Annotated in this window: 474 protein-coding genes, 4 tRNA genes, 2 other RNA genes, 5 pseudogenes, 7 riboswitches and 3 other annotated features (2 of these 495 cut by a window edge); of the genes and pseudogenes, 392 read left to right on the forward strand and 93 right to left on the reverse strand. The window is 44.1% G+C overall.

Going from position 1 to position 461373, the window contains the following annotated elements:
* The 4 genes in view from yqeK to FED51_RS07320 are tightly spaced (at most 19 nt apart) and all read left to right on the forward strand, a layout consistent with a single transcriptional unit that may run on beyond the window.
* Positions 1-44, forward strand: the final stretch of a protein-coding gene (yqeK, locus tag FED51_RS07305) for a bis(5'-nucleosyl)-tetraphosphatase (symmetrical) YqeK (protein WP_010897494.1). 520 nt of this gene lie to the left of the window's left edge; the window shows 44 of its 564 coding nt (coding positions 521-564); its start codon lies off the left edge, out of view; the stop codon is at positions 42-44.
* Positions 45-63: 19 nt separating this feature from the next.
* On the forward strand, positions 64-417 hold the full coding sequence (gene rsfS / locus FED51_RS07310; RefSeq protein ID WP_010897495.1) for a ribosome silencing factor: 354 nt from the start codon (positions 64-66) through the stop codon (positions 415-417).
* Entirely contained in the window at positions 417-1289 is an 873-nt protein-coding gene (locus FED51_RS07315) for a CvfB family protein (RefSeq protein ID WP_053431539.1), read from the forward strand. The genes rsfS and FED51_RS07315 overlap by 1 nt, the downstream gene beginning before the upstream one ends.
* Positions 1286-2029, forward strand: coding sequence for a class I SAM-dependent DNA methyltransferase (locus FED51_RS07320; RefSeq protein ID WP_010897497.1), 744 nt, complete (start codon positions 1286-1288; stop codon positions 2027-2029). Before FED51_RS07315 ends, FED51_RS07320 begins: the two co-directional genes overlap by 4 nt.
* 78 nt (positions 2030-2107) lie before the next feature.
* On the opposite strand, the gene comER is transcribed toward FED51_RS07320, so the two are convergent.
* Both comER and FED51_RS07330 read right to left on the reverse strand, forming a co-directional pair.
* Positions 2108-2935 (reverse strand): late competence protein ComER, encoded by an 828-nt coding sequence (gene comER, locus FED51_RS07325; protein WP_053431538.1) that lies wholly within the window; start codon positions 2933-2935, stop codon positions 2108-2110.
* A 96-nt stretch (positions 2936-3031) separates the two neighbouring features.
* Positions 3032-3292: a YpbS family protein gene (locus FED51_RS07330; RefSeq protein WP_053431537.1), complete on the reverse strand. Its 261-nt coding sequence runs from the start codon at positions 3290-3292 to the stop codon at positions 3032-3034.
* Between the two features lie 184 nt (positions 3293-3476).
* On the opposite strand from FED51_RS07330, the gene FED51_RS07335 reads away from it, so the two are divergent.
* The 3 genes from FED51_RS07335 to FED51_RS07345 all read left to right on the forward strand — a co-directional run bounded on the left by FED51_RS07335 (position 3477) and on the right by FED51_RS07345 (position 6978).
* Positions 3477-3965, forward strand: a complete 489-nt coding sequence (locus FED51_RS07335) for a ComEA family DNA-binding protein (protein ID WP_166740016.1) — start codon at positions 3477-3479, stop codon at positions 3963-3965.
* A 63-nt stretch (positions 3966-4028) separates the two neighbouring features.
* The gene (locus FED51_RS07340) at positions 4029-4595 is read left to right on the forward strand and encodes a ComE operon protein 2 (RefSeq protein WP_010897501.1); all 567 of its coding nucleotides are present in this window, start codon (positions 4029-4031) and stop codon (positions 4593-4595) included.
* Positions 4596-4656: 61 nt separating this feature from the next.
* A complete protein-coding gene (locus FED51_RS07345) occupies positions 4657-6978 on the forward strand; it encodes a DNA internalization-related competence protein ComEC/Rec2 (protein ID WP_053431535.1) in 2322 nt (773 codons plus the stop codon).
* Between the two features lie 54 nt (positions 6979-7032).
* Here the strand turns inward: FED51_RS07345 and FED51_RS07350 are convergent, their stop codons facing one another.
* A complete protein-coding gene (locus tag FED51_RS07350) occupies positions 7033-7170 on the reverse strand; it encodes a YqzM family protein (RefSeq protein WP_010897503.1) in 138 nt (45 codons plus the stop codon).
* Between the two features lie 380 nt (positions 7171-7550).
* Between FED51_RS07350 and holA the strand changes: the two genes are divergently transcribed.
* Complete coding sequence (holA, locus tag FED51_RS07355) at positions 7551-8579, forward strand: DNA polymerase III subunit delta (protein ID WP_053431534.1); 1029 nt, start codon at positions 7551-7553, stop codon at positions 8577-8579.
* 64 nt (positions 8580-8643) lie between these two features.
* Here holA and rpsT read toward each other — a convergent pair whose 3' ends face one another.
* On the reverse strand, positions 8644-8910 hold the full coding sequence (gene rpsT / locus FED51_RS07360) for a 30S ribosomal protein S20 (protein ID WP_053431533.1): 267 nt from the start codon (positions 8908-8910) through the stop codon (positions 8644-8646).
* Between the two features lie 291 nt (positions 8911-9201).
* On the opposite strand from rpsT, the gene gpr reads away from it, so the two are divergent.
* From gpr to deoC, 12 genes are all read left to right on the forward strand, one after another.
* Positions 9202-10320 (forward strand): GPR endopeptidase, encoded by a 1119-nt coding sequence (gene gpr / locus FED51_RS07365; RefSeq protein ID WP_053431532.1) that lies wholly within the window; start codon positions 9202-9204, stop codon positions 10318-10320.
* A gap of 155 nt (positions 10321-10475) precedes the next feature.
* Entirely contained in the window at positions 10476-10814 is a 339-nt protein-coding gene (locus tag FED51_RS07370) for a DUF3679 domain-containing protein (RefSeq protein WP_010897507.1), read from the forward strand.
* Between the two features lie 87 nt (positions 10815-10901).
* Complete coding sequence (lepA, locus tag FED51_RS07375; RefSeq protein WP_053431531.1) at positions 10902-12731, forward strand: translation elongation factor 4; 1830 nt, start codon at positions 10902-10904, stop codon at positions 12729-12731.
* 168 nt (positions 12732-12899) lie between these two features.
* Complete coding sequence (gene hemW / locus FED51_RS07380) at positions 12900-14057, forward strand: radical SAM family heme chaperone HemW (RefSeq protein WP_010897509.1); 1158 nt, start codon at positions 12900-12902, stop codon at positions 14055-14057.
* A 180-nt stretch (positions 14058-14237) separates the two neighbouring features.
* The gene (hrcA, locus tag FED51_RS07385) at positions 14238-15269 is read left to right on the forward strand and encodes a heat-inducible transcriptional repressor HrcA (protein WP_053431530.1); all 1032 of its coding nucleotides are present in this window, start codon (positions 14238-14240) and stop codon (positions 15267-15269) included.
* 79 nt (positions 15270-15348) lie between these two features.
* Positions 15349-15933 carry a nucleotide exchange factor GrpE gene (gene grpE, locus FED51_RS07390; protein WP_010897511.1) on the forward strand — a complete coding sequence of 195 codons (585 nt, stop codon included), beginning with the start codon at positions 15349-15351 and terminating at the stop codon, positions 15931-15933.
* 57 nt (positions 15934-15990) lie between these two features.
* Positions 15991-17835 (forward strand): molecular chaperone DnaK, encoded by a 1845-nt coding sequence (gene dnaK / locus FED51_RS07395; RefSeq protein WP_053431529.1) that lies wholly within the window; start codon positions 15991-15993, stop codon positions 17833-17835.
* A 233-nt stretch (positions 17836-18068) separates the two neighbouring features.
* Positions 18069-19181: a molecular chaperone DnaJ gene (dnaJ, locus tag FED51_RS07400; RefSeq protein ID WP_053431528.1), complete on the forward strand. Its 1113-nt coding sequence runs from the start codon at positions 18069-18071 to the stop codon at positions 19179-19181.
* 27 nt (positions 19182-19208) lie between these two features.
* On the forward strand, positions 19209-20150 hold the full coding sequence (prmA, locus tag FED51_RS07405) for a 50S ribosomal protein L11 methyltransferase (protein WP_010897514.1): 942 nt from the start codon (positions 19209-19211) through the stop codon (positions 20148-20150).
* A 9-nt stretch (positions 20151-20159) separates the two neighbouring features.
* Positions 20160-20912, forward strand: a complete 753-nt coding sequence (locus FED51_RS07410; protein ID WP_010897515.1) for a 16S rRNA (uracil(1498)-N(3))-methyltransferase — start codon at positions 20160-20162, stop codon at positions 20910-20912.
* 5 nt (positions 20913-20917) lie between these two features.
* Positions 20918-22264: a tRNA (N(6)-L-threonylcarbamoyladenosine(37)-C(2))-methylthiotransferase MtaB gene (gene mtaB, locus FED51_RS07415; protein WP_010897516.1), complete on the forward strand. Its 1347-nt coding sequence runs from the start codon at positions 20918-20920 to the stop codon at positions 22262-22264.
* 181 nt (positions 22265-22445) lie between these two features.
* On the forward strand, positions 22446-23120 hold the full coding sequence (gene deoC, locus FED51_RS07420) for a deoxyribose-phosphate aldolase (protein WP_053431526.1): 675 nt from the start codon (positions 22446-22448) through the stop codon (positions 23118-23120).
* 45 nt (positions 23121-23165) lie between these two features.
* Here deoC and FED51_RS07425 read toward each other — a convergent pair whose 3' ends face one another.
* Positions 23166-24098, reverse strand: coding sequence for a Na/Pi symporter (locus tag FED51_RS07425; RefSeq protein ID WP_010897518.1), 933 nt, complete (start codon positions 24096-24098; stop codon positions 23166-23168).
* A 179-nt stretch (positions 24099-24277) separates the two neighbouring features.
* Between FED51_RS07425 and rpsU the strand changes: the two genes are divergently transcribed.
* From rpsU to FED51_RS07580, 31 genes are all read left to right on the forward strand, one after another.
* Positions 24278-24451: a 30S ribosomal protein S21 gene (gene rpsU / locus FED51_RS07430; protein WP_010897519.1), complete on the forward strand. Its 174-nt coding sequence runs from the start codon at positions 24278-24280 to the stop codon at positions 24449-24451.
* A gap of 19 nt (positions 24452-24470) precedes the next feature.
* Positions 24471-24914: a GatB/YqeY domain-containing protein gene (locus FED51_RS07435; RefSeq protein ID WP_010897520.1), complete on the forward strand. Its 444-nt coding sequence runs from the start codon at positions 24471-24473 to the stop codon at positions 24912-24914.
* Positions 24915-25116: 202 nt separating this feature from the next.
* Positions 25117-26454 (forward strand): NfeD family protein, encoded by a 1338-nt coding sequence (locus FED51_RS07440; RefSeq protein WP_010897521.1) that lies wholly within the window; start codon positions 25117-25119, stop codon positions 26452-26454.
* A gap of 20 nt (positions 26455-26474) precedes the next feature.
* Positions 26475-27470, forward strand: coding sequence for a flotillin-like protein FloA (floA, locus tag FED51_RS07445; RefSeq protein ID WP_010897522.1), 996 nt, complete (start codon positions 26475-26477; stop codon positions 27468-27470).
* A gap of 36 nt (positions 27471-27506) precedes the next feature.
* A complete protein-coding gene (locus FED51_RS07450; RefSeq protein ID WP_010897523.1) occupies positions 27507-28037 on the forward strand; it encodes a hypothetical protein in 531 nt (176 codons plus the stop codon).
* A gap of 162 nt (positions 28038-28199) precedes the next feature.
* A complete protein-coding gene (gene yqfC / locus FED51_RS07455) occupies positions 28200-28493 on the forward strand; it encodes a sporulation protein YqfC (protein WP_010897524.1) in 294 nt (97 codons plus the stop codon).
* A gap of 33 nt (positions 28494-28526) precedes the next feature.
* Positions 28527-29720 carry a sporulation protein YqfD gene (gene yqfD / locus FED51_RS07460; RefSeq protein ID WP_053432008.1) on the forward strand — a complete coding sequence of 398 codons (1194 nt, stop codon included), beginning with the start codon at positions 28527-28529 and terminating at the stop codon, positions 29718-29720.
* Between the two features lie 5 nt (positions 29721-29725).
* Positions 29726-30688, forward strand: a complete 963-nt coding sequence (locus FED51_RS07465) for a PhoH family protein (protein WP_053431525.1) — start codon at positions 29726-29728, stop codon at positions 30686-30688.
* 216 nt (positions 30689-30904) lie between these two features.
* A complete protein-coding gene (locus FED51_RS07470) occupies positions 30905-33070 on the forward strand; it encodes an HD family phosphohydrolase (protein ID WP_053431524.1) in 2166 nt (721 codons plus the stop codon).
* Complete coding sequence (ybeY, locus tag FED51_RS07475; protein WP_053431523.1) at positions 33054-33533, forward strand: rRNA maturation RNase YbeY; 480 nt, start codon at positions 33054-33056, stop codon at positions 33531-33533. Before FED51_RS07470 ends, ybeY begins: the two co-directional genes overlap by 17 nt.
* Positions 33514-33906 (forward strand): diacylglycerol kinase family protein, encoded by a 393-nt coding sequence (locus FED51_RS07480; RefSeq protein WP_010897529.1) that lies wholly within the window; start codon positions 33514-33516, stop codon positions 33904-33906. The genes ybeY and FED51_RS07480 overlap by 20 nt, the downstream gene beginning before the upstream one ends.
* A 39-nt stretch (positions 33907-33945) precedes the next feature.
* A complete protein-coding gene (locus FED51_RS07485; RefSeq protein WP_041820434.1) occupies positions 33946-34689 on the forward strand; it encodes a DUF502 domain-containing protein in 744 nt (247 codons plus the stop codon).
* Positions 34689-35087 (forward strand): cytidine deaminase, encoded by a 399-nt coding sequence (locus tag FED51_RS07490; RefSeq protein ID WP_010897531.1) that lies wholly within the window; start codon positions 34689-34691, stop codon positions 35085-35087. The genes FED51_RS07485 and FED51_RS07490 overlap by 1 nt, the downstream gene beginning before the upstream one ends.
* Positions 35080-35994, forward strand: a complete 915-nt coding sequence (gene era / locus FED51_RS07495) for a GTPase Era (RefSeq protein ID WP_053431522.1) — start codon at positions 35080-35082, stop codon at positions 35992-35994. The genes FED51_RS07490 and era overlap by 8 nt, the downstream gene beginning before the upstream one ends.
* 231 nt (positions 35995-36225) lie before the next feature.
* Positions 36226-36375 (forward strand): YqzL family protein, encoded by a 150-nt coding sequence (locus FED51_RS07500; protein WP_010897533.1) that lies wholly within the window; start codon positions 36226-36228, stop codon positions 36373-36375.
* A gap of 35 nt (positions 36376-36410) precedes the next feature.
* Complete coding sequence (recO, locus tag FED51_RS07505) at positions 36411-37175, forward strand: DNA repair protein RecO (protein ID WP_053431521.1); 765 nt, start codon at positions 36411-36413, stop codon at positions 37173-37175.
* Positions 37176-37222: 47 nt separating this feature from the next.
* Positions 37223-37405, forward strand: a binding site (T-box leader).
* A 144-nt stretch (positions 37406-37549) separates the two neighbouring features.
* On the forward strand, positions 37550-38443 hold the full coding sequence (glyQ, locus tag FED51_RS07510; RefSeq protein ID WP_010897535.1) for a glycine--tRNA ligase subunit alpha: 894 nt from the start codon (positions 37550-37552) through the stop codon (positions 38441-38443).
* Positions 38430-40511, forward strand: coding sequence for a glycine--tRNA ligase subunit beta (glyS, locus tag FED51_RS07515; RefSeq protein ID WP_053431520.1), 2082 nt, complete (start codon positions 38430-38432; stop codon positions 40509-40511). Before glyQ ends, glyS begins: the two co-directional genes overlap by 14 nt.
* An 89-nt stretch (positions 40512-40600) precedes the next feature.
* Positions 40601-41254, forward strand: coding sequence for a transcriptional regulator CcpN (gene ccpN, locus FED51_RS07520; protein ID WP_050768964.1), 654 nt, complete (start codon positions 40601-40603; stop codon positions 41252-41254).
* 23 nt (positions 41255-41277) lie between these two features.
* Positions 41278-42090: a pyruvate, water dikinase regulatory protein gene (locus FED51_RS07525; protein WP_010897538.1), complete on the forward strand. Its 813-nt coding sequence runs from the start codon at positions 41278-41280 to the stop codon at positions 42088-42090.
* A 308-nt stretch (positions 42091-42398) separates the two neighbouring features.
* Entirely contained in the window at positions 42399-42872 is a 474-nt protein-coding gene (locus FED51_RS07530; protein WP_010897539.1) for a YaiI/YqxD family protein, read from the forward strand.
* A gap of 56 nt (positions 42873-42928) precedes the next feature.
* Positions 42929-44728, forward strand: coding sequence for a DNA primase (gene dnaG, locus FED51_RS07535; RefSeq protein ID WP_053431519.1), 1800 nt, complete (start codon positions 42929-42931; stop codon positions 44726-44728).
* Between the two features lie 38 nt (positions 44729-44766).
* On the forward strand, positions 44767-45885 hold the full coding sequence (rpoD, locus tag FED51_RS07540; RefSeq protein WP_010897541.1) for an RNA polymerase sigma factor RpoD: 1119 nt from the start codon (positions 44767-44769) through the stop codon (positions 45883-45885).
* A gap of 223 nt (positions 45886-46108) precedes the next feature.
* The gene (locus tag FED51_RS07545) at positions 46109-46639 is read left to right on the forward strand and encodes a hypothetical protein (protein ID WP_010897542.1); all 531 of its coding nucleotides are present in this window, start codon (positions 46109-46111) and stop codon (positions 46637-46639) included.
* Positions 46640-46784: 145 nt separating this feature from the next.
* Positions 46785-47159 (forward strand): cytochrome c550, encoded by a 375-nt coding sequence (gene cccA / locus FED51_RS07550; RefSeq protein ID WP_010897543.1) that lies wholly within the window; start codon positions 46785-46787, stop codon positions 47157-47159.
* A 60-nt stretch (positions 47160-47219) separates the two neighbouring features.
* Entirely contained in the window at positions 47220-47927 is a 708-nt protein-coding gene (locus FED51_RS07555) for a tRNA (adenine(22)-N(1))-methyltransferase (protein WP_053431518.1), read from the forward strand.
* Positions 47924-49042, forward strand: coding sequence for a Nif3-like dinuclear metal center hexameric protein (locus tag FED51_RS07560; protein ID WP_053431517.1), 1119 nt, complete (start codon positions 47924-47926; stop codon positions 49040-49042). Before FED51_RS07555 ends, FED51_RS07560 begins: the two co-directional genes overlap by 4 nt.
* 125 nt (positions 49043-49167) lie before the next feature.
* Positions 49168-49773: a TetR/AcrR family transcriptional regulator gene (locus tag FED51_RS07565; RefSeq protein ID WP_053431516.1), complete on the forward strand. Its 606-nt coding sequence runs from the start codon at positions 49168-49170 to the stop codon at positions 49771-49773.
* A 5-nt stretch (positions 49774-49778) separates the two neighbouring features.
* Positions 49779-50642, forward strand: coding sequence for an ABC transporter ATP-binding protein (locus tag FED51_RS07570; protein ID WP_233443884.1), 864 nt, complete (start codon positions 49779-49781; stop codon positions 50640-50642).
* On the forward strand, positions 50635-51342 hold the full coding sequence (locus FED51_RS07575) for a fluoroquinolone export ABC transporter permease subunit (RefSeq protein ID WP_053431514.1): 708 nt from the start codon (positions 50635-50637) through the stop codon (positions 51340-51342). Before FED51_RS07570 ends, FED51_RS07575 begins: the two co-directional genes overlap by 8 nt.
* The gene (locus tag FED51_RS07580; protein ID WP_053431513.1) at positions 51339-52049 is read left to right on the forward strand and encodes a hypothetical protein; all 711 of its coding nucleotides are present in this window, start codon (positions 51339-51341) and stop codon (positions 52047-52049) included. Before FED51_RS07575 ends, FED51_RS07580 begins: the two co-directional genes overlap by 4 nt.
* Before the next feature lie 155 nt (positions 52050-52204).
* Here FED51_RS07580 and FED51_RS07585 read toward each other — a convergent pair whose 3' ends face one another.
* The 4 genes from FED51_RS07585 to vrrA form a co-directional block, all read right to left on the reverse strand.
* Positions 52205-53422 (reverse strand): ISL3-like element IS651 family transposase, encoded by a 1218-nt coding sequence (locus tag FED51_RS07585; protein WP_138090369.1) that lies wholly within the window; start codon positions 53420-53422, stop codon positions 52205-52207.
* A gap of 161 nt (positions 53423-53583) precedes the next feature.
* The gene (locus FED51_RS07590) at positions 53584-54528 is read right to left on the reverse strand and encodes a 4-hydroxy-3-methylbut-2-enyl diphosphate reductase (protein WP_010897547.1); all 945 of its coding nucleotides are present in this window, start codon (positions 54526-54528) and stop codon (positions 53584-53586) included.
* Between the two features lie 90 nt (positions 54529-54618).
* On the reverse strand, positions 54619-55113 hold the full coding sequence (locus FED51_RS07595; protein WP_010897548.1) for a CarD family transcriptional regulator: 495 nt from the start codon (positions 55111-55113) through the stop codon (positions 54619-54621).
* 91 nt (positions 55114-55204) lie between these two features.
* A complete protein-coding gene (vrrA, locus tag FED51_RS07600) occupies positions 55205-55963 on the reverse strand; it encodes a VrrA/YqfQ family protein (RefSeq protein WP_053431512.1) in 759 nt (252 codons plus the stop codon).
* A 228-nt stretch (positions 55964-56191) separates the two neighbouring features.
* On the opposite strand from vrrA, the gene FED51_RS07605 reads away from it, so the two are divergent.
* Both FED51_RS07605 and FED51_RS07610 read left to right on the forward strand, forming a co-directional pair.
* A complete protein-coding gene (locus FED51_RS07605; protein WP_053431511.1) occupies positions 56192-57508 on the forward strand; it encodes a DEAD/DEAH box helicase in 1317 nt (438 codons plus the stop codon).
* A 30-nt stretch (positions 57509-57538) separates the two neighbouring features.
* On the forward strand, positions 57539-58435 hold the full coding sequence (locus tag FED51_RS07610; RefSeq protein WP_053431510.1) for a deoxyribonuclease IV: 897 nt from the start codon (positions 57539-57541) through the stop codon (positions 58433-58435).
* A 52-nt stretch (positions 58436-58487) separates the two neighbouring features.
* Here the strand turns inward: FED51_RS07610 and FED51_RS07615 are convergent, their stop codons facing one another.
* Positions 58488-58754 carry a DUF2624 domain-containing protein gene (locus FED51_RS07615; protein WP_010897552.1) on the reverse strand — a complete coding sequence of 89 codons (267 nt, stop codon included), beginning with the start codon at positions 58752-58754 and terminating at the stop codon, positions 58488-58490.
* A gap of 232 nt (positions 58755-58986) precedes the next feature.
* On the opposite strand from FED51_RS07615, the gene FED51_RS07620 reads away from it, so the two are divergent.
* From FED51_RS07620 to FED51_RS07635, 4 genes are all read left to right on the forward strand, one after another.
* Positions 58987-60093 carry a two-component system sensor histidine kinase NtrB gene (locus FED51_RS07620; protein ID WP_053431509.1) on the forward strand — a complete coding sequence of 369 codons (1107 nt, stop codon included), beginning with the start codon at positions 58987-58989 and terminating at the stop codon, positions 60091-60093.
* A gap of 290 nt (positions 60094-60383) precedes the next feature.
* Positions 60384-61136 (forward strand): metal ABC transporter ATP-binding protein, encoded by a 753-nt coding sequence (locus FED51_RS07625; protein ID WP_053431508.1) that lies wholly within the window; start codon positions 60384-60386, stop codon positions 61134-61136.
* Positions 61136-62014, forward strand: a complete 879-nt coding sequence (locus FED51_RS07630; RefSeq protein WP_053431507.1) for a metal ABC transporter permease — start codon at positions 61136-61138, stop codon at positions 62012-62014. Before FED51_RS07625 ends, FED51_RS07630 begins: the two co-directional genes overlap by 1 nt.
* 231 nt (positions 62015-62245) lie before the next feature.
* On the forward strand, positions 62246-62941 hold the full coding sequence (locus FED51_RS07635; protein ID WP_053431506.1) for a lytic transglycosylase domain-containing protein: 696 nt from the start codon (positions 62246-62248) through the stop codon (positions 62939-62941).
* Positions 62942-63185: 244 nt separating this feature from the next.
* On the opposite strand, the gene FED51_RS07640 is transcribed toward FED51_RS07635, so the two are convergent.
* Together FED51_RS07640 and ppx are read right to left on the reverse strand one after the other, a co-directional pair.
* Entirely contained in the window at positions 63186-65303 is a 2118-nt protein-coding gene (locus FED51_RS07640) for an RNA degradosome polyphosphate kinase (protein WP_053431505.1), read from the reverse strand.
* A gap of 119 nt (positions 65304-65422) precedes the next feature.
* Positions 65423-66979: an exopolyphosphatase gene (gene ppx / locus FED51_RS07645; protein ID WP_053431504.1), complete on the reverse strand. Its 1557-nt coding sequence runs from the start codon at positions 66977-66979 to the stop codon at positions 65423-65425.
* 199 nt (positions 66980-67178) lie between these two features.
* Between ppx and FED51_RS07650 the strand changes: the two genes are divergently transcribed.
* The 5 genes from FED51_RS07650 to FED51_RS07670 all read left to right on the forward strand — a co-directional run bounded on the left by FED51_RS07650 (position 67179) and on the right by FED51_RS07670 (position 69871).
* Entirely contained in the window at positions 67179-67958 is a 780-nt protein-coding gene (locus FED51_RS07650; protein WP_010897559.1) for a metal ABC transporter ATP-binding protein, read from the forward strand.
* On the forward strand, positions 67951-68814 hold the full coding sequence (locus FED51_RS07655; RefSeq protein ID WP_010897560.1) for a metal ABC transporter permease: 864 nt from the start codon (positions 67951-67953) through the stop codon (positions 68812-68814). The genes FED51_RS07650 and FED51_RS07655 overlap by 8 nt, the downstream gene beginning before the upstream one ends.
* 59 nt (positions 68815-68873) lie before the next feature.
* Complete coding sequence (locus FED51_RS07660; protein WP_010897561.1) at positions 68874-69290, forward strand: Fur family transcriptional regulator; 417 nt, start codon at positions 68874-68876, stop codon at positions 69288-69290.
* 123 nt (positions 69291-69413) lie between these two features.
* Positions 69414-69521, forward strand: a complete 108-nt coding sequence (locus FED51_RS07665; protein ID WP_010897562.1) for a YjcZ family sporulation protein — start codon at positions 69414-69416, stop codon at positions 69519-69521.
* A 128-nt stretch (positions 69522-69649) separates the two neighbouring features.
* A complete protein-coding gene (locus tag FED51_RS07670) occupies positions 69650-69871 on the forward strand; it encodes a DUF1540 domain-containing protein (protein WP_010897563.1) in 222 nt (73 codons plus the stop codon).
* An 80-nt stretch (positions 69872-69951) separates the two neighbouring features.
* On the opposite strand, the gene FED51_RS07675 is transcribed toward FED51_RS07670, so the two are convergent.
* Entirely contained in the window at positions 69952-70539 is a 588-nt protein-coding gene (locus tag FED51_RS07675) for a 5' nucleotidase, NT5C type (RefSeq protein WP_010897564.1), read from the reverse strand.
* Positions 70540-70697: 158 nt separating this feature from the next.
* On the opposite strand from FED51_RS07675, the gene FED51_RS07680 reads away from it, so the two are divergent.
* Positions 70698-71174 (forward strand): hypothetical protein, encoded by a 477-nt coding sequence (locus tag FED51_RS07680; RefSeq protein WP_053431503.1) that lies wholly within the window; start codon positions 70698-70700, stop codon positions 71172-71174.
* Between the two features lie 43 nt (positions 71175-71217).
* Here FED51_RS07680 and ispG read toward each other — a convergent pair whose 3' ends face one another.
* Positions 71218-72321 (reverse strand): flavodoxin-dependent (E)-4-hydroxy-3-methylbut-2-enyl-diphosphate synthase, encoded by a 1104-nt coding sequence (gene ispG / locus FED51_RS07685; RefSeq protein WP_010897566.1) that lies wholly within the window; start codon positions 72319-72321, stop codon positions 71218-71220.
* Positions 72322-72421: 100 nt separating this feature from the next.
* Entirely contained in the window at positions 72422-72748 is a 327-nt protein-coding gene (locus tag FED51_RS07690) for a hypothetical protein (protein ID WP_010897567.1), read from the reverse strand.
* A gap of 203 nt (positions 72749-72951) precedes the next feature.
* Here FED51_RS07690 and FED51_RS07695 point away from each other — a divergent pair, with 203 nt between their 5' ends.
* The 3 genes from FED51_RS07695 to FED51_RS07705 all read left to right on the forward strand — a co-directional run bounded on the left by FED51_RS07695 (position 72952) and on the right by FED51_RS07705 (position 75988).
* A complete protein-coding gene (locus FED51_RS07695; protein ID WP_053431502.1) occupies positions 72952-74163 on the forward strand; it encodes an MFS transporter in 1212 nt (403 codons plus the stop codon).
* A gap of 115 nt (positions 74164-74278) precedes the next feature.
* Positions 74279-75172 carry a DUF1002 domain-containing protein gene (locus FED51_RS07700; RefSeq protein ID WP_010897569.1) on the forward strand — a complete coding sequence of 298 codons (894 nt, stop codon included), beginning with the start codon at positions 74279-74281 and terminating at the stop codon, positions 75170-75172.
* A 165-nt stretch (positions 75173-75337) separates the two neighbouring features.
* Positions 75338-75988 carry an NfeD family protein gene (locus tag FED51_RS07705; RefSeq protein ID WP_053431501.1) on the forward strand — a complete coding sequence of 217 codons (651 nt, stop codon included), beginning with the start codon at positions 75338-75340 and terminating at the stop codon, positions 75986-75988.
* Between the two features lie 13 nt (positions 75989-76001).
* On the opposite strand, the gene FED51_RS07710 is transcribed toward FED51_RS07705, so the two are convergent.
* Positions 76002-76781 (reverse strand): DUF1189 domain-containing protein, encoded by a 780-nt coding sequence (locus FED51_RS07710; protein WP_010897571.1) that lies wholly within the window; start codon positions 76779-76781, stop codon positions 76002-76004.
* 250 nt (positions 76782-77031) lie between these two features.
* Between FED51_RS07710 and FED51_RS07715 the strand changes: the two genes are divergently transcribed.
* The 10 genes from FED51_RS07715 to FED51_RS07760 all read left to right on the forward strand — a co-directional run bounded on the left by FED51_RS07715 (position 77032) and on the right by FED51_RS07760 (position 84702).
* Positions 77032-78633 (forward strand): Na/Pi cotransporter family protein, encoded by a 1602-nt coding sequence (locus tag FED51_RS07715; protein WP_166740018.1) that lies wholly within the window; start codon positions 77032-77034, stop codon positions 78631-78633.
* A gap of 110 nt (positions 78634-78743) precedes the next feature.
* Positions 78744-78818: transfer RNA gene (locus FED51_RS07720), tRNA-Asn, on the forward strand.
* Between the two features lie 6 nt (positions 78819-78824).
* A tRNA-Met gene (locus FED51_RS07725) sits at positions 78825-78898 on the forward strand.
* Positions 78899-78949: 51 nt separating this feature from the next.
* A tRNA-Ile gene (locus tag FED51_RS07730) sits at positions 78950-79026 on the forward strand.
* Between the two features lie 14 nt (positions 79027-79040).
* Positions 79041-79133: transfer RNA gene (locus tag FED51_RS07735), tRNA-Ser, on the forward strand.
* 334 nt (positions 79134-79467) lie between these two features.
* Entirely contained in the window at positions 79468-79938 is a 471-nt protein-coding gene (locus tag FED51_RS07740) for a GNAT family N-acetyltransferase (protein ID WP_010897573.1), read from the forward strand.
* A 221-nt stretch (positions 79939-80159) separates the two neighbouring features.
* Entirely contained in the window at positions 80160-80768 is a 609-nt protein-coding gene (gene sodA, locus FED51_RS07745; protein ID WP_010897574.1) for a superoxide dismutase SodA, read from the forward strand.
* 141 nt (positions 80769-80909) lie between these two features.
* A complete protein-coding gene (locus FED51_RS07750; RefSeq protein WP_053431499.1) occupies positions 80910-82199 on the forward strand; it encodes an MFS transporter in 1290 nt (429 codons plus the stop codon).
* A gap of 79 nt (positions 82200-82278) precedes the next feature.
* Positions 82279-82459, forward strand: a non-coding RNA gene (gene ssrS, locus FED51_RS07755) — 6S RNA.
* Positions 82460-82617: 158 nt separating this feature from the next.
* Positions 82618-84702: a peptidoglycan D,D-transpeptidase FtsI family protein gene (locus tag FED51_RS07760; protein WP_053431498.1), complete on the forward strand. Its 2085-nt coding sequence runs from the start codon at positions 82618-82620 to the stop codon at positions 84700-84702.
* 67 nt (positions 84703-84769) lie between these two features.
* Here the strand turns inward: FED51_RS07760 and FED51_RS07765 are convergent, their stop codons facing one another.
* A complete protein-coding gene (locus tag FED51_RS07765; RefSeq protein ID WP_233443913.1) occupies positions 84770-85108 on the reverse strand; it encodes a hypothetical protein in 339 nt (112 codons plus the stop codon).
* Positions 85109-85384: 276 nt separating this feature from the next.
* On the opposite strand from FED51_RS07765, the gene FED51_RS07770 reads away from it, so the two are divergent.
* The 9 genes from FED51_RS07770 to FED51_RS07810 all read left to right on the forward strand — a co-directional run bounded on the left by FED51_RS07770 (position 85385) and on the right by FED51_RS07810 (position 94428).
* On the forward strand, positions 85385-86029 hold the full coding sequence (locus tag FED51_RS07770; protein WP_233422105.1) for a DUF4912 domain-containing protein: 645 nt from the start codon (positions 85385-85387) through the stop codon (positions 86027-86029).
* Between the two features lie 12 nt (positions 86030-86041).
* A complete protein-coding gene (locus tag FED51_RS07775; RefSeq protein ID WP_053431496.1) occupies positions 86042-88813 on the forward strand; it encodes a 1,4-alpha-glucan branching protein domain-containing protein in 2772 nt (923 codons plus the stop codon).
* Between the two features lie 17 nt (positions 88814-88830).
* On the forward strand, positions 88831-89580 hold the full coding sequence (locus tag FED51_RS07780; protein ID WP_053431495.1) for a nucleotidyltransferase family protein: 750 nt from the start codon (positions 88831-88833) through the stop codon (positions 89578-89580).
* Positions 89581-89668: 88 nt separating this feature from the next.
* Positions 89669-89818: a 50S ribosomal protein L33 gene (rpmG, locus tag FED51_RS07785; protein ID WP_003323811.1), complete on the forward strand. Its 150-nt coding sequence runs from the start codon at positions 89669-89671 to the stop codon at positions 89816-89818.
* Between the two features lie 249 nt (positions 89819-90067).
* Positions 90068-90628, forward strand: a complete 561-nt coding sequence (locus tag FED51_RS07790; RefSeq protein ID WP_053431494.1) for a 5-formyltetrahydrofolate cyclo-ligase — start codon at positions 90068-90070, stop codon at positions 90626-90628.
* The gene (locus FED51_RS07795) at positions 90625-91413 is read left to right on the forward strand and encodes a DUF92 domain-containing protein (protein ID WP_053431493.1); all 789 of its coding nucleotides are present in this window, start codon (positions 90625-90627) and stop codon (positions 91411-91413) included. Before FED51_RS07790 ends, FED51_RS07795 begins: the two co-directional genes overlap by 4 nt.
* A 25-nt stretch (positions 91414-91438) precedes the next feature.
* Positions 91439-92461 carry a thiazole biosynthesis adenylyltransferase ThiF gene (locus FED51_RS07800; protein ID WP_053431492.1) on the forward strand — a complete coding sequence of 341 codons (1023 nt, stop codon included), beginning with the start codon at positions 91439-91441 and terminating at the stop codon, positions 92459-92461.
* Between the two features lie 55 nt (positions 92462-92516).
* Positions 92517-92714: a hypothetical protein gene (locus tag FED51_RS07805; protein WP_053431491.1), complete on the forward strand. Its 198-nt coding sequence runs from the start codon at positions 92517-92519 to the stop codon at positions 92712-92714.
* A gap of 169 nt (positions 92715-92883) precedes the next feature.
* Positions 92884-94428 (forward strand): rhomboid family intramembrane serine protease, encoded by a 1545-nt coding sequence (locus FED51_RS07810; protein WP_053431490.1) that lies wholly within the window; start codon positions 92884-92886, stop codon positions 94426-94428.
* Between the two features lie 252 nt (positions 94429-94680).
* Here FED51_RS07810 and FED51_RS07815 read toward each other — a convergent pair whose 3' ends face one another.
* Positions 94681-95559, reverse strand: a complete 879-nt coding sequence (locus FED51_RS07815; protein ID WP_053431489.1) for a hypothetical protein — start codon at positions 95557-95559, stop codon at positions 94681-94683.
* A gap of 108 nt (positions 95560-95667) precedes the next feature.
* Between FED51_RS07815 and FED51_RS07820 the strand changes: the two genes are divergently transcribed.
* The 14 genes from FED51_RS07820 to FED51_RS07885 all read left to right on the forward strand — a co-directional run bounded on the left by FED51_RS07820 (position 95668) and on the right by FED51_RS07885 (position 109146).
* Positions 95668-97179: a spore germination protein gene (locus tag FED51_RS07820; protein ID WP_420810275.1), complete on the forward strand. Its 1512-nt coding sequence runs from the start codon at positions 95668-95670 to the stop codon at positions 97177-97179.
* Between the two features lie 162 nt (positions 97180-97341).
* Positions 97342-97857 (forward strand): hypothetical protein, encoded by a 516-nt coding sequence (locus tag FED51_RS07825; protein WP_053431487.1) that lies wholly within the window; start codon positions 97342-97344, stop codon positions 97855-97857.
* Between the two features lie 23 nt (positions 97858-97880).
* Positions 97881-98075, forward strand: a complete 195-nt coding sequence (locus tag FED51_RS07830; protein WP_041820443.1) for a YqgQ family protein — start codon at positions 97881-97883, stop codon at positions 98073-98075.
* An 11-nt stretch (positions 98076-98086) separates the two neighbouring features.
* The gene (locus FED51_RS07835) at positions 98087-99079 is read left to right on the forward strand and encodes an ROK family glucokinase (protein WP_053431486.1); all 993 of its coding nucleotides are present in this window, start codon (positions 98087-98089) and stop codon (positions 99077-99079) included.
* Positions 99076-100491, forward strand: coding sequence for an aspartate ammonia-lyase (aspA, locus tag FED51_RS07840; RefSeq protein ID WP_053431485.1), 1416 nt, complete (start codon positions 99076-99078; stop codon positions 100489-100491). Before FED51_RS07835 ends, aspA begins: the two co-directional genes overlap by 4 nt.
* A gap of 499 nt (positions 100492-100990) precedes the next feature.
* Positions 100991-102043 (forward strand): NAD(P)/FAD-dependent oxidoreductase, encoded by a 1053-nt coding sequence (locus tag FED51_RS07845; protein ID WP_053431484.1) that lies wholly within the window; start codon positions 100991-100993, stop codon positions 102041-102043.
* A gap of 330 nt (positions 102044-102373) precedes the next feature.
* Positions 102374-103483: a YqgU-like beta propeller domain-containing protein gene (locus FED51_RS07850; protein ID WP_053431483.1), complete on the forward strand. Its 1110-nt coding sequence runs from the start codon at positions 102374-102376 to the stop codon at positions 103481-103483.
* 55 nt (positions 103484-103538) lie between these two features.
* Positions 103539-103647: riboswitch (TPP riboswitch) on the forward strand.
* A gap of 87 nt (positions 103648-103734) precedes the next feature.
* Positions 103735-104370 (forward strand): thiamine phosphate synthase, encoded by a 636-nt coding sequence (gene thiE / locus FED51_RS07855; protein ID WP_053431482.1) that lies wholly within the window; start codon positions 103735-103737, stop codon positions 104368-104370.
* Positions 104367-104564 carry a sulfur carrier protein ThiS gene (gene thiS / locus FED51_RS07860; RefSeq protein ID WP_053431481.1) on the forward strand — a complete coding sequence of 66 codons (198 nt, stop codon included), beginning with the start codon at positions 104367-104369 and terminating at the stop codon, positions 104562-104564. The genes thiE and thiS overlap by 4 nt, the downstream gene beginning before the upstream one ends.
* A gap of 5 nt (positions 104565-104569) precedes the next feature.
* Positions 104570-105349, forward strand: a complete 780-nt coding sequence (locus FED51_RS07865) for a thiazole synthase (RefSeq protein WP_053432007.1) — start codon at positions 104570-104572, stop codon at positions 105347-105349.
* A 14-nt stretch (positions 105350-105363) separates the two neighbouring features.
* Positions 105364-106473 (forward strand): glycine oxidase ThiO, encoded by a 1110-nt coding sequence (thiO, locus tag FED51_RS07870; protein WP_053431480.1) that lies wholly within the window; start codon positions 105364-105366, stop codon positions 106471-106473.
* Between the two features lie 17 nt (positions 106474-106490).
* A complete protein-coding gene (gene thiD, locus FED51_RS07875) occupies positions 106491-107303 on the forward strand; it encodes a bifunctional hydroxymethylpyrimidine kinase/phosphomethylpyrimidine kinase (RefSeq protein WP_053431479.1) in 813 nt (270 codons plus the stop codon).
* 162 nt (positions 107304-107465) lie between these two features.
* The gene (locus tag FED51_RS07880; RefSeq protein ID WP_053431478.1) at positions 107466-108056 is read left to right on the forward strand and encodes a hypothetical protein; all 591 of its coding nucleotides are present in this window, start codon (positions 107466-107468) and stop codon (positions 108054-108056) included.
* 13 nt (positions 108057-108069) lie between these two features.
* On the forward strand, positions 108070-109146 hold the full coding sequence (locus tag FED51_RS07885; protein ID WP_083445564.1) for an MTH1187 family thiamine-binding protein: 1077 nt from the start codon (positions 108070-108072) through the stop codon (positions 109144-109146).
* 34 nt (positions 109147-109180) lie between these two features.
* On the opposite strand, the gene FED51_RS07890 is transcribed toward FED51_RS07885, so the two are convergent.
* From FED51_RS07890 to FED51_RS07900, 3 genes are read right to left on the reverse strand one after another with little or no spacing between them, the layout of a single operon-like run.
* Entirely contained in the window at positions 109181-109615 is a 435-nt protein-coding gene (locus FED51_RS07890) for a GNAT family N-acetyltransferase (protein ID WP_053431477.1), read from the reverse strand.
* A 1-nt stretch (position 109616) separates the two neighbouring features.
* The gene (locus FED51_RS07895; RefSeq protein ID WP_053432006.1) at positions 109617-110132 is read right to left on the reverse strand and encodes a YjcG family protein; all 516 of its coding nucleotides are present in this window, start codon (positions 110130-110132) and stop codon (positions 109617-109619) included.
* 35 nt (positions 110133-110167) lie between these two features.
* Positions 110168-110896, reverse strand: a complete 729-nt coding sequence (locus FED51_RS07900) for an esterase family protein (protein WP_053431476.1) — start codon at positions 110894-110896, stop codon at positions 110168-110170.
* Positions 110897-111026: 130 nt separating this feature from the next.
* On the opposite strand from FED51_RS07900, the gene FED51_RS07905 reads away from it, so the two are divergent.
* Positions 111027-111578 (forward strand): phosphatidylglycerophosphatase A family protein, encoded by a 552-nt coding sequence (locus FED51_RS07905; protein ID WP_053431475.1) that lies wholly within the window; start codon positions 111027-111029, stop codon positions 111576-111578.
* A gap of 115 nt (positions 111579-111693) precedes the next feature.
* Positions 111694-111873: a hypothetical protein gene (locus tag FED51_RS07910; RefSeq protein WP_010897607.1), complete on the forward strand. Its 180-nt coding sequence runs from the start codon at positions 111694-111696 to the stop codon at positions 111871-111873.
* A 6-nt stretch (positions 111874-111879) separates the two neighbouring features.
* Here FED51_RS07910 and FED51_RS07915 read toward each other — a convergent pair whose 3' ends face one another.
* Positions 111880-112203, reverse strand: a complete 324-nt coding sequence (locus FED51_RS07915; RefSeq protein WP_053431474.1) for a helix-turn-helix domain-containing protein — start codon at positions 112201-112203, stop codon at positions 111880-111882.
* A 168-nt stretch (positions 112204-112371) separates the two neighbouring features.
* Between FED51_RS07915 and FED51_RS07920 the strand changes: the two genes are divergently transcribed.
* A complete protein-coding gene (locus tag FED51_RS07920) occupies positions 112372-112590 on the forward strand; it encodes a helix-turn-helix domain-containing protein (RefSeq protein WP_010897609.1) in 219 nt (72 codons plus the stop codon).
* A 33-nt stretch (positions 112591-112623) separates the two neighbouring features.
* Here the strand turns inward: FED51_RS07920 and fumC are convergent, their stop codons facing one another.
* Positions 112624-114012, reverse strand: a complete 1389-nt coding sequence (fumC, locus tag FED51_RS07925; protein ID WP_138090371.1) for a class II fumarate hydratase — start codon at positions 114010-114012, stop codon at positions 112624-112626.
* 328 nt (positions 114013-114340) lie between these two features.
* Here fumC and FED51_RS07930 point away from each other — a divergent pair, with 328 nt between their 5' ends.
* On the forward strand, positions 114341-115561 hold the full coding sequence (locus FED51_RS07930; RefSeq protein WP_053431472.1) for a NupC/NupG family nucleoside CNT transporter: 1221 nt from the start codon (positions 114341-114343) through the stop codon (positions 115559-115561).
* Positions 115562-115616: 55 nt separating this feature from the next.
* On the opposite strand, the gene msrB is transcribed toward FED51_RS07930, so the two are convergent.
* Together msrB and msrA are read right to left on the reverse strand one after the other, a co-directional pair.
* Complete coding sequence (gene msrB / locus FED51_RS07935; RefSeq protein ID WP_053431471.1) at positions 115617-116048, reverse strand: peptide-methionine (R)-S-oxide reductase MsrB; 432 nt, start codon at positions 116046-116048, stop codon at positions 115617-115619.
* A complete protein-coding gene (gene msrA, locus FED51_RS07940; protein WP_083445563.1) occupies positions 116045-116584 on the reverse strand; it encodes a peptide-methionine (S)-S-oxide reductase MsrA in 540 nt (179 codons plus the stop codon). The genes msrB and msrA overlap by 4 nt, the downstream gene beginning before the upstream one ends.
* A gap of 279 nt (positions 116585-116863) precedes the next feature.
* Here msrA and FED51_RS07945 point away from each other — a divergent pair, with 279 nt between their 5' ends.
* The 5 genes and pseudogenes from FED51_RS07945 (at position 116864) to FED51_RS21270 (ending at position 118651) form a co-directional block, all read left to right on the forward strand.
* Positions 116864-117109 (forward strand): hypothetical protein, encoded by a 246-nt coding sequence (locus FED51_RS07945; RefSeq protein ID WP_053431469.1) that lies wholly within the window; start codon positions 116864-116866, stop codon positions 117107-117109.
* A 46-nt stretch (positions 117110-117155) separates the two neighbouring features.
* The gene (locus tag FED51_RS07950) at positions 117156-117368 is read left to right on the forward strand and encodes a hypothetical protein (RefSeq protein WP_083445562.1); all 213 of its coding nucleotides are present in this window, start codon (positions 117156-117158) and stop codon (positions 117366-117368) included.
* 126 nt (positions 117369-117494) lie between these two features.
* On the forward strand, positions 117495-117635 hold the full coding sequence (locus tag FED51_RS07955; protein ID WP_083445561.1) for a sporulation histidine kinase inhibitor Sda: 141 nt from the start codon (positions 117495-117497) through the stop codon (positions 117633-117635).
* Positions 117636-117664: 29 nt separating this feature from the next.
* Positions 117665-118033 (forward strand): annotated as a pseudogene (locus FED51_RS21340) (DNA-3-methyladenine glycosylase I); the annotation flags it as partial.
* Positions 118034-118120: 87 nt separating this feature from the next.
* A complete protein-coding gene (locus FED51_RS21270) occupies positions 118121-118651 on the forward strand; it encodes a GNAT family N-acetyltransferase (protein WP_407901427.1) in 531 nt (176 codons plus the stop codon).
* Between the two features lies 1 nt (position 118652).
* Here FED51_RS21270 and FED51_RS07965 read toward each other — a convergent pair whose 3' ends face one another.
* From FED51_RS07965 to FED51_RS07975, 3 genes are read right to left on the reverse strand one after another with little or no spacing between them, the layout of a single operon-like run.
* Positions 118653-119732 (reverse strand): Ger(x)C family spore germination protein, encoded by a 1080-nt coding sequence (locus FED51_RS07965; RefSeq protein ID WP_053431468.1) that lies wholly within the window; start codon positions 119730-119732, stop codon positions 118653-118655.
* Positions 119729-120811, reverse strand: a complete 1083-nt coding sequence (locus FED51_RS07970; protein ID WP_053431467.1) for a spore germination protein — start codon at positions 120809-120811, stop codon at positions 119729-119731. The genes FED51_RS07965 and FED51_RS07970 overlap by 4 nt, the downstream gene beginning before the upstream one ends.
* A 20-nt stretch (positions 120812-120831) precedes the next feature.
* The gene (locus FED51_RS07975) at positions 120832-122352 is read right to left on the reverse strand and encodes a spore germination protein (RefSeq protein WP_053431466.1); all 1521 of its coding nucleotides are present in this window, start codon (positions 122350-122352) and stop codon (positions 120832-120834) included.
* Between the two features lie 448 nt (positions 122353-122800).
* Between FED51_RS07975 and FED51_RS07980 the strand changes: the two genes are divergently transcribed.
* A complete protein-coding gene (locus tag FED51_RS07980) occupies positions 122801-124501 on the forward strand; it encodes a BCCT family transporter (RefSeq protein ID WP_053431465.1) in 1701 nt (566 codons plus the stop codon).
* A gap of 100 nt (positions 124502-124601) precedes the next feature.
* Here FED51_RS07980 and FED51_RS07985 read toward each other — a convergent pair whose 3' ends face one another.
* Positions 124602-125459, reverse strand: coding sequence for a sulfite exporter TauE/SafE family protein (locus tag FED51_RS07985; protein ID WP_138090373.1), 858 nt, complete (start codon positions 125457-125459; stop codon positions 124602-124604).
* A gap of 264 nt (positions 125460-125723) precedes the next feature.
* Here FED51_RS07985 and FED51_RS21090 point away from each other — a divergent pair, with 264 nt between their 5' ends.
* The 7 genes from FED51_RS21090 (at position 125724) to FED51_RS08015 (ending at position 131821) form a co-directional block, all read left to right on the forward strand.
* Complete coding sequence (locus FED51_RS21090; protein ID WP_010897625.1) at positions 125724-125885, forward strand: hypothetical protein; 162 nt, start codon at positions 125724-125726, stop codon at positions 125883-125885.
* A 528-nt stretch (positions 125886-126413) separates the two neighbouring features.
* Entirely contained in the window at positions 126414-127244 is an 831-nt protein-coding gene (locus FED51_RS07990) for a transporter substrate-binding domain-containing protein (protein ID WP_138090375.1), read from the forward strand.
* Between the two features lie 81 nt (positions 127245-127325).
* Positions 127326-127982 (forward strand): amino acid ABC transporter permease, encoded by a 657-nt coding sequence (locus FED51_RS07995; RefSeq protein ID WP_134229321.1) that lies wholly within the window; start codon positions 127326-127328, stop codon positions 127980-127982.
* Positions 127975-128697, forward strand: a complete 723-nt coding sequence (locus tag FED51_RS08000; protein WP_138090377.1) for an amino acid ABC transporter ATP-binding protein — start codon at positions 127975-127977, stop codon at positions 128695-128697. The genes FED51_RS07995 and FED51_RS08000 overlap by 8 nt, the downstream gene beginning before the upstream one ends.
* A 188-nt stretch (positions 128698-128885) precedes the next feature.
* Positions 128886-129866, forward strand: a complete 981-nt coding sequence (locus FED51_RS08005; protein ID WP_053431461.1) for an aromatic acid exporter family protein — start codon at positions 128886-128888, stop codon at positions 129864-129866.
* Positions 129867-129893: 27 nt separating this feature from the next.
* The gene (locus tag FED51_RS08010; RefSeq protein WP_053431460.1) at positions 129894-130406 is read left to right on the forward strand and encodes a L,D-transpeptidase; all 513 of its coding nucleotides are present in this window, start codon (positions 129894-129896) and stop codon (positions 130404-130406) included.
* A gap of 197 nt (positions 130407-130603) precedes the next feature.
* Complete coding sequence (locus FED51_RS08015) at positions 130604-131821, forward strand: ISL3-like element IS651 family transposase (protein WP_138090144.1); 1218 nt, start codon at positions 130604-130606, stop codon at positions 131819-131821.
* A gap of 51 nt (positions 131822-131872) precedes the next feature.
* Here the strand turns inward: FED51_RS08015 and FED51_RS08020 are convergent, their stop codons facing one another.
* Together FED51_RS08020 and prli42 are read right to left on the reverse strand one after the other, a co-directional pair.
* A complete protein-coding gene (locus tag FED51_RS08020) occupies positions 131873-132862 on the reverse strand; it encodes a zinc-dependent alcohol dehydrogenase family protein (RefSeq protein ID WP_138090379.1) in 990 nt (329 codons plus the stop codon).
* A 68-nt stretch (positions 132863-132930) separates the two neighbouring features.
* A complete protein-coding gene (gene prli42, locus FED51_RS21095) occupies positions 132931-133020 on the reverse strand; it encodes a stressosome-associated protein Prli42 (protein ID WP_010897632.1) in 90 nt (29 codons plus the stop codon).
* A gap of 139 nt (positions 133021-133159) precedes the next feature.
* On the opposite strand from prli42, the gene mce reads away from it, so the two are divergent.
* From mce to FED51_RS08035, 3 genes are all read left to right on the forward strand, one after another.
* On the forward strand, positions 133160-133576 hold the full coding sequence (gene mce, locus FED51_RS08025) for a methylmalonyl-CoA epimerase (RefSeq protein ID WP_010897633.1): 417 nt from the start codon (positions 133160-133162) through the stop codon (positions 133574-133576).
* A 51-nt stretch (positions 133577-133627) separates the two neighbouring features.
* A complete protein-coding gene (locus FED51_RS08030; RefSeq protein ID WP_010897634.1) occupies positions 133628-134746 on the forward strand; it encodes a M20/M25/M40 family metallo-hydrolase in 1119 nt (372 codons plus the stop codon).
* A gap of 226 nt (positions 134747-134972) precedes the next feature.
* Positions 134973-136415 (forward strand): NAD(P)/FAD-dependent oxidoreductase, encoded by a 1443-nt coding sequence (locus FED51_RS08035; protein WP_053431459.1) that lies wholly within the window; start codon positions 134973-134975, stop codon positions 136413-136415.
* Here the strand turns inward: FED51_RS08035 and FED51_RS08040 are convergent.
* Positions 136412-136618, reverse strand: coding sequence for a hypothetical protein (locus FED51_RS08040; protein WP_010897636.1), 207 nt, complete (start codon positions 136616-136618; stop codon positions 136412-136414). The genes FED51_RS08035 and FED51_RS08040 overlap by 4 nt on opposite strands.
* Before the next feature lie 190 nt (positions 136619-136808).
* On the opposite strand from FED51_RS08040, the pseudogene FED51_RS08045 reads away from it, so the two are divergent.
* The 6 genes and pseudogenes from FED51_RS08045 to FED51_RS08070 all read left to right on the forward strand — a co-directional run bounded on the left by FED51_RS08045 (position 136809) and on the right by FED51_RS08070 (position 143166).
* Positions 136809-138049, forward strand: a pseudogene (locus FED51_RS08045) (DNA polymerase IV).
* Between the two features lie 149 nt (positions 138050-138198).
* A complete protein-coding gene (locus FED51_RS08050) occupies positions 138199-140436 on the forward strand; it encodes a coiled-coil domain-containing protein (protein WP_053431458.1) in 2238 nt (745 codons plus the stop codon).
* Entirely contained in the window at positions 140433-140732 is a 300-nt protein-coding gene (locus FED51_RS08055) for an EscU/YscU/HrcU family type III secretion system export apparatus switch protein (protein ID WP_010897640.1), read from the forward strand. Before FED51_RS08050 ends, FED51_RS08055 begins: the two co-directional genes overlap by 4 nt.
* A 56-nt stretch (positions 140733-140788) precedes the next feature.
* On the forward strand, positions 140789-141214 hold the full coding sequence (fliS, locus tag FED51_RS08060; RefSeq protein ID WP_053431457.1) for a flagellar export chaperone FliS: 426 nt from the start codon (positions 140789-140791) through the stop codon (positions 141212-141214).
* 24 nt (positions 141215-141238) lie between these two features.
* On the forward strand, positions 141239-142633 hold the full coding sequence (locus tag FED51_RS08065; RefSeq protein WP_010897642.1) for a flagellin N-terminal helical domain-containing protein: 1395 nt from the start codon (positions 141239-141241) through the stop codon (positions 142631-142633).
* Between the two features lie 95 nt (positions 142634-142728).
* The gene (locus FED51_RS08070) at positions 142729-143166 is read left to right on the forward strand and encodes a YaaR family protein (protein ID WP_010897643.1); all 438 of its coding nucleotides are present in this window, start codon (positions 142729-142731) and stop codon (positions 143164-143166) included.
* A 34-nt stretch (positions 143167-143200) separates the two neighbouring features.
* Here FED51_RS08070 and FED51_RS08075 read toward each other — a convergent pair whose 3' ends face one another.
* Positions 143201-143803, reverse strand: coding sequence for a CPBP family intramembrane glutamic endopeptidase (locus FED51_RS08075; RefSeq protein WP_010897644.1), 603 nt, complete (start codon positions 143801-143803; stop codon positions 143201-143203).
* Positions 143804-143885: 82 nt separating this feature from the next.
* Here FED51_RS08075 and FED51_RS08080 point away from each other — a divergent pair, with 82 nt between their 5' ends.
* Complete coding sequence (locus tag FED51_RS08080; protein WP_010897645.1) at positions 143886-144320, forward strand: SRPBCC family protein; 435 nt, start codon at positions 143886-143888, stop codon at positions 144318-144320.
* A 35-nt stretch (positions 144321-144355) separates the two neighbouring features.
* On the opposite strand, the gene namA is transcribed toward FED51_RS08080, so the two are convergent.
* Both namA and cbpB read right to left on the reverse strand, forming a co-directional pair.
* A complete protein-coding gene (gene namA, locus FED51_RS08085) occupies positions 144356-145372 on the reverse strand; it encodes an NADPH dehydrogenase NamA (RefSeq protein WP_053431456.1) in 1017 nt (338 codons plus the stop codon).
* A gap of 203 nt (positions 145373-145575) precedes the next feature.
* Positions 145576-146016: a cyclic-di-AMP-binding protein CbpB gene (cbpB, locus tag FED51_RS08090; RefSeq protein WP_053431455.1), complete on the reverse strand. Its 441-nt coding sequence runs from the start codon at positions 146014-146016 to the stop codon at positions 145576-145578.
* 168 nt (positions 146017-146184) lie between these two features.
* Between cbpB and FED51_RS08095 the strand changes: the two genes are divergently transcribed.
* The 7 genes from FED51_RS08095 to cysC all read left to right on the forward strand — a co-directional run bounded on the left by FED51_RS08095 (position 146185) and on the right by cysC (position 151584).
* Entirely contained in the window at positions 146185-146433 is a 249-nt protein-coding gene (locus FED51_RS08095; RefSeq protein WP_407901429.1) for a hypothetical protein, read from the forward strand.
* A gap of 186 nt (positions 146434-146619) precedes the next feature.
* Positions 146620-147372, forward strand: coding sequence for a DUF4097 family beta strand repeat-containing protein (locus tag FED51_RS08100; RefSeq protein ID WP_053431454.1), 753 nt, complete (start codon positions 146620-146622; stop codon positions 147370-147372).
* 222 nt (positions 147373-147594) lie between these two features.
* Positions 147595-147741, forward strand: a complete 147-nt coding sequence (locus tag FED51_RS08105; protein ID WP_010897650.1) for a YezD family protein — start codon at positions 147595-147597, stop codon at positions 147739-147741.
* A 138-nt stretch (positions 147742-147879) separates the two neighbouring features.
* Entirely contained in the window at positions 147880-148578 is a 699-nt protein-coding gene (locus tag FED51_RS08110) for a phosphoadenylyl-sulfate reductase (RefSeq protein ID WP_053431453.1), read from the forward strand.
* Between the two features lie 39 nt (positions 148579-148617).
* Positions 148618-149763 carry a sulfate adenylyltransferase gene (gene sat / locus FED51_RS08115; RefSeq protein WP_053431452.1) on the forward strand — a complete coding sequence of 382 codons (1146 nt, stop codon included), beginning with the start codon at positions 148618-148620 and terminating at the stop codon, positions 149761-149763.
* A 19-nt stretch (positions 149764-149782) separates the two neighbouring features.
* The gene (locus FED51_RS08120; RefSeq protein WP_010897653.1) at positions 149783-150859 is read left to right on the forward strand and encodes a sulfate permease; all 1077 of its coding nucleotides are present in this window, start codon (positions 149783-149785) and stop codon (positions 150857-150859) included.
* A 116-nt stretch (positions 150860-150975) separates the two neighbouring features.
* A complete protein-coding gene (cysC, locus tag FED51_RS08125; RefSeq protein ID WP_053431451.1) occupies positions 150976-151584 on the forward strand; it encodes an adenylyl-sulfate kinase in 609 nt (202 codons plus the stop codon).
* A 141-nt stretch (positions 151585-151725) separates the two neighbouring features.
* Here the strand turns inward: cysC and FED51_RS08130 are convergent, their stop codons facing one another.
* The 4 genes from FED51_RS08130 to FED51_RS08145 all read right to left on the reverse strand — a co-directional run bounded on the left by FED51_RS08130 (position 151726) and on the right by FED51_RS08145 (position 155791).
* Entirely contained in the window at positions 151726-153492 is a 1767-nt protein-coding gene (locus tag FED51_RS08130) for a S8 family peptidase (protein ID WP_053431450.1), read from the reverse strand.
* Between the two features lie 6 nt (positions 153493-153498).
* Positions 153499-154320, reverse strand: a complete 822-nt coding sequence (locus FED51_RS08135; protein ID WP_053431449.1) for a divergent polysaccharide deacetylase family protein — start codon at positions 154318-154320, stop codon at positions 153499-153501.
* Between the two features lie 4 nt (positions 154321-154324).
* A complete protein-coding gene (locus FED51_RS08140) occupies positions 154325-155221 on the reverse strand; it encodes an NAD(P)/FAD-dependent oxidoreductase (RefSeq protein ID WP_053431448.1) in 897 nt (298 codons plus the stop codon).
* A 267-nt stretch (positions 155222-155488) separates the two neighbouring features.
* Positions 155489-155791 carry a MerR family transcriptional regulator gene (locus tag FED51_RS08145; protein ID WP_010897659.1) on the reverse strand — a complete coding sequence of 101 codons (303 nt, stop codon included), beginning with the start codon at positions 155789-155791 and terminating at the stop codon, positions 155489-155491.
* A gap of 275 nt (positions 155792-156066) precedes the next feature.
* Here FED51_RS08145 and cobA point away from each other — a divergent pair, with 275 nt between their 5' ends.
* The 7 genes from cobA to FED51_RS08180 all read left to right on the forward strand — a co-directional run bounded on the left by cobA (position 156067) and on the right by FED51_RS08180 (position 161924).
* Positions 156067-157524 (forward strand): uroporphyrinogen-III C-methyltransferase, encoded by a 1458-nt coding sequence (cobA, locus tag FED51_RS08150; RefSeq protein ID WP_138090382.1) that lies wholly within the window; start codon positions 156067-156069, stop codon positions 157522-157524.
* 11 nt (positions 157525-157535) lie between these two features.
* The gene (locus FED51_RS08155; RefSeq protein ID WP_053431446.1) at positions 157536-158375 is read left to right on the forward strand and encodes a sirohydrochlorin chelatase; all 840 of its coding nucleotides are present in this window, start codon (positions 157536-157538) and stop codon (positions 158373-158375) included.
* Positions 158372-159013, forward strand: a complete 642-nt coding sequence (locus tag FED51_RS08160; protein ID WP_053431445.1) for a precorrin-2 dehydrogenase/sirohydrochlorin ferrochelatase family protein — start codon at positions 158372-158374, stop codon at positions 159011-159013. The genes FED51_RS08155 and FED51_RS08160 overlap by 4 nt, the downstream gene beginning before the upstream one ends.
* Complete coding sequence (locus tag FED51_RS08165) at positions 158994-159563, forward strand: GNAT family N-acetyltransferase (RefSeq protein WP_420810276.1); 570 nt, start codon at positions 158994-158996, stop codon at positions 159561-159563. The genes FED51_RS08160 and FED51_RS08165 overlap by 20 nt, the downstream gene beginning before the upstream one ends.
* Before the next feature lie 115 nt (positions 159564-159678).
* Positions 159679-159942, forward strand: coding sequence for a hypothetical protein (locus FED51_RS08170; RefSeq protein ID WP_053431444.1), 264 nt, complete (start codon positions 159679-159681; stop codon positions 159940-159942).
* The gene (locus FED51_RS08175; protein WP_053431443.1) at positions 159909-160289 is read left to right on the forward strand and encodes a hypothetical protein; all 381 of its coding nucleotides are present in this window, start codon (positions 159909-159911) and stop codon (positions 160287-160289) included. The genes FED51_RS08170 and FED51_RS08175 overlap by 34 nt, the downstream gene beginning before the upstream one ends.
* Positions 160290-160553: 264 nt before the next feature.
* Entirely contained in the window at positions 160554-161924 is a 1371-nt protein-coding gene (locus tag FED51_RS08180; RefSeq protein WP_053431442.1) for an aspartate kinase, read from the forward strand.
* A 42-nt stretch (positions 161925-161966) separates the two neighbouring features.
* On the opposite strand, the gene FED51_RS08185 is transcribed toward FED51_RS08180, so the two are convergent.
* Positions 161967-162785 carry an ion transporter gene (locus FED51_RS08185; protein ID WP_053432001.1) on the reverse strand — a complete coding sequence of 273 codons (819 nt, stop codon included), beginning with the start codon at positions 162783-162785 and terminating at the stop codon, positions 161967-161969.
* 496 nt (positions 162786-163281) lie between these two features.
* Between FED51_RS08185 and FED51_RS08190 the strand changes: the two genes are divergently transcribed.
* A complete protein-coding gene (locus FED51_RS08190; RefSeq protein ID WP_010897667.1) occupies positions 163282-163506 on the forward strand; it encodes a WYL domain-containing protein in 225 nt (74 codons plus the stop codon).
* 46 nt (positions 163507-163552) lie between these two features.
* Here the strand turns inward: FED51_RS08190 and proC are convergent, their stop codons facing one another.
* Genes proC through proB form a run of 3 tightly spaced genes read right to left on the reverse strand, consistent with a single transcriptional unit; the run spans position 163553 to position 166775 of the window.
* Positions 163553-164392, reverse strand: coding sequence for a pyrroline-5-carboxylate reductase (proC, locus tag FED51_RS08195; RefSeq protein WP_010897668.1), 840 nt, complete (start codon positions 164390-164392; stop codon positions 163553-163555).
* 11 nt (positions 164393-164403) lie between these two features.
* Positions 164404-165654: a glutamate-5-semialdehyde dehydrogenase gene (locus FED51_RS08200; RefSeq protein ID WP_053431441.1), complete on the reverse strand. Its 1251-nt coding sequence runs from the start codon at positions 165652-165654 to the stop codon at positions 164404-164406.
* A complete protein-coding gene (gene proB, locus FED51_RS08205) occupies positions 165651-166775 on the reverse strand; it encodes a glutamate 5-kinase (RefSeq protein ID WP_053431440.1) in 1125 nt (374 codons plus the stop codon). Before proB ends, FED51_RS08200 begins: the two co-directional genes overlap by 4 nt.
* Before the next feature lie 47 nt (positions 166776-166822).
* Positions 166823-167029 (reverse strand) — a binding site (T-box leader).
* A gap of 223 nt (positions 167030-167252) precedes the next feature.
* Between proB and FED51_RS08210 the strand changes: the two genes are divergently transcribed.
* Positions 167253-168032: an SDR family NAD(P)-dependent oxidoreductase gene (locus FED51_RS08210; RefSeq protein WP_053431439.1), complete on the forward strand. Its 780-nt coding sequence runs from the start codon at positions 167253-167255 to the stop codon at positions 168030-168032.
* Here the strand turns inward: FED51_RS08210 and FED51_RS21740 are convergent.
* Positions 167965-168225, reverse strand: a complete 261-nt coding sequence (locus FED51_RS21740; protein ID WP_010897672.1) for a YqzH family protein — start codon at positions 168223-168225, stop codon at positions 167965-167967. The two genes, FED51_RS08210 and FED51_RS21740, sit on opposite strands and share 68 nt — an antisense overlap.
* A 185-nt stretch (positions 168226-168410) precedes the next feature.
* Between FED51_RS21740 and asnB the strand changes: the two genes are divergently transcribed.
* The 4 genes from asnB to FED51_RS08235 all read left to right on the forward strand — a co-directional run bounded on the left by asnB (position 168411) and on the right by FED51_RS08235 (position 173705).
* Complete coding sequence (gene asnB / locus FED51_RS08220) at positions 168411-170258, forward strand: asparagine synthase (glutamine-hydrolyzing) (RefSeq protein ID WP_053431438.1); 1848 nt, start codon at positions 168411-168413, stop codon at positions 170256-170258.
* Between the two features lie 187 nt (positions 170259-170445).
* Complete coding sequence (locus tag FED51_RS08225) at positions 170446-171948, forward strand: methyl-accepting chemotaxis protein (protein WP_053431437.1); 1503 nt, start codon at positions 170446-170448, stop codon at positions 171946-171948.
* A gap of 96 nt (positions 171949-172044) precedes the next feature.
* Entirely contained in the window at positions 172045-172782 is a 738-nt protein-coding gene (locus FED51_RS08230; protein ID WP_053431436.1) for an SDR family NAD(P)-dependent oxidoreductase, read from the forward strand.
* 59 nt (positions 172783-172841) lie between these two features.
* Positions 172842-173705 (forward strand): SDR family oxidoreductase, encoded by an 864-nt coding sequence (locus tag FED51_RS08235; RefSeq protein ID WP_053431435.1) that lies wholly within the window; start codon positions 172842-172844, stop codon positions 173703-173705.
* 109 nt (positions 173706-173814) lie between these two features.
* Here the strand turns inward: FED51_RS08235 and FED51_RS08240 are convergent, their stop codons facing one another.
* From FED51_RS08240 to FED51_RS08250, 3 genes are all read right to left on the reverse strand, one after another.
* On the reverse strand, positions 173815-174336 hold the full coding sequence (locus tag FED51_RS08240) for a Rok-like winged helix domain-containing protein (RefSeq protein ID WP_053431434.1): 522 nt from the start codon (positions 174334-174336) through the stop codon (positions 173815-173817).
* 282 nt (positions 174337-174618) lie between these two features.
* A complete protein-coding gene (locus FED51_RS08245; RefSeq protein WP_053431433.1) occupies positions 174619-176145 on the reverse strand; it encodes a SulP family inorganic anion transporter in 1527 nt (508 codons plus the stop codon).
* A gap of 30 nt (positions 176146-176175) precedes the next feature.
* The gene (locus FED51_RS08250) at positions 176176-176772 is read right to left on the reverse strand and encodes a xanthine phosphoribosyltransferase (RefSeq protein WP_053431432.1); all 597 of its coding nucleotides are present in this window, start codon (positions 176770-176772) and stop codon (positions 176176-176178) included.
* 103 nt (positions 176773-176875) lie between these two features.
* Positions 176876-176977: riboswitch (purine riboswitch) on the reverse strand.
* 620 nt (positions 176978-177597) lie between these two features.
* Here FED51_RS08250 and FED51_RS08255 point away from each other — a divergent pair.
* The gene (locus FED51_RS08255; RefSeq protein WP_053431431.1) at positions 177598-178119 is read left to right on the forward strand and encodes a PTS sugar transporter subunit IIA; all 522 of its coding nucleotides are present in this window, start codon (positions 177598-177600) and stop codon (positions 178117-178119) included.
* Between the two features lie 295 nt (positions 178120-178414).
* Here the strand turns inward: FED51_RS08255 and FED51_RS08260 are convergent, their stop codons facing one another.
* The 3 genes from FED51_RS08260 to FED51_RS08270 all read right to left on the reverse strand — a co-directional run bounded on the left by FED51_RS08260 (position 178415) and on the right by FED51_RS08270 (position 181618).
* Positions 178415-179446: a LacI family DNA-binding transcriptional regulator gene (locus tag FED51_RS08260; protein ID WP_175414312.1), complete on the reverse strand. Its 1032-nt coding sequence runs from the start codon at positions 179444-179446 to the stop codon at positions 178415-178417.
* A 173-nt stretch (positions 179447-179619) separates the two neighbouring features.
* The gene (locus tag FED51_RS08265; protein WP_010897682.1) at positions 179620-180585 is read right to left on the reverse strand and encodes a TIGR03943 family putative permease subunit; all 966 of its coding nucleotides are present in this window, start codon (positions 180583-180585) and stop codon (positions 179620-179622) included.
* Between the two features lie 19 nt (positions 180586-180604).
* Entirely contained in the window at positions 180605-181618 is a 1014-nt protein-coding gene (locus tag FED51_RS08270) for a permease (RefSeq protein ID WP_010897683.1), read from the reverse strand.
* Positions 181619-181778: 160 nt separating this feature from the next.
* Between FED51_RS08270 and FED51_RS08275 the strand changes: the two genes are divergently transcribed.
* Together FED51_RS08275 and FED51_RS08280 are read left to right on the forward strand one after the other, a co-directional pair.
* Entirely contained in the window at positions 181779-182741 is a 963-nt protein-coding gene (locus tag FED51_RS08275; RefSeq protein WP_053431429.1) for a CobW family GTP-binding protein, read from the forward strand.
* Between the two features lie 66 nt (positions 182742-182807).
* Positions 182808-183449, forward strand: coding sequence for an SDR family oxidoreductase (locus FED51_RS08280; RefSeq protein ID WP_010897685.1), 642 nt, complete (start codon positions 182808-182810; stop codon positions 183447-183449).
* Between the two features lie 42 nt (positions 183450-183491).
* On the opposite strand, the gene FED51_RS08285 is transcribed toward FED51_RS08280, so the two are convergent.
* Positions 183492-184328, reverse strand: a complete 837-nt coding sequence (locus FED51_RS08285; protein WP_053431428.1) for an undecaprenyl-diphosphate phosphatase — start codon at positions 184326-184328, stop codon at positions 183492-183494.
* Between the two features lie 164 nt (positions 184329-184492).
* On the opposite strand from FED51_RS08285, the gene FED51_RS08290 reads away from it, so the two are divergent.
* Positions 184493-185026, forward strand: a complete 534-nt coding sequence (locus tag FED51_RS08290; protein ID WP_010897687.1) for a TlpA disulfide reductase family protein — start codon at positions 184493-184495, stop codon at positions 185024-185026.
* A 42-nt stretch (positions 185027-185068) separates the two neighbouring features.
* Positions 185069-186253: a DUF3866 family protein gene (locus FED51_RS08295; protein ID WP_010897688.1), complete on the forward strand. Its 1185-nt coding sequence runs from the start codon at positions 185069-185071 to the stop codon at positions 186251-186253.
* A 23-nt stretch (positions 186254-186276) separates the two neighbouring features.
* Here the strand turns inward: FED51_RS08295 and mciZ are convergent.
* Positions 186277-186534, reverse strand: a pseudogene (mciZ, locus tag FED51_RS21745) (Z-ring formation inhibitor MciZ); the annotation flags it as partial.
* Between mciZ and FED51_RS08305 the strand changes: the two are divergent.
* The 21 genes from FED51_RS08305 (at position 186473) to lysA (ending at position 204905) form a co-directional block, all read left to right on the forward strand.
* Complete coding sequence (locus FED51_RS08305) at positions 186473-187024, forward strand: NUDIX hydrolase (protein ID WP_010897689.1); 552 nt, start codon at positions 186473-186475, stop codon at positions 187022-187024. The pseudogene mciZ and the gene FED51_RS08305 sit on opposite strands and share 62 nt — an antisense overlap.
* On the forward strand, positions 187017-188192 hold the full coding sequence (locus tag FED51_RS08310) for an endonuclease Q family protein (protein WP_010897690.1): 1176 nt from the start codon (positions 187017-187019) through the stop codon (positions 188190-188192). Before FED51_RS08305 ends, FED51_RS08310 begins: the two co-directional genes overlap by 8 nt.
* 68 nt (positions 188193-188260) lie before the next feature.
* Positions 188261-188914: a stage II sporulation protein M gene (gene spoIIM / locus FED51_RS08315; protein ID WP_010897691.1), complete on the forward strand. Its 654-nt coding sequence runs from the start codon at positions 188261-188263 to the stop codon at positions 188912-188914.
* Positions 188915-189026: 112 nt separating this feature from the next.
* Entirely contained in the window at positions 189027-189479 is a 453-nt protein-coding gene (gene fur / locus FED51_RS08320) for a ferric iron uptake transcriptional regulator (RefSeq protein WP_010897692.1), read from the forward strand.
* A gap of 196 nt (positions 189480-189675) precedes the next feature.
* On the forward strand, positions 189676-189903 hold the full coding sequence (locus FED51_RS08325) for a YqzK family protein (RefSeq protein WP_053431427.1): 228 nt from the start codon (positions 189676-189678) through the stop codon (positions 189901-189903).
* A 417-nt stretch (positions 189904-190320) separates the two neighbouring features.
* Entirely contained in the window at positions 190321-191220 is a 900-nt protein-coding gene (gene xerD / locus FED51_RS08330) for a site-specific tyrosine recombinase XerD (RefSeq protein ID WP_053431426.1), read from the forward strand.
* Positions 191221-191327: 107 nt separating this feature from the next.
* Positions 191328-192509 carry a phosphopentomutase gene (deoB, locus tag FED51_RS08335; protein ID WP_010897695.1) on the forward strand — a complete coding sequence of 394 codons (1182 nt, stop codon included), beginning with the start codon at positions 191328-191330 and terminating at the stop codon, positions 192507-192509.
* Between the two features lie 15 nt (positions 192510-192524).
* On the forward strand, positions 192525-193343 hold the full coding sequence (locus FED51_RS08340) for a purine-nucleoside phosphorylase (protein WP_053431425.1): 819 nt from the start codon (positions 192525-192527) through the stop codon (positions 193341-193343).
* A gap of 18 nt (positions 193344-193361) precedes the next feature.
* Positions 193362-194189 carry a purine-nucleoside phosphorylase gene (locus tag FED51_RS08345; protein WP_010897697.1) on the forward strand — a complete coding sequence of 276 codons (828 nt, stop codon included), beginning with the start codon at positions 193362-193364 and terminating at the stop codon, positions 194187-194189.
* A 171-nt stretch (positions 194190-194360) separates the two neighbouring features.
* Positions 194361-195662, forward strand: coding sequence for a pyrimidine-nucleoside phosphorylase (locus tag FED51_RS08350; RefSeq protein WP_010897698.1), 1302 nt, complete (start codon positions 194361-194363; stop codon positions 195660-195662).
* A gap of 1 nt (position 195663) precedes the next feature.
* Positions 195664-196080: an SRPBCC family protein gene (locus FED51_RS08355; protein ID WP_010897699.1), complete on the forward strand. Its 417-nt coding sequence runs from the start codon at positions 195664-195666 to the stop codon at positions 196078-196080.
* Positions 196081-196273: 193 nt separating this feature from the next.
* A complete protein-coding gene (locus FED51_RS08360) occupies positions 196274-197437 on the forward strand; it encodes a D-alanyl-D-alanine carboxypeptidase family protein (RefSeq protein ID WP_010897700.1) in 1164 nt (387 codons plus the stop codon).
* 142 nt (positions 197438-197579) lie between these two features.
* Positions 197580-197930 carry an anti-sigma F factor antagonist gene (gene spoIIAA / locus FED51_RS08365; protein WP_010897701.1) on the forward strand — a complete coding sequence of 117 codons (351 nt, stop codon included), beginning with the start codon at positions 197580-197582 and terminating at the stop codon, positions 197928-197930.
* Between the two features lies 1 nt (position 197931).
* Positions 197932-198372: an anti-sigma F factor gene (spoIIAB, locus tag FED51_RS08370; protein WP_010897702.1), complete on the forward strand. Its 441-nt coding sequence runs from the start codon at positions 197932-197934 to the stop codon at positions 198370-198372.
* A 13-nt stretch (positions 198373-198385) separates the two neighbouring features.
* Positions 198386-199144: an RNA polymerase sporulation sigma factor SigF gene (gene sigF, locus FED51_RS08375; RefSeq protein ID WP_010897703.1), complete on the forward strand. Its 759-nt coding sequence runs from the start codon at positions 198386-198388 to the stop codon at positions 199142-199144.
* Between the two features lie 191 nt (positions 199145-199335).
* Positions 199336-199791: a stage V sporulation protein AC gene (gene spoVAC, locus FED51_RS08380; RefSeq protein WP_010897704.1), complete on the forward strand. Its 456-nt coding sequence runs from the start codon at positions 199336-199338 to the stop codon at positions 199789-199791.
* 22 nt (positions 199792-199813) lie between these two features.
* Entirely contained in the window at positions 199814-200821 is a 1008-nt protein-coding gene (gene spoVAD / locus FED51_RS08385; RefSeq protein WP_010897705.1) for a stage V sporulation protein AD, read from the forward strand.
* Positions 200822-200824: 3 nt separating this feature from the next.
* On the forward strand, positions 200825-201175 hold the full coding sequence (gene spoVAE / locus FED51_RS08390) for a stage V sporulation protein AE (RefSeq protein WP_010897706.1): 351 nt from the start codon (positions 200825-200827) through the stop codon (positions 201173-201175).
* A 5-nt stretch (positions 201176-201180) separates the two neighbouring features.
* Positions 201181-201747 (forward strand): stage V sporulation protein SpoVABEA, encoded by a 567-nt coding sequence (gene spoVAEA, locus FED51_RS08395; protein WP_010897707.1) that lies wholly within the window; start codon positions 201181-201183, stop codon positions 201745-201747.
* Positions 201740-203221 (forward strand): spore germination protein, encoded by a 1482-nt coding sequence (locus FED51_RS08400; protein ID WP_053431423.1) that lies wholly within the window; start codon positions 201740-201742, stop codon positions 203219-203221. Before spoVAEA ends, FED51_RS08400 begins: the two co-directional genes overlap by 8 nt.
* Positions 203222-203289: 68 nt before the next feature.
* A riboswitch (Lysine riboswitch) is annotated at positions 203290-203464 on the forward strand.
* 121 nt (positions 203465-203585) lie between these two features.
* Positions 203586-204905, forward strand: a complete 1320-nt coding sequence (gene lysA, locus FED51_RS08405; protein WP_053431422.1) for a diaminopimelate decarboxylase — start codon at positions 203586-203588, stop codon at positions 204903-204905.
* A 92-nt stretch (positions 204906-204997) separates the two neighbouring features.
* On the opposite strand, the pseudogene FED51_RS08410 reads toward lysA, so the two are convergent.
* Positions 204998-205262 (reverse strand): annotated as a pseudogene (locus FED51_RS08410) (hypothetical protein).
* Positions 205263-205570: 308 nt separating this feature from the next.
* Between FED51_RS08410 and FED51_RS08415 the strand changes: the two are divergent.
* From FED51_RS08415 to FED51_RS08460, 10 genes are all read left to right on the forward strand, one after another.
* Positions 205571-206008 (forward strand): peptidylprolyl isomerase, encoded by a 438-nt coding sequence (locus FED51_RS08415; protein WP_010897710.1) that lies wholly within the window; start codon positions 205571-205573, stop codon positions 206006-206008.
* 264 nt (positions 206009-206272) lie between these two features.
* A complete protein-coding gene (locus tag FED51_RS08420; protein ID WP_053431421.1) occupies positions 206273-208342 on the forward strand; it encodes a bifunctional rhamnulose-1-phosphate aldolase/short-chain dehydrogenase in 2070 nt (689 codons plus the stop codon).
* Positions 208343-208439: 97 nt separating this feature from the next.
* Positions 208440-209843 carry a rhamnulokinase gene (gene rhaB / locus FED51_RS08425; RefSeq protein WP_053431420.1) on the forward strand — a complete coding sequence of 468 codons (1404 nt, stop codon included), beginning with the start codon at positions 208440-208442 and terminating at the stop codon, positions 209841-209843.
* A gap of 28 nt (positions 209844-209871) precedes the next feature.
* A complete protein-coding gene (rhaA, locus tag FED51_RS08430; RefSeq protein ID WP_053431419.1) occupies positions 209872-211128 on the forward strand; it encodes an L-rhamnose isomerase in 1257 nt (418 codons plus the stop codon).
* A 94-nt stretch (positions 211129-211222) separates the two neighbouring features.
* Positions 211223-211978, forward strand: a complete 756-nt coding sequence (locus FED51_RS08435) for a DeoR/GlpR family DNA-binding transcription regulator (protein WP_010897716.1) — start codon at positions 211223-211225, stop codon at positions 211976-211978.
* A gap of 212 nt (positions 211979-212190) precedes the next feature.
* A riboswitch (FMN riboswitch) is annotated at positions 212191-212338 on the forward strand.
* A 289-nt stretch (positions 212339-212627) separates the two neighbouring features.
* Positions 212628-213734 carry a bifunctional diaminohydroxyphosphoribosylaminopyrimidine deaminase/5-amino-6-(5-phosphoribosylamino)uracil reductase RibD gene (ribD, locus tag FED51_RS08440; RefSeq protein ID WP_010897717.1) on the forward strand — a complete coding sequence of 369 codons (1107 nt, stop codon included), beginning with the start codon at positions 212628-212630 and terminating at the stop codon, positions 213732-213734.
* The gene (gene ribE, locus FED51_RS08445) at positions 213715-214362 is read left to right on the forward strand and encodes a riboflavin synthase (protein ID WP_010897718.1); all 648 of its coding nucleotides are present in this window, start codon (positions 213715-213717) and stop codon (positions 214360-214362) included. Before ribD ends, ribE begins: the two co-directional genes overlap by 20 nt.
* 23 nt (positions 214363-214385) lie before the next feature.
* Positions 214386-215600 (forward strand): bifunctional 3,4-dihydroxy-2-butanone-4-phosphate synthase/GTP cyclohydrolase II, encoded by a 1215-nt coding sequence (locus tag FED51_RS08450; protein WP_010897719.1) that lies wholly within the window; start codon positions 214386-214388, stop codon positions 215598-215600.
* A 37-nt stretch (positions 215601-215637) separates the two neighbouring features.
* Positions 215638-216108: a 6,7-dimethyl-8-ribityllumazine synthase gene (ribH, locus tag FED51_RS08455; RefSeq protein WP_010897720.1), complete on the forward strand. Its 471-nt coding sequence runs from the start codon at positions 215638-215640 to the stop codon at positions 216106-216108.
* A 191-nt stretch (positions 216109-216299) separates the two neighbouring features.
* Positions 216300-216647 carry a GNAT family N-acetyltransferase gene (locus FED51_RS08460; RefSeq protein ID WP_053431418.1) on the forward strand — a complete coding sequence of 116 codons (348 nt, stop codon included), beginning with the start codon at positions 216300-216302 and terminating at the stop codon, positions 216645-216647.
* A gap of 103 nt (positions 216648-216750) precedes the next feature.
* On the opposite strand, the gene FED51_RS08465 is transcribed toward FED51_RS08460, so the two are convergent.
* Complete coding sequence (locus FED51_RS08465; protein WP_053431417.1) at positions 216751-217287, reverse strand: DUF309 domain-containing protein; 537 nt, start codon at positions 217285-217287, stop codon at positions 216751-216753.
* 148 nt (positions 217288-217435) lie between these two features.
* On the opposite strand from FED51_RS08465, the gene FED51_RS08470 reads away from it, so the two are divergent.
* From FED51_RS08470 to FED51_RS08480, 3 genes are all read left to right on the forward strand, one after another.
* On the forward strand, positions 217436-218218 hold the full coding sequence (locus tag FED51_RS08470; protein WP_053431416.1) for a segregation/condensation protein A: 783 nt from the start codon (positions 217436-217438) through the stop codon (positions 218216-218218).
* Positions 218187-218780, forward strand: coding sequence for an SMC-Scp complex subunit ScpB (gene scpB, locus FED51_RS08475; protein WP_010897724.1), 594 nt, complete (start codon positions 218187-218189; stop codon positions 218778-218780). Before FED51_RS08470 ends, scpB begins: the two co-directional genes overlap by 32 nt.
* A gap of 205 nt (positions 218781-218985) precedes the next feature.
* Entirely contained in the window at positions 218986-220203 is a 1218-nt protein-coding gene (locus FED51_RS08480) for an ISL3-like element IS651 family transposase (protein WP_138090175.1), read from the forward strand.
* A gap of 36 nt (positions 220204-220239) precedes the next feature.
* Here FED51_RS08480 and FED51_RS08485 read toward each other — a convergent pair whose 3' ends face one another.
* Positions 220240-221052 carry a DUF2935 domain-containing protein gene (locus FED51_RS08485; protein WP_138090386.1) on the reverse strand — a complete coding sequence of 271 codons (813 nt, stop codon included), beginning with the start codon at positions 221050-221052 and terminating at the stop codon, positions 220240-220242.
* 126 nt (positions 221053-221178) lie between these two features.
* Here FED51_RS08485 and FED51_RS08490 point away from each other — a divergent pair, with 126 nt between their 5' ends.
* A complete protein-coding gene (locus FED51_RS08490) occupies positions 221179-222060 on the forward strand; it encodes a superoxide dismutase (protein WP_053431414.1) in 882 nt (293 codons plus the stop codon).
* On the opposite strand, the gene FED51_RS08495 is transcribed toward FED51_RS08490, so the two are convergent.
* The 3 genes from FED51_RS08495 to FED51_RS08505 form a co-directional block, all read right to left on the reverse strand.
* Positions 222057-223619: an alkaline phosphatase family protein gene (locus FED51_RS08495; RefSeq protein ID WP_053431413.1), complete on the reverse strand. Its 1563-nt coding sequence runs from the start codon at positions 223617-223619 to the stop codon at positions 222057-222059. The two genes, FED51_RS08490 and FED51_RS08495, sit on opposite strands and share 4 nt — an antisense overlap.
* Positions 223620-223664: 45 nt before the next feature.
* Positions 223665-224330 (reverse strand): YetF domain-containing protein, encoded by a 666-nt coding sequence (locus FED51_RS08500; protein WP_010897728.1) that lies wholly within the window; start codon positions 224328-224330, stop codon positions 223665-223667.
* 116 nt (positions 224331-224446) lie between these two features.
* A complete protein-coding gene (locus FED51_RS08505) occupies positions 224447-224950 on the reverse strand; it encodes a hypothetical protein (protein WP_138090388.1) in 504 nt (167 codons plus the stop codon).
* 168 nt (positions 224951-225118) lie between these two features.
* Between FED51_RS08505 and FED51_RS08510 the strand changes: the two genes are divergently transcribed.
* From FED51_RS08510 to FED51_RS08580, 15 genes are all read left to right on the forward strand, one after another.
* On the forward strand, positions 225119-225553 hold the full coding sequence (locus FED51_RS08510; RefSeq protein ID WP_233443886.1) for a YhcN/YlaJ family sporulation lipoprotein: 435 nt from the start codon (positions 225119-225121) through the stop codon (positions 225551-225553).
* A gap of 20 nt (positions 225554-225573) precedes the next feature.
* Positions 225574-226053 (forward strand): stage V sporulation protein AC, encoded by a 480-nt coding sequence (gene spoVAC, locus FED51_RS08515; protein ID WP_010897731.1) that lies wholly within the window; start codon positions 225574-225576, stop codon positions 226051-226053.
* On the forward strand, positions 226053-227069 hold the full coding sequence (spoVAD, locus tag FED51_RS08520; RefSeq protein WP_010897732.1) for a stage V sporulation protein AD: 1017 nt from the start codon (positions 226053-226055) through the stop codon (positions 227067-227069). Before spoVAC (FED51_RS08515) ends, spoVAD (FED51_RS08520) begins: the two co-directional genes overlap by 1 nt.
* On the forward strand, positions 227066-227416 hold the full coding sequence (gene spoVAE, locus FED51_RS08525) for a stage V sporulation protein AE (RefSeq protein WP_010897733.1): 351 nt from the start codon (positions 227066-227068) through the stop codon (positions 227414-227416). The genes spoVAD (FED51_RS08520) and spoVAE (FED51_RS08525) overlap by 4 nt, the downstream gene beginning before the upstream one ends.
* Positions 227417-227426: 10 nt before the next feature.
* Entirely contained in the window at positions 227427-227615 is a 189-nt protein-coding gene (locus FED51_RS08530) for a DUF1657 domain-containing protein (RefSeq protein WP_010897734.1), read from the forward strand.
* 20 nt (positions 227616-227635) lie between these two features.
* A complete protein-coding gene (locus FED51_RS08535) occupies positions 227636-228487 on the forward strand; it encodes a DUF421 domain-containing protein (RefSeq protein WP_053431411.1) in 852 nt (283 codons plus the stop codon).
* 135 nt (positions 228488-228622) lie between these two features.
* Positions 228623-229771: a D-alanyl-D-alanine carboxypeptidase family protein gene (locus FED51_RS08540; protein WP_053431410.1), complete on the forward strand. Its 1149-nt coding sequence runs from the start codon at positions 228623-228625 to the stop codon at positions 229769-229771.
* Positions 229764-230357: a nucleoside recognition domain-containing protein gene (locus FED51_RS08545; RefSeq protein ID WP_010897737.1), complete on the forward strand. Its 594-nt coding sequence runs from the start codon at positions 229764-229766 to the stop codon at positions 230355-230357. The genes FED51_RS08540 and FED51_RS08545 overlap by 8 nt, the downstream gene beginning before the upstream one ends.
* Positions 230357-230893, forward strand: coding sequence for a spore maturation protein (locus FED51_RS08550; protein ID WP_010897738.1), 537 nt, complete (start codon positions 230357-230359; stop codon positions 230891-230893). Before FED51_RS08545 ends, FED51_RS08550 begins: the two co-directional genes overlap by 1 nt.
* Before the next feature lie 194 nt (positions 230894-231087).
* Positions 231088-231816 carry a pseudouridine synthase gene (locus tag FED51_RS08555; RefSeq protein WP_010897739.1) on the forward strand — a complete coding sequence of 243 codons (729 nt, stop codon included), beginning with the start codon at positions 231088-231090 and terminating at the stop codon, positions 231814-231816.
* Between the two features lie 88 nt (positions 231817-231904).
* Complete coding sequence (gene resA, locus FED51_RS08560) at positions 231905-232435, forward strand: thiol-disulfide oxidoreductase ResA (RefSeq protein WP_010897740.1); 531 nt, start codon at positions 231905-231907, stop codon at positions 232433-232435.
* A gap of 22 nt (positions 232436-232457) precedes the next feature.
* Entirely contained in the window at positions 232458-234128 is a 1671-nt protein-coding gene (resB, locus tag FED51_RS08565; RefSeq protein ID WP_010897741.1) for a cytochrome c biogenesis protein ResB, read from the forward strand.
* Positions 234125-235324, forward strand: a complete 1200-nt coding sequence (gene ccsB / locus FED51_RS08570) for a c-type cytochrome biogenesis protein CcsB (protein ID WP_010897742.1) — start codon at positions 234125-234127, stop codon at positions 235322-235324. Before resB ends, ccsB begins: the two co-directional genes overlap by 4 nt.
* Before the next feature lie 94 nt (positions 235325-235418).
* On the forward strand, positions 235419-236135 hold the full coding sequence (locus tag FED51_RS08575) for a response regulator transcription factor (protein ID WP_010897743.1): 717 nt from the start codon (positions 235419-235421) through the stop codon (positions 236133-236135).
* Complete coding sequence (locus FED51_RS08580) at positions 236135-237919, forward strand: ATP-binding protein (RefSeq protein ID WP_053431409.1); 1785 nt, start codon at positions 236135-236137, stop codon at positions 237917-237919. Before FED51_RS08575 ends, FED51_RS08580 begins: the two co-directional genes overlap by 1 nt.
* An 84-nt stretch (positions 237920-238003) precedes the next feature.
* Here the strand turns inward: FED51_RS08580 and FED51_RS08585 are convergent, their stop codons facing one another.
* Positions 238004-238435, reverse strand: a complete 432-nt coding sequence (locus FED51_RS08585) for a GNAT family N-acetyltransferase (protein WP_053431408.1) — start codon at positions 238433-238435, stop codon at positions 238004-238006.
* Positions 238432-238908, reverse strand: a complete 477-nt coding sequence (locus FED51_RS08590) for a GNAT family N-acetyltransferase (protein WP_053431407.1) — start codon at positions 238906-238908, stop codon at positions 238432-238434. Before FED51_RS08590 ends, FED51_RS08585 begins: the two co-directional genes overlap by 4 nt.
* A 104-nt stretch (positions 238909-239012) precedes the next feature.
* Here FED51_RS08590 and FED51_RS08595 point away from each other — a divergent pair, with 104 nt between their 5' ends.
* From FED51_RS08595 to FED51_RS08680, 18 genes are all read left to right on the forward strand, one after another.
* A complete protein-coding gene (locus FED51_RS08595) occupies positions 239013-239960 on the forward strand; it encodes a DUF4349 domain-containing protein (RefSeq protein WP_050768968.1) in 948 nt (315 codons plus the stop codon).
* 64 nt (positions 239961-240024) lie between these two features.
* Positions 240025-240206, forward strand: a riboswitch (cobalamin riboswitch).
* Positions 240207-240433: 227 nt separating this feature from the next.
* On the forward strand, positions 240434-241417 hold the full coding sequence (locus tag FED51_RS08600) for an ABC transporter substrate-binding protein (RefSeq protein ID WP_010897748.1): 984 nt from the start codon (positions 240434-240436) through the stop codon (positions 241415-241417).
* A complete protein-coding gene (locus FED51_RS08605; RefSeq protein ID WP_053431405.1) occupies positions 241380-242441 on the forward strand; it encodes a FecCD family ABC transporter permease in 1062 nt (353 codons plus the stop codon). The genes FED51_RS08600 and FED51_RS08605 overlap by 38 nt, the downstream gene beginning before the upstream one ends.
* A 13-nt stretch (positions 242442-242454) precedes the next feature.
* Positions 242455-243930 carry a heme ABC transporter ATP-binding protein gene (locus FED51_RS08610; protein WP_053431404.1) on the forward strand — a complete coding sequence of 492 codons (1476 nt, stop codon included), beginning with the start codon at positions 242455-242457 and terminating at the stop codon, positions 243928-243930.
* On the forward strand, positions 243927-244886 hold the full coding sequence (cbiB, locus tag FED51_RS08615) for an adenosylcobinamide-phosphate synthase CbiB (RefSeq protein WP_053431403.1): 960 nt from the start codon (positions 243927-243929) through the stop codon (positions 244884-244886). Before FED51_RS08610 ends, cbiB begins: the two co-directional genes overlap by 4 nt.
* A complete protein-coding gene (gene cobD / locus FED51_RS08620; RefSeq protein ID WP_053431402.1) occupies positions 244873-245985 on the forward strand; it encodes a threonine-phosphate decarboxylase CobD in 1113 nt (370 codons plus the stop codon). The genes cbiB and cobD overlap by 14 nt, the downstream gene beginning before the upstream one ends.
* The gene (locus tag FED51_RS08625; RefSeq protein ID WP_053431401.1) at positions 245958-246524 is read left to right on the forward strand and encodes a bifunctional adenosylcobinamide kinase/adenosylcobinamide-phosphate guanylyltransferase; all 567 of its coding nucleotides are present in this window, start codon (positions 245958-245960) and stop codon (positions 246522-246524) included. Before cobD ends, FED51_RS08625 begins: the two co-directional genes overlap by 28 nt.
* A 4-nt stretch (positions 246525-246528) precedes the next feature.
* Positions 246529-248034 carry a cobyric acid synthase gene (locus FED51_RS08630; RefSeq protein ID WP_053431400.1) on the forward strand — a complete coding sequence of 502 codons (1506 nt, stop codon included), beginning with the start codon at positions 246529-246531 and terminating at the stop codon, positions 248032-248034.
* A complete protein-coding gene (locus FED51_RS08635; RefSeq protein WP_010897755.1) occupies positions 248031-248816 on the forward strand; it encodes an adenosylcobinamide-GDP ribazoletransferase in 786 nt (261 codons plus the stop codon). Before FED51_RS08630 ends, FED51_RS08635 begins: the two co-directional genes overlap by 4 nt.
* A complete protein-coding gene (locus tag FED51_RS08640; RefSeq protein ID WP_053431399.1) occupies positions 248774-249403 on the forward strand; it encodes a histidine phosphatase family protein in 630 nt (209 codons plus the stop codon). Before FED51_RS08635 ends, FED51_RS08640 begins: the two co-directional genes overlap by 43 nt.
* Entirely contained in the window at positions 249355-249777 is a 423-nt protein-coding gene (locus FED51_RS08645) for a bifunctional adenosylcobinamide kinase/adenosylcobinamide-phosphate guanylyltransferase (RefSeq protein WP_175414313.1), read from the forward strand. The genes FED51_RS08640 and FED51_RS08645 overlap by 49 nt, the downstream gene beginning before the upstream one ends.
* 14 nt (positions 249778-249791) lie before the next feature.
* Complete coding sequence (locus FED51_RS08650) at positions 249792-250382, forward strand: cob(I)yrinic acid a,c-diamide adenosyltransferase (protein WP_053431397.1); 591 nt, start codon at positions 249792-249794, stop codon at positions 250380-250382.
* Between the two features lie 146 nt (positions 250383-250528).
* On the forward strand, positions 250529-251449 hold the full coding sequence (locus FED51_RS08655; protein ID WP_053431396.1) for a VanW family protein: 921 nt from the start codon (positions 250529-250531) through the stop codon (positions 251447-251449).
* A gap of 124 nt (positions 251450-251573) precedes the next feature.
* The gene (locus tag FED51_RS08660) at positions 251574-253064 is read left to right on the forward strand and encodes a spore germination protein (protein ID WP_053431395.1); all 1491 of its coding nucleotides are present in this window, start codon (positions 251574-251576) and stop codon (positions 253062-253064) included.
* Between the two features lie 24 nt (positions 253065-253088).
* Positions 253089-254201, forward strand: coding sequence for a spore germination protein (locus tag FED51_RS08665; RefSeq protein WP_053431394.1), 1113 nt, complete (start codon positions 253089-253091; stop codon positions 254199-254201).
* Positions 254179-255288 (forward strand): Ger(x)C family spore germination protein, encoded by a 1110-nt coding sequence (locus FED51_RS08670; RefSeq protein WP_053431393.1) that lies wholly within the window; start codon positions 254179-254181, stop codon positions 255286-255288. Before FED51_RS08665 ends, FED51_RS08670 begins: the two co-directional genes overlap by 23 nt.
* Before the next feature lie 121 nt (positions 255289-255409).
* Positions 255410-256321, forward strand: a complete 912-nt coding sequence (locus FED51_RS08675) for a M23 family metallopeptidase (RefSeq protein ID WP_053431392.1) — start codon at positions 255410-255412, stop codon at positions 256319-256321.
* Positions 256322-256399: 78 nt separating this feature from the next.
* Positions 256400-256783 carry a hypothetical protein gene (locus tag FED51_RS08680; RefSeq protein WP_053431391.1) on the forward strand — a complete coding sequence of 128 codons (384 nt, stop codon included), beginning with the start codon at positions 256400-256402 and terminating at the stop codon, positions 256781-256783.
* 62 nt (positions 256784-256845) lie between these two features.
* Here the strand turns inward: FED51_RS08680 and serA are convergent, their stop codons facing one another.
* Complete coding sequence (gene serA / locus FED51_RS08685; RefSeq protein ID WP_233443887.1) at positions 256846-258468, reverse strand: phosphoglycerate dehydrogenase; 1623 nt, start codon at positions 258466-258468, stop codon at positions 256846-256848.
* Positions 258469-258620: 152 nt separating this feature from the next.
* Positions 258621-258864: a binding site (T-box leader), on the reverse strand.
* 106 nt (positions 258865-258970) lie between these two features.
* On the opposite strand from serA, the gene FED51_RS08690 reads away from it, so the two are divergent.
* Positions 258971-260038, forward strand: coding sequence for a M14 family metallopeptidase (locus FED51_RS08690; protein WP_053431390.1), 1068 nt, complete (start codon positions 258971-258973; stop codon positions 260036-260038).
* A gap of 57 nt (positions 260039-260095) precedes the next feature.
* Here the strand turns inward: FED51_RS08690 and FED51_RS08695 are convergent, their stop codons facing one another.
* Positions 260096-260587 carry an inorganic diphosphatase gene (locus FED51_RS08695; RefSeq protein ID WP_010897767.1) on the reverse strand — a complete coding sequence of 164 codons (492 nt, stop codon included), beginning with the start codon at positions 260585-260587 and terminating at the stop codon, positions 260096-260098.
* 116 nt (positions 260588-260703) lie between these two features.
* Positions 260704-260952: a ferredoxin gene (locus tag FED51_RS08700; RefSeq protein WP_010897768.1), complete on the reverse strand. Its 249-nt coding sequence runs from the start codon at positions 260950-260952 to the stop codon at positions 260704-260706.
* Positions 260953-261230: 278 nt separating this feature from the next.
* On the opposite strand from FED51_RS08700, the gene FED51_RS08705 reads away from it, so the two are divergent.
* From FED51_RS08705 to FED51_RS08725, 5 genes are read left to right on the forward strand one after another with little or no spacing between them, the layout of a single operon-like run.
* A complete protein-coding gene (locus FED51_RS08705; protein WP_053431389.1) occupies positions 261231-262310 on the forward strand; it encodes a YpbB family protein in 1080 nt (359 codons plus the stop codon).
* Entirely contained in the window at positions 262285-263760 is a 1476-nt protein-coding gene (locus FED51_RS08710) for a RecQ family ATP-dependent DNA helicase (RefSeq protein WP_053431388.1), read from the forward strand. Before FED51_RS08705 ends, FED51_RS08710 begins: the two co-directional genes overlap by 26 nt.
* Entirely contained in the window at positions 263757-264347 is a 591-nt protein-coding gene (locus FED51_RS08715; RefSeq protein WP_053431387.1) for a CPBP family intramembrane glutamic endopeptidase, read from the forward strand. The genes FED51_RS08710 and FED51_RS08715 overlap by 4 nt, the downstream gene beginning before the upstream one ends.
* Positions 264348-264379: 32 nt before the next feature.
* Positions 264380-264619 (forward strand): hypothetical protein, encoded by a 240-nt coding sequence (locus FED51_RS08720; RefSeq protein WP_053431386.1) that lies wholly within the window; start codon positions 264380-264382, stop codon positions 264617-264619.
* A 59-nt stretch (positions 264620-264678) separates the two neighbouring features.
* The gene (locus FED51_RS08725; protein ID WP_138090390.1) at positions 264679-265128 is read left to right on the forward strand and encodes a YpbF family protein; all 450 of its coding nucleotides are present in this window, start codon (positions 264679-264681) and stop codon (positions 265126-265128) included.
* Between the two features lie 25 nt (positions 265129-265153).
* Here the strand turns inward: FED51_RS08725 and FED51_RS08730 are convergent, their stop codons facing one another.
* Entirely contained in the window at positions 265154-265390 is a 237-nt protein-coding gene (locus FED51_RS08730) for a hypothetical protein (RefSeq protein WP_010897774.1), read from the reverse strand.
* A 510-nt stretch (positions 265391-265900) separates the two neighbouring features.
* Here FED51_RS08730 and FED51_RS08735 point away from each other — a divergent pair.
* From FED51_RS08735 to FED51_RS08790, 12 genes are all read left to right on the forward strand, one after another.
* Positions 265901-266290 carry a gamma-glutamylcyclotransferase family protein gene (locus FED51_RS08735; protein ID WP_053431384.1) on the forward strand — a complete coding sequence of 130 codons (390 nt, stop codon included), beginning with the start codon at positions 265901-265903 and terminating at the stop codon, positions 266288-266290.
* A 61-nt stretch (positions 266291-266351) separates the two neighbouring features.
* Complete coding sequence (locus tag FED51_RS08740) at positions 266352-267566, forward strand: M20 family metallopeptidase (RefSeq protein WP_053431383.1); 1215 nt, start codon at positions 266352-266354, stop codon at positions 267564-267566.
* Entirely contained in the window at positions 267538-268476 is a 939-nt protein-coding gene (locus FED51_RS21690; RefSeq protein WP_083445553.1) for a GNAT family N-acetyltransferase, read from the forward strand. Before FED51_RS08740 ends, FED51_RS21690 begins: the two co-directional genes overlap by 29 nt.
* A gap of 378 nt (positions 268477-268854) precedes the next feature.
* Positions 268855-269385, forward strand: a complete 531-nt coding sequence (locus FED51_RS08750) for an RNA polymerase sigma factor (RefSeq protein ID WP_010897778.1) — start codon at positions 268855-268857, stop codon at positions 269383-269385.
* Entirely contained in the window at positions 269382-270350 is a 969-nt protein-coding gene (locus FED51_RS08755; RefSeq protein ID WP_010897779.1) for a hypothetical protein, read from the forward strand. The genes FED51_RS08750 and FED51_RS08755 overlap by 4 nt, the downstream gene beginning before the upstream one ends.
* A gap of 110 nt (positions 270351-270460) precedes the next feature.
* Positions 270461-270874: a hypothetical protein gene (locus FED51_RS08760; protein WP_053431382.1), complete on the forward strand. Its 414-nt coding sequence runs from the start codon at positions 270461-270463 to the stop codon at positions 270872-270874.
* Entirely contained in the window at positions 270871-271641 is a 771-nt protein-coding gene (locus FED51_RS08765) for a metallophosphoesterase (protein ID WP_053431381.1), read from the forward strand. The genes FED51_RS08760 and FED51_RS08765 overlap by 4 nt, the downstream gene beginning before the upstream one ends.
* 360 nt (positions 271642-272001) lie before the next feature.
* Positions 272002-272190, forward strand: a complete 189-nt coding sequence (locus FED51_RS08770) for a hypothetical protein (protein ID WP_134229022.1) — start codon at positions 272002-272004, stop codon at positions 272188-272190.
* Between the two features lie 110 nt (positions 272191-272300).
* On the forward strand, positions 272301-272906 hold the full coding sequence (locus tag FED51_RS08775) for a genetic competence negative regulator (protein ID WP_010897783.1): 606 nt from the start codon (positions 272301-272303) through the stop codon (positions 272904-272906).
* A 350-nt stretch (positions 272907-273256) separates the two neighbouring features.
* The gene (locus FED51_RS08780) at positions 273257-274174 is read left to right on the forward strand and encodes a D-alanine--D-alanine ligase family protein (protein WP_053431379.1); all 918 of its coding nucleotides are present in this window, start codon (positions 273257-273259) and stop codon (positions 274172-274174) included.
* 188 nt (positions 274175-274362) lie between these two features.
* Positions 274363-275628, forward strand: a complete 1266-nt coding sequence (locus FED51_RS08785) for a Glu/Leu/Phe/Val family dehydrogenase (protein ID WP_053431378.1) — start codon at positions 274363-274365, stop codon at positions 275626-275628.
* A gap of 109 nt (positions 275629-275737) precedes the next feature.
* Complete coding sequence (locus tag FED51_RS08790; RefSeq protein WP_053431377.1) at positions 275738-276706, forward strand: YpdA family putative bacillithiol disulfide reductase; 969 nt, start codon at positions 275738-275740, stop codon at positions 276704-276706.
* Positions 276707-276732: 26 nt separating this feature from the next.
* Here FED51_RS08790 and FED51_RS08795 read toward each other — a convergent pair whose 3' ends face one another.
* Positions 276733-277701, reverse strand: coding sequence for an asparaginase (locus FED51_RS08795; protein WP_053431376.1), 969 nt, complete (start codon positions 277699-277701; stop codon positions 276733-276735).
* Between the two features lie 220 nt (positions 277702-277921).
* On the opposite strand from FED51_RS08795, the gene prsW reads away from it, so the two are divergent.
* From prsW to FED51_RS09050, 52 genes are all read left to right on the forward strand, one after another.
* The gene (gene prsW / locus FED51_RS08800; protein WP_053431375.1) at positions 277922-278569 is read left to right on the forward strand and encodes a glutamic-type intramembrane protease PrsW; all 648 of its coding nucleotides are present in this window, start codon (positions 277922-277924) and stop codon (positions 278567-278569) included.
* A 60-nt stretch (positions 278570-278629) separates the two neighbouring features.
* On the forward strand, positions 278630-278791 hold the full coding sequence (locus FED51_RS21100) for a hypothetical protein (protein ID WP_166740002.1): 162 nt from the start codon (positions 278630-278632) through the stop codon (positions 278789-278791).
* Positions 278792-278900: 109 nt separating this feature from the next.
* Positions 278901-279010: riboswitch (SAM riboswitch) on the forward strand.
* Between the two features lie 172 nt (positions 279011-279182).
* Positions 279183-280319, forward strand: coding sequence for a methionine biosynthesis PLP-dependent protein (locus FED51_RS08805; protein WP_053431374.1), 1137 nt, complete (start codon positions 279183-279185; stop codon positions 280317-280319).
* Positions 280316-281488 (forward strand): cystathionine beta-lyase, encoded by a 1173-nt coding sequence (metC, locus tag FED51_RS08810; RefSeq protein ID WP_053431373.1) that lies wholly within the window; start codon positions 280316-280318, stop codon positions 281486-281488. The genes FED51_RS08805 and metC overlap by 4 nt, the downstream gene beginning before the upstream one ends.
* Positions 281485-283341, forward strand: a complete 1857-nt coding sequence (locus FED51_RS08815) for a bifunctional homocysteine S-methyltransferase/methylenetetrahydrofolate reductase (protein WP_053431372.1) — start codon at positions 281485-281487, stop codon at positions 283339-283341. The genes metC and FED51_RS08815 overlap by 4 nt, the downstream gene beginning before the upstream one ends.
* Before the next feature lie 17 nt (positions 283342-283358).
* On the forward strand, positions 283359-286799 hold the full coding sequence (metH, locus tag FED51_RS08820) for a methionine synthase (protein WP_053431371.1): 3441 nt from the start codon (positions 283359-283361) through the stop codon (positions 286797-286799).
* 303 nt (positions 286800-287102) lie between these two features.
* A complete protein-coding gene (gene sleB / locus FED51_RS08825; protein WP_053431370.1) occupies positions 287103-288095 on the forward strand; it encodes a spore cortex-lytic enzyme in 993 nt (330 codons plus the stop codon).
* Positions 288096-288114: 19 nt separating this feature from the next.
* Positions 288115-289458 carry a germination protein YpeB gene (ypeB, locus tag FED51_RS08830; RefSeq protein WP_053431369.1) on the forward strand — a complete coding sequence of 448 codons (1344 nt, stop codon included), beginning with the start codon at positions 288115-288117 and terminating at the stop codon, positions 289456-289458.
* 94 nt (positions 289459-289552) lie between these two features.
* Positions 289553-290230: a flagellar brake protein gene (locus tag FED51_RS08835; RefSeq protein WP_010897796.1), complete on the forward strand. Its 678-nt coding sequence runs from the start codon at positions 289553-289555 to the stop codon at positions 290228-290230.
* A gap of 123 nt (positions 290231-290353) precedes the next feature.
* Positions 290354-291022 carry a (d)CMP kinase gene (cmk, locus tag FED51_RS08840; protein ID WP_138090392.1) on the forward strand — a complete coding sequence of 223 codons (669 nt, stop codon included), beginning with the start codon at positions 290354-290356 and terminating at the stop codon, positions 291020-291022.
* Between the two features lie 3 nt (positions 291023-291025).
* Positions 291026-291613, forward strand: coding sequence for a lysophospholipid acyltransferase family protein (locus tag FED51_RS08845; protein ID WP_134228656.1), 588 nt, complete (start codon positions 291026-291028; stop codon positions 291611-291613).
* A gap of 80 nt (positions 291614-291693) precedes the next feature.
* On the forward strand, positions 291694-292845 hold the full coding sequence (rpsA, locus tag FED51_RS08850) for a 30S ribosomal protein S1 (RefSeq protein ID WP_010897799.1): 1152 nt from the start codon (positions 291694-291696) through the stop codon (positions 292843-292845).
* 229 nt (positions 292846-293074) lie between these two features.
* A complete protein-coding gene (locus FED51_RS08855) occupies positions 293075-293686 on the forward strand; it encodes a YphA family membrane protein (RefSeq protein WP_053431365.1) in 612 nt (203 codons plus the stop codon).
* Between the two features lie 133 nt (positions 293687-293819).
* A complete protein-coding gene (der, locus tag FED51_RS08860) occupies positions 293820-295133 on the forward strand; it encodes a ribosome biogenesis GTPase Der (RefSeq protein ID WP_053431364.1) in 1314 nt (437 codons plus the stop codon).
* A gap of 29 nt (positions 295134-295162) precedes the next feature.
* Complete coding sequence (plsY, locus tag FED51_RS08865) at positions 295163-295783, forward strand: glycerol-3-phosphate 1-O-acyltransferase PlsY (RefSeq protein ID WP_010897802.1); 621 nt, start codon at positions 295163-295165, stop codon at positions 295781-295783.
* Positions 295784-295830: 47 nt separating this feature from the next.
* Entirely contained in the window at positions 295831-296868 is a 1038-nt protein-coding gene (locus tag FED51_RS08870) for an NAD(P)H-dependent glycerol-3-phosphate dehydrogenase (RefSeq protein WP_053431363.1), read from the forward strand.
* 96 nt (positions 296869-296964) lie between these two features.
* The gene (locus FED51_RS08875) at positions 296965-297234 is read left to right on the forward strand and encodes a stage VI sporulation protein F (protein ID WP_010897804.1); all 270 of its coding nucleotides are present in this window, start codon (positions 296965-296967) and stop codon (positions 297232-297234) included.
* A 303-nt stretch (positions 297235-297537) separates the two neighbouring features.
* Positions 297538-297747, forward strand: coding sequence for a DUF2768 domain-containing protein (locus FED51_RS08880; RefSeq protein ID WP_010897805.1), 210 nt, complete (start codon positions 297538-297540; stop codon positions 297745-297747).
* Positions 297748-297790: 43 nt separating this feature from the next.
* Positions 297791-298546, forward strand: a complete 756-nt coding sequence (locus FED51_RS08885; protein WP_053431362.1) for a hypothetical protein — start codon at positions 297791-297793, stop codon at positions 298544-298546.
* A gap of 482 nt (positions 298547-299028) precedes the next feature.
* Entirely contained in the window at positions 299029-300507 is a 1479-nt protein-coding gene (gene spoIVA / locus FED51_RS08890) for a stage IV sporulation protein A (protein ID WP_010897807.1), read from the forward strand.
* Positions 300508-300647: 140 nt separating this feature from the next.
* Positions 300648-301214, forward strand: a complete 567-nt coding sequence (gene folE, locus FED51_RS08895) for a GTP cyclohydrolase I FolE (RefSeq protein WP_053431361.1) — start codon at positions 300648-300650, stop codon at positions 301212-301214.
* Between the two features lie 10 nt (positions 301215-301224).
* Positions 301225-301455 carry a trp RNA-binding attenuation protein MtrB gene (gene mtrB / locus FED51_RS08900; protein WP_010897809.1) on the forward strand — a complete coding sequence of 77 codons (231 nt, stop codon included), beginning with the start codon at positions 301225-301227 and terminating at the stop codon, positions 301453-301455.
* Between the two features lie 285 nt (positions 301456-301740).
* Complete coding sequence (locus FED51_RS08905) at positions 301741-302568, forward strand: heptaprenyl diphosphate synthase component 1 (protein WP_233443888.1); 828 nt, start codon at positions 301741-301743, stop codon at positions 302566-302568.
* Positions 302569-302571: 3 nt separating this feature from the next.
* Positions 302572-303309: a demethylmenaquinone methyltransferase gene (gene menG, locus FED51_RS08910; protein WP_053431360.1), complete on the forward strand. Its 738-nt coding sequence runs from the start codon at positions 302572-302574 to the stop codon at positions 303307-303309.
* Entirely contained in the window at positions 303303-304166 is an 864-nt protein-coding gene (locus tag FED51_RS08915; protein ID WP_134228664.1) for a UbiA-like polyprenyltransferase, read from the forward strand. Before menG ends, FED51_RS08915 begins: the two co-directional genes overlap by 7 nt.
* Positions 304163-304783 carry a UbiX family flavin prenyltransferase gene (locus tag FED51_RS08920; protein WP_083445552.1) on the forward strand — a complete coding sequence of 207 codons (621 nt, stop codon included), beginning with the start codon at positions 304163-304165 and terminating at the stop codon, positions 304781-304783. Before FED51_RS08915 ends, FED51_RS08920 begins: the two co-directional genes overlap by 4 nt.
* Positions 304764-305627 (forward strand): menaquinone biosynthetic enzyme MqnA/MqnD family protein, encoded by an 864-nt coding sequence (locus tag FED51_RS08925; protein ID WP_053431359.1) that lies wholly within the window; start codon positions 304764-304766, stop codon positions 305625-305627. Before FED51_RS08920 ends, FED51_RS08925 begins: the two co-directional genes overlap by 20 nt.
* Before the next feature lie 11 nt (positions 305628-305638).
* Positions 305639-306610 (forward strand): heptaprenyl diphosphate synthase component II, encoded by a 972-nt coding sequence (gene hepT, locus FED51_RS08930; RefSeq protein ID WP_053431358.1) that lies wholly within the window; start codon positions 305639-305641, stop codon positions 306608-306610.
* 139 nt (positions 306611-306749) lie between these two features.
* On the forward strand, positions 306750-307193 hold the full coding sequence (gene ndk, locus FED51_RS08935) for a nucleoside-diphosphate kinase (protein ID WP_010897816.1): 444 nt from the start codon (positions 306750-306752) through the stop codon (positions 307191-307193).
* 216 nt (positions 307194-307409) lie between these two features.
* Positions 307410-308183: a CheR family methyltransferase gene (locus FED51_RS08940; protein ID WP_134228669.1), complete on the forward strand. Its 774-nt coding sequence runs from the start codon at positions 307410-307412 to the stop codon at positions 308181-308183.
* 265 nt (positions 308184-308448) lie between these two features.
* Entirely contained in the window at positions 308449-309621 is a 1173-nt protein-coding gene (gene aroC, locus FED51_RS08945) for a chorismate synthase (protein WP_053431355.1), read from the forward strand.
* The gene (aroB, locus tag FED51_RS08950; protein WP_138090394.1) at positions 309621-310706 is read left to right on the forward strand and encodes a 3-dehydroquinate synthase; all 1086 of its coding nucleotides are present in this window, start codon (positions 309621-309623) and stop codon (positions 310704-310706) included. The genes aroC and aroB overlap by 1 nt, the downstream gene beginning before the upstream one ends.
* The gene (gene aroH, locus FED51_RS08955; RefSeq protein WP_041821419.1) at positions 310706-311080 is read left to right on the forward strand and encodes a chorismate mutase; all 375 of its coding nucleotides are present in this window, start codon (positions 310706-310708) and stop codon (positions 311078-311080) included. Before aroB ends, aroH begins: the two co-directional genes overlap by 1 nt.
* 253 nt (positions 311081-311333) lie before the next feature.
* Positions 311334-312842, forward strand: a complete 1509-nt coding sequence (gene trpE / locus FED51_RS08960; RefSeq protein WP_138090396.1) for an anthranilate synthase component I — start codon at positions 311334-311336, stop codon at positions 312840-312842.
* On the forward strand, positions 312835-313863 hold the full coding sequence (gene trpD, locus FED51_RS08965; protein WP_053431352.1) for an anthranilate phosphoribosyltransferase: 1029 nt from the start codon (positions 312835-312837) through the stop codon (positions 313861-313863). Before trpE ends, trpD begins: the two co-directional genes overlap by 8 nt.
* Positions 313856-314629 carry an indole-3-glycerol phosphate synthase TrpC gene (gene trpC, locus FED51_RS08970; protein WP_053431351.1) on the forward strand — a complete coding sequence of 258 codons (774 nt, stop codon included), beginning with the start codon at positions 313856-313858 and terminating at the stop codon, positions 314627-314629. Before trpD ends, trpC begins: the two co-directional genes overlap by 8 nt.
* Positions 314613-315269, forward strand: a complete 657-nt coding sequence (locus FED51_RS08975; protein ID WP_138090398.1) for a phosphoribosylanthranilate isomerase — start codon at positions 314613-314615, stop codon at positions 315267-315269. Before trpC ends, FED51_RS08975 begins: the two co-directional genes overlap by 17 nt.
* Positions 315247-316446: a tryptophan synthase subunit beta gene (trpB, locus tag FED51_RS08980; RefSeq protein ID WP_138090401.1), complete on the forward strand. Its 1200-nt coding sequence runs from the start codon at positions 315247-315249 to the stop codon at positions 316444-316446. Before FED51_RS08975 ends, trpB begins: the two co-directional genes overlap by 23 nt.
* Positions 316439-317236, forward strand: coding sequence for a tryptophan synthase subunit alpha (trpA, locus tag FED51_RS08985; protein ID WP_138090404.1), 798 nt, complete (start codon positions 316439-316441; stop codon positions 317234-317236). The genes trpB and trpA overlap by 8 nt, the downstream gene beginning before the upstream one ends.
* Before the next feature lie 40 nt (positions 317237-317276).
* Complete coding sequence (hisC, locus tag FED51_RS08990) at positions 317277-318386, forward strand: histidinol-phosphate transaminase (RefSeq protein WP_053431348.1); 1110 nt, start codon at positions 317277-317279, stop codon at positions 318384-318386.
* 111 nt (positions 318387-318497) lie between these two features.
* Positions 318498-319598: a prephenate dehydrogenase gene (locus FED51_RS08995; RefSeq protein ID WP_053431347.1), complete on the forward strand. Its 1101-nt coding sequence runs from the start codon at positions 318498-318500 to the stop codon at positions 319596-319598.
* Between the two features lie 12 nt (positions 319599-319610).
* The gene (gene aroA, locus FED51_RS09000; protein ID WP_053431346.1) at positions 319611-320906 is read left to right on the forward strand and encodes a 3-phosphoshikimate 1-carboxyvinyltransferase; all 1296 of its coding nucleotides are present in this window, start codon (positions 319611-319613) and stop codon (positions 320904-320906) included.
* Positions 320907-321221: 315 nt separating this feature from the next.
* A complete protein-coding gene (locus FED51_RS09005; RefSeq protein WP_138090407.1) occupies positions 321222-322148 on the forward strand; it encodes a hypothetical protein in 927 nt (308 codons plus the stop codon).
* Positions 322149-322268: 120 nt separating this feature from the next.
* Positions 322269-323537 carry a tetratricopeptide repeat protein gene (locus tag FED51_RS09010; RefSeq protein ID WP_138090410.1) on the forward strand — a complete coding sequence of 423 codons (1269 nt, stop codon included), beginning with the start codon at positions 322269-322271 and terminating at the stop codon, positions 323535-323537.
* Positions 323538-323641: 104 nt separating this feature from the next.
* A complete protein-coding gene (locus FED51_RS09015; protein ID WP_010897832.1) occupies positions 323642-324193 on the forward strand; it encodes a ReoY family proteolytic degradation factor in 552 nt (183 codons plus the stop codon).
* Between the two features lie 180 nt (positions 324194-324373).
* The gene (locus FED51_RS09020; protein ID WP_134228680.1) at positions 324374-324841 is read left to right on the forward strand and encodes a YpiF family protein; all 468 of its coding nucleotides are present in this window, start codon (positions 324374-324376) and stop codon (positions 324839-324841) included.
* Between the two features lie 141 nt (positions 324842-324982).
* Positions 324983-325483, forward strand: coding sequence for a Rieske (2Fe-2S) protein (locus tag FED51_RS09025; protein WP_010897834.1), 501 nt, complete (start codon positions 324983-324985; stop codon positions 325481-325483).
* Positions 325484-325498: 15 nt separating this feature from the next.
* Positions 325499-326170 carry a menaquinol-cytochrome c reductase cytochrome b subunit gene (gene qcrB, locus FED51_RS09030; protein ID WP_010897835.1) on the forward strand — a complete coding sequence of 224 codons (672 nt, stop codon included), beginning with the start codon at positions 325499-325501 and terminating at the stop codon, positions 326168-326170.
* Between the two features lie 46 nt (positions 326171-326216).
* Positions 326217-326999, forward strand: coding sequence for a menaquinol-cytochrome c reductase cytochrome b/c subunit (locus tag FED51_RS09035; RefSeq protein WP_010897836.1), 783 nt, complete (start codon positions 326217-326219; stop codon positions 326997-326999).
* 86 nt (positions 327000-327085) lie between these two features.
* Positions 327086-327694, forward strand: coding sequence for a DUF1405 domain-containing protein (locus FED51_RS09040; protein WP_138090413.1), 609 nt, complete (start codon positions 327086-327088; stop codon positions 327692-327694).
* Between the two features lie 91 nt (positions 327695-327785).
* Complete coding sequence (gene ypjB / locus FED51_RS09045) at positions 327786-328571, forward strand: sporulation protein YpjB (RefSeq protein ID WP_138090415.1); 786 nt, start codon at positions 327786-327788, stop codon at positions 328569-328571.
* A gap of 93 nt (positions 328572-328664) precedes the next feature.
* Positions 328665-329339, forward strand: a complete 675-nt coding sequence (locus FED51_RS09050) for a zinc metallopeptidase (RefSeq protein ID WP_138090417.1) — start codon at positions 328665-328667, stop codon at positions 329337-329339.
* Between the two features lie 52 nt (positions 329340-329391).
* Here FED51_RS09050 and FED51_RS09055 read toward each other — a convergent pair whose 3' ends face one another.
* A complete protein-coding gene (locus FED51_RS09055) occupies positions 329392-330264 on the reverse strand; it encodes a YitT family protein (protein ID WP_010897840.1) in 873 nt (290 codons plus the stop codon).
* Between the two features lie 135 nt (positions 330265-330399).
* Between FED51_RS09055 and FED51_RS09060 the strand changes: the two genes are divergently transcribed.
* The 13 genes from FED51_RS09060 to FED51_RS09120 all read left to right on the forward strand — a co-directional run bounded on the left by FED51_RS09060 (position 330400) and on the right by FED51_RS09120 (position 343512).
* Positions 330400-330768, forward strand: coding sequence for a nucleotide pyrophosphohydrolase (locus FED51_RS09060; protein ID WP_134228683.1), 369 nt, complete (start codon positions 330400-330402; stop codon positions 330766-330768).
* Positions 330761-331555, forward strand: coding sequence for a 4-hydroxy-tetrahydrodipicolinate reductase (gene dapB, locus FED51_RS09065; protein WP_010897842.1), 795 nt, complete (start codon positions 330761-330763; stop codon positions 331553-331555). The genes FED51_RS09060 and dapB overlap by 8 nt, the downstream gene beginning before the upstream one ends.
* Before the next feature lie 9 nt (positions 331556-331564).
* Positions 331565-331981, forward strand: a complete 417-nt coding sequence (gene mgsA, locus FED51_RS09070; RefSeq protein ID WP_138090419.1) for a methylglyoxal synthase — start codon at positions 331565-331567, stop codon at positions 331979-331981.
* Complete coding sequence (bshB1, locus tag FED51_RS09075) at positions 331974-332669, forward strand: bacillithiol biosynthesis deacetylase BshB1 (protein WP_233443889.1); 696 nt, start codon at positions 331974-331976, stop codon at positions 332667-332669. The genes mgsA and bshB1 overlap by 8 nt, the downstream gene beginning before the upstream one ends.
* A gap of 9 nt (positions 332670-332678) precedes the next feature.
* Complete coding sequence (gene bshA, locus FED51_RS09080; protein WP_010897845.1) at positions 332679-333806, forward strand: N-acetyl-alpha-D-glucosaminyl L-malate synthase BshA; 1128 nt, start codon at positions 332679-332681, stop codon at positions 333804-333806.
* A gap of 30 nt (positions 333807-333836) precedes the next feature.
* Positions 333837-334964, forward strand: coding sequence for a CCA tRNA nucleotidyltransferase (locus tag FED51_RS09085; protein ID WP_010897846.1), 1128 nt, complete (start codon positions 333837-333839; stop codon positions 334962-334964).
* The gene (locus FED51_RS09090) at positions 334961-335932 is read left to right on the forward strand and encodes a biotin--[acetyl-CoA-carboxylase] ligase (protein WP_010897847.1); all 972 of its coding nucleotides are present in this window, start codon (positions 334961-334963) and stop codon (positions 335930-335932) included. Before FED51_RS09085 ends, FED51_RS09090 begins: the two co-directional genes overlap by 4 nt.
* 259 nt (positions 335933-336191) lie before the next feature.
* Positions 336192-337031: a 3-methyl-2-oxobutanoate hydroxymethyltransferase gene (panB, locus tag FED51_RS09095; RefSeq protein WP_053431340.1), complete on the forward strand. Its 840-nt coding sequence runs from the start codon at positions 336192-336194 to the stop codon at positions 337029-337031.
* A complete protein-coding gene (gene panC / locus FED51_RS09100; protein WP_010897849.1) occupies positions 337028-337879 on the forward strand; it encodes a pantoate--beta-alanine ligase in 852 nt (283 codons plus the stop codon). The genes panB and panC overlap by 4 nt, the downstream gene beginning before the upstream one ends.
* A gap of 14 nt (positions 337880-337893) precedes the next feature.
* Positions 337894-338277, forward strand: a complete 384-nt coding sequence (gene panD / locus FED51_RS09105) for an aspartate 1-decarboxylase (protein ID WP_010897850.1) — start codon at positions 337894-337896, stop codon at positions 338275-338277.
* 56 nt (positions 338278-338333) lie between these two features.
* Complete coding sequence (locus FED51_RS09110; RefSeq protein ID WP_053431339.1) at positions 338334-339350, forward strand: tetratricopeptide repeat protein; 1017 nt, start codon at positions 338334-338336, stop codon at positions 339348-339350.
* An 8-nt stretch (positions 339351-339358) separates the two neighbouring features.
* Positions 339359-342187, forward strand: coding sequence for an ATP-dependent DNA helicase DinG (dinG, locus tag FED51_RS09115; RefSeq protein WP_053431338.1), 2829 nt, complete (start codon positions 339359-339361; stop codon positions 342185-342187).
* 8 nt (positions 342188-342195) lie between these two features.
* Positions 342196-343512, forward strand: a complete 1317-nt coding sequence (locus FED51_RS09120) for an amidohydrolase (RefSeq protein ID WP_053431337.1) — start codon at positions 342196-342198, stop codon at positions 343510-343512.
* A gap of 48 nt (positions 343513-343560) precedes the next feature.
* Here the strand turns inward: FED51_RS09120 and FED51_RS21105 are convergent, their stop codons facing one another.
* The gene (locus tag FED51_RS21105) at positions 343561-343737 is read right to left on the reverse strand and encodes a hypothetical protein (RefSeq protein WP_153231706.1); all 177 of its coding nucleotides are present in this window, start codon (positions 343735-343737) and stop codon (positions 343561-343563) included.
* A 145-nt stretch (positions 343738-343882) separates the two neighbouring features.
* On the opposite strand from FED51_RS21105, the gene FED51_RS09125 reads away from it, so the two are divergent.
* The 8 genes from FED51_RS09125 to FED51_RS09160 all read left to right on the forward strand — a co-directional run bounded on the left by FED51_RS09125 (position 343883) and on the right by FED51_RS09160 (position 353151).
* The gene (locus tag FED51_RS09125) at positions 343883-344053 is read left to right on the forward strand and encodes a YpmA family protein (protein ID WP_010897854.1); all 171 of its coding nucleotides are present in this window, start codon (positions 343883-343885) and stop codon (positions 344051-344053) included.
* Between the two features lie 35 nt (positions 344054-344088).
* Positions 344089-344565 (forward strand): cell wall elongation regulator TseB-like domain-containing protein, encoded by a 477-nt coding sequence (locus tag FED51_RS09130; RefSeq protein WP_053431336.1) that lies wholly within the window; start codon positions 344089-344091, stop codon positions 344563-344565.
* 147 nt (positions 344566-344712) lie between these two features.
* Positions 344713-345900 carry a pyridoxal phosphate-dependent aminotransferase gene (locus FED51_RS09135; protein WP_138090421.1) on the forward strand — a complete coding sequence of 396 codons (1188 nt, stop codon included), beginning with the start codon at positions 344713-344715 and terminating at the stop codon, positions 345898-345900.
* A 257-nt stretch (positions 345901-346157) separates the two neighbouring features.
* Positions 346158-347450 carry an asparagine--tRNA ligase gene (gene asnS, locus FED51_RS09140; RefSeq protein WP_010897857.1) on the forward strand — a complete coding sequence of 431 codons (1293 nt, stop codon included), beginning with the start codon at positions 346158-346160 and terminating at the stop codon, positions 347448-347450.
* A 155-nt stretch (positions 347451-347605) separates the two neighbouring features.
* Positions 347606-348307 carry a DnaD domain-containing protein gene (locus tag FED51_RS09145; RefSeq protein WP_010897858.1) on the forward strand — a complete coding sequence of 234 codons (702 nt, stop codon included), beginning with the start codon at positions 347606-347608 and terminating at the stop codon, positions 348305-348307.
* A gap of 30 nt (positions 348308-348337) precedes the next feature.
* Positions 348338-348994, forward strand: coding sequence for an endonuclease III (nth, locus tag FED51_RS09150; protein WP_053431334.1), 657 nt, complete (start codon positions 348338-348340; stop codon positions 348992-348994).
* A complete protein-coding gene (locus FED51_RS09155; RefSeq protein WP_041820506.1) occupies positions 348991-349500 on the forward strand; it encodes a YpoC family protein in 510 nt (169 codons plus the stop codon). Before nth ends, FED51_RS09155 begins: the two co-directional genes overlap by 4 nt.
* 33 nt (positions 349501-349533) lie before the next feature.
* Positions 349534-353151 (forward strand): dynamin family protein, encoded by a 3618-nt coding sequence (locus tag FED51_RS09160; protein ID WP_138090423.1) that lies wholly within the window; start codon positions 349534-349536, stop codon positions 353149-353151.
* A gap of 43 nt (positions 353152-353194) precedes the next feature.
* Here FED51_RS09160 and FED51_RS09165 read toward each other — a convergent pair whose 3' ends face one another.
* On the reverse strand, positions 353195-355855 hold the full coding sequence (locus tag FED51_RS09165; RefSeq protein WP_138090425.1) for a penicillin-binding protein 1A: 2661 nt from the start codon (positions 355853-355855) through the stop codon (positions 353195-353197).
* Positions 355856-355882: 27 nt separating this feature from the next.
* Positions 355883-356482, reverse strand: a complete 600-nt coding sequence (gene recU / locus FED51_RS09170) for a Holliday junction resolvase RecU (protein WP_134228693.1) — start codon at positions 356480-356482, stop codon at positions 355883-355885.
* A 150-nt stretch (positions 356483-356632) separates the two neighbouring features.
* Here recU and FED51_RS09175 point away from each other — a divergent pair, with 150 nt between their 5' ends.
* From FED51_RS09175 to FED51_RS09190, 4 genes are all read left to right on the forward strand, one after another.
* Complete coding sequence (locus FED51_RS09175; RefSeq protein WP_138090427.1) at positions 356633-357616, forward strand: DUF2515 domain-containing protein; 984 nt, start codon at positions 356633-356635, stop codon at positions 357614-357616.
* 359 nt (positions 357617-357975) lie between these two features.
* Positions 357976-358500, forward strand: coding sequence for a chromosome-anchoring protein RacA (racA, locus tag FED51_RS09180; protein WP_010897867.1), 525 nt, complete (start codon positions 357976-357978; stop codon positions 358498-358500).
* Positions 358501-358559: 59 nt separating this feature from the next.
* Positions 358560-358955, forward strand: coding sequence for a YppE family protein (locus tag FED51_RS09185; protein ID WP_138090429.1), 396 nt, complete (start codon positions 358560-358562; stop codon positions 358953-358955).
* Positions 358952-359803: a sulfurtransferase gene (locus FED51_RS09190; protein WP_010897869.1), complete on the forward strand. Its 852-nt coding sequence runs from the start codon at positions 358952-358954 to the stop codon at positions 359801-359803. The genes FED51_RS09185 and FED51_RS09190 overlap by 4 nt, the downstream gene beginning before the upstream one ends.
* Positions 359804-359868: 65 nt before the next feature.
* On the opposite strand, the gene FED51_RS09195 is transcribed toward FED51_RS09190, so the two are convergent.
* A complete protein-coding gene (locus tag FED51_RS09195; protein WP_010897870.1) occupies positions 359869-360480 on the reverse strand; it encodes a trimeric intracellular cation channel family protein in 612 nt (203 codons plus the stop codon).
* Between the two features lie 250 nt (positions 360481-360730).
* The gene (locus FED51_RS09200; RefSeq protein ID WP_010897871.1) at positions 360731-360937 is read right to left on the reverse strand and encodes a hypothetical protein; all 207 of its coding nucleotides are present in this window, start codon (positions 360935-360937) and stop codon (positions 360731-360733) included.
* A gap of 270 nt (positions 360938-361207) precedes the next feature.
* Here FED51_RS09200 and ilvA point away from each other — a divergent pair, with 270 nt between their 5' ends.
* The 11 genes from ilvA to FED51_RS09255 all read left to right on the forward strand — a co-directional run bounded on the left by ilvA (position 361208) and on the right by FED51_RS09255 (position 369640).
* Positions 361208-362455 carry a threonine ammonia-lyase IlvA gene (gene ilvA / locus FED51_RS09205; RefSeq protein WP_010897872.1) on the forward strand — a complete coding sequence of 416 codons (1248 nt, stop codon included), beginning with the start codon at positions 361208-361210 and terminating at the stop codon, positions 362453-362455.
* Positions 362456-362655: 200 nt separating this feature from the next.
* Positions 362656-363552, forward strand: a complete 897-nt coding sequence (locus tag FED51_RS09210; protein ID WP_138090431.1) for a chemotaxis protein — start codon at positions 362656-362658, stop codon at positions 363550-363552.
* 49 nt (positions 363553-363601) lie between these two features.
* Positions 363602-364531 carry a ribonuclease Z gene (rnz, locus tag FED51_RS09215; protein ID WP_053431329.1) on the forward strand — a complete coding sequence of 310 codons (930 nt, stop codon included), beginning with the start codon at positions 363602-363604 and terminating at the stop codon, positions 364529-364531.
* Between the two features lie 57 nt (positions 364532-364588).
* Entirely contained in the window at positions 364589-364849 is a 261-nt protein-coding gene (locus FED51_RS09220) for a YtzC family protein (protein WP_010897875.1), read from the forward strand.
* A 138-nt stretch (positions 364850-364987) separates the two neighbouring features.
* The gene (locus tag FED51_RS09225) at positions 364988-365326 is read left to right on the forward strand and encodes a thioredoxin family protein (RefSeq protein ID WP_138090433.1); all 339 of its coding nucleotides are present in this window, start codon (positions 364988-364990) and stop codon (positions 365324-365326) included.
* Positions 365327-365332: 6 nt separating this feature from the next.
* Positions 365333-365767 (forward strand): BrxA/BrxB family bacilliredoxin, encoded by a 435-nt coding sequence (locus tag FED51_RS09230; RefSeq protein ID WP_010897877.1) that lies wholly within the window; start codon positions 365333-365335, stop codon positions 365765-365767.
* A 16-nt stretch (positions 365768-365783) separates the two neighbouring features.
* The gene (locus FED51_RS09235) at positions 365784-366200 is read left to right on the forward strand and encodes a TlpA disulfide reductase family protein (RefSeq protein ID WP_138090435.1); all 417 of its coding nucleotides are present in this window, start codon (positions 365784-365786) and stop codon (positions 366198-366200) included.
* 27 nt (positions 366201-366227) lie between these two features.
* Positions 366228-367370 (forward strand): conserved virulence factor C family protein, encoded by a 1143-nt coding sequence (locus FED51_RS09240; protein WP_138090437.1) that lies wholly within the window; start codon positions 366228-366230, stop codon positions 367368-367370.
* Positions 367371-367437: 67 nt separating this feature from the next.
* Positions 367438-367650, forward strand: a complete 213-nt coding sequence (locus FED51_RS09245) for a hypothetical protein (RefSeq protein ID WP_010897880.1) — start codon at positions 367438-367440, stop codon at positions 367648-367650.
* Between the two features lie 27 nt (positions 367651-367677).
* Positions 367678-368157 (forward strand): PH domain-containing protein, encoded by a 480-nt coding sequence (locus tag FED51_RS09250; RefSeq protein WP_053431328.1) that lies wholly within the window; start codon positions 367678-367680, stop codon positions 368155-368157.
* On the forward strand, positions 368150-369640 hold the full coding sequence (locus FED51_RS09255; RefSeq protein ID WP_138090439.1) for a PH domain-containing protein: 1491 nt from the start codon (positions 368150-368152) through the stop codon (positions 369638-369640). Before FED51_RS09250 ends, FED51_RS09255 begins: the two co-directional genes overlap by 8 nt.
* A gap of 43 nt (positions 369641-369683) precedes the next feature.
* Here the strand turns inward: FED51_RS09255 and FED51_RS09260 are convergent, their stop codons facing one another.
* The 4 genes from FED51_RS09260 to FED51_RS09275 all read right to left on the reverse strand — a co-directional run bounded on the left by FED51_RS09260 (position 369684) and on the right by FED51_RS09275 (position 373879).
* On the reverse strand, positions 369684-370655 hold the full coding sequence (locus tag FED51_RS09260) for a DUF2777 domain-containing protein (protein WP_138090441.1): 972 nt from the start codon (positions 370653-370655) through the stop codon (positions 369684-369686).
* Between the two features lie 176 nt (positions 370656-370831).
* Positions 370832-371755, reverse strand: a complete 924-nt coding sequence (locus FED51_RS09265; protein ID WP_053431326.1) for an MBL fold metallo-hydrolase — start codon at positions 371753-371755, stop codon at positions 370832-370834.
* Positions 371756-371890: 135 nt separating this feature from the next.
* Positions 371891-372796 carry a hypothetical protein gene (locus FED51_RS09270; RefSeq protein ID WP_010897886.1) on the reverse strand — a complete coding sequence of 302 codons (906 nt, stop codon included), beginning with the start codon at positions 372794-372796 and terminating at the stop codon, positions 371891-371893.
* A gap of 36 nt (positions 372797-372832) precedes the next feature.
* On the reverse strand, positions 372833-373879 hold the full coding sequence (locus FED51_RS09275; protein ID WP_010897887.1) for a toxic anion resistance protein: 1047 nt from the start codon (positions 373877-373879) through the stop codon (positions 372833-372835).
* Positions 373880-374094: 215 nt separating this feature from the next.
* Between FED51_RS09275 and FED51_RS09280 the strand changes: the two genes are divergently transcribed.
* The 8 genes from FED51_RS09280 to kapB all read left to right on the forward strand — a co-directional run bounded on the left by FED51_RS09280 (position 374095) and on the right by kapB (position 384217).
* Positions 374095-374904, forward strand: coding sequence for an NRDE family protein (locus FED51_RS09280; RefSeq protein WP_010897888.1), 810 nt, complete (start codon positions 374095-374097; stop codon positions 374902-374904).
* Positions 374905-375268: 364 nt separating this feature from the next.
* The gene (gltB, locus tag FED51_RS09285; RefSeq protein WP_053431993.1) at positions 375269-379861 is read left to right on the forward strand and encodes a glutamate synthase large subunit; all 4593 of its coding nucleotides are present in this window, start codon (positions 375269-375271) and stop codon (positions 379859-379861) included.
* Between the two features lie 94 nt (positions 379862-379955).
* Positions 379956-381443 carry a glutamate synthase subunit beta gene (locus FED51_RS09290; RefSeq protein ID WP_010897890.1) on the forward strand — a complete coding sequence of 496 codons (1488 nt, stop codon included), beginning with the start codon at positions 379956-379958 and terminating at the stop codon, positions 381441-381443.
* Positions 381444-381637: 194 nt separating this feature from the next.
* Positions 381638-382276, forward strand: coding sequence for a YpjP family protein (locus FED51_RS09295; RefSeq protein ID WP_010897891.1), 639 nt, complete (start codon positions 381638-381640; stop codon positions 382274-382276).
* A gap of 640 nt (positions 382277-382916) precedes the next feature.
* On the forward strand, positions 382917-383285 hold the full coding sequence (locus tag FED51_RS09300; RefSeq protein WP_010897892.1) for a hypothetical protein: 369 nt from the start codon (positions 382917-382919) through the stop codon (positions 383283-383285).
* An 87-nt stretch (positions 383286-383372) separates the two neighbouring features.
* The gene (locus FED51_RS09305) at positions 383373-383624 is read left to right on the forward strand and encodes a hypothetical protein (RefSeq protein ID WP_138090445.1); all 252 of its coding nucleotides are present in this window, start codon (positions 383373-383375) and stop codon (positions 383622-383624) included.
* Between the two features lie 20 nt (positions 383625-383644).
* Positions 383645-383824 (forward strand): hypothetical protein, encoded by a 180-nt coding sequence (locus FED51_RS09310; protein WP_053431323.1) that lies wholly within the window; start codon positions 383645-383647, stop codon positions 383822-383824.
* Positions 383825-383839: 15 nt separating this feature from the next.
* Positions 383840-384217: a kinase-associated lipoprotein KapB gene (kapB, locus tag FED51_RS09315; protein WP_138090447.1), complete on the forward strand. Its 378-nt coding sequence runs from the start codon at positions 383840-383842 to the stop codon at positions 384215-384217.
* Between the two features lie 174 nt (positions 384218-384391).
* On the opposite strand, the gene FED51_RS09320 is transcribed toward kapB, so the two are convergent.
* Entirely contained in the window at positions 384392-386053 is a 1662-nt protein-coding gene (locus FED51_RS09320; RefSeq protein WP_010897896.1) for a PucR family transcriptional regulator, read from the reverse strand.
* A 186-nt stretch (positions 386054-386239) separates the two neighbouring features.
* Between FED51_RS09320 and FED51_RS09325 the strand changes: the two genes are divergently transcribed.
* The 6 genes from FED51_RS09325 (at position 386240) to FED51_RS09350 (ending at position 393719) form a co-directional block, all read left to right on the forward strand.
* On the forward strand, positions 386240-387436 hold the full coding sequence (locus tag FED51_RS09325; protein ID WP_175414314.1) for a cystathionine gamma-synthase family protein: 1197 nt from the start codon (positions 386240-386242) through the stop codon (positions 387434-387436).
* Positions 387437-387457: 21 nt separating this feature from the next.
* On the forward strand, positions 387458-388486 hold the full coding sequence (locus FED51_RS09330; protein WP_138090451.1) for a homoserine dehydrogenase: 1029 nt from the start codon (positions 387458-387460) through the stop codon (positions 388484-388486).
* An 11-nt stretch (positions 388487-388497) separates the two neighbouring features.
* On the forward strand, positions 388498-389946 hold the full coding sequence (locus FED51_RS09335) for an aldehyde dehydrogenase family protein (protein WP_138090453.1): 1449 nt from the start codon (positions 388498-388500) through the stop codon (positions 389944-389946).
* Positions 389947-390030: 84 nt separating this feature from the next.
* On the forward strand, positions 390031-391251 hold the full coding sequence (locus FED51_RS09340) for a M24 family metallopeptidase (protein ID WP_175414315.1): 1221 nt from the start codon (positions 390031-390033) through the stop codon (positions 391249-391251).
* A gap of 145 nt (positions 391252-391396) precedes the next feature.
* Complete coding sequence (locus tag FED51_RS09345) at positions 391397-392770, forward strand: hypothetical protein (RefSeq protein WP_138090455.1); 1374 nt, start codon at positions 391397-391399, stop codon at positions 392768-392770.
* A 28-nt stretch (positions 392771-392798) separates the two neighbouring features.
* On the forward strand, positions 392799-393719 hold the full coding sequence (locus FED51_RS09350) for a DMT family transporter (RefSeq protein ID WP_138090457.1): 921 nt from the start codon (positions 392799-392801) through the stop codon (positions 393717-393719).
* Positions 393720-393766: 47 nt separating this feature from the next.
* Here the strand turns inward: FED51_RS09350 and dapA are convergent, their stop codons facing one another.
* Both dapA and FED51_RS09360 read right to left on the reverse strand, forming a co-directional pair.
* Positions 393767-394654: a 4-hydroxy-tetrahydrodipicolinate synthase gene (gene dapA / locus FED51_RS09355; protein WP_010897903.1), complete on the reverse strand. Its 888-nt coding sequence runs from the start codon at positions 394652-394654 to the stop codon at positions 393767-393769.
* A gap of 170 nt (positions 394655-394824) precedes the next feature.
* Positions 394825-395007: riboswitch (Lysine riboswitch) on the reverse strand.
* 185 nt (positions 395008-395192) lie between these two features.
* On the reverse strand, positions 395193-395327 hold the full coding sequence (locus FED51_RS09360) for an aspartyl-phosphate phosphatase Spo0E family protein (protein ID WP_010897904.1): 135 nt from the start codon (positions 395325-395327) through the stop codon (positions 395193-395195).
* A 222-nt stretch (positions 395328-395549) separates the two neighbouring features.
* Here FED51_RS09360 and FED51_RS09365 point away from each other — a divergent pair, with 222 nt between their 5' ends.
* Positions 395550-396236 carry a YhcN/YlaJ family sporulation lipoprotein gene (locus FED51_RS09365; RefSeq protein WP_053431317.1) on the forward strand — a complete coding sequence of 229 codons (687 nt, stop codon included), beginning with the start codon at positions 395550-395552 and terminating at the stop codon, positions 396234-396236.
* Positions 396237-396366: 130 nt separating this feature from the next.
* Here FED51_RS09365 and FED51_RS09370 read toward each other — a convergent pair whose 3' ends face one another.
* A complete protein-coding gene (locus FED51_RS09370) occupies positions 396367-396939 on the reverse strand; it encodes a hypothetical protein (protein WP_138090459.1) in 573 nt (190 codons plus the stop codon).
* 142 nt (positions 396940-397081) lie between these two features.
* Here FED51_RS09370 and FED51_RS09375 point away from each other — a divergent pair, with 142 nt between their 5' ends.
* The 5 genes from FED51_RS09375 to FED51_RS21110 all read left to right on the forward strand — a co-directional run bounded on the left by FED51_RS09375 (position 397082) and on the right by FED51_RS21110 (position 400881).
* Positions 397082-397930 (forward strand): Cof-type HAD-IIB family hydrolase, encoded by an 849-nt coding sequence (locus tag FED51_RS09375; protein ID WP_010897907.1) that lies wholly within the window; start codon positions 397082-397084, stop codon positions 397928-397930.
* 466 nt (positions 397931-398396) lie between these two features.
* Entirely contained in the window at positions 398397-399398 is a 1002-nt protein-coding gene (gene bioB / locus FED51_RS09380; RefSeq protein ID WP_053431315.1) for a biotin synthase BioB, read from the forward strand.
* Positions 399399-399614: 216 nt separating this feature from the next.
* Entirely contained in the window at positions 399615-400280 is a 666-nt protein-coding gene (locus FED51_RS09385) for a DNA-3-methyladenine glycosylase family protein (protein ID WP_010897910.1), read from the forward strand.
* A gap of 68 nt (positions 400281-400348) precedes the next feature.
* A complete protein-coding gene (locus FED51_RS09390; protein ID WP_010897911.1) occupies positions 400349-400531 on the forward strand; it encodes an alpha/beta-type small acid-soluble spore protein in 183 nt (60 codons plus the stop codon).
* Between the two features lie 200 nt (positions 400532-400731).
* The gene (locus tag FED51_RS21110; protein WP_010897912.1) at positions 400732-400881 is read left to right on the forward strand and encodes a hypothetical protein; all 150 of its coding nucleotides are present in this window, start codon (positions 400732-400734) and stop codon (positions 400879-400881) included.
* A gap of 45 nt (positions 400882-400926) precedes the next feature.
* Here FED51_RS21110 and FED51_RS09395 read toward each other — a convergent pair whose 3' ends face one another.
* Positions 400927-402471: an AbgT family transporter gene (locus FED51_RS09395; RefSeq protein WP_053431314.1), complete on the reverse strand. Its 1545-nt coding sequence runs from the start codon at positions 402469-402471 to the stop codon at positions 400927-400929.
* Between the two features lie 504 nt (positions 402472-402975).
* Here FED51_RS09395 and FED51_RS09400 point away from each other — a divergent pair.
* The 18 genes and pseudogenes from FED51_RS09400 to FED51_RS09480 all read left to right on the forward strand — a co-directional run bounded on the left by FED51_RS09400 (position 402976) and on the right by FED51_RS09480 (position 420343).
* Positions 402976-403380, forward strand: coding sequence for a hypothetical protein (locus FED51_RS09400; protein ID WP_010897914.1), 405 nt, complete (start codon positions 402976-402978; stop codon positions 403378-403380).
* A 73-nt stretch (positions 403381-403453) separates the two neighbouring features.
* A complete protein-coding gene (locus FED51_RS09405; protein ID WP_053431313.1) occupies positions 403454-404500 on the forward strand; it encodes a hypothetical protein in 1047 nt (348 codons plus the stop codon).
* Positions 404497-405765 (forward strand): hypothetical protein, encoded by a 1269-nt coding sequence (locus FED51_RS09410; protein ID WP_010897916.1) that lies wholly within the window; start codon positions 404497-404499, stop codon positions 405763-405765. The genes FED51_RS09405 and FED51_RS09410 overlap by 4 nt, the downstream gene beginning before the upstream one ends.
* A gap of 5 nt (positions 405766-405770) precedes the next feature.
* The gene (locus FED51_RS09415) at positions 405771-406442 is read left to right on the forward strand and encodes an ABC transporter ATP-binding protein (protein WP_053431312.1); all 672 of its coding nucleotides are present in this window, start codon (positions 405771-405773) and stop codon (positions 406440-406442) included.
* 304 nt (positions 406443-406746) lie between these two features.
* Positions 406747-408015 (forward strand): CYP152 family fatty-acid peroxygenase CypC, encoded by a 1269-nt coding sequence (locus tag FED51_RS09420; protein ID WP_053431311.1) that lies wholly within the window; start codon positions 406747-406749, stop codon positions 408013-408015.
* A 16-nt stretch (positions 408016-408031) separates the two neighbouring features.
* Positions 408032-408226: pseudogene (locus FED51_RS09425) on the forward strand (DUF421 domain-containing protein); the annotation flags it as partial.
* Between the two features lie 236 nt (positions 408227-408462).
* Positions 408463-409524: a hypothetical protein gene (locus tag FED51_RS09430; RefSeq protein WP_053431309.1), complete on the forward strand. Its 1062-nt coding sequence runs from the start codon at positions 408463-408465 to the stop codon at positions 409522-409524.
* A gap of 1 nt (position 409525) precedes the next feature.
* Positions 409526-409669 (forward strand): hypothetical protein, encoded by a 144-nt coding sequence (locus tag FED51_RS21115; RefSeq protein WP_166740122.1) that lies wholly within the window; start codon positions 409526-409528, stop codon positions 409667-409669.
* A gap of 335 nt (positions 409670-410004) precedes the next feature.
* On the forward strand, positions 410005-411333 hold the full coding sequence (locus tag FED51_RS09435) for a D-serine ammonia-lyase (RefSeq protein ID WP_053431308.1): 1329 nt from the start codon (positions 410005-410007) through the stop codon (positions 411331-411333).
* 246 nt (positions 411334-411579) lie between these two features.
* Entirely contained in the window at positions 411580-412494 is a 915-nt protein-coding gene (locus FED51_RS09440; protein ID WP_010897924.1) for a ketopantoate reductase family protein, read from the forward strand.
* A 206-nt stretch (positions 412495-412700) separates the two neighbouring features.
* Positions 412701-414995 (forward strand): DEAD/DEAH box helicase, encoded by a 2295-nt coding sequence (locus FED51_RS09445; RefSeq protein WP_053431307.1) that lies wholly within the window; start codon positions 412701-412703, stop codon positions 414993-414995.
* Positions 414986-416278: a ribonuclease H-like domain-containing protein gene (locus FED51_RS09450; RefSeq protein ID WP_053431306.1), complete on the forward strand. Its 1293-nt coding sequence runs from the start codon at positions 414986-414988 to the stop codon at positions 416276-416278. Before FED51_RS09445 ends, FED51_RS09450 begins: the two co-directional genes overlap by 10 nt.
* Positions 416279-416636: 358 nt before the next feature.
* Entirely contained in the window at positions 416637-417005 is a 369-nt protein-coding gene (locus FED51_RS09455) for a spore coat protein (RefSeq protein WP_053431305.1), read from the forward strand.
* Between the two features lie 65 nt (positions 417006-417070).
* Positions 417071-417640, forward strand: coding sequence for an SLOG family protein (locus tag FED51_RS09460; RefSeq protein WP_053431304.1), 570 nt, complete (start codon positions 417071-417073; stop codon positions 417638-417640).
* A gap of 113 nt (positions 417641-417753) precedes the next feature.
* A complete protein-coding gene (gene gpsB, locus FED51_RS09465) occupies positions 417754-418068 on the forward strand; it encodes a cell division regulator GpsB (RefSeq protein ID WP_010897930.1) in 315 nt (104 codons plus the stop codon).
* A gap of 21 nt (positions 418069-418089) precedes the next feature.
* Entirely contained in the window at positions 418090-418497 is a 408-nt protein-coding gene (locus FED51_RS09470) for a reverse transcriptase-like protein (protein ID WP_053431303.1), read from the forward strand.
* A gap of 57 nt (positions 418498-418554) precedes the next feature.
* Positions 418555-418947: RNase P RNA component class B (rnpB, locus tag FED51_RS09475), an RNA gene on the forward strand.
* Positions 418948-419185: 238 nt separating this feature from the next.
* Positions 419186-420343, forward strand: coding sequence for a THUMP domain-containing class I SAM-dependent RNA methyltransferase (locus FED51_RS09480; protein ID WP_053431302.1), 1158 nt, complete (start codon positions 419186-419188; stop codon positions 420341-420343).
* Between the two features lie 163 nt (positions 420344-420506).
* On the opposite strand, the gene FED51_RS09485 is transcribed toward FED51_RS09480, so the two are convergent.
* Positions 420507-421952: an alanine/glycine:cation symporter family protein gene (locus FED51_RS09485; protein ID WP_053431301.1), complete on the reverse strand. Its 1446-nt coding sequence runs from the start codon at positions 421950-421952 to the stop codon at positions 420507-420509.
* Between the two features lie 214 nt (positions 421953-422166).
* Between FED51_RS09485 and FED51_RS09490 the strand changes: the two genes are divergently transcribed.
* Positions 422167-422679, forward strand: coding sequence for a hypothetical protein (locus tag FED51_RS09490; RefSeq protein WP_053431300.1), 513 nt, complete (start codon positions 422167-422169; stop codon positions 422677-422679).
* Here the strand turns inward: FED51_RS09490 and FED51_RS09495 are convergent.
* The 3 genes from FED51_RS09495 to FED51_RS09505 all read right to left on the reverse strand — a co-directional run bounded on the left by FED51_RS09495 (position 422630) and on the right by FED51_RS09505 (position 425983).
* Positions 422630-423565, reverse strand: a complete 936-nt coding sequence (locus FED51_RS09495; RefSeq protein ID WP_053431299.1) for a diacylglycerol/lipid kinase family protein — start codon at positions 423563-423565, stop codon at positions 422630-422632. The genes FED51_RS09490 and FED51_RS09495 overlap by 50 nt on opposite strands.
* A 237-nt stretch (positions 423566-423802) precedes the next feature.
* On the reverse strand, positions 423803-425032 hold the full coding sequence (locus FED51_RS09500) for an MFS transporter (RefSeq protein WP_083445622.1): 1230 nt from the start codon (positions 425030-425032) through the stop codon (positions 423803-423805).
* A gap of 201 nt (positions 425033-425233) precedes the next feature.
* Complete coding sequence (locus tag FED51_RS09505) at positions 425234-425983, reverse strand: glycerophosphodiester phosphodiesterase family protein (protein ID WP_053431298.1); 750 nt, start codon at positions 425981-425983, stop codon at positions 425234-425236.
* 148 nt (positions 425984-426131) lie between these two features.
* On the opposite strand from FED51_RS09505, the gene FED51_RS09510 reads away from it, so the two are divergent.
* Together FED51_RS09510 and fosB are read left to right on the forward strand one after the other, a co-directional pair.
* Entirely contained in the window at positions 426132-426824 is a 693-nt protein-coding gene (locus tag FED51_RS09510; RefSeq protein ID WP_010897938.1) for an FHA domain-containing protein, read from the forward strand.
* A 27-nt stretch (positions 426825-426851) separates the two neighbouring features.
* Positions 426852-427277, forward strand: coding sequence for a metallothiol transferase FosB (fosB, locus tag FED51_RS09515; RefSeq protein ID WP_010897939.1), 426 nt, complete (start codon positions 426852-426854; stop codon positions 427275-427277).
* Here fosB and FED51_RS09520 read toward each other — a convergent pair.
* Positions 427274-428137 (reverse strand): dimethylarginine dimethylaminohydrolase family protein, encoded by an 864-nt coding sequence (locus tag FED51_RS09520; protein WP_010897940.1) that lies wholly within the window; start codon positions 428135-428137, stop codon positions 427274-427276. The genes fosB and FED51_RS09520 overlap by 4 nt on opposite strands.
* A 123-nt stretch (positions 428138-428260) precedes the next feature.
* On the opposite strand from FED51_RS09520, the gene FED51_RS09525 reads away from it, so the two are divergent.
* Entirely contained in the window at positions 428261-428560 is a 300-nt protein-coding gene (locus FED51_RS09525; protein WP_010897941.1) for a hypothetical protein, read from the forward strand.
* A 166-nt stretch (positions 428561-428726) separates the two neighbouring features.
* Positions 428727-429782 (forward strand): DUF3900 domain-containing protein, encoded by a 1056-nt coding sequence (locus FED51_RS09530; protein WP_053431297.1) that lies wholly within the window; start codon positions 428727-428729, stop codon positions 429780-429782.
* Between the two features lie 108 nt (positions 429783-429890).
* Here the strand turns inward: FED51_RS09530 and FED51_RS09535 are convergent, their stop codons facing one another.
* On the reverse strand, positions 429891-430298 hold the full coding sequence (locus tag FED51_RS09535) for a DUF4395 domain-containing protein (RefSeq protein WP_053431296.1): 408 nt from the start codon (positions 430296-430298) through the stop codon (positions 429891-429893).
* Positions 430299-430482: 184 nt separating this feature from the next.
* Between FED51_RS09535 and FED51_RS09540 the strand changes: the two genes are divergently transcribed.
* Positions 430483-430878, forward strand: a complete 396-nt coding sequence (locus tag FED51_RS09540; protein WP_010897944.1) for a hypothetical protein — start codon at positions 430483-430485, stop codon at positions 430876-430878.
* Positions 430879-430899: 21 nt separating this feature from the next.
* Here the strand turns inward: FED51_RS09540 and ymzB are convergent, their stop codons facing one another.
* The 4 genes from ymzB to FED51_RS09560 form a co-directional block, all read right to left on the reverse strand.
* Positions 430900-431262: a protein YmzB gene (ymzB, locus tag FED51_RS09545; protein ID WP_010897945.1), complete on the reverse strand. Its 363-nt coding sequence runs from the start codon at positions 431260-431262 to the stop codon at positions 430900-430902.
* Positions 431263-431316: 54 nt separating this feature from the next.
* Entirely contained in the window at positions 431317-431649 is a 333-nt protein-coding gene (gene csaA, locus FED51_RS09550; protein WP_010897946.1) for a chaperone CsaA, read from the reverse strand.
* Between the two features lie 85 nt (positions 431650-431734).
* Positions 431735-432433: a helix-turn-helix transcriptional regulator gene (locus tag FED51_RS09555; protein WP_053431295.1), complete on the reverse strand. Its 699-nt coding sequence runs from the start codon at positions 432431-432433 to the stop codon at positions 431735-431737.
* 132 nt (positions 432434-432565) lie between these two features.
* Complete coding sequence (locus FED51_RS09560; RefSeq protein WP_010897948.1) at positions 432566-433408, reverse strand: LysR family transcriptional regulator; 843 nt, start codon at positions 433406-433408, stop codon at positions 432566-432568.
* A 199-nt stretch (positions 433409-433607) separates the two neighbouring features.
* Here FED51_RS09560 and FED51_RS09565 point away from each other — a divergent pair, with 199 nt between their 5' ends.
* The 16 genes from FED51_RS09565 to FED51_RS09640 all read left to right on the forward strand — a co-directional run bounded on the left by FED51_RS09565 (position 433608) and on the right by FED51_RS09640 (position 452157).
* Positions 433608-433781 (forward strand): MFS transporter, encoded by a 174-nt coding sequence (locus tag FED51_RS09565; protein ID WP_138090461.1) that lies wholly within the window; start codon positions 433608-433610, stop codon positions 433779-433781.
* Positions 433782-433792: 11 nt separating this feature from the next.
* Positions 433793-434479, forward strand: a complete 687-nt coding sequence (locus FED51_RS09570) for an MFS transporter (protein WP_053431294.1) — start codon at positions 433793-433795, stop codon at positions 434477-434479.
* A gap of 113 nt (positions 434480-434592) precedes the next feature.
* Entirely contained in the window at positions 434593-435816 is a 1224-nt protein-coding gene (locus FED51_RS09575) for an RtcB family protein (RefSeq protein ID WP_053431293.1), read from the forward strand.
* A gap of 321 nt (positions 435817-436137) precedes the next feature.
* A complete protein-coding gene (locus tag FED51_RS09580; protein WP_010897951.1) occupies positions 436138-437325 on the forward strand; it encodes a GTP-binding protein in 1188 nt (395 codons plus the stop codon).
* A gap of 70 nt (positions 437326-437395) precedes the next feature.
* Complete coding sequence (locus tag FED51_RS09585) at positions 437396-438559, forward strand: DUF2515 family protein (RefSeq protein ID WP_053431292.1); 1164 nt, start codon at positions 437396-437398, stop codon at positions 438557-438559.
* A gap of 114 nt (positions 438560-438673) precedes the next feature.
* Positions 438674-440605 carry an ATP-dependent DNA helicase gene (locus FED51_RS09590; RefSeq protein WP_010897953.1) on the forward strand — a complete coding sequence of 644 codons (1932 nt, stop codon included), beginning with the start codon at positions 438674-438676 and terminating at the stop codon, positions 440603-440605.
* A 213-nt stretch (positions 440606-440818) separates the two neighbouring features.
* Positions 440819-442561, forward strand: a complete 1743-nt coding sequence (locus FED51_RS09595) for a carbon starvation CstA family protein (protein WP_083445548.1) — start codon at positions 440819-440821, stop codon at positions 442559-442561.
* Positions 442562-442633: 72 nt separating this feature from the next.
* Entirely contained in the window at positions 442634-442897 is a 264-nt protein-coding gene (locus FED51_RS09600; RefSeq protein WP_053431291.1) for a cory-CC-star protein, read from the forward strand.
* 24 nt (positions 442898-442921) lie between these two features.
* Complete coding sequence (locus FED51_RS09605) at positions 442922-443863, forward strand: ArsA family ATPase (protein ID WP_053431290.1); 942 nt, start codon at positions 442922-442924, stop codon at positions 443861-443863.
* Between the two features lie 332 nt (positions 443864-444195).
* Complete coding sequence (gene nikA, locus FED51_RS09610; RefSeq protein WP_083445547.1) at positions 444196-445782, forward strand: nickel ABC transporter substrate-binding protein; 1587 nt, start codon at positions 444196-444198, stop codon at positions 445780-445782.
* Positions 445783-446730, forward strand: a complete 948-nt coding sequence (gene nikB, locus FED51_RS09615) for a nickel ABC transporter permease (protein WP_010897958.1) — start codon at positions 445783-445785, stop codon at positions 446728-446730. It begins immediately after the preceding gene.
* Entirely contained in the window at positions 446727-447578 is an 852-nt protein-coding gene (gene nikC / locus FED51_RS09620; protein WP_053431289.1) for a nickel transporter permease, read from the forward strand. The genes nikB and nikC overlap by 4 nt, the downstream gene beginning before the upstream one ends.
* Positions 447575-448375 carry an ATP-binding cassette domain-containing protein gene (locus FED51_RS09625; RefSeq protein ID WP_053431288.1) on the forward strand — a complete coding sequence of 267 codons (801 nt, stop codon included), beginning with the start codon at positions 447575-447577 and terminating at the stop codon, positions 448373-448375. The genes nikC and FED51_RS09625 overlap by 4 nt, the downstream gene beginning before the upstream one ends.
* Complete coding sequence (locus FED51_RS09630) at positions 448372-449133, forward strand: ABC transporter ATP-binding protein (protein WP_053431287.1); 762 nt, start codon at positions 448372-448374, stop codon at positions 449131-449133. The genes FED51_RS09625 and FED51_RS09630 overlap by 4 nt, the downstream gene beginning before the upstream one ends.
* 202 nt (positions 449134-449335) lie before the next feature.
* Positions 449336-450328: a BMP family ABC transporter substrate-binding protein gene (locus FED51_RS09635; RefSeq protein WP_233443890.1), complete on the forward strand. Its 993-nt coding sequence runs from the start codon at positions 449336-449338 to the stop codon at positions 450326-450328.
* 26 nt (positions 450329-450354) lie between these two features.
* Positions 450355-452157, forward strand: a complete 1803-nt coding sequence (locus tag FED51_RS09640) for a sensor histidine kinase (RefSeq protein WP_053431286.1) — start codon at positions 450355-450357, stop codon at positions 452155-452157.
* Between the two features lie 314 nt (positions 452158-452471).
* On the opposite strand, the gene safA is transcribed toward FED51_RS09640, so the two are convergent.
* Entirely contained in the window at positions 452472-453095 is a 624-nt protein-coding gene (gene safA / locus FED51_RS09645) for a SafA/ExsA family spore coat assembly protein (RefSeq protein WP_010897964.1), read from the reverse strand.
* Between the two features lie 182 nt (positions 453096-453277).
* Entirely contained in the window at positions 453278-454033 is a 756-nt protein-coding gene (locus tag FED51_RS09650) for a class I SAM-dependent methyltransferase (RefSeq protein ID WP_053431285.1), read from the reverse strand.
* A gap of 265 nt (positions 454034-454298) precedes the next feature.
* Between FED51_RS09650 and FED51_RS21355 the strand changes: the two genes are divergently transcribed.
* The 6 genes from FED51_RS21355 to FED51_RS09675 all read left to right on the forward strand — a co-directional run bounded on the left by FED51_RS21355 (position 454299) and on the right by FED51_RS09675 (position 460093).
* Positions 454299-454625: a hypothetical protein gene (locus FED51_RS21355; protein ID WP_233443891.1), complete on the forward strand. Its 327-nt coding sequence runs from the start codon at positions 454299-454301 to the stop codon at positions 454623-454625.
* 17 nt (positions 454626-454642) lie between these two features.
* A complete protein-coding gene (locus FED51_RS09655; RefSeq protein WP_233443892.1) occupies positions 454643-455602 on the forward strand; it encodes an SPFH domain-containing protein in 960 nt (319 codons plus the stop codon).
* A 39-nt stretch (positions 455603-455641) separates the two neighbouring features.
* The gene (locus FED51_RS09660) at positions 455642-456718 is read left to right on the forward strand and encodes a TFIIB-type zinc ribbon-containing protein (RefSeq protein ID WP_010897967.1); all 1077 of its coding nucleotides are present in this window, start codon (positions 455642-455644) and stop codon (positions 456716-456718) included.
* A complete protein-coding gene (locus FED51_RS09665; protein ID WP_053431284.1) occupies positions 456715-457530 on the forward strand; it encodes a TPM domain-containing protein in 816 nt (271 codons plus the stop codon). The genes FED51_RS09660 and FED51_RS09665 overlap by 4 nt, the downstream gene beginning before the upstream one ends.
* A 344-nt stretch (positions 457531-457874) precedes the next feature.
* Positions 457875-458852, forward strand: coding sequence for an HD domain-containing protein (locus FED51_RS09670; protein WP_053431283.1), 978 nt, complete (start codon positions 457875-457877; stop codon positions 458850-458852).
* 80 nt (positions 458853-458932) lie between these two features.
* On the forward strand, positions 458933-460093 hold the full coding sequence (locus FED51_RS09675; RefSeq protein ID WP_083445545.1) for a GNAT family N-acetyltransferase: 1161 nt from the start codon (positions 458933-458935) through the stop codon (positions 460091-460093).
* Positions 460094-460178: 85 nt separating this feature from the next.
* Here FED51_RS09675 and FED51_RS21560 read toward each other — a convergent pair whose 3' ends face one another.
* Positions 460179-460304: a hypothetical protein gene (locus tag FED51_RS21560; RefSeq protein WP_276403805.1), complete on the reverse strand. Its 126-nt coding sequence runs from the start codon at positions 460302-460304 to the stop codon at positions 460179-460181.
* Between the two features lie 177 nt (positions 460305-460481).
* On the opposite strand from FED51_RS21560, the gene FED51_RS09680 reads away from it, so the two are divergent.
* Positions 460482-461373, forward strand: the 5' portion of a protein-coding gene (locus FED51_RS09680) for a helix-turn-helix domain-containing protein (RefSeq protein WP_053431281.1). The gene runs 2 nt beyond the window's last position; only the first 892 of its 894 coding nucleotides appear in the window; its start codon is at positions 460482-460484; the stop codon is cut by the window's right edge — 1 of its three bases falls inside, at position 461373.

Here is a 461373-nt window from a genome sequence, read left to right on the forward strand (position 1 = left end):
ATACCCTTGCAACATACAATCAGTTACTATTAGAACAGAAATGATGGGAGGAGTGAAACACAAATGTCAAATCAAGAACTATTGCAACTGGCGGTAAATGCTGTGGACGATAAAAAAGCAGAACAAGTCGTTGCCTTAAATATGAAGGGGATTTCATTAATTGCTGATTTTTTTCTCATCTGTCATGGGAACTCCGAAAAACAAGTACAAGCAATTGCTCATGAATTAAAAAAAGTAGCACAGGAACAAGGCATTGAAATTAAACGTCTTGAAGGCTATGAACAAGCGAGATGGGTACTGATTGATCTCGGTGATGTGGTCGTTCACGTGTTTCATAAAGATGAGCGCGCATACTACAACTTAGAAAAGCTCTGGGGAGATGCGCCAACTGTTGAATTAGAAGGAGTTATTAGTTAATGAGTTTAAAGCCAGGTTATCAAGTGACAATGCGCGTGGACCGTGTTCGTGATTTTGGGGCCTTTCTAACAGATGAAAGGAAGCAAGAAGAAGTGTTTCTTCATAAACGGGAAATGACGAGAGAGGTTTCGGAAGGCGATGAGGTTACGGTTTTTATATATCATGACCACAAAGGTCGTTTAGCTGGGACAATGGAAGAACCGCTCCTCACAGTCGATGAACTCGCTTGGCTCGAGGTCGTTGCTGTGAAGGACGGGCACGGATTGTTTTTGCATAACGGTGTTTCCCGTGATCTGTTTCTTTCCATCGATGAATTGCCGACTGATCGATCCATTTGGCCACAAGTGGGTGACCGACTTCCCGTATCGTTAACATGGGATAAAAAAGGGCGGTTAATGGGGAAATTGGTGAAAGGACAACCTTTGGAAGAGCAAGCTAATAAAGCAACGAATAATCTCCGAAAAAAAGAAGTGCATGGCACAGTCTACCATTTTCTCGACGATGGCGCTGTTTTGTTTACAGAAGAAGGTTATCTTGGCTATTTGCATAAAACAGAAATGGAGACGAAGCCGAGATTAGGGGAACGTATCACAGCGAGAGTATTATATGTTCGTGAAGACGGTCGGATCAATGTCACCACATTCCCTGTACGAACAGAACGGCAAAAAGAGGATGCGGACGTCATTTTTGACTATTTGTGTTCCCGTGGAGGGGCCATGCCGTTTTCTGATCGAACTCCACCGGAGGATATTAAAAAACGTTTTGATATGAGTAAAGCGTCGTTTAAACGGGCCCTCGGAAAGCTCCTGAAGGAAGGGAAAGTTTATCAAGAGGATGGATGGACGTATCGCAAGGAGAGCCGAGAGCAATGAATTACGAGATGTTTGCTAAATTATACGACCGATTAATGGCTGATGCGCCATATGATCGTTGGGCAAAACTCGTGGAGGAAGAAATCCGAAAGGCGATATTCTCAGATGTAAACCTACTGGATATTGGCTGTGGGACAGGCCGTTTGCTTAAGATATTAAGTGAGCGAGGCTATGCCTGTACAGGCGTCGATCAATCGGCGAACATGCTCGTGATTGCGAGAGAGGCGTTAGCTCAAAAAGGGGTTCAAGTCCCTTTATTTCAGCAAGATATGACCGAGTTCTATACCGGAGAAACGTATCAAGTGATCACGATCTTTTGTGACTCCTTGAATTACGTGATAACCGAAGAAGGAGTTGTCCAAACGTTTCAGCGGGTATTTGACCATTTAGATCAACAGGGAGTGTTCATGTTTGACGTCCATTCTCCTACAAAGCTCAGGAACCATTTTATCGGAAAAACGTTCGCTGATGCGGATGAAGAAATTTCATATATATGGCAGAGCTTTGCTGGTGAAGCTGAACAATCGGTTGAGCACGAGCTTACGTTTTTTGTACGTAATGAGACTGGCTCCTATGATCGTTATGAAGAACTCCACATTCAACGGGGGTATCCAATTGAGCGTTACGTGGACTGGCTAAAAGAGGCGGGTTTCTCACGTATAGACATCACTGCTGATTTTACAAATGAGGCACCAACCGAAAATAGTGAGCGGATTTTTTTTAAAGCTTATAAAAAATAAACAGGAATTTGCTTTTGCGTAGCGAAAATGATAAAGGGCAGGGATATCCCTGTCCTTTATCTCTTACAAGGAGGTGACTCAACCCTTTAACGTAAGCTGAGACGAAATTTTCTCCTGTTCGTGATAATATTTTTGATGGGTTTTCTGAAACAGGCGATCAAACATGTGACCCACGTCTTCCTCTAACACGCGGATCCCTTCCCCAGTAATACCTCCAGGTACACATACCCGTTTTTGTAACGTCGGTAAAGTATATAATTCCTGATCTAACAATTTCCCAATCCCAATTAACATTTCGGTCGCTAACACCGTCGCGTCTTCTTCGGAAATCGCTGTTTGCCGAACCGCTGCCTCAATGAAACGTTGCGTTAAATAACTAAAAAATGCGGGCCCGCAACTTACGATATCTGAAGATACCCGTGTAATTTTTTCTTCAATCAATAATGGCTCTGAAATGGTGCCCAATAAGCCGCAAAGGAACGACCGATCCTCTTCAAGACAACGCTCACTGAAGCTAACGAGCGTTGAACCCGCGAAAGCCCGATTTAAGATGCTCGGAATGGCTCGGGCCACTTTGCAATCAACAGAGTTTTCTAATTGGGCGATTGAGATTGGGCTTGTGATCGAGACGAGCAGTTTGTTTGCCGAACAATGGGGACGTATGTCCATTAACACGCGGTGGAACTGCATCGGTTTTACACAAACAAAAAAGCAGTCAGTCTGCTGAACGACCTCCTCTGGGTGATCAACTACCGATAGCCCGGGATACCGACGAGCCAACGCATCTGCCTTTTCCCGTGTGCGATTTGTTATCACCATTTGTTCGGCTGTTAAGGCGGATGATTCGAGAAATGATTCAATGAGAATTGTTCCCATACTTCCTGTCCCAATAAACCCGATTTTCATGATGTCGCCTCCTTCTCGCTGCTACCATCAAGTTGACATATGATGGATCCTTACTTACACATGTATGACAGGAGTTAGGAGAATATGTTTGTTGTCTTATTTTTGCATGCGTAACGCGTAAGTCTTGACCATCTCAACGGTTACAAGTTTACGTGTAGGCAATTGATATAGTTTAGCTAGTTGATTCATCTCTTCTGTGATTCGATTAATGGCTGTGGTTGTGAAAGGCTTGCCTTGCTTCGCTTCGCTTACCGCTTTTTCGATCGCTGCCTCTCGCTTTTGATCCATTTGTTGAAACTGTTTTTGCGCTTGACGATGCTTTTTGATTTGGTCTGCAATTTGTAAATGTACGCTCATTTTGGGCTCCTTTCTCGCTCGATCGTGAGGTGATTAATAAATGAAATTTTTTCCATTGACAAAAAGGGAGCAGTTGGTGAGTGTGGTCGCTCTCATTTTCGCTCTGATAGTAAGTGTAATGGTCTTTTTGGCCTTTGGCAATGTTGGATTAAAAGAAAATAACCAGGCTGAGGAGGACATATTTATGTCTTTTGATAACAATCAGCCCTTATCGGAGGCTGACAAGCAGCTTGATGGAACGAATGAACGGTTGGTGGTCGACGTGAAGGGAGCTGTGGAACATCCTGGCGTTTATGAGATGGTACAAGGGGAACGGGTGATTGACGTAATTGAAAAGGCGGGTGGTATGACAGAAAAGGCTGCTGCTGAAAGTGTCAACTTAGCGGTAAAATTACACGATGAGATGTTTATTTATGTTCCTGAACAAGGTGAAGCTGAACAGTCTCTCCCTGAACAGCAAAATGAGCAAGGGGATACCCAGATGGTCGTATTAAATCGAGCGACTGAAGTGGAACTACAATCATTACCAGGAATTGGCCCTGCTAAAGCGACAGCGATCATCTCCTACCGTGAAGAGCATGGAGCCTTTTCTTCATTGGAGGAGCTAATGAACGTCTCAGGAATTGGGGAAAAGTCATATGAAAAGCTCGCCCCTTACTTGCGGTTGAATTAGGACATTGACGAAGTAGTGAGCGTCCACTACACTTACAGGAGACAAAATGTAGAGGTGAGCAAGTTGAATCGAATTTCTTGGGATCAATATTTTATGGCACAGAGCCACTTGTTAGCACTTCGGAGTACGTGTACTCGCCTTATGGTAGGGGCGACGATCGTTCGCGATAAGCGGATTATTGCTGGTGGTTACAACGGATCGATTTCAGGTGGGCCTCATTGTATTGATGAAGGCTGTTACGTTGTTGAGGGGCATTGCATTCGAACGATTCATGCTGAAGTGAATGCGTTATTGCAATGTGCAAAATTCGGGGTACCTACAGAGGGCGCAGAAATTTATGTAACCCACTTTCCGTGTGTGAACTGTACGAAAGCCATTATTCAAAGTGGTATTAAAAAAGTTTACTATGCAACGGACTATAAAAATTCCCCGTATGCTGAAGAGTTGTTTCGTGATGCGGGGGTAGACGTGGAGCAGGTCGAATTAGAAGAAATGATTTTGGACCGGCACAACGAAGAAAAACTAACGTTTACTGCTGATTTGTTAAAAAGGCTGGCTGAAACTGGCTATGACGAAGCTGAGATCCGTCAATTGCACGAAAAGGCCAACCGTCTTTATACATCTTCTTAAATCGCTAATGGGCGAATGATCCTTCCTAATTCTTAAACCTAGGTTCATGTGAGGTGATGGCTTGGCTTCCCGAATCATTTTCCTCTTCTCTTTATTGATCATGCTAGGCCTCGCTACTGGCTTGCGGGGCTTTAGTGCCCTCCTCGGATTCCTCGCGTTCCTTCTACTCCTGATCATTGTCTGTCAACAATATCGGCGTTTTCTGCTTCTTTTTCTAGCGATCCTTCTCTTTTTATGTGCTTGGTTGTACGGAGTCGTCCAAGAAAGGCAAAACGAGACGCAACTAAATCCGTTAGTTCAAAGCGTGGAAGGGACGCTCATTTCTGATCCAGAATTGGACGGGGACCAATTTTCTGCGACCGTAAAAACAACAGATGGTGAAAAAGTGCTCATTAGAGGAAGGGTCCAAGCTGAAGCGGAGAAAGATAAACTGGAAATGACGCAAATAGGGATGGTCTGCTCGTTCGTTGGCCAGTTAGAGATACCTAGTGAACCGACGAACCCATACCAATTTAATTACAGGCAGTTTTTAGATAATAATCGAATCCATTGGATATTTCGTACCGATTTAACGCAATGGCAGTGTAGTGACCAGCCCACGACTCTTTTTATGAAGGTAAAACGCTGGCGGAGCGAACAATTGCAAGACATTTATGACTTGGCATCCGATGAAACAGCAGGATTAATTGCAGCTTTCGTCTACGGTGATCGAAGTGAACTTGACAGCGAGCTACTATCTGCATACCAGTCATTAGGGGTCATCCATTTACTTGCGGTATCAGGGCTTCATGTTGGACTCGTGGTCGCAGCTGTTTTTTATCTTTTCATCCGGCTCGGTGTTACACGTGAAAGAGCGTATGAGTTGCTCCTATTGTTTCTCCCCTTTTATGCCATTGTCGCAGGGGCGGCACCTTCAGTTGTTCGCGCGGTAGGGATGACGATGACTGTTTTATTAGCACTCCGTTTTCAAAAGCGATTGGCGCCGATAATCGTCCTTTCTTTAGTTGCCGTCATTTACATCATTATTGAACCATACGCGATTTTCCAATTAGGCTTCCAGCTCTCCTTTTTAACGACGTGTGCGCTGCTTCTTTCATCCTCCACCTTATTGCAAGCAATCAATCGACCGTTGCTCTCCTTGGTAAAAGTCACGTTCCTCGCCCAACTGATCTCCATGCCTGTTATTTTGTATCACTTTTTTGAACTGCCCATCCTCTCTGTTCCTCTCAATCTTCTCTTTGTACCCGTTGTCTCTTTTGTTCTTTTGCCGTTAAGCTTTTTCGTTGCAAGCTCGCTATTGATACATCCAGGGGTTGCTGAGCTTCCCTTATTCATTCTTGAGATCATTGTGCCAATCGTCCATCAGCTTCTTTTGGTTTTAAACGAACAATCGTTTGCCGCTGTTGTCATTGGAAAGCCGTCACTAAATAGCGTTTTTCTAATGATGATCAGCTTGATCATTGGTTGGGCATGGCTTGAACGAAAGGAACCATTCAAAGCCTGGGGTGCTTTTTCGGTCGTATTATTTCTTATCGCTTGGCAAATTTATTCCCCGTATTGGAGCAATGAAGCCATAGTAACTATGATTGATGTTGGTCAAGGGGACAGCTTTTTGATTGAGCTTCCAAGAAGAAAGGCGGTTTATATGATTGATACCGGTGGATGGGTAACCTATGGGGAAATGGAGCCGTGGCAAGAACGGCGTAACACGAGAGATATTGGTGAGCAAGTACTGACACCGATTTTGAAGGGGAAAGGGATACGTGGGATCGATAAATTAATTTTAACCCACGGACATGAGGACCATTTTGGCGGAGCTGAAGGACTGGTCCGATCCATAAAGGTGGATGAAGTCGTCTATGGATACAAACATGCCGAATACACCGAACGGGAAATGGAAGTTTTAAGTGCGTTAAAAAAAGCAGGAGCATCAATTCGTTTCGTTAAGTCGGGTGATCAATGGGTGATAGGTTCTTCTTCCTTTCGCGTGTTATCTCCTTTTGGTGATGAAGAGGAGCTCAACGATCAGTCGGTTGTCGTATATGCGGTAATTGAAGGGGTTCGTTTTTTGTTCACAGGTGATTTAGAGGAAGTAGGCGAGAAACGATTGTTGGAAGGTTATGGTGATCTAAAGGCAGATGTGTTAAAGGTAGGCCATCATGGGAGTGCTACTTCAACGACTGATCCGTTTCTTGAAGCCGTTCACCCGGTGGTGGCTCTTATCTCAGCAGGCAGAAACAATCTGTATGGGCATCCAAATCAAGATGTATTGGCAGCGTTGGAGCAACATGAAACTTTTGTACTGCGGACAGACCTCCATGGAGCTGTTAAGTTAACGATTCGGGATGGAGGGATTTACGCTCGGGTGATGACGACAGATTGAATTGTCATGGATAAACAAAAACAACCACTTTTATCACAAAGTGGTTGTTACGGATTAATGTCCACCAAACACATCAACTAATGTTGCAATCGTGAAAAGTACGGTGAAAAAGCCAAACACTACTGCAAATCCAACAATGGAATCAATAAAGTCGTTTTTCTTATACTGAACATCTTTCTCAAAGTGGTTCATCGTATCTCCTCCTTCATCGCAATTTCAGTATAAGGGATATCCCCAAAAAAATCTACCAGATTTGACAAGCTGTCGTGAGAATTGCAGGCTTGTTCATAAAATTCTCATAAACCTAGATCACTTCCCTTGGTTGCTAAGAGTTGTCACCTATAGTTTCAGGTTGCATAGGATATCATAACAACTACACAGGCGGTTATGATTATCGTCATAAAGAGGATGGCTCGGGGTCCTCCTTTATGACGTTTATCATAAATGGGGGATGGGCTTTATCTGGTTCATCTCCCTTTTCCATTCGTACCTATATGATATACTAAATTCGAACAGCTTATGTTCGTTTTTTGTATTGATGATTGGCTTGCTTTTAAAGGATGTGACCGAAAATGAACTATTTAAAATTAAAGCAAGACGTCCAAGCGGGACGAGTGGCCCCTGTATATTTTATGTATGGGACCGAGTTGTTTTTAATGGAAGACCTCATACAGGACATTTTGTCCGTAACGTTATCGGATGAGGAAAGGGATATGAATGTTTCATCTTATTCCCTTACTGATGTTCCGATTGAGACGGCGCTCGAAGAAGCAGAAACGGTTCCTTTTTTTGGCTCGAAGCGGGTCGTGATCTTAAAAGATGCTGCCCTATTTACAAGCCAAAAGCTTGATGTTGAGCACGATGTGAAACGATTGGAGCAATACATATTGAACCCAGTTCCAGAGACGGTTTTGCTGATCATGGCCCCTTATGAAAAGCTCGATGAACGAAAAAAAATCACGAAGCTTATCAAAAAAGAGTCGATTGTTCTTGAGGCAAAGCCTTTGGACGAAGGAGAGGCAAAAGCATGGCTATCCTCACTGGCAAGCGAGCTTCAGGTGGAGATGGACGAGAAAGCTATCGACACGTTGTTAGGGATGACGGGTCTTCGCTTGACCCAATTAGCATCTGAAATGAATAAATTAGCGTTGTATGTAGGGGAAGGAGGCATCATCCGATCAGAGGACGTAACCTTGCTCGTTGCCAAAACGCTTGATCAGAACATTTTTGATTTGATTGATTTTGCCATCAATCAGAGGACTCATCAAGCGCTCTCTCTTTACCATGAGCTCCTGAAACAAAAAGAGGAGCCATTGAAGCTGTTGGCCTTATTAACACGGCAGTTTCGCATCATGTACCAAGTCAAAGAGCTTGGACGAAGAGGATACACCCCGAATCAGATGGCGAAGCCGTTAAAAATTCATCCCTATGTTGCCAAACTTGCGGGAAAAAAAGCAGCCAGCATGTCAGACCAACTGTTATATTCCCTAATCGAAAAAGCTGCGGATACAGAGTTTGCGATTAAAAGTGGAAAGGTTGATAAAGTGCTGGCATTAGAATTGTTTTTACTCACAATGGGTTCTAGGGAGAGCGTAGGTTAGTGGACAAAGCGTAACTACCCATGAAAAAAAGCCTGCTCCGTTATCAAGGAGAGGCTTTTGTCCGTTACGCAGAAAGTCCGTTCAATTTTTTCGCAAGGCGAGATTTTTGACGAGATGCTGCGTTTTTATGGATAAGACCTTTGTTCGCTGCTTTATCAAGCTTTTTTGTTGCTTCAACAAAAGCTGCTTTGGCCGCTTCTGCGTCGTTGTTTTCAACTTTCGCTTCAAATTGCTTAATCGCTGTGCGAAGTGCAGATTTAACAGAAGCGTTTTGAATACGACGCTTTTCGTTTGTTTTTACACGTTTAATCGCAGATTTAATATTTGGCATTCCCTTTCACCTCCCGAATAACCATCGTTGATCTTAATGAACCGCTCGTCACAAATGGTCCGTTCGGTTTCTTTAAGAGTTGTTCAAAAAGGGTACAAGACATGTCTCATGATGACATTATTCACTTTTCGAACATAGTTAAAAAAGAAAAAGAGATCAATGTGATCATCTTGACAACAATCTGCATTCTATCAAATGCGGAAGAAAAATGCAATAGAGAATGGAATACGAATCGATAGGGAACGATAATTTTTGCAGCAATTATTTGAGAACGAAGAAGGAGTGGGAAGAATGGTGAAGGAATTAAATTTAGAACAGTATAATGTACGAACTGATTTAGCCATTGAAGCTCACGATATAGTCAAGGAACAAGAAGCACAAGAAGCAAAACAGCCAGCGTCAACTGTTGAAGGTTTTGATATTGAAGAAACGGTTATGGATGGTGTAAAGGTAAGCAAAGTGGTCATTCATCCTTTAGGGGCTGAGCGTACAGGGAAAAAAGCGGGGCGCTATTTAACATTTGAATCACAAGGAATCCGAAAAAAAGATACGGACATTCAAGAAAAAATGGAGCGGGTGTTTGCCCAGCAATTTTCTCAATTTATGGGGGAGTTAGGGATCACGAAAGACCATACTTGCCTCGTGGTGGGGTTAGGAAACTGGAATGTGACCCCAGATGCCTTGGGTCCGATTACGGTAGAAAATTTATTAGTCACGCGTCATTTATTTACTTTAGCGCCAGAAGAAGTAGGGGAAGGCTTTCGACCAGTGAGTGCGATCGCTCCTGGTGTAATGGGTGTGACAGGGATTGAGACAAGCGATGTTATTTACGGAATCATTGAACAAACAAAGCCTGATTTCGTCATTGCTGTAGATGCCCTTGCGTCACGATCGATTGAACGGGTGAATGCGACGATTCAAGTATCCGATACAGGGATCCACCCTGGTAGTGGGGTCGGGAATAAACGGAAGGAACTGAGCAAAGAAACGCTTGGAATTCCTGTTATTGCAGTTGGAATTCCGACTGTAGTAGATGCTGTTACAATTACTAGTGATGCCATTGATTACGTATTAAAGCATTTTGGCCGGGAGCTGCGGGAAGGGGAAAAGCCATCTCGAGCATTGGCTCCAGCCGGAATGACATTTGGTGAACGTCGTGAGCTAACAGATGAGGATCTGCCTCCAGAAGAAAAGCGAAAGACATTTCTTGGGATGATGGGCACGTTACCTGAGGGAGAGAAGCGGCAGCTCATTCAAGAAGTGTTGGCTCCCCTCGGTCATAATTTAATGGTCACTCCTAAGGAAGTGGATGTCTTTATTGAAGATATGGCGAATGTCATTGCCTCTGGCTTGAATGCTGCTCTACATCAAGGGGTCAATCAAGACAATGTGGGAGCGTACACCCATTAAAATCTTTGGGCTCGCCAACTGGCGGGCTCTTTTTTTTATTTCGTAAGCCTCCTTCTATTTGGACTTTTTCTCGCATACGGTTATAAATAACAAATCGTCCTAATCGGACAAGCTTTCGTCGCTAAGGGAAGAATGCGATAAGAAGGGGAGCAGCTATGAGACAAGTGATTTTCCTTTGTGTAGCATGTATAGTGGTTGGATTAACAGGGGCATTGTTTGGTGTGCAACAAATGAACGAGCATCTAGGACTGTCAGAGCCCGAGCCGCTGGTTATTGAGGAGCGACCTGAAAAACAACGTGAACCGAGCGATGAACGGCTGCAGGAGACGATGGAACTAGCGGAAAAACAAGAACGGAATGTGGAAACCGGTCAGTTTAATTTTTTCTCCGCTTTAGGTGAAGCGTTAGCAAATGGTGTCAATCAAGGGACAAGGTTCGTGTTAGCGACATTATCCTCATGGTTCCATGACGTGTTAAACGGATCTCGTTCTTGAAATGAACAATATATTGAATGATCACTTTTACGTTGCTATAATTGAAACTAGTGTATTTTTGACGATGTCGTAGGAGTGATGACGAAGATGAAAAGAGAGGAACGTCTCGCTCGTCAGTCGCGAATTCGGAATTTCTCGATTATCGCCCACATTGACCATGGGAAGTCAACGTTGGCGGACCGAATTCTTGAGAAGACGAGTGCCCTCACGCAACGAGAAATGAAAGACCAGATGTTGGATGCTATGGATCTTGAGCGTGAACGGGGCATAACCATTAAGCTGAATGCAGTTCAGCTTGTTTATAAAGCGAACGATGGAAATGAGTACATTTTTCATTTAATTGATACACCAGGTCACGTGGATTTCTCATATGAAGTTTCCCGGAGTTTAGCTGCCTGTGAAGGGGCACTGCTTATTGTTGATGCGGCGCAAGGGATTGAGGCGCAAACGTTGGCCAATGTTTATTTAGCCCTCGATAATGATCTTGAAATCCTACCGGTTATTAATAAAATTGATTTGCCGAGTGCTGAGCCTGAGCGTGTTCGCCAAGAAGTGGAGGATGTGATCGGTCTTGATGCGTCGGAAGCTGTCCTTGCTTCAGCTAAAAATGGAATTGGGATTGAAGAAATTTTAGAACAAATTGTTGAAAAAGTTCCAGCGCCGAGTGGAGATCCAGAAGGTCCGCTAAAAGCATTGATTTTCGATTCATTGTACGATTCTTATCGAGGCGTTGTTGCCTATATTCGAATTGTAGAAGGATCTGTGAAACCTGGACAAAAAATTAAAATGATGGCAACTGGAAAAGAGTTTGAAGTTACCGAAGTGGGCGTCTTCACACCAAAGCCTGAGAAGCGGGAAGAGCTTACTGTAGGTGATGTTGGCTTTCTAACCGCTTCTATAAAAAATGTCGGTGATACTCGGGTCGGTGATACGATCACGAGCGCGAACAACCCGGCGGACGAGCCCCTTCCTGGTTATCGACGAATGAATCCGATGGTTTACTGCGGCTTATACCCAGTCGATACGAATGATTACAACGACTTGCGCGAGGCGTTAGAGCGTCTTGAATTGAACGATGCGTCATTGCAATATGAACCTGAAACGTCACAAGCTCTCGGTTTTGGTTTTCGCTGCGGCTTCTTAGGACTTCTCCATATGGAAATCATTCAAGAGCGGATCGAGCGAGAATTTGGTATTGATTTAATTACGACGGCACCAAGCGTTGTATATAGCGTTCAACTGACGAACGGGGAAGTACAGCAAATTGATAATCCGTCTAACATGCCTGATAGGCAAAAGATTGAGGAAGTAGAAGAGCCGTATGTCAAAGCGACGATCATGGTTCCAAACGATTTTGTCGGAGCTGTCATGGAGCTTTGTCAAGGGAAGCGCGGGATTTTCATCGACATGCAATACCTTGATGAAAACAGAGTGCAAATCATTTATGAAATTCCCCTATCAGAAATCGTCTATGATTTCTTTGATCAATTAAAATCAAACACGAAAGGATACGCCTCCTTTGACTATGAATTGATCGGTTATAAGCCATCTAACTTAGTGAAAATGGACATTTTGCTGAATGGTGAAGTCGTTGATGCCCTTTCTGTCATTGTCCACCGTGACTCTGCATATGAACGAGGAAAACAAATTGTTGAAAAGCTAAAAGAACTCATCCCACGCCAGCAATTTGAGGTGCCAGTTCAAGCGAGTATTGGCACGAAAATTATTGCCCGTTCAACGATCAAAGCGATGCGTAAAAACGTATTAGCGAAATGTTACGGCGGTGACATCTCACGTAAACGGAAGCTTCTAGAAAAGCAAAAAGAAGGAAAGAAGCGAATGAAAGCTGTGGGGAATGTGGAGGTTCCACAGGAAGCATTTATGGCCGTATTGCGTATGGATGAACCGAAAAAGTAACAGCGTAAATCGTGAGCCTCTTATAAAGCGTTGCTTTATGGGAGGTTTCCTTTTTATCGTGTTTAACTTGCGCTAAGGCGGTAAGGTAAGTTTTTCTAATAAGCAAAAGGTTGTTATACTATCGCATGGTATCACAAACGGTGCTGAATGGACGAAAGGAGTCACCGCATGCCAAAAGCAGCTTATATTCATATCCCATTTTGTGAGCATATTTGTTACTACTGTGATTTCAATAAATTTTATTTGAAAAACCAGCCGGTAAATGAGTATTTACAAGCTTTAGAAACAGAAATGGCGATGGTTGTTGCAGAACAGCCGACTAAATCATTGCAAACCCTCTATGTCGGTGGCGGTACACCGACCGCTTTAACGGCTGATCAGTTAGCTCAGCTGCTAGCGAGTATTAAACGGACGTTGCCTTTAAGCGATTTGGAGGAATTCACCTTTGAGGTGAACCCTGACAGCATTGATGAGGAAAAGCTCGACGTTCTTCGCTCGTACGGTGTGGATCGTTTGAGCATAGGGGTTCAAGCCTTTCAACCATTGCTTTTAAAAGAGATTGGCAGAACGCATGATCAAAAGAGTGTGGAGCAAGCCGTTGAGAAGAGTCGGCAAGCCGGGTTTGCGAATCTATCCCTCGATTTGATGCTCGGTTTACCAAAGCAAACACCTGAGATGTTTGCGGAAACCTTAAAAGAAGCATTTGCCCTCGAGGTAGAACATTTGTCCTGTTATTCATTAAAAGTGGAGGCAAAGACGGTTTTCTACAATCGTCAACGCCAAGGACGACTGACGCTCCCGCCTGAAGACGATGAAGTGAAAATGTACAGGCAGTTGTGTTATGAGACGGAAAAACATGGATTTAAGCAATATGAAATAAGCAATTTTGCGAAAAAGGGATATGAAAGTCGGCATAATCTCGTGTATTGGAACAATGATGAATATTACGGGTTTGGCGCAGGGGCCCACGGATATGTAGGCGGTGTTCGTTATATGAACCATGGCCCTCTGCCAAAATATTTGCAAGCCATGGAAGAAGGAAGGCGGCCTGTTTTTGAGTCCCATCATGTATCGAGAGTTGAACAAATGGAGGAGCAAATGTTTCTTGGCTTGCGAAAACGATCAGGTGTAGAGGAGCGTGTATTTGTTGAGCGCTTTGGCGTCTCGATGTTCTCCTTGTATGAGAAGCAAATCGCCCAATTGGTCGCACGCTGTTTGCTCGAGCGTACAGATGACCGTGTCCGCTTAACCGACGAGGGGCTATTATTAGGAAATGAAGTATTCGAACAATTCTTAGCTGTATTAGACGAAGGAAAGCAGCAATGAAAATTTGCTATTGATCCATCATCTACGTTGACAAATAGGAACCTTTTTGATAAGTTAGCAATAGATTTAGCACTCGAACTATGAGAGTGCTAACAGTCGAAGGCATGAAAAACTCAATGCGATGATCACATATCACTAAGTGTCTTTATGTGAAGCAACCTCAATAGGGGGGATATAGCCATGTTAACAGACCGTCAACTGTTGATTCTACAAGCGATTGTTGATGACTATATTCGCTCTGCTGAACCTGTTGGTTCTAGAAGCATTTCCAAGCGAGAGGATATTACCTTTAGTCCGGCAACGATTCGAAATGAGATGGCGGATCTTGAGGAACTAGGTTTTCTTGAGAAACCTCATAGTTCTGCAGGACGTATACCTTCTCAGAAAGGGTATCGGTACTACGTGGATCATTTGCTCATGCCACACCGTTTAACGAAGAAAGAACGGCACTACATTCATGAGCTTTTCACAAAGAGGATCCAGGAAGTCGAACAAGCGATTCAACAATCGGCACAGATTTTATCGTCGATGACTCGTTATATTTCTGTTGTACTAGGTCCTGAAATGTTTGAAACGAAACTTAAAAGCATCCATATAATTCCCCTTACGGCCCATTCGGTTGTCGTGATTTTTGTCACGGATACAGGGTATGTTGAAAATCAAACGATGCATCTGCCTCATTCGGTTAATCCGGTCGATCTTGAAAAGACGGTCAACATTTTAAATGAGCGATTGGCAGGAGTCTCTCTGTTTCAGCTTCGTGAAAGGTTAAATAAAGAGGTTGCAGATGTTCTCCGTTTTCACGTGACGAACTATGAACTCGTACTAGATTTGTTAGAAAAGACGTTTGAAGCAGAAAAATCTGAAAAAGTCTTTTACGGTGGGAAAACAAATTTGTTATCCCAGCCGGAATTTCGCGATGTGGAGAAGATCAAACAAATCTTAACGATTCTTGAGCAGGACGATGTCATGCATCAAATGATTCGCTCAAGCGGCGAGCAGATTCAGGTGAGAATCGGCCATGAAAACAACGTGGAAGCTTTTGAAGATCTCAGTGTGATCACCGCATCTTATTCCATTGGTGGCAAGCATATGGGAACGATCGGAATCGTTGGTCCAACAAGAATGGAATATCGCCGGACGATTTCTGTTGTTGAGCACCTATCAAAAGACTTAACAAAGTTGCTGACAGACTTGTATCAACAAAGCTAGAGATGGTAATATTGACAATTAGTGTGCATTGATGCTGCTAATTGTTCTACATATGATTTCATACAGGAGGTGACGATCGTTGGTAGAAAACGAAAAAACATCTGTTGAAGAAACGGAAGAAAAAGCCGAAACAGAAGATGAGATGTTAACTGAAGACCCATCCAACGAGGACTCGGATGAAGCGAATGAAGAAGGAAATGAGCTGTCTGAGGAAGAGAAACGTATTGCTGAATTAGAAGGACAGGTTGATGAACTGAATCAACGTCTTTTACGTATACAGGCAGATTACGACAATTTCCGCCGCCGTCAACGAGAAGAAAAAGAAGCGGCTGCTAAATATAGAGCTCAGTCTTTAATTGAGGAGCTGTTACCTGCTCTTGATAATTTTGAACGTGCATTGCTCGTGGAACCTGAGCAAGAGGAAACAAAAACGCTGCTTAAAGGGATGGAAATGGTCTATCGCCAAGTCTCTGAAGCCTTGAAAAAAGAAGGCCTTGAAGTGATTGAGACAAAGGGAGAAACCTTTGATCCGCATCTTCACCAAGCCGTGATGCAAGTTGAGGATGCTGAATTTGAATCAAATGAAATTGTGGAGGAATTGCAGAAGGGTTACAAGCTAAAGGATCGGGTGATCCGCCCTTCGATGGTGAAAGTGAACGCCTAATATAGAAGCACTACATAATTAAAAACCATTGGAAAGGTAATAGGAGGAGTCTTAACGATGAGCAAAATCATTGGTATTGACCTTGGAACAACAAACTCATGTGTAGCCGTTATGGAGGGTGGCGAAGCGACGGTTATTCCGAATCCAGAAGGAAACCGTACTACCCCTTCTGTTGTGGCATTTAAAGATGGGGAACGCCAAGTAGGGGAAGTGGCAAAGCGACAAGCGATCACGAACCCTAACACCGTGATTTCAATCAAGCGTCACATGGGGACGAACCACAAAGAAAACATTGAAGGAAAAGAATATACACCGCAAGAAATCTCTGCGATTATTTTGCAAAAATTAAAATCTGACGCTGAGGCCTATCTCGGTGAAGAAGTAACGAAAGCAGTTATTACGGTTCCAGCTTATTTCAACGACTCACAGCGCCAAGCGACAAAGGATGCAGGGAAAATCGCTGGATTAGAAGTAGAGCGGATTGTCAACGAGCCAACAGCAGCTGCTCTTGCCTATGGTCTTGACAAAGAAGACGATCAAACGATTCTTGTCTACGACCTCGGTGGTGGTACGTTTGACGTTTCCATTCTCGAATTAGGTGATGGATTTTTTGAAGTAAAGGCCACTTCAGGGGACAATAAGCTTGGTGGGGATGACTTTGACCAAGTGATCATTGACCATTTGATCGCAGAATTTAAAAAGGAAAATGGCATTGATCTATCACAGGATAAAATGGCGATGCAACGTTTAAAGGATGCTGCTGAGAAAGCGAAAAAGGATTTATCTGGTGTGACGTCAACACAAATTTCATTGCCGTTCATTACAGCGGATGCAACAGGACCAAAGCACCTTGAACTAACCCTTACTCGCGCGAAGTTTGAAGAGCTTTCTTCACACTTAGTAGAAAGAACGCTTGGGCCTACACGTCAAGCATTACAAGATTCAGGCCTTTCTGCAAGTGAAATTGATAAAGTTGTTCTCGTTGGAGGATCTACACGTATTCCTGCCGTTCAGGAAGCGATTAAGAACCTTACAGGAAAAGAACCACATAAAGGGGTAAATCCAGACGAAGTCGTTGCCCTTGGTGCAGCGGTTCAAGCAGGGGTTCTAACAGGAGATGTTAAAGATGTCGTACTTCTCGACGTAACCCCGCTTTCACTTGGAATTGAAACAATGGGAGGCGTGTTTACGAAGCTTATTGAGCGTAATACGACAATCCCTACTAGCAAATCGCAAATCTTTTCAACGGCTGCCGACAACCAGCCTTCTGTTGATATCCACGTTCTTCAAGGAGAGCGGGAAATGGCTGCCGACAACAAGACGCTCGGTCGCTTCCAACTAACAGATATTCCGCCGGCACCACGTGGGGTACCGCAAATCGAAGTTACATTTGATATTGATGCGAACGGGATTGTAAACGTTAAAGCGAAAGACCTCGGCACAAACAAAGAACAGTCCATTACGATTACATCTTCTTCCGGTTTAACAGATGAAGAAATCGATCAGATGGTCAAGGACGCAGAAGCGAACGCTGAGGCTGATAAGAAACGCCGCGAAGAAGTAGAGCTACGGAATGAAGCGGATCAGCTCGTCTTTACAACCGAGAAAACGTTAAGAGATCTCGGTGATAATGTAGATGAGGCTGAGAAGACGAAAGCCGAGGAAGCAAAAGAAAAGCTGAAAAAAGCGATCGAAGCGAACAATATTGATGAGATTCGCACAACGAAAGAAGAGCTTCAACAAGTCGTTCAAGCCTTAACGACAAAACTATATGAGCAAGCGGCTCAACAAGCACAGCAAGCCCAATCGGCTGAAGGGGATCAAGGCACAGCGGAAAAAGGGCAGGATGACAACGTTGTGGATGCAGATTATGAAGAAGTCAATGAGGAAGATAAAAAGTAATCTTAGCTTTAGAAAAAGTCAAAGTCAGAGCCATGACTTTGGCTTTTTCTACGAAAAAAATCGTGCAACTAGAACATCTTGCTTTGCAGCCAGAAAAAATGGTATGATGAACGTTATGTGATAGTGAGATAATCGGTGATACAGTCAACCATAAAGATTGCAAGAGCTAGCATAGCATAAGCTCTTGAACAATGAATAACATGGATAGTTCAGAAGAATCGGGAGTGGATGACATGAGCAAACGGGATTACTATGAAGTCCTTGGTGTTGATCGTAACGCGTCCGCGGATGAAGTGAAAAAAGCGTACCGTAAATTGGCACGTAAATACCATCCTGACGTGAACAAGGCACCCGATGCAGAGGATAAATTTAAGGAAGTAAAAGAAGCGTTCGATACACTAAGTGATCCGCAGAAAAAAGCCCATTATGACCAATTTGGCCATACGGATCCGAACCAAGGATTTGGCGGTGGCGGTGCTGGTGACTTCGGTGGTTTTAGTGACATTTTTGATATGTTCTTTGGTGGCGGCGGGGGTAGACGCAATCCGAATGCACCTCGTCAAGGTGCGGATCTGCAATATACGATGACCCTTGAATTTAAGGAAGCTGTTTTCGGTAAAGAAACGACGATTGAAATCCCGCGGGAAGAGACCTGTCATACGTGTTCAGGCTCTGGTGCAAAGCCTGGGACGAAGCCGGAATCTTGTCCGCATTGCGGCGGCTCCGGTCAGCTTAATATTGAGCAAAATACGCCGTTTGGCCGCGTCGTTAATCGCCGAGTTTGTCACCATTGTGAGGGAACAGGAAAATATATTAAGCATAAATGTGCAACATGCGGAGGAAAAGGAAAAGTACGTAAACGGAAAAAAATCAATGTCAAAGTACCGGCAGGCATTGATCACGGTCAACAAATAAGGCTCTCTGGCCAAGGGGAAGCTGGAGTTAACGGAGGACCTGCTGGAGATTTATATATTGTGTTTAATGTGAAGCCCCATGAGTTTTTTGAGCGTGATGGCGATGACATTTATTGTGAAATGCCGTTAACCTTTGTCCAAGTAGCCCTAGGCGATGAGATTGAAGTCCCAACATTGAATGGGAAAGTTAAGCTAAAAATCCCAGCAGGGACGCAAACGGGTACAAGTTTTCGCTTGCGCGGAAAAGGAGTTCCGAACGTACACGGTCGCGGGCAAGGAGATCAGCATGTTCAAGTTCGCGTCATTACGCCGAAGGAGCTCTCTGAAAAAGAAAAAGAGCTACTTCGTGAGTTTGCACAAATGTCAGGCGGTCGCCCCGACGAGCAAGACGATTCCTTTTTTGCAAAAGTGAAGCGAGCGTTTAAAGGGTAAATGAAGAGAAAGGGTGGAGTTGGTAAGATGAAATGGTCTGAGTTTAGCATCCATACAACACAGGAGGCGGTCGAACCTGTCTGCAATATTTTGCATGAAGCAGGGGCGAGTGGTGTTGTCATTGAAGACCCTAAAGATTTAGTGAAGGAATGGGGTGTGCATTACGGTGAAATCTACCAACTTAACCCTGACGATTACCCTGAAGAAGGTGTGATGATTAAAGCATACTTTCCTGTCAATAGTTTCTTAGGAGAAACGATTGAGGAAATTAAGGAAGCTATTAATGGTCTTTTGCTTTATGATATCGATCTCGGTCATAATAAAATTCAACTCGTTGAAGTCCTTGAGGAAGAATGGGCGACGGCTTGGAAGAAGTATTATAAGCCGGTGAAAGTGTCAAACACCATCACGATCGTTCCGACTTGGGAAGAGTATGAAGCCCATGAGGATGAAATGATCATTGAGCTCGATCCAGGAATGGCATTTGGAACAGGTACCCACCCTACGACCGTTCTTTGTATTCAGGCGCTCGAAAACGTCATCCAAGGCGGCGAGTCAGTGATTGACGTTGGAACAGGTTCAGGGGTTCTGAGCATTGCAGCAGCCAAACTTGGAGCTAGTGAGGTGCTTGGACTCGACCTGGATGAAGTAGCTGTAAAGAGCGCTCAAATGAATGTGAAGCTGAATAAAGTTCATAGACAAGTAATGGTTCGACAAAATCATTTACTTGAAGGGATTACAGGGACGCGAGATGTCATCGTCGCGAACATTTTAGCGGAAGTGATCATCCGCTTTGTCGCAGATGCAAAAGCGGTGTTAAAACCAGGAGGAACGTTTATTGTTTCGGGGATTATTAAAAGGAAAAAAAACGATGTAAAAGATGCCCTCGTCACAAACGGATTTCAGATCGAAGAGACGGTTGAATTGGAAGACTGGGTGGCGATCATCGCCAAAAACGGACACGAGTGAGGCAAAGACATGCAACGATATTTTGTCCCAAAGGAACAAATGACAGATACGTATGTCACCATTACAGGGGATGACGTGAAGCATATCATAAAGGTCATGCGCATGACGATCGGAGATGAATTAATTTGCAGCGATGGTCATGGCCGGACGGTTCGCTGTGAAATCGAGAAAGCGAATGATTCAGAAGTACTCGCTCGTGTCATTGAACCACTCATACCAAATACAGAGCTGCCTATTCGAGTAACGATCGCTCAAGCACTACCAAAAGGGGACAAGCTTGACTACATTGTGCAAAAAGGGACAGAATTAGGTGCTCAAGCGTTTTGGCCGTTCTCTGCCAGTCGCTCGATTGTGAAATGGGATGAGAAGAAGGGGCGAAAAAAAACAGAGAGATTGATGAAAATCGCCAAGGAAGCCGCTGAGCAATCATACAGGGAACGGATCCCTTCCATTGAAACGCCGCTAGCGTTTTCTAAGCTTTTGCAGGAGATCTCCGGTTTTACGAAAACGATCGTCGCGTATGAGGAAGAGGCGAAAGAAGGGCGCCTTATGACTTTCGCTGCCTGTTTGAACGAATTACATCATGGAGACTCCCTTCTTGTCATCATCGGACCAGAAGGTGGATTTACAACTGAAGAAATTGATGCGATTCAAAGGGCGGGAGGAGCGCCTGCAGGCCTTGGGCCGAGAATTTTGCGAACGGAAACGGCCTCTCTCTATGCCTTGGCTGCAATTTCGTATCACTTTGAACGAATGAGGTGAAAAACATGGCAACAGTTGCTTTTCAAACATTAGGGTGTAAAGTGAATCATTATGAAACAGAAGCCATTTGGCAGTTGTTTAAAGGAGAAGGCTATGAGAAGGTCGACTTTGAGCAAATGGCCGATGTGTATGTCATCAACACATGTACAGTGACAAACACAGGAGATAAAAAAAGTCGCCAAGTGATCCGCCGTGCGATCCGTAAAAATCCTGATGCGGTCATTTGCGTTACAGGCTGCTATGCGCAAACATCCCCTGCAGAGGTTATGGCGATTCCTGGTGTTGACATTGTTGTTGGAACACAGGATCGAAAAAAGATGCTTGAGTACATTGAGCAATACAAGAAAGAGCGTCAGCCTATTAACGGTGTAGGAAATATTATGAAATCTCGCGTGTATGAGGAGTTGGATGTACCTGCTTTTACAGATCGAACCCGGGCATCATTAAAAATTCAAGAGGGCTGTAACAATTTCTGTACCTTTTGTATTATTCCTTGGGCTCGTGGGTTGATGAGATCACGTGATCCGAAAGAAGTCATTAAACAAGCAGAGCAGCTCGTTCAAGCAGGCTATAAAGAAATCGTCTTAACTGGTATTCATACGGGTGGTTATGGTGAAGATTTAAAGGATTACTCACTTGCCCGTTTATTGGAAGACCTCGAACAAGTGAATGGTTTAAAGCGAATTCGAATATCATCGATTGAAGCAAGTCAGCTTACCGATGAAGTCATCGAAGTCATTGACCGTTCGACTAAGGTTGTCCGCCATTTGCACATTCCGTTACAATCAGGCTCTGATACTGTATTAAAACGGATGCGACGTAAGTATACGATGGCTTTTTTTGCTGAGCGGTTAGAACGTCTCCGCGAAGCGTTACCAGGATTAGCGGTCACATCCGATGTCATCGTCGGCTTCCCCGGTGAGACGGAGGCTGAATTTCAAGAGACGTATGATTTTATTGCAAAGCATAAGTTTTCTGAGTTACATGTGTTCCCATACTCCAAGCGAACGGGGACACCTGCAGCGCGTATGGAAGATCAAGTGAATGAAGATGTAAAAAATGAACGAGTCCACCGTCTTATTCAACTTTCTGATCAGCTAGCAAAGGAGTACGCGTCACAGTTTGAAGGAGAAGTATTGGAAATGATCCCTGAGGAGCGGGATAAAGAAGAGCCAAATTCCGGTCTATATGTTGGCTATACCGATAACTATTTAAAGGTAAAAATTCCGGCAACGGACGAGATGATCGGAAAACTCGTAAAAGTGAAAATTACAAAGGCAGGGTACCCCTATAATGAAGGCGAATTTGTCCGAGTGTTGGATGAAGAGCCTCAGGCAGTGGCTCACGGGTGATCTGATCAATGGCATCTATCGTAATGTTTGCGGTGGGTGTCGTTTTTCGTTCGCTCAATGGATGGGATAGGAGAAGGTGATGGGCGTAAGATAACAATAAAGGATGCGGCTCGCCAATCGCTCTGTTCTATGCTACTATACAGAGAGGTACGTACAACTCACGAGGAAGGAAGATGAAATCATGTCACGTTCGATTGCACAAATGATTGATCATACGCTACTTAAACCAAATACAACAGAAGACCAAATTGTAAAGCTCTGTGAGGAAGCAAAGGAATATTCATTTGCATCTGTTTGTGTGAATCCTACTTGGGTTGCACTTGCTGCACAGTTGCTAAAAGATGCACCTCATGTAAAAGTATGTACAGTTATCGGCTTTCCGCTAGGGGCAACGACTCCGGAAGTGAAAGCGTTTGAAACGACTAATGCCATTGAAAATGGAGCGACAGAAGTGGACATGGTCATTAACATTGGAGCGTTAAAAGATAAACAATACGAGCTTGTTGGACGCGACATTCAAGCGGTTGTTAAAGCAGCAGAAGGGAAAGCATTAACGAAAGTAATCATTGAAACATCGTTATTAACGGAGGAAGAGAAGAAAGCTGCATGTGAGCTTGCCGTAAAAGCAGGAGCCGACTTTGTCAAAACGTCGACTGGATTCTCTGGCGGAGGTGCTACAGCTGAGGATATCGCGCTCATGCGAAAAGTAGTCGGACCAAATTTAGGAGTCAAAGCTTCTGGAGGTGTTAGAGATCTGTCCGACGCGAAAGCGATGATTGATGCTGGTGCTACTCGGATTGGTGCGAGTGCTGGGGTGGCGATTGTTAACGGGGAGCGTAGCGAAGGGAGTTATTAAGGAGGAGCCTGAGGGAGGCTCCTTTTTTCTTATGCTCGGCTTTTTCTACTGTGATGGGCCGTGTAACGTTTCAATAAACGAAGCAAAAGGTTTAACAAACGGGAGGATCGCAAGTGAACAAATAACATTAAAGATCGTACTAGCATGAGCAAGCTGAATAGCTGGAATCGTCGTTAGCGTCATGACGAAGTGACTCAAATGTGGAATAAGGGGAATAAAGAGCAGGACCCCGATCACATTTAACCAAAGATGGGCAAATGCTACGAGGCGCGAGGTGCGACCTGATCCTATGCTAGCTAATAAGGCGGTGAAGCATGTACCGATGTTCGCCCCTAACATAATGGCAATTCCTCCGTGTATCCCAATGATTTCTTCATTCAAAAATCCCATGGCAATCGCCGTTGTGGCTGTACTTGATTGGATTAGCGCCGTTAATAAGGTGCCGACGCCAGCACCAACGATAAGCCAATCGTTTGTTAATTCGATAAAGGCTTGAATGGCCGGGATAGCAGCTAACGGAGAAGCAAGGTTCTCTAATCCGTTCATCGAAATGAAAATGCATGCAAGTCCAAAGCTAACACAGCCAAGACAGTATGTGATGAGATGGGGGATCGCGAGACCGATTAATCCGATGAGAAGTAAGGGAACAATCAATGAGTGTAAATCAAGGGCGATTAATTCAACGGTAAAACATGTACCGACATTCGTTCCTAAAATGATTCCGATCGATTGACGGAACGTTACATATCCTGCTGCTACAAAGCCAATGGTGACAATCATGACAGCTGAACTGCTTTGTAGAAGTATAGTTAAAAGAAGGCCAACAAAAAAGCCCTTTAGTGGATTATCCACGAAACGAAGGATGCCAACACGTGCTTTCTCAGCATTCATCGTCAGGAGCCCTGCACGCATGACCGCCATTCCGAATAAAAATAAGCTAATAAAAACGGCAAATAGTGTAAACAATTGTTGCGTCACGCACAACCACCCCCATACAATGTATGGACAAGTGAGGACAAGAATGACTCATTTCTTAACTTCATCAGTTGGTAAATGTTCGGTTTCAGTTGACCGACAAAAACCCATATATTATAATCAAACAAGACGTGCATTTTTTGTGTACATCTAGTTGGTTGTTTCGGAGGGAGGGAAAGAATATGGCAGAAACTCGTGTTCGTAAAAACGAATCGATTGATGCTGCACTTCGTCGCTTCAAGAGATCACTCTCTAAAGAAGGAACGTTGGCTGAGGTTAGAAAACGTAAGCACTATGAAAAGCCTAGTGTTCGTCGCAAGAAGAAATCCGAAGCTGCAAGAAAGCGTAAGTTCTAAATAAAAGAGGGTGTTGAAATTGAATCTCCTTGATCGTTTAAATCAAGACATGAAAGAAGCGATGAAAAACAAGGAAAAAGAAAAGCTTTCTGTCATTCGTATGGTGAAATCATCTTTGCAAAATGAACAGATTAAATTCGGACGCGATCTGACAGAAGATGATCAATTAACGGTGCTTAACCGTGAGCTTAAGCAGCGTAAAGATTCCCTCCAAGAGTTTGAAAAAGCCAATCGGGAAGATCTCGTTGAAAAGCTTCGCAATGAGATTTCTATACTTGAGCATTACATGCCTGAACAGTTGTCAGAGGATGAACTCCTAGCAATTGTCAATGAGACGATTGCAGAAGTAGGAGCATCTTCAAAAGCCGATATGGGTAAAGTAATGGGGGCGATCATGCCTAAGGTAAAAGGCAAAGCTGACGGAGGTCTCGTCAATCGCCTCGTGCAACAACAGTTATCATAATTGAACAATCCGACGTCTTGTCATTGGACAGGGCGTCTTTTTATGATTCCTACAGATGAAGAAGCTGAACAGTCTTTGCTGTCGGTGGACATAGGAGACCGGGTTCGATAAAATGAAAAAAAGATCGTGTAAAAAGTTGAAACTTATTTCTACACATTTCGTAAAAAAAAAATAGCGATATCAACTAGAAAGGAGGACAGCTATGGAACGAATCCGGTGGCTTTACGGTTTTCTAGCATGCATCCTCATAGCCATATTACTTGCCCCCCTTCAAATCATGGCTCAAGGCGAGTTCCGCACATCGGATCAACCTCTCGTATACTACATCCCTGTTGAACAGGAAGTCGAGCGTGGATTGGAAGCGTTTTTACAGCGGTCGTTGGATAGTGCGGTGGAAGAAGGGGCTGATCATATCGTCTTGGAAATTAATACTCCAGGTGGACGAGTGGACGCAGCTGGCAATATGGCAAGAGCTTTGCGGGAGACAGACATTCCGATCACTGCTTATGTGATCGATCAAGCGTTATCAGCAGGAGCCTACATCGCGTTAAACGCAGATGAGATTGTCATGGCACCGGGATCAACGATGGGATCAGCCGCTGTCATTGATAGTGCGGGAAATGCAGCCGACGAGAAAGCTCAGTCGTACTGGCTAGCTGAAATGCGAAATGCGGCTGAATATAACGATCGCGATCCTAAGTACGCTTTAGCGATGGCGGATCGTAGCATTGAAATTCCAGAGCTCGATATTTCAAACGAAGAGCTGTTAACTCTTACAGCGAGTCAAGCGCTTGAAGTTAATTATGCAGAAGCGATTGCGTCAAATCGAGCAGAGCTATTAGAGCATCTTCAGATTGACAATGCTTTCGAACAGGAAATGGAAGTAAGCTTTGCGGAAAAGCTAGCTCGCTTTGTGACAAATCCGCTAATCATTCCGATTTTACTCTCTATCGGTAGCCTCGGGCTTGTGCTTGAGCTCTATTCCCCAGGTTTTGGTGTCCCAGGAATCATGGGAATCTCAGCATTGCTGCTCTTTTTCTTCGGCCATTTAATTGCCGGTTTTGCAGGCTACGAAGCGATGATTTTATTTATCGCTGGTTTTCTCTTAATTTTAATAGAGGTGTTTATGCCCGGCTTCGGTCTATTTGGTATCCTTGGTATCGCAGGGATGATCGGAGGAATGTTACTCGCGTCCTTTTCAACTGCATGGATGCTCGTATCTTTAGGAATCTCAGCTGTCGTCACTACGGTAGTTGCTATCATTACGTTTAGGTATTTCGGATCAAGAGGACCATGGAAAAAAATGATCCTTACTGAATCGACCAGCAGTGAAAAAGGATACATTACAAATGAGACAAGACAAGAACTTGTCGGGTTAATTGGTCAATCCCTAACACCATTACGTCCTTCCGGATCGGGACTATTTGGAGAGGAACGACTTGATGTCGTCTCTGAGGGAGGATATATTGAACAGGGTAGGAAGATAAAGGTCGTATCTACATCTGGATCGCGGATCGTTGTTCGCGAAACAGATGAATGATTAAAAGGAGGAATTTTGTTATGCCAGTTGATTTAGGCTTGATTATCCTTTTAGGGGTCATTTTTATTGCTCTGGCGGTACTATTCACGTTTGTTCCAGTCGGGCTGTGGATTTCCGCTCTAGCAGCAGGTGTCAAAATTGGTATTTTTGAATTAGTCGGAATGAGACTCCGTCGCGTTATTCCAAGACGTGTCGTTGAGCCACTCATCAAAGCAGTAAAAGCAGGTTTGGATTTGAGCACTTCAAAACTAGAAGGTCACTACCTTGCAGGAGGAAATGTGGACCGTGTCGTTAACGCCCTTATCGCGGCTCAACGTGCGAACATTGATTTAAGCTTTGAGCGTTGTGCAGCTATTGACCTTGCTGGTCGTGATGTATTGCAAGCTGTGCAAATGAGTGTTAACCCGAAAGTAATTGAAACTCCGTTTATTGCCGGTGTGGCAATGGATGGTATTGAAGTAAAGGCGAAAGCAAGAATTACAGTGCGAGCCAACATTGATCGTCTTGTCGGTGGTGCAGGTGAGGAAACTGTAATCGCCCGTGTTGGTGAAGGGATCGTTTCAACTATTGGTTCTTCAGACGACCATAAAAAAGTATTAGAAAATCCAGATACAATCTCGCAAACTGTCTTGAAAAAAGGTCTAGATGCTGGGACGGCATTTGAAATTCTTTCCATTGACATTGCAGATATTGATATCGGGAAAAACATTGGTGCCGGTCTTCAAACAGATCAAGCGGAAGCGGATAAGAAAATTGCCCAAGCGAAAGCGGAAGAGCGCCGTGCAATGGCCGTGGCAAAAGAGCAAGAGATGCGTGCGAAAGTTGAAGAAATGCGCGCGAAAGTTGTGGAAGCGGAAGCGGAAGTACCAATGGCCCTTTCTGACGCATTGCGTAAAGGGAATATGGGCGTGATGGATTACTTAAACTACCAGAACGTAATGGCTGACACGGATATGCGTGACTCCATTAGCAAAGCTACAGGTGATCAAGAAGCGGATGAAAAAAATGACCGCTAATGAACTTCACCGTCTCAACTTGGGAGGTGAGTGACCGTGGAAAGTTTCCTTATTCCACTTCTGATCTTTTTACTCGTTAGCCTGTTTGGCCGTCTAGGCGGCAACCAGCGGAAAACTGGCAGGGAACAAAATACTGAACGCCCTCAGCAATCTAAGCAACCACAACAGCCAGGACCTTCACAGCAGCCTTGGCCAGGAAGCTCAGAACCGATCGAGGATTGGCGTGATTTATTTGATCCCCATAGAAGGGAAAAAGAGACGGAGCCTGCTTATGCAGAACCAGTCGAGTCTTATGATTATGAGGATCTACATGACGAGCAGCCTCAAACGCAACCAACTGTGCAAGATTCGGTTCGAGATTTTAAGAGCGTGAGGGACAATCAACCTGTATCGGAGCAAGTTCCTCCTGTCTCCATCACTCGCTCACTAAAACAGAAGAAGGAAACAAATCTTGCGTTGCATTTTCATCATTTGACAAAAGATGAAGCGATGAAGGCAGTCGTTTGGTCAGAAGTTTTAGGCCAACCTCGTGCAAAACGCCCCCATCGATCGTTCTCTAAACGTTAATGACAGCCGCTTGTTACCACAATGGTAGCAAGTGGCTTTTTCGTATTAGGGAATGTCAATTTAAAGCGATAAAAGTGACTGGAGTTCCCATAGAAATGACAGATTATCAGTGATAACCAATTCCCTTTTCTCATAAAAATGAAAGGAGAGGGGGTTGGTTCAATGAAGAATGTCAAACAACAATTGATGCGATGGATGACGAACCAGTTGCAGCTCCCGGCAGATGTGATGATGGATTTGCCTCGCATTACGATGATCGGCCAGCTACATATATACATTGAAAACCACCAAGGAGTGCTTCGATTCTCTAATCAAGAGTTACGTTTATTGCTCAAGCACGGGCAATTGCTCATAAAGGGGGACGGATTTGTCATTAAAACGATCTTACCTGAAGAGTTACTGTTGGAGGGCAGAATTGATCAAGTGTTGTTTATTCCTGATTCGCCATCCAAGTGATTGGAGAGAAGAGGAATGAGAGGGGAAATGGGAATGAAAACAAAAGCAATGTGGAAGCAACTAGTTCGCGGATATGTTCGAGTGCAAATTGACGGAGTGTACGGGGAACGATTTCTCAATCGCTGCATTCAAAAAAATGTGGCGATTTGGAGCATCAAGCGGATGGGAGCAGAACGAATTGTCTGTTTTATGGACATGCAAGATGCAAAAAAAATTCGACCTCTTGTCAAGCAAACAGAATGTAAGGTGACGTTTGTAGAACGGCTTGGTTATCCTGCCTTTGTTAAAAAGGCGATGAATCGAGTCGGGTTTGTTGGCGGAATCGGTTTAGCCATCGTATTAATGTTTATTCTATCCAATATTGTTTGGTCTATTGAAATTAAAGGAGCATCTCCGAAAGTGGAGCATGAACTTCGTCAACTTGTGGAAGAACTAGGAGTAAAAAGAGGGGCATTTCAATTCACATTACCGAGTGTCGAAGACTTGCAGCGCGAAGTAACCGAGCAGCTTTCTGGAGCGACATGGATCGGCGTTCGACAAAATGGGACAACCTACCAGTTTGAGGTGGTGGAACAACAACTTCCAGAGGAAGCAGAAAGAATTAGCCCAAGACATCTTGTTGCAAAGAAAAAAGCAATCGTACACAGTGTATTTGTTGAGCATGGTCAGCCAAAGGTAAAAGTGAACGATTATGTAGAAAAAGGGGACATGCTCGTTTCAGGCTTTATCGGAAAAGAAGGAAAAGAGCAAATTGTTCCAGCTGTTGGTGTGGTTTTAGGAGAAATTTGGTATACATCTGATGTAACGATTCCGCTTGAAAGCCAATTTTCAACCTTAACAGGGGAATCAGTGACGACCCATCAACTTAGTGCTTTTGGAGTTAACCTCCCGATTTGGGGGTTTAAGAAACATGAGTTTAAGGAGTTTGAAACGTTTCAAGAGCAGAAGGAGTTGTATTTTTGGAAATGGACACTTCCAATTCAATATACACGAACAAAAGTGTATGAAGCTAATCGCTTCGAGCAGAAATTGACGAAAGACGAAGCGGTCGAACGCGGGAAAAAACTAGCGAAGCAAGAACTTTATGAGAAAATTGACAAGGATGCCACAATTGAAGGCGAAAAAGTTTTGCACGAACGCGTCGAGAATGGTAAAGTAAAACTAAGAATTCACTACCAAGTTATTGAAGATATCACATCGGAAATGCCGATCATTCAAGGAGATTGAGATTATTGCCAGAAACGAAACTAATACAGTTACGAGTAAAAGACACACAGGAAACACAAGCTCTCTTTGGCCCGAAGGACGCCCATTTGCAACGTTTGGAAGAATATTTACAGGTGTCGATTGTAACGCGAGGTGAACAAGTTTCCGTTACGGGGGAAGAAGGAAAAATAACCCTTGTGGAACATGTGCTTTCAGCTTTGATCGAACTGATTCGCAACGGCGTCTCACTGTCAGAGCGTGATGTTGTTTATGCTGTACAGCTAGCTGAGAAAAATCAGTTAGATGAATTGTCGGAAATCTATCGTGAAAATATTACGACGAATATAAAAGGGAAAGCGATTCGAGCCAAGACCCTCGGGCAGCGTCACTACGTTCAAACAATTAAAACCCGGGATCTTGTCTTCGGCATTGGCCCTGCTGGAACAGGGAAAACATACCTTGCTGTCGTCATGGCTGTCACAGCCTTAAAAGATGGATTAATCAAACGGATCGTCTTAACAAGGCCAGCAGTGGAAGCAGGAGAGAACCTCGGCTTTTTGCCTGGAGACTTGAAGGAAAAGGTCGACCCTTACTTACGGCCTTTGTATGACGCACTGCACGATGTACTCGGGACTGAACAAACGAACCGACTGATGGAAAGGGGAACCATTGAAGTGGCCCCCCTTGCCTATATGAGAGGTCGAACCCTTGACGACGCATTTGTCATTTTAGACGAAGCACAAAATACAACGCCAGAGCAAATGAAGATGTTTCTAACCCGTTTAGGATTTGGCTCAAAAATGGTCATTAATGGGGACCTTACGCAAATCGACTTACCTAAAGGAAAGCAATCTGGCTTGAAGGTGGCCATTGGCATTCTAGAGCGCGTAAAGGAAATTGGGTTCATTTATTTGCAACAAGCAGATGTTGTGCGCCATACACTCGTTCAAAAAATTCTCGATGCCTACGAGGTTGAAGAGAAATCCTAACAGGCGCTACAATTGGATAGGATGGCAATTAAATGAGACCCTCTGTGCTTAGAGGGTCTCTTGTTACTTGATTATTTGAAAGGCTCCGAGGCTACACTGAAAACAGGATCTCCTTTTTGCGAAACGTAGGAATCAAACAGTACGTAGAAAAAGGAAGTGCTTTGATTCAAAGCGCTTAACGATTGAATAACCGAGAAAGGTTAGAGGTGAAAGCCGGTGAAAAAACGAGCGTCGATCGATCAACAAAAATGGTGGAAGCAAATCCGTGATCATCAATATTCGCGCGTGATCATGTACATGGTTCTTGCCATCATTCTTTACTTCTTAATGCTTGGGAATGTACTTCCTGACCGGCTTGACATTCAATTATCGTCTATTGCTGAACAAGATATTCGTTCACCAATTACGATTGAAAACCGAGAAGCGACGGAAGAACGACAAAAAGAAGTGCTCGATTCTGTCTCTCCGGTTTATTCTCTAGACCGTGATTTAACGCAGCGACAAGTAGGGTTGGTCGATGATTTATTTCAAGTGGTATATGAAGTAAAGCGAGACTTAGAGGAGCATGAAGAAGAGGAAGAAGAGGTAACCTCAGAAGAAAAAGTAGAGATGGTTCAGGAACGTTTATCAGATGAAACGGGAAGGGATCTGTCTGAAACGACGATCCAAACATTGTTAGAAACATCGGAGGCGCAGTTGAACTTAGCGCGAAATACAACCGTAAGTGCCGTTCATGAAATCATGAGTGAATCGATCTCGGTTAGCGGACTTTCGGAAGCAAAAGAGTCCGTGCCTGAGCTGATGACCATTTCAACTGTAAGCAGTCAGCTTTTAGATGCGATGATTGAAGTGGCTCAATTTGCCATCGTTCCGAATTATACATATGATGAAGAAGCAACCGAGCGCTTGCGACAAGAAGCGTTAGATTCGGTCGAGCCAGTGATCATTAGAGAAGGGCAGCTGCTTGTAAAAGAAGGAGAAAGCATTAACTACGATACGTATGAACAGCTAAGGCTTGTCGGGTTGCTTGATGATACGTTCAATCCGTTTCCATATATCGGGCTTGCGATCCTTGTCATTTTAATTGTCATGATGGTCGCCTATTATTTAAAAGAAACGAAGTCATCTGTTCAAACGAACAATAGTCACTTGCTTATGTACATTCTTATTTTTATCGTGACCGTATCAGTCATGAAAATTGTTTCGTTTGTTGAGGCTTTTGACATTCAGGCATCTGGCTATGTAGTCCCTGCAGCTCTCGGAGCGATGCTGCTCACTATGTTGGTCCACCATCGCATTGCCTTGTTCTCGAGCATCATGTTTGCGATTATTGGCAGCATCCTATTTAATCAAGGCGTGGCGGGGTCGTATAATTTTTCATTCGCCCTTTATATTTTGTTCAGCTCGTTTGCTGCTGTGTATTTCCTGTCGCGCTCACAAAATGTAACAACACTCATTTTGCGCGCAGGTTTATTCGTATCGTTTATGAACATGCTAATTCTTTTGTCCATTTTGTTTTTAAAATCGGTTCAGACAAACTGGATGGAAGTTGGCTTACACATGGGATTTGCTTTTGCATCAGGCTTTTTAGCAGCCGTGCTCACACTGGGTCTCATGCCTTTTTTTGAGGCGGGCTTTGGCATCTTGTCAACATCGAAATTAATCGAGCTTTCGAATCCAAATCATCCATTATTGCGAAAAATTTTAACCGAAGCTCCTGGAACATATCACCATAGCGTCGTTGTTGGAAACCTCTCGGAAGCCGCTTGCGAATCGATTGGAGAGAATGGGTTGCTTGCACGGGTGGGCTCCTACTATCATGATCTGGGGAAGACGAGACGGCCGCACTTTTTCATTGAAAATCAGATGAAAATGGAGAATCCCCATGACCGGATCTCTCCGCAGTTAAGTGCGACGATCATTATTTCTCATCCGTATGATGGGGCAAAGATGCTGAAGGAATATAAAATGCCAAAAGAAATTATAGATATAGCCGAACAGCATCACGGGACAAGCTTATTAAAATATTTTTACCATAAAGCTCAGCAAGAATCAGATCAAGAAGTAGAGGAAACAAGTTTTCGTTATCCTGGACCGAAGGCACAATCAAAGGTGGCGGCTATCGTCGGAATTGCCGATAGTGTGGAAGCAGCTGTTCGGTCAATGTCTAGACCGAATCCGAACAAAATCGAAGCGCTCGTTCGAAAAATCATTACCGATCGCCTTGAAGATGGACAATTTGACGAATGTGAATTAACGCTAAAAGACTTAGATCAAGTTGCCAAATCGATCTGTGAAACGTTAAAGGGAACATTTCATGAGCGTATAGAATACCCCGAAGATGAAAAAAAGAAGGAGAGTGGCCATGAACATTCAAATTGATATGATCGATCATACGGATACGCTAACAGAAAAACAGGAAACGTTGATCCGAGAGCTTCTTCACGAAGCGGCGCGCTACGAAAAGTTAGCGGAAGGGACATATGAACTTTCGCTATCCTTTGTCAGCGATGAGGAGATCCAAGAACTGAATCGTGATTATAGAGGCAAAGATCAGCCGACAGATGTGATTTCTTTTGCTCTAAATGAAGTAGGTGAGGGAGAACAGCCAGTGGAACCAGAAGCAGGTACACCGAATTTGCTTGGAGATATCATTGTCTCAATTCCGCGTTGTCAAGAGCAAGCGGAAGCATATGGTCATTCGTTTGAGCGAGAGCTAGGGTTTTTAATTGTACACGGCTTCCTACACTTGTTAGGTTATGACCATATGAGCGAGGATGAGGAGAAAAAAATGTTCATGCGACAAGAGGATATTTTGACTGCTTATGGCCTTACAAGATCGTAATAAACGGGGCTTTCGTCGGTTGCTACGCTCCTTTGTCTATGCGACGAACGGACTTGTGTATGTCATTAAGCGTGAACAAAATATGCAAATTCACCTCGCAATTAGCATAGCTGTCCTTTTCCTTGGGCTTCTTCTGGAGTTGTCCACGTACCAGTGGCTTGTCCTTCTCCTCGTCATTGGAGGGATATTTTCCCTCGAAATTATGAATACAGCAATTGAACGAACGGTGGACCTGATTACGGATGAATACCACCCGTATGCTAAGCGAGCGAAGGATATTGCAGCAGCCGCAGTGTTTGTATATAGTATATTTGCTATCATTATCGGATTGATCATTTTCATTCCGCCACTTTTGGAAAAATGGTTTTCATGATGTAACGGAAAGATTGGTTGAGAGGGGCCTTTGAACAAAATGTGGAAAAGGTTTCAAAAAAACATCATCGCAGGGGTTATCTTCCTTCTACCTGCCATTGCAACAATTTACGTGATCGTGTTTTTATTTGGATTGATTGATTCTTTCCTAGGATCATTCATAACCGATGTGCTTCGTGGGTTAAATATTATCACGGTAGAAGAAGGTCGAATCTATTTTTTGGGTGTCTATACTCCATTTTCTGAACGGCTGTTGGGCATCGGATTTATTTTAACGATTATGCTGATTGCGTGGATCGGTTCAATGCGGCTACGTGGACAAGGACATCGAACCTTTAGTCGGATTGATCAAGCGTTTCGAAAAATTCCAATCGCAAACTCGATCTATACTTCAGTAGAGCAAATCATTCATGCGTTTGCACAGGAACGGACATCGTTTCAAAATGTAGTGCTTGTTGAATATCCGCGAAAAGGTCTGTATACCGTAGGCTTTCAAACAGGAGAATCAAAAGGCGAAGTGCAACGAGTAACGTCAAAAGATTGCATCAATGTGTTTTTACCGACGACCCCTAATCCAACTTCTGGATGGCTTGTCCTCATTCCGAAAGAGGATGTCATTCATTTAAACATGACGGTCGAGCAAGGATTAAAGTTTATTATCTCTGGTGGTGTGGTTGTGCCGCCAGATCCCGAGGAAATGTTGGAACGAGAGCATCTCGAAACGTATTATGATGAAAAGAAAATGATGGTTCGGGTGCGATCAAAAAGAGGAGATGAATCATAATGGATCGACAAATGTTAATTAAAGAAGCCATTCAAGCGAGAGAAGGAGCGTATGTTCCTTATTCCCGCTTTCAAGTAGGAGCAGCCCTACTCATGAAGGACGGCTCCGTTATTCGCGGGGCAAACATCGAAAATGCATCCTATGGTTTGACGAACTGTGCTGAACGAACAGCGCTGTTTAAAGCTTACTCTGAAGGACGTCGAGATGTGGTGGCAATTGCAGTTGTTGCCGATACGAAACGACCCGTTCCTCCTTGTGGAGCCTGTCGTCAAGTCATGGCTGAGCTATGTCCTGCTGATACAAAAGTTTACTTAGGAAATTTACAAGGGGACATTCAAGAAATAACGGTTTCTGAACTATTGCCAGGAGCCTTTACTGCGGAGGATATGAATGATTAATCAGAAAGAAGGATTCAAATCAGGCTTTGTTTCCATCATCGGCCGCCCAAATGTTGGAAAGTCTACACTGTTAAATCATGTAATCGGTCAAAAAATTGCGATCATGTCAGACAAGCCGCAAACGACCCGCAATAAAATCCAGGGCGTTTATACGTCAGAAGACTCGCAAATTGTGTTTATTGATACACCAGGGATTCATAAACCAAAGCATAAATTGGGCGATTTTATGATGAAGGTTGCACAAAACACGCTTAAAGAAGTGGATCTTATTTTGTACGTGGTTGATGGGGCAGAGGCATTCGGTCCAGGTGAGGAATTTATCATTGAACGGTTAAAAGAAGCGAAAACCCCAGTCATTCTTGTGATCAATAAAATTGATAAAGTTCATCCAGATGATTTGCTGAGCTTAATTGAAACCTATCGTCATAAGCATGAATTTGAAGAGGTCGTGCCGGTCTCGGCATTACAAGGAAATAATGTGCCAACTTTACTGTCAGAAATCACTAAGCATTTAAGTGAAGGACCGCAATATTATCCGAGTGATCAAGTAACAGATCATCCGGAACGCTTCGTCATTGCTGAGTTAATTCGTGAGAAAGTGCTTCACCTTACACGAGAAGAGATTCCCCATTCCATCGCTGTTGTCATTGAACAAATCAAACGGCGACAGCATCAAGATACGGTCTATATCGGGGCAACGATCGTTGTGGAACGTTCTTCTCAAAAAGGAATCATTATTGGAAAACAAGGAAAGATGCTGAAGGAAGTCGGACAGCAAGCACGTGCGGATATTGAGGCATTACTCGGATCCAAAGTATTTCTCGAACTTTGGGTAAAAGTGCAAAAAGATTGGCGTAATAAACCGCAGCATCTTCGTGACTACGGTTTTCGCGAAGACGAATATTAATGTATGATTGCAACGTGCAAGAAAATGTCACACACTCTTTACAATGGCTGGGGGAACAGCCATTGTTTTTTTTGCTAGAAACGTTTAAGATATAGAATAAGAAGAAATATATGACAAAACAAAAAAGTCAAGGTGATTCAACTAGTAAATATTCCATCTTATCTTTTTGTTAAAGCGGGTCAATCTATGCTTAGAACGTTTAAGTCTTTCTATAGGAAGGTGGAATCTGAAGTGCTCGATTTATCTTGGAAAGTATTTGAGAAGACTGGTAATGTGGATACGTATCTTTTGATCAAGGAAATAGAGCGTGCATCAGATCAGCAAAGTCAAATGGAAGACCTTGAACTTGTAATAGAGGAACAAGATAGTCCTACTCATTAACGTTGTTAGTTGATCGTGTTAAAGTGGTGAAGAACATGTTTCACAAAGCAGAAGGCATCGTCATTCGCACGGTTGATTATGGTGAATCCAACAAAATTGTCACCGTGTTTACGAGAGAATATGGAAAAATTGCTTTAATGGCTCGAGGGGCCAAACGTCCGAAAAGCCGGCTAACCGCAGTCACTCAATTATTTACGTATGGCATGATGATGTTTCAAAAAAATGCAGGACTTGGAACATTAACGCAAGGTGAAATTATACAATCTTTTCGGGAGGTTCGAAATGATCTGTTTCGAGCCTCCTACGTCTCTTATGTTACGGATCTAACAAACAAATTAACCGAAGATGAAAAGAGAAACCCTTACTTATTTGAGTTGTTGTATCAGACGATTCATTATATGAACGAAGGGATGGATCCAGACGTATTAACGCGAATTTTTGAAGTGAAAATGTTCACAGTCGCTGGCATAAAGCCAGAGCTGGATCAATGTGTGTCATGTGGATCGACGGATGTTCCAGTAGGTTTCTCCATAAAAGAAGCGGGCTTTTTGTGTAAACGATGTATTGAGAAAGACCCACATGCGTATAAAATTACAGCTCAAGTAGCCAAGCTACTACGTTTGTTTTATCATTTCGATTTGCAGCGGCTTGGAACCATCTCGTTGAAGCCGGAAACGAAGGCGACTCTCAAAACCATCATCCATCAATATTACGATGAATATTCAGGCTTACACTTAAAATCGAGACGATTTTTAGACCAGTTGGAATCAATGGGCTTTCACGACCAATCTACGGATTGACAGAACAGAAAAAGTTAAGTATGATTCAAAGTACCAAAATGTTATATTTCAATGCTATGACGGAGAACAGTACTTGATTCCTTTTACATAAAAGCGAACCTAGGATGGTGAGAGCTAGGGATGTAAACATCAAGGAAGGCACTCTTGAGCATGAACGATGAAAAGAAAGTGGCCTATGGTGTCATCATAGGCAAATAGGGTGGAACCGCGGGTTAACTCTCGTCCCTATGCCGTCCGTTCGGCATAGAGGCGGGAGTTTTTTGTACTTTAAGTGAAACTTTTGTTCAGGAGGAAAGAAAGGCAACGGCTTTCACTAAAGGTTTGACGCGCCGATTTCGAACGGTGGTCTATATGAAAAGGAGGAGCTTGAACAGATGAATGTGCAGACAATGATTTTAACGCTGCAAGAGTACTGGTCAAAACAAAACTGTATTTTGTTGCAGGCGTATGATACGGAAAAAGGGGCAGGTACGATGAGTCCATACACGATGCTCAGAACGATTGGACCCGAGCCTTGGAACGTCGCCTATGTGGAACCATCCCGTCGTCCAGCAGACGGACGGTATGGTGAAAACCCAAACCGATTGTATCAACACCATCAATTTCAAGTGATCATGAAGCCATCGCCAACGAATATTCAGGAGCTTTATCTTGACAGTTTGCGGGCACTTGGAATTAATCCACTTGAGCATGATATCCGCTTTGTAGAAGACAACTGGGAGAATCCATCCCTCGGATGTGCTGGTCTCGGCTGGGAAGTGTGGCTTGACGGTATGGAAATTACTCAATTTACGTATTTTCAACAAGTGGGAGGTCTTGAGGCGAATCCTGTTTCGGCTGAAATTACGTACGGTTTGGAGAGGTTAGCTTCCTATATTCAAGACAAGGAAAACGTTTTTGACCTTGAGTGGGTAGAAGGTTTCACGTATGGCGATATTTTTACTCAGCCAGAGTACGAGCACTCTAAATATACGTTTGAGGTATCAGATTCCGCGATGCTGTTTGAGCTGTTTAGTACGTATGAGAAAGAAGCGGATCGTGCCCTTGAGGAGAATCTCGTATTTCCGGCATACGACTACGTCTTAAAATGCTCGCATACCTTCAATCTTCTTGATGCCCGTGGTGCAATTTCTGTTACCGAACGGACAGGCTACATCGGGCGTGTGCGAAATTTAGCGCGTAAGTGTGCAAAGAAATATTACGAAGAACGAGAAAAGCTAGGATTTCCTATGCTGAAAAACAAGGAGGCCGATCATGAGCAAGCGTGATTTTCTGTTAGAAATCGGACTGGAAGAATTACCTGCTCGCTTTGTTTCAGATGGAGAGAAGCAACTAGCGGATAAAGTGGAGTCGTTTTTAAAGGAGCAGCGGATTTCATTTGAACAAATATCCTCATTTTCCACGCCCCGCAGGTTAGCGGTTCTTGTTATTGGTTTGGCTGAGAAACAAGCAGATGTAGAAGAAGAAAGCCGTGGACCAGCCAAAAAAATCGCCTTGGACGAAAGTGGAAACTGGACAAAAGCCGCTCAAGGATTTGCTCGAGGCCAAGGAGTCTCTGTTGATGATTTATATATACAAGAAGTGAAAGGGACGGAATATATTTTTGCGAAAAAATTTGTCGCTGGTCAAGAGACTGCTTCTCTGCTTCCAGAACTAAAGGAGCTTATTACAAGCTTACACTTTCCTAAAAATATGCGCTGGCATACATACAGCTTGCGATATGCCCGTCCAATTCAATGGCTTGTTGCATTATACGGACAGGAAGTTATTCCTTTTGAAATAACGGGTGTAGCTGCTGGTCTAGAGACCGCTGGGCATCGATTTTTAGGAGAAAATGTCACGATCGATGAGCCAACTTTATATAAGGAAAAGCTCCTACAGCAATACGTTATGGCTGATAGTGAGGAGCGAAAAAAAGCGATTCGTCATCAAATTCAATCGATAATGGAAGAAAAGGATTGGGTAATTCCAATTGATGAGGATTTACTCGATGAGGTAACGAACCTAGTGGAGTACCCAACCGCCTTATTTGGGCGCTTTGACGAGGCATTTTTATCTTTACCAAACGAAGTACTCATTACATCGATGCGTGAACACCAACGCTACTTTCCGGTGAAAAATCAAGCCGGTGAACTGCTTCCATATTTTGTGACGATACGAAACGGGGATCACCGACACCTTGAAAATGTCGTAAAAGGAAACGAAAAAGTGCTACGGGCTCGCCTATCAGATGCAGCATTTTTCTATGGAGAAGACCAAAAATTAAACATCGACGAAGCAAACAAGCGACTCGATCAAATCGTCTATCATGAAGAGTTAGGCTCGATAGGTGATAAAGTAAAACGGGTTAAGGTGCTTGCCGCTTCGATTGCGGAGAAGCTGGGTGTAACGAGTCAAACTTTACAAGCGATCAACCGAGTAGCAGAAATTTGCAAGTTTGACCTTGTGACACAAATGGTCGGTGAATTCCCTGAATTACAAGGACGAATGGGCGAAGTCTATGCAGAGATTGCCGGTGAACCACCAGAAGTAGCAAAAGGGATCGTTGAGCATTATTTGCCGCGATTTGCAGGAGATCAATCACCGAGCAGTGTCCAGGGAACGGTGGTAAGCTTAGCGGATAAGCTCGATACGATTGCAGCATGTTTCGGAATTGGTTTAATTCCTACTGGCTCTCAAGATCCTTATGCTTTACGGCGCCAAGCAGCTGGTGTTGTTCAAATTTTACTAGATCATGAGTTGGATTTAGATGTGGATGAGCTTTTGCTTGAGACAGTTGAGCAGTTACAGGAAAAAGAGCTGTTAACTGTACCTGAAAGCGAAGTTGTGAAGCAATTACGTGAATTTTTTGCCCTGCGTGTGAAAACAAAATTACAAGACGAGGGAGTTCGGTACGACTTAACAGATGCTGTACTAGCCTCAGGAATTTCCAATGTTCCAGTTGTTTTCAAGAAAGCGAAGCTATTGGTCAGTAAAGTAAATACGCCTGAGTTTAAAGAGCTTGTGGAAGGCCTTAGCCGTGTCACGAACATCGCAGGTAAAGCAGAAAAAAATGTGGCTATCAATCCGGACCTGTTTGAAAAAGAAGAGGAGCGGGTATTGTATGAGGCCTATGTGCAAACAAAAGATCTTGTCCAAGGGGCTTTAGCAAGTGGGGATGTCTCTGCAGCTTATGCTGCGCTTGAACAGACGATTGAGCCGATTCACCAATACTTTGAGCACGTGATGGTGATGGTTGATGAGCAGGTAATAAAGGAAAATCGGTTAGCCTTAATGCATGCTTTTGCCGGTGTGATTGGCTCTTACGCTAACTTTCAAGAAATAGTGTTTAAATAAGCTTTTTTCGATGCCAACCGATGATAAATCGTATATAATAATAAAGTTAATGTATAACACATTTAGAACTGTTCTGGTCAAAGTGTGTGATGAAGGCGGTGAGACCAATCGAATTAACGAATCGTCAAGAACACATCTTAGCTATCGTAAAAGAAAATGGCCCCATTACGGGAGAACAAATTGCCGAACGTCTATCGTTAACAAGGGCGACGCTTCGCCCTGACTTGGCGATCTTGACAATGGCCGGTTTCCTTGATGCTCGCCCGAGAGTCGGTTACTTCTATACTGGGAAAACAGGCTCACAGTTGTTAACAGACAAAGTGAGAAACATTCAGGTGCAGGACTATCAATCAAGACCTGTCGTTGTCCAAGACTCATCATCCGTTTATGATGCGATCTGCACCATGTTTCTTGAAGATGTGGGGACGCTCTTTGTCGTGGACAAGCATTCAACACTTGTCGGCGTACTCTCCCGAAAAGATTTGCTCAGAGCAAGTCTAGGAAAGCAATCACTTGAGACCATTCCAGTAAGTATCATTATGACGCGAATGCCGAACATAACCATTTGCAAAAAAGACGATTTTATCATTGAAGTGGCTAAGAAGCTTATTGATAAACAAATTGACGGGATTCCGGTCGTACGGGAAGTCGAACGGGGGTCAGGTTTTGAAGTGGTCGGTCGAGTAACAAAAACGAACATCACCTCCCTTCTCGTTGATTTGTCAAACGATGAAATCATATAGCCCTGGGAGACAAGGAGGTCGTGATGGAACTAGGTAAACAGCGCCCTGTAGTCTATGTTGTATCAGACTCGGTAGGCGAAACAGCAGAGTTAGTTGTAAAAGCGGCTGCTAGTCAATTTAGCGGTGCAGGTATTGAAGTGCGGCGAATTCCATATGTAGAGGATAAGGAGACGGTCGATGAAGTTATCCAGCTTGCCAAACAAGCGGATGCCATCATTGCCTTTACATTAGTAGTCCCTGGTATTCGGACGTATCTGCTTGAGAAAGCGACGGAAGCAAAGGTCGAGACAGTCGATATTATCGGACCTATGCTTGAGAAAATTAGCAGCCTGACGAAGGAAGAGCCAAGATATGAACCAGGGATCGTCTACCGATTGGATGAAGATTATTTCCGAAAAGTGGAGGCGATTGAGTTCGCTGTGAAATACGATGACGGACGAGATCCTAGGGGAATTGTCCGCGCTGACCTTGTATTAATTGGCGTTTCGCGCACATCAAAAACCCCGTTGTCCCAATATTTAGCCCACAAGCGTTTGAAAGTGGCGAATGTGCCATTAGTTCCTGAAGTAGAGCCTCCTGAGGAGCTATTTAAGCTTTCGCCGAAAAAAGTCATCGGATTAAAAATTAGTCCAGAGCAACTCAATGGTATTCGAGCGGAACGGTTAAAAACGTTAGGATTAAAATCGCAAGCCAACTATGCGAACATTGATCGGATCAAAGAAGAACTTGCTTACGCAGAAGGAATTATGAAACGAATTGGTTGCCCAGTTATCGATGTGTCGAACAAAGCAGTTGAAGAAACAGCTAATTTGATTTCAAGCATGTTCCAAAAATAACGAAGCAGGTTTTTGTCTCTTTTGAAACGGGAAAGGGGATTGTACCTCTTTCCTTTTTCGAGTGATTTTTTCGATCGCCACACTGGTCATTTTTATAAAAAACAAGTATAATAAAAAATTGTGATTTTACATGTATACAGAGGCTGATATTAAGGAATAAATCGAAGAGAGAACAAATAAATTGGAAATGTCAAGACTTTTATTTTTAATTTTGGAAAAGATAGTGAGGCAACTGTTATATTTTCGACAAACTTCGCCGGTTTTATTTGCTAGCAGGAATCATTCATGCGTTGTAGAATAAGGAATGTATGAAAAATGAGGATTCTACGCAAATCTTTGAAGTTTTTGTCGATGCAGACTCTTGTCCAGTAAAAGACGAAATTGAATTAGTGGCTGAATCGTATAAGGTCAAGGTTACTTTTGTTTCATCGTATGCTCACAATATGACCGTTGGTCCAACTTCGAAGGTGGTGATGGTCGATGCGGAGCGAGAGGCAGTGGACTTATACATTGCTAACCATATTAAAAAGAAAGATGTTTGTGTCACACATGATTATGGGCTCGCCTCCTTACTACTGACAAAAGGGGCAACGGTTATCTCGCCTCGGGGTCAAATGTTTGACCATACGATTATTGACTCGCTTTTAGCCCAGCGTCATCAATCACAAAAGGATCGAAGGGCAGGAAAGAAAACAAAAGGACCACGAGCGTACTTGAAGGGGGATCGAGAAAGGTTTATTCAGCAGTTTGAGAAGATTTTATCGAATCGAGCAGGAATTTAGCAAAAAAACTCGAATGATAACACTCGTTAGGAACAAGTTAGGCTTGGTGATGACTGATGAATCAACGAATTCCCCAAGAAACCATAGAGGAAATTAGGCGGAGTGTAGACATTCTTGATGTCATAGGCGAATATGTACAACTTAAGAAACAGGGGCGAAATTATATCGGACTTTGCCCGTTTCATGGGGAAAATACACCGTCTTTCTCCGTTTCTCCAGATAAGCAGCTGTACCACTGTTTTGGCTGTGGAGCGGGGGGGAATGCGTTTACTTTTCTCGAACAAATTGAAGGGTTCACGTTCGTAGAGGCGGTAGAAACACTAGCTAAGCGTGCGAATGTTGTATTGCCTGAAAGGGTGTCTCCAAGTGTAAAACAGAATCGTGATGAGGAATTGCTGATTTCGATTCAAGAGTTTGCTGCCAAGTTTTTTCATCATGTGCTCATGCTGACGGAGGAAGGAAAGGCGGGTCGCACGTATTTAGAAAGGCGCGGGTTTACAAAAGAGCAAATTGAACACTTTCAGATCGGGTTTGCTCCCCCGCATTGGGACGCACTAACCAACGTATTAGCAAAGCGTGACGTGGACTTAAAAAAAGCTGGTGAAAGCGGCCTTCTCGTTGAACGGGAATCTGACGGAAAACGATATGATCGCTTTCGTAACCGAGTGATCTTTCCGATTCGAAATGGAAAAGGAAAGATTGTAGCGTTTGGGGGACGAACGCTCGGAGACGACAAACCAAAGTATTTAAATAGTCCTGAGTCGCCAATTTTTCAAAAGGGAAAGTTACTATACGGCTTCTATCAGGCAAGGCCAGCAATAAGGAAAGAAAATGAGGCGGTTCTATTTGAAGGGTACGTAGATGTGATCGCAGCATGGAAGGCCGGAGTAACCAATGGAGTAGCGACACTCGGTACCTCTCTCACGGAAGAGCAAGCGAGGATGATCAGGCGGAATGCAGAAACGGTGATTATTTGTAACGACGGCGATGCTGCTGGTGCAGAGGCCACGTTTCGCTCGGCTGATCTTTTGCAACAGGAAGGCTGCCATGTAAAAGTGGCAATGATCCCAGATGGACTTGACCCCGATGACTATATCCAAAAATATGGCGCTGAACGATTTAAAAAGGATGTAATAGGGGAAAGCTTAACATTAATGAAATTTAAGATGAAGTATTTTCGAATGGGACGCAATTTGCAAAATGAAGGGGAACGAATCCTTTATATCGAAGAGATCATTAAAGAAATTGCGAAGCTTTCGAAAGCTGTGGAACGAGACCACTATCTACGCCAATTGGCCGAAGAATTTTCCCTTTCGCTTGATGCGTTAAAGCAAGAACAGTATCGAATATACCGTGAGATGAAACGCCAGAATCAAGTAAGTCAAGGGAAGACGAACACGGTTCGGCAAAAGAAGCACGACTTCGAGCAAAAGCGTCTTTTACCAGCTTATCAAAACGCTGAACGGATCCTACTCGCACATATGATGCGAAACGTGAGTGTGGCAGAAACCGTTCAGGAACGACTCGGTGGACGGTTTAACGTTGATCATTATCAAGCGATCGTTGCTCATTTATTCGCTTACTATGCAGAAGGGTTCGAGCCAGATCCAAGTACCTTTATTCAGCGCCTTGAAGATCAAGAGCTTATTCGAGTCGCTACGGGACTGGCCATGCTTGAGATTAATGAAGAAATAAACGATCAAGAGTTAAATGACTATATTGAAAAAATTGAGATGTACCCGAAATGGTTAGAGCTTCAACAAATAGAAAGTGCATTAAAGAAGGAAACAGATCCAGTCCTTTATGCAACGCGAAAGCAAGAATTAATCAATATGAAGAAGCAACTTAAGCTGTGAGGGTCGCCTAGTTGTAAAGAATGGAAGGAGGGGATCGAATGGCAGAGAAACCGTTACGCCCATTGGCAGAAGGTGAACTTTCCATCGATCAAGTAAAGGAACAATTGGTGGAGTTAGGGAAAAAGCGTGGCGTTCTCACTTATGCTGAGATCACGGAAAAGCTAGCTCCATACGATCAAGACTCAGACCAAATGGACGAGTTTTTTGAGTATCTAGGTGAACAGGGGGTCGAGATTTTAAACGATAATGAAGAGGTTCCAAGCTTGCAACAAGTAGAGAAGGAAGAAGAGGAGTTTGACTTAAACGACTTGAGTGTACCTCCAGGTGTTAAGATTAACGATCCTGTTCGCATGTATTTGAAGGAAATTGGTCGTGTCCCGCTATTAACGGCCGAAGAAGAAATTGAACTAGCTACGCGAATTGAGCAGGGAGATGAAGAAGCGAAGCGTCGCTTAGCTGAAGCGAACTTACGTCTCGTTGTTAGTATCGCCAAACGTTACGTCGGTCGTGGCATGCTGTTTCTTGACCTTATTCAAGAAGGTAACATGGGACTAATTAAAGCGGTAGAAAAATTTGATTATAACAAGGGCTTTAAGTTCAGTACGTACGCTACATGGTGGATCAGACAAGCAATTACACGCGCAATTGCCGACCAAGCACGGACGATCCGTATCCCGGTCCATATGGTGGAAACGATCAATAAGTTAATACGTGTTCAGCGTCAGCTTCTCCAGGATCTAGGTCGTGAGCCATCTCCTGAGGAAGTTGCGGAAGAGATGGATTTAACACCTGAGAAAGTTCGAGAGATTCTTAAAATCGCTCAGGAGCCTGTTTCGCTCGAGACTCCGATAGGCGAAGAGGATGATTCTCACCTAGGAGATTTTATTGAAGATCAAGATGCGTTAGCTCCTTCAGATGCGGCTGCTTATGAGTTATTAAAAGAGCAGCTAGAAGATGTTCTTGACACGTTGACTGATCGTGAAGAAAATGTTCTTCGCCTTCGCTTTGGGCTTGATGATGGGCGCACACGTACGTTAGAAGAAGTAGGGAAGGTCTTTGGCGTCACTCGAGAGCGCATCCGCCAAATTGAGGCGAAAGCGTTACGTAAACTTAGACACCCAAGCCGTAGTAAACGGTTGAAGGACTTCTTAGAATAAATGTGTGGGGACCCCCTCTTTCCTTTCGGGGTTCCTTTTTTACACTTTAAGAAAAGTTAACTTTTGTAAGATATAAGAAAAGCACCAGCTTTCGCTACAGGATTTGGCGACAAGCCTCGTTTTTTCTAGTAAGCGATTGATTCATTAAAAAAGTATAGGGCGTAAGATAAGTCAAGTTTCTCAATTAAAGGCTTGTCCTTCATGGATCATCCAGGAGGGGAAAATGGACGAAAAACGTAAGGAAATCATTATTCGAGAGCTTCAATACTGGAAGCAATCGAAGCTTTTGCCGTCCCATTACTGTGATTATCTCCTATCCCTCTATACAGAAGGAGAATATGATCATAAGGATCAAGGAGCAGGGAAAGCGGTTTGGAAGCAGGTCAGATGGTTCGTTGCCATTATGTTGTTTGTTTTTTCAATTCTTGTCATTTATTTTACTAATTTTTCAAGCTATATGCAAATCGGATTTGCTTCCTTTTCAGTAGCTATTATATGGTTAATTGCTTTTAAATCAAAGGTTTATAACATCATCATGGTACAATTTACCTATTTTTTAGCGGCGATATTACTATTTGTTGTCACAGTAGAGACAATGTATCTCCTTCCCTATACGTCCAAGCTGTGGGTAGGGGCAGTCATTTTTAGTCATTGTCTTATATGGCTTGCATATGGCTGGAGACAGAAGCTTTTCTATTTTCTCATCGCTGGAGGGGCTGGCTTCATCCTTCTCGTTTTTATCATGATTACTTGAAAAAAGATTGACAAATTGCGCAAAAATGAGGGAAGCCCTTTCCTCGCAAGGAGTTTTCCGTTAAAATGAATTAGGACATCTTTGCGTTTTGTCTACATACGATGCGACGTGTGATTGACTGACTTTGAAAAGGAGGACATAGTTCATGAAGGGTAGACCGTTACTTCCATTTGCCATTATCGCAGTTGTGGGCATCCTTCTCATGATTTCCATTTCGATCATTGGCTTGAATCAACGAGCAGCAATGGACGAGGAAGGCGAAGGGGCAGATACAGAAGAAGTTGTAGAATTTGATGATCCAGTTGAAGCTGGGGAGCAGATTGTGAATCAGTCATGTATTGGCTGTCACGGTGGTGACCTAAGCGGTGGAGCCGGTCCGGCGCTGACAGGTCTAGAAGGAAAGTATAGTGCAGAAGAAATCGCCGATATTGTTCAAAACGGTAAAGGTGCGATGCCAGCCATGCCACACGATGATGCAGAGGCAGATGCGATCGCTCAATATTTACTTTCCATTGAGTAAAAAATGAAGCGGGGGAGCTATTTCCCTCGCTTTTCTACATAAAGAAAAGGTGAACAATGTATGAATGTTGAACAACTATCTGAACGATTAACACGAGTTGCTTCCTTTGTTCCAGCAGGTGCGAGACTCGCTGACATTGGATCGGACCATGCTTATTTGCCGTGTTATCTTTGTTTAAAAGGAGTAGTCGAGTTTGCGATTGCAGGTGAGGTAAATGAAGGGCCTTATCAATCTGCTGTGGAGCAAGTGCAAAAGGTGAACTTGGGACATGTAATATCTGTACGTAAAGGTGATGGCTTAGCCGTTATTCGTGCAGACGATCAAATTGATACGGTTACGATTGCTGGCATGGGAGGAACGCTCATTTCTACCATTTTAGAAGAGGGGAAGAGAAACCTTCAAACGGTTCGCCGGTTAATCTTACAGCCAAATGTCCATGCGAAAGCGATTCGGCAGTGGTTATCAGACAACGGCTGGAGGTTGCAGGCAGAAGCGATTTTAGAAGAAGATGAAAAAATTTACGAATTGTTGATCGCGGAAAGAGGCTCGGATGAAGATCTATATGTGAGTAAAGAGTTAGACTTGCTCGTAGGTCCTTATTTACGAAAAGAGCGAAATGCAGCGTTTCAGAAAAAATGGACGGGGGAATTAACAAGTTGGAAGCGTGTTTTGTCGCAATTGAATAAGGCAAAACCTTCCGAGGAATTGGAAGCGAAAAAGATCGAGCTCCAGAAAAACATTTCACTCATCGAGGAGGTTTTACGATGAAAATAGCCAATGGACAAACGGTGATTCAGCTATTTGAACGTTGGTCCCCTAAATCCCTTGCGGTGGAAGGGGATAAAAATGGCGTTCTAATCGGAACGCTCAATAAACCGATTCAATGTGTGTTAACAGCGTTGGATGTGACGGAATCTGTTATTGATGAGGCCATTGAACTAGGGGCAGAGCTCATTTTAGCTCACCATCCAATCATTTTTCGTCCGTTATCCTCGATCCGCACGGATACAGCATATGGGCGTATCATTGAGAAGGCAATTAAGCATGATCTGACTATCTATGCCGCACATACGAATTTAGATATTACGAAAGGCGGAGTCAATGATTTAATGGCCGATGCGCTTGGGCTAAAAGACATAGAGGTGTTGGCTCCAACTACTACAGAGTCCCTTTATAAACTAGTGGTGTTTGTCCCACACACACATACGGATCAAGTTCGCGAGGCTCTTGGACGTGCGGGAGCTGGACATATCGGAAATTATAGTTACTGCACATTTAATTCAAAAGGAACAGGAACTTTCAAACCAGAGGAAGGGACGAACCCGTTTATCGGAAAACAAGGTGCTTTAGAGTTTGTAGAGGAGCTCAAAATAGAAACGATCGTCACAGAAGGGCAAAAGAACAAAGTTGTGGCAGCGATGATCAAATCTCATCCGTATGAAGAGCCTGCCTATGACCTTTATCCTCTTGCGAACGAAGGGGAAACGCTCGGCTTAGGGCGAATTGGTTATTTACACGAGAGCATGACACTAGAGGAGTTTGCAAAGCAAGTAAAGAAAGCCTTTGATGTACCAACAGCAAGGGTCGTCGGTTCTTTAGAGACGCAAATTCGAAAAGTGGCCGTTCTTGGCGGTGACGGGAATAAATATATGGCTCATGCATTGCGGAAAGGAGCCGATGTCATCGTTACTGGAGATGTATACTATCACGTAGCTCATGACGCGTTAATGGACGGTTTAAACATCGTCGATCCGGGGCACAATGTAGAAAAAATTATGAAGCAGGGTGTAAAGGAAAAGCTAGAAAAGCTTCTTAAGGATAAGAAATATGATACAGAAGTCGTTGCTTCTTCGGTTCATACAGATCCATTTACGTTTATTTAAAGGTAGGTGCTCATCGAGTAGATGGGCGCTTTTTTTTATAAATTTGCAATTGACAGTTGAAAAATAAGAGCATAATATGGATTTATGACTAAATTATTTATTAAGTCATAAATGGAGGTGAGAAAATGACACCACGTGGGTTTACGGAAGAAGAAAAAAAACAGATAGCGCAACGGTTAAAGGATAGTGCACGAAAGAGGTTAGAAAACGATTCGTTGAAACAGATCAAGGTGGAAGAGCTTACAAAGGATGCAGGCATTTCAAAAGGGGCCTTTTATCAATTCTTCGCTTCAAAAGAACTTTTATTTTTTGACATCTTTGAAGAACTTAGCAGAACTTTTCAAGCGCATTTTCTTCGTGTTTATTCCACAGATTCCGGCATGAAGCCAGCTGCTTTACGTTTAAAGCAAGCGTTGTTGGCAGGACATGAATGGGTGAAAGAAAATCCTGCGATGCAACGCTTCACAAACGAAGACTTTATGTATTTAGCTCGTAAATTACCGACAGAGCGGATCATACAACATCAGCAACAAGATATGTTGTTTTTTCAAACATTTGCGAAACAAGAACAGCTTCAAAAGGAATGTCCACAATTTCGTGCAGAGCATCTTCAAGATGTGATGCATGCGATCTTTTTGTTGCATTTGCAAAAAGATACCTTCCAAGGAGGCTTTGAATTGGTCATAAAGGCGCTTGTTACAGGCTTTATCGATGAACTGACAGGAGGGTGAAGAGTTTGAATACTATTGTGGTCGAACAAGTGAATTATACGTACCCGTCACGGAAAAAACGAGTTCTTCAAGACATCAGCTTTTTCGTAAAGCAGGGGGAAATATTCGGTCTATTAGGCCCTTCTGGTGCTGGGAAAAGCACATTGCAGAAAATGATGATTGGGCTCGTGAAAGGATTTCAAGGGAAGATCGATGTTTTAGGTTATTCTTTACACAATCCCCCTTCAGCCTATTATGAACAAATTGGCGTCGGTTTTGAATTACCAGCTCTTTATAGCAAATTAACGGCACGAGAAAATTTACGCTTTTTTCGCTCGCTGTACCAAGGAATGACGCTTGACGAAGAACAGCTACTTAAAAAAGTTGGACTTGAAACTGCCGCAGACCAGAAGGTTCGCGATTTTTCAAAAGGAATGAAGATGCGATTAAATTTATGTCGTGCATTAATCCACAAGCCTGAGATTCTCTTTTTAGATGAGCCTACATCAGGTCTAGATCCTGTGTATGCAGCACAAATGAAAAAAATAATACAAGATCAAAAACAAAATGGGACCACTGTACTGTTAACGACCCATAATATGACACTCGCTGAACAAATTTGTGACCGGGTCGGATTTATTTTGAATGGCCGCCTCATATCTGTCGGCCACCCAGCGGATTTAAGGGCAGCATTAGCAAGAGGGGATGTCCACTACTGGGTAAAAGGGGAGGAAGAAAAACGGGTGGTATCACTAAAAAGGTTAGCTAAGGATGAGCGTTTTTTGCAAGCACTCCAACATAACAACGTCACGAGCATCAAGACAGTGGAGCCGACGTTGGAGGATGCGTTTATTCACATCGTCACTCAAGATGGTGGTCAAGGTGGTTAACGTTTACAACAGCTTTAAATGGGATGTACGGATTCAGTGGAGAAGCGGGATTTATTGGATTTACTTCGTCATTTCGTGTTTTTATTTGTTTATTCTCTCATTTGTTCCTAGTGAATGGATAATGGGAGTTAAGCTATTTGTTCTGTTTTCCGATCCTAGCACATTGGGCTTCTTTTTTATTGGTGCTCTCTATTTATTTGAGAAAAATGAACGAGTGCTCTCTGCTTTATTCGTTACACCTGTTAAGCTCTCTCATTACGTATGGGGAAAAGCGGGCTCGTTAACGATGCTAACGATTTTGTCGGGTTGTATGATCACGTTATTCTCACCGCAGCCTGCTGTTCACCTAATCTATTTCTTAGTGGCACTCCTTGTAAGTGGGTTATTTTATTCCTTTGTCGGTTTGAGCGTAGCGGTTACTGCCATGTCCATTCAAGACTATTTTTTAAAAGCCGGTTTGATCGGGCCTATCTTTTTCTTACCGTTTATCGATTTTCTCTTTCCAATAGGAGGCTGGTGGCAATATGTATGGCCGACAAAGCCGTTTTTGACCTTATTTGAATACGGATTAGGCGGGGCAGTTCCTTTGTTCGAAAGCATGTTAAGTGTCGTATTAGCACTCTTCTGGGTAATGACCGCGCAGCGTCTGGCCCTCGCTCGTTTAACAAAAAGTTTTGAGTCAGGAGAGGTTGTATCATGAGACGTGTGTTAACGTTGGCTTTAAGAGACTCAAAATTATTGGCGAGAGATCCATTAGTTGCGTTATCGATCATCGCACCGCTACTATTAACAATTGTCACTCGGCTTGGATTGAATCCATTTATACGTTGGCTCGACGGGCAAGCATGGTTCACTGGTCAGCTCGATATCGTAAAAGGTGTAATCATTGGGTTTTCAATCGGACTAATTCCCTTTTTAATCGGGGCGTTAATCGGGCTCATGATCCTTGATGAACAAGATGAACATGTTTTGCAAGTTTTATTTACAAGCCCGCTAAAACGAAGTGGCTACTTTTTCTATCGATTAACAGCCCCGATGATCGCTGGGTTTGGGTTTGTCTTATTTTTTGTCGTTTTTGGAGCAAATGAATTGCTTTCGCCCCACACATTGTTGATCAGCCTTCTCGTCGCTGGACAAATCCCATTGTTTACATTGGCGCTAATTGCAATCGCTAGAAGTAAAGTTCAAGGACTAGTGATTGTTAAAGGGGTAGGACTTATCCAATTTAGCCCCGTTATATTGCTGTTTTCTTCAGACCTAGCTTCCTGGCTTAGCTCTGTCTTTCCAGCCTATTGGCATACACGTTACTTCCTATCGAACGATCTGTCCCATGCTCTTTATGCTTTCGGATGTCAAAGTGTGTTTGGGATGCTTCTATACATCTTATATGCTCGAAGGGTTCCTTAACGTGCACCGTTTTTATTTCTTAATTACTAATGGAGGCGGCCTCCCTAACCTTTAAGAGCTTATTGGAGCAATTGGAGAACTTACCTCGTAACGATGAATAGCAAAAAAACGGTTCTTAGTCAAATGTTGGGGTGGCATAGGAGGGCGAGCCCCTCTTATCCTACCCCGAATGTTTGATGTTTGAATTGATGATGCAAGAGAATACGGTTTCGCAAGCGATCATAACGCCGAAAACCAAAGGCATTTCTCTTAATCACCTTCGTTTGATTATTCAGTCCTTCAATAAAACCATTGTTTAAGCCAAACGCGAAGCTATTCAAGATCTCGGTCTGCCAGTTCTTCAGCGTCTGAATGGCTCGGTGGAACTCCTTTAACGGGCTCGCCTCCACTCTTCGGTAAAAGGCGTAGAGCCCTTGCTTCACCTCGCTCATTCGTCCTTCCCTTCCTTGCATCTTCGCTTCTTGATACCACTGACGAAAATGTTCTTTTAGCTCATACGCTTCCCTTAAATCAGGGGATAGCTCTAGGTACCGCTCCACCTTCTTCTTTTGCTTATCATCCAGTCCTTCTCTCTCTTTCTGAAACAGATGTTTGATCCGTTTACATCGTTTTCGATGATACGGATGGAACGCTTTTTGCACTCGGCGGCGAACCCCTTCCAGAGCCCAGTAGATGTAACGACAGAAATGGAACGGATCCCCAATGATGAGCGGGTGGCCTAAGGCCTTTTGAACAGCCGACTTGAAGGTATAACTGAGATCCATCACGACTGTTTTCACATGATGACCCTTCTCTTGAAGATATCGTTTAAGCGTATCGGCTTTACGATCCGGTAAGATATCCAGTGGCTTCCGTGTATCTGCATCCGCAATGATCACTTGATATTTCCCCGCATTCGTATCCCCTTTGTAATCATCAATCGCAATCCGAGGAGGAAGGTGATCCACCTTCTTCACGAGGGGGGCCGCCAATTGATCAAACCGGCGCATGGCAGTTGTCACGGACGTTTGGAATTGATTCGCTGTGTCCGTAAAGTTCTTCCCTTGAATGAGCCGTAAGCGAAACGCTTGATTCCATTCCACTGTCTGACGCTGATATCGCTCTACAAAACAGGCTTTCTCCGCAAACCGCTTCCCGCATCTGCACGCGTACCGGCGCTTTCGATAGAATAGATACACCCACCGTTCAAAGAGCTTGAGATGTTGAACTTTTTGGATGCGGTAATCATGGGTTCTCTCGGTTCTCTCCCCGCAGGATGGGCAACGATGAGGCGTTCGCGGCATTTCTACATGGAGCGCGATAAAGCCCTCTCGTTCCTCCATCTTTGTGACCTTCACACCTTTTAATCCGGGCAAATCCATGGTAAAATTCATCGTACACGCAGCTCCTATCCTTTCTTTGTTTCTGGACAATTCAAGGATAATGGATAAAGGAGCCTGCGTGCATTTTTTTTGCCCCTCTTTTGTGCAAAAACCCCAACATTTATTGTAGAGCCAAAAAAACTGTGTCCCTTAATTGGGCACAGTTTTTTCGGCTACTTTTTAATTTTCACTTTCGGTAAAATTTTCTGGAGGGTCACCTTACGTTCAGGAGTCCACGTTTCCGGTTTGGAAGGATCATACTTTTCAATAAAAGCAATGACTTCCTTCGTAATCGGCGTTGGCGTAGAAGCCCCGGCAGTGACGCCGACCGTCTCCACACCGTCAAACCATTCCTGTTGGAGCTCGGTTACATCCCCAATTCGATAGGCTTTTGTTCCAGCAATCTGCTCTGAAACTTGGGCCAATCGGTTCGAGTTGTTGCTCTTTGGATCACCGACTACGATGACTAAGTCACACTCTCTTGCCTGCTCAGCTACGGCTTCTTGCCGAACTTGAGTCGCTAGGCAAATTTCGTTATGGACTTCCGCCTGTGGGTATTTTTCCATCGCTTTTTTCATAATTTCCGAAACGTCCCACTGGCTCATCGTTGTTTGGTTCGTGATAATGATCTTGTCAGCGGAAATGTCAAGGCTCTCAACGTCCTCAACATTTTCGACGAGGTGGACAAATTCAGGGGCCACCCCTATAGCACCTTCTGGCTCAGGGTGTCCTTTTTTCCCAACGTAGATAAATTTGTATCCTTCTTGCGATTTTTCACGGATTAAATCGTGAGTTCTCGTAACGTCAGGACACGTAGCATCAACGACAGTCAATCCTTTTTCCTTCGCAAGCTTTCGAACTTGCGGTGAGACACCGTGTGCGGTGAAAATAACCGTCCCCTTATCCACTTGCTTTAAAATGTCAAGTCGATTAGGGCCATCTAATGAAATAATCCCTTCTTCTTCAAAGGCATCGGTCACATGTTTATTGTGGACGATCATACCTAAGATGTAGATCGGTCGTGGCAAGTCCAAGTTTTGTGCAGCTTGTCTTGCTAATACCATCGCATCGACTACACCGTAGCAGTAGCCGCGCGGAGAAATTTTTACAACGTTCATAAAGGCCTCCTTGAAAAGTCGAGTACTCGCTTTTCTAACTTTCTGGCGTTCAGCCCATATTATAAAGGAGAATCCGAACGTTGACAATCTTTACGTTTCAGAAGGTGAGGGGAGGTGCTCGTCAATGAATGCATATGCCTGTTCTTCGCTAATATTTTTAACAACGATTAATTCACTGGCAATAAACTGTTTCGCTTTTTGGAGAAAGTTGCGGTCTTGGATGTGAAGGCCATTGGTTCGCTCTGCTTGTTTTTTTGCTAAGCCTGATATGAGGTGTGCTGCATCAATAATCGATCCGCTTTTAAGTAGATTTTCGGTATCCTTTGAAAATTGGTTCGTAGATAACGGAGTTTCTGGACCTTTTTGCAGGGCGTCGATCAAATGATCCACATCGCTTTGATCGATCACTTTTCGTAATCCTGATTGTTGGATGCGGTGTTTAGGAAGCATGACCTTGATGTCCGTTAGCGGGAAGTGCAGGACGAAATAAGAATGAGTTTCACCAAGGATTTCTTTTTCCTCAATGTCTTGAACGACTCCGGCACCGTGAAAAGGATAAACGACATGATCGCCAATCTTAAACATGGGCATTCCTCCAAAAAGTTGATACCCTTAGTGTACCTTAAATAACACAAAATATAAATTCTATAAAGAAATTCTTTCCTTGTCAATCTTTTTAGATGTAAAGTTTAGGCCCAGGAAGACCGAAGCTTTCTTTTGTCGATTTGCTTGGTAATCGGTGGCCTTTATTTTTTGCTTTTGCTACTGTTGTTTTTTTCTTTGGCTCTGTTTGATTCTTAATCTCTGCTTTTTTCGTTTTCGGCTGCTGTTTTTCGTTTTTCTCCTCTTGTTCCGCTTTTTCTTCTTGTTTTTGACTGACCCCTTCTTGTGCAGTTGAATCGTCGTCTGTTGCTGTAGCTTCGTCTGTGGACTCATCACTGGAGCCAGGATTGCTCCGTAAAATTTGGAAAATAGCGGGTGCATTTCGAAACAAGGGACCATATTGCTGCACAAGAGGGCCGACCTGTTGGGCAACTCCGATAACCTTTTGTGCATTTTGCAACATTGTCATGACGTTCATTCCGCTTCTTGCTGCTCCAGTAGCTGCCCCGACCGCATTCGCAGCACCTGCGCCTTGACTTGCTGCACCAAACATATTCGCCATCCCCGCTCCTTGACCAGCAGCTCCAAAACCGCCTCCCATCGATTGCATCCCAGCTGCTGCGCTGCGTCCACCGCCGAACAGGCGTGATAATAACCCGCCTAGCCCTCTAGGAGCCGCACCACCTGCCATTGGGTTAATCCCTCCAGAGGAAAAAGCCTGAGGGCCAGCGCCCATGGCCCCTCCGCCAAACATTTGCGGACCAGCAAAGGGCTGGTGAGGTGGAACGGGCGGCATTGGGGGACCGCTAGGAGGACCCATAAATGGTTGCATAATGTCCCATCCTTTCTTCTAAACAACTTCGTTCTATGGTTACACTATGCATGGATAAAACAATAGGTGAACGTGGGGAATGAGATCGAGAATTCGCACAAGGTGTATAACTATGGTAAAATATAAGTTCGAAAAGAGAGGAGAATGGCAAGCATAAAGGTAATAACGTCAGAAAAAGCCCCCTCTTGATACGAATCATGGGAAATTAAATGAAAGTAGGAGACATGGATGAAATCAGCTAATTTTGCTCGTTTTCAAATAAAGAAGTTTTTACTAGAAGCATTAAGCGATAAAGGGATTACCCATCCGACAGAAATTCAGGAGCGGCTCATCCCGGCGATCCGAAATGGAAAAGACGTGATTGGCCAATCACAGACTGGAACAGGAAAAACGCTCGCCTTTTTGCTGCCAATTGTGGATCGGATTGAGGGGGAGCGTGAGGAAGTACAAGCTGTGATTACTGCACCGACAAGGGAATTAGCTGGGCAAATTTTTGAAGAGCTCCAAGCCTTGTTACGGCATGTGCCTCACGATGAAGAGGTTCGAGCGAAGCTAATTGTTGGAGGAACCGATCGAAGTCGCACTTTAGAGAAGTTAAGGGTACAGCCACAGATCGTGGTCGGTACTCCAGGTCGAATTTCAGATCTTGTCCATGAGCAAGCGCTGAATGTCTACACAGCGACAATGCTTGTCGTGGATGAAGCAGATCAAATGCTTGATATGGGATTTATCGAAGATGTGGACAAGGTAGCTGCTCGGATGGCGGAAAACTTGCAAATGATGGTTTTCTCGGCCACAATTCCAGAAAAGCTTAAGCCTTTTTTAAAAAAATATATGAATGAACCGCGCCACGTTCATGTACAGCCAAAACAGGCGACAGCAAACCTCATCGAGCATCGGATTGTGCCGCTTCGTCATAGGGATAAGCTCGAAATCACAACAGAAGTGGCCAGTGTTTTAAACCCGTTTTTAGCGATCGTTTTTACGAATACAAAAGAGCAAGCGGATGAGTTGGCCGATGCGATGCTGGCGGCAGGGCTTAACGTGGAACGGCTCCATGGGGGGCTCCAGCCTAGACAGCGAAAGCAAGTGATGAAACGAGTTAAAAATTATGAAGTGCAATATTTAGTGGCGACAGACCTAGCGGCAAGAGGGATTGATATTAAAGGAGTGTCCCACATCATTAATCATTCGTTGCCGAAAGATTTGGATTTCTATGTCCATCGTGTGGGGCGGACTGCACGTGCTGGTGCTGACGGAATTGCGTTAACCATTTTTGCGCCAGAGGACGAACAAGCGGTGCATAAGTTAATGAAACGAGGGATTCAATTTACGTACTATGACCTTAAAAAAGGGGAATGGCAAAAGTTAGACAAGCCTCCACTTGGTGTACCGGGTGAAAAGCGGCGAAAAGAGGATAAAGGTCTCGAGGCACCGATGGTGAAAAAGGCGAAGAAAGTGAAGCCTGGTTATAAAAAGAAGGCACGTCTTGCACAAGCAGACCAGCAGCGGAGACAACGCCGGTTGAATCGAAAAAAGAAATAGAGAATAGCGCAATAGAAAGGGAGAAGGACGATGACATTACATTTAGGATCACATGTGTCAATGAACGGGAAAAAAATGCTCCTTGGTTCTAGTGAAGAAGCTGTATCATACGGAGCTAATACATTTATGGTTTACACAGGGGCACCGCAAAATACTAGAAGAAAACCAATCGAAGAGCTGAATATTGAAGCAGGTAGGGCCCATATGAAAGAAAATGGTATTGACCATATCATTGTTCATGCTCCATATATCATTAACATCGGTAATTCGGAAAAGCCAGCTACCTTTAAGCTAGGCGTCGATTTTTTACAGTCTGAAATTGAACGGACACAGGCCCTTGGAGCGGATCAAATTGTCCTTCACCCAGGTGCACATGTAGGTGCAGGGGTTGATAAAGGGATTGAAAAGATCATTGAAGGATTAAACGAAGTGTTAACGGAAAATGATGGTGTCCAGATTGCACTTGAAACAATGGCAGGAAAGGGATCTGAATGTGGGAGAACGTTCGAGGAGATCGCTCGAATTATTAATGGTGTGACTCATAATGATCGACTTTCCGTTTGCTTTGACACGTGCCATACGCACGATGCTGGATACAATATCGTAGAGGATTTTGATGGTGTTCTGAATGAGTTTGATAAAATCATTGGCGTGGAGCGAATCAAAGTTCTTCATATTAATGACAGCAAAAATCCACGGGGAGCAGCAAAAGACCGACACGAAAACATTGGTTTTGGTCACATTGGCTTTAAGGCGCTTCATTACATCGTCCATCATCCACAGTTGCAAGACATTCCTAAAATTTTGGAAACACCGTACGTAGGTGAGGATAAGAAAAATAAAAAACCACCGTACAAATTTGAAATTGATATGATTCGTAACGGGACATTTCATGAAGGCTTGTTAGAGAAAATCGTTGCGCAATAAATAAAGAAAAGGCCGAGCTTGGAATCCGAGCTCGGCCGCTTTAAGTATACTGCTAAGGTAAGAGATGACTAAATTGTGTGAGCAATTGGTTGATCGTTTGCGCGAGCTGAGGGTCTGTTTCCTGTTGAAGGCGTTCGATTAAACGTTTCACTTGCGCTTCGTTCCCAACATCTACCGATTCCGAACGAAGGATTGCAATCACGTCTTTTGCTTGATTTCCTGTTAGGGGGATGCCATATTGTTTTGCCAGTTGTAGCAATTCCGGGGCAGTTAGACTATTTAATTTTTGGTTCACCATTTGAATCATAAACGGATTCATGAACAAGCCTCCCTGTTTAAGGTATCTGCAACACTATATGCCAAAGAAATGAGAAGGTGAAAGAGGATTTCAATATCTTCATCGCGAAATAAAACAAATAGAGCAAAAAAAGACAGGTCCTCGTATTTGAATAATTATGCTATGAAAGTATAATGAAACATGTAGAGCGACGTTAACCGATCGTTTACCTTTAGATGGCGGAGAAGGATAAGAGTAAAGGTAGGAGGGCTTTATGATTGAACGAAATGGAAATAAAGGATTAAAGCCTCAAACAAATCATGGTTCTTGTACAGTCCAATTAAAGGAGCTAGAGTTGACTACACAACATCATTCTTATTTAGAGAGCTTATTTTTTAAAGAGTTGAATTTACCGCTTATTAAGATTTCAAAGGATAATGAAGTGGTAAAATGGAATGAGGAGACCGTTGCGTTACTAGACATCTCCGATAAGGCTTTTTCCTATTTGACAATGGAAGAGTTGAACATTCGTTGGCCGATCATGAAGCGAGTGATGGCTGTGGTGGACATGAGTCGAGAAAGAGGGGAACCTGTAGAGGAAGAATTCGAGTGCGAAGATCTAACGGTGAAAATAAGAGCCTTATCGCCAACAGGCGAGGAAACTACGTATGTGATGTTTTTTGATCTATCCATACAAAAGCAGTTCGAAAGTTTACTTACGTTTCACCATCAAATGGAAGCGGTGTCTCATATTGCCGCAGGGGTAGCTCATGAATTGCGCAATCCATTATCAGTCATTAAAGGCTTTTTGCAGCTTTCACAATTAACCGATGGTTTCTCGAAATACTATGATACGATCATGTCGGAATTAAACCGGATGAATGGAATCATTGAAGACTTTTTATCTGTCTCGAGGAAAAAGATTGAACGAAAAGCACAATCACCTAAGAAAATAATGGACTCATTAACTGAAATTATTAAGTCCGAATGTTTGTTACATAATGTTTCTTTTGAAATTGATCTTCAACCTACAAGTAAGATGGTTTATGTCAATGAGTCAATGATTAAACAAGTAATCCTCAACCTTCTCCGCAACTCAATTGAAGCGTTTGGTGACGCTAAAATCGATCGGTTATTTCGTGTTCAAGCCATTCCGAAAGAGCACGAGTATGTGTTAACGGTGGAAGACAATGGGAAAGGAATGACCAAGGAAGTGTTAGCACAGCTCGGAAAACCATTTTTTACAACAAAGGACCGTGGAACAGGAATCGGTATCCCACTGTGTAAGAAAATCATCGAAGATCATAATGGAACGTTCCAAATTGAGAGTGAGCGTTACAAAGGAACGAAGGTGACGATCCGATTACCGTTCTCTTCTTAATGAAAAGCCTAACACGTTGAGTGTTTAGGCTTTTTTCGTGCTTTTTTTGCAATGAACAATCAAAATCATTTACAAGAAGAAAAAGGACAGCTATAATTGGAGTTAGCATAAAAAGTTTACTTAGGGAAACTTTTGTTCCTGTGATAAAATTTATCGTTCCGCACTGATGGACCTTACATGTCATATATGTAATAAAGAATGGGCGGATGACATAAAAAAGTTGAATAACGCCAAATTAAAATAACATCGTACGTTTTAGGTTAGCCTCTTGGAAGGAAGGAGAATGGGCCATGAATCCAGTTGTAAAAGTCGACAATCTATCTGTTTTTTACGAACAACATCAAGCGATTAAAAACATTCGTTTTCAAGCTGGGTCGGGACAGATGATTGGAATTTTAGGTCCAAATGGGGCCGGGAAATCAACGTTAATGAAAGCGATTCTAGGATTGGAAAGATATACAGGAACGGTGAAAGTATTGGACAAACACGTAAGGCATGTGCGAAAACAAATCTCTTACGTCCCACAGCGAAATGCAATTGATTGGGATTTTCCTGTTTTGGTTGAAGATGTGGTGATGATGGGACGCTTTGCCCATATCCCTTGGTTCAAACGTGCTGGTAAAAATGATAAACGACTCGTGGAAGAATCTCTTAAGAAAGTAGGGATGGAGGAGTACCGTAGCCGGCAAATTGGAGAATTGTCAGGGGGGCAACAGCAACGCGTGTTTATTGCCCGAGCATTAGCTCAGGAATCTGAATTTTTTTTCTTGGATGAGCCGTTTGTTGGCATTGATGTGACGTCAGAATCGATCATCCTGTCATTACTTCAAGAATTGCGTGACCGTGGAAAGACAATTTTTGTTGTTCATCATGATTTAAGTAAAGTGGAAAAATACTTCGATCAAGTATTGATGCTAAACAAAGAATTAATTGCATACGGTCCCGTAGCGGATGTCTATACGCCAGAGATGGTGGCTAAGACCTATCAAGGAAATCTTGCCACGTTTTCAAAGAAAGATGAAGTCTTGGTGGTGAACGTCTAATGGGCAATCTAACATTCTTTTTCGACCAATTGCTGAGTTACTCTTATTTGCAACAGGCCCTTACTGCTGCAATTTTAGTTGGCATCATTTGTGGAGTGATCGGTTGTTTTATTATTTTACGGGGAATGGCATTGATGGGGGATGCCATTTCTCATGCAGTATTACCAGGTGTCGTCATTGCTTACATGATCGGTGCGAGCTTTTTTATTGGCGCCGTCATTACGGGTGTCATTACGGCACTTGCGATTGGTTATGTGTCACAAAACAGTCGAGTGAAGGAAGATTCAGCCATCGGCATTTTATTTACAGCAGCCTTCGCATTAGGGATTGTGTTAATAACAGGAATGCGCGGCACGGGAGTGGACCTTTGGCATATTTTGTTCGGAAATGTGTTAGCGGTATCGCGCACAGACCTATGGGTTACCCTCGGGATTGGTCTGTTTGTCCTGCTCATTATTATTCTCTTTTACAGACCGTTGTTGCTTAGTACATTTGATCCCGTTATGGCACAAGCGACTGGAATTCCCGTCCAAATGATTCACTACTTGTTAATGCTGCTTTTATCTCTCGTCACGGTAGCGGCCTTGCAGACAGTTGGGATCGTTCTTGTGGTAGCGATGCTCATTACACCAGGTGCAACTGCTTATTTATTAACGAACCGTTTGCCTGTTATGCTCTGTTTAGCGGCGATGTTCGGGGTCATATCCGCCATTGCTGGAATCTATTTTTCGGTGATTTATGATGTGGCCTCAGGGGCTTCCATTGTTCTAGTCGCTTCTACTTTGTTTGCACTTGCCTTCTTTTTCTCACCAAAACAAGGTGTGTTGACACGCTATTGGCGAGGAAAGCGGGCGAAGGAAATGAGTGCAACCTCGTAAAAATGGACCAGTCGTACCAATTAAGGAAAAAGTCGGGGTTGACAATATTCTGACGAATGAGTATTAGGAAGAATGTACGAGGATGACGAACGTATTAAAAGGATAATGCCTATTTTATCGAAAAGACTTTGCAATATACGAAATACGATCCTTATAAGGAACTCGTTCATGTTTGAACTCTCCCTCTTGATTCGCTACGATAAAGAGCATTGAAAGAGAGGGAGTGACATCATGAAAAAGAAGTGGCAATTATCACTTGTCATTGTGTTTGCCATGACTTCATGTATTTTATATATTTATCAAATGCAGCTGAAGGAAAAAGTGGAAGCGTATCGTGAAGAGTTAATGATAAAAAATGAAATGGAAGAACTGGAACATCATCTTGCGAATAAGTCATTCATTGAGGAAGGCTGGCTTGATTATACGACATGGGAAGCATCTAATGAATTAGCAGAAATGTTGTATGAAGATAGCGAAGGGGCCTTTGAGAAAGAGTGGGGTTGGTTTTTAGCCGGGATCAGTCAACAATATGGAGTAGATCCTTTGATTGTCTACGAATTGTTACGGACAGAGACAGGAGGTACGTTTGACCCGACGTTGGTTGGACCAGAAACCCAATACGGGCGCGCGTATGGAATGGCTCAGTTTATGCACAATACGGCACCGTGGATTGCTGAAAAAGCAGGTCTACCGTACGAGGACGATTTGTTGTTTGATCCGGTGTACTCTATTCAGCTTGCGGTAGTCTATTTAGATTTCCTTTACGATAAGTATGAGGATTGGGATCACGCTTTGACTGCATACCATCGTGGCATGTATGGACTTGAGAAATACATTGAGGAAAACGGAAATGCTGAAAGTTGGTACGCCGTTGAAATTCAAGAAAATGCCGAGAATTATGATTGGGTTGCTTTTACTGGTGAATAAAAACCTGAGTGTGAGAACGAATCGATTTTTCATTCAAAAGAGCTTGGAACAAAACGAAAAAGGTTCGGATCATTTTATTTTGATGATCCGGACCTTTTTTCTGTTGATTCAATGTTTGTGTATACACATTACTAGACGGCTTTTCCTCTTTTCAAAGTTGATTGTTAAAAGCACGAGACGCCCCGCGGCAAGCGAGTGGTTTTTGAAACGAAACTGTGATTTCACCTGCTCCGTTTTAATACTTCTACTCCGCTTCGCTGTCGCTGAATCGAGAAGCCATATCGAAAAACGTTAATTGACTCTGAACGGGTTGCTCAGACGGATTCCGCTTCACGTATCGGTATTGACCGAACTGATTTTGCTCCCGTGCTTTCATATTATCAAGGAGGGTAATCGTTAAAATTTCGATGATTCGTCTCTTCGTGGATTGTTGATAAATCGGGAACAAAATTTCAATTCGCTTCTCCATATTCCTTGTCATCCAGTCTGCAGACGAAAGGAACACTTTGTCGTCGCCGCCATGATGAAAATAAAAGATTCGGCTATGTTCAAGGAAGCGATCGACGATGCTAAAGACGCGAATATGTTCACTTACATTTGGTATTCCAGGGCGTAAGCAGCAAATGCCGCGAACGATTAGTTCGATTCTTACACCTGCGCGGGAAGCTTCATAAAGCTTTAAAATAATCGGTTTATCTGTAAGTGAATTCATTTTCGCAATGATGTGGCCATTTCCATTTTGCTTGTGACATTCAATTTCTTGATCAATTAAATCTAAGAAGGTGTCTCGAATTTCAAACGGAGCGGTTGACAGATGGTGCCACTGCGGCTTTTCACTATAACCGCTCAAATGATTAAAAAAGTTCGTGGCGTCAATGCCAAATTCTTCGTCCGCTGTTAAGAGACCCATGTCGGTATATAACTTTGCGGTAGAATCGTTATAATTTCCGGTCCCTAAATGGACAAAACGTTGAATTTCATCGTTATGGTGGCGAACGACCAACGTGATTTTACTATGTGTTTTCAAGCCGGTAATCCCGTAAATGACGTGAACCCCTGACTTTTCCAACTTTTTTGCCCACTGAATGTTATTTTCCTCGTCGAAGCGAGCCTTTAATTCCACAAGCACGGTTACTTGTTTGCCGTTTTCCGCAGCTCTTGCCAATGCATTGATAATTGGAGAATCACCGCTTACTCGATACAACGTCTGTTTGATTGCTAACACTTGAGGGTCTTCCGCAGCGGTTGCGATAAAGTCGATGACCGGTTGAAACGATTCGTACGGATGGTGCAAAAAAATATCTCGTTTTAAAATCGCATCAAAAATATTCGTTTCCCCAATTAAATCTTCTGGTGGCTGTGGAATTAATGTCTCATTCGTTAAATGCTCGTAATCGACGATGAGTCTATTGTATAGCTTAAATAAAAACGTTAAATCGAGAGGACCTTGCAGTGAATAAACGTCATTTTTATGAATTTCCAATACGTCAAGAAGGAGCTTTAGTACATTGGGATCCATAAGCCCTTCTTGCATTTCGAGTCGTACAGCAGCTCCCCATTTTCGTTTCTTTAATTCTTTTTCGATTTCACGTAACAGATCTCTAGCCCCTTCTTCGTGAATGGGCAAGTCGGCGTTACGTGTAATTCGAAACGGAGAGACAGATTTGACTGTATACCCCTTAAAAAGTTTTTCGATAAAATAGCTAATGACATTTTCAAGCAGAATAAATTGATTCTTTCCATCTTCACAAGGTAACAAGATGAAGCGGTTAAGAACGGAAGGTACTTGAACAATCGCGAGTTGCTCTCGGCTATCAGACTCTTTATTCTTAATGACGACGGCTAAATTCAGACTTTTATTAAGTAACATTGGAAATGGCCGATAGGCGTCTACGGCCATGGGAGTAAGAACAGGAAAAATATAATGATCAAACCGTTTTTCTAGGAAAGATCGCTGCTTGTCTGAAAGCTCATCGAACGTTAAAAATTGAATACCGTGCTGTGAAAGCATGGGCATAATCGTTTCCGTGTAGACACGATCTTGGAGTTGGACGAGCTGATGGTTTCGTTCTGAAATTTGCCGTAATTGCTGTTTAGGCGTAAGACCTGCTTTATTTTCTGGCTTGTTGAAACCAGCTTTTACTTGATCCTTTAACCCTGCAACCCGAACCATAAAAAACTCGTCTAGGTTTGAACTGAAAATGGCTAAGAATTTTAGCCGCTCCAGCAAAGGGTTTCGTTCATCAATCGCTTCTTCTAGTACACGCTCGTTAAAAGCGAGCCAACTAAGTTCACGATTGTTATAGAAGGCTGGTTCATTTAAATCGATGTCTGATCTTGTCATTTTCTCCTCAGTCCCCATTTTGCCACTGGAGCCTCCATTCATTCAAAGAAGTTTTCGTCTTTGCTTGCGAACCGGTAACGAATGGTTCGTAGGCTTGAAAAGGCCCTTACCCTCATTTTATCAGGCGAATGTAAATTTTATGTGAAATTTGATAAAGGGAGAAAGGGAAGCTCTATCGTCTTTTTAATGACCTTCTCTACATGCTTTACGTGCTTTAACGCATAGTCCTGTTCGAACGATGGGTCAAGGTCATAATGGTAATAGAGTGGGAGAACGATCGCGTCTCGTTTTGCCTCGATCGTACCGATTTTACCGATTACATGACGGCGGGTTCGATTTAAGCAATAAGCGAGCTTTAAAATGGCGCCGAGAAATTCGAACCGTTTCAACTGTTTTTTCGAAATCAAGGGCATAAAGGGTGAGGCCATATGCAACAGTTGTGCTTTTGATTTAAAAGAAGACACACAAGCTAGCGCAAGACGCTCCTCATGATTTAATCCATCAATCGACATATTGGTTAGCAAATAAAACGTATGTTGACTGCTTGCTTCTGGGTTAATGTGCTCTCCAAGGTATAGTACCCTTGCCGCCCGATGAATAAGGGTAAGATTTTGCTGATGCTCAAGCTTTCCATTATAAAAAGGGGCCAATTGCTCATATAGCTTCGTCGCGAGCTTCGCCACTTGCTTGACGTGCTCGAGATTAATTTCATATTGGTGGTAGAGTTGATAGAAGCTCTCTTCCACCACATTTGGAAAGCATTCCAAGTTAAGTTGTTCCAAAATTTCGCTGTAAAATAAACCATCCCGTAGTCCTTTTCGGCTCATGATGAATTGGGAAGATCCGACCGTTTTCACAAGGCTGGAAATCGCTTGCGTCCCAGGAATGATGACATCGACCCGATCCTTAGAAAGCCCGTCCAATCCCTCACGTTCTGAGGACGTTAATCGTTGTAGCATTTGAGTAACAGAGTGCAACTCTTCAGCAGGGAAAGAATACTGATGAAGTCCAGCTAGCGGGTAATCGGTCTGACGTTGATGGATTAAGGAAAGATTTCGCGCCGTTCCACCTATGCCAATCACAGGGAGATCTTTGGCATCCTGTAACCATGGCAATGTCGCAAAGGCACTTTCCAAGAATTTCTGCAGCGATGCTAATTCCTCCTCGCTTGGATCGGTGCTGTGAAAGAAATCACGATAAAGTGTAATGGCACCGAACGGAAAGCTATGATAGTGCAGCAGTTTACGGTTGGAAAACCGGGTGATTTCAGTACTTCCTCCGCCAATATCAATGGTGATACCATCTTGGATTGATGTAGAGTTCACGATCGCCAAATAACCAAAATACGCCTCTTCATACTCAGATAACAGCTTTATCGAAAAGCCTGTTTCTTGCTCCGCAAGCTTCAAAAGCTCCTTGCGATTATTGGCCTTCCGCATGGCAGCAGTGGCAACAACGATGGCGCGGTCGCAATGGTGATCCTCCGTTAAGGTACGAAATTTTTGTAGTGTAGTTAGCAAAATGGAGGTTCCTTCTTTCGTAAGGTTCCCTTGAGCGTCAAGATGATTGCTTAGTCGAGCAACGGTTTTGAAATTGTAGAGCTCTTGATAATGACCATGTTCATTTATCGTGTTAATAACGAGACGGATGGAATTGGAACCGATATCAATAATGGCAAGTCGCTGTCTTTTCAATGGAGATTCTCCTTTATCGAAAAAATAAACATCTACTTTTGCTACTAGTATACAAAAAAATGACGGACATGGAACGTGCAACAGTAGACATTCTACCTATAAACGTTATAATAAGGACTGTGATAAATAAATCGGAATGATTCTTAATATATACCTAATAAAGGATTATTCATTTCATGCGATCGGTGGAGGACTGTATATGTATCAATCAAAGGAAGAATTAACGATCGACATCCGGAATGTGGCGTATCGTTATGACTATCGTAACGTGTTGGAAAACGTCACGCTTCCCATTCGTCAAGGAGCATTTGTCGGGTTGGTAGGTCCAAACGGCTCTGGAAAATCAACGCTTATAAAATGCATTTTAGGGCTGCAAAAACCAAGCCAAGGAAGCATAAAGCTCTTTGGACAGCCAGTGGATAAATTCCGGCAGTGGGATCGAATTGGCTATGTATCGCAAAAAGCTAACAGCTTCAATTCAGGATTCCCTGCCACTGTTTATGAAGTCGTTTCGATGGGGCTGTTTGGTAAGGTCGGGATGTTCCGCTTTCTTACGAAAAAACATAAACAGAAAGTGAAAGAAGCTGTTGCAAGCGTCGGGATGAGCGGGTACTTACACCAAAATATTGGCGAGCTTTCAGGCGGACAGCAGCAGCGCGTGTTTATTGCTCGTGCTCTCGTAAGTGATCCTGAGTTGTTAATCCTTGATGAGCCCACGGTCGGAGTGGATGTGTCATCCGTAAAAAGCTTTTATACACTGTTAAGTGAGTTAAACCAAAAGCGGGGGATCACATTGTTACTCGTAACTCATGACATCGGGGCAATGACGGATTACGTGACAGATGTGGCTTGCCTAAACAAGCATCTTCATTTCCATGGTGATACGAAAGCGTTTGAGCAAACCCAAGACTTAACGGCCTTCTATGGACACGATGTTCACTTACTTACACACGATCATGGGGGGCATGGGCATGCTTGAAGTTTTTTTTCGTTATGAATTTTTACAAAATGCGTTTTATACTGGCGTGATGATCGGCTGCCTAGCGCCGTTACTCGGCGTTTTTCTTGTTGTGAGAAGGATGGCGCTCATTGCCGATGCCCTTTCCCACATTACGTTATCGGGGATCGCTTTTAGTTTATTGATTTCCAATTACGCAGCTCTGTTTTTATTTGTCAACCCATTATATATGGGAATTGTATTTTCCGTAGTCGGTTCTTTATTAATTGAAAAATTGCGCCAAGTTTACAAATTTTATCAAGAAATTGCGATCCCGATCATTTTATCTGGTGGCCTCGGCTTAAGTGTCCTGTTTTTATCTTTAGCCGATGGATTTAACAATGATTTAATGAACTATTTATTTGGGAGCGTCATCGCCGTAAGTCGCTCGGATTTATGGACCATCTTATTTATTACAATTGTGGTCATCATCGTATTAGTCTTATTTTATAAGGAGTTATTCTTTTTATCCTTTGATGAAGAACAAGCCGTTGTATCGGGCATTCAACGTCGTTTCGTTCATTTTATTTTTATTGTGATGGTCGCACTAGTAATTGCCGCTTCTATGCGTATTGTCGGGATTCTCCTCGTTTCGTCTTTAATGACGCTACCAGTTGCTGCGGCGATGCGATTTGCAAAAGGGTTTAAGCAAATGTTTGTCTATTCTATTCTTTTTGGAGAAGTGGCTGTTATTGGTGGCTTAATCTCAGCCTATTATTTGGATTTAGCGCCAGGAGGCACGATTGTGATGTTAGCGGTGCTCATCCTAGTAGGTTCCATTATCGGCAAAAAAGCAGCGACTTCGTGGGCACAAAAGAAAGAGACAATCCCTTCATGATGATTGTTGAATCTGTTACTTTCGTGTAAAATATGAGGGGACGAAAGGGCGTGCAAATGATGAACGTATCTGAAGCGATGAATATTTTAAAAAATAAAGGATACAAACATACGGACAAGCGTGAATTGATGCTCACTATTTTTGCAGATGAAAGCCGTTATTTGTCTGCTAAAGATGTATTGGAACGCTTGCAAAAACAGTATCCAGGATTAAGCTTCGATACCATTTATCGAAACCTTTCCTTGTTTAGCCAGCTCGGAATATTGGAAGAGACAGAGTTGGATGGAGAAAAGCGATTTCGATTCAGTTGTTCCACGACCCACCACCATCATCATTTAATTTGTTTAACGTGTGGGAAAACGAAGCATATTGAAAACTGTCCGATGGATATTGTGAATCAATCCTTCCCAGAGTTTGAAGTAACAGGACATAAATTTGAAATTTACGGCTATTGTAAATCGTGCCGAAACGATTAACTACATTCAAATGAGGTTTTCATACGAAAAGTTTTTGGCAGGAAAACGTGATAAACGCCCAATCCAAATGTTTACCTAGTTCATAGTGTATCATGTAGCCTACTATTGAAAGGAGATGGCATCATGAGTGCACCAACAGGTGGATATGGTTATGGAAGCGGCTTTGCTCTGTTAGTTGTGTTGTTTATTCTTCTTGTAATTATTGGAGCAAGCTGGTCCGGTTGGTACTAAGTTGATTTATGCGAGCATGGGATCCCATGCTCGTTTTATATTTTTTCAAAAGTTGGACAGGGGTAATTTGCCGGGAATAAAAGAAGACCATTCGTGCACCCTAGGGAACAGAGGGGGGAATTTTTCGAATGGAAAATCCAATTGTGAAATGTAATGTATCGAACTGTATGTATTGGGGCGAAGAAAATCGTTGTCATGCGGATGCCATTTTGGTGGAAATTGATGCGAATCAGCATCGTGATTATGACATGGAAGCAGGCCGTGAACCGTATGCAACCGCAGAAAAACGAGAAGTTGCTAAATCTAGCGGCGAAACCTGTTGTTACACTTTTCGTCCCAAAAAGCGTTAACGACACGAAGAAAAGACCGGAAGCATTCCGGTCTTTTCCCATTTTTAAGAAAGTATAGTTGAAAGTGAAAAACCTTTTCTTTAGAAGCCCGAACGTTTAAGCCATTCATCGACCCAGGCCTTTGCCTCAGTCCAATGGTTGATTCGGACCACATTTGCAGGTGTTGGCAAACGGTTGTAAGGAGTATCCATTAAAATGACAGGAATGGCGAATGTTTCGGCGATTGCCACCGCATTGTCGTGCTTGTCTTCAAAGAATATGTCGATTTCATGTGTACGAATCGCCTCTATTTTGTCATGTTTACCGACAAGCTCAATATGGTGAAAGGGAAGGTTTTGTTGTTCAAACCAATTTTTTGTTATTTCTTCAAGGTGACTCGCTCTTGCCGTAATATAAATAAGTTCATGTTCTTGCTTCCATTCCTCTAACACCTGATCGACACCATCTGCTTTTTTCGCTTGTTTGTAAATGGTTTGTTCGTGCTGTTCCATCCATTTCCAAAATTCTTCACTAGTAATTCCAAGCGATTTTGTTAGGTCATAGTCAGTAATATCTTCCAATGTGAGTGTTTTTTGGAACTGTTCGTTCAAATAGGGGAGAAACGTCGCAGGATCGGTGACGGTCCCATCAATATCTAAACCGAATCGTTTTTGTTTTCTCACAGTCATTTTGCGTTCACTCCTTTATGTACTTTCCATCTCATACAATACACGACCTGTTCAATGAAAGCTAGCACGTTCCTTGTGATGAAAAGATTGTCACCGATATTCTTTTGCCGCAGCGTCATACTAAAAATGTTCCCCGAAACAGAAAGAGAGGGAGTCAAATGAGCGAAAATCGAAACGGCAACAACCTAAATGGTCATGACATCGATCGAGATCCTATCCGACTTGTGGATGAAAACGATCCAGCTTTGACGCTTGTGGAAGATGATGATCTAGCTGAGGAGGACACGATCGGTGCTTCAATGGACGCAGCAAGATCTCTTGATGATTACGATGAGGAGACAGCTGCCGAATTAGCAGCACCACCGTCCTCTGTACCTTTTCAGCGAGATGAAGAAGAAGCAGATGAGACAGAAGAAGCCAATATGGATGACGCAACAGCAGGGAAGGGAGTAGGGACCTTTGCCATTGTCCTCTCCATCTTATCGCTGTTCTTTTTACCTATTCTGTTAGGAGCTTCGGGAATTGTTATTGGTTATGTATCCCGTCGTTATGGGGCACGGGCGTTAGGAAACTGGGCCATCGGGATCGGCGCATTTTCCATCTTAATGACCGTCCTTTTCTCACCATTTTTCTAGATTAGGGAGTAGGGGAACAAATGAAAAAGCATAAGCGTTACGCTTATGCTTTTTCTAATTCCTTCTGCTTGGCAAAATATTCTTCTGCAATTTTATCGATTTCTTTTTTCAATTCCTCGACCATCGTTTCTTCGGGTACTTTTCGCACGATTTCTCCTTTGCGGAAAAGGAGTCCTTCTCCTCTGGCACCAGCAATTCCAATGTCAGCTTCGCGCGCTTCACCTGGACCGTTAACAGCACAGCCTAGCACGGCTACTTTGATTGGCGCACGAATTTTGGAAATATATTCTTCCATTTCATTGGCAATGCTTATTAAATCAATCTCAATCCGCCCACATGTTGGACATGAAATTAATGTAGCTGCGTTGGAAGCAAGCCCAAAGGATTTTAACAGTTCTCGTGCCACTTTAACTTCTTCAACTGGATCAGCACTTAACGAAACGCGGACGGTGTTACCAATGCCCATGTTTAAGATGGCACCAAGTCCAGCCGCGCTTTTTACGGTACCTGCAAATAGCGTCCCTGATTCTGTGATTCCTAAGTGAAGCGGGTAATCGAAAGCTTTTGCTGCTTTTTCATAAGCTTCAATGGCTAAATTCACGTCAGATGCTTTCATAGACACAATAATGTCATGAAAATCAAGATCTTCTAAAATTTTGATATGGTGTAAGGCGCTTTCCACCATCCCGTCAGCCGTTGGGTACCCGTATTTGTCAAGGATTCGCTTTTCGAGCGAGCCAGCATTGACACCAATACGAATTGGAATGCCCTTTTCTTTTGCTGCTTTGACGACCGCTTCTACTTTGTGACGCTTACCAATGTTTCCAGGATTAATCCGAATTTTATCGGCACCGCCTTCAATGGCTTTCAAGGCGAGCTTGTAGTCAAAATGAATATCGACAACAAGAGGAATTGAAATCTGTTTTTTTATCGCAGGAATAGCTTCTGCTGCACGCATGTCGGGACATGCGACGCGAACGACTTGACACCCTGCTTCCTCTAACCGTTTAATTTCTGCTACGGTTGCTTCCACATCATGGGTTTTAGTCGTTGTCATACTTTGAACGACCACTTCGTTGTTTCCACCGATCGTCAAGTTCCCGACCTTTACGGGCCTGGTCTTGGTACGATGTGTAATCTCGGTCATTGACCTATCGCTCCTTTTTGTCACGCTTTACGTGAACTGTAGAGATACGATCCTATTTTATCAATCGTGCCTTAATTTTGGCAAGGACAAAGTTTGTCACTTATTCTCCATAGATTGGAAAACGATAACTTTCGCCGATTTGGATATCCTCCGGAGCTAGTCCGTCGTTTAGTTGCGAGAAATCATAAACAATCTCTTGTATGGTGGCACGGATTGGCTCCGTGTGTAAATGTTCGACGATGGAAAGTACAGTATACCCTGGCTCAACAACAACGACTTCATAAGGAGCATCAGGTAACGTATTATTTTCGGCAGCTTCTACAGTAGAGGGGCTGTTCACTAGTGGGGGTAAGGTGCCGATCGTTAGGTCATAATACATACTTGAAAAGATGATCAATAATAAAGTAAAAAACCCGAGTCGTTTCATGAAGCTTGTCCTCCTTACAACGTAGGTTATTCTGTAGTATATGCTGGAAATCATTTCATATGTCATAAAATGTTCGACAATTTTCTATGCATGGACTCAACGTCAAGTGGTGGATGCAACTGCTTCTAAATTAGGCTTGTCAACAACACCATGTTTTTAAAATAGATTTCAGGTGACATAACGGAAGGAGCATGTGCGTAATTATGACTCGAGTGACCGATACGCTACTTTATGTTGTTTTAGGAATGGCGCCACTTCTCATGGTTCTTGGGAATTCAATGTTTATCCCCATGCTACCAACGATTCAAGCGGAATGGGGATTATCGGTTGTCCAAGGCGGATGGTTGCTTACGTCCTTTACTGTTCCAGCAGCACTCCTAATCCCTATAAGTGGGATTCTCTCTGAGCGATATGGACAAAAGCGCATTGGTTTGGCCTCTCTTGTTATTTTAGGAACGGGATGCGTCCTTTCAAGCATCGCTGTAGTGATCGAGACGCGCCCGTTTTGGCTCCTTTTAACCGGAAGAATCATTCAAGGATTAGGAACTGGAGGATTAACACCCATTTCCTTAATGGTAGCTTCAGAATTATTTTCAGGAAAAAAACGAAATGAAGCGTTAGGCTTTCTTGAAGTAAGCAATGGCATCGGAAAAATCATCAGCCCAATCATTGGAGGTTTGATACTTTTGGCTTCGTGGTATTATTCATTTGTCGTATTATTTGCCCTTGCGTTACTAGCGTTTGTTGGTTTCTATACACTTGTGAATGAACCAAAAAAACATGAAACGACATTATCGGCTCGCGCGTATACTAAAAAGCTATCCCAATCCCTTCAAGAAAACTGGAAAATGTTCGTGCCGATCTTTATCATTGGGAGCTTAGGAATGCTCATCCTTTTTGGCTACTTGTTTGCAGTCTCGAACATGATTGGAGAAGTTTCTCCATTCTGGAAAGGAGTCATTTTAGCCGTCCCGTTCCTTTTATTCGCGGTCGCTTCTTTTTGGACAAGTCGCTGGTTAACTCCGGAATTTGCTTCGTTCCAAAAGGCGATGATGGCCGGGACGACGCTGATGACAGGAGCAATGTTCCTCATGCTATGGCAACATGATCGAACCATTTTGTTTATGCTTGTGAGCTTATTTTCTCTTGGGCTTGGCATGTTTTTTCCTCCTGCCAGTGCAGCGGTTGCGGCATTAACGAATAATGTGAGTCGAAGTGTGATCATGCCTTTATATTCGATGGCCCGCTTTCTTGGTGTGGCGGTTGGCCCAGTTATTTTCGGCTTTTGGCTTGAACGAAATATTTCCATTCATACCATGAGTTTTTTTATTATATCGTTAAGTTTTTTTATCATGTGTGTCCTTTGGTATAGTGGGTTTTTAAGAAAAACCAATCTTTCCCATGAATCGAGTTAGTTCAAAAGTCCCTTTTCTTTTTTTGTAAGTTCGTGTTTCCTTTTAATTAGTGTGGACGTTATATGAGATAGAGGGGTCACACTTTTGGTTTTAGAGATAAAAGGAGTCGATAAATATGAAAACATGGTTTAACAAATGTATGGCTGTAATGTTAGCGATTTTGTTACTTGTACCATCACTTGCACCATCAGTCGCCTTGGCAGATGCTGTAACTGGCGAAGTGATTGTCACTTTAGGACAGGATCTGTCCCAAGAACAAAGACAGCAAATTTTAAATGAAATGGGCGTAGATGATACCGTTGAAATCATCTATGTTACGAATGCAGAAGAGCATCAATATTTAGGAGACTATATTAGCGCTTCACAAATTGGAACAAGGGCGCTATCTTCATCGAAAATCACATTGACCGAGCCAGGTACTGGGCTTCATGTGGAGTCAAATAATATCGATCGGATTGCAGATACGATGTATGCTAATGCCCTTGTCACTGCAGGGGTTGAGGATGCAGACATTTATGTCACAGCACCGTTCCCGGTTTCTGGTACAGCTGCTCTAACGGGACTTCTTAAAGCATATGAAGTTGCAGCAGATGTCACAATTCCAGAAGAGCAAAAACAAGTGGCCAATGAAGAGATGGTTAAGACATCAGAACTAGCTGAGCGAGTAGGTGTCGAAGAGGCAACGGAGTTAATGAATCGAATTAAAGAAGAGATCGCAGCTAATCCAGTTGAGACGGAAGATGAACTTCGCGACTTGATTCGCCGACTTGCTGAAGAGCTAGGGATCACATTAACAGATGAAGAATTAAATGGACTTGTATCCTTGTTTATGCGGATGAAGGATTTAAATATTGATTGGAACAAAGTTCAAGATGGAATCCAGCATGTACGTGACAATTTAGATGACTTTTTAAATCGGGAAGAAACCCAGTCAATCATTCGTCGAATTCTAGATATGATTAGCGAGTTGATCGATGCCCTCATCGGATTGTTCACGAGCTCAGAATAAAAAAGCGGAGATTTCCGCTTTTTTATTTGCACAATACGTGAGGAAGGGATACATTTGAAGAAGAATACCGCCTAGAAGGTGAATCCTTCTTTCGGTCCATCCTCTATAAAAACTGAAACATTTTTTGCCCTCAAACGTAAATCATGGTGGAAGGAGGTCGAGGATATGGAATGGCTTGATATCGCAAGTGTAGGTTTTGTTGTTGTCTTATTAGGCACATTATTCTTATTTGGCGAGCTTCTCGTTCGTGCTAAAGGTTTATTTGGACTTCTTGGTGTTGCAATTATGAGCTTTTACTTTTCCCATCACCTAACAGGGGATGCAGGGTTTTGGGTTGTGATCCTATACTTAGTAGGTCTTGCGTTGATCATGGTTGATGGTAAGGTGATTTCAGATGGCACGATTGCCCTGCTAGGCATTGCATTAATGATCGTCGGACTTGCGATCCCCTCACCTAGCGTTATTTACGGTATCCTTGTCGGGATGGGATTTTTAGTTGGGGGCTTTAGCTCAGCGTTATTTTTAAAGGTTTTTCCTTCACGAAACATGTGGTCAAAAATGACGCTCCGGGATCGACTAACAGGAGATCAGGGCTATAATTCGATGAATGAAGAATATAAGTCACTCATTGGGAAGCAAGGGAAGACGATAACGCCTTTTCGCCCGACTGGCTCGGTTGAAATTGAAGGGAAGCCATACAGTGCGACGAGCGGCAGTCATTGGCTTCAAGAAAATGAACAGGTTGAAGTGGTTTCTGTTAGCGGAACGTATATTTTAGTAAAGAAAATCGAAGAACAAGATATTGAAGATAAATAAACAGGGGACGGAGTTATCCGCCGCCCTTTTTTTTAGGTTTTGGCAATGTGTAAAGGCTAAATACATAAAGGCCAATAGTAATCATGATCAGCAGGAGGATAGGAACTGAGTGTAATAAGGAATCGATGATTGAAAAGGCAACGGCTGGCATTGTCATAGCTATCGCTGCCATAGACCAGAGAGCTTTATAGGTTAACCGAGCCTCTTTTGGTCGAAGCAGGAGCCCTATGGTAGCAAGCAAGCTAATACCAATATAGGCAAAGCCGGCAAACCCTACATACATAACCAAAATCGAAAGGAAAACAAAGATGAAGAAGACGCCTTGAAATTGTTCAATCGATTGCTGCAATTCGGTAGGGGAAAGAGAATGTATCCCCGAAAACTGATATTGGACCGCTTGCATGTGACCATTGTCCAAGAAAATCATTTCGGTTTTAAGGAGTGCCACCCCATTTTGGTAAGCGCTCAAATCTTTTTCCGTAACCGTACCTGTATCGTCAAGGATGAAGACCCCATCGATAAGTGCGTCTGTTATATAAGGGCGTTCATGGTGCTCCTCTAACTGTAAATGTCCATCAACAATTTGAAACGAGGGAATGTCTTCATGTAAGATCGATTGCAGTTGAGTTACGCCATGTTGCAACGACGAGACGAGCATTATACTTGGGGGAATGATAATGAGCAGTGTCACGAGTAAAATGTGAACGATTGCTTTTGTAATTGGAACAAACCGAGCGTATTTTATCGTTTGTATGAGATATAAGCTTTTAAATAATAGTTGAAATTGGTTCATGTTTGTCCATCCTTTCCCTTCCAAGTGTACGAAAATGCCTTTGTACATTCAAGCAAAAATAAGAGGAGAAGAAAAATGTAAACGCTTTTAAAAATCTTAACAAAACCTTTACAAAAGATTAATAAAGGCTAAATAATTCCCCCGTATGCTTGTAGAGGTTTGTCGAATAGGGGATCGGCAAATGGAACATACTAGTTTCTATTTGAAGGGATGAGAGACTGTGGATGCAGAGTTGCAAACATTGCTATTTATGTTTTTTGGCGGTCTAGGTATTTTCCTATTTGGGATTAAGTACATGGGGGATGGACTGCAAAAAGTAGCAGGAGAGCGCTTGCGTGATTTGTTAGATAAATTTACAACAAATCCGTTAATGGGTGTATTAGCAGGTATCGTTGTTACCGTCTTGCTACAAACGAGTACGGGTACAACTGTTTTGACGATTGGTCTCGTCAACGCTGGTTTTATGACGCTTAAACAGGCTATCGGTGTTATAATGGGTGCGAACATTGGTACAACCGTTACTGCATTCATTATTGGGATTAAAATCTCTGAATATGCTTTGCCGATCATTGCAGTGGGAGCAGCTTTAATCTTTTTTATTAAAAATAAAAAAGTGAACAATATTGGACAAGTTATCTTTGGTTTTGGGACGCTTTTCTATGGTTTGAATACAATGGGAGAAGGACTAAAGCCCCTGCGTGAGCTGCAAGCTTTTGCTGATTTAACGGTAAGCATGAGTGAAAACCCACTTTTAGGAGTACTAATCGGAACGATTTTCACCGCAGCGGTACAAAGCTCCAGTGCATCAATCGGGCTCCTGCAACAGCTTTACGATCAAGGGGCAATGGACTTATTTGCAGCTTTACCGGTCTTATTTGGTGATAACATTGGAACAACGATTACCGCAGTGCTTGCGGCCATTGGTGCATCGGTAGCGGCGAAACGTGCAGCATTAACTCATGTGATTTTTAACTTAATTGGAACGATCATTGTTTTAATTATCATTATTCCGTTTACACACTTTATTGCTTATTTAGCAGAGGTATTTGCTTTGAATCGTCCAATGACGATTGCATTTGCCCACGGAATTTTTAATGTATCGAATACACTCATCCAACTTCCATTTATCGGGATCTTGGCGATCATTGTAACTAAGCTCGTCCCTGGAGACGATTTCTACATTGAATATAAGGCGAAGCATTTAGATCCGCGTTTTGTCGGTAGCTCACCAGCGATTGCCCTTGGACAGGCGAAACAGGAAGTATTGCGGATGGCTGAGTTTTCTGAAAAAGGGCTACTCGAAGTAAGTAAATACATGGAAAATGGTCAAAAGAAACATGCGGAAATGGCGGTTCAATTTGAAGATGCCATCAACAATCTCGATCGGAAAATTACCGAATATTTAATTTCGATCTCCTCTCGCTCCTTGTCGGCTCAAGATTCAAAAATGCACGGAATGCTGATGGATACCGTACGTGATATTGAACGAATCGGAGATCATATTGAAAACATTGTGGAGTTAAAGGATTATCAGAAAGCGAACAAAGTAAAAATTTCAGAAAAAGCACTCCATGACCTTCAGGAAATGTTTGATCTTACACATTCAACATTGACAGAAGCGATCATGTCCTTAGAGACAGGGGATCTTGAGGCTGCTCGTTCTGTTATCGAAAAAGAAGAGCATATCGATCAAATGGAACGTAAATTACGCAAGCAGCATATCATTCGTGTGAATGAAGGGAATTGTACAGGTGCTGCTGGTATCGTCTTTGTCGACATTGTAAGTAACCTTGAACGGATTGGCGACCATTCTGTCAACATTGCTGAAGCGGTCATCGGAGAAAATCGTTAGAAGAAAAGCAGAGACGCCTCTGCTTTTCTTTTCAATATCAACAAAAATCTACAGGAAAAAGCATTGACTAGATGGACAAACAGTGGTAATATTATTCTTGTCTTTCTTGTTCCACAGTAGCTCAGTGGTAGAGCAATCGGCTGTTAACCGATCGGTCGTAGGTTCGAGTCCTACCTGTGGAGCCATGATATGGCGGTGTAGCTCAGCTGGCTAGAGCGTACGGTTCATACCCGTGAGGTCGGGGGTTCGATTCCCTCCGCCGCTATTCCTTTTTTACCGCATGAATGTGTGCTAAAAAGATTAAGATGATAGTTGAGGACCCTTAGCTCAGTTGGTCAGAGCAGTCGGCTCATAACCGATCGGTCGTAGGTTCGAGTCCTACAGGGTCCACCATGAGTATTTATGTTGGAGGAGTACCCAAGTCTGGCTGAAGGGATCGGTCTTGAAAACCGACAGGCGGGTTAAACCGCGCGGGGGTTCGAATCCCTCCTCCTCCGCCATACATACAGATGTTCAAACTATAGCATGGATGCTGTAGTTTTTTTGTGTTCTAAAATGTTGCTTTCACGATCGGCCTTGGCAACAAACCAAACTACTTTAACTAGCGATGTCAGGGTAGGGGAGCCGAGCACGATGACTTCTGTGAGCCTTCTACAGTCAGCATGAGCACATGAAATAAGCTCGCCGCGATTCCTTAATAGCTGTAGCCTCGGTCAATTGGTTGCTAACGGCTTTTATTTTTTTTTAATCGATATGCAGTCTCTGTTAAAAGAAACCCTCTAGGTATAAGGTGAATACACTGGCTAAAACGACTTACAAAAAGGGGCAACGAGGATGATCATTCGGGAAGCAACCGTTCAAGATTATGAAGAGGTGGCAAGGCTACACACCCAAGTGCACGAAGCGCATGTGAAGGAGAGGGGAGATATTTTTCGTTCCAACGAGCCAACGCTAAATCCGAGTTTTTTTCAAGCAGCTGTCCAAGGCGAAAAATCAACCGTGTTAGTGTTCGTTGATGAGCGAGAAAAAATTGGAGCGTACAGTGTGATTCATCTCGTACAAACACCTCTCCTTCCAACGATGCAGCAGAGGAAAACGGTGTATATTTCAGATCTATGTGTAGATGAGACAAGACGGGGCGGTGGAATTGGTCGACTTATTTTTGAAGCGATTATTTCCTATGGGAAAGCCCATCAGGTGGATGCGATTGAATTGGATGTGTATGACTTTAACGATCGGGCTAAAGCTTTTTACCACAGCTTGGGCATGCGATGTCAAAAACAGACGATGGAGCTTCCTCTTTAAGAAAATGGTTTAAGCTATGGTTAAACAGGGTATCGTATAAAAGCATATGGGGAAAGCAAGCCATGAGCGTTTTCGTTGAAAGCTTGTTCGAAATTTGCTATTGTATTGATGGGGCAACTTAATAAACATTTCTATTGACTAACTTGTTTTACTATTTTGGAGGGATTTCCCTCCAAATTCATTCTTTATTATTTCACGTTTATCAAGGAGGAGATCGTATTATGGCTTTTGAACTACCAAAACTACCGTATCCTGCAAATGCACTTGAACCACACATCGATGAGGCAACGATGAACATTCACCACGGGAAGCACCATAACACGTATGTAACAAAATTAAATGCAGCTCTTGAAGGTCACAGTGCTCTTGCTGAAAAGTCAATTGAAGCGCTTGTCAGCGACCTCGATGCTGTACCAGAAAACATTCGTACAGCAGTCCGCAATAATGGTGGTGGCCATGCAAACCACACGCTTTTCTGGCAAATTCTTAGCCCGAATGGTGGAGGCGCTCCTACTGGTGAGCTTGCAGATGCGATCAATGCTGAATTCGGTAGCTTTGATCAATTCAAAGAAAAATTTGCTGACGCAGCAGCAAACCGCTTCGGTTCTGGCTGGGCGTGGCTTGTTGTCAATGATGGCAAACTAGAAATCACAAGCACTCCAAACCAAGATACGCCATTAATGGAAGGGAAAACACCAATTCTTGGCTTAGACGTATGGGAGCATGCATACTACTTGAATTACCAAAACCGTCGTCCTGATTACATTTCAGCTTTCTGGAACGTTGTCAATTGGGACGAAGTAGCGAAGCGTTACAACGAAGCAAAATAAGTCTGATGTTTACATAGAGGGGCCATTTACAATGATGGACCCCTCTTATTTTTTGCAGGTAAATCTCGTTCGATCTCCCCCTGTCTCAATGCATAACGTGACTAAACCGACACACACTAAAACAGAAGGTGGTGGGTCGGTTTGCATGATGTATTAAAAAAAGTTATTGGGGATATTGAAGTTTCAAAAGATCTCATCTTACTACTCGTCATTGGCGGTCTTTATGCACTCGGAATTGCCCTTTCTAATACATTTGTAAATGTCTACTTGTGGAAGCAATCTGGAGAGTTTCTTGATTTAGCTCTTTACAATTTAACGTCTGTGATTATGCAACCACTCACGTTTATTTTGGCAGGGCGTTGGGCGAAGAAAATTGATCGTGTGATCGTCTTACGGTTAGGGGTCATTTTTTTATCGATTTTCTTTTCAACAGTTCTCATGTTAGGGGAAAAGGCAAATCAATTCCTGATCCTTCTTGGCGGATTGCTGGGGATCGGATTTGGTTTTTATTGGCTTGCCTTTAATGTCCTTACGTTTGAAATTACAGAGCCTGAGACGAGGGATTTTTTTAATGGTTTTTTGGGGCTGCTTACCTCCTTTGCTGGAATGATCGGACCCATTCTTTCAGGTTTTTTGATTACAAAGATGGAGAAGATGACTGGATACACGGTAATATTTGCCCTTTCTCTAGGTCTGTTCATTCTTGCTGTCATCATTAGCTTCATGCTGAAGAGGAGAGCAGCAAAAGGAGGGTTTCACTTCCGAGCCGTCCTAAAAGAGCGGAAGCATAATAAAAATTGGGGACGGATTATCCACGCCCACTTTTTCCAAGGATTACGAGAAGGAACGTTTGCATTTGTTATTGTCGTATGGGTGTATGTGACAACGAAGAGTGAATTAGCGATCGGGACATATGGTCTTGTCGCCTCGGCTACATCCTTTGTTGCTTATTATTTAGCCACTCGCCTCATCAAGCCGAGCTTTCGTAAGAAGTCGATCCTCATTGGAGGATTGGTTTTGTATGCGGCGTTGTTTTTAATTGTTTTTAAGCTGACATTCCCTCGATTAATTATGTATGGGATTGTCATCTCCATCGCTTATCCGTTTCTCCTCGTACCGTATGTTTCATTAACCTATGACGTCATTGGTAAAGCAAAAGGTGCAAAAGACATGCGGGTGGAGTACATTGTCGTTCGTGAACTGTTTTTAAATTTAGGTCGGATTACGTCCATTTGCCTTTTCATTTTAACGATTTCAGTATTACCAGAAAAGAAGGGGATTCCGCTGTTGTTTCTTATTGTTGGTGCCGGGCATACTGTCATCTATTGGTTTATTCGCAACATTCGCTTCCCGGCAAAGAAACATGTTCCTTCCTACATGTTTGCAAGGCAAAAAAATGGTGAAGGTGGTCCAGGAAATTCAACGGTATAAGCGATTGTGTCAATCTTGTAACAGTGATTGGACCTGCTTCTGTTTTCGTTAAAATTGTGCTATACTGAGCTTAGTTTAAAACAGCCTGCTATGTTTGTTAGCTTCTCTAATGTTTCGAACCGTACGTTTAAAAAGGGAGCTCTACATTGACTCTGTGACGACATGCCTCTATTAGGACGTTGGATCAGCTGTCTGCGAGCACCCACCTGCGAGGGTAGGTTCTTGAAACGTGTGAAGCAAACGGCATTCGCGGGTTTTTTTATACGATTGGAGAGTATAAACGATTTCCCAAATGAAAGATCTTAGTATGATCGTTCTGGACGGATCGGCTTCCATGAAAGCTCGGCCATGTCGCCGAGTTTTCTTTCATGAGTCCTGACATATTATAAATGGTAGTATATAGGAGGAACATTAGCGTATGAGAACAGGGCCACGCAAAAAAAAGAACTTTGTATTTAGCCGGTTGAATGTCCTCTTTTTTATCGTGTTTGCGCTCTTTTCCATTTTAATTTTGCGCCTTGGTTTTGTGCAAATTGTGGAAGGAGAAACACATTTAAAGAGTTTGGAAAGGACATCGAACGCCACTGCAAGAATTGATGCGCCCCGTGGTCTCATGTATGACCGCTTTGGCTATGTTGTGGTCGATAACGAACTCGAGCTGTCTTTAACGTACACGAGTCAAAGTCAGACAAGAGACACTGAAGAAATGCTCGATGTTGCTCGCAAGCTAGAACAGCTCATTGAAGTGGATACGAGTAAGATCACGGAGCGAGACCGAAAGGATTATTGGTTGCTGCAAGCCTCTCGTGAAGAACGACTTGAGCTCGTGTCTTTAGAAGAACGAAAAGAGATCGATGATCCTCAGGAGGAGTATGCTCTTGAGCTCGAACGGATTACAGATGAGCATCTTAATAGCTTAACAGAGGAAGATGAACGGATTCTGGCGATCTTTCGCCAAATGAATCAAGGCTATGCACTAACACCTCAGCGGATCAAACGGGATATTTCGGAAGAAGAAGCCCACAGCATCGCTGAAAAGCTAGATGAGCTTCCCGGTGTTGATATCCTTCGTGATTCCAGACGTAAATATCCATATGGCAACTCGCTCAGAAGTGTGTTTGGGAACACAGGCTCCATTCCGCGGGAGCAGCTTAATAATTATTTAGCAAAAGGATATGAACGGTCCGATATTGTCGGAACAAGTTATTTGGAGCTTCAATATGAAGATGTGCTCAGGGGACAAAAAGCGGTTGTTGAAAGCACGACAACATCATCCGCTGGAGACATGATCGAGCAAACGATTAATGAGCAGTTAGGCTCAAGAGGAAATGACCTCGTGTTGGCGATTGATATGGAGATGCAACAATATTTGGATGACATTGTGGAACGGCGAATTTCACAAAATCCTGGGGCGTTTATCAATGAAGGTTCAGCTTATGTGGTGATGATGGACCCGAAAACGGGAGATATTCTCGCAATGACCGGTTATTCAACAAATCAGGAAAATGACCATATTGGCGTTGTCAATAAAGCATTTGAAATGGGATCCTCTATAAAAGGGGCTTCTGTGTTAACCGGTTTTCAAACAGGTGTTGCCTCACCAGGGACCGTGTTTTATGATCGACCAATTGACCTTCCTGGTACCCCTATTAAAAAGTCTGTGCGGAACTACGGGGCTGTTAGTTCTCAGCGAGCCCTTGAAGTGTCATCCAACGTGTATATGTTTGAAATTGCCATGAGGATGGCAGGCTATAATTACAACTCAAAATGCTGCTGGAATAGTGAAACGATTGAGAGAGCTTACAATGAAGCGCGCTATTATTTCAGCCAGTTTGGATTAGGTACAGAGACGGGGATTGACCTCCCGTCTGAGTATACAGGTGTCAATGGTGGAGTTCAACAAGCGGGTAACCTGCTAGACTTAATGATCGGACAGTTTGATACGTATACAACGATGCAGCTCGCTCAATATATTTCAACGATTGCCAATGATGGTTACCGGATGCAACCGCGACTTGTTACTGAAATTCGTGAGCCGAGTGCGGATAAAGATTCACGCGGTGCTGTCGTTCAACAATTTGAGCCACGAGTGTTGAATCGAATCGATATGACCGATGCACAAATTCGTGATGTTCAGCAAGGGTTCAGACGTGTTTCAACAAACGGAACAGCAAGTCGTTTCTTTGCGAACAAAACATATACGACCGCAACAAAAACCGGAACAGCTCAGGTTCGCGTCGCTGTAGGAGAGGGAGAAAATCGTCGCTTTATTGACGGGAACAACCAAGCACTTGTCGGGTATGCGCCTTATGACGATCCGGAGGTAGCATTTGCGATCATCGTTCCTTATGCAAAGCGTGATTCAGCTCCAGGTGCCAATGCTGACCTTGCCCGTGATATTGGGGCAGAGATGCTGGATACGTATTTTGAATTGAAGGAAAGGCGAGAAGGCCCTACGTTAGCAGATGATCCTGTTTTAGAGGATTTTGAAGGGAACGAATAAACGCAAAAAACATCCTCTTCAGCGTACGAGCTGGAGGGGATGTTTTCACTTTAAGCTAAAACGATACTCATTGTGAACCCGCCCATTTTCGTTGCAGCTGTTCTACTTCGGTTAACAGCAGCCCTGTTTTACGGGCAATTTCTTCAGCCTCATAGCCAGCGTCAGATAACTGTCCAACTTCTTCTATTAACAGCGCTTGTTTGTCGTTTGTCTGCGAGAGACTTGCACGTTGACCGACGAGAAGCTCCTCTTCAAGTAAACGCATTTTCTTTTTCAATTGGTAAATTTCTTGCATAAACGTAATCGAGAGGTTATCCAATTGTTCCTCTAATTGCTTCGTTCGATCTTTACGTGCGAAGGAAAGAATGAACAAGATTGAAGAAAATATAAAAAGTCCGATCAACACCCATTCCAAAGCAATTTTCCCCCTTTTCATCTCTGTGTATCTCTTTTATTATAAAGGAAAAAGACAAGGGACACTCCTGTTTTTTTTAACCTTCTATAATGTCAACTTTCTAAAAATTCATTCGATTTTCTGACAAGCTTGTATCTTCTCTTGATCGTTTTACGTTATGATATGAATAGTGCATCAAGTAAAAAGGGACAAAAACAGACATTTTTCCTCTCTTGTTCCCTTTTCTTCCTAAAGGTATGATGAAGTAAATGAATGTTTTTCGAAGGAGTGGAGCAATTGATCGAAGAAATCTTGAAGCTTCGAAAACAAGGTCTTTCGTTTCGGAAAATAGCGCAAGCATTAAACACAACCGTCGGAAAAGTTCATTATCGTTATAAAAAGCACGAAGAGCTTCAACATCAAAAAGGACAAGCTAAGCCAGCCGCTAAAGGCGAGTGGCAGCTTCCTGGCTCTTATCCTGTTACAGAAATCACTCTCCTTCCACAAGGACCGACAACGTTGTATGCGTTTTGGGATACCTCTGAACAAACAAGAGGACTCGTTTCCTACCAGACCGATAAGGACTGGGAACAGCTGGAGAAACGTCTTCGCCTCTATGACGTGACATCACTCTTATTCGATGGCCGCCGTGCCAACCGCTATGTAGATATTCACTTACCAGAAATGACAAACAATTGGCTGATTGAACATGTAGAACCGAACTGTACTTATCTTATAGATTTAGGGGTTATCACTCCCTCTGGTGCGTTTTTACCGGTTGTACGTTCCACGCCAATCGAGACGCCAAGACAACGAAACGATCAATATAACTTTCGGAAGGAAGATGTGCTTGACTGGCAATACGGTTTGAGCGAAGAACCGAAGTGGCTTGAGCATTTCAGCACGTATTCCTATTACGAAAAAACGAAATAAGGAGCCCGCGAGATGAGAGAAGGATATTTTTCCCTAGTCTTACATGCCCACTTGCCTTATGTTCGTCATCAAGAAGAAGATCGATTGGAGGAACGTTGGCTGTTTGAAGCCATGTCGGAAACGTATATTCCTCTTTTATGGGCCTTAGAAAAACTGCCCGTAAAACATGCAGTCACCATTTCCTTTACCCCTCCTGTTATGGAGATGCTGAGTGACCCACTTGTGCAAACTCGTTACTTGAATCACCTTGAAAATACCGAACAGCTTTTGAAAAAAGAAGAGAAACGTACAAACGATCAACGAACGCAAAATCTCGTTCAGTTTTATAAGCAGCGCTATGAAAAGCTAAAAGCAACGTTTTTACAGTGGGATCGGAATCTACTCATCGGTTTCCGCACCTTGATGGAGAACGAGCAATGCACATTAATGACGTCCGCTGCCACGCATGCCTTTTTTCCATACTTAAAAACAAAAGAAGCGATTCGCGCCCAAGTTCGCCACGGAATCGCATGCTTTGAACAACATTTTGGCAAAAAACCACTTGGGTTCTGGCTCCCAGAATGTGCCTTCTCTCCAGGCGTTGACCGAATTTTATTTGAGGAAGGCATCCGTTACACATTTGTAGATGAACACGCTGTTTTGACGGCAGATCCGACTCCGCATAAGGGATCAAGTGCCCCGATCTATAGCCCGCATGGAATTGCGTTGTTCCCTCGCCATACGGAACTTTCCGCAAAAGTGTGGAGCTCAACGCTTGGGTATCCTGGTGATGTCGATTACCGTGAATTTTACCGTGACATCGCATATGACCGGGAATGGGATTATATTAAGCCGCACGTCCACAAAGACGGGATTCGGATCGATACAGGGTTGAAGTATCATCGGATTACAGGGCATACGGAGGAAAAAGACTTGTATGTCCGTGAATGGGCGGAGAAACGTGTGCAAGAACATGCGAATCATTTTATAGGTGCGATTCATCATGAGATCGATCAACATGGCGGACAAAACTTTCCGCCGTATGTCATGGTCACTCCGTTTGATGCTGAGTTGTTCGGTCATTGGTGGTTTGAAGGGCCAGAGTGGATCGAGGCATTATATGAGCAAGGAGCAGACCGTGTGTCCTTCATAACACCAGAGCTCTATTTGCAGCGTCACTATCAAGATTTTCAGACCGCTCATGTGAGTTTTTCGACTTGGGGGAGAGACGGTTATGGTCACGTTTGGTTAAATGACCATAATGCTTGGATGTATAGACATTATCATCGCATGGAAAAAGATTTAGCGAAAATAGTGGCTATGTATCCACAGCCTACAGTTCTCGAAAGGCAGGCCATTCAGCAAATGGTTAGAGAGTGGATGCTCGCTGTTAGCAGTGACTGGGCGTTTATTCTTGACGGTCAAACGGCTGCACAGTATGCGTCAGAGCGTTTCCATGAGCATGTTCGTCGCTTCGACACGATTCAGAGCGCCTTGCTTGAAGATCGTATAGATTCCCAGTGGCTTAAGCAAATGCTTGCAGCGTTTCCATTTCTGGAGACGATCGACGAGCGCGTATTTTTAAGCCCCCATGATCGTTACGTGCAATCGAAAAAAGAGACCCAGCCATTTGAAGGAACGTGCTCGATCCTTATGCTGAGTTGGGAATATCCGCCTCATGTTGTCGGAGGCCTATCACGTCATGTGGATGCTTTGTCTCAAGCGTTAGCAAAAAAGGGGCATGAAATTCACGTCGTTACAGCCGCTATGGATGGAGCTCCCGAGTACGAAAAAAATGGGGACGTCCACATCCATCGGGTCAGCGGGTTACAACCAGAGAGGGAGCCATTTTTAGATTGGGTGGCCAGCTTGAACTTAGCCATGTTTGAACATGTGAAAAAATTATACCGTTTTCGTCCGTATGATGTCATTCATGCTCATGATTGGCTCGTATCAGGAGCTGCTTTAGCATTAAAACACCTTTTTCAAACATCGCTTATGGCTACTATTCATGCAACGGAGCACGGGCGGAATCAAGGTATCCATACCGAGTTACAGCAAGCGATTCATGACCAGGAAATGAAGCTCGTGACAGAGGCTGATCAAATCATTGTTTGCAGTCAATTTATGAAAGAACATGTTCAATCATTGTTTGTGCCTAATCCTGATAAAGTGGCAGTAATCGCAAATGGTGTGGCTCGTGAGCAAATTGAAGCTGCACGTCTTCAAACGATTTCTCCTGAAAATCGTTTCATTGTATTTTCTGTTGGGCGAATCGTTCAAGAAAAAGGATTTTCTCTCTTGATTGAAGCAGCTGCAAAATGCAAAGAACTAGGCGAACCGATTCAATTTGTTGTGGCTGGGCACGGGCCTCTACTAGCTGACTATCAACAACAAGTAAAGGAACGTCACCTTGAAGCTTGGATTTCCTTTGTCGGCTATATTAGTGATAGTGAGAGAAATGAATGGTACCATCGCGCGGATGTCTGCATTTTTCCTAGCTTGTACGAGCCGTTCGGAATCGTCGCGTTAGAAGCGATGGCTGCAGGCACACCTACGATTGTATCTGACACGGGTGGTTTAGCGGAAATTGTTGAGCATGGAGACAATGGGCTAAAAGTACCTACTGGTGATGTGGACGCGATTGTAGCTCAATTGTTGTCCCTCTATCGTAAACCGCTTTTGCGGGCACAAATTGGTTTTAAAGGTTCACAAGACGTGATCGAGCAGTATAGTTGGGAGACGATTGCCGATCAAACGGAAGCGATCTTAGTGAAAAAAATGAAGCGAGACATCTATGCCTAACACATAAGGGGTGGCCAATGAAAGGGGTAATTCTAGCAGGAGGGCGAGGCACGCGTTTAAAGCCATTAACGGATCAAATACCGAAACCGATGCTTCCGATATCTGGTGTGCCGTGCTTGGCCCATGGGCTCGCCCACCTTGCTGCCCATGGGATTCGTGATATCGTCATGCTCGTCCATTATCTGAATCATCAAATGAAAGCATATTTTCAAGATGGCTCCAAGTACGGTATGCGAATCACGTATGTTCAAGAAGACGCCCCTCTCGGAACAGCTGGGAGCTTGAAAGCAGCGGAGCGTTATTTAGATGAACCATTTGTCGTGATGAGCGGCGATGTGTTAACTACGATATCAATACAGGAGGCCATCGTTTTCCATAAGCGTCAAAACAGTCTTATGACAATGTTGACGAAGCGGGTGAAAAACGGACAAAACTATGGCGTTGTTCAAACCGGTCCAAACCATCGAGTAGTTGCGTTTCGAGAAAAGCCTACGGAAGACAAGACAAGAGAGGTTTTGGTGAATACGGGTTTGTACGTCATGGACCCTTTTGTTCTCTCTTACATTCCAAAAGGCAGTGCCGTTGATCTAGGAAAAGACGTCATCCCATACCTTGTAGACAGGAAGCTGGATATATTTGCTTTAGAAGGGGGCGGCTATTGGCGAGACATTGGCTCGTTTCATGATTATTTACAGGCAAATAACGATGTAAATAGTGGAAGCGTTCCTTCGTTTGTAGGACGACCGTCGCTTCTTTCTCGTGATTAGGTGTAAAGAAAAAACACTTGATTCCTTTAAGTTGTTTTGCTATCATATATGAAGTGTGAAAAAAGCATAAACGTCTGGAGGGATAACGATGCGTGTACAAGTAACACTTGCTTGCACAGAGACTGGTGATCGTAACTACATTACGACAAAGAATAAACGTACGAATCCTGAGCGTATCGAGCTAAAGAAATATAGCCCACGCCTTAAGCGTCATACGTTGCACCGTGAGACAAAATAAGCAGCTGGTCATGCCACTGCTTATTTTTTTATTTCACCTAAGGAAAGTTTAACTTCTATAAATGATGAGCGCATTCCGGCGTTAAGTCTTGGCAGTAAGCTAAGCTTTTCTAAACTATAACGTTATGTATAATAAAGACTAGGAGAGCCTCTCTGTCATTGAAATGTAGCTAGAATGAAATATAGAATACCTGACGCCTCGGTCATTTTCATGTAAGATTGAAAGAGATTGTTCGTGGGAGAGTGAGGTATGGAGGAGAAAAAAGCTTTACGGAATAGAATAAAAAAATTGCTACGATCCCAACCTGAGCAACAGCGGAAGGAAGGGGCGCAAAGAGTTGCTGATATCCTTTTTTCACTGCCAGAATGGAACGAAGCTCACGCAATTGGTATCACCATATCCCTACCCCATGAAGTGCAGACAGAACTGATCATTTCCCGAGGATGGGAAGAGGGGAAACAAATAGCGGTTCCAAGAGTTAAAAAAGGGACAACGCAAATGACTTTTTATGAAATTCATTCGTTTTCGGTTTTAGAAGATACATTTTTCGGTTTGCGTGAACCGAAACCATCTGAATGCAGACAGATAGATGGTCAGGAGTTAGATTTACTCCTAGTCCCAGGGGTCGCCTTTGATCAAAAAGGAAACCGCCTAGGCTATGGTGGGGGTTACTATGATCGATTTCTACATTCCTATAAAGGGAAGACAATCGCTCTCGCGTACTCGCAGCAACTTGTAGAATCTGTTCCGACCGATGAACGGGATGAGCGGGTTCAAATGATTGTCACTGAACGAGGGGTGTACCGATGATTGTCCTTGCATTGCTAGGGGTTTTGTTACTCTCTGTGTATGCCTACAAGATTAAAAAGCTAACCCTCTCTGGAGCGATTTCTGCCTTTGTAGTAGGGGCACTTATTTCCTTTGGTCTTGGCTTTAAAGGCTTGCTCCTTTTGGCGATCTTCTTTTTTACGTCGGGATTTTGGAGTCGTTTTTATCAAGAACGAAAGGAAAATGAAATTACGGCGAAAGGTTCCACACGGGACGGCTGGCAAGTGTTGGCCAACGGTGGATTTGCTGCGATTTGTGCCCTGTTATTTTCCATTTTGCAGGACCCAATTTACATTTGTGGATTCGTAGCAAGCTTAGCTGCAGCAAATGCTGATACATGGGCTTCCGAAGTAGGGCCGCTTGCAAAAAGAAGGCCGATACATATTATTAAGTGGAAGCCGGTCGATGCAGGGACATCAGGAGCTGTGTCTGCCATTGGTACGGCGGCAGCTTTTGCAGGGTCGTTTATCATTGTCGTTGTGAGTATCTTTTTTTGGTGGTCGAGTTCCTTTGCTAGCCATCATCTTTTGTTTAGTTTGACGCTGGCAGGCTTTTTAGGGAATCTTTTTGACACGTTGGTTGGAGCAACGGGTCAAGTGCTATACCAATGTCCGCGCTGTGGGCTGGAAACGGAACGGAAAATTCATTGTAACGGGCCAACCGAGAAAAAATATGGACTTCGCTTTTTAAATAATGATACGGTGAATGCTATTTGTACTGGAACAGGTGCTCTTTTTGGGATCGTCGCAGGTCTTATCTTGCTATAAGGCTGAATAGGAAAGGAGTCTCATCATGACTGACAGACTGGAAGAACGCTATTCACGGCAAATGCTCTTTGCCCCCATCGGAAAAGAGGGGCAACAGAAATTGCAGAACAGTGCTGTCCTCATTGTCGGAATTGGTGCACTAGGGACCGTACTTGCCAATCATTTTGTCCGAGCAGGAATCGGTCACGTTCGAATGGTGGATCGAGATTATGTCGAGGCTAGTAACTTGCAAAGGCAGTTATTGTTTGATGAAGATGATGTACGAGAGTGTTTGCCAAAAGCGGTCGCAGCACAGCAAAAACTACAGAAAGTGAACAGCGACATCAAAGTAGAGGGGATCGTCGCTGATGTAACAGTTGAAAACATTCATGAGTTGATGGAAGGTATGGATTTAGTCCTTGACGGTACGGACAATTTCCAAACACGGTTTCTTATCAATGACGCTTGTTTTCAAATGGGCCTCCCGTTTATTTACGGTGGGGCCGTAAGTTCAAGGGGCATGACGGCGATGTTTATTCCAGAAAAAACGCCATGCTTACGCTGTTTTATTCAAGAAGGACAGGGGTCAGGACAAACATGTGACACAGTAGGTGTTTTAGGTCCTGTCGTTGATATCGTTGCCTCGTTTCAAGCGATTGAGGCGTTAAAATATTTAACGGACAATGAGCAGGCTTACCGTCACAGTCTCATGAGCTTTGACGTATGGCGAAATCATCGATACGATATGAATTTTGCAGCGGCAAAAGCCAATTGTCCCACATGTGGAACTAAAGCATTTCCGGCGTTACACCCTGCGGCACACGATTCAGTTACTTCCCTATGCGGGCGTGAAACGGTCCAAGTTCATACCGGTAGGCCGTTCGATCTTTCAGAATGGGGAAAGCGCCTTGATAGGATCGCTGACGTACAGACTACTCCGTTTTTAGTAAGAGTACAATTAACCGAAGGCGAGCGACTCGTTTTGTTTAAAGATGGACGGGTGCTCGTCCAAGGGACAGAAGACGTGTCACGAGCGAAAACACTTGTGAGCAAATACATCGGGCTATAACGATGGATAAAATCCTTCATCATTTGGAAAAGTAACGAAGAAGGAGGGATTATCTGTGTTTGGTCGAATTGTATCGGTTGTCGCTTTAATTGGTTCTCTTTATTTTGCCGTGAAATACAGGTATCGTGTGCTTAATGCGATGCTGGGGCAGCGCTGGTTACGACGAATAGCGGTATCATTTGCCATGCAAATACCGTTTGTTCGTAACAACCTCATGGGGAATTTGTTCAACCAACGCAGCCCGCAAGGATAACGAACTGGGCAACGCCTCTGAAAATCGCTAATGCTTATGCGATTTTAGGGGCGTTTTTCATAGAAGCGTCTTTTTTCGAGCGAATGGATGCAAAATCATCCAACTATCGGCCCCAGTCTTGTTATACTAAGGGTATGTCTGATTCCCCCTATAAAGAAAAGGTGAGACGATGAATGTTATGAGGCATGATTTATATTTTTGGCAAGTGGTGCATCATCTCGTTGTTGAAGAAGGTTATCGCGTGCTCGATATGGAGCAGAGCGAAGTATGGCTTGAATCTGATGCTTTGAAAGATCGAACCGTTATTCGAATCAAACGGATCGACGTGGATTGGGGCAATCAGTTGCGGGCTGATTTCGAACAGGTTCGTAAAAAAATGCTTTGGTTAAAACGGCAATTGGGTGTCCGCCGTCTTCGGGGAGAAGCGATCTATGTGACGATGTATCCTCCTGTCGATGATTGGTCCTCGTTTGAAGCTGAAGAGAAGCTAGATCGAAATGGGAATGTCACACTACGTCCGACGCTCATTGTTGCGGAAGAATCAGAACGTAAAGCGACAATTGCCGCCGTGAATGAACGATTGTCTATCCATCTTCCTTACGTAGCGCTTTTAGATGAAGATGGCTACCAGATGGAGCAAATGGCCCGTTATCTGCGGCAACAAATTCGTCATACGGCCAATGCCACTCAGCAAAAAGAACGGAGATTGTTTCAATACGGTAAGCCCTATGCAACCTATGGGTTGCTCGTTGTCATTGCTTTCATGTACGTCCTGCTTGAAATGAACGGAGGGAGTACCGATATGCCAACGCTTATTGAGTTTGGGGCAAAATACAATCCAGCCATAGCGGATGGCGAATGGTGGCGCCTTTTATCCTCGATGTTTTTACATATTGGAATTCTTCACTTCATGATGAATTCATTAGCTCTTTTTTACTTAGGGGGAACGGTTGAACGAATTTATGGCACGAGTCGATTTTTCATTATTTACTTCATTGCTGGTTTGGCGGGTTCAATCGCCAGTTTTGCTTTAAATGCCCACGTTTCAGCAGGGGCTTCTGGGGCGATCTTTGGATGCTTCGGTGCGTTGCTGTACTTCGGAACCGTCCACAAAAAGCTGTTTTTTCGAACGATGGGGTCTTCTGTTTTGCTCATTCTTGTTTTCAACCTCGCGTTCGGTTTTATCATTCCGATGATTGATAACGGGGCACACATTGGTGGGCTCATTGGGGGCTTCCTTGCTTCTGCGGTGGTCCATTTACCGAACCATCGGCCAAGGTTACGCCAGCTTAGTTTTTTGCTACTTACAGTTCTAGCTCTTATCGGTTCATTTGCCTTTGGGTTTGTAAACGAACATAAGGCTGGCGCTGATCTTTTGGCCTTGCAAAATGCGCAAGACCTCATTGAGGCCGAAGATATAGAAGCGGCGTATGAGGTGTTACTGGAAAGTGTAGAAAAAGGGAATGAGCGTGCGGAAGCTTATTTCCTCTTGTCTTATACAGAGGCCGTGCTCGGGAAATACGAGGAGGCCGAGGAGCATTTACAAAAAACGATTGACTTAGAGCCAAAGATGCACGAAGCTCATTATAATCTGGCCCTCGTTTATGATGAATTAGATGAGAGACAGAAGGCGCTTGAATCTGCTCAAGAGGCTGTTCGGCTTGATCCAGGCAATGAAAAGTATGAAACGTTTCTTCGCTCCTTAGAAGAATAAACGTGTCATTCGTTCATCTGTTCCACCGTAAGAAATGGTATAATTTAGCCTCGAACATCATTCGAGAGTAGAGAGGCAACTTCGACTCTACTCGGCATAAAAGGCTATAAGTCAAAAAGAACAACGCAGGTGCCAAAAGGAAGGCGACTTCCCTAGAGCGCCCTACGATCAATCATCATCGGTTTGCAAACTCACCATCATTTCTTTGCGTTGTTTCGGTCTGGTCGCTGCGTGTTAAAGCGGAGGCTTTCCTTAAGAAAAAGAAAACGTCTGTAATAATTGAACAGGCTTCCCCTCATCCGTTTCATAGATAATCATGGCGTGATCCCCGTTTTCACTTAAAAAAATGAGCGGAATCGTGCTGCCGATCGGGTTCGTTGAATGCTGAGCATTTCCTGAACTTAACACATAATGTTTATAAAGTCTTTCCCACAGACCGCTGAGAATGATCGCGGTCTGTTTTACGTCTAAATTTGGCAGTGGCACGGATTGATAGTCTGCTAATTTTGTGAGCGGGATGACATAATAAGACTCAGAATTGATGGCAAAATGTTCAATTAGACGTTCTTGAATGTAGGTCATTTGCTGCTTGAGGATCGTGTCGAGAATGCGCTTTCCCTCTTTTTCCTCCGCTGTTTTTGCTATTTTGAAAGAAAGCAATGGACTTAAAGGGGAATCGATGATATACAGCTCATCACGACTGATCGTCTGTGCACTCATAATGTCATCGTTTGGGTAATGGATCTCTGAATGATGAAAGGTAACCGCTACGTAATGCCCGCTATCCTCACCAGCCACCTTTTTGTTCATCGTCAGGCTCGCCTCATTTTCTGTAGAGGCATACAACGTATCAATCAAGTATCCGTCTTCAAAAAGGAGGGAGACATCCTGCCTTAAAAACGCAGGTTGATCCAAAGTGGAAGCGGTAGCCCAATCTAGGGTGTATTCATCTTCATCTTTTTTCGTCATGAGTTCAATGGATGTTGTGGCTTCGGTATATGCTGCATCTGGATCAATGGGAAAGAACGTGAGTGCATCATGGAGAGATGGCTGCTTAGAAAAAAAAGAAAAATAGAGCCCTGCGGCAAAGGCACTAACGATAACAAATAAGAGCAATGGTTTTTTTAACATAGGATCGGTCCTCCATCTCTGTTCAAAGATAGCGCGTCCACTTTTTTCTACTATTCACTCTATGCGGCTTGTTCGAAAATATGTTGCAGTGAATTTTTATTGAAATGAATGGGAACATGGGAACGAGCAAACAATTCAACTAATGGAGGTGATCCTGTGGAGGAGTCAGAAAAGAAACGTCCGGTTCATCTTGACTTTGAGGATAATATCACATATTTAAAAAAAGCGCTTGGTGTGGAAGAAAATTTTGATATTGTCCACTTAGAGCTTTTCCATGCAGGAAAACAGATGGCGCTGTTTGTCGTGGATGGATTTGCAAAAGATTTTGCCATTACGCAAATTCAACGGGAGCTTGTGACGTTAGAGTTGGGGGATTTGGGCCATGACCCAGTTGAAACATTAATGAAAAGCGTCATCCCGTATGTGGAATTGTCGACAGCCAGTGACTTAGATCAAGTCGTAGATGAAGTGTTGTCAGGTCCTGCCGCCCTTGTCATTGAAGGGGCAGAAAAAGTAATTTTAATCGATACGAGAGAGTATCCGGTCCGAGGACCAGAGGAACCTGATACAGAAAAAGTCATCCGCGGCTCTCGTGACGGATTTGTCGAAACGATCGTGATGAATGTGGCGTTGATTCGCCGCAGGGTGCGAGACCGTACATTGCGTGTAGAATATGTTAGTACTGGAAGGCGATCAAAGTCAGATCTTGCCATTACGTATATCGCCGACATCGCTGATGATAAAATCGTGAGTAAGCTAAAGCAAGGTGTGGAAAAAATGATAACGGATGGCATTCCAATGGGAGATAAAACGATTGAAGAGTATGTCTTTGGTCACCATTTGAATCCGTATCCTCTCGTACGTTATTCAGAGCGTCCAGATGTCGCTGCTTCTCACTTGTTTGAAGGTCATGTTCTTCTGCTTGTTGATGGATCCCCGAGTGTGATGATTGCCCCTACGACCTTTTGGCATCATTTGCAGCATGCGGAAGAATACAGGCAAAAACCAGTGGTTGGGGCTGCGCTTCGGCTCGTTCGATTTCTAGCAGTCTGGACTTCGATTTTTTTGCTTCCATTGTGGTATTTGTACGCATCAAATGAAAGGCTTATTCCTCCAGGATTAGAGTTTATTGGGGAGGAACAAAAGGGGGCAGTTCCCCTCATCTACCAGTTTTTGTTTGCAGAAGCGGGAATAGAGATGCTGCGAATGGCGGCGATTCATACACCAAATGCTTTGTCCACCGCCCTTGGGCTAGTTGCCGCTCTATTAATTGGAGAAGTCGCGATTGAAGTAGGGATGTTTTCCCCAGAGGTAATCTTGTATTTAGCAGTAGCAGCCGTCGGGACCTTCGCTACTCCAAGCTATGAGCTGGGTCTAGCCAATCGCCTCATTCGCGTCGCTTTGCTAATCGTCACGAGTTTATTTGGTCTTGCTGGCTACTTGATTGGGACGACCGTCTGGCTCCTAATGCTTGCCCACATTCGATCGATCGATACCCCTTACCTTTGGCCGTTTATCCCATTTAATGGCCGGGCGCTTAGAGATGTGTTGCTTCGTGCGCCAATGCCTTTAAAACATCGCCGACCTGTTGCGATCCACCCAAAAGATCCTGATCGTTAATTGGGTGCACTTTTCACCTTCTTGTTTCATACAATGAAAGAACTTTTCCTTGTACGATCCCGTTTGAATAGATTTGCTTACAAGCTAAGTTTTTTAATCTAAATTAGTGTACAACCACATAAGGATGAAGTATCGAGACTGTAACTGGAAGGGGCATGGTATATGTGGCCAGTTGTTGCGCTCACGCTTTTTGTTGTAACATTTGGGTTCGTCCTTGGTGGATTGGTCGTAGGAGGGAAGGTTCAAGCTAGACCTGTTTCCTTTCTACTGTTTAGCGGCCTGTTTTTGTTTAGCAGCTTTTTCGGGATGCTCGTCAGTTTGTTTACGACAGGGTGGTTTCCATTTCGGTTACTAGACGTGGTGATCGTAGCCCTTTGTTTTGTGTTCATCGTTTCTTGTTTTATGCGCTTCCATCCGACGTTTGGATTCTTTCAATTTGATGGAAGGGCCAATGTGATCCTTTTTGCGGTGATCTCCTTTTTCCTTGGCTTGCAGCTCGGGATGCTAGGATGGCGAACATTTTTTATTCTATTTTTGGCACTCGTTTTCACCGCTGGGCTATTTGCTGGTGGAGTATTCCAAGTGCGAGCGGTAATGAAATTTTATTCCAGACAACCATCTTTTCATTTCCTTCCCCTCATTTGGCTTCTTTTCGCAACCGTATTGAAGCTGTTATAATAGTAGATGAGGTGACGACCGTCATGAAAACGGTTTATGAAGTGCAACAGCTGCTAAAGCAGTTTGGCACGATCATTTACACTGGTGACCGTTCAGTGGACCTTGAGCTAATGGAGGAGGAGCTAAGGGAGCTTCATCAAATGGAAATGATTGATTCAATTACTTACCAAAAAGGAAGGCTGCTCCTTCGAACTGAACGTGCCAAAATCAAGGAATAGTAGGTGGGGAAATGAGTGACAGATGGTATGTTGGTGTGGACGTCGGTGGAACAACGATAAAGATGGCGTTTCTCACAACCGCAGGAGAGATTGTTGATAAGTGGGAAATTCCGACAAACAAACAGGACGGCGGTGCGCTGATTACAACAAATATTGCCGATGCTCTTGATAAACGACTTAGCGGGCATCATAAATCGAAGAGCGATCTAATTGGAATCGGACTCGGGGCCCCTGGTTTTATCGAGATGGATACCGGCTTTATTTATCATGCGGTAAATATTGGTTGGCGGGATTTTCCGTTGAAGGATAAATTAGAGGAGGAGACAAAACTCCCTGTCATTGTCGACAATGATGCCAACATCGCAGCGTTAGGAGAAATGTGGAAAGGTGCTGGTGATGGGGCGAAAAATATGCTGCTCATTACACTTGGAACAGGTGTTGGTGGTGGAATTGTTGCGAATGGAAACATTTTGCATGGGGTCAATGGGATGGCTGGTGAGATCGGTCATATTACGGTCATTCCGGAAGGGGGGGCTCCTTGTAATTGTGGGAAAACAGGATGTCTTGAAACAGTAGCAAGTGCAACTGGAATTGCCCGAATTGCAACTGAAGGAGTGACCGAACATAAGGAGAGTCGGCTCGCCCTAGATTATGACAAGCATGGGGTTCTTACGGCGAAAGATGTTTTTTCTGCAGCGGATGCGAGCGATGCTTTTGCATTATCGGTCGTTGATCATATTGCCTATTATTTAGGCTTTGCCATTGCCAACTTAGCGAATGCTTTGAACCCGGAAAAAATCGTCATCGGTGGTGGGGTCTCTAAAGCGGGAGATACGCTGCTAAAGCCGATTAAGCAGCATTTTGAAGCCTATGCCCTACCTCGTGTGGCAGATGGAGCGGAGTTTCGCATTGCGACCCTCGGGAATGATGCCGGGGTCATTGGCGGCGGATGGTTAGTCAAGCAACAAGAGAACAGCATGGAAAAGGGGAACGAAACGGCATGACAGACTATCGTGTAGAGCGAGATTTAATTGGTGAAAAGAAAGTACCGAAAGAGGCATATTACGGAATTCAAACGATGAGAGCGAGGGAAAACTTCCCCATTACAGGGTATCCCCCTCATGAGGAATTGATTCGCGCCTTTGGCTTTGTCAAAAAGGCTGCTGCGATGGCGAATCGGGATGTAGGGGTGTTGCCAGCTAACATTGCCGATGCGATCATTACCGCAGCAGACGAAGTGATCGAAGGAACGTTCAACGATCAATTTATCGTTGATGCGATCCAAGGTGGTGCAGGTACTTCTTTTAATATGAATGCAAATGAAGTGATTGCCAATCGTGCGATTGAAATCCTTGGAGGAGAGAAGGGGGAATACCTCCGCGTGAGCCCAAATACTCACGTGAACATGGCGCAATCGACAAACGATGCTTTCCCGACAGCTATTCATATTGCCTGTCTTTATTTAGCCAAAGGATTAATTCAATCACTAGAAGACCTGATTGCAGCCATTAAGGAAAAGGAACAACAGTTTGACGATGTGTTAAAAATGGGGCGAACCCATTTACAGGATGCAGTTCCGATACGAATGGGACAAGAATTTGGCGCTTACCGCCGCGTCCTCACTCGTGATTTGGGACGAATCCGCAGCTCAATTGATCATATGCATGAAATTAATATGGGGGCGACAGCAGTAGGGACAGGACTTAACGCAAAGCCTGAATATATGGAAAAAGTGGTTGCCTATTTAAGTGACATTACTGAATTTCCGTTCCGCCATGCAGCAGATTTAGTGGACGCGACGCAAAATACGGATGCTTACACAGAATTATCGAGTGCGCTGAAAATTTTGGCGATCAATTTATCAAAAATGGCGAATGACATCCGCTTGATGAGCTCTGGGCCACGCACGGGGTTAAATGAAATCAACCTTCCACCGCGTCAACCAGGGTCGTCGATCATGCCAGGAAAGGTAAATCCAGTAATGGCTGAAGTGATCAACCAAATTTCGTTCCAAGTCATCGGCAATGACCATACGATTAGCTTAGCGTCAGAAGCTGGGCAACTTGAACTAAACGTTATGGAGCCGGTTCTCGTCTTTAACTTACTTCAATCGTTATCGATCCTGCAAAACGGGATGAAGGTGTTCCGTCAGCACGCGATTGAAGGAATGACGGCCAACGTAGAGCGCTGCAAAGAAATGGTGGAGAGCAGTGTTGGGATCATTACTGCGATCAACCCCCATGTAGGATATGAAACAGCCTCTCGAATCGCAAAGGAAGCGATCCAAACAGGGCGTCCAGTACGAGAAATTTGTCTAGAACGAGGGATTTTAACAGAAGAGGAACTAAACGAAATTTTGGATCCGAAAGAAATGACGAAGCCTGGTATTGCTGGGGCAAGGTTCATTTACGGATAAGAATTTAAAGGGAAACGATATGAACATACAATCGGGGGCTGTCCCAAAAGCACCTTAAAAAATAAAATCGGGAGAACCGTTTGATACGGTTCTCCCGATTTTTGTGTTGATTTGTGTTCTTTGGTTCCTTCGAGCGACAGGCGGAAACTCCTGCGGGAAAAGCAACAGCGAAAGATCGCCGAGAGTGGGGTTCTCGAGGAAGCTGGAGCTTGCCCGAGGAAAGCGTCCGCCAAGTCGTCATTTTGAACGAATAAGTAAAGAAGTTGCCTCAAAAGATAGACTTTTGAGACAGCTCCTCATTTTTTTATGGTGTTGTTATAAGATTCAGCACAGGCCGATGTCCACTTTTAAGATGTCCTCCTCGTCACCATTCGGTATTTTTGCGCAAATCTTATCTTTTGCGGCAGAAACGTTTTGAGTTGCTAGCCGTAAAAAAATCAGTTACAATTAATTGATAATGATAATCAATATCACCGTTTGTTAAAAGGGGCGAAAGAGGATGAACTGGGAAGAACTTTATGATGTTACAATTATCGGCGGCGGACCAGCAGGATTGTTCTCTGCGTTTTATAGCGGACTTAGAGAAATGAAAACGAAGGTTATCGAGTATCAACCGATGCTAGGTGGCAAAGTTCATGTTTATCCAGAAAAAATGATTTGGGATGTGGGTGGATTAACACCGATCCTAGGAGAAAAGTTAATTGAACAGCTTGTTACGCAAGCGTTAACGTTCAATCCAACCGTCGTTTTGAATGAGAAAGTCACATCGATTGCTCAAGAGGAGTCAGGATGGTTTGTGATAAGGACAGCTTCTGGACGAGCGCATTTAACAAAAACCGTGATAATTGCCGTGGGTGGTGGAATCTTAAAGCCGCAAAAAATCGAGCTAGAAGGGGCCGAACGATTTGAAGTGACGAATTTACACTATACGGTTAAGTCGTTGATGCGATTTAAAGATAAAACAGTCATCATTTCTGGAGGGGGTAATTCGGCCATCGACTGGGCGAACGAACTAGAGCCAATCGCAAAAAAAGTTTATTTAACTTATCGAAAAGAGGCGTTGAATGGTCATGAAGCACAGATTTCACAACTTCTAAGCAGTTCCGCTACTTGCCTTTTCCATACGACAATTACCAAGCTGATCGCCAGAGACAAGAAAGAAGTAATTGAACAGGTTGAGCTTACTGATCATCAAACGGGTGAAGTGACTAATTTAGCAGTTGATGAAGTGATTATTAACCATGGATATGAACGGGATAAGTCGTTGCTTGATCAAAGCGAAGTAACTCTTGATCGGATCGATGATTATTATATTGCCGGAACCCCAACAAGTGCTACATCTGTAGGGGGCATCTACGCAGCAGGGGATGTTCTAAATCATGAAGGAAAGCTACACTTAATCGCCGGAGCCTTTCAAGATGCAGCGAATGCAGTCAACCAAGCAAAGCAATGGATTGAGCCAGAAGCCCATCAGTCAGCAATGGTTTCATCACACAATCATGTGTTTAAAGAACGGAATCGGGAATTAATAAGACAAATGTTAAAAAATTAGTATCTCTAAGATCTGTGAACGTACGGGCGATCACAGGTCTTTTTGCGCTTTTAAGAAAGGTCAGCAGGGTAATAGAAAAACGATTGTTTCCCCGTTAAGGATTGGTAGCAAGCCAGTTTTGTAAGGAAGAAGGGTTTGAAAGCAAGTCGAATTTCTGAAAATGAATAATGGTTGGTTTGATCATCGAGTAACGGATATACTAAAAGCACGTTTCACTAACAGTTAAAAAATTGTAAAGAAAATGTTCAGAATCTGAAACTTTTTTGTCTGAAAAATCGTTATACTATTATCGAGACTATTATAAACCATACTAGTAGAAAGGAGATTAACGTGAAATACCGCGCGGTTCTCCTATCCGTATGTTTGCTTTTCATCGCTGGTTGCTTTCCTCAAGCAGACGAGCCCGAACGAGATACATTGCCAGAACAAGAAGAAGATCCGTTACCAACTGGGCAGGAACAGCCTTCCATAACGCCAATTGCCGGTACTGAAGCACAGTACATTGATATAGCTGAGTGGTATGATTCTGACAGTATTCTGTACATAACAGATGAAGGAGAGAATTCCCTTGTTTATATTTATAACCTGTTGACAGGAGAAAAAAAATCTTTGTTTTCATCTGACGACGCTGTGATTAAAGTTACCGCCAATAGCACGCACAGCCAATTTGCGATTCAAACGGTGACGCAAGCTGGTGATGCCCCTGTTTCGATCATTGATAGCCAAGGGGAACTGCTCATGAAGCTTGAAGACTTTGGCGAAGATTTTTCAATTTTTTGGAGTCCATATGAAGAAGATAAACTTATAGCGGTTGCCTATCTGCCAGACTGGGAGCAGGACCTTTATCTCATCGATACTAGCGACAAACAAGTAGAGATGCTTGACTTGGACCAATCATTCGTTCAATGGTTAGATGAGCGTACGATTGTTTATCTTGATTGGAATGGAGATAGCGAAGGATACTATGCTCCGCTTTACACCTTTGACCTTGAAACAGAAGAGGTTGTTTTGTTGCATGAGGAAGCGATTGCGACCCTTGGTTTTGGCGATCATGTAACGCTTATCATTGAGCGTCCAGAGCAAGGGGCAGAAGTGACGACCTATCAATTTTGGAACGGTTCCGAACAGCTTGCGGAGTGGAGTGTGCCAATTCTACGTACATATTCCGAGCAGTGGTGGATCCCGTTTTATGATTTTGATTTAAACAAACGGCTGTTTTATGCTTATAAACCTAATCGAACGGGAGATTATTTTGAATATGATGGAGGGTTTTCCTTTATCGCCTTTGATGTTGATCACGGTGAGGAAACCGTTCTATTTGAGTCAGATGAACACGTTCCGTTTCGTTTGTCGCCAACGGGGCAGAGGGCATTGTTTGGCCCGCGTTTAGAAACAGTGATGGATCTTCTGACTGGAGAGAGTAACTCCCTCATTGAGTAACCATCTTTGCAACGAGATCAGAATATGTCATAATAAAAAGAGAATGAATAATTGCACAGGAGACTAGGGGTGTCTGCTTAAGTGGACTGAGAAAAAGGTGTGTTCCTTTTACCCTCATACCTGATCTGGATCATGCCAGCGTAGGGAAGTCGACTGCACGTGACGATCATCATGGGTAGCCGGCATCCTTATGGATGGCTGGCTTTTTTTATTGTATATACAAAACAGAGAAAAGAGAGAGGAGAAGCAAAATGAGAGATTTTCGGCTATACGCGATAACGGGGGAAGAATTTCACCCCGGTCGCTCGTTACAAGCTGTAATGGAAGAAGCGATCCTTGGTGGGGTAGATATCATTCAGTTGCGCGATAAGAAAAGTCACAAACGGGAAGTGCTTGAAAAAGCGAGAGTCCTTCAAGCATTAGCCAAAAAATATGACATTCCGTTGATCATTAATGACCATATCGATGTAGCACTTGCCGTAGATGCAGACGGTATCCATCTCGGACAGGACGATTTGCCTCTTTCAGAAGCGCGCAAAATTATGGGCCGTGATAAAATAATCGGAATTTCTACTCATAAAATCGAAGAAGCACGGGAAGCCGAAAAGGGAGGCGCTGATTATATAGGGGTAGGTCCCATCTTTGAAACGAAGAGTAAAGAGGATGTAGTGGACCCTGTTACGACCGCTTATATTCAGCAAGTTGCTCATGAGATCTCGATTCCTTTTGTGGCGATTGGTGGGATCAAATTGCATAATGTGGAACAAGTGTTGGACGCTGGAGCTACACGCATTTGCATGATTAGTGAAATTGTCGGGGCAGAGGACGTAAAAGGGACATGTGAAGTATTTAGCACTATTCTAGAGCAGCGAGGGATTGGGTCATGAATGTAATTGTGAATGGTGAAGTTGCAACAATTAAAGCGAATACGTTAGCGGAACTCGTTAGCCATTATGAATTGGACGACCAGCTCGTAGTGACAGAGGTCGATGGGGAAATTATTGATCGGGAGCATTGGACTCATTTTGAACTAACGGAAGGACAACGGATTGAACTCGTTCACTTCGTTGGAGGAGGATGATGATGATGAAGGATCTACCACTTTCAATTAGCGGAAAGACGTTAACCTCCCGCTTCTTTTTAGGAACGGGCCGCTACCCGAATCCTTTCGTTCAAAATGAAGTGATTCGAGTGTCGGAAGCAGAGGTGCTGACATTTGCCATTCGTCGTGTAAACTTGCAGGCACCGGGAGAAGACGCAATTTTACAGCATCTAGAGGGAAAAACGTTTACGTACTTGCCGAATACTTCTGGAGCAAAAAATGCTGAAGAAGCGATTCGCATTGCTCGTCTGGCTAGGGCATCGGGTCTAAGTGATTGGATCAAGGTAGAAATTAGCGTAAACGAGCGAACCCTTTTACCAGACCCTGTAGAAACGTTACGGGCGACCGAAACGTTAGCGAATGAAGGCTTTACAGTTTTACCATATACATCAGATGATCCTGTGCTTTGCAAACGGCTTGAAGAAGCAGGAGCTGCAGCGGTTATGCCAGGAGGTGCTCCGATTGGAACTGGACTCGGCATTTTAAATCCGTACAACCTTGGTTTAATTGTGGAGGAAGCCAACGTTCCAATCATTGTTGATGCGGGTCTCGGTTCCGCACAAGATGTCGTTCAAGCGATGGAGCTTGGCGCCGATGGCGTGCTCATGAACACACCTGTCGCCAAGGCAAAAGATCCTGTGAAAATGGCGCTGGCGATGAAGCATGCGATCGAAGCAGGGCGACTTTCTTATTTAGCGGGGCGGATTCCTAAAAAACGGTACGCCACAGCGAGCAGCGGACTTGAGACATTCATTTCAAAATGAAGGTGTGGTTCTAGGTGAAGGAGCATGTGATTGTATTAGGCGGTGGCGTAATCGGTCTAGCGGTTGCCTTTGAACTGAAAGTGCGAGGGCATCAAGTCACCGTGCTTGAGCAAGGCTTATGCGGGGGACAAGCGTCTGGAGCTGCAGCGGGTATGCTCGCCCCATTTTCTGAAATTGGTGAAGACCCTAATGACTTTTTTCATTTGGCTCACGAAAGCTTAAAGATGTATCCCGATTGGCAGCAAGCGGTGAAGGAGATATCTGGCAAGTCTTTTGAATATGTTCAATCAGGTAGCCTTCATTGTGTTTATCATGAAGCTGATTTTCTTGAACTTGAATCAAGACAGCATTGGCAAGGAACGTTCGGGGTTGAGTCTGAGATCTTAAGTCAGCAACAAATTCGTGCGCTTGAACCGAATATTTCAGATGAGATTATCGGCGCCATCTATTATCCTGAAGAAAGTCATTTGTTTGCTCCTGATTACGTCAAAGCGTTAGAAATCGGCTGCCGTAAGCTAGGAGTGACCATTGAAGACGAGGTAGGACATATTTCGATAGAGGCGTGGATGGAACACCAAGTTCTCCGAGGGCCTTCAGGAAAGCAATGGGCAGGAGATCGTCTGATTGTTTGTGCAGGGGCGTGGGCTTCTGAGCACGAGGAAACTTTTTCTCTGCGTGTTCCTGTATATCCCATTCGTGGGCAAATTTGCGCCTATGAAGTTCCCGCTGGCGATGTTCGTCATATTGTGTACACAAGTCAAGGCTATATCGTACCTAAAGGAAATGGAACGGTCGTTAACGGCGCCTCAGAAGACATCGCTGGCTATAATACAACGGTAACAGAACAAGGGATTAAACGACTGACGAATTGGAATGGTCATATCTTTCCGTTTTTAAACGAGCTTACCCCTTTTCATACGTGGGCTGGGCTGCGACCTGCCACACAGGACGGGTATCCTATGATCGGTGAGACGAAAAAAGCACCACATGTTGTTTTTGCAACAGGTCATTATCGTAACGGGATCTTATTAAGCCCGATTACAGCTAAAGTCGTGGCGGATGTTGTGGAGGGAAAAAAGACAGAAGTCCCACTTACAATGTTTGACCCGATGCGTTTTTCTTAAGAAGGAGGAACAGGAAGATGGACAATCTAGCAAAAGCATTGACGATTGCTGGCTCTGACAGTGGTGGCGGAGCGGGGATTCAAGCAGATATCAAAACGTTTCAAGAGTTAGATACGTTTGGAATGAGCGTCATTACAGCTCTTACAGCTCAAAATACATTAGGCGTCCATGGTGTCTATCCGCAAACATTAGATGCCATTGAAGCACAGCTTGATGCGGTTCTTTCAGATATTGGGGCCGATGCTGTGAAAACAGGAATGCTGTTTTCAGCAGACATTATTACGCTTGTCGCGCAGAAGCTAACAGCCTATCGCGTCAATCATATCGTCGTTGATCCAGTGATGATTGCCAAAGGCGGAGCAGCACTCTTACTCGATGAGGCGGTAGAAGCCCTCGTGAAGAAGCTTTTGCCGATTGCGACTGTGATCATCCCAAACTTGCCAGAAGCCGCGAAAATTCTCGGCATAGAATCGATTGATTCCCGAACGGAGATGGAACAAGCGGTCAAAGAGCTACACGCTCTTGGCCCACGCTATGTTGTCTTAAAAGGTGGACATTTGTCAGGAGATGAAGCAACCGATCTATTGTATGATGGAGAAACGATCCATGTCTTCTCTTCTTCTCGATTTGATACGAAGCACACTCATGGGACAGGCTGTACGTTTGCTGCTGCCATTGCCGCAGAGTTGGCCAAAGGGGCATCCGTCTTTGATGCGGTAAAAACAGCAAAAGCTTTTATTTCGACTGCCATTAAGCATGCGGTGGCGATTGGTGGAGGGATTGGTCCAACTAACCATCATGCTTATAAAAAAGAGAGTCTCTCATCATGAACGCTCGTAGCCCACGTCCCGTTTGAAGAGGCGTGGGCTCATTTTATGTCGTTAAGTGTATTTGTTTTCGATAGACGACTGGTTTGATATGATAGTAACGTATGAGTTAGAGAGGAAGGACAGAAAAACTCCGATTGTTTTGCGATCGAGAGGAGAATAAAGATGCCAACAGGAAATAAAATCGTTTTTCTTTTGCCAGCGACTTTAATGGTGCTACTTTTCATAGGTGGTTATTTTTACTTACAGCAAGAAACAGAGTTTTCAAATGAAGAATTAAAGGATGTCGTCTCGTTTGATGTGGAGGCGGAAGCGATAGAAAATCAATTAACTGTCCAAGTTGAATGGGACTGGAACGCGATGCCAACGGACGGATTATACGGCATGGACTACATCAGTATTGCTATGATGGAGCCTGCTGATGAAATTGTTTTTACAGAAGGGGACATTCGCCTTTTTTATGGTCACGAGGAGATTTTTCGTTCCAAAGGGAAGGTTGTCTCCGATGGCGTGATTTTCTCTTTTCCGAATGAATTGCGCGACTTCGAAAGCTTTGGCAACCTTGGTGAAATTGTCGTTGACATTGAAGGAGAACAGCTAGAGGAAACGGAACTAACGGTTTATTATGTCCATACGTGGAGTCATCATTTAGGAATGCTCCGAGATTCGGCAAAGCTAGACGAGCCATCATTTGAAAATGGACCGAATGTACCGTATTGGGTATTAACGAAGCCAGTTGAATATACACAGAAATGAAGGGACCAAGCCGATGAAAATTCGAGGATTATCGTTTCAGCAAGGGATTTTCTATATTGGCAAACGTCATGTAGCATGCGCGTACCATGTGAATGGACGACTGAAGACGTGGCTTCGTCCGTTGAACCAAAAAACGTTACTGCAAATGATGAAGCATGTGACCCAGGGGCTTCCCGTCTGGTTTAAATTACTCGTGCTGACCCTTCTTAGTCTCGTCCTCGTCCCGAAACTATTCGTAGCCTTAGGGATGATGACGTGGACGGGGCTTCCCCTTTATACGTTACTCTACTTAGCGTACGGCACTCATTTTATTTTTCCAACCGAATTGCGGAAATATCACGGAGCCGAACATAAAGTGTTTAGTGATCGGGGGCTCATTCGGCGAGCGAGATTAGAGGAAATAAGGCAAGCAGAAATCACGAACCGATACTGTTCAACAAACATGGTCGTTATCTACTTCGGGTCTGTCTGTTTCCTAACAATGGTTGGGCTTATAAGCGGATTGTCTATTGAGCCGACATTGATGTACGCTTCTTACAGTAGTGTATTCGCTGTCCCTATTGTGCAGCGTGTCATGGAGTGGCGGGGATTTGCTTGGCTTAGAAACATTATTCTTCACATATCCTACTGGCTGCAGCGACATGTGACAACCTTAGAACCTGATACGATGCATATGATTGCGGCTATTGAGTCTTATCGGCGGCTCGCCTTTCGAGAATTTCCTGACAGGGTAAGAACGCCGCGAAAACGGAAGGAGACTAGAAATATGGCTATTGTGGATGTGACGGTTATTCCGATCGGTACGGAAACTCCGAGTGTATCTGCCTATGTAGCAGAGATTCATCAAGTCCTTAAAACATATGAAGATAAAGTGCGCTATGAACTAACGCCAATGAGCACGCTAATTGAAGGGGAGCTACCGATCTTATTTGAGGTGATTCAAGCGATACATGAAGTTCCATTTCAACACGGAATCAAACGTGTCGCGACGAACATCCGGATTGATGATCGCCGCGATGTGCAGCGGAAAATGGAAGAGAAAGTAGAAGCGGTTCGAGAAAAATTAGAGCCAAAAGAAGAAAGCAAATAAAAAGAAAAGGAAGGCCATCAAAGCCTTCCTTTCGCTATGATTCAATCGTTTTAACCATTGTCACATGAGGAATGCCAGCATCGAAAAATCGCTCCGATACGGTTTTAAATCCGAGTCTCTCATAAAATCCCTCGGCATGTGTTTGGGCGTTTAGCTTAAGCTTATGAACCCCAACCTTATGAGCGAATGATTCAATTGACTCCATTAAAAGTTTCCCGGCTCCGGTGTCCCGCGCTTGTTTCATAATGCAAATTCGTTCGATCTTCCCAACATCAGTAGAGATCGTACGTAATCGGCCAGCTCCTACAGGCTGAGCCTGATCATCATAAAGCACAAAGTGTGTGGCTTCCTCCTCATACTCATCTATTTCCTCTTCTTCGGGAACGTGCTGTTCTTTTATAAACACTTCCCTCCGTACATGAAAACCATCCTCTAGCTGTTGATCTGTCTCTGCGATGATTACGTTCAAGTTATTCTTCCTTTCCTAATTTAAAGGTTTCATAAACGGTCCATGATCCGTTATCCAGTTGGTATAATAGCTGGATACGATCAACGATTTCTTCATGTTGAATTTGCTTCATTTTTAGGCGGCCCAGGTTGTCTGATAGCTCATCATACGAAAGGTTTTGTCCGATTGTCAAGTGTGGGACAAAACTATACTTTTCGTTTCGTTTAAAAGGAGGTGTATGGAGTTGTTCGTAAAGCTCTGTTAATGCTGAATGCTCTCGTATTTTAAAGAAAAGGGTATTCGAAACAGGATAAAACGTATCGACTTTGTATACTTCAAGTGGGAACGGATCGACGCCTTTCGCGATCTCCCGAATTCGTTTGACCACTGAAGGTAATTCCTGTTCCTCTAGCTCAAAAGGCTCTTTTAACGTCACATGGGGTGGGATAAGCGTGTAATGCGGATCGTAACGCATCCTGTAGGAATTCGCTAAGTCCTGTAAAGGTTTTGATGGAAATAATGCAACACCGTAATTCATCATGACAATCCTCCTTTTCAAATAGTGTGTATGAACTAAGAAAATAATGTGATTAATCCTTGGGCTAAATCCTTTTGCCAATAGGTCCACGTATGATCACCTGGAAATTCGTCATAATCGTACGTGAAGGCTTTTGTTTTTATAAGGTTGGCTAATTCACGATTCGGTGTGAGGAAATCAAGAATTTCGCCGTTCGTTGTTTTGACGTTCGTTTCCTCCGTGCCGATCCGATGGTAAATGGAAAGGGTGTCACCTCTCTCATACGCTCGCACCGCCTGAAGGACAGTGTCATCCACATAAGGTGAATGGACCATCACTTGTCCGAAAAGGGTAGGGTACTGTAAGGCGGTTAAGAGTGAGACGGTACCAGCTAGAGAGTCGCCTGCTAATGTTCTCCCCGTGGATAACGGATGGGTTTGAAACGTCTCGTCGAGATAGGGAACGAGCTCACAGGCTAAAAAGCGAGTGTAAGCCTCCATTTCCTCTCCTTTGGGGTGATAGCGCTTTCTTCTTTGCTTAACATCTTTATAAGGGACTCCGACAACGATCACGTCACGAATTTCACCGTCTTTTATCAGTGTTTCCACCTGCCGGGCTATTCGTCCCATTTGAAAATAATCTTGACCGTCTTGCGCAATGAGCACATCATATGAATACAGAGGAGTATAGTTCGGTGGTAAATAAAACATCAGCTTTAATTCATCATTTAAATAATGACTTGTCAATGTTTCTTCATATAGTTTTCCTTCAAATCGCTTGACCATTCGACTTCTATCCTTTCTACTGCCACAATACGTCATTGGATTGCTTTTATTTTACCATAATCACTATAAAAAGTATGATAGAATAAAGTAGGATTGTTAGTTTTAGACGACGTCAGAGGGGGCCTAGCAGTTGAAAAAGCCAGTACCGAGCCATGTAGTTGAACAAGCAGCGCGTCAAAAGTTGCTTGAGCGCGGTGTAACCGTAAGAGATATTGCAGAAATCGTTTATTCGTTGCAAAAACCATACAATGAGTCGATGACGCTTGAAGATTGTATCGAAAGTACCGATGCTGTACTAGGAAAACGGGAAATTCAACATGCTATTCTCGTAGGGATTGAGCTTGATGTGTTAGCAGAACAGAAAAAATTGTCTGAACCGCTACAATCCATCGTCGAGCAGGACGAGGGGTTGTTCGGTGTAGACGAAACGATCGCGTTAGGCTCTGTTTTCGGGTACGGGAGCATCGCTGTGACAACCTTTGGTTATTTAGATAAACAAAAGGAAGGCATTATTAAAAAGCTAGACGAGAAAAAGCCTCAGGTTCACACGTTTTTAGATGATTTAATTTCGAGCATTGCTGCTAATGCTGCTGCGCGCATCGCTCACCGAAGCCGTGATGAGGAAGAGAGCCGGAGCCGAGAAGAAGTGAAGAAACGTGAAGATGAAGAATTGATCGGTTAATGCTGAAAAAAGGTCTCTTGAAAAAAAGGGCCTTTTTTCTACATAAAAAACTCTATTTGTATTCCATGCACGAACTAGGTAAAATAATTAAAAACAAGCGAGGAAGGCATTTGTGATGAAAAGAAGACCACGATGGATTTATTGGAAGGAGACGTTTCGTTCGAAATTTCAAGCTGGCTGTGTGGCAGCCAAAATCGAGGACAACTGGAAAAACGGCTATGAAATTGGCCCAAGTGTTGAAATTCGCAAACTGAAGACGAATAAGTATGTTGTTCGTTATACTTATGATGAATAACGAAGCTTATGGCTTTTCACGATATTTTCGAAAGACAGCGAGAGACTCGCGCAAGAACTCGACCTCTTCATCAGTAACGGTTTCAGAATATAGAAATTGTTTTTCCGGCGGTTGTTTTTGATAGGGAGCTGGTTCATCCGTACGTCCGAGCAAATAATCGGTAGAACTATTAAAATATTCAGCCATTTTTACGAGCGTATCCATATCAGGCTTCCGATTGCCGTTCTCATATCCTGAAATGGTAGATTCTGCTACGTTTATCTTTTTTCCAAGTTCTTTCATCGTAAGCCCGTGCTTCTTACGTAAATAGCGAAGACGTTCGGGAAACATCCTACTACACCTCCCAATCGATAAAAAGTGAAACATCCAATTTACTTCCTATTATACTTTGCATTCTGCAAAGTTGTAAGAAAAATTCATTTTCTTCTCGAAATGAATTGACTACTATTCACTATGCGTTGTAAACTTATAACAAATGGTGAAGAAAGTGGTGTGATGATGAGCCTCTTACGAAAAACGCGGAAAAAAAAAGGGTATTCGCTGGAAGAGGCCTCTCAAAAGCTAGGCATTTCAGCTGGTTACTTGTCTCAAATTGAATTAGGCCAGCGCCAAGTAAGCAGGGAGAGGGCCATGCAAATTGCTGCATTGTATGGATTGTCGCACGAGGATTTATTTTATCCAACCCGGTTTGCTCGCAAAATGGAACGGAAAGACTAGAAATGCGGAAGGAGAAAATCCCTCCGCATTTCTTTAGCCTTGTGGGTGAACCATTTTTGCCGGATCGACCATTTTTTCAAACTCCTCTTCGGTTAGCAAGCCGCTTTGCATCGCGGCTTCTTTAAGAGTTAAGCCTTCGGCATGTGCTTTTTTCGCAATTTTTGCTGCGTTCTCATAACCGATGTGGGGGTTGAGTGCTGTCACGAGCATGAGTGACTCATTTAAATGCTTTTTAATGATCGTTTCGTTTGCCTCAAGGCCGATTAAGCATTTGTCATGGAACGTCCGGAGTCCATCAGTTAACAGCGTTGTGGACTGAAGGAAATTGTAAATAATGACCGGCTTAAATACGTTCAGTTCAAAGTTCCCTTGACTTGCAGCAAAAGCGATCGTGGCATCATTTCCGATTACTTGCGACGTGATCATTGTTAATGCCTCGCTCTGTGTTGGATTGACCTTTCCTGGCATAATGGAGCTTCCCGGCTCGTTAGCAGGAATGATCAGTTCTCCTAGCCCGCCCCTAGGCCCACTTGCAAGCCAACGAATATCATTCGCAATTTTAAACAAATCGGCAGCAAGCGCTTTTAGGGCGCCGTGAGTGTGTACTAGTTCGTCATGACTTGTGAGCGCGTGAAATTTATTAGCGGCTGATTTGAAAGGTTTCCCGGTTTCATTTGCGATCTCGGCGGCCACCATTTCTCCGAACTTAGGATGGGCGTTAATCCCTGTACCGACAGCCGTACCACCGATAGCTAATTCCTGCAAATAAATCATGCTCTCACGGATCATTTGCTCGGTCTTTTCGAGCATCCGAGCCCAGCCACTAATTTCTTGGCCGAGGGTTAAGGGGGTCGCATCCTGTAAGTGTGTTCGTCCTAATTTAATCACATCATCAAATTGCTTTGCTTTTTGGTGGAGTGTTTGTTTGAACATTTGGAGTGTAGGCAGTAAGTGATCGTCCAGTTTATTATAAGCCGCAATATGCATGGCGGTAGGAAATGTGTCGTTGGAGCTTTGCGATCGGTTCACGTCATCGTTCGGGTGAATTGTAACATTTAGCCCTTTTTCTTGCAGAAGCTGGTTTCCCCTGCGGGCAAGGACTTCATTCATGTTCATGTTCGACTGCGTGCCGCTACCGGTTTGCCAAACGAAAAGCGGGAAATGATCATCGTGTTTGCCAGCTAGCACTTCATTTGCAGCCCAGGTAATGGCATCTGCTTTTTCGGCAGACAGTTGTCCAAGCTTTTTGTTGACGTTTGCTGCTGCTTTTTTTAGCAAGGCAAAGGCATAAATAATTTCCATCGGCATTTTTTCTACCCCAATATGGAAATTCTCATAGCTTCGCTGCGTTTGTGCTCCCCATAATTTGTCTTGTGGAACGTGCATTTCTCCTAGCGTATCTCGCTCAATTCGTGTGTTCACTTTTCTACCTCCTTTGATTTCATTCATTACCCAATTATCCGTTTCGGTACGCATAATAAACGAAAAGCTTCACATAGTACTCATAAAGGGTCACCTAATAAAGGTCATTCCTACACTATATGATATCCTATTAACTAAAATTATGAAAAAAGGTAACAGAAACCGTTCGCATTGTGTGATTTTCTCTATTTACATTAAAGAAGGTTCCTGATATAGTGAAAACGTTAAACGTATAGACGTCTGACTTCCTTATAGATTTCAAATTTTTTGATCAAAAAGATATGGAAGTGGGCCACGTCTGTTAACTAATAAAAAAGGGGTGCGATGAATGAATATTTTGTGGGGTTTATTAGGAATCGTCGTTGTTTTTCTAATCGCTTTTGCATTTTCCACAAATCGTCGTGCAATTAAACCACGAACGATATTAGGTGGTCTCGCGATTCAGCTATTATTTGCGATTATTGTATTAAAAATTCCAGCTGGACAAGCGTTACTTGAGAGCTTAACCAATGTAGTTTTGAACATTATTAGTTATGCGAATGAAGGGATCGACTTCGTATTTGGTGGATTTTTCGAAGAAGGTTCAGGCGTAGGCTTCGTTTTTGCAATTAACGTTTTGTCTGTCGTCATTTTCTTCTCAGCACTAATCTCGATCCTTTATTATTTAGGGATCATGCAATTTGTCATTAAAATTATCGGTGGTGCGCTGTCCTGGCTACTCGGAACATCAAAGGCAGAATCAATGTCAGCAGCAGCTAACATTTTCGTTGGGCAAACGGAAGCGCCACTCGTTGTTAAGCCATACTTACCAAAAATGACGCAATCCGAGCTCTTTGCGGTTATGACCGGGGGACTTGCTTCTGTTGCTGGTTCTGTTTTAATCGGTTATTCTCTTTTAGGAGTACCGCTTGAATACTTATTAGCGGCAAGCTTTATGGCTGCTCCTGCGGGCTTGATTATGGCGAAAATGATCATGCCTGAAACGGAGAAAACAACCGATGCAGAAGATGACTTTAAGCTCGCAAAGGATGAAGAGTCCACGAACTTGATTGACGCGGCCGCCAATGGGGCGAGCACCGGGTTAATGCTCGTTCTAAATATTGCGGCGATGTTACTAGCGTTCGTTGCATTGATTGCATTAATTAATGGAATTCTTGGATGGATCGGAGGATTGTTTGGGGCGTCGCAATTGTCTTTAGAATTAATCCTCGGATACGTGTTTGCTCCGCTTGCGTTTGTCATCGGAATTCCTTGGGCTGAAGCGCTTCAAGCGGGAAGCTACATCGGACAGAAACTCGTAGTGAACGAATTTGTTGCCTACTTAAGCTTTGCACCAGAAATTGAAAACCTTTCAGATAAAGCGGTGATGGTGATTAGTTTTGCCCTTTGCGGATTTGCTAACTTCTCATCCCTCGGAATCCTTTTAGGAGGATTGGGTAAGCTTGCTCCGAGCCGTCGCCCTGATATTGCCCGTCTCGGATTACGCGCGATCCTTGCAGGTACGCTAGCTTCTTTACTCAGCGCCTCCATTGCGGGAATGTTATTCTAATTCGATGATTTGAACAGAAAACGGAGGTCGGATCAATGATCCACCTCCGTTTTTTCTAATCAAATAATGCTTTATACTTTCCGTATCCTTCTTTCTCTAGGTCAGCCTTTGGAATGAACCGCAAGGCAGCCGAGTTAATGCAATACCTTAAGCCGTTTGGTCCAGGGCCATCTGGAAATACGTGTCCTAAATGAGAGTCCGCCTGTTTGCTTCGCACCTCAGTCCGAATCATTCCGTGACTACGATCTTCTTTTTCAATCACTTCTTCTTCATCGATTGGTTTGGTAAAGCTTGGCCAACCGCAGCCAGCATCATACTTATCCTTAGAGCTAAACAACGGTTTCCCAGATACAATATCAACATAAATCCCTTCCGCTTCTAAATCATAGTATTCATTTCGAAAAGGTGGCTCCGTTCCATTGTTTTGCGTCACTTCATATTGGAGTGGTGTTAGCTTTTTCTTTAATTCTTCGTTTTGTTCGGTCATCGCGATTCCCCCCAATGTTGTTTAATAAAGGCTTCGCGCCCAGAGCCGTGTCTGTACATTTTGTAATGGAATGGGTTCTTCTTATGGTACTTTTGATGATATTCCTCTGCCGGATAGAACGGTTTGGCAGGGAGGATACGGGTGACAATAGGAGCGTTGAATTTACCGCTTTCCTCAAGTTTTTGTTTTGATGCTTCTGCTGCTTGTTTTTGCTGCCCATCATGATAAAAAATCGCTGTTCGATATGAATCGCCTCGATCGTGAAATTGTCCGCCTGGATCGGTCGGATCGATTTGTGTCCAATAGATTTCGAGCAGCTTTTCATATGGAAAAACTTCAGGGTCAAAGGTAATTTGCACCGCTTCATAGTGACCTGTCGTCTCTGAGCATACTTCTTTGTACGTTGGATTTTCTGTATGTCCCCCTGTATAACCAGAAACCACTTGATGAATCCCCAGCTCTTCCTCAAATGGGGAAACCATACACCAGAAGCAGCCTCCAGCAAAAGTGGCTAACGCCCATTTGCTTTCACTCACGGAATCACATCCTTTCCAAACGAATACACTTCTTGACTGTGTCCATAGTATACCATGATCAGAAATAAAAGCGCTCTTTTCATCGTGTTCACAACTTTTTCGTTCAGGGCATATACTACCTTAGCCTAACAATTAGGGGGATGGATTATGCAAAACGATGAAGGAAAGCGACAAGTGCTTTTGTTCATAACGATCTTGATCTTCTTTTTATTGAGCTTCGGATATGGAGGAGACGTAGCTGGCGCTGATGTTATTATCTCGTAAAGGGAGGGGGATGGTTTGGGAAAGCGAAATACAATGAATGATTTTTACGATCACAAACTGACCCCACAAAAAATCGCTGTTATCATAGGACTTGTTACAGATGCTCTCCAAGTACAGGCCATTTTAGTCGATGCAAATCAACGTGTAGAAATTGTCTTGGAGGGACATTTAAGTAAAAAGTCAGAAATGGATCGGATGATGGACGATTTAAGTGATATGAAGTTTGGAGAAGTGATGGACGCCTTTATGAAGCGGAAATAAAAGACTTATAGGCGGTTCAATCATTTCGAAGCAGGAGGTGAGAAGAATGATTCATGCGATGATGCCACGACAAGGAGAGGATACGAGATTTGTCGGAGTAGGATGGGGTGGCGGGCGACGCCCATTTGGGGGTGGTCCTTTTATCGGTGGTTTTTTAGGAGGGCTTGTAGGAAGCGCCTTATTTCCCCCTTTTTATGGATACCCATATCCATACCCTTATTATTACCCGTACCCTTATTACCGTCCCTATTACTTTTAACAGAGATGAGAGATCGGTCCTTCCACTGATCTCTTTTTAATTTGTAAAAATAGATCTTTTATCCTAACTAATTTTTACTTATAATGTTAAATGTGAGGGATATGATGAAAAAAGGGGTCACAACGAGTGAAGCTATCAGATCAGCAGTTATTAGAAGCATACGATCAAGCGCTCAAACTTGAATTAGAGGATGATTTTATCTCCGTACTCAAGGAAGAGATGATCAAGAGAAATCTTGAGGTTGACAGGGACATAGAGTCTTATTAAAAACCTCTATTATTTGTGAGGTGAAGCCAATGGGTCATTACTGCCGGTGGTGTGAGAATGATCCGCTTTTGATTGCGTATCATGACAAGGAATGGGGGCAGAGAGAAGATGATGATCAGCGTTTATTTGAGGCGATGTGCCTTGAGCTTTTCCAATCGGGACTATCGTGGAAAACCGTTCTTCATAAACGAGACAGCCTTCGTAAAGCGTTCCGCCATTTCGAGCTAGAAAAAGTAGCGACGATGAACGAACAAGACGTAGAGCGTTTATTAAAAGATAGTGGAATCATACGACATCGAAAGAAGATAGAAGCAACCATTCAAAATAGTCGAAACGTTGTACGGCTTCAACGTGAATTTGGAAGCTTTAGAGAATGGATCGAGAGCTTACCGAACGACGTGGAAGCAAAAGCGGCGAAGATTTCTGAGATGTTTACATATATGGGACCGATAACGGCGAAAAGCTTTCTAGAAGCGACAGGGTTTATTCCGGTTGAGCACGATGAGCAGTGCCACTTATTTGAGGGGAAAAGTTTACAAATTAAGCCTATAGGTAAAGCAGATCGTGACGAAGTACAACAGTTTTTCCATCAACATTGGGGAAGTCCGGAAATGGTTCTTTCCACAGGTGTTTTTCACTGTGAACGTCTGCCAGGCTTTCTTTATCGGAATAAGCTTGGTGAAATCATAGGGTTAATCACCTACGTAACGCATGAGAAACGGAGCATTGAAATTATTTCCCTTGATAGTGTGAAAGAAGGAAAAGGGATTGGAACGAGCTTGCTTCAGGCGGTGGAAGCTAAGGCGATCGAGCAACAAGTAAGGCAAATCGAGGTTATAACGACAAATGACAATTTGCACGCCCTCGGATTTTATCAGAAGCGAGGTTATCAATTAAAAGAATTAGTCGTGAATGGAGTGGAGAAAGCTCGGCAGCTGAAGCCGAGCATTCCTCGCAAAAGTGCAGATGGGATTCCGATTCGCGATGAACTTAAGTTGGTAAAAACCATGCGCTGATTTATTCGCGTACACCTGTGTCGTAAATTTTAATTTCCGCTTTCGTTTCAATGGGAATCGTCGGGTAGACGGCTTCCCATTTTTCAATATCGAAGCCTCTAGTTTGAGCCTTCATCCGAGAGCCGAGACCGAGTGGATCAATCTCTAATGATTGAAAAAGGCTCGTCAGCTCCTTCGCTTCATTCTCCAGTTTGTTTGCTAATTGTTGTTTAATCATCTCATATGTAGCTTCGTCAATTCCTTTGTCAGGCCGACCTGTATACTCGGTGACTATCCCTTTAAAATGGAGAACGATCTCCACTTTCGGTTGATTAAGGTCACCGGTTATATGATAAGTGGAATGAGAGTTTATACTACGGAGAACGGTGAAATCCCCATTCGGTAATCGAAGCTTAATGGGACCGCGCTCGACACGTTCAAGTAAGATTTTTATGACACATAAATATTCCTCATCTAAGTGATAAACGAATTTATCACCTTTGAAGAGAGCAAGACCATCAACAGCGATCCGATTCGCCACGGGAACTAAATATGGAAGATAGGGGTCCTGTCCTTCCGCATAGTAATCACGCAAAAATAGGTGCAAGTTCGTTTGCGGAAGATTTTGCGTACGGATATTTTGATCGATTAATTCACGTAAGTACGAAGCGACCTCCTCTTCAATATCATATTTATTCATCAAAACGTCTTTTGCGCTCCCTTCGGCAATGCCCAAGTAGATACGCATCCCGATCTTAGGGTCGCGCATGAACGTATCGATCGTCTGAATGAGTCCTATTTCTTCGGCCAATTGGCGGTTGAAGATAATCGAAGATAAACGACCGACATGGATCGGAAGAGGGGTTTGCCGATTCAACTCGGAACGAAGGTCGCGGCTCGTGTGTGCTCGTGTTGAAATCGATTGGCTCGTCACTTTCTCTCTCGGTCCATAGACGGGCATATTGATCGTACCTTCGATTGTGTTTTCATCTATGTAATCATAGCCTAACGAATGAATAAGTGTATTATTATCGACAATGCTCATTTCAACACAGCCTGGAATCGCAATAAGGAAAATAGCACTTAGTAATGATTTCATCATGGCGATAGTCTTAACCTCCCTACAATCCATTTCCAAACAAGTAAAAACGGAATATAGACATACAACACATACAAGCCAACGATCGATACAATGCTGTTTAATTGATTAATCTGATCTCTTGTCTCTAGAAGAATAGAAGCAATAAAGACAATTAAAATACTGATGATCAACGTATGGCGGTGTTTCATCGAGAATACCCTTTTCCCAATTCGACTGGATGCCCAAAGTCCAACTGTAATGTTCGGAAGGATGACGATCAGCCATGCTGAAATGCCAATATATTCGAATCGTTCAATGAAGGGAAGCTCTAACACTTTCCATGACGACAAAGTGGGCCAAATCGTAATGTCCATTTGTTCCTCGCTAAAATAGACGAAAGCCGATATAGTGGCGATTAAATAAATGAACGTCGTATACAACACGGCATAATGGGCGTATCTTTGAGATTTTGCTGCATTGCGAATGAACGGATAAAAAATCAGCAAAAGTTCAGGGCCTAATACGCTTAACGTCATATCTTTTGTCGCCATTAATTGCTCACGAATGGTCGTATCAAAGAGTGGACGCAAGTAGCGAAATTCAGCAAATTCAAAAAGGGGTAAGGTGGTTAGCAATAGCGGCATCGGCAAGACAACACCGAGAAAGCAAACCCCGGTCACAATGCGAAATCCATTTACGATCGCAAGGTACATCAACAATAGCATCGTAAGCGTGAAGGTCCATGTTGGCAAGTCAGGAAACACCCAAATTTGAATGACTTCTGTATAGGTGCGTAACACCGTAAAGGCGAGAGCCGCATAGTAAAGCATAAACACAATGTTAAGCAAAGAACCAAGCCATTTTCCAAAAAGCTTTTCATGAACATGAGCGATGTCTTTTTCCCCATCCAATATTTTGTACATAAAGTACACTACGAGGTGGATGAGCAATCCGGTGAAAAGGACAGCGATCCACGATTGGTAACCACCGCTTTTTGCTATGACGCGTTGAAAACCGAGTACCCCGACTCCTACTTGCATGGAGTGGATGAGAAAAAACACCATAAAAGGTGGAACCGTTAAGCTTTGATTGGTTTTCACGTTCACGCCCTCCTATGTCATCACATGCCCTCGTCGATGTCATCTTTTGTTTGCGCTTTTTTTGGTTGAAATCGCAGCTTGTCGCCCGTCTTTAGATGGCTCGGTCGTTCGGCTTGTACAGTGAATGGCAGTCGGATAAACGAATCCTTTAAGTCTTTCCAATAAAAAGGATAAATCGGATGTAAAAATGGACGGCCAAGGGATTGGAGTGTCAACAGGTGAACGAGCAAATAACAAAACAACAGGACAAGGGAGATTAATCCCCACAACTGTGCTGCAAGAATAAAAGGAAAGCGAATCAAACGGATCGTGTTCCCCATGCGATAGACTGGTGTTGTAAACGAGGCGAGCGCAGCTAAAGCGACAATAATGAGCAGGACATTACTCGTGAGACCAGCTTCAACCGCAGCGGTTCCGATTACGATCCCTCCGACAATCCCGATCGTCTGACCGACCTTTGTCGGTAAGCGAGCCCCAGCTTCTCGAAGCAATTCAATCGTTACTTCAAGGAATAACGCCTCGAGAATCGGTGGAAACGGAATCGCTGATCTAGAAAGGGTGAGGGTGGCGAGTAAGTCTTGCGGAATCAATTCAGGGTGATACGTCAGTACGGCCACATACAGCGGTGTAGCAAAGATTGAAAAAAGAACGGAAAATAAGCGAATTAACCGAAAAATAGAAGCAATGTGCCACTTAAGAAAATAGTCTTCATAGGATGAGAAAAATTCAACCAACGTCGTCGGTCCTGTGATAGCCGATGGAGAACCGTCTGTTAGCACGCAAACCTTTCCTTCAGCGAGGACAGAAGCGACACGATCAGGCCTTTCTGTATCAATTAAAAGTGGAAAGGGACTTTGGCTGCTATCTTCAATGAGCTGATTGATAAAAGAGCTGTCGCTAATATGATCAAAATCGATGTCGTTTATTCGATTGCGTACGACTGTTACAAGCTCAGGGTTGGTGATCGTTTCAATATATAGGATGGCTACCCTTGTATGAGAAAGGGAGCCCACCTCATACTCTTCAATTCGTAAGTTGCTTGTCGGCAACCTTCGACGAACGAGATAGATGTTTAAGTCTAGACTTTCCACGAACGCTTCCTTCGGTCCGACAACGCTAAACTCCACTTCGGGAATTGAAATTTCACGTGATTCTTCCACTTGTGCTGGCACACACAAGCATGGAAAATCGCTGTATTCAGGGTGAATACATACATGACCAGTTAAAAGGTAAGTGTTGAGTTCTTTATCATTTTGAACGATATGGATGCTGTCGATCGGCAGCTCTCGTTTAAGCTCATGCAACGTTAAGGCCTTACTTTTAATCAGGTGGGTTAAGATGTCTTGCTGCAAGGTAGTCGGGTCAACTAACGTTCTTAGATAAAATAAGTGATAACGTAGCTGGATAGCGTCCATTGTAAATTGGGTAAAATCACTAGATTGTGAATAGATCTGAATCACATCTGCTAAAGTAGTTGCTTTATTTTCAGAGGCAGATGCTCGTTGCTGACGTTTTAACTTATTTAATTTAAACCAAGACACCTTGACCTACACCTCCCTTAACCTCCATTCCATAGTTTGGACAGTGTCAATCATTTTATGTATAAATATCACCAATTTTACGTATTTACTCCATCTCTGAAAGGTTGTAAAAGCTCAATATTTATGACAGAAGAATGACATTCGTTTAACGTTTTTGTAACATCTAGCAGTAAGTCTTGATCTAATTCACTCACTTCGTCCATAATCGAAACCGTTAACTAACTGTAGTAAAAGCGGTGTTTGAAGCAAAATAGGAGAGAAGGGATATTAAAAGGTCGGGTCGCCCCAATAATCGAACCAGTCATGTCCGTGATGACCTGAGAATACATTCATTTATAAATATAAGAAAAGTTAAATGAGCATGGGAATCTCTAGCAATAGTTAAAACAAGTTAGGATTGGACGAAAGGGGGGATGACTGTACACGAATTTGTTGTGTACAGACAATCATGAAAGAAGGCAATTATACGTATACCACTGAAAAGCCTGGTAGTGTGTTTATCATTTCAGCCGTGCTAATCGGGTTGTTTGTATTATGGGGGGCTGTTTCCCCTTCATCGCTAGAATGGGCGGCAGGCATAGGATTGGGCTGGATGATCGAGAACTTCGGTTGGTTCTACATGTTGACGACAGCTTTCTTCGTCATTTTTTCAATTGTCATTGCGATTAGTCCCTATGGTCGGTTGCGGCTCGGCAAACAAAATGACCGTCCCGAATATTCGTGGTATTCGTGGATCGGTATGTTGTTTGCTGCAGGCATAGGTGTTGGCTTCGTCTTTTGGGGAGTAGCTGAGCCGGTTCTCTATTATTTAGATACCCCTGTCGGCTATATACCCGGAACAAGAGAAGCTGCGATCGCAGGTCTCCGTTATGGGGTCTATCATTGGGCATTGCATCCGTGGGCGATTTTTTCCATTGTCGGCTTGACGCTAGCCTATGTCCAGTTCCGCAAAGGGCGTCCGGCGTTAATAAGCTCGGCATTCTATCCCCTCTTCGGTGAAAAGGTAAATGGCTTTGCTGGTCGCTCGATTGATATTCTCGCAGTCATCGCTACATGTACAGGAGTCGCGACGACATTCGGCTTAAGTGCGATGCAAATTACTGGAGGCTTGTCGTATATTTCTTCCATCACTAACTCGGTATGGACCCAGTTGACGATTATCGCCATTGTCACCTGTTTGTTTATGATCTCAGCAGGTAAGGGAGTTAACAAAGGAATTAAAACATTAAGTAATATTAATTTAGCGGTTGCTGCAATCTTACTCGTATTTGTTATCGCCGTTGGTCCAACGTTGTTTATCGCTGAAAATATTGTTACGACCCTCGGTGGCTACATTTCAAATGTAATCCCGATGAGCTTGACCATGACCCCTTTTTATGAAAGTGAGTGGCTTGGTACGAACACGATCTTTTTTTGGGCATGGCACATTGCATGGGCTCCATTTATGGGGTTATTTATTGCAAGAATCTCGAGAGGACGGACAATTCGCGAATTCATGGCAGGCGTCTTAATCGTTCCGTCGCTGCTTGCTCTTATTTGGTTTACAACGTTTGGCGGTACGGCTCTCAACCTAGAAATGTATGGTCCTGGTGGGATTGCCGAGCTCGTCACAAGTCAAGTGGAGCTAGCGCTCTTTGCCACGTTAGGAGAGCTTCCCTTAAGCGCAGTAACAAACGTCATTGCTGTCCTGCTTATTTTAATCTTTTTCATCACATCAGCAGACTCGGCATCGTATGTACTAGGCGCCATGACATCAAAGGGAAGTTTGGAGCCTAAGCTCTCGGTTAAAATGATTTGGGGTTTTCTCATTGCTGGAACGGCCAGCGTTCTCCTCCTAAGCGGTGGTGGTGGGTTGCAAGCGCTGCAAACAGCCTCTATTATCGCGGCACTGCCATTTGCCGTCATTATGATTATGATGATCATCTCGTTATTGTTCATGTTTGCAAAAGACGACCGAGCTGAACGGAAGCAGAAGCAAACAAAACAGCTATCAACCTTGAAGGAAGAAATTCGCGATGAGATGTATGATGACATGAAGCAAGAAGTGTACGAGGAAGTAAAGGAGCAAGTGTATGAAGACGTGTACGAAGAAGTGAAAGAAGAGGTAAAAGACGAGATTTTAGATGAGCTTGATCAAGAGAGCAAGTAAATGGGGGCATTGCGCCTCCTTTTTCACTTGAAAGAAAGCTTACTTCAATCGGAAAACGACAGCTTTCACCTCCGGCAAGTGTCTTAATCATGATTCATTTTTAGTTGTGTTGCTTAACCCTTTGAAGAATCAAAATGCGAAGAGAAAGAAAGAAGAAAAGTACCGTAAAACAAGAAATGACAGCAAGGCCGACCTCTTGCCATTGCAGAAGGTTTGCAATCACGCTAAAGATAATGACGATATAAAGACTGCCAAGTAAAGTCCGCATCGCTTTTTCTGAATAGAAGGCGGTCATTTTTGCTCCAACAGGCGAGCCGATCAATGTGCCAATAATTAATAAAAGCCCAAGCCCAAAGTTTACAGGTGTTTGAACACTATATGAAATAAAGCCGGCAAACACAATAAATATAACGGAGGCAAGGCTAGTTCCAACCGCTTTTTTAGGAGCGAACCTAAGCAGAGAAATGAGCATCGGGACGAGAAAAAAGCCACCGCTTACGCCAAGCATGGCAGAAATAAACCCAGCCCCAAGACCAATAAAAACAGCGATCAGTTTGTTTGGCGAATTTTGGATAAGTGGTTTTCTTTTCGTTTGAGGTATGAGCATGGAGCTAGCAAAAAATCCGAGTAAAAAAATATAACAAAGGGAAATGGTTATTTCAGCGAGCTGACGTTCTTCAAGGAAAAGCATGAGAGGAACAGCTAGCTGTGTACCGACAATCCCTGCAATATTTATGATTAATACATAACTCCAATGGATGTTTTTCATGCGAAAATGAGCCCATGCCCCTCCCAAGGAGGTTCCAAGAGAAAGCATTAAGCTTGTCCCGATCACAACGGCAGGTGGAAATCCGAACAATAATAGGAGGGGCGTCAGAATAATGCCGCCACCAATCCCAAAAAAGCCTGAAAAAATGCCGATGATCGACCCGAGAAAAACAAAAAATAACCAATCCATAATTGACCTCCTTCGCTATTTAGTATATCGCAATCGAAGGCGGCTTCCACTCTATGATTACAAGTTTACAAAAAATTTACTGGGGGTATTTGAAATTTCATGGAAAGAACTTAAAGAAAAATCGCATTATTATGAGATTCTTTCAAATAAACATGTGAAAGAGTGTAAAAATGAACAATTTCGTTATCAACAAGGTAACAATCTAGTATGATGATTTTGGTTATATACCCACTTAATCACAATTGACTTAAGGAGGACATTCAAATGAGCAAAAAAGTTCTTTTCAGCATCCTTTCAGGTGTACTAGCACTTAACGTACTAGCAGCTTGCGGAGGAGATACTGAAGACCCTGCAAACGAAGAAGAACCAGCATTAGAAGAAGATGCAGATGCTGCCGATGAAGCAGAAGAAGAGGAAGAAGCTTAAGTTTGACATAGGCTGGGATAATACTAGCCAAACGTAATAAAAAAGGTTCGGATCATTTTATTTTGATGGTCTGAACCTTTTTTCTGTTGATTCATGAAATCGTCCGTTGATTAATTTGCGTTTATGACCGTGTGTGGACAGAATCATTTTCCTTATTATATTCCCAATGAATGGTTTCAAATCTTTGCCCGCGGCAAGGGAGTGTTTTGAAACAATCAACCCTTATTAATAGATTTTGTTTTTAAAAAAGATTCTCGTGAAAAGCTTTCCAATCAAACATGAATCAAAGCCTGCTAGTTTTGCTTTTTGGTATGGTTTTTTACTATCTTAATAATAAATTTCGCGATCGTGAAAGAAAATCTATCAGACGAATTTGCGATCATTGTTGTAATAAGTAGAATTTTCTGTTATTAATAAAAACAAGTGAAAGACGATTTTTCTACTTTTCAAAGAGAAAGAGCTTGTGTTAATATACATTCATGCGAATAATTATTATGATATAGAAATACTTGAGGGGGAAACAATACGATGAAAAAGATAAAAAATTGGATGCAGCTCGGTGTAACTTCTATTCTTGCTGTCGGCTTGTTAGCAGCTTGCGGCACAGCTGAAGACACACCAGAAGAAGCGACAACAGGAGCGGACGATGTGGAAGCGGAGGCAGGCGATGAGGAAAAAACGGTTCTCGTCATGGGAACATCTGCCGATTACCCACCATATGAATCCGTCGATGTAACGACAGGGGAAATTGTCGGCTTTGATGTTGACATTGCCGAATACATTACGTCTGAGCTTGGCTACGAATTAGAAATTCAAGATATGGATTTTAACGGAATCATTCCAGCGCTTCAAGCTGGTCGCGTCGATTTCGCCCTTTCGGGGATGACACCGACAGAAGAACGGAAGAAGAGCGTTGATTTTTCCGATGTCTATTATGATGCACAAAATTTAGTCGTTTTTAAAGAAGAGGACGGGCTGTCTTCAGTTGAGGATCTTGCTGGCAAAACGGTTGGGGTACAATTAGCTTCAATCCAAGAGGAAGCGGCAGTCGAACTACAAGAGGAACTGGATGGTTTAACGATCGAGACCCGGAACCGTGTACCAGAGCTTGTTCAAGAGCTACTTGCCGGTCGTTTCGATGCGCTAATTATTGAAGATACAGTGGCAGCGGGTCACCTTGAAGCCAATCCTGGACTCGTAAGCTTTGCGATCGAGAGTGAAGGAGAAAAAGGTTCTGCAATTGCTTTTCCGAAAGATAGCGAGCTAACGGAACCGTTCAATGAGAAACTTCAAGAAATGATGGAAGATGGTACGATGGAAGAGCTGATTTTAAAATGGTTTGGCGGAGAGGAACAATAAGCGTTAAAAGGCGAATGATCACGTCGGTCTCTCTACAGCTGTGGGGAGGCCGTTCCATTGTTATAGGAAGGAAGACAGCTTATGAGTTTTGATTTTTCTCGAATCCAGCCCTTTATGCCTTTCATGCTTGAAGGGGTTTGGGTGACGTTACAATTCGTATCGGTTTCCCTCTTATTCGGGCTTGTTTTAGGGATCGTATTGGCGATATTTAAAATTAGTAAGTATCGGCTATTTCGCTGGTTTGCTGATTTTTATACTTCGATTTTTCGCGGCACACCGCTCATTTTGCAATTGTTGATGATTTATTTGGCTCTGCCGCAATTCGGTGTTGATATTTCTCAATTTCAGGCTGCGTTTTTGGCATTCGGGTTAAACTCTGCTGCCTACGTATCGGAAATTATTCGTGCCGGGATTCAAGCCGTCGATAAAGGGCAACGGGAAGCAGCTGAGGCGCTTGGGATTCCTTACCGTCCGATGATGCTACGAATTATTTTGCCGCAAGCAATGCGTAACATTTTACCGGCCTTATTTAATGAATTTATTAATTTAACGAAAGAGTCGGCGATTGTATCCGTCATCGGGGTCACTGACTTAATGCGACGCGCGCAAATTACGAGTGCGGAAACCTATCTTTACTTTGAACCGCTCTTGTTCGTCGGTCTCATTTATTACGTCCTTGTCATGGGACTAACTGTCATTGGACGTCTGCTAGAAAGGAGATTAAAACGAAGTGATTAACGTAAAAGATTTGCATAAATCGTTTGGCTCCTTAGAGGTGTTAAAAGGGATTACGACAGAGATTCAAAAGGGCGATGTTGTGGCGGTCATCGGTCCTTCTGGGTCAGGAAAATCGACGTTTTTACGCTGCTTAAATTTACTTGAAGTCCCTACGTCAGGCTATGTTTGGATTGATGATGAAGAAATCACTCATCCGAAGACGAACGTAGGAAAGCTGCGGACGAAAATTGGCATGGTGTTTCAACACTTTCATCTGTTCCCCCATATGACTGTGATGGAAAATTTAACGTTTGCCCCCATGAAAGTGAAAGGGGTCTCGAAAGCAGAAGCAATTGCTAAAGGGGAAAGCTTGCTTCAAAAAGTCGGTTTGCTAGAAAAGCGAGACGAATACCCGAGTCGTCTTTCGGGTGGGCAAAAGCAGCGGGTCGCGATAGCCCGTGCGCTTGCAATGGACCCAGAAGTGATGCTGTTTGACGAACCGACATCGGCCCTTGATCCAGAGATGGTGAAAGAGGTTTTAGCGGTTATGAAGGATCTTGCTGAGACAGGGATGACGATGGTCATCGTTACCCATGAAATGGGCTTTGCCAAGGAAGTGGCAGATCGCGTCTTGTTTCTTGATCAAGGTATTTTGCTCGAAGATTTGCCACCGAAGCAATTTTTTGCAGCACCGAAAAGCGAAAGAGCACGGGATTTTCTTGAAAAAGTTTTATAATTCTATGAGGGCTTGCCGATCGCAAGCCTTTTTCTATTGTTCTATATATAGGAGATGTAAGAAGATCCGCTTGGCGACAAGCTACGTTTTTAAGCCGGCGCTTTGCGTTTTTTAACATCAGGCGGTTCAACGGTTCAACCGTTGTGTGATACACTTGAGAAAAAACGGAACGGGGAAGACACCAAACGATGAAACTAAAGATTGGCTACCGCACACTGAAAACAGCGTTAGGGGCAGGGATTTCCATTTTTATTGCCCAAGCGCTAAACCTCGAATTTTATGCCTCTGCGGCGATTTTGACGATTCTTTGCATCTCCGTTTCACGGAAAGGCTCTCTACGGGCCGCATGGCAGCGCTTTGCTGCATGCATGATTGGGCTTGCCTACAGCTTCATTCTTCTGGAATTAGTCGGCTATCAGCCATGGACACTTGCGCTAATATTAATATTGTTTATTCCAACGGTCGTTCGCTTAAACGTGAAAGAAGGAATTACGACGAGCACGGTTATCATGCTACATGTTTATACACTCGGGACCGTGTCATGGGCGATTTTTATCAATGAGTTTTTGCTGATTGTGATCGGAATCGGTGTAGCGCTCATTATGAATGCGTACATGCCGAATATCGAACGAGAGTTGAGAAAACACCAGCGGAAAATTGAGGCTAATTTTCGGACGATTTTACGGGAGCTTGCGTGCTATGTTCGAACAGGAGAAAGCGAATGGGATGGACGTGAAATTCCAGAGACAGCGGACGAGATCCAAAAAGCAAAAAGCATTGCTATGCGCAACATCAACAATCATTTTCTCCGCTATGAGGATCAATATTATCACTATTTTAAAATGAGGGAGCGACAATTTGACATTTTGGAGCGAATTATGCCCTTTTTGTCCTCGTTGGACGATACCGTCGTCCAGAGTGACAAGATCGCTGATTTGCTTGAGGAATTAAGCGAAGCTGTTAGCCCTGTCAATACCGTCTCCTATTTTCAAGGGCGCATTCAAGACATTCGCTCCTATTTTGAGGCGAGAGAGCTGCCGAAAACACAAAAGGAATTTGAAACGCGATCGGCCTTGTATTACGTGATTCACGAATTAGAGGAGTACTTACGGATGAAAGAATCCCTATATGAAAAGCAGAATAAAAAGGAGAAAAGCAGGGAACGTTAGGCAAAAAGAGTGAGAGGAAAGAACGATATGCGACAGCTATTGATCGTGTTCCTAGTGGCCAGCACCTTGTCTCCGTTATGGCCTATCGGTCCAAACCCTACGGTAGGAGACCCGTTTCTGATTGTCAACATTGCAACCAATCGGTTGGCGTACGTAGATGAAGGGAAGATCCAAAAAATAGTACCGATTGCAACAGGAAAGCCTTCGGATAAAACGCCTGTTGGTCTGTTTACGATTACAGTCAAGGCGGAACAACCGTACTACCGAAAGAAAAACATCGCCGGTGGCGATCCGAAAAATCCCCTAGGAACCCGTTGGCTTGGTTTTGATGCGAAAGACACGGAGGGCCGAACGTACGGAATTCACGGAACGAACCGTCCAGAATCGATTGGTCGTTACATGACAGCTGGCTGCATTCGTCTGCAAAACAAAGAGGTAGAGGAGTTGTATGCGAACATCCCATTAGGAACGAAGATACTGATCGTCGATTACGTCGTTTCCTTTGAGGCGTTAGCGAAAGAGCATGGAGCGATGGAATGAGGACGGGTATACCCGTCCTTTTCTACATTTTAAGAATTTCCGACTTAAGAGACACGACGGTTTTTTCCATATTATTGGCTCTACAATAAATGTTGGGGTTTTTGCACAAAAGAGGGCAAAAAAAATGCACGCAGGCTCCTTTATCCATTATCCTTGAATTGCCGAGAAACAAAGAAAGGATAGGAGCTGCGTGTACGATGAATTTTACCATGGATTTGCCCGGATTAAAAGGTGTGAAGGTCACAAAGATGGAGGAACGAGAGGACTTTATCGCGCTCCATGTAGAAATGCCGCGAACGCCTCATCGTTGCCCATCCTGCGGGGAGAGAACCGAGAGAATCCATGATTACCGCATCCAAAAAGTTCAACATCTCAAGCTCTTTGAACGGTGGGTGTATCTATTCTATCGAAAGCGCCGGTACGCGTGCAGATGCGGGAAGCGGTTTGCGGAGAAAGCCTGTTTTGTAGAGCGATATCAGCGTCAGACAGTGGAATGGAATCAAGCGTTTCGCTTACGGCTCATTCAAGGGAAGAACTTTACGGACACAGCGAATCAATTCCAAACGTCCGTGACAACTGCCATGCGCCGGTTTGATCAATTGGCGGCCCCCCTCGTGAAGAAGGTGGATCACCTTCCTCCTCGGATTGCGATTGATGATTACAAAGGGGATACGAATGCGGGGAAATATCAAGTGATCATTGCGGATGCAGATACACGGAAGCCACTGGATATCTTACCGGATCGTAAAGCCGATACGCTTAAACGATATCTTCAAGAGAAGGGTCATCATGTGAAAACAGTCGTGATGGATCTCAGTTATACCTTCAAGTCGGCTGTTCAAAAGGCCTTAGGCCACCCGCTCATCATTGGGGATCCGTTCCATTTCTGTCGTTACATCTACTGGGCTCTGGAAGGGGTTCGCCGCCGAGTGCAAAAAGCGTTCCATCCGTATCATCGAAAACGATGTAAACGGATCAAACATCTGTTTCAGAAAGAGAGAGAAGGACTGGATGATAAGCAAAAGAAGAAGGTGGAGCGGTACTTAGAGCTATCCCCTGATTTAAGGGAAGCGTATGAGCTAAAAGAACATTTTCGTCAGTGGTATCAAGAAGCGAAGATGCAAGGAAGGGAAGGACGAATGAGCGAGGTGAAACAAGGTCTCTACGCCTTTTACCGAAGAGTGGAGGCGAGCCCGTTAAAGGAGTTCCACCGAGCCATTCAGACGCTGAAGAACTGGCAGACCGAGATCTTGAATAGCCTCGCGTTTGGCTTAAACAATGGTTTTATTGAAGGACTGAATAATCAAACGAAGGTGATTAAGAGAAATGCCTTTGGTTTTCGGCGTTATGATCGCTTGCGAAACCGTATTCTCTTGCATCATCAATTCAAACATCAGACATTCGGGGTAGGATAAGAGGGGCTCGCCCTCCTATGCCACCCCAACATTTGACTAAGAACCATATTATTAATGGTCACTCGCTAAAAAATGTTTGCCGTTGTTTGCTTGCTGTTTGTTTAGGTTTTTAATGGCTGTATGGACATTCGTAAGATCATAAGTCTCCCGCGGCGTCATGAGCTGAAGCAGCCCTTGTCCAATAAAGGTCATTAACGTTTCAAACGTCTCATGCCAAGTTTTTTCTGATACACCCCGGTTCCAATGGCGCAAATGGAACAGATTCACGGAAAGGTCTTTCTGTTTCGTCACATCCCACCAATCGACAGGCTCCCCTGATAACAGACCGAGCACTGTGAGCGTCCCCCGCACAGCATAGGCGAGATTTTTCCCAGCTTGACCGCCGACACAATCAATCGCAAAGTCCGCCCCGCGACCATTTGTCAGCTCTAACACTGCTTCCACTAGCCGTGAAGAGGAGGAATGAATGACATGTGAGGCACCAAGGCGCTTTAATTCCCTTGTGTACACGTCATTTCGAACAACGGCGATGTAACGGAAGCCAACAATGTTGGAAAGCTGAGCGAACACCCGTGAAATCGCAGAGCCACCAGCATTAACAAGAAGGGTATTACCCTCCTTGAGCTTTAACCATTCAGTGCAAAGCACCCAAGCGGTCACTGGATTTATGTATAGTTGTGCTGCCGTCCAATCAGCGATTGAATCTGGGACGGGGACGACCCAGCGAGCAGGTGCCGTGACATAGTCTTGCCAAGTCCCTTCCCCTCTTAATGGAAGCACACGTTTTCCGAGCCATGATTTGAGAATGGGATTTCCTACTTCTTCCACAATTCCGATCCCTTCATAGCCAGGGATGCCAGGCAGGGAGGTGCGATGAGCATAAGCACCTGTGATCGGAATTAAATCAGAAGGGTTGATCGGTCTTAGGATCGTACGTACGACCATTTCGTCACTTTTTGGGGCAATGGTGGATCGATTTTCTATCGTTAACACGTGAGCAGGATGGCCGAATCGATGATACATAACGGTCCGATTGTTCAATGCTAGCCTCCTTTAAAAGGGAGAGGGCGACTCCAACACCTTTCGAGTCACCCTCTTCTTATACTTACTTAAAAAATGGAAACGCCCATTAACAAGCTTCCAACGACAATTGTGATAATCATAATATAAATGATTAATTGTTGAAATTTTCGTGGCATCTTATACCCTCCTCAAGCACACTCTTCTTTATTGTATAAGGAAATGCTTTTTCGGACAAGGGAGCAATTGAAACTGATGGGAAGACCAATATTCGTCATGTCGGTCAATCCGTGGTAAAATGACGGTGAGGTGAGGAACATGGCTGAAAAATCAAACAAGCTCGATCATATTGGAATTGCCGTAACATCGATTAAGGATGTTCTTCCGTTTTATGTAGGAAGCCTCAAATTAAAGCTTTTAGGGATGGAAGACCTTCCATCTCAAGGTGTGAAAATCGCGTTTCTTGAAATTGGTGAATCGAAAATTGAGCTCCTTGAGCCATTATCGGAGGAGAGTCCAATCGCTAAATTTATTCAAAAGCGAGGGGAAGGGATCCACCACATTGCCATTGGGGTTAAATCGATTGAAGAGCGAATTCAAGAAGTGAAAGAGAACGGTGTGCAGATGATTAATGACGAGCCTGTTCCAGGTGCTAGGGGAGCTCAGGTTGCTTTTCTCCATCCAAGATCAGCGAGAGGGGTACTATACGAGTTTTGTGAAAAGAAAGAGCAATAAACTGAAAACGTAAAACGTGATAGACGATGTACGATCGCGATGGAGGTTATGATGGTTAACGAAAAACGAGTAGTCGAAACATTTTTAGAGCTAGTTCAAATTGATTCTGAAACGAAGCATGAAGAAAAAATTGCTCCTTTTTTAAAAGAAAAGTTTCAAGCGTTAGGGCTTGAAGTGGAAGAGGATCAAGCGGCTTCCACAACAGAGCATGCGGCAGGAAACTTAATTTGCACTCTCCCTGGTACGACAGATGGGGAGACGATCTATTTCACGTCCCACATGGATACGGTCGTTCCAGGTCAAAATGTAAAGCCGTCGATTGAAAATGGCTATATCGTGACAGATGGAACGACCATTTTAGGAGCTGATGATAAAGCAGGAATTGCTGCCATGATCGAAGCCATTCTCGTTTTAAAGGAACAGCAAATTCCCCACGGTCCGATTCAGTTTGTCATTACAGTCGGAGAGGAATCAGGATTAGTTGGGGCCAAAGCACTTGACCGCTCCAAACTGAAAGCGGCTTTCGGGTATGCCCTAGATAGTGATGGCCCTGTTGGTGACATTATCGTAGCTGCACCAACTCAAGCAAAAGTACGGGCAACTGTTTACGGTAAGACTGCACATGCAGGGGTCGCTCCTGAAAAAGGGATATCGGCGATCACAGTGGCGGCGAAGGCGATTTCGAAAATGCCCCTCGGACGGATCGATGACGAGACAACCGCCAATATTGGCCGGTTTGAGGGTGGATCACAAACGAATATCGTCTGCGACCGTGTCGATATTTTGGCTGAAGCTCGCTCCCTCGTCACTGAAAAGATGGAAGCACAAGTGAAGAAAATGAAACATGCATTTGAACAAACCGCCAAGGATATGGGGACAACAGCTGAGGTGAAAGTTGACATTATGTATCCAGGCTATAAGCTAGATGATGGCGACCTCGTCGTTGAAGTTGCCAAACGAGCATTAACGAATATTGGCCGTGAGCCAAGACTGCTGAAAAGCGGTGGAGGTAGTGATGCCAACATCATTTCCGGATTCGGAATTCCGACGGTAAACCTAGCCATTGGCTATGAGGAGATTCATACGACTAATGAAAAAATGCCGATTGTTGAACTGGTGAAAGCGGCGGAAGCGATCGTCTCGATTGCTAAAGAAGCTGTAAGCGTATAGCCATTAATAGAGAAGAACCGTACCTGATCATAGGTGCGGTTTTTTGTACGTTCATATAGAGTTGGCGACAGGTCGAATTTTAAAAGTTAAACCAAAATGAAACATTTAAAAACGAACATTGAAAACAGTTATTGATATTAATATTCGATTAATGTTGATATTTTGTGTTTTTTTTGTTAATATGAATAAGGTTTTTGAGCAAAAGACAAACGTTGGAGGTTGAGTTATGAACAATGCATATGATGTCATTATTGTTGGAGCTGGTCCGGCAGGTATTTTTACTGCCTATGAATTGCTTGAAAAACAACCGACATTCAAATTGTTATTAATAGATAAAGGACATTCGATCTATCAACGGCGCTGTCCGATCAATGAAAAGAAAATTGAAAAATGTCCACCGCCAGCAGGACGAAAAGAGTTTGCTGGCTGTTTGCCTGCCTGTTCCATTACGGCTGGCTTTGGTGGAGCTGGTGCCTATTCAGACGGGAAGTTTAATATTACGACGGAGTTTGGTGGGTGGATGCAGGATTACCTCCCACCGTCCGAAGTTCTTGAGTTGATTCAATATGTAGACGCGGTTAATTTGAAATATGGGGCTCCCGATGAAATAACAGACCCTACGACTGAGGCGGTAAGGGGCATTGAAAAGCGAGCTATGGGGGCTGGACTTAAACTATTGAGAGCGCAAGTACGACACTTAGGAACTGAGAAAAACTTAGAAATTTTAAAAAATATTTATGAGTCGTTAGAAGGCAGACTAGAAGCACGTTTCCGTACCGAGGTGGAAGATCTACTAACAGAAAAGACGGAAAATGGCTTAAAGGTAAAAGGGGTACGTTTAAAGAAAAAAGGCGAAGAGTTATACGCTGATCAAGTCGTGATCGTACCAGGGCGTGACGGATCTGAATGGCTCGGAGGATTGTTGAAAAAGCGCGGATTAACGATGATCAACAACCAAGTGGATATTGGTGTAAGGGTGGAAACATCTGATGTGATTATGGAAGACATAAACCGCCATCTGTACGAAGCTAAATTTATTTACAACACATCAGTAGGAACGAAGGTACGAACCTTCTGTTCCAATCCATCAGGTCACGTCGTTGTAGAAAATCATAGCGGGGTCATGACTGCCAATGGACATGCTTATAAAGCGAAGGAGCTAGGAAGCCGGAATACGAATTTCGCCCTACTCGTCTCCCACACTTTTACAGAGCCGTTTGATCGCCCGATTCAATACGCCAAAGAAATTTCAGAGCGGGCAAACGATTTATCCAATGGTTCGGTCATCGTCCAAAAGTATGGTGACATTTTACGAGGCCGCCGCTCGACGGAGAAGCGAATTAAAGAAGGATTCATCGAGCCGACGTTAAAAGAAGCAGTTCCGGGAGATCTAGGTCTCGTTCTTCCCTATAATACGATGAAAAGCTTAATTGAAATGATGGAAGCACTTGACCATGTCACCCCTGGGATTGCCTCAGAGCATACGTTATTTTACGGAGTTGAGGCAAAATTTTATTCCGCTAGACCGCAAGTAACGAAAGAATTTGAAACGGAAATTGCCGGTCTTTATGCTGGTGGAGATGGCGCTGGAATTACGAGAGGATTAGCGCAGGCGGGAGCAAACGGAGTTCACATCGCCCGCGCCATCATTCGCAAACGAGCAAATTAATGAACAGGGAACGCGTTGGCGTGCATCGGATTTCCAAACTCCAGACATTCTAACACCTTTTCTTCAGAGTCACCGACCATCATCGCAATTTCTGCAATGGTCGGTGTTTTAATATACTTCTGCTTGTACCATTCATTAACGAGAATTACTTTTTTAAATAAGTTTGTGTATTCCTCATGAGGCATGAGTTGTCTTTTTCTCAACGCAGCCAACCTCCCTCATCTAGTAAATACCGATCCTTTCATTTAGTGTAACATACTTTTTCTAAAAAAATGATGAAAAAGGGCTGAAATTTATTGAAAATTCTGTTTCCTTGTCGAGTTATTTTTCAAGGGGAACGTTTTTTCGTATAATAAAGAAAAGCATTTTGTTTTCTGGAAGGAGGGAGGTCAAATGGGAAAGGGACGTGTGATCTTCCATGTGGATATGAATAGTTTTTATGCGTCTGTGGAAATGGCGTACGACCCGTCGTTAAAAGGAAAAGCCATTGCTGTCGCAGGAAGTGTGAAGGATCGACGGGGAATCGTGGTCACGAGTAGCTATGAAGCAAGGGCGAAAGGTGTGCGATCGCCGATACCGGTTTGGCAGGCGCTCAGAAAATGTCCTGAATTGATCTTGATCCCTCCTAACTTTGATCGTTATCGATCTGCCTCGCAGAAGATCTTTTCTTTGCTTGAGGAGTATACGCCTTTGGTCGAAAAAGTATCGATAGATGAAGGGTATATGGATGTGACGACTACGATAAAAAAAGTTCATCCGCTTGAGCTTGCAAAGGAGATTCAGCAGCGAATCCTTGCTGAGATGGATCTTCCGTGCAGCATTGGGATCGCCCCAAATAAATTTTTAGCTAAAATGGCGAGCGATATGAAAAAGCCCCTTGGCATTACGGTTCTTAGAAAACGAGACATCGCTGAAAAACTATGGTCCCTTCCGATCGAAGAGATGTATGGGATTGGCAGACGATCAGTTGATACCTATAAAAAGTATCAGCTTCATACAATCGGTGATTTAGCGAAAGCAGATCCTGCATGGTTAGAGAAGAAATTTGGTATTAATGGGCCGAGGCTTCATTGCCGGGCCAATGGGATTGATGAACGACCTGTGGACCCAGAGGCTGTCTTTCATTTTAAAAGTGTGGGCAACTCGACAACTTTACCGGAGGACACGACAAATGAGGGACGGTTAACGGACGTGTTGCATCAGCTTTCCCACTCAGTCCATGTACGAATGAAACGAAAACATGTGTTTTGCTATGGTGTCCAGTTAACTATTCGCTACGATGACCGAAAGACGATTACACGAAGTAGGAAGCTTGAGCATCCGATTCAAGAAAAGGATGATATTTTTACCGTAGCTCTTTCCTTATGGAAGCAAGCATGGAATGGTCGACCTATCAGGCTTCTAGGAGTCACTGGGTACGATGTGATCGACAAAAAATATGCCTATGAGCCGCTGGACCTTTTTCGCTATGAAGAGCAGATTAAGCAGGCGACGCTAGCAGAAACCATTTCATCTATCCATAAACGGTATGGTAAACCGATTGTCGCCAAAGGAAAAGACTTGGATCTTTTTAAAGAGGTAGATGAAACAAAAAAAGAACGAGCTTTGACCGAGATTTTTTTCAGCATGATTGATCGGGCTTTAAGGGAGGCCCGATCTTTTTTACTTCCAAAAACAAGACTTCCCCTATAGGCTAAGTTTTTTTGCGTTGTGACTATGTAAGATTGCAAGCCACTAACCGATAGTAGTAGTAGGGAAACAACAGAACGGAGCGTGAAAATGGATGCAGATTACAAGTCAGCTACAACCGGGACAACAGCCGTCACAAGAGCGTTCAACCTCACTGCGAGAAGGGGATATCCTTCGAGCGACGATTACAGAGCGACGGGGCGAGCATGAAGCAGTGCTTTCGGTTCGAGGGCGCGAAATAGTAGCAACGTTTAAGGAAGGGGTGCCTAAAGGAGAGCGGGTAACTGTTGAAGTAGCCAAAGCGGGAAAGGAACCGATAACGGTCCGATCGATTACCGAAGATAGTCGCGGCACCCAACGGTCGGTGGAATCCCCTCCTTCATCCTCGGCAAGAACGGTTTTAGAACATTTAGGAGTGAAGCAGCCGTCAACTGAATTGGTACGGGCGGCGCAAATATTGTTGGACAAAGGAATCCAATTAACAGGAGATGGCGTACGTGAGCTCCAACGTTTTGTTGCGAGCGGGGATACGGATAAACGGTTAGAGACGATCCAAGCGTTAGCAAACAAACGTTTAGAGCTTACGGGTGCCCATCTGCGCTCAATCCATGAAGCTCTCCATGGACGACCGATAAATGATGTGATGCAAGAGCTAGTAAAAGAAGTGGATCGAACGTTTCACGTGGACGGACGTGAGAGAACGGTTGCTCAAGATGAGCGGAATGCCTCGGTTCAAGTCATGCGTGAGCGGATTGAGCAGTTGTTAAGGCAGCACACCTTGCCCGAAAATACAAAGGCTCAATTAGTCAAAGTACTTGAGCAGCTTCCGAAAATGAACAATGATGCCCTTGCTCAAGTCGAGCGTGTCATCCAAGGGATTGAAGCGCGGATGGCTACCGGTGAGCGAGCGCCAAATCTTGGGGACGTCATTCAAACGATGCGCCAGCAACTTCAAACAGAGAGCGACTTTCTAAAAGCAATTGAACAGGTGCGAAATGACGTAATGACTCGATTAGGTGAAGGCCCTAGGTTGCAAATGGCAGTGGAGCAAGCCATTCAAGCAGCAGAGGCTCGGTTTGAACAAGGACGAGAGCTATCGGCAAGACAAATTGTTCACCAAGCGTTGGATCAACTGGAACAAGAAGCTGTTCCTAAGGAAAACGTCCCATCTACTGGCTTATACCAAGGGCAAGAGCAGTTCCAAACAGCTGTAGCTCTAAATAGTAAAGCGATTGCTGTCACGACTGTAACAGAAAAAATGGCTGATTTAACAGATCGTTTTAAAACATTTCAACGGGATATAAGCCGGCATTTAGTTGAGATCAATCGAATCATTGAACAAGTACGCTCACAAGCGAATCGTTCGGCTCAACCTTTGTTAGAAACGACGATCAAAAAGCTTGATCATGCGATTTTAAAAGGAGAATTCATGCTGTTTGCCGATATGAAAACAGAAAAGAGGCTCATGCAAGCAAGCGGGCAGTTAGCTGAGGCTAAGAAACTTCTAGCGAAAGGACAACATCATGAAGCGAACCGCATCGTCCAAGAAGTGAAGCAACTTGTTGATCGGCTACATTACAAGCCGTCCGAAACGAAAGTCATGCATTACACATCCCCGGCATCTCGTGATACGACCTTGCCACAACTATTTGCGGATACAGCAAGGCAAGTTGGACAGGACGCGTCGGCAAGAGGGATGTTTGAAGCAATTCGGGCTGTCGGATTGAATCGTGACAGTGAGTTGGCTCAGCAGTTTGCTTCTGGACGAGATCCAGGGCAACATAACAGTCAATCAAATATGAAAGCATTGCTTTTGCACATGCTTCGCTCGGAGGAAGAAGGCTCACGAACCTTTCAGCTCGCAAATCAAGCGTTGAACAATGTAACTGGGCAGCAGCTTTTGAGCAAGGCTGATCACCATACCAATATGCAAACATTGTTTATGAACTTACCATTTTTATTAGAGAAGCAAGTGGAGAATTTGCAAGTGTTTGTTCAATCACGGAACGAGGGACAGAAGATTGATTGGGAAAATTGTAGCTTGTTCTTTTTAATTGAGACGAAAAAACTTGGAGAAATCGGCATACTTGTACAAGTCGTAGATCGTCAATTATCCGTTACGTTAAAAAATGACTTAGATGATTTTCCAGAGAAAATGGAGCCTCTCGTTGAAAAGACGAGTGAGCGAATAGAAGAGATTGGTTATCAAGTATCTGGGATTAAGTTTGCAAAAGCAACAGACGTTGAAGTGAAGCGGGACGAGGATGGCGAGCGTGCTCAACAACCTACACAGCCTATTTTTACGGAGAAAGGGTTTGATTTTAAAATATGATCATTTCTAGGCACATGAACCAAATCCAACGGCGTCATACAAGTGGCCGGACAGCAGCGGTAATTCAGTATGATGAAACGTCGGGTGATGCTCCGAAATTGGTGGCCCACGGAAAAGGACAAATCGCAGAACAAATTATTGACATGGCTAAACGGAACAACATTCACATGCAAGAAGATCCGCTGCTCGTTGAAAACTTGCTTGACATGGATTTAGGGGATAACATCCCACCACAGCTTTACTCGGTTATGGCCGAAATTTTATTGCTTATCGAAGAAATGGAAAAGAACTATTAAACTCTGCTTTAATCACGTCGATAAATAAAATAGAATCATCCGCTGGAGGTGTCCATGTGTCGCAACTGTTAACCAATGAAGCACTCCATCAAAAAAGTCCTGAGGAAATCACGGCGCTTCTTTATGAAGCGTGTTTGGATAAGATGGAAGCTACTGTTTGCGCGATAGAGGAAAAAGACTACATAAGGGCCAATGAGTCGATCCAACGAGCAATCGACATCTTGCACCGCTTAGGCGCAGGATTAAATTATGAGGCTGGAATCATTGCTGATCAGCTCGACCAATTGTACAACTACCTTGTAGACCTTCTCGTGGAGGCGAACTATCAAAAGGATGTAGTCAAGGTAAACGAAGGAATCAAGCTGCTAACACTGGTTATGTCTGCTTGGACGAAAGCGATGAAAACAAGGCAAGATCGCCAATCGAAGTCGGTGAAACAAAAGGCGACAATGTACGAAAATGCAGTGATGCATGAATCATAAATAAAGGGTAAAGGGAGACGACCAATGAAAATTAACAATAACATTCAAGCGTTAAATGCGTATCGTAATTTGTACCAAAACCAATTTCAAACATCAAAAAACTTAGAAAAATTATCATCAGGTCTTCGCATTAATCGTGCAGCAGATGATGCGGCAGGTCTAGCGATTTCAGAAAAAATGCGCTCGCAAATTCGCGGGTTAAAAATGGCAGAACGCAATGCAATGGACGGCATTTCCCTCATGCAAACCTCTGAAGGTGCGATGCAGGAAGTGCACGCCATGCTACAACGGATGCGCGAGCTTGCGGTTCAGGCGGCGAATGACACAAATACAGAATATGATCGGGAGCAAATTCAAAAAGAGATCGACCAGTTAAAATTGGAAATTGACAGCATTTCTGAGAAAACGGAATTTAACACGCGCAAGTTGTTGAACGGCTTTAGTGCTGTACTCACTACATTTGATGCAGGGGCAAACGAAGTGAATCTCGAAGGATTCCCGCGGGTGACGGATGCTAATTTGAAATCGGGAGAATATCGTTTAATTGTGGAAAACGTCTCCTACTCTTCAAATGTGACTCAGCCGTCTGCTGGTTTAAAGGACGGGGATATCTCATTTGCTGATGCGATCGGTTCAGTGGATGAGGAAAATAAAATGAAGCTTGGAGAATACTCCATTCTTGTTCGTGAAGTGGTGCCAAACGGTGATGCGAAAATCGAAATTTTAGACCCAGACGGCTTATCGGTAGGGACAAAGGTAGTTGGAATTGGCACGAATGGAACAACGAATGAAACCGTAGCGGGCATTCAAATCGATACAACGAAAATTTCGACTTCTGGTACTGTGAAGATCAAGCTTGAAGTTGAGGCTGATCTCACGCTGCAAAGATCAACCGACGGCACATTTGAGCCAATTCAAGCTTCACGCACCTTAACATCAAACAATGGAATGTTCCGTCATGGTGGTGTGGAGTACAATTTCTACAACAACATCGAAGAAGGGAACTTAGAATTTACGATCACAAATAACGCTCTATCGTTTCAAATTGGACCAAACACAAATCAAAATGTGATGATTGATATTCCGAAAATGGATGTCGTTACACTTGGAATCGAAGAAGTTAGCGTATTGACTAACGCAGATGCGAACAAGGCGATCTTCCAAATCGATCAAGCCATCAATAAATTATCAGACGCTAGAGCAAAACTAGGAGCTGTGCAAAACCGTTTGGAGCATACAGTGAACAACTTGCAGGTGACACACGAGAACTTAACGGCTTCAGAATCTCGAATCCGCGATGCAGATATGGCTCTCTTGATGACGGAATTTACTCGAAACAACATCCTTAATCAATCAGCAACCGCCATGTTGGCACAAGCGAATCAGCTTCCACAAGGGGTGCTACAATTGCTTCAATAATGTTTGGGCGAGAGGGACTTTGTTCCTTTCGCTTTTTCTTCTATTAAATATGCTACAATAGTCGTAAGATAAGCTCGAAGGACGGAGGAAGAACGATGGATGTACAACGGGTAGGAAAAGCCGGATTACACCGGGTGGATTCGAAAAAACAACAGACAGCAGCAGGCGTGTCATTTTCTGAAGTGATGGGCAAACAGCGAGATGAGAAGGCATATGAACGACTACAAGCGTTGATGTCCAAAATTGATGATCAAGGGAAGCTATTGTCGGAAACTCGTACGATAGAAGAATTGCGAAAATATAAAGAGCTTGTGAAAGAGTTTGTTGGAGATGCGGTAGAGCTCGGATTGCGGTTAGAAGAAAGACGGGGATTTAATCGCCGAGGGCGTACGAAAATCTATAAAATTGTGAAAGAAGTAGATCGAAAACTATTAGACTTAACGGACGCTGTACTAGCAAAAGAAAAAAAAGGTCTCGATATCCTCAACATGGTCGGAGAAATTAAAGGATTGCTCATAAACATATACGCTTAATACAAACGCCCGGGACAATATCGTCATGGGCGTTTTACATAAGAGGGAGCCAAATGAGTAATAAAGCATCAAAGAGTAGGTGAGAGAGGAGCGGTGGCCAAATCGATTTCGTGCGAACAAACAGCCATCCCCAAACAAGGCCGGCCAAAAAAGCAGCAAGTACGAGCAGGAGGCTACTAGAAGCAGCATGGACTATTCCATAGAGCAATGCCCCAAAGATAATCGCTCGTCCTTCAGACATTTGGTTATGAAGAGTTCCTACTACATACCCACGCCAAAAAAGCTCCTCTCCAGGAATGATGAAAACAAAAAGGACGAAATAATGCCACCATTCGGTAGGACGAATCATGTCATAAAGCGTTTCAAGGGAAGCGAGGAGTGGAATCCCTGTCAATGTGATCAGCCACTTGCCAAAGGCGAAAAGCCCGTACAGGAAGAGGCCACTAAGAAGGGCAAAACCACAAATGGTCAAAGGCGGCTTCCGCTTAATGGGGATGCGACTAAAAAAGATGGCGATAGCCGAAAGAATGACGAGAGATATTGGGAATACAATCCAAAAATCGAGTGGCTGCCATGAAAAGCTAGTCCATAATAGAAGCATCGCAAAAAATAGAATCCATCCGAATTTGACCGACACAACATCCACCTCATCCTTATGTACAGTAAGCTACCTTAGCTTTACGCTTTATTTACTATAAGCAAAAAATGGGAGGAGTGCAATGGGAAAAGGAACATTTGTTTATCGAACGACGATCACTTCTCCGCACGAGGAAGTGTGGGCTTTCTTTTCATCCCCTACTAATTTACAAACTTTGACGAAGATCCCAAAGGTCGTGCTAGACTCAACGTCGGAGACAACACAAGGGAGCGAAATTGAGATGAAGCTCTTTGTCCTCGGAATCCCCTTTCAATGGAAGGCCTATATTGAAGCTTACAATCCGCCTTTTTCCTTTACAGATGTAGCGATCAAGATGCCATTTCCGATCGTCTATTGGAGGCATACTCATCGTTTTACAACGGAAGGAGAGAGAACGGTGATGATCGATGAAATCCAATACGAGATTAAGATGGCGAACAAGCTTGTAATCTTCTTCTTAAGACGGATGTTTCGTGCTCGTGAATCTGCTCTCCATCGCTATTTTCAGTCTATGTAACACACCCCTCTTTTTTCCTAGAGGGGTGTGTCTCGTTAAAGCCATGCTCGGTCATATTGGCTCGGTCCGCTAATCGTCGTTCCTAGTTCAAGCGCCGCCTCTCTTGGCCAGTAGGGATTCCGTAATAATTCACGGGCCACAAAGATTAAATCAGCTCGTTCGTTTTGTAAAATTTCCTCAGCCTGAATCCCAGATGTGATGAGACCAACCGCTCCGGTCGCAATATTTGCTTCATGACGAATCGCTTCTGCTAGAGGCACTTGGTAGCCAGGATATACAGGAATAGGTGCTGGGACGACCGCACCTGAACTGCAGTCGATTAAGTCAATTCCTTGTTTTTTCATCCATTTCGCTAATGTGATAAAGTCGGAGAGTTCGTTTCCCCCTTCAGCATATTCTGCTGCAGAAATGCGAACGAATAGTGGACCATCCCAAACGGTTTGAATTTCGCTGATGATTTCTCGTAATAAACGGTAACGGTTTTCAAGGCTCCCGCCATAAGCATCGGTTCGTTTATTGGTAAGTGGTGATAAAAATTCATTGATTAAGTAGCCATGTGCCCCATGAATTTCAATGATATCAAACCCGGCCTTCTTTGCCCGAAGCGCTCCTAGTTTAAACGCTTCGATGGTTTCGGAGATTTGCTCTTCTGTCATCGCATCAGGGGTCTTCATCTTGTCATATGGGATCGCAGAAGGAGCAATAATCGGCCCGTCTAGCTCCGCTTTTCGACCAGCATGGGCTAGTTGGATCGCCGCCTTAGCTCCATGAGCATGAATGCGCTCCACTGTTTCTGTTAAGCCCGAAATGTGATCGTCACTCCAAATGCCGAGGTCATAAGGGGAAATTCGTCCTTGAGGTGTAACGGCCGTTGCCTCTACTATAATAAGGCCTACCTGACCGGCAGCGCGAGACTCGTAATGACTGATATGAAATGGACGTATTTTTCCATCTTTCTGATCACTGGAATACATGCACATTGGTGACATGACGATTCGATTTTTTAACGTCACGCCTTTCACAACATATGATGAAAATAACTTATGTTCCATAAAATCCACTCCTTTGCTTTTACGATTAATGGTAAACGTAAAACCGGTTTTATCGTACCACTTTTAAGTAAATGCAGGCGACTATTTTGCTTATGAAGGAAGTCTTTGGATAAGCAGAGGCTTAAATGAATTTTATAGTAACGTTAAACCAACAAAAAACACATCGCAAACAAAAGCGATGTGTTTCCTTACCCATGTTATGTTTATTTTGGCTGTTGCAATTGGCGATTGATAAAGGAAAGGATCGTGCTTCTTGTAAGGATACCTAAAAATGAGCCGTCGTCATCAAGAATGCATATAAACGGGTGAGCGATGGAGACTTTTAAGGCGCGAGAAAAGGAAGCCTTATGATGAATCGTTGGAATCTCAGGGTTCATGACGTCTTTCACAACGAGGTGTGCTAGCCGCTCCATTTCAATCCGTTCAACGCCGAGTAATGCGTCAAGAATGAGTGACTTGCTAATGACTCCGTGTAATTTCGAATGTTCATCTAATACTGGAATGGCCGTATACCCAGATTTAATTAAAACGAGGAGCGCGTGTTCTAAAGGATTGGACAAGTGAACATGGGCTACTTTATCGAATGGGATAACAAGTTCCTTTAAGTCATTATCCATAATGTTTTGCTTAATGAGATTTTGCATAAAGAATCACTTCTTCTCAATAATATTTTTTTGAACATGTTGGTCACGACCCTACTACTTCATTTTCATACTATCGGTCGGTCAAACTCTTTGTCAAGGAACAGAGTGTATGGATTGAGGCAAATTTGGGAATGACTTATAAGAAAACACAATGGAAGTTGAAAGGTGATGGGTGTGCATACGAAACAGACTGTAAAGTATCGATGTGAACGATATCCTTCTGGGAACGAATATTACTACAAACAAGAGATAATCACTCACGATACATGGGAAAACATTGAGTCTTTGCAATGGTCTACACCAAGACCGATTACCCGTAAAACCTTTTTGGCGAAAAAACAACAAGGATATAAAATCGAATATGTGGACATCCAAAAGCCACCGGCAGAACTGATTCCGTTTACTAGAGACGAATGAAAAGGCAGGGTCCTCTGCCTTTTTTTATTTTTAGCTCCTTTAAAGGATAAGAAAAAACGAGCGCTTCCGTTAGTAAGACTTGGTCGTGAGCTAGTTTTTCTAACTTGTTGCTAAGGAGAGGATTTGATAAGGTTAGGTAGGAGAGGATGTTTGTGACGAACGCAAACAGAAAAAAAGGAGAACGATATGAAAAGGGTAGGTTGTTTAGTCGTTTTTTTACTTATGATGACTGGTTGTAACTTAGTCACCGTAGAGGAAGGTGAGATATTGTCTGTGGACGCGCAAGGAGCGGGTTCCTTTACCCTTGATTTAGCGGAAGGAAACGTTACGATCCGTGGAGATGACGAAACGGAATCAATTGAGGTAGATGTGTCTTATGCAGTCACAGGGGAATCAGAGGAGGAAGCAAATGCCTTTCGCGAAGCCTTCACATCGGCCATCCTTCAGCGGGAGGGAGATGTTGTCTCGTTAAACACAAAGATTCTTGGCCCTGATCAAGCGGAAGAAGGACGTATTCATTTAATGATTACGGTTCCTTCCGATTTAAGTATCGAATTAAAGCAAGCGGAAGGAGAGCTATTGATCGAAAATGCAACCAATGATCTCCACATCAATCAAGGAGCTGGTCCGATTCATTTGCGTCAAATTCGAGGAGAGATCCACATAACCGACGGCGCAGGTAGGATTAATATCGCAGAAGTTGATGGGCCTATTACGGTGCATGCGAAAACCGGTGATGTGACAATGAAAACAATAACTGGTGATGTTGCCGTTATTGCGGGCTCCAGTGCGATCACGATAGAAGAGGTCAATGGCTCTGTTGAGGTCCGTGGTGGGCAAGGGAAAATGACCATCGATAGTATAGCAGGTAATGTGACGTTAACCGGTGATGGAGAGCGGAATCTTTCCAATATTGAAGGGGAGCTTATAGAGCAATAATGGAGGTGAACCACACTATTAAAAAGGTGTGGTTTTTTAATTTGCTTCGCTAACACGTCTTCTGTTTTTTTGACGAGCCCGATTATGCCGCGGAGACAAAATTCACATTGACATTTTTAGCTAAGATCGATAGAATACTATTAAACTAATAAATCATATCAAATTACATGGAATTAAAACCCTCCTTTAACGATTGATTATGGATGAAGGGAGGACATTTCATTGACACAGCCAGTAAACAAAGAATTAGAGCCTGTCTTTGACAAAGTGAAAGACCTATTGGAAGGATTAAAGTATGGATCTGTGACAATTGTCGTACAGAATGGAAAAGTGATTCAAATTGAAAAAAATGAAAAAGTCCGATTGTAGCATGAGCGCTGACTAGACAAACTAGAGGCGACACAAAATTGGTGAATAGGCCAGCTTTGTGTCTTTTTTTACACCAATGCTGTCCCGATTTAGGCTGAAATAGCGAATCGAATATCTACATATCAACAAGGAGGGATAATGGTGGACCAATCAATCCAAGTGAATATAAACGAAGTCAATCAAGCCTTGGAGCGTAAAGATAGCCTCGATGTGATTAAGTGGGCGTACAAAACATATGGAGATAAGCTCGTGTACGCCTGTAGCATGGGGGCGGAAGGAATGGTTCTAATCGATCTTATTAGTAAAGTGAGGCCGGACGCTCCAGTCATTTTTCTCGATACAGATTTTCATTTTTCAGAAACATATGAATTGATTGAACGGGTCAAGGAGCGGTACCCGAAGCTTCAGCTGAAGTTAGTGAAGCCGGAACTTACACCTGAGGAGCAAGCAGAAACATACGGTGATCGCCTGTGGGAACGTCAACCAGACCTTTGCTGTAAGTTGCGGAAGCTCGTCCCGTTGGAGAAGGAACTTGCCCAATACGACGCATGGATGTCAGGGCTGCGCCGAGATCAATCACCGACTCGAAAAAATACTCAATTTGTGAATGAGGATCGCCGCTTTGGTTCAACGAAAATTTGTCCTTTAATCCATTGGACCAGTGAGGAAATTTGGATGTATATCGAGCTTCATCAATTACCGTATAATGACCTTCATGATAAGCAGTATCCAAGTATCGGCTGCGAGTATTGCACGCGTCCTGTAAAAGAAGGAGAAGATGAACGAGCAGGCCGCTGGTCCAACACATCAAAAACAGAGTGTGGATTGCACCAGTAATTTCTAAAAATAAAGAGTAAAAAGTGGAGGGGAATCATCATGTCATTAAGTCAACCACATGGAGGAACGTTGGTCCAACGTTTTCATCCAGAAGCAAATGTAGAAAGTGTAGAAAAATCAATTGAGCTCGATGCCTTTTCATTGTCCGATTTGGAGCTAATTGGAATAGGGGCGTTCAGCCCTTTGACAGGTTTTCTAACAGAGAAAGATTACAGATCAGTTGTTGAATCGATGCGACTTGAAAATGGGACGGTCTGGAGCATTCCAATTGCATTGCCTGTGACAGAAGAAAAAGCTGCCACCTTGTCCGTTGGGGATGTGGTCAAGCTTGATCATCAAGGCGAAACCTACGGCCTATTAACTATCGAGGATATTTACCAACCAGATAAAGAAGTGGAGGCTGAAAATGTTTACCGGACGACCGACCTTGCCCACCCTGGGGTGAAGAAGTTATTTGATCGTCCAAACGTCTATATTGGTGGTCCAATTACGTTAACGAAACGGGTGGAGCGGACGAAATTCTCAAGTTACTATCTTGATCCAAAGGAAACGAGAGCCGTTTTTGCAGAAAAAGGCTGGAAACGTGTGGTCGGGTTCCAGACGAGAAACCCCGTGCACCGTGCCCACGAATATATTCAAAAAACAGCCCTTGAAATTGTGGACGGTCTTTTCTTAAACCCTCTTGTCGGGGAAACAAAAGCGGACGATATACCAGCTGATGTTCGAATGGAAAGCTACGAAGTATTGTTAGAAAAATATTATCCGCAAGACCGTGTATTTTTAGCGGTATTCCCTGCAGCGATGCGCTATGCTGGACCAAGGGAAGCGGTCTTCCACGCTCTTGTTCGCAAAAACTATGGCTGCACCCACTTTATTGTAGGGCGTGACCATGCAGGAGTAGGCGATTATTACGGAACGTATGACGCGCAGCTTATTTTCCATCATTTCACAAGAGAAGAACTAGGCATTACACCGCTCTTTTTCGAACATAGCTTTTACTGCAAGGCATGCGGAAACATGGCTTCTACAAAAACTTGTCCACATGGTAAAGAGCATCACGTCATTTTATCTGGGACGAAGGTTCGTGAAATGCTCGCAAACGGTGTGACACCACCGCCTGAATTTAGCCGCCCTGAGGTTGTGAACGTATTGATCAAAGGGATGCAAAAAAAAGTAGAAGTTTAAGATGAGAGGATGAGTACGAATGCTGACTGTTGTAGCATTTGCCATTGCCTTCTTCTTCGCCATGAACATCGGGGCAAGTGGTACAGCCGCTGCCATGGGACCTGCTTACGGGAGCGGCGCCATAAAACGAAAAGTCGTTGCCATGCTACTCGTCGGCATTTGCGCCTTTATCGGTGCCCTCTCAGGAGGAGAAGTGGTAAAAACGATTGGTAGCGGCATTATTCCTAGCGACATCGTCCAAATTGAAACGGTCATTGTCATGCTAGGTGCCGCTTGCTTAAGCTTGTTTATTGCGAATATATTAGGTATTCCCCTATCGACAAGTGAGGTTGTCGTTGGAGCGATTGTCGGGGTCGGTATTGCCTATCAATCTCTTTATTTTGAGAAATTACTCATCATCGTTTCTTTTTGGGTGATCGTGCCGATTGTAGCTTTCGTCCTCTCTCTTGTGTCAGGCTTTTTAATTAAACGCGCCGAAAAAAAGTGGCCGTTTTTAAGAGGAAAGGGGAAATGGCGGAAGTGGCTTGTCATCCTTCTCATCCTTAGCGGTTGTATGGAAGCGTTCGCCGCTGGAATGAACAATGTCGCAAATGCGGTCGGTCCTCTCGTAGGAGCAGGTTTGATTGGGATTGAGCTTGCTGTTGTTGTAGGTGGCGCCTTCGTCGCTCTCGGAGCATTGCTTTTAGGTGGAAGGGTGCTCGAAACGAACGGAAAAAAGATTACCCGCTTATCATTGCTTCAAGGAAGCGCAGTATCGATCACAGGTGGGGGTCTTGTCATTATCGCTTCGATTTTCGGCTTGCCTGTCCCATTAACACAAGTAACGACCTCAGCCATTGTCGGGGTCGGTACGGCGGATAATGGCTTTAAGCTCTGGCAGAAAAACATCATTAAACAAATTATAAAAGTTTGGATTGTTTCGCCCATCTTTTCTCTCGTGCTTTCGTACGGATTTGTCCTCTTATTTTTGCAGGCAGATCTATATACATTTTTCGTCATTGTTAGTGTGTTTATTGCTACCGTTGGTACGTTTAGCTTGATTCATACAGTTCGCCAAGAGAAGCGTACGACTCACGATCAAGGTGGCGGCATCTGAAAGGGTTAGGAAATGAATAAGGTGAAAGAGGGCTAACAGCGACAGCTTACCATTGTTTAACTTTAAAACATAGTAAACAGATATGAATTTGAAGAAAATAAAGGAGTGGAGAAATAATGGGAACGTCCAATCAGCCGCACATTGTGTGGCATGAAGCGAGTGTGTCTAAAGAAGAACGGCAAAAGCGAAATCGTCTAAAAAGTTGTGTTGTTTGGTTCACTGGTCTTTCTGGTTCGGGGAAATCCACGCTTGCCAATGCCTTAGATCGAAAGCTTTTTGAAGAAGGGATTCATAGTTATGTATTAGACGGGGATAACATTCGTCACGGTTTGAATGCGGGACTAGGCTTTAGTGAAGAGGATCGGAAGGAGAACATTCGCCGGATTGGAGAAGTGGCTAAATTGTTCGTGGACGCAGGAGTTGTCACATCAACCGCCTTCATTTCACCATTTCGCGAAGATCGTGACAAAGTTCGAGGGATTTTAGATGATGGAGAATTCATTGAGGTGTATGTGCGCTGTCCGCTCGAAACTTGTGAAAAACGTGATCCGAAAGGGCTCTATAAGAAAGCTAGAAGTGGTGCTATTCCGGAATTTACTGGTATCAGCTCACCGTATGAAGAGCCAGTCAATCCAGAACTGATCATTGATACGGATCAGTTAACGGTCGAGGAAGCGGTTGAGAAAATATATGCCTATCTACATGCACAAGAAAGTGGAAAATAACGCTTAAGTAGGGATATAAGGATTATGCTCTTAGCATAGCTTTACATTGCCCGAAAATAACGCATGAAAGAAGAAATGGGTTTATGATTATGTATAAAAAAGAAGAGGAAGTAGCCTCTTCTTTTTGATTTGGTCGACGTGTTATGAGGTACGAATGGCTTTTAACGCGGCCTCGATGTCGATTTCACCATGTCCGTAGTACACATCGTGTCCTTTTGGACCGAGATCCTTCGCGGTCTCCTTCATAATGTCCATCACCTCTTGGTTGCTAAGATCGGGCCGTAAGCTGCGGATTAGCCCAGCAAGACCTGCAGCGTGGGGAGAAGCCATAGAGGTCCCAGACATGACGGTATACTGGTTGTCAGGGAAGAGACTAGGGATGTGCTCCCCTGGTGCTGTGACATCGATATGCTTTCCGAAGTTTGAAAAGAATGCTCGGTTCCTCGTATCATCGACAGCAGCCACGGTTAGAACTTCTTCGTAGATTGCTGGATAAAGGGGGTCTTCCACATTGTCATTTCCTGAGGCTGCAATTAAGACGACATCGTGATCGTAGGCATATTTGACGGCGTCACGCAATGCATCAGAATGATAATAGTCCCCCAAGCTCATATTGATGACCTTCGCTCCATGATCTGTTGCCCAATAGATCCCCTTTGCTACTTCAAATGAACTTCCTTCCCCGTTATCATTCAGTACTTTCACTGGTAAGATTTCGCTTTTCCACGAAATACCTGCAATCCCCGTAACGTTGTTCGTCACAGCCGCGGCTACCCCTGCGACGTGAGTACCGTGTCCGTGCTTATCCGCAAAGTTATTATTTCCTTCTACAGCATTGTATCCATTGACAATTTTATCTTTAATGTCAGGATGATTCGGGTCTACCCCTGTATCGAGAATCGCGATTTTTACGTTTTCTCCGCTAGCCAGTGACCAGCCTTCTTCAATGTCTATTTGCTGTAAATTCCATTGATATTCTTTAAAAAACTCATCGTTCGGAGTGACTGGAGTCTGTATTTGCTTTGTGAAGCGATAGTTAGGCTCTGCAAAGTCCAAGTCATAATCACGTGACAATGCCTCTACTATTTCAACTGTCGTTTGATTTGGTGACTCAATGACGAAGAATGGAGGTGCTTCCTCTACTACTCGATAAGGATTGGTGGCGAACCATGCAGCTGGGTCACGGTTTGGTTTAAACCGGATAACGGCCTGATGCTCATGGTAGGCGGGACCTTCCTCTTCTTGTCCTTCAGATTGGACGTGAATATCCCAGCCAAGTTCCGGCACAGTTTCTGATGTAAGCTGTGTCGCCCGTTCATCTTGGTCTTGCCAACTCACATCGGGGTTGTCACCAGCGATGAAAAAATTTCCATTCGTATCAGCGACAGCGGCAATATCCTTGACATACTTTTTCACAAACTCAAGGTTCAATTCACCAATCAATAGGCGGCCGTCGTCTGTTGTTTCACCGATGAGCATATAGGTGCTGTCATCCACATTGTAAGGGTCCGAGTAACGTTGATTGTGATGCACATGGGTAAGAGCTTTAACATCATCACGGTGAAGGGTACCGACTTTCTGTGTAATCTTGTTCGCTTCAGCGATGGCAAATCCTTGCATGTGAGGATGCTCGTCAATTTGTTGCCGGAACTCATCCTTTATCGTCGGATCTTCTTCTAATTGCTCGGACCACCTCTGCAATTGTTCCGCCATTTGCTTAATAAACATCGACGTCGTGAGGGATAAATCTTCTGCTAGAAGATGATCCATCGCTTCTGTTTCTAACGTTTTTGGGATCTCCTTCGTTTGAATGAGTGCTTGATCTTGGTCCCTCACATGGCCAATTGCTACGATAAACAAAAGGGCGAGGACGCCGATGACGATCACGAGAGTTTTCATTGTCTTCATGTTCATTCACTCCTTTGCTTGAAAAGGTTGTTGCCAAAACTTGTTGTGGTCTTCTTCAATAGGGCTTGGCAGTAGTTGAGAGACGGGGACGAGCTGAATCGACTCTGCTTGAAATTCGTCCAACATGGAACGGATTCCAGCATACGTCTCATCCCCACGTACCCCCACATGACCAATCCCGATTGGCTCGGAACCTTGTTTTGCTTTTTTTGCGAGCTTACGCATGTTTTTTATAACTTCTTTTCTAGATGAGTGAGTATTGTCTAAAAAGATGCTCCTCGTCGCATAAGGAACCTCTAGCTCCTCTGCCAATTGAGGAATAAGGGAGTGAGGGCTTGTACCACTATCGATAATGAATGCATTTTTTTCCTTTACAACTTCGAGAATGGCTCGCATGATTTTTTCGTTTTCAACGATTTTCGACCCCATGTGATTGTTTAAGCCAACTGCGTAGGGGATATCATCAAAGGCTTTCCTCACGCGACTCTTCACTTCTCCCACGGATAAATTACTTGTGATTCCACTTGGCCCAAGCCACGAGATTTTGCCTTTTTTCGGCTCAAGAGGCATATGAACAATTACTTCCAGTCCGGCTGCTTGGGCTATTTCTGCTTGTTTTGTTGAGTGTTCAAGAAAGGGCATAACCGCTACGGTAACTGGAATCTCTCCTGTTAAAAAATCATCAACACCCTTTACATCCCCGCCAAAATCATCAATAATGATGGCTGCTCGTTTCATCTCGCCTTTATTTGAATCATCTGGACTTGCCAAACCAAGACAGAGGAGGGAGACTGAAAGAAGGAAAATAAGCTTAAAATACGTTTGCATTCCATCACGTCCTTTCGTGCAGTAGGCTTTTATGTATCCAAATGGCTGCTTGAGCTCCATCCCCCATGGCGATGGAGAGTAGCTGCGAATGGACTGTTACATCGCCTACTGCCCAAACGTGCTTAACATTCGTTTCTTTCGTTCGTGGGTTGACGACAATATGGTGGTTTTCGAGCCTTTCGACACCAAGCTGTTTTGCTAAGTCGGATTCAACCTTTGCCCCGCCCATGGCGAGAAAAGCTTTCGGTGCTGAATGAACGGTCCCATCTTGTAACATAACCCCTTGAAATGTCTCTTCATCATGTAAGATCGTCTCAACCTTTTCATGAACAACCAAGATGTTTTTGCTCGCTAGCTTTTGTTTGACTTCAGGAGAAAGAGGCTGCTGTTCATGGTTAATATACATCAAATTGGGCTTCCAATACGTCAGTGCTAAAGAGAGGTTTGCTCCTGCCTGACCGGAACCAATGACGATCGTATCTTGACCTCTCACTTCATAACCGTCACAATCAGGACAAAGAAAAACGTGCTTGCCGAGCATAGGATATAAAGAAGGAAAAGGTGGAATACGATCACTAATGCCAGTGGCTAATAACAATCGCTTCGCTTCAAAGGTCGTACTTTCTGTCTCGATAACAAAATGCTCAGCTTGCCTGCGAACCGAATGAACAGAACTGTCGATGAATTCAACGCCTAGTGAAGTCGCTTGTTTTCTCCCTGCTTCACGTATCGCTTGGCCACTGATGCCGTCAGGCCACCCAAGAAGATTATGGTATCTACGGCAAAGAGAGGAGCGACCACCGCCATTATCAATAATCGCCACATGGTGTTCGTATCGACCGAGTTGGATGGCTGCCTGTAACCCTGCGATACCACCGCCAACTATGACACACTCATACATCGTATCCCTACTTTCGCAAGTGTGGTAAGTGCTGTTAGTTTGTCTCGTGGGCAGGGAAGTATGCTTATCCTTTTTGAAATAGGAAAGCCGTACAGTTACCCACTAAAAACGTAGCAACCAACTACGATGAAGTGAATCAAGGTGAGCATGTCCACTGATGATCACTAATCGTAAGTGAAAACTTACTTTACTGCCAAGCATAATGCGAAAGCGATCTAACGATGTATAAGGGCAAAAAATAGCCTTAGTGCCGATGTGGCACTAAGGCTATTTGCGAAGGTTGAACGCTGCGTTAAGCTGTCCTCGCAACATGCGATCCCGAACTTCTTTTTTTCGCAACTGCTTTTGCTCCATTTTTCGTATTTCAAATGTTTGCATACCGTCTTCCATTTTGTTCGCAATGTCTATTAAACGTTCGACATCTAAAAAAGAGTATTTGCGCGTACCTCCGGGCGTTCGCTCAGGAAACACAAGTTTGCGCTCCTCGTAGTAACGAATTTTCCGTTCAGTTAACCCGGTTAACTCACTCACCATCCCAATTGTAATCACTTTTTTATCTTTATAAGACACGTGATTCAACCCCTCATTAGCGTCTTGTTCAAAATGTTCTGACCTTTGTTGATTTTTACTATAGCATAAGTGGAACAAGAGGAACAGAGGGTATGTTAGATTTTCTTACAAATAAATTGGAACGCACATGTCGGTCGTGTAAGATATAATTAATAGCCCTTGGACATAAACGGAATGAAAAAGGGGAAGATGAAAAAAGATTTTTATGATAGGATATTGTTTATAAAACAGATATAAAAACTCGGAAATAACTTTGATGGGTGGGAGAAATCGCGATGAACAAACAAGGAAAAGTTTACTTAGTAGGAGCGGGACCTGGTGATCTTCGCCTTATGACATTAAAAGGAAAAGATTGTTTACAAAAGGCCGATGTCGTACTGTATGACCGTTTAGTGAATCCGCTCTTTTTAGAGTGGACAAAACCCGAAGCGGAATTGATCTATTGCGGAAAACTGCCAGACCGCCATTTGCTTAGGCAGGAAGCGATTAATGAACTGTTAATTGAAAAGGGACGCCAAGGAAAAGTCGTCGTTCGCTTAAAAGGGGGAGACCCGAGCGTATTCGGACGAGTTGGAGAGGAAGCAGATGTGCTAAAAGAAGCAGGTTTGCCGTATGAGATCGTTCCTGGGATAACCGCAGGAATTGGCGCTTCTACCTATGCTGGAGTTCCCGTGACTCATCGGGATTATGGGGCTTCCTTTACGGTTGTAACCGGCCACGATAAATCGCCATCTGGACAACCGCTCATCGATTGGCATGCATTAGCTAACGGTATTGATACGATCGCTTTTTACATGGGGGTAAGCAACCTTCCGTACATCACGGAACAGCTTATCGCCCACGGAAGGGATCCAGAAACGTGTGTTCTATTAATCCAATGGGGAACGATCGGGAAGCAACGTGTCGTCGAAGGACGTTTAAATACAATTGTTTCAAGGGTAAAGGAGGAAGGTATCACAAACCCGGCCATTACTCTAGTCGGTAATATCGGAAAATTACGAACAGAGAAAAGCTGGTTTGAGTCGCAGCGTCTTTTTGGCCATCAAGTGTTGATCGGGAGGACGACTGCAGAGGAAGGCGGGCTAGCGAAAACTCTTATGGAGGCAGGAGCCGAAGTGTTCGAATTTCCACGTTGGCATGTAACATCGAAACCATGGGGAGTAACCCCTAATGAGGTGCAAGAGGCGGATCACCTCGTTTTCACTTCACCCCATAGTGTCCACTTTTTCTTTGAAAGCTTAACTGAACAAAGCATTGACATTCGGCACATTCGCGGCTCCTTTTTTGCAGCCTCAAAAAAATCGCTTAAAATCATTCGTTCTTTTGCCTGTACTGCGGCCCTCTTGCAAGAGTTGCCTGCTGGAGGGAAAACGATCATTTTCGGTGATGAAGAAAATGAAATGAAGCGAAAATACTCGTTCGAAGGGGCAAGCTATGTCTCGACACATCAAAAGGCATTGGTCCCTCAATCGCTTCGAACCTGTAGGCGGTTGCTTGATGAAGGACGAATTGAAACGCTTGTGTTTCCGAGTGCCGCTTCTGTCAATGCCGTAATAGACGGGCTAGAGCAATGCGGGGAATCCGTTGGGACGTTATCGCAAGCTAAAACGGTTATTACGTTCGGACCGGAGTCCTCAAAAGCGGCGAAAGAAGCAGGATTTCAAGTGGACATTCAATTAGAAGCTCCTTCTGCTCAATTGCTAATTGAAACGTTGGAAGCGGTAAGAGTATAGGGGGTGTTTCAGTGAAAGGAATTGTTTATATCGGTCATGGAAGCCGAGTAGAGGAGGGCAATGAGCAACTGCGCGCATTTGTGAAAAAAGCGATTGAGCGCAAAAGGGATATTCCGATTCAAACCATTGGTTTTATTGAGCTAGCTGAGCCATCGATTGAAGAGGCGATCGATGAATGTGTAGCAATGGGCGCTACTGATATCGCGATCGTTCCCGTTCTCCTTTTAGCAGCTGGTCATGCAAAGGTGGATATTCCACAAGAAATTGAACGAGCAGAAAAGAAGTATCCTGAAGTGACATTTTCATATGGACGGCCATTCGGTGTGGAGACCGTCATTGTCGATGTGTTGAAGCAGCGACTTGAAGCAGTAGGATTAAAACATGTGAACGGTCTCCCTACCTATGATGATCGAGAAGAAGCGACGATCCTCCTCGTAGGACGGGGAAGTAGTGATCCAGATGCGAATAGCGATTTAGTTAAGATTTCTCGCCTTTTATGGGAGCATGTCCCCGTCATGGAGGTAGAAGTTTGTTTTTTAGCGGCAACCCGTCCGTCTTTAGATGAAGGACTAGAAAAAGTTATCCGCTTAGCAGGTAAAAAGGTGTATCTTTTGCCGTACCTGCTCTTTTCTGGTGTTCTCATGAACAGTCTGCAAGCGAAAGTGAATGAATTAAATGAAACATCATCAGATAAAGAATTTTTGCTGTGCCATTACCTTGGCTTTGATGATCAGCTTGTCAATATACTTGTAGAGCGCGTGGATGAAGTGTTGGAACATAAAATAAGCGGGAATCCCGATCTATATCACGATCGTCTATCGAAGCAAGCGAATGGAGTCGAAGGTTTATGACGGTTCCTGTCATGCTGAACGTGCAAAATCGATCGGTTGTTTGTGTTGGTGGAGGAGAAGTTGCAGTAAGGAAAGTAAGATCTTTTGTCAAGGAAGGGGCACATATGACCGTCGTGTCCCCCTCATTGCACGAGCAGCTTCGGCCCTATGCAGATAATGGTCAGATCGTCTGGAAGAAGAAAAAGTTTCAACCCATTGACTTAGCTGATGCTTGGTTCGTGCTTGCTTGTACGAATGATCGTGCGCTAAACGAGCAAGTGGCCATCATAGCGAATAAAAACAAACAGTTGTGTTATGTGGCAGATGACCCTCAGAGCAGTGATGTGACGTTTCCTGTCGTGAAGCATAAAGGAGCGATAACGGTTGCCTTATCTACTGGAGGGGCCAGTCCAACGCTTGCGAGAACACTTCTTGAGGAGATCGTATCTCATATGCCGGATGATATGGACGAGATTTTAGTATTTTTAGCAGAAGCTCGTGTAAAAGTGAAACAAAGAATTGCGGATGAGTCGGTACGTAGAGAGCTATTAAAGAAATTGGCTACCTCGGCTGTTTACCACCAATCAGATCGCTATGTTTGGCTTGAGGAGCAGATTAAAACCTATACAGACACATTCGGTGGAAACGATAAACAATGAAGTGAAAGGGAATCTTATCAATGAATCGAGTGCGATTGAGAACAGCGAAGCAGAAGCGGACTATAAGCGTTTATTCGAATTAATGTATGTAGCAGAGGACCAACAATGGCGTGAATACAACGGCCCCTATTTTCCGTTTGAAGAGGAAACGTACGAGACATTTTACGAATCAAAGAAAAAAGCTTTTGCTGAAGGACGATTAAAGCTGATCGACGTTAACGGTGCCATTATCGGAACGGTCAATTATTATTGGGAGTATCAGCCGACACGTTGGCTCGAAGCTGGTATCGTGATCTATGACTCTACGTTTTGGAATGTAGGCTACGGCACGGAAGCCTTCAAACAATGGATCACAGAGTTGTTTGCTAACGATCCGGAAATCGCGCGAGTTGGCTTTACGACATGGTCAGGGAATCCAGGAATGATGAAGATCGGTGAAAAGCTCGGGATGATGTTAGAGGCTCGGTTGCGAAAGGTAAGATACCATCGAGGAACATATTATGATCAAATTCGTTACGGCGTGTTAAGGGAAGAATGGAAAAGTAGATGAACGCCTCTAAAAACTTGGCATACGTTCCACGTGCTATAATGAAAGAAAAAAATGGTACCAATGTGAAAATGATGAAATCACAGGGTGGGTCCGTTTCTGTTTTGAGGAGATGAACATGAAAACAAAGCTTAGGGGAATCATATTGCTTATTAGTTTGTGTCTCATTTGTGTTGGATGTAGCACTAGTATGGCTTCCGATCAAATGACAGTCAAGCGACTAGAGCCGAAAACCAATTTAGAAGAACGATTGCTGTCGGCTATAGGGAGTCCGCTTTTGTTTGAAATTGATCACTTACCGGTAGAAAAAAAGTTGAGTTTGGAGTTGAATTCTATGAAAACGGGGAAATGGTTGGCGACGCTGAAGCAATTGGCTTGTTGACCGATGGAACAGAAGAGGAAGTGATCGACTCGCTCCAGCTTTTGTTTCAGTTAAATGAGAGTGGGGAAGAACACTACTCTTCGAAAGTGGTTGCTTTTGACGAGGTCGGTGGGACTTATACAGGTTATGGAGGTAACACGAACATTTCACTTGATGGAAGATGGCTCAGTGGCTATATCGTCGAGGAAAAGGTGCCGCTTGAAAAAGGAAACAAACAATATTTAGGCTACATTGCTCAAAATGATAGTGATACGATTTCAACCCTGTCAATTGATGAGGAAGTGAAGCTAGAAGACGAAGTAGGAAGATACGATCGTATACTACTTTATTACGTTCTGATCGAGTAATAAATGAGGAGGATGACCGAGTCATTCGTACAATATGAGGCGAATTTGCTGAATGCCCACCGTCAGTAATGGAGAGAGGCTAGTATCCGCGAACAATGGAAATAAGCGGTGCTAGCCAATTTTGCATTGACGAGTGGGCTATGTTAGTTTTAGAATGTTCTAAAATGTTGAAAAAAATTCGTCTTCAAAAGGTGTTGATGAACTGCAAATGTCACTCCATTTGAACGGCAGAAAAAGAGAAATCGATAGGAGATGGAGAGTAGCATGAAAGTAACGAAGTTTGGTGGAACATCCGTTGCGAGTGCAGAGCAAATTCGCAAGGTGGCTACGATTGTAGCAGATGATGTGGAGCGTAAAATTGTCGTCGTTTCAGCTCCTGGGAAGCGGCATTCAAGCGATACAAAGGTGACGGATTTGTTAATTCGTTTAGGAGAAACGTACTTAGAAAAGGGATATGCGAATGAGGAGCTAGAGGCGGTTTTACGACGGTATGAAGAAATTGCTAAAGGGTTGGAGCTCGGCCAAGAGATCATTGATCAAATTGCGAACGATTTACACACAAGGCTAACCTTTAACCAAAGCAACCCCGGTGCATTTATGGATCAACTCAAGGCAAGCGGGGAGGACAACAACGCGAAGTTAATTGCTGCCTATTTGCAAACCAAAGGAATGAATGCAGTCTATGTAAGCCCAAAGGAGGCCGGCCTGTTGGTCAGTGATGAACCTGGAAACGCCCAAGTGTTACCTGAGGCGTATGACCATTTAAAAAAGCTTCGTGAACGTGACGAAATGATCGTATTCCCAGGTTTTTTTGGTTTTTCTCCAGACGGAGCTCTCGTCACATTTCCGCGAGGAGGCTCGGACATTACTGGAGCGATTTTGGCCGCTGGGGTGAAAGCGGAACTGTATGAGAATTTTACAGACGTGGATTCCGTGTTTGCTGCGAACCCAAATGTCGTTGAAAGTCCGGCGCAAATTCGGCGCATGACTTATAGAGAAATGCGGGAGCTTTCCTATGCGGGCTTTTCCGTCTTTCATGATGAAGCGTTAATTCCAGCATTTCGGCAAAAGATTCCCGTTTGTGTGAAAAACACGAACAATCCTAGCTCACTAGGAACAATGATTCTAGCAGAGCGAGAGTACTTTTTAAATCCTGTCATCGGGATTGCGGCAGATAAAGGGTTTGCGACTATTTATGTTCGCAAATATTTAATGAACCGTGAAATAGGGTTCGGGCGTCGGCTGTTGCAAATTATTGAAGATGAAGGCCTTTCATATGAGCATATCCCGTCAGGAATTGATGATGCCTCGGTCATTCTTCGGCAGGAGCAACTGACGGATGAAATCGAGCATCGGATATTAGCACGAATAAAAGAGGAGCTTTGTGTCGACGATGTGTTTGTTGAAAAGGATTTTGCTATGGTGATGATCGTTGGTGAAGGAATGCATAACACTGTCGGCATTTCAGCACGAGCCACGGCTGCGCTTGCTAGAGCTCATGTCAACATTGAAATGATTAACCAAGGATCGTCTGAGGTTAGTTTAGTGCTTGGCATACACGAGAAAGACGCCGATGCGGCCGTCCGTGAATTGTATGAAGAATTTTTCGGTGGTGCCGAGGAAACGGTTCAATAAAAGGAAGCTCTGTCGATCAAAGACAGAGCTTCTTTTGTATCATCATTTCGATTGTTTAAGCAAGCTTTTTAGCTCGGCTACGTCTTTTCTTAAGGCTGAGATTTCTTGTTTTAACCCATCGGCTTCACCATCTTCCTCATCGTCCGTTAACTCTGCTTTTTCAACGTTATTGACGATTACACCGATAAACAAGTTAAAGATGATAAACGTACCGATTAAGACAAAGCTGACAAAATAAAGCCAAGACCACGGAACTTCGGCAAAAATTGGTCGCATGACGCCGCTCGCCCATGACTCTAGCGTGACCACTTGGAACAATGTTAACAAACTAAGCTGTAAATTACCGAAATATTCAGGCGACACATGCTGAAATAACATCGTCCCGATAACGGCAAAAATATAGAAGAAAATGCTCATCAAGATTAAGATGTTTCCTAACGCCGGGATCGTCATCACCAACGCATCAACTAACCTGCGCAACGATGGAACAACTGAGATGGCCCGTAGTACCCTGAGAACCCGTAAAATACGGAGAACCGTCACAAATTGAGCACCTGCAAATATATGACCTGCGGCTACAATTAAGAAATCAAACCAATTCCATGAACTTCGAAAAAAAGCTGATTTCGGATTCGAAGCTAAAAAGCGCATCGCAATTTCAATCGTGAAGATCCAGAGAAGAACAAGATCTATTCGATAGAATAACCATTTATGATCAGCATAAATACGTGGATAGGTTTCGATTCCAACGATAAGGGCATTAAAAAGAATTAACGCGATCACCGTAAACGTAAACGCCCGATGATTCACGATTTTTTGCATTTTACTAGTGAAACTGTTCTGTTTCTGTCTAGCTTCCATTTTCAATGATCCACTCCTTTAATCTACTTGCACTCGTTCTATTTTACTAGAATTTAAGAAAACAGAAAAGGTTCGGATCTCCTCTGTTTCAATAAACATTTATTCTTAACGTTCCATACTCTAGCAAAGGTGAGGGGTACGCATGACTAAAGGGGAGCTGAGCTACAGATTTCATTAAAATAGTTAGAATTTGGCGAGGGCGAACAAGTGAACATAGCTAGACTCGGGCACATTTAATTAGCCCAATCCGCTGGGGATCAAATAACTTATATTCAGGTGGGTCGTTATGCTTTCCCTTGATCGTTTTTCAACTTACACAGATGGACTTGATCTAGAAATCGACCGTGTCAAATCATGATCAATTCAAATAAAAAGTGAAGGCCGTATAGAGGGATAGACATGGATTCGAATGGACTTCAAGGAAAACGAACGTACGTTCTTGAAATCGAATGTACGTTCGTGTATACTGGAGTTAAAGAGAACGAGGTGAGAAGACATGGAAAAGTTACTCAGACGAAGTGTGCAAGAACAACTAATTCTCGCTGCGATTTATCAATCTTGCTCTGGTGAATTTACGCAGCGAAAGCTATTGGTAAAGTCATTTAACGATACCCATGTGGTGGCATATTGTTTCTTGCGTAAGCAAACGCGCATGTTCAAACGGGATCATTTTTTATCGGTTCAGCCGGATCATTCAAACGTTTCTCGTCCTGCTTGGTAAACAAAAAGAACCACCTGTTGGTCGATGGTTCATTTATAATGAAGATCTACTTTTTAATTTCCAATGAAGGGGTGGAACCGAGTTCACGTGAACGATTTATGGCTGCAGTGATAGCTTCTTCGATTGCTTGCTGCATTTGCTGCTGTTCAAGAACGCGAAGACCTGCCTCTGTGGTCCCCCCTGGGCTCATCACTTCCTTATATAATTCCTCTGCCGTTTTCGATGTTTGCTCAAGTCGTTTGCCAGTCCCAATAAGCGTCTGGGAGATGAAGGCTTTCGCTTCGCTTTCTGTAAGCCCAGATTGTACCGCCGCTCGCTCCATTGCTTCTACCATGTAATAAAAGTAGGCGGGACCGCTACCGGCAAGTCCCGTGACAGCGTCAAGTTTATCCTCCGTTACTTCTGTCACTGTACCGATGGCCGTAAATATAAGGGTCGCTAGCTTTACATGAGAGGCGTTAGCATACCGGCCACCGCACAATCCTGTGGCGGATGCCCCGACTTTTGCTGATGTATTTGGCATCGTTCGGACAACAGGTACCTCATGTGCAAGCAACGTTTCGATGTAGGAGGTCGTTGTGCCCGCGAGTACGGAAATAAACAGCTGTTTCTCTGTTATTTCGCCGCGAATTTCTTCAATCGCCTCTTCAATGTTTTTTGGCTTCATCGCTAGAAATATGATCGTTCCTTGGCGTACAGCTTCTTGGCGATTTTGCGTGGTGCAAATCCCATAACGATCTTCGAGTTTTGTTAGCTTTGCTTCATCACATAGGTTTGTGGCGATCACTTGGGAAGGGAGAAGGAGCTTTTTAGACAAAAGCCCGGCAATGATGGACTCGGCCATAGAACCAGCCCCTAAAAAGGTGATCTTATGATCTTGTAGCATCGTTCATTCACCTACTTTTTGATTTGTCCTGTACCATGCACCACATATTTGCTTGATGTCAGGGCGCGTAAACCCATTGGCCCACGAGCATGTAGCTTTTGTGTACTGATGCCGATTTCTGCTCCAAACCCAAATTCAAAGCCATCGGTAAAACGGGTGGAGGCGTTATGATAGACTGTTGTAGCATCGACATTGGTTAAAAACTTACGTACGTTGGCATCCGTTTCACTTACGATGGCTTCCGAATGCTTTGAACCGTAGCGATCAATGTGAGCGATGGCTTCATCCACAGAGTTGACGATTTTCATTGCCACCTGCAAGTCTAAATATTCAGTTCCCCAATCGGACTCATCTGCCGGTTTTACGAATGGCGCGACGGCTTTTATTTGTTCATCTCCTGCAATTTGTACTTCTTTTATACGCAACTCTTCTATTAATTTGCTTACATGTTCCTTTGCCCATGCGCTGTGTACTAAAATTGTTTCTGCTGCATTGCAGACAGAAGGGCGCTGTGTTTTCGCGTTGACTGCAATCGCAACTGCCATTTCTGGGTCAGCAGATTCGTCGATATACACATGACAGTTTCCAACACCTGTTTCTAATACAGGGACCGAGGCTTCTTTTACAACTGACTGAATTAAATTTGCCCCACCACGTGGAATGAGAACATCCAAATAGTCATTTAGCTTAAACATCTCTTTCGCTGTTTCCCGGGACGTGTCTTCTAAAAGTTGAACGGCGTCCTTTGGAATCACATTTGCAGCTTCCAGTCCGCGATGAATGACAGAGACGAGTGCTTTGTTGGAATGGAGTGCAGAAGAACTACCGCGCAGAAGGACAGCGTTCCCTGATTTTAAGCAAAGAACGGAGGCATCCACTGTGACATTAGGACGGGCTTCGTAAATCATCCCAATGACCCCGAGTGGGACACGTACCTGCCGAATGTTCAAGCCATTTGGACGAGTAAACTCATCGATTTGTTCCCCGATTGGATCATCTAACGCGATCACTTGCTCTACACCTTCCGCCATTGCTTGAACCCGTTCATCCGTTAGTAATAAACGGTCGAGTAACGTTTGACTGATTCCCGCACGTTGACCAGCTTCGATATCTTTTTGATTTTCTTCGATTAAGTATGTGCGTTCTACCAAAAGCTGATCTGCAATTTGTTTTAGCGCACGGTTTTTTTCTTCAGTTGTCAATATAGCCAATTGTTTACTCGCTTGTTGGGCCTGTTTTGCTTTCTCAATCAATTCACTCATGATTCATTCAACTCCTTTTCTTGTATGACTAATTGGTCACGATGGACCACCTCATCCCGCACGAGTGGGATCAACTGTTTGGCTTCATCACTTTTTCTTCCTTGAACTTTTCGTAGCTGCTCAGAAGAAAGCGTGACTTGGCCTTTCGCAATGACTTTGTTTTGTTCATTCCATATGTGGACCACATCTCCCGCTTGAAACGTCCCGTGCACGGAGGTAACACCCGCTGGAAGTAAACTCTTTCCTTCATTCATTATCGCCCGTTCAGCCCCTTGATCGATCCGAACTACGCCACTTACGGGGGAGTGAAGACGAATCCATTGCTTTGTCTTTCCTTCCATTAAATCGCCCGTATTACCTACATACGTGCCATCTCCCTTGCCTGAGAGGATGTCAAGTAATGCATGTTCTCCGCTCGCTTTTCCGATAAACACGTCTACTCCAAGCGATAGCGCCGTTTGTGCTGCTGCTACCTTTGACTTCATCCCCCCAGTCCCAACGTTCGATCCTGCTTCTCCACCCATTTGCAACATTTCATCAGGAATCGTCGGGAGGTATTGATAGCGTTTTGCATTCGGATGCGTTTTAGGGTTAGCGTCATATAGCCCATTGACATCTGTCAAAATGCAAAGGGTGTGGGCATGGATCAATCCGCTCACAAGGGCAGAAAGCATATCATTGTCACCAAACGTGAGCTCGGCAATCGAAGTGGAGTCATTTTCATTAATGATTGGCAGAGCCCTACGCTTTAATAGCTCCATTAAGGCGGAATAGGCGTTTGTATACTGCGTTTGATTTTGAAAATCTTTTCGGGTCAAGAGAAGCTGGGCAGCAATAATTCCGTGTTGATGAAAACGTTCCATATAATGCTGCATAAGCAACGCCTGCCCGACGGCCGCTGCCGCCTGTTTACCGGCCATGGTCGTTGGTCGAACAGGGTATCCGAGCCGAGAAAAGCCCGCCGCTACTGCCCCAGAAGAAATGAGGATCACTTCATGCCCAGCTTTACGCAGGTTAACGATGGCACGAACATAGCCTTCTAGTTTCTCTAAATCAAGCGCTCCTTGTTTCGTCGTAAGCGAACTACTTCCAATTTTGATTACGATCCGTTGTCTTTTCATGCCACTTCCCCCAGTTTTCATTCGATCACAAAAAACCTCCGTCCCTAAAAAAGGACGGAGGTTGGATATCCGCGGTACCACCTTTTGTTGGCATAATTGCCCACTCTACTCTCATAACGCGAGACACGTCCAGCTTTTCACTGGTAGCTCAAGGGTAGGTTCAGCACATTCAGAGGCAACGGTCCTTTCAGCCTGTGGGTCCCGCTCTCTGACTGCATGAATGGATGCTTACTAATCCCTCTCATTGCCTGCAATTTTTAATTGTGCTTATTATAAAACGGGGGAATCCTGTAGTCAAGGGGCTATCAGATAATTCAAATAAAATAGGTCGTCCCCATGAACTTTCGTCAACAAATGGAGAAATGATCAGCCAAAAGAACGAAATGATTTTCAATTTGTTCTGAAAACGTTTTATAAGATTCACAAGACGTTCAATTTTCGTTATGATATAGGGACTGCCATATGGAGGAGAGAAGCATGAGAAAGAAAACAATCTTTATTACGGGTGCTTCCAGTGGACTAGGACGACAGCTTGCCATTGACTTTTCGTGGGAAGAGACGGTGTTATGTTTGTTTGCCCGTTCTCAAGAACGTTTAGAAAATGTCCAGCGAATTGTTGTCGAAAACGGAGGCGAAGCCCATATTTATCCCGTAGATTTGGCTGATCCACAGTCGATAGATCGCTCGTTTGCAGAAGCCATCAGCGCCGTTGGTGTGGTTGATGTACTAATAAATAACGCCGGTTACGGTGTGTTTGAACCTTTCTGTGATAGTCAGATGGATGAGAATGAACGGATGTTTCGTGTCAATGTATTCGGCTTGATGCGAGCAACAGCCGCTGTCTTACCGACGATGCGTGAACAAGGAAGCGGTCATATTATTAACATTGCGTCCCAAGCTGGAAAGATTGCTACAGCCAAATCAGCTATTTACTCTGCAACAAAGCATGCCGTTTTAGGATTTACAAACAGCCTGAGAATGGAGTTGAAAGGGACAGGGATTCATGTCTCAGCTGTGAATCCAGGACCGATCCAAACGCCATTTTTTGATCAAGCAGACAAGGAAGGCGGATATACTTCTAAAGTTCAGCGAATCATGCTCGATCCAGAAGATGTATCAGAAAAAATTGTGCAATTAACGAAAAAGCCAAAGCGCGAATTAAACCTACCTTGGTGGATGAACATTGGGGCTACTGCTTATCAGGTTGCGCCCCGTCTATTGGAGCTTTTAGCAGGGAAGCAATTTCGTCAAAAGTAAGGGTTCCTGTAAAGATGGAATAGCAACAATCATAAATAATAGTATGGAGATCTTCATCCGATTGTTCTTTGTATTGCTGGCATACATAATCGGTGAGGATCTTTTGTTCGTTTGCACTCAAAGGCATCGTTTCAGATGGTGAAAAGGTTTCCAACACACGTTTAATCTTTTTATCGATAAAAATTTGTTCCATAATCGTCTCCACTTCCCATTTAAGCCATTGGTCTATTCATTATAGCAAAACGTACCCTCGTTAGGTCTTTATTACATTTAAGAAAAAATGATCAACACATTTGGGTGGATCGCTGAATAAAATACGGTGTGAAAACTTTACGATCATGATGTGATTGAAACGACCCAAAGGGGCTGATTAGACAGATGTGTGGAATTACAGGCTGGGTAGATTGGCGACGCAACTTGCAAAATGAGACGGAAACGATCAAACAGATGGCGGAAACGCAAACACATCGAGGGCCCGATGATTTGAACGTTTGGACAGAGAAGCATGCTGCCTTAGGTCACTCGCGGCTCATTGTCGTTGATCCGGAAGGCGGTTGTCAGCCGATGATGAGGGAGAGGAATGGCAAACGCTATACGATCGTGTATAACGGCGAATTATACAATACAGAAGATTTACGGAAAGAGCTTATAGTAAAAGGTTACCAGTTTCAAGGCCATTCGGATACGGAAGTATTACTCGTGTCTTATATCGAATGGGGTTACCAATGTGTGGAGAAGTTCAATGGCATTTTTGCGTTTGCGATTTGGAATGATAAAGATCAGAGCTTGTTTATGGCCCGCGACCGATTAGGGGTAAAGCCGCTATTTTATACTGTTCGCCATGGATTTTTACTTTTTGCAACTGAGATAAAAGCGCTGCTTGCTCATCCTGAAATCGAGCCGGTTCTTACCGAAGAAGGGCTATCGGAAGTGCTCGGGCTTGGGCCATCACGTTCACCGGGTAATGGCGTTTTTGATGATATTCAAGAGTTGCGACCAGCTCATCTTTTGACATACGATCGCAATGGGGCAAAAGTGAGCCGTTATTGGAGATTAAAATCAATGGCTCATTCTGAAGATGCGATGGAAACGGCCGCCCATCTTCGCGACTTATTAGAAGATACTGTCGAACGTCAGCTATTTGCAGATGTTCCAGTTGGAATGTTTCTTTCGGGTGGAGTCGATTCGAGTGCTTTAACGGCAATTGCGGCGCTGATTTACGAGCGAGAAGGGAAGGGCCCGATTCGGACGTACTCGATTGATTATGACGAAAATGATAAGTATTTTAAAGCGAATGACTTTCAACCGAATGCCGATGGACCTTGGGTTGAAAAAGTTTCAACTACTTTTCGAACGAACCACCACAATGCTGTCATCTCGATCGAGGAGTTGGCTAATCAATTAAAGCGAGCGGTAGAGCTTCGTGACTTACCTGGAATGGCCGATGTAGACTCTTCATTGTATTGGTTTTGTAAGCAAATCAAAAAAGATGTTACCGTTGGCTTATCGGGTGAATGTGCTGACGAAATTTTTGGTGGGTATCCTTGGTTCCATAAGCCAGAGGTCATGAATTTTAATGGGTTTCCTTGGATGAGATCAGCGGATGAACGTCAGGAGCTTCTTCATGAACGATGGCGCCAAAAGTTAAATTTGCCCAAATACGTTCATGATCGTTATAAAGAAACGATTGCCGAAACGCCTCGCTTCGAAGAGGACACACCGGAAGAAGCGCGACGCAGGGAAATTTCGTATTTGAACATGGTCTGGTTTATGACAACGCTTCTTGATCGGAAGGATCGAATGAGCATGGGAGCGAGCTTAGAAGTGCGAGTTCCATTTTCTGACCATCGAATTGTAGAATACGCTTGGAACATTCCGTGGGAAATTAAACAATTTGGAGGGAGAGAGAAGGGCATTTTACGAAAAGCGTTGGAAGGCATCCTCCCAGATGAAGTGTTATACCGGAAAAAAAGTCCTTATCCGAAAACGCACCATCCAAAATACACGAAAATGGTCCAGCAAGAGATGGAACGAATTCTCGGTCAAAGCGATAGCCCCCTCTTTGATGTAGTGAACCGGAAAAAGTTAAAAGAGTTAGCCGAAACTGGTGGCAAGGCATTAACGACACCTTATTTTGGGCAGCTTATGACAGGCCCGCAGCTCCTTGCCCACTTCATCCAAATGGAGCATTGGCTTAAGCATTACAATATCAAATTAATTGGTTAACGATTGTGCCCCCTCGTTTGTTGAAAAACGAGGGGCTTTTGCTGCGTTTTGGTAGTTCTTTAGTTGTATTAGGAGGAACAGACGAATACATACTTTAGTTTTATTAATAGATTGGTTTGACTAAGATTGTGTGGTATAATTTGCTCATACAAAAATGAATAGTTATTCATTTAGTGGGGGGATAATATTGGATCAGCATGTAGAGGTTGTCATGGAGCGCAATCGTTTACTCGTAAAATTAATATGGTTTATGTTCGCGTTAGGGTTAGTGAGCAATTTTGTCAGCCGAGTGCCTCAAGAAGGAATAATTGCATATGTCATTACAGGGGTGGTACTTGGACTGGCCATCACATTCTTAACCTTTAGCGGAAAAGTTCCTCTGTTTATTCCGTATATGGTCACCGTTTGTTATGGTATTTTAACATTTGTGATTGGAATGACTTCTCCAAAACTATCAAATTACTTACTCGTTTTTATTAGTTTAGCGATCGTCGCTCTTTATCACCAGTTTCGTGTCATTGCTTTATCTGGTGTTATCGGACTTTTATTAACAAATTATTTTTTCTTTACGTTACGTGATTCTATGTTTGTCGGTTTAGATGAACAAGTGCTATTTTCGTTAAATTTATACGTTCTTTTATTGACGGTCATTTTAATGGCACAGGCGAAGATTGGGGAGCAAATGAGAGCGAAAGTGGAAGCCGATCATGCCCTTGTTGTGGAGGAAAAAAAGAGAACTGAGCAACTTCTTGATCGTGTCGCAGAGACATCTCATGTCATCGAAACATTCTCAGAAAAAGTATTGAGTGAAATGGAGAAAACGAAAGATGTATCCCAAGAGCTTGTCGGTGCCTTTAACGAAGTATCGCAGGGAGTGGAACAGCAATCGGGCAGCATCACGGAAATGAAGGAGACGATGCTGAAGCAAGACCAAGCGGTTAGCCAAATGGCCGAAGTATCTGAATCAACGAAAAAGCTGGCGAAGCAGGGAAAAGAAAAAAGTGAAGAAAGTTATACAAACATGCTTGGATGGTCTAAAGAGGTCACAGAGCTTCAAGCGACCGTCGACGAAACGTTAACGACGATTCTAGGCTTGAGCAAAAAATCTCAGCAAATTACGTCGATTGTCGAGACCGTTAATCAAATTGCTGAACAAACGAATTTACTCGCATTGAATGCAGCGATTGAAGCAGCACGTGCGGGAGAGCAAGGAAAGGGTTTTTCCGTTGTTGCCGAAGAAGTACGCAAACTAGCGCAAGATTCCCAAGCAGCGACTCAACAAGTGAATGCTATCCTAGGCGATATTCAAAAAATGACGGGAGCGATCTCGGAAAAAATGATGAACAGTAAAACCGTAACGGACAAAGGGGTCGAACGGGCGACAGGAATGCTTGAAAGCCTAACGATTTCCGAGCAAATGATGTCGTCCATTGCTTCGGATTGCGAGCTTCTTGATGATCGTCTATCTTTATTGAGTAAGTCTCAAATGAGCTTGACGGAGGAGATCGTCTCTGTTCAATCGGTGACACAGCAATCTCAAGCGATGGTGGAAGAAGTATTTGCTAGTGTGGAGCAGCAAAATCAAGCGATTCAAAATGTGACGAAGCAGCTTGAGGAGCTCAATCAATTGAACGGGCGATTAGTTGCCTCTCTTTCGCAAACGGAAAACATATCTCCTGATGAAAAATGATTTTACAAAAAGTTAACCTTTCGCCAGCTTAGCTTTCCGCTGTATAGTAAAAAGAGACAAGCCGGTTTTGAATTTTTTCAGGTGGGGGGGAAAGGTATGACAAAGCGGATCGTTTTAGTAACAGGAGCGGCACAAGGGATTGGTACTGAGATCGCGGCAGCGTTTGCAGCGGCTGGAGATCGGGTCATTCTTGCAGATGTCAATGATAATAAAGGGCATGAGGCGGCTGAACGAATCAAGCAAAATGGAGAGGCGCGATTTATACATTGCGACGTAAAAAACATTAGTGAGATTAACCATTTGTTCGCTCAAATCAGAGGCGAGGAAGGTAGTCTTGATGTCCTCATAAACAATGCTGGGATTTCCATCTGGAAAAAGCTCTTTGACGTCACAGAGGAAGCATGGGATGAAGTGATTCACACGAACGTAAGGAGTGTATTTTTCTGTTCTCAACAGGCAGCACGGCTCATGAAAAAAGGTGGAGGTGGAGCGATTATTAATATTGCCTCCACTCGCGCGTTCATGTCTGAGCCTGATTCCGAGATGTACGCTGCAGCGAAAGGAGGAGTCATTGCTTTAACCCACGCTTTGGCCGCCTCTCTTCAGCCTTATAATATACGTGTAAACTCCATTAGTCCCGGTTGGATCCATACGGGAAAAAGGGAGGAGCTTCGTCCAATTGATCATAAGCAGCATTTTTCTAATCGGGTTGGAACCCCAGCAGATATTGCCTCTGCGTGCTTATTTTTGGCGAGTAACGAACAACAATTTATCAACGGTGAAAATCTAATCATTGATGGAGGAATGACGAAGAAAATGATTTATGAACCATAAGATCGGATGGTTAATTTGAGAAAAGGTGGGGAAAGTAGTTCATGAAGGAGAGATGTTTCATGACCAAACAATACCCATCAAGTCAACCACCGCAACATCAGATGAAACAACCGGGCATTGAGCAAGAGATGAACCCTCGTCCAGTTTTTGATCGGGCAGATTACCGAGGGAGCGGAAAATTGTCAGGAAAGGTAGCTCTCATTACAGGAGGGGATAGTGGGATTGGCCGGGCAGTTGCAGTTGCCTTTGCCAAGGAAGGTGCAAAAGTCGCTATTTCTTACTTAGATGAACACGGGGACGCGAATGAAACAAAGCAGTATGTGGAACAGATTGGCGGAGTGTGCCACTTGCTTCCAGGGGATGTGTGTGAAGAGGCTATCTGTCAACAAATCGTTCAAGAGACTGTTAACCAATTTGGACGTTTGGACATTGTCGTCAATAACGCAGCAGAACAGCATCCACAAGCAGGGCTTGAAGCGATCGATTCCACTCAGTTAGAACAAACGTTCCGCACGAATGTATTTTCCTTTTTTTACACAACGAAAGCGGCCCTTCCTCACTTGCAGCAAGGGGCTTCCATCATTAATACAACGTCCATCACAGCCTATCAAGGAAGTAAGGACTTAATTGATTATGCGTCCACCAAAGGAGCGATCGTTGCCTTTACTCGTTCCTTGTCAGAATCGATCGTTGGACAAGGGATTAGAGTTAATGGTGTCGCGCCAGGACCAATTTGGACCCCGCTCATTCCAGCAAGCTTTGACGCACAAAAAGTGGCACAGTTTGGCAGTGATACACCGATGAAGCGTGCGGGGCAGCCTGAAGAATTAGCCGCTGCCTACGTTTATTTGGCATCAGATGACTCATCATATGTCAGCGGTCAGGTTCTTCATGTAAATGGTGGAGTTATCGTCAATGGATAAAAGCTTGGGGTGTTAAGCCCCAAGCTTTTGCTCGTTAAAGAAGTTTTTTTGTAAACGACTAAAGCATAAGAAAAACAACAGGTTTCGCTAAAGGGCTTGGCGATAAGTGTTAAACCTCGTCTGAGGAAGGGGGGGCATATTCAAACAGCCCACGGCCAACTTTGCGAATGTTACGATCAACCGACATGACTTTTTTCATGACGTAATCAACGCTCGCCCATTTCAATAAACCATTTCCTTTAAGCATTTCCTTCATTTCTTTGCGAGTAACAGGCTCCCGTCGCTCCATTAAAAAGCTTTTTATCTGTTGGTGGACTTCTTCAATGCTTCGTTCTTCTTGGAAAGAAGTTGTCGCCAGATTGGTCCCTGTGTTTTTTTCTTTGGGAGGCATATCATTTAAGATTGATTGGATTGGAGGAGATGATTCAATCATTTGTTGAATGTCTTTCCAAATTTGCTCTTTGTTATCTTCATCTAATGGATTAACGTCGGTAGGCAACTCGATCTGCCGTTCAACATTATCTAGTTCCCTAATTCGATTAAGTAAAAATAAGGTTTCTTTCGATAGACGGTCTTTTTCTTCTTGTATCTCCTTTAAACGTTGTTTAATCGCCTCTCGTTCGGTAAACATAACATCACACCACACCTTTAGTAGCTTTCAGATCATATATTATTAATATACTATATTTAAGACAGATTGGGTATACTTACTACTATAAATAAGTCACGATTTTCCTGAGAATCGTGAAAAATTAAACGGATAAATAGGCCGAAAGAATCTTGATGGGAAAATGATGGAAAGAAAGTAGAAAGCAGGGACCTGTGGAGGACCCTGCTGATCTAAAGGGGGTGTTCTAGAAGTTCGAAAAGGAAAGTGTCTCAGCTATTGTTTATGAAGAGGCTCGTCTTATTTTTAAGACGCCACCCGTTTTGAGCTAAGAGTAGAAGGGCTTGCTACGGCTTCTTTGCTTGTTTTACGGAAAGCACAGTAAGAAAAGAGAATGGCGATACATAGATACCCGAGTGAATAATCAGGAGCCGCGTTAAATGATAGCTCTGGAGCATGCATAAACCCAGCAAATGAAAGCCCGGCACCTATCAGAGAAAAGACGGCTGCCTTTATAAATTGTTTATCAATAATACATACAGCAATGGCTCCGAGGATGATCGCAGTGAACATCGCCCCTTGACCGAGAGGCACAATGCCTTCAGAAATCCCTTGAACCACTTCTCCTGCGTTGTTATTAAATCGAGTCATCACATAATTCGCTACATATGGAAGCATTGCTAGTGCTACAGCAGGATAATATTTTCGATCATTGGAATCGAAAGCGGTGACGACCATTGACATGCCGACGAAAACAAGAATTGGTGCGACAGCCGCAAGTGGAATCAATTCCGATAATGCAGCGATGACTCCCGTTACAGCAGTTATGGCAAATACGAGTGCGTTTAAAATGCTATATCCACGCCCTGCACCCATCCATTTGGAGCCGACAGTTGCGATATAAACCGTCGTTGGAAACAGTCCGCCAAAAACAGCTCCGATCATCGTACCAACGCCGTCTACGGCTTGACATTCCCGAACATCATAAGAGTCTCCCGCTGCCGCCATCGCATCTACGTTATTCATCGTTTCAATCGCATTATAGATCGTAATAGGCAGCAGTATAGCTAACAGTCCAACTAAAGGGCCGAACAAGTAACCGAAGCCTTCAAAAGCACCGAGTGACGGAAGGATTGGGTAAAGTCCAATGTTGGCTAAACTGTCTTGGAGTGTGTTTGCTGATTGATAGCCGAGAACAAATGCAAGAACTGTACCAATAATGACAGCGCATAACGACGGAGGGATGTTAAAAGGTAACGTCACTTTCCCTACGACACCAAGCAATATAATCGCAAGTGCGACAAGACCAAGAACAGGGATTGAAAAAACTTGAAAGAGCATTTCTCCTGCAATAAAGGTAACAGCTACGCCCGCCAGTGCACCAAGCATAGCTGGACGAGGGAGATGCTTTCGTACCCAATTTCCAGTGAAACTAACAAGCAACTCGATAAATCCGCTTAAAAAGGCTGCTGCTAATCCAATCTTCCAAGCGAGCTCAGGATCGCCAGTTAGCGCTAGTGCAGGAGCTAAAATTCCAAATAAGAAGACGAACATAACAGGTGTGCTAATCCCATAGGAAAGAGCAGTCACGTCACTTCTACTTTCCTTTTGAGCCAATCGGTTTGCCATATAGGCGTAATAAAGGTTACCGACAATGACAGCGACGGCCACCCCAGGGATCACTTTACCGAACACTAAGCTTGCGGGAAAGCCTAGCCCTATCATTGTCACCGCAATGATGACAAAGTTGGCTAAATTGTTTTGAAACAGGGCAAAAAAAGCATCAATGTCTTCTTTTTTAAACCAAGGATAGTGCACAGTTTTGGTTGACATGAAGTTCCCTCTTTTCCGGTATGATTTTCGTTATTTTGATAGCTGTGTTACAAATTCATCGACAAATTGAACAGTTCCATTTTTAAACGATTGAATTCGAGCTAATGATTCGACACGATACCCCTTGTCAGTGAGTTTTTTTCGACCATCTTGAAACGACTTCTCAATCACGATGCCGAAGCCTACGACTTGAGCACCTGCTTGCTCCACAATTTCGCACAATCCAAAGGCCGCTTGACCGTTTGCTAAAAAGTCATCGATAATCAAGACACGATCATCAGCATGTAACAAATCCTTGGACACCGTAATCTCATTTGTTTCTTGTTTGGTGAACGAATATACTTGACTTCTGTAAACGTTGTCCGTCATCGTCAATGATTTTTTCTTTCGAGCAAAAATGAACGGAACCCCTAAATGTGTGGCGACTACCAAACTCGGGGCGATTCCTGACGATTCAATCGTCAGCACCTTTGTTATTCCTTCATTCTTAAACCGTTCTGCAAAAGCTTGCCCAATTTCGTTGATAAGCTTAGGATCAACTTGATGGTTTAAAAACGAATCAACTTTCAATACAGTGTCTGACAAAACATTCCCACGTTCTCGTATCGCTTGTTTCAAAGATTCCATCGTTGTATTCCTCCTTTTTTACATAACACAAAAAACCGAACGTTCTGGCACACTCAATAAGCGAGTGAAACCTTGACGTTCGGTCCAAAATGGCATGACTAGTCTATGTCAAAGTATCACTCGTAGTCAGGCTGTTTACGGCAGCCTGGTAGAAACTTGCGGGCCCTATTCCCGCGATTATACGAGTGCTTTTTTTAATGTAAATGTATGATGGCATTATATAGGATTCTGTCGTCAATGAAAACCCCTTTGCAGGAAAAAACGAATGAATGAATTAAATTCAGAAAATTTATTCGTGTTTTGCCTAGAAATAACGTTTGAAACCATAGCAAAAGCGCCCCATTTAAATAGAGCGCTTTGCTTAGGAATCATTTGAATGGTTTGCGTAGATTGAAACACGTCGTTCTTAAACAAGAGGAAAAGGTTTTGTTGGATCCGTTTATAGTAAGAGGGAGAAGGGTAAAGGGGAGAACGAGTGTAAACAACGCGCTATCTTGGTTGAAGTAGGGAGAGGGATAAAGAATGAATGATGAGACTTTATAACCACCTCCTTAAGACCTATTATAAGGGTGTGTAATTCAAAAAACAACAAAAACATCCAAAAAATGCAAAATGAACAGTCCCTATTCAAATCTCGAAGTTGTGTGTGGGGAAATTGTGGTTGTTTCGTGAAACATCCATATGTATTGTTGACAATCATCGCGTGCTTTTTATAAGATGACGTTATGGTTATAGCTTGCCTAGACAAGAGCCTAGAACGTGGTTTTAGGTCTTTTCATGTTACGAGAAACGAATAAAAGACGAATGATGATATGAGGTGAGACAGTGTTTAAAAAACTATTTGGATTGGACAAAAAAGCGAAGAATGAGGCTGCGTCACCGCAGGAGGAATTGATTTATGCTCCGTTAAATGGCACGCTTGTAGACATTGAGGATGTACCTGATCCAACGTTTGCGCAAAAGATGATGGGGGATGGATTTGCGATTGATCCTCGTGACGGTCACGTGGTTGCACCAGTGGCTGGAGAAATCGTACAAGTCTTTCCAACGAAGCATGCGGTCGGGATTAAAACGCCAGGTGGAGCAGAATTGTTAATTCATATTGGACTTGAAACCGTAAATATGAAAGGAGAAGGCTTTACCGCTCATGTGAAGGAAGGAGATAAAGTGAACGTAGGAGACGCCCTCGTTGACTTTGATCTTGAATTAGTGAAGGAAAAAGCTGAGAGTACAGTTACCCCAGTGGTCGTGACTAATATCGATCAGCTTGCCGTTTTCGAAAAACAAGCGGCAACTGAAACGAAAGCAGGAGAAACGTCGCTTGTTTCAATAAAAGTTCAAGGATAAGATTCGGGAGCACGTCCTTTAAAAGGGAGGTGCTCTTTTTGTTTTGTTGCAAGCGAGAATGTTTTTTCCGTCCACAATGCTACCTTTAGGAGATGGACAGCAAGTTTTCTTATTTACAAGCACCTTATTGGAATCCATAACCCATGGCATAGCATCATCTATGTAGTGGCCGCTGTCTTTGTCATCGTCGGTTCAGCTATGCTGTATTCCTTATCGAAACTAAAAGACCAAAACATGATTGAGACCATCAAGCAGGAAAGTATTTAAGCGAGCGGCTGCCCGAAAAGACGGTTTACTAGACATGACCGTTGGGGGCAGCCATTCTGTTTTTTACAGACTCCCTTTCAGCAATGCGATGGGGCATGGTGAGCGATGTGTTCGGTTCTCTTGATTGAATCGAGTCAATCAACTTTTTAGTTGCCTGTGCTCCCATTTCTTCGAAAGGTTGGGAAACGGTCGTTAATGGAGGAATCGACATTTTCGCAAGCTTCGTATCGTCATAACCAATGACCGATAGTTGATGTGGGACACGGATTCCTAGGTGATAGGCACTTGATACCGCACTAATAGCTAATTCATCACTTGCAGCAAAAAGAGCTGTTATGGATGGATGGCTTTTTAACAGTTTTTGAAATGCAACTTGTCCATCTTCAAAATAAAACCCTTTGTGCCAAGTCACTTTTGTTTCAATTAAAGGAAGATCCGCTTCTCGTAAGGCTCGTTTGTAGCCTTGAATACGGGGATGACCGGCCAATGGGTCTGTCGGGGGCCCGCTAATCATGCCAATGTCTGTGTGCCCTTTCTCTATTAAATAACGAACTGCATCATAGGAAGCAGCTTCATCATCTACCTTTACATACGGGACGTCGTTTGTTTCGGAAAAGGCGGAAATCGTAATGATCGGTACACCCATTTTTTTTATAAACTCTCTATAGTCCTTCGTAAGGAGTTGACTTATAAAAAGAAGACCGTCCACTTGTTTCTCTTGCAAAAAGGTTAAATAGTCCATTGTTTTTTTGTGGTCCGAATCTGTATTACAAACGATCACGCTTATCCCATGGGATTGAGCTACCTCTTCAATTCCTTGCAAAATTTGCGCACTAATAAGTCCTGATACATTAGGGAACAAGACGCCAATTGAATCGGTCTTTTTATTGATAAGACCCCGGGCAACAGCGTTTGGGTGATAGCCCATTTTTTCAATCGTTTCAAGTACGTGCTGCTTTGTTTTTTCTGAATAGCCTACACCTTTATTGAGGATGCGAGATACGGTAGCAATGGATACGTTCGCTTCGCGGGCAACGTCTTTAATGGTTGGTCTGTTCAAATGTCTCATTCCTTAAACGAAAACGTTTTCTGTGATTCGATTATAGAGTGAAGACAATCGGTCGTCAAGAATAGGAGTGGGACATGAAACGTTTGCCCCATCTTGACCATATGAAAAAGAAGATGATCTGCCTGTAGGACAAAGATCATCTTCTTTTTCATACTCTTGTTTCATTAAAAGCGAAAGGAAGGAAAAACATAAGGGGAGTCAGGTTCGTCAATAACTTCTAACTGATCAACATGAATGAGCGGGATTTGAGCATCGTCAAATTCTGTCTGTGATAACGTTCCTTCCACGCGGACCCACATATCATTTGTCAATTCGTCTAAATCGTCAGCTTCAATCATTGTTGCGTAGACTGTAGCATCTGCTACGCAGCACGTCATGCCGAATCGGGCAACCGCCAATTGGTTGTTCGGAAAGCTTTTATCGCGAAAAACAAAACCGATTAACTCGATTTCTTTCCCTGCAAATTCAGGCAGATGATGCTCCAGCATCGTCATCACATCTAAATAATTTTCGTCTGTTACGACTAATCGATCCTCGGCTAACATTTCGTCAGCCATTTCCCGATAATAAGAATTAAAGCCTTCTTCTGTATAAAAATCTTCAGGAGCGGTGTTAGAATTTTGTTCCTCTAATTGTCTGTAATATTCATCAGGGTCTTCTAAAAACAACTCTGCACGTGACGTGCCTGATTCGCCCTCTAAAGATCCTGTGGAATCACCTGGTGCGATTGATTGATTCATACCTGTGCTAAATTGGACGCCTCGGTTAGCAGCAACCGAGCTATCAAGCACTTTATCAGGAACGACAAAGCCAGAAATAATCGGAACAACGAAAATGGCGTATATTAACACTTTTGTCATGGGAGAGCCGCTCATGGAATGGTCGGTCCCGCAATCACATAGAAGCTCTTCCTCTTGGCCTTTGGCCGTACTGCGTATGATTTGGATGACACCAAGGAGGAGAAAGACAACCGTCGCGAAATAGACAAATGGCATCATTGAAGGTGCTATGTAATAGCGGATCGCACCAGTCAAAATAAAGGCGATCAATAAAAGGGAAAATCCGATTAGGATGATCCCACGTAGGTACGCATGGAATCCGAGATCTTGTGTCGTTTGTTCGTTGTCCATAAAACTCCCTCCAAACATCTTATAGAGTAAACTGTAGCACCATAACGGCGAGGAAAACAACAACTGTAACGGTGATCATAAACGCTAGTACAAATTTGGATTTGAAAAAAGCGAACAGCATGATCGTGTTTTTCAAGTCCAGCATCGGTCCGTACACTAGGAAGGCGATCAATGATCCAGTCGTAAACGTACTTCCAAAGGATGCGGCAACAAACGCATCGGCTTCTGAACATAGAGACAAGATAAAAGCGAACGCCATCATCACACCGGTGGATGACCATTCATTTGAACCGATGGTCACAAGGATGTTTCGATCAAGGAAGGTTTGAAACAATGCCGCAATAAACGCACCTGCAATTAAATATTTTCCCATAAGGAAAAATTCATCTGACGCATGATAAAGCGTTTGTTTCAACCGATTCATTTTCGGCTTCAGCTCCATATCAGATTGTACAGGAACACGACCGACAAGCTCTTCCTTGGTCCACTTTAATTGGTCGCTATTTTTAAACATGACATATAGTAAACCACCGATCACAATGGATAGGATAAACGCAAGCCCCATCCGCGCATAAAGGACAGTTAAATCGGTGCGAAAGGCAAAGTAAGTAGAGGCTGCCACGATCGGGTTTAAAATCGGGGCGGCAACAAGGAAGACAACACCGACGTGGAGTGGCATACCCTTTTTGATTAATCGCCTAACGATCGGAACAATAGCGCATTCACATATAGGAAAGATCGCACCGAGTACAGCGGCAGGCAAAAGAGCCGCATAGGCGTTTTTAGGTAAGTAGCGTTGAATCGTATCTTCCTTTACGTAAATTTGAATGAGAGCTGATACGAACACGCCGAGTAAAATGAACGGGACCGCTTCAATCACGATGCCAAGGAAAATCGTGTTCACATTCATCCATGGATCGGGAACGACGCCTTCCCCTTGTTTAAACGTATCAATTTGAAAAAAGAGGAAGAGGAAGATGGCAAGCAAAGCGAAACCAAACAAATCTTTTCCGAGATTAGACAACCTTTTCATATGTTTGTATGCTCCTACCTTATGAAAATATTCGCTTTATCATTCTATCATAAAAAAGGTAGTTCGTTAGAATCAGAATCGTTCTGATTTGTGAAGAAATTGCTCACTTATGATAGATTATGAATAGAGGAGCAAACAGAAAGGAGAGAGGAGAGAAGCTATGATTCCAGTCTATTTGTTTTCTGGCTTTTTAGGAAGTGGGAAAACGACGGTTTTACTAAACGTATTGAACCAACTAAAAGAAGATGGGCTTAGGCCAGCAATCGTGTTAAATGAAGCAGGCGAAATGAATGTGGAGAAAGAGCTTTTTGCAAATGAAACTGTAGTGGAACTCCTAAATGGTTGCATTTGTTGTACGATCCAAGATGATTTGAAGGTAGAGCTCCAACGATTTTTAACCATTAATGATCGCAGTGTCGATGTTCTACTTATCGAAGGAACGGGTATCGCCAATCCTCGGGAAATCATAGAGGTACTAACAGATCCACCATTTATTGAACAACTTGCACTCCAATCAGTGATCGGAATCATTGATGCTAGTCGCTATTTGGAATATCGCAGTTTATTTTCAAGCTCAAAAGAAATTCGAGCTGTCTTAAAAGAGCAAGTGGCTGAAAGCACTTTACTACTTCTAAATAAACAAGATTTAGTGGACGGTCGGACCTTACACAAGGTTGAAGAGAAATTGAAAAAGGATAAGAAACCGGGAGCCACCATTTTGTCTTGCTCATACGGGAAAGTACCGACGGAGGAGTTATTAAAGCCACGAATCAAAGTGGATACTGGGAAGGATCATGCTTATTCCGTTGCAGCCTCTTCCCATGCTAGTCATTCGCACCACCACCATCATCATGATATTCAAGCAATTAAGCTTGATCTTGAACAACCAGTAACCGAAAAAGAGCTTCAACGCTGGTTAATTGACCAAGGGGATCAGCTCATTCGCGCAAAAGGGTATGTTCGCCTGCAAGAGAACGACCTACTCGTCCAATTTCAATATGCGTCAAAGCAGCTTTCCGTCCGCAAGAGCAAGGAAGAAGTACCTCCGTGCTTAATCCTAATTGGTGTTGATTTAAATCGAGAAACTTTGGCTAAATCGTTGCATACTGTAACGAACGTTTAACCTTTTACTTGATAGGGAATCAAGAAAGTGGGAACGAGCATGTTAATCGAAAGGGTGTTATATGTCATGAGAGTACTTGTCGTTGGTGCAAACGGAAAAGTAGCTCGTTATCTGTTATCAGAGCTGAAAAATAAAGGTCATGAGCCAGTGGCGATGGTGCGAAATGAGGAGCAAGGGCCTGAATTACGAGAACGGGGGGCCTCTGACATTGTCGTTGCTAATTTGGAAGAGGATTTTAGTCATGCGTTTGCTTCAATCGATGCTGTTGTATTTGCCGCTGGTTCAGGACCTCATACAGGTGCGGATAAAACAATACTTATTGATTTGTGGGGAGCGATCAAGACGATTCAAGAAGCGGAAAAACGAGGAATCAAACGCTTCATCATGGTCAGCTCTGTCGGCACAGTCGATCCTGATCAAGGGCCGATGAACATGCGCCATTATCTTGTCGCTAAACGGCTTGCAGATGATGAGCTCAAACGTTCCTCTCTTGATTATACAATTGTGCGACCAGGACCTCTTTCGAATGAAGAATCCACAGGAAAGGTAACAGTCTCTCCTCACTTTTCGGAAATCACACGTTCAATTACACGTCATGACGTGGCGAAAGTGATCGCAGAGCTAGTGGATCAGCAACATACGATCGGGAAAACGTTTGAGGTGTTGAACGGGGACACGCCGATCGCCAAAGTAGTCGAACAGCTGTAAGACAAAAAACAGCCCTACGTAATGAAGGGCTGTTTCCTTTTCCTATTCAAGATCAATGGTCATGTTGTGGTCAAAGTAGAAGAAAACAAAGATAGCAAGGGCAAAGCAATAAAAAGCAAAGTAAATGAGCTTGCTACGTTTTAAAAAGTCAATCAACCAAATAATTCCGAGCCATGAAAAGAAGAACGTGACAATAAACGAGATGATAAGGGGTAATCCCCCCACTTGCTCAACCAATGTTCCGTCGAGCAAATCCCCAATCGCTAACACCGATGTTCCTAATATGACTGGAATGGACAACAAAAACGAGTAACGGACAGCCGTTTCCTTGTTTAACCCGGAAAATAAAGCGGTGATGAGGGTCGCTCCAGAACGGGAAATTCCCGGGAAAACAGCAAGTGTTTGGCCAAGACCGACAATGATCGAATCTTTTAACGTCATATCTTTTACTGTTCGATCTTTGTAAACGAAGAAGCGCTCAATAATAATGAGAAACGTTCCTGTAATGATTAGGGCACCAGCGATGAACGGAGGTGTCTTCATTTGGGCTCCGACAAGGTCTTCAAGCAATAAGCCAAGCACACCCGTAATCCCTGTAGCCACGATGATGTAAATCGCAAACATAAATTGAATACGGTTCTCTTCTGATTTGTCTTTAAAATAGCTGAAAAACCCTACAATCACCTGTAGTAAATCTTTACGAAAATAAAGAATTACGGCTAAAATCGAGGCGATGTGCAAGAAAATTTCAAAGCTAAAGCCAGGGAACGTATAGTCAAACAAAAACTGAGTAATCACAATATGGGCTGTACTTGAAATAGGCAAAAATTCTGTGATTCCTTGAACAATCCCGATAATAATCGCTTCAATAATCGACATATGTATCATCCTTTTAATCCTTTAGTAGAGACGGTCTTATTCTAGCAAACTTTTACTAATCCTAAAAGTAGCTAGAAAAACTTTCATGTCTTTGTCATTGAACTGTAATAAGGATGCGATTATAATGTGGGTGACATTTGAATGGAGTGAAATGAGGGAACGCGGTGAATAAAAAACGATTAACGACCATCGTTGTCTTAATAGCAGTAGTGGCTAGTGTGATCATCATATTAACGCAAAATAATTTAGAAGTAGGCAACGGAAAAGGGATGCTTGCCGAAGATTTTACGCTCCCACTGTATGAAGAATCACAGTCTCGGTCCCTATCCGATTACCGCGGCGACGTGGTCATATTGAATGTTTGGGCGTCATGGTGTGAACCTTGCCGTAAAGAAATGCCTGCCTTGATGGAATTACAATCAGATTATGAATCGGAGGATGTGTCGATCGTAACCGTTAATATGCAAACATTTGAACGAACGGTGAACGATGCAGGAGAATTTATTGAAGAATTAGGGATTACCTTACCGGTTTTTCTCGACGAGGAGGGGGAATTTGCTGATGCTTACCAAGTGCAGCATTTGCCGATGACGTATGTATTAGATCGAGAAGGTATTATCAATGAAGTGATTCTAGGGGAAGTGACGTACGAACAACTCGAACAACTCATTGTCCCATTACTTGAAAAAGCATCATAAGCGTATGCTCTCTACTTAAAAATGAAGTAGGGGGGCCTTTTTTTGTACGTAGAAACGAAGGCTTTACAAGTAACCTTAGCAACGGAAAAAGGTCTGATTATGGAGAAGGGAAGTGTTGGACAGACTAAACGTAGAGAATGCATGGGCGGTGGGAAAATGTATCACGAACGCATTGCCAGCGTCGTTTCCGTTTTACACGATGATGAGACCATTCAACTTCTAGAGACGACGAGCATGGCAAAAAAAGCAATTTTATATAAAGCTTTCACCCATTCTGCGAAGCCGGGGGACGAAATTCTCGTCAATGAAACGGCTACAGTTCTTGCCCTTGGAACAGGAGGAATGGATATTGTGAAGGCGGTGCTGTCAGAAAAGCCAGTGCAACTGAAGAATCATAATGGTCACATTATGAAAGCGCGATATACTCCGATTCAACACAGCATCTTGTCTGTGGAAGAAGAGAAAAGTCCATATCATGATTTATTTAGTGAACCCTTTCATCTTCATGGTCAGCCTGTTTTACTCGGTGAGCTCCATAGTATGGTGCCACTCGCCTATTATGTCAGTCAAGTGCTTCAATCAAATCAAACATTCGTTGCCATTTTTGACGATAAGGCGTCATTGCCACTTACGTTAAGCAACCAGCTACGAGAATTATCGAAACAGTCGTCCTTCCACTCTATTACGATCGGACAGGCATTTGGGGGAGAATATGAAGCGGTAAGCTTGCCGACAGCTTTGCAGTTTGCTGTTTCAAAGCTAAAGGCAGATGTGGTGATGGTGTCTTTAGGGCCAGGTGTCGTTGGGACAGGGACGAAGTTTGGTTTTAGCGGACTTTGTATGGCTGATTGGGCGAATACGATTGGTGCGCTTGGAGGGACACCTGTTTGGATTCCTCGTCTTTCGTTTCAAGATCAGAGGGAGCGACATTACGGTTTAAGTCATCATACGAGAACAGCCTTATTTACATTTACGTATGCTAAAAGTTTATTGCCGATTCCTCACTTAGCTGAAGAGGGGCGCCAATTCATTCAAGAACAACTCGCCAGCGAACGAAAACTTCCAGTTAACCATGAGGTCGTGTTTGCCGATCAATCCAGAGAGGATCTCGTAGAAGCTGCACTACGCCTGTCACGATCGGAAATTAAAACGATGGGAAGAGCCTTTTCAGAGGATACCGCTTTCTTTTTAGCAGTTGCTGAGGCGGTCACCCGCGTCGTGTGTTGATGGACAGAGTCACACCATTCTTTTACGGTGTCATATTGCTTGCCCATTTGTTTTAATTTTGCACGAATTTCCCACGCTTTCCCTGATAACGCGATGCTTGTTTGCCTAACTACAATATTCATCCCTTTCTCTCCTTCCTCAAACTCTCTGTAAGCTTGCCTAATGTGATACACTTTTATGTAAAGGAACAAGGAAATAGTACTGGAGAGGAAGAGAGACATGTCACAATCGTTTGAAGAAAAAACAATTAAAACAACACCGATTTTTTCGGGAAGAATCATTGATCTACAGGTGGATGAAGTCGAATTACCGAACGGAAAAACAAGCACGCGGGAGCTCGTCAAACATCCTGGTGCAGTAGCGGTCATTCCGGTGACGGAAGACGGGAAGCTCGTTCTCGTTCGTCAATTTCGTAAGGCGTTAGAAAAAGAGATTCTTGAAATCCCAGCAGGCAAGTTAGAAAAAGGGGAAGATCCCCTTGTGTGTGCTGAGCGCGAGCTAGAAGAGGAGACAGGATATGCGGCTAAACAGCTTACGTTTCTCCGCTCCTTTTATACTTCGCCTGGCTTTGCTGACGAAATCATTTACCTCTACTTAGCGGAACAGTTAATCGAAGGCGTGGCGCATACAGATGAGGACGAATTTGTCGAGGTGGTAGAAGTGACGCTTGATGAAGCGCTTCAATATATGGAGAATGAACGGATTCATGATGCAAAAACAGTTTTTGCGGTGCAATATTTGCAACTTAGAAAGCTGTTGACACATGATTAATGACCATCAATATGTAGCAGATTTGCACATTCATCTCGGCCAAACGGCCTCCAACCGTCCAGTTAAAATTACGGCCGCCCGTACGTTGACGCTCGAAAACATAATCGACTATGCACGAACAGTAAAGGGGATTGACATCATCGGGGTCATTGACTGTCACGTTCCAGAAGTGCTAGAAGGGTTAAAGCATTCGATAGAGAGTGGCGAAGCTTATGAGTTGAAAGGGGGCGGCATTCGTTTCCCTGATGTGACTCTCATTTTAGGGACAGAGATCGAGGTGTATGATGAAGAAAGTCTCGGTCCGGTCCATGTTCTTGCTTACACCCCGACTTGGAACGCGATGATGGAGTTAAGCAGCTGGATGGGCTCGCGAATGAAAAATCCCACGCTGTCCTCCCAACGTCTTTATGAAACGAGCATAGTGCTACAGCAAAAAGTAAAGGAGCTCGGAGGACTGTTTATTCCGGCCCATGCTTTTACTCCGTTTAAAGGGGTTTACGGAAAGGGAGTGAAGCAAAGTATGGGTGAGATTTTTGACCTAGCACTTATTGATGGGATCGAATTAGGGTTAAGTGCCGACACGTCGATGGCCGACCAAGTGGAAGAGTTACATCGTTTTCCATTTCTATCAAATTCCGATGCCCACTCCCTTGAAAAGCTGGCGAGAGAATATCAGATTCTTCATCTGTATGAGCCGTCCTTTCAGGCGTTTCAATCGGCACTTAGAGATAAAGATAAATGTTCCATTGTCGCCAATTATGGCTTAAATCCGTATTTAGGAAAATATTATGAAACGACTTGCGCCCAATGCCGGACGCCGATGAAAGGAAGTGCATGTGAGACGTGTGGATCTTCAAAAGTGGTCAAAGGGGTATCTGAACGTCTTACAGAGCTTGCTACTGCAAGTGAAAACAATGGAAAACAGCGACCGCCATATGTTCATCAAATTCCCCTTGAGTTTATCCCGAAAGTAGGTAAACGAACATTGGCGCGATTAAGAGAAGCGTTTGGTACTGATATGGACATTCTCCATCAAGCAACCTTTGAACAGCTGTGTGACGTAATCCCGAACCATATAGCGGAGGCAATCGTGATCGCTAGGGAAGGGAAAGCCACCATTAAAAGAGGTGGAGGCGGCCATTACGGTAAAATGATAGGAACAGAATAACGAATGCTAGTCATAGATTTACCGATCAGCACATAGAGTGAATTAAGAGCTGATAGGAGGTCTATGTCATGAGGAAGTACGGCAAAAAATATGGCTTGAAGGAAAGCATGCATCGCCATCTCTATGATAATCAAGCAATTTACTTGTTCACGATCGTTCTTTTTCTTGTCGGCATTGTATTTGGGGCGATTGTCGTGAATAGTTTAAGCATTACGCAAAAGCACGATCTGTATATGTATTTGCAGCAATTTTTTGGACAAGTATCGGATGGACATGTGGCGACTTCAACGGAGATGTTTAAGCAGAGCTTTAGCCATTATGCAAAATACTTTGGGCTTATGTGGATTTTAGGCTTATCGATTATTGGACTTCCTGTCATCTTAGTGCTTTTGTTTTTAAAAGGAGTTGTCATTGGCTTTACAGTTGGTTTCCTTGTAAGTCAAATGGGGATGAACGGCTTTTTTCTATCATTCGTTTCTGTTTTACCGCAAAACCTAATTCTTGTACCCGCTTTTATCATCATAGGTACCGCTAGTGTCTCTTTTTGTTTAAAGATGATCCGTAATCAGTTTGTAAAGGGGATTAACGAACCGTTTTTTCCACAGTTTTTACAATATTCAATGCTCATCTTATGCGTTGGAGCAAGCTCGCTCATCGCTTCAGGAATCGAGGCGTATATGTCACCTTTATTAATGAGAATGGTCATCGGCTCTATTTTATAACAAATATTAACTAATAATAATTATCTGTTACTAAATAATAATCATTATTAATTGACACCTTTTTTCGACAGCCTTATAATTGAGAAGAGGCATTAGTTGAAGGAGGGTCACAATGGAAAAACGACTTGATCGAATTAAAAAACAGCTGCACTCTCAAAGCTACAAGCTCACCCCTCAACGAGAGGCAACGGTAAAGGTATTGCTAGAGCACGAAGAAGATCATTTAAGTGCAGAAGATGTTTACCTCCTTGTGAAAGAAAAGGCACCCGAGATCGGCTTAGCCACTGTTTACCGTACGCTTGAGCTATTAACGGAATTGAAAGTTGTGGACAAAATCAACTTCGGTGATGGTGTATCCCGATACGATCTTCGCCAAGAAGGGGCAGATCATTTTCATCACCATCTCGTTTGTATAGAATGCGGAGCCGTGGATGAAATTCAAGAGGATTTGCTCGGTGATGTGGAAGAAATTGTAGAATCAGAGTGGAATTTTAAAATTAAAGACCACCGCTTAACCTTTCACGGCATTTGTCATCGGTGCCAAGGAGATGAATCGAAGGAGTAATGAAAAACCTTTTCAATTTGTTCCAATTGAAAAGGTTTTTAAGCTTCTTTACGAACGTTCATTGGATGGCTCTCATCGCAACTATTTTAATCGATGGGATAAGGTAGCTCCTTGTAAATGCGAGGTATAAAATAGACTCTTTTTGGCATATCTTGTACTAGAAAGAAGGACTGGGTTCCAAAAGGAGTGTTGAAACATGAGAGACTGGCTTTCTCTCATTGGACAAACAGTGAAGGTTTTTTTGCTATTTATGGGATGCACACTCCTCTTTTATTATGGTATCCTATGGATAACGGAAGAATATGAAAGTTATCATCGCTATGATGAGCCAAAGGGAAATGCAATCAAGGTCATTAGCATGAAAGAGGATGAGTCCGCGAGCTGGCTAGAGCGTTTATTGTTTTTTTACCGTTTCGGTGAATAACTTGTTCAGAGCCAGCTCTTTCGGAGCGGAAGAGCGAGCTGACGCCGAGATTCGCCGTCCATTGCCCCCGCGTGAATAGAACAGCAAAAATCCTCGAGGTTCAATGAGGAGGACAGCAAGGGGCAAGAAGGACAAGGAAGCGAAGTGAGGAGCACCGGAGCGTACGAGGGTACGTGAGGAGCGGAAGAGCGAGCTGACGCCGAGATTCGCCGTCCATTGCCCCCGCGTGAATAGAACAGCAAAAATCCTCGAGGTTCAATGAGGAGGACAGCAAGGGGCAAGAAGGACAAGGAAGCGAAGTGAGGAGCACCGGAGCGTACGAGGGTACGTGAGGAGCGGAAGAGCGAGCTGACGCCGAGATTCGCCGTCCATTGCACCCGCACGAATTGAACTTCCTTACATAAAGGGGAGAGGTTGATGGAAACCGTCAACAACAACATACAACAATTTCTTCACTTTCAAAAAGTTGAAAGAGGATTGTCCAATAACACGATTCAGTCTTATGGCCGGGATTTAAAGCAGTACATACAGTATGTAGAGCGTGTGGAAGAGATCCGTTCAGTCCGTAACATTACGAGGGAGACCATTCTACACTACCTTTATCATTTACGCGAGCAAGGGAGGGCAGAAACGTCAATTGCCCGTGCGGTTGCGGCGATCCGTTCATTCCATCAGTTTTTGTTGCGGGAAAAATTGTCAGACTCAGATCCGACCGTTCACGTGGAGATCCCAAAAGCGACGAAGCGTCTACCGAAAGCGTTAACAATTGAAGAAGTGGAGGCTCTTTTAAATTCCCCTCAAGGCCGTGATCCGTTCTCCCTGAGAAACAAAGCGATGTTGGAGTTACTGTACGCAACAGGAATGCGTGTATCGGAGTTAATTGGTTTGACGTTAAGTGATATTCATTTATCGATGGGGTTTGTTCGCTGCCTCGGGAAAGGCAACAAGGAACGAATCATTCCGATTGGACAAGTGGCTACTGAAGCCGTGGAGTCGTATTTAGCCAACGGGCGCGGTAAATTAATGAAAAAACAATCGCACGATCATGTGTTTGTTAATCATCATGGTCGCCCTCTCAGTCGGCAAGGGTTTTGGAAAATGTTAAAGCAGCTAGCAAAGAACGTGAACATTGATAAGCCGCTGACGCCTCATACATTGCGTCACTCATTCGCGACCCACTTGCTTGAAAATGGTGCCGATTTACGAGCGGTTCAAGAAATGCTTGGTCATGCTGATATTTCAACAACCCAGATTTATACCCATGTAACAAAAACGAGAATGCGTGATGTGTACGCTCATTTTCATCCAAGGGCGTAGCATCTTTGTTCTGTAAAGAGGTCAGACTTCTGACATCTCTGAAAAAAGCTCATTTTAGTGAAATAAGGGAAAAGTATAGTGAATGTGTTTCTAGGAGGCGACAAATCGTGGACGTAAAGCGATTTAAACGAGTATTTTTAATTGTGATGGATTCGGTTGGAATTGGCGAAGCGCCAGATGCTAAAGCATTTGGTGATCAGGGAGCCCATACTTTAGGTCATATTGCAGAGCGAATGAATGGACTACATATGCCAAACATGGCGGCGCTTGGCTTAAGCCATATCCGCCCGATCCAAGGAATCGAAAAAGTAGACAAGCCAAAAGCTCATTACGGGATTATGCAAGAAATTTCTAGCGGGAAAGATACGATGACTGGTCATTGGGAGATCATGGGGCTCCACATCCGTGAGCCATTTCGTGTGTTTCCAAACGGTTTTCCGGAAGAGCTGTTAAACGAAATTCGTGAGCTGACAGGACGAGAGATCTTGGGGAATAAAGTAGCGTCAGGAACGGAGATCATCAAAGAGCTTGGCGATGAACATGTAAAAACGGGAGCGCTTATCGTCTATACATCAGCTGACTCTGTACTGCAAATTGCTGCACATGAAGAGGTCGTTCCTCTTGAGGAGTTATATGACATTTGTAAAAAGGTAAGAGCGCTCACCCTTGATCCTAAATATATGGTTGGCCGAATTATTGCCCGTCCATTTATCGGTGCTGATGGAAACTGGGAACGCACATCGAACCGGCATGACTATGCCTTAAAGCCATTTGGTCGCACGGTCATGAATGAGTTAAAAGATGCGGGCTTTGATTCGATTGCAATCGGAAAGATCTCGGATATTTATGATGGCGAAGGGGTAACCGAATCGATTCGTACGATTTCTAACGATGATGGGATGGAAAAGCTTGTCCGGTCGATGGATCAATCATTTACAGGTTTAAGCTTCATAAACCTTGTTGATTTCGATGCCAAATACGGTCATCGTCGTGATCCAATCGGTTATGGCCAAGCGCTTGAACAATTTGATCAACAGCTTGCTGATGTTGTTGAAAAAATAGGGGAAGAGGATGTGCTGATCATTACAGCTGATCACGGAAATGATCCAGTTCATCACGGAACGGATCATACACGGGAGTTTGTTCCGCTTCTCGTGTATACGAGAGGAATTAAAGAAGGAAAAGATTTAGGATTGCGTAAGACGTTCGCCGATGTCGGTGCAACGATTGCGGATAATTTTCAAGTAGAGGCGCCATCTATCGGCACAAGCTTTTTACATGAACTTTAAGGGGGAACTGCCATTATGCTTAACGTAACTCAATTGCAAGAAGCGACTACATTTATTCAACAGCAAATAGAAACAAAACCAACGATCGGTTTAATTTTAGGTTCTGGTTTAGGGATTTTAGCTGATGAGATCGAACAGCCGGTGAAAGTTCCTTACAGTGACATTCCACATTTTCCTGTCTCTACCGTCCAAGGACATGCGGGCCAGCTTGTGATCGGCATGCTTGAAGGAAATCAAGTGATTGCGATGCAAGGGCGATTTCATTTTTATGAAGGCTACAGCCTTGAGGTTGTCACATTCCCTGTCCGCGTCATGAAAGCTCTAGGTGTAGAACAAATCATTGTCACAAATGCAGCGGGCGGTGTGAACGAATCGTTCGAAGCGGGTGACCTAATGATCATTCGCGACCATATTAACAACATGGCACAAAACCCACTAATTGGGCCGAATGATGAGGCGTTCGGCGTACGTTTTCCGGATATGTCAAATGCCTACTCTGAGCGCTTACGAACGTTAGCGAAGGAAAAGGGAAATACGTTGAATCTCAAGCTACAGGAAGGGGTCTATGTTGCGAACACAGGTCCTGTTTATGAAACCCCTGCTGAAGTGCGGATGATTCGAAAACTTGGCGGAGATGCTGTAGGTATGTCAACCGTACCAGAAGTCATTGTCGCTCGTCATGCAGGACTTGAGGTTCTTGGAATTTCATGTATTTCTAACATGGCGGCAGGAATTTTACCACAGCCTTTATCACATGATGAAGTCATTGAAACAACGGAACGAGTGAGGCAAGACTTTCTTAATCTTGTCAAAGCAATCGTTAAAGACATGTAAACAAAGGAGAGGACTACGATGGAAAACATTCGTGAAAAGGTAAAGCAATCAGCTGAATATTTACTTGGGAAAATTAAAAATAAGCCAGCAATTGGCCTTATTTTAGGGTCAGGGCTCGGGGAACTTGCCAATGAAATTGAAGAAGCGGTTCACATTCCGTATGAACAGATTCCAAACTTCCCTGTCTCCACGGTAGAAGGGCATGCAGGGCAGCTTGTCATTGGAACATTGCACGGAAAAAACGTTGTCGCGATGCAAGGACGGTTCCATTATTATGAAGGTTATACGATGCAGGAAGTCACGTTCCCTGTCCGTGTGATGAAAGAAATTGGCGTTGAACTGATTGTCGTGACAAACGCATGCGGTGGCATGAACAAAAATTTCGCGCCTGGTGACTTAATGATTATTACCGACCATTTAAATATGACAGGGGATAATCCACTGATTGGTCCAAATGTAGAAGAGTGGGGGCCGCGCTTCCCTGATATGAGCCATGCGTATACCCCAGAGCTTGTCGAGTTTGTAGAAGAGACGGCGAACCGTTTAGACATCAAGGTGCAAAAAGGGGTGTATGCTGGAATTACTGGGCCAACGTATATGACAGGTGCAGAGCTCATCATGCTCCGCAATCTTGGCGGAGATGTTATCGGTATGTCAACCGTGCCGGAAGTGATCGTTGCTCGTCATGCTGGCATGAAAGTCATTGGAATTTCATGCATTACCGATATGGCGATTGGGGAAGAAATTGCAGGGATTACCCACGAAGAAGTTGTGGCTGTTGCCAATAAGACAAAACCGAAGTTCATTAAGCTTGTGAAAGAAATCGTCGCAAACGTCAACGTATAAAGTAAAGCATCATTCAGTGGTTGCTGAATGATAATCTAGTTAGTCCCAAAAACGTTGTGAGGTCAAGCAACAGATGATCTAATTTGTAGCCATCATCGTTTACTTTAGCGCCTCAAGCCCTGGGAGTGAGTAGTAGGACCAGTTAAACGGGATAAAAGGATGTGATCAAAGATGCGCATGGTTGACTTAATCGAAAAAAAGCGTGACGGTCTCGCATTAACGAAAGAAGAGATTGATTTTATCATTTCAGGCTATACGAACGGTGATATTCCCGACTATCAAATGTCGGCGTTTGCGATGGCGATTTTCTTTCAAGATATGACAGCAGATGAACGAGCGTATTTGACGATGGCAATGGCTGAATCAGGCGATCAAATCGACCTCTCTGGCATTGAAGGTGTTAAGGTTGATAAACATTCCACAGGAGGCGTTGGCGATAAGACGACGATTGCCCTTGCTCCCCTCGTGGCATCGGTTGGTGTTCCTGTTGCCAAAATGTCTGGAAGGGGGCTCGGGCATACAGGTGGAACGATTGACAAGCTAGAGTCGATCGCAGGTTTTAACGTGGAAATTCCGACGGAGCGCTTTCTTGAGCTTGTGAACAAAAATAAGCTTGCCGTCGTTGGGCAAACAGCGAATTTAACCCCTGCCGATAAAAAGTTGTACGGCCTTCGCGATGTGACCGCAACGGTGAATTCGATTCCGCTCATTGCCAGCTCGATCATGAGCAAAAAAATAGCTTCAGGCGCTAACGCCATCGTTCTCGATGTAAAAACAGGGTCAGGGGCGTTTATGAAAGAGCTTGAGCAATCAAAAGAGCTTGCCGAAGCGATGGTGGAAATCGGCAACAACCTTGGAAGGCAAACAATGGCGGTTATTTCTGATATGAATCAGCCGCTTGGATGGGCTGTTGGAAATGCCCTTGAAGTGAAGGAAGCAATTGATATGCTTCGGGGCGAGGGACCAGATGATTTGCGCGAGCTTTGTTTAACCCTTGGTAGCCATATGGTCTTTTTAGCGAAACAAGCTACTTCCGTGGCAGACGCCCGTCAAAAGCTAGAGGAAGCGATTTCCTCTGGTAAAGCACTGGACACACTAAAAACGTTCATTAGTGCGCAAAACGGTGATCCATCTGTAGTAGACAATCCGCAGCTTCTTCCAACTGCCCAATTCCAAATAGAAGTAAAGGCAGAGGAAAATGGACATGTAGCGTCGATTGTTGCTGACCGTATTGGTACTGCAGCGATGGTTCTCGGAGCTGGACGAGCAACGAAGGAATCGGACATTGATTTGTCTGTTGGAATCGTTCTGAAGAAGAAAATGGGTGAGTCGGTGCAAGCAGGTGAAACGCTTGCGATTCTTCATGCAAACAAAGAGGATGTCCAAGAAGTGATCGATAGGGTGATTAAAGCCTATCACATCTCTCCTGATCCTGTCGCAAAGCCAACGCTCATTTACGAGGAGATTCATTAACATGACACGATTACCTGACATTAAAAAAGAGGTGCGCTTCAACGCCCCGATCGAAAAAGTGTGGGAAGCGGTTAGTACATCGGAAGGATTAGCCTTTTGGTTCATGGAAAATGATTTGAAAGCAGAGACTGGGCATCATTTTCACCTCCAATCTCCTTTTGGTCCTTCTCCGTGTCAAGTGACAGACGTTGAGCGACCGATTAAACTATCATTTACGTGGGATACCGATGGGTGGTCGGTCACGTTCCATTTAAAAGAAGAAGAGAATGGGACAATCTTCACCATCGTCCATAGTGGATGGAAGCAAGGGGATACGAAGGTTGAAAAAGCAGGAGCGGAAAGCGCTGTCGTTCATGAACGGATGGATCGTGGCTGGCACGACCTCGTGAACGAAAGACTTCGGCAAATCGTTGAATAAATAGAAGGCATACAAAAGTAGCAGGATAAAAAGTTCCTGCTATTTTTTTGTACCTAAAATACACGCTTCCGCCATGTATAAAAAGTTCATGATAGGAAAAAATGGGAACTATGCAACCTAGGAGTCGTATTGTTTGATTTATAAAATCAAAGCTGACTTCTTTCTATTATGATCAAGATGGAGGCGGATGGGAATGAGAGTGATTCTATCCAGTATCGTAAGTGTATGTCTCGTGGTTGGGATGATAGCACCAGTTGGGCTGGCGGCAGAGAAACAGCCTAATTTAGCGAAGGAGGCTTCGTCCGCCATTGTCATTGAACGCGATACCGGTCAAGTTTTGTTTGAGAAAAATAGCGACGAAAAACTACCTCCCGCAAGCATGACGAAAATTATGACGCTTCTCCTCATTATGGAGGCGATCGACAGCGGCAAAATTACATACGATGATATGGTTCGTACGAGCGAAAACGCTGCATCGATGGGAGGCTCGCAAGTCTTTTTAGAGCCGGGGGAAGAGATGAGTGTCCGCGATATGATCAAGGCGATTGCGATCGCTTCGGGAAATGATGCGTCCGTGGCAATGGCTGAACATTTAGCAGGAACCGAAGAAGAATTCGTCGGGATGATGAACGAAAAAGCAAGACAGCTAGGATTGAAAAATACGAATTTCGTCAATACGAATGGGCTTCCTGAAAAAGATCATTATACGAGTGCCTATGATTTGGCGATGATCTCAAAAGAGTTGTTAAAGTATGAAGACATAACCGAGTTCACAAGCGTTTACGAAGACTATCTTCGCAAAGGAACAGATAAAGAATTTTGGCTCGTGAATACGAACCGTCTCGTGAAGTTTTATCCAGGTGTGGATGGCTTAAAGACAGGCTTTACAAAAGAGGCGAAATATTGTTTGACAGCAACAGCTGTCAAAAACGGGATGAGGGTCATTACCGTTGTTATGGGAGCTCCGACGCCAAAGGAAAGAAATAGTCAGATTACTGAAATGCTCGATTTTGCGTTTAGTCAGTATCAAACTCATCAAGTGTATGAGCGCGATACGTACATGATGGATTTGAATGTGAGAAAAGGGAATAAAAAGTCCGTTCCGATTTTTACTTCCGAATCCGTTTCCCTTGTGACGAAAAAAGGAGAGTCAATCGACAATGTGACCGAGCGAGTGGAATGGAAGGAATCATTGCTAGCTCCGGTACACAAAGGGGATGTGGTCGGAACGCTGTACCTTGAACGAGATGGGGAAATCTTGTCGGAAACCCCACTGATCGCAGGCGAAGATGTAGCATCTGCTTCTTTCTGGCAAATGTTCAAACGAATCGTTGGGAAATTTGGCGGCACTTCCTAACGAATGATGAGACGTTTTTTCGATTTGCCACTAGTTTTGTCACCTAGCAGGGATCATGCGTCCATAAACCGAAACTCTTTGTAGTCGAATCGGGGAGAGAGGAGCTCTTCGCCGATGATGAATGCTAGAAGGAGTGAATCGAATGAGTTTGGACGTAAAGTTAGAGCAAAAGGATACGGTTCTACTCGTACGCTTGATCGGGGAGTTGGATCACCATACGGCGGAGCAATTAAAAAGACAGGTCGAAGAGGTGTTAAGTCAAGGCGTAGTAAAGCATATTGTGCTAAACCTACAGCAACTGGAGTTTATGGATAGCTCAGGGCTTGGGGTCATTTTAGGACGATACAAACAAGTGAAAAACAGCGGAGGTGAAATGGTGGTTTGCGCCATTTCTCCCACAGTAAAACGGTTGTTTGAAATGTCAGGTTTGTTTAAAATCATTCGTCTTGAAGAAAATGAGCAATTCGCATTACAAACGCTGGGGGTGGCTTAACATGCGGAATGAAATGAATTTGTCTTTTTCAGCACAAAGTCAAAATGAATCGTTTGCCAGAGTGACGGTCGGCGCCTTTATTGCTCAGCTTGATCCGACGATGGATGAAATGACGGAGATCAAAACGGTTGTCTCAGAGGCAGTAACCAATGCGATTATCCATGGCTACCAAGGACAGCCAGACGGTGTTGTCTACATTCATGCCTCCATTGACCAAGGTGTGTTTGAGTTAACGATTCGCGACGAGGGAATGGGGATTTCAGATGTGGAAGAAGCGCGTCAACCGCTTTACACGACAAAACCTGAATTAGAACGATCTGGGATGGGATTTACGATCATGGAAAACTTCATGGATGAAGTGAAAGTAGTCTCAGAACCGATGATAGGCACAACGGTTTTTTTGAAAAAGCATTTAACCAAAAGCAAAGCGATTTGCAATTAAGGGGTTTTGCCTAATGGATGTAGAGGTAAAACAGAACGAAAAAGAGCAGCCGTTTACAGACGAGGAAATTAAGCAGCTCATTGCGCAAAGTCAAGCAGGAGACCAAGAGGCGAGAGATCAAATCGTCAGTCGTAACACTCGCCTCGTATGGTCTGTCGTGCAACGATTCTTAAATCGCGGGTATGAAGCAGACGACCTGTTTCAAATTGGTTGCATTGGCTTGATTAAATCAGTGGATAAATTCGATTTGTCGTACGATGTCAAGTTTTCCACCTATGCGGTGCCAATGATCATCGGTGAAATCCAACGATTCCTTCGCGATGATGGTACGGTAAAGGTAAGTCGCTCCATTAAGGAGCTTGGCAATAAAATTCGGAAGCTCAAGGATGATATGACGAAGACGCTCGGTCGGACGCCGACGGTGAATGAAATTGCGGAGCAGTTAGAAATTACGCCAGAAGAAGTCGTCTTTGCCGGGGATGCAAGTCGCTCGCTAAGTTCCATCCATGAGACTGTCTATGAAAATGACGGCGATCCCATTACCCTTTTGGATCAATTGGAAGATCAAAGCGAGACGAGATGGTTTGATAAGATCGCCTTAAAAGAAGCGATTCATAACTTAGAGGAACGAGAGCGGTTGATCGTTTATTTACGTTATTATAAAGATCAAACCCAATCCGAGGTCGCGCAAAGACTCGGAATCTCCCAAGTACAAGTATCGAGACTTGAAAAGAAAATCCTTGAAACGATGAAAGCGAATATAGCTGAATAGGTTGTCCTCCTTTTTTGCCCTGCCGAAGCGGTAGGGCTTTTTTCATTTTAGGAAAGTCTAACGTTATAAAGGACTAAAAAGACAAGAAAATCAACGGAGATAAGTGTCTTTTTCGTTTCCTCCGAATGAAAGATTTTCACAAGACACATACTACTTGAAAGCAAAGGATTGTCAAGAAAGGAGGCAGATGGATGACCACTGATGTGAAAAAGCAATATCAAGCTAACATTAAACTGTATCAACCAAAGCCAAACTACGGAAAAAATGCAGTGCGTGCATTTCTCATTGGTGGCTTCATTTGTCTACTAGGTGAAGCCATTAGCGATCTGTATCTCATGTGGTTTCCTTTAAGTGAACGTACGGTCACAGCGCCAATGATGGCTACGATGATCTTGCTCGCTGCCCTCTTTACAGGGGTTGGTCTATATGACAAGCTCGGACAGTTTGGCGGTGCAGGTGCACTAGTCCCTGTCACGGGTTTTACAAATGCTATGGCGAGTGCAGCCCTTGAGCATCGCAGCGAGGGGCTTGTTCACGGAGTTGCGACCAACATGTTTAAAATGGTTGGAGCCGTGATTGTTTTTGGGGTTGTCGTCTCATATCTCGTTGGACTGACCAGGTTGCTCGTACAAATGCTCATTAGTTAACGAATTGAAGGAGAATACGTCAATGATGTCACCGCGAAAGCAAACGTTGAAGTTTGATAAGCCTGTCTACATTGAGTCAACAGGTACTGCGGTTGGACCTATGGAAGGCGCAGGACCCCTCAGGCATACGTTTGATCAAGCATATGACAATCTTTATTGTGGAGAGGATTCATGGGAATTAGCAGAACGACGACTCATGCAGGATGCGATCGAGCATTGCCTAAAAAAGGTTCATGTTGAGACGGAGAGAGTTTCATTTATGATCGCTGGGGATTTATTGAATCAAAACATTACGGCAAACTACGTTGCTAGAGCACTGGGAATTCCTTTTTTAGGCACATTTTCTGCGTGTGCCACATCAATGGAAACTCTGGCGGTAGGCTCGATCATCGTCCATGGTGGCTTTGCGCAAAGGGTGATTACAGCTACGAGCAGTCACTATGCCACCGCTGAAAGGCAGTTTCGTCAGCCGACTGAATTTGCCAAACAAAAGCCAGACTCAGCCACATATACAGTAACAGGTGCTGGAGCTGCATTGGTTAGTAATCGACCGAGCAAGGTTCGCATCGAGAGCGCGACAATCGGTCATGTGGTCGATTATGGTTTGAAAAACCCCCTTGATCTTGGATCGGCGATGGCCCCAGCGGCTGCGCATACGATTGTGACCCACTTGGAGGAAACCGATCAGCAGGTAGATGACTATGACTTGATTGTAACCGGTGATCTTTCTCGGATAGGGAGTGGAATTTTACGCAAGTTACTAGAGGAAAAACGAGTGATGTTTAAGCGCAACTATGATGATTGCGGGGTGATGATTTACAGCATGGATCAGCCTGTATTTGCTGGTGGAAGTGGAGCAGCATGTTCTGCGGTCGTCAGTTACGGTTATATTTTCGAACAAATGAAAAAAGGCAAGTTAAAGAAAGTGTTAATTGTAGCGACAGGTGCACTGCTCAATCCGATGATGATCCAGCAAAAAGAGACGATTCCGTGCATCGCTCATGCGGTTTCGTTGCGTGCGGAGGTGTAAATCGTGAACTATATTATCGCATTTACCGTTGGTGGCTTAATCTGTATTGTGGGACAAGTGTTGCTTGATGTAGCGAAAATGACTCCTACCCAAGTATTAAGCACTCTTGTGGTTGCAGGTGCGGTGCTGGATGGATTTCATTTATACGACAGACTGATTGATTTTGCAGGCGCTGGTGCGACCATTCCGATCACGAGCTTCGGTCATTCCCTTGTCCACGGGGCGATGGCCGAAGGAGAGCGATCAGGTTTTTTAGGGGTAGGAATGGGGATTTTTGAGATTACTTCTGCTGGCATATCTTCAGCTATTCTTTTTAGTTTTCTCGTGGCTGTTGTATTTAAGCCAAGGGGGTGAAGCTCATGAGCCGTCGGAAAGTAATCTTGATCACAGACGGAGATGAGTCGGCACTAAAAGCTATCGAACATGTTGCTAGAGAATTAGGAGGGCGTTGCATCAGTCAATCATGGGGCAATCCTAGCCATTTGACAGGAGAAGAGATCGTTAAGCTCATTTTGAAAACCCCCTATGATCCGGTGCTTGTCATGTTTGACGATTGTGGATTCCGTTTAGAGGGACCTGGAGAAGCGGCAATGCGCCATGTGGCAAATGATCCTGCGATTGATGTTTTAGGTGTGATTGCGGTTGCTTCTTCAAGCCATTATCACGAATGGACGAAGGTGGATGTAAGCATTGACCGCTTCGGAGAGCTTACGGAATATGGGGTGGATAAATATGGTGTGGCCGACCTTGAGATTGGGCGGATGAATGGCGATACGGTATACATACTCGATGAGTTGGATTTGCCGATCGTTGTCGGGATCGGCGACATTGGAAAGATGGGTGGAGCGGATGCGGTGGAAATAGGGGCGCCGATCACGCGAAGAGCGGTGGAATACATTTTAGAACGGAGTGGATACCATGAGTGAAAGCGTTAAAGAGCGAGAGGATATTATCTCACCGGACATTCATGTAAATGAAGAATGTTTGAAAGAACGATTAGGAATGGATGTCTCGTTTGACGTGGGCATTCGTAAGCTCCCCGTGTTTGACCGAGAAATTCAACTATATTACGTCAACGGCTTGGTAGATACGCAAAACATTATTGAGTTGTTGAAAGAACTGATGGATCTAGATGCGCGAAATCGGAAAATAACCGATGTGAAAAAGGCCGTTAAAAATCACTTAACCCATTACCAAGTGGAAGAGACCGACAGCATGAATGAAGCGGTAACACAAATGTTGTCAGGGCTCATTTTCATTTTAATTGATGGAGAGACCGAAGCGTTTGTTGTCGATGTTCGTTCCTATCCGACACGAGGACCTGAAGAGCCAGATACCGAGCGGGTCGTTCGAGGATCACGGGATGGTTATACGGAAAACATCATCATTAATACGGCTTTAACAAGACGTCGTATTCGAGACGAACGTCTGCGCCATGAAATTTTAAAAGTGGGCGTTCGTTCGAAAACCGATATTTGCATCGCCTATATCGATGGAATTGTCGATCCTGAAATGGTGAAAATCGTTAGGGAAGAGCTGGAAAACATAAAGATTGACGGTATAACTATGACCGATAAAATCATTGAAGAATATATTGTTAAACAAGGAATGAATCCGTTTCCACTTGTAAGATATACGGAGCGCCCTGATGTGGCAGCAACCCACCTGCTTGAAGGCCATTTGGTTATTATGGTTGATACGTCCCCAAGTGTTATTATCGCACCGACAACGTTTTTTCATCACGTACAACATGCAGAGGAATATAGACAATCAGCCGCCATCGGAACGTTTTTGCGGTGGGTTCGCTTTGCTGGCATCTTATTTTCCCTCTTTATTTTGCCGTTTTGGCTATTATTGGTCATGCAGCCAAGCTTACTACCAGAAGGGTTACAATATGTAGGGCCGAATGAAACAAAAGAAGTGCCCATTTTTGCCCAAATCATTTTTGCTGAACTAGGAATTGAACTGCTTAGGATGGCAGCGATCCATACTCCATCTCCGCTGGCTACAGCGCTTGGTCTCGTCGCTGCCCTCTTGATAGGAGAAATTGCGATTGAGGTCGGCCTGTTTTCACCAGAAGTTATTTTGTATGTAGCCATTGGTGCGGTCGGAATGTTCGCTACTCCGAGCTATGAGCTAAGTGTCGCTTTACGTGTAGCAAGACTGATACTGGTTACGATTGTGGCTCTATTTAAAGCACCCGGCTTTATTATTGCCACGACACTTTTTATTTTCATGCTTGCACGAATTAAAACCTTAAATAAGCCGTATTTATGGCCATTTCTTCCGTTCGATCCGCCTGCGATGTGGCAAATTATTATACGTTCCAGTGTTCCAACGATTCGATGGCGACCGAGTATCGTTCATCCGCAAGACCCTATTCGTCAAGAAGAAAGTTAATCAAGGCGGTTGTCAGGTAGAGGGGTTTGTGTTAAAGTAAAACACAACAATTTAATTCCCCTCATCAAGGATGAGGTAGAGGTGCAATGCGAATCAGTACCCACTTGGAGTTTGATGGAACTAGGAAGAGTGGGGAAAGGTCAATTTGCCGAAGTGAATGTATGTCCATCCCATACGTTTGCTGGGTCGTTTTTGAATAAAAAACGAACTGCCGCTGACTGTTAGCGGAGAGCTATCTGCCAATGAGGTTACCTTGCAGCATTCAACGTAGCTAGTGTAACACATTAGCTGCGTTTTTTTACGATGGTTGCAGTCGGTTAAAACGTCACTCATTGAGTTTACCTATAAGGGAGAGAAACCATCTATGTTTTTTCACGGAACGAGTCGTGTCAATGGAAAGGGTCATCTAGAAATCGGAGGTGTGGACACGGTCGAATTGGCCAATCTGTATGGAACCCCATTGTTTGTTTACGATGTGGCACTCATTCGTGAACGAGCAAAAGATTTCAAACAAGCCTTTGCAGATGAAGGAGTTCAGGCTCAAGTGGCGTATGCGAGCAAGGCGTTTAGCTGTATTGCTATGTTTCAGCTTGCTGAAGAGCTAGGCCTAAGTCTTGATGTCGTTTCTGGCGGTGAGCTGTACACCGGGCAGCAAGCTGGAGTATCGATGGAACGAATTCATTTTCACGGGAACAATAAAAGCCGTGCAGAGATTGAGATGGCGGTAGAAGCGGGAATTGGCTGCTTTGTCGTTGATAATTTTTATGAACTTGACCTGTTAGCAGACATTTGTGAGCAAAAGCGGGCGACTGCAAATATTTTATTGCGGATTACGCCGGGGGTTGAAGCTCATACTCATGACTACATCTCAACTGGTCAAGAGGATTCAAAGTTTGGTTTTGATCTTGTGAGCGGCCAAGCCACGCTTGCGGTTAAAAAAGCGTTAGCTGTCGACTCCATTCATTTGCTCGGTGTTCATAGCCACATTGGATCGCAAATCTTTGAAACAACTGGATTTGTCATGGCTGTCGAAAAAATATTTGAACATTTAGTTTCATGGCGAGAAGACCATGGATTCGAACCATCGGTGTTAAACTTGGGAGGCGGGTTCGGCATCCGTTACATTGAAGGTGATACCCCGCGTCCAGTCGGTGATTATGTTAAAGAAATGATCCGCGCGGTAAAGCAGCAAATTGCAGAACATGAAATGTCGATGCCGGAAATTTGGATCGAGCCTGGTCGTTCGCTTGTCGGCGATGCAGGGACGACGCTGTACACGATCGGGTCAAGAAAAGAAATTCCGAATGTTCGCCATTACTTGTCCGTCGATGGCGGCATGAGCGACAATTTGCGCCCAGCCCTCTATCAAGCTGAATATGAAGGGGCGCTCGCCAACCGTGTGAACGAGCAGCCGGTAGGGATGTTTTCGGTTGCTGGGAAGTGCTGTGAAAGTGGCGATATGCTCATTTGGGATTTACCATTACCAGAGGCAAACCACGAAGACATTTTAGCCGTCTTTTGTACAGGAGCCTACGGCTACTCCATGGCGAACAATTACAACCGGATTCCGCGCCCACCTGTCGTTTTCGTTGAGGATGGCGACGCCCAGCTTGTTATTCAGCGGGAGCGGTACGAAGACTTAGTGCGTCTCGATATGCCACTAGTAAAAAAGGTGAAAGTATAGCAAAAATTAAAAGTCTTGCACCCCAGACATTTATTTGGGGTGCTTTTCAATGGAAATGAATTTGCGCTAACCAACGTTAATGTACGAAGAAATCACTTGATACTACTTGATATAAACATGGAGGCGTCTTGATTCATAAAAATCCGCTGACCTTGATAGAACGTTCTAATTTCAATCGATTTAAATCCAACTTCGGATAAGCTTTTTTTAGTTCCTCATGGGAAAAACCGTTAGTAAAGATTTTGATTGACTATTTCGTAATTCGGATCGAACTTTCTTAACGATCACTTTAGCTAATTCAATTCTATCCTCTGTATCATATCGTTTGGCCATCTGTTCAAAAACGTTATTCTCCATTTTCCGCTCCCCCGTCTAGATAAAATAAAGGCTTACATACGGGTTATTATAGCAAAAATCAAACCCATAAGGACAACGTTCAGCCTCAAGCCCTTTCGTCTAGACCGTGGCGGTAGGGAAGTCGACATATATCCCCAGACGCGCCATAAACCTAATAAATAAGAACACCGGTCACCTAAACAAAAAATGGAGCAACTTGTGCAAAAGCTTCCTTTCGAGAGTTGATTTTTATATCTCTCGCTTCTTATTTTCTTTCTGCCTTTTTTTATTGTAAAATAAGGCGACGACTGTTAAGGAGGAATTTATGTATGAAAAAAGGTAGCATTACATTTGAAAATGGCGAAAAAATCGTCATTGAATTTTACCCAGAAGCAGCACCAGGTACGGTTGAAAACTTCGAAAAACTAGCGAAAGAAGGCTTTTACGACGGTCTAACGTTTCACCGTGTGATTCCAGGTTTCGTTGCTCAGGGCGGATGTCCAATCGGAAACGGAACAGGTGGTCCAGGCTATACAATAAAATGTGAAACCGAAGGAAACCCCCATAAGCACGTAGCCGGTGCATTATCTATGGCTCATGCTGGGAAAGATACAGGCGGTAGCCAATTCTTCATCGTTCACGAGCCTCAGCCGCATTTAGACGGTGTACATACGGTTTTCGGTCAAGTGATTGAAGGAATGGACACGGTTCTCCGTATTCGCCAAGGCGATGTCATGCAAGAAGTGAAAGTCTGGGACGAAGAGTAAAGGAAACACGAGTAAAAGCACTCCAACACGGGGGTGCTTTTGTTGTTTCTAAATACTAAATGATAAAAATATAGATGGTCTATTTAACAGGATTCAAGTTTTACTCCTTTTATTAACTCCTGAAGGAGCAAAAACACCTCATTACAAAAAAATGGTCATACCACTGCACTGAATAAAATATCCCACATAAAAAAACATATATACAATAAAAACAAAAAGTGATATAGTTTAAACAAAATAAAACAAAAATAAACGGAGGTATTTATGGTACAAAATGCATGGGATGTAGAAAAAGCTGCTACTCTTTCTACAGGACTTGATGAACTAGTATATCGGTCGAATTTAATCGGCTCAGACCGTGCCGTTTGTAACTGGGGCGGTGGTAATACATCGATGAAAACAGTAGAAAAAGATTTTCGTGGCCGTGAAATCGCAGTCATGTGGGTGAAAGGAAGTGGTTCTGATCTTGCAACCATGGGCGCGAAGAATTTCACAGGTTTAAACTTGGAAGATATTCGTCCGTTAATCGAGCGCGAGGAAATGTCAGATGAAGAAATGGTTGAATACTTAGGTCATTGTATGATCGATCGAAATCATCCGCGTCCATCAATTGAAACGTTGCTTCATGCGTTTTTACCCTTTAAGCATGTAGACCACACACATCCCGATGCGATCATTAGCATTTGTTGTGCTGATAATGGTAAGGAAATCGCAAAGAATCTTTTTGGTGATCGATTCGTTTGGGTCCCATACGTTAGACCTGGGTTTTCTTTATCAAAAATGATAGCTGAGGGCGTACAAAAAAATCCTCATGCTGAGCTAGTATTAATGGAAAAACACGGGCTCGTCGTTTGGGGGGAGACAGCGAAGGAAAGTTATGACCGAACGATATCAGTCATCAATGAAGCGGAAGCGTACATTCGTTCACGGATTAATGAAAGCGTTATTTTCGGAGGGGGGAAATATACAGCATTAGCAAAAGAAGAGCGTATGAGCATGCTCGCTAATGTGATGCCGGTCATCCGCGGTGCTGTAAGCGATGAAAAGAAAATGATTGTCACGTTTGACGACGGTGACGATGTATTAGAGTTCGTGAATAGTGTAGATGCAGCTCGACTTTCACAGGTAGGGGCGGCTTGCCCAGATCATTTGGTGCATACGAAGATGAAGCCACTGTTCGTTAAGTGGGACCCGTCTATGAACGACATCAATCAGTTAATCGATGCCATTAAGGATGGAATTTCCTCATTTAAAGAGGAGTACAAATCGTATTTTGAACGGAACAAAAACGAAGGCGATGTGATGTTTGAGCCTGCGCCGCGCGTGATTCTCATTCCAGGAATCGGAATGGTGAACACAGGGAAAAACGTCACGATGGCTCGCGTGAGTGGCGCTCTTTATCATCGAGCAATCGCGGTGATGAAGGGAGCAACTGCTCTTGGAACGTTTGTCTCTCTGAATGAAAACGAATCGTACAATATTGAGTATTGGCCACTTGAACTTTACAAACTATCATTAGCCCCGGCTGAGGCTGAGTTTTCGAGAAAGGTAGCGTTCGTCACTGGTGGAGCTGGTGGAATTGGTAGCGAGACGTGCCGTCAGTTCGTCGCTGAAGGAGCCCATGTCGTTGTTGCTGACCTTAATCTTGAAGGAGCGGAGAAGGTCGTTAGCGAAATAAATGAGCAGTACGGTACGGACCGGGCGCTTGCGGTAAAAATGGATGTGACGTGCGAGGAGCAAGTACAAGCTGCATTTAAACAGGCTACCTTAACGTATGGAGGCATTGATATTGTTGTCAACAATGCAGGTTTGGCAACGTCTAGTCCGTTTGATGAAACCACTCTTGACGAATGGAACTTGAACTTGAACGTACTAGGAACAGGCTATTTCCTCGTCGCCCGTGAAGCGTTTAAGCAAATGAAAGTGCAAGGAACGGGTGGAAATATGGTGTTTATTGGTTCAAAAAATTCTGTTTATGCAGGAAAAAATGCAACGGCGTATAGTTCGGCGAAAGCACTTGAAACTCATTTGGCGAGATGCATTGCAGCAGAGGGTGGCCCGTTTGGGATCCGTGTCAATTCTGTCCTCCCGGATGCTGTACTACAAGGATCTGCTATATGGGGATCCAGATGGCGACAAGAACGTGCGACTGCATACGGAATTGAACCAGATCAACTGGAGGAGCACTACCGTAAACGAACGACCTTGCTCGTCAATGTTTACCCGGAAGATATTGCTGCAGCAATTTTATTCTTTGCTTCGTCAAAAGCGGAGAAAACGACCGGGTGCATGTTGACGGTTGATGGCGGTGTTCCTGCTGCATTCACGCGATAACTATACGGAGGTTGCCCCCGTCCCAGGTGAATGATCCATGGGTGGGCTGCTTCAAAGACAAATAAGAAAGCACTTATGAAATAGGAGGTGCTGTAAAATGAACTATTCGTTGGCTGTCGACATTGGCGCTTCTAGTGGAAGGCTAATTGTTGGGGAGTGTAACAAAAAAATCCACTTAACCGAAATTCATCGTTTTGAAAACCAAATCATTGAGAAAAACGGACAGTTTTGTTGGGACCTGGACGCTCTATTTTCAGAGATTAAAACAGGACTCAAAAAGTGTCGCGAGGCTGGGATTGAGCCTGTATCGATGGGAATCGATACATGGGCGGTCGATTTTGTCCTCCTTGATGAGCACGACAAGCCGTTAACCGACGCCGTTTCCTACCGAGATCCTCGCACTGATGGCGTGATGGAAGAGGTTATCGAGCAGTTTATGAAGGAGCGTTTATACTTAGAAACGGGAATTCAATTTCAACAGTTCAATACGATTTATCAGCTGTATGCTTTAAAGAAACAACATCCTGACATTTTTAAAAAAGCAAAGTCGTTTTTAATGATTCCTGATTATTTTCACTTTTTGCTTACAGGAAAAAAAGCGAATGAATATACAAATGCGACGACGACTCAGCTCGTTAATGCGTTTACAAAAAAATGGGACAAAGACATTATCGAAGCGTTAGGGTTCAACCCCGATATGTTTCAAGAAATCAAATTGCCAACAGAATCCCTTGGAAAGTTGAAAAGTGAATGGGTAGAAGAGGTTGGTTTTGACCTTGAGGTGATCTTGCCAGCTACTCATGATACGGGCTCAGCTGTTGTTGCCGTTCCGAAAGTGGCGGACACCATTTATCTTAGCTCGGGAACGTGGTCACTCATTGGAGTAGAGAATTCGTTTCCAATTTGTGTAACAAAAGCGTTAGATTATAATTTCACAAATGAAGGTGGAATGAACTACCAGTTCCGTTTTCTAAAAAACATTATGGGTCTTTGGATGATTCAAGAGGTGAGGCGGAACTACGACAACCGTTACTCATTTGCTCAATTAGTTGAGCTTTCTAAAGGGATTTCGTTTAAATCTACTGTTGATGTAAATGATCCTCGATTCTTAAAGCCTACCAACATGATCAAAGAAATTCAACGCTATTGTCAAGAAACCGGTCAACAAGCTCCGGAGCACCCCGGTGAAGTAGCAAAGTGCGTGTTTGAAAGCCTCGCAGAAAGCTATACGAGCGCAGTCGCTGAAATCGAAGACATTTTTGAAAAAGATTTTAAATCTATCAACGTCATCGGTGGTGGTTGTCGTAATGAATTACTTAACCAGCTCATTGCTGATCGAACGAAAAAAGATGTATTTGCAGGCCCGATTGAGGCAACGGCCATTGGAAATCTCGTAGCCCAGTGGATGGCGCTAGGCGAAATCGAATCGATACAGCAGGCGCGAAAGCTGATTTATGACTCTTTCGACGTGAAACGGTACGTTTCGGCAGATAGGGAATAGGTAAACATACGTGACAAGGAGGCTTAGGATGAGCATGAAAAGTCAATTTGAGCGAGCGAAAATAGAATATGGACAATGGGGCATTGACGTAGAGGAAGCACTTGAGCGGTTGAAGCAAGTTCCAATATCGATCCATTGCTGGCAAGGAGACGATGTAGGCGGCTTCGAATTGAGCAAAGGCGAGTTGTCTGGCGGGATTGATGTGACGGGAGATTATCCAGGGAAAGCGACCACCCCTGAAGAGTTACGGATGGACTTAGAAAAAGCGCTGTCGCTGATCCCGGGAAAGCATCGCGTTAATTTGCATGCGATTTATGCAGAAACGGACGGTAAAGTGGTGGAGCGGGATCAACTCGAACCGGGGCATTTTGAAAAGTGGGTCCGTTGGGCGAAAAGGCATGGGCTAGGGCTAGATTTTAACCCGACGTTGTTTTCTCATGAAAAAGCGAAAGACGGACTGACCCTTGCTCACCCAGACCAAGCGATTCGTCAGTTTTGGATCGACCATTGTATCGCTAGTCGAAAGATTGGTGAGTATTTTGGGAAAGAGCTCGAGACCCCGTGTTTAACGAACATTTGGATTCCTGATGGTTACAAAGATACACCGAGTGATCGCTTAACCCCTCGAAAACGATTAAAGGAATCGCTGGATCAGATTTTTGCTGCTGAGATCAATGAAGCGTACAATCTTGATGCGGTGGAAAGCAAGCTGTTTGGCATCGGCTCTGAATCATATGTCGTCGGCTCCCACGAGTTTTATTTAAGCTATGCCTTGAAAAATGATAAGCTCTGCTTACTCGATACAGGCCATTACCACCCGACTGAAACGGTCTCTAATAAAATTTCCGCGATGCTCCTTTTTCATGATAAGCTCGCTTTACACGTCTCCCGACCGGTTCGCTGGGATAGCGATCACGTCGTCATGTTTGATGATGAGCTGAGGGAAATTGCCTTGGAAATTGTGCGAAACGATGCTCTTGATCGCGTCCTGATCGGATTGGATTTCTTTGATGCGAGCATTAATCGAATCGCGGCGTGGACGATTGGAACGCGCAATGTGATTAAAGCATTGTTGTTCGCTATGCTCATCCCGCACAAACAGTTAAAAGAGTGGCAGGAGACAGGAGATTATACGAGACGGTTGGCAGTGCTAGAAGAATTTAAAACGTATCCGCTGGGCGCGATATGGAATGAATATTGCGAAAGGATGAATGTGCCCATTAAAGAGGAGTGGCTCAAGGAGATTGCGATCTATGAGAAAGAAGTGCTGCTCCAGCGCCATTAGGAGTGCAGTCAATCGTGGCTGCATTTTTCCCATTCATCGGCTAAAATGTTGAACAGAGCTAGTAAATTGACATGTCCACGGAGGGAAAGAAACGATGCTTGTAGCCGAAAGGCATGAAAAAATCATTGCGCTCGTCACTGAAAAAGGGAGCGTTCGTGTATCGGAATTAAGTCAATTGTTTAACGTAACTGAGGAGACCATTCGCCGTGATTTAGAAAAGCTTGAAAGCGAACGGAAGCTGCAACGAAGCCATGGCGGAGCAGTTAGCATAAAGGAAGACACAGAGGCCCCATATTTTGAACGGGAAATCCGAAATGTAAATGAAAAGCAAGCCGTCGCAGCTCAAGCGGTCACATATGTGACCACGAACGATCGAATCATTTTAGATGCGAGCACAACCGCTTGGTATATGGCGAAACGGTTGCCAGATGTACCGTTAACGGTTTTAACGAACTCGATGAAAGTGGCGATGGAGCTAGCCAAACGAGAAAAAATAACGGTGATTACGGTAGGAGGCACCTTACTACGAAAATCGTTATCTTTTGTTGGCCCCCAAACGAATCAAACGCTTGAACTGTATCATGTGAACAAAGCGTTCATCTCTTGCCAAGGAGTGCATGCCAAGCGGGGGATAAGCGACTCCAACGAAATGCAGGCACTCGTGAAACAGAAAATGATCGATATTTCCGATCACGTGTTTTTGCTCGCCGATCATACGAAATTTGGAAAGCAAGCCTTTTCGCGAATTACGTCGATGGAAACGATTGATACGATCATTACAGATTCAAAAACTAGTGAGGAACAAATCAGTGACTTTCAAGAGTTAGAAATGGACGTGATTCGTGCTTAGTTCGTTGGTGATTGAGTGCTAAACCAACTAAGCGCTGTGCAATGAAGGTGAACAGCAAGAAAGTTAAAATCCTTGCTTTTTTATTTTGCTGGTGATACGATCGAGTCAGCTAAATCCCCCGTTTTATGACGTGGCAGGATGTTGGCAGGTTTTCGATTATATCGAGAACGATAGGTTGATCGGATTCCAGTAGGAAAATTGAATAATTAATTTTTATCCTTCGGGGCTGGGTGGAAATCCCGACCGGCGGTGATGAAGCGAATGCTTCTTAGTCCGTGACCCGGTTGCTGATATCAGTAAGCGGTGGACCTGGTGAAAATCCGGGACCGACAGTGAAAGTCTGGATGGGAGAAGGAAACGTACGGTTCAATTTGGAAAAATGTGCATGATTGCACATCTTCTTTCTCGTGGGCAAAAAACCTACGTATACACAAGGGAGAAGTCTGTCCAAATGGAACCACTGCTTGTCGCATGACAACGTGCGAACGCATTTTCGTATGTCAAAGTATGCCCCGTGAGAACAAAATCTCTGGGGCTTTTTTGCGCTTTCCAAAGAATGACACTCGCTTTTCGAATCATTATATAAAAAAAGGGAGACGCAAGAGAACGAAAGAAAGTTTTTCTAATCGGGTAAAGGTGGTAACATGTGATGACAGATGAACAGTATATGAAGCTAGCACTAGCACTCGCTGAGTCAGCCCGAGGGCAAACCTCTCCAAACCCACTCGTTGGCGCAGTCGTTGTCAAGGATGGGCAAATCGTCGGCATGGGGGCTCATTTAAAAGCTGGAGAGCCTCATGCTGAAGTTCATGCGATCCGAATGGCTGGCGAGAAGGCAAAAGGTGCGACGGCGTACGTAACGTTAGAGCCATGTAGCCATTATGGTAAAACCCCTCCGTGTGCTGATTTATTGATCGAGGCAGGTGTAGCTCGCGTCGTAATTGCCACAGAGGACCCGTTCCCAAAAGTGTCCGGTCGGGGGATTCGTAAATTGCAGCAAGCGGGAATCGAAGTGGAGGTAGGTATTTGTAAGCAAGAAGCGCTAGATCTAAACCGGATCTTTTTCCACTTTGTGCGAACGAAACGACCTTATGTAACGATCAAATCGGCCACGACTCTGGATGGGAAAACGGCAACAGTTCAGGGAAACAGCAAATGGATTACGAGCGAGCAAGCGAGGGAGGATGTCCACCGGTATCGACATGAACACGACGCTATTCTTGTTGGTGTAGGTACGGTACTTGCTGATAATCCGTCACTCACGACGAGACTTGCTGCTGGAGGATTGAACCCAGTTCGGGTCATCCTGGATCGTCGTCTTCGCACACCTCTTGATAGGAACGTAATCACTGATGGGAAAGCACCAACCTGGATATTTACTGAGGAGAGAGCTGATAAAGCGAAAAAAAAGGCCCTCGAAGAAAAGGGAGTTCAAGTTTTTTCGTTACCTAACGTCTCTGTAGAAGCTGTACTTGAAACACTTAGAGAAAAAAATATTCTTTCTGTCTTTGTGGAAGGGGGTGCGACCGTAAACGGTAGCTTTGTAAAAGCAGGCACCGTCGATCAAGTGATAACGTACTTAGCTCCAAAGGTCTTTGGAGGAGCTGCAGCCCCGACAGCAATAGGTGGTGACGGTGTGATTGCTGTAGCGGACGCCCTTCCATTTGAAGTGCAGGAAGTGATACAAATTGGCCCAGATGTGAAGATTGTGGCAAGGGCGAAGGAGGATGGAAACGATGTTTACGGGAATTATTGAAGATGTAGGCACCATTGATGCGATTCAGCAAACAGGGGAAGCGATCGTGATGACGATCACATCCAAAAAAATTGTCAGTGATGTGCAATTAGGCGATAGCATCGCGGTTAACGGAGTATGTTTAACGGTTACTTCGTTTACTGACACTCAATTTACCGTAGACTTGATGCCGGAAACGGTTCGAGCAACGAGCTTACGTCTACTGAGCAAAGGCTCGCGGGTCAACCTAGAGCGGGCGATGGTAGCTAACGGTCGGTTCGGTGGACATATTGTTTCAGGTCATGTGGATGGAATCGGTACGATCCGTAAAAAAGAACGGAAGGACAACGCTGTATATTATACGATCGAAGTGTCCTCATCTTTACGTCGTTATATGATCCATAAAGGCTCGGTTGCAGTGGATGGCACAAGCCTCACCATTTTTGACGTCTCAGACAAAACGTTTACGATTTCGATTATTCCTCATACCATGGAGGAAACGATCATTGGCTTAAAAAAAGCAGGCGATATCGTCAACATTGAATGCGATCTGATCGGAAAATACATCGAGCAATTTGTGCAGCAAGGAAAACCAGTGAACGAAGGCGGGCTGACGAAAGCCTTTTTAACAGAGCACGGATACAATTAAACAGGCAGAAGGCTGGTGATAATATGGACAAAAAGCTATTTGATCCGATTGAAGAAGCAATATATGAATTAATGCAAGGTCGAGTCGTGATCGTTTGTGATGATGAGGATCGGGAAAACGAAGGGGATTTTGTAGCCCTTGCTGAAAAAGCAACACCAGAAGTGATTAACTTCATGATCACGCATGGCCGTGGTCTCGTTTGCACGCCAATTACGGAAGAGCGGGCAAAGGAATTAGATCTTGTCCCCATGGTGGACCATAATACTGATCCCCATGGTACGGCGTTTACCGTCAGCATTGATCATCAAATGACGACCACAGGAATTTCTGCCCATGAACGGGCTATGACGATTCAGGCGTTAATTGATAAGAAAACGAAAAAGCACCACTTCAAACGACCAGGTCACATTTTCCCCCTAATAGCGAAAAACGGAGGAGTACTCCGACGGGCCGGTCATACAGAAGCGGCCGTTGATCTAGCTCGTTTGTCAGGCGCTGAGCCGGCAGGGGTTATTTGTGAAATCATTAAAGAAGATGGTTCAATGGCACGAGTTCCTGATTTGCGAAAAATCGCCGATCAGTTTGAACTGAAGATGATCACAATTAAAGATTTAATCGAATATCGTCACCGTAAAGACAAGCTTGTCAAGCGTGAAGTAGATATTTCCTTACCGACGGATTTCGGCTCATTCCGTGCAATCGGTTATACAGATGTCATTGATGGAAAAGAGAGTGTCGCTTTAGTGAAAGGACAGATTGTTGAAGGTGAACCAACACTCGTTCGTGTTCACTCCGAATGTTTAACAGGTGATGTGTTCGGTTCTCACCGTTGCGATTGTGGCCCACAACTCCAGGCAGCTCTCACACAAATCGAGCAACAAGGCAAAGGGATACTCCTTTATATGCGTCAAGAGGGTCGTGGTATCGGTCTCATGAATAAGTTGAAGGCATACAAGCTTCAAGAAGAAGGCTATGATACTGTAGAAGCAAATGAGAAATTAGGCTTTCCCGCTGATCTTCGGGACTATGGAATGGGCGCGCAAATTTTACGCGACTTAGGTGTGTCAAAAATGCGCCTCCTTACAAACAATCCGCGAAAAATTACGGGCTTGAAAGGGTATGGCCTTGAAGTGGTTGAACGGGTGCCGCTCCAATTACCTCATAACAAAGATAATGAGCGCTATTTGAAAACAAAGCACGAAAAGTTAGGACATCTGCTAAATTTTACTCATTCGTAATTGAACGAAACATTCATTCTAGAGGAGGACGTAGAACATGGGACAAACGTTTGAAGGACATTTAGTTGCAGAAGGATTAAAGGTAGGAATTGTTGTTGGACGGTTTAATGAATTTATTACGAGTAAGCTGCTTGGTGGTGCAGAGGATGCACTAAGGCGGCATGGGGCTTCCGAGGCTGATGTGGATGTGGCATGGGTACCAGGTGCCTTTGAAATTCCATTTGCGGCAAAAAAAATGGCGGAGTCTGGGAAATATGATGCTATTATTACGCTTGGAACGGTCATTCGCGGCTCAACGCCACATTTTGATTACGTATGTAATGAGGTGGCCAAAGGGGTTGGCGCGCTCAACATGAGCACTGGTATTCCGGTTATTTTCGGTGTCTTAACAACAGATACGATTGAGCAAGCCGTCGAGCGGGCTGGGACAAAAGCAGGAAACAAAGGCTGGGAAGCAGCTGCTGCGGCGATTGAAATGGCGAATTTAAGTAAAGAATTGTCAAAATAATAGCAGGAAAAAAGGGTTGACTCTTCTATCGTTTCCATGAATACTTATGGATGAGGGTCGCCCTTTTTTAATTCGTCTTGCTATCTATTATGAAATCGAGAGGACAACGTACGTCTAGATGTGTCGAATGATATAATGGAAAAAAGTCAATTGGCTTTGCGTAAAGCAAGTTGCCAAAAAGAGGGAGAATCATGTTATTTCCGTATAAATCTGCACAGCGAAAAATCGCTATGGGCTTAATCTCGTTTATGCCGAAAGAAAAAGAGATTAAGAAATTGCAGAAAACGATCGATCTTTATGAAAAAGAAACAGAGTGGGAGTTATTTTTATGGAAGGTTGAAGATGATTATGTGGCCGTCATTGGCGTTTGTCATTTAGCCAATGGGGACGCTGAACTACATCATCTTAGTGTAAACCCTTCCTTTCGCCAAGAAGGACTTGGAAAACGATTGATAGAAGAGGTGAAACGTCGGCTTGAAGGACGGCTTTTACCAACGAAAGAAACGAGAGCTTTTTTTGACGTCTGTCAAGATGACTGAATCGTTCAAGGCTTGAAAGTCTAAAACGTTAGACTTTTCAAGCCTTTTTTTATGAAAGAGAAAGGGTCACAGCGCTTTATATAGACCAAGAAGGTCCCATCGTTCATCCACGAGTCTCATTTTCTTTACGCTGCTCATCTCGCAATGTTAATTGTCTTTGACGCTCGGAAATAACTTGACTCCGGTCTCGAGTGGAGTGCTTTTCGATAAGCTGTATATTCGTCAAGTCACTGTCGATACCCCAAACCCCTCCCCATTCGCGACATTTTGCTTGGGCGTACTGAAGGACATCTGGCGCTAGCGGTAGATTCATGTCGAAAAAAGGGCGTTTGCCTAATAAGTCCAGATGGTTTTGCACTAGGGCCGATAGTTTCTCTGGATCAAGGCCTAGCTCCTGTAATGGGGCATGCTCGATTGAAATGAGGCGAAGGGCGTTTTTATACATTTTTCTGGCCCCGTCTTCGTTGCCTCTCCGTTCGTGGTAGAGCCCTACAGCAATTTGGATGAGCGCCACCCAATGAGGCTTTCGCCTGCCTGGTGGGTCTTGCTTCCAACGCTCTTCTAGCACTTCATGGCATTCAAAGTAATCTCGAAATCCGTGAAAATACACAAGATATTCATGGAAGGCTTCGTCGTACATAGCTATTCACTCCACTCTATCTAAAAACTCTAACAATAGTCTAACATAGGATGTAGGCATTTTACTTCTATTTACATGAAACGAAACTCCCGTTGGATGGGAAGTTATGATATAATCCCACTAGTCCAACGAACTTAACGGTGATGAAATGAATCCATACAGTGTAAAACTTGATACGTTTGAGGGGCCTCTTGATTTACTGTTACATTTAATTAATCAAGCGGAAGTAGATATTTATGATATTCCTGTGGCGTTAATTACAGAACAATATATGGCATATATCCACACGATGCAAGAGCTTCAGCTAGATGTGGCGAGTGAATATTTGGTGATGGCCGCGACCTTGCTGCAAATCAAGAGCAAAATGTTATTGCCAAAACAGGAGGAAATTTTTGATGAGACGTTTGAGTATGAAGAGGAAGATCCGCGTGAGGAGTTAATGTTCCGGCTCATTGAGTATAGGCGCTACAAAGAAGCGGCACAAGAGCTAAAGGAAAAAGAAGGGGAGCGATCCCAAGTACATACGAGGTTGCCCGACAACTTGGATGACTATTTAACAGAGGAAGAAAGACAGCGACAGTCCATTCAAGGGGTGACTCTTTTTGACATGCTTGCTGCCTATCAAAAGTTGTTGAAGCGAAGAGCGTATAGCAGACCAAGAACGAGTACGGTCAAGGTTGAAGAATATTCGATCGATGAACGGATGACGGATATTTTGATAGATTTAGAAAAGTGCAACGGGAAATGCCGGTTTCAGGATCTTTTTGTTGAAAAGGGGCGTGGCCATATGGTTGTCACATTTTTAGCAATGCTGGAATTAATGAAAACGGACGCGATCTATTGCGAGCAGAACGAAAATTTTGCCGACATTTGGATTTACCGAAGAGAGGGGAAGAATCGTGACATTGAAAGAGCTTCAAGCAGCCATTGAGGGGATCTTGTTCGTGCGGGGAGATGAGGGCGTGACGCTCGAGGAGCTTTGCGATTTGCTTGAATTAAGCACAGATGTCGTCTATGCAGCACTTGAGGAACTGCGCCTTTCCTATACGGATGAGGCGCGCGGCCTCCGAATTGAAGAGGTGGCCCATGCCTTTCGTCTTTCAACAAAACCTGAATTGGCTCCTTATTTTAAGAAGCTAGCGTTATCAACATTGCAGTCAGGGTTGTCCCAAGCCGCATTAGAAACGTTAGCGATTATCGCCTACAGGCAACCGATTACGCGAATCGAGGTTGATGAGGTCCGTGGGGTGAAATCGGAGAAAGCCATCCAAACGTTAACATCTCGATTACTCATCAAAGAAGTCGGGCGGGCACAAGGAACGGGGCGGCCGATTTTGTACGGGACAACACCTCAATTTCTTGATCATTTCGGCTTAAAGTCATTGAAAGAACTACCGCCATTACCAGAAGATATTGATGAATCCTCCATAGGAGAGGAAGCCGATTTGTTTTTTCAACAAATGGAACAAGGAAGCTTGTTTCACGAAGAATAAAAAGAAAAGCTGTGCTAAAGTCGAAACGAAGCGAATCCAGCGACTTAGCACAGCTTTTTGAATGTTGGTCCATCTATGTTTTCGGGCTCTACAATAAATGTTGGGGTTTTTGCACAAAAGAGGGCAAAAAAAATGCACGCAGGCTCCTTTATCCATTATCCTTGAATTGTTGAGAAACAAAGAAAGGATAGGAGCTGCGTGTACGATGAATTTTACCATGGATTTGCCCGGATTAAAAGGTGTGAAGGTCACAAAGATGGAGGAACGAGAGGACTTTATCGCGCTCCATGTAGAAATGCCGCGAACGCCTCATCGTTGCCCATCCTGCGGGAAGAGAACCGAGAGAATCCATGATTACCGCATCCAAAAAGTTCAACATCTCAAGCTCTTTGAACGGTGGGTGTATCTATTCTATCGAAAGCGCCGGTACGCGTGCAGATGCGGGAAGCGGTTTGCGGAGAAAGCCTCTTTTGTAGAGCGATATCAGCGTCAGACAGTGGAATGGAATCAAGCGTTTCGCTTACGGCTCATTCAAGGGAAGAACTTTACGGACACAGCGAATCAATTCCAAACGTCCGTGACAACTGCCATGCGCCGGTTTGATCAATTGGCGGCCCCCCTCGTGAAGAAGGTGGATCACCTTCCTCCTCGGATTGCGATTGATGATTACAAAGGGGATACGAATGCGGGGAAATATCAAGTGATCATTGCGGATGCAGATACACGGAAGCCACTGGATATCTTACCGGATCGTAAAGCCGATACGCTTAAACGATATCTTCAAGAGAAGGGTCATCATGTAAAAACGGTCGTGATGGATCTTAGTTATACCTTCAAGTCGGCTGTTCAAAAGGCCTTAGGCCACCCGCTCATCATTGGGGATCCGTTCCATTTCTGTCGTTACATCTACTGGGCTCTGGAAGGGGTTCGCCGCCGAGTGCAAAAAGCGTTCCATCCGTATCATCGAAAACGATGTAAACGGATCAAACATCTGTTTCAGAAAGAGAGAGAAGGACTGGATGATAAGCAAAAGAAGAAGGTGGAGCGGTACTTAGAGCTATCCCCTGATTTAAGGGAAGCGTATGAGCTAAAAGAACATTTTCGTCGGTGGTATCAAGAAGCGAAGATGCAAGGAAGGGAAGGACGAATGAGCGAGGTGAAGCAAGGGCTCTACGCCTTTTACCGAAGAGTGGAGGCGAGCCCGTTAAAGGAGTTCCACCGAGCCATTCAGACGCTGAAGAACTGGCAGACCGAGATCTTGAATAGCTTCGCGTTTGGCTTAAACAATGGTTTTATCGAAGGACTGAATAATCAAACGAAGGTGATTAAGAGAAATGCCTTTGGTTTTCGGCGTTATGATCGCTTGCGAAACCGTATTCTCTTGCATCATCAATTCAAACATCAAACATTCGGGGTAGGATAAGAGGGGCTCGCCCTCCTATGCCACCCCAACATTTGACTAAGAACCTGTTTTCGTACGCGGCTTTGTCGGATCACAGTCTGGTGGGTGGAGCTCTGTCACTTCCGCTAGCTTCATCAAGTAGTAGCATTCTTCGCGAAACATGTGATCCGCCATTAAAGCATCCAATGTTCCAAGCAAGCGATTGGATAGCTCCATCTCTTCAAGTTCATCTAAAAAGGTCTGAAATAGAACGATTTCTAGTTGGACATCCTCGTTAAAGCGTTGTAGGGCTGGGAATTGCTCAACGTTCGCTCGTAAATAACCGGCCATTTCCACCGCTTTAATATAATATTGTTCAAACCTTACCGTAAATTCATCACTTTTTTCCTTTAACTTTTTTTCGGTTAAGTCCATCGAATTGGAAAGGCCACCTGCGTGTCCAGCAGCATCCAATAGCCAAACTAAGTGGTGATGAAGGGGATGTGTTTTAGGCGGGATTTGTTGATTTTCTAAGTATGGCAATAGACGTAAATATTCCTCTACTTCGTTCACCATATGGTTTAAAAATGTCGGGGACAGCTCGATCGTAATTTGGTTGACTAAATGCTCACGAATGAGCTGAAGCTTAAACGATCGAATCGCTCCCGCTTGCTCGTGGGCAGATGTCGTTAGTTGAAACAGCCTTTCTCCCGTTAGAGGCTGCTTGCTCTCTTCAAGCAAACGATCGAAGATATCAATAAACATTTGCGCCCGCTCGATATGATCTTCCTCTTTCACCGAAAGAGAATCGCGAATGAACCTAGCATGATCGCCCAATACTTGTAACCAGAAGCGGTGCTCAAACAAAGCAACCTTCTCATACCCTTGCATACATATGACCTCCTTTTTCTCGATTCAACGTATGAGGGAAAAGTCGAAACTATGAACCTTTTTTTCATAGGCCAAGACCTAACCACATATGGTGACATGAATGGAAGAAAAAAGGGAGGTTCTTCAATGAGCATAGAATGGGGGCAGCTACATGCATGGGTAAACCGTGTAGAGGAGGCGTGGAATCAAAACAAGGCGTTGCTCCGATCAGAAAGTGTAGACACCTTTTTATTTGAAGAAACGTTAGAACGATTGAAGGAACAACTACAAAATGATGGGGAGCCAACGGAAATTGGGGAGTTAGCGGAGCACCTGTATGAGGAGTGGGCAAGGCTTTTTAGCGAACAGACAGAGGCAGGAGGAAGTAACGGTATGCGGCGACCTGTGCCGATTGGCGGGCACCGGCTGCCACCATTACCGTATCCGTATGAAGCATTGGAGCCTTATATTGACCGAGAAATTATGCGGTTGCACCATCAGAAGCATCACCAGAGCTATGTGGATGGACTAAATAAAGCCGAGAAGGAAATGGAGAGAGCGAGACGGACGAATCATTTTCAGCTGATCAAGCATTGGGAACGGGAGGCCGCTTTTAATGGAGCGGGTCATTATTTGCATTCGATTTTTTGGGAGGTGATGTCTCCTCACGGGGGCGGGGAACCGAAGGGAGAATTGCGTCGACAAATCGAACGGGATTTCGGTAGCTTTGCCCGGTTTAAAAATCATTTTTCCCAAGCGGCTGAAAAAGTAGAGGGAGTCGGATGGGCGATTCTCGTTTGGGCACCTCGTGCTCATCGACTGGAAATTTTGCAGGCGGAGTTTCATCAAAACTTGTCACAACAAGATGCCATCCCGCTTCTCCCTCTGGATGTGTGGGAACATGCGTACTATTTACAATATAAAAATGAGCGAAAAGACTACATTGAAAATTGGTGGAATGTCGTCAACTGGGATGCTGTTGAAAAACGATACAACGCAGCTAAACAGTTACGCTGGATCCCATATTAATTTTCTTCTGTCATGAGTCTGATAATAAAATCTTTCAGATCGACCATTCGCGGGTGAGCTGGCGCCTTGTCTGTTCCTGCGATAATCATCGCGGCTTTCGTATCCTCTTCATGAATCCCTCCGTGCTCCCCTCCACCGATGTGGGCGGGAGCTCCTTCCGATTCAAAAATATAACCTGGCTTCGCCGTTAACACAAGAGTAGATGTATGGCTGTCTAACGCATGGAAGAGTTGGTTAAAGAGGTCTGGGTTTTCGCCGTACATAATCCGCTTGCAGTCATGATCGAAAAATACATCACCAATTTGTTCATTCCCCTCAATGGTCCACGTTTGTCCATACGGATCAATCCAAGAACCTCCCTTCTTAACCTTGAGCGGTTCCTTATGTTCAGGAGCTTTAATCACAAGCTCGTCGTCTTCTAAATAAGCAGCAAATTGAATTCGTAGATCCTCAAGGGCTTCGTTTGCGAGTGTATCAAAGGAATGTGCAGGTTGAAACGAATAGACGTAAACCATTCGATGGTTGTTCGCAATCACAATTTCACCGTCACTAGGAGCGTCCATTAAGGAGGCAATCTCATACTCCTCATAAAGGGTAGGAAGAGGTATGATGGCATCGCTTGCTGTAGAAGCAATTTGCGACTGTCCATGGTCGCCAATGACGATAAAAATGTTTTCTTCCAAAGCTTGCTCCCAGCTATCATAGCTATTTAAAATGTCTTGGAACGCATGATCGACTTTTTCAAAATCTTCAAGGTTCAATTGCCCATGGTCGTGAGTGGCTTGGTCAAAGTCCGGCATGAACAAAAACAAAAACTGAGGCTGTTCGTTTTTTTCAATCAGTGTACGAACGACCGCTGTACCGTAGGAATCGTTGAGCCCGTAAAGGTCGAGAAAGTGATCATCATCCAGCTCTTTAGCTTGAATGACTTTCGGTTCGATGATCGTTCCAAAGGATAACAAGTCAGGTCCTTTCGTTTCAAATGGCTGTCCTTGCATCCATGTGTCAAATGGCTCAGGCAAATTCACTTTATGAGAAGTATTCCCCCTGTAAACAAGGGCATTTACGGAACCAGTTGACATTTGACTATCCTGCAAGATTTCATGGATTGTCGGTACATCTTTACTCAAATGACGGTTGTTCAAGTTGCTTAGGTCGTCAAAAAGGACTCGATTTAATCCTAATTTCATATAGGTTTCTGGTGTAGAGCCATAATCGACGAGACGATCTTCCTCCGCATGATACCAAACAAGTCCTGGAACCTTATGTTCATCTGGCAGTGATCCTGTAATAAGTGTGCTCTCAATGACAACCGACATGGAAGGGAACGGGGCAATCAGTTCGTCAAAATATGTACCGTTCTCCATTAAAAACGATAACCCTGGAATGATGCCTTCTTCTTTGGCAGCATCTAAAAGGTCTGCCGTCATCGAATCGATCATCACCATGATCACCGACTTTTCTGTTGACTGTGCAAAATCTTTTCCTTGAATTGAGGCTCCCTGCGGCTCTCGATTTTGGCAGCTTGTGACGATAAACAAACAACAGATACCAATCAAACACACTCTCCTTATCATACTGGGCCGCTCCTTTCTCTTCGTTCCTTAATAGGTTTGAATCTCCCATCCGTCTTCCGAAAGATATTCTGCATAAAGCACCGATTTATAGTTAGAAATACCTTGCTTGCGTAAAGAGTCGTTAAACGCCTCTTTTGTCATTCCCGCTTTTTCTAGGTTCTGTTCGTTTAACACACCATCGGCTACAACGACAATAGGTAATGTTTTGTAGGTTAACTGACCATTTGTCGTTTGGTAGCCTTGTTTTTTCACAACGCTAATGGAACCGTTCGACTCAAGAATACCGTAGTGAACCTCCCGAATTGAAAACACCTCTTTTTCTCTAAGCAGCATCGCAAGTTGATCAATATCTAGCTTGCTACGTTTCAACTCGTGATACATGATCTTCCCATCGTTAATAATCAGTTTTGGTGATCCTTCTAAAAAAGGCCTTGTAATCGGAAACTTTTGTGTGATGATTTCGACTGTATAGATGAGCAAACCCCAGGCACTAATGGCATAAAGGACATAAAGGATGCCGATATCTTTGTCGTAAATGGCATTTCCTACGAGCTCACCTAAGACGAGAGCTGAGATGAAATCAAAAGGGGTGAGTTGGTTAATCTGACTTTTTCCAAGCACTTTCATTAAAACAAGAAGAGCCCAAAAGCCAACGAAAAGCTCAACGGACAACGCTACAAAATTGGTGTTCACGATCTCACCCCTCTAAGGTGTTATGGTGAAAATGACCACGGTGTCATCAAACACCGTGGCTAATCTCTTTTAATGGAAATATGAGCGTGATTTAGTGTGCACTGCTTTACGTCGTTTTATGAGGAAGAGTTGAGATTAGAAAGAAGCTCATCGAAGATAGGGAGAATGTTTTTAGAGGCGATGACCATTTGGCCATATTCAGAATTAGGGAGATGGGGTGCTCCTCGAAACACAGATTTTATCTTACCTTTTTCTGTTAGCCAATGTTTTCTTAGGTAGGTCTCATAATGCTGCCAAAATGTTTGGATCGTGTGGACCTCTTCCTCAGTAAAAAGAAGACGAAGCTTTTTTTTCGAGAACGGTAGCGCCCGTTGTGTCCGTTCAAGCGCGCGACGATGGAGCGCTTGCTCTTGCTTAGCGACAGCTGAGCGAATTTCGTACATTAAGGTCATCACATAAGCAGCTTCCTCTTGATATAGACGATGCTGGGCAAGGTCAGCCTCTTTTTCTTCAATGAGTTTTGCTTTTTGGAGAGCGATCGTCAATCGGCGTACTTTCCACATGAGAAGGAAAATGATCAGTATTTGTCCTGCACATAGCATTAGTAGAAAATAGAACATTTCCATCAACTCTTTCCATGTATTCTCCTTCTATCATATCACGCTCTTTTGTTTTACATATATTTCAAGTAATAATCCGTTCATTTCCATTCATCCTAAATGTGAAACGAATAGATACAAAATATTGTGTGTAGAAACTGAGTTCAATGAATGATGGGGGTGAACAAAGTGAGAGTTAAACAATTGATGATCCTAACATGCCTCTGTGTGATCATTACCGGACTAGTTGCTTGCGGTCAAAGAGATCAAGTTCGACCAATGATGGTTGGGCATGATGCTGTTGCGGATCAAACTAATGCTGATCAGGCAAAGCAGGTGATTGCATCGATGGAAGAAGTAGTTAATGTAAAAGGTGTGTCTTTGGAGGACAAAATTTACGTAGCGCCACAGGTAAGGCACCGTTCCCGTTTTAATCTAGAAGGCATTCGGAAAGAAGGTTTTGAGCGGATTAAAAAACGTCACCCAGACGCAACCGTTTACTTTTCAACGGATAAAAAGATTTACATGGAGCTTGAAAAACTAGAGCAGCAGCTGCAAAAGCGAACGATTAGTAAAGGCCGTCTAAAAAAACGACTTGGAGAGCTTGAGGAATTAATGAAATGATAAAAGGAGGAAATGTACGAATGGGTGGAAACAACAAGCAATCGTTAACCCCTGAACAGCAGCAATATCAGGATCTTGCACAAAAGTATGAGCTTCAACGACCTGTTTTCAAAAATTGCATTCGAGCGTTTTTCATTGGTGGTCTCATTAGCTTGATTGGCCAATTGCTAATGACGTTTTTTATGACCTATTTTGATTTTACCGAGAAAACGGCAGGGGACCCAACGATCGCTGTATTAATTTTCCTTTCGGCCCTCTTAACAGGGTTAGGTGTATACGATCGAATGGCCCAATATGCTGGGGCGGGGACAGCAGTTCCTGTTACCGGTTTTGCGAATTCCATCGCCTCGGCAGCAATCGAGCACCGAACGGAAGGGTACGTACTCGGTGTTGGAAGTAACATGTTCAAGGTGGCGGGTTCGGTCATTGTATTCGGTACGTTTGCCGCCTTTATTATTGGCATCATTCATACGCTCGTGACGGGAGGTGTAGGACACTAATGTTAAAAGGAAGGCAAACATGGGAATTTGAAAACCGTCCCGTCATTCTTTCAAGTGCGGCAACGGCTGGTCCGTTTGAAGCGAATGGCCCATTAGCTGATGATTTCGATATTTTGTTTGAAGATATGTGGCTCGGTGAAGATTCTTTTGAAAAAGCGCAAAAAGTACTTATTGAAGAAGCGGCGAAGACGGCGATAGAAAAGGCGGGTATACAAAATGATGATATCCAATTTGTATTCGCTGGCGATTTACTTAATCAAATGACGTCGACTAGCTTTGCGTGTCGATCGCTATGCATTCCTTATTTCGGCTTGTTTGGAGCATGTTCCACTTCGATGGAAGGGTTAGCCCTAGCTGCGTTCGTGATTAATCATAGTGGAGCAAACTATGTATTGACCGGTTCAACCAGTCACAATGCAGCGATCGAGAAACAATTTCGTTATCCGACAGAATATGGGGCACAAAAGCCACCGACAGCCCAATGGACAGCAACTGCAGCTGGAGTTGGAGTTGTTGCGAAGGTGGGAAGTGGACCTGTTGTAACATCAGCTACGATTGGCAAGGTTGTAGATATGGGCTTGAGCGACCCCTTTAATATGGGAGAAGCGATGGCACCAGCGGCAGCTGATACGATTGAGATGCACTTTCAGGAGCGAGGAGTCGGACCCGACTATTATGACTTAATTGCTACGGGTGACCTCGGAAAAATCGGCTTACCTATTGTTAAGGAGATGCTCGAACAAAAAGGATATTCTTTTAACGATGGGCAATTGAATGATTGTGGTTTGATGATTTACCGGGATGGACAGCCTGTTTTGGCGGGAGGTAGTGGTTCCGGTTGTTCGGCGAGTGTCACATACGGTCACTTGTTAAATCGCATGAAAAAAGGTGAGATTAACCGCATGTTAATCGTAGCCACAGGGGCGTTACTATCGCCAATGTCTTACCAACAAAATGAAACGATTCCCTGCATTGCTCACGCTGTTTCGATTGAGGCTGGAGGTGCATTGGCATGATCTTTTTATGGGCATTTATCGTTGGCGGGCTCATCTGTGTCATTGGTCAACTTTTAATGGATGTGGGAAAATTAACGCCTGCACATACGATGAGTAGTCTCGTTGTAGCAGGTGCGGTCTTAGATGGTGTCGGTTTATACGAACCGTTGATTGATTTTGCAGGAGCTGGAGCGACTGTGCCGATTACGAGCTTTGGTAACGCCCTCGTACACGGTGCCATTTCCGAGGCACAACGTAACGGAATTATTGGGGTGATTACAGGTATTTTTGAAGTGACGAGTGCCGGGATTTCTTCCGCGATCATATTCGGTTTTATCGCAGCACTATTATTTAAACCTAAAGGGTAAGGGGTTTGAGATGGAGGACACTAATGCTTCACACCGTGAATGGCTAGCGTTGCTAAAAGGGATTGATGCAACGCTAACGGGCCTTTCATTAAAAACCGATGATCATCAGGCACATGCAGATTATCATCAAGCTGCCTTGCTCACAAGACGTGTCATTCGTGAGTTGGAAACACTAGAGAGACAAGCAAACAATCGGTGAAGAACAGAGGAGGGACAGCTTTGGCTGGTTGGTTGGAAGCGTTCATACGGAGTGTTTGTTCAATCATTGTTCTTTTTTTGGTGTTCAAAGCTTATGGAAGACGGTCGTTTCAAGACGTTAGTTTATTTCAAGGAGCCATGATCATCGCATTAGCAGGAATCGCTAGTATCGGATCCTTTCTCTTGACTGTACCGTTTATGCCGTTTTTCGTTGCACTTCTTCTTTGGAGCGCTGTGTTTTTAGGAGCGCACCGGTTGCAGGGGAAACATGGGGGCGCCCTCAAGTTTTTTGCTGGTCAACCAGAGACGGTAGTGGAAAAGGGAAAAATAAAAGAAGATGTTTTACACAAGCAAAAGCTAACAGCAGAAGACTTTATGCGAAAGCTTCGGGAAAAGAACATTTTTCAGCTTTCTGATGTGGAATGGGCGCAGCTAGAGACGAACGGCGCATTAACGGTTTTTCTCAAAGAAGGAAGATATTCTGAAGCTGCTTCAACCGGAAAACAAGGAAGGCGACAGCCACCTATGACGGTCATTCAAAATGGTCAAATCGTAGATAGCGCCTTGCAGAAACGTGGAGTCACTCGTGAATGGCTGAAAGCAGAGCTAGAAAAACAAGAGGTGTTGTTGGGCAACGTGTTTCTTGCTGAAATGGATCAAAATGGTCAGCTTTATGTCGACTTGTACAATGATGACATTACCCCTAAACCTGTAAATGAGCTACCACTGCTTCGTGAATCGATTAAAAAAGCGCAGGCCGATTTAGCCTATGCTGCATTAACAAGCACAAATCGAACGAACGCAAAGGTATATAGTAGGTGTGCGGAAACGATGCAACAAGTGGAAAACGTCGTCTCTCCATATGTCCGGTAATTTGGGTGAACCATGGGAATACGTGGTTCATCTTTTTTATGGTTACAGCACGACATTTTTGTACAAACCATTCATACCAATCCTTGCGGTGCATACACTTGTACAAATACAAATGAACAATAGGCGGGGATCAGATTGAGAAGATTTTGGTTAATCGCAATAAGTTTATTCGTCACCCTTTCCGTCGGCATTCCAGAGCGTGTTAGTGCAGAAACAACTGAACCTGCTTCCGTATCTGCACAAGCTGCCATTTTAATGGAGCAGTCAACAGGAAGAGTTCTCTATGAGAAAGACGCCCATACGTCATTACGAATTGCGAGTATTACGAAAATCATGACTGCGCTTTTAGCGATTGAGTCTGGGAAAATGGACGAGTGGGTGAAAGTCTCTTCAAATGCGGAAGGTACGGAAGGATCTTCTCTTTATTTGCGAGCAGGGGAAAAAATAAAGCTATCAGACCTCGTCTATGGTTTGATGCTACGCAGTGGGAATGATGCAGCTGTGGCGATTGCGGAACATGTAGGAGGAAGTATGGATGGTTTTGTTTATATGATGAATCAAAAAGCCGAGGAGTTAGGGATGTCGAACACCGTGTTTCAAAATCCGCACGGGCTCGATGATCATGAGGATCATTATTCTTCCGCCTATGACATGGCACTTTTGACACGCTATGCGATGAACAATGAAACGTATCAAGAAATCAGTGGAACGAAAACACATCGGGTCGATAACGGGGAGCAAATCCGTGTTTGGAAAAACAAAAATCGCTTACTGACCCAGCTTTATAAATATTCCACAGGTGGAAAAACAGGCTATACAAAGCGGGCGAAGAGAACACTTGTCTCGACTGCAAGCAAGGATGACTTAGATTTGATTGTTGTCACGTTAAATGCTCCTTCTGATTGGCATGATCATATGAATTTATTTAACTGGGCTTTTCATACTTTTGGGATGACAGAATTACTCGAGGAAGGAAAAGTAAAAGGATTGAAGGATGAGTTTTACGCTGGTCAAGTATACGCATCCCATGACGTTGTTTATCCACTAACGGAAGAGGAGAGGGAGAAGGTTCGGAAAGAAATTACCCTTTATCGCCCACCTAAGGATCGAAGGGAACCTCCCAATCTACCAAGCCCCATCGGGAAAATGTCGTTTTTTCTCGATGGACATGTGCTAACTGAAACACCTTTGTATTACAAAGGAACAGAGCCCAAGCCAAAAGGGTTCTGGTCTAAGTTTAAAGAGATCTTCTCATTAACGATCGGAGTGAGAAGCAGTGATTAACTATATTTGGGTAGGGATGCTCGTCATCGGAATCGTGTTTGCCGCAATAAACGGCACGATGGAAGAAGTGAATGAAGCGATTTTTACTGGGGCGAAGGAGGCCGTTGCCATATGCATCGGTCTCATTAGTATTCTCGTGTTTTGGCTAGGACTTATGAGAGTTGCCCAACAAGCAGGGCTGTTAAAAGGCTTGTCGCGTCTGATGCGACCTGTTGCAAAAAGGCTATTTCCTGAAGTCCCTCCTGATCATCCTGCTATGGGTTATATTTTATCCAACATGTCAGCGAACATGTTCGGTTTAGGGAACGCAGCTACACCGATGGGAATAAAAGCGATGGAGCAATTGAAGGAGCTAAATGGGGGAAAGGACTCTGCTAGCCGTTCCATGATCACTTTGCTAGCGATTAATACGGCAAGTATTACACTAATTCCGACAACTGTTATTTCGATTCGGATGAATTACGGGTCGGTGTCCCCGACGGATATCGTAGGTACGACTCTTGTAGCTACGGCGTGCTCAACGGTAGGTGCCATTGCGATTGATCGCTTCTTCTATTATCGGCGGGTACGAAAGGGGAGAGAATAATGGAATGGCTCACGACCGTGTCTATCTGGATGATTCCTGGTTTGATTGGAACGATCCTAGTTGTAGCAACGTACAAGCAGGTCCCTACGTACGAAACATTTGTGGAAGGAGCGAAGGAAGGCTTTGGCATGGCCGTTTCGATTATTCCATACTTGGTCGGCATGCTCGTTGCGATTTCTGTCTTTCGGGCTTCTGGGGCAATGGATGCGGTAATTTCTGCAATGAACCCTTTTTTAAGTGCGATTGGGGTCCCCTCTGAAGTTGTCCCACTTGCGTTCATTCGGCCGATTTCTGGAACGGGTGCGTTAGGAATGACATCTGATCTTATTGCCACCTATGGACCTGATTCATTCATCGGTCGATTGGCGGCAACGATGCAAGGAAGTACAGATACAACCTTTTATGTGCTAACCGTATATTTTGGAGCGGTTGGGATAAAAAAAATGGGTGACGCGTTAAAGGTAGGGTTATTAGCTGATGTGGTAGGGATTATTGCAGCCATTGTCGTCGTCACGATTGTTTTTGGCTCTATTTAATGGCATGATAGAAAAGCATGGCGGTTGGCCATGCTTTTTTCCTTGCAGAAAAAACGAAATGCTTTAACTTGTTCATCATACTAAAGTATGTGAACATTTCTCTTATATAATCAGCAGATGGAATGGAACGAGAATCAAGCGGTAGACTTGAGGACAAGAACGGAAGAAGCTATGATGATAAATGAGGTGTTAACATGGAACGTTTACAAAAAGTGATTGCACAGGCAGGCATTGCCTCAAGACGGAAAGCAGAACAGTTGATTTTAGAAGGGAAAGTCAAAGTCAACGGACAAGTCGTAAAAGAACTAGGGATCAAAGTAAACCCGAATCAAGATGACATCGAAGTCGAAGGGGTACCAGTTGAGAAAGAGGAACCAGTTTATTTTCTTCTTTACAAGCCGACCGGTGTCATCTCAAGCGTAAAAGATGATAAAGGACGAAAAGTGGTCACCGATTTTCTTGAAATTGAGCAGCGCGTATATCCTGTTGGTCGCCTTGACTATGATACGTCAGGCCTCCTTCTCTTGACGAATGATGGGGAATTTGCCAACTTGCTCATGCATCCGAGACATAAAATCGAAAAGGTGTATGTGGCAAAAGTGAAAGGAATCCCGACCCGAGATCAACTTAAGCTGCTCGCCAGAGGGGTGAAGCTTGAGGATGGTCCGACGGCTCCAGCTAAAGTAAAAATGCTGTCAGTGGATCGTCGAAAACAAACAGCGATCGTCAAGCTTACGATTCATGAGGGGCGAAATCGCCAAGTGCGGCGAATGTTTGAAACGATCGGTTGTGAGGTAATGAAGCTAAAACGAGAGCAGTTTGCCTTTTTAGATTTGTCGGGAATGAATCCAGGGGATGTCCGTCCACTGAAGCCAATTGAAGTCAAGCACTTACGGGAATTAGCTGTCACGAAAAAGTCATAAAGGAAAGCCAACAGTAATGTGGGACGACGTTATAATGGAAGAAGTCAATTCATTAGTCCTTATTTTGTAGCAAAGGGGAGAGACAAGGATGGATAAGCGAAAGCGATTTTGGATGCGATTGTCTATTTTAGCCGTTATTTCAGTTGCATTAGGCTACACGTTTTATTCAAACTTTTTTGCTGACCGAAGCTTAGCTCGTGCTGGTGAGCAGGCGGTTAACTTCGTTTTGGAAGATTTAGAAGGAGAGAGCATTGAGCTTCGCGAGTTAGAAGGGAAAGGGGTATTTCTGAATTTTTGGGGGACATACTGTCCGCCTTGCGAACGGGAAATGCCTCACATGGAAAAATTGTATGGAGAATATAAGGAGCAAGGTGTAGAGATTATTGCGGTGAATGCTAATGAACCAGAGCTTACGGTTCAACGCTTTGTCGACCGCTACGGACTTTCCTTTCCGATTGTGATCGATAAAGGGCTTAATGTCATCGATGCTTACGGAATTCGCCCTTTACCGACAACGATCTTAATTAACGAACATGGCGAAATCGTCAAAGTTCACACAGGTGGCATGACGGAACAAATGGTGGAGGAGTTCATGGAACTCATTAAACCTGAAGCTTAGAAAGACAATTGAGGTGTCCGACATGAATAAAGTAAAATGTGAATGCGGCCACGTAAACCCATTTGGGACGGTTCTCTGTGAATCATGCGGAAAGCCCGTGGAAGAAAATGATGATCAAAAAGGGCTTTTGAACATGCGCTACGAAGGGGTGGCGCGCCGTTCACAAACCTACACGACTACTTTTATCGATAAAATTTGGATGTTCTTCTCATCGGTAAAGGTCGGGATTTGGATCATCGTGTTAACGTTAGTCGCATCCATATTCGGGACGATTTTCCCGCAGGAAATGTACATTCCATCGAACGTCAGACCAGAAACACATTACGCGGAAGAGTATGGCGTTTTAGGGCAGATTTATTATCAATTAGGCTTTCATAATTTATACGGATCATGGTGGTACATGGCGCTTATTGCGGCCCTTGGTGTATCACTGATCATCTGTAGCCTTGACCGGGTCGTCCCTCTTTATCGGGCGTTAAAGACGCAACGTGTTACGCGACATGAAAACTTTTTAAAGCGGCAGCGTTTGTTCGGCACATCAAACGTTAACAATGTGGATGGCGTGCTTGAAACGGTGAAGGCTCGGCTTGAGGAGAAAAAGTACAAAGTTCGCGAAGAAAACGGCAATCTACTAGCGGAAAAAGGGCGCTTCTCCCGGTGGGGTCCTTACGTGAACCATATTGGCTTGATCATCTTTTTAATGGGCTGTATGTTTCGTTTCTTCCCCGGGATGTATGTGGATGAAAACATGTGGATTCGCGAAGGTGAAGTAATGGTCGTGCCAGGAACGAACAGTAAGTATTACCTTGGCAATGAGAGCTTTACGCTAGAGTTGTATGATGAGGAGGACGAGCTGTTTGCTGAAGCGATTGAGCGGGCAGGCGGGGCAGTTGCAAAAAACTATGAAACCGAAGCTGTGTTATATGAACGGGACCCAGGAGCAACGGTTGGTGCAACAAGTGAGCTGCAAGAGGTGGCGCGCCACAACATCCGCGTAAATGACCCATTGTCATATGAGGGCTTATCCATCTATCAAATCGATTATAAGCTTCATGAATTTAGCGTCATGAGCTTTACGTTAAACAAGAAAGAAACAGGAGAGTCATTAGGTCAAATCGATGTCGATTTGAATAATCCTGAAGATGAGTACGACCTTGGCAACGGAGCGAAAGTGATCCTTCGTGAGTATTTTCCGGACTATGAGTTAAATGAGCAAAACGTACCATCTACACGATCGCGTGTTCCTGATAATCCAGGGTTTATTTTTGAAATGATTACGCCGGAAACGCCAGAAGGTGAAATAAGCTTTGTCGCCGTTCAGCAAAATTTAGAGCCGTTAGGCGAGAATCAGTATGAGATGAAATTTGCTGACCTCGAAACGACTCACGTAACGGGGTTGACTGTACGAAAAGACTATACGCTTCCGTTCCTTTTCGTTGGAGGCTTCATTTTTATGGTCGGTTTGATCCAAGGCTCTTATTGGGCTCATCGCCGCGTGTGGTTGCAACGAGTAAACGGTGAAGTTTGGATCGCAGGTCACACGAATAAAAATTGGTCGTCCCTTCATAAGGAAATTGATGAAGCGATTGCAGAGACAGGATTAGGGTCCCCGTCTGATCAATTGGAAGAAAAGGAAAAGAACTCTGAACGAGAAAAGAAATTGGGAAAGGATAAAGGAGGAACAAACGAATGACGGCAGCACTGAGTAGTAACTTCCTGTTAGTTGCCTTCTTCCTCTATCTTGCAGCGACTATTTTTTATGCCGTGTCAATCATGGGTAAAAAATGGCGCAATAAAGAAGGAGAAATGAAGGGGAACCGTTGGGGCACCTTCGGGTATTATTCCGCTATCATCGCGTTGCTATTTGCCCTCGGTTATTTTATCACACGCTGGATGGTAGCTGGTTTTGCGCCAGTGAGTAACATGTTTGAATATGTAACGTTCTTTGGCATCTGTATCGGCCTCGCCTTTGTTATTATTAATGCCATCTATCGTTCTAACATATTAGGGTTGTTCACGATGCCGACCGTGATGCTCATGATTGCATACGCTTCGGTTTTTCCGAGCGAGGTTGCCCCTCTTATTCCGGCGTTGCAAAGCAACTGGCTTGCACTCCATGTAACGACGGTCGCATTAGGACAAGGGATACTAGCGGTTAGCTTTGCTTCGGGCCTTGTTTATTTAATTCGGACGATTGATTATTCCATCCAAAGCTGGAAGACGTTTTGGTTAGAATTTATTCTTTATAGTGTCATTACTGTCGTCGGATTTATATTAATTACGTATACATTCCAGGCGATGAACTATGAGGCGAAATTTAATTATGTGAATGAAAATGATGTCGAAGCGACAATGGAATATCATTTGCCACCGATCGTAGGTCCTCATGAAGGACAGCTCATTTCGGAAACGGGAAATCAACCGCTCGTTAATATGCCTGCTTGGATTAAGAGCGATCAGTTGAATACGGTCATTTGGTCATTCCTCGTAGGACTTGTTCTCTATCTCTTACTTTATCTCGTTTTCCGAAAGCCGGTCGGAGCCATTCTCCAACCAATTGTGAAGCGAGTCAGTCCACAGCTCGTAGATGAGATTAGTTATCGAGCGATTGCGATTGGGTTTCCTGTCTTTACGCTCGGAGGACTAATCTTTGCGATGATCTGGGCACAAATTGCTTGGACGCGTTTCTGGGGTTGGGACCCGAAGGAAGTATGGGCATTAATTACGTTTTTGTTCTATGCAGCCTACTTGCATTTACGTTTGTCAAAAGGTTGGCATGGAGAGCGTTCCGCTTGGTTGTGTGTTATCGGATTCGCGATCATTATGTTTAACTTAGTGTTTGTCAATCTTGTCATTGCAGGCCTGCACTCTTACGCAGGAGGCATGTAAAGGCGACCCCCGCAAACAAAGGCGGGGGTTTTTTCAAAAAGGTATGTTACACTATTTGTAAAGTTGCTTAACTGTTGATGGGGAGGTTTGTTTGATGGAAAAAGAAGCAAAAATTTTAGTCGTTGATGATGAAGATCGTATTCGTAACTTATTGAAAATGTACCTTGAGCGAGAAGCCTATGATGTGGAAGAGGCATCAGACGGAAAGGAAGCGCTCGAAAAAGCGCTTGCATTCGATTATGATGTCATTTTACTTGACCTCATGATGCCTGAAATGGATGGAATTGAAGTGTGTCAAAAGCTTCGCAAACAAAAAGCAACGCCGATCATTATGCTTACAGCAAAAGGAGAAGAAGCCAACCGCGTTCAAGGGTTTGAAGTCGGAACGGATGACTATATTGTGAAGCCATTCAGTCCGCGTGAGGTGGTCCTACGTGTAAAAGCGTTATTGCGTCGCTCGTCTTCAACGAAGTTTTTACAGACGGATACGCAAGCGAAAGATGTGCTCGTTTTTCCGCATTTATCTATCGACAATGATGCGCACCGGGTAACGGTGGCTGATCAAGAAATTAATTTAACACCGAAAGAATACGAGCTTCTCTATTATTTAGCCCAGTCACCAGATAAAGTCTTTTCAAGGGAGCAGCTATTGAAAGATGTATGGAACTATGACTTCTTTGGGGATTTGCGCACCGTCGATACGCATATTAAACGACTGCGTGAGAAATTAAACCGAGTGTCCCCACAGGCGGCCAGTATGATTTCGACTGTTTGGGGAGTGGGCTACAAATTTGAGGTCGTGAAAGAGTAATGCTTTGGCGCAGCGTCGTCGGAAAGTTATGGTTTACGATTATTTTGCTCGTGTCCTTCGTTCTAACAGTGTTGATGGTCATGCTGCTTCAGTTTTTTGAGCGTTTTCATGTGAATGAAGCTGAGTCTCAGCTCCTTAACCATGCGAACATGATCGCCACGATTTACGAAGAATACGATGATCGGGTAACTGCTCGAATGACAATTACTGAATATGCCAATGCGTTTGAAAAAAAAGTGGTGATCATCGAAGACAGAGCGAATTACTGGAGCACTGGGGAAGCAGGTCTTGTGAATTTGCCCCTCGAAGTCTTTGTCGAGCATCCGATGTTGGCACAAGTTTTTCAAGGGGAGCGGGCGGTCGTGACCGAAGATGATTTTTCCGAATTTTACCGCGGTGATTCTGATACTGGAATGATGATCGTCGGCATCCCCCTACATTTGGACGATGGTAATGATGCTGTGTTTTTATATCAACCACTTGCCACGATTGAAGAAACGTCAGCGGAAACGAAACGGATTGTCTATTTCTCCGCGGGAATTGCCATCGTGCTTACAACGGTATTTGCTTTTTTCCTATCTAGTCGAATTACCTCGCCACTTCGAAAGATGAGACAAGTGGCATTGGAAGTTGCCCAAGGGAAATTCAATACGAAGGTTCCAATTTTAACCCATGATGAAATTGGTCAACTCGCGATCGCTTTTAACCGAATGCGGCGGGAGTTGAATCGAAATGTGACGGAGTTGAATCAGGAAAAAGAGCAGCTCTCCCGAATTTTGAGCAGCATGGCCGACGGTGTGATTACCCTTGACAAGCGTGGGAAGGTGATGGTAACCAATCCTCCGGCTGAGCGATTTATTCAAGCATGGCATTACGAACAAGGATTAGTTCCTTCTGAGAAAAATGAGCTGCCACAAGCGATCCATCAACTTTATCAGCAAGTGGTTGCCTTGGAATCGGAGCAGATGACGGAATTAGATGTTCAAGGGCGAAGTTGGGCGATTCTTATGACGCCTCTCTACGATAACTCTTACGTCCGTGGAGCGGTGGCCGTTATTCGCGACATGACAGAGGAGCGTCGTCATGATAAGCTGCGAAAGGATTTTATCGCCAATGTATCCCATGAGCTGCGAACACCGATTTCCATGCTTCAAGGCTATAGTGAAGCAATCATTGATGACATCGCCGGGACGGATCAAGAAAAAAAAGAGTTAGCGAAAATCATTTACGATGAATCGCTACGCATGGGGCGCCTTGTTAATGAATTGCTCGATTTGGCAAGAATGGAAGCAGGCCACATCGATTTAAATTATGAAGAGATTGAAGTGAAAACGTTCTGTGAACGGATCACAAGAAAGTTCCAAGGACTCGCGAAAGAACAACAACTAACCCTTGATTTCATCTATCGAGGGGATGAAGGGAAACGGATTCAGGTCGACCCAGACAGGCTCGAACAAGTTCTCACCAATCTTCTATCTAACGCGATACGGCATACCGACCCAGGCGGTACGGTGCAACTCGCGTGTCATGTGATGGAAAACGGTATGAAAATTGACGTAACGGATACAGGAACAGGAATACCGGAAGAAGATTTACCGTACGTATTCGAGCGGTTTTATAAGGCGGACAAAGCACGGACGAGAGGAAGAAGTGGGACTGGGCTTGGACTTGCCATTGTCAAAAATATTGTTGATGCCCATAGTGGAGAAATTAGTGTCCACAGCAAACAACAAGAAGGGACAACCTTTACAGCCTTTTTCCCGAATGCTCGTACCATTTTGTAGAATCGACAGGAATAATCTTGTTCCATAAGAAACATTGAAGCTGACAAACGCCTCTCTCATGCGTAGGTCAGCTTCTTTTTCCCCCTATAATCGTTTTTTGAAAACATAGCTCACTTTATCGTAAGCGCCTTTTTCCATATAAAACCGATGGGCCTCGGTTCGGCTAACATTGGATGACAGGGAAATGGCTTCGTATCCTTTTGTTTTGGCCCATGCTTCCACATGAGCCAGTAACATGAGCCCGTATCCGTTTGATCGATGGTGTTCATCTGTGACAAGGTCAGTTACCCAAATGCTTTTTCCGTTATAAAGCGTTGTTTGTGGCATAAAGCCAATGACAGCACAGAGGGTGTCTTCCACCTCCAAGGCAAACATTCGATAGCCTTCGTTTTTTGTCGCTTCATGGACAAGTTCTAAGTAACTAGCTTCGGTTAAATGAGGACGAAGCTGACGGATGAGGGGGAAAGCCTCAAGCCATTCTTGTTCGACTATTAATGATCGAATCAAGCTTCTCATCTCCCTCCTAGTTTATACTCCATCGTGATTACGTTAAGTCTTGCACCATCCGATCTTTCCATCATTTCTTCCTTTGTGTTCGCAAAGCCTAACGAATCGTAGAAAGCCACATTTTGCGCCATGTCCGCTCTCACTTTACAAACAACCGTTGCACACTTTTGTTCCTTCGCAAGTGTCATGAGATGGTCTATGAGCCGGCGGGCAATTCCTTGGTTTCGGGCTTCTGGTATAACGGAAAGTCGGAAGAAATAAAGCTGTTTATCATGAACCACAAACTTTACCATCCCTACACATTTATCGTTATGCTTATAAAGGAGGACTTGGGTGCCTGATGTTAATTCCTGTTCGATATCGGACACCGCTTCTCGTAAGGCAGTGGTCGGTGGGGTGGCGTAACGATATTCGTCAAACGCTTGATGAAGCACGGAATGAATCTCTTTTGCATCTTTCTTTTCAGCGTGCACGATGGTCATGACTCTCTCTCCTTTTTTCATTCAATGTAACATGTTTGTAAAAAGGATGGAACCCTTTTCCTGAATGATTCGTTTCACAATAAAAAGAGGGGGTCATGACGAAAATGAAAAAAATTGTAGGGAGCCTCATCGGTGTTATGCTTCTATTATTCATCGTAGGTTGCAGCAATACGGAGCAAATGGAAATGTTTGATGCGGGGAATATGGAGGGTGCCGATATGAATGTAGCTACCGATTATTCGGTCTCAGAGGAAGGAATGGAGGAAGAAGCTGCACTTGAAAAGGTAGAATTAGATACGGAAATTGAGACGGAGGAAAGAGGAAGTGCTGTTCCAGAGGGAATGGAACGAATGATCATTTACACTGGAGACATGGAGGTAGAGGTAGAGTCGTATGATGAGGCAGAGCAGCAGCTTACGTCGACTGCTCAATCTCTCGGTGGATTTATTGTGGAATCGTCTAAAAATGAACATGAAGACGGTCATACGTCTGGTTATCTTGTGGCGCGAGTCCCACAAGAGCGGTTAGATGATTTTGTTCAAGAAGTGAAAGAAACGAGTCTTTCCATTCATTATCAACAATTAAGCGGTAGTGATGTGACGGAGGAATATGTTGATTTAGAAGCGAGGCTTAAGTCAAAGCGAGTGATGGAAGAACGATTAATCACGTTTTTGGAAGAAGCCGATTCAACGGAAAACTTATTAAAAGTTTCCAATGATCTTGGGAAAGTTCAGGAGGAGATTGAACAGCTCGTCGGTCGGATGAACTATTTAGAGGATCGTGTCCGATATGCTTCCATGACCATTTCCATAAGAGATCGTGGGATCGAGGTAGGAAGCTTACAAGGACAAAACACGTTAAACACGTGGGCAAACGCAAAGAAACTATTTATGGATACGACAAATGGAATCATCGCCTTTTTCTCTGGGCTTGTCGTTTTGCTAATTGGGTTTTCGCCGATTTTATTTCCACTGATCGTCATTGCAGTTGTCATGATCATTCTCGTTCGCCGAAAGAAAAAAATGTCTACACCGCCTGTTCAGGAAGAGTAGATTTTTGCAAAAACGCTGTTCTTTTGCGTTATTTTTTGTATAATAAAGACGACTTATCAATGAATCGTATATCGCGCTGAAGGGTCGTTCAATGTTTGAGCGTGAAAAGGGAAGTCGGTGAAAATCCGACACGGTCCCGCCACTGTAAATGGGAGAGGCTTGCAAGATCCACTGTCTAGCGACGGGAAGGGGGGCAAGTACTCGATGAACATAAGTCAGGAGACCTGCCTTTCAGTTTGAGTGTGTAGCCTTCGAGGAAAAGGTGAAGCAGTTCATTTGATTTCATGGAGATAGCATGGGATCTAGACTGGTTTTGCAAAAACACTCTGAAGGGAGTGTTTTTCTTTTTCACTTACGAAAGTTTAACTTCCATTAAGGTTAGGCGACAAGCCAAGTTTTCTATGCTAGTGGCCCACCACCTTCAGCGACGAGCGCCATTGATTAGTACGATAGAGAAAAGAGGGGATCAGTAGATGAAGTCGAATGTACGGTTATGGCTTCTGGCCTTGCTCTTGACGCTAGGTCTAGTGGCGTGTGGCACAACCACGGACGAGCCTGAAGCTCCAGCGGATGACCAAGGAACAGATGTAGTAGAGGAAGAAGCGGGTGGGGAATTCCCACGGACGATTACAGATTCATTAGGAAATGAAGTAACGATTGAAGAAGAGCCAGAACGAGTCGTCTCGTTAATTCCGAGCATTACCGAAACATTATTTGCGATCGATAAAGGGGACACCGTTGTCGGCCGCACTGATTTTGACAACTATCCGGAAGAAGTTGAGGATATTCAGAGCGTCGGCGGTATGGAGTTCGACGTAGAACAAGTGCTAGCACTCGAGCCCGATCTTGTCCTTAGCCACGGATCAGGTGCCCATTCATCCGAAGGCGGTTTAAACCAACTTCGGGAAGCGGGAGTTACGGTCGTTGTCGTTCATGATGCGTCTAGCATTGATGAAGTGTACGACTCGATAGCGATGATTGGTGAAGCAACAGGTGCTGATGAGCAAGCAGCTACCGTCATTAGCGACATGAAGGAAGGCTTTGCTGCACTAGCTGAAAAGGCTGAGGCGATCACAGACGAAGAGCGTGCAAACGTTTGGGTTGAAGTTTCTCCTGAGCCTGAAATCTATACAACAGGGAAAGGGACCTTCTTAGATGAAATGCTCACATTGATCAACGCGGACAATGCCGCGGGAGATGTGGAAGGTTGGGTTCAGTTCTCAGAGGAAGAGGCGGTTGCCTTCCAACCGGATGTGATCATAACAACATATGGCTATTACGTTGAAGATCCAGAGAAACAAGTGATGGCGCGTGACGGCTGGCAGAGCGTGCCTGCAGTAGAGAACGAGCGAGTGTACGATGTTCATTCAGACGAAGTGACTCGCTCAGGACCACGACTTGTACAAGGGGCAGAGAAGCTTGCGGAACTCATTTATCCAGACGTTTTTGCGGAATAATTTGCTTTTCGTGTATGGAGCGAGCGCAATCTTTTTGTTCGTCGCCATCATCATTAGCATCGGAAAGGGAAGTGTGGAGCTTCCCTTTTTCACCATTTTGGCGATTATTGGACAATACGTCTTTCATTTGCCTGTAGACAGTGGAGTCGACCAAACAATGGTGAGCATTGTAGTCGACATTCGCTTACCGCGTGTATTGCTCGCTGCTTTTGTCGGCGCGAGCCTCGCACTTGCAGGGGCGGCTTTTCAAGGGTTGTTAAAAAATCCATTAGCTGATCCGTATACACTCGGCGTTTCGTCAGGCTCAGCACTAGGAGCCGTCTTTGTCCTGTTTTTTGCCGTTCAATTGCCGATTCTCGGCTTTTTTACGCTACCGGTCGTTGCGATCATTACAGGATTTTCCACCTTGTTCCTCGTGATTATGTTTGCAAGGCTCGTTCAGCGCTCCATGTCAACAGAGACGATTATTTTAGCTGGAATCATATTTAGCTCGTTTTTAGGGGCACTCATTTCGCTCATGATTGCGTTGACAGGAGAGGAATTGCGACAAATTATCGGTTGGCTCTTAGGCAGTGTGTCGATGCGGGGCTGGGACTATGTAAAATTGCTCGTCCCTTGTTTTTGTTTTGGGGCCCTTTTGTTAATGGTTAATCGCAAGGAACTAAACGCCCTTGCCTTTGGAGAGGAAACAGCCAAACATTTAGGGGTAAACGTCAAAAGGCGTAAATATATGATCCTGATCTCGGCTTCTATTTTAACGGGATCAGCTGTTGCTGTCTCAGGCACAATCGGCTTTGTCGGCTTGGTTATTCCTCATATCACCCGATTAGTAGCTGGACCCGACCACCGCCACTTATTACCTTTATCAATGATGATCGGTGCTGGGTTTCTTACCTTAACGGATTTATTCGCACGGACAGTCATTGCACCGACCGAACTACCCATTGGTGTGATCACTGCGATCGTCGGCGCACCTGTCTTCGGATTATTGCTTATCAGACAGCGAAAAAAACTGCTCTCGTAAGGAGTTGGACCATATGCTTGATGCACAAAATGTAAGTGTTGGCTATGATGAAAAGACACCGATTATTCAGCAACTCTCGTTCCAAGTTCATAAAGGTGAAATTTTCGGTATTCTTGGTCCGAACGGGAGTGGGAAAACGACATTGTTGAAGGCTGTGAGCGGCCTGTTGTCACCTTCGGAAGGGACGATCACCCTACAAGGAAAAGCCATTGCCGATTATCATTCAAAAGAGCTGGCACAAAAAATGGCCGTGCTGCCCCAGACAGCCGACACCGCCTTTGCTTATAAAGTAAAAGAGGTGGTCGCTCTTGGGCGTTATCCCCATCAAAAGGGTTGGCTTGCCTCCGAATCGCAAGAAGATGAACGAGTCATCCGTGAGGCGATGGAGCAAACTGATACGTGGAAGTTTCGCAATAAGCCGTTACAAACGTTGAGCGGAGGTGAGCGCCAGCGAGCTTTGCTTGCCCGAGCCCTTTGCCAGGAGCCTGATCTCCTTTTGCTTGATGAGCCGACCAATCATCTCGATATTTCGCACCAAATGCAGTTACTCGATGCGTTGAAAGACTGGACACGAACGCGCCAGTTGACTGTTGTGGCCATTTTGCACGATTTGAATATGGCGAGCCTCTATTGTGATCGCGTATTGCTTCTTAATGAGGGACGGATGGTCGATCTTAATAGCCCACGCCAAGTGATGACCGAACACCAGCTGGCCAACGTTTACGAAACGAAAATTCGCCGCAACGAACACCCGACGATTCCAAGGCCACTCGTCACATTTGAGCCGGCGGCAATAAGAAGCAAACCAAGCTCCCCTATTTCTGAGCTTGAGGTTTTTACCTCCGAGCAACTAATTAAGGTGACAAGCTCCATAAGGTGGAAAACGTTATCATCTGCTGTATTAGGGGCAGGGTTCAAATGGCATCAAACGTTTGTGAACAGGCATGTATCAAAAGACTATTATTGTGATGATGTGGAGCTGGAGTTTCAAACGTTTTTATCAAATGTAGGGGTCGATGGAACCGATGCGTTAGGGATGATGACGGCCGCTATTCTTGAAGATGTTGCCATAACCGAAGCGACTTATGAATCGTTTAAAGTACGAGTGTTTGTGACGGCCGGAATATCAAATGCAGTGGATGCTGCCAAAGCTCATCTTCGCAAGCGAAATGAGGCAACGGTCGGAACGATCAATACGTGGGTGTTCATTGAAGGAACACTGCCTGATGCCGCCTATGTCCAAGCGCTGATGACAGCTACAGAAGCAAAAGGGAGAGCGCTTGCGGAGAAGGAGATTCTCGATCCTGTAACAGGGACTCTTGCGACGGGTACATCCACTGACAGTGTTATGATCGCAAGTTCACAGACCGGGACGTACTTCCCTTATGCGGGAACAATCACTCCGCTCGGTCAAGCGATCGGAAAGCTCGTCTACGATGCAACCATTCAAGCGGTGACAGACAATGAAAAGCGGAGGCTTGAACGATGATCGCTTGTCACGTAATCGCGATCGTTAGTGCCTTTATTCTTGATAAGTGGCTAGGTGATCCGAAGTGGCTTCCTCATCCTGTCGTCGGAATGGGGAAGTTGATCACTTATTTCGAGAGAAGATGGAATTGTGGTAGGTGGAGACGAGAAAAAGGCGTGCTGCTGCTCCTAACGGTTTTATTGATCGTGACAGCTTTATCCCTTGCTCTCGTATGGTTGTCCTATCAAGTCCACCTTCTGCTCGGTGTCATAGTAGAAGCTCTATTGATTGCTTCAACGATTGCGGCCAAAGGATTAAAAGAGGCGGCGGAAGAAGTTGCTCGTCCCTTAGCAACCAGAAACTTGTTAGAGACTAGGCGGAAGCTATCGTATATTGTCGGTCGAGATACTGATCAACTAGATGAGAAAGAGATCGCCCGAGGTGCGATTGAGACGGTTGCTGAAAACACAAGTGACGGAGTAACGGCCCCTCTTTTTTATGCCTTGATCGGTGGAGCCCCCTTAGCCCTTCTATACCGAGCCACGAACACGTGCGACTCGATGGTCGGTTACAAAAATGAGCGCTACCGCGACTTCGGTTGGGCTTCCGCTAAATTTGACGATGTTCTGAACTGGGTTCCGAGTCGTATCACTGGTGTATTGATGCTTCTTCTTCATCGAAAAAGGCGCCAAGCACCGTTAGGTCAATCTTTAAAGATGCTTGCGAGGGAAGCGAAGAAACACCCGAGCCCAAACAGTGGCTGGGGTGAAGCGGCGATGGCGTTGCTCCTCCATGTGACTTTAGGGGGAACGAATACATATCAAGGAATGACCTCGGAGCGGGCGAAAATGGGATACGGAACAAAGGCGATGACCGCTAAGGACATTGACGAATCGATCGCGATTATGAATCGAACGGTGCTCGGCTTTCTTGTTTTTTTATTTCTGTTAGGGGGATTCATTTATGCGATTACCTAATCATGGCGCTAACCCAAAAACACTCGCTGCCCAAATGGGGACAAGTTTGACTGGGGAGGCCATTGATTTTAGTGTCAATACGAACCCGTTCGGCCCGCCCCCACAGTTACTAGCTTACTTGAGGAAACAGCTAGATCAAGGACTGTTTACCCAATACCCAGACCAAGAGGCAAGCGAGTTAGCCCGTGCGATTGCCATAAAAGAACATGTACCTCCTTCCAGTGTGCTTGTAGCGAATGGAGCCGCGCAAATCATTTATACGATTGCCCAGCTATGGCATAAGCAGCGAGTGGCCATTGTTGAACCTACGTTTTTAGAGTATGAAGAGGCGTGCTTGGCAAATGATTGTTCGGTCGAACGGATTATGCTACCACCTCCATGGTCTCTTGATCTAGACCGTATGACCGCTGTGCTCAAGCGGACAGACCTCCTGTTTATATGCCATCCGAACAATCCAACGGGTGTCGCCTATCGTAAAGAGCAGCTCATCGAACTGTTAGAGCTTGCAAAGCAGTTTGGAACGACTCTTGTCATTGACGAAGCGTTTTATGATTTTATGGAAGTTCCGATTACGTTTACCGCTCAAGCGGCTGCAAACGAAGGGATCATCGTCGTTCGTTCGATGACGAAAATGTTTACAATTCCCGGACTAAGGCTTGGATATGCCATTTCAGCTCCTAGTGTCATAGAAAAGTTGAAAAGCAAAATTCCGCCTTGGAGTGTAAACGGATTGGCGGATAAGGCTGGGCAGTTTTGTTTGCGGGAGACAATGTTTGTCCGCGATTCAGCGCAAAGAATTGCTGCAGCCAGGGCAGAGATGCAAGCAGGCTTCCGGCATCTTGGATTTGACGTTTCTCCATCGGTAGTCAATTTTTTCGTCATATCTGATCCGAGAGAGTCGATTGGGATGCTGGCAATGCTTAAAGGATTACTTGACCGCGGATTTGTCCTTCGCCATACGGAAAATTTTCCTGGGCTTGACGGCCGATATCTTCGCGTGGCCGTTAAAGATCAAGATACGAACCGGAAGTTGCTACAGGCAGTAAAAGATTGGGTGGAAGGTGAGACGTCATGTTTGTCTTCATTTCAGGAGCGGTGAGAAGCGGAAAAAGTAGTTATGCGGAAGCGCGAGCGATCGAATCGATCAGCAAGCAAAGTGGAGGTCAGCTCTATTATGTCGCCACAAGCACCGTGGCGGACCATGAGATGGCAAGCCGTATTGAACACCATCAACAGCAGAGAGAGGAGGCAGGGGTGCCATGGAACGTCATTGAAGCACAGGTTGATATCGGTTCACTTGCGGCAAATTTTGATGAAAGAGATATTGTTCTTATTGATTGCTTAACGACGTTATTAAACAATGAACTGTTTCGCACGTTAGATGCAAAGGAGTACTCTTTAGCGAAGGAAAAAGAGCGAACCGTTGCGAAGCTGTCACAGGAATTGGATTTATTTTTGCACGGGAACTGGACGACCCTTCTCGTAAGCAATGAGGTCGGTGACGATATGCCATACGAAGATGAATATACGTTAGCCTATCAACATGCTCTAAGTCTCCTTCATCAAAAGCTCGTTCGTGAAGGAGATGAAGCGGTGCTTGTGGAACATGGCATCCCGCTCGTGAAAAAAGGAGGCTAGGGTCATGAAAGGTATTATGGTACAAGGAACCGCTTCAGATGTTGGTAAGAGCTTAATCTGTACCGCTCTTTGCCGAATTTTCGCGCGGAGAGGTTATAAAGTGACTCCGTTTAAGTCACAAAACATGTCGAACAATTCGTATATTACCGTTGAAGGATTGGAAATTGGTAGAGCCCAAGGAATTCAGGCCGAAGCTGCGATGGAAGAGGCTAGTGTGTATATGAATCCGATTTTGCTAAAGCCACGAAACGATCGGGAAGCAGAAATTGTTTGCTTCGGTCAAGCAGTGGATACGGTCTCTGGCGTCAAATATCGCGATGGTTTTTATAAGCGAGGACTGGAGGCGATCAAGCAAGCGTTAGCCACGTTAAGTCAGTCTTTTGATATGGTTGTGATCGAAGGAGCTGGCTCTCCCGTTGAAGTCAATTTGAATGACAGAGAGCTTGTGAATATGAAGGTGGCTGAACTAGCGGACGTTCCGGTCATCCTTGTAGCTGATATTGAACGAGGCGGGGTGTTTGCTAGTCTTTACGGTACATTGGAACTTCTCCAACCGAATGAACGGAAGCGGGTCGTCGGGATCATTGTAAATAAATTTCGTGGTGACCCCGAATTGTTTTCGTCAGGGGTTCAGTGGATTGAACAGCATTTAGATGTCCCTGTGCTCGGTGTACTTCCTCACCTGCCTGGGGTTCGGATTGAAGGTGAGGATTCCTTATCAAAGGGACAGGTAACCTCGGTTCTTCCTAGAGATCAAAGCATTGATATCGCCGTTCTCGATTTACCTTATCTTTCGAATTATACTGACTTGGAGCCGTTTCGCTATGAAGAAGATGTGGCGATTCGCTTCGTCTCAAGCGTCGATGCGTTAGGAAGGCCAGATGCAATTATTTTGCCTGGAACGAAGAGCACCTTTCATGACCTGCAAATTTTAAAAGAAAAAGGATTTAAAGAGCGTCTTCATGAATATGTAACAACAGACGGTACGGTCGTCGCCATCTGTGGAGGCTTTCAAATGCTCGGCCATCGGCTTATTGATGTGGCAGGGTCTGATACTGGAATCAAAGGGGCAACAATCGATGGGCTCGGTCTCGCTCCGGTTGAAACCAGATTCGCAGAAAAAAAGAAAACTGTCCGTTCTTTGGGGCAACTTTTACATCCATTCGGAACGGCAAAAGACATTTACGGGTTTGAAATTCATTTAGGTGAAACGGATATTGTTGATCCGTCCATTCCTGCTTTTTTACGTGTAGGCAATCATACCGATGGCGTTTATTTACATGAAGGAAGACTAATCGGCACTTATTTCCATCATCTCTTTTTTAATGATGACTTTCGCAGCGGATGGCTCGATACACTAAGAAGAAAAAAAGGTTTACGCGAGCGGCCAACCGTCGAGCTAGAAAAATGTAGACGTGCGTCCTACGATCAATTAGCGGACGAAGTGGAACGAGTTCTTCATGTGGACAGCTTGCTAGAAAAAATGGAACGGTGGGGCGAAACATCATGAAACATGGCCTGAACGGATTGCTTTTAGCGTTTCAATTTTTAACGACTGTGCCGATCACGCGGCAGATTCCATGGACTGCACGCTCTGCCCGCTGGTCGATTGTCTGTTATCCCTTAACTGGGCTTGTATTAGGTGGTTTGCTAGTAAGCCTTTACCTTTTGCTGTCCCCGTTTCTCTCGCCGTTAGTGCTGGCAGCTCTACTGGTGACACTCTCTATTTTCTATTCTGGCGGGTTGCACCTCGATGGGTGGATGGACGTGAGTGACGCATTTCTTTCTAGACGAGACCGTGAAACAAAATTGATCATCTTAAAAGATTCCCGTGTCGGCGCATTTGCGGTCATGACAACGATCCTCCTCATCGGCTGGAAGGTACTCCTGCTAATGGAGCTGATCGCTTTGGCTCCCCGTGAATTCACGTGGCTGCTTTTGCTCGTGCCCGTTTGTTTGCGTTGGATGATCATCGTCCAGCTTATCTATGGTAAGGCGGCCTCCGATCAGGGGATGGCGGCCAGCTTGCTGCCATATGTAACGACACACGTGAAAAACGCATCGAGAGTATGGTTTCTATTCATTGCTGGAGCTTGTTTTCTCTTGCTGCAAAACGTGATTCTCACCTTATGCTTCCTGCTGATGATTTGGCTTTTCCCCCTCTTCTGGCTGCGCGTGTGCAAACGGGAAATTGGGGGGATGTCTGGTGATACGATTGGCGCAAGTATCGAAGGGGGCGAGCTATTCCTATGGGGCATCATGTGGACATTCTTCTTATCCGTCACAGCCTAACAGTGTGCAATGAACAGAAGCGATATAATGGATGGAAGGACGAGCATTTATCTCCGAACGGAAGGGCTGCTGCGCAAATGCTTTCCCAACGTATGCCACCAGTCGATCGCGTTTGTTCTAGCGATTTAAACCGGGCTTGTGAAACGGCTTCGATTCTATTTCCAGGTCATGAGATTCAAGCGTTCCCTGAGTTTCGCGAAGTGAATTTTGGGTGTTGGGAAGGAAAACGTTACGATGAACTTATGGGCGAACCTTCTTATCGCCAATGGCTTGAGAACTCGGAGCAGTTTTACCCGCCTGATGGAGAGACATTGCCTACCTTCTATAAAAGGGTCAACCAGGGATGGGGAAATGTATTACAAGTAGCAAACGCTAGAAAGGCGCAACGGCTCGCAGTGGTCACCCATGCAGGAGTCATTCGCGTGCTGCTCGATACGTGGGCAAGGCGTGAGGATGTCACGTTTTGGGATTGGAAAATTCCATTTGGTGTAGGCTATTGGATTTCCGGTATGTATGAAAAAGAAAGGAAGGAATTTCAGTGCATTTCGTTACAGGAGGAGCATTTCATGGAAAGCACCAATGGGTGAGAGAGCACTATAAGCTCCAAAGGCGATCGGACTATGTTGTTCATAACGGATTTGCAGGTGCAAAAGTTTTACCATCAAGTATTGAAGAAGGAGAGCTTGTCATTGTGACAGGGCTCCATCTGTACATTCGAATGCTGCAAGGGCATGAGGAGCCGCGAACAGTGTTTAAACATTGGCTTCAAGACGCGATTTCATGGGAAAAAGGGGGAAAGACGGTCGTTCTGATCGGAAATGAGATTGGCAAAGGCATTGTGCCTGTAAAACGAGAGGACAGGGAATGGCGTGACCTTGTTGGTTTGTGTTATCAAGATATCGTTCGATTAGCTGAGCGGGTCGATCTCATCTGGTACGGCTTGAACCAGCAAATAAAATAAAGGGGGACTGTCACATGCGACTTTATACACGAACTGGAGATGAAGGAAAAACAAGTGTGATCGGGGGGCGATTAGCTAAGGATGATACAAGGGTGGTAGCCTATGGGACAACAGATGAATTAAATTCGTTTGTCGGATTGGCCATCACACAGCTGGACGAAAATACATTTGCTGATATCCGTGGTGAACTATTCAAAATCCAGCATGAGCTCTTTGACTGTGGCGGTGATTTGGCGATGCTGAAAGTGAAGGAAGATCGTCCATACAAAGCGAAGCAAGAGATCGTCGACTTCCTTGAGCAACGAATTGATGCCTACATTAAGGAAGCAGCAGAATTAGAGCGATTTATTTTACCGGGAGGCTCTGAGGCTGCCGCGAGCCTCCACGTATGTCGCACGATTGCCCGGAGAGCCGAGCGTTACGTTACGCGATTGCAGCGAGAAGGGGAGATTAACCCGATCGTATTAAAATATTTGAACCGATTATCAGACTACTTTTTTGCTGTTGCCCGTGTAGTAAACTCCCGTCTAGGGGTCCCTGATGTGGAGTATGAGCGAAGTGCGATTGTGTTCCGTGACGGCAAGCGAAAAGAAGATAAGAAATAGGGTAGAGCGAGCCTCAATATGACGTGAATCAAATACGTTTTACAAGTTACAACCCCCTTTTCCGTGAGAGCACTAGAAAGTTGTAAAAACTTTGAAACTGGCGACATATAGTATGGAGCGGAGCTTTTTTGAAAAGGGGGATTGAATTGAAAAGAAAGGTGTGTTTTAGTTTTATTGGGCTTCTCCTTCTTGCCACCGGCTGTTCTCAAGCGGAAGGGAAGGAACCTGTTTTTGCATCTTTTCATTCACAAATGGCATTGGACCATCATGGTGCTAAGGCTCCGGTCGTGCTGGATGTGTTATTAATGAATGAACTATCGGGGGAAAATGAAAAGATCAGATTAAACGATTATGGCTATTGGCCTGGGCGTGAGCTAGATACGGCAGCTCTAGCCGATTTAGCGGGCGGGTTTGCGGAAGCGATTGACACTCCGATGAAAAACCCGCGATTGATGACAGATGGAACGTTTCTCCCCGGGGAACCTCGGGTTATTTTATCAGAACAAGAATTTGTTGAGAAGCTATCCTCTATTGCCCCGCTTGAAGCAGATGTCGTTATGCCGATCTATTTGACAGAACCGAATGTAACTGAAGAAGAGCTTAAGGAAAAGAAAACGGAAGAAGTCGCTTCGTTTACCACTTATTTTGACTCATCTGTAGCAGGGCGGACGGAAAATATTCGTTTGTCGGCTGACGCTATTCATGGCACCGTCCTAGGCCCAGGAGATACGTTTTCGTTTAACCATGAAGTTGGGGAACGAACGGTCGAACGAGGCTATAAGGAAGCAAAGGAGATCGTCAACAAAGAGTTTGTTATGGGGATCGGGGGTGGGATTTGTCAAACATCATCCACGCTCTTTAATGCCGTTGATCAAGCTGGTTTATCCATCGTTGAGCGTTTCACCCATTCAAGAGAAATTGGGTATGTTCCAACGGGACGGGATGCGACGGTTTCTTGGGGAGGACCTGATTTTCGATTTTCAAATCCATTTGACGAGCCGATCTGGATCCAAACAAGCGTCGAAGGTGGTGCCATTACCGTATCAGTCTATGTCTTTACTTCATAACCTTGCAACATTCTAATGTACCGCATGCTGAAAATAGCTGCGGTTTTTTTGTTGCACTATTTGTCATAAAACGGCCTCGCTTATCTCATACTAACGAATAATGACGGGCGAGGAGGGAAGGCAAATGTTTTTTAAATGGCTGTTAAACCAAATGCATGCCAAGCCGAAGCTCACCGTTGCAGACGTTTTGTCCCAGTGTAAACAGTCCAATGATTATACGGAGTTTTTAAACCATCAAAAAGGTTTCCCATACATACTCTCTTACTACGAAACATTAATCGATGCTGACCGTCTCAATCAAGATGTCACGCCTTATTTAAAGAAAGAAGCAAAAACATTAGAGGAATTAATTGAAGATGTTCCAATTCAAAATAAGGAAATCTCAGATGATCCCCAGCAAATTAAGACAAAGGTGATGCAAGGGTTTGTCTTATTACGAAAAAAAGGGGAGGGCCATGAGGTTGCTCTTATTGAAGTGACGATGGATTCTGGGCGTGAGGTTCAAAGGCCTGAAGTAGAATTTAGCGTTTCCGGACCACAGGAGTCGTTTGTTGAAGCTTTGCAGATCAATATTAACTTAATTCGTAAACGTCTGCCAATGCCACAGTTAAAAGTCGAACAATTAACCGTCGGTCAGTTAACGAAAACAAAGGTCGCCCTGTTGTACATTGAGGGGATTGCCAATGAAGAGAATGTGAATACGATTCGCCAGCGGATCGATAAAATCGAATTCGACCAAGTCGTTGACTCTAACAGCTTAGCACAAATGATTACCGATAAGTCGTTGTCTATTTTTCCACAATTGATTAATACTGAAAGGCCAGAACGGGTAGCCGCCGTATTAGCAGAAGGCAAAGTCGCCTTTTTATGCGATGGTTCCCCTGAAGTGATCTTTGGCCCATCGACTCTTGTGGAATTTTTCTCTTCACTTGAGGATTATTACTTAACATGGCAAATTGCAACATTTGTTCGGCTATTACGTTTTTTTTCGGTTACGTTTTCCGTGCTTTCTACACCCGTTTATATTGCAGTATTAACGTTTCATTATGAGCTGATTCCGAAAGATTTACTCGCGACGATAATTGCTTCGCGAAGCAATATTCCCCTCCCTCCGTTCATTGAAGCGATCATTTTAGAGTTAACGATCGAATTGCTTCGCGAAGCGGGAGCAAGACTCCCGATGAGAGTAGGGCAAACGATCGGGATCGTAGGCGGGATTGTCATTGGACAAGCATCGGTTGAAGCAGGTCTTACGAGTAACGTGCTATTAATCATCGTCGCGTTAGCCGCACTTGCCTCCTTTACAACGCCTGTCTACCAGATGGGGAATACGATTCGTTTATTACGCTTTCCGTTCATGATCGCAGCAGCTGCATTAGGATTAATAGGGATTACGGTGTGTACGATTTATTTGATCGTCCACCTCTTGCGCTTGACTTCTCTCGGCAGACCTTATTTGCAACCGATTTATCCATTCCGGTTTAAGGATTTTCGCGATGCGTTTGTGCGTATGCCGTTCAGTTGGATGGCAGAGCGACCGCAATTGACACGGCCGAAAGATCGCGGACGTCTGAATTTCTTTCGCGCCAATGAACGTCGCGACATCGATGAGTGATTATTTAGAGAAAAAGGTGATTGGATGGGACATCAAGTAAAGGAGCCATTTCTCGTTTCGACTGGAATGACGTTCTTTTTAGTTCACGGAATGCAGGTCGGAATCGGGGCCCTTAGTTTTCAACGGGCAATCGTGAAAATTTCCGGTTATGATGGATGGATATCGATCATCATCGCCGGAATTGTCGTTCAAATCATCATTGCCCTCATGTACGCTCTCCTTAACCGGGCGAATGGTGATTTAATCTCGGTTCATAAAGATATTTTTGGAAAATGGCTTGGTGGGGTCTTTAGCGTCATCTTCGGTGTCTATCTCCTTTTATTAGCTGTCGTTATTTTGCGAATCTATATTCAGATTGTTCAAGCATGGGTGTTTCATGATTTACCGACATGGATCATTACGCTTATCTTAGCATGGATCTTTTATTTGCTCATCTCTGGGGGATTCCGTAAAGTGGTCGGCATTTGCTTTCTTGGGGTCATTGTACCAGCGCCGTTGTTTACGATCTTATTAATGCCTCTAGAATTCGGGCATTTTATTAACATGCTGCCGATCTGGAAGCATACGCTTAGCGAGTTAATAGCAGGTGCGAAGGAAGCTTCTTTAAGTTATTTAGGCTTTGAAATTTTGTTGTTATGCTATCCGTTCATTAAACAACGAGAAAAATCCCATAAATGGGCACAGCTTGGTGGTTTAATGACGATTTTTGCTTATACTAGCTTAATGGTAATTAGTTTAGCCTTTTATAGTGAGGAACAGCTTCATCGCACGATTTGGGCAACGTTGACCCTTTTTAAAGTAGTAGAGTTTCCGTTTATTGAGCGATTTGAATATATTGGTATTTCTTTATGGTTGTTGTTAATTTCACCGAATATTGCGTTAACCGTATGGGGAGCCAGTCGAATTGGAAAACGTGTATTAGGCATTAATCAGCGGACGGTCTTAGTGTTTGTTATAGCAGCCTTAGCTTTAATTACGATGTTCCTTCAAACGAGCCAAGAAATAGAAACGCTCGCTTTATGGGTTTCTGAATTCGGTTTTTATTTTGTTGGGGTATACGTTCCGTTGTTGGTTATGGTTTATCTTGCGGTTTCCCACTTAAGGAGTGGTGCTGATGAAAAAACAACGACAGGTTAAAAAGCTTGCTGTACTTGCGGCAGTATTCCTAATAACTGGCTGCATTCAAACAAGTATCATTGATGATGTGGCACTTATTGGGGCAGCGGCACTTGATCGGACGGAAAATGACAACATTAAGCTGACCGTAAGTTATCCTACTTTTTTAGAGCAAGGTCAAGAAAACATTTTAGAGTCGGAACAAATTGCAGCCGTCGCCAAAACGATTAAAGGCGCTCGAGAACTATTGAACGGAAGCTCACAGCGACCATTAAAATTTGGACAAATTCGCGTCCTTCTTTTTAGTGATGCCCTTTCAGAATCAGGAGTTGAGCCGTATGTAGATTCGATGTATCGGGATCCATCCATAGGGAACCGCGTCTTGTTAGCTGTAGTCGACGGGGAGGCACAGGACGCCTTGATGATTAGGCTTGGAGCAGGGGAGCGACCTGACGTCTTTTTAGGGGATTTATTGCTACATAACATGGAGGAACATTTGCTTCCATCGACAAACCTCCATGTTTTTATGTTTAGCGCCCTTAACGATGCCCGTGATCCTTACTTACCGTTATTACTCGTAAAAGATGATAAGCTAAGGATCGGAGGAACGGCCCTTTTTAAAAGAGATCGATTCGTCGATAATATCGGAATCGAGGATTCTTTCTTTCTTAAATTGATGGTGGATGAGATGAAACAAACAACCCATCAATTTCAAATCGATGAGGATGGAGAAAAAGCCTATGTGATGGTAGAGAAAATTTTTTCATCCTTCAATCGCGAGATGACCGGTTCAATGGAGGCACCTCACTTCCGTTGTCATATTCATTTTCGCGGGGAAATAACCGACTATACAGGCCCGTTGACTTTAACAAAAGATGAGACGATGAATAAAATTGAAGAGGGAATGGCACGACAAATTGCAACAAAAGGTGAGGAATTGCTCAAGAGATTTCAATCTCTTGGCATCGATCCTGTAGGGTTAGGGGAAAAATACCGTAGCCACACACGAGACTGGAAGCCGGAAGTGTGGCACGATTCCATTTATGAACAGGCCACTGTAGAAGTGACAGCCGAGGTGGAAATTGTCCAATCAGGAGTAACGGAATAAACAACCTTTCACATACGTTTGAACTTTTTTAGTCATAATAGGGAGCATGTGTCCATAGGATAGCAGTAGATCATGGACGAGTTCATTCCAGCTAAATGAGCGAACACATAAGGAGGAACCCATGCTTGATTTTATTAAAAGGTTGTTTATTGCCCTTGCGATCGGAACGTGTATTGGAATCATGTTCATCGGTACAAGTACAGCCTCTGCAGAAGAAAAAGCGATTTCACCTATTCATATTTGGCCGACCGTAGGGGAAATTACAGATACATTTGGAACGAGAGGCGGGACCCATCACGGGATTGATATTGCTGCACCTGTTGGGACCCCTGTTATTTCTATTGCAGACGGAATGGTAAGAAAATCTTATTATTCAGATAGCTATGGCCATGTCATTTTTGTTCAACATGATCATGGTTTGGAAACGGTTTATGCACACTTGAATGAAAGGTTTGTAGAGGAAGGCGACACAGTAAAGGAAGGCGAGCAAATTGGTACCGTTGGTAACACCGGGAGATCGTCTGGTCCGCACCTTCATTTTGAGGTACATAAGGATGAATGGAATGTTGAAAAATCAAATGCGATTGACCCGTTTCTCGTCTTAGCTGATGAGCGGGATTATATGTATGCTGCCGTGGATGATAGCTGGAAAGACGGGAAGGAAGAGGAATCCACGTATGCATTTAAAAACAAATTTACTAACGAAGATGAGGATGAACTAGAAGAAATAGAGCTGCTAGAAAATCAACAAGTTTTTACGGTTTCAAAAGGTGATACTTTATGGGGAATCGCGCAAAAACATGAAATGAGTGTAGAAACGTTAATGGAGATCAACGGTTTAAACGACACATTGATCCATCCTGGAGACGACCTTATCGTCCTTCTTGATGACGAAGAAAGTCATGTCGTGAAAACGGGAGATACACTCTATCGGATTGCGCTAAACCATCAGTTAACAGTGGAAGAGTTGCAAGCGAATAATGACTTAACAGATGAGTTGATTTTCCCTGGTCAAGTGTTGGCTCTAAAGTAAAAGGAGCTCTGTCGCCAGCCTATGTGTAAGTGTGGTAAAATAAGACTGGATCACTAGGTAAAAAGGACGGAAAATAGGATGGGACAGGTGCAAGCGACAACAGAGCTTTTTCAATGGTTAAATGAACAAACAGACCTTACAAGCTATCAGATCGATTTAGTGGATGGGTTTGTGTTTATGCTGAAAAGAATTAAACACCATGGCCATATTCGTTTAACAGCACCGGATACGATTCACCCTCGTTTTTGGAAATGTCATGATCGGACATTTGGCTATCGGTTGATGAAAGGGAACAGAAGACGACCCGCTCATCTATACAAGTTTTATTTTGATGTGGCAAAGGTGGAAGGGCTTCTTCACATTCACAAGCAATCCGTTAGCTTGTCAGACAAAGGGGTTCAATTTCTTACGTATTCCAAAGAAATACAATTAGATCGTTTGTGCCATCATATCTGGATATAAAAAAACTAGCTGGGTAACGCCAGCTAGTTTTTTTACAATAGGGACAAGCTTCATTGCTCGTGCTACAACTCGATGCGATCGGCAAAATGGATTTCATCAACCGCTTTTAAGGCTTCGATCACTTCATCGGTGGCAACTTTGTCCACCGCTACCATCATGATCGCGTCGCCGCCTTCCTCTTGACGACCAACTTGCATTGTCGCGATGTTCACATTGTGCTCGGCGAGGAGCTGACCCATTTTTCCGATGACACCTGGACGGTCATTGTGTTGAATGTAAATTAAGTGACCTTCTGGAACAAAATCAACATTGAAGCCATTAATTTTCACAATCCGTGGTCCATATTCCTTAATAAACGTTCCGTGAACCTCAAACGTGCGATCTTCTCCATGAACGACCGCATGGATGATGTTTGCATACCCGAACGTTTGGTTGCTGCTATGCTTTTCTGTAAAGCTAATTCCACGCTCTTTTGCAATGAGACCAGCGTTAACATCGTTCACGCCCGCATCAACACGTGGAGAAAGGAATCCGGCCATTAAGCTTCTTGTCGTAATCGACGTTTCAATATCGGCGACGTTCCCGCCGTAGCGAACTTCAATTTCTTGTACCGGTGTTTTCATACATTGGGAGAGCAAGAAGCCCATTTTCTTCGTTAACTCATAATAAGGCTTGACCTTCTCATAAACTTCTTTAGAGAGGGTCGGTAGGTTAATGGAGTTGCTGACAGGGTTGCCTTCTAAGAAGTGAAGAACTTCCTGTGAGACTTGTTCTGCCACGTTAAGCTGTGCTTCTTTTGTGGAAGCAGCAATATGCGGAGTGGCAATGACGTTGTCAAAGGCGAGTAGCTCTTCGTCAGCGACAGGCTCTTCTTCAAATACGTCCAATGCCGCACCAGCAATATGGCCTTCACGCAAGTAATGCTTAAGCGCCCCTTCATCGATGATTCCACCGCGGGCACAGTTAATGAGAAATACCCCTTTTTTCGTTTTGCCAATGTTTTTCTTGCCTAGGAGGCCTTTCGTTTCTTTCGTTAAAGGGGTGTGGACCGTAATAATATCGGCGACCTGAAGAACGTCGTCTAAGCTTGCTACAGTGACACCAAGCTTTTCGGCACGGGCTTTCGTTAAAAATGGATCAAACACATAAGGAGTCATCTCAAACGCCTTGGCACGTTTCGCAATTTGTGAACCGATTCGGCCGAATCCGATAATCCCGAGCGTCTTGCCGCGGAGCTCGGTTCCTTGGAACGCCTTACGCTTCCATTCACCTGCTTTTATCGATGCATTTGCTTGTGGAATTTTGCGCAGGAGGGAACAAATCATCGCAAAAGTATGCTCAGCCGTAGAAATGGTGTTTCCGTCGGGAGCGTTTACGACGACAATCCCATGCTTTGTCGCAGCATCGATGTCGATATTGTCAACACCCACACCAGCGCGGGCAATGATTTTTAAGGAAGACATCTTTTCCATGAGTTCTTCTGTGACCGTTGTGGCGCTACGAACGAGTAACGCATCATATTCATGTAAATCATCCGCGTCTGCTACGTTTTGTTGTACGCACTCTACACGAGGGTCATTCAATAAAGGGGAAAGTCCTTGTTCGCTCATAGCATCCGATACGAGGATGCGATAAATGGCTTTGTTCTCCGTTTGGCTTTTGTCAGCGATTGCTTGTTCAATCACGTTAAACTCCACTCCTTAAATTAAGTATTCTCTCTTGATCGTCTGTCCTCTCTACCTTTAGCAGCAAGCAATGGAATGATTTTGAAGCACATGCCCCCTAACATCAAACTTTTTTGATAGTAAAAAAACCTTCTGCCCACACGACGACTGTCGTGAGGGGCGGAAGGTTCATACCGCGGTGCCACCCTCATTCACACATACTTGTTGTCGCAGTATGTGCCTCAAGGAGATTTAACTACGTCTCCAAGGTAACGGATTAACCGGAGCGCTCCTACTTAAATGTTCAGAGCGTCAACTCAGAAGGGCTACGGAAATTGTAGAGCCAAGCTGGTTCACAGCAACCACCAGCTCTCTGGATTGGTCATCTACATTCCTCATCTTCGTCATCGTTTTTAAGCAAATGTGTTTTATAATTTTTTGATAACTTACCACAGGAGATGGACATTTGTCAATTAGGTACTGAAGATTTACGGTGAGAAATATTGTGAAAAGAGGTGGTGAAATGTTGAAACATGTTGTAGAAAAAGGGGAGACGCTAGCGAAAATTGCAAATCGCTACGGAGTTCGTGCGGTCGACCTTTTGGATAGCAATTCGTTTATTGCCCATGAACGATCTTACGTCTATCCGGGAACAGAACTTTTGATCCCAAAAAGCGTGAATTCAACATTTGCTGCAGGACCGTTCGAATGTTTGTATGAGTATGGATATACGGAGCTGCTGCTTGATCGGAATAGGCTAAAACAACAACGGGTTAAAGAATCGGTCATCGGCAAATCGGTCATGGGGAAGGAGATTGTCGCATTTGAAATAGGATCAGGAGAGATTCCGATTTTTTATTCAGGCGGTTGGCATGCGAACGAATGGCATACAGCAAAATTTTTGATGACTTTTTTACAAACGTTAATCGAGGCGGAGGTGAGTAAAGCCGATTTGTTCGGCTATTCGGTTTACGAGTTGCTAAAAAAAGTGACTCTCCATCTCGTGCCCCTCGTCAACCCTGATGGTGTCGAGCTTGTTCAGCAAGGAATCTACCCAGAACATCCTTTTTATGAACAGGTTCTTGCCATCAATAAAGGTGCACGGACGTTTGATCATTGGTCGAGCAACATTCGCGGTGTCGATTTGAACCACCAGTGGCCAGCAGGGTGGGAGAAGGAGGCGGCGGAAAGTCCACAGCAGCCATGGCCGCGCCACTATAGCGGACCTTCGCCGCTGTCAGAACCAGAGGCGATCGCAATCTACGAGTATACGAAGGCAAATGACTTTGCGTATGTGCTTGCCTTTCATTCCCAAGGTCAAGAGATTTATTGGGGGTATAAAGGATTCGAGCCTAACGTTAGCAAAGCCATGGTGGAGCGCCTTTCACTTATGAGCTCGTATAAACCGGTTCATACGGCGGATAGCGATGGGGGATACAAGGATTGGTTTATTCAAGAGACGAGAAGACCGGGATTTACAATTGAAGTGGGCGTAGGGAAAAATCCGCTTCCACTTGAGGCGTTCGGAGAGATTTGGTCTAACAACATTTTGCTCGCATTGGAAGGGCTCACCTTACACGAACTTATGTAAAGGCATAGTGAAAGAATGAAAAAGACTCGGGATAATCCCGAGCCTTTTTTCCATATATTATCCTTTATAACGAGCAAAGCACTCGTCAATTAATTTAGCGGCTGCTTCTGCATCTTCATACGCACCAACCTCTGTTTTCTTTCCTTCAAGGTCTTTGTACGTTTTGAAGAAGTGAGCGATTTCATCCAGCTTATGCTTGGGTAGATCGTTTAAAGAGTTCACATCTTTGAAACGAGGATCTTCTGTTGGAACGGCGATTAGTTTTTGATCCTCTTCACCACCGTCAATCATGTTTAAAAATCCGAGTACTTTGGCATCAATAACGCAGCCCGGGAATGTTGGATTTGAGACAATGACAAGAACATCTAATGGATCGCCGTCAAGGGCTAGTGTGTTTTCAATGTAGCCGTATTCTGCTGGATAGAACATTGGCGAAAAAAGAACACGATCCAATTTGAAAACGCCACGCTCTTTGTCATACTCGTATTTGTTTTGACTGCCAGTTGGAATTTCAATAAATGCTTCAATGACCTTTGGTTCGATTGCCATCTGAAGTCCTCCCTTGTTATGTATAAATGTAATCAACGTCCATTATAGCAACTTCGAAAAAAGAAAGGAAGAAAAAAACGGCTCCACCGAAAAGGGCCGCTTTTTCTGCCAACGATTTACTCAAATTTTAATGCGTCGCCATCAAATGGCTCGTCGGCTACCTTGATTGAGTCTGTTGGGCAACCTTCTTGAGCGTCGATCATGTCTTCAAGCAATTCGTCTGGAACTTCAACCGTTCCTTCATTATCATCAAGGGTAACAAACGCGATCCCTTCATCATCATAATCATAAATGTCTGGTGCAGCTGCTCCACATGCACCGCAGGCGATACATGTATCTTTGTCAACAATTGTGTATTTAGGCACAAGAACCCCTCCTCTAAGAATCAGAACCTATCTCTTCTCTAACAGTTGTATGACAGAAAAGAAATGGATGTTTATATATTTTTAACGGTCAGCTCGTTCGTTCCAGTAACTATTGTATCGGTGATGACGACAGTTTTCAACCGTTAAGTTTTTTTCGTATAACGGTTTGTCTTTAACTTGTCCAGAGAGAGTGAGCATTACCCCTCTTTTTCAGACCATTGTCTGTTAAAATAAACGAAGAGCTTTGATCGGGAATTTCGGTGAAGGGAGAGGCGTTCATGACGAATCACGTAACAAAAGGTGTCATCTTACTGGCAATCGATCGGGTAAGGGGTGATCGCTCCATTTATGGCCTTTACCATTTATTGAACGGAAAACGATCAGCACAAACGATTCAAGATGGACACTTATTTGGACTGCTTCCTTATTTCGGACTTCTTTCTCATCTATCGCGAACCGAGTTTGAGGAATTAATTGAGGAGTTAAAAAAGGATGATGCTCTCACGGTCAACGATAGGCGAGTGGTCGTGACAGCTAAGGGGAGAGAGGAGCTTGAAGAGTGGCGACATACACATACCTTTCTTCACTATGTCGATGGATGGAGATGGAAGAATGAAACGAAAAAAGCTTGGATGTGTTTACAATTATGGTTGCAAGCCTTATCGAATCGTGTCGCAGGTGTAACGTTTTATCCTGTAACCTTAAATGAGGCCGTTCAACAATGGGTGAAGCGAACCATTCCTCACAGCCCACAAGCTCGCATCCAGCAATTAACACGATTGCATCATGAACTCGTCGAGCTGTTGACGAAAATGGAGGAAGTACAATGCGAAGTGCTCGTTCGCCAATTAAGCGGATCTACACAAATCGGCCAAACGTTGGAGCAAATCGCCTATAATCTAGGGCTCTCCCGATCTGATGTAGCTTTGATCCATACAGTATCGCTACAGCAAATCGGTTCGGTTGTTATAGAGAATCGTGAGCGTTATCCGCTGATCCAGTCGTTGTTTCAATCGGGAGAAGATTCGGGTAACGTGTTAACCAATTCAGCTCAGAAGACGTGGTCAATGTTCAGACAAGGCTTATCATTAGAGGGAATTGCAAATGCTCGGCGATTAAAACGGAGCACGATTGAAGATCATTTTGTCGAAATTGCTCTACACGATGAGACGTTTTCGCTCAGGGCGTTTGTCCCGCGGGATTTGGAGCAAGAGATCATCCAAATCGCCAGAACGTTAAACACAAAAAAACTGAGGCCAATACGGGATCAGTTGACACAACCAGGTAGTTACTTTCAAATCCGATTAGTGCTTGTAAAAATGGAGGCTGTACATGAATTTGGAACAAGAGTTACATAAATGGTTTGGATACCATTCGTTCCGCTCAGGACAAAAAGAAGTGATAGAAGCGCTAGTGGAGGGGAACGATGTGTTTGCGATGCTTCCGACAGGTACTGGGAAGTCCATTTGTTATCAATTACCGGCGCGAATAACAGAAGGGGTAACGCTCGTCATTTCACCACTGCTTTCACTAATGGAAGATCAAGTGCAGCAACTGAAATCGAACGGCTGGAAAGACGTGGCGGCGCTGAGTAGCTTTCTGTCAAAAGGAGCTAAGGAGCGAATTATTAAACAGCTTCATCTGTACAAGCTGTTGTTTCTCTCTCCTGAAATGGTGCAGCACCCTGTCGTTTTCAAGCGGTTAAAGCAAGTGAAGGTGTCGTATTTTGTTGTGGATGAAGCCCATTGTATTTCCCAATGGGGACATGATTTTCGTCCAGACTTCCTTCGCCTCTCAGACGTGAAACACCAGCTTGGGAATCCACCATGTTTGGCGTTGACAGCAACGGCTACCCCAGCTGTTCAGCAAGACATCTTAACCCAATTAGCGATTGATGAGGCAGTTACGATTGTTCATAGTGTGGACAGGCCAAACATATCCATTTCGGTAGAGCAAACACCGACCGTAAAGGATAAGCTTGAAGTAATTCGGGGGATTATTGAGCGACATAGCGGGGCGGGGATTATTTATTTTTCAAGCCGTTTATGGAGTGAGCAAATCGCTAGGGAGCTTATGTTGAATGTCAAGAAACGAGTGGCCTTTTATCATGGGGGGATGAGCAACGAGGATCGAATCTTGATCCAACAGCAATTTATGGCGGGAGAGCTTGATTTGATTTGCAGTACGAGTGCATTTGGAATGGGCATTAACAAGCAAGATATTCGCTTTGTGATTCATTACCATTACCCGCAGCAGATCGCCTCATATGTCCAGGAAATCGGTAGAGCCGGTCGTGACGGACTTGCGAGTAGCGCCTATGTGCTGTTTTCGGAGGAGGATAAGGGATTAGCTCGTTCGCTCATGACACATGATCACCCGTCAAAGGATGAAATCATTCAAATGATTCAAGATTGTCAAACAACTGAAGTGCTTTCATATGGCGGGGATGTAGCGACGGCACACAGATTCGTCCGCTTCTTGCTTGAGAGGTTTAAGAAAAGGAACCGGACCGTTGATGATTTCGTATCCATTGTGGAATCCCACTTTCAACAGCGCGAGCGAATAAAGGCAAAAGAACTATACTTAGTCGAAGAATGGTTACAGACAAAGGAATGCCGCCGGGAAAGGCTTCTGTCATTTTTTTCAGAACAACTGACAAGCCGGCCTGTACGGTGCTGTGATAATTGTGGTTTAAAAGACCAGCCAGGTGAGCAAGCCTCTGCCATCATAGCAGTGGGTCAAACAGTGCCGCATTGGCGCGAGCGTCTAGCTTTATTGTGCCATCAATCGAAAGGAGGGCGGGGATGAAGAGACAGCAACAGCTTATAAAACAGATGACAGACAGAGAGCTTTTAATAAATCTCTATCTTTCACAAACGTCCATGCTCGTCATTGCGTTCATATTAGGTTGGTGGTGGTTTGGAAGCTGGGACGCTTACATCGACATCCTTCGTTTCGAGCCGTTCAACATTTTCGTTCTCGGTGGCGGTGCAGCCGTTCTCGTTGTGACAGTCGACATTGTTTTATACCGATATGTTCCAAAAGAATGGATGGATGATGGGGGCATTAATGAGCGAGTGTTTCGCAACAGATCCACTTTCCACATTGCGTTTTTATCTCTCGTTGTTGCCGTTGCGGAAGAAACGTTATTCCGCGGCATCATTCAGCAACAGCTTGGTCTCGTGATCGCAAGTCTCGTGTTCGCTCTCGTCCACTTTCGCTATTTACATAAGCCTATTTTGTTTATAAGCATCGTTGCGATCAGCTTTTTGCTAGGGGTTTTGTTTTTAGTGACAGGGAATTTACTCGTCACCATCTTTGCTCATTTTTGCATCGATTTTCTTCTCGGGATCTTCTTGCGAAATATGTTAAAATCATCTTCAAATCGGGTATAACGTAGCCGATAATAACAATAGGGGGGATGATTATGCCAGCACACGTGAATAACCAAGCAGAACATTTGCGGTATGAAGCTAAAGGCAGAAACGTGGAAGAGTTGCCTGTTGCTAGCGAAAAGCTGCCTTCTCGGCTTGACGTGCATCGCCGTAAGCGAAGGAAGAAGAAAAAGGCGCTTAGCTTTCCACTCATTCGGATCTTGCTCGTGTTTTTTTTCCTTATTGTCATTGGCGCCCTATTATCTCCGTTTTGGCTTGAATACATGTTATAAAAGTTAGTTCTTTAAGCCCCTCTTCGTTCATATATCAGATAATGAAGGGGGACTGAAGCATGGGCGGTAAAGGAGCAACTCTGTTCATAAAAAATCGAGTGACCGATGTGACATATGTTATGATTGAAGAGCTAATTGTCCGTAAAGAAAAATGGGATAAGCTCGAAAAACAGCTTCGATTTTGGTCTGTGCTCGGACTAGCGTTCTTGTTACTAGGCATCATCCATGTCATCGTCCTTACTACAAGCACGCACACCACATATTTATTGAAGCTCATTAGTGGCAATCAGACGTTTTTATTCGTGTTGTTAGGTGTGGCCCTTTCGTTCTTTCAAATGCAATTCGTTCATAAAAAAGCTGAAAAAGCGGAAACGGAATATGAAGAGCTTCGCAAGGAACTTGTGGAACGCTCGGTCGAACTATGGGATACGGAACCTCTGTGGCAAAAGCGAAATGAGACGTTCCAACACTTAAAGGATACATTTGATATTAATTTATATTATAAATAACAGCAAAAAAGCCTGATCGACAACATCAGGCTTTCTTTAGTGAAGGGGTGGTTACAGGCTGACCAAAGAACAAGCATTGATCGCGGGAAAAGGTTTGGTCATTTACTTGAACGTGCTCTTCGCTATATGCTTGTATCCGACCAAAGGCGAGTGTGTGCAAACGCTGAAGGCAGACAACTTCAATCGGCAATCCGATCGTTCGGTTAAAGTGGAGGTCCGCATTTGTCACGAGTGATTTTTCCAATCGTTTCGTTGTGAACAAATAAGTCACCTTCCTTTTTCTGTTTTTTTAAATGATAACCAACACGAGCATTTAAACATAAGTTGTTTCATTTATTTGGACATATCATGTTATGAGAGATGGATCGAAAGAAATGTTAACGCTTTCATAATTAAAATTATACAATGAATGGAAATGAATTTCAATAAGTTTCTGAAAATTCTTGGTTAGAATTAGAAGTAAATGAATGTCTTATAATTGTCACAAAATGATCACATGAAAAGCCTTTGTTCATGTTAAGCTACAAGATAAGGAAACGTTTTAAAAAGATATGGGAGTGGATCAAGAGAATGATGACAGCAGGGCAATTAGGTGCAATTATTGGCATTGGTTTTTTAGCAATGGGAATTGCAGTGTTAATGGCATATTCTCTCTACAAATTCTCAAATATGTCAGATTAATTTACTAGGCTGGTACTCATAAAGAGGTACCAGCCTTTTTCGTATATAATCATAACTAGAGTACTTACAGCACATCTTGGGGGGATGGACGTTGCTCGTTTTTGTTTATGGGACGCTTCGCAAAGGAGGAGCCAACGATCATTATTTGCGCGGAGCCCGGTGTCACAATCGGCGTTGCTATGTATATGGTCACTTGTATGATTCAGGGCTCGGCTATCCAGCACTTGTATCCGATGAAAAAGGGGGAAAGGTTGTTGGTGAACTTTATGAGATTAATGAACAGCATTTAGTTTCCCTTGATGAATTGGAGGATTATGCTCCAGATCGGAATCATAACTTGTACGAGCGGGTCTTACATACACTAGAAGACGGTAGCCATTGTTATTTATATGTAGTTACTCCTGACTCGCCCCTTGTGCGCACATTGATTCCTTCGGGGGATTGGCTTGACTGGACGGAAAACAAAAAATCAACCGAATAAACAGACTTTTCTTTTATTTACAGGAGCGTTACACTAGAAGAAAAAGATGGAGGGGATTCAGATGCTTGAAGCCGTATTGAAAAAAGTGGACGCTTATTTTGACGAATTGGTTGACATTCGGCGGACACTTCATAAACATCCTGAGTTATCATTTGAAGAAGTAAAAACACCTGCCTTCATCGCAGATTATTTAGAAAAGCTTGGTGTCAATGTTCGTCGCGGCGTAGGAGGCCGAGGCGTTGTTGGCACGATTAAAGGTGGAAAGCCTGGTCCAACGGTGGCGTTACGAGCTGATTTTGATGCCCTTCCGATCCAAGAGGAAACAGGTCTTCCTTACCAATCAACTGTTCCTGGAGTTATGCATGCGTGCGGGCACGATGGTCATACGGCCACCCTTCTCATCATTGCAAAAATTTTAATGGAGCACCGTCAACAGTTGGAAGGAAGTGTTGTCCTTATCCACCAATTTGCCGAAGAGCTTGCCCCAGGGGGTGCGATTGCCATGATTGAAGATGGTTGCCTCGATGGGGTGGACGTCATTTACGGCACACACTTATGGGCGACGATGCCCGCTGGCGAAATCGGGTATCGAAGCGGGGCATTCATGGCAGCAGCGGATAAATTTGCAGTGACGATTTACGGAAAAGGAGGACATGGGGCAGCACCTCACGAGACGGTCGATGCGGTGACGGTGGGTGCTTCGGTCGTCCAGCAATTGCAGCAAATTGTCAGTAGGAATGTCGACCCGTTAGAATCGGCTGTTGTAACCGTTGCGTCATTCCAAGCAGGCGGGCCATTTAACGTCATTGCTGATAAGGCAAACCTTGTTGGAACGGTTCGTACGTTTAAAGAAGACATTCAAGATATGATCATTGAACGAATGGAGCGCACGATTAAAGGTGTTTGTGATGCTGCAGGGGCTACATATGCCTTCGCTTATGATAAAGGCTATCCAGCGGTGATCAATCATCCGAAAGAAACAGACGACCTTAAGAATGCGGCGGTGGCAGTTGTCGGGGAAGAACATGTAGCTGAAATGGCTCCGGTTATGGGCGGCGAGGATTTTGCCTATTACCTTCATCATGTGCCAGGGGCCTTTTTCTTTACAGGTGCAGGAAATGAGGATGAAGGGATTATTTACCCTCACCATCATCCGAAATTTATGATCGATGAACGATCGTTAGCGATTGCGGCCAAAACATTACTGACGGCTACGCTATCATATAGTCAAAAGGACGCTTCAGCTCATGAGCCATCTGCCACATCTGATCGCTAAGTTAGAGAATCACGCCGAATGGGTCAAACGCCTAGTGCTTGTGGGCCAGAAAAGCTGGCACACGCCACTCCAGAAAGGAGGATGGTCACCTGCTGAGGTGATTCATCACTTTCACCGCTGGGACGATTTTGCCCGCAATTATCGATTTATTCCCTTTCTTGCGGGAAGAGCGACGTTTACCGCCGGTGCTCATGCAAAGTTCAACGAACAATCGGAGAGGGAAGTTCGGGATGGATTAGGAAAAGAAGCGATCATCGTTCAATGCCTGAAAAGCCGTTATGCGCTTATTGAAACAGTAGAAAAATTACGTGAAGAAGCATGGGAACAGACGTTGACGATTGGGGATCATAATCTGTCTATTCATACGTACTTACAAGGAGTGATCGAGCATGATCGACATCACCGCGAGCAAATAGAGCAGTTTTTTTCTTTAGAACAACAAGGAAAGTTGCCTATGGTCAATATAACGGAGCGATGCGGTGAGGAACTGCCGATGAATCTTTTGTTGTTAGCTGATCCCGAACAAGCGATGATCGAACGTTACCTGTCTGGTGGCTTAGGCTTCCTAGCCGAAGTGGAAGGAACGCCTGTTGGTGTCATCGTCTTGAAGGATAAAGGGCACGGTCTGTTCGAAGTGATGAACATAGCGGTGGCTGAACAGGAGCAAGGAAAAGGATACGGAAAACTGTTGCTTCTTCACGGGATTCACGTTGCCCTCAAAAGGGGTGCTGACAGAATCGAAATTGGCACGGGAAATTCAAGCATTGGTCAATTGGCTCTTTATCAGCGATGCGGGTTTTCGATCACCGCCGTCGACAAAGATTTCTTTACGAAGCATTATCGTGAGCCGATCGTTGAACAAGGTATTCGTTGTGAGCATATGATTCGCTTAGCCCAAGACTTGAAATAGGGGACAAAACTAACCAAACGTAATCAAAAAGGTTCGGATCATTTTATTTTGATGACCCGAACCTTTTTCTTTTGATTGATGGGATCGTTTGATTAGCTTTTATGGCCGTGAACTTACGTACTGTATGTTTCAAAATGTTTTGTATCAACCTGTTTTGGCTGCATCACGGCACCATACAAATTTTCACAAAAAGAGCCCACCATGTGCCGGGAAATGGTAGGATGTAAGTATCGGGTCCATACAAGCTTTGTTCATGTCCTCAGGCTCATTAATCGCCGAGTTTTTCTAAAAAGACTACATATGGTGTAACCTTCAGCTCAAATGTGTCGTTTCATAGTCAGATAGAGAAGGTGTACATCTTACGGAGGGTCATTACAAATGGAAGAGCTTTTACTGATGAAGGCAAAAAAGGGGGATGAAGGTGCGTTCGAGCAGCTGATCGAACTGCATCTGAAAACGGTAGAAAAATTTGCCTTCCAGCTAGGTGTTTCACCTTTTGCGGTAGAGGATATTTCCCAAGAGGTGTTTATTAAGGTATATCGGTTTCTCCATAAACATGATCGGGGCAAATTTACGACGTGGCTCTATTCAATTACGTTGAACGTTGTCCGCGATCATTACCGAAAAGAGCAGCGGCTGCGAAAGAAAGCGCTAGAGCTGCAACATCAATCACCAGAGACAGCGTATGTTGAAGAGCATTTTGACGAAGAGGCGAGAGCCCTTCACGAGATGATTCAACAGCTTGACGATAAATACAAAATCCCGATCGTTCTCCATTATTTTCACGATCAGACGTACCAGGAGATTGCTCAAGTGTTAGGGATTACAGAAGGTGCTGTTAAGACACGCATGCTTCGTGCAAAACAGCAACTTAAAGCGAAGTACGAAAAAGTAGGTGAACAGCTATGAGTGAAAACCAATTGGATCGGGCGATGGAAAGGTTGAAGCGTCAATATGATGAGATGCCTACACGTTCTTCCTCCGCCAAAATTGCGGCAAACATAAAAAAGAAACGTCAATGGCCCGCGCGATTCCAGCGCTGGCAAATGGCGGCCCTGCTCGTTTTAACGGTCGGCATTGGCTCTGTATTAGGACTTAACCTTTTCGGCAATCCTTCCCAACCTGAGGAATTTAGCTTACATGCTGACTCTGAACAGGAGCGAGCAATCGAAAAGGGCTCGCTTGAACAAGATGAACATCAGACCAATATGGATCAAGGCGCAGAAGCCGGAGCGTTAGAAGCAGATGAGGAGCCGGTTGAGACTCCTGCGATGGAAGAGGAAGGAGAAGAAACATCTCCTGCTAATGATGCGGAACAGCCAGATATAGGCATGGCTGAAGCTGATGAAGCGGATGTAGAAACACGGATTGTCTATGGTGAGCTAGAAGGGATGTCTGAGGAATTTGTTTATAAAAAAGAAGTGATCGATGAGTTTGGATTAGATTTTTGGTATGACGAGCGTTTTGTTTTAGAGCGGTTCAACGAAAACGGTATCGTGGGCAGGCAAGTCTATGTAAAGTTTAGTGGTGGCGATCCTATTTGGGACGTACCTGTGTTTGAGCTGTTTGCGTTTACGAATGACGCGACTTTCGAAGCTTACGTAGATGTCCTTGAAACAGAGGGTTATACGAAAAGTGGCACAGATGACTTGATTACATCACAGACCCGCCTCCAGGCGATCGACGATGAGTATGACGTTTTTAGAAACGACGATGTCGAAGTTCATCTCGCTCGATTTGAACACCATCAAGGCGGGGAATTTGCCATCCGTTTGAATCGCCCGACAGAGTATGTTGAGTGGTCTGAAGGTTACGGCCCTCATGAACAGCTTATGTTAGAGAATATTGAGCATCGCTATGATGAGCGAAATTAAGCAACCCAATGCCCGTTTCACTGGACGGGCTTTTTCTTTACCGTAAAAAGACATGCTTTAAGCGGAGGCTGAATACAATGCTCTTAGCAACTTGTCTAGGAGGGTTTTACGTGCTTAAAGATGTCTCGATCAGGTCTGGTTTACTTCTAGCTGGGTATGGTGGCTTGCTTGCAGCTGCAGTTTCCTTTCCCCATTCCCATCCATGGTCGGTTTCACTCGTATTAGGACAACTTATTTTTTCGCCAATCAAGCTGCTCGTCGCTGCATTCATGTTTAGCATCGGCTTTTTAGCTTATTCGCTTTTTGTTCAAGATCTATGTAAAATTTTATTTTTAGAGAAGAATGGGAGACCGGGAGAAAGCCACGTTCGCCTTGCTTTCGTACTTGTGGCTGGGTTGTCACTCATCCATTTGTTTTTTCATCACTGGATTGTCGCCTTGCTTGGAGGGGTGTTCGCCTTGTTTTATGGTATAATGGACGTTGATTTACCTACTATTTGGCGGAATCGGAGGATTCCATTATGATCATCCTTGGTAGTATTATCGCTGTTATTATTGGAGCCGTACTTGTTGTCCATATGAAAAAAGAAGCCAAGCAAAATCGTTTGATTACTCATGAGTTGTATTTTCCGAGTCTACCTTTGTCATTTGATGGAGTAATGATCTTTTTTATTTCTGATCTCCATCGCCGGAAGCTGGAAGATGAGCTACTCGAACAGCTCCCTGCATCGATTGATTACGTCATCATCGGAGGCGACCTGCTTGAAAAGAACGTACCGCTCGAACAGGTTCGAGAAAATGTCCAAAAACTAAGGCGGCTCGGGCCGACCTTTTTTGTGTGGGGAAACAATGATTATGAAGGGGACATTCAAGGGCTTCGGGCGCTATTTCGAGAAGAGCAAGTAGAAGAGCTCGTGAATCGTTTTACGGTGATTGCGCAAAATGAAGATACCCTCGTTTTCATTGGCGTCGATGACTTGGGTCATGGACGGGATCGTCTGTCTGACGCGCTGGAAAACGCTCCTGACGGATTTCGTATTCTAATAAGCCATAACCCAGAGATCGTCCATCAGCTAGATCCCCGCCATTCGCTTGACCTTGTATTAAGTGGTCATACCCACGGTGGACAAATTCGTCTTTTTGGACTCGGATTAGAAAAACCTGGAGCATTAACGAAGCACCGTACCTTCGTTCAACTCGTCAGCAATGGCTATGGGACGACCGGTGTTCCGTTCAGGCTGGGAGCACCCCCGGAAACTCATGTTCTCATCCTTCGTCGCGGGAAGGAATGATCAAGATTGTACAAAGGGGTATGTTCCGTTATACTTACTATCAGTAATGGGAATGGGACAGCGTAGGGCAATCATTTGAAGTCGAACGAAGGGAAATCTAACATAAAGAATGTCGACAAAGCGGGGGCATTTATTCATCCATTCTAAGCGATGGGAGATTGACTATTAGGAACATTTGTGCAATCAGGCGAAAATGGACAAGTTATCATTGTGCCAATTGCGAATTTCGTTACAGTTTCAGGTTTCCGTTAGTAGCAAACAATGGGGTGTAACGTTCTTTTCCCCAGAGCAGGAATTTCAGTGGAAGATGTGGAACTAATCATTCGTGACGCGAAAACGAGCTTTTTTAGGGGATTACACGTGTCAATCAAAACTCTATATCGCCTTTTGCTTTATCACAGAGCAGGAGCGTCAGTGCTTTGGCGTGACGATAAAGGTTACAAAGAGATAAGGCAACGGGCAAAACAGGGGTGGACGCTCCTTATTGGAAGTACAAAAGAATTAGGAGCGATGGAGCTAAAAATTTATAAAAGTAAATGGGTTGGCTGAAAGGGTTGAATCATGAACCTTCTGTTCAATTCCACATACCGTATAGTAAGAAGATCTCAAGACTTGGTCCTTCTTCGTCGTGTTAGGAGGCCGTGAGAGGAGGGTCAGAGATGCGTTTAGAGCGTTTAGCTGTGAATAAAATCAAAGTGTTTTTGACATTCGATGACTTAAAAGAGCGAGGCATTACCAAGGATGAACTTTGGCAGGATATCCCAAAGGTTCATGACTTGTTTCGCGATATGATGCTAGAAGCAGACGATGAATTAGGTTTTAAAGCCGATGGCCCGATTGCTGTTGAAGTGTTTGCCCTCCCAGCACAAGGGATGGTTATTATCGTAACGAAAGGTCACCAAGAATCAGATTTTGATGAAGATGGGCTCGAAGATGGCTATATTGAAATGCAAGTGACCCTTGATGAGAGCGATGAAGTGTTTTACGAATTTGCCGATATTGAAGATGTCATCTCACTTGTCCCTAGGCTGGTAACGTTAGGAATGACGGGCGGGACTCTTTATTCGTATCAAGGGCGATACTATATTTCTTTCACAGATCTTGATTTGGACGGAATCGATGAAGAGTCGTTAATAGCCCTGCTGGCCGAATACGGTTATCCTTCAACAATCTCAACCTATCGTGTAGCAGAATACGGATCATTAATCATTGCTAATGATGCATGCATTAAGTTGTATCAATCTTTTTTCAAAGCGAGAACATAAACTGATGGGGAAACTCATCGGTTTTTTGCACTTAAAAAAATTAACTACTAAAGAACAAAAGGATCAGAAACGGCTTCGTCAGAGGTCTAGCTCTAAGTCATAACTGGAAATCTCAACAGAGACGAAACGATCCACGTCCTATGACAACGTCTAGGTGTCCCACATCGCCAGAGATTGGACAAACGTTCAGCAGAGGCGCCCACTTTGTGAAGTTCACTTTTTTGTGATGAAACTATTAGCTTCGTCATATTTGAAGCTGTGATACAATGATACAGGATAGACAATCGTCCAATACATAGTTCATTGAATAAAGTGATTGTAGAAACATATGACAGTGGGAGTGAACATACGTGAAAATAGCGGTTTTATATGGTGGGACATCAGCAGAACGAGAAGTATCATTATCATCAGGAAAAGGGATTATGGAGGCGTTAAAGGTCAACGGTCATGAGGTCATTGGCATTGATTTTCATCCAGATCAGGTTCGCGACTTGGTTGACTTAGACGTTGACCTTGTATTTATTGGACTTCACGGACGGTTAGGCGAAGATGGAAAGGTTCAAGCACTGCTTGACTTGTTAAACATCCCTTATGTTGGTACAGGTGTTCAAGGTTCGGCCCTTGCCATGGATAAAGCGAAGGCTAAGCTCTTTTTTGAAAAAGCAGGCATTCGGGTTGCAGAGGAGGTCGTACTCCATTCATTTACGTACGATGCAAATGCGTTTAACTTTACAGGCACATATCCTGTCGTCGTTAAACCAAATCAGGAAGGATCAACCATCGGCTTAACCGTAGCAGAAACAGAGGAGGAGCTTTTGCAAGGGATTGAAGAAGCTTTCCGTCATGATGATACAATTCTCATTGAAGAGTTTATCGCCGGAACAGAAGTAACGGTTGCTGTGCTTGGCAATAAAGGGGAAGAGCGGTCACTTCCTGTTGTGGAAATTGTTCCGAAAAATAAACTTTATGATTATGAGTCAAAATACGCTCCAGGGATGAGCGAACATATTGTTCCTGCCCGAATTTCTGAGGAGCATACCGCTTATGTGCAACAAGCAGCCGTTCGTGCTCACCAAGCGCTAGGATGTGATGTATATTCGCGGGTTGATTTCATCGTTCCAAACGACGGATCGGATCCGGTCATTTTAGAAGTCAATACGCTTCCGGGGATGACACCAACGAGTTTGTATCCAGATGCTGCCAAAGGGGTTGGTATGTCGTATGAGGAAATGATCCAAACGTTTGTCAACCTTTCGTTAAAAAAATAACGTTTCCGTGTTTAAAAACCCTTCAAAAATCGATGCAAAGAATCATCCGATTTTTGAAGGGTACACTATTGGATGATCTCGTAATTTTTCTTACAGAAACGGTGGAAAAAAGAAGGTACTTTCTTTATAGTTATAAGTGTCGAAGCTTTTTAACTAAAGAGTGTAAGGGTGGCCAGAGGTGAAAACGAATGGAAGATAAAGACAAGCGGTCGGGGAAAACAACAGACGTGCTTGCTTCTACGCAAACAGTGATTAAAAAGGCGCTTGATAAATTAGGTTATCCAGATGAAATGTATGAGTTGATGAAAGAACCGATTCGCATGTTAACGGTTAGAATTCCTGTGCGAATGGATGACGGTTCAACAAAGATATTTACTGGCTATCGGGCCCAGCATAACGATGCGGTAGGCCCAACAAAAGGCGGTGTTCGCTTCCATCCAAATGTGACGGAAAAAGAAGTGAAAGCGCTTTCTATCTGGATGAGCTTAAAAGCAGGAATTGTCGACCTTCCGTACGGAGGAGGAAAAGGCGGAATTGTCTGCGACCCGCGGGACATGTCGTTCCGTGAACTAGAAAGACTCAGTCGCGGCTATGTGCGGGCGATTAGTCAAATTGTCGGTCCGACGAAGGACATTCCGGCACCAGATGTTTTTACAAACTCACAGATCATGGCATGGATGCTTGATGAATATAGCCGAATACGTGAATTTGATTCACCGGGCTTTATTACAGGGAAACCAATTGTCCTTGGAGGCTCACACGGACGGGAGTCTGCTACGGCTAAAGGGGTTACCATTTGCATTCGTGAGGCAGCGAAGAAAAAAGGTATCGATCTTCAAGATGCAAGGGTGGTGATCCAAGGCTTCGGAAACGCAGGGAGCTTCTTAGCAAAATTCATGCACGATGCAGGAGCAAAGGTGATTGGAATTTCGGATGCTTATGGAGCTCTTCACGATCCAGACGGCCTTGACATTGACTATTTGCTCGATCGCAGGGACAGCTTTGGTACAGTTACAAAGCTCTTTAAAAATACGATCTCAAATGAAGAGCTATTAGAGTTAGATTGCGATATTCTTGTACCGGCTGCGATAGAAAATCAAATTACGGAAAAAAATGCGCATAACATTAAGGCACAAATCGTGGTCGAAGCTGCGAATGGTCCGACGACGATTGAAGCGACGGAAATTTTAACAAAGCGCGATATTCTTCTCGTACCAGACGTACTCGCAAGCGCAGGTGGCGTTACCGTCTCCTACTTTGAATGGGTGCAAAACAACCAAGGGTATTATTGGACGGAAGAAGAGGTGGAAGGAAAGTTAGAAGCTGTTATGGTTCACGCTTTTGATAACATTTATAAGCTGGCGAAAGGACGGAAGGTGGATATGCGTCTAGCAGCGTATATGGTCGGCGTAAGGAAAATGGCCGAAGCATCTCGCTTCCGTGGCTGGGTATAACGAGGTATAATAAAGATGGTGTCCCCTTATAAAGCTTTCACTTTATAGGGGGTTGTTTCATTTTTGAACGAAGGTCGAGTTAAAGAATAAGAGTGTGGTGAATCAACGTATGGAACAAGAACAGGTGATTATTGTCGGTGGTGGTCCGTGCGGGTTGGCAGCAGCGATTGCGTTACAAAATGAAGGTCTCAAGCCTCTTGTTATTGAAAAGGACAACATTGTGAGCGCAATCCATCGTTATCCGACCCATCAAACGTTTTTTAGTACGAGTGAAAAGCTCGAAATTGGGCAAGTACCGTTTTTAACAGAAGAGCGAAAGCCAAAGCGAAGCCAAGCTCTCGTCTATTATCGAGAAGTGGTCAAACGAAAGCAGATTCGTGTCAATCCATTTGAGCGAGTCACAAAGGTGACGAAGCAAGAGGACGGGACATTCTATGTAGTAACATCAAAGCGAACATATCACTGCAAGCAAGTGGTCATTGCCACAGGTTATTATGATCATCCCAATTCACTAGGTGTCCCAGGGGAAGATCTTCCCCATGTTTTTCACTATTTTAAAGAGGCGCACCCGTACTTTGACCAGGACGTTGTCGTGATCGGCGGGAAAAACTCCGCGGTCGACGCAGCCCTTGAATTGGAGAAGGCAGGAGCAAGAGTAACGGTCCTATATCGTGGAGACACGTACTCAGATAGTGTCAAGCCATGGATTTTACCGGAATTTGTTTCTCTTGTAAACCACGACAAAGTAAAGATGGTGTTTCGTGCACAAGTGAAACGAATCACAGCTTCGGAAGTGGAGTATGAGACCCATGGTGAGAGGAAAGCGGCAAGAGCCGATTTCGTGTTTGCCATGATCGGCTACCATCCAGACCACGACTTTCTGAAAACGATGGGTGTTGCTATCGATCACGATACAGGTCGTCCCATTCACGACCCAGAAACGATGGAAACTAACGTGGAAGGGATTTTTATCGCAGGTGTTATAGCTGCAGGAAATAACGCTAACGAGATATTTATTGAAAATGGCAGATTTCACGGAGAAATGTTCGCAAAACTGATTCGGGAACGAGTGGAGTAAAGAGCTGGGCATGGTGCCTAGCTCTTTTATTTGAAAAAGATTTCTTGTAATCTCTTATGATCGGTCGTCAATTCAAGGGCGACGAGTAGCTTTAATCGTGCTTTTTGACCATTTAAACCGTTCGTAAAAATAACCCCTAAATCTTTTAGGTGACGCCCGCCTCCCTCGTAAGCGTACGTTTCCTGAACGATGCCACTAACGCTTCTTGACACGAGTACCACTGGAATGTTGGCTTGATGAAGACGTTTGATGCTTGGGACGACCGCTGGTGGTAAGTTTCCTTGTCCGAAAGCCTCAATGACTAGGCCGTCAATTCCCGTGTCGGCAATCGCATCAACAACGGACCCATCCATGCCTGCGTAGGCCTTTAATAGCACAACTCGATGATTGATGCTTGAGACCGTATAGCTCTCTTTGTATGAAGGGGCGTGGTGGAAGGTAACGCCTCGTTTCGTGACAATCCCAATCGGCCCATACTGTGGACTTTGGAACGTGGCGACGTTACTCGTATGAGTTTTCGTGACGTTTTTTGCTGTATGAATTTCGTCGTTAAATACGACGAGAACTCCTTTTCCTTTTGCTTCATCTGTAGCAGCCGTTTTGACAGCAGAAATAAAATTGTGTGGTCCGTCCGCTCCGAGCTCATTACTGGAACGCATCGCCCCTGTGACAACGACAGGGACTTCCCAATCGAGTAACAAATCTAGAAGGTAGGCTGTTTCTTCTAACGTATCCGTCCCATGTGTAATCACGACCCCATCAAACGATTCATTACCTACTCGGCTCTTTAGTCGCTCAGCCAACTGAAACATGAGCTCAGGTGTCATATGGGGGGAAGGAATATTGAGAAAATCATCGACTTCGATCGAGGCAATCGATGTTAACGATTCGACGGTGGCAAACAGGGGATTTGTCTCTTTAGGCTGTACGCCCCCTTTTTCATCTTCATGCATCGCAATCGTTCCACCTGTGTGTATAACTAAAACTTTTTTCATGGCTCGTTCTCCTTTTGGCGAATGGTTATACTGTTTGAGTGAAAACCAGACAAGTGAATCTGACAAAGTGTACCCCTTCACTCCAAGTTGTTCACAAGCATCATCATAACATAGCTGTTCAACTGTAAAAAAGTCTCTTTCTTATTGCAAATCCATTTCGTGAACCTTACAAAACGTTTACAATGGGGGTAGTGAGTTTGGACGGAGAGGTTGAGACATTGTGTTCAGTTTATTGACAGCCGCCATTGCTCCAGCCATGGCGCTTCTATGCTTTTTTTATTTGAAAAATGAATACGGCTCGCAAACCTTGGGCTTTGTCGTGCGAACCTTTTTAATTGGCGCGCTCCTGATGTTTCCAGTCATGGTGCTCCAACATGCGTTTCTTGCGGAAGGTTTCTTTGCGAATCCTTTGTTAAAAGCCTTTATTCTTTATGGATTTTTCGAGGAATTTTTCAAATGGTTTATGCTTTATTTTTTCGCCTACAAACATGTGGAATTTAACCGTCGGTACGATGGGATTATATTTGGTGTTTCCCTTTCGTTAGGATTTGCCTCTATGGAGAATGGATTATACTTAATTGCTAACGGTGTGGAAACCGCGATCGGTCGGGCGTTACTTCCAGTGTCAAGCCACGCAATTTATGGCGTGATTATGGGATACTATTTAGGACGAGCAAAAATGGAAGAAAAGCATCGAAAGAAATGGCTCTTTCTCTCGCTCTTTCTCCCGGTTTTGCTGCACAGCTTGTATGATGCAATTTTGTTATTGTGGAGCAAGCATTTTCTTTTTGTCATGGTGCCCTTTATGTTGGTATTATGGTGGGTAGCGATACAAAAAGTAAAACTGGCTAATCAACTGGACCGCTAATGAAAGGTAGAGAAGTAGATACGTCTACCTTTGAAGAAAATGAATGGAGGTGTAGAGAGCATGGCAAAGGAACGGTACCGTGTCGTCATTCGCTGCCCTGAATGCGGTGAACGCTACATTCTTCGTGGCCACCGAAACGAAAAAGGAGAGTATGAAACGGGGTTTAAACAATGCATTTGTGGCAACGAAGATCACCTTTATATTGATGGTGCCCCAGAATAATCCATTCGCACCGTGAAAAAATAAACGAATTGAAAGAATGTTGTTGCATTTTCGCTAGAATTGTTGTAATTTTTATAAAAAGGTCTTGAAAACAAAATAGTGTCTCGTATTCTTATCCAGAGAGGTGGAGGGAACGGCCCGAAGAAACCTCAGCAACCAGCCACGATCCTGTGGTCAGGTGCTAATTCCTGCAAGCATTATTTGCTTGAGAGATAAGAGGAAGCGAGTGAGATCCAACACCTACTTCTTCTTAATCTTACATGACGAGAAGGTAGGTGTTTTTTTACACAATCAGAAAAGATCGAACTTTTCAGATAGTTTAAGGAAAATGAAGGCTTTCGCAACTTGGCGACGAGCTGATTTTTCCAATAGATGGATAGGAGGAGCAACCATGAATCGTAAAGAATTAGAAACAGCTTTAGTACAAATCGGAAATCGAATGGATGATCGAACAGGTGCGATCAACACGCCTGTTTACTTTTCGACCGCCTATCGTCACTCCGGAATTGGCGAATCCACTGGCTATGACTATGCACGGACAGGGAATCCCACGAGAGAAGTGCTTGAAAAGGCGATTGCTACGTTAGAAAACGGAGATCAAGGGTTTGCCTGTAGTTCCGGTATGGCAGCTATCCAAACGGTTTTTTCTCTTTTTCAATCAGGGGATGAAATTATTGCTTCCCAAGATTTGTATGGAGGGACGTACCGCTTGTTTGAAGGTGGCTGGAAAAAGTGGGGGCTTTCTTTCTCCTATGCTGATCCGCGAAATCTTGCAGCGTTAGAACAGCAAATAACAGAAAAAACGAAGGCGCTGTTTATTGAAACCCCTACGAATCCACTCATGCAAGAAGCAAATATTCGTGAGCTTGCCGCCCTTGCTAATAAACATGGGTTGCTGCTGATCGTCGATAATACGTTCTATACGCCACTTTTACAACAACCATTAAACGAAGGGGCCCATATCGTCATCCATAGTGCGTCAAAATACTTAGGCGGACACAATGATGTCATCGCTGGATTGATTGTTGCCAAAGGACAAGAGCTATGTGAGCAGATCGCCTATTACCATAACGGAATTGGCGGAACGCTCTCAGCCTTTGATTCATGGTTGCTCATTCGTGGGATGAAAACTCTTGCTCTACGAATGGAGCAGCATCAAAACAATGCGAGGGCTATAGCGTCTTACTTAGAAAAGCATGAAGGAGTAACGGATGTTCTTTATCCTGGACGGGGTGGGATGCTTTCCTTCCGCATCCAATCGGAGAGCTGGGTTAACCCGTTTTTACAATCGTTGAAGCTCATTTCATTTGCAGAGAGCCTAGGGGGAGTCGAGAGCTTAATGACCTATCCGGCGACGCAAACCCATGCCGATATTCCAGAGGATGTGCGGATCGCTAACGGTGTATGTAATCGCTTGTTGCGATTCTCAGTTGGGATCGAACATGTGGGTGATTTGATTGCCGACCTCGATCAAGCGTTCAACCGTGTCATCGAGCAGTCAGCGGTGAAAGGAAGTGAAGCACAGTGAGCGAACAGTACAGCTTGCAAACAAAACTACTTCATAATGAGCATAAGGTTGACCAGGCAACTGGTGCGGTAAGCGTACCAATCCAACACGCTTCTACGTTTCATCAGTTTGACTTTGATACGTTTGGAACGTATGACTATAGCCGTTCGGGTAATCCGACACGGGATGCTCTCGAAGCGGCGATTGCTGAGCTTGAGGGAGGCAATCATGGATTTGCGTTTGCTTCTGGGATGGCTGCCATCTCCACAGCGTTTATGCTCCTATCAAAGGGCGATCACGTTGTCTTAACGAAAGATGTGTACGGTGGGACCTTTCGCCTCGTAACGGAAGTTTTAACCCGGCTTGGAATTGACCATACATTTGTTGATATGACAAACTTGGCGGAAGTGGCGGCGGCCATCAGACCAAATACCCGTGTCCTTTATATGGAGACGCCATCCAATCCGACGTTGAACATTACCGACATTCACGGGGTCGTTTCACTGGCAAAAGAACACGAATGTCTCACCTTTCTTGACAACACCTTTTTAACACCTGCTTTGCAGCGACCGCTAGAACTTGGAGTCGATGTCGTCCTCCATAGTGCGACGAAATTTATTGGAGGTCACAGTGATGTTGTCGCAGGGCTGGCGGTGACAAAGGATGAAGAACTGGGAAAAAAGCTCGCCTTTTTACAAAACTCGTTCGGCGCTATTTTAGGCGTTCAAGACGTATGGCTCGTTCTCCGAGGTTTGAAAACACTTCATGTGCGGATGGAGCACGGAGAGAAAGGGGCTCAGCAGATCGCCGAATGGCTTCTAGGCGTCCCGGAAGTGAAGCGAGTCTACTACCCTGGTTTAAAAGATCACCTAGGACACGAATTGCAAAAAAGGCAGGCGGAAGGGTTTGGCGCTGTGCTATCGTTTGAGCTAGAAAATGAAGAGGCGGTTCGAAGGTTCGTGGAACATGTAAAGCTCCCTGTTTTTGCTGTCAGTTTAGGAGCGGTAGAATCGATCTTGTCTTACCCCGCCAAAATGTCCCATGCCGCGATGCCGAAAGAGGAGCGGGAGGCAAGAGGCATTCGTGATGGATTGCTTAGACTTTCAGTCGGGTTAGAAAAACCGGAAGAACTAATGGCTGACTTTAAAGCGGCATTTGCTCACGTTCGAGGAAAGGTGGAACATCTATGACGAACTTGGTCGAAGCGCTGAAAACGAACATATTAGTCGGAGATGGCGCCATGGGAACGCTTCTTTACGAGCAAGGGATTGACCGATGCTTTGAAGAGCTCAATGTGACCGATCCAGAGAAAATCGTGGCAGCCCATGTAGCGTATGTGGAAGCTGGAGCTGATGTGATCCAGACGAACACGTATGCGGCAAATCGGATGAAACTAGCAAAATATCAGCTTGACGACCAAGTATTGGAAATCAACCGCGCCGCCGTTCGATTAGCGAGAAAGGCTGCAAAACAAGAGACGTTTGTCCTCGGTACCATCGGCGGCATTCGCAGCATTCAATTTGAAGAAGTAGAAATCCAAGAAGTCCAGGACGTGTTTTTGGAGCAGATGAAGGCGCTCGTAAGCGAAGGGGTGGACGGTCTTTTATTGGAAACCTTTTATGATCTAGAAGAAGCGAAATTGGCCGTCAGTCTTGCCCGTTCTTTAACGGATTTGCCCGTCATCGCTCATTTATCGATCGCAGAAATTGGCGTACTTCAAGGGGGGAAACTGTTAGAAGAGGCGTTTGCAGAGCTAGAAGGGCTCGGAGCAGATCTTGTCGGCATTAACTGTCGTATGGGACCCTACCAAATGCTTCGCTCCCTCGAAACGGTTCAACTTTTGGACAGAGCCTACTATTCTGCTTATCCAAATGCTAGCTTACCAGATTATCGCGACGGTCGGCTGTATTACCATTCAAATCCAGAATATTTTTATGAAATGGGAAAACGCTTTGTGCAGCAAGGAGTTCGCCTTCTAGGAGGATGTTGTGGTACCACTCCTGAACATGTACGTGCGTTTGCTAAAGTTGTGAAAGGATTAAAGCCTGTTGTAAGCAAGCCTGTGAGATTGGAAATCAAAGAAACGTTGAGCTCTACTGGGCAAAAGACGGCTCGAGAGCCACTTGCGGAAAAAGTGAAGAAGCAGCCTTCGATCATCGTGGAGCTAGATCCACCGAAAAACTTGGCGATCGATCGGTTTGTTGAAGGGGCAGCGGCTTTGAAAAATGCTGGAGTGGATGCGGTGACGATGGCGGATAATTCCTTGGCTTCTCCTCGTGTCGATAACTTAGCGCTTGGAGCGATTATTCAGCAGCAAGTGGGCGCTCGGCCACTCGTCCATGTGACGTGCCGTGACCGGAACCTGATCGGGTTGCAGTCGCACTTAATGGGGCTCCATGCCTTAGGGATGACTGATTTATTAGCGATTACGGGGGACCCAACAAAGGTCGGTGATTTTCCTGGTGCCACGTCGGTCTATGACGTGACCTCATTTCAGCTAATCTCTTTAATCAAGCAATTGAATGAAGGAATCTCCTTTTCAGGAAAAGAACTAGGTCAAAAAGCGAATTTCTCTGTGGGGGCTGCCTTTAATCCAAATGTCCGTCACCTTGAGCGAGCGGTCCAACGAATGGAAAAGAAAATCGAGGCTGGCGCTGACTATTTCATGACCCAGCCAATCTACAATGAAAAGCAGATCGAGGACATTTACGAAGCGACTAAGCACATTGAAAAGCCGATTTATATCGGAATCATGCCATTAATTAACGGTCGAAATGCAGAATTTCTTCATAATGAGGTACCGGGTATTAAATTGACAGATCAGATTCGAGAACGGATGGCACGTGCCGGTGAAGACCGACAAAAAGGGGAACGGGAAGGACTCGCCATTGCCAAATCTTTATTGGATGTAGCGACTCATTATTTTAACGGCATCTATTTGATTACCCCGTTTTTACGCTACGGAATGACTGTTGATCTGACTCACTATGTGAAGGAGACTCATCATCAAATCAGACAGCCAGAACGCTCGGTTCAGAAGTAGAAAGGACGATCAGAAGAATGACTAAATCGTTGTTTGAACAACAGTTAGAGCGAAAAATCGTCATCCTTGATGGGGCGATGGGGACCATGTTACAAGCCGCGAATCTAACCGCTGATGACTTTGGCGGAGAAGAGTATGAAGGGTGTAATGAATATTTAAATGAGACGGCCCCCCATGTCGTTGAGGACATTCATCGCGCATACTTAGAGGCAGGAGCAGACGTCATTGCGACGAACACGTTCGGGGCAACAGATATCGTTCTTGACGATTATGATCTCGGATACAAAGCAGAGGAGTTAAACATATGCGCGGTGAAAATCGCTAAACGTGTAGCTGAAGAGTTTTCCACTCCAGATTGGCCTCGATTCGTTGCAGGGGCGATGGGGCCGACGACGAAATCTCTTTCCGTCACAGGGGGCGCGACATTCGAACAACTTATCGAGTCTTATCGCCAGCAAGCTACAGGTCTAATTAAAGGCGGGGCGGATATTTTATTACTCGAAACGAGCCAGGATATGCGAAACGTGAAGGCGGCTTATTTAGGACTGAGTCAAGCGCAAAAAGAGCTAGAGGTAAAACTGCCGCTCATCATTTCTGGAACGATTGAACCGATGGGAACAACGCTCGCCGGCCAAAACATCGAGGCGTTCTATTTGTCATTAGAGCATATGAATCCCGTCGTTGTCGGTCTTAACTGCGCTACAGGACCGGAATTTATGCGCGATCACCTCCGTTCTCTTTCAGACCTTGCGACCTGCTCTGTAAGCTGTTATCCGAATGCTGGGTTACCTGACGAAGAGGGGAACTATCACGAATCCCCAGAATCATTAGCAGCCAAGCTCGCAGGTTTTGCGGAAAAGGGATGGTTGAATATGGTTGGTGGCTGTTGCGGGACGACTCCAGACCACATTCGTGCTCTTTTGGACGTTATGAAGCAATTTGAGCCGAGACAACCAAAAGGGGATCACCCCCACTCGGTCTCAGGAATTGAGCCACTGTTATACGATGACAGCATGCGTCCACTATTTGTCGGTGAACGGACAAACGTCATCGGGTCTCGTAAATTTAAACGGTTGATCGAAGAAGAAAAATATGAAGAAGCCTCAGAAATTGCAAGATCCCAAGTGAAGAAAGGGGCCCACGTTATCGATGTTTGTCTTGCTGATCCGGATCGCGATGAAATGGAGGACATGGAGGAATTTTTAAAATTCGTGATCAACAAAGTGAAGGTACCGCTCATGATTGACTCCACCGACGAAAAGGTAATTGAACAAGCGCTTACGTATTCACAAGGGAAAGCGATCATTAATTCGATCAACTTAGAGGACGGCGAAGAACGTTTTGAAAAAGTGGTCCCGCTCGTCCATAAGTATGGAGCCGCGGTTGTCGTTGGTACGATCGACGAAGAAGGAATGGCGATTACGGCAGAAAAAAAATTAGCGGTTGCGAAACGGTCATACGACCTGCTCGTAAACAAATACAACATTCGTCCGAGCGATATTATTTTTGATCCGCTCGTGTTCCCAGTAGGAACAGGCGATGAGCAATACATTGGCTCGGCGAATGAGACGGTGGAAGGAATTAGGAGGATCAAAGAAGAGCTCCCTGAATGTTTAACGATTCTTGGAGTTAGTAACGTGTCGTTCGGTCTTCCGCCTGTCGGAAGAGAGGTGCTGAACGCGGCGTACTTATACCATTGTACACAAGCTGGCCTTGATTACGCTATCGTGAACACAGAAAAGCTTGAGCGTTATGCCTCGATTTCTGATGAAGAAAAAGAATTGTCAAGGAAGCTCTTATTTGAAACGACAGATGAAACGCTCGCTGAGTTCACCGCCTTTTATCGAGGGAAAAAAGCAGAGAAAAAAGTGGAGACTTCTAATTTAACTTTGGAAGAGCGGTTGGCAAACTACATTGTTGAAGGGTCAAAGGACGGGCTGACAGAAGATTTAGATAAAGCGCTCGCGAAATATGATGATCCGCTTGATATCATTAACGGCCCGCTCATGAATGGAATGGACGAAGTCGGTCGTTTGTTTAACAATAACGAGCTTATTGTCGCTGAAGTATTGCAAAGCGCTGAGGTTATGAAGGCTTCCGTCGCCCACCTTGAGCCACATATGGAAAAGAAAGCAGACGATCATGGAAAAGGAAAAATCATTCTTGCCACGGTCAAGGGCGATGTTCACGATATCGGGAAAAATCTAGTGGAAATTATTTTGAGCAATAATGGTTTCCGCATCGTGAACCTAGGAATTAAAGTTACCTCTAATGAGCTGATTGAAGCGGTGGCGAGAGAAAATCCAGATGCGATTGGCTTGTCAGGGTTGCTCGTCAAATCAGCACAACAAATGGTACTTACCGCCCAAGATTTGAAGCAACAACAAATTTCCATTCCGATTTTAGTCGGAGGCGCAGCCCTTACGCGGAAATTTACGAATACAAAAATCGCTCCAGAGTATGATGGTCTCGTCGTCTACGCGAAGGATGCGATGAACGGGTTAGAGCTTGCCAATAAATTAATGAAACCTGATGAACGAGAAAAGCTAGCGGTCTCCCTCCATGAAGCGAAGGAGCAGGCGAACTCGAGGACACAAATGGGAGGAGGCGGAACTGCAGTTGCGGTAAAGCCGACTCGATCCCATGTTTCGACAACGGTACCTGTAGCGGTCCCACCTGATGTGAAGCCGCACATTTTGCGCCACCATAGCATTGCCCATTTAGAGCCGTATATTAACATGCAGATGTTGTTAGGACGTCACTTAGGCTTACAAGGGAAAGTGAGCCGCCTGCTTGCAGAAAAAGACGAGAAGGCTCTTGAATTAAAAGAAAAAGTTGATGCGCTACTCATCCGGGTGAAGGAGGAGCAGCTCATGGAAGCCCATGGCATGTATCAGTTTTTTCCTGCTCAGTCGGATGGGGACGATATTGTCATTTATGATCAAACGGGAACAAATGAAATCGAGCGATTCCATTTTCCGCGTCAGAATAAGGAGCCTTATCTGTGTCTTGCCGATTTCCTTCGCCCGGTTTCCAGTGGGGAAATGGACTATGTTGGCTTCCTTGCTGTAACCGCAGGAAAAGGCGTTCGTGAATTAGGGGAGCAGGCGAAAGAGGCTGGAGACTATTTATTCAGTCACTTAATCCAAGCAACAGCCTTAGAGATGGCGGAAGGGTTTGCCGAGCGTGTCCATCAGCTCATGCGTGATAAGTGGGGGTTTCCTGATTCGGCTGACTTTACAATGGAAGAGCGTTTCGCTGCAAAATACCGTGGCATCCGTGTATCGTTCGGCTACCCTGCATGCCCTGACTTGGATGACCAAGCAAAGTTGTTTAAGCTGTTGAAGCCTGGAAAGATCGGAATTGAGTTGACGGAAGGGTTTATGATGGAACCAGAAGCCTCCGTCACCGCGATGGTGTTTGCCCATCCTGAGGCTCGCTATTTTAATGTTTTATAGAGGTAAGACCTTTTCTGTTATAAGCAGAGAAGGTCTTTTTTCATTTTAAATAATCGAGCGCGTATGAAAGATCAAGTTGCTAAAGGGTGGCGACAAGCACGGGCTGTTAATAACTTTTACTTTGTAAAAAACACCTAGCTGGTAAGATCGTGTGCTCATTGCTCAAATTTCTCAATGCTTAAGTTTTTTCTCCTTTTTTGAATAAAAACGCTAAGGGTCAACAAACAATACGTGTAAGCGTTGGCGTATAGACACAACATTGGGAATAAGCAATTGCCTAAACCATAAGGAGGTACGAACAGCATGAGTACACGAGGATGGTTGAAAATTCCTCTTCTGAGTTTAGCTTTATTTCTCAGTTTAATGAACATGACGACGACAGCCCATGCTTTTTCTGACCAAGTCATCCAGCATGGAGCCACCGGGGATGATGTGGTGGAATTACAAGCCCGACTCCAATACATTGGTTTTTACAATAAGAAGATTGATGGTGTCTTTGGATGGAGCACATACTGGGCCGTTCGTAATTATCAATATGAGTTCGGGATGGAAGTGGATGGTCTTGTTGGGCCTGAAATGAAAGCAAAGCTTGAAAAAACAACAAACTTCAACCGAGATTTTGTCGATAGGGCGCTGACCCAAGGAAGGAAATTTACCCATTATGGCGGGGTACCAAAACAGATTCAAAAAGGGCCAAAAGGGAGCGCAGATGAAAGGAGGCGTGCACGCGAAGAAGTGAGACAGCCTCGAGCTGATCGTCCTGGAAGAGATGACCCTGCCGCGCCAACGGATGAAAGAGCTCCGCGGCGTGAGGAAACACCTGCTCCGACGCCGGAACCGACACCTGCACCACCAGAGGAGCCAACACCTTACGAAGAAACACCAGATGCTCAAGATGATGAGGCAAATATCGAAAAAGCAACAAATGTTCCTGCAGGTTACTCTGATAACGATATTCAACTAATGGCACAAGCCGTTTATGGAGAAGCGCGGGGAGAGCCTTATGTAGGACAAGTGGCTGTTGCTGCTGTTATTTTAAATCGATTGAACAGTCCAACCTTCCCAGATACCGTCTCAGGTGTCATTTTTGAGCCACTTGCTTTCACGGCAGTAGCCGACGGGCAAATTTACATGACACCAGATGAAACGGCAAGACGGGCCGTGTTAGATGCATTGAACGGCCAAGATCCGTCAGGAGGCGCAACCTATTATTTTAACCCGGATACAGCGACATCTGGTTGGATCTGGTCAAGACCACAAATTAAACGGATTGGAAAACATATTTTCTGTAATTAGTATCTGGAGGTGAGCGATTGTGATACGGAATGTAATCATTGGCCTATTAGCGGTAGCCGTCATCGCGACAGGTTACTGGGGCTTCCAGGAACAACAGCAAAGTCAAATTTTGACCGTGCAAGCCGAAAATAGCTATCAACGGGCGTTTCACGAATTAGCCTATCATATTGATCAAATTGAAGATCAACTAGGGGCGACGATTGCTATGAATACAAGAAGGCAGCTAACCCCTTCTCTGGCGGAAGTTTGGAGGCTGACGAGTCTTGCATCAGAGGAGATTGGCCAGCTTCCCTTAGGTATTGTCGATTTAAGCAAAACGGAAGAGTTTTTGCATCATTTGGGAACGTTTAGTTACAAAACATCGATCCGAGATCTTGATAAGGAACCGTTAACAGACGAAGAATACGAAAAGTTAGAGAAGTTACATGATTATTCGAAGACGATCAAAAATGATTTGCGGAAAACGCAAGCGATGACGTTGAAAAAAGATATGCGCTGGCTCGACTTAAATAAGGAGTTTCAAGCACAAGACGAACCATTAGATAACGCAATCGTCGATGGCTTTCGAACGATGGATGAGCATGTAAAAGGTGCAAGTGAAGTTGAGTGGGGACCAGGAATGGTCATTAGAAACGACCATGAAAAAAAATTAGAAAAACGACTTGAAAAAAGAAAGATAACAGAAGAGGAAGCAAAGGAAATTGCTTTATCATATGTTGATATGGAACAGGCAACGGATGTGATTGTTTCTGAAACAGGTGATGGCCTTGATATGTATAGTGTCATCATCGATGATCCTGAAAGGCAAGCCCATTACTATTTAGACATGACTCAACAAGGCGGACACCCAATTTGGTTTCTTCAGGAACGCCAGATTAACGAGCAAAATATGAGTTTGAATGAAGCCTCTAACAAAGCACAAGAGTTTTTAGAGGAGCACGACAAGGAAAATATGCAGCTCGTTGATAGCAAGCAGTATGATTCGATCGGTGTGTTTGAATTTGTCTATCTTGAAGATAACGTACGGGTTTATCCAGACAGGATTAAAGTCGAAGTCGCTTTAGATGAAGGCGATATTATCGGCTATGAGGCGATGTCCTATTTAGTGAATCATCATGATCGTGACCTTGAAGAGCCTGAGTTGACAGCAGATGAAGCGAGGGAGCGACTAAACCCGCGTTTAGAGGTGATGGAAGATCACATCGCACTCATTCAAAATGATCTCGGGGAAGAAGTGCTTTGTTATGAGTTTTTCGGGGTCATCAATGACGAAACGTATCGAATTTACATTAATGCGGAAGATGGAGAAGAAGAAAAAGTGGAAAAAATGCAGGAGGCCGAGCCTGTATATGATTTTGATTAGGAAGAAGGGGAGCTCTCCTTCTTCTTTTTTTTCGTCTACCGTGAGATAATAAGATTAAATCATCAAGTGCGAAAAGTTAGAGGGGGATTCTGCGGTGATAGCCATTGGTGATACAATCTATCTAGAGAAAACAGGTGAACAAGGGGAGAACGAAGAGGCTGAACGTTATTATTGTCGTCTGGTTGATCGACTGAATCAAGAAATGGTGATCGATGTTCCAATCCACGAACAGACGAAGAAACCTAGTCTTTTTCCAGAAGGAACTCCATTTCGTGCACATTTCTTAGGGAAGGATGGCGCGATGTATATATTTGAATCAACCATTAAGGAAAGAAGGCGAGAGACGATTCCAGTTCTCGTTTTTAATGATCCTGGGCCCGAAATCTATAAGCGAATTCAACGAAGGCAAGATGTGCGCGTTTCAGCAACTGTGGATTGTGCGATTCATCCAACTGAAAACACGGCGTTTACTCCATTTCGCGCGACAACGGTTGACATTAGTGGTGGCGGCTGTGCGATTGTCCTTCCAAACGGTCGAAGCCTTCCCGGAGATGGAGAGATAGACATTGTGCTAGCCTTACATTTACAATCGAGTGATATGTTTTTCGTAGAAGCACGCTGCAAGATCGTTCGTTTACATAAGCGACATGAGGAAGCGCTCAGCCGCGTGTCCCTTCAGTTTATTTCGATTGAAGAACGTCATAAAGAGAAAATTATTCGATTTTGCTTCGAGCGTCAACTGCAAGACAAGCAGTTGTTATTTGATTCATAAAAAGCTAAATCGTGTTTTCGCAGACGAGGATTAGACCATCCGCGAAGAATATGGTATGATATTGATTGAATAATTAGATAGATTATCCATTGAATTGTTGTCCTTAGACATTAGAGGTGTAGAATGAAGAAGATGAAAATTGCAATTGATGGCCCTGCAGGGGCAGGGAAAAGTACAGTTGCCAAACAAGTGGCACAGGCGTTGTCCTTCTTGTACATAGATACTGGGGCGATGTACCGAGCGTTAACGTATGCAGCGATTAAACATCATGTTTCGCCTGATGATGAAGCATCGTTAAAATCGCTACTTGATTCGATCGAGATTAAGCTCGTGGATGAACAAGCAAAAACGAGGGTATACGTAAATAATACAGACGTTACGGATCAAGTACGTACAGAAGAAGTAACAAAGACGGTTTCGCTCGTTTCCAGCCATGGACAGGTGCGAAAGGAAATGGTTAGACAGCAGCGTCTACTAGCAGAAGGTACAAATTGTGTGTTGGATGGAAGAGATATCGGTACCTACGTTTTACCGAATGCGGAACTGAAGTTTTTTCTAACAGCTACCGTAGAAGAGCGGGCAAGACGACGGTACGAAGAAAATATCCAAAAAGGGTTTAAGCAAAGCTTAGAGCAATTAATAAAAGACATTGCAAGACGAGATGAATTTGACTCAAATCGTTCCTTTGCCCCGCTTCGGAAGGCGGAAGACGCGATTGAAATCGATACGACGAGCCTTTCCATATCTGAAGTGACACAAACCATCATCGGCTATGTAAAGGAGCGAGTGTAGTCCATGTCCATTTATTCCATTGGCAGATGGATTTGTCGGTCATATTTTCGTCTCTTTTTCAAAGTTGAAGTCATTGGCGCAAGCCGCATTCCTGACGAAGGAGGATTACTCCTTTGTTGCAACCATTTTAGCAACTATGATCCGCCGTTTGTCGGCTCGTTTTTCCCACGTAAAGTTCGCTTTATGGCAAAGGAAGAGCTCTTTCGATTCAAACCGCTCCAGTCACTGATGATGGCGGTAGGCGCGTTTCCGGTTAGACGGGGAGCAGGCGACAAACAAGCGTTAAAAGTTGGGTTGAAGCTATTAAAAGAAGGCGAAACACTCGGGATCTTTCCCGAAGGCACTCGCAGCAAAGATGGACAAATTGGGAAAGGGCTATCTGGAGTTGGTTTCTTTGCCTTACGAAGCGATGCAACGGTAGTCCCTTGTGCGATCGTAGGTAAATATCGCTTTTTTCGAAAAGTCCGCTTTGTGATTGGGGACCCGGTCCCGATGGAAGAGCTGAAGGAGCGTAAAGCTTCCGCTGAAGAGGCCACTGAAGTCATTATGAAAGCCATTCGCAAGCTACATGAACAAAATCACATGAGTTAAATCTCTTTCGCATACGTGAAAGATGGTTATAAACAAAGTTAGATTTCCCTCGTTTTGTGGGTTGAAGGAGGCAAAAGTCAATGGTCGAAGAAATGAACAATGAAGTCACAGAGATGAAATCTTTTTCTGTTGGAGATGTTGTCAGCGGGAAAGTGACAAAAGTCGAAGATAAGCAAGCGTTCGTCGACGTAGGCTTTAAAGTGGATGGCATCATTCCAATTAGCGAGCTTTCCAGCTTGCATGTGGAGAAAGTAAGTGACGTTCTGTCTGAAGGGGACGAGCTTGAGCTAAAAGTATTAAAAGTGGAAGATGATGAGCTCATTTTGTCTAAGCGTGCTGTACAAGCAGAAAAAGCGTGGGAAACGCTTCAAGCTGCCCTTGATTCAGGAGAAGTAATCGAAGCTGAAGTGGCAGATGTCGTCAAAGGAGGTCTCGTCGTAGATCTAGGCGTCCGTGGCTTCATTCCAGCGTCTCTTGTCGAACGTCATTATGTTGAAGATTTCTCAGACTATAAAGGACGCACTCTTCGCCTTAAAGTGGTGGAGCTTGATAAAGAAGCGAATAAGCTTATTCTATCTCAGCGTGCCGTTCTTGACGAAGAAGTTGAAGCGAAGAAGAAAGAAGTGCTTGCATCCCTACAACCAGGTGATGTTGTTGAAGGAACGGTTCAGCGGTTAACAGACTTTGGAGCCTTTGTGGATGTTGGTGGTGTAGATGGACTTGTTCATATCTCTCAACTTGCCCACCATCGAGTGGAAACACCGGCAGAAGTTGTAAAAGAAGGGGATGCAGTAAAAGTAAAGGTTTTATCTGTAGATCCTGATAGCGAGCGCGTATCGTTATCGATTAAAGAGACATTGCCAGGTCCTTGGGAGCAAGTGGAAGGAACGATTCAGCCGGGTGATGTCATCGAAGGAACAGTTAAACGACTCGTATCCTTTGGAGCCTTTGTAGAAGTAGCTCCTGGAGTTGAGGGACTCGTTCATATTTCGCAAATTGCCAATCGCCACATCGGAACACCTGGAGAAGTACTATCAGAGGGCGAACGTGTACAAGCGAAAGTTCTAGATGTGAACATCTCTGAAAAACGGATTTCGCTCAGCATTCGTGAACTTTTAGACGATGCTGGAAGCAATCAAAGTGACCGTGAAGTTTATGAAAGCACGAATGAGGAATCCTCAGGTTTCTCACTCGGTGATATGATTGGTGACGAACTGAAAAAATACAAGTAAGGATCAGTGAATCGGTGGCGTTGAAACGGCCACCGATTTTTTGTGCAAAGGAGAAGGGAGCGATCACTTGCTGCAAGCAAGGTGTAAAGGATCACTCAAGAGTCGCCGCTGTTCTCACACTGATAGGATTTGCTCACGACTTTTTTCTTTCCTACTAGAGTGATTAACAACAACACTGCGTTGTTTAAAAATAGCGAAAACCGCCGATACTGGGACCGAGGTGGGTTAGATGAGCGGAGGCTATTTTTTTTGGTTTGCCTGGACTAGTTGGATTGTGATCACATTTTTTGTGCCAAAATCGAAAGTGCGTACAAAGCTTGCCGTCGTATTATTGCTTTTAATCATCATGAGTGGTATCCAGTTTACGATAGGGGGACAAGCAATTAATGCATCTGTTATTTTTTTGCAAATGATCGGTTACTTCCTCGTGCGAAGGTCGAAAGGCACTACTCTTTTGTACGTCTGCATGGGGACATGGGTGATTGCAGCAGCCTATGCAGGTTTTCATTTTATAGAAGTATTTGATCCGGTCGTTTTAATCGTTGATCGAATATGGCTTTTGGGCCCTATTATCGCAGTTCTCGTATTGTTGTTAGCTGTGGATCGAAGAAAACGTTTCTCGTTCGTAATCCTTGGTTTTACCCATGGAGAATGGCTTGTCACGTTTGGGTTTCGTCATTCATACCATCCTGTTGAACTCGGAAGCTTCGCAAGCCTTGATGTCTTCATGGTGAGCAGCTTCCTTATCGTATGCTGGAGTGCCCTTGAATGGTTGGCGACTTGGATTGCGTCTATAACCGATCGCAGAAAGCAAACTTCTTCCCATCCATCCGCATCTTAACCGCTTAATGAAGGGTCGACATTTACGAGAAGTTCTAGTAAAATGAATGAGCTAGTACGTGCTATTCGCGTGAAAACATGGTTGATTTGCGTTTTCACGTTCGTTTACATAGAAGAAGAAAGGTTGAAGCTCAATGTCGAAACCAGTAATCGCCATTGTAGGACGCCCGAATGTAGGGAAGTCTACAATTTTTAATCGGATCGTAGGAGAGCGTGTGGCCATTGTTGAAGACCGGCCCGGTGTGACACGCGACCGTATTTACAGTCATGGAGAATGGTTAAACCGAGAGTTTAATGTGATCGATACCGGTGGAATTGAAATCGGTGAAGAGCCGTTGCTCGTACAAATGCGAGCACAGGCGGAGCTAGCGATCAAAGAAGCGGATGTTATTATTTTTATTGTCAATGGACGTGAAGGTGTGACAGCGGCTGATCAGGAAGTGGCAAAGTTATTGTTTCGCTCAAAAAAACCTGTCGTCTTAGGAGTGAACAAAATCGATCACCCTGATATGCAGGAGGAGCTTTACGAATTTTATTCATTAGGAATCGGTGACCCAATCCCGATTTCTGGGGCTCATGGATTAGGGCTTGGTGATCTGCTTGATGCCTGTGTCGAGCACTTTCCAGAAGATGAGGGAGACGATTATGATGAAGATACTATTCGTATTTCATTGATCGGACGCCCAAATGTAGGGAAGTCTTCCTTAGTGAATGCAATGCTCGGAGAAGAGAGGGTAATCGTCTCCAACATTCCAGGAACGACGCGGGATGCGATTGATACTCCATTTAGCAGAGACGATCAGGAGTATGTATTGATTGATACAGCTGGGATGAGAAAAAGAGGAAAAGTATATGAAAGCACTGAAAAGTACAGTGTCCTTCGTTCCCTTAAGGCAATTGAACGTTCCGATGTGGTGCTTGTTGTGCTTAATGGGGAAGAAGGCATCATTGAGCAAGATAAAAAAATTGCCGGCTATGCTCATGAAGCGGGACGAGCGATCATTATCGTTGTAAACAAATGGGATGCGGTTGAAAAAGACGATAAAACCTTGCACCGTTTTCAACAAAAAATTCGGGATGAATTTCAATTTTTGGATTATGCACCTGTTTTGTTTGTATCAGCTAAAACGAAGCAACGGCTACAACATGTATTGCCGGCGGTTAAAAAAGTCTCGGAGAACCACAATTTGCGCGTCCCAACCCACGTGTTGAATGACCTGGTCATGGATGCAGTGGCCATGAATCCGACGCCAACCGATCATGGAAAGCGTCTGAAGATAAACTATGTCACACAGGTCGCTGTCGGTCCTCCGACGTTCGTTTTCTTTGTGAACGATCCTGAACTGATGCATTTCTCGTATGCGCGATTTTTAGAAAATCGCCTTCGTGACACGTTTGAGTTTGAAGGAACACCAATTAAAATTATCGCGCGAAAGAAAAATGATTAATCTCGTAATGGATCCTTGGGGGGAGAGAGATGGAATTAGGCTGGCTGCTTGTCATCGGGAGCTATTTGCTTGGGTCAGTAAGTTTTAGTTACATTATTGCGAAGAAAATTAAAAAAGTGGATATTCGTCAACATGGAAGCGGGAATGCTGGAGCGACAAACACTCTACGCGTGTTAGGGGTTGGCCCGGCGGTAACCGTCCTGTTGCTTGACATTTTAAAAGGGGTCATTGCTGTTGTTGTCACCGTTCAGCTCACACCTGATGGAGATGGCTGGTTTGCAGCGGCTGCTGGTATTGCAGCCATTATCGGACATAACTGGCCGATCTATTACGGTTTTCGCGGAGGAAAAGGCGTAGCAACAACGATTGGCGTGTTAGCTAGTCTTGTGCCACTTGCAGCAGTTCTTGCCGGGGTCATTGCCATCGGATCGATTGTATGGACTCGGTACGTGTCTCTTGGATCGCTCCTTTTCGTTACACTTACGGCTCTTCTGGTAGCCGTCCTTTCACAATGGTTTGGGTACCCAGTTGCTTATATCTATTTAACGATCATTGTAGCCATCCTTTCCATGTGGCGACATAGGAGCAATATTCAACGTTTGCTAAGTGGGACGGAGAATAAGCTTGGTCGTAAAAAGGAAACAACGTAGATAGAAAAGATCAATTAGGCCAGTGGCGAGAGGAGAGTGGATTCATAGTGAAAAACGTAGCTGTCATTGGAGCTGGGAGCTGGGGAACCGCCCTTTCCCTTGTATTGGCGGACAATGGACATCATGTAACCCTTGTGGCAAGGAGAGAGGAAATCGCACAAGAAATCAACGAACGTCATACAAATGAGACGTATTTGCCTTCCATTGAGATCCCGAGTTCGATCGTCGCCACCTGCTCAATGGAGGAGATCATTGACGTTGAGATTATCGTTCTCGTCGTGCCGACAAAAGCGATCCGTCAAGCGGTTCGTTCATTGAATGATGTGTTGAAGCAGCCAGTGACAATCGTACATGCAAGCAAAGGGATTGAACCTGGCTCTCATTTACGAATTTCTGAGATGATCGAAGAAGAATTAGAGCCAACATTGTTAAAAGAGGTGGTCGTGTTGTCAGGGCCCTCTCATGCGGAGGAAGTGAGCTTACGACAGCCGACGACAGTGACCGTTTCATCAAAGTCTCTTTCCACGACAAAACAAATTCAAGATTTGTTTATGAATCAACAGTTTCGCGTCTATACGAATGAGGATCTGATCGGAGTGGAGATCGGCGGAGCATTAAAAAATATTATCGCTCTCGCTTGTGGTTTAACGAATGGTCTTGGGTATGGTGATAATACAAAAGCCGCGATTATGACAAGAGGACTTGCGGAAATCGGACGGCTTGGAGTGAAGTTAGGGGCAAGCCCGCTCACATTTGCAGGATTATCAGGTTTAGGTGATTTGATCGTGACCTGCACGAGCATACATAGTCGAAATTGGCGCGCTGGACAAATGCTAGGAAAAGGAAAATCTCCAGCTGAAGTAGAAGAAAGTATGGGCATGGTCGTCGAAGGAATTCGGACGACGCAAGCTGCCCATGAATTAGCGCAAAAGCTCCAAATCGAAATGCCGATCACCTCAGCTCTCTATTCTGTTCTTTTTGAAGGGAAGAAGCCAGAGCACGCAGCAGATGAATTAATGGGACGGGTGAAGAAACATGAAATGGAAAATCTTCACGATGTCGTAAGTGATCAGAAGAACGATTGAACCCTATAAGAAAAGAGCCTCCTAGTCGCGTATTTTTGCACGAACTACCATTTGTTGCATACGATATGTTGACACCAAGATGAAGGAGGCTCCTTTATGTCCCAGAACGAACGTTCTTTTTTTGATCACCTCAAAAATAAGACGAACGTTAATCCTGCCGATTTGTTCAAGCTAGCAGATTCGGTTAGTCAAGCAAATCTTCGAGATGAGAAGACGGTTCGTCAATTGATTGCACAAGTGTCACGTTTAGCGAACGTGCCTGTACCGAAAGAAAAGGAAGATCAAATAGTTAAAGCGATTTTAAATAATGATGTTCCAACCGACTTAGCGTCCCTCACGAAAATGTTCAACAACACGAAAAAATAAGGGCGGCTTGTTAGGCAAATACGGAAGGCAAAAGCGTCATGATTGCATATAGTGTAGTGAACAGACACTAACATAGGGTTTGTGCTACAAGAAGGGTTTAGTCATGATGGAGAAGTGTGCCCCGCTTCTCCACAATTTTTTTCTCTTGAGACAAATTTCAAAGCAATCATGTTTCTACTATTACCATTTTCGCTTCGATCTATGAAGCTGCTTGTGCTATACTACATAACGTAAATAGAAAATGATCCTCTGCTTGTTTCATAAAAATGGACAAGCACGTTGCATGAAAAGGAGTTGTCCGCTATGTCTGATGCGATGATGAATATGTGGATTTCATTCATAGGGCTTTTTTTAATGTTCGTCTCGGTTGTGACCGCTATTGTAAGCCGAGAAAAATTAAGTGGGTTTTTGCAAAAGGTCGTACTCGTTTTTTCTTTTCTCTGTTTAGTCGTATCCGGTTTGATTGTGTTTTACATTGTCATTGGGGGTCCAACATCGACCCACGGGTCGTAACCACTGCACCGATGATTATTACGAGTGAAAAGGTTGATTCATGATGAAAAAGAAGCTGATCACGTTCTTGTGTGCGCTTACGGTATTTCTTCTAGCAGGTTGCCTTTACCCAGATGATAAGCGGGCCGAAAACCAAGTTCCTTACGCAGATCAACTTGTTTCCGTTCAACAGGCAGTCGATCAATTTTATTCGGATACAGGAGTCTTACCCATTCAAACCCGTGATCAAAGCGTGATCGTCTATCAGCGGTACCCAGTCGATTTCCGACAGCTTGTGCCCCGTTATATGCAGCAACCACCAGGAAACTCATTTGAGAGTGGTGGGATCTATCAGTATGTCCTATTTAATGTTGAAGAAGAGCCAGAAGTGAAATTGATCGACCTTCGTTCACAACGCGAAATGAACCAAGTACAACGGAAGCTCAATGATTACATGCGTCGTCACACCTATGCCCCGGTAAAGGACATATTAGATGTTGGTTTGTTTAGTCTTGACTATGAGAAGTTGGGCTATAACGAAGAACCCCTTGTTCCAAGCCCTTACAGTGATACCTATTTGCCGCTCATTTTCACAAATACGGGCGAGGTTATGATTGACTACCGGCTCGAGCTTAATCGCGTATTGCAGCAAAACGAAGGAAATGTGGAGTATAGGCCAGGTGAGGATATTCGTGATCTCCTTTTGGAAGATAGCCCGTTTGTCCCGGCATATTCCATTCCATATACGATTGACTCCAAAGGAGAACCCATTTACGATATGAGCCTTCCAAATCAATATGAGTTAGGAGAGTCCGAGTAATCGGTCTCTTTTTTTGTCTTTTAAGAACGCTTCCCTTCTATGAATGGATAGAAAAAACGATTGTTTCTGTCTCTAGGACGCGGCATTTAAGCGACGTTTTTTAAGCAGAGAGATAGAAAAGACGAGGAGCCGGCACCTATCTATACGGCTTTTTCGCTACAAACGAGACGGGAAGAATAGCATCAACCGTTTCGTTTAACGACAAGCTACGTTTTTCTAATCATAAAGTGTTCAGGTCACTCATATAGTTGACAAGAGGAAGGGGCATTCTTTTAATCGAGATGTTCATCTATGAACACAATAAAAGGAACAACCCCTTCTCGGTGGCGCGTGTCTTCGCGTTCAGATTCGTCGAAAAAAAGAATGCTTTCTTCCCGTTGAACATATCAGGTTAGGCATAATCAGTGGACAACATCATACATATGATAGTGTCCTAGAAACGGGGAACGACGAATCGCAATTTTTAATCGGGAGGGGATCTCTTGGAAAAGATCGACATTTTCAAAGACATCGCTGAACGTACAGGCGGGGACATCTATCTCGGTGTCGTGGGGGCTGTACGTACGGGGAAATCTACTTTTATCAAAAAATTCATGGAACTTGTCGTTTTGCCAAACATTGAAAACGAAGCGGATAAAGCGCGTGCCCAAGACGAACTACCGCAAAGTGCCGCTGGGAAAACGATCATGACAACAGAACCGAAATTTGTTCCGAATCAAGCTGTCTCGATCCATGTCGACGAAGGTTTGGATGTTAATGTACGATTGGTGGATTGTGTTGGTTATGCTGTTCCTGGAGCAAAAGGCTATGAAGATGAAAATGGTCCACGGATGATTAATACCCCTTGGTATGAAGAGCCAATTCCGTTCCAAGAAGCGGCGGAAATTGGTACGAGAAAAGTCATTCAAGAGCATTCAACACTTGGGGTAGTCATTACAACAGACGGATCGATTGGTGAAATTCCGCGTTATGATTACATTGAGTCAGAAACGAGAGTCATTGAAGAATTAAAAGAAGTAGGTAAACCATTCATTATTGTCATCAACAGTGTAAGACCTCATCATCCAGAAACCGAACAGCTCCGCAGGGACTTACAGGAAGAGCATGACATTCCTGTGTTGGCGATGAGCATTGAAAGCATGGGGGAGCAGGACATTAACAATGTTCTCCGCGAAGTGCTGTTCGAATTTCCAGTTCATGAAGTGAATGTGAATTTGCCGAGCTGGGTGATGGTATTAAAAGAAGAGCATTGGCTCAGGCAAAACTATGAGCAGTCCGTCCGTGATACTGTGCAAGATATTAAACGGCTCCGCGATGTGGACCGGGTCGTCGGTCACTTTGCTGAGTATGAGTTTATCGATGATGCCCGTTTAGCCGGAATTGAAATGGGCCAAGGGATTGCGGAAATTGACCTCTATGCACCAGATGATTTGTACGACCAAATCTTAAAAGAAGTGGTGGGCGTAGAAATTCGTGGAAAAGATCACTTGCTCCATTTGATGCAGGAATTCGCCCATGCAAAATCTGAATACGATCAAGTAGCTGATGCCCTTCGGATGGTGAAGCAGACTGGTTACGGCATTGCAGCTCCAGCTTTATCCGATATGAGTCTCGATGAGCCAGAAATCATTCGCCAAGGCTCTCGGTTCGGGGTACGTCTAAAAGCTGTTGCTCCGTCCATTCATATGATTAAGGTCGATGTGGAGTCTGAATTTGCCCCGATCATCGGCACGGAGAAGCAAAGCGAAGAGCTCGTTCGCTATTTGATGCAAGATTTTGAGGAAAATCCACTTTCTATTTGGAATTCAGATATCTTTGGCCGATCGTTGAACTCGATTGTTCGCGAAGGAATCTCTGCAAAACTTTCACTCATGCCAGAAAATGCACGCTACAAGTTGAAAGAAACGTTAGAGAGAATCATCAATGAAGGTTCTGGAGGTTTAATTGCCATCATCCTCTAAACGAAAGAGCTCCCTGCGCAAGGGGGTTCTTTTGCTTTTCCTCGTCTAATTGTGCTAAAATTTGATGGTACTTACCGATCAGAAAATCAGCTATGGACTCATACCGTCAGTTGATGTGGAAATAGAATGGAGGAACTTCTTTGAGCAAGGTAGACCATGAAAAAATTCAACAAGCCGTCGTGATGATCTTAGAAGCGATTGGAGAAGATCCAGCTCGTGAAGGGTTGGAAGATACGCCGAAACGAGTAGCAAAAATGTACGAAGAAGTGTTTGCAGGGTTGAACCAAGATCCTAAAGAACACTTTGCGACAATCTTCGGAGAGGATCATGAAGAGCTCGTGTTAGTGAAAGACATTCCGTTCTTCTCCATGTGTGAACACCATCTCGTTCCATTTTTCGGGAAGGCTCACGTTGGCTATATCCCAAAAGGTGGAAAAGTGACAGGGTTAAGCAAATTGGCAAGGGCGGTAGAAGCCGTTGCGAGACGTCCTCAACTTCAAGAGCGGATTACATCGACCGTTGCAGATGCGCTTGTGGAAACGCTCGAGCCTCACGGTGTGATTGTCGTTGTTGAAGCGGAGCATATGTGCATGACGATGCGTGGGGTTAAAAAGCCCGGTGCGACCACAGTGACTTCGGCGGTGCGAGGAACGTTTGCTAACGATGCAGCAGCACGGGCAGAAGTACTTTCGTTAATTAAAGGCTAGGAGGAGGTTTATGAACGTGGGGGATAACTCAAACTTTTTTGTCATAAAAGCAAAGGAAAACGGTGTGAACGTTTTTGGGATGACACGTGGGACGGATACACGCTTTCACCACTCAGAAAAGCTGGATAAAGGTGAAGTCATGATCGCACAATTTACCGAACACACGTCAGCGGTAAAAATTAGAGGAAAGGCGATCATTCAAACAAGCTATGGTACGCTAGATACGGAGAAAGATGAATAAAAGCAGGAGCTGTCCTGCTTTTCTTTTTTGTGCATTTGAGAGGGATCAATCCACTAGCTTATATGCGTGATACAAACGTGGAAGCGCTACCTGATGCATGACAAATTTTGGATTCGAATGAATCATCCTTACAGCCGCCTAATGGAAAGGGTGAATCGAGGTTTATCGAGACAGAGGAAATGTGCTATAATACTGGAAGAATTATTTTTTTAGCATAAAAAATTGACATCAAGGAAGGATGCAAGGGTCTGATCGGTCCTTGCATGGAAGATGGGGGACGCTTAAATGGTACGGATGAATCACCTGAATGACAAAGTGAACGAGATAAAAGATAACTTTTATGGGCTCATTGGCCATGCCTATCTTGAAAAGTACATAACGAAACCGATTGTGGATGAGGACAAGCTCCGCTTTTTATATACGATGCTAGCGGAAAAATTGCCGAAAAAAGATACAAAACTATTTACGCTGTCCGCGCTGCTTGTGGATGCGGCCCTCGAAATCCATGAAGCAGTCTCCCTTCATAACATTCAAACCGACCCAATCAAAAAAAATCGTCAGTTAAATGTGTTAGCTGGTGACTACTATAGTAGTCTCTACTATTACTTGTTAGCAGATAGTCGTCACTTGCCGATCATTCAAGTTTTTAGCCATTCAATTCAAGAAATCAATGAGTATAAAATGAAGCTCTATGATGGGAAAAACATTGACTTTGACGAAGTAAAAAACAATGTTGACAAGGTTGATACATTTTTATTGCAAAACTTAGCAGAGCACTTTCAACTCACGACATGGAAAAAAGCAATTTCAGTGTTCTTCCATCTTAAACGTTTAGTACATGAGCGAGAAGCATGGGTCAATGGGAAGGCGACACCGCTTATGAAAGCGATTGTGACCGAACTGTTCGGTTCAAATCGACCAGTGGATGAGTTGAAAAAGGACGATCAGCTTCAAGTACTGGAGTTTTGGGAAGAAAAGGTGGAAGAAGGGAAGGATCATCTCCTTGAGCATGTAAAAGCTCTTCTTCCAAAGTTTGAGCGATTTTTCGTTGATCACTTGAACGATCTGTTCGGACCTGATTACATTCATGAAAAAGTAGCGGAAGAAGGGTAGGACATGACAGAAACGAAAGAAGAGCGAGTGCACCAAGTATTCGAAAAAATATATAAGCGTTATGATGTAATGAATTCTGTCATCAGTTTTCAGCGACACAAAGCATGGCGCAAAGACACGATGAAACGAATGAATGTGCAAGAAGGGCAGTCAGCCTTAGATGTTTGTTGTGGAACCGCTGATTGGGCGATCGCCCTCGGGAAGGCGGTTGGACCTACAGGCCATGTGGAAGGATTAGATTTTAGCGAAAATATGCTGAGCATCGGTAAGAAAAAAATTGCGGATGAAAGGCTAGACCATGTTTTTCTTCGCCATGGAAATGCAATGGAGCTTCCGTATGCTGATGATACGTTTGACTTTGTCACGATCGGGTTCGGGTTGCGGAACGTTCCCGATTATATGCAAGTGTTAAGAGAAATGACGCGCGTGACAAAGCCCGGGGGCAAGGTAGTCTGCTTGGAAACCTCTCAGCCAACCATTCCCGTATTTAAGCAATTATACTTTTTTTATTTCCGGCACGTCATGCCGCTCTTTGGAAAAATGTTCGCTAAAAGCTATGACGAATATTCGTGGTTACAAGAGTCAACTTTGTCTTTCCCAGGTCGTGACCGATTAGCCCAGATGTTTAAAGAAGTTGGCCTTACGGACGTGCAGGTAAAACCTTATTCAGGTGGTGCTGCAGCGATGCATCTTGGTGTGAAGGAAAGCTTTGACGAAGAATCGAGGAACGTAACGTGTTAAATAAAATAAAGATTATACTAGAAATGATCAAGTTCGAGCACACGGTTTTCGCATTGCCGTTTGCTTATTTTGGGATGATCTTAGGCTCACATGTTGTCCTAGGGCATTGGCCTTCCCTTACAACCTGGATTTGGATCACGTTAGCAATGGTAGGTGCTAGAAGTGCGGCAATGTCCTTAAATCGGGTGATCGATTGGAAAATCGATAAAGGGAATCCGCGAACCGCTGGACGAGCCATTCCGGCAGGTCTCGTCTCCCGTGTGGAAGTAAGTATCTTTATTATCGTTTCATTTGTTCTTTTGTTTGTTGCGGCATTCCAGCTAAACATACTGGCTGTTTATCTATTGCCGGTCGCTGTCTTTTTTCTTGTAATCTACTCGTACACGAAGCGATTTACGTGGGCATGTCATTTAATTCTTGGCATGACGATCGGGATTGCCCCACTCGGCGGTTGGGTTGGGGCAACAGGTACATTGTCATGGGATGCATTATTCCTTTTTATCGCCGTCGCTCTTTGGACCGCTGGATTCGATGTTATTTACGCTACTCAGGATGCCGAGTATGATCGTGAGCACGGATTAAACAGCATTCCGAGTCGATTTGGAATTAAGCGAGCTTTGCTAATGGCAAAAGGATTTCATATCATAAGCTTTTCCGCATTTTTAACACTGTTTTTCATAACAGAGCTCGGATGGCTCTACTTTATCGGTGTGTTGATTGCTGGTGGGATTATGGTGTATGAGCACTCGCTTGTAAAAGCAGATGATCTATCAAAAGTAGATGTGGCCTTTTTTACGATGAACGGAATCTTAAGCATGGTCTTATTTGTTTTTACGTTAGGAGATATGTTTATATGACAGTGTATAAAGGCATTTATACCGTCGGGATAACAGGAGCAAGCGGAGCGCAATATGGAATACGTCTCGTACAAGAGATGAAAAAAAAGGGATATAAGGTCCACTTAGTGATCACAGAAGCCGGCTGGCAAGTTTTCCGAGAAGAACTGCTCATCCAAACAGACGATCGAAAAAAGGTGATTGATGAGCTGTTTGCGGCTGGCGATGGTGAAGTAAGCTTCCACCAGTTGGATGATTATACTGCGCCGATCGCAAGCGGTTCCTATCAAAATACGGGGATGATTATAATTCCGTGCTCGATGGGAACCCTATCCGGCATTGCGCAAGGAGCGTCAGGGAACTTATTAGAGCGAACAGCCGACGTCATGTTGAAAGAGAAACGCCGCCTCGTCATCGTTCCAAGGGAAACGCCGTTAAATCAAATTCATTTGGAAAATATGCTGAAGCTATCGAAAATGGGGGTAACAATTTTACCTGCCATGCCAGGGTTTTATCAGCTACCAAAAACAATGGATGACCTGATTGATTTCGTTGTTGGTAAAGCACTTGACCAGCTCGGGATTGAACACGAGCTGTTTACGAGATGGGGTGAAGAACGTGACAATCACAGTCGGTGAAATAAAGTATACGAATGCTTTCCCCTTTTTTTACTATGTAGATCGAAATAAATTACTTGAAAAGGATTGCCATTTTCTCATTCAAACGCCAGCGACTTTAAACCGTGAAATGAAAGCTGGTCGAATTCAAGTGGGTCCTATCTCTTCATTTGCCTATGCGGAAAATGTAGATGAGTTCGTGTTGATGCCAAATTTATCGGTCTCGGCAAACGGGCCTGTCGGTTCCATTTTCCTCTATACGAAACGTCCATTAGAGGAGTTAGAAGGAAGTCGTATTGCATTAACAACAACTTCTGCCACTTCCGTTCACTTACTAAAAATTTTGCTCAAACAATATGTCGAGGTCAACGTGACATATGACGAAATGGACCCTTCCTTTGATGAGATGATGCAAGACCATGATGGCTGTCTTCTTATTGGTGATGAAGCGATCGTCACCTCTTGGCGGGAAGAGGTTGAGACATACCGTTATGATCTTGGCGAATTGTGGAAAGAATATACAGGTACTTCAATGACCTTTGCCGTGTTTGCCGTTCGCAAAGATGCAATTGCTCGGCAGCGAGCGATTCTAGAAGAACTTTACACTGCGTTTGTTTTAAGTAAAGAGAAAAATCGCAAGGAGCAGTATGCTTCAATGATTAGACACATCCAAAAAGGAATGGGTGGAACGACGGCTTTTTGGAACCACTATTTTTCGAATCTTGTATATGATTTTCATACGCAGCAGCAAAAAGGTCTGCTTCTCTTTTACGAGAAAGCATACGAAGAAGGTTTTTTACCTAAGCCGATCGAATCAATAAAAATCTGGGGTGACGTACGCACACACCACTCCAGCTTGATGTAAGGTGGCCGTTTATGAAACTAGCAGACATATATGCACATTTTCAGGAAGATATTTTTACGATCGAGCGCGAACTAGAAGAGGCGGTTCAGGCTAGACATAATATTCTACGGAAGGCCTCTGTCCATTTGTTAAAGGCTGGTGGCAAGAGGATTCGTCCAGTGTTTGTGCTGCTGGCAGGTAAGTTTGGCACATATGATGTCAACGTATTGAAGCATATTGCCGTTCCTTTAGAACTTATTCATATGGCTTCTCTCGTTCATGATGACGTGATCGATGACGCTGACTTAAGGCGAGGAAAAAAAACGATCAAGTCTCAGTGGGACAATCGGATTGCCATGTATACTGGTGATTACATGTTTGCGAAAGCCGTACAAACGGCAACCTATTTCGATGATCCAAACATTCATCAAATCATTTCAAATGCTATCAACGAGATGTGCCTCGGTGAAGTTGAGCAAATCCGTGACCAATACAACCCGAATCAACATCTGCGCATTTATTTCCGAAGAATTAAAAGAAAAACCGCTCTGTTAATAGCAGTAAGCTGTCAATTAGGAGCGCTAGCTGCGAAGGCAGATTCAGCGATTGTGCAAAAGCTATATTACTTCGGTTATTACGTAGGGATGTCCTTTCAAATTACTGATGATGTTCTTGACTTCGTCGGTACGGAAGAGCAGCTAGGGAAGCCGGCAGGAAGTGATTTACTGCAAGGAAATGTGACCCTACCCGCTTTGTACGCTCTCCACCACGATATGCACGCCAAACGATTGATTGAACAGGTGTTGGCTGATCGAGGCAACAACTCGGTTCATATGGAAGAGGTCATTGCCGCGATTGTTTCATCTGGAGGCATCGATTACGCTCTATCGATCAGCGATCTTTATTTGAAAAAAGCCATGCGAATGCTTGATCATCTACCTGATGATGAGCCGAAACAATTTTTACAAGAAATCGCCAATTATATTGGCAGACGAAAATTTTAACGGAATCGAAAAGTGACGTCTTGATATTCAACGATCAAGACGTTTTTCACGCTTTCTTAAATCTAATTGCGGAATTTCCTGATTTTTGCTACAATCATGGAGGAATGACCATACATAAAAGAAAAGGTGAGGGAAGAACATGGAACGTACATATTTAATGATCAAACCTGATGGAGTTCAGCGCAATTTGATTGGAGAGATTGTTTCTCGCTTTGAAAAGAAAGGGTTTACATTAATCGGCGCGAAATTGATGACGGTTACAAAAGAGCAAGCTGAAACACATTATGCCGAGCATAAAGAGCGTCCATTCTTTGGGGAATTGGTCGATTTTATTACGTCCGGTCCGGTTTTTGCAATGGTTTGGGAAGGGGAAAACGTGATTGCAACCGCACGGAAAATGATGGGTGCAACGAACCCTGCCGATGCCGAGCCAGGAACGATTCGTGGAGATTTTGGGGTCCAAGTAGCGATGAATGTCATTCACGGCTCAGACTCACCAGAAAGTGCTAAACGTGAAATTGATATTTTCTTTGATTCTTCAGAGCTTAATGAATATGACAAGGTCGTCAATCGCTGGGTATAACATGTTTAATTATTTTGTTTATAACAAGGCTGTCTCATGATCAGAGACAGCCTTTCTGTGTTTCCTTCCGTTTCTGTACAAATGATTCGCAAGCTCACCGTGATTTTAGCAGGTGGTTTGCGCTTTTCGAAAATCAGCTCACCCAAGACCGAGATTTGAATGTATAATAAAAGAAAAAACAACCACTGAAAAAAAGGGAGTCGAAACAAGGAGCTTATGGCAGACGATTATAATTGGTTCATTGAACAAGTAAAAGAGCGGACAGGGATTGATTTAAATCTTTATAAAGAAACGCAAATGAAGCGGCGGTTAATCGCTCTCCGAGAGAAGCGTAATTACCAAGATTTTCGTAGTTACTTCACAGCGATGACGAATGATGATACGCTGCAGAACGAATTTTTGGAACGAATGACGATCAATGTATCCGAATTTTTTCGCAACAGAAAACGGTGGGATGTTCTTGATGAGACGATCATTCCTCAGCTTTTAAAGGAAAAAAAACGGCTAAAAGTTTGGAGCGCTGCTTGTTCAACTGGTGAAGAACCGTATACGCTAGCAATGATTTTACAGAAGCATTTACCTCTCAAGGATGTATCGATTCTAGCGACGGATATTGATCGAGCCATTTTACAACAAGCGAAAGTAGGCTATTATACGGAGCGTTCGCTAAAAGAAATTCCTGTAGAGTTGAAAGAGCGCTTCTTTACAAAAGATCGCGCGGGTTACTACGTGAGCAATGAGCTTAAACAAGCCGTCACTTTTAAACAACACAATTTGCTTGCAGACCGATTTGAACGGGACTGTGATTTAATTGTCTGTCGCAATGTGTTAATCTACTTTACAGAAGAAGCGAAGCGTGAGCTTTATCACAAATTCAGCGAAGCTCTTCGTCCAGGCGGAGTCCTGTTTGTCGGTAGTACCGAGCAGATTTTTGAAGCATCTAAATATGGACTTGAGACGAATGAGACATTTTTTTATCGTAAAGTGTGACACAGCAGGTGAGTCCCTGCTGTGTTTTGTTCCTTTAACTCTGAAGCTTGGGTTGTTCATTGATTCAACTTAACCACGTTCGATCGTTCAGAAGAAAATTGTCATTTATGCTGAATTTGTAAATGCCTTTTGCTAAAATGACAGATGATAAACAAGACCGATGTTTAAAAAAACATCGTGAACGAAAGACACAAATGATAAAGTATGTTATAATTTAACGCACAAAAGCAATAAAGAGAAGATCGGGTAGGAGGAGAGAGTCGAGATGAGGTATTTGACAGCAGGGGAATCACACGGTCCCCAATTAACGACTATTATTGAAGGTGTGCCAGCCCAACTAGAGCTGGTAGCCGATGACATTAATGTCGATTTAGCTCGTCGACAAGGTGGTCACGGCCGTGGGAGACGAATGCAAATTGAAAAAGATCAGGTGCAAATCGTAGGTGGTATCCGTCACGGTAAAACGACGGGTGCACCGATTGCCCTTGTTGTAGAAAATAAAGATTGGAAGCACTGGACGAAAATCATGGGCGCAGAACCTCTTACTGGCGACGAGGAGAAAGAGATCAAGCGAAAAATCACTCGTCCTCGTCCAGGACACGCCGACTTAAATGGCGCTATTAAATATGGTCATCGTGATATGCGAAATGTCCTTGAACGGTCCTCCGCTCGGGAAACAACTGTTCGAGTAGCAGCAGGAGCCGTTGCGAAAAAAATCTTGCGCACATTTGGAATTGAAGTGGGAAGCCATGTGTTAGAAATTGGCGGAGTCAAGGCGGAAAAAACTTCGTACGATCAATTGTCGAACCTAAAAGAGCTTGCGGAAGCTTCACCTGTGCGTTGTCTTGACAAAGAGGCTGAGCAAGAAATGATAGCGGCGATCGACCAAGCGAAAGAAAATGGTGACTCGATCGGCGGTGTCGTAGAAGTGATCGTCGAAGGTGTACCAATTGGACTTGGAAGCCATGTTCATTATGATCGAAAGCTCGATGCGAAAATTGCCGCAGCGGTGATGAGCATCAATGCTTTTAAAGGTGTCGAGTTTGGAATCGGCTTCGAGGCGGCCTCAAAGCCAGGTAGTGAGGTTCATGATGAAATTGCATGGGATGAAGAGAGAGGCTACTACCGGAAATCGAACAACCTCGGCGGGTTTGAGGGAGGAATGACGAACGGGATGCCGATCGTTGTTCGCGGGGTGATGAAGCCGATCCCAACCCTTTACAAGCCTCTTCAAAGTGTTGACATTGCGACGAAGGAACCTTTTGCTGCAAGCATCGAACGTTCAGATAGCTGCGCGGTGCCAGCAGCAGCCGTTGTAGCGGAAGCGGTCGTCGCTTGGGAAGTGGCCAATGCCCTTCTCGAAAGGTTTGGCGCGGATCAAGTAGAAGAGATTGAAAAAAACATTCGAGAATTCAATGAAAAGGCGAGGTTGTTTTAATGCCGGTTTTGACTGTCCATACATCGTCAAAAGTATATGATGTTACGGTAAAGTCGGGGGTGCTATCGCAGATAGGCTCATACATAGCTCCCCTGCGCCCTTCGGCGATTCTCATAGTGACCGATGATCAAGTGGCAGACCTTTATTTGGATACCGTGAAATCAAGCCTGCATAATCTTGCCCCTTTGCATGCCGTCGTCTTGCCGAACGGAGAAGAGACGAAATCTTTTGATAACTATTATGCGTTGCAAACCGCTGCCCTAGAGTATGGACTTGATCGAAAGTCAATGATTATAGCCCTTGGCGGAGGGGTAATTGGTGATTTAGCTGGTTTTGTTGCGGCGACCTACATGCGCGGAATTGCTTACGTTCAAGTGCCAACGACGCTTCTTGCCCATGATAGCAGTGTAGGAGGGAAGGTGGCTATTAATCATCCTCTTGGTAAAAACATGATTGGTGCGTTTCATCAACCGGAGGCGGTTCTTTACGATCCACAGGTGTTTGCCACCTTACCGGAGCGAGAGTGGCGTTCTGGTTTTGCAGAAGTGGTGAAGCACGGATTAATAAAGGATGCCGCGTTTTATGCATGGTTACAGAAGTATATTAACGATTTTTCTCGGATTCAAGGAGAAATAGCCGAGGAGCTTCTGCTCCGTTCGATTCAAGTAAAGGCCAATATCGTGGCAGCAGATGAAAAAGAAAAAGGGGAACGAGCCTTATTAAACCTCGGGCATACACTCGGACATGCGATTGAAGCGGAGCTCGGCTACGGAAAAATCACTCACGGCGAAGCGGTTGTTATCGGGATTATCTTCGCCATGAAACTGAGTGAAAAAGTGTACCATCAATCGCTACCGATCCAAGACCTAGAAAAATGGCTCAAATCTCTTGGCTATGAAACGAGGATTCCAAAAGGGCTTGATACAGGTGCCCTCATCGGAACGATGAAAAAGGACAAAAAGGTAGAGCGTGGAGTGATCCGTTTTGTCTTGCTTGAGGAAGTGGGTCATGCTGTCATCAAAGAGGTAGATGAACAGCTCATCCGAGAGCTATTGAATGTTGAAATAGAGGAGGAGACAACATGATCGTGCGTGGGGTAAGAGGAGCAACGACGGTCAAAGCAAATCAAGAGAAGGAAATCTTGGATGCAACCGAAGGGTTAATGCGTACCATCTGCGAAGAAAATGAGATCGATCCAGAGAACGTGGCGCAAGTCATTCTAACGGTGACAGAAGACTTAACGGCAACCTTTCCAGCGAAGGCGCTACGTCGTCTTGCTGGTTGGACGCATGTTCCGGTCATGTGTGCTCAAGAGATTCCTGTGCCGAATGGGCTTGAAAAATGTATCCGTGTCATGATCACACTCAATACAACGAAGGCACAGAGTGAGATTCATCACGTATATTTAAATGAGGCGGTTAAGCTACGACCAGATTTGCAGTTGACAAAAGATTCCTAATCACGGTAGACTTAATAGCAAGTAGTAAAGCTTAGTTTACCAGTTTAGTTGAGATGAGAATGAAGAGTTGAGGAGAGTCGAGCTGAGGAAAGCCGATAAGTGGAACCAAGGCTAGCTCGAACAAAAAAAGGAGTTGGAAAGTCGTCCTTTCCATCACCTTTGTTAGAGTTAGCCTTTTTTAGATCACTTTTTAAAACCCTCATTTCGAATGATTCCTCGTTCCTTCATTCCTACAAAAAGGAGTGAGAGATCGATGAACGTAACCCCTTTTTCGGCTGTTAAAGCAGCCAACCAGCAGTTTCGCACAATTCCCGTAATCGGTGAATGCTTTGCCGATGCTGTTACCCCGATTCATATTGTCCAGCAACTTGGAGACGAAGTGGCGTTTATTTTAGAAAGTAAGGACGACGAATCCCCATGGGCAAGATTTTCATTTATTGGTCTGAACCCGTTTGTGGAGTTAATAGAACGAAATGGTCTCTATCAATCAATCAGCCGAAGCGGCTCGATTCTTGTGGAGACGGATGACTTTAAATCGTGTCTACAACAGACGATTGACGTTTTGGATGTACAGCCATTGGAGCGGGAACTACCGTTTTACGGCGGGGCTGTTGGCTATATGGCGTATGATGCGATTGAAACAATTGAGAAAGCATTGGCAAATGCAAGAGAGAGTGAGGCGCCTCTCTATCATTTTCTTTTTTGTGAGACGCTGATTGTCTATGATCATATAGAAAAAAAGCTAGCGGTCATCTACTTAAGTACTGAGGATGGAGGATCCCTTGATACACGGTATAAATGTGCGGTCAATACCATCGAAACAGTGGTTGAAACGATTCATAAACGGCGGGACGGCGATCGGCTGTTACGTCCTGCACCGGTCCAAGATGAAGTCTCGTTTCAAGAGGTATCCTCTAACTATGAAAAAGAAGCATTTCTTCGCGACGTAGAACGAATTAAGGAATATATTCGCGCAGGTGATATTTTTCAAGCGGTTTTATCACAGCGCTTTGAACGTGAACTATCGGTCCGTGCCCTTGACGTCTATCGCGTCCTGAGAATGATTAACCCATCTCCTTATTTGTTTTACATTAAGTTTCATGACGTAGAGGTTGTCGGCAGTTCTCCTGAGCGGCTCGTTCAAGTCCAAGATGGACATGTGGAAATCCACCCGATTGCTGGAACGAGAAAAAGAGGGGCAACACGGGAGGAGGATGAGGCATTAGCCAAGGAACTGCTAGCTGACGAAAAAGAGCGCGCCGAGCATTATATGCTTGTTGACCTTGCACGTAACGACATTGGTCGGATTGCAGAATACGGGACGGTCAAGACGCCAACCTTGCTAGAAATCGGTAAATTTTCACACGTGATGCACATCATTTCAAAGGTGACAGGAGAGTTGAAGCAAACGCTCCATCCGCTAGATGCGCTTCGCTATGGGTTTCCAGCAGGAACTGTTTCTGGTGCACCAAAAATTCGGGCAATGGAAATTTTAAATGAATTGGAGCCGACAAAGCGAGGGATTTATGCAGGAGCGATCGCGTACTTAGGGTTTGACGGAAACATCGATTCTTGCATTGCCATTCGCACGATGATCGTCAAAGACGGCCGTGCTTATATCCAAGCAGGTGCTGGAATTGTCGCCGATTCAGTACCCGAAAATGAGTACGAAGAGACGAGAAACAAAGCAAAGGCGTTGCTAAAGGCGGTAGAAATGGCTGAAGCCATGTTTGCGAAAAAGGAGGCGACCCCGCGTGTTTAAGGAAACGTTACGAGAATGTATGGAGGGACATACGTTAGCTGAACGGAAAGCCGAACAAGTGATGGATGCGATCATGAAAGGGGAGGCGACGGCAAGTCAAATCGCTAGTTTATTAACCGTATTACGCTTTCGTGGGGAGACCGTTGCGGAGATGACGGGCTTTGCGAGAGCGATGCGACGCCATTCCATCCAAATTGAACACTCGTTTTCACAAGTGGTCGATACGTGCGGAACAGGAGGAGATGACGTAGGGACATTTAATATTTCCACCGCCACGGCTCTTCTTGTCTCCGCATTAGGTGTACCAGTCGCAAAGCATGGAAATCGTGCTGTTTCATCCAAAAGCGGAAGCGCTGATGTTCTTGAAGCGTTGCAAATCCCGATCCAAAGCAGTCCAGAAGAGGCGACGGCTTCATTACAAAAGCATAACATGTGCTTCATGTTTGCTCCACTTTACCATGTGGCGATGAAACATGCGGTCGCACCAAGGAAAGAAATTGGGTTTCGTACGATCTTTAATTTGCTCGGACCGCTTACGAACCCGGCTCGTGCAGAGCACCAGTTGATCGGTGTTTATGACCGAAACTTTGCAGAGAAAATGGCGGAAACGTTACGTCGCTTAGGAACGAAGCACTCCCTTCTAGTAGCAGGTCACGGCGGTTTGGATGAATTATCGATCACAGGGCCGTCTACTGTATTTGAGGTGAAAGGAGATGCGATCGACCGATATGAGTTAATACCGGAAGACGTAGGGCTGGAACGTGGTGATTTGGCTCAGATCCAAGTAAGTACCGTTCAAGAAAGCGCCACGCTCATTGATCAGGTCTTAATTGGAAAAGCAAACAAATCAGCTCAACAGATCGTATTATTGAATGCAGGTGCGGCGTTATATGCAGCCGACCGCGTCGATTCAATAAAAGCGGGAGTTGCGCTCGCGAAGGAAGGGGTTGCTTCCGGACATGTAGCCGATCATGTGCGGAACTTACGACAAACAGATCAGGAGGCGGAGCAACATGCTTGATACTATTTTGCAAACGAAACGAGAGGAGATCGAGCGTTTAGCATTACCAGAACAGGTTGAAGTGAAGAAGGTATCATTATATGATGCTTTGCGCAAACCGAATCGATCGCTCGGTTTACTTGCAGAGGTAAAAAAAGCCTCCCCATCAAAAGGGCTCATTCGTGCCGATTTTCATCCTGTTGAGATCGGCAAGAGCTACGAGGCTGCTGGTGCGGACGCGATTTCCGTGTTAACAGATGAAACGTATTTCCAAGGGCATCGTGACTATTTGACAAAGGTGAAGCAAGCGGTAAACATTCCTGTGTTGCGTAAAGATTTTATTATCGATCGGGCGCAGATTTTAGAGTCGGTTCGAATCGGAGCCGATGCGATTCTATTAATTGTCAGCACCATTCCTACGACACGGTTAAAAGAACTGTACGATGAAGCCCATGAGCTTGGGCTAGAATGCTTAGTGGAAGTCCATAGCGAGGAGGAAATCGCTGAGCTATTCTCCGCCTTTACACCAACACTGATCGGCGTCAATAATCGTAATTTAAAAACGTTTGAAACCGATGTGGCCCAAACGGAAAAAATGGCCCAAGTTATCCCTCATGGAACGATGTTTTTAAGTGAAAGTGGGCTTCATACGTATGACGATTTGCAACGGGTCAAGCGAGCGGGAGCCACGGGTGTACTAGTAGGTGAATCGCTCATGCGGGCTTCTTCACCAGAAGAAGGGATTCAGCATTTGTTTGGAGGCGAACCAGTTGCAACCGATGCTTAAATATTGCGGAAACCGGTCGCTGGAAGATGTTCAAGCAGCTGCCACTTCAAAAGCCGATTATTTAGGGTTTGTGTTTGCTAAAAGCAAGCGGCAAGTGACGGTAAATGAGGTGACACGTTGGCTTGATCAGGTCAATGTAAACGGGAAAAAGCTAGTCGCCCTATTTGTCAATGAGCCGATTGATCAAATCGTAAATGTAGTGAAGCAAGGCCTATTTGATGTGATTCAATGTCACGGTACGGAAAACCGAGACTACATTATGACGTTAAAGGAGCGAATCGACCTCCCTGTGTGGAAGGCGATCCACCATTCAGGTCAAGGGCTGCAGATGATGAGAGCTCTAGAAGGGGTTGTCGAAGCTTTCGTCGTTGATGCAAAGGTCGAAGGTCAGTGGGGGGGCACGGGTCAGTCATTTGACTGGCACGTAGTCCCTCTCTATTTACAAGAAGGCAAGAGACAGCAGGTTCCTGTATTTATTGCAGGGGGAATCAATCCACATAATGTGGAGCTGCTTCTTCCTTATGGACCATGTGGGATTGATATTTCAAGTGGAATCGAGGAAAATGGACAAAAGAGTTCGGCGAAAATTTGTCAAATTGAAAAGAAGGTGTTAGGCGATGACAGTCACATATCCAGATGAGCGCGGACGGTTCGGCACGTTTGGTGGTAAATACGTGCCAGAAACATTAATGAGCGCGATTGAAGAATTGGAATTAGCGTTAAACGATGCGATGAACGATGAAGCGTTTATTCACGACTACAAAGAACACCTGCGGGAATATGCAGGTAGGCCAACGGCGCTTACGTATGCAAAAAATATGTCCGAAACGCTTGGCGGCGCAAAGATTTATTTGAAGCGAGAGGACCTTCTCCACACGGGGGCTCACAAGCTCAATAATGCGATGGGGCAAGCGCTTTTGGCCAAGCGAATGGGCAAGAAAAAAATTGTCGCCGAAACAGGCGCAGGTCAGCACGGAGTCGCAACGGCAACGATTGCCGCTCGTTTCGGTTTAGAGTGCAAAGTGTTCATGGGGGAAGAGGACATGGAACGGCAAGCGTTGAATGTTTTTCGCATGGAGCTATTAGGAGCGGAGGTCGTTCCTGCTACGTCCGGCAGCAAAACGCTTAAAGATGCAACCAATGAAGCGATTCGCTATTGGGTGACCCATGCAGATGACACCTTTTATTTAATCGGTTCCGTTGTCGGTCCCCACCCATATCCACAGATGGTTCGTGACTTTCAACGGATTATTGGCGATGAATCTAGGGTTCAGTTCCAGGAAATAACTGGAACGTTGCCGACAGAGGTGATCGCATGTGTTGGTGGTGGCAGTAATGCGATAGGAACGTTTTACCCATTTTTAGAGGATGACGTGAAGCTTATCGGCGTGGAAGCGGCGGGCAAAGGAGTCGAGACTTCTCAACATGCGGCGACGATTACGAAAGGACGAGTAGGTGTCATTCACGGATCGATGACCTACTTGCTTCAGGATGACGCTGGGCAAATTACCGAGCCGTATTCGATTTCGGCTGGGCTTGACTATCCAGGGGTCGGACCTGAGCATGCCTATTTAGCCAGTACTGGTAGAGTCAAGTATGACGCAGTGACCGATAAAGAGGCGCTCGACGCGTTAAAGCAATTGTCAGTCCATGAGGGGATCATTCCTGCTGTTGAGTCGGCACATGCTCTAGCGAAAGCATTTGAGCGGGCCAAACAGCTTTCACAAGAGGAATCCATTCTCGTTTGTCTTTCAGGGCGCGGAGATAAGGACGTGCATACATTAATGAAACATTTTCGAGGTGAGGGGCATGAGTAGGTTAGAGGCGGCAGTCAACGGCAAAAAGAATGTATTCATTCCATTTATTACAGCCGGTGACCCTAATCCAGAAGTGACGATTGAGTTAGCTCTCACACTTGAGGAAGCAGGAGCTGACATATTGGAACTTGGCATCCCATATTCGGATCCATTGGCGGATGGTCCAGTCATTCAGGCTGCCTCAAAGCGGGCATTAAAACATGAAATGACATTAGAAAAAGCTCTTTCCCTCGTTCCGAAAATGAGAGCGCAAGGGTTAACCATTCCTGTGATTGTCTTCACGTACGTGAACCCACTGCTTCAATACGGTGAAGAACAATTTGTGAAACGGGCGGCTGAATATCAAGTGGACGGTATTCTCGTTCCGGATATGCCATTTGAAGAAGGGGAGGCCTTGCAAGCAGCGTGTCAAGAGCATAACCTGTCCCTCATTTCCCTCGTGGCGCCAACATCGAACAAACGGATTGAAAAAATCGCCGCGCGAGCACAAGGTTTCGTCTATTGCGTCTCCTCGTTAGGAGTGACCGGACTCCGGGATGAGCTTGATCCTCGCGTTCACGAGTTTTTACAAACGGTAAAGACGCACGCCTCCGTTCCGGTTGTCGTTGGCTTTGGTATCTCAAGACGCGAGCAAGTCGAAGCATTGGCGGAAAATGCCGACGGTGTTGTCGTGGGGAGCGCGATCGTTAAGCTAGTTGGTGAGCTAGAAGACGAACTTAACGATCCAGAAAAACGGGAAGATGGACTGTTTAAAATAAAAAGGTTTGTTTCTGAGCTCATTTCATCGTAACATAGAGAGGAAGATCCTTTTACAAGGTGAGGTGCTAAAGTTGAAAATTAAGCCGCAAATTATCGGTTTGCCTCCATATAAGCCTGGAAAGCCGATGGAAGATGTGAAGCGAGAGCTCGGATTAGAGACTGTCGTCAAGCTCGCTTCAAATGAAAACCCGTTTGGTGCATCGCCGAAAGTAGCGGAAGCGATTCAGGAAGCGTTACATCATACGGCGATTTATCCTGATGGCTATGCGCGAACATTGCGGGATAAAGTTGCTCATTATGTAGGGGTAGCACCGGAAGAGCTTATTTTCGGAAATGGCTCCGATGAAGTCATTCAAATTTTATGTCGTGCGTTTTTGAATGAACAAACCAATACTGTTATGGCAGAACCGACCTTTTCTCAATATAAGTTAAACGCCGTCATTGAAGGAGCAGAGCTTCGCGAAGTTCCACTAAAAGATGGTGTCCATGATTTGGATGGGATGCTTGAGGTGATCGATGAAAACACGCGGATTGTCTGGGTATGCAACCCGAACAATCCGACCGGTACGTACGTTAGCGCTGAGGCGTTTCAGTCGTTTTTAGCCAAAGTTCCTGAGGATGTGCTCGTCGTTTCTGATGAGGCGTATGTGGAATATGTGACCGCAGATGATTATCCTGACACAGTTCCGATGATTCGTACGTACAAAAACCTAGTCGTGTTGCGCACATTTTCCAAAGTGTTCGGTCTAGCCGCTTTACGTATCGGATATGGCGTAGCCAATCAAGCACTCATTGAAAAAATTGAACCTGTTCGCCCACCTTTTAACAACAGCACGTTTTCGCAAGTGGCAGCTGTCGCCGCTTTAGAAGACGAAGCTTTCGTTCAATCGTCGGTGGAAAAAAACAACGAAGGGATGGTGCAGCTAACCGAATGGTGCTCACGTATGGGACTTGATTATTTCCCTTCGCAGACCAACTTTTTGCTTATTCATGTTAATCGTTCCAGTGATGACGTGTTTAATGCGATGTTGAAAAAAGGATACATTATTCGTTCTGGACGGGCGTTAGGTTATCCAGCCTGGATTCGTATAACGATTGGCTCAAAAGAACAAAACGACGGCTGTCTCGCAGCACTAGCTGATGTTTTAGCAGAGGAATTGACAACGCAACACCTGTCGTAAGGGTAGGAAAGAAACAGTCCCCCTTCTTCGCGGCAGTTAGGCGAGATCTTTTTCCAAAAAGGGGAGATCTCCCTTTTTCTGTTTTTTGGGTGAGAAAGGAGAGAACGTACATTGGCTCAACGTACAGTGTTCATTATTGGGCTTGGGTTGATCGGTGGTTCGATTGCCCTAGCGATTCGAAAAGAACACGATGTCAAAATGATCGGATTTGATGTCAATGAGCATCAAGTGAAAATGGCCCTCTCTCTAGGGGTCATTGACGAAGAAGCATCAACAATGGAAGAGGGAGCAAGCCAAGCCGATTTGATCGTGCTCGCCACACCTGTTGCTCGTACAACTAGAATTTTGCAACAATTGGCAAAGCTACCTTTGAAAGCAGATGCCATTGTCACCGATGTGGGAAGTACGAAAAAAGAAATCATGGAAGAAGCTCAGTTCCTTGAGGAGAAGAGAATTACTTTTATTGGTGGTCATCCGATGGCTGGTTCCCATAAAAGCGGAGTCGAGGCCGCGCGTGCCCATCTGTTCGAAAATGCTTTTTACATATTAACACCTTCAAAGGAGCTTACCGTAAAACCGATCATTCAATTGCAAAATTGGTTAAAAGGGACAAAAGCGAAGTTCATTGAAATGACACCGGATCAGCATGATCGCCTCGTAGGAGCCATCAGTCATTTTCCTCATATTGTTGCGGCCAGCTTGGTTCACCAAGTAGCCAAAATCGAAAGTGAAGACCCGATGGTTTCAAGACTTGCTGCAGGTGGCTTTCGTGATATTACAAGAATCGCTTCTGGTAGTCCGATCATGTGGCGGGACATCCTGCTTCATAACAAAGATTCGCTCTTGCAATTGTTGGAAACTTGGGAGCGGGAAATGGAATTTGTTAAGCAGGTGATCGAAGAGGAGGACGAGGAGAAAATTCTTCAATATTTTCACGAAGCGAAGGTTTTTCGAGATGGTCTGCCGATTCATAAAAAGGGTGCCATCCCGTCGTTTTACGACTTGTATGTGGATGTTCCTGATCACCCAGGTGTGATCAGTGATGTGACTAGAATTTTAGCGAATGAAAAAATAAGCATTACCAACATTCGGATTCTTGAAACAAGGGAAGACATTATGGGGGTGCTTCGGTTGAGCTTCCGTTCTGAGGAAGATCGGGAACAGGCCAAACGCGTGTTGCAAGCAGAAATGTATGAAACTTATTTAATGTAAGGATGTGAGACAATGGAAAACAAAACAGTAACCCCTCATGCGAAAGGGCTAAAAGGTACGATTAAGGTTCCGGGAGATAAATCGATTTCCCACCGTGCGGTCATGTTTGGCGCACTCGCCAAAGGGACAACAACGGTAGAAGGGTTTCTACCAGGGGCTGATTGCTTAAGTACGATTTCTTGCTTCCAAAAATTAGGGGTATCGATCGAGCAAGCTGAAGAGCGAGTCACTGTAAAGGGAAAAGGCTGGGATGGTCTACGGGAGCCAAGCGATATTTTAGATGTGGGCAATTCAGGGACGACGACAAGGTTAATCCTCGGTATTTTATCTACTCTTCCGTTTCATTCGGTTATCATTGGCGATGAATCGATTGGCAAACGGCCAATGAAACGAGTCACAGAGCCATTAAAATCAATGGGCGCTCAAATTGACGGGCGCGACCATGGGAACTTAACACCACTTTCGATTCGCGGGGGACAGCTAAAAGGGATTGATTTTCACTCGCCCGTTGCGAGCGCACAAATGAAATCGGCGATCCTTTTAGCTGGTTTGCGAGCGGAAGGGAAAACGAGTGTAACTGAGCCGGCGAAAACCCGGGATCATACGGAGCGAATGCTTGAAGCATTCGGAGTTAACATCGAAAAAGATGGGCTGACCGTGTCAATTGAGGGAGGACAAATGTTAACGGGACAGCATGTCGTTGTACCTGGTGATATTTCTTCTGCTGCCTTTTTCCTCGTAGCTGGTGCGATGGTGCCACACAGTCGTATCACGTTAACGAATGTAGGGATCAACCCGACGCGAGCAGGCATTCTCGAAGTGCTCAAACAGATGGGAGCAACGTTGGCGATGGAGAATGAACGTGTGCAAGGCGGTGAGCCAGTGGCGGATTTGACGATTGAAACGTCAGTGCTACAAGGAGTTGAAATCGGGGGTGATATCATTCCGCGGTTAATTGACGAGATTCCAATCATTGCTGTCTTGGCCACCCAAGCGTCTGGGCGAACGGTCATTAAAGATGCGGAGGAGTTAAAAGTAAAAGAAACAAACCGAATTGATACGGTCGTTAGTGAACTTACAAAGCTCGGGGCATCGATCCATGCGACCGACGATGGAATGATCATCGAGGGGCCAACGCCATTAAAAGGAGGAGTGACTGTCTCGAGCCATGGCGATCATCGCATCGGCATGGCCATGGCGATCGCCGCTTTGCTTGCGGAGAAGCCGGTAACAGTTGAGGGGACAGAAGCGATTGCGGTTTCTTACCCGTCCTTTTTTGATCACCTAGATCGATTAAAATCGGAATAAGACATTAGGTGGTATACGTATTTGATGCGTGGCCACCTTTTTTCTTTGCAAACCTAGGTTTTCCTTCAAATTCACTACTAGACAAATTTATTTTAATTTTTTGAATGAACTTATTGACTTCTACCACCAATAAGTTATAATAAAGTCAGCGTATGGTTTCTCTCCACTCCTATCCATACTATACTCCTTATTAGCAATTTATTTGCTAAAGCTTAATTTGAAAGCGCTTCCGCTTTTAGGTTAAGCTCTTTTTTTGTTCTTTTTCCACGGCTCGATTCATAGCTTGTCTATAAGCAACGAATCGGGAGGGGAGTAATGGTGACATATGTCATTCAAGGCATTTTAAAAGAAGAAGAAGACCGGATGGTACGGCGCTCGTTTCTCATTAAAGGGAATGAGATTGCCTACGTAAATGGTCGCTTAGATAAGCTAACGTTCATACGGATGAACGGAGATCAGTTTTGCATGGCTCCAGGCCGTGTCATGAACAACGACGAATTAGAAACGAATTTGTCCATCTCCTCATTTAAGAAGACGTTAACTTCCATGATCGAAAAAGGGTGTACGTCGGTCGTTTACTTTGCTTCTGCGAACTATGAACGGCAATTGCCATTCGTCATCAAACAAGCGTACCATCGAATGAACAATTCGTTCATTGATTATGTCATAGGCTTGTCACTACCGGCACATTTACTCCGTCCCTCCGTCCTGAGATTTTGTAAAAAAGAAAAAATTCCTGTGCTACGATTTAGTCTTCAATCGATCGACGACTTGTATGACGTCCCATGGTCTCGCTTGCAGGACGTTCTTTATTCCTACCCTATCGTTCTTTTGCCGAATATGAACCAATTGCTGGAAGATGAACGGAAGCTTGCGGAGGACCTTTGGGTCAGCTTGTGTGAAGCTCATCGGATTTATGGTACAACCCACCCGCCGAACAGCCTAGAAGCATGGCCTAAAAACTTGTTAAAATTAGCCGGTCTGTATCCAAAGAAGGGGGAACTTCGGGTCGGCGGTGATGCGGATTACTTATTGTATTATGTGGCTAGGACAAATGCCACGCTTGCTGAGACGTGTGATCTTGATTATGATAGAGACAAGCCAAATGTCGTTGTGTTACGAGGGTCTGTGTTAAAAGCCAATGAGGTTACTTCCATTCGTCCGGGGGGTGGAAGGCGTATTCGCATCACCCGACCTGGTCAGTTTATTCCTGTCTCGGAAGCGAGTCATTGGGGTATGTAAGAATGAGGGCATGGCATCGTGAGAACGGTGCCTTTTCCTTTCTGCTTCCGCCGTTATTGGCGGACACAGTTTTTCTAATAATGAATAAACAAGTGAGAAGGCCAAAGAGGAGCGAATGGGATGAGATTGATTGAACAAGCGATTGAAAAAATTGAGAGCGGACAAGTGACTGAAGGATTGACTACTTTAGAGGAAGCGGCGAAAACCGCTAACCATGAAATGAAATATACAGTTGCTGAAACGTATTATGAATTAGGTCACTTAGACAAAGCGCAAGCGATCATTGACGAGCTTTTAATGCTTTATCCAGATGAAGGGGGCTTGTATACATTTGCCGCCGAAATCCTCATTGATTTAAATAAAGAAGATGAAGCGATTGAGATGCTTAATGAGATTAAAGAGCAGGATCCCGCTTTTTTACAAGCGCAATTATTACTTGCTGACCTTTATCAGCTCCAATCATTAGATGAGGTGGCGGAACAAAAGCTACTAAAGGCATACGAGGTAGCTCCGAATGAACCGATCATTTCTTTTGGCTTAGGGGAATTTTACTTAGAACGGGGAGACTATATAAAAAGCATCCCCCATTTAAAACGAGCTAAGCATGGTGGTTTAACAAATGATCAAGTGAATGTAAGTTTAAAGCTAGCGGAAGCCTATAGTGGTAGCGGGCAGTTTGAAGAAGCGCTGCCTCATTATGATGAGGGATTAAAACAGAAGCTAGATCCTCATGGGTTGTTCGGCTATGGGTACACAGCTTATTTATTAGGCGATTATGTCCTCGCGATTGAGCAATTTCAAGCATTGAAAGCATTAGATCCAGATTTTACGACCCTATACCCGTATTTGGCGAAGGCTTTAGAAGGGGAAAATCGTTTAGAGGAAGCAATGGATGTTTTAAAAGAGGGGATGATCGTGGATGAATACAACGAGACGCTCTACGTGCACGCAGGAAAGTTAAGCTTTAAAATGCAGCAGCCGTCCCAAGGCGAAGCATTTTTACGAAAAACGATTGCCTTAAACCCAGCAAATGTTGAAGCGGTTCGGACGCTGGCAGCATACTTAAAACATGAAGGGCGATTTGAGGCGTTGGTGGAGCTGATCGAGCATGTGAAAGGGTATGGGGAGGAGGATCCGCTCTTTACATGGTATGAGGCAGCTGCTTTAAAAGAAGAGGACCAATTTAAAAAAGCTTATGAGCTTTATCAAGAAATCTCTGTCGCCTTCAGTGAAGATCCTGACTTTTTAGAGGAATATGGGGATTTCTTGCTCGAGTATGGCGATCGCGCGAAAGCGTTAGAACAATACCGAGCCGCTTTAACAGTAGACCCCCATCGTCTGCATGTAAAGGAACGGATTTATGAATTGGAGCTTCAAGGGGAAAATTAAAAAAAGTTAGAGGTATTTTCGTCGCCGAAGCCGAATGAATTATGGTAGGATGATATCAAAGGAAACGCCTGAACGTGCAAATGGCATTAGGAGGGGTATGGCGCATGGACGGCATTATTCCTGTTGTTGAAAAAAAGGATTTTTTGCGGTGGTTTTTAAAGGAGTTTACGTTGAAAAAGCGAGAATGTTCGTGGCTGCTTAATTATTTAATGAGCGATGATGATCTGATGGAGAACGTTCATTTTGTAGAAGAAGCAGAACGTTGTCCAAAGGCGCTTATTATGTCCACAAATGATGTGCATACAGTCCCTTTTTGTTTTCATAAGTATCAACAGGTCACAATGGATGCAGAAAAGGCGTTTCATGACATTCGCATGAATCCCGAGGAGGCGATCTACATCCAGCTTCATTTTTCCGGTGCAAAACATAACCCGAACTACATCGCCGTTTTAGAAGATAACCCGTACGTGCCTGAAAACGAGGATTTAATCGCAAAGCAGAAAAAACTGGCAGAGGCCTTTTTAGAAAGGTCCGTTCAGTCCTTTGAAGAAAAGGAGCTGCTTCGCCGAATCGATGAAGCGTTGGATGCGCGGGATAAAGAGACGTTCCTCACGCTCAGTCAACAATTGCAACATTTAAGACAACACTCTGATTAAAGGTTTTCCCCTTTGATCAGAGTTTTTCTGTGGATAAAGAAAGGGTAATTGGAGATGCCTTTTCTTTTTTGTTTTTGAAAATATAGTGAAGATCGTTTCCCTGAAATAGTGGCTATGATATGGTTATATTGACAAACTACACGAAACCAAGCAAATTACGTTAGATAGGAGTTTGAACGGATGAAGTGGAATACGAATGATGTGGACGTTTATTTGCAAGAACAAGAGTACATTGATACGGCCGTCCTTTCTTTACTACCTGTTTCGTTTGCTGAGGATAAAAAGAGTAGATTGGAGCAATTTGAGTTTGCCTACACCCTTTCGAATGAAGTAGAGAAACAGTTTAAAGGAAGGATCGTCCAGTTTCCTTCCTTCACGTATCATGTCTCTGAGGAGCAAGAACAAGCAGTTGAGCGATTGCAAGTATGGTTAGATGATCTGAATACTCTTGGAATGAAGCATATTTTTTTAATTACGTCAGATAGTAATTGGAAAGGATACGAAAAAACCTGTGAGGAGAACGTAGAACTCGTTTGGGTGCCATCGATTCCTTTAGCCCATCTGGACGGGCAAGTGAAGCATAAAATCATCCAAGACCAATTGAACCAGCTGATCCCGATTATGACAAAGAAGTGGCAAAATCGGTAACAGTGCGAAGAGAGAATTCGTTTCATACCTTCACGCAATTGACAGTCGGTTCACGTTTTTGTAATATTGAGTATGTCCTAGTATGAATGTGTCTTACTTGTCCGTTTGGACTGAATTAGTATAGGTAGGGGGGGATATCAAGTGAGCGAAAGAGAGCACAAAGTTTCTCGCCGTCAGTTTCTTACGTATTCTTTAATGGGTGTCGGTGGATTTATGGCTGCTGCGGCGTCTTTGCCGATGGTACGGTTTGCCCTTGATCCAGCGCTAAAGGCTGGCGCAGAAACGGAGCTTCATTACATCTGTGATTTGGATGATTTGACAGAAGAACCACAATCTTTCAATTTGCAGTATGCACAGCAAGATGCATGGTATGAATCAGAAGCAAATCATACGGTCTACCTGTTTAGACATGGCGAAGAAGTGGTAGCCCTTTCATCCACATGTACGCACTTAGGGTGTACCGTTGCTTTTGGTACGAATGAAGATCATCCGGATCAGTTCTTCTGCCCTTGTCATTTCGGACGTTTCGAGAAGGACGGTACAAACGTTCCAAACTTGCCGCCTCAACGACCACTTGACCGTTATGAAGTATCGGTTGAAGATGGTAAAGTGTACCTCGGATCATTAATTCAAAACAGATAGGAGGGGGGTTCATAGATGTTACAGAGATTATACGACTGGATTGATGAGCGGTTTGATTTAACACCGATTTGGCGTGATATTGCGGACCATGAGGTACCAGAACACGTCAATCCTGCCCACCATTTCTCAGCCTTTGTCTACTGTTTCGGTGGCTTAACCTTTTTTGTAACCGTTATTCAAATTTTATCTGGAATGTTTTTAACGATGTACTACGTGCCAGATATTATCAATGCGTATCAATCGGTTGCATACTTACAAAACGAAGTGGCTTTTGGTGTCATCGTTCGTGGGATGCACCACTGGGGCGCAAGTCTTGTGATCGTGATGATGTTTTTACATACGTTACGTGTATTTTTCACGGGATCCTACAAGAAGCCTCGTGAGCTTAACTGGGTCATCGGGGTTCTTATTTTCTTCGTGATGCTCGGCTTAGGATTTACGGGATACTTGCTACCTTGGGATATGAAAGCTTATTTTGCCACAGTTGTAGGCTTGCAAATTGCTGAAAGTGTTCCGATTATTGGTGACTTTGCGAAAACGCTACTGGCCGGTGGAGAAATTATTGGTGCGTCGACGCTCGCTCGTTTCTTTGCGATTCACGTCTTCTTCCTACCAGCAGCCTTACTTGGTCTAATTGGTGTTCACTTTTATTTAATTCGAAAGCAAGGTATTTCTGGACCGTTGTAAGCCACCCCAACGATTTTTATCATTACGTTATATAGGAGGGAATGTGGTGAAAAAAGGTAAAGGCTTAAAATTTGTAGGAGATTCCCGGTTAACGACGAAAGAACACCGGATGGCTAACGTGCCTAAAGATTATTCTGAATACCCAGGTAAGACCGAGGCGTTCTACCCGAACTTCCTCCTAAAAGAATGGATGGTCGGTGCCGTTTTCTTAACCGGATACTTGCTTTTAACAGTTGCTCATCCTGCGCCATTAGAGCGTATGGCTGATCCGACTGACTCAGGATATATTCCACTTCCTGACTGGTATTTCTTATTCTTATACCAGCTCTTGAAATACCCATTCGCATCTGGAGATTATAATGTTATCGGAACGGTTGTTATGCCTGGTCTTGCGTTTGGTGCCCTTCTGCTAGCACCGTGGCTAGACACTGGTAAGGAGCGCCGCCCGCTCCGTCGTCCGATTGCTTCAGGATTAATGCTCCTCGCGTTTGTGCTCATTGCCTATTTAACATGGGAATCGGTTGACCAGCATGACTGGGAAGCAGCTGCAAAGCAAGGGGAAATTGTTGAACAGGAAATCGATACAGAAGCGCAAGGATATGAGATTTACTCAAATCAACAGTCATGTATCGGCTGTCACGGAAACCAGCTTGAAGGTGGAGCTTCAGGTCCTAACTTAATCGAAAGTGAAAAGACCGTCGACGAAATTAAAGAGGTCATTATTAACGGTCAAGGTGACATGCCTGGAGGAATGTTCGAAGGAACAGACGAAGAACTCCAGATTCTTGCAGAGTATATCGCCAACGATGGATTTGACCCAGAAGATTAATGGGATGAAAAGCTGACTGTCTCGTCAGCTTTTTTCTTTTTCACATGTTGTTACCGTTGTTATTGATAAAGGGGGAAGCATCTGCCATGTGGATCAAGCACCATTTGTTCTCATTTTTAGTCCGAAAAGACATACTATGGGCCCTGTTGGTCATCAACTTTCTCGGCACGGTTTACGGTTACATATGGTACACAGATCAGCTGGCGCAAACACCAGCGCATTTTTTGATTTTCGTTCCCGATAGTCCGACGGCTAGCTTATTTTTCGTCTTTGTGTTAATAGCTTTTTTACAGAGGAAAAATTGGCCCCTTTTTGAAGCATTTGCTGCTGTTACTTTAATAAAATATGGGATTTGGGCTGTGGCTATGATTCTCGCAGGTGCTGCCGCCGGCGATACGCTCAACTGGCAACATTACATGCTCATCTTCTCCCACGGCGGCATGGCGATCCAAGCATATTTGTACATGTCTTACTACCGCATCCGTTTGTGGCATCTTCTTGTCGTCTCTAGCTGGACGCTCTTGAACGATTATATTGATTACGCCCACCTTATGCATCCTTGGGTATCGAGACGGTTAAACGACTATGTGATTCCTGAAATTGCTATGTTTACCGTCGGGTTAAGCTTGTTTAGTATTTTATCTGTCTATTTCTTGTCGGTGCGGGGAAAGGCAGCGAAACGTTCGCTAGAGTAATTCCAAGGAAGCAAGGCCTTCTTGTCCTTTTTTAGGTCTACTCTTGTCCACACCTACATAGGATGGGAGTAGATGAAGGAGGGACGATGGTATGCGTGTAGTAATAGCTGGTCTATGTTTCCTAGTTTTATTTCTCTCTCCCGTCCACCTAATGTACGGAGAATCAGATTCACAAGATACATGGAAAGAGTTGAATCGCACATCGGATCAAGTACTACAGCTTGTGAAGCAGGAAAAACTGGAAGAAGCCAAACAGCTGCTTGATTATTTTCAAACTCAGTTCGTCAAAGCGGATTATGAGGATCGTAAACTATCCATGACATCGCTTCGTACAGTGACGACTTCATATGAGCGAGCGAATCAGGCAGTGACGGCAACGAATATGGGACTTGATGAACGAATCAGGCATGTTACGGAATTTCGTCTCGTCGTCGATGCAATCGTGAGTGAGCACCATCCTTTATGGCTTCATTCTGAAACATCGATCATGCACGCGTTAACGCGAATGAAGGAAGCGATCCAGGCGGAGGATCATCAAGGCTTCCAGCATCGTTTAAATGAATTTTTAAACCATTATCAAATGATCCGGCCCTCTTTGACGATTACATTAGAACCGGCCCATTTACAGCAAGTTGAATCACAGGTGAGCTACATGGAAAATTTTCGGATGGAACGATCGGCAGATGAAGTCGAAAACCATCTGAACCTTATGGAGGAAACGTTCACCGCTCTATTTGCACAAGTGAAAGAGGATAGTGCTGATCCGTCTCTGCTTTGGGTAATGTTTACAATCGGGGGCATGATTATCACTTCTTTATCGTACGCTGGCTGGAGAAAATACAAAGGGGAAAAGAGCAAAGTGAAAGTCAAAGAATAGTCACATTTTGCGTAGGCAAAAAGTTTGACATCATTGCACGCTTTTTCTACACTTAGAAGTAAGAAATGTTGAAAATAGAGGTGGTACGACGAAATGGGTTTTTTGATTTACTTTGCGCTATTAATCATCATTCCGCTTTGGGCACAAATGAAAGTGAAGAGCGCCTACAAAAAGTATTCCAAGATCCCTGCTTCATCAGGAATGACGGGAGCTCAAGTTGCTCGTAAAATTCTAGATGACAACGGGCTTTATGATGTCCGCGTGGAGGAAGTGCGTGGCACGTTAACAGACCATTACGATCCACGTGATCGAACGGTACGTCTCTCATCACAAAATTTCCACGGCACTTCGGTGGCCGGTGCGGCAGTTGCAGCCCACGAGGTTGGTCACGCCATTCAAGATGCCCATGACTACGCGTTTCTTCGCTTCCGTCATGCCCTTGTGCCAGTTGCCAATTTCGGCTCGAATTTTTCGTTCATCTTAATCATCGCTGGGATTCTTATGCAGGCGTCGGGCTTGCTTCTCCTAGGGATCGTCTTTATGGCAGCAGCGGTGCTGTTCCAGCTCGTTACCTTGCCAGTCGAGTTTGACGCGAGCAACCGGGCGATGAGCCAAATCGTCTCAGCAGGCGTCATCCGTAATGATGAAGAACGGGAAACACGGAAAGTGCTTAACGCTGCAGCGTTAACTTACGTAGCGGGCGCGTTAGTGGCTCTGTTAGAATTGGCTCGTTTTATCCTCATGTATATTGGGATGAACGACGACTAATGGTTTGGGTAAAAGCTTGAGTTCTGAATGGAACTCAAGCTTTTTTGTCATTTTAAACGCCGAGTGGTTTTTTGTTTTCATCTAGGGTAAAGCCTTCCCCGATCACATCTTGCACGTCGTTCACCGTAACGAAAGCGTGGGGATCGATTCGCTCTACTAACGACTTCAATCTAATTAATTCGTTTCGTCCTACGACGCAATATAAAATTTCCTTCTCCGTCCCGGTAAAGCTCCCTTTCCCTTTTAAAGTTGTCGCTCCTCGTTCCATCTCTTTTAAAATCGTATCGGCAATCGCTTCCGTATGCTCTGAAATAATAAAAGCAGCCTTCGCCGAATACGCCGTCTGCTGAATGAAATCAATCACCTTTGCGGCAATAAAAACAGCGAGCAATGTATACATCGCTTCTCGGTAGTTTAAATAGATGAGAGAGGAGGCGATGACGACGGCATCAAACATAAACATCGTTTTACCCATACTCCAGCCGAGGTAGCGAAATCCAAGTTTTGCAATGATATCGACACCGCCCGTTGTCCCACCAAAGCGAAACACAATCCCTAGCCCTGTTCCGACGAAAACACCAGCGAACAAGGCGGCCAGCGTCATGTCGTCATGTAAAGGAATGTCCATGAACTTCCAACGTTGAAACATCTCAAGGAAGACGGACACAGAAACGGTGCCAATGATCGTGTAAATGAGGGTGACTCGGCCGAGAATTTTCCATCCAATTAGCAAAATAGGGATGTTTAGCACGAGATTCGTCACAGCGGGGTTGATTTGAAACATGAAATAGAGAATGAGGGTAATCCCAGTAAAGCCCCCTTCTGCTAAATTGTTTTCCATATTAAAATAAACGAGACCGAATGAAAAAATCGCGGAGCCTAAAAGAATGAAAACGATGTTTTTCCATTTTAATCGATAGGCCATAACGTGCTCCTTTCTTCCAACATGATAGCCTGCAATTACATATTTTAACGCAACGCGCGCCATTTCTAAAATCTTTTTTTTAAAAGGAATAAAAGTTTGTCAAAACGATGGCAAGTAAGCTAACATGGAACGTGTATGAACAGTGAGGTGATTAAAAACGTGTCACAGAAAACGATGCGCCAGATGCAGCAAGAAGTCGATGCTTACATAAGCCAGTTTAAAGAAGGATATTTTAGTCCGCTTGCCATGCTTGCCAGGCTGAGCGAAGAGGTCGGCGAACTAAGTCGAGAAGTGAACCATTTCTATGGCGAGAAGCCGAAGAAAGACTCCGAAGAAGAACGAACGATGGAGCAAGAGATGGGGGATATTTTGTTTGTACTCATTTGTTTTGCCAACTCATTAGAGATTGATTTAGAAGAAGCATTCACGTTAGTAATGAATAAATTTCATACACGCGATAAAGACCGTTGGACGAGAATTGAAGGAGATGAGGAACATGATTAAAGTAGCGGTTGCTGGACCGAGAGGAAAAATGGGGCGAGAGGCCGTTAAAATGATTCATGAAGCGGACACGTTGGAGCTCGTCGCTGTCGTTGACTCCAAACACGATGGGATGTTAGTTCGACAGCTAGACGGGCTTCCACCAAGTGACGCACCAGTCTACAATGAGCTGGAGCGATGCTTAACATCACAAACAATAGATGTCCTTGTCGATTTGACAACACCTGCGCACGGAAAGCGTCATATGGAGATCGCGCTCGATCACGGCGTTCGTCCAGTTGTCGGAACGACTGGTTTTACCGATGAAGACATAACGAATTTGCGAAAAAAAGCAGAAGAAAAAGGAATCGGAGCGATCATCGCCCCTAACTTTGCAATAGGAGCGATTTTAATGATGAAGTTTGCCCAAACGGCAGCAAAATATTTACCAGATGTTGAGATTATCGAAATGCACCACGATCGTAAGCTAGACGCGCCATCAGGAACGGCCCTTAAAACCGCTCAGCTGATTAGTGAAGTGCGCAAAGCGAAGCAGCAAGGGCACCCTGACGAAACAGAAGAGCTTAAAGGAGCACGCGGTGCAGACTTTGAAGGGATGTCCATCCACAGTGTTCGTTTGCCTGGCTTGGTTGCCCACCAAGAAGTTTTATTTGGCGGGGTTGGTCAAACGTTAAAAATCCGTCACGATTCGATGAACCGAGAGTCGTTTATGCCAGGCGTGAAGCTTTCAATTGAGACGGTTATGGGAATTGATACGTTGGTTTATGGCCTTGAAAATATTATCGAGTAGGTGAAGAATATGAGAATCGCCCTAATTGCCCACGATAAGAAAAAAGATGAAATGGTTCAATTTACGATTGCCTATAAAGACGTATTAAAAGATCACGAACTGTATGCTACAGGTACGACAGGTATGAGAATCATGGAAGCCACACAATTACCGGTGAAACGATTCAAATCAGGACCGTTAGGAGGCGACCAGCAAATTGGTGCCCTTGTAGCAGAAAATAAATTTGACCTTATTATCTTTTTACGCGATCCTTTAACTGCCCAGCCACATGAACCGGATGTGACCGCCCTTGTTCGCCTATGTGACGTACAACGAGTCCCTCTTGCGACGAATATAGGGACGGCCGAGATCTTAATAAAAGGGCTAGCCCGGGGTGATTTTACATGGCGTGAACTTGTCCATGATGAGGAGGAGCCACGTGTCTAAACTGGATATCCTTGCATTTGGCGCGCACCCAGATGATGTAGAAATCGGGATGGGCGCTACCCTATACCACTATAGGCAAAAGGGACATCGAGTGGGGATCTGCAATTTGACGAAGGCTGAGCTCTCTTCAAATGGGACCGTTGAACAGCGGCAAAAGGAAGCAGCCGATGCGAGCAGAATTCTTGGCATTGATGAGCGAATTCAACTCGATTTACCGGATCGAGGACTTCGTAATCCGTCCGAACAACAAGTGCGAAACATTGTAAGCGTCATTAGACACTATCAGCCGACGTTCGTGTTCGTTCCTTATCCAGTTGATCGCCATCCTGATCATGGGCATTGCGCTGAGCTCGTAAAGGAAGCTGTGTTTAATGCCCGGATTCGCAACTATAAGGCGGAAGGTGGAGCTCACCATGTACAAGATTTGTTCTATTATATGATCAATAGCTTCGAACGGCCGGATTTGCTCGTGGATGTGAGTCACTGTTATGAAGTAAAGCAAGCGGCACTTAACGCATATAAAAGTCAATTTACAAAATCGAAAGCAAGTGTAGATACGCCGCTAACGAACGGTTATCTAGAGGCAGTAGAAGCACGTGAACGCTTATATGGCAAGGAAGCTGATGCTATGTATGCTGAAGGGTTCAAGCTCGACAAGCCTTTTGTCGTTCCATCATTTTTTAGATAGGAGAGGACGATGAAACGAAAAATTGGAATTAGTTGTTATCCTACAGTAGGTGGGTCAGGTGTTGTGGCGACAGAGCTTGGAAAGCTGTTAGCGGAAAAAGGGCATGAAGTCCACTTCATCACGTCAAGCGTTCCATTTCGCCTTGAGCCAGTCAATCCAAATATTTATTTTCATGAAGTAGAAGTGAACCAATACTCAGTGTTTAAATACCCGCCCTATGACCTGACACTATCGAGTAAAATGGCTGAAGTGGCGAAGAGACAAGAGCTGGATCTTCTCCATGTTCATTACGCTGTACCGCACGCCATTTGTGCCATTTTAGCAAAACAAATGGTCGGGGATTCGCTTAAGGTTGTCACGACATTACATGGAACGGACATAACCGTACTAGGGTATGATCCTGCATTAGCGGAAATTATTAAATTTGGAATTGAAAAGTCAGATTTGGTGACAGCGGTATCTGATGATCTTGTGAAGCAAACCAAAACGCTACTACATACCGAGAAACCGATCGAAACCGTTTATAATTTTGTCGATCCACGAGAGTATTATCGTAAGGATGTTTCAGAATTAAAAGCAACATACGGAATTGGCGAAGACGAAAAGGTGGTCGTTCATGTATCGAATTTCCGGCGTGTCAAAAGGGTCCCCGACATTATTCGCTGCTTCAGAATCATCCGTGAGCACGTGAAAGCGAAATTGCTATTAATTGGAGACGGACCTGACGCTACATTAGCCTGTCATTTAATTAAAGAGTTAGACTTAAAGGATGACGTGCTCATGCTCGGTAACCAGAAGCATATTCCTGAGTTGATGTCCCTTAGCGATGTCATGCTGCTCTTAAGTGAAAAAGAAAGCTTCGGACTAGTTGCGTTGGAAGCAATGGCTTGCGGGGTTCCCGTGATCGGAGCCAACATAGGTGGTATCCCGGAAGTGATTGTAGATGAAGAAACAGGGTATATTTGTGAAATCGGTGATATTCAAGGAGTCGCTCAGAAAGCCATTGAGCTATTAACGAATAAACGAAGACATGAGATGTTTGCTGAGGCAAGCATCAACAGGGCTGCGACTGTTTTTTCGTCTGAGCAAATTGTGCGGCAATATGAAGATTTATACGAGCAGCTTTTATCCGAATAATAATCGGTGTGATGGAGAGCAGGTGGAGCAATGGATGACGTGATCAAAAAAGGGTTAAGCATCGTATCTGAATTAAGGGACCATGGGTTTGAGGCCTATATCGTAGGTGGAGCTGTTCGGGATTATCACATCGGCAGAAAACCGAAAGATGTAGATGTGGTCACAAGCGCGTCACCGGAGGAAATTCGCACCCTGTACCCACATGCTTTTCAAATCAACCGTCAATTTCAAACGCTTACCGTTCACCTGCAAAAAGTAGCGATTGAAGTTTCGACGTTACGTGGTGGAAGCATTGAAGATGATTTATGCTCGCGTGACTTTACGATCAATGCGATGGCCTTAGCAATGAATGGCGACATCATCGACCCTACAGGAGGGAAAACGGATCTGGAGAACGGGGTAATCCGTTCCTTCCATCCGGAGGCGCGTTTTAAAGAAGATCCATTACGTATGCTTCGTGCGCCCCGTTTTGCCAGCGAGCTTGGGTTTACGGTTGCGAAAGGAACAGCTGAAGCGATCAAGGGATCTTGTTCATTACTGGCGGATGTGGCGGTTGAACGTGTAGAGAAAGAGTTAACGCAACTAATGATCGGAACGCACCGTTCGAGCGGGTGGTGCCTTTTACATGAGACAGGGCTTTATCCTTTTATTCCAGGTGTTTCTCTTTCAAAGGAAACGGTTTTAAGAATGAAGGAGATCTCAAGAAGCCCAGGCCTCCTTCCTGCCGACGGATTCTGGGCGATTCTTTACCTGTTAGAAAATTGCAGCATGAAGCTCCCGCTAGCAAAAGAGAAGAAAAAACGGATCAGAACGATCGTCCACTATGTTGGCGAGCGCCAGAACCATTCATGGAACGAGACCATGCTTTATCAAGCGTCCTTGTCTGTTGCCACCGTTGTTGAACAAATTAGAGCACTATTTGGACAAGCCTCTGTACATGAAGAGGAGTTGCGGCAATTGTGGTCATCACTTCCGATCCAAACACGGACAGAATTGGCTGTGACCGGTCGAGATGTAATGGCTCATTTTCAAAAAAAGGGAGGGCCATGGCTAGCAGACACTTTGGCAGACATTGAGGAAGCGGTTTTACTTAAACATATAGAAAATGAGAAGAAGTCCATTATCCAATGGCTTGAAGAACGGAGGGTGGAGTCGTGAAAGAAACGTTGTTAAAAATGTTGCTTACGGCTGGAGATGACTTTGTTTCAGGCGAAAAAATAAGCCAAGCGATTGGTTGCTCACGTACGGCTGTATGGAAGCACATTGAGGAGTTAAGAAAAAGCGGTTATGAAGTGGAAGCCGTTCAACGGAAAGGATACCGCATTGTCAAACGTCCAGATCAAATTAAGCCACACGACATTCAAGTTGTGCTGGAAACGGAACGGTTCGGGCGTGAGATTACGTACCTTGAATCAACAGCATCAACGCAAACGGTCGCTCTTAAGCTCGCTCAAGAAGGAGCAAAGGAAGGTCATATTGTTCTCGCAAATGAGCAAACGTCAGGAAAAGGCCGAATGGGAAGAGGATGGTACTCACCACCAGGTTCAAGCATTTCCATGAGCATCATTTTCCGCCCGCAACTGCCGCCGCAAAAAGCACCGCAATTAACGTTGCTAACAGCCGTGGCGATCGTGAGGGCGATCAAGGAAACGACAGGGTTAGATTCCGACATTAAATGGCCGAATGACCTTTTAATCGATGGAAAGAAAATCGTCGGAATCTTAACCGAGATGCAAGCGGATCAAGACTCTGTTCATTCGGTCATTCAAGGGATTGGGATTAACGTAAACCATCAGGAAGAAGCGTTTGCAGAAGAAATCCGCAAAATCGCCACTTCCCTTGCGATAAAAAAAGGAGAACCGATTCAACGTGCTCCACTCATCGCAGCTATTTTAAAAAACATTGAGCTGTTTTACGACCTTTATCTCCAACACGGCTTTTCCCGAATTAAACCTTTGTGGGAAGCTCATGCCATTAGCATCGGTAAGCGAATTCGTGCAAGAATGCTAAACGACGTTAAATTTGGAGTCGCGAAAGGGATTACCGATGATGGTGTTCTTTTGCTAGAGGATGATGATGGAAAGCTTCATTCGATTTATTCTGCAGATATAGAAATTGACCAATAGGGGATCTGGTCTTTATACTGTTACTAGATGGGCGGTATCCAATTCGGAACGGCACCATCTGACGAACGTTGTTTAAATTGGATGATTACAAATGAGCTGCCTTGATCCAAAAAGGACTAGGACAGAGGGATGATTGAACAGAGTAAAGTTCTGCATAGCTGAACGCTTATTTACGTATGCATGCAAAACGTCCCCTTCCTAGCGAAGGAGGACGTTTTTTCGTTCTTTCATCGACCTCTGAAAACATGAGGAGGGTGTTATGAAGACGACAGCAAGCTTTAAAAAAATGAAACAACAAAAGGAAAAAATTGCGATGATGACTGCTTATGATGCACCATCGGCAAGGCTAGTAGAGGACGCAGATGTTGACATGATTCTTGTAGGTGATTCGCTCGGAATGGTCGTGTTAGGTTACGATTCAACGATTCCGGTCACATTGGATGACATGATCCACCATACAAAGGCCGTAAAGCGGGGAGCGAAAAACACCTTCATCGTAACGGATATGCCGTACTTAACGTATCATGGCTCATTTAATGAAACGTTGGTAGGAGCAAAACGACTCATGCAGGAGGCTGGAGCTGATGCGCTTAAGCTTGAAGGAAATGGGGACATCATTGAAACGATTGAGCGTCTAACGTTAGCAGGTGTTCCGATCGTGGCCCATTTAGGTCTAACCCCGCAAAACGTAGCAGTGGAAGGCGGCTACCGAGTTCAAGCAAAGGATGCGAAAAGCGCAAAGCAACTATTGGCCGATGCAAAAGCAGTTGAGGCGGCTGGAGCGTTCGCCCTTGTGCTAGAGTGTGTGCCTGAGCAAGTCGCTACCCAAATTAGCGAAGAGTTAACGATCCCCGTTATCGGAATCGGGGCAGGCGCAGGCTGTGATGGACAAGTGCTCGTCTACCATGATGTGATCGGGTATGGAGCAGGTCACGTGCCGAGCTTTGTCAAGCAATATGTAAACATAACAAAGCCGATTGAAGAGGCCATGAAGCAATATGTTCAAGAGGTTAAGGCAGGGACATTTCCCGATAAAGATCACGCCTTTTCTCTTAAAGAGAATGTCATTCAGGAACTGTATGGAGGAGCACTCACATGATCGTATGTACAACGATCTCAGATTTACAAGCGCAGTTGCGAATAGAGCGAGAACAAAAGAGATCCGTTGGGTTCGTGCCAACGATGGGTTATTTACATGAAGGGCATTTATCCCTTGTCAAGCGAGCAAAAGAAGAACATGATACTGTCGTCATGAGCATATTCGTCAACCCACTCCAATTTGGAGCAGGAGAGGATTTAGATACGTACCCTCGGGATTTTGCTCGAGATGAACAGCTAGCCGAAGCGGAAGGTGTGGACATTTTATTTTACCCGTCTACAGACGAAATGTACCCGCGGCCTGCGTCGGTTCGTTTAAAGGTTACACAAGGGGTGGACGTCTTATGTGGAGCAAGTCGTCCCGGACATTTTGATGGTGTCGTCACGGTCGTGTTAAAATTGTTTCATTTAGTCGAACCAGATGCGGCCTACTTTGGATTGAAGGATGCGCAACAAGTAGCTGTTATTACAAATATGGTGGAAGATTTAAATGTAGGGGTGCAAATCGTCCCTTGTGCAACTGTCCGGGAAGTAGACGGTCTCGCGAAAAGTTCACGCAATGTTCGCCTAAGTGAAAAAGAACGAAAAGAGGCACCTGGTCTTTATCAAAGCTTACTTGCCGGGAGAGAAGCGCTAGATGCAGGGGAGAAGGATGCGGCTGTGATTCGAGAGCGGATTCGCCAATCTTTAGAGGAGCGCTTAACAGGCAGGATCGACTATGTTGAGGTGTTAAGCTATCCTCGGTTACAAAAGATTGAGCGCATTGAAGAAACAGTCATCTTAGCGGTCGCGTACCAGTTTGAAAATGCACGGTTGATCGACAACTTGATTGTGCCTTATGGAGAGTAAAGGGAGGATTATTCATGTTTCGTACAATGATGAAAGCGAAGCTTCACAGAGCCAGGGTGACAGAATCAAACTTAAACTACGTTGGCAGCATTACAATCGATGAAGATATTATGGATGCTGTGGACATAGTTGAAAACGAAAAAGTTCAAATTGTGAACAATAACAATGGCGCTAGATTTGAGACATATGTCATAAAAGGACCACGGGGAAGCGGTGTATTTTGCTTAAATGGGGCAGCGGCAAGGCTCGTACAAGAAGGTGATGTAATTATTGTCATTTCTTATGCTCTCGTGGCTGAAGAGAACGTGAAGGAGCACCAGCCAAAAGTGGCAGTTCTGAATGAATCAAACCAAATCGTTGAAATGCTTGGTACAGAGCCAGCTTCTACCGTATTATAAACCGAATACTCTCTCCCTGAACGTCAAACACTGAAAGTAAAAAAGGGGAGAGGACTATGGGTTCGTCATCTCGTCAGGGGTGGCGTTCCGTTTTTAAGGATGTCACACAAAAATGGGACGTCATGACCGTCGAAGAACAAGAAAAAGAACTATCCTTGTTAGAGGAGTGGACCGAGCGGGTGTTAGAGGAGTGGAGCGACATGCACGAAGCATGCATGACCCTTCGTGAGCGACAGCAGCAGTCATCCGTATTGGAAAAGTATCCACCTTACGTTTCAAAAGGAACCGCCCTTTATGATCTAGAAATGTTTCAGGAAGCCGCTATGCAATTTGACCGTGAATTGAAAATGCAACCTCACATGCACCACCCGCTCCTTCACTTGTATGCCATTTTCGCTAATCTCTATGGAGGTCAGAGGGAGCGATGTAAGGAACATTGTGTCTATGTGTTAACAACATCTGTTGACCGTCTCGTCCGTTATTTTACTTATATGGCACTCGGTACGTTATACATGCAGGAAGGTGAAGTGGAAGAAGCGCTTACTTCATATGAGCACGCTTCAAAGCTAACATTTCATCCTGATGTCATGTATAATTTAGGCATGGCGTATTTTCTTCAGCATCAATATGCACTCGCCATTCCTTGCTTTGTGGAAGTGATTAAGGATGGGGAAGAAGATGTGGATGCCCTTTATTTTTTAGGCTGTGCCCTTTGTGAAAGTGGCTATGTAGAAGAGGGGTGTGCAAAATGGCTTGAAGCCATTCAACTTTGTCCCCCTGAGAAAGTTTTGCTGACAATCGGCACGAAGCTTGAATGGTACGGCTTTCATCAGGCTGCCGTTCATTGTTTTGAACAATTGCTGCAATCTCGCCAGCTTCGCCATTTAGCGAAGCACGGAATCGCTTGGAATCTTGCCCTTCAGGATGAACGGGAAAAGGCGATTCACATGTTGAAGGAACTCATAGCGGTTCCCCAAATTAGAGAAGATGTTCGCCTATCGATTGAGTTCCTCGCCCATTGTTGGAATGATGGGAACTTAAGGCAGCTTGCAGCAAGTATAGAAAGAGGTTAGAGAGAAAAATGAATAACCGCTTTGTCGTGATTGATATCGAAACGACAGGCCAATCGGTTGCCCAAGGAGATCGAATCATTGAAATTGGTGCTGTCGTCATCGAAGACGAGGAGGCTGTGGAGAGTTTCTGCACGCTCGTGAACCCTGAGCGCTCCATTCCTCCTTTTATAGAAGAATTAACGGGGATCTCTGACGAAATGGTGAAGGGGGCCCCGACATTTCATCAATGCATTCCGGAGCTTATGTCTATGCTCGAAGGGGCGGTTTTTGTTGCCCACAATGTTCATTTTGACTTATCCTTCCTGCAAAAATTATTGGAGCACGAAGGGTACGGACCGCTCCTTGTCCCTATTATTGATACCGTCGAGCTGTCTCGAATATTATTGCCAACTGAGGAAAGTTATAAGCTTTCAGCGTTAACGGAACAATTAGGCTTGGAGCACGAAAATCCCCATCGAGCGGATAGTGATGCGAAGGTAACCGCCGACTTGTTATTACTGTTGTTACAGAAGCTGCGGCAGCTTCCACTCATGACATTACAGCAATTAGAATTATTAAGTGACTCATGGATCAGCGATATGGGGCCGATTTTACGACAGTTGATTGAAAAGAAAATGCACGACCACGCCAGGGAAGAAGAAGCCTTTGACATTTATCGTCAGCTAGCCATTCGTAAGCCTGTCAAGATGAAACCACAAGAAGAAGAGATTATCACAACGACAGATACATTCCAGTCGTTTAAAGATAGGATTACACAAGAGGGAGGTTCCCTTTCCAAAGCCTTTCTTACATATGAATGGCGTCAGGGGCAACTGAAAATGATGGAAGTTGTTCATGAAGCCTTTTCGAATAATGAGCATGTGTTGATTGAAGCAGGGACAGGAACGGGCAAATCACTGGCATATTTACTTCCTGCTGCTTATTTTGCTCATATGGAGAAGGCGCCAGTCGTCATTAGCACACAAACGATCCCTCTGCAATCACAGCTTTTAGAGAGAGACATCCCGCTCCTGCAAAAGATTCTCCCGTTTCCGATAAATGTAGCTTTGTTAAAGGGGAGGAACCATTATTTAAGCTTGTGGAAATTTGAGCAAGCATTAGCGAGGGGCTGTGAACAAGATTCTTACGATACGATTCTTGCAAAGGCAGCGATTCTCGTGTGGTTAACAGAAACGGAGCGAGGGGATCGGGAAGAACTCAACTTGCCCACCGGTCCAGGAAGCTTTTGGGCAACCGTTGAAAGCGATGGTGTTTCCAGCCTTGGTAAATATGATCCTTGGTTTTCACGGTGCTTTTATCAGCGAGCGCGTACGCAAGCAGCAAAAGCAGATTTGATCATTACAAACCATGCGTTACTATGTACCGATATGGTGCAAAAAAACGGCCTTCTTCCGTCATTCAAACAAGCGGTCATTGACGAAGCTCATCATTTTGAAGAAGTGGCAAGCGATCATCTTGGGAAACAGACCGACTATTACAGCTTATATTATTTTATTCAACGGCTCGGTTACGGAGATAAGGAAGGCTTACTTGACCGAATGTTTCAACTCGCAGCAAAAGAAGACGTGAAGCTGACGGTTGATGAGGAGAAAGTAAAAACGATTTTGCAGGAGTGCCAGCTTGAACTTGATGAGCTCTTCCGCATGTTGCACCGTTACGTGCTACAAAATCGGTCAAGTTCAAAATCGGACGTCGGTCGATTAAGCTATCGCTACGAAAGCTTTCGCGAACAGGGGACCTTGTGGGAGGCCATATTAGAGAGCGGGATGCGAGTACATCTTATGATGAAGGAAGGGATAAAAAAGCTCCAACTTGTATTAACGTGCTTTCATGATGTGTATGATCAACTTTCTTTTTTTGATCAAGGTTTACTTACCGATGCAAAAGGGGTAATTGACAGACTTCAAGAAGAGGAAAACAACCTTTATGAGCTCCTTCTCGAATCAGATCCAAATGCTGTTTATTGGATTGAAATTGAACCACGTGGGGCGAAGAATGCTACTTTTTTATATTCTCGTCCAATCGAGGTTGGTGAATCGCTTGCCGATCGATTTTTCGCGACGAAAAAAAGTGTCGTACTCACATCTGCCACTTTATCCATCAAAGGGTCGTTTGATTATCAGATGGAGCGACTCGGGCTCCACGATTTTGGGGTTCGTACGGAAAGTATCCCTTCCCCGTTTTCGTATAAAGAGCAGGCGCGTTTATTGCTTCCGACCGATATTCCGGCAATTAAGGATGTTTCAGAAGAAGAGTACGCACAAGAGGTGGCGATTAAAATTTGGCGGATCGCCGATTGTTCTTCAGGTCGAATCCTTGTTCTCTTTACATCTTACGAAATGTTAAAACAGGTATACCAATATGTGAAGGATCTATCCATGGATGACTCCCTCGCCTTAATTGGCCAAGGAATTACAAGCGGTAGCAGAGCGAAGTTAATGAAAGCATTTAAGCTCCATGAAAAAGCTATTTTATTCGGAACAAGCAGCTTTTGGGAAGGGATTGATCTTCCAGGAAATGAACTACGTTGCCTTGTCATCGTGCGCCTTCCATTTGCTCCACCTGATCAACCATTGTTGAAAGCTAAGTTGGATAAAGCTGAAGAGGAAGGAAAGAATCCATTTCGTCATATTTCTTTGCCTCAGGCGATCATTCGATTTAAGCAAGGATTCGGCCGTTTAATTCGTACGAACCAGGACAAGGGAAGTGTGTTTGTGCTCGATAAACGAATTGCCACAACACGTTACGGTAGAGCCTTTCTCGAATCTCTTCCAGATGTACCTGTATATAAAGGAACGCTGGAATCGCTTATTGAGGCACATAAAGAATGGATGTAGGAGGAGTTATGGGAACGATCGTAAAAAATGTTTCAATCGTGACGGGTCAAGAAGAAGCGCCGTTTATCCGACATGGTTATTTTAAGTTTGCTGATGGCGTGATTGTAAGTGTTGCTGAAGGAACTCCTTCTCCTGAAGAAATCGATCGTGTTGAAGTGATCGACGGGAAAGGAAAGTGGGTCATGCCTGGCATGATTAATACCCATGGACATCTTGGCATGTCGTTATTACGCGGGCATAGCGACGACCTTCCATTGCAGTCCTGGTTATCAGAAAAAATGTGGCCCTTTGAAGGAAAAATGGATCGTGAAGCCGTACATCACGCGCGACAGCTAGCCATGGCAGAAATGATTAAATCAGGGACGACGACATTTTTAGAGATGTATCATTTGTATATGGACGATTTGGCGGAAGCGGTCGTTGAACAAGGGCCTAGAGCTGTCCTGATGCGATCCATGATCGGCCTTTGTTCGGAATCTGAGCAGCGGGAGAAACTGAAAGAAGCCGTAACTTTTGCTACCACTTGGAACGGAGATGGAAACGGGCGAATTACAACGATGATGGCTCCCCATGCCCCGTATACATGCCCACCTTCATTTATTGAGATGATTGTAGATGAAGCGGATCGAATCGATCTTCCGCTCCATACTCATATGGCGGAGACTCAACGGGAAGTGGAAGAGCATCGTAAAACGTACGGTGTCCATCCCCTCGCACATTTTGAACAGCTTGGATTTTTAAAGGACCGCCATTGGTTACTGGCGCATTGTGTTCATTTAGGGGAGGAAGAGCTTGACATTCTTGAACAGCATCCTTCTGTCCATGTAAGTCATAATCCGATGAGTAATTTGAAGCTCGGTTCGGGAATTGCCAACGTTCAATCAATGCTTGAGCGGGGAATTAACATATGTCTTGGAACGGATAGTGTCGCTTCAAACAACCATTTAGACTTGGTGGAGGAAATGCGGATAGCAGCACTCCTGCAAAAAGGGGCTGTGCTTGATCCTACCGCGGTTCCTGCTGAAACGGCGATTGCTATGTCTACGAAAAACGGTGCAAAAGCCCTCCGTTTGCCACAAGTAGGTACCATTGAAGCTGGAAAGCGGGCTGATTTTATAATGATTGATCCCCAATGTCTTCATTTACAGCCACACGAGCATGTGATGTCCCATCTCGTTTATGCGCTGAAAGGGGCCGACGTTCAAGATGTTTTTGTCGAAGGAGCTCCCCTAATGCTCAACAAGGAATTAAAGACATTTGATGAAGAGAAATTGCAATTTGAAGCGAACGCTCACTATCAGCGAATTTGCGAAAAACTAAAATAGACCAGATGAGTTCCGGTCTATTTTAGTGGGTGTGGGCTTGGCAATTTTTTATTGTTTTTGCAGTTGGTTGCAGTCATCGTCTTGAAAACAGCTAGGGAATTGGGTCTCCCTTACAGACGGAGCAACCATTTGTGTACAAAAAGCTGAGCTTCGTTTGCTTAACGCAACAGATTTTTTGTAATGCTGAAACCATTTGGCAGTTGATACGACTGTTCGCATAACCATTCGTTCCCCCTGAATTGAACAACATACGGATGTAGGGCTGCGTGTATGTCATTGGTTAGCTTACAATTAGTATGACCGTTTGCTACATCGCTATGATTAGTAATGAATGAGTACAAGGATAACTTTTAACAAGGGAGGATCCACCATGAATAGCAAAGTGGAGCTAATCTCAACTGTGAAAATAGACAAAAGCAAGGATCTGTATAAAATTGTTGATGCGTTGAACCGTACGTTAAAGGAAGATGACTTAATGTTTGGCTTATCGCTGGATAAAAAAGATGAGGAAAAAATGGTGTTTTCGATCTATCGTACATAAACGTAGTGAACGCTGTTAAAAAGGGGACAATCTAAATGAGGAAATGGCTTATTTTAATCGGAATCGTACTCTTTTCCGCCATTATTGGAGCAGGAGCATACGGGTACACTGTCATTAAAAGCCCGTTTAGTGAAGACGAGGAACAAGCGGTTCAGCTTGTGTTGAGCGAAGGCTATTTAGCCACCGTAAACGATGCATCTTATTACCATGGTTCTGACGCTTATCAAGTCATTCATGGATTGGATGAAGATGGCGAGGAACGCATCGTTTGGGTCGGTCCAGATGATCAGGTGATCTCAAAGAAAGCTTCAGAAGGGATCAGTGAGGAAGACGTTCGTGCGATCATCGAGAGGGAGCTTGCTGTTCGCGAGTTGGTGGCCATCCGCCTAGGAGTTGAAAACGAGCACCCCGTTTATGAGGTCACATACTATGATGAAGAGGGCCGATTGTCGTATTATTATGTGTCTTTTTATGATGGCACATTCATTAAACGATACAGCCTAAGGCCGTAATCCGGAGCGGCACGAAATAAAAGTAGCAATTTTACGTAACCAATCGCAGAAAAGGCGAAAGATTCACAAGAAAAGCACTTGAATTGTCCGTTTATCCGGTCTATAGTAAGAGAAACAGATGAAGACATGGGAAGGAGAACGTAACAGATGGAGTTAGCTAAGCGAGTTTCTACCTTGACACCGTCATCAACATTGGCGATTACAGCAAAGGCAAAAGAGTTAAAGGAGCAAGGGCACGATGTGATCGGATTAGGAGCAGGGGAGCCGGATTTTAATACTCCTCAATACATTATTGATGCTGCGGTACGATCCATGGAAGAAGGGCATACGAAATACACCCCATCTGGAGGCTTACCAAAGTTAAAGGAAGCTATTATTGAAAAGTTTAAGCAAGATCAAGGGCTTACATATACAGCGAAGGAGATTATCGTCGGTACAGGGGCGAAGCACGTTCTCTATACACTGTTCCAAGCGTTGTTAAATGAAGGCGATGAAGTGATTATCCCATCTCCTTACTGGGTGAGCTATCCAGAGCAAGTGAAGCTTGCTGGAGGGGAACCTGTGTTCGTGGAAGGGAAAGAATCGAACGACTTTAAGTTAACACCAGCTCAGCTTGAGCCTGTTCTTACAGAGCGAACGAAGGCGATTATTATTAATTCACCGAGTAATCCAACAGGCTCTTTATATACGCAAGAGGAGTTAGCAGCGTTAGGGGAAGTGTGCCTTAAGCATAATGTCCTTATCATCTCAGATGAAATTTATGAAAAGCTTGTATATGATGGAGCAAAACATACATCGGTTGCGGAAATTTCCCCACAATTAAAGGAAAACACAGTCGTAATTAACGGTGTTTCCAAATCTCACTCGATGACAGGCTGGCGGATCGGGTACGCGGCAGGACCGGAGGCGCTCATTCAAGCGATGACCAATCTCGCGAGCCACAGTACATCCAATCCAACGACCAGCGCTCAATATGGAGCGATTGCCGCTTACACTGAGGATGATGGATCTGTCGAGAAGATGCGAGTAGCGTTCGAGGAGCGACTCCACACGATTTACGATAAGCTTGTGGCGATTCCTGGTGTATCGTGCGTAAAACCTAAGGGAGCATTTTATTTATTCCCGAATGTAAAGGAAGCTGCAGCATTAACAGGTCACGAAACGGTTGACGACTTTGTGAAAGTCTTGTTAGAGGAAGAAAAAGTCGCCCTCGTACCTGGCTCAGGGTTCGGTGCACCTGACAATGTTCGTTTATCCTATGCAACGTCACTGGAGCTATTAGAAGCAGCGATCGACCGAATTTCCCGCTTCGTCGAAATGAAACGCAGCAAATAACGAAGAACGACCATACTCATGGGGTGTGGTCGTTTTTTACTCCGATTAAGCTACGCTAAGGTCTACATCAAGGCACTAAAGACAACAAGAAAGGCAGACTAAGAACTTCACGTCCGTATAACAAAGAGCTCCAAAAAAATGAAGGTCAGCTTTATTACACAAGTCTTCAACTTCTACACAATGGTAGTCATTGACTTCAATTTTTCCAGAAGTATATAATGGACGTTGGTATACATATGAACCATGGAGGGAAAGACGTGAAAACTACGATTGCAAAGATCGGACAGTATGTTGATCAAGAGGTGACGCTAGGCGCTTGGCTTGCGAATAAGCGATCCAGCGGTAAAATTGCGTTTTTACAGCTTCGAGATGGGACAGGTTTTATTCAAGGAGTGGTTGTCAAAGCTGAAGTTGGAGATGAATGGTTTCAAAAAGCTAAAAATTTAACTCAAGAAAGTTCCCTTTATGTAACAGGGATTGTCCGTAAAGATGAGCGTGCCCCATCTGGGTATGAGCTAACGGTCACTTCCTTTGACATCATTCACGAGGCGACCGATTACCCGATTACACCGAAAGAGCACGGCACGGAGTTTTTGATGGATCATCGGCATTTATGGATTCGTTCTCGAAAACAGCATGCGGTGTTGCGAATTCGAAATGAAATCATTCGCGCGACCTATGAATTTTTCCATGAGAACGGCTTTGTCAAAGTTGATCCACCCATTTTAACGGGAAGTGCTCCAGAAGGAACGACTGAACTGTTTCATACAAAATATTTTGATGAAGATGCGTTTTTATCGCAAAGTGGTCAGCTGTATATGGAAGCTGCAGCACTCGCATTTGGACGGGTTTTTTCGTTTGGGCCAACATTCCGAGCAGAAAAGTCAAAGACGCGCCGCCACTTAATTGAGTTTTGGATGATTGAGCCGGAAATGGCGTTTGTTGAGTTTGAAGAAAGTTTGGAAATTCAAGAAAATTACGTTGCATACATCGTTCAGTCTGTGCTGAAACATTGCGCAATTGAATTAAAAACGCTTGGGCGGGATACTTCTGTTCTAGAAAGCATTCAAGCGCCGTTTCCACGGATTTCATACGACGATGCCATTAAGTTCTTGCATGAAAAAGGGTTTGATGATATTGAATGGGGCGATGACTTTGGGGCGCCACATGAGACGGCGATTGCTGAACATTTTGATAAGCCCGTGTTTATTACCCACTACCCAACCTCGCTAAAACCGTTTTATATGGAACCTGATCCTAACCGGGATGATGTGGTTCTTTGCGCCGATCTAATCGCTCCAGAAGGATATGGAGAAATCATCGGCGGTTCACAAAGAATCTCGGATTATGATTTGTTGAAAAAGCGGCTTGAAGAGCATGACCTTTCGCTCGATGCTTATGCGTGGTATTTAGATTTGCGTAAATACGGGTCAGTACCGCACTCTGGCTTCGGTTTAGGTCTTGAGCGAACCGTCGGCTGGATTTCCGGCGCTGGACACGTACGAGAAACGATCCCGTTCCCTCGTCTTTTAAACCGCTTGTATCCGTAAATCTGGGCAGCCTTTGCCCAGGTTTTTCTTTTTCCATAAATGATAATCAATTTCCATTAAGCCTTGGCGGTGAGGAACGTTTTCTAACATGATTGGGACATAGGTTACGCAAAAAACGGAAAACTCATGATATAATAGCCAAGAGGTGTTTCGACATGTATCCATCCATATTGACAAAGTGGTTAGAAGCAGGAGCCCTTTCCATTCCGAAATTGCTCATGCACCATTATCGCCAATTATCATTAGATGAGCAAGAACTCGTCGCTCTTTTACATATTCAAACGTTTATTGAAGAAGGAAGCTCTTTCCCAACACCCGATGATCTAGCATCTAGAATGTCACTAGCTAGTGTCGAATGCTCCAAGTGTTTAAACGGACTCATTAAAAAAGGCTGTTTGGCTCTTGAAAAGCGATCTGATGAAGAAGGTGTTATTTATGAACAGTTTTCACTATCCCCTCTATGGGAAAAACTTGCAGAGTTAGTGGCACGTGAAATAAAGCAATTAGAAGAGAAGCGCGGCCAGGAAGAAGAGATGACCCTCTATCGTTTATTTGAGCGTGAATTCAGTCGTCCTCTTTCTCCCATCGAAGGGGAAACGCTATCGATGTGGATTGATCAGGATCAACATACTCCTGAGCTAATAAAAGCGGCACTCCGAGAAGCTGTCATTTCTGGAAAGCTCAACTTTCGTTACATTGATCGGATTTTATTTGAGTGGAAAAAAAACGGGGTAACAACTTTAGACCAAGCGAAAAAATATGGGGAGAAATTTCGTACTCGTCAAGACAATCGTCCGCAAGATGCCCCGCGGGCCAAAGCAAATGTGATCCCAACGTACAATTGGTTAGATCAATAAAGGTAGAACAACGCTAGAAAGGGAAGAATCATGTTAACTAAAAAACAAACGCAAGAGGCACTAGCGGTCATTGCGGACATGTATCCAGATGCAGAATGTGAACTGACCCATTCCAATCCGTTTGAGCTACTCATCGCCGTAGTTCTTTCTGCCCAATGTACCGACGCACTCGTCAACAAAGTAACGCCTCGGTTATTTGCAAAATATAAAACACCGGAAGACTATATAGCCGTTCCGCTTGAAGAGTTAGAACAGGACATCCGTTCGATCGGCTTATATCGGAACAAAGCAAAAAATATAAAAAAGCTCTGTCAATCCTTGTTGGAGCAATACGGCGGAGAAGTTCCACAAGATCGAGATGAGCTTGTCAAGCTTGCAGGGGTGGGGAGAAAGACGGCTAATGTCGTCGCTTCCGTAGCATTTGGCGTGCCGGCCATTGCCGTGGATACCCATGTAGAGCGAGTGTCGAAGCGATTAGGCATCTGTCGCTGGAAAGACAATGTGACACAAGTAGAACAAACCCTTATGAAAAAAATCCCGATGGATGAATGGTCGATTTCTCATCATCGTCTTATCTTTTTTGGACGTTATCATTGTAAAGCGCAAAACCCTCAATGCGACATCTGTCCATTGCTTGATATGTGCCGGGAAGGGAAAAAACGCATGAGACGGAGGGGGGCATCATGAGTGTCATTGTGATTCCGCGTCCTTTTCAAAGGGAGCCGTTTTTTCGGTCAGATGAGACAACCGTTGAACCAATGAAAGCTCCCTTTGAAAAGATCATTCAGCAAGTGCCATTTTATTTTGATCTAGAGGGAGCTTTAGCACCGTGGAATGAGCGTGAGACGTATGTTCCACTGCTTTTCTCTGTGTGGCAGAAGCTTCTACCAACACTTGAAGCCTGTTATGAAGATCGAGATGTTCAGCGGGCGAAAGGGCCGATGCTTTTAGCAACTGCAGCCTTTATTGATGCGTTATTTTGGACGAACGAACAGCCCGTAGAACGGCTGATCGGCGTTGAGGAAGATGCTAATGAGTTAGCCGTGAAGCCAGTCAACATTGAAGAGCGGCTCGCATTTTTATTAGCCGCTCCGAACAAGTATCATTCCTTTGTTCAATTACGAGCGATGATGGATGAACTGCGAAAAATGTATGCAAAATCGGTAGCCCTAGCGAAGGTAAAAAAGAGATAGCTTCGTGTGGAAATCAAAAGGTGGTGGAGAGAGATGCAGATGACAACGAGTCAACAAACGCGATCAGATGTGCTTACCTTTACGAGCGCCGAACAAAAACGCCGAGCGCTCATCGAAGAAAAACAAGCAAGTCATCGATATGACTTAGCTTTTTGTGGCCATTATTCCGCTGGAAAATCAACCATTTTAAACAGACTAATTGGTGCCGAGGTATTGCCGACAAGTCCGATTCCAACGAGTGCCAACATTATTAAAATCGCCCAAGGTCCTCTCGGGTTGAAAGTGGAAAAAAACAATGGGGAATTATCAACTTTTACCGGTGAAATCCCATGGGATCAAGTGCGGGAGTGGGGAATGAATGGAGAGGAGATCTCCAGTTTAACCCTCACACTACCTCTCCCCTTTTTAAATGAGACGAGCTGTATTTTCGATACGCCCGGAGTTGATTCAACAGACCCAACCCATCAGGCAGTGACGACCGAACAGCTTTACACAACCGATGGGATCGTTTATGTCATGGACTACAACCATGTCCAATCGGAAACGAACCTCTATTTCCTCAAGCAATTATCGGATGAGAAAAAGCCAATTGTGATCGTCATTAATCAAATTGATAAACACGATGAGCGAGAAGTTCCTTTTGCTACTTTTGATCAATCGGTAAAAGACGTGTTCCAAAAATGGGGCATCGAGTTTGAAACCATTTATTATACAAGCATGAAAGTAGCTAACCATCTATTGAATCAGTTTTCGACGTTTGCGGAAGATGTGAAGAAGCGTCTGTATTATAGTGATAGCCTGATTCCGTTCGCCAAACAAAGACTATGGCAAAGTTTTTATTATGGGATAGAACGCCGGCTTCGTGATGAATTAGAACAAACGATCGAAGCGATTCATGAAGAGATGAGCGCAAACGGCTATGACCCTGCCGTTTTAACAGAAAAGACCAAGCTGGAAGCGGAACGAGAGAAAGTTCTTCAACTGCCACAAACGTTGTTGGCTAAAGGGGAACAAGAGGTGTCAAAACTTTTTCAAAACGTCACTTTGTTTCCGTTTACAACGACAGATTTGACTAGGGACTGGCTGGAGAGCGTTCAACCGTCGTATAAAGTGGGGCTTCTGTTCTCAAAAAAGAAAACAGAAGCCGAGCGCGCGAGCCGTTTGCAGAAAGCTGTAGCAGATCTTCAGGACAAAGTAAAAAGTCAATTAGAGTTCCATCTACATCGCCTGTTTCAAGAACAGATCGACTGGGAACGATTGACGAATAAAGAGGAAGTGGAACGTGCTATTAGCGAAGTCCACTTCGAAGTAACACCATCGTTATTTATCGATCATGTCAAAATCGGGACGACGAGCCGGGAATATGTTTTTACGTTCACAAGTCAGCTCACTGATTTAATCTGTAAGCAGCTAAAAGCAAAAGCGCTTGTCGTTTTCCAGAAGCAGCAGGAAGGAATCAAGGCTCATGTTCACGAACAACTGGAGCAACTAGAGGAAAAGCTTGCCACCCTTCAAAACGTCAAAAGCTATGTGGATAAAATCGAGGAAGCGGAGCGCTCTTTTCAAAAGCAAAAACAGCATCTCATGGAGGAAGCGGAACGCTATGACGATCAAGGACAATATGCAAAAGCATTAGCAGTGGTGAAGAATCAATCAAACGAGAGCATAATGAAAGAGCAAACGCCGTTTTATGGTATTCGCTTACCGAATAAAAGTGTCATTGCTGATGCTCTTGAAGAGCCTATAAAAGAACAGGATGTTGTCTTCCGTGAAGATGAGACGAAGGAATGGATAGACCGGTTGTACCAAGCGATCGAAAAGTACGACACAGACGGTCATCCATTGCACCATGAGATGAAGAAGCTGCTGGAGCGAATGGAGCGTTACCATCAACAGCAATACGTCGTTTCTCTGTTTGGTGCTTTTAGTGCGGGGAAATCTAGCTTCGCCAATGCGTTACTAGGGGAAGCGGTGCTACCGGTTTCACCGAATCCAACGACTGCTACCGTGACAACCGTTTGCAGGCCAACAGATCAATATGCTCATCGATCCGCTATCATTAAAATGAAAAATCGAGCAGATCTAGACGAAGAAATTCAAGCCGTTGCAGATCAACTCGATTTAAAGCTCAGCTTGAAAAACATCCAATCTTGGAAACCAAAACGGATGCAAGTGGCGACAAATCAACAACGTTCGTACGTTAATTATTTATCGACTTTGCAAGCATCTCTCAAGGATCAAGAGTGGACCCTCGGGTCAGAGCAAGTGATTGATCTGGAGGAACTCGCACTTTGGGTTGGGACAGAATCGCATGCGTGTCTCATTCAGGAAGTGACGTTGTACTATGATTGTGACTTAACGAGAGCAGGGGTTGTTCTCGTTGACACACCTGGTGTTAATTCGATTCACGGCCGTCATACGAATGTGGCCTTTACCCAACTAAAAGAATCGGATGCCATCTTTTATTTGACCTACTACAACCATTCGTTTTCTAAAGCAGATCAATATTTTTTACAGCAAATGGCGAAAATAAATGAGGCATTCCATGACGACAAGCTGTATTTTGTTATCAATGCAGCCGATTTGGCAGCTTCAGCCGAGGAGCTTGCAGGTGTCGTTTCCCATGTGAAACAGCAGTTGAAGGCCAATCATATGGAGTCACCACGCCTATTTTACGTCTCGAGCAAGCAGGCACTAGCCGCGAAAACGACAGGTGAGACATCCAATGAAGATGCGTCGTCGTTTCATCAATTTGAAACGATGTTTTATCAGCAGATGATCAATCAATTAAAAAGGATCAGCGCTCAGCGAATTGTTGAAGAAGCGGCTCTTTTTTGCGCCAAGCTAGGGGACACGCTTGCCTTCCTTCAAAAGGAAGAAGGGGAGCGAAAAACGAGAAGACAAGAGGTTCAGCAAATAGTGGAAATGCTCCGTGATGAACTTTTAACTTTAGTACCAACACAATCGTTACGGGAAAGCGAGCAGGAAGTAGCGGAACTATTTCTTTATTTGCGGCAGCGACTACGCTATGTGTTAGCCGATGAGTTTTCTCAGTTTGTCAATGTTACGACCGTTACCGGAGCAAGCCGTAAGCAGCAAAAAGCAGCGCTAACATCGGCGATTCAAGCGTGGAAGCGAGAAGGGGAGCAATACGTTCGGCAAGAGCTTGCAGCGACAACCGTCCGTTTGGAAACGGTCATACAAGGAAGAATGACCAAGTGGCAGGAGCAAATCATCTATGATTGGAAACGAAGCTTGCCCCATTTGACCGTTGATGCCTATGAACAAGAAGTGAAGGTCATCGTCGATTCTGATGTCAAACTACTACTTGAGGTGACCAGTTATGAAGCGTTTTATCCGTCTGCTCGAAGCTTTTTTGAAGAGGGAGGGTTGAAACGATTAAAAGAAACATTAGTAGATGACATGCTTGAAGTTGCAACAAAACAATTAAAGGAAGCGGAATGGGAATATTCGAATGCGATCGTTCAAGCGGTTCATCAGGCAAGTGAAGACGTGAAAAAACAGCTGGATGATGGGCTGAATCGGGAAATAACGAGAATCGACTCACTCATGAGCAGTGAAATAAAGCGCGAGATTACAGAACAACGAGATCAACTGCAAACGTTAATAGACGAGAGTGTGCGTTTGTGACATTGAAAAAACGGCTGCCATCCTGGCGAGCCGTTTTTTCGCGCTATTCCGTTTCTCCGTCCTGTTGTTCATCGTTTGGAGGGTTCGTAGCAGGTGGATCTGTTTCATCATCTTCATTGTCGTCATCATTGTCATTCGGTCGTCCGTCATTACCTGGACGGTTGTTATTTCCGTTTCCATTCCCATTGCCGTTCCCGTTGTTGTTACCTTCATTTCCGTTGTTTTGATCATTTCCTTGATCAGGGTCCTCTTCTTCGTTGCCGTCCTGTTGCTCTTCCTCGTCAGGCTCTGTCATTTCTTCCTCATCTGGCTCTTCTTCTTCTCCGCCTGGAACGGTTACTTTGACTTCGGCAGAGTTGCTTGTCACATTAGAATCGCTATCAGAGACGGCAGTGACACGGAAACGATAGGTCGTGCCTGGGGTTACGTCATCAACGATAAATTGCATATCTTTGGTCGTGTCGATCGTGTTAAAGCCACCATCGCCAACGGCCATTTCTAAACGGAAGGATACCTCATCGAGCTTAGACGCATCATATTCCCAGCTACCGATAATTTGTCCTGTTGCTTCATTGTAGTTTGCTGTCAGGTTTGATGGTCCTGACAGACGATCAAATTGTTCAGACACCCGGGTCGGTTCCGTTCCACGGACGAATAGCTCGTAAACAATTTCGCTTTGAGGCGTATGACTGCTCGGTAATAATCCCGTGCTTTTTTCAATGCCAATACGGACAACGGAGTTCGGCATTTCAAAGTCAGGGGTTTCTACTTTACTTGATACTTCTTCCATGACAGCTTTAAATATCTGCATGGCGATCCGTTGTTCCTCTTGACTTAGTAAATAGTTTTCCTCACCGAACTCAGTGAATCCAGTCCAAACAGCAGCTGTATACCGTGTCGTATAGCCTGCAAACCAACGGTCTGGAACAGCTCCACTAGGGAGGCCATATTTTTGCTGGATCTCTCGATCAAAGTTCGTTGTCCCCGTCTTACCTGCGAGAGGAAGACCTGGAATACTTGCGACTGTACCTGTTCCTGATTCAACAGCTGTTTTCAACATGTCAGAGATCATATAGGCCGTATAATCGCTCATCGCCTGTGTTGATTCTGGCGTAGTGTCAATGACGCGGCCGTCAGGGAATTCAATTTTACGAACAGTGTGTGGTTCGATATATTTTCCTCCGTTACCAAACGCCGCATAAGCACCAGCCATATCAAGGGTCGATACGCCTGTGTTAAACCCGCCTAACCCATAGGATTCATGCATTGGCTTTTGATCGATTTCGACGCCGATGCTTTCAGCAAATTCTGCTGCACGCTCAACGCCTACTTCCTGCAATGCTTTAATCGCAGGAACGTTGCGTGATTCAGCGAGCGCCTGTCGCATCGTCATGTTTCCTTTATACGCGCCATCAAAGTTTTTAAATTCCACTCCATTACTGTACTGATGCGGTTCGTCTTTAATGATTCGACCAGTCGACCATTGTAAATACTCAATCACTGGCCCATAGTCAAGAATCGGCTTAATTGTAGAACCTGGCTGACGTTTAATATCGGTTGCGTAGTTAAATCCACGTTGCACATTTGTATTTTCACGACCGCTACCGATCGCTTTAATTTCACCTGTTTGTGTGTCCACGAGGGTAATACCCGCTTGGAAGTCTTCTTTGTTCGGATACGTTTGAATAAACTCATCGGTTTGCAAGACTTTTTCTACGTGTTGCTGCGCTTCTGTGTCGAGCGTAGTGTAGATTTTAAGACCTGCATTGTACAAATCGTTAACGCTGATGCCTTCCATTTCCTCGACTTCTTTATGCACTTGGTTATAAAAGGCTTGGAATGGATAAGATTCTCGCTCTTGAACGTTTAACTGTTCAGCAATCGGAATCGAACGAGCCGCTTCAGCTTCCTCTGCGGTAATTTTTCCTTGATCCTCCATCATCGAGATGACAAGGTTCCGACGGCTTTCTGCGTTTTCAGGGTTGACGACCGGGTCATAAAAGCTTGGCCGACGCGGAATCGCTGCAAGCAAAGCTGCATCAGCAAGGGAGAACGAGTCGTCTGTGATCGATTTCCCGAAATAATATTGAGACGCTTGCTCCACCCCGTATACCCCTTGTCCGAGATAGATTTGATTTAAATACATCTCAAGAATTTGGTTTTTCGAATATTGTTGTTCGAGCTTAACCGCTAAATATTGTTCCTGAATTTTACGTGTAAGTGCTTTTTCGTTCGTTAAAAAAACGTTTTTGACGAGCTGCTGGGTGATCGTACTAGCCCCTTCAGCGCCAAAGCCGCTCGTAATGTTCGCAGCGATCGCTCCACCAATACGGCGAAGGTCAATCCCGAAGTGATCGCGGAATCGAACGTCCTCGACGGAGATGAATGCTTCCTCAAGCTCCTCTGGAATGTCTTGATAGTTGACTAGGATTCGGCGCTCAGATGTGTCTAATTGGGAAACAAACTCATCTGATTGATCAAAAATTTGCGCTCCTTGTGGAAATTGAAGCTTTTCAGGATCAATTTCCGGCGATTGTGCGATGATGGCAAAGACGGTAATACCGCCTGCAAGCATGATCGCTCCAAAAAGAAGGATAAACGCAATAAACAGCTTTTTCAATATTCCTCTTTTCGGCTTGCGGCGATCGTTCTTTTTCTTTTTCGCTTGTCGCCGCCCTTGTCTTGTATTTGCTTCATTTGACATGATTGACTCTCCCTTTCTCCTAAAAACTTATGAGAAGTACACTTGATCAACCACATGTAAATAATCAACACGTGGATGATATCCTATTTTAATTAAATGTCCGTAACTGTCAATATAGGACTTTGGAATGGATTTCCGCTTCGTTTCTTTCGTTTCAAAAGCCTTTATAACATGGGACGCGTCGAGAAGATAGGTTTCATCAAACGTTGTAAATCTTACGATAACAAAGCAGATCCCATCTTGGGCGAGCACTTTTTTCATATGTTCCATTTGATGCTCATGAAAGTTTTGAATCGGAAAGGATGTTTTATTCCGTGTTTCTTTCGCTTCGAAATCAAGATACTTTCCGCGGTATACACCGTTGTAATCCGTTGTTGACGGCTGTTTAAAGTAGGCTTCTTTGATGACAGCCGCACTTCGCTTTGGATAATCGACGTTGACGATTTGAACAGGCGTCGGCTTTTTATGGATAACCGCTCGGCCATGGGTTAAATAGTAGCTGTTTGTTTCGTTAATGTCGGATTCGAGCGTCATGCCGCGATTGCTATAATCGATTTTTTTTCGTTTATGAGTCGAAGAAGCTTTAGCCGGCTGAAACGGTCTTCCGTTCGGATAACGAATCGTCAAAAGGATCACCAACCTTTCTGAAACAGCTTCATGCATGAAATGATGGCTATATGCACACACTAAGACCATCAATCTTATATATTCTATCACATTTAATCGGCAAATCTTGTCGATAATCTTGAAACTTTATGGCGAAAAAAGGAGAAGCCGATGAATTCATGCTGCAAAGATTGGATCATCCGTGTCATTCGCGAAGAAACGGAATACTTGAACGCTGATAATGTGAGCCGGACGATGGCTTATCAACGCTTTTTTCAAAAGTATCCTGAAATTCGCTGGGCGTTTTTAGCTAGTATGGTGTCGCGAAATGCTGGCTATCATATGACGGATTTAGAAAGCAAATGGTTTCAATTTCTTTTAAATCCGTTGATCCGAAAGCAATTATTTCTTACATACGAACGAGCCAACTGGGCGATTTTCCGCGATGCTTATCCGCAATTAATGATTTATGAATGGTCAAAACGGTGGGGGCAACCTTTTTTTCATTGGTTAAAAGAGTTTCAAGTGTCACCTTTCATGATGAAAGAGTGGAGACATTTTTGGCGACAAGGAAACATGGATCGTCTCTGTGCAGCGCTCATCATAAACGAACAAAATGTGATACAAAAACCGGTCATTGAAGAACCTTCGCTTAAGAAAGCGGTCTTTCGTCGTCTTCCCTTCTATTTACAGGAGCTTGGACACTTCGGACATGTCTTATTGCCAACGAAGGATGGGTCGTTATTCGGTCTTTATACTCGCCAATTTCAAAAGGTTGATGCGCGAATCTGGTTAGGGAAGAAGTTGGCGGGACTATTGTTTCATCCTGAAGTTTATTCAGGCGTTGCGGCCTTTGCTTTTTCAACGGAGCATACAGGGTCTCGCGGTGACTATTTACGCTACGGTTCATGGAATTCAGGCAATACGAGCCCACTTCTACGACTCACGCATCCAATCATCTCCCATCAATCGGCCACTTCAAGCAGATGGAATGCGACAGTGAAAGATCTCAATAAATGGATGGCGCCGATTGGGGTCACGAAACCTATTGACCATATGCCGTGGGTGAAGAAAAAACAGACCGAGCTGTTTCTTCTTTATTCTGTTAAAAAGAAACTAAGGCATGTAATCCCTTATGAAACAAGCCCCCATTAAGCCTATCAGCTGGCTTAAAAAGGGGCTTGTTTTTACTCTACTGGTCGATTTGGTCCTGTCAATTTTTTATCACCGTATCCGGGAGCTTGTTTGTTCTGTTGGGAATCCGGTGCTTTATCCTGACGTTGTCCTGTTTGGCGCTGAGCCATCTCCTTCACCTCCAGTCCTAAGGTTGGTGTTAGTATGAGCCTTTCTGACAAAAACAAACAAAGATGCGGAAAATCCTCAATTTCTTTACGTACATTCGTCGATTCCCACTTTCTTTGCCGAATGATTACTAGTTTTGTCAACGAGACAGGGATCTGCCTGTTCATTAAGAATAAATCTAGCAACGAATTGTTTGTAGGAGGGATTTTTTTATGGCAGTACAGTGGAAGACGAAAGAAGTTTCTGAACAGCTTGGGGTTAATCCAACGACAGTGCAACGATGGGTGAAGTTTTTCGGAATCCAATGTGAGACAAATGAACACGGACATTTGCTGTTTGAAAAAGAACATCTCACCGTGTTGAAAGCCATTCAAAACCAGCTTAAGTCAGGAAAAAAGATGAGAGATGTAGTGATTGAAGAGAATGAGCAGCTCATTCAAAAGCCTGAGACGCAACCGATGGTAGCCACGGAACAATACGAACAGCGGACGAAACAATTCATGGAAAAAATAGCGGAGCTAGAAAAGCAGCTCTCACAGAAAGCGGACGATGTCGTGAGCTATCAAATTTTAAAACACCGAGCGGAAATCGATGAAATGTTTAAAACGCTTCAATCACTTGAATTACGAATGGCAAAAGTGGAAGAGCAGCTAGAAAAACAGCAAGAAGAATTTCCATTGGCAGCTGGCGACGTCCCGAAGCGAAAACGTTCGTTCATGCGACTCTTTAGCTTTTAACGTTCGATTCTTCCTAGTTCCCGCAACCTTTGCTACAATATGAGATGGGGGTGGCAGGAATGAATAGGGAAGATTTGGAGCAACTTGAAAAGCTAACAAGCCAACTTCGAAAACAAAATAATGAAGCTTATCATCACTATATCCATACGGTTCGAGGAGATGAATCGTATGAGCCAGATTTTTATGGGCAAGTAAAGCCATTTGCCGATTCAGTAAAAGAAAAAAGTGATGAATGGAAGCCCCTCGCTCTTCGTTACGTGAAACAATATGAACCAGATTACGTCTACCCTTTACAGGTGGAAAATACAGTTGAAAATCTGGAGATCATTTCGGTTCAATCGTTCTTTCTGAAGACGGGAAAAAAACGATTTGTCGAAATGATTAAATCCATTGATTTCATACTAGAACAATTAGAAGAACAAGTTCGTGTCACGAGAAAGGGGAAGGCACATTGAAACAGTATACTGTATCACTAGACTGGTTATCGGAGCACCTTGAGGGGGTAAAGGTCGTCGATTGTCGCTTTTCCTTACAGGATTCTGCAGATGGTTTACGCCGTTATCAGGACGGACATATACAAGGGGCGGTTTATTTTGACCTCGTGCACGATTTGTCAGGCACGGTCCAAGACCATGGTGGGAGACACCCTCTCCCAGAGGTGGATACGTTTTTAGAAAAAGTAGAGGCGGCAGGTATTGATCATGAGACGACAGTGGTTGCCTACGATGATGAGGGAGGACCATTCGCTTCACGCTTTTGGTGGCTGCTTCGCTATCTCGGCCACGAGAATGTCTATGTTTTAGATGGCTCGTTCTCCGAATGGCAAGCGGTGGGTTATCCCGTGGATCGAAATATCCCTATGTATGCAAAAACAACGATGGATGTTAAAGTGAAGCCGGAGCGCCTCGCGACCTATACGTACGTAAAACAGAACCTGTCCGACCCAGCTGTTCATCTAATTGATGCAAGAGAGCCTGCACGCTTTCTTGGAAAGGTGGAGCCGATTGATAAGAAGAAAGGCCACATACCGAACGCTAAAAATCGTTTTTGGCAGGACGGCTTGAACGGGAAGAAGCGAAAGAGCGCAAAGGAGCAGGCGGAGAGATTTGCTGATCTTCCGAAAGAGGATGAGGTCATTGTCTATTGCGGGTCAGGTGTAACAGCTTGTCCGAATGTATTAACCCTTGAGGAGCTCGGGTATAAACGTGTACGCTTATACGTCGGTAGCTGGAGCGATTGGATTTCGCACGATGAAAGTGAAATTGCTACGGGTGAGGAAGGGGAAAGAACACGTGACAAGTGAACGGTCGCGTGTTCTTTTTTACTTCTTTAATATAAGGATAAGAGAGATGCAATCGCTTCTGGCATTTAAGAGGTGCGGTGCTCAATTTTGCGGTGGGGTAAGCACCAATTGTAGTGAACGGATAGCATTCGTAAGAAAACGACTAATATTATAAGAAAGCCGATCCCGATTGGTCCGGAAACGATGTTTAGTCCGATCGCCGCACCTGCGAGCATCGCCCAGCCAATGTAAATTTCTTTTGACAAAACGAGTGGCTTTCGGCGAGCAAGCATATCGCGAACAATTCCCCCACCAGCTCCCGTGAGAGCAGCAGCGACGATGACGGCACTTAATGGATGATCCATGCTCGTCGCAAATAGTGCACCTTGAATCGCAAAGGCAGCAAGGCCGATGGCGTCAAATAGCAGTCCGAACTTTAGCCAATGGTTAATCCATAAGTTCGGCAGGAAGAAGGCAATCGTCATCACAATGAAGGCGATCGTAAATAACGTTCCTTGCTCCCAAAGAGCGGAGACAGGGACGCCGATCAACAAGTTGCGGATCGCGCCTCCACCAAAAGCGGTGACAAATCCTAAGATGTAGACACCCATTAGGTCAAAATCTTCTTCCATTGCGACGATGACACCGCTCAATGCAAAGGCGATCGTCCCGATGACATTTAACACGTCCCAAGCCATATGTTGTTCTCCTTTTCCGTGATGGCAGCAAACACACTATACCATAGCTTCGTTGTTGAATGAAGGGGGAATTAGGCAAGAAAACGATTACCGAGGAGCAGAATGTGGGCATTTGCTAGCGGCTGCTATTGTCTGAACGTTTAAAGAAAACTTGGCGATTCCGAGCCATACTGGCACTTTATACAAACGAAGGTTTCATGCGTGCAAATGTAAAAAAAGATCGACGTTGTCCGCCGATCTTTCCGTTCGATTACCCATTATCTCTAAACATGTAAAAGATCATGACAATGATTGTCACAAAGGACAATCCCATTAAGACAGGTGTTAAAATTGTCGGTTCTGCAGCCGCTGCTTCTTCTTCTCCGTGACCGCCACCACCTGCAGCAAGCACAGTCGAAACCGGTACGAGCAAAAATGTAAAAACAAATGCAGGAACCAAAGCTAACCATTTTGCCATGTATCACTAACCTCCCCACGATCCGTTGCTCATTTTCTGCTAGCAACGGGAATGGTCATTATGTACGTATCGTCTCTATTATAATTTTCTAACTCGCAATAATCAACTCCATTCAGTTACAAGCTTGTGAAAACGCTTTTTCAAATCAGTAAAGCAGACGATCCGCTTCCAAGGGTTCGCAAATAACAGTCCGTATGTTAAGATGATGATATTGTAAGGAAACTCGAAAAAAAGATTAAGGCTGTATAGTGATGGAAAGGATAACCGAACATGGGAAAGATTCAAATTGAAGATATCATTATTGCTAACCAGACGTTAAAAGATGTCGTTGTCCATACCCCTTTGCAAAAAAACCAAGTACTCTCTGAGCGCTATGAGTGCAACGTTTATTTAAAACGGGAGGACATGCAAGTGGTTCGCTCGTTCAAAATCCGCGGCGCGTTCCATCAAATTTCCAGCATTCCGAAAGAGGAATTAAACAACGGGGTCGTCTGTGCCAGTGCAGGAAATCACGCACAAGGTGTTGCGTATTCCTGTCACACGTTGCAAATTCCGGGGAAAATTTTTATGCCGACGACGACGCCACGGCAAAAAGTAGACCAAGTCAAATTCTTCGGTAAGGAATATGTGGAGGTCATATTAACAGGGGATACGTTCGATGACTCTTTTAACGAAGCGAAAGAGTACGGAATAAAGCATAAAATGACCTTTATCCATCCATTCGATCAAGAAAAGATTGTTGCAGGTCAGGGAACCGTTGGGATGGAAATCATGAACGATATTGACGACAACATTGATTACTTGTTCTGTTCGATTGGTGGAGGCGGCCTTATTAGTGGTGTTGGAACATACATTAAAAGCATTAGCCCGCGGACGAAAGTGATCGGATGTGAACCGGCCGGAGCGCCAGCCATGAAGGAATCACTTAAGCAAGGGAAGGTTATCGAGCTTGAAAAAATCGACAAATTTGTCGACGGCGCAGCCGTAAAAAAGGTCGGAGAAATTCCTTTTGAAATTTGCCAAAAAATTCTGGAAGATATTGTTCTAGTACCTGAGGGAAAAATATGTACAACCATCCTTAACCTCTACAATCAAGATGCGATCGTAGCGGAGCCTGCAGGGGCGATGCCGATTGCTGCACTCGACTTTTTTAAAGACGAGATCAAAGGAAAGACGGTCGTCTGTGTGTTAAGTGGTGGAAACAACGATATTGGCCGGATGCAGGAAATGAGGGAACGCTCATTGATCTATGAAGGATTACAGCATTACTTTATCATCCAATTTCCGCAACGAGCTGGGGCATTGAAAGAATTCATTCTTGATGTTCTCGGTCCAGATGATGACATCACTCGGTTTGAATATACAAAGAAAAACAATAAATCAAATGGCCCCGTATTAATAGGGATTGAGCTGAAATGTGATGAGGACTATCATCGTTTAATGGATCGTCTCAACAAAAAAGGCTTTGAATATCGTGAAATTAATAAAAATGAGAGTTTGTTTAACCTGTTAATTTGACAGGGGATAAAGACGCTTCGGTCATAATTCGAGGCGTTTTTTTCGTAAGTAAAGAAAAATTCCGTTTATTACCTAGTGTTTAGATAACGCAGGATTGAATAAAAATGAGGGTTTCAATCGCTATCGATCATTCGTTTCTTCAAAATGACGGAAAAAGGACGATAAAAAGAGTGAACACGTATGTGAAGGGGAGATTGAACATGAGTCAAGACTTATTACAGACAGGAACGAACGAACTAGAAATCATCATCTTTACAGTAGGAAAAGAAACCTTCGCCATGAATGTCATGAAAGTGCGGGAAATCATTCAACCGATTCCTGTAACATCTGTTCCGAATAGCCATCCCCACGTGGAAGGGCTTATCCGACTCCGAGATGAAGTGCTTAGCCTTGTAGACCTATATAAAGTGCTAGGAGAACTGCGAGCAGAAGAGGCGACTGAAGATAAATTTATTGTCGGTGAGCTTAACCGGATGAAGGTCGCATTTCACGTTGAAAAAGTCTCGAACATCCACCGGATTTCATGGAGCGATATTGAAAAGCCGACCGATCTTTCTCAAGGACTAGAGGGGCTCGTAACAGGGGTCGTTAAAGTCGATGACAAGCTTATCCTCTTACTTGACTTCGAAAAAATCGTTGTTGACATCAATCCAGAAACAGGAATCCACCCTCGCCAAATAGAAGGGCTTGAGAACAAAAACCGCAGCACTAAAAAACTAGTTATTGCTGAAGATTCTGTCATGCTTCGGAAATTGTTACATGATACTCTTACGGCTGCAGGCTATGAAAAGCTTACCTTTTTCGAAAATGGCGAAGAAGCATTTGCGTATCTAAACCATGAAAAAGAGGAAGGCACGCTGTTTGACAATGTTGATCTCGTCATTACAGATGTGGAAATGTCACAAATGGACGGCCTTCATTTAACGAAGAAAATAAAGCAAGATGAAGTTATGGGCAACGTTCCAGTCGTTATTTTCTCATCACTCATCACGAAGGACCTCTATTTTCAAGGGGAATCGGTTGGAGCAGATGGACAAATCAGCAAGCCTGAAATCGCCCAATTGGTAAAGTTGATTGATGAGCTATTACATGTATAATAACAGTACATGGAGTAGAAGTTTGAAATACATATAAAGGATGTAGGCGATGGAATTTCACTTTTTTGGAACAGGGTCAGGCGTTCCTTCCATTGAGCGCAATGTGAGCGCGTGTGCTGTACGGTTTTTACAGCAACGTGGCAAGCAGTGGTTATTTGATTGTGGTGAGGCGACACAGCACCAAATTTTGCGTTCCTCGATCGCGTTAGGAAAAATTGAGCGAATCTTTATTACCCATTTACACGGGGATCATATTTTTGGCTTGCCGGGTTTGCTCGGCTCCCGTTCGTTTCAAGGGGGAGAGAACCCGCTGTTCCTCTATGGACCTAAAGGTATACGATCCTTCGTGGAAACGGCTCTACAAGTATCAAATACCCATGTGAAGTATGAACTGACCATTGAGGAGTTTTCAGAGCCTGGTCTGTTGTTTCATGAGGAAGGGTTCAAGGTCGAAACAATTCTTCTCGATCATGTCATGCCTTGCTATGCGTTTAAAGTGACAGAAGATGACCGTCCCGGCGAACTGCTCGTCGATCGGTTAAAAGCAAAAGGTGTGCCACCTGGACCGCTTTACCGGAAAATTCAACAAGGGGAAACCGTTGAACTGCCAACTGGTGAACGCTTGGAAGCGAACGCTTTTTTAGGTCCACCAAAACGGGGGCGATCATTTGTGCTTGCGGGCGATACGCGGCCAGTCAAAGAGTTAATCCCGTTTGCTAAGAACGTCAATGTTCTTATTCATGAAGCGACCTTTTTAGACGATAAAAAGGGGCATGCCCACGAGTATGGACATTCTACGATGGCTGACGCAATTCAATTAGCAAAGCAGGCGAATGTGGATCATCTAATTCTTACCCACATTAGCTCCCGTTACCATGATATGAGTGATGAACTGCAAAAGAAAGCGCAAAATGCGTTTGCGAATGCAGTTGTAGCCCATGATTTTTACGTGTTTCACCTGCCGGTTGCAAAGGGATAAATGGCAAGATAACAGGGTATAGTAAGGGCATTCCCAAGTACGAAGGAGTGTCTAACTATGACGGTGCGTGAACACTTTTTTAACATGTTGGAAAAAGTGGACCAAACGTTATCAGAAGTCGAAGAGCAATTTGAAGACGGTTTGCGGGTGGGCGCATACGACGATGTCGCCTACCATGAAGCCCAACTTCGCTTAGAGCAGTTAAATCAGGAGCTCGAAGGGATTGTCAAATCAGCTACACCAGAGCAAAAAGAGGAACTCGAACGAGCGGTGCGGCAAATTCGACAGCTCGAAAACCGAATGATCTTAAAGCGATAAATGAGCAGGGAGCGGTTTAAAACCCGTTCCTTTTCCGTTTTAGCCATCTTTCCGTGTAAAATGGTAGGTTCTTCATAAGCTTTTTGTTACAATATGAGGGGAAGCATGAATGTGGCGAGATGAGGAGGTTTCGTGCTAGTGGGAAGCAAGGCACCTGCAGCTGCTAACACGCATGGGGTATACTTTCACTCACCGTTATGTGGGACGTGCAAAGTGGCAAAGCGGATGATCAAAGTGATGGAAGAAACGTTTCCTCATTTTGAGATTAGGGAAGTAAATATTAATGAAGAGATGGCGCTAGCTCACTCTCTCAAAGTAACGAGCATTCCTTGCTTGATTATTTTTCAAGAAGAGCGTGAAGCGGAGAGATTGTACGCATTTCGCTCGTTAGAACATTTATATACGAAACTAAAACCGTACACGGTTGTGGAGCGATTACATAAATCGTTTCGACTCGACCAAACGAAAGGGGATTAAAACGTCATGTCTATGCATTATGAAGATTATATGCGTCAAGTGGTTGAACCGATGAGAAGAGAATTAACCGAACGCGGATTTAAGGAGTTATTAACACCTGAAGAGGTTGAGCAATATATGGAATCGGCTGAAGGCACGACCCTCGTTGTCATTAATTCCGTCTGTGGCTGTGCGGCAGGGCTAGCCCGTCCGGCGGCAGTTACTTCTCTTGCTCACGATAAGCATCCAGATCATCTTGTGACCGTTTTTGCGGGTCAAGAGAAAGAAGCAACCGCTAAAATGAGAGAATACCTTGCGCCAAATCCACCATCCTCACCATCGATGGCCCTATTTAAAGGAAAAGAGCTTGTCCATTTTATCCCACGGGAAGAGATTGAAGGGGCGGAGCCAGAAGCTCTCATCCGTCGTCTGGCTATGGCGTACAACGAACATTGCGAATAATCGGTGTGTGACCGCTATGAAAGCACCGCTGTTTTCTTTAAAAGATGGTCAGACAGGAAACATCCTTCGTCTAGAGGACGTCAAAGGACAAGTGGTTATGCTCACGTTTTGGGCTTCGTGGTGCCCAGATTCGCAGCGAGATTTAGAGCAAAAGTGGGAGCTCTATAAACAAATGGATAAGGCAAAATTGGCGTTTCTGACGATTAACGTCACAGGTCGTGAGGGAAGATCAGACGATGGGATAGCCTATGCAAAAGAGCATGGTTATGATTTTACGATTTTGTTAGATGAAGGGACGACCGTATATGACCAGTATCGCTGTATGGGCGTACCGACAACGTTTTTGCTAGATGAAGAGCTAAACATAAAGTACCGCTATTCAGATAGAGCAGCATTTATGGAGATCATGCAAGGATTGTCAACGCTCTTGTAATGGAAGTAAGAAGGGAGCCGAGAGAACATGAACATTCAATCAATTGAACCAACACCTAGTCCAAATACGATGAAATTAACCCTTGATCAAACGTTACCACAAGGAAAAAGCAACAATTACACGTTAAAAAATAAAGAGGAGGCCCCTCCTTTTATTCAAAAGCTATTTGAGATTGAAGGCGTTAAAGGGGTATACCACGTGGCCGACTTCTTAGCGATCGAGCGAAATGCAAAAGTCGACTGGAAAGTGATCCTGCCAAAGGTACGTGCCGTTTTCGGTGACGAAACAGGTGACGGGTCACAAAAAGAAAAGCCAGAAGTTCAAGAAGGCTACGGGGAAGTCCAAGTATTTTTACAACTATTTAAAGGCATCCCGATGCAAATAAAATTGTCAAATGGGGAAGAAGAAGTGAGAGAAGGCCTACCGGAGCGGTTTGCGAATGCAGCATTTGCCGCCCAACAGCCAGATGATAACGTCGTTCTCGAGCGTAAATGGGTAGAGCAAGGAGTCCGTTATGGGGAATTGGCTGATGTGGCGAAGGATGTGGCGGAGGAAGTATTAGCTGCCTTCTCTCAAGAGCGGCTTGATCGTTTAGTGAACATCGCGAAAGGTCTGGTCGATAAAACGCAAGAGCAAACCGAGGAGCGGTTTCGCAAAGTAACATTAGCGGACATGGAGCAAGACGACTGGCGCGATCGCTATGCAGCCCTCGACAAAATGGATCCAACTGAAGAAGATCTCCCAGTCTTAGAAAAAGCGCTACAGGATGAAAAAGCGTCGATTCGCAGGTTAGCGACCGTCTACCTAGGAATGATTGAAAAACCGGTTGTGCTTCCTTTACTTGAAAAAGCATTGAAGGACCCTTCTGTTACGGTGAGACGCACGGCTGGTGACTGTATGTCTGATATTGGTGACCCTGCAGCGATTCCTGCGATGATTGAAGCGTTGAAGGATAAAAACAAGCTTGTTCGCTGGAGAGCCGCCATGTTTCTATATGAGGTTGGAGATGAGACAGCCATTGATGCTTTGCGGCTGGCGGAGGATGACCCAGAATTCGAAGTAGCGATGCAAGTTAAAATGGCGTTAGAGCGCATTGTCGGTGGTGAAGAAGCAAAAGGCTCAGTCTGGAAGCAGATGACAGAAGAGATGGCAAAAGGAAAGAACGAATAACGAGTCATCGAAGCGGCGCCACACATGGGCGTCGTTTTTCACAAACGATACGAAAGGGAGGATTCACATGGACAAAGAACATATTCTAGATCGGCTCCAAAAAGAGGGGCTTGATGATGTAATTGAGCTTTTAGAAGATGCTGAGAAAGGTGAATTAGAGGAGCTGGAACTTGTTGAGTCACTAGGCCTCTTGCGCGATGAGCATTTAAACAAAGAGGTATTGACACTTCTTCAATCATTAGGGGTCGAGCTCATTTACGTCAAAGATGAAGATGAATAAACATTAACGAACGAAGGAGGGAGGATTGTGCGCCCAGCACCTGAGCAAACGATTTCCAAAAAAGCATTACCTGTCTGGAGAATCCAGGCGAGCTTAAAAAGTATTTTGGTGTTACTTCTCCCTGTCGGTTATATGATTGCCCGATATTTCTTTGCTGGGCTCCCGCTCTGGCCACTTTGGCCACTACTGGCTCTGTTTGTCCTCTACGTCATCGTATCCGTTTTTATCTACCCAATTGTCCTTTGGCGCAAGTGGCGATATGACGTACTCGAGCAAGAAATTGACTTACAGTATGGCGTGCTTATTGTGAGACGCACATTGATTCCTATGACGCGCGTTCAACACGTTGATACGGAGCAAGGGCCACTATTACGAAAATATCAATTAGCAGCGGTCACCATTTCAACCGCTTCCTCTGTACACCGAATTCCTGCCCTTTCCCTTGAAGTGGCAGACCGGTTGCGAGACCGAATTGCAGTGCTAGCGGCGGTGGCTGAAGATGAATGAATTAAAACGTCTCCACCCTGCATCGATGCTTGTGTCGTTTATGATAAGTTTACGAGGAATGCTGGTGCCTTTAGTCGTTAGTTTCTTTTTAGGCACGAGCGCAACTGGCTTTCAATTTCAATACATATTTTATGGATTACTCATCTTCTCCTTTTTGTCAGGGGTCCTTGACTGGATCACGTTTCGCTACCGTTTGTCTGAACATGAATTGTATGTTCAACGGGGGATACTGATCCGAAAAAAACGGTATATTCAAAAACATCGCGTTCAGTCGATTGATGTGACGGCGGGAATATTTCAACGGTTATTTGGACTCGTAAAAGTGAAAATTGAAACGGCAGGCGGCGGGGCAGAGCCGGAAGTGGAGCTACTTGCCATTACAAAGCGGGAGGCCCAATTTCTCCGTGAGCAACTACTCGAAAAACGTCAGCTTTTAGAAACAGAATGGTTAGACGATTCTGATGAAGATGAGAAGGAAAAAGTTGCGTCAACGATTCCTTTGTTTACGTTAGGAAAGACAAGGTTATGGATTGCAGCGATCACTTCCAGTGGTATTGGCTTAACGTTGTCGGCCATTGGGGCGCTTTATAGCCAACTGCAACAATTCATACCAGACACTGTTTATGAGCAAACATTCGGCTGGTTTACGGCATCGAGTGTTTGGTTAGTGGTCATCGTTGCTTTTACGTTAACCGTAATCGCATGGGTCCTTTCCATATTAGCAACCATGAGCAAATATTGGAATCATCAAGTGCAAGCAGCGAAACAAGGAAGGGAGCTAATCATTACTAGAGGGCTTCTCGAAACCCGTCAGCTTACGTTGCAAACCAAGCGTGTAACAGCCGTACGACTCGTGTCGAACCTGTTCAGACAGCCATTTGGTTACACTTCTGTCTATGTGGAGAGCAAGGGGGGCGGATCAAGTGATGAGCAGCTGTCGACCGTGTTGTTCCCCCTCGTCCGCAAGTCAGAAGTGAATGGGCTTTTAGCCAAATGTTTGCCGGAATATCAACTGGAAGATCAGTCGATCATACCGATTCCAAAACGAGCCTTATTCCGATTCCTTATTCGAACGGTTAGCCTTCCTGTCATTGTGACAGCCCTTTTGTTTACATTCACCGACTATGGTTGGATTGGTATCGTCCTTATATTATTGGCAGTATGGCTCGGATATTCGCAATACAAAGTGGCTGGGTACTTTTATCGAGAGGATAAACTAGTCTTTCGTTATCGCCAATTAAGCCAAGTCCACGTGATCGTTCCTAAACGAAAAATTCAAATGTTCGAAGTGGCAACATCGGTCTTTCAACAGCGCCTGCGCTTATGCAGTCCGCTCGTATCTGTTCAATCGAGCATTGTCGGTAAGACGTTCAGTGTCCGTGACTTGGATCGAAAGGATGGGAACCGGTTGCTGGCATGGTTTTCGATCGAACAGCCGTCGGTCTCCTTTAGTGACCGGACTCCAGAAAGAGCCACCGATTAAAGTAAAACTCCTCTCACCACAAGCGAGAGGAGTTTTACTTACTTCATTTCGAAAATTCATTCGTGTATGTGGCGATGGATCGCGTGCCTTGATCGGTAGTAAACTCAAAACGATCATATACTTCGTCTTTGCCGTTTTTCACTAGCTTTCGATCGTAGTGATGTTGAACGACCAATAATCCGCTAGGGGTTAAATAAGAAAGGAAGTTTACACCAGAAAAGGCTTGAACGGGTTGATGATTCGATTGGAGCAACTGAAACAGCAATGAGTTATGACAATGCACCATTTGCTGATGAGTCACCCCATGATCAGCGAGCCCTTTTTCAAAGGCAAGTAGCGCTTGTTTCTCAAGTTCATTTCGCAAAATATAATAAGGATCGAGTTGAATTTTTTCTAAGCGAATGGCGCTGTTTTCACGTAAACGAAATTGCCTACCGCCCTTGGAAGTAAAAGTCTGATCTCCGGCATATTGAACAGGAATCCATCCGTCCTTTGTTTTCCATTCGAATTCAAACGGACAACCTTCCAGCTCAAGATGTTGACCTTCTCCATCAACTAAAAATGGTCGGTCATTTTCAATTAAACATGTGTAATAAATGAAACGGTCTTCTTCTTGAGAAGAGGAATTGGTCACTCCTTGTTGTTGCAAGTAATGATCAATGGCTTCAATGTGTTTTTGCCCTTGTTGTTGAGAGTAACGAAGGGCGGCGAGCGTCTTAGCAGCTGCTTGCTTGAGCGACGTTTCAAACGGGAGGCGATCTTCCTCTTCAGCTGCTGTCAGTCTGCTACCTGCTACTTCGACCAGTTCACCATTTTCATAGATCGGAAGAGGGGTATGGGCGCTTCCTAAATCAATGTGAGGAAATTGCACGACCTCACGAATTTTTACTTGCCCACGCCACGGTCTGCCCGGTTCTGCGATTACTTGTTTTAACTCTCCAATATATACACCCTGTTGTCCTTTATCGAGAATAACAGGTTTCCCTATTAATGCTTTTGCTTCTTTTCGATTCATGAGAAACCCTCACTTTTTTAAAATCAATGTTTTCGGTTCAAGGTTTGCTGAACGATTCGATTGACTTATTTTTTATGCTAATTGTATAAGAAAAAGGATAGGACTGCGACAAGCTTATTTTAATTAAAAGGGGTTACGTTCTATTATAAAAAGACGGACACGAGCTTTCAAGTAATCTACAGTCTACTAAAATAATGAAGAAGTCCCATCGCGCAAACCGGTAAATCCATTTGCAAATGCTTATACACTTTATGGTCATCAGTCACGCCGTTTTCCCTTAGGTGAGCAGTCACTTTATCCAACAGGCGATTGGCTAGTTTTTCTGGGCGTTCACCATGTAGATAGGCTGATTCCCCCAATGTCACAAACAGATCAAGCCAGTTTGCCAACTGCTTGTAGACTTCTGCTGGCTGATGAGACACGCCAAAATGACCAAAATAGATTCGTCCTACTTTGTAATTTTCAATTTTTTTAAGTGATTCGAGCATGGCACTAGGATCGAACTGGTTCGGTGATGTAGAGGGGAGAATAAATTCCAACCCATCTTGCGCTAAAGGTTCATAGCGTACCCCCAACGTATCACCTGTAAAAATACCATTTGTCTCTTCATCGTAAATACTCACGTGATGATTGGCATGTCCACGCGTATGCAAAAAGGTCAGTCCTTGAATCAGCGTATCGCCCTCTTCAACCGAGATCAATTTGCTTTCGGGAACTGGAATCACCGGATCAAATAGGGCATCAAAATGTGATCCGTATACTTGTCTAGCTCCAGTTATTAGACGGGAGGGGTCAAGCAAATGACGAGCTCCTTTCGGATGAACATATACATCCGCATTCGGACAATGGGAAAGGAGCAGTCCAACGCCCCCTGCATGGTCTAAATGAATATGAGTAAGAACGATGTGACGGATGTCTTTTGGATCAATCGTAAGTTGTTTAAGTCCTTTTAATATGTAAGGCACTGATTGACTCGGTCCTGTTTCAACAAGCGTTAATTCTTCTCTAAGCAATAAGTAACTTCCGGTGCGTCCTTGCAAATTGAGGTCAAATCCATCGATTAACATTATATCTTCTGCTACAGATTGTATTTGCCCCATCATAACCCCCCTCATTTACTCATTCGTGAAAACCTTTACAAATAGTGTAAAATGAAAAGGGGAGAAGCGCAATGGTCCATATCACCCAAGGGAAAGAGCCAGACGTGTTTCATGTCGTCTGACTCTTTTCATCCGTTATTTTTGATCGTAGCGAAGTTCGTTCAACCGTAGGAGATGCTCCATTCGTTCCACCCGCGCTTTTTCTAGCTCTTCGTTAAGGCTGATCAACGTGAGCTCCATTTTCGATAACGTGACAAACACATTTTCTTTTTGATCAAGCTGATGCTGTGTCGTAAGCGATAAGTAGGTCGTTAATAAGTTCGGAATGTCTTCACGAAGCATACGCCGAACAGTATGGCGCTCTTCAAAATCAAGCAATTGAAAATCGGGTACGAGCTTCTCCGTTTGAATGGCGATCCGTTTTAAACGACTTTCAAGCAATGGATCAAGGGCAAAATGGGAAAGCTGCTGGATAAATCGTTCCGTTTCTAGATGTAAAAGCTGTAAATCATTCTGGCTAGCAGCCGTCCGTTCTTGATGGCCAATCGTTAAAGCGGAAATCGAGGCTTCCTTGGAGGATTGAACGCCTAAAAATGCGTCATCCAGTCGATTGATATGGTAGAAAATTCCTTTAAATAAAGGGGATTCCCGAATTGATCGGACATGGGAGCGCCCATCTTTCATGTAATAGATGGAAGCTTCCTTCGTTTTTCCGATCCCATCTTTTGCCTTCACATATTTCCGATAACAGTCAATGAAAATTTTCTTTTTGACGGCGGCTGTTGAATATTTCGTATCAAACATCATAACGCGAATGTGCTTATGATTAAGCTTCACATGTATACGTCGCTCTTTATGCTTCCGGCGTACTGAGCGTTTCATGTTTTTTCCGTTTGACTGCTCAATAAGCTTCGTTAATATTCGTTCGGTATCGGCGATTAACTCCCGTGTGGCTTGGTCACTTATAATGTGCGAGTCAACTGGCTTCCGGGCGTTCGGTACAAATAGATGAAAGAAGGGCCACTCCTGAAGCATTTTCATCCGCCCACCTCCTCTCACTAACTAAATATGGTATGTTCATGATGAGGACGTTGATTTGCTTTCGATGAGCTTCGTTTTCATTTCCTTATTTAACGTATCTAACTCTGCAATGAATTTTTTACCGGATGAAACGATTCGTTCATTGGATTGTTCAGTTAATTCGATAGCAGCAAACACATCTTGGTACGCTTTTCTAAACGACTCGATCGCGATGGCAGGTTCCTCGAGCGTTTTTAATGTGTCCTCCGTATTTTTCTTCAACATTTCAGCATTAGACAACAGCATATTTTCCGTTGCTTCGTTCACGTTTTGTACAGCGTTGATCACTTTCTTTTGATTACCCAATGCTAGCTGGATAGAAGCAGTGACGGTGATGATGTTTTTCGTCATCGTAATCGCATTAAAAATCGCTTCCTCGAGCTTTTCATTATTTTCAACGATCAGATCGACAGACGCGAGGGATTGCTGTAAGACCATAATGGCTTGGGACATGTTTTTAATTCTAGAAATGACCTTTTGTTGTCCTTTTTTTAAAGCTGTCGGATTGTTTTTCCATTCCTCTGATGTCATTTCCGACTCAAGCATCGCATTAAGCTGCTTCCCCATTTCAATCTGCTCTTCAAGGTGGCTGATTCGTTCACGCGCTACTCCTTTTAACTGGGTGAGCATTAACGTATCTTCCTGCAATTTATCTTTTCCGGTTAACAAGGCTTCAATGATATTTTCCACCTGTGCTTCCACGGTTTTATATCGTTGAGCGTATTGCTCCATGGGACTACGCCCAAGAATTTTATTCACAAATTTTTTTACGGCTCCCTGTTTTAGGTGATCGGGTTCAAGTTGAGAAACCACTTCCTTCAGTTGGTGCAACTTTTGCGGAAGATGATTGTTTTCGTCATTCATCATCTCTTTAACCGGTCGCTTTAACGCTTCAAGGGATTCCCCAGCTTCCCGCTGCGCCTCTTCACCTAATCCACCGAGAGACTCGATGAGCTCGTCAAGGTTTGATGTCGATTTAAATTTTTGCAGCAATTCTTCACTCTCATGTTTAACTCGTTGTTCCATGTTTTCTTGTTCTGACATACTTATCCCTCCATCCACCACCAAATGGCGTGTTGCTATATTTACGTAGCAAATAAAATGTTGGTTGCAAAGGTGTTCTAATTGCAATAGATCTCCCTTTATTATGCAGGAAGGGACAAAACATGACAACAATCTCGGGACTGAAATTCATTGCGCCTTCTGACGGCTATTCGGTAAAGTAAGTGTAAACAAACAAAACAAGGATGGTCATGCCCATGTGCTTACTTACGTTTGCTTATCAAACGAACAAACGATTTCCATTTGTTTTTGCGGCCAATCGAGATGAATACTATGATAGACCTACTTTATTTGCCCATGAGTGGAAAGAGGACCCAAATGTGATTGGAGGTCGCGATCTTAAAAAAGGGGGAACATGGCTAGGGTTCACAAAGGAGGGAAAAATAGCAGCACTAACGAATGTGCGAGATTCTTTTAAACATAGCGGGATTCCTTTTCAATCAAGGGGCTTTATTGTCCAGGACTATTTAACTAGTAATACCTCTGCTCAGCTTTTTATGGAACGCCTAATCCAAACGGCTGATGAGTTTGATGGCTACAACCTCGTTTTTGGTTCATATCATGACCTATATTATTATACGAACCGGATGGAAAAAGGAGAAAAACTAAAGCCGGGCTATTATATGCTCAGCAACGGACAAATGAACAGCCACTGGCCGAAAGCCGTGAAAGTGCGGACCCACTTGCAGTCTGTGCTTGAAAGAGAACAGGACATAGAGACGATCATCAAAAAGTTGCTTGCGATCATGCAGGATGAAGAGCGATTTCCTGATGAGCAGTTACCAGATACGGGGGTCGGAATTGAATGGGAGCGTATCCTGTCGCCGATTTTTATTAACGGGAAAACGTATGGGACAAGGGCTACGACTGTGATCATTTGCACTGATGAAGGAGAGAGCTTTTTTCTAGAATGGAACTACGGACCAATGGGTATTTTTTTAGAAAAGCGAGAATTTCATATCCAATTACCTTCAAGTTATTTAAATATGAAGAAAGACTACGAATGATTTGAAGGTGATGGCGATATTCCTTTCGTAAAATGGTGAAGGTTTATTAAGAAAACACACTATATTGTTCGGATATAGACATTTGTCCATATGCGGGATATTTTGGCAATAAAATAATCTTTGTCATTTTCTGTTGTTATAAAAATACATTAAAATAAATTAATATTCAACCTAATCACACCTTGATGATTGGTCTTTAAAAAAATTTTTTAAGGAAAACCCACGAAGAAAGCGTTTTCATCGACTGGATTTGAAAGTTTTAATTTGCCGAAATGTCAGAAAAATGATATTATCTTGTATATTAGCTCAAAGCATGCTGTGAAGTGTGATGAGGTTTTTACTTTTAGGAGAAAGGTTGATGCCTATGCAAAACTATGGATACCCGAAGAAACAAGGCCTATACGACCCACAGTTCGAGCATGATAACTGCGGTATTGGCTTTTTGGCTCATATGAAGGGACAAAAATCACACAAAATCGTTGAAGATGCGCTTCACATCTTGTGCAACTTAGAGCACCGTGGGGGACAGGGTGATGAAGTCAATACAGGAGACGGCGCAGGAATTCTGTTGCAACTTCCTCATCGTTTCTTCCAAAAGGTAACTGTAAGCGAAGGCATCTCATTACCGGAGGAAGGGAAATACGGTGTTGGGATGCTGTTTTTGCCACAGGACGAATCGTTGCGTCGCGAAACTGAACGGAAGCTCGAGGCGATTGTCAATGAAGAGGGACAAACGTTCCTTGGTTGGCGAACCGTTCCGACTGATGACTCAATGCTTGGCAATGCGGCAAAAGCAGCCATGCCATACATCCGTCAATTGTTTATTCAAAAAAGCGAAAATGTAAAGGCAGGACTTGATTTTGAACGAAAGCTCTATGTCATTCGCAAGCGGGCGGAGAATGAAATCGGCCCATTGGTGGAAAGCGGATCTTTTTACTTTGCAAGCTTCTCGAGCCGGACAATCGTATACAAAGGAATGTTGACAACAGAGCAGGTGGATCAATTTTATTTAGATGTAGTGGACCCAGACTTTGAAACAGCTTTAGCGCTCGTCCATTCCCGTTTTAGCACAAACACATTCCCAAGCTGGGAGCGTGCTCATCCGAATCGTTACATGATTCACAACGGTGAAATTAACACCGTAAAAGGGAACGTGAACTGGATGCACGCACGAGAAGCCAGATTTGAATCTGAAGTGTTTGGGACGGATCTTAATAAAATTCATCCGGTCATTGACCAAGAGGGCAGTGACTCGTCCATGTTTGACAATACGATTGAGTTTTTAAGTTTATCTGGACGCTCAATGGCCCATGCAGCAATGATGATGATACCAGAACCTTGGCAAAACGATGAGCACATGAGTAAGGAGAAAAAGGCGTTTTACCAGTTTCATAGTACATTGATGGAGCCTTGGGACGGTCCGACAGCGATCGTATTTACCGACGGAACTCAAATCGGTGCCTGTCTTGATCGGAACGGCCTTCGTCCATCGCGGTATTACGTTACAAAAGATGATTATATTATCATGTCATCAGAAGTAGGCGTTCTCGACATTGATCCAGAAAATGTTCTTTACAAAGAGCGTTTGCACCCTGGTCATATGTTGCTCGTTGACCTTGAGGAAGGGCGGATCATTCCAGATGATGAGATTAAACATCAAATCGCGAATGAGCACCCTTATGAGGAATGGGTGAAAGAAAACCTCGTTCAACTGGAAGATGTATTAGAAACATCCCATGTGGAAGATACAGATTTCGGCAAGTTACGTGAGCGTCAATTAGCCTTTGGTTACACGTACGAGGAACTAACAAAAATGATTCAACCGATGGTGAAAGAAGGGGAAGACCCAGTCGGTTCCATGGGGTATGATTCACCGCTTGCTGTTTTGTCAAAACGGCCACAGCTTTTGTTTAATTATTTTAAACAATTGTTTGCCCAAGTAACGAACCCGCCAATTGACGCGATTCGTGAAAAAGTGGTCACTGCAGTAGGAACAACCATTGGTGCTGAACGTAACTTGTTAAACCCGGAACCGTTAAGTTGTCGGCACATTTATTTACCATCACCAATCTTAAACAATGAAGAATTGGCAAAGTTAAAGCACAACAAGATGGACGGGTTTACGTCAACGACCTTGTCGATCTTATTCGATGCGAAGTCAGGTGCCAAAGGACTTGAGGCAGCATTGGAAAACTTGTTTGCTGAAGCGGATCAAGCGATTGAAGCCGGAAAAACATTGCTTATTTTAAGCGATCGCAAAATGGATGAAACGAATGCTGCTATCCCATCTTTGCTCGCTGTTAGCGGTTTGCATCACCATTTAATTCGCAAAGGAACGCGTACGAAAGTAAGCATTCTTCTTGAATCTGGAGAACCGAGAGAAGTTCATCATCATTGTGTTTTGCTTGGTTACGGGGCAGAGGCGATTAACCCATACCTCGTATTTGACTCAATCGATGCCTTATTGCGCGATGGTTTGTTAGATAATATCTCATATGTGGAAGCGGTAGAGAATTATGTAAAAGCAGCGGTGAAAGGAATTATGAAGGTACTCTCTAAAATGGGTATTTCAACCATTCAAAGTTACCGCGGTGCGCAAATATTTGAAGCGGTCGGAGTGGACGAATCGGTCATTAATCAATATTTTACATGGACAACGACACGGATCGGTGGTGTGACATTAAAAGAGATTGCTGAAGAAGTGTGCCTTCGTCATGAACGAGCTTTCTCTGAGCAAGAAGGTGTCGATAAAGCGCTAGATCCTGGTGACGATTTACAATGGCGACGTAACGGAGATCCGCACCAGTATAATCCACATACGATTCACATGCTTCAGCACGCATGTCGTAAAAACGATTATGACCTTTATAAAAAATATGCGTCGGCTATCAACGAGCAAGAAAAGGAGCAAACGACGTTACGCGGTCTGTTGAAATTCACTACTGACCGGAAACCTATTTCATTAGAAGAAGTAGAGCCTGTTGAGGAAATTGTGAAACGCTTTAAGACAGGGGCGATGTCGTTCGGTTCGATCTCAAAAGAAGCACATGAGACATTGGCAATTGCAATGAACCGACTTGGTGGAAAAAGTAACACCGGTGAAGGGGGAGAGGACCCAGATCGCTTCACTCCAGACGCGAATGGTGATCTTCGTCGCAGTGCCATTAAGCAAGTAGCTTCTGGCCGTTTCGGTGTGACGAGTCATTATTTAGTCAATGCAGATGAAATTCAAATTAAAGTGGCCCAAGGAGCGAAGCCTGGAGAAGGTGGACAACTGCCCGGAAATAAAGTCTATCCGTGGGTAGCGGAAGTACGTGGATCTACACCTGGCGTAGGGCTTATTTCACCACCTCCTCACCATGACATTTATTCGATTGAAGATTTGGCAGAGCTCATCCACGATTTGAAAAATGCGAACCCGCAAGCACGGATCAGTGTGAAACTCGTAGCTGGTACAGGCGTCGGGACGATCGCGGCAGGTGTAGCAAAAGGTCGTGCAGATCACGTAGTCATTAGCGGCTATGATGGTGGAACGGGAGCTGCTGCTCGAACCAGTATTAAACACGCAGGACTGCCGTGGGAAATTGGGCTTGCAGAAACCCATCAAACACTCGTACTAAACAATTTGCGTGACCGCATTTCCATTGAGACGGATGGGAAGCTTATGACAGGTCGTGATGTCGTGATTGCGGCGCTGCTTGGTGCAGAGGAATATGCATTCTCTACAGCTCCACTCGTAGTACTAGGCTGCATTATTATGCGCGTTTGTCATTTGGATACGTGCCCGGTAGGAATTGCTACGCAAAACCCAGAACTGCGTAAAAAATATATGGGTAAGCCTGAGCATGTGGTTAACTACATGACATTTGTTGCACAAGAGATCCGCGAAATCATGGCAGAACTTGGGTTCCGCACAGTTGATGAGATGATAGGCCGGACCGATGTTCTTGAACAGAATCGCAACATTGATAACTGGAAAGCCGTCCATGTCGATCTCTCAAGCTTGCTCTATCAGCCAAAGCCAGGACAGCAGGAGAAAAACTACAAGACGATCGAGCAGGATCATCAGCTTGAGCAATCACTCGATATGACAAAGCTTTTAGACATTTGCCGACCAGCGTTAGAGCGCAAAGAAAAAGTGCAGGCAGCTGTGTCGATTAAAAACATCGATCGTGTCGCTGGTACAATTGTAGGTAGCGAGATTAGCAAGCGTTATGGTGCTGCTGGTCTGCCGGAAGATACGATTGAGCTTACGTTTAAAGGCTCAGCAGGGCAAAGCTTCGGCGCCTTCATTCCGCGTGGGATGACGCTTCACCTTGAAGGGGATGCGAACGACTATACAGCAAAAGGATTGTCTGGTGGGAAAATCATCGTCCGTCCACCTGCCGGCTCGACCTTTAAAGCGGAAGAGAACGTGATTATCGGGAATACGTCGTTCTACGGAGCCACGAGTGGAGAAGCGTTTATCCGTGGTCAAGCAGGCGAACGATTCTGTGTTCGTAACTCAGGTGTCAATGTGGTCATTGAGGGAATGGGTGATCATGGGCTTGAGTACATGACAGGTGGTCGTGTCATCAACTTAGGAAAAGTTGGTAAAAACTTTGGTGCTGGTATGTCTGGTGGTGTCGGCTATATTTACGACTATGATGGGACGTTTGAGAAAAAATGCAACAAAGAAATGATTCTCCTTGAATCGTTATCAGATGAAGGAGATGTGGCCTTCATTAAGTCCATGCTTGAACGTCACTTGGCTTACACCGATAGTGACCTAGCTAAATCGATTCTTGCAGACTGGAATCAAGCAAGGAAACGATTTATTAAAGTCATCCCTAAAGATTACAAACGCATGCTCGAGGCGATTGAGCGAGTGAAGCGGGAAGGGTTATCTGATACCGAAGCGGTCATGGTTGCGTTTGATGAGAATAAAAACGATAAAAGCAGAGTTGGCGGTAAATAACTTGTTTAATCGACGGAGCGGTGACCTTGATCACCGCCCGTCTAATATGCATGAAGAGATCGAGAAAAATCGTTCGTAGTTTGGAGTGAGTGCTATGGGGAAACCAACAGGATTTATGGAATATAAGCGGGAAACACCTCCAAAGAAAGACCCCTTTGAACGCTCAAAAAACTGGCAAGAGTTTACCCTTCTTATGCCGGAGAGTGCATTGAGACAACAAGGGGCACGATGTATGGATTGTGGTGTTCCATTTTGTCAAACAGGGACGTCAATGGATGGTTCTGGGGAGATTGGTTGCCCCGTCTATAACTTGATTCCAGAATGGAATGACCTCGTGTATCGCGGTCACTGGAAGGAAGCGTTAGAACGTCTACACAAAACGAATAACTTTCCAGAATTTACAGGACGAGTTTGTCCTGCTCCGTGTGAAGGCTCGTGTACGGTTGCGATCAGCGACGACGCTGTTGCAATAAAGAGCATGGAATTCCATATTGTAGAACGTGGATTCCAGGAAGGTTGGATTGTGCCTAACCCTCCTAGATCGAGAACAGGCAAAAAAGTAGCTGTCGTCGGTAGCGGTCCTGCAGGCTTAGCAGCAGCGGCTCAATTGAACAAAGCCGGTCATTGGGTAACGGTTTTTGAACGAGAAGATCGCATCGGCGGGCTGTTGACTTATGGAATTCCTGATGTAAAGCTTCCGTATCACGTAGTGGAACGTCGAATCAACCTTTTAAAAGAAGAAGGGATTGAATTCCGCACGAATGTTGAAATTGGAAAAGATGTTTCAGCAAAGCAGTTAAAGGACGACTTTGACGCGGTCGTTTTATGTACAGGTGCGACAAAGCCACGTGATGTAAATGTTAAGGGCAGAGAGCTCAAAGGTATTCACTTCGCCATGGACTTCTTAACAGCAAATACGAAAAGCCTATTAAACTCGAACCATCAAGATGGTAACTATATTTCCGCAAAAGGGAAGCATGTCGTTGTGATCGGTGGTGGAGATACGGGGGCTGATTGTATTACAACCTCTGTCCGTCATGGGGCAAAATCGATTACGCAATTTGATATTAATCGTGAAAAATCAAACGAACGGCCTGACAATAACCCATGGCCTTTGTTCCCAATCGTCCATACGGTAGAGGACGGCCATAAAGAAGCGGCTGCTGTTTATGGAAAGGACCCGAGAGCTTATCAAGTCATGACGACAAAATTTGTCGGTGATGCTGAAGGTCATGTGAAGGAAATTCATACGATTTCTGTGGAAACAACCGTGCATCCTGATGGAAGCAAAACCCGTGTTGAAATTCCAGGCACCGAGAAAGTTTGGCCAGCTGACCTTGTGTTTCTAGCTGTAGGATTTACGGGGCCAGAAGAACAGCTTGTTCGTGAACTAGAGTTGGAAACTGATACACGTTCGAACATTAAAGCTGAGTATGGTAAATATGAGACGAGCTTAGAAGGTGTTTTTGCTGCCGGTGATAATCGCCGTGGACAGAGCCTTGTTGTTTGGGCGATCCACGAAGGTCGTGAAGCGGCACGAGAATGTGATAAATATTTGATGGGAGCCTCGAATTTACCGTAATGACACACAATTCTGTTATGGAATTGTAATAGTATTTTCATAGCTTTCATGAGAAAATAATAGAAACGGAGCGTTCATACTTCGATGGACGCTCCATTTTTTGGATATTTAAAGGATAAGAAAAACGGTCGCTTCCGCCAGTGGTGGCAAGTCAAGTTTTTCTAAACGTTTTTCATGAAAGGGCGTAGGTTGTCATGGTCAAATGGATGAAAAGAGGAGTACTTGTCTCCACGGCGCTCATTACACTTGGCTTCGCTTCCCCAACAGATGTTGTAAGAGGGACGGAAAATAGTTCACTACCTGAAAAGTCAGAAAACACGGACAATGGAAAGCCGATCATTTACCGCGTAGATGCGGATTCGTATGGATTATATGATTCGGTTCTGAAAACACCAAATCATTATGTGCATCTGGCAGATGAAACAACCGCTAGATTATTTGCCGACGGTATTATTGAAGAAGCGTATGAGCAAAGTTTAAAGAAATTTGGTCCAGTTATCGCAAGAAAAATTGGTTCCATGTACGAAGAAAAAATCTTACCTGAGTTTAAACATGCTATTGTGGATGCGGTTGCAGGCATGCCAGTAGATGATCTGAACGATTTAAAGGTGTCCGATGATCCTGCTAGTGGGCAAGGTGAGAAGATTGTTCATCTCTATCATCAAAAAACAGGGAACGACCTATTACGACTCCACGTGCGGAGAGACCAGCCACCAAAGCAAGGGTATTGGTTTAATTTTCACTATCATTCCTATGAGGATCAATTCCAATCTCATCGCGAATTAGGAACGGTTTTTTGGGGGAAAAACATGCCTCCCTATTGGCAAGCATGAGTATAATGTAATTACAAATCAAAAGCTGCTCATTATGAGCGGCTTTTTTCTTTGGTTGATTCATGGGATCGTTTATGTGTGATCGCCGTTTATGTCCTTGTACTTACGTAAGTTACAGCATAAACGAAAACCCTAATTCATTTCTGAGATAACATAAGGATACCTTCGATTCTGTTTTAGTGTGGTGACTTTCACATTATCAGAAGGTATCCTTTTTGTGTATGTGCATAACTATACGGACGTTTCCAAGTAGCTTGTCAAAAGCACGGGACGCCTGCGGGAAAAGCCAGAGCTGAAGATCGATCGGGGAAATTTTCCCCGATTAGCGGAAGCCTCGCCCGCGGCACGCGAGTATTTTTAGAAACAATCAATCCTATATAAAAAACACTCGTATTAACTGAATTTTACAATATAGTTCTTTAGGTACGGATTGGTTTAGTGTTTCATATGGTTCATAAAAAGTAGTAGTTCATAGGGGGTGGTTTTGGATTTATTTGTAATAAATAAACCTATTTTACTAAAATAAAATGAAATTTTCTAAGTAAATATACATAAACTTAAGGCGGGTGGAAATAAAATGTGGTACTCTATTACTAGATAACGCAGATATACATAGAGAGGAAAATGGAGGGAAGCTCGTATGGTTAAACAGTGGAGCATGATTTTATTTGCGTTTGTTCTTTTTATTGGGGTATGGGCCCTTGCTGTCATTAAGTTAAATAGCGAATCAAGTGCTCCGCAAGAGATGCTTAGTGATGAAGTCGTTGAGCGGGAAGATAACCTAACGTATCAGTTTGGACGTGATGATTCTCAAGCGATTAATTTGCAAGAAAGCCAGTATGAAGAATCAGAGGTTATAGAGAAACACGAGAAAAACAATGAAAAAGTCGAACGATCGATTAAACGCGATGACAAATGGATTGATCTAAGAAAGTATGATCTTTCTGTGATTTCGACACCATCTGGCGTCCCAATCGATGATTTGCTCGATTTGCTTGAGATTCAGTAAGATGGTTCATAGGATGTTTAAATTTGTTCCGTTCCCGGGCTCGATACTTTTGATAGGATAAAGATAGAACAAAAGGATGAGAGGGGCATGGAAATGAAGCAATGGTTAAGGACGAAGTCTCCTCTTTTAAAGTGGGTACTTCGTCTTCTTTTTGCGTACGTTTGCGTAATAGTGGCAACACTTGCATTAGCGATCATTTCGATTTTTATTACGTTTACTTTTGTGATCATTGATACGATTAGTGACTCTACCCATTTAGGCGATTTTGCAGAAGCCTATTTTGTTCCAGTTTCTGAATTTTTATGGGACATGTTCCTCTGGCTTGTTCCAGGATTGTAGTGTAGGATGGGAGGGAAACGATGACAGAAGAAATCATCATTGTACTTACCGTATTTGGATTTTTTCTAATGACAGGTGTTTGTGGTGGGCTCGGTGTTTTTGGTATGCTGACAGGGAGGCGCAAGCTAGCCAAATGGGGGCTTGCTACAGGTTTTGCCTTTATCGCCATCTATGTTGTGTTCATGTTTATGAGGTTGTAAAGAAAGGGTGGACGTATGAACGTTGGAGATTTTGTGCGTGGTGTTTATAAAACTGGGGTATACGCAGGAGAATTAATGCAGGTCGAGCAAGAGAAGGGGCGTGCCCTTGTGAAAGTTTTGGCTGTTCTAAAACATCCGATGCAAGGGGATTTACATAACCCAAAAGAAGCTAACGTTCCTTTCTTTCATGAACGGAAGGCATTAGCTTACTACGAAAAAGCATGGATGCCCTTATCTCAATTAAAGCCGTTTGAAGGAGAACCCTCAGCTTATGAGGCGTCTCTTGAGAAGGCTTTACAGGAGATGAAGAAATCGTTGGCAAGTGATACAAGTGAATGGGCCAAACGTTCTATTGAAGTGTTAGCCCAAGTTGAAAAGGAGTATGGACGGTAAAAGGTCCGTACTCCTTTTCCATTCACATTATGAATAAGTGAACAATAAAGGGGTATTAACCAGTGATGTCTAGCGAAGCGCCAGTATCATCGGTTCGCAAGCTACTATGATTCCTTTATCCAGATTGCTTCGTTCTAGGCGGCTACGTTGTTTAGCGAGCGCTTTGCCCTTTTCTTATGAGCCATCGAAAATGCCTGCTTGCCAGAGACGGATACTTAAATCAAGTAAAAACACATCATCTGGATTGTTAAGTGAGCAACCGGTGAGAGATTCTATTTTCCTAAGTCGATAGAGTAACGACTGTCGGTGCAGGTTTAACTGTCTTGCGGTTTGACTCACATTACTTTTATTACGATGGTAGGTTTGAAACGTGTTCACGAGATCAATTTTCCGGTCAACTGAATAAACGAGAAGAGAATGAAGGAGACTATCGGTCATCTCACGAAGCTCTTGATTGTCTATTAAACTGAAAAGAACTCGATCGATCCTTGTATCGGCATACAGACTTTGGCACCCTGGTCCCCGTTGTTTACGGCCAACGGTTAGGGCCTTTCTCGCTTCCTCAAAACTTTCATGAAACTGTTTGTAGCCGGAGGTCTTACTAATTCCCCAAGAAAAAAACAAATGGGGAAAGAGCAAACTCATTCGTTGCTGAAAGCTTTGAATGTAAGTGTAAGCTGTCTCCGTACTACGGTCTTGAACAACCTCTAAAAATACAATCAGATACTCTTTCGCATAGGTAGCCATCACTTGCAGGTGTAAACTTTTGGCTACATCGTATGCTTCCTCTTCTAGACAACGAGTCACCCCTTGTAACCAATGATCGAATGTCCCAATTTGTTCTCGGTCTTGTTGATAGAGCTGTGAAATGTTTTCTGGCATCGCCGTTAAGCAGAGATAAGGTAAATGGACTTGATAGCCAAGAGATTTTGCTCTCGAGAGGGCGGTATCCCAGGAGCTTACGTCTCCTTTCGCTAAGCTCCAAACGAAATCCCCTTGCAGACGCCATTCCGTTTCTTTGGCAGCGTGTTCATGAAGAAAGTGAAGAGCAACCGCCGTTGTGACATGTTCAAAAAGTGCCATCTGCTGTTCTAATGTATGCTCCTCCGAGGCTGTGCCAATGAGTAAATAACCTTGAATCTCGCCAGCAGAACGAATGACTAACTGTAAGGCAGCAGACTCGTCATCATGGAGCCATTTTGATGAACCGGATGGGGCATGGACCGATGGTTGATAAGCGATGACCTCGTGCGAAAAGGAGGAGTGCCAAATACGTTCTAGTTGATCACTATTCTCGCTTTTTCCTCGAATGACGCCCCGTCGGTCTAGCAGTAAGATCGGTGCGTCGAATACGTGTGATACATGCTCGGCAATTTGATGAAAGGTGGTACCATTGAGAATCATTTCCAATAGCTGTTTCCTTAAGCTTTCTGCTTGCTCAATTTCTTTTTGCTTTCGTTGCTCCATCTGTAATAACACACTTTGAATCAAATCGGCAAACCGAAGCTCCCATGGGATTTCGAGCAAAATGAGCCCATGAGTACTTGCGTAGTGAAGTACACGATCTGGGATATGCTTGACAAATCGCCCCATGGCAATGGCGAGCGCTGCAGCATTGGAAGCAGCAATATCGTGGACGAATTGAAGAAAACGCTCCTCATCTTCCCCACAGCCGATCCCTGTCGTTAAAACAAGCTCGTTTTCCCTGACGAAGTTTTCGACAGGTGTTTCGATGACAGAGACCCACTCGACTGGCTGAGTTTGGAGAGAGGCTTCTCCTGTTTGCACGACCGCATCACCCATTAGCTCCACTACGTCAGAAACGGTCAAATTCATAACAGACCACCTCCAGTTCATCCCTTTGGTTTCATTGTACAAAGAGGCAAGCCCATACTACAAGAAAGATCGCAACATTTAGACAATTTGTTCAACAGCCGTTTGAAAACTTCTTACACAATGGTGAATGGATTTATTTGTAAAGAGTAATAGAATGGAAGTATCAAACGGTCAGGAGGGATCTAGATGAATCCTCATATGATGATGAACGACAAAGCACTTGGAACGAAAGCTGTATGGGCTGGAGAACGATCCTTTTTAGCCTATGGGGCAACACAGGTACCGATCGTCCATAGCGTATCTTTTGGGTATGATGATGTGGATGAATGGTATGAAGTAGCAACAGGTAAAAAAGATGGGCACATTTACGGTCGCAATACAAATCCAACTGTTCAGGCGTTTGAAGAAAAAGTGCGGGAGCTGGAGTTTGCAGAGGCTGCCACAAGCTTTGCCACGGGTATGGCGGCGATCTCAAATTCGTTATTGACCGTATTAAAGCCAGGAGATCGTGTCGTCTCGATAAAAGATACGTATGGTGGGACGAATAAAATTTTTTCAGAGTTTTTACCCCGTTTAAAGATAGAAGTGACGCTTTGCGAAACAGGAGATCATGAAGCCCTCGAAAGGGAAATCACCAAAGGTTGCACTCTTGTATATTTAGAAACACCAACGAATCCGACAGTTAAAATTACCGATCTGGAACGAATCACGTCATTTGCTCACGAGCATAATGCGCTCGTGTTTGTTGATAACACCTTTGCGACACCGATCAATCAAAATCCACTGCTTACTGGAGCCGATTTAGTCATTCATAGCGCAACAAAGTTTCTTGGCGGTCATGCGGATGCTTTAGGCGGTGTTGCTTGCGGAAACAAAGAGCTTGTATCGGCCATTTACCATTACCGAGAAATTAATGGCGCAACCCTTGACCCGATGGCAGCTTATTTGCTGTTAAGAGGGATGAAGACGTTAAAGCTCCGCGTTGAAAAGCAGCAAGAAAACGCAATGAAAGTGGCGAGATTTCTTACCGAACATGACAAAGTGAGAGCTGTCTACTACCCAGGATTAGAAACCCATCCTCACCATGAGGTTGCCAAGCGACAAATGCGCGGTTTTGGCGGTATGCTGAGCTTTGCGTTAAAAGGAGAGATGGAAGCTGTGCGGAAATTCCTCCCAGCTTTAACTTACGCTAATCGGGCAGCCAACCTTGGAGCAGTTGAAACGACGGTCGGCCCTGCTCGAACGACAAGTCATGTAGAGAACACGCCAGAAGAACGGGCAGCACTCGGAATTCCTGAAGGATTGGTCCGGTATTCAGCTGGAATTGAAGATGCCGTTGATCTTATAGAGGATTTGTCCCAAGCTCTTGACTCGATTACTTAATCCGAATGCGAGGTGAACGAAATGACACAAAAAGTTGCTTTAATTGGGTTCGGCGGTGTGGCACAAGGGTTCATTCAAATTTTAAGAGAGCGGGGCGAGGAGCTCCCAGAGCATATACAAGTCGTTTCGATCACGGATTGGCGACGGGGGGCGGTACACGATCCGAATGGACTTGATTTGGATTTCATTGCGGAAATAATTGAAACCGATGGGACGTTTGAGCATTATCCTGAACGGTCTGGCGTCATAAAGGGATGGAATAGCTTTGAAACGATTCAGCAAACGAATGCAGACACCATTGTGGAAGTGACCTTCACCGATGTGTTAACCGGACAGCCGGCCATTGATCACTGCAAGGAAGCTCTGCGTCTCGGTAAGCATGTCGTGACGACAAACAAAGGGCCCATCGCTGTTGCCTATCAAGAGTTAAAGGAGCTTGCCGATGCAAACGGCGTTCAGCTGCTGTATGAAGGAACGGTGATGAGTGGCACCCCGGCCCTAAGGCTACCTGAACATACATTAATTGGTAACAACATTCAAGAGGTTAAAGGCATTCTGAACGGAACGACCAACTACATTTTAACAGAAATGGAACGAGGAAAAACGTTTGAGCAAGCTTTGCAAGACGCACAAACGCTCGGATATGCTGAAGCAGACCCGACGAGCGACGTTGAAGGATACGATGTTCTTTACAAAGTAGTTATCCTCGCAAATGTAATGATGGGCATTCCTCTGAAGCCATCAGATGTGGAGCGTGTAGGGATTTCCCACTTGACGCCTCGTGATATAAAGGATGCTCATGCAGCGGGAGAACGGTGGAAGCTTATCGGTCGAGTGAAAAAAGAGGGGGAGCGGACGATCGCAACCGTTAGGCCTGAGCGTCTGCCGCTCACCGATCCTCTCGCCAATATTAACGGCGCGATCAATGCGATTACGTATGAATGTGACATTTCTGGGCCGATCACTTTGATTGGAGCTGGAGCTGGAGTGAAAGAAACAGGCTTTGCCTTATTAATCGACTTATTGCATGTGAACAGATTAGGGGAGTGAGGTGAGAAGAGATGCATACACAAGTCGTACAAGAGAGAATGCTCATTAGCGATCAATGGCAGCACGGCCAGCAATCAATAGAGGTGATAGACCCCGGAACGAATCACGTCATCGCTACTGTTCCAGCGGCAACGGAAGCCGATGCGAAGGCGGCGATCGAAGCGGCAAAAGAAGGAGCGGAAATAGCACGTCAAATGCCGATCCATGAGCGCGCAGCTATTTTGAAAAGAACAGCAGAAATTGTGACACGGGATCGTGAGCTTTTTGCGCAAACTATTGCGAAGGAAGGGAGTAAAACGATCCGTGAAGCAAGAAGCGAAGTAAGACGTTGCATTGAAACGCTCACATTAAGCGGCGAAGAAGCCAAACGATTGCACGGTGAAACGATCCCCTTTTCACAAATGCCTGGTCATGAAAGGCGTGTTGGCTACTTTTACCGTTTTCCGCTCGGAATCATCGTGGCCATTACGCCGTTTAATGATCCACTTAATTTAGTCGCTCATAAAATCGGACCAGCGATTGCAGCTGGCAACAGTTTGATTATTAAACCGTCAAGTTTCACCCCGTTAAGTGCCCTTCGTCTCGTGAAAGCATTGGAGGAGGCAGGATTACCGAAAAAAATTGTGCAAGTGATCACAGGACACGGATCGGTGATCGGTCCTACCTTGACGAAGCATAGAGATGTTCGCTTGATCTCCTTTACAGGTGGCTATGAGACAGGTGAAAAAATTGCCCGCTCGGCTGGTGTCAAAAAGCTTGCAATGGAGCTCGGGTCCAATTCGCCGACGATTGTTTTACAAGATGCTGAGCTAATGGAGGCTGTTGCTTCTTGTGTATCCGGTGCGTTTTGTGCCGCAGGGCAAAATTGTATCGGCGTTCAACGGATCTACGTGGAACAATCGGTATTTAACTCGTTTATCCAATCGTTTGTTGCTCAAACAAAGCAATTACGACTTGGTGATAAACAATTGGAGGAGACCGATATAGGGCCGATGATCTCGGAAAAGGAAGCGAAACGAATTGAGCGCTGGGTTGAGGAAGCGAAGGAGGAAGGAGCTCGGGTTCTTACGGGCGGACGGCGAACCGGAGCCTACTTCGAGCCAACCGTTTTAACGAATGTAAGCCCAAGTTCCCGATTAGCGAAGGAAGAAGCCTTTGCCCCCATTGTGATCATTGAGGGTGTCCATTCACTTACAGAAGCAGTAGCCCGCGCGAATGATGTGGATTTTGGCTTACAAGCAGGTTTGTTTACGAACAATTTAACGGCTGCTTTTTCGGCAATTGAAAAGCTTGAAGTGGGTGGAATCATGGTAAACGATTCGAGTGATGTACGAATTGATGCGATGCCATTTGGTGGAATAAAGAAGTCAGGACTCGGGAGAGAAGGGGTTCGCTATGCGATCGAGGAAATGACGGAGCAGAAGGTAGTCGCTTTTCATTTGCCCGAACATAAAATATAAGTAAAACGATGATATGGCCGTCTAAAGATGACGACAAGTCACGCTTCTTAAGTAAAGATTAGGAAAGAAAGAGGGGTGGAGTCCGTGTTTTCGTTAATGGAATACCGCTATCGCTTGAATGAAACGAAAAAACGGATGATGGATGAAGGGATTGATGTCCTTCTCGTTTCAAATCCATCAAATATGTATTATTTAAGCGGCTATTCCGCTTGGAGTTTTTATGTCCATCAGCTTCTTGTCGTGACGCTTGACGATCCTCAGCCCCTTTGGATCGGACGGGAGATGGATGCTTCTAGTGTAGTCAAGACGACGTGGCTAGATGAGCAACAAGTCATTCCGTATCCAGACCATTATGTTCAATCGGAAACACGGCATCCGATGGATTTCGTCACAAATATATTAAAGGAAATTGGTCAAGGAAACCGAACGATCGGTGTTGAAATGGATGCCCATTATTTTACTGGGCTCTGCTATCAACGGCTTCAGCAAGGGTTGACAAACGGGGCGTTTAAAAATGCAACAACGCTTATCAATTGGGTCCGACTCATAAAATCCGATCAAGAAATCCAGGTGATGCGAAAGGCGGCAAAAATTGCAGAAAACGCTATGAAGGCAGCTTACGATACGGTAAATGTAGGCGTGCGTGAGTGTGATGTGGCTGCGGCCATCAGTCACGCGCAAATTAAAGGAACAGCTGAGTTTGGCGGGGATTATCCATCGATTGTTCCGATGCTGCCGACGGGTGAAAATACGTCATGTCCCCATCTAACTTGGACAGATCGGACGTACCAAGAAGGGGATTATTTAACTGTCGAAATCGCAGGGTGCTATAAACGATACCATGTTCCGATCGCTCGGACCGTCTCTCTCGGGGTCGCACCTGAGCATGTAAAGGAGCTAGCAAAAGTGGTTATTGAAGGCATACACGAAACGTTACAAATGATTAGACCTGGAGTGGCTGCGGAAGAGGTTGCTGCTACATGGAGTCAATCCATCAGCAAGCATGGGTTTGAAAAAAACTCTCGTCTTGGTTATTCGATCGGCCTAAGCTTTCCACCCGATTGGGGCGAGCATACCGTAAGTTTGCGCCAAGGGGACCGAACGTTACTAAAACCGAATATGACGTTTCATTTAATGCCAGGTATTTGGTATGAGGACTACGGAGTTGAAATTACAGAGAGCATCCGAATAACCGATGATGGGGTGGAGTTGTTGACGAATGTTTCTCGAGAGATTTTTGAAAAGCCCCCTTCTCCTCCGTTGTGGGTCGATGGTAATTGCGCAATCAAACGAGATGTTGACTAGCCGTAGCAATCGCTGCGGTTTTCCTATAGTGTATAGGAAAATCGTTCGGTTCTCGTTTTTTTAGGTTTTCGAAAGGTGCCTCTCTTGCGTTATCGTGTTAAAATATAGGGAAAAGACATCCGTGTATGGGAAGAGGAATGATGGAATGACTCAAATAAAAGAAAGGGCATTAAGTACTCTTTGTTACTTGACCTGTGTGTTCTACCTCGTTCACCTATTTTTCCCCTCCGTTTGGCTTCAGATGACATATGGAATGTTAGCTGCCATTTTGTTTTTTTACGCATTTCCGCTTCTCTCACTTGTGAGCAAGATTGTTGTCGTTGCTCTTATAGGGATAGGCGGTTTTTGTTTTTGGATAGAGGGGGCGAGCGGAAGTACGCTTGTTTTCAGCTTCGGGCAAAATCTAAACATTATCTCTATGTTTTTATTTATCCCATTTATTAGCACTTTTCTGTCTTCTGTTGGCTACATCGACTCGATGAAGCATTGGGTGCAAAAACAAGAGCAAAAGAGGAGGCTTCGGCCCGATCATACGGCGTTTTGGTTGACATCAATCGTAGGCTTGCTTCTTAATTTTGGCTCGCTTGCAATCGTAAAACGGATCATTGAAGGTAGTTTCTCTTCGTTCCGTGAACAGCGGTTAATGCTCGTGATTTTACGTGGATTTGGCTCATGTCTACTCTGGTCACCATTTATGGTAAACATCGGGTTAATATTAACGATTTTTGACCTTTCATGGTATCAGATTGGCGGATTTGGCTTATTAATGGCTTTGATTTATATCTTTTTATTTTGGCTCTTTTACCCAGCTATTCAATTTGATACTGACCCTGTCATTAAATATCATCCAGTCGATAGGAGGAAAGAAGAGGGTGAGACAACGATTAAGCCGTTTGTCGCGTTTTCCGTCTTGCTGATCGCTAGCTGCTTTACGTTAGATATGCTCTTTAATGTGAACATGGTCACGATTGTCACGATTTTAGCTGTGCTGTTCCCATTTTTATGGGCAGTGGTGATGAAACAAGTACATACGTTTTTTCAATCTGTAATAGAACAACTATTTACGGCTTTTACAAGGTTAAAGCAAGAGTGGGCAATCTTTGTTAGCGCCGGCTTCTTTGCCGTCGCCCTTTCAGAAACTGCCTTCGGTACGTTTGCATCCGAATGGCTATACCGGTTGGCAAACGGGTCTGTTTTCATCGTGAGCGGACTTATTATCTTATTCGCTGTTATTCTTGCACAAGTAGGGATCCATCCGGTAATAGTCCTAACAGGGATCGGCTCGTCCATTTCGCCGGAAGCCTTCGGAATTAGTTCGGCGTATTTGGCGCTTGTTTTAATCGTTAGTTGGACGCTATCTACCCAGCTCTCGCCTTTTTCAGGGCAAGTTCTCTTATCGGCTCATTTGGTAAAAAGACCTGCGCACATTCTTATTCGCCGAAATATTGGATTTATTTTCACTCAATGGGTAGTCCTAACGAGTGTACTCTATGGCTTACATGCTATGAACTGGCTGTAAGTTTTTGTATGAAAGGAGAGGGGAGCGTATGAATCGCTGGCTTACTTATTTTCTTGTTTTTTTCGTTATGGTGTTATGGGGATTAAATGTGGTGATGTTAAAACTACTCGTCACATCGTTCCCACCCGTTACGATGACCGCGCTCCGCATTTTTGTTGCCGGCTTTGTTGTTCTGCTCGTCTTACTTCTTTTAAAAACATTCCGGCAGCTGACGGCGACGGAGTGGAAATATGTCATATTGGCAGCTATCTTCGGTGTTTTAGGACATCATTTCTTTTTATCGATCGGGTTAACGATGACGTCTGCATCCAATGCTGTTTTAATTTTGGCACTGCTGCCACTTACGACTTCGCTTTTGGCTATCCTTTTATTAGGTGACATGTTGACACGCTGGAGGGGTTTCGGAATTTTCCTTGGACTTATCGGTGTTTGTACAATTGTTCTTTTTGGAGAAGGGGGACTGGCAGGAATTCGAACGGGGGATGGCGTGATTTTCTTAGCGATGATGATTCAAGCCCTCAGCTTTGTTTACATAAAAAAAGCAACAGATACGCTGGATGCGAAGCAAGTGACAGGAATGATGCTTCTGATCGGCTCATTGCTATTATTTGTGACAAGTCTTATCATTGAGCCAAATGGTCTTGCCTCGATGGGAGATAAAGCACTGTGGATTTGGTGGGTTTTTGCCATTTCCGCCGTGTTTGCGACGGGTCTTGGGCACATTATTTATAATCAAGCGATTCATCAGCTAGGTACAGGTGAAACGGCGATTTTTAACAATTTGGTCCCGTTTTTTGGCCTTTTGTTTTCTGCGCTTTTTTTAGGCGAAGTGATTGCCCTTGCTCAAATTGCAGGCTTGCTTTTTATCGTTGCAGGGGTCATCCTTGGTACTGGACATGTAGACGCTTGGATGCAGAAGCGTAAACGTCGCTTCGATCAAGTAGGATAATGGAAAAAAGCACAGGATGATTCTTCTGTGCTTTTTCATAAGTAAATTTAGCTAACAAACATATTGAACTGTGGGTTGATCGCTAGCTCTAATTGCCGCTGTTCTTCAGCCGTTAGCGGAACGAGGGGAAGGCGTACATGCCCAACAGGAAGCCCTTTTAGTTCAAGAGCAGCTTTCACTGCCGTTGGGTTGGGTGTCATAAATAAAGTTTTCATGAGCGGTAGTAGTTTCCGATGGATCGCTGCTGCCCGCTCTACTTGCCCTGACAAAAATAATTGCACCATTTCTTGCATTTCATTTCCGATGATGTGCGAAGCAACAGAGACGACTCCTGTCCCGCCGATCGATAAGAGCGGTAATGTCAATGAATCATCCCCACTGTAGACGCTAAAGTCTGCAGGAGAATGTTCAATAATTTCAGCAATCTGATCAAGATTGCCGCTTGCTTCTTTAATCGAAACAATATTTCTTAGTTCAGCAAGGCGTAGCGTCGTTTCCGCATCCAAGTTGACACCGCTTCTTCCGGGAATGTTGTAAAGCATGATTGGTAAGGAAGTGGATTCGGAAATGGCTTTAAAGTGTTGAAATAAGCCTTCCTGAGATGGCTTGTTGTAGTAAGGGGTCACGAGCATGATACCGTCCACACCTAAATCTTCTACTTTTTTACTCAGCTCAATCGAAGCCCTCGTATTGTTGGAGCCTGTTCCTGCGATGACGGGAACTCGGCCACCTGCGGCTTCCACTACGGTGTGGAAAAGGGCCATTTTTTCATCTGTCGTTAACGTGGGCGATTCGCCAGTGGTTCCACCAACGACAAGGGCATCGCTCCCATTGGCAATTAATTCATTTACAAGTTGACAGGTCGCTTCTAGGTTCACTTGGTCCTGTTCGTTGAACGGTGTGACCATCGCTGTAACAATCCGTCCGATATTCATTCCGTGCATCCTCCTCTATTCATGGTTGAAATTGAAGTACGTGATCGGTTGTCTCATTGGTGAATAGAGCTATACGACCTCATCGCAAAGAAAAAGTATACGACATCAAAAAAGCAACAATGAGAGGGCTCATTGTTGCATGGTATGTGTTGATTAACAACCATTCCGATGCGTGAGATAGCCCTCCATATAGCAACATCCGCTATATGACAGTTCTGTATTTATTTAATACAGAACCAGCCTTCAGAACATGAGATTCTTCCAGCTTCGGCAAATTCCCCTTTCCACAATTCTCAACGGATCTCATTCTCCTCCAATTGTGTACTCTTGGTTTTTGCACCTCTATCCTCACTTCAATAATAAGAAGTTGAGATATATGTGATTGTGTCTCCACCTTAACAAAAGATGATTAAGAATGCAATGTGAAATCAATATTTTCGCTTAAGTTTATGTAAATAGTGAGGAAACACTTCTTTATTCGTGAGGGAAGATTAAATTGTTTTTCAAATGAAGGGAATGCAATCGTTCTGTGGTTTGCTTAATGTTTTTGGACGATGTTGAGAAGCCTGTCTAATTCTTGACTACATCTGACGGTAATTTCAGCAGTTAACCCATATTTTGCAGCTAAATTAAGCATTTGCTCTCGTTTTTTTTCAATTTGTTTCACAACCATCAATGTTCAGCTCCATTATTCGTATTTCTTAAACAACATTCAGATGATTTTAATCACACGATGACTATTATAGTCAATTTCTGACGATTGAAAAGAGGTTCACTAAAAAAAGTCAATATTACTCAAAAGTAGTAGAATTTCGACAGGATTAGCGTTTCCTAAATCTTTCAGCATTGAAACGCCAGAGGTATAGGAAAACTATAATCAAAAGGAGGGGAGATAATGAAACGATTATCCGTCGTTGTGATTTCATTTGTGACGTTAGTTGCAGGCTGCGCACAGGAACCAACAACTTTCGGGCTTGCTCGTGACCAAGGACATGAGGCGCGCGGGACAGCCCATACTTGGCAAGGTCTAGAAGGACCACTTACCGATATGATGATTCCAGAGCGTACAAGAAATGGGCTTGCGCGAAGAGACTCAAAGACGTTTGGTGAGCAACGAGAGCAAGCAGGGGCGAAACGAGGGCTAGGCTTTCGCCACCAAAGTCAACGGATATTGAAAGATCGAATGGGTACTGTGGAAGATATGCCACAAATTAGTGATCATCCACACATGAAGCAAAGGCAGCCCCAGGTAGGTGTTCAGGAAGTCCAAACACGAGAACAAGCAATTAAGCAGCGACTGCTTAACTTAGAATCGGTTCATAATGTCTACATTCTGTCCAATGGGCATTCGCTTATCATCGGGGTAGATGCGGCAGAATCGAATCGAAAAAAGCTGCATCGAACGATCCGTGAGACGATTGACGACCTTGTCGATCTGAATCGTGTGACGATCACAACGAAAAGGGCTCACCTTCAAAGGATGAGAACATTTGAAGAAGGGTACCATCTTGGTCAGCCAATAGAAGCCGTTGAAGGGTTCTGGGGTGAGATGGTCGAGCGATTTAATCAAGATCAATCATAAAAAGGAAAGCACGTTCTTTCTTATATAAAGACGTGCTTTTTTATAAGGGCAACTACACTGAGTTTTTTAGAAACGTTAATATACTGGGGAGAGGTAGCCTGCATAAAGAGCGTGCAAACTACCTCTTTTTCTAATATAATCCTTCGTTATCCAGTACAGTCAAGTACGCCCGTTCCACCTGTTTAAGGTTGGACACAGCGTTTTCAAAATGCACCTTCGTTCTGGCGCGGTTTCCACTGGTTGGGTTTGACACAAGTTCATCGTGTAAGTTGGTTACCGTATTTAATTCAATTTCTAAGCTTTCCAAAACATTTCGCACACCTTGGAACTCAGAAGGAGTGTCTTTGACAAGCATGGATTTTGTCCAAGCATGAAGTTCTCTTAACCTCTCCCTTGCCTCTGGTTCATTCATTCGTACCGTCTGTCCCCCCCGGTAAAAAGGGGCAAGAGCTTCTAATTCATGAGCTGCTTCCACTAAATAGTATCCGAAATGGTCAGCATACTCAGTTACATAGTCCTCATGAGTATTTTGCTGTTGTTGCTGTACCTTCGTATTCGACGGTGGTGTGACCATTTTAGCTCGATCATGCTCCTGTGCGATCATATCGTTTGCTACTTGCTCTTCTGTCGTTTGTTGGCAACCGCTAAAAATGAAGCCGATCGTCGTCATTAGGAGAATGAACAGAGTGAATCGTCGTTTCATATGAATATAGACCCCTTTGTCTTTAAATTCTTAACGTTAGTATAGGATGTTTCTTGCTTTGTATGCGTAACGGCTATTGATTGCTCAATTCAACTGACTGTACTAAAATGAAACAGATGACCTTAAAGGAGTGGACAAATAGATGAAATTAATTGCCACAGATATGGATGGTACATTACTGAATGACGAGCGAAAAATATCAAAAGAAAATGCAGAAGCGATCAAGGCAGCACAACAAGACGGCATCCATGTGGTTGTTGCAACAGGTCGGGATTTTAAAGAGGCAAGCATGCCGTTAAAAGAAGCTGGATTAACCTGTCCTATTCTCTGTGTAAACGGAGCTGAGGAACGAAGTGCTAATGGCGAATTGATCCACGCCGTATCTTTGGCTAAAAATGAAGCGCTGACGATTTTAGATATATTAACAGCTGCGGATGTTTACTTTGAAGTGTACACAAACAGAGGGGCTTTTACTGATGATTATGAAAAAGGATTAGAGATTGTGATTGACGTTTTGCAATCGGCAGGATCGGATGATTCATATGAGAAGATGCGTGAAATTGCAAAGCATCGATTTGAGTCTGGTGCTGTTCAGTTGACAGAGGATTATACGAAATTAATCGACTCAACAGCTGTCTATAAATTTTTAGCGTTTTCAAGGGATGAAACAAAGCGACAAGCTGCAAAGGACGACCTTGAAAAAAAGGATGTCTTCTCCGTAAGTGCGTCTGCCTCTGATAACTTAGAGATCACACATTGGCAAGCACAAAAGGGAATTGCTCTCCGTCGGTTAGCTGAGCGCCTCGGCATTAACTCAGACGACGTGATGGCAATTGGTGATAACTTAAATGATGTTTCTATGTTGAAGTATGCTGGTACGGCTGTCGCGATGGAAAATGGAGAAGCAGAAGTTAAACAATTAGCTGACTTTGTCACAGCTTCAAATGAAGATAATGGTGTAGCTAAAGCGATCAACAAATGGTTGAAATAAGTGAGAATAACGACCAAACCTACCTAGAAAAAGCAGGTAGGTTTTTTGCTATATAAAACGAAGTAGCAACAAAGTTCAATGTATTATAACAAATAGAAAATAACTGTTGACTATTATAGAACAGATGCGTATACTGTAACTAAGAAAAAGAAACTTACTGAAAATTTAAAAAGAATGGGGAGTGAGAGTAGAATGTTGAGAATCTCTGCTGATCAACAGGAGAAAAAGCCGGAAACAACAACGGAAGAAGAGCCGACGATCCTTGATATGATTAACGACTATTATGGTCGTACGTAATGATTAAATGACAGAGTTTAGCCATTGGGTTAAGCTCTTTTTTTTGTTCTGTAATATGACAGTAGGAGCATGAGAAACCCTTGACACAGAAGAAAAGGAAGTCTAGGATTAAATTGTTAACTTAATTTTATGATCAGTTTACAATTGATATTGATTGGAGGAGTGAGCAATGAATTGGATTCAGCTTGCCCAAGAAGTGATTGAGGGGAAACGTATATCAGAAAATGAAGCGTTAGCCATTCTTAACAGTCCTGACGACGAACTTTTGCTTTTGTTGCAAGGGGCGTTCACGATCCGGCAAACATACTACGGAAAGAAAGTAAAATTAAATATGATTATGAACGCAAAATCAGGATTTTGTCCAGAGAATTGCGGTTATTGTTCCCAGTCGTCCATATCGAAGGCACCGATTGACGCGTACCCGATGGTGAATAAAGAAACCATTTTGGAAGGCGCAAAACGGGCTCATGAATTAAATGTGGGGACGTACTGTATTGTGGCCAGTGGGCGTGGACCTACGAATCGAGACATTGATCATGTTACGGAAGCGGTTCGCGAAATTAAAGATACGTATGGATTAAAGATATGTGCTTGTCTCGGTATTTTAAAACCGGAGCAGGCTGAGCAGTTAAAAGCGGCAGGGGTTGACCGATATAATCACAATGTTAATACATCGGCTCGCCACCATGATCAGATCACGACCTCACACACGTATGAGGATCGGGTAAACACGGTCGAAGTTGTAAAGCATAGCGGGATTTCACCGTGCTCAGGTGTGATCGTTGGTATGAAAGAAACAAAGGAAGATGTTGTGGACATGGCCTTTCAATTGCGGGAACTCGATGCCGATTCCATTCCGGTGAATTTCTTACATGCGATAGACGGGACACCGCTTCAAGGCGTCCATGAACTGACTCCTATTTATTGCTTGAAAGTATTAGCCTTATTCCGCTATGTATGTCCAACGAAGGAGATACGGATCTCAGGGGGAAGGGAAGTCAATTTAAAGAGCCTTCAACCACTTGGCCTTTATGCAGCTAACTCCATTTTCATCGGTGATTATTTGACGACAGCAGGTCAGGAGGAAACGGCTGACCATCAAATCCTGAAAGATTTAGGATTCGAAGTGGAATCTGTGGAAGAAATGAAAGCAAGCCTGCAAGGCCAGTAAACAAAATGGAAAGGGAGCGGCTTAGGTGCTGCTCTCTTTTCATTTTGAATCATGAGAAGAAGACAGACATGATACACGCGGTCGTTGAGACATTTGCCTTGTCGAGCAATTCCTTCTTCGTAAATGCTCTAATCGCCGACGATTGCTTGTTTTTTTCGTGCAAATCGTCTGTAAAGAGAGCTACAATAGAGAAAAGGTTTACGAGGGGAGAGGGTTATGCGATATTTTTCAACAGACAGCCCGGAAGTCAAAACAATTGTTGCCCAAGACTCTAGACTTTTCCAGTTTATCGAAATAGCCGGTGAAGTGCAGTTGCCGACAAAGCCAAATCCTTTTCAATCGCTTGTATCTTCAATTGTGGAGCAGCAACTGTCAATCAAAGCAGCGTCGGCGATATACGGTAGGGTAGAGCAATTAGTCGGTGGGGCGTTGGAAAAGCCTGAACAGCTGTATCGAGTATCAGATGAAGCGTTACGTCAGGCTGGCGTGTCAAAAAGAAAGATCGAATACATCCGTCACGTTTGTGAACATGTTGAATCTGGGCGACTTGATTTTACGGAGTTGGAGGGAGCTGAGGCTACCACAGTCATCGAAAAGCTGACGGCTATTAAAGGAATTGGCCAATGGACAGCCGAAATGTTCATGATGTTTTCCCTCGGTCGACTGGATGTGCTATCTGTAGGTGATGTGGGCTTACAACGAGGGGCAAAATGGTTGTACGGCAACGGTGAAGGTGACGGAAAAAAGTTGCTCATTTATCATGGGAAAGCGTGGGCTCCTTATGAAACCGTCGCTTGTCTATATTTATGGAAAGCGGCTGGGACATTTGCTGAAGAATACCGCTCACTGGAAGAGCTTTTACACCATGGGAATCAATGCTAGCCTGAATCGAGAATAGCTTTTGTTCCCCTCCTTATACTATAGGTAAATGAAAAAGAGAGGTGAAAACAATGGCTAGAAGCAGAAACAAACTCCTCGTTCCTGGGGTAGAACAAGCGCTTAACGAAATGAAATATGAAATCGCGCAAGAATTTGGTGTTCGTTTAGGATCTGATACAACGTCACGAGCAAACGGCTCTGTCGGTGGAGAAATCACAAAACGTCTCGTTCAGCAATCCGAAAGAGAATTTTAATGATATGAAAGGAAGCGCATGCGACGCTGCATGTGCTTTTTTAAGTTTACCTATAAAGGGAAACATGTCATCCAGTGTTTCAGTCATCTTTTTTAGTGACGCATGATGCAGGAAGATTAAACAAGTTAAAGGTAGGAGGAAGGAAAAGCGGTACGTCGTTTATCATTTGGTAAGTAATTCTTATAACGAGGAGGGATATAATGGAACGAGTTAGTGATCATTATGCAACGATGGCGCTCACAGAGCCACAGTTGAACCAAATCCGGCAATTAGAGGAACAGCTTCGTAAAGAAACGAATAAAGATGTTGTGCTCATCGCCTATGAAGAAAGTGATCACAATCCGACATAAAAAAAGGTGCCTGCTCGCATTAGCGATAAGGCACCTTTCAATGATTTAAGGGCGTGGTGGATAATGGATTGGTGAGTCAGGTCCAAGATCAATGCCGAAGAACATCCAGACCATTAACATAATCGTCCAAACGATCGTAAACACAATTGAATAAGGAAGCATCACCGAAATTAACGTACCGATGCCCATTTTTTTATCATACTTTTGCGCAAAGGCGATAATGATCGCAAAATAGGTCATGAGTGGTGTAATAATATTCGTTGTAGAGTCGGCAATCCGATACGCCATTTGTGTTAATTCTGGCGAATAGCCGAGCTGCATCATAATTGGAACAAAAACAGGTGCCATGACGGCCCATTTGGCTGAAGCACTTCCGATAAACAGGTTAATAAACCCTGCAATCAAAATAAACGCCAAAATGAGCGGAATCCCTGTCAATTGGATGTTATCTAAAAAGGTAGCACCGTATACACCGAGAATGAGGCCCATATTTGTTTCGTTAAAATACGCAACAAACTGCCCTGCAGTAAAGGCGAGGACGACGAACATTCCCATCGATGCCATCGTGTCAGACATTTGACTGGCAACGTCCTTGTCATTGCGAATCGATTTCGTGATTGCCCCATAAACAAGACCAGGGACAAGAAACAGGATCAAGATGACCGGGACGAGCGAACTCATAAACGGCGATTGAATAATCGGACTGTCTCCTTCCCCGCGCAGCGGTCCCCATTCAGGAATAACAAGAAGAAGCATAAGCGCGAGCGTGATGATGAACGATATGCTCGCCCACAAAAGTCCTTTTTTCTCTTCTGGCTTTAAATAATCAATGCTCTGTTTTTCGAGCGATCCTTTAAAGGCTCCGAGCCGAGGCTCTACAATTTTATCGGTTACAAACCAACCAGCAAGTGTAAGGACGAAGACAGAAGCAATGATAAAGTACCAGTTCATCGCATAGTTGATGGTTTCCGCATAAGCAGGATCAATCGTAGCCGCTGCTTGTTGTGTCAGGGCGCCAAGCATTGGATCGGTTGCCGACAAGAAGATGTTCGCACTAAACCCTGCCGATACCCCAGCAAAGGCGGCGGCCAAACCTGCGAGCGGGTGGCGTCCGAGAGCAATAAACAGCATCGCTCCGAGCGGTGGAAGGACCACATAACCAGCATCAGAGGCCACGCTTGACATAATTCCGGCAAACACAAGAGTGACTGTAATTAGACTTTTCGGTACTGCTGTGACAAGTCCGCGCAAGCTAGCACTAATGAGACCGCTTCGTTCGGCAATCCCAATACCGAGCATCGTTGCTAGAACAACACCAAGTGGAGGAAAATTAATAAAATTGCTTACCATACTGGTGAAAATGTAAGCGATCCCTTCACTTGATAATAAGTTCATGACTTCGACTGTTTCCCCAGGATTGGCGGGATCGTCAACCGAAATGTTAAACGCAGATAAAATACCTGAAGCTACAATAACTAATAACGCTAAGATAGCAAATAATGTAATTGGGTGAGGCAGACGGTTTCCTGTTACTTCAATAAAGTTCAGGAACTTTGTGAAAATCCCGCCTTTTTTCTTTGGCCCTTCCATAGTGAATCTCCTTTCTCGTGTTAATTCTGTTAGACAAGCAAAAGATTTCTGACAATTCTAGCTGTGCAAGCGCATTCCATTCTATAACAGATCTGTCCTTAGGAAAACCATTCCCTTGGAAAATCAAACTTTAGTCCTAAAAGTTTTATTAGAATAATAATGTCTGTAATAAAACTAATCTCTAAACATTGAAGTTAGCTCATAAAAAAGAGAATTGAATTTAATTCCAAACCAACAACTAAATTCTAATATGTAGTAATTTATTTCTAATTTAGATTTTAATAGGTTGTTATATCTTTTTTTAATTGGTATAATATAACATGATATGAAATTAATGATCTATTGTTCTATTATAGCATCTGTTAGTCTTTTTACCTATATTGCGGTGCTTGTACCCAACTCCTAATCATTTTAAGGAGGTGATTATTATAAGAAAAAAATTAGTTTCATCGTTTAATTAAGTATTTAGTTGGTTCAAATTATTTTAAGGAGGACTAATAAAGAATGAAGTTGAATTTAAGAAAAAAATTGATTGCTGGGGTAACTTTTTTAGGGATTTTTGGCGCAATGTCTGGTGTGGCACTAGCTGAAGATGATGCAGTAGGGGGCTGGGTTGAAGGAGAAGGCTATTGGACAAGCAAAGACAACTATGAAATAAGAAAGAGTAGCTCACCTACTTCTCATCAAGGATGGAAGCAGGTAAGAGAAAGAAGTGGAGGAAAGCAGTACCGAGCTGTAGGAGTGACCCAATGGAGCAAACAGCATTATACAAGAGCACAAATGGTAGGCCGGGTATCAGGATATGTACATGCTGATAGTTATCGAGTTTGGGGTACTGATTCCACTGAGGCTCGTTCACCATGGATATCAAAAAACTATCAAGCTCGTACATTCTATGGATCAAAATAAATGAATACTCTAAAACTACAATGAAGCTGTCATTGGCAGCTTCATTCCCATTTGTCAAAAGGGAGTTGACGATATGAATCAGGCGGCCATGACCAAATTAAGAAAAAATGGAACTCTTACGATCGGTGCGTTGTTTGGATTGTTCAGTCTGTTAATGATGGCGCTGAGTGCCTTTCAAATAAAACAAGATGAGTTAAACATGGTCACCCGAGGATTATATGACCCAAGAGCAGTTGCCTTTACGTTTGAAGACCTTGGTCAAGCGATCGATTGGAAAGAGATAGATACTGATAGACCATTTACTGTTTTCACGAATCCAGATGAACCAATTCGTGGGTTTTATTATCAGCGTGAAACGTATATTCCGCCAATGATATCTGGTCGTTTTTTTAAAGAGAACGATTTTTATCGGGGTCAAAAATATATAGTTGTTGGTCAAGCGATCGACCAGCAGACTATTGACAATTGGCAGCAACAAGGTTATAGGCTACTTGGGATTATGGGTGCCTCCTACGCATCTGCCATTGATCATTTAATTCTAGTCAATCTTGATGCTATGGAACAGGGGAAACCGGCTGCTTATTACAATGAAGACGGGGAACCAGTGGCCTCTGAAATATATGTAATTAACAGTCATGACAAGCTAATTGTAGGGGACGAGTTACACTTTAATCATCATACAGTATTTAGGGTGAACACAATCGCGCGAGAAGATGTCGGAGTTTTTCGTTTTTTAGAGTTTAGCCTATTCCAGATTATTATTTCGGTTCTTTCGCACGTGCTTATTTTCAGTTTAACACTGTTATTTAGTTTTTATTGGCTCGAGAAACAAAGAACAGAATGTATAATTCTCTGGCATTTAGGAATTCAGTTAAGAAAGCCGTACAGTCGGTATGCTCTTACGTTATTTGGTTTGCTATCAATTTCGTATGGTTTAATAGGGATTCTTACATTGAGCTGGATGCTGATATTCAATCATAATCTACAAACAATCATCTTCCACACAAACAATATGTTGATTGGGTATCTCCTTATGCTCCTAGCGATCAGTGCTTCGATTAGCTTAGGCAGTTGGAGAGTGAAAAAGACTATTTATAGAAGAGAGGGAGTGAAGCAATGAATATGATCTTAAGTGAAGTTTCAGAAAGTCTTAGGCGTAAAAAAATGATGACGTTCTTTCTTATGCTCGGGATTCTTGTTTTTCTACTTTCTGTCATTCTCATCATCATTAGTTATGTTCACCTTCAGGAAAAGGAAAGTAGTGTAAGCTCTTTTAAAGGTTTACATGTTTACAGAATTAGTGATTCATTATATGAGGATAGTGAATTTAAAGCCTATTTGGACGAGCCCGAAGCATTGGATCGACTGAAACACTATTATACATATCTAGAAGAGAACTTAAATGAAACCTTCATTCATGTAAGCCAACAACCCCTATTTATACCTACCGATCAAATCGAGATCGATGAATCGTTTTTAGAAGGGTACGAAGAAGGGAATCCAAGGCCAATCTATAACGATGAATACACGGTAAAGACAGTCACACTAAACGAGCAAGCGCTGAATTTATTTCCGATCCAGGTGATGGAGGGAGAGACCTTAACTTCGGAGGATTTTGATCATTCAAATGCCCCCGGCCAAATTCCGGTACTTTTAGGGGCCGCCTACTCAGAATACTTTGAGGTGGGGGATCATATAAAAGCGGACTATCTATTTCAAGAGTTTGAGCTGGAGGTTAAAGGGTTTTTAAAGGAAAACCAGTTTGTCAGTAGTCCTAGTGAACCCGAGGTCTTTTTAGATCGCAATATTGTCATACCAGCACAGCAGTTTGCAGAACCTAATAGTGAAGAGGAAGAGGGTTTCCAAGAACGACACTATTTTAACCTGATTTGGGGAGCGATTTACAGTGAATCGGAAAGGGATGCGGTTGAAGCGGCATTAGAAGAGGCAAAGGCTGCTAGTCGATTCCCGCATGCCATAATGATGGGCTCCCCCACCACTCCGCTTGGTCAGCTGTTTGAAGCAATAGCAGAATCGATATACTGGCTTTTATTTATCGCAACTGTGCTTTTTATTGTATGTATATTCGGCATTTCAATGATGTTGAGAAAGAAAATTCAAGATAACTATAAAAATATGATGATTCATCTGATCTCTGGTGGGAGCATGCGTCAATTATTTTTGTATAGTGTCGCTGAAATCGCAGTGCTTGTTGGTTTGCCTACTATATTACTCGTTCTTGTTATTATGGGGTTCAATGTGCCTTTATTGGTTTTGATGGTGATTTTTTTGTGTGCTCTTGCCCTAATGATATTGGCCATTATCCCGCTATACTTACACTTTCGTAGGTTGCCAGTCAGTCGTTTACTTAAACGAGAGGAGTAACAGTCATGATACAATTAAAAGAGGTTAAAAAAACCTATTTTATGGGAAAGCAACAAATTGAAGTATTAAAAGGGATCGACTTAGAGGTTAACAAAGGTGAGATGATTGCGATTATGGGACGAAGTGGGTCCGGAAAATCAACTTTGCTTAATATACTTGCAGGGTTAGATAAGCCGGATCACGGGATTTATTTGTATCAACAGGAGACAATTCATGAAAAGACATTAAATGATTTAGCAGAATTTCGGAGGAAAAGAATAGGATTCATCCTCCAAAACTATCCGTTGATTGATAGTAAAAATGTGTTTGATAATGTAGCGTTACCGTTAAAATACAGTAACATACCCAAGAAAGAAATGACAGATAAAGTGACAACCATGCTATCAACCCTTGGGATAGAATATGTACAGAGCAGATCCGTGGATATGCTTTCAGGAGGAGAGGCTCAGCGTGTCGCCATTGCTAGGGCATTAATTCAACAGCCAGAGCTTATTTTAGCAGACGAACCTACAGGCTCTTTAGATGAAGAAAGTGAAACTGAGATTTTAGCCCTTTGTAAGCAACTAAACGACGAAGGGAAGACCCTGATTATCGTTACCCACAATCCTCACGTAGCTGAAATATGTCATAAAAAGTATAAAATCCATGACGGCAAGTTAATCATGATGCCACATTGATTTGATCACAAGAGGGATAGACAGTCATTTGTGGGAAACTCATGCGTCTACTTTTCCCGCACTATGATCACGAGAGGATAATCGCTTCCGCTCGTGTAAGAAAATTATGATATTAAAGCATGCAAAAGAGGCAGTTGCATGCTTTTTTCACTTTTATAAAATGTGAAGCTTTAGTTGTTCAAAAGATAGTAATACGTATGCCTGCGTTATCACCTGATTCGTGCAATCACCGAACTTTCCTTACATGTTTCAACTTACGGTGTTTCATACTAACACTAACATGAAAAGGGAAGGACGATGAGCGATGAAATCAAATGACCCGATTCCTAAAGACTCTCCATTGGATCATACGATGAATTTAATGCGCGAGGGCTATGAGTTTCTCAGTCATCGAATGGAGCGGTTTCAAACCGACCTTTTTGAAACGCGGGTGATGGGACAAAAGGTGCTTTGTATACGCGGGGCGGAGGCGGTAAAGCTGTTTTATGACCCTGAGCGCTTTAAACGGCATCGAGCAACGCCTAAACGGATTCAAAAATCACTTTTTGGCGAAAATGCCATTCAAACAATGGATGATAAGGCGCACCTTCATCGCAAACAACTATTTCTCTCGATGATGAAGCCTGAGGATGAGCGGGAATTGGCGCGCTTAACCCATGAAACGTGGCGACGAGTAGCGGAAGGGTGGAAAAAGTCCAGACCAATTGTTCTGTTTGATGAGGCGAAGCGTGTTTTATGCCAAGTGGCATGTGAGTGGGCAGGGGTTCCTCTAAAATCAATAGAAATCAATCGGCGAGCGGAAGATTTTCATGCCATGGTTGATGCCTTTGGCGCAGTGGGCCCAAGACATTGGCGAGGGCGAAAGGGACGGAGACGAACGGAGAGATGGATCCAATCGATCATCTATCAAGTACGAACCGGTAGTTTACAGGCACGTGAGGGGAGTCCGCTTTATAAAGTATCGTACCATAGGGAGTTAAATGGAAAGTTGCTCGATGAGCGGATGGCGGCTATTGAACTCATCAATGTGCTTAGACCGATCGTCGCGATCGCAACCTTTATTTCTTTTGCTGCAATTGCCTTGCAAGAGCACCCAGAGTGGCAGGAGCGATTAAAATACGGCAGCAACGAGGAGTTCCATATGTTCGTGCAAGAGGTGAGGCGCTATTATCCATTTGCACCATTGATCGGAGCGAAGGTGCGCAAAAGTTTTACGTGGAAAGGCGTTCGTTTCAAAAAGGGAAGGCTCGTCTTCTTAGATATGTACGGAACGAATCATGACCAGAAACTATGGGATGAGCCAGACGCGTTTCGACCGGAACGGTTTCAAGAACGAAAAGATTCCCTTTATGATTTTATTCCTCAAGGCGGGGGAGATCCAATGAAAGGGCATCGCTGCCCTGGAGAAGGCATTACTGTCGAGGTGATGAAGGCCACTATGGACTTTCTCGTCAACGATATCGACTATGACGTACCTGATCAAGACATTAGCTACAGCTTGTCCCGGATGCCAACAAGGCCGGAAAGTGGGTATATCATGGCGAATATAGAACGGAAATACGAGCATGCATAAAGGAATGTGACCAGTTATGGAATTGGCAAAAGACTTCGTCGTGTTACTAGCCCGCGTTCTAACGATCTTGCCGCTCATGCTACTAGTCACCATGATCATGGGGAAGCGCTCTATCGCCGAACTTCCGGTATTTGATTTTTTGATTATTTTAACTCTCGGAGCAGTTGTTGGAGCAGATTTAGCCGACCCGAGCATTCCCCATCTGCATACAGAGGATGTTTTTACGACGCAGGTGCCACCGATGTACCATTAAGGACCTTATGGTAGGTCTTTTTTTTTGTTAGAAAGGGAGAGATTACTATAAAAGAAAGGGGTGCCTTGTTCTAGGTCTTTGTTCTTGTCTTTCGTCAGCTCTCATAAACGAAAAAAGGAGACGCTTTCTTGTTGTCGAAAAGAGTACTTAACGATTGAAGCAAAGTGTATCGCGGGCTGGGGAGGGAACGTTGGATGAGTCAAGAGCTAAAAAATAAGGTGCAGTTTCTAGCCAAGGAACTAAATCAGCTTGTGAACATCTTGTATGAGGAATCCAAAAAACAGACGCCCCTTACCCTGTGGTTACTATGTAAGAATACCTTCGTTTATGTGTACCGCACAGTGAAAACGGTAAGAGGCGTAGCCGGGGTGTTACTTGTTCTCGTACCTGGCAGTCTCATGGCATACACTACCGATGCATTTAGAGCGATAGGAGAGCTTCCATGGACGTCTATCACTGTATTATTAGGAGGTATGAGCTTCTTTCTTTTCGCTTATTTACGTCACTTAGTCCTTGATGAAATGAGCCGTCCGGGAAGTGATCTGTTCCATATTCAAGTGTACGAAAAGCGCAAGCCGGATGAATACATGTCACTGATTGCGCTTGCAAAAGAGAGAGATTATGTTGAATCAATTGCAGCTGATATTGAACAGGTCACCTCGACTCCATCGCTTCCAAACTTGTTGGAGCTTCTAAAGGAAAAAGAGCAGGATATCGAGGAGAAAGATCGTGTCATAGAGGATTTATTGGAAATCGTAGAAGACAATGAAGAGCATACGCTCATGTTCAAAGAAAAATATGAAATTTTGCTCGACTTCGTGTTTCAGTTAAAGTCCAAGCTGAACTTACTCGTTCATGATCAATTCAGCTTAGATTCAATTGATTTCGGTTCAGACTATTCTCTTTACAAGGTTGGAGAAGAAGGACTCGAATTTGTTGATTCCTATGGGGTCAATAAGGCGGAGATGGAGGACTTTATTCCTTTTACAGAGAAGGGGAATCCGTACATCCTTGCAATCGAACGGGACTACAAAGATCCGTTAAAAGTAGGGGATCTCATTTCGTGGAAGCGAACATTGCAAGACGGCTCCCAATGGGTGCTTTCACTACATTTGAACGAAAACAATCGTGAGAAATTGAATGACGCTACCGAATCTGGTAAACTGAATGTAACGATTACACAAGAGCTTTTATGGATTTGCTGTGAACTGCTGAACAAATTTTCACCGAATCCAACGAAGAAAGGGGAGGAGTAAGATGGGACAAGCTGCTAAGGACAAGCCCTATTCAAAGGAACTCTCCGATCACTACATGAATCAAATGAAAAAGAAAAACGAACGAGTTCGCCATCGTGCGTTAAAAGCGTTGAAAAAAGAACCAAAGCTAGACGTAAAAAAGTGAGATGTCAAATGAACATCTCACTTTTCTTTTCCTAAGGCTTTCATCGCTTGCTCGCGAGCCTTATCGTTTTTTTTCTTCTGGTTCTCGACAATTTGATCCATAAGCTTCGATGACTCGGGCTTTCCCATCTGTTAATCATCCTCTTATTATTCTTATTACTCACATCCTTTCCTCGTTCCCGAATGTTTATACTTTAGGCGGAATGTTTCGATCATTCACTCAGCTTAGGGTATATAACTTTACCCTATCATAGAATCTTTTAGTAAAATATCATCTAGGGACAGTAAATGGAAGGACATAGTAAACGTAAAGGACGAAAAGGAGAGGTGCTAAGAGTGAACGAGCTTGAACAATGGAGAAAAGATCCACTTGTAATTAAACTAATGGCGACCGAGGAAGTTTTTTGGCTCAATCCTCATATAGATTCGTTTAAGTCAGCAGTTCGAAAGCTTAGTCTACACGAAGACGACGTCAAGGATACCGAGAAGCGATTAGAGCGGTTTGCGCCATATATCGCGAAAGTCTTTCCTGAAACAAACCAAGCGCACGGAATGATCGAATCTCCCTTAGTGCAAATCCCTTCGATGAAACAATCGTTAGAACAGAAGTATCTGCAACCAATTACGGGGAAATTATTGCTAAAATGCGATAGTCATTTACCTATTTCCGGATCGATCAAAGCGAGGGGCGGCATTTATGAAGTGCTGAAACATGCTGAACAACTAGCTTTGCAGCATGGGCTTTTAACAGTTCAAGATGATTATTCGATCCTTGACAGCGAAACTTGCCGGGACTTCTTCGCGAATTATTCGATTGCCGTTGGTTCGACGGGGAATTTAGGGCTCAGCATTGGCATCATTAGCGCAAAACTTGGCTTTAACGTGTCGGTCCATATGTCGGCAGACGCAAAGCAATGGAAAAAAGACTTGCTTCGAAGTAAAAACGTCAACGTCATTGAATATGAGGATGATTATAGTCAAGCGGTAGAGGAAGGGCGAAGAGAGGCTGAGCAGGATCCCACCTGTTATTTTGTGGACGATGAACAATCTCAAGATCTTTTTTTAGGCTATGCTGTGGCAGCCTTTCGACTGAAAAAACAATTGGCTGAACAGAAGATTACGGTCGATGAGAGTCACCCTTTGTTTGTCTATCTCCCATGCGGGGTTGGTGGCGCCCCAGGTGGGATTACCTTCGGTTTAAAGCTGTTGTTTGAAGATCATGTCCACTGCTTTTTTGCAGAGCCTACCCACTCTCCATCCATGTTGCTTGGACTTTTGACAGGCCTTCATGAGCGGATTTCGGTTCAAGAAATCGGTCTCGACAACCGAACAGAGGCAGATGGACTTGCTGTCGGCAGACCTTCGCGACTTGTGTCAAGGATGATGAAGCCTTTATTAAGTGGGAGCTTTACGATAGACGATGACAAGCTTTTTACCTTACTGAAAGAGCTAGCCGATGCAGAAGGGCTGTTCCTTGAACCTTCAGCGCTGGCAGGAATGCTTGGACCGATAAAATTAGTTCAGGAAGGCAATCACTATTTAAAAGCAAACAACTTAGCTGAAAAAATGAACAACGCCACGCATATTATATGGGGAACAGGCGGCAGCATGGTACCTGAAGAGGAGATGATGGCTTATTACAGACGGGGAGGAACTATTAAGTGATCGACGATGATGAAAGCTCTGTAATAGGGGTTAGTAAGGCCTCCATAGGGGGCTTTTTTTATTCAATGTAATTAAGTGTAAGCCCAGCTCATGTCGCCTGAGGGATCGGTGATGCTGAGTTCCTTTATACTTAAAGATCGTTTAATCTTTAAATGTTTTAGAGGTACCTCTTAAAATCTTAATATTTTCATCATTCTGATCATTACGCTATACTGAAGGAAATACATAGCAAAGGGGTAAGAGCGGATGAAATTTCTCATCGTTGGCGCTGGAGCCGTAGGGGGTTATTTTGGAGCAAGATTGGCAGAAAAGGGGGAAGATGTAACCTTTCTCGTTCGGGAAAAACGAAAGGAACAAATGAAAAAGCGAGGTCTTCGTATCCAAAGCATTCATGGAAATACGACGATACAAGCGAAAACTATAACGATGGAGGACACTGGGCTATTTGATGTCGTCCTTCTCGGAACAAAAGCCTACCATTTAGAGAACGTCATTGAAACCATCCGTCCGTTTATTCATGATCAAACAGTGATCATTCCGATGTTAAATGGGATCGCTCATTTAGACAGATTGCGTAAGGCGTTTTCAACAGAACAAGTGATTGGCGGACTTTGTTTTATTGAATCGACGTTAAATGAATTTGGTGACATTGTCCAAACGAGTCAGATTCATCGATTTGTGTTCGGAGAGTTGAACGGGGAACGAAGCGAGCGGGTGAAAAAAATTGAAGCCGCCTTCGCAGGGACCAACGCCATGATTGAAGTGTCAGACTCGGTTCTTACAGAAATGTGGCACAAATATATGTTTATTACGACCATGTCCGGTGTGACTACATTGTACAATCAACCAGTGGGCCCTATTCGTGAACTTCCCTCAGGGGAACAGGTGATCCGCGGACTGTTTGCTGAAATTGGGGCGATCATGCGGGCGGTAGGAGCACCGATTGCCGATCAAGTAGAAGAAAAGCAATGGAAGCAAATGGGCGGTGTCGAATACGAAATGAAATCCTCGATGCAACGTGATATGGAAAAAGGCCTGCCGATTGAACGAGAACACTTGCAAGGCTATTTATTGAAGCTAGCTGAACTACATCAAATACAAGCCCCTATCTTAGCGACAATTTATACGAACTTGCTTTTTTATCATCCAGAGTCTTCCTAATAACCGGAAGACTCTACTTTTTAATTTATTGTAATCATATTATGTAAACTAATTATAGCCATTTATTAGATAATTTCACGTACCGTATTATTATCCGATCTAAAAAATTTCTATAACGAAGCAAAACTATCACTCTTCCTATACACTTGTCAATATTGCTAGAAATGCAAACAAATATTCGCTAAAATAAAAGGGAGGTGTAGCTTATGTTCAAACAAACGTTTCAAGACTTAGTCCATTGGTTAAAAACCGATGATGAAATAAAGAAAAATATTGTCCATTGGCATGAAATCGAAGCGAAACCTGCACAGACTGTGCCATTTCCAACCACATTGGACATTCGTATCCGAGAAGCGTTGGAGAAAAGGGGGATCGGCCAGTTATACACTCACCAGAATACAGCGTATGAATGTTCGGAAAAGGGAGAGCACGTCGTAGCTGTAACACCTACAGCTTCTGGAAAGACGTTGTGCTATAACCTTCCCGTCCTTCAACAAATTCGAAGAGATGAAACTAGCCGTGCGCTGTATTTGTTTCCGACAAAGGCCCTTGCCCAAGATCAGAAAAGCGAGCTAAATGAAATCATTGAGGAAATGGGTATATCGGTTAAATGTTTTACATACGACGGCGACACTGCCCCCAACATCCGCCAAGCGGTAAGAAAAGCGGGACATGTTGTTATTACAAACCCAGATATGCTTCATTCAGCCATCTTGCCGCACCATACGAAATGGGTCGCTTTCTTTGAAAATTTAAAGTATGTTGTCATCGATGAGCTTCATACCTATCGAGGGGTGTTCGGCAGCCATGTGGCTAATGTAATTCGCCGATTGAAGCGGATAGCTCGTTATTACGGGAGCGAGCCGACGTTTATTTGCACATCAGCGACGATTGCCAATCCGCAGGAGCTAGCGAGCCAATTGACAGGCCACAACGTTCGACTGATTGATAACAATGGAGCACCGTCAGGAAAAAAGCACTTTGTGTTTTATAATCCTCCTGCTGTCAATGAACCGCTCAACATACGGAAAAGTGCGACGGTGGAAGTGAACCGCTTAGCGAAGAAGTTTCTTGAGAACAACATTCAAACAATTGTCTTTGCCCGCAGTCGTGTGAGAGTAGAGGTCATTCTTAGCCATCTTCAAGAATTGACGAAAAAGAAGATCGGGCAACAGGCGGTACGTGGATACCGCGGGGGCTACTTGCCAAAGCAACGCCGCGAAATTGAACGTGGTCTTCGAAATGGAGACATTATCGGCGTCGTGAGTACAAATGCCTTAGAGCTAGGGGTAGATATAGGGCAACTCCAGGTTTGCATTATGACCGGATATCCTGGGTCGATTGCGAGTGCATGGCAGCAATCGGGAAGGGCGGGACGTAGGCAACATGAATCACTTACGTTACTCGTTGCCGGTTCTTCACCGATCGATCAATATATGATCCAACATCCAGATTACTTTTTAGAAAAGTCGCCAGAATCTGTGCGCATTAACCGTGATAACTTGATCATTTTAGTGGACCATTTAAAATGTGCCGCTTATGAGCTTCCTTTTAAAGAAGGGGAGACATTAGATGGGGTTGAAATTGAGGAGATACTCGAATTTTTAACAGAGGAACACGTGCTCCATCATAGAGGAAGCAAGTGGTATTGGATGAATGACGGATTTCCCGCTCATGGCATTAGCCTACGCTCAGCCTCACAAGAAAATGTCGTCATCATTGATCAGTCCGATATAGCTAATCCTCAAGTGATTGGAGAAATGGACCGATTCAGTGCGATGACGTTGCTTCACGATGAGGCGATTTACCTCCATCAAGGGGTTCAATATCAAGTCGAATTATTAGACTGGGAAGAGAAGAAAGCGTTCGTTCGCGAAGTTAAGGTTGAGTATTTTACCGATGCCAATCTTGCGGTTCAACTAAAAGTGTTGGAAGAGGATGAAACGAAGGAAACAAGACAAGCAACGATTGCCTTTGGCGATGTGATGGTAAATGCCAAAGCGACTCTTTTAAAAAAAATCAAACTGTCTACATTTGAAAACATCGGTTCAGGTCCAATCCATTTGCCAGAGGAGGAGCTTCATACGAACGCCACATGGATCAGCTTTTCAGACGATCTCATTGAGCGCTTTTCAGAAAATGGGTTAGATCAAGCGCTTCTTGGACTCGCTCATGTCGTTCAACATGTGGCACCTGTTTACGTCATGTGTGACCGTTCTGACTTGCATGTCGTTCCACAAATAAAAGCGGACCATTCCGAGAGGCCGACATTGTTTATTTACGATCGGTATCCAGGAGGGGTAGGTTTGGCGAAAAATGTATACAAGCAAGTCGACATCCTTCTAGAACAAGCATGGGGATTGCTCCGCTCCTGTCCATGTGAAAGTGGGTGTCCTGCTTGCGTAGGGGCCTCAAGTGAATTAGGAGACAATGTGAAGCAAGCGGTGCTCCGCCTTCTTTCTTTACTATTAAATGAAATGAGTGAACAAACATGGCATTAAAAGGGAAATTATCCCGCTTAAAGGCCCGTATGGGAGTGGAGACAGGAAGTCAGTCAGAACAGACTGTATCACACTCGATAGCTGATCAAAAAGTCCCGTACGAGCAATCATGGAGACAACTACACGCTAAACCTGCTTGGTTTGAAGACGAATATTCCATTATTCGTGAGGTTTCGTACGACCTTGATAAAAACCATGGCCGTTACCCACTCCGTCAGGTCGTACACCAAGTAGAGAAATGGCAAGAGCATATTGCAAATCATCCCCTGTCAGCAAAGGGGATGCATGTAGAGGAGCTTCTTTTTTTTGATACGGAAACGACGGGACTAAGTCACGGTGCTGGGACGACCATTTTTATGTTAGGATATGCCCAAGTAAAAGGGGAGGAGGTTGTAGTCAAACAACATTTTCTCCCTGGTCCTGAAAGGGAAGTAGCGTTATACCATCATTTTTTGCATGATGTAGGGGATATGAAAAACTTAGTCACATTTAATGGTAAAGCGTTCGATTGGCCACAAGTGAAAACGCGGCACACCTTTGTTCGAGACAGAGTGCCTTATTTGCCAAAGTTTGGTCACTACGATCTGCTCCATGCCTCTAGACGACTGTGGAAAGAGCTTTTGCCCTCCTGCAAGCTTTCAGTTGTGGAGCAGGAAATCCTTCACTTTCACCGAGAGGAAGATACGCCTGGCTATTTAGCACCTATGCTTTATTTTGATTTCCTGCAAGACCCCGATCCAGAGCTCGTCAAGGGAGTCTTTCAACATAATGAATGGGACGTACTCTCTTTATTAACTCTCTATGCCCATCTCTCTGCTTCCATTTTGGAAGTGAACAGCGGACAACTATTGGCAAAAGAGCAATTTGAAGTGGCTCGCTGGTATGAAGCCGTCGGTGAACTCGGCATCAGCCAGTCTTTATATGAGCAGCTTGCTCAAGGTGATCACTCCATTCAAGCTGAAGCGATGCTACGATTAGCCCATCTTGAAAAGAAGCGCGGACGTTTCGAGCGTGCCCAAGGGTTATATGAGACGCTTATTGAGCGAGATCTTTTTCTCAAAGAGGCCGGTATTGAATTAGCTAAGATTTATGAGCATCAGCTAAAAGACGCAGAAAAAGCGTTCAACGTGACTAAGAAAGTCTTTATGTCTAGAAAAGAAGTGGCTCGATTGACAAACAAACATGAGAAGGCCTTTTTAGCAGCAACGGAAAATAGACTGCGAAGACTTGAAGACAAGGTGAGGAAATCTCAAACCTTATTTCCTGGGCAAGCGCAAGATTAGTCGTGATTCCACAAATTTGACGATTTTGTGACAAAATCTATTCGTAGGGAAATACCAAAAAAAAGTGATTGTCGAACGATAAAAAAATTCGTACAATCACAGGTGGAGTATAATATTTTAAGTAGGAAAGAGTGGTTGCATTGACTCGCGCATTGTTAATTATGTTCTTTGTTCTTATCGGAATGGTGTTGTTTTTTGCCACTCAATTACATGATAAAGCCATTTTTTAACAGGTGGCTATGTGTGCGAACGTCCAAAATTAGATGATTCACCTTGAATTAGGTAAACGAACTAGTACACCAATATCACGCATCACATAGGTTAATATTGACTCTATTCATAAGGAGGAATTTAACCTATGCATTGTCGACCGAGAAAGCATTGTAAAGTACTACCGGCAATCGTCCACCCGACGAAGTGCAATGTGGTTCAACAGACATGTGAATACATTGTTCCTGAAATTCACCCAACTCACACAACTCAAGTAACGAACCATGTATACAACCACGTTCATAGCTTCCCTCATACAGTATCTCAGCAACAACAAGTGTACAATCAGCAGTTTTATCAACCGCCAGGACCACCAACTCCAGTCGCAGGAGCTATGGCAGGCCCAGGCTTTGGTCCAATGGCAGGTCCAGTCGCAGGAGCCATGGCCGCACCTGGGTATGGCGCTCCAGTCGCAGGAGCCGCTTTTGGCAAAGGAAAAGGGAAGTGTGGTTGCTAAATGTAAATGTAGAAGCGAGCCGATTTTGGTTCGCTTCTCTCTTTATCCATGAGAGGATGAGTCGAATGAAAGTCATTACACTTACTGGCTATAAAGCTCACGAGCTAGGGATTTTCTCCCATAACCATCGCGGCATTACATATATAAAAAAAGCCTTTGAACAACAGATCCTTGCCTTGATTGAAGAAGGGGTAGAGTGGTTTCTTATTAGCGGCCAGGTCGGAGTGGAATTATGGGCAGCCGAAGTCGTCATTAAGTTGAAACAAACTCATCCACACATTCAATTGGCCGTTTTGACTCCGTTTCTTGAGCAGGAATCCCAGTGGCAAGAGGCTTCTCGTAAAAAATATCATGACATTTTGGAGGCGGCTGACTTTGTGGACAGTATTACGAAGCGACCGTATGAAGGTCCTACTCAGCTTCGTCTGAAAAACGAATATTTAGTGCAAAAGTCCGATGGTCTACTCGTTCTTTATGACGAAGACAAACCAGGTTCTCCAAGCTATTATTTAGAAGCTGCAAAAAGGCGGCAACAACAGGAGCCATATGATATTCGCTTGATCACACCCCATGATCTTGAATGGATTGCTCAAGAAGATGAAATGAATGACTCAGTAGACATCGACAATTTGTAAAATATCAAAAGGAAATTGACAATCATAGTAACTTTTGAAAAAATAGAAAGAAAATGAACGATTACTGATTTTAATAGTTCTCCGTCATGCGGATGATGATTGAGGTGATAGATATGTATAATCAAGAGGTCAAACTAACGACAAAGGAAATTTTGGAAAAAGAATTCAAAACGAGCATGCGTGGATATAGTCAAGACGAAGTGGATAAATTTTTAGATGTAGTCATTCAGGACTATGAAGTGTTTCAGAAGAAAATTGAACGGCTTGAGCAGGAAATTCATCAGCTTAGAACCGAGGCAAAACGGGCAGCAAGTGAACGTCAGACAAGGCATCAAACAAGTCCGAGTGTCGGTAGCACGAACTATGATATCCTTCAACGTTTATCCAACTTAGAGAAAAAGGTGTTTGGTAACAAGCTTTATGAGTAATAAGAAAAGGAGCGATCGTGGTTGATCCACGTATTTATAGATGGAGCCAGTGCAGGAGATCCAGGACCTTCTGGGGCCGGTATATTCATCGATGATAAAAACGGGCGTTTGGAGCATTTGACGATTCCTTTAGGGAGGCTGTCAAATCACGAAGCGGAGTTTCATGCGCTCATTTACGCTCTGCGCTTCTGTCAAGAGCAAGGATGGAATGAACTTTGGGTTCGAACGGATTCCAAGCTGTTAGAAGAAGCGATTGAAAAGCGATATGTAAAAAATCAACGGTATCGTCTTTTGCTGGAGGAAGCCCTTCTTTTAATTGATCGCTTTAAGCTTTTTTTCATTAAGTGGGTGCCAAGCAAGGAAAATAAAAAAGCTGATGAATTAGCGAGAACAGCCATTCGATTAAATGACATTAATGACAAAAAATAACATTGAATTGATTCGTTTTTTTCGTTATAATAGAGATTGTCGCTTATAACATCATAACCGTTCAGGTAACCGCTGCATCGCATGCGATGTAGAGGAAAGTCCATGCTCGCACAGGCTGAGATGCTTGTAGTGTTCGTGCCTAGCGAAGTCATAAGCTAGGGTAGTCTGGTTCTAAGAACTGGGCTAACGGCAAGGTAAGCACCTACGTTCATCATGAATAGGGTGTGATGCCTTTGAAAGTGCCACAGTGACGTAGTCCGTTTGGAAACAGACGGAGTGGAACGAGGTAAACCCCTCGAGCGAGAAACCCAAAAATTGGTAGGGGAACCTTCTTGAAGGAAATGAACGGAGAGAAGGACGGAAGTTTACTTCTGTAGACAGATGGTTACCACCGGAGTACGAGGTTCATCACCGTTTGTAGTACGAAGGAACAGAACATGGCTTATCGAACGGGAATGAGATGACTAAGATAAGCGGCCATACGAAAACTCCTGTCTAGGGGTTTTTTTATTTTTACACTTTAAGGACGTTTAACTTCTCTGGATAATGAAGAAGTCCGTGTCTCTTTACTCACAAAGAAGCTTAAAAGAAGAAATGTTATTGGTTGCCGGGCTTGATTTGTCATTGCTCGCCTCTACCCGTATAATGGAGACGGGAAAGATGATACATAAGGGAGATAGTTAAATTTATGGAAAAAGTAACGTTGATTGCGACGGCGACGATGGGATTAGAGGCGCTCGTTGCACGAGAAGTTAAAGATCTTGGGTATGAGGATGTGAAGGTGGAGAACGGAAAGGTTACCTTTACATCCGATGTAGCTGCTATTCCGCGAGCCAATTTATGGTTGCGGACGGCGGATCGTGTAAAGTTGAAAGTGGGAGAATTTAAAGCACTTACGTTTGATGAGTTATTTGAAAAAACGAAGTCTCTTCCTTGGGCAGATATCATTCCAGTACATGCGGAGTTTCCAGTCATCGGTCGGTCTGTTAAATCAAAACTATTTAGCGTATCCGATTGCCAAGCCATTGTAAAAAAAGCCGTTGTGGAGAGCATGAAAAAACGATACAAGCGTGGCTGGTTTGATGAAAATGGTCCACTCTATCGGATTGAAGTCGCCCTCCATAAGGATATAGCCACACTAACCATCGACACAAGCGGAACAGGTCTACATAAACGTGGCTACCGCTACCTTCACAGCCAAGCACCGCTAAAGGAGACATTAGCTGCTGCAATGATTATGCTCTCCCACTGGAAGTCAGATCGCCCCTTCGCCGACCCGTTTTGCGGATCAGGCACGATTCCAATTGAAGCGGCAATGATTGGGCAAAACATCGCACCTGGCTTTAACCGAGAATTCGTTTCCGAACAGTGGCATTGGATCGGAAGCGAGCATTGGGATCGAGCACGTGAAGAAGTAGAAGATATGGCGAACTATGACCAGCCACTCGATATCCTTGGTTCAGACATTGACCATCGCATGGTCGAACTCGCACAAAACAATGCGATGGAAGCGGGATTTGGCGACTTGATTTCCTTCAAGCAAATGCAAGTCACCGACTTTCGACATAAAGAAGAGTACGGCATATTAATAGGAAATCCTCCGTACGGGGAGCGGATCGGCGAGAGGGAAGAAGTAGAGAAGATGTATCAAAAGATGGGGGAAGTTTTTCGTGAACATTTAGAGACATGGTCCATCTACATCCTCACTTCCCATGAGGGGTTTGAAGAACTTTATGGCAAACAAGCGACGAAAAAGCGAAAGCTGTATAACGGGAACATTAAAACAGATTACTATCAGTTTTTTGGACCGAGACCTCCGCGTCATCCAGAGGGCTCTCAACAATAAGCTGATCAACGTTCAACCCTAGTCTTTCAAAGGATAGGGTTGTTTTGTGGAAAAATGAAGGAATTAGAAAGGCAAGGCCAACGAAATAGGGAAATTGTGAGGAGTTAGACATGAAAGGACACACACCCATTACTGCTAAGGTGTGTGTCCACATGTATGACTGTTAATTTTTCTCTTTTACTGGTTTTTCATCCCATGCTTCAATGTTCTTTAGGTCAGGCAGGCTGTTTTTGTAAAAGACCGGATCGATTCCTTGTTTACGCTGATGCTGATAATCCGTTAGTGCCTGAACGGCAATTTTCGCCAATAATGCAATAGCAATCAAGTTAACGATCGCCATCGCACCCATAATCAAATCGGCCATTTCCCAAATAATCTGAAGCTCACTTGTAGCTCCGATTAAAATCATGGCAAGAAATGCGAGGCGAAAGACTGTTAGTAAGGCGCGGTTTTGAGAAATAAACTGAATGTTCGCTTCACCGTAATAGTAATTCCCGAGCAATGAACTGAAGGCGAAAAAGAAAATCGCAATTGTCACAAATGTCATCGACCATTCACCTATATGAACGGTTAGTGCCTCTTGTGTTAACTGAATACCACCCATTTCACCGACTGTATAGACGTCAGTTAACAAGATCAAGAAGGCGGTCGCACTACAAATAATAAGAGTATCGGTAAGGACGCTGAGAGATTGAACCAGTCCTTGTTTTACCGGATGTGAGACGTGAGCGGTTGCGGCTGCGTTTGGCGCACTTCCCATTCCAGCTTCATTCGAGAATAAACCACGCCGAATTCCATGCATAATCGCTGCCCCGAAGCCCCCGCCCACGACTTCCTGTATTCCGAAGGCGTTGCCTACAATCAGACCGATGACAGCCGGAACTTGCGTGATATTTAGTAGCACGATGACAAGGGCAATCAATACGTATGCAATGGCGAATGTCGGGACGATGACTTCTGCAATGACCGCAATTCTACGTATCCCACCAAAGACAATGAACGCCATCACAAAAGCGATGATCAACCCAATAAAGAAAGGATTTAAATCATAAGCACCTACAAAAGCATCTGCAATCGTATGTGTTTGAACAGCGTTAAAAATTAATCCGAAACATAACGTAATTAAGATGGCAAACAAAATACCTGCCCATCTGGCGTTTAACGCTTTTTCCATGTAATAGGCTGGTCCACCTCGGAAACCATCCTTATCTTTTACTTTATAAATTTGCGCCAGCGTGCTCTCGATGAAGCCGGTCGCTGCCCCGATTAGAGCAATGATCCACATCCAAAAAATTGCCCCGGGCCCACCTAAGGAAATCGCAACTGCTACGCCAGCCAAATTTCCTGTTCCGACGCGGGCAGCGGTACTAATGGCGAATGCTTGAAAGGAGGACGTTCCTTTCCTTTCTTTAAACGCCTTCCGATTCATTCCTTCCACGAGGAGGCGTCCCATCTCTCCGAGCAATCGAAATTGGACAAAGCGTGAAACGAACGTAAAATAAAGACCGAGCCCTAACAGTAACGCGATTAAGACGTATGTCCAAATGAACGTGTTTCCGACATCCACCAGCCTGCCAAACCACGTGTCGGCACGAAACCAGTTTTCCACCAAATCACTCCTTTATCGTATTCGTCGCGTGCTATTCTAACAGAATATTCTTATGAATTCTAGATTCTAAAAATTCTAAAAATAATAAAAGTCTGGACAAATATCCAACAATGGTTATTATTGTTATTAGGGGTTGCTTTTATACAAGGTCAAGCAACCTGTTCAACTGTTGAATGATGCATTAAATGACATTATTTACAAAAGGAGGGTGAGTATGCTCGTACGAAGAAATCAAGTCGCTAAGCTGCTCTTATATTTTTGTTATGTTATCTTAGGTGTGGCTTTCATTGGGGGACTTACTTTAGGCTTAGCGCATGACATCTATTATTCATTTTCTTTTTTAATTACTTGGGATTATTGGGTAAAAGGTGCTTTATTGGCTGGGCTATTCTTATTTTTCTCCGAATTGATTGAACAAATGCACATCCGTAACTTTAGAAGCGAGCAGATCAAAAATACACCTGAAAACCCTTTGACTCTAGAGCCTGGAACGAAAAATGAATCTAAGTTTCCGATAAGTGAACAAGATCGTCAATCGGTTTACGAGTTTTATGCAGAGAAAGGGGAAGAGGTAGAAGACATTGTTTCGACACCAGTGAAAGACGTTTGTCTTGTCAAGATTGGCGGAGAACTCCGACCTGTCGAAATTGGTGATTTTAAGCCTATAGAACGATCAATCAAGGAGTATCCTGAGCTCCGCCAATGGTATGATCAGCATCAGAAGTAACATTCACGTCTGGTACTCGCACGGTTATTACTTTTCCAACTGTCGTAATGTTAACAGGTGTCTTCATGTAGATTTCTCCATCCATATCGATAGAAAGGACTGGCTCCGTTTCGATCTGGCACTGATCACAGGTCATCCGATCAATATGATCAGACTCATTTACCATAGCAGGGGAGACGAGTCCCTTCACTAGGTCTTTGATGAAAGGGAGACCACCCTCCTTCACAATGTAAATCGTCACAAAAGGCTGTTCGATGGCGTTTTCGTCTAATTGGACAGGTAAGGTACCAAGAAACTGACCGTGCATTACTAATAAGAGAATGGCTTGCCCAGACATGGAGCCTTTCGTTGATGTAATGGTATAAGAAAAAGGAGATGGCTCACGTAATGATTGGAGAGCAGATAAAAAATAGCTAAACCTCCCAAAGGTTTCTTTTAACTCAGGGTTCGTTCCTTCTGATGCAGTTGTGATGATCCCCATCCCGAGGAAATTTGTATAGCAACGGTGATTTGCTTGAATGAGCGGCACTCGTTTCCATGTGCCGCTCTCAAGCAAATTTCCCGCTTCCACAAAGGAAAGAGGAATTCTAAGAGAGCGAGCAAAATCGTTGCACGTCCCAGTTGGTAGGACAACAAGTGGAGGGGGAGAGGGGGATACCGCTAACCCATTTATACATTCATGAACGGTGCCATCTCCCCCCATTACGATCATAAGATCAACTTCCCGCTCACGACAAATCGATTCAATGTCACCTTTTTCTTTGCTTGGAATAATCGTCAATTCTCCAATGCTTTGTAGCGCGCGAGGTACAACATCTTTTAGGTACTTATCTGTTTTTCCGTTTCCTGCTTTTCCATTATAAAGCAAGAATGCCCGTTGAAACATGTGCAATCCCCCCTTGGACGATCGTTTTCAGCATACCCTCTCAAGTAGATCCTTACACGTCGTATCTTTAAATCAACCGTAAAACCCCCAATTAACGGAAGCTTTGCCCGCGGCAAGCGAGTGGTTTTTGAAGCAATCAACTTTCTATAAAATAAACACCTGTTATTAGCTGTATTTTGTACCAGCCTCTAAAAAAACCATGCATAGCAGGTGAAAAGCTGCCAGCATGGTTTTGGATTACACGTCTGGGTTTGGTTGAGCAGGCTCAATAATAGGCGTGTTAGGTTTGTTTTGGTCGTGTTTTCTTTGCCAAAAGATTGAAACAAATGTGGTTGCTGCAAGAACGATCAGGCAAAGGATGAATGGATAGGTGATTTGCACATCAAACAACACACCAGCTAGAGCTGGTCCAAGTACGTTTCCAATGCTCATATAGGCATTGTTCATTCCCATCGCAAAGCCTTGTTCATTGCCTGCAAGCTTTGAAATTAAGGTCGTTAACACCGGCCGCAAAATCGAAGTAGCTAAAAAGATGAACATCGTTACCGCAAAAAACATCCCGTAGCTCGGGGCAAACAGGGAAAGTAAAAAGCCAAAAGAGGCGACACCAAGAAACAACGAGAGCACGGTACGTTCTCCGAGCCAGCGAACGAATCGTTCGACGACAAAGAGCTGAACGATCACACTAATCGTACCAATGGAAGTTAATAAGATCGCAATTTGTCCTGGCGTTGCTCCAAATTGATTATCAACAAACAAACCGAGAATGGATTCGTACGCCATTAACCCAAAACTCATAACTAGAGTGATGACGAGTGGGATAAAATAAGGCTTTTTGACGGATTGTATGAGTTGTTTCACGAGCGGACTTTCGCTTACTTGTTCGGCTGTAAGTTCCTTTGCCTCTTCTGTTTGACTTTCCTTTAATAACATAATCGAGAATAGAACAGCAACCAAAGACAAAATCGCAGAAAGTAGAATCGGCATTTTCAGTCCGAAGTCTGCAAGAAAACCACCAATCCCTGGGCCAACAACAAATCCTAGAGACATGGCTGCTGATACAAAGCTATTTCCTTTCGCCCGTTCATCGATCGTTGTAATGTCTGCTACGTACGCGAAGATAGCTGGGATCAAAAGAGCTGCGCCAACACCCCCGACAACGCGAGAAGCGTAGAGCCACCAAATCGAATCAAAAAAATAAAAAACGAACATGGAAAGGGTTAACCCGCCAAGTCCGAGAATAATCATATACCTACGCCCATATTGATCAGTCCACTTCCCTGCAACAGGTGACATGACGAGCTGTGCCCCAGCAAAAATGGCAATCATGAGACCTGCGGCGGTACCGCCTTCTCCAATTGACTCGAGGTAGGCAGGTAGAATCGGAATAATGATTCCGAAGCTGGCGATCGCAATAAACATGTTGATCATTAACAGAATCATTTTATGACGTTGTTCAGACTTCACGAGCACTCTTCCTCCCTACAGTATGAAATATTTCTAGACACTAAAGACTTACTTATAATAATTGGAAGGGAGATAAGTGTCAATCATTTTAACCTAAAAAAAGTAGGAAATTTACAATGATAGATAAGATGATGGAAGACAGGAAAAGGGAAGAAAAAATGGTTACTTTACGTTGCACAAACGTAAAGTAACCAAGTATGTTTAGTCAAAAGAGCGAACGGTGGACCAGCCGCTTCGATCTGTTGGTGTGGAAAATTCTTGATACTCCTCTTTTGTCATGATTTGAACGGAGGGAAAACGCTCGTTTATATAGGTAATCGTAGCATGACTTCCTGTAACGATGAGTGTTTGTAATTGCTCAGCGGAAAGAGACTCTAGTATGTTTGCCAATCGCTCTCCGTCTGAAGTAGAGCGACTTTGAATGTGCAGTAATAGCCTTTCTTCAGGAAAGGTGTTAAGAATTTCTTCCAAGGTGGGGATAAGACCAACACCGTCCCCACGGAATGGATACGTGTTGTCTCCTTCAAGTTGATAGCCGTAGCCGATGTCGAGTTGTTTTAGCTCCTCTGTCGTATAATCCCAAATGGGACCCGTTCCATTTGTTCGACAATCTAAGTTCCAGTCACGAAATGCGACAAAATTCCCATCACGGGTTTGCTGCAAGTCCACTTCAACGATCGCGGCACCTGCCTCGTACGCCGCTCGAATGGCAGGGATCGTATTTTCAATCGAAGCCGGTTCTGTATTTGCGAGCTGTATCTCGGAACATCCATTGATTTCATCAGACGTTAAAACATAATCTGGGTGAGCTCCTCGGTGAGAAAGGAGGAGGGGCTCATGTTTTGTTTCTTTTGCAAATAATAAATCGGTATGGTTAATGTATAGGACGAACGCAATGGCGATTAAAACAATGCTAACTTTAAAATTAAGGAATGAGCGAAATCGTTTCAAGATATCTTCCCTCCCATGTGACCTACTGCCTATCTTACGCTTTTATCATATGCTCCCCTTTGCGCAGACACAATAGTTATGACATAATAATCAAATGATAAACATGATCGCAATACAGAGACTGGATCAAAGTAGAGGAGAAAGAAAAATGAGAAGTAATCCGTTTCTTATTGTAGAAAGAGGGGTCCCATACGAACCTGGTACCGTTTTTACTGTTAAAAAAGAATCGTGGTCCATTGGACGGTTGGGGAAATCGTGGAAGCCAGATATCGCTTTTGATAATGTGTTTATTTCGAGAAAGCACGCCCTTCTTTACGTTGAGGAGGGCCAAGTGTTTGTAAAGGATTTAGATAGCAAGCATGGTACGTATGTGAACGACCAAAGACTAGCACCCCATGCTCCAGAGCGATTAAGCCACGGAGATCGACTATCGTTAGCGAAGGATATCGTTGTCCTTACATTTTCAGCAATTGATATGGAGGAAACCTTTGACTTAACACCATTTTTGCCTGTGAATGAAAAAAAGAGCAAGGAGCCGTATCCGGATCATGTGAAGCTTGACCCGGTGAAGCAAACGTTGCTCGTGTCAGGGGAAGACTATCATTTTTCGGAAAAAGAATATAAATGCATTGAACTTCTCGTTCAACGATATGGAGAATTTGTCTCAAAGGAGACTTTGCTTCCATACGTTTGGCCAGAGCGAAAACGAACGGATGGTGAAGGGGTCGATGTTAGTGCTGAGGAAGTGAACTCTCTTCTTTATCGTGTGCGGAAAAAGGTCGCTCAATCGATTGAAATCGAAACGATTCGTGGAAAAGGGTACATTCTAACGACCAAATAATCATCTGTTATGAAAAGGGGAGGGATTATGCGTATTCAAGGGATTAACCACTTGCTTTTTTCAGTAAAGTGCTTAGAGCGATCCATTGAGTTTTATAAGAAGGCTCTTGGCGCAAAGCTACTCGTGAAAGGAAGAACAACGGCCTATTTTGATCTTCAAGGAATATGGCTTGCCTTAAATGAGGAGCCGGATATCCCAAGAAATGAAATCCATCAGTCGTACACTCATATTGCTTTCACCGTTGGGGAAGAGGAAATGGAGGAGGCATATGAACGTCTTGCTGGATTAGGGGTAAATATTTTAAAAGGGCGACCACGGGATCCACGTGATCGCCAGTCCATTTATTTTACCGATCCTGATGGCCATAAGTTTGAATTTCATTGTGGAACATTGAACGACCGATTAGACTATTATCGGGAAGCAAAGCCGCATATGACTTTCTTTGATGATTAAACGTCGTCCTCCCGCCGTAAGGGCATCGTGCAGCATCGGAACGAACCACCGGATTTGATAATTTCTGTAATGTCCACTTCTATCACATCAAAGCCGCGCTTGCGCAGTTGCTCATTAACATTCGTGTTTACAGGCAGACTGATGACGCGCTTATGGCCAATTGATAGCACATTGGTACCGAGCGTGAATTGTTCTTCTTCTGTGACTTCGATCAAATCATAGCGAGAAGCGATCAGCTTCTCTTCTTTTCTGTTCATTACACCTGGATAAATGAGGGCCTCGTGGGGAGAAACGATATTAAACACGCAGTCCAAGTGTAAATATTTTGGATGGAATGGAACGGGGATTACCTCATACTCAGGGAGAAGGCGTTGGATATGCTCAATCGCTGCCATGTTTGTACGGTTACTGATGCCAATGTAGATGGAATGGCGATCGATGATGACATCGCCTCCTTCGATCTCATCACTTACTAAGTTGTAATAAGAAATGCCTTTCAGTTCGAGCCACTCTTTTAACGTGTTCTCTTCCCCTTTGCGAACATCGTGCGCCATATCGGCGACGAAGGTCGTTTGCCCAAGGGTGAAGCCAATGTCACGAGTAAACACCTGTTCAGGGTATTTTTCGTTGACGGGAAGTAGATGAACGTTGACACCGTGTTTTTGCAACACGCGGACAAACTCATGGTGCTGCTCCATTGCAATTTCAATGTGGATGTCTTCGTTTTTAAATTTTTTTTGCGTTTCGTTAATCATGTTTCGCAGCGTCATATGCTTTGGTTCACAGACAATGACATCTTTTAAAACGCCATATTCTGTTTTGCATTGGGTGAGCGTTGTTGGTCTTTTTAAGAGTCCCATTTGTTCTCTCCTTTCTCCGTTTTCCATAGCATACCCGTCTGCCTGTTTTCCATGAGCTGTCATGAGTCATAAGGGAGGGCCTTCTAAGCCATACTAATAAAAAAGAGAAAGCAGGGACGTTTGATGTTTAACAATGACACTGGAGGAGGGCGATTTTTTATCCCTTTCCTCCCAATAGATAATACAGAAGATGTAAAACAAGCTCATGACAGTTATGATTTCTATGTAGGAGAAGAGTATCTTGGCAAATGTGAGCTGATGACGGCGTCAGAAGAGGCAGACGATGTCTTATCCTTTCTAGAAAAACAAGGACTAAGAGTAGAGGGAAAGCTTGATGGAGATCATTTTATCGTTCAGCCCATTCACGCAAAGGAGAATGAAAAAGTGAAGCGAGCTGTGGAAGTTTTTTTGCACAATCGATAGGTTTTATCCAGTCAGCCCTCTACATCGCGAGAGGGTTTTGACATGTAGATTAAAGATAGCGACGAGTGAATCGAACAACTTGAGCGTCTTGATCGTTTGAGCGATTCAAAATTGGATCGATTCATATAGACAAGAGTAATGAGTCATGTCGCGAGGAGAGAGTAGGATGGATTTTACCGTACAGTATGTATCCTTTTTTGTTATCCGTATGGACGGACAAGGGGAACAAGTGACCAAACACTTTACACATTTTCAAACATTAGATCAAGCTGGCTATGAACATAGCACGCTATCGTCCTTTTTAGATGGGGAATTGATGAAAATTTCAAAACGAAAGGTGGACCGCTTTCCGAAATCGGACAACGTACCAACGAAAATCGGTCGCTTTACCGTTGAACCTGGGCATGGTCTGTCATCGAACCCGAATTATAATCAATTTCAGCGCCTTCTGATTGCCAAGAACCCCGAAGCCTTTCAGAAGGAAGGCGAAGCGTTAGTCCGTGGGTATATGGATACGAGTGCGATCCGAGGAGGGGCGTTCATCGTCATTCGGGCTAAGCTAAACCAATACATGGACAACCCCTTTTTGTTTCTTTTAAAATGCGACTTTGAGCAAAAAGTGGCTCATATTTCTGACGCTTCCACGTTAATCAAGGAAGTTGAAATGGCGATTACAACTAAAAATATGAAATCGATTCAGTATCCGTATATGCCAGAGGAAGGAATGGTTGAGGAAGGTGAGTTAAAGCTTCATCAAGCGTCACATGCCCGTTACTTTGAAGATTTTTTACCATTTGTCACATATGAAAAGCCAATGCCCGAAATCATCAAAGAGCATGTCATCCAGCAGGCCCATTCTCATATTGCCGCCACATATGAAGAGCAAAGCGATGTGCGAATGGCAGAAGAGGAGCGACTTGAAGCATGGGCGAACACGCCGAAGCGCGAGTTGCAAGAGCAATGGACGCCAGAGCAAGTCATAGAGGCAGCGGCTCCGATTGTCGAACAACAGCCTGAGCTTGAGTTAAAACTAAAGCTAGACCATTTGCAAGTAAAAGCGATGCTGTCTGATTTTGGTGAATCACTCCACATCGCAAAAACAAACGGGAAATACGTCTTACTCATTGAAGGGGATTCGTTTCAGTTTGAGAAAGGCTATTCGCCGGTTGAATTTTTAAAGCCAGAGCCATTGGAAGAGGTGCTAAAGAAGATAAGGGGATAAACATATAAGAAGTGTAAACCTTGGGAAAACTGGTAGCGGTGGCCATCATTGTGAATACGAGCTTAGGAGGGAGCTACCTCAATAAATTAACTTTTGAGGTAGCCTCCCTTATCCATTTTGCTGTTTATGCTTCCACATCAAGTAACGATAGCGAATGGTGCAGCCGATACAAAAGCCACAAAGGGCAAGTCCTGCTGCAACGACAACCATGATCGAAAAGATAAGTCCGAGTATAGAAAAACCTGTAGCAAACGTAAGAATGGCGATCCCGATGCAGATCGTTGCAATCCATTGATTGAAGCGTTGTTGATCCGCATCTTCTGGCGGATACGTGTCAGCAGGTTTTTTTAACAAAGGCTGAAATGTGATCATGATAAGGTTTTTACGAAACGCTAATGCGATCACACCAACGACAAAAGGCAGCCATAATATCCAAGGACTCACAATTACCCCGAGGATGACCGTAATGACGAGAAACAGTTGATTGATCTGAACGAGCGGCTTTGGGATACTCAATTTGTACTACTCCCCCCTGAAGGTTTTAGCTTACGAAAAGTATAACAGGAAGACAGGGGTTAGTGAAAGTGTGACGATTGCCGCATGAAAAATCATATAGTGTTCATTGAAAAAATGTGAAACTTTTTCTTGCCTCAATACGTCTTAAAGGTAAAAGAGAGGAACATGGAAGGGGACATCGACAGTGAAATGGCTCTTATATGGATTGGCTCTGTTTCTGTTGGCAGGTTGCGGAACTGCTCATTCAGTCGATGGGGATCTCCCTCCTTTTTACCAAGGAAAGGTTGTTCATGTAAGTGTAGTAGATGAGAACCAGGGGTTTGTGCTGTTAACTGGGCAAGGATCAGACGAAGGAAATGACTATCAGAACTTCTCATTTACAATCAATGAGCAAACCAATATTGAAGATGAGGAAGGGAAAGAAACGTCCATTACCGAAATGAACGAAGGGGATCAATTACTTGTTTGGCTCCCGAGTGGGGATGCCTCAATCCGTGAAAGCTATCCGCCTCAGGCGAATGCGGGGAAAATCGTGATTGTGGCAGAAAACAATGGCGGGCATGAGGAAAGAAGGCGGTAATTCCGCCTTCTTTCTTCATGCCTACACTTCCGCTTCTAGAAAATATTTAGCACGACTCGTTTCGACGATTAGTTGATTTCCGTCGGCAGAGATGGTCATCCCATCTTCCAGTTGAATATCGAAGCGATGATCTGGTAGTGGACCTGTTGCATGTTCGGAGCCTTGAATGGAGCCTTCCCCATGAAGCACAAGTTCATGATTGGCTACATAACCGTCTAAATCTCGATTCTCACTATCAATAAAAGTAACGGCCTCTAGCGTCATAGAGACTTGATCCGAATCGGTTATTGATGCCATTCCTGTTGCATATTCCTGTTTAGAAATCATCAACTTCTGATCTTTGTGAGCCTCAAGCCAATCGGTTAATTGTTCCCGTGCATCCATGTGTGGACCCCCTCTTGCTAAATCTCTTACGTAGTGTACCCAAAGAGGGCAGAGCTATGCGATGGGTGAGCCATTAGGGGCCGGTGTATCTGGTTTAAGTAAAATAACATCTCCTTGTTCGGGAACACTGCCGAGAACAAGCACCTCCGACTTAAATCCAGCCACACGTCTTGGTGGAAAGTTGACAACTGCCACTATTTGTTTGCCAATCAGCAGTTCAGGCGTATATCGCTCGGTCAGCTGAGCGCTGGATTGCTTGACACCTATATCCTCGCCAAAATCGATCGTTAGCTTGTACGCTGGGACACGAGCCTTTTCTAATGGTTCGGCCGTTAGAATCGTACCAACACGTAAGTCGATCTTTTGAAAATCTTCGAACGTTGCCACAAAAAGCACTCCTTTCTATTCGTCATCATCGATTGTAAACAACGGTTTCATGAAAGGTGATGCTTCAATCAAGAAAAAAAAGCGCCTAATGTAAGGTGTTACGATAAGCCGACGGGGTCATCCCTTCCACTTTTGTAAACGCGCGGACGAGCCCTGACGGATGGGTATAGCCGACTTCTATACTAATTCTTGCGACAGACCATGTCGTTTCCCCAAGTAGCCGTTTCGCTGCTTTCACTCGAAGCTTTTGCAAATACTCGCTTGGAGACATCCCAGTGTAGCCTTTAAACCATGATGAATAATAGGCTGGGTGGTAGTGCTCGATGGCTGCTAAAGTCTCGAGCGATAACGGTTCGGAAAAATGCTGCTTCATATAATGTATGGAGGCAGGGAGTGTCTTTTTTGCCAACTTGCTCGTTAAATAGTCGACGAGCGGGCGCAATGATTGGCTGGAAGCAGGCTGATATGCTTCCCCTCGAAACAGATGACAAAGGGCTCCCCACGTTTCATCAAGTGCTACATGCTGCTCTGTCGTAACCGCATCCCCAAGAAAACGAGCAGGGATATCAACGACTAAAAATTCATTTCTTGCGACAGCCCGAAAGCGGTGGTTAACATGAGGGGGCAAATAAAGCCCGAAGTTCGCCTCTAATTGAAACGTATCATAAACGGGGGTCTGGATTTCCATTGCCCCATGTAATGCAAACAACATTTGTCCATACGAATGATCATGAGTGTTGTACTCACGTTCGTACGTTCTCGTTTCGCATTGGATCGCATTCATTGGTGAGCCACCTTCCTGTATGTTCCTGTCAGTCAAAAACGGAATCTGAACACGAAAATAGACGAGCAGGCGAGCCGCCTATAGTTCACATTGTATCGGATAAGGATGAGAAGCTCCAGATGAAAACGTTTTTTATTTTAAGGGGAGCAACTGTAAAAACGCTTCTACTTGTGGAAGGCTAAGGGCTTCTTCTTCATAAAGTACCCATGTTTGCCGCTCAAGCGGTTGGTTATCGAGCTGAAGAGGAAGCTTATGGAAACATTGATCCGACACATCTTTTATCGCCATCTCCGGTAAGATCGCTGCACCAACTCCCCGGAGCATGAGCTGTTTACATGTTTCAATTTGATCGACAGAAACATGACCACGGAAAGTGAAGCTAGTAACGCTTCGCATCCATGCTTGAATAAGTGCTTCGAGGGAAGGATCACTTTTCCATTGAATCAGCGGTCGCTTCTCAATCGGAATGTCCTTGTCAAATACAAGATATAGAGGATCTGCTAGAAGCAAATGGCTCGCTTGCTCAGGCAGTCGATCTCCGCGAAAAATCGCCACATGATAGGAGGAGAACGTTCGGCGAATTTGATCACTTGTCGTTGATATGAGCTCAATGTTTACGCGCGGATACGCTTTCGTATACTTCTCTAACAGTGGCGGAATAAGATAATGGCTGACAACGGAAGAGATGCCGAGCGATAATCGCCCCGAGACAGACCCTTTCATTTGTTCAAGCTCTTCGCGAAGTCGCTCTGTCCGCCAGAGTGTTTCTTGTGCAAATGTAAGTACCTTTTCTCCAAGAGGTGTAAGCAATAGCTTTTTGTGTGTGCGAATAAAAATTGCCCCGCCCCATAAATCCTCCATTTGCTTGAGTCGCTGGCTAATCGCTGGCTGTGATAGGTGCAAGGATCTCGCTGCGCCTCGCATCGTCCCCGCCTTGTGAACATGGATTAATAGCTGACAGTCATCCAGTTTCATTGCGCCCACTCCTTGATAATTTTTTCAAATCAAAGATGATTAAAAAGATAAAGTATCTTAATCTATTCAATTTGATTATAGTAAATAGTGGAGAATGTGGAAAGGGGGGAGGCCGATGCGCGATCAAGCTTTTACCATCTACATATGTTTTTTTCTCGCTGAAGCTGGGCGTGCCATTCATTTCGTGACGGTCACATAGATGATCTATTATGAGACAGAAGACCCACTTGTTCTCGGAAGTCTTGTTGGCTTCGGCTTTTTACCAAGTGTGCTTTTAATGCCGTGGATCGGTGTCATAGTGGATCGGTGGATACACAAGCACCTTGTTATCATTGCGTTGCTTACGAGTAGTGGGGGAATGGCGGTTTTTTAGGCGTCATTTTGTTGGATCACATGCAGATTGGATGGATCATTGGCTGCCATATGCTTATACAAGTCGCAGGCTCTTTGTTTCGTCCCGCGATTCAAGCTTTTGTTGCGGAACAATTTCAATTAAAGGAACTACCTGTAATCTATTCCCGCTCATCGGCTTTAGGTATTTTAGGTGGTTTACTTGGTGCTACTGCAGGTGGACTCATGACAGGCTACCTTGGCGTTGTCGTTTCGGCCATTGTGCATGGCTGGCTCGATACGACAATAGCTCTAGGCGGGGCTACTGCCGGAATGGCGGGTGCATGGTGGTGGAGGCAAGCGAAACATCATGTAGTGACTCATTCCTTTTTCATCATTGTACTCGGCTTGACTATTGTGTTTTTCTCCTCCTCTTTTTACAGTGCAATGATTGGCTTGTTTCTCATCGGTGCTGGAACGACATGGGTCAGGGTGCTGCTCCAATCGGTGCAACAGATGGCGACCGATCGTGCGTACCACGGGAGACTCGCAAGTTTACGTATGCTTCTCAATCAAGGAGCTGTTACGATTAGCGCTCCGGTCTTTGGTTTTGTGGCAGTACAAGCGGGAGTAGAGTTTATTTACGGGATTCTCACTGTTCCGGTCGTTTTCTGCATCGTATACGGCTGGGTATTATCAAGGAAACAGAGGTTTAAACAATTGATAGAGGTGGCGGCATAATTGTTCAGAAATGATTCCATATGGATGATATTTATGGTATTGTTATCCAATGAGAGACTTACCATCTAGTCACTACGTTGGATGCTCGGTATAAAGAAAAGGAGAGAAGAACGTTGTATCAGGAAATAAAAGGTGTCAGAGTATGGGGAGATCCAATAGAGAACGCTGTTGATCAAGCAGTAACATGCGCTCAGCATGGGGATGTAGAACAAGTACTGTTGATGGCTGATCATCATAAGGGCTATAGTCAGCCGGTCGGTGGTGTCGTTGTGTATCGAAATCAAATCTCACCTTCAGGGGTAGGATATGACATTGCATGTGGCAACAAGGCTGTAAAAACAAATGTGAAATATGTGGATATAAAAGATCAGCTATCTAAGATTATGGATGAATTGGCTCAATCGATTTCTTTTGGGGTTGGCAGAAGCAATCGCGAGAAGGTAGAGCATGACCTTTTCGATGATTCTGATTGGAGCGTTTATCAAGAAATAGGAAAGCAGGAGCATGACAATTTAAAGACGCTGGCGAAAAAACAGCTAGGTACGGTAGGAAGTGGCAATCATTTCGTTGACCTTTTTGTCGAGGAAGCTACAGGCGACGTTTGGGTGGCAAACCATTTTGGCAGTAGAGGATTTGGACACAAAACGGCGAGCGGCTTCATGAACTTGGCCAAAGGAGTAAAGTTTTCTGATAAAGTCAAAGGCGAACGGATGGAAGATGCCCCTACACTCTTAGACTTAGATTCTGAAATTGGCGACATGTACTACAGGGCGATGCAACTTGCAGGTAAATATGCATATGCTGGCCGAGATTACGTGATTCAAAAAGTGTTAGACATCTTGCAGGCAGAAGCTGTTTTTTCTGTACACAACCATCATAACTTTGCGTGGAAGGAAACGCACAATGGCGAAGAATATGTCATCGTTCGTAAAGGGGCAACCCCATCTGCACCAAACCAGTGGGGCTTTATCGGTGGAAGCATGGGTGACATTTCCGTGATCGTTCGCGGCGTGGACAGTGAGGAAAATAGAGACGCTTTTTATAGTACAGTTCACGGAGCTGGTCGCATCATGAGCCGGACAGAGGCGGCTGGAAAAATGAACTGGAAAACCCGGACGAGAAGTGGTGGGAAAATCACACCGGATCAGATGAAGCAAGCGATTAAAGAATATGGTGTTGAATTACGCGGCGGTGGTACGGATGAAAGCCCATTTGTTTATAAAAAATTAGCAGACGTTTTAGAAGCGCACAAACAGACGCTAAGCATTGAACATGTGTTGAAGCCAATTGGCGTCTGCATGGCAGGCGAAGGGGAATTTGATCCTTATAAAGATTAGAGAGGCTGCATTATTGTAGCCTCTCTATGTTATGTACAATACGTAATGAACGCATAACGTATATTTAGTGAAGGGGAGATTGGAAAAGCGGACTACTTGCGGTTACGTGAAAATTCCTCTACAATACAAAGCGTAATTATTACGATTTAATTTAAGGGGATTTCGGATGTAACTTACGTGGCTTATTAACGGAGGTGGCATCCATGGCTGAACCGTTTCTTCGTTTTTGATTAAAAATGGGGAAGATGATAAATTGTTTCTGTAATTCAAATCGTAATGATAACTTTTATCAATTATTTAGACGTGGGAAAGGAGCATAAAATGAACATAGGAAAAATACCTGTAACTGTGTTAAGCGGTTATTTAGGAGCCGGAAAAACAACGGTGTTAAATCATGTGCTGGCCAATAAAGAGGGGATGAAGGTGGCGGTCATCGTCAATGACATGAGCGAAGTTAATATTGATGCCACTCTTGTCAAACAAGGAGGGTTTACTCGAACCGATGAGAAGCTTGTGGAATTACAAAACGGCTGTATTTGCTGCACACTCCGAGAAGATTTAATTATTGAAGTGGAAAAGCTTGCGCGGCTCGGGAATATTGATTACATCCTAATCGAATCCACTGGAATCTCTGAACCGATTCCGGTTGCACAAACGTTCACTTATCTTGATGAAGAACTGGGAATACATTTAGGGGACCGTTGTACACTCGATACGATGGTGACTGTCGTTGATGCCAACCGCTTTTGGGAGGATTATGAGTCAGGGGAGAGTCTTCTGGATCGTAAGCAAACGGATGATGAGGCGGATACACGGGAAGTTGTCGATTTACTTATTGACCAAATTGAATTCGCCAACGTCATTCTCTTGAATAAAGTAGATCTTGTCGAGGAAGATGACGTACGGGAACTGACTGCTGTTTTACACAAATTAAATCCAGAGGCTGAGATTTTGCCAGTTTCCCACGGTCGTGTAGACTTGAACCGCATATTGCATACAGGTCTGTTTGATTTTGATAAGGCAAGCCAAGGTGCTGGCTGGATTAAGGAATTAAATGAGGAGCACACCCCCGAAACAGAAGAATATGGAATTTCATCGTTTGTGTATAAACGGCAGCGGCCGTTTCATCCTGAACGATGGATGGAATGGTTGGAGAATTGGCCGCAAGAGGTAGTGCGTGCGAAAGGCTTCTTTTGGCTAGCGACGCGCAACGAAATGGCAGGGCTTATTTCTCAGGCCGGGACTTCGATTGTCATTCAAGGAGCTGGACTCTGGGTCGCAGCTTATGATAAAGAAGAGCAACAACAAGTGTTGGCTGAAGAACCAGAGTTAGCTGCGCGCTGGCACCGTAAGTACGGGGATCGAATGAATGAGCTTGTCTTTATTGGACTTGATATGGATCGAAAGGAAATCGAGAAAAGTCTTGACACCTGTTTATTAACAGACGAAGAGTTGGGACAAGACTGGTCTGCCTTACCAGATCCTCTGCCATCGTTTACTGAACAGTAATCTAAGTTGACACTCCCTTCTACTATTCTCCTCCTTTTCTATATATAATGGATGAAGGAGGAGAGGCATTATGTTTGGGTCAATCGGAGCATTCATTTCTCAAATCTATGAAACTGTTAAATTAGAAACCTTTCGCTTTGTCGATTGGCCATCGATTTCCTTTGATCAGCAAAGAGTGGAACGATTAAAGCGACAAGTGGATGAGTACTCTTATCAATCCGTTGCGTTGTTTCCGACAGTGAAAACGATCATTGAGCAGATCAAGCAAAAAACGGAGAAAGCAAACGAGAACAATCGATCACGAACGAATGCGTATTTAACGTTTTTCAGCCGTCATCCAGAAGTCCATTGGGCATTGCTTGCCCACATTGTATCTCGTAATTATGGTTGGCGAATGACAGATCTTCAAGGGAGCTTGTTACATCCGTTTCTATCGTTCGAGCAGAAGGAAGCTTTTTATCTTTTTTTCGAGCAAGCCAATTCGGTCATCTTTCAGGATGCCTATCCTCAGCTGCTGCTATTTGAAGAAAGTCTTAAGCATGGAAAACCGCTGTTTCATCTACTTCCATCACTTGGGGTCTCCCGTTTTATGATCCCTTTCTGGGAAGATTTTTTTCAAACCGAAGATTCTAAAATGGTCACGACAGCCTTACTCATAAATGAACAATATCGCCTCGAATCAACAATGGCGAACTATCGGCAACGTATCACATCGGCACTTGCCGATTCTCCATATATCATCGAACAGTTTTTATCCCGACCGTTCATTCTCGTTCCTTTTGCGACGAAAAAAGTGCCACGAACAGTTGTTGGAATGAGGATGAATGAGTGGACAGAGGTAGCCGAACGGATTCAACAGAACAGAACACTTTATGCTCTCACCTTTGGCTTGCCAAGGCATCGCGAGTCATATGAATGGTTTGCGAAATCCTTTAAACCTTCAGGATCTCGCGAAGACATGTGGCCACACTTGTTTTCTAGTGATAAGCGAGCGGTACTACAGCAGGGGCATCGCTCGCTTGTTAAGGGAAAGCCTTTTCTACATAGTCCTACGTTGTCTCAAGCGTGGGGTGAGCGAAAGAAGGCAGTCCGAGACACTGAAAGCGATTGGTATAAAAAAGAAGCGTTTTTGCATTTTGGCGAGGTGACTCCGCCCGATACGTTTGTACAAACAGAGAAATTTGCTACCTTCATCGATCTCTTATTTCTAATTTCTCGTATTGGTAGCGATTGATTATGCTTTCCAGACAGAAAAGTTTGTGAGCATGAGATTTTGTTCACAATATCTAGTGCAGGTTTGCTATGATATAGGCTGGAGTACATGATCAAGGATCTAAAGGAGAGAAAGATGAACCGTTCACTACCGTTTCCACTGTCAAAGCAGCAACAGTTCTTTGACCAGCTAGGGGATTATATTGGCGATGTTTTTTATGAAATGTTACCAGAGAAAGGCTATGAATTGCGCGATGAGCAAATTTTTATGGCGTTTCAACTCGAGCAAGCGTTTAAAAAGAGATCCGTTATGTTTGCCGAAGCAGGGGTCGGCACTGGTAAAACGTTTGTTTATCTACTTTATGCAATCTGTTATGCACGTTATACAGGTAAGCCTGCGATTATTTCCTGTGCCGACGAAACGTTGATTGAACAGCTTGTGAAAGAAGAAGGAGATATTCGTAAATTAGAGCAAGCTCTTGGATTTGAGGTGGATGTTCGTCTGGCGAAAGCGCGAGAGCAATACGTTTGCATGCGCAAGCTAGACCCACTTGTCCAGCAATTCGGTGACGATGAGGATGTGACCCAAGTTCACGAGGAAATTCCATCGTTTGTGTTTAATGATTCACCCTCAATGCAGCAGTTTCGTCGTTATGGAGACCGAAAAGACTATCCGTGGGTGTCCAATGAAAAATGGGAACGAATGGCATGGGACCCTCTACAGCCATGCACGACCTGTGAATGGAGACATCGCTGTGGTCAGACGCTCCATCGCGATTATTACCGGAAAGCGACCGACCTGATCATCTGCTCCCATGATTTTTACATGGAGCATGTGTGGACGAAGGAATCACGAAAGCGGGAGGGACAGCTTCCTCTTTTACCAGAGGCGAGCTGTGTTGTTTTTGATGAAGGGCATTTGCTTGAGTTTGCAGCGCAAAAAGCCTTAACGTATCGTTTTCACTTAGCCACATTGCAAAACGTATTGACGAGTTTTATGGACCAGGATGTAAGAGAGAAGACCCTTTATGTTATCGAGGATGTTTTAGCCCTTCATGACGAATGGTTTCACATCCTTCAGACGACAGCGGTGCCAGTTGAGGGCTCCAACCGCAAGGAGGTACCGTTCGGTCCGGAAATGCTTGAGCAAGCAAAAGCGTTATACGGTAAAGTTCAGCAACTGCTTGAAGAGCTTGTCTTTGATTCCGAAATGTATGTTGTTGAAGAATATCATATGAAGATGATCGAGGAGCATTTAGAGTTCCTTAGCTACGGTTTATCGATCTTATTGAAAGAAGGAGACGGGATCTTTTGGCTTGAGGAGACAGAAGGGGAAACAACGTTTGTCATTATGCCACGACTTGTGGAAGATGTTCTTCGTCAAGAGGTTTTTTCGCTTAACATCCCGTTTATTTTTTCGTCTGCGACCTTATCGCAACGCGGAGATTTCAGCTATCTTGCCAGCGCATTAGGGATTGAAGACCCGCTCACTTTTTCTGTCGACTCCCCGTTCGATTACGAAAGGCAAATGCAAGTGAAAGGGCACATTACGGACGAAGAGATGAAAAAGTGGGAGGTCATTGGACAAGCACTACGCGAAAATGGTGGCAGTAGTTTGATTCTCTTCACATCACAGGAAGAGATGAATCGCTTTCGCCGGTGGGCAGAAAGCAGTGAATGGTCATTTTCGATTCTTTATGAAGGGGACAGAGAAATTAGCGAGCTTGTGAAACAATTTCAAAAGGAAACGGATACGGTGCTTTGTTCTTATCACTTGTGGGAAGGTCTAGATGTTCCTGGAGAGGCGCTCACGCAAGTGGTGATTGCATCCTTGCCTTTCCCGCCAAAGGATCCTGTTTTTGAAGCGAAACGTAAGCATGCCAGTGATCCAGAAGTTGAAGTGGATCTTCCGTATATGCTCCTACGGTTTCGCCAAGGGATCGGCCGTTTGATTCGTAGCCATCATGATCATGGAAATGTGCACTTATGGATGAGCACAAACGAGAAGAAGGCATACAGTGAGTCAGTAGCTGAAGTGGTACCCATTCCGATCGATTGGAAAGAGTGACGAACGAGTCGTCGCTCTTTTTTTAATAAGAAAAAACCGTTAGGAGTTTCTGTCATTTACTTAAAAGAACCAATAGTGGAAATATATGATAGGTAAAATATGCGTTGATTCATATTTTACAATTATTTATAATAAACTCTGTAAGCGTTTTCTATTCTTTATATTAAGAATAGTCTAAAATCAATCGGTTTTCTGGTGAAAGGGGCTGTTGACGTGTACGGAGTATTACTTGCAGCTTTAGGCATGCTCGTGTTTGCGTTAGGGTATCGGTATTATTCAAAGTTTATCGCCGAACGAATTTATCGCCTTGACCCTAATTTTGTAACGCCTGCCCATCAATTTAAGGATGGAAAAGACTTTGTCCCAACCAACAAGTTTGTTCTGTGGGGACATCATTTTACCTCAGTTGCTGGTGCCGCACCGATCGTAGGGCCAGCAATTGCGATTTATTGGGGCTGGCTACCAGCAATTCTCTGGGTCACCCTTGGGACGGTGTTTGCAGCAGGTGTTCATGACTTTGGGGCACTTGTTTTATCGGTTCGAAACAAAGGTCAATCGGTCGGAACGTTAGCCGATAAGCTCATCGGTCGTCAGGCCAAGCTGTTATTTTTATTTATTATTTTGATCCTTGTTCTTATGGTTAATGCTGTGTTTGCCTGGGTCATTTCCAACTTGTTTATCTCAAATCCTTCAGCGGTACTGTCCGTTTTTATTCAAATTCCATTAGCAGTGTGGATTGGCTACCATGTATACAAACGACAAGGAGGAATGCTCATCCCGTCCCTTGTGGCGCTGGCGGTGATGTACGTGTCAGCCATTGTGGCAAGCCGAGTACCTGCTTTACAAATTGACCTTGTCCGCTATTTTGGTGGGGAGGAAAACATCGTAGCTTTTGGTCTTGATGGGGTCGCTATGTCGTTCTTCGTCTGGATTATCGTCCTTATGATCTACGTCTACATCGCCTCCACATTACCGGTTTGGAAGCTGTTACAGCCACGGGATTACATTAACTCCCATCAGCTCGTCGTCGGTTTGCTTATTTTATACTTAGGTTTGCTGTTTTCTAACCCAAAGGTTACAGCACCTGCTGTCAACGGTTCACCTGATACGTCATGGTTCCCGTTGCTGTTTATTACCATTGCGTGTGGTGCGATCTCCGGGTTCCACGGTCTCGTTTCTTCTGGGACGACATCGAAACAGCTGAATAAGGAAACAGACGCGAGGTTTGTTGGGTATTTAGGAGCAATTGGTGAGGGGCTACTCGCTCTCATCGTAATCGTCGCAGTTGCTACGTTCTTTGCATCGCCTCAAGCATTCTCCGAGGTGTACTCAAGCTTTGGTGCAGCAAATCAAGGCGGGCTAGGAAACTTCGTTCAAGCCGCAGGTCAGCTTGCGACAGGTCTCCTCATTCCGCAAGATATGGCGGCGACGATCGTGGCTGTGATCATCGTCAGCTTTGCCGCGACCACACTGGATACCTCTGTCCGCTTAATGCGATACATTATTGCTGAACTCGGTCAAGAATATAAGGTGCCAGCGTTATCTAAAACCCATGTGGCCACTTCAATTGCCGTTGTGTCAAGTGCGGCGCTCGTTCTTTTACCAGAAGGACCAAATGGATTTGGTTCAGGAGGTTACTTGCTTTGGCCACTATTTGGAACGTCAAATCAGCTTCTTGCAGGGATTACCTTGCTGCTAATAACGATTTGGCTGAAACGTCAAGGGCGTAACTATTTACCGACTTTGATCCCGATGGTTTTCGTTTTGTTTATGACGCTGTATGCTATGTTACAACAAGTCCTCTTTCAATGGTCACCATTTGGTGGTACGGGGACGAACATTCTCTTATTTACGCTAGGTTCAATTATTCTCGTATTTGCGTTCTGGATTGTCATTGTCGCCATCTCTGAAATTATGAAATCCAAGCCAAGGGATGATTCAAGAAAAAGTGCGTAAAGAACGAAAAGGAAGGGGTTAGTCTCACTAATCCCTTTCATTCATGTAGATGTAAAGGAAGGAGGGGAACCAATGGAGCAAAAGCTATCGTTAAAACGATTGTTCGAACTTTATGATCAAATGTTACGTGTTCCCCATCGAGCAGAAATTTATCGGGAGCTCCAAGATGAGGATGATTTGTTTTTGCTTCTCGTCTATTCAGAGATGCTAGGCGTGCCAAATCCAGCCTTTTATTATACGCTTGAACTTTACCCGTACATCATTGAAACGTTTCACGAATGGCATTTGCGGATGGGGATGGATAAGTCACCATTGCAAGGGATTCGTTGTTGCTAACTTAACGGAGAAGGGTGGGTGCAAATGTCACATTTGTATACAAAGCACATTTATTTCATCGGTGGAAAGGGAGGCGTGGGTAAGTCAACGTCTGCTGCTTCATTTGCTTGGCGTTGCGCTGAACGTGGAGAGAAAACGCTTCTCATTTCCACCGATCCAGCGCACAATTTAGGAGATCTATTTCATACAGAAATCGGCGCAAAGCATAAAAAAATAACGGATAATCTGTTTGCGACCGAAATTGATCCAGAGCAAGAAACAAGGAGATACATTCAATCGGTTAAGGATAATTTAAGGGGCATGGTGAAATCGACGATGCTGGACGAAGTAAATCGGCAGATCGATGCCGCCGCCGCGACACCCGGTGCAGATGAAGCAGCGATGTTTAATGCGATTTCATCCATTGTATTAGACGAACAAGGAACGTACGACAAGCTCGTTTTTGATACAGCGCCGACTGGACACACGATCCGTCTATTGACTCTTCCGGAAATGATGGGCGTCTGGATCGATGGGATGGTGAAAAAACGGAAAAAAATAAACGAAAACTATTCCAATTTGTTAAACGATGGGGAACCAGTAGATGATCCGATCTACGATACTCTGCAGCAGCGGAAAGAGCGATTTGCTGCCGTTCGAAACGTATTACTCGATCCGAAAAAGACGGGGTTCATGTTTGTTTTAATACCAGAGCGGCTGCCGATATTGGAAACGGAAAAAGCTGTCAAGCTCCTAGCAAAACACGATTTACATGTGGAGACATTAATCATTAATAAAATTTTGCCAGATGTAGCAGATGGCCAATTTTTAGAAAAAAGAAGACAAATAGAACAGCGATACTTGCAGCAAATTCACAACACTTTTCGCAAGCAAACGTTACTGCGCGTTCCGTTGTTTCCAGAAGACATCGGTTCAATTGAAGCGCTCTACCATTTTGCTCGTTATTTAGAACCGACAGCCTCATAAAATTTTTTGAAACTTCTTACGGTGTCTATCTAGGGTGTGCCACATGATCGGAGGAAAAACGAGTTGATTCATAGGAGAGTAGCCTTTGGATAGAATTGTTCCCTATGGTGAAAACCTCCGTTGAACGTGATTTTGAATCCACTTGAAGTAAAGGGGATCTTCTCAAAAAGTTTATTTTTTGAGGAGGTCCCTATTTGGTTAATAAGAAAAGCTGCAAGCTTCTTTTCGCATGTTCTAAATTAATAGGATTCTCTCTTGTCAAATCGTAAACATTACGATAATATATAATTCGTACTAAATCGTAACAATTACGGAAAAGGAGCTTCCTACTAATGAAAACAGAAAATTCCCGCTACAATCGACAAGGAATCTTCACACAGTTAAAAAAATACATAAACAGGCATTCTATTAAGCTAGTTGCCCTATTGGCTTTCTTAATGCTACTTAGTGCTTGTGCCCAATCTTCGTCCAATGAAGGGGCAGGGGAGAAACATATTCACTTTCTTTTTAACGTCTCCACAAATTCGCTAGATCCTCATGTGGATATGACCTACATTCCTGTACGCGCAGGAATTACAGAAACACTTGTCCGAGTGGATGAAGAAAACGTAACGATAGCCCCTTGGCTAGCGGAAAGCTGGGATAGTACGGACGGGCAACACTGGACGATAAAACTACGTGAGGATGTTACATTTCAAAATGGAAAAGAGATGGATGCAGAAGCGGTAAAAGCTTCTTTAGAACGAGCGCTTGACGAGAGTGTATCGATCGAAAATGCGTTGAAAATTGATGAGATTGAGGCCGATGGATACACATTGCATATTACAACTAAGGAGCCGTTTCCTGAGTTTATTTCAGAGCTTGTCAACCCGAACGTCTCAATCATTGATGTTACGGAAGAGGATTTTACGAACCACCCGGTTGGTACAGGGCCGTTCGCGTTGGAATCTTTTACACCTGGAAGTAAACTAGAGCTCGTTCGCTATGATGAATATTGGGATGGGGCGTCCAAGCTTGATTCGGTCACGTTTTCCTTTAATGAAGACGCTAGTGCTCGTTCCCTTGCGTTAGAATCTGGACAGACTGATATTGTCTACCGTCCCGAAGTAGAGAGCATTGAAACACTCCAAGCAAATGAAGGGATCATGGTAGAAGCGACAGAAACGTTTCGCACCCATAATCTGACGATGAATTTGGATAGAGACAGTTTAAAAGATGTGAACGTTCGTCGCGCGGTAGATGTCCTTCTCGATCGTCAAGAGATCGTTGATACGATTATGCTTGGGTACGCTGAAGTAGCAGACGGACCGTTTAATCCGACCTTACCATTTGCACCATCATATGAAGAAAAGGAAACAGGGACTGAAATAGTGATCGAATATTTAGAGGAAGCAGGCTATACACTTGAAAACGGTCAAATGCAAAAAGATGGGGAACCTCTTCATTTTACAGTACTAACGTATGGCTCACGAGCAGAGCTGCCACTCATTGCTCAAGTATTCCAATCGAATGCAAAACAAATTGGCATCGAAGTGGAGATTCGGCAAATTGAGGTTCCTGAAGAATATATGGCTTCTAACCGCGACTGGGATTTAATCACCTATAGTAATGTAACATCACCACGAGGCGATGCTGGTTATTACTTAAATGCAACATACCATCCAACTGGAGCGCTAAATTTTGGTAGTGTGAATGACCCTGAGTTAACAGGCATTATTGATGAGCTCAATCGAACCGTCGATCAAGATGTGCGCGCCAAACTTACAGAGCAGGCTGCAGCATACATTGATGAACAAAAGATTCATTCGTTTCTCATACATCCTTCTGCTGTCGTTGCCTATGATGAAAATAAAGTGAAAAATTGGGTAACGACACGGAGCGAATATTATATGATTACCAACCAACTGGATGTGAACTAAGTGGTACGAATTTTCATTCGCAGACTTCTTGAAGTAGCCTTGTTTGTTTTATTCGTTACATTTGTGAGCTTTCTATTTGTTAGGCTTGCTCCTGGCGATCCAGTATTAACGATTTTGAATGTGGATGAACTCTCTGTCAGCCAGGAGGAAGTAGAGACATTAAGAGAAGATATGGGATTTAACAAGCCTTTGCTCGTTCAATACGGGCACTGGCTTCTTGATTTTGTACGGTTGGATTTTGGAGTCTCATATGTTACAGGACAACCGGTAATGGACATGATTATGAAGGGGCTTCCGGCGACGCTGGAGTTAACGGTGGGCTCTTTGATTGTCATGTTGATCGTATCCATTCCACTCGGATCGTTGGCAGCCCTTTATCGGAATCGTTGGATTGATCATCTTAGCAGAATTCTCGCAATTCTTGGTGCGGCAATCCCTAGCTTTTGGCTGGGCCTCATTTTTATTGATCTTTTTGCCGTGCGGTTGAATTGGTTACCAACGATGGGAAGAGACGGTTTTGTTTCATTGATTTTGCCGTCTGTTACGTTGGGGTTAGCGATTTCAAGTGTTTATGTGAGACTGCTTCGCTCCAGCTTACTTGATTCATTAAGTCAAGAATTTATTCGTGCAGCGAGAGCCCGTGGTTTATCTGAAAAGCGGATTTTTGTTGCCCATGCTCTACGTCATAGCCTCCCACCAGTTATCACCGTGTTTGGAGTTAGCTTAGGAAGCTTGATCGGTGGCGTGGTGGTTATTGAAGTGCTGTTTGCCTATCCTGGCATCGGCAAGCTCGTAGTGGATGCGATCAGGCAGCGAGATTATCCGCTAATCCAAGGCTATATTTTGGTCATGGCGCTTATTGTGTTTGTCATTAATACAAGCGTGGATCTATCGTATCGCTATTTGAATCCGGAAATGAAGTTAGGAGAAAGGAAGGCAAACGGATGAGCGTTCTGTCAAGCCGAGAATTGATTCGTAAGAAAAAAAATAGTTGGCGAGCAATCATTGCTTTTATCTGTTTGGTCGTTGTTGCTGTGAGTGCCCTTTATGCTTTTCTTTATTTACGGCACGATCCAACGTTAGCGAACATGGGAGAACGCCTGCAAGGAATGAGTCTTCAGCATCCCCTCGGCACAGACCACCTTGGCCGAGACGTGTTAACGAGACTACTTTTAGGTGCACAACAGACGGTCGGATACAGCTTGATGGCTTTACTCGTGGCACTATTCATTGGGATTCCTTTTGGTTTGATTTCCGGTTACAAAGGCTGCATCGTGGATCGGGTGTTTATGAGAGTCGCCGATGGATTTTTAGCGTTTCCTGATACGATTGTAGCCATTGTCTTAAGTGGTTTGCTTGGGCCTGGCATCGGCAATCTCGTCCTTGCGATCGTCATGGTGAAATGGGTCAGTTATGCCCGTCTTGTACGAAGTACGGTCCTGACTGAGGTGGAAAAAGACTATGTTGCGATCGCACGGATAAACGGTTTATCGTCAAGCAAAATTATGCGTAAACACTTATTTCCTCATATCGTTGGACATGTATTAGTAATGGCTACTTTGGACCTTGGAAAAATCATTTTGCTGATCTCAGCTTTGTCTTACATCGGGCTTGGCGCCCAACCGCCGACTCCTGAGTGGGGGGCGATGCTCAATGATTCTCGTCCTTATTTTCAGTCGATGCCGCAACTAATGATCTATCCTGGTCTCGCGATCGTCATTGTTGTGTTGCTTACCAATATGCTGGGGGATTACTTACGAGATTATTTTGATGTGAAGAAGGAGGTGGGACAATGATTTTATCTGTTGAGCAAGTGACAATTAGAAGTAGAGAAAACATCATCGTCGATCAAGTCTCCCTCCAAATTCGAGCTGGACAGTGGTTTGCTCTCGTCGGCCAAAGTGGGAGTGGGAAAAGTTTGTTGTCCCAAGCCATTGGACAAATGTTAGCCCCTAATTTGCAAGTGGAGGGAAAGATCTCATTCAAAGGACGAGACTTGTTTACTTTATCACGAAAAGAGATGCGAACCCTTCGTGGATCTAAGATCTCTTACATTTTCCAAGACTATCAAGGCTCTTTTACACCATTTCGTACAATTGCCCAACATTTTGAAGAATACCAAAAAAACCATACAACCCGTTCGGCTAAGGAACGAAAAGACGAAGCCATGCGTGCCCTTCAATCGGTCGGTCTTGAGGAAATGCTCTATCATCGATATCCGTTTCAGCTAAGTGGCGGCCAGCTTCAACGGGTTTCGATTGCGCTCGCTCTCTTGCTTTCACCTGATTTACTAATTGCGGATGAGGCGACAACCGCTCTTGATAGTGTTTCTGGCCATCGGATCTTGGAACTGCTTGCGAGACGACAAAGAGAAACAGGCTGTGCCATTCTTTTTATAACCCATGATTGGCGCCATGTGAGACGTTATGCGGACCACATTGCTGTCATGAAAGAAGGGACAATAGTAGAATCAGGTGGGAAACATCGCGTACTTGATCATCCGAAAGATGATTATACAAAGCAACTGATCCAAGCAGCGCCTACGCTAGGACATGGATTGCCCTCAGGTTTGCCGGAGGTGGGGGAGGGGTGACGTTACTATCTGTCGACCATTTAGTGAAATCATACGGGACAGGAAAAGTAGCCATTTCCGATGTTTCCTTTGATGTAAATAAAGGGGAATGTCTCGGCCTTGTTGGGGAGAGTGGTTGCGGAAAAAGCACTCTTGCCCGTTGTTTACTACGAATCGAATCGATTGATCGTGGTTCGATTACGTTTAAACATCAATCAATTGAGCGCCTTAAAGAGCGGCGATTACGCCCGTTTCGCAAAGATCTACAGGCTGTATTTCAAAACCCAACGGCGGCCTTGAATCCGAAGCTTAAAGTGAAAGATTCCCTCCTTGACCCATACGACCAATACAAACAGGGGCTCAAGCTTCGTCATTTTAGCTACACGTCAAAAAACGCTTTTGTTAGACAGCTCCTAGAGGCGGTAGAACTTCCAAGCTCTTTAGCAGAGCGTTATCCTCATGAGCTGAGCGGGGGACAACGTCAGCGGGTTACGATCGCTCGAGCGATAAGTATAGAGCCAGCCCTGATCATTTTAGATGAACCTACAGCGAGCCTTGATGTGATTTCACAAGGGGCGATTCTCCGCTTGCTCTCAGACCTGCGGAACACGCTAAATGTAGCGTACTTGTTTATTTCCCATGACCTTGCCGCTGTGGAACAAATGAGTCAACGAATCATCGTAATGAAAGATGGCACGTTTGTCGATGAATTTCAGAGTGACCACTTATTTTCAGAAGGACGGCATCCGTATACGAAGGAATTGATCTCCATTTTTTAATCAAACATTCAAATGAGGAGCCAGCTTTAACCATAAGTCAAACGGATGGAAAAGGACTTATGACCTGAAAACACGAATAGCAGTGGGCATTTATCCCAACGACCACCTACTTAAGCAGGTGGTCGTTTCATTTTTGGGTAGCTTTTATGGACAAGTTTTCAGTATAATACGTAAGAAGAGATTTTCGAAAAGGGGATAGTGTATGCAACAATCCCGACAACGATTGTGGATGTTAGTGGCAACTTTAATTGTTGTAGCCATCATCTTAATGATTCTTTGCTATCAATCAGTAAAAATTGTGTTAAGTCCAGATACTGAACCAACTGACCGAGTCATCATGAGTATTTTTACGTCAGATAAACTGGTGGATCAGAGTTGGGGCAGCTTAGCCTATTTGGCTCAGCTCCATGTGGAGAAGAAGTTTCCGGTCGATATTGAACTTTATAGTGAAGTCGATACAATAGAGAAAATGGAAGAATCCTTGCATGCCTCCATAGATCGAAAAACGGAACTGATTATTGGGCACGGGCGAGAGTTTTCTGACTTTTTTACAAAAGTTGCACCAAGCTATCCAACTGTTCGATTTGTTACGATTCATGGAAGCGCAACTTATGAGAATCAAACGGTCTATACGTTTGAAAAGGGGAAAATTGAACTGATTGCAGCCCTTGCCGCTACGATGAAATCGAAAACGAGAAAAGTGGCACTCATCGATGCTTATGATGGACGAGAAGATGAGCCTTATTTTGAACGAGGCCTTGAAAAATATGCTAATGATATCGAGTTTTTTTATTACGTTGTAAACAGCCGCCATGATGGAAAGCAGGCGAAAGCAGTGATGGATAAATTAATAAAAGAAGGAGTTGACGTCGTCTATTCCCGTGGCAACGCGTTCAACCGAGACGTGATTCATTACGCGAAACAACATGACATCTATGTCATCGGCTTTCTTGATGACCAGTCGTACCTTGGTGAGGAGCACGTGCTGACAAGTGTATTGAACGATGTTACTCAGGCCTATGTTAAAATTATAGAAGATTATTTTAACGAGGAAGAGCCTTTTCCAAATGGGATCGTTATCCTCTCGGGAAAAGACGGTGTTTTTCGCTTGGCGCCTTTCGGGAAGATGTTTACAGAGGAAGAAAAAAAACGTTTACAGGAAGAGTTGGATCGCTACTATCGTGGTGAATTATAGATACATTACAGGCTTGGGGATATTTTATGAGAAATTGGTTCCAGTCTTTGTCATTTCGTAATCGGATTTTAGTTGTGCTATTGCTCATCACGTTATTGATGAGCAGCTTTTCGCTTGTATTAATAGCTTCGATTAGTGAAGTGAATGATGTAAGCAAAAAAATATCAAATGAAGGTGTTCCAGAATTGGCGTGGCTTACGAGCTGGCAAGAGGAGCTCGCCGTTAAAACTTTTTTGGTGGAATCGTACTTAAACGAGGAATGGTGTTGTGATCTTGTCGAGGAATATCAATCCATTCATTCAGATCAGGATGGCAACATCCCAGAGGCTTGGACCAGGCTTCCTTCTTCATTAGAAGAGATTAAAATGAGTATGGAGCGGCTCGATTTTGAGATGATTAACAACGTTCAAGGGCTGCTTGACTTTGGAGATGAGGAAGGAGCCCGTTCCTATTTACAAACTCAATTTTTGCCGCGAATCGAAGAAGTCGAACTAGAATTAAGTGAAGCGAGAAGTAACGTTCTTTCGACATTAAATGATCATTCTTCTAGCTTAACGACGATCATTCATCAATCGCTATGGCTTCTGTTTATCGTGACGGTGATGGTCATCGGATTCTCCATTGTTGCTGCCTATCGCATTAGTGGAAAATTAACAAATCCTCTTGAACGAATGGTCGACCAAGTGGATGCGATTTCGAAAGGTCAATATGGACTCTATCTTACATCAACTCCTCAGTTTGAGATGCAGCAAATGACGGTGGCCATAAATGAAATGTCCAAGCGATTAAAATCGTCGTTCGATACATTATTTAACGAAAAAAAATACCGTGAGCAAATTTTAAATTCGTTGCCAATCGGAATTATTACATTCGACCATCAAAGCAATGAACTCTCATTGAATACGGCTGCAAGACTTTGGGTGCAAGCATCTGAGTCTGATATTCTCTTGCAACAGGTTGAAGAAAATCAGGCGTTTTGGCAACTGTTTTGGTCGAATAGTATGTGTCAAAACGTGAAGGTGTCGTTCTCCAATTCAGAGGGGACTCATCAAGTGCTCGTCTCGAAAACAGAATTGTTTAATGATCAACAGATCGTCATTGGACAAATCTTTTATTTTATTGATATTACAGAAGTGGAAGAAATGGCTAAGCGCATGCACCAATCGGAAAAGCTTGCACTTGTAGGTGAAATGGCTGCTGGAGCTGCCCATGAAATTCGGAATCCACTTGCCGTGATCCACGGGTTTATTAGCTTAATGAAACAGACGATGCCTGATTCAAATGAAAACAAAAGCTATATGCCACTGCTATTGCAAGAAATTGATCGGATCAATGGTATCATTGACGAGATGCTTTTATTAGCAAAACCAGGGGTACCAATCTTAAAGCGTGGAGATATAAAAGAAATGGCGGAGGAGTTAATTCCGCTGATTCGCCATTCATATGGACACGATGATCTCAAGATCGAAATGAAATTAGATTCAGCTGTGGTCATGATGGATCGGAAGCAAATGAAACAAGTGTTACACAATTTAATTAAAAACAGCATTGATGCGGTGGGGGGCACAGGGACGGTTACTCTTTATTCGAAAGTGGATGAGAGTGGTTGGTATCACCTCTTTATCCGTGATACGGGAAAAGGGATTCCTTCACACTTACAAGAGACGATCTTTGAACCGTTCTCAAGTTCAAAAGAAAGTGGCACCGGACTAGGCCTTACGATTGTTCAGCGAATCATTGAAAATCATCACGGATCGATCCGGTTGGTGGACTCCTCAGAAAATGGTACGACCTTTCAAATCTCGTTGCCGTTGGCGGATGATGCTTAAGCTGAATAAAAGACGGCTTCAGAAAACCATGAACAGAAAAGATTGTCACACGATACAACGAAGAGGGAGTGGTCATTCCCTCTTCGTTTACTTTGTCTAAGTTTGAGTCATAAGGATAATGGTCTCTTTTATGGCATTGAACTAGTTATCACTACAATCACAAATAAATGAGTTTCCTCCTTACCCAATCTTTTTTCCTTCCCCATTTCATAGACTCAAGCGTACTCGGGTTACCACGACCCCTTTTTACCTCCAAATAAAAAAGTAGCACAAACCATCACGTTGGTATGTACTACTCAATGTTTATATGCTACTTAACGCCCGATAAACATTTGCGTCCAGTAATGACCGTAAGAGCCTCCACGTGCGTAACCGACACCGATTTCGGTGTAATTAGATGAAAGAATGTTCTGACGATGCCCTGAACTATTCATCCATGCTTGGAATACAGCTTGTGGTGTGGACTGGCCAGCAGCAATGTTTTCACCTGATGAACGATAGCTAATGCCGAAATTGCGAATCATTTGATGTGGGCTACCGTATGTTGGGGATGTATGGCTAAAATAGTTGCGATCTCTCATATCCTCTGATTTAATGCGAGCTACCCGCGCCAACTCCCAATTTGATTTTAATGGGTTTAACCCATGTTTTGCGCGCTCTTGGTTTACGAGTCTTACAACCTCCTCTTCAAAATTTAGATGAGCGCTTTTGGCTGGGATGTTTAGCTTTTGCCCCGGGTAAATCACATTTGGGTTCGAAACTTGAGGGTTCGCTTGAATGATTTCGGATACGCCAACCTGATAGCGAGCAGCGATCTTCCACATCGTATCACCTGAGACAACAGTATGTGTAGTGGAAGCCTCAGCCTTTTCCCCAATACCAAAGACACAGACAACAGACAACAATAAAATGATGAAAAATTGTGTTAAGTATCTCATGGTTTTCATCTTAATAGGTTACGTTTGAAAAGTATAGCGGGAATCGGTGGGCAAGATGGGCATTGCTACGCTGAAAGCAAGACATGGGAAGTGCTTGAAATAAAAGTAGCAAATTTTACGAAAATATTACGATAGGGTGACCGGTGTAATAAAAAATTGATATTTTGTAATAAAGTGAGCGATTATTTTCTAGCAACCCATATGGTCCAACGGTCGGTTTCTTCGATGAATTCGTCTTGGATTTGTTGATCGAGGTAGTCAAATAACTTGTTCAATTCGAGGTCTGATAATGCGTGGAGGATCGAGCGCCCAGTTCTAGCTCGGATCTCTTGCAGGAAATGTTGCTTGGATGATGTCTGTCTCGTTTCCCAAAACGTTTCTACCCGTTCGACCTCATACCCTGAGCGAATAATTGTGGAAGAAAGCATTTGAATTGTTGGCCGTCGTTTTCTTTCAATCTCTTGCAAGTGAGGAAATAGGTTGTAGTAATAGCCACGGATATGGGATGGACTTCCTTGCAAAAAGCAGTCCTCCGACGTGCGATCTTGTACGATCAACTGCCCATCATTTTCTAACAAGCGAAAGGCTTCAGAAAGAAAAGGTTCAACTTCATTCAAATGATGGATCAGAGCTCGACAATAAACGAGGGAGTAGTGCCCAGATGCAAGTCCAGTAGCCTCAGCTTGCCCGTGGTGAAAAGGGAGAGTTGGGTGCAATTGTTTTGCCACCTCAAGTATAGGAAGGGAACTGTCTACACCTGTTACCGTATCAAACCCTAATGAAGTAAGAGCCCTTGTATAAATACCTCCGCCACAGCCGATGTCCACGGCATGTCCTGTTGGAGAATCAAGAAGGATAGACATCTTCTTGATCCATGAAACGTCAGCTCGTCTTGTTGCGTAACTATATTGGTAACGCTTGTCGTGAAAGTCAATCATGATAACCGAACACCTCCTTTACCTATTATATACAGTCAATTCGGTAAAAAAGCTTAGAGTTTTCAAATCACAAGTGAAAACGGGCACAAATCATATAAAAAAAGAGAACGAACAGAAGCTAATAGGATCTTAAGAAGCAAAGAAGGTGGAAAATCTATGAAAAAATGTTGTTTGAAAAATTCTTTTATTTTAAGATAGAACGAGTAGATTTTTGTTGAAAAATGCAATTGAAATAAAGAAAACTTTTATATTATTGGAGGGACTTATGGGAATTATTAAAGCTGCGGTAAGTGCAGTAAAAGGTGGATTGGCGGATCAGTGGCTCGAAGTTATAGAACCGCAGGGAATGAGCGATAGTACAGTGATGTCTGTTGGCGTAAAAGTGCGGCCAAAAGATCGGCGTAATCAAAATTTCAAAGGAACCGAAGCTACTGTTTCAAACGGTTCGATCATTCATGTGTACCCGAATCAATTTATGATGTTAGTCGACGGGGGAGAAATCGTGGACTATACGGCAGAGGAAGGCTATTATGAGGTGGACTTTTTTGGAATGCCGTCCATGTTTTTAATGGGGAGTTTGGCGATTCACTAAAAGAGACGTTTAATCGAGTGAAGTTTGGCGGGGTTCCATCGAAAACACAGAAGGTTTACTTTATTAATCTACAAGAAATTAAAGGTATTAAATTTGGGACTCGTCATCCAATTAACTATTTCGATAACTTTTACAATGCTGAATTATTTTTAAGAACTCACGGAACGTATTCAATCAAGATTGTTGACCCAATAAAATTTTTTATGGAGGCAATTCCACGTAATCAGTCGGTCGTTGATATTAAACAAATTAACGAACAATATCTCTCAGAGTTTATGAATGCCTTGCAGGCGGCCATCAACCAAATGTCCAGTGATGGGACACGCATCTCGTTTGTCACGTCAAAGGGGATGGAGCTAGCGAAATATATGGCGACCGTTTTAGATGAAGATTGGCGTCGGATGCGCGGGATGCAAGTGGAATCTGTCGGAATTGCAAGTATTTCATATGATGAACAATCGCAAAACTTAATCAACATGAGAAATAAAGGGGCGATGCTACAAGATCCTACCGTGCGAGAAGGGTATGTTCAAGGTTCAGTTGCACGAGGATTAGAGGCTGCTGGTTCGAATGAAAGTGGTGCGATGCAAGGCTTTATGGGGGTCGGCATGGGGATGCAAGGAAGCGGTGGCTTTATGGGCGCCGTTTCAGATGCTAATCGTCAGCAAATGCAGCAGGCTCAACAGTCGGGCGGACAACAGCAGGCAGCTCAAGCTTCCGAGCAATGGAAATGCCGTTGCGGTCAGATGAACCATGGTCGCTTTTGCACCGAATGTGGAACAGCAAAGCCGAGTCCAAATCAGGAAGGCTGGACGTGCACGTGTGGTCAACATAACACTGGGAATTTTTGTATGGAATGTGGCTTGAAAAAGCCTGAAGAAATGAAAGCTGTGACATGCAATAATTGTGGGTTTACGCCTCCACCGAATGCGGCTATGAAATTTTGTCCAGAATGCGGCCAATCGTTTAATGGTTAGCGGTTTGATGATTTCAATCATGAATAGGAGGGGCGTACTTTGGGGGTCATTGTCTATAAATGTTTAAATTGTGGTGGGCCACTGGAATTCAAGGCAGAGTCTCAAAAGTGGGAGTGTGAATACTGTTTAAGCGACTTTAGTGCAGAGGACATGAAGCGCTTTGAGGATGAGCAAAAGTCACAAGCAGTGGCAGAAATGGATACAGAAACAATCGAAAAAGAGAAGGGACAAGAGATTGAATTTGTAGAAAAAGCGAAGAGTTATAGCTGCAAAAGCTGCGGGGCGGAAATTGTAACGAAGGAAACGACGGCTGCAACTTTTTGTTACTACTGTCATAATCCGACGATCATTCCCGGACAATTATCAGGAGACTATCGCCCAGCACAAGTGATTCCTTTTCAAATTACGAAAGAACAAGCGGAAGAATCGTTCGTTCAATGGTGTAACAAAAAACCCCTTTTGTCCAAATACTTTACATTTCCTTCGCAACTCGAGAAATTATCGGGAATTTATGTCCCTTTTTGGCTCTTTGATTGCGATACATTAGGGAGCATTGATGCAGAAGCAACGAAATCACGATCGTATACTCGAGGAAATATGCGTTACACGGAAACAAAATATTATCGAGTGATCAGAGAAGGGAGAGCAGATTATCGAAAAGTCCCTGCTGATGGTTCAACAAAAATGGATGAGAAGCTCATGGGTGGACTTGAACCTTATGACTATGCAGATTTAAAGGATTTTTCCATGTCTTATTTATCGGGCTATCTAGCGGAAAAGTATGATCTCAATCAAAATGATGTGTACGGTCGAATATCGGATGTCATCCGGCAGCATACAAGCTCTCTGCTTCGGCAAACGATCAAGGGGTATGGGAGTGTTTCGATCAAAGATTCGTCGTTTAATATTAAGAAAGTTGATGCGACCTATGTATTGCTCCCTGTCTGGATGTTCACATACCAATACAAAGGCAAGACGTACGTCTTTGCGATGAACGGGCAAACAGGAAAAATTTCCGGAAACCTCCCAATTAGTATGAAACGAGCTGCTGCATGGTTCGGGATTGTTACCGGAGCGTCGTTTCTCACGATGTTAATTGGAGGATGGGTCTTATGAGTAATGTGGTCATGAAGCTATTTTATCGTATGGGTATCGCCATTATGTTACTTATTACATTCTCGAATCCGGTAAATAGTGCCACGCCTCATGTTTATGATCATGCTAAGCTCTTTACTGATTCAGAACGGGATGATTTGGAGCAGCAAGCAACAACACTTTCAGAACAGGTTCAATTGGATATTGCCGTAGTTACGATCGATGACAATGCTGGGAAAACAGCTGAGGAAAATGCAATGGACTTTTTTGACGAGCATGATTTAGGTAACGAGGATGGTGAAGACAGTGTCCTTCTTCTCATTGACATGGACAGTCGGGAAGTCTTTATATTGACGAGCGGGCTCGGGAGCAAATATTTAACAGATCAACGACTGGACTTAGTTTTGGATGACATCTATCCTTATTTATCTGAACAGAATTACACCTCTGCGGTGGAGTTTTTCTTAACAGGGGTCAACGAATACGTTCAACAAGGAATACCTGCGGACCAACACACAGTAGTAGTAAGCGAAAAAAACGAAACGAGCTTAGCCTATAAATTATTAGTATACCTTGGTATTTCGAGCGTAATCGGGTTGCTGGTTGTCGGGGGAATGGCAACGAAAAATCGAAGCACGTCTAGCATAAGTAAGGGAACTTATTTGTTAAAAGATTCGTTTCGGTTGATTCGACACGAGGATCACCACTACAATACGAAAGTGACAAAGCGGAGAATTCAGACGCAGTCCACTAGCGGGTCGCGTCCAGGACGATCGACGGTCCGAAGCTCTAGTAGTGGCCGATCATATGGTGGCCGTGGACGAAAGTTTTAATAGAATGATTTTAGGTTTCAAAACCTTGAAGGCTTAAGTTTTCAAGGTTTTTTCGTGTGCCACTTTTGTATCAAAATGATCGTGATTGATTTCTGTTTTTCGTGCTTGTTGTCTTGCTTCGTAAACTTTTAGAAATCATGTGTTTCGGTTCAGGTATTTTTCTTTTGATTGCTTCGATGATTGGCGGATGTTGTATTCGTAAAATGCAGGATGTCTCAACCATTAGTCAAAACCAGCTAAAAGTTTAATAAAAAAGATTCACGCTTTGTTAACAGGGAATAAATTGGTAAAATGAAGGAGTGGTACGAGTGAATGGCGAATGATTAATGATGAGGAGGAGTAAAATGAAATTAGTAGATTCCATTTATGGTACGTATACGGTAGAACCTGTCATTTCGGAGCTGATCGATTCAGCGCCAGTACAACGATTAAAAGGTATTCATCAGGGTGGAGCGTGCTATTTAGTAAAACCATCATGGAATGTGACTCGCTTTGAGCATTCGATTGGGGTCATGCTCCTTATTCGGAAGTTAGGAGGCTCTCTTGAAGAGCAAATCGCCGGGTTACTCCATGATGTCTCTCATACCGCTTTTTCCCATGTGATTGATTATGTATTAGCGGAAGAGGAGGAAGATTATCACGAGCAAATTTACGAGCAAGTGATACGGGCTTCCGAGATTCCACACATTTTAGACAAGTACGGCTTTGACTTAGAACGAATCGTCCTTAATCATTCGTGCTGGACTTTACTAGAGCAATGCTCACCGTCTCTATGTGCTGACCGAATCGATTATACACTTCGGGATTTATACACTTATGGCCATATTAACAACCAAGAAGTGGATGATTTTATCGCTAATTTGATTGTTGTAGATGGAATCATTAGCACGTCTTCTGTTGCAGGGGCTGAGTGGTTTGTAAGAGCATACTACAAGGAAGTGATTGATTTCTTTTTAGATCCATTGAACGTATACGGTTCGTCTGTTTTAACATCAGTGCTAAAGAGTGCCGTTGAACGAAAAGCCCTAGGCCTAGATGACTTTTTAAAAACAGACCAAGAACTCATGGAGCAATTACAACGATTGAACGATGACTCGATCCAAAAGCAGCTTGCTACCCTCCATCCACACGTTAACGTTCGCGAAAATGAAAATCACTACCATATTCATAAAACGAACAAGCTCCGGCTAATTGATCCTCATGTGTATCTAGATGGAACTTTTCAACGAATATCCTCACTCTCTAAACAGGTGAAAAAGTGGAATGAAGAAGCTCAGAGACGAGCGGATCGAGGGGCTTATGTGGAGGTTTTGTCCTCGTAAGGTCATAGTTTAATCTTATTGAAGGGTATGTCATAATAAATGATAGCAGGTAATTAAAGGGAAAGAAGTAGGGTGATGAGATGATGGCCATTATACAGTTGAATGAATCTCACTATGACGAAGTTCTTAATCTATCAAGCTATGCTTTTCAATATCCATTGACCCAAAGCGAGAGACAAGAACGTGCGATTATTTTAAAGGAACAAGACATTTACGGTATTTTTCATGATGAACAATTGGCAGCAAAGCTACATATTTATCCATTCCAAATATGGTTTAATGGTCAGAAAATAGAGATGGGTGGTATTGCTGGTGTCGCAACGTATCCTGAATATAGGCGTCAAGGTTTTGTTAAAGATTTGCTGCTTCACTCATTACGAGAGATGAGGCGCAATGGTCAATCCGTTTCGATCCTCCACCCTTTTTCAATCCCATTTTACCGAAAGTATGGCTGGGAGCTTTTTTCTTATTATGTTTCGGTTGACTTTTCAGTTAAGGAGCTAGTTCTTATGGAGGAGCCCTCAGGATATATGAGGCGACGTACCGCTAAGGCTACGCTTGCAGAGCTTCGTACGATTTACGATGAATATGCAAAAACGTATTCAGGGATACTTGATCGCAAGGACTCTTGGTGGCAACAGAAGGTCGTAAACGATTGTGAAATAGCCATTTATTATACTAAAGAAGGAAGCCCTACTGGGTATATTCTTTATCAAGTGAAAGACGCAAAGATGATCATAGATGAGTTTGTAGCCCTCCAACATGAGGCTCGGCTAGGATTATGGAACTTTATTTGTCAACACGATTCAATGGTACAAACGATTACTATTACGTTACAAGAACATGATCCACTGCTATATACTTGCTTGCACGTCAAAGATCGCATTGAACAAAAGCCCTTCGGCATGGTGAGGATTGTGGATGTTCAGCGTTTTTTAACACAATGTCCATTTTTATTGAAAGAGAATGACGAACCGTTGTTTTTGCATGTTTTGGATAAACAAGCACCATGGAATCGAGGGGTATTTAAATTGACGGAGGGCACTTGCACGAAAGTGGATGAATTTGCAGGGAACCGAGCGGTAGTCATTGAAATAAATCATTTAAGTGCGCTTTTATTCGGATACAAAACAGTAGGTGACCTTTTAGCAATTGAAGCTGTAAACGGCCCAGAGGGGGAAATTGTACGGCTTGCGCAGATGATTCCAAGAAATCGTCCGTTGCTTCTTGACTTTTTCTAAACATTACTGCAAGGGTGCTCCCTTGCAGTAACCATCACTTTGCCTGAAAAAACCGCACGTATTGTGCGGTGTGGATGAAGAATGATTAATTCATATAAGGCAAGTTGTTTCCGAGAGATGTAATGACATCTTGGCTCACGGCATCAAAGGAGCCGATCGTAAATACACCTAAAACTAATGTTGCAACAAATAAACCTTTTACCATTTTCATGAAGTATTTCCCCTTTCGTGTAGGTTTGCAATCAGTATAAACGAAAAATGGGCGGAAGAAAAAAGCGAAAAGAATGAAAATATAGGATTTTTACGCGATTTTTAAACCAAATTACGGAATTATCTAGTTCTCTTGTACGGGCTTATTAATATATTAATTTTTACTTGGAGGGCTATTATGGAGACATTATCGGTTGGACATAAAATTAAGACGCTTAGACAGTCCTTAGGGTTATCACAGCGCGATTTAGCTGAAGGGATTTGCACTCAAGCGTTAATCAGTCATATTGAAAAAAACAAAACGACGCCTACAATTGATGTCTTTTTTAATATTGCCAAAAAGCTCGGAGCCCCAGCAGATTATTTCTTGGAAACGCATGACAATTCCTTAGATTATATTTTGGAAGTACAGTACCAAATACGTAAACAAGTTCAAGAGCATAATTATGAAGAAGCATTAAACATTATTAAGACAGAACGGAAAAATCCGATTTTTAACAATAGCAAATATTTGCAATTTTTATTGTGGCATGAAGCCATTTGTGACTATTTTTTTAAAAAAGATTACGATGAGGCTGTTGATAAGATTGAAAAGGCATTAAAACTAACCCATAGTGAGGGCAGTTCTTACTCCGAACGAGAAATTGAAATTCTTATAAATTTGGCTAACTTTCATGATTCAGAGAAAAAATATGACCTGTCAACTAAAATATATCAAGACATCAACGATTCTTTAAAGGCATTAAGCTATCTATCCGATCGAAAAATTCAACTTCGTTTTTTATTTAATTATTCGTTAAACCGAAACAATGTTAAGAGATATAAGGAAGCAATTGATTTGTGTAACAAAGGTATCATTCTCTGCAAGCAGCATGGATTTTTATATTCATTCGGAGAGTTTCATTATCAAAAAGGACAAAACTTGATTGACCTTGGACGAAAAAAAGAAGCATTGAAGTTTTTAGAAAAAGCAAAAATGATTTTTGACATTCAGGACAACGAGTTGTTTGCTAACATTGCAGATAAGGAGATCAAGAAACTTCAAAAATCGCTAGAAATGACAGTTAGCT

It is taken from the genome of Halalkalibacterium halodurans (assembly GCF_005671335.1).
Lineage (GTDB): Bacteria > Bacillota > Bacilli > Bacillales > Bacillaceae_D > Halalkalibacterium > Halalkalibacterium halodurans.

Coding starts and splice junctions, on each gene's coding strand:
- FED51_RS08465 (WP_053431417.1), bottom strand. CDS start 217,287: ATGTACGACGAAGCCTTCCATGAATATCTTGTGTATTTTCACGGATTT.
- FED51_RS07635 (WP_053431506.1), top strand. CDS start 62,246: ATGAAAAAGAAGTGGCAATTATCACTTGTCATTGTGTTTGCCATGACT.
- plsY (WP_010897802.1), top strand. CDS start 295,163: ATGGAATTAGGCTGGCTGCTTGTCATCGGGAGCTATTTGCTTGGGTCA.
- FED51_RS07565 (WP_053431516.1), top strand. CDS start 49,168: ATGACACCACGTGGGTTTACGGAAGAAGAAAAAAAACAGATAGCGCAA.
- rsfS (WP_010897495.1), top strand. CDS start 64: ATGTCAAATCAAGAACTATTGCAACTGGCGGTAAATGCTGTGGACGAT.
- FED51_RS09305 (WP_138090445.1), top strand. CDS start 383,373: ATGGAAATGAAGCAATGGTTAAGGACGAAGTCTCCTCTTTTAAAGTGG.
- FED51_RS09525 (WP_010897941.1), top strand. CDS start 428,261: ATGTTTAACAATGACACTGGAGGAGGGCGATTTTTTATCCCTTTCCTC.
- FED51_RS09360 (WP_010897904.1), bottom strand. CDS start 395,327: ATGGTTGTGAAACAAATTGAAAAAAAACGAGAGCAAATGCTTAATTTA.
- FED51_RS09120 (WP_053431337.1), top strand. CDS start 342,196: ATGGGAACGATCGTAAAAAATGTTTCAATCGTGACGGGTCAAGAAGAA.
- fur (WP_010897692.1), top strand. CDS start 189,027: ATGGAAAAACGACTTGATCGAATTAAAAAACAGCTGCACTCTCAAAGC.
- gpsB (WP_010897930.1), top strand. CDS start 417,754: ATGTATAATCAAGAGGTCAAACTAACGACAAAGGAAATTTTGGAAAAA.
- FED51_RS07640 (WP_053431505.1), bottom strand. CDS start 65,303: ATGGGGACTGAGGAGAAAATGACAAGATCAGACATCGATTTAAATGAA.
- prmA (WP_010897514.1), top strand. CDS start 19,209: ATGAAATGGTCTGAGTTTAGCATCCATACAACACAGGAGGCGGTCGAA.
- ybeY (WP_053431523.1), top strand. CDS start 33,054: ATGAACATTCAAATTGATATGATCGATCATACGGATACGCTAACAGAA.
- rpsT (WP_053431533.1), bottom strand. CDS start 8,910: ATGCCAAATATTAAATCTGCGATTAAACGTGTAAAAACAAACGAAAAG.
- FED51_RS08250 (WP_053431432.1), bottom strand. CDS start 176,772: ATGGAATCTTTGAAACAAGCGATACGAGAACGTGGGAATGTTTTGTCA.
- FED51_RS08530 (WP_010897734.1), top strand. CDS start 227,427: ATGGAGGACACTAATGCTTCACACCGTGAATGGCTAGCGTTGCTAAAA.
- FED51_RS07930 (WP_053431472.1), top strand. CDS start 114,341: ATGAATATTTTGTGGGGTTTATTAGGAATCGTCGTTGTTTTTCTAATC.
- FED51_RS08750 (WP_010897778.1), top strand. CDS start 268,855: ATGGAAGAGCTTTTACTGATGAAGGCAAAAAAGGGGGATGAAGGTGCG.
- aspA (WP_053431485.1), top strand. CDS start 99,076: ATGACAGACTATCGTGTAGAGCGAGATTTAATTGGTGAAAAGAAAGTA.
- cobD (WP_053431402.1), top strand. CDS start 244,873: ATGCGATTACCTAATCATGGCGCTAACCCAAAAACACTCGCTGCCCAA.
- FED51_RS09410 (WP_010897916.1), top strand. CDS start 404,497: ATGAATATGATCTTAAGTGAAGTTTCAGAAAGTCTTAGGCGTAAAAAA.
- FED51_RS09665 (WP_053431284.1), top strand. CDS start 456,715: ATGAGTAATGTGGTCATGAAGCTATTTTATCGTATGGGTATCGCCATT.
- FED51_RS07670 (WP_010897563.1), top strand. CDS start 69,650: ATGGAAAATCCAATTGTGAAATGTAATGTATCGAACTGTATGTATTGG.
- FED51_RS08650 (WP_053431397.1), top strand. CDS start 249,792: ATGCGACTTTATACACGAACTGGAGATGAAGGAAAAACAAGTGTGATC.
- FED51_RS07740 (WP_010897573.1), top strand. CDS start 79,468: ATGATCATTCGGGAAGCAACCGTTCAAGATTATGAAGAGGTGGCAAGG.
- ribH (WP_010897720.1), top strand. CDS start 215,638: ATGGGACAAACGTTTGAAGGACATTTAGTTGCAGAAGGATTAAAGGTA.
- FED51_RS09050 (WP_138090417.1), top strand. CDS start 328,665: ATGGGTTTTTTGATTTACTTTGCGCTATTAATCATCATTCCGCTTTGG.
- yqfD (WP_053432008.1), top strand. CDS start 28,527: ATGAAAACAAAAGCAATGTGGAAGCAACTAGTTCGCGGATATGTTCGA.
- FED51_RS09005 (WP_138090407.1), top strand. CDS start 321,222: ATGGTGACATATGTCATTCAAGGCATTTTAAAAGAAGAAGAAGACCGG.
- kapB (WP_138090447.1), top strand. CDS start 383,840: ATGAACGTTGGAGATTTTGTGCGTGGTGTTTATAAAACTGGGGTATAC.
- FED51_RS21355 (WP_233443891.1), top strand. CDS start 454,299: ATGGGAATTATTAAAGCTGCGGTAAGTGCAGTAAAAGGTGGATTGGCG.
- ispG (WP_010897566.1), bottom strand. CDS start 72,321: ATGACCGAGATTACACATCGTACCAAGACCAGGCCCGTAAAGGTCGGG.
- FED51_RS07865 (WP_053432007.1), top strand. CDS start 104,570: ATGAAGGATCTACCACTTTCAATTAGCGGAAAGACGTTAACCTCCCGC.
- FED51_RS09350 (WP_138090457.1), top strand. CDS start 392,799: ATGAATCGCTGGCTTACTTATTTTCTTGTTTTTTTCGTTATGGTGTTA.
- FED51_RS07655 (WP_010897560.1), top strand. CDS start 67,951: ATGCTTGAAGTTTTTTTTCGTTATGAATTTTTACAAAATGCGTTTTAT.
- FED51_RS09625 (WP_053431288.1), top strand. CDS start 447,575: ATGATTTTATCTGTTGAGCAAGTGACAATTAGAAGTAGAGAAAACATC.
- menG (WP_053431360.1), top strand. CDS start 302,572: ATGACAGAAACGAAAGAAGAGCGAGTGCACCAAGTATTCGAAAAAATA.
- glyS (WP_053431520.1), top strand. CDS start 38,430: ATGAGCAAGCGTGATTTTCTGTTAGAAATCGGACTGGAAGAATTACCT.
- FED51_RS08400 (WP_053431423.1), top strand. CDS start 201,740: ATGAGTGAAAGCGTTAAAGAGCGAGAGGATATTATCTCACCGGACATT.
- rpoD (WP_010897541.1), top strand. CDS start 44,767: ATGGCAGAGAAACCGTTACGCCCATTGGCAGAAGGTGAACTTTCCATC.
- dnaG (WP_053431519.1), top strand. CDS start 42,929: ATGAATCAACGAATTCCCCAAGAAACCATAGAGGAAATTAGGCGGAGT.
- FED51_RS07610 (WP_053431510.1), top strand. CDS start 57,539: ATGACATTACATTTAGGATCACATGTGTCAATGAACGGGAAAAAAATG.
- spoIIAB (WP_010897702.1), top strand. CDS start 197,932: ATGCGGAATGAAATGAATTTGTCTTTTTCAGCACAAAGTCAAAATGAA.
- FED51_RS09555 (WP_053431295.1), bottom strand. CDS start 432,433: ATGAATGCGATCCAATGCGAAACGAGAACGTACGAACGTGAGTACAAC.
- FED51_RS09440 (WP_010897924.1), top strand. CDS start 411,580: ATGAAATTTCTCATCGTTGGCGCTGGAGCCGTAGGGGGTTATTTTGGA.
- FED51_RS08110 (WP_053431453.1), top strand. CDS start 147,880: ATGGTGGACCAATCAATCCAAGTGAATATAAACGAAGTCAATCAAGCC.
- FED51_RS08180 (WP_053431442.1), top strand. CDS start 160,554: ATGAAAGTAACGAAGTTTGGTGGAACATCCGTTGCGAGTGCAGAGCAA.
- FED51_RS08070 (WP_010897643.1), top strand. CDS start 142,729: ATGGATGTACAACGGGTAGGAAAAGCCGGATTACACCGGGTGGATTCG.
- FED51_RS21110 (WP_010897912.1), top strand. CDS start 400,732: ATGGAACGAGTTAGTGATCATTATGCAACGATGGCGCTCACAGAGCCA.
- FED51_RS09185 (WP_138090429.1), top strand. CDS start 358,560: ATGAATAGGGAAGATTTGGAGCAACTTGAAAAGCTAACAAGCCAACTT.
- FED51_RS08100 (WP_053431454.1), top strand. CDS start 146,620: ATGAAAAGGGTAGGTTGTTTAGTCGTTTTTTTACTTATGATGACTGGT.
- FED51_RS08505 (WP_138090388.1), bottom strand. CDS start 224,950: ATGTTCTATTTTCTACTAATGCTATGTGCAGGACAAATACTGATCATT.
- bioB (WP_053431315.1), top strand. CDS start 398,397: ATGAATTGGATTCAGCTTGCCCAAGAAGTGATTGAGGGGAAACGTATA.
- FED51_RS09415 (WP_053431312.1), top strand. CDS start 405,771: ATGATACAATTAAAAGAGGTTAAAAAAACCTATTTTATGGGAAAGCAA.
- FED51_RS08310 (WP_010897690.1), top strand. CDS start 187,017: ATGATTAATGACCATCAATATGTAGCAGATTTGCACATTCATCTCGGC.
- FED51_RS07820 (WP_420810275.1), top strand. CDS start 95,668: ATGGGAACATGGGAACGAGCAAACAATTCAACTAATGGAGGTGATCCT.
- FED51_RS07985 (WP_138090373.1), bottom strand. CDS start 125,459: ATGGATTGGTTATTTTTTGTTTTTCTCGGGTCGATCATCGGCATTTTT.
- FED51_RS09175 (WP_138090427.1), top strand. CDS start 356,633: ATGAATTCATGCTGCAAAGATTGGATCATCCGTGTCATTCGCGAAGAA.
- dnaJ (WP_053431528.1), top strand. CDS start 18,069: ATGAGCAAACGGGATTACTATGAAGTCCTTGGTGTTGATCGTAACGCG.
- FED51_RS09155 (WP_041820506.1), top strand. CDS start 348,991: ATGAGTGTCATTGTGATTCCGCGTCCTTTTCAAAGGGAGCCGTTTTTT.
- FED51_RS07950 (WP_083445562.1), top strand. CDS start 117,156: ATGATTCATGCGATGATGCCACGACAAGGAGAGGATACGAGATTTGTC.
- FED51_RS08185 (WP_053432001.1), bottom strand. CDS start 162,785: ATGGAAGCTAGACAGAAACAGAACAGTTTCACTAGTAAAATGCAAAAA.
- FED51_RS08550 (WP_010897738.1), top strand. CDS start 230,357: ATGGAATGGCTCACGACCGTGTCTATCTGGATGATTCCTGGTTTGATT.
- FED51_RS07485 (WP_041820434.1), top strand. CDS start 33,946: ATGTGGAAAAGGTTTCAAAAAAACATCATCGCAGGGGTTATCTTCCTT.
- FED51_RS21100 (WP_166740002.1), top strand. CDS start 278,630: ATGGCAAAGGAACGGTACCGTGTCGTCATTCGCTGCCCTGAATGCGGT.
- FED51_RS09480 (WP_053431302.1), top strand. CDS start 419,186: ATGGAAAAAGTAACGTTGATTGCGACGGCGACGATGGGATTAGAGGCG.
- aroA (WP_053431346.1), top strand. CDS start 319,611: ATGGAAAACAAAACAGTAACCCCTCATGCGAAAGGGCTAAAAGGTACG.
- FED51_RS07330 (WP_053431537.1), bottom strand. CDS start 3,292: ATGAGCGTACATTTACAAATTGCAGACCAAATCAAAAAGCATCGTCAA.
- sigF (WP_010897703.1), top strand. CDS start 198,386: ATGGATGTAGAGGTAAAACAGAACGAAAAAGAGCAGCCGTTTACAGAC.
- FED51_RS09345 (WP_138090455.1), top strand. CDS start 391,397: ATGACTCAAATAAAAGAAAGGGCATTAAGTACTCTTTGTTACTTGACC.
- sleB (WP_053431370.1), top strand. CDS start 287,103: ATGAGTACACGAGGATGGTTGAAAATTCCTCTTCTGAGTTTAGCTTTA.
- ypjB (WP_138090415.1), top strand. CDS start 327,786: ATGCGTGTAGTAATAGCTGGTCTATGTTTCCTAGTTTTATTTCTCTCT.
- FED51_RS08755 (WP_010897779.1), top strand. CDS start 269,382: ATGAGTGAAAACCAATTGGATCGGGCGATGGAAAGGTTGAAGCGTCAA.
- FED51_RS07775 (WP_053431496.1), top strand. CDS start 86,042: ATGAGAGAAGGATATTTTTCCCTAGTCTTACATGCCCACTTGCCTTAT.
- FED51_RS09675 (WP_083445545.1), top strand. CDS start 458,933: ATGATGGCCATTATACAGTTGAATGAATCTCACTATGACGAAGTTCTT.
- resB (WP_010897741.1), top strand. CDS start 232,458: ATGAATAAAGTAAAATGTGAATGCGGCCACGTAAACCCATTTGGGACG.
- FED51_RS09450 (WP_053431306.1), top strand. CDS start 414,986: ATGGCATTAAAAGGGAAATTATCCCGCTTAAAGGCCCGTATGGGAGTG.
- spoVAC (WP_010897704.1), top strand. CDS start 199,336: ATGACCACTGATGTGAAAAAGCAATATCAAGCTAACATTAAACTGTAT.
- FED51_RS09390 (WP_010897911.1), top strand. CDS start 400,349: ATGGCTAGAAGCAGAAACAAACTCCTCGTTCCTGGGGTAGAACAAGCG.
- FED51_RS08010 (WP_053431460.1), top strand. CDS start 129,894: ATGCGACAGCTATTGATCGTGTTCCTAGTGGCCAGCACCTTGTCTCCG.
- nikC (WP_053431289.1), top strand. CDS start 446,727: ATGAGCGTTCTGTCAAGCCGAGAATTGATTCGTAAGAAAAAAAATAGT.
- panC (WP_010897849.1), top strand. CDS start 337,028: ATGATCGTATGTACAACGATCTCAGATTTACAAGCGCAGTTGCGAATA.
- FED51_RS07675 (WP_010897564.1), bottom strand. CDS start 70,539: ATGACTGTGAGAAAACAAAAACGATTCGGTTTAGATATTGATGGGACC.
- FED51_RS09395 (WP_053431314.1), bottom strand. CDS start 402,471: ATGGAAGGGCCAAAGAAAAAAGGCGGGATTTTCACAAAGTTCCTGAAC.
- FED51_RS08715 (WP_053431387.1), top strand. CDS start 263,757: ATGAAGAGACAGCAACAGCTTATAAAACAGATGACAGACAGAGAGCTT.
- FED51_RS08450 (WP_010897719.1), top strand. CDS start 214,386: ATGGACAAAAAGCTATTTGATCCGATTGAAGAAGCAATATATGAATTA.
- FED51_RS09130 (WP_053431336.1), top strand. CDS start 344,089: ATGAGGAAATGGCTTATTTTAATCGGAATCGTACTCTTTTCCGCCATT.
- vrrA (WP_053431512.1), bottom strand. CDS start 55,963: ATGCAACCATTTATGGGTCCTCCTAGCGGTCCCCCAATGCCGCCCGTT.
- FED51_RS09430 (WP_053431309.1), top strand. CDS start 408,463: ATGAGTCAAGAGCTAAAAAATAAGGTGCAGTTTCTAGCCAAGGAACTA.
- FED51_RS09565 (WP_138090461.1), top strand. CDS start 433,608: ATGATCTATTATGAGACAGAAGACCCACTTGTTCTCGGAAGTCTTGTT.
- FED51_RS09260 (WP_138090441.1), bottom strand. CDS start 370,655: ATGAATCGAAAAGAAGCAAAAGCATTAATAGGGAAACCTGTTATTCTC.
- FED51_RS08190 (WP_010897667.1), top strand. CDS start 163,282: ATGGAAAAGTTACTCAGACGAAGTGTGCAAGAACAACTAATTCTCGCT.
- FED51_RS09210 (WP_138090431.1), top strand. CDS start 362,656: ATGAGTCAAGACTTATTACAGACAGGAACGAACGAACTAGAAATCATC.
- trpE (WP_138090396.1), top strand. CDS start 311,334: ATGAACGTAACCCCTTTTTCGGCTGTTAAAGCAGCCAACCAGCAGTTT.
- qcrB (WP_010897835.1), top strand. CDS start 325,499: ATGTTACAGAGATTATACGACTGGATTGATGAGCGGTTTGATTTAACA.
- FED51_RS09230 (WP_010897877.1), top strand. CDS start 365,333: ATGTCTATGCATTATGAAGATTATATGCGTCAAGTGGTTGAACCGATG.
- cbpB (WP_053431455.1), bottom strand. CDS start 146,016: ATGCAAAATCTCATTAAGCAAAACATTATGGATAATGACTTAAAGGAA.
- dnaK (WP_053431529.1), top strand. CDS start 15,991: ATGAGCAAAATCATTGGTATTGACCTTGGAACAACAAACTCATGTGTA.
- FED51_RS07710 (WP_010897571.1), bottom strand. CDS start 76,781: ATGAACCAATTTCAACTATTATTTAAAAGCTTATATCTCATACAAACG.
- FED51_RS07410 (WP_010897515.1), top strand. CDS start 20,160: ATGCAACGATATTTTGTCCCAAAGGAACAAATGACAGATACGTATGTC.
- FED51_RS08705 (WP_053431389.1), top strand. CDS start 261,231: ATGACGAATCACGTAACAAAAGGTGTCATCTTACTGGCAATCGATCGG.
- proB (WP_053431440.1), bottom strand. CDS start 166,775: ATGAAAAGACAACGGATCGTAATCAAAATTGGAAGTAGTTCGCTTACG.
- recO (WP_053431521.1), top strand. CDS start 36,411: ATGTTTCACAAAGCAGAAGGCATCGTCATTCGCACGGTTGATTATGGT.
- FED51_RS08920 (WP_083445552.1), top strand. CDS start 304,163: ATGACAGTGTATAAAGGCATTTATACCGTCGGGATAACAGGAGCAAGC.
- FED51_RS07580 (WP_053431513.1), top strand. CDS start 51,339: ATGAGACGTGTGTTAACGTTGGCTTTAAGAGACTCAAAATTATTGGCG.
- FED51_RS07690 (WP_010897567.1), bottom strand. CDS start 72,748: ATGAAACGACTCGGGTTTTTTACTTTATTATTGATCATCTTTTCAAGT.
- proC (WP_010897668.1), bottom strand. CDS start 164,392: ATGCTACAAGATCATAAGATCACCTTTTTAGGGGCTGGTTCTATGGCC.
- holA (WP_053431534.1), top strand. CDS start 7,551: ATGAACTATTTAAAATTAAAGCAAGACGTCCAAGCGGGACGAGTGGCC.
- thiE (WP_053431482.1), top strand. CDS start 103,735: ATGAGAGATTTTCGGCTATACGCGATAACGGGGGAAGAATTTCACCCC.
- FED51_RS08635 (WP_010897755.1), top strand. CDS start 248,031: ATGAAACATGGCCTGAACGGATTGCTTTTAGCGTTTCAATTTTTAACG.
- FED51_RS09580 (WP_010897951.1), top strand. CDS start 436,138: ATGAACATAGGAAAAATACCTGTAACTGTGTTAAGCGGTTATTTAGGA.
- trpA (WP_138090404.1), top strand. CDS start 316,439: ATGAGTAGGTTAGAGGCGGCAGTCAACGGCAAAAAGAATGTATTCATT.
- FED51_RS09560 (WP_010897948.1), bottom strand. CDS start 433,408: ATGAAACTGGATGACTGTCAGCTATTAATCCATGTTCACAAGGCGGGG.
- FED51_RS08585 (WP_053431408.1), bottom strand. CDS start 238,435: ATGAGAAGCTTGATTCGATCATTAATAGTCGAACAAGAATGGCTTGAG.
- FED51_RS09490 (WP_053431300.1), top strand. CDS start 422,167: ATGCTCGTACGAAGAAATCAAGTCGCTAAGCTGCTCTTATATTTTTGT.
- FED51_RS09530 (WP_053431297.1), top strand. CDS start 428,727: ATGGATTTTACCGTACAGTATGTATCCTTTTTTGTTATCCGTATGGAC.
- FED51_RS09125 (WP_010897854.1), top strand. CDS start 343,883: ATGAATAGCAAAGTGGAGCTAATCTCAACTGTGAAAATAGACAAAAGC.
- FED51_RS07590 (WP_010897547.1), bottom strand. CDS start 54,528: ATGAACGTTGTAAAAATTTCTCCGCGCGGCTACTGCTACGGTGTAGTC.
- mce (WP_010897633.1), top strand. CDS start 133,160: ATGGCTGAAAAATCAAACAAGCTCGATCATATTGGAATTGCCGTAACA.
- FED51_RS07980 (WP_053431465.1), top strand. CDS start 122,801: ATGAAAGAAGGCAATTATACGTATACCACTGAAAAGCCTGGTAGTGTG.
- FED51_RS07965 (WP_053431468.1), bottom strand. CDS start 119,732: ATGATGAAATCATTACTAAGTGCTATTTTCCTTATTGCGATTCCAGGC.
- FED51_RS08660 (WP_053431395.1), top strand. CDS start 251,574: ATGTTTTTTAAATGGCTGTTAAACCAAATGCATGCCAAGCCGAAGCTC.
- FED51_RS07595 (WP_010897548.1), bottom strand. CDS start 55,113: ATGTTTAAGATTGGCGATCATGTCGTTTATCCTTTTCACGGTGCCGGA.
- lepA (WP_053431531.1), top strand. CDS start 10,902: ATGAAAAGAGAGGAACGTCTCGCTCGTCAGTCGCGAATTCGGAATTTC.
- ribD (WP_010897717.1), top strand. CDS start 212,628: ATGACAGATGAACAGTATATGAAGCTAGCACTAGCACTCGCTGAGTCA.
- FED51_RS08575 (WP_010897743.1), top strand. CDS start 235,419: ATGGAAAAAGAAGCAAAAATTTTAGTCGTTGATGATGAAGATCGTATT.
- FED51_RS08270 (WP_010897683.1), bottom strand. CDS start 181,618: ATGAAAAGGTTGTCTAATCTCGGAAAAGATTTGTTTGGTTTCGCTTTG.
- FED51_RS08875 (WP_010897804.1), top strand. CDS start 296,965: ATGTCCCAGAACGAACGTTCTTTTTTTGATCACCTCAAAAATAAGACG.
- FED51_RS07795 (WP_053431493.1), top strand. CDS start 90,625: ATGATTGTCCTTGCATTGCTAGGGGTTTTGTTACTCTCTGTGTATGCC.
- FED51_RS09320 (WP_010897896.1), bottom strand. CDS start 386,053: ATGAATTTGACCGTTTCTGACGTAGTGGAGCTAATGGGTGATGCGGTC.
- FED51_RS08815 (WP_053431372.1), top strand. CDS start 281,485: ATGACGAACTTGGTCGAAGCGCTGAAAACGAACATATTAGTCGGAGAT.
- FED51_RS08765 (WP_053431381.1), top strand. CDS start 270,871: ATGATCATCCTTGGTAGTATTATCGCTGTTATTATTGGAGCCGTACTT.
- FED51_RS08695 (WP_010897767.1), bottom strand. CDS start 260,587: ATGGCAATCGAACCAAAGGTCATTGAAGCATTTATTGAAATTCCAACT.
- FED51_RS07830 (WP_041820443.1), top strand. CDS start 97,881: ATGAAAACGGTTTATGAAGTGCAACAGCTGCTAAAGCAGTTTGGCACG.
- FED51_RS09165 (WP_138090425.1), bottom strand. CDS start 355,855: ATGTCAAATGAAGCAAATACAAGACAAGGGCGGCGACAAGCGAAAAAG.
- FED51_RS09590 (WP_010897953.1), top strand. CDS start 438,674: ATGAACCGTTCACTACCGTTTCCACTGTCAAAGCAGCAACAGTTCTTT.
- FED51_RS07320 (WP_010897497.1), top strand. CDS start 1,286: ATGAATTACGAGATGTTTGCTAAATTATACGACCGATTAATGGCTGAT.
- FED51_RS08470 (WP_053431416.1), top strand. CDS start 217,436: ATGAATCCATACAGTGTAAAACTTGATACGTTTGAGGGGCCTCTTGAT.
- FED51_RS08590 (WP_053431407.1), bottom strand. CDS start 238,908: ATGACCATCGTGCACGCTGAAAAGAAAGATGCAAAAGAGATTCATTCC.
- FED51_RS08885 (WP_053431362.1), top strand. CDS start 297,791: ATGAAAAAGAAGCTGATCACGTTCTTGTGTGCGCTTACGGTATTTCTT.
- FED51_RS08725 (WP_138090390.1), top strand. CDS start 264,679: ATGGGCGGTAAAGGAGCAACTCTGTTCATAAAAAATCGAGTGACCGAT.
- yqfC (WP_010897524.1), top strand. CDS start 28,200: ATGAAGAATGTCAAACAACAATTGATGCGATGGATGACGAACCAGTTG.
- spoVAEA (WP_010897707.1), top strand. CDS start 201,181: ATGAGCCGTCGGAAAGTAATCTTGATCACAGACGGAGATGAGTCGGCA.
- namA (WP_053431456.1), bottom strand. CDS start 145,372: ATGGAACATAAGTTATTTTCATCATATGTTGTGAAAGGCGTGACGTTA.
- FED51_RS08325 (WP_053431427.1), top strand. CDS start 189,676: ATGAGAGACTGGCTTTCTCTCATTGGACAAACAGTGAAGGTTTTTTTG.
- FED51_RS08240 (WP_053431434.1), bottom strand. CDS start 174,336: ATGTTTACCGAACGAGAGGCGATTAAACAACGTTTAAAGGAGATACAA.
- metH (WP_053431371.1), top strand. CDS start 283,359: ATGACTAAATCGTTGTTTGAACAACAGTTAGAGCGAAAAATCGTCATC.
- FED51_RS08160 (WP_053431445.1), top strand. CDS start 158,372: ATGACGGTTCCTGTCATGCTGAACGTGCAAAATCGATCGGTTGTTTGT.
- FED51_RS08855 (WP_053431365.1), top strand. CDS start 293,075: ATGAGCGGAGGCTATTTTTTTTGGTTTGCCTGGACTAGTTGGATTGTG.
- panD (WP_010897850.1), top strand. CDS start 337,894: ATGTTTCGTACAATGATGAAAGCGAAGCTTCACAGAGCCAGGGTGACA.
- FED51_RS07680 (WP_053431503.1), top strand. CDS start 70,698: ATGAGCGAAAATCGAAACGGCAACAACCTAAATGGTCATGACATCGAT.
- FED51_RS08175 (WP_053431443.1), top strand. CDS start 159,909: ATGGTTGGCGACGCTGAAGCAATTGGCTTGTTGACCGATGGAACAGAA.
- safA (WP_010897964.1), bottom strand. CDS start 453,095: ATGAGATACTTAACACAATTTTTCATCATTTTATTGTTGTCTGTTGTC.
- FED51_RS09365 (WP_053431317.1), top strand. CDS start 395,550: ATGAAACGATTATCCGTCGTTGTGATTTCATTTGTGACGTTAGTTGCA.
- FED51_RS07620 (WP_053431509.1), top strand. CDS start 58,987: ATGATTGAACGAAATGGAAATAAAGGATTAAAGCCTCAAACAAATCAT.
- FED51_RS09385 (WP_010897910.1), top strand. CDS start 399,615: ATGCGATATTTTTCAACAGACAGCCCGGAAGTCAAAACAATTGTTGCC.
- FED51_RS21090 (WP_010897625.1), top strand. CDS start 125,724: ATGAGCAAAAAAGTTCTTTTCAGCATCCTTTCAGGTGTACTAGCACTT.
- FED51_RS08415 (WP_010897710.1), top strand. CDS start 205,571: ATGAAAAAAGGTAGCATTACATTTGAAAATGGCGAAAAAATCGTCATT.
- FED51_RS09640 (WP_053431286.1), top strand. CDS start 450,355: ATGAGAAATTGGTTCCAGTCTTTGTCATTTCGTAATCGGATTTTAGTT.
- FED51_RS09255 (WP_138090439.1), top strand. CDS start 368,150: ATGAATGAATTAAAACGTCTCCACCCTGCATCGATGCTTGTGTCGTTT.
- FED51_RS08490 (WP_053431414.1), top strand. CDS start 221,179: ATGAGCATAGAATGGGGGCAGCTACATGCATGGGTAAACCGTGTAGAG.
- racA (WP_010897867.1), top strand. CDS start 357,976: ATGGCAGTACAGTGGAAGACGAAAGAAGTTTCTGAACAGCTTGGGGTT.
- hepT (WP_053431358.1), top strand. CDS start 305,639: ATGAAACTAGCAGACATATATGCACATTTTCAGGAAGATATTTTTACG.
- FED51_RS09670 (WP_053431283.1), top strand. CDS start 457,875: ATGAAATTAGTAGATTCCATTTATGGTACGTATACGGTAGAACCTGTC.
- FED51_RS07480 (WP_010897529.1), top strand. CDS start 33,514: ATGGCCTTACAAGATCGTAATAAACGGGGCTTTCGTCGGTTGCTACGC.
- rhaB (WP_053431420.1), top strand. CDS start 208,440: ATGAACTATTCGTTGGCTGTCGACATTGGCGCTTCTAGTGGAAGGCTA.
- FED51_RS09370 (WP_138090459.1), bottom strand. CDS start 396,939: ATGAAACGACGATTCACTCTGTTCATTCTCCTAATGACGACGATCGGC.
- FED51_RS09420 (WP_053431311.1), top strand. CDS start 406,747: ATGAAATCAAATGACCCGATTCCTAAAGACTCTCCATTGGATCATACG.
- era (WP_053431522.1), top strand. CDS start 35,080: ATGATTAATCAGAAAGAAGGATTCAAATCAGGCTTTGTTTCCATCATC.
- aroC (WP_053431355.1), top strand. CDS start 308,449: ATGAGGTATTTGACAGCAGGGGAATCACACGGTCCCCAATTAACGACT.
- FED51_RS07910 (WP_010897607.1), top strand. CDS start 111,694: ATGAAAAGAAGACCACGATGGATTTATTGGAAGGAGACGTTTCGTTCG.
- FED51_RS09585 (WP_053431292.1), top strand. CDS start 437,396: ATGTTTGGGTCAATCGGAGCATTCATTTCTCAAATCTATGAAACTGTT.
- FED51_RS08775 (WP_010897783.1), top strand. CDS start 272,301: ATGCGTTTAGAGCGTTTAGCTGTGAATAAAATCAAAGTGTTTTTGACA.
- msrB (WP_053431471.1), bottom strand. CDS start 116,048: ATGACCGAACAAAACGAAGAATTAAAGAAAAAGCTAACACCACTCCAA.
- FED51_RS09405 (WP_053431313.1), top strand. CDS start 403,454: ATGAATCAGGCGGCCATGACCAAATTAAGAAAAAATGGAACTCTTACG.
- FED51_RS08460 (WP_053431418.1), top strand. CDS start 216,300: ATGTTATTTCCGTATAAATCTGCACAGCGAAAAATCGCTATGGGCTTA.
- FED51_RS08675 (WP_053431392.1), top strand. CDS start 255,410: ATGCTTGATTTTATTAAAAGGTTGTTTATTGCCCTTGCGATCGGAACG.
- mtaB (WP_010897516.1), top strand. CDS start 20,918: ATGGCAACAGTTGCTTTTCAAACATTAGGGTGTAAAGTGAATCATTAT.
- FED51_RS07650 (WP_010897559.1), top strand. CDS start 67,179: ATGTATCAATCAAAGGAAGAATTAACGATCGACATCCGGAATGTGGCG.
- FED51_RS08710 (WP_053431388.1), top strand. CDS start 262,285: ATGAATTTGGAACAAGAGTTACATAAATGGTTTGGATACCATTCGTTC.
- nth (WP_053431334.1), top strand. CDS start 348,338: ATGTTAACTAAAAAACAAACGCAAGAGGCACTAGCGGTCATTGCGGAC.
- FED51_RS07370 (WP_010897507.1), top strand. CDS start 10,476: ATGAGACAAGTGATTTTCCTTTGTGTAGCATGTATAGTGGTTGGATTA.
- FED51_RS09060 (WP_134228683.1), top strand. CDS start 330,400: ATGAACAGTGAGGTGATTAAAAACGTGTCACAGAAAACGATGCGCCAG.
- spoVAE (WP_010897733.1), top strand. CDS start 227,066: ATGATCTTTTTATGGGCATTTATCGTTGGCGGGCTCATCTGTGTCATT.
- lysA (WP_053431422.1), top strand. CDS start 203,586: ATGTTTTTTCACGGAACGAGTCGTGTCAATGGAAAGGGTCATCTAGAA.
- FED51_RS08420 (WP_053431421.1), top strand. CDS start 206,273: ATGGTACAAAATGCATGGGATGTAGAAAAAGCTGCTACTCTTTCTACA.
- ccpN (WP_050768964.1), top strand. CDS start 40,601: ATGAAGGCGGTGAGACCAATCGAATTAACGAATCGTCAAGAACACATC.
- cccA (WP_010897543.1), top strand. CDS start 46,785: ATGAAGGGTAGACCGTTACTTCCATTTGCCATTATCGCAGTTGTGGGC.
- FED51_RS08345 (WP_010897697.1), top strand. CDS start 193,362: ATGGAAAACATTCGTGAAAAGGTAAAGCAATCAGCTGAATATTTACTT.
- FED51_RS08630 (WP_053431400.1), top strand. CDS start 246,529: ATGAAAGGTATTATGGTACAAGGAACCGCTTCAGATGTTGGTAAGAGC.
- ndk (WP_010897816.1), top strand. CDS start 306,750: ATGGAACGTACATATTTAATGATCAAACCTGATGGAGTTCAGCGCAAT.
- FED51_RS08555 (WP_010897739.1), top strand. CDS start 231,088: ATGGAACGTTTACAAAAAGTGATTGCACAGGCAGGCATTGCCTCAAGA.
- FED51_RS08210 (WP_053431439.1), top strand. CDS start 167,253: ATGAGAAAGAAAACAATCTTTATTACGGGTGCTTCCAGTGGACTAGGA.
- FED51_RS08120 (WP_010897653.1), top strand. CDS start 149,783: ATGCTGACTGTTGTAGCATTTGCCATTGCCTTCTTCTTCGCCATGAAC.
- sat (WP_053431452.1), top strand. CDS start 148,618: ATGTCATTAAGTCAACCACATGGAGGAACGTTGGTCCAACGTTTTCAT.
- FED51_RS07530 (WP_010897539.1), top strand. CDS start 42,399: ATGAAAAATGAGGATTCTACGCAAATCTTTGAAGTTTTTGTCGATGCA.
- sodA (WP_010897574.1), top strand. CDS start 80,160: ATGGCTTTTGAACTACCAAAACTACCGTATCCTGCAAATGCACTTGAA.
- FED51_RS08350 (WP_010897698.1), top strand. CDS start 194,361: ATGCGCATGGTTGACTTAATCGAAAAAAAGCGTGACGGTCTCGCATTA.
- cbiB (WP_053431403.1), top strand. CDS start 243,927: ATGATCGCTTGTCACGTAATCGCGATCGTTAGTGCCTTTATTCTTGAT.
- FED51_RS21105 (WP_153231706.1), bottom strand. CDS start 343,737: ATGGTTATGCGAACAGTCGTATCAACTGCCAAATGGTTTCAGCATTAC.
- FED51_RS08280 (WP_010897685.1), top strand. CDS start 182,808: ATGAGAGTACTTGTCGTTGGTGCAAACGGAAAAGTAGCTCGTTATCTG.
- FED51_RS07885 (WP_083445564.1), top strand. CDS start 108,070: ATGAAAATTCGAGGATTATCGTTTCAGCAAGGGATTTTCTATATTGGC.
- FED51_RS08720 (WP_053431386.1), top strand. CDS start 264,380: ATGCCAGCACACGTGAATAACCAAGCAGAACATTTGCGGTATGAAGCT.
- FED51_RS08005 (WP_053431461.1), top strand. CDS start 128,886: ATGAAACTAAAGATTGGCTACCGCACACTGAAAACAGCGTTAGGGGCA.
- FED51_RS09460 (WP_053431304.1), top strand. CDS start 417,071: ATGAAAGTCATTACACTTACTGGCTATAAAGCTCACGAGCTAGGGATT.
- asnB (WP_053431438.1), top strand. CDS start 168,411: ATGTGTGGAATTACAGGCTGGGTAGATTGGCGACGCAACTTGCAAAAT.
- FED51_RS09040 (WP_138090413.1), top strand. CDS start 327,086: ATGTGGATCAAGCACCATTTGTTCTCATTTTTAGTCCGAAAAGACATA.
- FED51_RS09245 (WP_010897880.1), top strand. CDS start 367,438: ATGGACAAAGAACATATTCTAGATCGGCTCCAAAAAGAGGGGCTTGAT.
- FED51_RS08435 (WP_010897716.1), top strand. CDS start 211,223: ATGCTTGTAGCCGAAAGGCATGAAAAAATCATTGCGCTCGTCACTGAA.
- FED51_RS09375 (WP_010897907.1), top strand. CDS start 397,082: ATGAAATTAATTGCCACAGATATGGATGGTACATTACTGAATGACGAG.
- FED51_RS09280 (WP_010897888.1), top strand. CDS start 374,095: ATGTGCTTACTTACGTTTGCTTATCAAACGAACAAACGATTTCCATTT.
- spoVAD (WP_010897705.1), top strand. CDS start 199,814: ATGATGTCACCGCGAAAGCAAACGTTGAAGTTTGATAAGCCTGTCTAC.
- FED51_RS07625 (WP_053431508.1), top strand. CDS start 60,384: ATGAATCCAGTTGTAAAAGTCGACAATCTATCTGTTTTTTACGAACAA.
- FED51_RS08080 (WP_010897645.1), top strand. CDS start 143,886: ATGGGAAAAGGAACATTTGTTTATCGAACGACGATCACTTCTCCGCAC.
- FED51_RS08170 (WP_053431444.1), top strand. CDS start 159,679: ATGAAAACAAAGCTTAGGGGAATCATATTGCTTATTAGTTTGTGTCTC.
- FED51_RS09635 (WP_233443890.1), top strand. CDS start 449,336: ATGCAACAATCCCGACAACGATTGTGGATGTTAGTGGCAACTTTAATT.
- FED51_RS09135 (WP_138090421.1), top strand. CDS start 344,713: ATGGAGTTAGCTAAGCGAGTTTCTACCTTGACACCGTCATCAACATTG.
- FED51_RS09295 (WP_010897891.1), top strand. CDS start 381,638: ATGGTCAAATGGATGAAAAGAGGAGTACTTGTCTCCACGGCGCTCATT.
- FED51_RS07815 (WP_053431489.1), bottom strand. CDS start 95,559: ATGTTAAAAAAACCATTGCTCTTATTTGTTATCGTTAGTGCCTTTGCC.
- FED51_RS07335 (WP_166740016.1), top strand. CDS start 3,477: ATGTCTTTTGATAACAATCAGCCCTTATCGGAGGCTGACAAGCAGCTT.
- FED51_RS09200 (WP_010897871.1), bottom strand. CDS start 360,937: ATGGCAAAATGGTTAGCTTTGGTTCCTGCATTTGTTTTTACATTTTTG.
- FED51_RS07615 (WP_010897552.1), bottom strand. CDS start 58,754: ATGAATCCGTTTATGATTCAAATGGTGAACCAAAAATTAAATAGTCTA.
- FED51_RS07900 (WP_053431476.1), bottom strand. CDS start 110,896: ATGGTCAAGCGATTTGAAGGAAAACTATATGAAGAAACATTGACAAGT.
- FED51_RS08640 (WP_053431399.1), top strand. CDS start 248,774: ATGGGGCATCATGTGGACATTCTTCTTATCCGTCACAGCCTAACAGTG.
- mgsA (WP_138090419.1), top strand. CDS start 331,565: ATGAGAATCGCCCTAATTGCCCACGATAAGAAAAAAGATGAAATGGTT.
- FED51_RS07895 (WP_053432006.1), bottom strand. CDS start 110,132: ATGAATTACGGTGTTGCATTATTTCCATCAAAACCTTTACAGGACTTA.
- FED51_RS08845 (WP_134228656.1), top strand. CDS start 291,026: ATGTCCATTTATTCCATTGGCAGATGGATTTGTCGGTCATATTTTCGT.
- FED51_RS07990 (WP_138090375.1), top strand. CDS start 126,414: ATGAAAAAGATAAAAAATTGGATGCAGCTCGGTGTAACTTCTATTCTT.
- FED51_RS09520 (WP_010897940.1), bottom strand. CDS start 428,137: ATGGGACTCTTAAAAAGACCAACAACGCTCACCCAATGCAAAACAGAA.
- FED51_RS07695 (WP_053431502.1), top strand. CDS start 72,952: ATGACTCGAGTGACCGATACGCTACTTTATGTTGTTTTAGGAATGGCG.
- FED51_RS08135 (WP_053431449.1), bottom strand. CDS start 154,320: ATGCAAACGTATTTTAAGCTTATTTTCCTTCTTTCAGTCTCCCTCCTC.
- FED51_RS09300 (WP_010897892.1), top strand. CDS start 382,917: ATGGTTAAACAGTGGAGCATGATTTTATTTGCGTTTGTTCTTTTTATT.
- FED51_RS08595 (WP_050768968.1), top strand. CDS start 239,013: ATGAAAAAAATTGTAGGGAGCCTCATCGGTGTTATGCTTCTATTATTC.
- FED51_RS08740 (WP_053431383.1), top strand. CDS start 266,352: ATGCTTGAAGCCGTATTGAAAAAAGTGGACGCTTATTTTGACGAATTG.
- FED51_RS08795 (WP_053431376.1), bottom strand. CDS start 277,701: ATGAAAAAAGTTTTAGTTATACACACAGGTGGAACGATTGCGATGCAT.
- panB (WP_053431340.1), top strand. CDS start 336,192: ATGAAGACGACAGCAAGCTTTAAAAAAATGAAACAACAAAAGGAAAAA.
- FED51_RS08035 (WP_053431459.1), top strand. CDS start 134,973: ATGAACAATGCATATGATGTCATTATTGTTGGAGCTGGTCCGGCAGGT.
- FED51_RS21560 (WP_276403805.1), bottom strand. CDS start 460,304: ATGAAAATGGTAAAAGGTTTATTTGTTGCAACATTAGTTTTAGGTGTA.
- FED51_RS08485 (WP_138090386.1), bottom strand. CDS start 221,052: ATGCAAGGGTATGAGAAGGTTGCTTTGTTTGAGCACCGCTTCTGGTTA.
- FED51_RS07800 (WP_053431492.1), top strand. CDS start 91,439: ATGACTGACAGACTGGAAGAACGCTATTCACGGCAAATGCTCTTTGCC.
- der (WP_053431364.1), top strand. CDS start 293,820: ATGTCGAAACCAGTAATCGCCATTGTAGGACGCCCGAATGTAGGGAAG.
- FED51_RS07560 (WP_053431517.1), top strand. CDS start 47,924: ATGAAAATAGCCAATGGACAAACGGTGATTCAGCTATTTGAACGTTGG.
- FED51_RS07315 (WP_053431539.1), top strand. CDS start 417: ATGAGTTTAAAGCCAGGTTATCAAGTGACAATGCGCGTGGACCGTGTT.
- FED51_RS08230 (WP_053431436.1), top strand. CDS start 172,045: ATGACAAAGCGGATCGTTTTAGTAACAGGAGCGGCACAAGGGATTGGT.
- deoC (WP_053431526.1), top strand. CDS start 22,446: ATGTCACGTTCGATTGCACAAATGATTGATCATACGCTACTTAAACCA.
- FED51_RS09330 (WP_138090451.1), top strand. CDS start 387,458: ATGACACAAAAAGTTGCTTTAATTGGGTTCGGCGGTGTGGCACAAGGG.
- FED51_RS07825 (WP_053431487.1), top strand. CDS start 97,342: ATGTGGCCAGTTGTTGCGCTCACGCTTTTTGTTGTAACATTTGGGTTC.
- FED51_RS09240 (WP_138090437.1), top strand. CDS start 366,228: ATGAACATTCAATCAATTGAACCAACACCTAGTCCAAATACGATGAAA.
- dapA (WP_010897903.1), bottom strand. CDS start 394,654: ATGAATATCGGACGGATTGTTACAGCGATGGTCACACCGTTCAACGAA.
- FED51_RS09275 (WP_010897887.1), bottom strand. CDS start 373,879: ATGTCAGAACAAGAAAACATGGAACAACGAGTTAAACATGAGAGTGAA.
- FED51_RS08805 (WP_053431374.1), top strand. CDS start 279,183: ATGAATCGTAAAGAATTAGAAACAGCTTTAGTACAAATCGGAAATCGA.
- FED51_RS08600 (WP_010897748.1), top strand. CDS start 240,434: ATGAAGTCGAATGTACGGTTATGGCTTCTGGCCTTGCTCTTGACGCTA.
- FED51_RS08790 (WP_053431377.1), top strand. CDS start 275,738: ATGGAACAAGAACAGGTGATTATTGTCGGTGGTGGTCCGTGCGGGTTG.
- dapB (WP_010897842.1), top strand. CDS start 330,761: ATGATTAAAGTAGCGGTTGCTGGACCGAGAGGAAAAATGGGGCGAGAG.
- FED51_RS08480 (WP_138090175.1), top strand. CDS start 218,986: ATGAATTTTACCATGGATTTGCCCGGATTAAAAGGTGTGAAGGTCACA.
- bshA (WP_010897845.1), top strand. CDS start 332,679: ATGAAACGAAAAATTGGAATTAGTTGTTATCCTACAGTAGGTGGGTCA.
- FED51_RS08140 (WP_053431448.1), bottom strand. CDS start 155,221: ATGTATGAGTGTGTCATAGTTGGCGGTGGTATCGCAGGGTTACAGGCA.
- FED51_RS08940 (WP_134228669.1), top strand. CDS start 307,410: ATGGCAGACGATTATAATTGGTTCATTGAACAAGTAAAAGAGCGGACA.
- FED51_RS09010 (WP_138090410.1), top strand. CDS start 322,269: ATGAGATTGATTGAACAAGCGATTGAAAAAATTGAGAGCGGACAAGTG.
- FED51_RS09145 (WP_010897858.1), top strand. CDS start 347,606: ATGTATCCATCCATATTGACAAAGTGGTTAGAAGCAGGAGCCCTTTCC.
- dinG (WP_053431338.1), top strand. CDS start 339,359: ATGAATAACCGCTTTGTCGTGATTGATATCGAAACGACAGGCCAATCG.
- FED51_RS09265 (WP_053431326.1), bottom strand. CDS start 371,755: ATGGGGCAAATACAATCTGTAGCAGAAGATATAATGTTAATCGATGGA.
- FED51_RS08665 (WP_053431394.1), top strand. CDS start 253,089: ATGGGACATCAAGTAAAGGAGCCATTTCTCGTTTCGACTGGAATGACG.
- FED51_RS07880 (WP_053431478.1), top strand. CDS start 107,466: ATGCCAACAGGAAATAAAATCGTTTTTCTTTTGCCAGCGACTTTAATG.
- FED51_RS07665 (WP_010897562.1), top strand. CDS start 69,414: ATGAGTGCACCAACAGGTGGATATGGTTATGGAAGCGGCTTTGCTCTG.
- FED51_RS09400 (WP_010897914.1), top strand. CDS start 402,976: ATGAAGTTGAATTTAAGAAAAAAATTGATTGCTGGGGTAACTTTTTTA.
- floA (WP_010897522.1), top strand. CDS start 26,475: ATGCCAGTTGATTTAGGCTTGATTATCCTTTTAGGGGTCATTTTTATT.
- FED51_RS09220 (WP_010897875.1), top strand. CDS start 364,589: ATGACGGTGCGTGAACACTTTTTTAACATGTTGGAAAAAGTGGACCAA.
- FED51_RS09235 (WP_138090435.1), top strand. CDS start 365,784: ATGAAAGCACCGCTGTTTTCTTTAAAAGATGGTCAGACAGGAAACATC.
- comER (WP_053431538.1), bottom strand. CDS start 2,935: ATGAAAATCGGGTTTATTGGGACAGGAAGTATGGGAACAATTCTCATT.
- FED51_RS08305 (WP_010897689.1), top strand. CDS start 186,473: ATGTCACAATCGTTTGAAGAAAAAACAATTAAAACAACACCGATTTTT.
- FED51_RS09455 (WP_053431305.1), top strand. CDS start 416,637: ATGCATTGTCGACCGAGAAAGCATTGTAAAGTACTACCGGCAATCGTC.
- FED51_RS08680 (WP_053431391.1), top strand. CDS start 256,400: ATGGGACAGGTGCAAGCGACAACAGAGCTTTTTCAATGGTTAAATGAA.
- hemW (WP_010897509.1), top strand. CDS start 12,900: ATGCCAAAAGCAGCTTATATTCATATCCCATTTTGTGAGCATATTTGT.
- spoIIAA (WP_010897701.1), top strand. CDS start 197,580: ATGAGTTTGGACGTAAAGTTAGAGCAAAAGGATACGGTTCTACTCGTA.
- mtrB (WP_010897809.1), top strand. CDS start 301,225: ATGAACGTGGGGGATAACTCAAACTTTTTTGTCATAAAAGCAAAGGAA.
- FED51_RS07835 (WP_053431486.1), top strand. CDS start 98,087: ATGAGTGACAGATGGTATGTTGGTGTGGACGTCGGTGGAACAACGATA.
- FED51_RS07700 (WP_010897569.1), top strand. CDS start 74,279: ATGAAAACATGGTTTAACAAATGTATGGCTGTAATGTTAGCGATTTTG.
- FED51_RS07585 (WP_138090369.1), bottom strand. CDS start 53,422: ATGAATTTTACCATGGATTTGCCCGGATTAAAAGGTGTGAAGGTCACA.
- spoIIM (WP_010897691.1), top strand. CDS start 188,261: ATGAGGAAGTACGGCAAAAAATATGGCTTGAAGGAAAGCATGCATCGC.
- FED51_RS07920 (WP_010897609.1), top strand. CDS start 112,372: ATGAGCCTCTTACGAAAAACGCGGAAAAAAAAAGGGTATTCGCTGGAA.
- cmk (WP_138090392.1), top strand. CDS start 290,354: ATGAAGAAGATGAAAATTGCAATTGATGGCCCTGCAGGGGCAGGGAAA.
- fosB (WP_010897939.1), top strand. CDS start 426,852: ATGCGTATTCAAGGGATTAACCACTTGCTTTTTTCAGTAAAGTGCTTA.
- FED51_RS07545 (WP_010897542.1), top strand. CDS start 46,109: ATGGACGAAAAACGTAAGGAAATCATTATTCGAGAGCTTCAATACTGG.
- FED51_RS07605 (WP_053431511.1), top strand. CDS start 56,192: ATGAAATCAGCTAATTTTGCTCGTTTTCAAATAAAGAAGTTTTTACTA.
- trpB (WP_138090401.1), top strand. CDS start 315,247: ATGACAGTCACATATCCAGATGAGCGCGGACGGTTCGGCACGTTTGGT.
- FED51_RS08905 (WP_233443888.1), top strand. CDS start 301,741: ATGGTACGGATGAATCACCTGAATGACAAAGTGAACGAGATAAAAGAT.
- FED51_RS09290 (WP_010897890.1), top strand. CDS start 379,956: ATGGGGAAACCAACAGGATTTATGGAATATAAGCGGGAAACACCTCCA.
- FED51_RS09020 (WP_134228680.1), top strand. CDS start 324,374: ATGAAGTGGAATACGAATGATGTGGACGTTTATTTGCAAGAACAAGAG.
- FED51_RS09600 (WP_053431291.1), top strand. CDS start 442,634: ATGGAGCAAAAGCTATCGTTAAAACGATTGTTCGAACTTTATGATCAA.
- FED51_RS08670 (WP_053431393.1), top strand. CDS start 254,179: ATGAAAAAACAACGACAGGTTAAAAAGCTTGCTGTACTTGCGGCAGTA.
- FED51_RS08340 (WP_053431425.1), top strand. CDS start 192,525: ATGCTTAACGTAACTCAATTGCAAGAAGCGACTACATTTATTCAACAG.
- spoVAD (WP_010897732.1), top strand. CDS start 226,053: ATGTTAAAAGGAAGGCAAACATGGGAATTTGAAAACCGTCCCGTCATT.
- ribE (WP_010897718.1), top strand. CDS start 213,715: ATGTTTACGGGAATTATTGAAGATGTAGGCACCATTGATGCGATTCAG.
- FED51_RS09605 (WP_053431290.1), top strand. CDS start 442,922: ATGTCACATTTGTATACAAAGCACATTTATTTCATCGGTGGAAAGGGA.
- thiD (WP_053431479.1), top strand. CDS start 106,491: ATGGACAATCTAGCAAAAGCATTGACGATTGCTGGCTCTGACAGTGGT.
- FED51_RS08095 (WP_407901429.1), top strand. CDS start 146,185: ATGGGTGTGCATACGAAACAGACTGTAAAGTATCGATGTGAACGATAT.
- xerD (WP_053431426.1), top strand. CDS start 190,321: ATGGAAACCGTCAACAACAACATACAACAATTTCTTCACTTTCAAAAA.
- FED51_RS08055 (WP_010897640.1), top strand. CDS start 140,433: ATGATCATTTCTAGGCACATGAACCAAATCCAACGGCGTCATACAAGT.
- FED51_RS08245 (WP_053431433.1), bottom strand. CDS start 176,145: ATGTCAACCAAAACTGTGCACTATCCTTGGTTTAAAAAAGAAGACATT.
- FED51_RS08690 (WP_053431390.1), top strand. CDS start 258,971: ATGTTGAAACATGTTGTAGAAAAAGGGGAGACGCTAGCGAAAATTGCA.
- spoVAC (WP_010897731.1), top strand. CDS start 225,574: ATGGGTGGAAACAACAAGCAATCGTTAACCCCTGAACAGCAGCAATAT.
- FED51_RS07995 (WP_134229321.1), top strand. CDS start 127,326: ATGAGTTTTGATTTTTCTCGAATCCAGCCCTTTATGCCTTTCATGCTT.
- FED51_RS08355 (WP_010897699.1), top strand. CDS start 195,664: ATGACACGATTACCTGACATTAAAAAAGAGGTGCGCTTCAACGCCCCG.
- FED51_RS21740 (WP_010897672.1), bottom strand. CDS start 168,225: ATGGAACAAATTTTTATCGATAAAAAGATTAAACGTGTGTTGGAAACC.
- FED51_RS07555 (WP_053431518.1), top strand. CDS start 47,220: ATGAATGTTGAACAACTATCTGAACGATTAACACGAGTTGCTTCCTTT.
- FED51_RS09495 (WP_053431299.1), bottom strand. CDS start 423,565: ATGTTTCAACGGGCATTCTTGCTTTATAATGGAAAAGCAGGAAACGGA.
- FED51_RS08625 (WP_053431401.1), top strand. CDS start 245,958: ATGTTTGTCTTCATTTCAGGAGCGGTGAGAAGCGGAAAAAGTAGTTAT.
- FED51_RS07525 (WP_010897538.1), top strand. CDS start 41,278: ATGGAACTAGGTAAACAGCGCCCTGTAGTCTATGTTGTATCAGACTCG.
- rpsU (WP_010897519.1), top strand. CDS start 24,278: ATGGCAGAAACTCGTGTTCGTAAAAACGAATCGATTGATGCTGCACTT.
- FED51_RS07760 (WP_053431498.1), top strand. CDS start 82,618: ATGAGAACAGGGCCACGCAAAAAAAAGAACTTTGTATTTAGCCGGTTG.
- FED51_RS07845 (WP_053431484.1), top strand. CDS start 100,991: ATGAACTGGGAAGAACTTTATGATGTTACAATTATCGGCGGCGGACCA.
- aroB (WP_138090394.1), top strand. CDS start 309,621: ATGCCGGTTTTGACTGTCCATACATCGTCAAAAGTATATGATGTTACG.
- FED51_RS08050 (WP_053431458.1), top strand. CDS start 138,199: ATGCAGATTACAAGTCAGCTACAACCGGGACAACAGCCGTCACAAGAG.
- FED51_RS07630 (WP_053431507.1), top strand. CDS start 61,136: ATGGGCAATCTAACATTCTTTTTCGACCAATTGCTGAGTTACTCTTAT.
- FED51_RS21115 (WP_166740122.1), top strand. CDS start 409,526: ATGGGACAAGCTGCTAAGGACAAGCCCTATTCAAAGGAACTCTCCGAT.
- FED51_RS08580 (WP_053431409.1), top strand. CDS start 236,135: ATGCTTTGGCGCAGCGTCGTCGGAAAGTTATGGTTTACGATTATTTTG.
- FED51_RS21690 (WP_083445553.1), top strand. CDS start 267,538: ATGAGCCATCTGCCACATCTGATCGCTAAGTTAGAGAATCACGCCGAA.
- prli42 (WP_010897632.1), bottom strand. CDS start 133,020: ATGCCACGAAAATTTCAACAATTAATCATTTATATTATGATTATCACA.
- FED51_RS08065 (WP_010897642.1), top strand. CDS start 141,239: ATGAAAATTAACAATAACATTCAAGCGTTAAATGCGTATCGTAATTTG.
- FED51_RS07705 (WP_053431501.1), top strand. CDS start 75,338: ATGGAATGGCTTGATATCGCAAGTGTAGGTTTTGTTGTTGTCTTATTA.
- gpr (WP_053431532.1), top strand. CDS start 9,202: ATGGTGAAGGAATTAAATTTAGAACAGTATAATGTACGAACTGATTTA.
- FED51_RS09445 (WP_053431307.1), top strand. CDS start 412,701: ATGTTCAAACAAACGTTTCAAGACTTAGTCCATTGGTTAAAAACCGAT.
- FED51_RS08265 (WP_010897682.1), bottom strand. CDS start 180,585: ATGGACAACGAACAAACGACACAAGATCTCGGATTCCATGCGTACCTA.
- FED51_RS08360 (WP_010897700.1), top strand. CDS start 196,274: ATGAGAGTGATTCTATCCAGTATCGTAAGTGTATGTCTCGTGGTTGGG.
- FED51_RS09310 (WP_053431323.1), top strand. CDS start 383,645: ATGACAGAAGAAATCATCATTGTACTTACCGTATTTGGATTTTTTCTA.
- FED51_RS07810 (WP_053431490.1), top strand. CDS start 92,884: ATGAATGTTATGAGGCATGATTTATATTTTTGGCAAGTGGTGCATCAT.
- FED51_RS09195 (WP_010897870.1), bottom strand. CDS start 360,480: ATGGCTTGGGACGTGTTAAATGTCATCGGGACGATCGCCTTTGCATTG.
- FED51_RS08130 (WP_053431450.1), bottom strand. CDS start 153,492: ATGAAGACAATGAAAACTCTCGTGATCGTCATCGGCGTCCTCGCCCTT.
- FED51_RS08235 (WP_053431435.1), top strand. CDS start 172,842: ATGACCAAACAATACCCATCAAGTCAACCACCGCAACATCAGATGAAA.
- FED51_RS08610 (WP_053431404.1), top strand. CDS start 242,455: ATGCTTGATGCACAAAATGTAAGTGTTGGCTATGATGAAAAGACACCG.
- ymzB (WP_010897945.1), bottom strand. CDS start 431,262: ATGGATGCACGGGAACAATTAACCGATTGGCTTGAGGCTCACAAAGAT.
- gltB (WP_053431993.1), top strand. CDS start 375,269: ATGCAAAACTATGGATACCCGAAGAAACAAGGCCTATACGACCCACAG.
- ilvA (WP_010897872.1), top strand. CDS start 361,208: ATGGGAAAGATTCAAATTGAAGATATCATTATTGCTAACCAGACGTTA.
- FED51_RS07715 (WP_166740018.1), top strand. CDS start 77,032: ATGTTTTTTGGCGGTCTAGGTATTTTCCTATTTGGGATTAAGTACATG.
- FED51_RS09270 (WP_010897886.1), bottom strand. CDS start 372,796: ATGAAAATGCTTCAGGAGTGGCCCTTCTTTCATCTATTTGTACCGAAC.
- FED51_RS09085 (WP_010897846.1), top strand. CDS start 333,837: ATGGATGACGTGATCAAAAAAGGGTTAAGCATCGTATCTGAATTAAGG.
- hrcA (WP_053431530.1), top strand. CDS start 14,238: ATGTTAACAGACCGTCAACTGTTGATTCTACAAGCGATTGTTGATGAC.
- FED51_RS07350 (WP_010897503.1), bottom strand. CDS start 7,170: ATGAACCACTTTGAGAAAGATGTTCAGTATAAGAAAAACGACTTTATT.
- FED51_RS09650 (WP_053431285.1), bottom strand. CDS start 454,033: ATGATTGACTTTCACGACAAGCGTTACCAATATAGTTACGCAACAAGA.
- nikA (WP_083445547.1), top strand. CDS start 444,196: ATGAAAACAGAAAATTCCCGCTACAATCGACAAGGAATCTTCACACAG.
- FED51_RS07790 (WP_053431494.1), top strand. CDS start 90,068: ATGGAGGAGAAAAAAGCTTTACGGAATAGAATAAAAAAATTGCTACGA.
- FED51_RS07490 (WP_010897531.1), top strand. CDS start 34,689: ATGGATCGACAAATGTTAATTAAAGAAGCCATTCAAGCGAGAGAAGGA.
- FED51_RS07660 (WP_010897561.1), top strand. CDS start 68,874: ATGAACGTATCTGAAGCGATGAATATTTTAAAAAATAAAGGATACAAA.
- FED51_RS08200 (WP_053431441.1), bottom strand. CDS start 165,654: ATGAGTGAATTGATTGAGAAAGCAAAACAGGCCCAACAAGCGAGTAAA.
- FED51_RS09335 (WP_138090453.1), top strand. CDS start 388,498: ATGCATACACAAGTCGTACAAGAGAGAATGCTCATTAGCGATCAATGG.
- FED51_RS09110 (WP_053431339.1), top strand. CDS start 338,334: ATGGGTTCGTCATCTCGTCAGGGGTGGCGTTCCGTTTTTAAGGATGTC.
- FED51_RS09015 (WP_010897832.1), top strand. CDS start 323,642: ATGGACGGCATTATTCCTGTTGTTGAAAAAAAGGATTTTTTGCGGTGG.
- ccsB (WP_010897742.1), top strand. CDS start 234,125: ATGACGGCAGCACTGAGTAGTAACTTCCTGTTAGTTGCCTTCTTCCTC.
- FED51_RS07440 (WP_010897521.1), top strand. CDS start 25,117: ATGGAACGAATCCGGTGGCTTTACGGTTTTCTAGCATGCATCCTCATA.
- rpsA (WP_010897799.1), top strand. CDS start 291,694: ATGGTCGAAGAAATGAACAATGAAGTCACAGAGATGAAATCTTTTTCT.
- FED51_RS07780 (WP_053431495.1), top strand. CDS start 88,831: ATGAAAGGGGTAATTCTAGCAGGAGGGCGAGGCACGCGTTTAAAGCCA.
- trpC (WP_053431351.1), top strand. CDS start 313,856: ATGCTTGATACTATTTTGCAAACGAAACGAGAGGAGATCGAGCGTTTA.
- FED51_RS08785 (WP_053431378.1), top strand. CDS start 274,363: ATGGAAGATAAAGACAAGCGGTCGGGGAAAACAACAGACGTGCTTGCT.
- FED51_RS09325 (WP_175414314.1), top strand. CDS start 386,240: ATGAATCCTCATATGATGATGAACGACAAAGCACTTGGAACGAAAGCT.
- FED51_RS08880 (WP_010897805.1), top strand. CDS start 297,538: ATGTCTGATGCGATGATGAATATGTGGATTTCATTCATAGGGCTTTTT.
- thiS (WP_053431481.1), top strand. CDS start 104,367: ATGAATGTAATTGTGAATGGTGAAGTTGCAACAATTAAAGCGAATACG.
- glyQ (WP_010897535.1), top strand. CDS start 37,550: ATGAATGTGCAGACAATGATTTTAACGCTGCAAGAGTACTGGTCAAAA.
- FED51_RS09055 (WP_010897840.1), bottom strand. CDS start 330,264: ATGGCCTATCGATTAAAATGGAAAAACATCGTTTTCATTCTTTTAGGC.
- FED51_RS07915 (WP_053431474.1), bottom strand. CDS start 112,203: ATGTTTCCCGAACGTCTTCGCTATTTACGTAAGAAGCACGGGCTTACG.
- rnz (WP_053431329.1), top strand. CDS start 363,602: ATGGAATTTCACTTTTTTGGAACAGGGTCAGGCGTTCCTTCCATTGAG.
- FED51_RS08275 (WP_053431429.1), top strand. CDS start 181,779: ATGATTCCAGTCTATTTGTTTTCTGGCTTTTTAGGAAGTGGGAAAACG.
- FED51_RS08285 (WP_053431428.1), bottom strand. CDS start 184,328: ATGTCGATTATTGAAGCGATTATTATCGGGATTGTTCAAGGAATCACA.
- FED51_RS08030 (WP_010897634.1), top strand. CDS start 133,628: ATGGTTAACGAAAAACGAGTAGTCGAAACATTTTTAGAGCTAGTTCAA.
- cysC (WP_053431451.1), top strand. CDS start 150,976: ATGGGAACGTCCAATCAGCCGCACATTGTGTGGCATGAAGCGAGTGTG.
- resA (WP_010897740.1), top strand. CDS start 231,905: ATGGATAAGCGAAAGCGATTTTGGATGCGATTGTCTATTTTAGCCGTT.
- rpmG (WP_003323811.1), top strand. CDS start 89,669: ATGCGTGTACAAGTAACACTTGCTTGCACAGAGACTGGTGATCGTAAC.
- FED51_RS09160 (WP_138090423.1), top strand. CDS start 349,534: ATGCAGATGACAACGAGTCAACAAACGCGATCAGATGTGCTTACCTTT.
- FED51_RS09510 (WP_010897938.1), top strand. CDS start 426,132: ATGAGAAGTAATCCGTTTCTTATTGTAGAAAGAGGGGTCCCATACGAA.
- rhaA (WP_053431419.1), top strand. CDS start 209,872: ATGAGCATGAAAAGTCAATTTGAGCGAGCGAAAATAGAATATGGACAA.
- FED51_RS08015 (WP_138090144.1), top strand. CDS start 130,604: ATGAATTTTACCATGGATTTGCCCGGATTAAAAGGTGTGAAGGTCACA.
- cobA (WP_138090382.1), top strand. CDS start 156,067: ATGAACAAACAAGGAAAAGTTTACTTAGTAGGAGCGGGACCTGGTGAT.